Genomic DNA, 454,752 nt, shown 5'->3' with positions numbered 1-454,752 from the left:
ACACCACCCAACGTCCCGAAAATCGGCGGGAAACCGGCGCTGAAGGTCGTCAAATAAATCAGGTTGGGATACAATCCCACCTCGCACCACCTGCCGGCTTAGCTCATCTGGTAGAGCAGTTGATTTGTAATCATCAGGTGGCGGGTTCGAGTCCTGCAGCCGGCACCAATACCAAAAATGGCTTCCGATATGGAAGCCATTTTTTTGGTGTTCGCAAAAATCGGAGCACGCTCTTTGGGGCGCTGGCCGCGCTCTCAGATTCGTCTAGTGCTGAATAGATAGTCCTGATGTGCCGAGACTAACGCGGTACCCGTTTCGCAATCGAGGTGGAACGTTTTTTATCTATGCAGTATTAAAGGGGGATTTTCTGGTTTTTGCGAAAGTGAAAATTCCCTAACGTATTGATCTTGTGTGAGATTTTAGGGACTTTGTAATCATCAGGTGGCAGGTTGGAGTTCTGCCGTCCGCATCAAAGAATTCAAGGGTTACGTGAGTTTTGCGTAGCCCCTTTGCTTTCTGAAAGGACGAAAAGTACAGTTTCGATACACTGCGGCGCTTATTGACTGTAGCATTTGTCAACAACTGTTGTGCTTCTCCGTGCCTACCAAACCAAACCCTGAATCCCCTATAGCGGATGCGGTGCCTCTTGCGCGCATGTTTTCCTATGTAGGGTCTCACCTATTTGAATCTATAGCGCTATTGCTCACCTGCGGCGCTGGCCTTAGTTACGCGGTCGGCCGTTCCTATCTTGACGGGTGGGCTGAAGTGGCTGGGGTGCCAACGCTTCTCTTCCGCGCGGACTTTTACGACACTATTCTGGCCGGTGTCCAGCTCCACCGTGTATGGCGCACGGCTGTTATTGTCATAGTATTGGCGATAGCATATTTTTGGGCTGTCTCAACGATTGTGGATTGGTGGGCTGGACGGACTGCAAGCATCCGGTGCCGTCGGCAATGGGGGGACGGATGGGATCATCTGCGGTTGAGAGCTCGGTTTGCGAAGGCGGCCAGGGAGGCCGCCAAGGGTGTGTCACCCGATCTTCGCAAAGACATCCCCGAAATATCGCGTTGGCAAGTACTTGGCCGTCGAGGCAAATGTAGGAGCGAGTCTGCGAGTCCGACTAAGAGGCGAAGTGGTCGGCTGCGCATAGGAACGCTCTACCTGGTGCTGACGATCTCTTTTGCGACGTCAGTGACCGCTACCTATTTCCTAATACTGACCCTTTTGCTAAAACCTGCAACTTCTGATGGGGCGAGGATTGCCGTTAAGATGTATGTTGCGGTGACAGGCCACATCCCTTACCAATATGAAAACGAGCGCGGTGACATAAGCGGTGACGTGATGCGAGCGTGGGCATGTGAGGGTCGACACATTCTGTCCCAATACCGCGCAGTGACGCTTGCCGAAGATTTTACATATGAAGATGGCGGAAGCGGAGAGTCTGTCGACGATCTGCATCCTGAAAGGCGACATAGGCGGGAAACGTACTATGTGCTAGAGGGAGTCGATAAAACCTTTGCGCTACTGGGGAAGGAAGGATCGGTAATTCGATCCTTTGGCGATAGACCGTTCAGCCTGCGGGAGTCGAGTATCCGACCAATTTCAGAGCTCGCGCAAAACTGCCGGGACAGCAAGTGAATCGCGAGGGCAATGATCCCAAAGGCGCCGGGGACGAGAATGGCTGACTACAGCTAAGACGTTCCGCACAAAGCGCGATGTGGAAAATTGGGCCGACTGACAGAAGGCGAGATGGTGTGGGCGCTATTTCTCACATCATCGGTAGCAGGAACATACTGCCTCATGACACCCTCTCCCAATACGGCAGAAGCGCCTGCGGCCCGCATCTCTCGAACCTCAAGCAATGCGCTGATTGCGGTAAGCGATTTATTGGAGGTCCGCTCATGCGGACCTGATGTCGAACAAACGCGACGACTTCCGCACTGCAATGGATCACACCAGGCCGGTATCAGGACCAGCGAAAAAAAGCGAAAGCGCAAACGACAAAAACTGTGAAACTTTAAGTTCCTTAACCATCTATTGCGCGCATCCAGACCATCATAGCCCCGGGGGCCGTGGGGTCGATGAAATTTGCATCGAAGTCGATGCAAAAGATGGAGAGCGGCAATGAAAGCAATTGGATGGATCTGTGCAGTGGTATTTCCCATGGTGCTGGGAGCATGCGGTGGTGGGGGTGATGGCGCTGTCGGCACATCGTCGACACAGACCGCTTCTGGTGCAGTGGCGGCCGTGCCGCCTGCGACGCAGGCCCAGGTGAAGCCGGACGTCCTCGCGCCGGCGCAGTGGCATATGGCCTGCCGCAATGGTTTCGAGTATCCGGCGACACTGCCGCAGTATCCAGCCTGGCTGCGCACCTACGGCTACCGTGTCACCCTGTCGATCGATCGTCAGTTGAGTGCCGACGAGGCGGAAGCCACGGTCACGTACTCGGCGGTCGATGGCTCGCATTGCGATGCCACGCCGGCTACGGTACTGGGTGAGGTCATTCGCACCTATCGTCTGCGCCGCGTCGGCGAGGCGCAAGTGGCGGGGCGGACCGCCGCGCAGGTCGAGGCCACGTTGCTGAACGAGCGCCGCACGGGTGCCGCCAATCCTGCGCCCGGTGATGTGTGCATGACGACGTTCGAGATGCCGCATCGCGTTCCGGCATGCCAGTTGGCGGATCTGCCAGTGCTGCAGAAGACGATTCTGGCCTTGAGTGACGAAGGCTTGCTGGCCGGTTTCCATGTGCGCGGTATGCGGCCGACCAGTGGCGAGGTTGCTACCTATGAAAGCGCTACAGGTTTCGAGAGTGATTTCGATCCCGTAGCGTTCTATCGCCAGGTGGGCCGGTAAGACAGTGTCCCTGATCGCAGCCGATCAGGGACGGCAGGTTAGCCAGCGCTGCGGTAGGCGCGGATGCGGTCCTTGAGGCCGGGCGCGGCCGCCGAGCGCACGAGCGCTGCCAGGTCGGCGTCGTAGCCGGCCTGGTTGCCGAGCACCTGGTACAGGTGTGCACGCGTGGCCGCATCCAGTTGAGCTGCACGGCCATTGGCCTGTGTGATCAGCTCCGGCCATGCTGCTTCGTCGGCGGTCTGCGTGAGGAAGCCGATGGCCTCGGCCTCCTGTGCATTGAAGCCGCGCGCCTCTTCAAGGATGGCGCGCGCCACCTGCGTTCCCACGAGCGCGCCAAAGCGGCGGGTGCCGAGCACCAGGCCAAATTTCAGGCCGGGCATGCGGAAGAAGGCATCGGGTGTGCTGATGCGCACCTTGCAGCTCGCGAACAGGTCGACGCCGGCGCCGAAGTTCTTCCCGTGCGCCAGTGCCACCGTCAAACACGGCGAGCCATCGATGGCCTGCAGCAGTGTCTCGATGCGCACGAAGCGCTGTAGCAGGTCACCTTCGCTCTGTTCCTCGAATCCGCCGAAATCGAAACCGGCACTGAAGTTGCGTCCGTTGCCACGAAACACCAGCACGCTGGCGCCGTTGGCATGGGCGTCTTCGATGCCTGCCAGCAGCGACTCGACGATGTTCGCGTTGAGCGCATTCATCTTCTCGGGCCGGTTGAGCGTGAACGTCCAGCAATGGCCCTCGCGCGACACCAGAACTTCGCCGTTCTCCTGGCTCATCGGGCTGGCTCCGTGACCTTGGCCTGCAACGCGCCGAGGATCTCGTCGTTATGCTCGCCGAGTGCCGGCGGGCGGCGACGGATCGGCGTGTCCACCAGCGAGAAGCGCACGGGTGAACCGAACGTGCGGGTCTTCACGCCATTGGGCAGTTCGATCGGCTGAACCCACTGCATGTGCTCGACCTGCTCATCGGCCAGGACTTCCGAGTAGCGGTTGATCGGTGCGCACGGCACGCCGGCGGCGCGGAAACGTTCAAGCCACGTGGTGCTGTCCGCCTTGGCGAATTCCGCCTCGAGGATTTCGAGCAGGGCACGTTGGTTGGCGGCGCGCGTCGTCGGGGTGACGAAACGCTCGTCGGCCAGCAGGTCCTCGCGACCCACCGTCTGGCACACGCTCTTCCACAGTGCATTGTTACCGGCAGCCATGCCGAAGTAGCCGTCGCCACTGCGGAACACCTGGTACGGCGCGTTACGCGGGTGCGCGGAACCGAGCTTGACCGGGTCGCGGCCGCTGCCGAAGTATTCCGACGTTTGCAGCGCGGCGATGCCGAGCGTGGCGCCGAGCATCGGCACATCGATGTGCGTTCCCTGGCCATGCTGCGCGACACCGCGCAGCGCGCTCGAGATCGAGTAGGCTGCATACAGGCCGGCGGCAAAATCCGCCAGCGGCACGCCGCACTTCACTGGCGCGCCGCCTTCTTCGCCGGTCACGCTCATGATGCCGCTCATCGCCTGGATGGTCAGGTCGAAGCCGCCTTCCTGCGCGCGCGGGCCGGTCTGGCCATAGGCCGAGATCGAGCAGTAGATCAGCTTGGGATTGAGTTCGCGCAGCGCGCTGTAGCCGAGACCCAGGCGATCCATCACGCCGGGACGATTGTTCTCGATCAGCACATCCGCGCCGGCGGCGAGCTGGCGGGCCAGTTCACGGTCTTCCGGATTTTTCAGGTTGAGCGTGACCGAGCGCTTGTTGCGATTGAGCGAGGCGAAGTTTTCGCTGTAGCCATCGGTGATCGGCGGCCAGGCGCGCAACGTGTCGCCGCCTTCGGGATTTTCGACTTTGATGACATCCGCGCCCATGTCGGCCAGCAGCATGCCGCAGTAGGGGCCCGCGGCGACGTTGCAGATTTCGATGACACGGACACCGTCAAGGGGGAGGGGGGTAGTCACGTTCGATTCCTCTTCAGTCAGGGATGGTAGTTATCGGGAATGCAGTCAGGCCGCGCGCGGAATGCAGCGCGCGCCCATGGCCAGGGAAAGCTGGTTGGCGTTGTGGACCACCAGCGGTGCAAGTTCGGCAATGCGCGTGGCCGGCAGGCGGCCGATCGGGCCGGAGATGCCGAGCGCGGCGATCGGACGGTCGAGTCCATCGAAGACCGCCGAGGCGATACCGCCCACGCCATCGCGCCATTCGCCGGTATTGACGGCGTAGCCGGTGCGCACGGTTTGCGCCAGTTCTGCTTCCAGTGCGGCCAGCGTGCCGGCGGTGCGTGGCGTATGCAGGGTCAGCTGCGCTGCGTAGCGCGCCAGGTAGCCCTCCGGTGCGTGCGCCAGCAGGGCCTTGCCGGTGGCCACGGCATAAGCTGGGGCGCGGCCGCCGACCATGGAGTAGGCGCGTACCGGCTGCGGGCTGTCGATCTTGTCGATGTAGACCACGTCGATACCGTCCAGCACCGACAGGTGCACGGTCTCGCCCGTGGCATCCGCGAGCGCGTGCATGAACGGCGCGGCAAATTGCCGGACGTCGAGGCGCGCGAGCTGGCGCACGCCCAGTCCCATCAGCTTGATGGTGCCGCGATAGCCGTTGTTGACATCCTTCTCGATGTAGCCCGCGTGCATCAGTGTCTGCAGCGTCCGATGCGTATTGCTGCGCGTCAGTCCCACGCGCGCGGCAACTTCGTCCACTGTACGGGCGCGGTTTTCGGCTTCGGTGATTGATTCAAGGACCATCAGGCCCTTGAGCAGCGTCTTGTCCATCTGGCGAGAAAGCGTGGTGTGTCGTTGCTTTGCAGATTAGCAGAGGGTCTTGGTGAAGTAAACATTTTATAGGACCATGATCCTATATATTAGGATATATTCAGAAATTTGCCGCCGACGTCACACTCATTCATTTCGTTGCCATGGCGGGCGTCTATGATGCAAGGCATCCGCAGCACATGCGGTCTGCGGACATCCCGCCGTCGCGCTCGAGGTGTCACCGGTGACGGCGCTTACAACAAGGCATGTCAAGGAGGTGTGCAATGACGTTGGTGAAACGTTCTCTCGCGGAGTGCATCGGGACTTTCTGGCTTGTGCTGGGCGGATGTGGCAGCGCCGTGCTGGCAGCGGCCTTCCCGGAAGTTGGCATCGGCCTGCTGGGCGTGGCGCTGGCCTTTGGCCTCACGGTGCTGACCATGGCATTCGCCATCGGACACATTTCCGGTTGCCATCTGAATCCGGCCGTCTCCATCGGGTTGGCGGCGGGCGGACGTTTCCCGGTGCGCGAACTGCCGGCCTATATCGTGGCGCAGGTGATTGGCGGGATCGTTGCCGCGGCAGTGCTGTACTGCATCGCCAGTGGCAAGGCCGGCTTTGAGTTGTCCTCGGGGCTGGCATCGAACGGCTATGGCGCGCACTCGCCCGGCGGCTATTCGCTGACGGCCGCGTTGATCAGCGAAGTGGTGATGACCGCGATGTTCCTGCTGATCATCATGGGTGCGACCGACAAGCGCGCCCCGCAGGGCCTTGCACCGATTGCCATCGGCCTCGCGCTGACGTTGATCCACCTGATCAGCATCCCGGTGACCAATACCTCCGTCAACCCCGCACGCAGCACGGGCCCGGCCATCCTGGTGGGCGACTGGGCATTGGCACAGCTGTGGCTGTTCTGGGTTGCGCCGATCATCGGCGCAGTGATCGGCGCGCTGGTCTATCGTTGCATTGCCAGCGAAGATTCGCGGGGCTGAAACAGGTGCTTGGGGTCAGCGCATGACATCATCTCGTGACGTCATCGCTCGAGATCAGGGCCTGACCCCAGCGCTTGATCCAGTGTTGAAGAAAGTACCGGAGGCCGGCGATCGAGCCGGACTTCGCTCAACCCCTGCCGGCTTCCACGCGCCATGCCGACAGCATGGCGTCGACAGCACGATCCACATCGGCAAGCTGCGTCTCCCAGCCGATGATCGACATGCGCATCACCCAGCGCCCACGCCATTCCGCGCCGCCGACGAAACACGTGCCGTCGGCAACGATGCGTGCAATGGTCGCCCGGGTCAGCGCGTCGGCCTGCTGCGGATCACGGTCGGCGCCAAACTGCACGATCAACTGGTTCAGCACCACATCGTTCAGGACCGCGATGCCAGGTTCGTCGGCAAGTCGCTGTGCAGCATGGCGCGCCAGCATGCAATGCTGCTCCACCATAGTCGCGATGCCGTCGCGACCGAAGTGCCGCAACATCGCCCACGTGGCGAAGCCGCGTGCGCGGCGCGACAGTTCGGGCACATACTCCGCCGGATTGCGTTCCGCGTCGTCAGCCTGCGGGAGATAACTGGCCGCGAATGTCATGGCGCGACGATGCGCCTCCGGATGCGCGACGATTGCATAGCCGCAGTCGTATGGCGTCTGCAGCCACTTGTGGCCGTCGGTGGCCCACGAGTCGGCCTGCTCATACGCAAGTGTCAGCGGACAGGTCGACGGACAGGCGCGCGCCCATAGCCCGAATGCGCCATCGACGTGCACCCACGCACCGTGACGGTGTGCGGCGTCCACGATCTGGGCAAGCGGATCGAATGCGCCGGTGTTGATCTGTCCGGCCTGGGTCACGACGATGACAGGTCCCGTGCAGTCCGCCAACTGCGCCAGCAGCGCATCGGGTCGCATCGCACCGTGGTCATCGGTGGCCACGCGCCGCAGCCGGCGCTGTCCCCAGCCGAGCATGCGCAGGGCGGCATACACTGAGGTGTGCGCCTCGTCACCGATCAGGACCTGCACCTCCGGCGCGGCGAACAGCCCATCGGCTTCCACATCCCATCCGGCCTGCCGCAAGACGTGCGTACGTGCCGCCGCGAGACAGACGAAATTCGCCATCGTCGCACCGCTAACAAAACCGACCGATGCAGTCGCGGGAAGATGCAGGATATCGAGCAGCCAGCGTGCGGCAATCTCTTCGATGAAGGCAGCGGAGGGGGCAGTGTGGTGATTGCCGCAGTTCTGGCCCCACGCGCTGGTGAGCCAGTCGGCCGCGACGCCCACAGGATGCGAGGCGCCGATGACCCAGCCAAAAAAACGCGGAGCCGGGGAGGCATGAAGTCCCGGCTCCGCGAGCTGAATCAGGGAGTCCAGCGTCTCCTGGGCAGAGAGGCCGGACTCCGGGGTTGGGAGGACATCCGCCGCGGCTGCTGCACGCAGCGCGGCATAGTCCATCCCGGGACGCTGGGGCCGGTCATCGAGACCAGCCCGGAACCGCTCGGCCGCCAGTGCGGCCTGGGTAAAGAGTGCGGATACGTCCGATTTAGCAAGTGTCATGCATATCAGTCCGAGCGCGCATCCGCGCGTCAGAACCGATGGCGCAGACCTGCCGTGAGACCCAGTTTGTTGTTGAAGCCGTTCGTATTCGCGGAGGAATTGAAGCGCGGATTGCCGTTGAGCGTGACCCACTCGCCGGAAAGCTTCGTATAGTCCACTGCGAAATACACGTCCGTCCGCTTGCTGAAATTGTAGTCCAGCATGGCCATGCTGGTGACACGGTTGCCGTTGTTGCCGGCGTGGCGCAGGCGGTCATAGTGCAGCGAGCCGATGAACTTCAGCGCAGCCGTCAGATCGTAGTGCAGCCCGACGAAGAAGTCGTGGTTGCGGTAGTCGGCCTGCTTCAGCTCGTTGTTGATATAACCGGCGAATACCTTGGCAACACCGAAGTTATACGTGCCACCCACGCTCCACACCGTCTGGCGGCTGGTCTGGCCCGGTGCCAGCGCGTTGAAGTACGCCGCGCCCGAGACGTCACGCGTGGTCTGGAACACGCCGCCCAGCATCAGCGGACCATTCGTGTACGACAGGTTCGCGCCCACCGCCGAGTTGCGGCCCATATGACCAGCCACTTCACCGAACGTGTAACCGACCGCGCCTTTCAGGCCGCCGCCAAAATCCTGGCCGTAGCGGATCATGTTGTCATGACGCAGGCCATCGTAGTTGAACGACTGATAACCGACGCTCGGGTTGATGGCCAGGCCGCTGGCTTCATATTGGGGAATGAATTCGCCGGCGATGGTGTACTGGCGACCCATCGTCAGCTGTCCGCCGAAGTTGGTCTTCAGGCCCACGTATGCCTGACGGCCAAACAGGCGGCCGCCCTGCTGCAGCGCGCCGTTATCGGGGCCGAAGCCGGACTCCAGCATGAAGATCGCCTGGTTACCCGATCCCAGGTCTTCCGTGCCGCGCATACCCCAACGGTTGCCCGTGAGGAAGCCTTCGTTCGCCATCTGCAGCCGGTTGTCGCCGGCGGCATTGTCGTTCGTGCTGTAGCGGATGTTGGTATCAATCAGGCCAAACAACGTGACATTGCTTTGCGCATACACCGTAGTGGCGGCTCCGCATGCGGCAAGTGCTAGGGCAGTCTTCATAAAACGCATTGGCAAATCTCCTCTGTCTGTGGTGAAACGTTATGTTTGCTCTGCCTACTGCGAGTGAATGCCCGGAAAAAGGCCGGCTGGATGCCGGCCTTTTTCTCAGACACAGGCCTGGTCAAGCCATTTCGACTGAGAAGCCAGCACGGCTGATGCCGACTTCCCGACCAATTCCTCATACACCGCAGGAGCAGTAGCGCCCTCGGTGCTGATCAGCAAGATCCGGGCCTGATCGTTCAGTCCGGTCTTGATGCGGAGTTCTTCGTTCTTCACCAGATGCATCAGGCCGGCCAGTCCGGCGGCTCCCGACTCACCACTCACTACCGGTGCGTCGCCTGCCTGGCCCGAGGCCAGCACGCGCATTGCTTCCACGGCTTCACCGTCATCGATGGTCAGGAAGTAATCCACCGACGGCTGCAGGAAGCGCCACGCCAGCGGCGAGGTCTCGCCACAAGCCAGGCCGGCCATGACCGAATCCACCGAGCCCGTGGCGTTCGCCGCGCGACCGGCAATCGCGCTCTGGTACAGGCAGTCCGCCTGCTTCGGCTCCACAGCGATATAGGTGGGACGCTTGGCGCCGAAGCGTTCGTTCAGGTAGCTCGCGATGCCCGCTGCCATGCCGCCCACGCCACCCTGCAGGAACACATGGGTGTACGGGCAGGCATCGTTCGCACCGACTTCCAGCTGCTCGAGAATTTCTTCGGGGATCGTGCCGTAACCCTGCATCACATCGCGCGGAATTTCCTCGTAGCCGTCGTACGAGGTATCGGACACCACGCGCCAGTCGTTTTCCTTGGCCAGGCGTGCGGCTTCCTCGACGGAGGCGTCGTAGTTGCCGGCGATGCGGACGATGGTGGCGCCATGCGAGGCAATCGCTTCCTCGCGCTCCATGCTCACGTTCTTGTGCAGCACGATCACGCAACGGCAGCCGATGTCATGCGCGGCAGCAGCCAGCGAACGGCCATGGTTGCCGTCGGTGGCGCTGATCACGGTGAAGTTGCTGAGCGCCTGCGCGTGCTTGCCCTGGAACAGGTCCTTGGCCTGGTAGTTCCGCTCGGGCCAGATGCGCTGGATCAGACGGACCAATGCGATCGACGCGCCCAGCGCCTTGAAGCTGCCCAGCGATGCGCGCTTCGATTCATCCTTGAGATCGATACGTGCGACGCCCAGCTCGCGGGCCAGGCCTTGTAGCGGCACCAGTGGCGTCGGCTCGCGGGTCAGCTCGGACCAGTGCGACAGCCATTCGCGGCTCTCTTTGGCCTTGGCGATACTCATGATATCGCGCAGGTCGTCACTGTAAGGGGCACGTACGGCAAACCGGTTTTCAACTAACATTGCTCTACCTTGTAATCAACGAATCCGCCCAGTGAAAACGCACTGGGCCTGTGTGATCATCTTAGGGGCAGGTCACGAAGAAAATTTCTTGAAGTACTCGCATTGGCGAGAAAATTGCTTCGAAATAAATGCTTTCGTGAGACACTCGACGCATCTTTTCAGCGCCTCCTTCAACGAATCATTTACCGGGCAGCCGGATGGCACTTGACCGACTCGATATCCGCATCCTGAATCTCCTGCAGGCTGATGCCTCGCTGCCACTGCGCACACTCGCCGAGCGGGTGCATGCCTCGGTGGCGACATGCCAGCGGCGCATTGCCCAACTGCGTGCGGATGGCGTCCTGCTCAAGGAGGTGGCGATCGTCGATCGTGTCGCCGTGGGGCGTCCGCTCACGGTATTCGTTGCGGTGGAGCTGGCGCAGCAGAACGATACGCTGCTGCGGCACTTCGAGCGACGCATGCTCAGCGAAGGCAATGTGATGGCGTGCTACGAGGTTTCAGGCGAGTTCGATTTCCTCTTGATCGTCAACGCCGCCTCGATGGATACCTATCACGCATTCACGCGTCGCGTGTTTTCCTCGAATAACAATGTGCGCAATTTCAAGAGCACGTTTGCCATGAGCTGTACCAAGTTCGAGACATCTGTCCCGCTCGAGGAACCGCGTGCGGAAGACGACAGCGCACCCGCTGCCTGACGTTCACGCAGGCGCAGCGCGGGCGTGCAAAAACCGCCCGGCCGGCATCACCGGCAGGCAGTTCGTCGACGCATCACGATGGTGTGCGTGATGCACCCATTCACTGCACGCTGCGCCGTCATGGCGCAGCGGAGATCAATCAGTCCGGCAGGATCAGCGCCACATCCGCAAGCGGGCGGCGCGTAAAGGGTTTGCCGGCGTTGGCCGGATAGCCCAGCGTGATCATGCCTTGCGGCTCCCAATGTTCCGGCAGGTCCAGCGCGGCGCGTACCGTGTCCGGGCAGAACATCGGCGCGCACAGCCAGCAGCCGGCGAGGCCCGCATCCTGTGCCGCGACCAGCAGATTCTGCCCTGCCATCGCCGTGCTCTGCACGGCCATCTGATACTCGTTGCGGCTGCGGACCGGATCGGGATAGCGATCCATGTCTTCCATCGTCAGGCACACGATCATCACCGTCGCGGCCCCCGTGATGCGCGCATAGGAACGAGCCACATCGGCTTCGATGGCCTCATCCGGATCGTTGTCACCCTGGCGGTCGCGGCGCAGGCGCGCGCCCATCGCAGTGGCGAGCGCATGCTTGTGCCGCGCGCTGCTCATCACGGCAAAGCGCCATGGCTGGCGGTTGTGCGCGGAGGGTGCGCAGACAGCCGCCTCCAGCAATTGTTCGATCAGCTCGGGCGCAATCGCACGCGGCGTATAGCGGCGTACCGAGCGCCGTGCCATCCAGGGGCGCGATGCGTCGGGCGTGATGGCCCGTTCGGTATCGCCTGCAAGATGGACGAGGGCGAGCTTAGGCGCCATCGACCGAGCCCCACATATAGTCGGGCGACGACGTGCGGATCGTGGCACGCGTGACGATGTCGTTCTCGCGTGCCGTGAGCAGAGCCTTGCCGGTCGCGGTCACCGCCTTGCCGAGGTAGTTGCCGAGATAGGCACTTGCTTCCGGATTGGCCGGCGTGTCTTGAGAAACATCGAGATCGCGGATCAGGCCATTGTGGATGCCATAGATCCAGCCATGCACCGACAGATCCTGGCCGCGGCGCCATGCCGATTGCACCACGGTACTCTGGCAGGCATTGGCGACCTGTTCGATCACATTCAGCTCGCACAGCAGGTCATGGCGCGCCTGTTCGCTTTCGCAGGCGCCCAGCAGGGCGTGGTATTTGTCCTGGATCACATAGAGCTGCGCCAGCCAGTTGTCGACCAGTCCGTGCCGCTCGCCCATCAGCACGGCCTTCACGCCGCCGCAGCCATAGTGACCGCAGATGATGATGTGCTTGACCTTCAGCACATCCACGGCGAACTGCATCGCCGTCAGGCCGTTCATGTCGGCATGCTTGACCATATTGGCTACGTTGCGGTGCACGAATACTTCGCCGGGCGGCAGGTCGATGATCGAGTTCGCGGGTACGCGGCTGTCGGAGCAGCCGACCCAGAAATATTCAGGCGCCTGTTGCGCGGCCAGGCGTTCAAAGAAGGCCGGGTCGCGCGCCGTCACTTCGGCGGCCCAGTCGCGGTTCTTCTGCAGTAGATGATCGAGTTTGCCCATGATCAGTTTCCCTGAGGATGGTTTATGCCGCGCACGCTGTCGCGGAAGGTGCTTTCTTGTGTTCACGCATGAGAATGCGCACCGGCTCGACCGGCGTGGTCACGGTACGTGCCCGCTGCATCGCCGCGTCATCCGGCGTACCGTAGGCGGTCGTGCGCTGGCGCGGGATGCGGCCCATCTCGCGCAGCATTGCTTCCATGTCCATGGCAGTCATTTCCTGGCCGTGCGAGGCGCCGGCGGAGCGCGAAATGGTTTCGTTCATCAGCGTGCCGCCCATGTCATTGACGCCAGCCTGCAGGCAGGCGCGCACGCCTTCCACGCCAAGCTTGACCCACGACGCCTGGATATTCGGGATCACCGGGTGTAGCGCCAGACGCGCCACGGCATGCATCAGCACCGTCTCGCGGAACGATGGCCCGCGCCGCGCCCGGCCCTTGCGGTAGATGGGCGATTCCATGTGCACGAACGGCAGCGGTACGAACTCCGTAAAGCCGCCGGTCTCCACCTGCAGCGCACGCAGGCGCAGCAGGTGGCGGGCCCAATGTTCGAACCTCTCGACGTGGCCAAACATGATCGTCGAGGTGCTGCGCAGGCCGACTTCATGGGCGGCGCGCATGACCTCGAACCATTGGTCCGTCGTCACCTTGTCGTGGCAGATGATCTCGCGGATCTCGTCGTCGAGAATCTCCGCGGCCGTGCCGGGCAGCGTGCTCAGGCCCGCGTCCTTCAGGCGCATCAGGTAGTCGCGCAGCGGCAGGCCGAGCGTCTTCGCGCCTTGCCAGATCTCCAGCGGCGAGAAAGCATGCACATGCATGCCGGGCGCTTCTTCCTTCACGGCCCGGCAGATTTCCATATAGGTCTCGCCGGTGTACGACGGATGGATGCCGCCCTGCATGCACACTTCGGTGGCGCCGCGATCCCAGGCCTCGCGCACGCGGCGCTGGATTTCCGTGATCGGCAGGTCGTAAGGCTTGCCGCGCAGGTCTTCCGTGCTCTTGCCCTTGGCGAAGGCGCAGAACTGGCAGCGGTACGAGCAGATGTTGGTGTAGTTGATATTGCGGTTGACGACGAAGCTCACCACATCGCCGTTCATTTGCTGGCGCAGTTCGTCGGCTGCCTTGCAGACGGCGGTGAACTCATCGCCGCGCGCACGGAACAGCCGCACGATGTCGGACTCTTCGAGCGTCTCACCAGCCTTGGCGCGTGCCAGGATGTTCGCGACCGTCTGGTCGGCCACCGGCCGGGCCGGCACGCCGATGCGCTGCAGGTCGGCCAGTGGCGGCAGTTCTTGCGCGCCCGGCGACCAGTTGTCGGTGCGCGGAAAGCCATCAGTATCCACACGTTGCAGCAGGGGCGTGCGGAAGGCCGGGTCGATCCAGCGATCGAGATCGCGCGCATAGGCCGGGTAGATGGCCAGGCGTTCGGTCAGCTCCTTGCCTGCCTCGCGCGTGGCCTTGGCCAGCGCTTCGAGGTGAGGCCACGGCGCTTCGGGATTCACGTGGTCCGGGGTGACCGGCGATACGCCGCCCCAGTCGTTGATGCCTGCCTCGACGAGCTGGCGCAGCGCGCCCGGCCGCAGGTTGGGCGGCGCCTGCAGGTTCATCTCGGGCGCAAAGATCATGCGCGCGGCGGCGATGGTCCACAGGTGTTCGTCCAGCGATGGAATCGGCGCGTTCACCATCAGCGTGCCGACCTTCGGACGGAAGTTCTGCACGATGATTTCCTGGATATGGCCGTACTGGTCCTGCAGGTCGCGCAGCGCCAGCAACGCGTCAATGCGCTCGGCACGTGTTTCGCCGATGCCGATCAGGATGCCCGTGGTGAACGGCACGCGGGCTTCACCGGCGAGGCGGATAGTCTCGAGGCGCGCCGCCGGCTTCTTGTCGGGCGAACCATAGTGCGGGCCGCCTTTTTCGCACAGCCGTTCCGACGAGCTTTCCAGCATGATGCCCTGCGAGATCGACACCGCGCGCAGCGCTGCGAGATCGTTCGCATCCAGCAGGCCAGGGTTCACGTGCGGCAGCAGGCCAGTCTCGCGATAGACCACGCGCGCCGCCTCGGCGAGATACGACAGCGTGGTCGGATGTCCCATCTCGGCCAGCGCTTCGCGGGCCACGTGATAGCGGTATTCGGGCTTGTCACCGAGCGTGAAGAGCGCTTCCTTGCAACCAGCGGCAGCGCCGGCGCGGGCGATCTCCAGCACCTTCTCGATCGACAGGAAAGGCGCTTCTCCCTTACGCGGCGGATGCGCGAAGGTGCAGTAGTGGCACACATCCCTGCACAGTTGCGTGAGCGGAATGAACACCTTGCGCGAATACGACACGGCGTGGCCATGCGCGGCATCGCGGCGGGCTGCGGCGGCTGGCAGCAGGACATCGAGCGCGACGTCGATCAGCCCATAGGCCTCGTCGCGGGACAGCCGGCCGAGAGGGTCAAGCGTGAGCGTCGTCATGGTCAATCATCCCTTCTGATAAAGCGCCGCCGGAGCGTCGCAGGTCAAAGCATCGGCTGGCTCGGCCAGTCTGTCGGTCGCATTGTCGACCGCTGCATGCCGGGCACGCAGGCGTCCGGCGATACCGCTCGCGCGCAGCCACGCATGGGTGCGCGTGCTCGGCGGCTGGGCCATGAAGGCCAGCAGGTCGTCCGGGCGGTCGATGTCGAGTTCGAAACGCGGCAGCGTCAGCACGCGCGGCGCGAGGCCGAGCGCGGTGGCCGCATTGTAGTGGTGGCGGAAGCTGTCTTCGCCGTAGCAGATCGGCATGGCGTCCGGCGGCGAGCAGGCCAGTGCATTGGTACCGCCATCGCTGCCCGCCGCGACCAGCGTGACGGCAGGCGAGTGCCGGTGGCCGAGCGCGATCAGTTCGATGTCAGCGGCCTTGATCGATGGCAGGTCTGCCGGCACCACCAGCATGCCGGCGCAGCGCGCGGCGGCAAGTGTATGCGCGGCATGGCGCACGGCCTGCACCAGGCCTGCGTCCGGCTTGTCCGCCAGGACGCCCACGCCCTTGGCGCGCGCCAGGGCAGCAGCTTCGGCATCGTTGGTGACGACCAGCGTGCCGGCCAGCGCCGGATGCCGTGCCAGCACGTCGAGCACGTCTTCGAACATGGCGCGCGCCAGGCCGGCGCGCTCGCCTGCATCGAGCAGCGGCGTGAGGCGCTGCTTGGCGCAGTCGAACGATTTGACGGGCACCACGGCCCACAGCGTGGCGCGGTTCATGCGGCGCTCCGGGCGCGCGCCTGGCCGGCTTCGCGCAAGGTGTTGGCAAAATCCAGCACGGCGTCGGCAAGCTGGCGCTTGTCGGCGTGCGAGCGCATCAGCGTGCGCGTGACATGCGTGGGCAAGGCGAGCGTTGCGGCATCGGCTGCATCAGCCTCATCGATGACCAGCCCGTCCGCCAGCCCTGCATAGTGCGCGGCAATGGTCTGCGAGGTCACTTCCAGCCCGAGTTCCTGCATGATCTTGGCGGTCGGCCCCTTCACGGCCTGTCCGCCGACGATGGGCGACACTACGATGACCGGCGCAGCCGTACGCTGCAGCGCGACGCGGATGCCCGGCACGGCCAGGATCGGATCGATGCTGAGGAAGGGGTTCGACGGACACACGATGACCGCGGACAGTTGCGGATCGGCGAGTGCCTGCATCAGCGCCGGATTCGGCGCGGCATCGTCGGCACCGGCGAAGCTGATGCCGGTCACGACCGGCTGGCAGGCGTGCTTGACGAAGTAATGCTGGAACGGCAGCGCGCCATCCGGGGTCTGCACGATGGTGCGTACGGGATCGTCACTCATCGGTAGTAGTGCCGCGCGGATGCCGGTACGACGTGCCATGTCACCCATGATGCTGGTGAGCGTTTCACCGGCTTGCAGGCGGCGCGTGCGCTCGACATGCAGCGCGAGGTCGCGGTCGCCAAGCGAGAACCAGCTTTCGCCGCCAAGCTCCTTGAGCGCCGCCATGAAATTCCACGTCTCGTCGGCACGTCCCCAGCCGCGGGTCAGGTCGTTCAGGCCGGCCAGGGTGTACAGCACCGTATCGAGGTCGGGCGAGATGCGCAGCCCGAGGTATTCGAAGTCATCGCCGGTATTGACGGCAATGGCGAGACGTTCGCTGTCCGGTCCGGACCCCAGCGCCGTCTCGAGTCCCAGCGCCAGCTTGGCACCGCCGACACCGCCGCACAAGGCCACTACGCGCCCGCCCTGCATCATGCCTTCCCCTCCCGGAGTCATCGGAACATGTCTTGTTGTTTGGGTCGCAGCAGGTCGGCTGCAGGGCGCGCGGGGGCATCCCATTGCAGTCCGCGCAGATGCACGACAGGTTTGCCGGCATCGGTCTGGCCCATGACGAGCGAGGCCGCTGCGGCGATTTCATCGGCCACCGCGATCTCGGTGACGCGCATCGAGCGGCCGAAGAGATCAGGTGCGCCGATCAGGTTGAGTAATGCAGGAATACCAGCGGCGCCAAGCGCCACGCCGGTCACGCCTTGCCGCCAGGGGCGGCCGAAGCTGTCATTGATGACCACCGCGAGGTCGATGCCGAACGCGGCGTCGAGCTGCGCTTTCAGGCGCGCGCAGCTGGCGTCGGGATCTTCCGGCAGGAGCAGCGCGCGCTCGTTGCCGTCGGGGTGGTCGATGTTGGATTGGTCGATGCCCGCGTTGGCCATCACGTAGCCGAGCCGGTGCTCGACGATCAGCACACCGGCGCGCAGTTTCACCACTTCGCGGCTTTCCGCGAGGATGAGTTCGACCATGCGCGCGTCTTTACCGGCCTCTTCGGCCAGCTTGCGCGCCTCGGCCGACGGGGTCACGTCGCGCAGGTCGACGTAGCGCCCCTCGGCCTTGGAGACGACTTTCTGGGCCAGTACGATTACGTCGCGGCTGCGCGGCACGATGTCCGTGCGGCGCAGCCCGTCGATGATCAGGCTGGCCAGATCGTCACCAGGTTCGACCAGCGGAAAGTCCGCCAGTGCTGTCAACGTGACAGGGGCGCTTGCCATGCCGGTCCACCCGTGATTACGCAGAGATACCGGTGATCTGGATGCCTGCGCAATCCACCTTGTAGCGCTTGTTGATGCCGATCAGGATCGACGTCAGCGCTTCCGCGGCGGCGGCGTTGGCGATCGGGCCGGCATCGATGCCGCGCATGCCGATGGCATTGGTCATGTCGATGACCGCCTGGCGTGCATCCTTGTCGTTGCCGGTCACCAGCACATCGCACTCGATCGGACCGCCGCTCTGCAGCTTGGCGGCGCCGACGTTCTGGAAGGCCGAAACGACACGGGCAACATCACCGATCTGCGCTTCCGCGATCTGGCCGGCCGAGCCTTGCGGCGGCAGCTGGACCTGGGCGACCTTCGGGGGCACGAGTGGCACGACGGCGTCGACCACGATCTTGCCGGCGACAACCGGCTTGATCTCGGCGAGCGTCGCATCGTGGTTCGAGAACGGGATCGCCAGCACAACGATATCGGCTGCCGCAGCGGCGCCAGCATTGGTGTCGCCGCGCACGGCCGGGGCGCCGTTGCCGGCCTGGATGGTCTTCGCGAATTCCTGCGCCTTTTCAGCAGCGCGCGAACCGACGATGACCGGGTATCCGGCCGCGGCCCAGCGCATGGCCATACCCGAACCGAGTGCGCCAGTGCCACCAATGATGGCCAGAGTAGGACGGCTTTGCATTACGTGTCTCCTGTGACGGTTGGCTGAGGCTGATCGGTCGGCCGATCAGTTCAGTTTCATTTCGGTCAGCGGCACGATCTTCACGCCCGCGGCTTCCAGGCCGGCGCGCACCGAGGCCGACAGGGCCAGTGCGGTCGGCTCGTCGCCATGCACGCACAGGCTGTCGACGCGGCGCTTGATGCGCTTGCCGTTGCGCGACACGATGACGCCTTCCACCACCATTTCCACGACCTGGCGGGTGGCCACTTCGGGATCCTTGATGACCGAGCCTGGCACCTTGCGCGAGGTCAGGTTGCCGTCGTCTTCGTACTGGCGGTCGCAGAAACCTTCGCGGGCCAGCGGCAGGTCGAGCTTGACTGCTGCCTTTTCCATTTCCGAGCCGGACAGCGCCACGTAGATCAGGTCGCGGTCCACGGCCTTGATGGCGCGGCCGATGGCCATTGCGTATTCTTCGTTCTCTGCGGCCATGTTGTTCAGCGCGCCGTGCGGCTTGACGTGGGTCACTTTCTCGCCGGCGAAGGCAGCCATGGCCTGCATGGCGCCGATCTGGTACGCAATCATACATTCCAGGTCGTAGGGCTTCATGTCGATGCGGCGGCGGCCGAAGCCCCACAGGTCGTTGAAGCCGGGGTGGGCGCCGATGCTGACGCCTTCCGCCTTGGCGCGCTCGACCACGCGGCGCATCACCAGCGGGTCGCCGGCGTGAAAGCCGCAGGCGATGTTGGCCGATTTGATGATCTTCAGGATGCCGTCGTCGTTGCCGATGTCATACGCGCCGAATCCTTCTCCCATGTCTGCATTGAGGTTGACCGAAAGTGTCATTGCAATTCCTTTGTGTGCGATTGCGAAACTGTCTTGATCGTGCTCGCCGACGGGAGCTGGCGAGCCGCAACGCGTATTCCCACGCGTCTGGCGAGGACTCGGGTTGAGGTCTGTCGCCTTATCAATTAGTATATGGTACTAAAGATAGAAAGACAATATCATTAGAGTGCTGTCGGGTATTTCCCGGGGGCATGGCCAGAGTCAAGGAGCGGATGGATGGATGTGCGGTTTCTTTCTGCCGGCGATACCGCGATTGTCGTCGAATTCGGCGACCGGATCGACCGGACCCTGAGTGACAGGGTATTGCAGCTGGGCGCGCGGGTGCGCGCGGTCGAGGTCCCGGGCGTGGTGGAGACGGTGCCCACCTACCGCTCGCTGATGGTGCACTACGACCCGCTCGTGACCGATAGCGCTACCCTGAGCGAACAGATCACGGCGTTGCTCGACGACAACGCAGCCAGCACAGGCGCGGGCCGCCTGTGGCGCGTGCCGGCCTGTTACGAGCCGACGCACGCCCCCGACATCGCCGAGGTGGCCGAGACCAAGGGGCTCACGGTGGACGAGGTGATCCGCCTGCATACCGAGACGCAGTTCCATATCTACATGATCGGCTTCGTGCCCGGTTATCCGTACATGGGCGACCTGCCGGAGCAGCTCGTGCTGCCGCGCCGCGCCGACCCGCGCATCCGCGTGCCGGCCGGCTCGATCGCCATCGCCTCGACCATGACCGCGATCTATCCGCTTGAAAGCCCCGGCGGGTGGCATCTGATCGGCACCACGCCCATTCGTTTGTTCGATGCGGCCCAGCCGCGTCCTGCCCTGTTCAGCCCGGGCGACAAGGTGCGCTTCGAGCCGGTCACGGCAGCGCAGTTCGACGACATCCGCGCCGCCACGCAGGCCGGCACATACCAGGTTCCCAGCGAGGCTCTTGCATCATGACATCCGCACTCAAGGTCATTCAGCCCGGCATCCACACCACCGTGCAGGATCTGGGGCGTAAGGGATTCCAGGATGCCGGCGTGCCGGTCGCAGGTCCGCTCGATCGGCTCAGCCTGCGGCTGGCCAACGCGCTGGTTGGTAATCCGCTCGACACCGCGGCACTTGAACTGGTGCTGCAGGGCCCGGCGCTCGAAGTGCAGGCCGATGCGGTGCGCGTGGCGCTGGCCGGCTGCAATACCGCCATCGAGATCGGCGGCGAACAACCGCGTACCATCCCGGCCGGCCAGAGCGTGCGGCTCGTACGTGGCGATACGCTGCGCGTGACCCAGCTGGGTGATGCAGCCTGTGCCTATCTGGCCGTGGAAGGTGGCTTCGATATCGCGCCGGTGCTCGGCAGTACGGCGACGTACGTACGCGGCGGCATGGGTGGCCTGAACGGTTCGGCGCTCAAGCGTGACGACACGCTGCCACTGCGCCAGGGCAATGCGCCCGAACGGCCCGAGCTGGGCCTGCCCGATCCGCTCGATCTGGCGCTCGACGCGCCGGTGCGTGTGGTACTCGGGCCCCAGGACGATTACTTCACAGAAGCCGGCGTCGCCACGTTCCTGTCGGGTGAGTACACCGTCACGCCGCAATCGGACCGCATGGGCTTCCGCATGGATGGTCCGGCGCTCGAGCACGCCAAGGGCTACAACATCGTGTCGGACGGCATCGTCGGTGGCTCGATCCAGGTGCCGGGCTCCGGCATGCCCATCGTGCTGCTGGCCGATGCGCAGACCACGGGCGGCTACCCGAAGATCGCCACGGTGATCTCGGCCGACCTGCCGGTGCTCGGCCGTCGGCGCCCGGGCCGCAAGGTACGATTCGCAGCCGTGACGGTAAGTGAAGCCGAGCAGGTACGGCGTGATCAGGAAGCGGAGTTGCAGCGCATCATCGCGGCGCTGCGCGAAGTGAGTGCGGAGGCAGCCATCGACGTGGCGGCCCTCTATCGGGAGAACTTGATCAGCGGGGTGGTCAGCCACCGGAGCTAGGGCGTTCGGATGCTGCCGAGCCGGCATGGACCGGGCCTCTCTGGCCGGTGCGGCAGGCGGCAACCGGAGCCGGGCAGTGTCGCGTCGGACGGACGCTGCCTCTCAGTCGGAGGATCGCCATTGTATAATCCTATGGTTAGGATAATAGGTGCAATATATGCAGAAACTACAGAGCTCTGACCGTCGCGGGAAGATCCCAGCCTATATCCAGGTGGCTGCCGCCCTGCGGCGCCGGATTGAAACCGGCGAATGGCAGCCCAGCGAAAAAATCTCCACGCTCGAAGAGCTGGAAGAAGAGTTCCGCGTCGCCCGCGTGACAGTGCGGCAGGCCGTGGATCTGCTGGAGCGCGAAGGCCTCGTCAAGCGCCAGCAAGGGCGCGGCACCTTTGTCAACGATACCGTCAACGACAAGCGCTGGCTCAAGCTCGAAACCGCGTGGGAGTCGGTAGTCGAGTCGATCCGCGACAACGTCCCCAAGTTTATCAAGGTTGCGAACCCGCCGCGCTTTCCGCGCCTGCCCGAGGAAGAGGGCAACCTCGCCGACGAGTATGCTTTCCTGCGCAGCGTGCAGCTGAAGGACGGCGTACCCTACGGCGTGGCCAGCGTACATATCGCCAAGCCGGTGTTCGAGCGCGAGCGCGAGCGCTTTCTCAAGCATCCCGGCCTGTCGGTGTTGGCCGATATGGATGTGCATATCGCCCAGGCGCACCAGACATTGGTGATTGGCACCGCCGACCCGGAAATCGCCGACCTGCTGCAGGTGTCGCTCAGCGCGCCGACGGCGGAAGTACGCTGGGTCGTGCTCGACGATACCGATACCGCGATCTATGTGGCGGACATCACGTACCGCGCCGATTGCATCCGCATGTCAATCGACTTTTTCGAGCAACGGACGCCGAAGACACGCCGCAAGACCGCCTGAATTTCGGGGAAACCCAATTCCCGAGCGCCACGTACAAATATATCTAACATACTATAAATAGTATGTTAGACTAAATGTTCGATGGTAATGTGGTCACCCAGCCCTCTGTCGCCGGTTCATGTGGACCGGCGCGGCGCACATTGCGGTGACGCATTCAGTGACAGGAGGAGCGGGTCAATGTCGGAACAAGGTGTTGGGGCGCGCGTACTTCGTAAGGAAGACGATCGCCTGATGCGCGGGCGGGGCCAGTTTGTTGCGGACATCCGCATGGCCAATATGCAGGACGTGGCCTTTGTGCGCAGTCCGCTCGCGCACGGTCGCATTCTGGGAGTCGAGATTCCCGAAGAAGTCCGCGACAGTGTTTTCACAATCGACGACCTCACAGGCGTCAAGCCCATCCGGGCCGTTTCCGGGCTCCCCGGATTCAAGATTTCCGAACAGCCGGTTCTCGCCCAGGGCAAGGTACGCCATGTCGGCGAAACCGTCGTCATGTGCGTGGCGCCGACGCGTGCCGAGGCCGAGGACATCGCCGCCATGGTGCGCCTCGATCTCGATGAACTGCCGGCGATCCACAATATGCTCGAAGGCCGCCGCGATGTCAGTTCGCGCGTGCACGAAGAGTGGCCGGACAACGTTTTCCTGGAAACCAAGGTCAACGTCAATATCGAAGCGGTGCAGGACGCGCCGATCAAGGTGCAGCGCGTCATCAGCACCTCGCGCCAGTCGATGGCGCCGATGGAAGGCCGCGGTGCCGTGGCGTTCTGGGATTCGCGCCTCGAGCTGCTGACGCTTTACACGGCCTCGCAGATCCCGCACATCGTGCGTACTGGCCTGGCCGAATGCCTTGGCCTCGATGAAGGCCAGGTCCGCGTGGTCGTGCCGGACGTGGGCGGGGGCTTTGGCTACAAGGGCATCCTGCTCACCGAGGAAGTCGCCATCAGCTGGCTGGCGATCAAGCTCGGTCGCCCGGTCCGCTGGATCGAGGACCGCCGCGAACACCTCACGGCCGGCGCCAACTGCCGCGAACACCATTACGTCATCACCGGCTATGCCGACAGCGAAGGCCGCCTGCTGGGCATCGACTGCGAAGCCACGGTGGATTCCGGTGCGTATTCGTCGTATCCGTTCTCGGCCTGCCTGGAAGCTGCGCAGGTCGCGAGTATCCTGCCCGGCCCGTACGATTTCCCCGGGTATCGTTGCGAAACGCATTCCGTCTCCACCAACAAGTGCCCGATCCTGCCGTACCGCGGCGTGGCACGGACCGGCGTGTGCTTTGCGCTGGAACTGGTGCTGGACGACCTGGCCCGCGCCGCCGGCATCGAGCCGTACGAACTGCGTCTGAAGAGCCTGGTCAAGCCGGAGCAGATGCCGTTCGACAACATCACCAACAAGCACTTCGATAGCGGCGACTATCCGGAAGCGTTGCGCCAGGCCGTGGCGGCCATCGACTACGATGCCATCCGCAAGCGCCAGAAGCAGGGCGAGCCCGATGGCCGGCTGATCGGCGTGGGCGTGTCGATCTACTGCGAACAGGCGGCGCATGGTACCTCCGTGTACGCTGGCTGGGGCATTCCGATGGTGCCGGGCTATGAGCAGGCCACCGTGCGCGTCACGCCCGACGGCGGTCTCGAAGTGCGCATTGGCGCGCACTCCCATGGCCAGAGCCTGGAAACCACGCTGGCGCAAGTCGCCAACGAAATCCTCGGCATCGACGTCGCCAAGGTCAAGGTGGTGCATGGCGATACCGCCTACACCCCGTATTCCACCGGCACCTGGGGCTCGCGCTGCATGGTCATGTCGGGCGGCGCCGTGTCGCGCTCCTGCCAGACCATCGCCAAGCGCCTCGCCGCGATCGGCGCCTTCATGCTCAAGGCCAAGCCGGAGGAAGTCGAAGTCCGCGATGGCAAGGTCATCGGCCCCAACGGCAGCCTGACCATCGGCGAAATCGCCTACACCTGGTATCGCCGTCCGCAGGACCTGCCAGCCGAAGTCAACCCGGGCGGCCTCGAAGTGACCGAAGGCTACAAGCCGCAGCGTGACTCCGGTACGTTCGGCTATGGCGCGCATGCCGTGCTGGTGGCCGTCGATCCGGAAACCGGCGATGTCGAGATCCTCGACTACGTGATCGTCGAAGACGGCGGCAAGCTGGTCAACCCCATGGTTGTGGATGGCCAGATCTACGGTGGCACGGCCCAAGGCATCGGCACCGCGCTATACGAGGAAATGCCGTTCGACGCCTCCGGCCAGCCGCTGGCTTCCACCTTTGCGGACTACCTGCTGCCCGGCCCGACCGAAGTGCCGGAGCCGCGCCTGATCCATATGGAAACCGTGTCGCCCTACACCGAGTTCGGCGTCAAGGGCGTGGGCGAAAGCGGCGCGATTCCGCCGCCGGCCGCCATTGCCAACGCCGTGAACGACGCCCTGCGTCCGCTTGGCGCCTCGCTCTACGTGTCGCCGATCACGCCGCGCCGCGTGCTCGAGGCTATCGACGCAGCCCAGACGAACAAGGTTGCGCAGCAGGACGAATCGTTTGTGTCCATGCGCATCACCAGCCGGGAGAAGGTATGAAACCGTCACGCTTCGATTACGACCGCCCGGCGAGTCTCGATGGTGTGATCCGCCACCTGCAGCGCGACGATATCGTCGTCAAGGTCGTGGCGGGCAGCCAGTCGCTCGGGCCGATGCTGAACCTGCGGCTCGTGCAGCCGGACCTGCTGGTGGATATCACCGGCATTCCTGAACTCAAGCGCGTCGAAGTCACCGACGATGCCATCGTCATCGGCGCCTGCGTCACGCATGCCGACATCGAAGACGGCCGTGTACCCGACGTGACCGGCGGTGCGCTGTCGCGCGTGGCGCGTGGCATCGCCTACCGTGCCGTGCGCAACCGCGGCACCATCGGCGGCAGTATCGTGCACGCCGACCCGTCGGCCGACTGGATCAACAGCCTGTGCGCCATCGGTGCCGAAGTGCTGCTGGCCGGACCTTCGGGCAAGCGCAGCATGCCGATCGACGATTTCATGACCGGCGTGTTCGAAACCGCGCTGCAGGAAGGCGAGATGCTCGAGGCCGTGCGTATTCCGCGCCTGTCGGCCGATGCACGCTGGGGCTATCACAAGCTGTGCCGCAAGACCGGCGAATTCGCCCATGCCATCGGCGTGGTGCTGAAGGATCCGGCGCGCTCGGTGTGCCGTGTGGTCATTGGCGCCACGGAATCCAAGCCAATCATCGTGCGCGATGCGCGCTCGCTGTTCCCGGATGGCCGTCATCTCGACGTCGATGCGGCCCGCGCGTTGCTGCAGGATGCCGGGCATACGGACAAACTCGACAATCAGGTCCACGTGGCTGCGCTCAAGCGCGCCGTCGACCGGGCGGAGCAGGCATGAAAACAATCAATATGACTGTCAACGGCAAGGTAATCTCTGGCGCCGCGGTCGAACCGCGTACGCAGCTTGCCGATTTCGTGCGCGATACCCTCAATCTCACCGGTACGCACATCGGTTGCGAGCATGGCGTCTGTGGCGCCTGCACGCTGATGGTCGATGGTGTGCCGGCGCGTTCGTGCATCACGCTCGCCGTGGCTTGCGATGGCGCAAAAATCACCACCATCGAAGGCATGGACGACGATGAAGTGATGATCGCCCTGCGCGCTGCCTTCCAGCGCGAGCACGCGCTGCAGTGCGGCTACTGCACGCCCGGCATGCTGGCCTCGGCCCATGACGTGGTGCTGCGCATGCCCGATGCAACCGAAGCCGATGTGCGCTTTGCCATGAGCGGCAACCTGTGCCGTTGTACCGGCTACGTCGGCATCACCAAGGCTGTGCTGAGCGTGATCGAAGCGCGCCGTGCCGCAGGTGTCACCAAGCCGGTCGAGTTACGCGGCGAGATCGGGCCGGTCGGCTCCGGCCACGCGGAAGCCATGGCAGCCGATGCCATTGCCAAGGCGGCCAGCAGCAGCGCCGCCACCGCCAAGGCTGCACCGGCCAAGACCGCTGCCAGCCGCGCTGCCCCGCCGGTCGACAGCAGCAAGCCGATGACCACCATCGAACAGACCTTTACCGTGGAATTCCCGCGCGAGCAGGTGTGGGAGTTCTTCGGCAAGCTCGATCAGGTCACGCTGTGCCTGCCGGGCGCCTCGCTGCTGGCGCCGCCGACGGAAACGCACGTCGAACCCAAGCTGCGCATTAAGGTCGGCCCGATCGTCGCTGACTTCGAAGGTGCGGCCGATGTCGAGCGCGATCCGGCCAACTACGTCGGCACGATCTACGGCAGCGCTCGCGACACCAAGTCTGCCTCGGCCACGCGTGGCGAGATCCGCTACACACTGGTGGAAACCCAGACCGACGAAGGCGCGGCGGCCACGCGCGTGGACGTGCAGGTCGGCTTTGCACTGACCGGCCCGCTGGCGCAGTTCAGCCGCTCGAGCATTGTGCTGGACATCGCCAAGCGCATGACCGATGCCTTCGCAGCCAACCTGCGCGCGCGCCTGAGCCACACCGGTGGTGCCGATGAAGCCCCGCCGATGCCGGCTGCCGAACTGAATGCCGGCGCCCTGGTGTTCTCGGTGATCCGCGACCGCATCGTCGGGTTCTTCCGCAAGCTGTTCGGCGGCAAGTAACACACCTGCTGCCTGACGGCGAAAAGCCGCCATCCTGCCTCGTCCCGAGGTGCGGTGGCGGTTTTTTCATGGGCGCGGCAGGCTCGGTCGCGGACCTCTGTTGCCGGACCTCAGTCCCGGAACAGATCGCAGAACAGCTCGCGCAGCCACTTGTTGGCCGGATCCTCATGGAAGCGCTCATGCCAGTACTGGCGGATGGCATACACCGGCATCTTCAGCGGCGGCGTGAGCATCTTGATGTTGCCGGCCGGCAGGTAGGATTCCGCCAGCATGGTGGGGATCGTCACCACCAGGTCGGTATTGGCGACGATCAGCGGAATCGCCAGGAAGTGCGTCACATGCAGGGCGATGCGCCGCCGGTAACCTTTCTCCGCCAGTACGCGCTCGACGACATCGTGCCCCGTGCCGGGCGCTGAGACGATGGCGTGCGAGGCCGCCAGGTACTGTTCGAGGCTCAGCGTGTCGCCGATGTGCGGATGATTGGTACGCGCGATGCACACATAGGAGCGGTTGAACAGCCGCTGCTGGTAATAGCCGCTGGTCAGGTCGGGAATGAAGCCGACCGCCAGGTCCATCTCGCCTGATTCGAGCGCGTCACGCATTTCCTTGACCGGCAGCTGCACGGTGCGCACGCTGACATGCGGCGCAACTGTGCTCAGGTGCTGCAGGAGGCCCGGCAAGAAGACGCGCTCGCCGATGTCCGTCATGACGATGCGGAAGGTGCGCGTGGACGTGGCCGCATCGAAATGCTTGTCGCGGTTTAGCGTTTGCCGCAGCAATTGCAGGGCGTCGCGGATCGGCTCGGCGAGCTCCATGGCAAAAGGCGTCGGCTCCATGCCTTGCGAGGTCCGGACGAACAGCGGGTCGGCAAGCACCTTGCGCAATTTGCCCAAGGCGGTGCTCATTGCCGGCTGGGTGATGCCGATGGCATCTGCTGCGGCCGTCACGTTGCGGGTATGCAGCATGGCCTCGAATGCCACCAGCAGTTTCAGGTCCAGCTCGGCAATATCCACTTTTGCGTATACCTTGAGTTGCATTTATGCGATTTACATATGGTATGCCGGCGACTACATTTTTGCCATAGACATTCATCTCGACGGCAGGGCGAAACACTCGCCAGCCGCGAAGAGGCAGTCCCCCAAGGAGCGTGGTGATGCACTATGCGGTGGTCGTTGTCGGCAGCGGATTGGCGGGGTATTCCGTGGCGCGCGAATTCCGGAAGCGCAACAAGACGGAATCGCTGGCCGTGCTCACGGCGGACGATGGGCATTTCTATTCCAAGCCCACGCTCTCCGAGGCCTATCGCCTCGGCGCGCCGGTCGAGGAACTGTCCTCGCGGACCGCCGAGGGCATGGCCGCGCAGATCAAGGGCGAGGTCCTGACCGGCACGCATGTGCAGTCGCTCGACCGCGCCAGCCGCACCCTGCATACCAGCCACGGTCCCATCACCTACGACAAGCTCGTGCTCGCACTCGGTGCGGAGCCCGTGCGCCTGCCGCTGGTGGACGATGCGCTGGCCGACCATGTGGTGTCGGTCAACGACCTCGATGACTATCGGCGCTTCCGCGCCCTGGCCGAAGGCAAGCGCGACATCGCCATCCTGGGCGCCGGCCTGATCGGCTGCGAGTTTGCCAACGACCTGCTGCATGCCGGCTATCGCGTGAAGGTGCTGGACATCGCGCCGCTGCCGCTGAGCCGCCTGCTACCGCCCGCCAACAGCCAGACCCTGTACGACGCCTTGCAGCAGGCCGGCGTCGAATGGCATCTCGGCACGGCGGTGAAGAGCATCGAGCCGCGTGCCAATGGCGTGACGCTGCGCTGTGCAGACGGTGCAGTGCTGGAAGCGGACCTGGTGCTGTCCGCCGTGGGCCTACGCCCGCGTACCACCCTGGCGCGTGCGGCGGGGCTGGAAGTGGCACAGGGCATCGTGGTGGATGCCAGCTTGCGCACCAGCGATCCCGCGATCTACGCGCTGGGCGATTGCGCCGAGATCGCCGGCCTGTGGATGCCGTATATCAACCCCATCGGTCCGGCTGCCAAGGTCATCGCCGCGCAGCTCGCGGGCGAGAGTGCCACGGTCAGCTACGGCGCCATGCCGGTGATCGTCAAGACCTCAGTCTGTCCGACCGTCGTGTGCCCGCCGCCTGCTGCGGAAGGCAGCTGGCAGACATCCACTGACGACGCAGGCGTGCATTCCCTGTTCCATGACAGTGCCGGCAGCTTGCGCGGGTTTGCGCTGAACGGCGCGTGCGTGGCCCGCGCCAGCGAACTGGCGCAGGGCATGCCCAAGGTACTGGAGTAGGCGGGTGTGCGCCGTGGCATCCCCGGCCATCCCCGCGCCGTCGTGGCGCGATGAAGCCTGGGGCCATGTGAAAAGGCTTTTGAATCTGGATCAATACAAGGCGCCGGAGCGCCGGTTGTCTACCAAGGAGATGACGATGAACGACCCCCGCCCGATTACGTTTGTGCGGCAATGGAAGAAAGAGGGCTCCTCGCGGATGCCTTACTGGATCTACACCGATCCGGAAGTGTATCGTCGCGAGCAGGAGCGTCTCTTCAACGGCCCGCACTGGAACTATGTAGCCCTCGAGGCGGAAATCCCCAATCCGGGCGACTTCAAGCGCAGCTATGTCGGCGAGCGCTCGGTCATCGTGGTGCGCGACGAGGACGGTAGCATCAGCGTCGTGGAAAACCGCTGTGCCCACCGTGGCGCGCAGTTCTGCCAGGAGCACAAGGGCAACAAGAAAGAATTTGTCTGCCCGTACCACCAGTGGAACTACGACCTCAAGGGCAATCTGCTGGGCGTGCCGTTCCTGCGCGGCATCAAGGGCAAGGGCGGCATGCCCAAGGATTTCAAGCGCGAGAACCACAGCCTGACCCAGCTCAAGGTGCATGTGCACAACGGCGTCGTGTTCGCCAGCTTCCATCCGGACGTGCCCGACTTTGAAACCTTTCTCGGCCCGACCATGCTCAAGTACTTCGAGCGCGTGTTCGATGGCCGCAAGCTGAAGGTGCTCGGCTACAACCGGCAGCGCGTGCGCGGCAACTGGAAGCTGATTCACGAAAATCTGAAGGACTGCTATCACCCTGGTCTGCTGCATACCTGGTTCGTCAACTTCGGTCTGTGGCGCGCCGACAATGACTCGCTCAACCTGATGGATGATTCGCATGCTCATTCGGCCATGGTCACGGTGCGCAACCAGGGCGGCAAGGGCGAGGCCACGGCCGGCATCAGCAGCTTCCGCGAGCATATGGAACTGAACGACCCGCGCTTCCTCGACGTCGAGACGGAACCGTGGTGGGATGGTCCGACTGCCGTCATCCAGAGCATTTTCCCGAGCGTGATCATGCAGCAGCAGGTCAATTCCCTGGCCGTCCGCCATCTCGTGCCGCGCGGTCCGGGCGCCTTCGATTACATCTGGACGCAGTTCGGCTTTGAGGATGATTCTCCAGAACTGACCCAGCGCCGTCTCCGCCAGGGGAACCTGTTTGGCCACGCCGGTTTCGTCTCGGCGGACGATGCAGAAATCACCGATCTGCTGGAAGCCGGCGCGATGCAAGCGACGGAGAGCGACGAAACGCTGTGTGAACTGGGTGGCCACGAGATCGCCGATACCGATACCCACGTGTCGGAAACGCTGATCCGGGGCATGTACCAGTACTACCGCAAAATCATGGAGATCTGAGGATGGATGCAAATACGCGTTTCGCGGTCCAGGACCTGTACAACGACTATGCCGCGTGCGTTGACAACACCAAGTTTGAGGCGTGGCCTGATTTTTTTACGGACGAGTGCATCTACCGCATCGTCTCGCGAGAAAACTACGATGCTGGCCTGCCATCATCGTCGCTGATGCTGGAGAGCCGGGCCATGCTGCTCGACCGTGTGTACGGCATGAATGAAACCATCTATCACGCGCCGTACCTGCAGCGTCACGTGATCAGCGCGCCGCGCATCCACAGCGTCGAAGGCGGTGTGATCCGCGCCGAAGCAAACTATGTGCTGATGGGGACGAAGCTGGACACGCCCACGGAGGTGTTCAACACCGGACGTTATCTGGACACGATCGTCACCGAGAACGGCAAGCTCAAGTTCAAGGAGCGTATTTGCGTGTTCGATGGCGACCTGGTGCCGAATTCGATTGTCTATCCGATCTGAGGTGATGCATGACTGACGAAACCCTTGGCCCGGGCTGGGAGCGCGCCGCGGCGCTGGATGACGTGCCGGAAGGCGAAGTCGCCGGCGTGCAGGTCGGTGGCCAGCCAGTGGCACTTTACAAGGTGGAAGGCGAGCTGTATGCCACGCACGACATCTGTTCGCACGAGCATGCCCATCTTTCCGAAGGCTATCTCGACGGCTGCGAGATCGAATGTCCGCTGCACCAGGCGCGCTTCGATATCCGCACTGGCCAGGCTATGTGCAAGCCGGCTACCGGCCCGGTGGCTGTGTATCCGGTGCGCATCGTGGGTCAGGACATCTTCATCAACCTGACACCCGCCGCCTGATCGTAACGTTCCTCGTGGGGCCCGCCAGTGCTGTATCGGCTGGCGGGTCTTTTTATGGGCGCAACGTGGCGGCATGCGCGGGCGCTGTGCGCCCCCTGCTTTCGATTTAATATCTATAAGATTGTAAATTTCCGTATAGTCGCCGGCGTAACCACGTGAAGATATTTGATAACTGCTGGGCTGTGGATACCACGATGGACCCCTGAATATGGGTGGCCGCTCAGACACACGCGAAAGCGGTATTCCAGAAGCACGGAAATACGTGGCCTGTAGCAATGCTCGGTGCGGTATCAAGTGTGGCAATTCCGATGGGATACCCTGACTTCGAGTAACTGGTGCTGAGATTCTGTAAGACCATCGATCTATCTCAGGGCTTGGTGTGGATCGAGGTGGTCAACAGTACTCGTTACTGAGATGCAGCGCCATGAAGGGATCAAGCGAGAAATTATTGACGTGAATACCTGTTTGGCTGCCTAGCCATGCTCCTAGCAGGGAACCAGCGATTGGTCGAGCTTAAGCAGTGACCGATACTGGGAGACGGAAGGGGGCGCCAAGCCGGTTGAAAGCATTCATAGCAGCGATAGCAATCGTAAGGTCGACCAGATCTTTATCTCCAAAAATCGAGGATGCTGCTGCATATGCAGCATCTGAGGCATGCGTTTCACTCAGTAGTGTCACTTCTTCAGCCCACGCCAGGGCGGCGCATTCTTGTTCAGAAAATAGCTGACGCACCTCGTGCCAAACCGGAACCAATACAATTTTTTCGATGGGCATGGTCTTCCCGAGATCGCGACTGTGTATATTGATGCAATGGGCGCAGCCGTTGATCTGCGAGATGCGCAGAAATACCAGATGAATCAGTTGCTCGGGCAATTCGGTGTTTCTGGTAACGTAGTGATGAACGCCAAACAACGCTTTTGCACCATCCGGAGAGACTTCTTGCCAGTTTAGTCGGCTCATTTCTTTCATTCCTATTGTTAAGCGGGTATTCAATATTCGCCAGGGGCAAATGACGCTAGGCTCCGCATTCAATGTCACGGATCTCGGACGACGAATGCGAGGACCAAAGTTACTATCCGGGAGTCAGGAATAAAAGGTCCAAGAAACAGTGTAATGACTGATCCAAAAAAGCCCGCCTCGGTTTCGATTCAAGTTGAGCGGACTCATCCTGCGCCAATCGGAGAGCAGATCTATACGAGTCTCCATTCCTCCATCCGCGAGGGAATACTCGCGGCGGGGAGTCGATTACCCTCAGATAGGGCCCTGGCAGCCCAGCTTGGCGTTGCACGCGGTACGATTCGCGTAGCCTGTGATCGCCTGGCCGATGAAGGCCTGATTTTCGGGGCTGGCTCCTCGGGGACTTGGGTGTGTTCCAAACTCCCCCCGATGCCGTCCGAGCATGAGGAAGTTTTGGACCGTCCTCTGGCTGGCTTTACACGACCGTACTCAAGTGCTCCGCTTCCTTTTCAGGTGGGGGTTCCGGCACAGGATGCTTTCCCATTCAAGACATGGGAGCGCATGCGGGCGCGGGCAGTACGTGCGGATGCGCTTTCCTACACTACCTATGCTGATCCTCGTGGCGAACCTGGACTCCGATCGCAAATTGCAAGCCATTTGGCTGTAAGCAGGCAGATTCAATGCCATCCAGATCAAATCATCGTCACAAGCGGTTATCGGTCTGGCTTGATGCTGACGTTAACGGCGCTGCAAGCAAGTGGCCAAAAAGCTTGGATGGAGGAGCCTGGCTACCCATTGGGAAGGCGAGTCTTGGAGCTTGCAGGTTTAACGGTTGAGCCCATTCCGGTTGATGCGGAAGGGCTTCGTGTCGAGGAGGGCATAACGCGAGCTTCTGATGCCCTAGTCGCATTGGTGACTCCCGGCCAGCAAGCCCCATTGGGAGTGACATTGTCTCCTAAACGGAGGCGAGACTTGCTGGGTTGGGCTGAGACACAAAGCGCATGGATCATCGAAGACGACTACCTCGGTGAGTTGCAAATTGATGGTCGCGCAACACCGGCCCTTGCATCAGGTGAAGGTGCTCAACGTGTCATCCATATTGGTACGTTTAGTAAAACGATGAGCCCGTCTCTCGGTCTCGGGTTCGTGGTCGTACCTAAAATGCTCACCGAGCAGTTTGTCGAAATTGCTGCCGTGATGTTACCTGCTCCCAATAGAACTACCCAATTAGCGGTTGCTGAGTTTTTAGCAGATGGTCATTTCTTACGTCATCTGCGCCAGATGAAAGATCTATATTGCGAACGTAGGGCATGTGCGTTGACCCATTTAAGCAAGACATTCCCTGTGATCCTCAGGTCGGGCCTCGGCTTAGTCGCGTGCCTTCCCGAGACCGCCAATGACGCAATGCTGGTCTCCAAGGCAAGAGAGCTAGGATTAGCGCCCTCCGCCCTATCACTTTGGTATACCGATGCTACTCATGCTAAGCGAGGGTTCATTCTTAGCATCACGAATCTTCGAGCTGACAGTATTGGCGCTGCATGTGCAGCGTTGAATGATGTCATTGCTGCCCAAGTAAAGGCTTAGCCGTAGTCTGCTCGGCCGGCCTGCTGGCCGGCTATCCAACCCCATAGCAGCAACAAAAAAGGCTGTGGGAGGCTATTCGTTTCATTAGAGACGAGATCTTGATTTCATGGTTGCCGGTGCGGCAGCGTACCGGCAACCGCGGAGGGTCCTGCAAGGCGCAGCGCGTTGCCGATGACCGAGACCGAGCTCAAGCTCATGGCCAGGGCTGCGATCAGCGGCGACAGCAGCCACCCAGTGAATGGGTACAGCACGCCAGCCGCGACCGGGATGCCGAGTGCGTTATAGAGCAATGCGAACAGCAGGTTTTGCTTCATGTTGCGCACCGTGGATACCGACAGCGCGCGCGCGATGGAGATGCCGCGCAGATCGCCTTTGACAAGTGTCACCTGCGCGCTGTTCATGGCGACATCGGTACCCGTACCCATGGCCACGCCGACATCGGCCCTGGCCAGCGCCGGGGCGTCATTGATGCCATCGCCGGCCATCGCCACGATGTGGCCCTGGGCCTGCAACCGTGCCACCAGATCCAGTTTGTCTGCCGGCTTTACTTCGGCATGCACCTCGTCCAGGCCGAGCCGCGCCCCTACGGCTCGCGCGGTCGTCCAGCCATTGCCCGTGGCCATGATGACCCGCATGCCGGCCCTGTGCAGTGCTGTCAGCGCTTCGGGGGTGCTGGCCTTAATGGGGTCGGAGACGGCCAGCACGCCTGCCAGCCGCCCGTCCACCGCTAGGTGCATGACACTGGCCCCCTGCTGCCGCAGCACCTCCGCGCGCGCGTGCAGGCCTGACACATCCACGCCCTCGCGCTCCATCAACGCCGTGTTGCCCAGTGCCAGCCGCTGGCCTTGCACTTCGCCGGTGACGCCGATCCCCGACGCCGACTCGAACCGACTGACCTGATGGAACGTCAGGCCCTGTTGCCGGGCCGCACGCAGTATGGCATCGGCCAGGGGGTGTTCGCTGCCCTGATCGAGGCTCGCCGCGAGCTGCAGGATGTCCGCCTCGGTATGCCCTGCGGCCGCCACGGCCTGTTCGAATACTGGCCTGCCTTCAGTGAGGGTGCCGGTCTTGTCGATGATCAGCGTGTCGACCTTGCGCATGTTCTCGATGGCCGCCGCGTCCCGGAACAGCACGCCGTGCGTCGCACCGCGGCCCGTGGCGACCATGATCGACATGGGCGTGGCAAGTCCCAGGGCGCACGGGCAGGCGATGATGAGTACCGCCACTGCGTTGATCAGGCCGTAAACCCAGCTGGGCTCGGGACCGAAGCGCCCCCAGGCGAGCAATGTGAGTACGGCGACCGCCACTACCGCCAGCACGAACCGGCCGGCCACCTGGTCGGCCATGCGTTGCATGGGGGCTTTGGAGCGTTGCGCCTGGGCCACCATCTGTACGATCTGCGCCAGCACGGTGCCCGCGCCCACTTGTTCGGCCTGCATGATGAGGGCGCCGCTGGTGTTGAGGGTGGCGCCAATCAGCGGCTCCCCGGGCCGTTTGCTGACCGGCAGGGGTTCTCCCGTGAGCATTGATTCGTCCACGGCACTGGAACCTTCGACGACCTTGCCGTCCACGGGGACTTTCTCGCCAGGACGGACGCGCAACAGGTCGCCGACATGCACATGATTCAGCGGAATGTCTTCCTCGCCGCCTCCCGGCAGGATGCGGCGCGCTGTCTTGGGAGCGAGGCCGAGCAGGGAGCGGATCGCCGCCGACGTGCGTGAGCGTGCCTTGAGCTCGAGCACTTGTCCTAACAGCGTCAGGGAAATGATGACGGCCGCGGCCTCGAAGTACACTCCGACGCGTCCCATCGAGGTGAGCGATGCGGGAAAGATCCCTGGTGCAACCGTGGCCACCACGCTGTACAGGAAAGCAGCGCCGGTGCCGAGGCCGATCAGGGTCCACATATTGGGGCTGCGGTTGGCTACCGATTGCCAGCCGCGTATGAAAAAAGGCATGCCCGCCCAGATTACGATCGGCAGGGAGAGTGCCAATTCCAGCCACGTCCGCACGCCAATCGCCAGGCCAGGAAGCCGGTGCCCGGCCATGGCCAGCAGGGTGACCGCCAGCGTCAGCGGCAAGGTCCACCAGAAACGCCGCTGGAAGTCCTGTAGTTCAGCGCCTTCTTCCTCTTCCAGCGAAGGCATCAGGGGTTCCAGCGTCATGCCGCACTTCGGGCAGGTACCCGGATGGTCCTGGCGGATCTCCGGGTGCATGGGGCAGGTGTACAGGGTGCCAGTCGACCCAGGTGGGGACGCCGCCGCGCCAGCAGGCGATGCGGCTGCGGTGCTGTCAGGAGCATGCGTGTGGCGGGGGTGGCCGTGATCCACGGTTCAGCGTCCGTTTTCTGCGTGATGGCGTTTGTGCCTGGGCCTATGTCCTGCATGCCCATGAAGCAGATGCATCAGCGGGCAGAGCATCAGCAGCAGGTACGGCCACCAGCCCAGAACATGTCCCCAGTGTTCTCGCAGCAGATAGAACACCGCGATCAGCAGCAAGGTCACCCATGCCAGCATGAGCGGCCGCCGCGGCGATACGTGCGGTTCGTCGGGATGTCTGGATGAGTTCATTGCCTGCTTCCTGTCGGAACGGCGCTCCAGCGCCTATCGCGCTTTTACCTCTGTGTTGGTCATCGGGCGGGCGCGGCCGGCATGCTCTCCATCATCATCTGCATCATGGCCTGCATCATTTCCATGCGCTTTTCCATCATGGCATGCCGCTGCATCATCCGTTCCATCATCTGCGGCCCCATGCCCGGGGCACGCCGCGCTGCCCCGCCTGGCGTCGCCGATGGCGAGCTGGCGGGCCCGCCAGCCATCCCGGCGCCCATCATCATCCCATCGCCCCTCATGCCCATGCCGGGCATCGGCATATCCTGCATTTGGCCCATCATCTGCATGCTGTCCTGCATGGTTTTCCGGTGCTCTGTCATCAAGGCTTGCCTTTCCTGCGGCGTTCTGGCGTTGGCGAGCTTGCGGCTCATGTCTTGCATCAGGCGCAGTTGGCGGTCTATGGCGGACATTTGCGCCTCTGGTGTGGCGGGGGCGGGCCGAGTGTTGGCTGTGGCGGCCCCATCAGGATGATGCTGCGCATGTTCGGCAGTCGTCTGCGCGCATGCGGCAAAGGCAGTCGTGATCACGAGCACGCCCATGGCCCAGGGTTTGGATGATTTCACGGTGCAGTCCTTCTCGGCGGAGTCCGTCCACACAGGCCGGCGTGGCGGCGCCACACGTCCCCATGACGTGGGCGAGGCGCCCACGACTGCAATATAGAACGTATAGGCAACCGGGAGATGACTGCTGGATTACAAAGCTGTCAGGAGATTGACATCTTCGGAACGTACAGCGGCGACCCGATCCATGATCGGGCAGCCGGCTACGGCTTTCGCGTCAGTCAGCCCTGGAGAGAATGCGTGGTGGGCGGGTCAGGATGGGGCAGGCATCGCCTTCAACGACGTCTTCATCCTTCTTCTGCGTGACGGTCACGCCGTTGCGCAGGGCAGTCATCTCGGCAATGATCGAGACCGCGATTTCGGGCGGGGTACGGGCCCCAAGATGCAAGCCCACCGGGCCATGCAGCCGGGCGATTTCGTCCGGCGTGAGGTCGAACAGCGCCAGCCGTTCGCGGCGCTTCTGGTTGTTCAGGCGCGAGCCGATGGCGCCGACGTAGAAGGCTGGCGACTTGAGCGCTTCAAGCAGCGCCATGTCATCGAGCTTGGGGTCGTGCGTGAGCGTGACGATGGCGGTGCAACTGTCGGGTTCGAGCCGCAGGATCAGGTCATCGGGCATCTCGCGCGAGGTTTCGACGCCGCTGACGTCCCACGTATCCAGATATTCTTCACGCGGGTCGCAGACGATCACCTGGTAGTCGAGTGCCGTGGCGATGTCGGCCAGGTAGCGCGAAACCTGCGCCGCGCCGATGATGACGAGGCGATAGCGCGGGCCGTGCTGGGTAATCAGATGCGTGCCGTCGAACACGACGCCGGTGCCGGAGTGGCTGGGCGTGAGCGTGGCATGGCCGGTGGCAATGTCTACCGAGCGCGTCACCAGTTCGCGCCGCTCGAGCGTGGCCACCAGCTCAGGCAGGCAGGATTCGTCGCGCACCGGTTCGAGCAGCACCTGCAGCGTGCCGCCGCAGGGCAGGCCGAACTTGTGGGCCTGGTCGCCGCCGACGCCATAGGTGACGAGGTCGGGCGTCCGGTAGTCAAGCTCGCCCTTGCGCATCTGGTCGATGAGGTCGTCCTCGATGCAGCCGCCGGATACCGAGCCCTTGATGTGTCCGTCTCCGCGGATGGCCATCATTGCGCCCACGGGCCGGGGGGCCGAGCCCCAGGTCCTTACCACGGTACCGATCAGGACCTTGTGGCCCGACTGGTGCCAGTGCACGGCGGTCTTCAGTACATCAAGATCAATGCTATCCATCGCGTCCGGTCTGGTGTCGCATCCCTGACGCAGGTTGCCCTGCGCCAGGGTGCTTCCCCATTATCCGCCCAAATAGGCCTTGCGTACATGCGGGTCGTCGATCATGTCCTTGCCGGTACCGGCAAGGGCCATCGTGCCCGATTCGTACAGATAGGCGCGGTCGCACATGTCGAGCGCGGCGTAGGCGTTCTGTTCCACCATCAGCACGGTTGCGCCGTCGGCGCGGACCTTGCGGATCACCTCGAAGGTCTTCTCCACGATGTTCGGGGCCAGGCCGAGCGAGGGCTCGTCGAACAGCACCAGCTTGGGGCGCGACATCAGCGCGCGGCCGATGGCCAGCATCTGCTGCTCGCCGCCGGACAGCGTGCCGGCAGCCTGCTGGCGACGCTCCTTGAGCTTGGGAAAATCATTGAAGATCTTCTCCATGTCGCTGGCAATGCCCGCCGCATCCTTGCGCCGGTAAGCGCCGATCTCGAGGTTCTCCTGGATGGTCATCTGGGGGAACACGCGGCGGCCCTCCGGACAATGGGCGATGCCCATCGACAGGATGCGCTGCGGCGAGGCATGGGTGATGTCCTCGCCTTCGAACAGGATGCGGCCGCTCACCGGCGGCAGCAGGCCGGAAATGGCCTTGAGGGTCGAGGACTTGCCGGCGCCGTTGGCACCGATCACGGTCACCAGTTCGCCCTTGTTGACTTCCAGCGAGACGCTCTTGATCGCCTCGACCTTGCCGTAGCGGCAGACGACGTTTTCAAGCTGCAGCATGTTTCACTCCTTGCCCCAGGTAAGCCTGGATCACCTCGGGGTTTGCCTGGATCTCGGCCGGCGTGCCGTTGGCAATGATCTTGCCGTAGTTCAGCACCACGATACGGTCCGAGACGCCCATCACCAGCGGCATGTCATGCTCCACCAGCAGGATCGAGATGCCGCGCTTGCGGATCTTGGCCAGCAGGGTCATGAAGTCCGCCGTTTCCGACGGGTTCATGCCGGCTGCGGGTTCGTCCAGCAGCAGCATCGACGGGTCGGCGGCGAGCGCCACGGCCACGCCCAGCAGACGCTGTTCACCGTAGGGCAGCGAGCCGCCCAGTTCGTTCGCGCGATGGGCGATGCCGATGAAGTCGAGGATTTCCCAGACCTTCTCGCGCAACTGCGCCTCTTCACGCTTCATGCTCGGCAGGGCCAGCAGCGTGGCCCACGGCGAGGCATTGCCGTGACGGTGCAGGCCGGTCAGCACGTTCTCGAACACCGTATTGGTGGTGAACAGGCTGGTCTTCTGGAAGGTCCGCACCAGTCCGGTGCTGGCGATCTCATGCGGCTTCAGCTTGTGCAGCGGAATACCGCGGAAATGCACCTCGCCCTTGGTGGGACGCAGGAAGCCGGTTACCACGTTGAAGGCGGTGGTCTTGCCGGCGCCGTTCGGGCCGATCAGGCTGAGCAGTTCGCCTTCCTTGACGTCGAAGGTCATGTCCGAGATGGCGACCAGACCCCCGAAATGCACTGCCACATGGTCGATCGACAGAATTGCTTTTTTCTGTGTTGCCTGGGTCATGTCTTAATCCCTGGAAAGAGCTTTGGAGGTCAGCATCGCTTCGCTGGCGGCACCGTTCCAGTTACCTTCGGTCTTGCCATCGGTGTTGTTCTGCGAGGGCGGCTGGGTACGCGTATGGGTCGGCGCCTTGCCGGTCTTGCGGTACCACCAGTCGACCACGGCGGGCACGATGCCGCGCGGCAGGAAGAACACGATCAGGATCATGGCGATGCCGTAGACGATCCACTGTACTTCGGGACCAGCCACGGTCCGCAGACCCACCGGCAAGATGCCGAAGATGATGCCGCCGACGATCGGACCGGCCAGGGTGCCCTTGCCGCCCGTCACCACCATGATGACCATCGTCACCGTGTAGATGAACAGGAAGATGTCCGGATCGATGATGCGGATGTAGTGGGCATACAGTGCGCCCGCCGCACCGGCGAGGGCCGCCGACATCACTGCTGCGAACACCAGGTAGCGCGTCACGTCGATGCCGATCGAAGTCGCCAGCGATTCGTTCTCGCGCAGGGCGATCATGGCGCGGCCCATGCGCGAATGCACGATGCGGCGGATCAGCACGTAGGACAGCAGCGCCAGTGCCAGCACCAGGTAGTAGTTCGGCGTCTTGGCCCAGAACGTGGCTTCACCCAGCAGCGGCAGGTTGTAGCCGGCCGGGGGGATGTTGCTCAGTGCCAGCGGGCCTTGCGTCAGGTCAACCCAGTTGAGGGCCACCAGGCGCACGACTTCCGCAAAGCTGACGGTCACGATCACGAAGTACGCGCCACGGATCTTGAACGACAGCTTGCCGACGATGTAGCCGCACAGGCCGGCGAGCGCCGTGCCGATCAGGATGCCGAGCGCCGGATGCGACGGTTCGACGATGATGCGGTACTCGTCGCTCCAGAACACCGGGATGTTGAAGCCCAGCGAGGTCAGTGCACTGGCATAGGCGCCGATGCCGAAGAACGCGATGTGGCCGAGGCTCAGCTGCCCGGTATAGCCCAGCAGCAGGTTCAGGCTCATGGCGCCCACGATGAAGATGCCGGTCGTGATGACGATATGCAGGTAGTACTGGTCAGTGAGCCATAGAGGCACGGTCAGCAGTACCGCCAGGATAATAATGGTCCAGACGTTTTTCATCCGATTCTCTCCCCGCGCGTGGCGAACAGACCAGTAGGTTTAAACATCAGCACCAGGATGATGAGGATGAACCCCATGGCATCGCGGTAGCCCGACGAGATGTAGCCCGAGCCAAGCTCTTCGGCGAACGCCAGGATGAAGCCGCCGATCGCGGCGCCCTGGATGTTGCCGAGCCCGCCCAGGATCACGATGGCAAAGGCCTTGAGCGCGGCCATGTTGCCCATGGTGGTGGTGACCACGAACACCGGACCGAGCAGCGCACCGGCTGCCGTCGCCAGGCCGGAGCCGAGCGCGAAGGTGGCGGTGTAGATCGCGTTGACGTTGATGCCCATCAGCGAGGCGGTATCGCGGTCCTGGAAGGTGGCGCGCATGGCCTTGCCGAGCGGCGACTTGTGCATCAGCAGGTAGGTTGCCAGGATCAGGCCGCCCGCCGCGAACAGCACGAACACGCGCAGCCACGACACGGCGACCGGGCCGATGATGAGCGGTTCGGTGGGGAAGGGCGTGGGGACGGACTTGGCAACGCCGCCCCAGATCAGCAGGGCAAAGTTCTGCATGGCGATCCAGCACCCGATCATGACGATCATGGTGGAATCGATATCTGCGCCGCGCATGCGACGCAGCAGTATCCGTTCGATCATGGCGCCGAGCAGAATGCCCAGCATGATCGAGAAAGCCAATGAAACGAAGAAATTCAATTCAAGCTGCGCAGCAAAGTAGTACGCCATGAAACCGCCAAAGGCATACAGTTCGCCGTGCGTGAAGTTGACGACCTTCATGATCCCGAGGATCAATGTCAGTCCGATCCCAAGGAGGGCGTAAGTCCCGCCAAGGATCAGCGCATTTGCAATGTGCTGAGTGAGTTGGTCCACTGATGTTCTCGCACGCGCCTGGGGACGAAGCAATCGCGAAAGGCGCTGGATCCGCGATATGAGGTGAAGCAGGACTGCCCCGGCCAGGCAAGGGCAGTCCGTTTTTGCCTAATGCTTTACTCGGTGCGAACGATCTTGCCGTTCTCGATCTTCACGATATGCGTGTCGGGGATGCTCTGGCCACTCTCCTTGCCAGCAGGGCCGGCCTTATTGAACTTGACCTTGCCGGTCAGGCCGCTGACCTCGACTTCCCACAGGGCGGCGCGGATCTTCTCCGGATCCGCTGCGCCTGCCTTGGCGATCGCTGCAGCGATGGTGTGGATACCGTCATAGCCACGTGCGCCTTCCGGCATACCGTTCGGGTTGATGCCGCGCTTCTTCCACTCGCCAACAAAGTACTTGGCTGCAGCGGCGTTGGACGACAGTTCCGGGAACCACGGCGTGAAGAAGGCATCGTGGTAGGTGTTGTTGGCTGCGGAGCCGGCCTGTTCGATCAGCTGGTCAGGCAGCGTGCCGCCGGTGGTGATGATGCGGCGCTTCAGGCCGAGCGATTGCGCCTGCTTGAGCAGCAGCGTCATCTGTTCCGGGCCGGTGGTGATGAACAGCGTGTCGGCATCGCTGCCGCGCAGGGTCGACAGCTGGGCCGTCATGTCCTGGGCTGCGGCGTCCATGTTCAGCGTGCGGCCGACGGAAACGCCATTTTCTTTCAGGACCTTGCCGAACTCCTGGGCGGCGCCCAGGCCCCAGTCGTTGTTCACGACGAGGAAGTCAACTTTCTTGATGCCCATCGGCTGGATGAAGCGCTTGAACTTCATCGCTTCCATGCCGTTGGTCGGGCTGATCCGGAACACGTACGGATTGCCCATGTTGGTGATCTTGTCCGAGCTGGAGGTTTCCACCACCATCGGCACTTTGTATTCCATCAGCTTGGGCATGGCCGCAAGCGTGTAGGTCGAGCTCCACGCACCCATCAGGACCGGCACCTTGTCGCGCACGATCAGCTTTTCGGTCGCGTTGGCCGCTTCCGTCGGGTTGCTCTTGTTGTCCTCGATCACCAGCTCGATCTTGCTGCCGAGAACGCCGCCCTTGGCGTTGATCTCGTCAGCGGCGATCTTGGCGCCGTTGGTCACGAAATTACCGGAGGCAGCCACCACGCCAGTCAGCGGCTGGTTGACCCCGATCTTGATTACCCCGCCCGACTGGGCTCCCGCGCTGAACGCAAAGCAAGCTGCTGCCGCGCCCAGTGTCATCCTAAAAAATGCCTTACTCATGCTGCTTTCTCCTCGTGTGTCATGCCATACCAATGAAACAACAACGGAACTTCGCGAATGAACAACGCAACGACGCTATGTTAGATAGCACTATCAATCTAACAATAGAATGACTATATATCAATACCTTTTGACCCCAGTTATGGTTTGTACTGATATGTGGTGGTAGGTGCCCGATTGCCCGCGCGAATGTGGGGCGGAAGAAGACCCAGAGTAGCACCGAATCACGGATCACGTGAAGCTGGTGCAGATGTGCATTCTATTGCGTGTTGCGAGGTGTTATATGCAAATAGCGTGCCGGAGAGAGATGCTCAGTATGCTGTAAATTTTTCTGGGAATCTATTTACTAATATTCTATAAATGGTATCTTAGGATCAATGGTGCGGCGTGCCCGCCGCTGCCACGCTGGTCTGCGGCACACGCGAGACCAGCGGCGCGAGAAGATCGCCGAGGAAGTGGGCGAAGTGGTGACAGGACGCGCAAGCGCGGGGCAAGTTGCACCGATATGGACGATTGCCCTGCGCCAGCATGGCGCACCGCTGTGGCATCCATGCAGTAAACGACGACACGCAAGCAACGCGCGACAACAGACAGCAAGGCAATCACCATCAGGCCGCTCAGGGCGGCGAAGGAGTGTGGGCAGGTATGAGCAAGACGGCACGTTTGACCCGGGTGGTGCGATTTGGCGATGCCAAGCCAGATCTTCCCCGCAACACTTTGTTCCATGCTGGTCCGCCGTATGCCGGCGAGCCGCCGCAGGCGGTGCGCAACACCGCGCTGCAGGCCGCGGTGATCGGCGGCCTGGCGGCGGATACCGCCACAGCCGCGCGCCTACTGGACGAAGGGGCGCTGCGCCTCGCGCCCGCGCAGGACGTCGACCTGGTCGTGCCGCTGGCACAGGTGGTCACTCCCAGCATGTGGTGCTTCGAAGTCAGCGATGGCACGCATACCACCTATGCGCCGATCAGCGAGGGTCCGCCGCCCGCGTTGCGCTTCGGTTCGGACGATCCGGTTTGCGTGGCGCGCGCCCGCGACTGGTGTGCCACCGTGGCGGAAGCCTTCAATCCGCTGCTGGCCCAGCGTCCGCTGGATCCGCACGCACTGATGCGCGCGGCGCTGGAAGAGGGCGACGACTGCCACGCGCGCACCATGGCGGGGAATGAACGCCTGCTGGCTGCCTTGTCCGGCCTGCCTGAGGCGCTGGTCGCCGATATCCGCACCAATCCGGGCTTCGCCCTGGGCGTGTGGATGGCCTGGAGCGCCTGGAAGGTGCGTGCCGACGGCGGCGCGCTGACGGCCATCGGTGGCAACGGCCTGCAGTTCGGCATCCGCCTGCGCGGCGAGGACCGCTGGCGCACGGTCGATGCACCGCCGCCGGTCGGCGTGTATTTCCAGCCTGACCAGGCACCGCAGTCGCTTGGCGCCATCGGCGACAGCGCCGTGGTGGATGCCTGCGGTTTCGGCGGCCAGGCGCTGCGGCATGCGCCGGCGCTGCTGGAAGAGTGGGCGGCGTTCCTGCCGGCCGACGCGACGACGCGTCCGTCCACGATCCTGAATCCGCAGACCGGCGTGATCGATCCCGACCGTATTGCAGCGAGCGGCACGCCGCCGATCATCAATCTGGCGATCCTGCACCGCAATGGCGCAGGCGCACCCATTGGCCGCGGGCACTACTGTCCGCCCGCGGCACTGTTTAAACGAGGAGAGGAGTCAAAATGAGACTGAACGGGAAGGTTGCCATCGTCACTGGTGGCGCCATGGGCATCGGCTATGCCATCTGTGAATCGCTGGCGGCGCAAGGCGCATCCATCGTGATCGCCGACCTCAAGGGCGCGCAGGCTGCAGCCGACAAGCTGATGCAGGCTGGCCACAAGGCCATCGGCGTCACGGCCGATGTGTCGAGCGAGCAGGATACGGCCGCCATGGCTGCCGCGGCGCTGGAAGCCTTTGGCCAGATCGACGTGCTGGTCAACAACGCCGCGATCTATTCGACGCTGCAGATCAAGCCGTTCGAAGAGCTGACGGTCGCCGACTGGAAGAAGATGTTCGATGTCAACGTCATCGGCCAATTCCTGTGCTGCCGCGCGGTGCTGCCGGCGTTCCGCCAGCAGGGTGGCGGGCGCATCATCAACATCTCCTCGGCGGTGGCATTCAAGGGCAACCCCGGCATGCTGCACTACGTCGCCTCGAAGGGCGCGATTGTCTCGATGACGCGCACGCTGGCCACCGAACTGGGCGAGCACAACATCCTGGTCAACAGTGTCGGCCCGGGCTTTACGCTCAGCGACGGCGTGCACCAGAACCCCGAGCTGGCCAGCAAGGTCTCCGGTTTCTCGGTTCGCAGCCGTGCGCTCAAGCGCGACATGGTGCCGGCCGACGTGGTGGGCGCGGTCTCGTTCTTCGCCGGACCGGACGCAGGCTTCATCACCGGGCAGACGCTTATCGTCGATGGCGGCGCGTACTATCACTAAACGGTGATCGCACCCCGCGGATCGTTTTTTTTGATGTAATACTCAGCCTACTGACCACTTGCCAGAACGTGGCGCTAGCGCTGAGCGGTAACAGGAGATCCCCATGAAATACGTACGAAACGTGTGGTACCCGCTGGGCTGGGCCGAGGACATCGGCCGCGAGCTGTCGCGCCACATGGTGCTGGAAGAGGCCATCGTGGTGTATCGCCGCGAAGACGGCAAGATCGCCGCCCTGCAGGACGCCTGTCCGCACCGCCTGGCGCCGCTGTCGCTGGGCAAGCTGAAGGGTGACACCATCGAGTGCGGCTACCACGGCATGACCTTCGACTGCTCGGGCAAATGCGTGCGCATCCCCGGTCAGGAGATCATTCCGGGCAACGCCGTGGTGCGCGCCTATCCGGTCGAAGAGAAGTACGGCCTCGCGTGGATCTGGATGGGCGATCCCGCGCTCGCCGATCCGGCCAAGCTGTTTCATATCGCGCAGTACGACGATCCGAACTGGCGCGCGGTCAAGGGTGGCACGTTGCGCATCGACTGCAACTACCTGTCACTGTGTGACAACCTGCTCGATCCCGCGCACGTCACCTTCGTCCACCCGAGTACGCTCGGCACGCCGGCCGGCGCCACCGTGCCGGTCAACAACGAGTACGGCGACCGCAGCATCATCGTGTGGCGCTGGATCCGCGATGCGCCCGCCATTCCGCTGTTCTCCAAGTATGGCAAGTTCACCGCCAACGTGGATCGCTGGCACTACTACAACTACACGGCGCCGTGCTTCTATGCCATTGACATGGGCTCGTGCCTGACCGGCACCATTCCCGATATGGACAAGCGCCATGAGGGCGTGCAGATGTTTGCCTGCCACCTGCTCACGCCGGTGGACGAGCGCACCGTGCTGCAGCACTGGTTCCACGTACGCAACTTCCGCACCGATGAACTCGAGATGGAAGCCGAGCTGACCGCCGACATGGACCGCGCCTTCAATGAAGACAAGGTCGTGCTCCAGCGCATCCAGCTTGAAGAGGAGCGCGAAGCCGCGCGTGGCAAGCCTTACAAGCGTATCGTGCTCGGCATCGATGCCGCGCCGCGCCGCATGCGTAAAATGATCGACCAGATGATCGCGGAAGAAGAACAGGCCGGTGGTATCGGTGCCATCCCGGTCAAGCTGGAAACCGCGAGCGCCTGACCGGCGGCCTGGACGCGATTGTCCGGGAGGGCGGAATGCGGCCAGTGCCGCGCTCCGCCCAGCGGGCCCCACGTGGAGAGAGTGAGATGGTGAATGTGACGTATATCGACCCGGCAGGTGAAGCGCTGACGCTTGGTCTGCCGGAAGGGTGGAGCCTGATGCAGGGTGCCGTGGCCAACGGTGTCGACGGCATCGTGGGTGAATGCGGCGGCTCGTGCGTCTGCGCGACATGCCACTGCTATGTGGAAGAAGCGCGGCTGGCCGACCTGTCGCCTGCCTCGGCAGATGAACTGGACCTGCTCGACAGTCTGCCCGAAGGACGCCAGGCCAACAGCCGGCTGGCGTGCCAGATCAAGGCCAGCCCGGCCATCGAAGGGCTGGTGGTCACAGTGGCGCCGGTGCAGGTATGAGCATGGACCCGCATATCATCATCGTCGGCGCCGGGCAGGCCGGCCTGCAGGCCAGTGAAACCCTGCGCGCCGGCGGCTATGAGGGACAGCTCACCGTGCTCGGCGACGAGCCGCATCTGCCGTATCACCGGCCGCCGCTGTCCAAGGCATGGCTGGCGGGCGACATGGCGGTGGAGCAGTTGGCCATGCGCGCGGAAGCCGCGCTGGAACGCAAGAACATTACCATCCGCACGGCCTCGCCCGTGGCGGCGCTGGATACCGCGCGGCGCCTTGTCCAGCTCGCGGATGGCACGCAGCTCAAGTACACCGGCCTGTTGCTGGCGACCGGCGCAACCCCGCGCCAGTTGCCGGGGCAGTCATCCGGGAGCGCCGACGGCTGCAAGGCCATCCGTGTCCTGCGTTCGCGTGACGATGCCAGCGCCGTGTCGGATTGCCTGCGGCGCTGCGCCGAACACGGCCTGCCGGTCGTGGTGATCGGCGGCGGTTTCATCGGGCTCGAAGTCGCGGCCACGGCGCGCAAGCTGGGCCTGCCCGTGACCGTGCTGGAGGCCGCGCCACGCCTGCTCGGGCGCGTGCTCGCGCCGGTGCTGTCCGACTGGTATGCGACCCTGCACCGCGCACGTGGCGCCGACCTGGTGCTGAATGCCCGCATCGCGGAGATCCAACCGGTCAACGATCATATTGCCGAAGTACGTCTGGCCGATGGGCAATCGTACCGCGCCGGACTGGTGCTGGTCGGTATCGGCGTCTGTGCCAACGATGCCCTGGCGCGCGCCGCCGGAATCGCGTGCGACAACGGCATCGTGGTCGACGCCTGCGGCCGGACGTCCGCGCCGGATGTGTATGCCGCCGGCGACTGCACCGCACGCCGGCTCGACGATGGCACATTGCTGCGCCTCGAATCGGTGCAGAACGCCATCGAACAGGGGCGCGCCGCGGCGGCCGGACTGCTGGGCCAAGACAAGCCATTCACCGCCGTGCCGTGGTTCTGGTCCGACCAGTACGACAAGAAGCTGCAGATCGCCGGCCTCTCGCATGGCGCCGACAGCTGGGTGGTGCGCGGCGATATGCATGCCGATACGCCGTTCTCGGTCTATCACTTCCGGCAGGGGCGGCTGGCGGCAGTCGATTCGATCAATTCCGCCAAGGAACACCTGGCTGCGCGCACCGTACTCACCATGCCTGTTCCGCCCACGCCGGAACAGGTCGGCAGCGCCGACTTCGATCTGGCCGCATTTGCCAAGGCCGCGCAGGCGGCTGCTGCCTGACGCACGCCCCTGCAACGGGCGGTACGGGCGCACGGTACGGCGGACCATAAAAAAAACGGCGGGGGTGCGATGCACGCCCGCCGTCAATCAGTTGACGTTGTACCGCTGACTGCCTTACTTCACCAGATCAACCTTGCCGCCGTTGATTTTCACCAGATAGGTGTTCGGCGTGCTCTGGCCGCTTTCCTTGCCTGCCGGGCCAACTTTCTCGAACTTGATGCGGCCGGTGATGCCCTTGAAGTCCACATTCCACAGCGCGGCGCGGATCTTCTCCGGATCGGCGGCGCCAGCCTTGGCCACGGCCTGGGCGATGGTGCGGATGCCGTCGTAGCCACGGAAGCCTTCCGTCAGGCCGGCCTTGTCGTAGTTACGCTTGTTCCATTCGGCGATGAAGGCCTTGGCGGCTGCCGGATCTTCGGCCGCTTCCGGATGCCACGGTGCGAACATCATGTTGTGCATCGTGCCTTCGGCTGCCGAACCGGCGTGGGCGATCAGCTGGTCCGGGCTTTGCGAGCCGCCCATCGTGATGATGCGCTTCTTCACGCCCAGCGACTGGGCCTGCTTGAGCACCAGCGTGAGCTGCTCCACCGCCGTGATCACGAAGATCGTATCGGCATCGCCGCCGCGCAGCTGTGACAGTTGCGAGGTGACATCCTGTGCCGTTGCATCCATCGTCAGGATGCGGCCGACCGAGCCGCCCTTGGATTTCAGCATGCGCTGCAGGGAATCGGCTGAGCCGCGTCCCCAGTCGTTGTTCACGGCCAGGATGTCGGCTTTCTTGATACCCAGTGGCGCGACATGGCGCGCAAAGCTCTGCGCTTCGATGTCGTTGGTCGGACAGATGCGGAAGATGTACGGGTTGCCCGACGTCGTGATCTTGTCTGCGCCCGAGGTCTCGACCACCATCGGCACCTTGTACTCCATGAGCTTGGGCATCACCGACAGCGTGTAAGTGGAGCTCCAGGCACCCAGCATGACCGGCACCTTGTCGCGCACGATCAGTTTCTCGGCCACGGCAGCGGCCTCGGTCGGGTTGCTCTTGTTGTCCTCGATCACCAGCTCGATCTTCGCGCCGTTGATGCCGCCCTTGGCGTTGATCTCGTCGGCCGCGATCCGGGCACCGTTGGTCACGAAGTTGCCGGATGCCGCGACGGCACCCGTCAGCGGTTGATTGACGCCGATCTTGATGACCGACTGTGCACCAGCCGTGGCCGCAAAGGTTGCGACAGCGGCGGCGAGGCTAAGTTTGATCCATGTTGTTTTCACGTCCTGCTCTCCTGCTCTGGAGATAGTCGTGCCACCCTCCGTGGCAATACTATCAAACTATAAATAGAATGACTAATATGCAATGTCGACGAGCAACTGTAGTGGTTTCTACCAAGACCTCCCTCTGTGTAGGACTATTGCTTTTGCCTATTGAAGGTGTTAAGGTACCAACAATAGTACGACGATAAAACGATACATTCTGGAGCATGCTGTGCAACAGACTGTGTATCGAATTGGGCAGATACATGTCCCGTCAGAGCTTACGCACGAACCGTGCCGGCTCATTTACCCGTAACTGAGAGGCGAAATGGATCAACTAGGAATGTCTCCCGAGGTGGTAGACGAAAAAACACTGGCCAGCGCAGTCGATGTCCTGCGCGAGATTGGCGTCGGCTTGCCGACGCTGAGCCAATTGGCCAATCCGGCAACCATCCCGCAGCGTCAGCGCGACGCGCTCAAGGGCGTGAGCCCGGATGAGCCGAATGCCGCCAACCTGTGGCGCGTGCATTGGTACAACGATGCTGCGCGCACTGGCCTGGCCGACACTCCTGGTTATCTCGTCTTGCCTGAAGCCCTCACGGGCGTGAAGGCGCGCATCATCGTGGCGCTGGGCAACCGCTTCCCGATGATTGGCGCGCACAAGGTGCTGGCCGCCTATGGCTGCCTGGTACCGCGTCTCGTCACCGGGCAGTTCAATCCGCGCGCCCACAAGGCCGTGTGGCCGTCGACCGGCAACTACTGCCGTGGCGGCGTGGCCATCTCGCGCATTCTCGGCTGCCGCGGCATCGCCGTGCTGCCGGCGGGCATGAGTCAGGAACGTTTCGACTGGCTCGAACATTGGGTCTCGGATCTGACGGACATCGTGCGCACGCCGGGCACCGAGAGCAACGTCAAGGAAATCTACGACGAGTGCGCCGCGCTGTCGACGGTGCCGGATAACGTCATCCTGAACCAGTTCTCCGAGTTCAGCAATTACATCGTCCATTACCACTGCACCGGCCAGGCAATGGACCATATCTTCCGCGATGTGCAGAGCAAAACGCCGGGCCTGCGCCTGTCGGCTTTCGTCTCGGCCACCGGTTCGGCCGGCACCATCGCCGCTGGCGACTACCTCAAGCAGCAGCACGGCGCGCGCATCGCCGCCGTGGAAGCAACCGAGTGCCCGACCATGCTGAGCAACGGCTACGGTGAGCACAACATCCAGGGCATCGGCGACAAGCATATCCCGCTGATCCACAACGTCATGAATACCGACGTGGCCATTGGCGTATCGGATCGCGGTTCGGACTCGCTCAACCTGCTGTTCAACTCCGCCGCTGGCCGCCGCTATCTGATCGAGCGCCAGAAGCTCGATCCGGCACTGGTCGACGCGCTGGCGAACATCGGCATCTCGGGTTGCGCCAACATCATCGCCGCCATCAAGATGGCCAAGCATTTCGACCTCGACGAGCGTCACGCTGTCCTGACCGTCGCCACCGACGGCTCGGCCATGTATGGCAGCGAACGTGAGCATTTCGAGCAGCGCCACTATCCTGGCAAGTTTGACGAAGTGAACGCGGGCGAAGTGTTCTCCCGCCACCTGCAGGGCGTGCAGGACGATCACCTCATCGAACTGACCTACGCAGAGCGCAAGCGCATTTTCAACCTGGGCTACTACACCTGGGTCGAGCAGCAAGGCATCACCGTGGAACAGTTCGACATGCGCAAGGACCAGGCTTTCTGGGAAGGGCTGCAGGCATCCGTGCCGGCCTGGGATCGCATGATCGAGGCATTCAATGAAAGGACGGGCGCCGTCCAGCAGTAAGCGGCGCGGCGGCCAGCACAGGAACATCAGGAGAAGGCAACATGGAAGGCACACCGTATCTGGAACTGCGGTCCAAGCTTGCGGAGCGCGACCGGAGTCTGCGTGAAAAGGTCATGTCTCTGGAAGAGGCATCGAAGCTCGTCAAGGACGGCGACAAGGTCGGCATTGGCGGCAGTACGCTGTCGCGCACACCGATGGCCATGATCTGGCAGATGATCCGCGACAACAAAAAGCATCTCGAAGTCTCGCGCTGCATCACCTCGAGCGACGGCGACCTGCTGTTCGCCTCGGGTGTGGCCGACAAGATCATCACCAGCTGGTTCAGCCAGGGCATCGTGTGGGGCATCTCGCGCGTGATGCGCCACTACGTGGAAACCGGCAAGGCCCAGTTCGAGGAATGGAGCCACCTCGCCATGGGCATGCGTTTCCGCGCCGGCGCCATGGGTGTGCCGTTCCTGCCGATGCGCGCCATGCTGGGCTCCGACGTGCTGCGCCTGCGACCGGAAGCCAAGACCATCGACTGCCCGTTCACCGGTGAAAAGCTGCTGGCCGTGCCGGCCCTGAACCCGGATGTCGCCATCATCCACGTGCAGCGCTGCGATGCCTACGGCAATGCGCAGATCGACGGCCTGTCGTTCATGGACATCGATCTGGCCCTGGCCGCCAACCGCGTGATCCTGACCACCGAACGCATTATTTCCAACGACCAGATCCGCCGCTCGCCCGACCAGACCAAGATCCCGTTCATCACGGTCGATGCTGTGGTCGAAGTGCCGTTCGGCTCCGCGCCGCACGAGTGCACCAATGTCTATGAGCCGCTGTTCAGCCACATGGACTACTACACCTCGGTGGCCAACGGCGATCCGGTCAAGGGTACGCAGGAATACATCGAGAAGTACATCCGCCAGCCCAAGTCGTGGAACGACTACCTGGGCCTGATTGGCCTGGGCGAGCTGCTGGATGCCGCACGTCGTGGAAGGAGCATTCTGAATGACTAATACCGCCAACTTCACCGCCGCCGAAATCCTCGCGGTCATGAGCTCGCGCCTGCTGAAAGAAGGGCAGGTGGTGTTCGCCGGCGTCGGCGTGCCGCTGCTGGCTGCCACCCTCGCGCAGCGCCTGCGCTGCCCGGGCCTGACCATCCTGTTCGAGGGTGGCGTGCTCGGACCGATGATCGAAGCCGGCAAGCTGCCGCCCTCGACCAACGAACAGCGCTGCACCAAGCGCGCCAACATGGTGATGAGCAGTACCGAAGTGTTGTTGCTGCTGCAGCGCGGCCATGTGGACGTGGGCTTCATGGGCGGAGCGCAGATCGACAAGTTCGGCAACCTGAACTCGTCGTACATCGGCGACCCGGCCAACCCCAAGACACGCCTGCCGGGTACCGGCGGCGGCAATGATATTGCCAGCCTGACGAACATGATCGTGGCGATGAAGCATGAGCGTCGCCGCTTCGTCGAGAAGGTCGACTTCATCACCAGCCCCGGCTGGATCGAGGGCGGCACCTCGCGTGCCGACCGCGGCCTGCCGGCTGGCGGCATGTTCCGCGTGGTGACCGATCTTGGCATCTTCGGTTTCGATGAGGAAACCAGGGCCATGAAGATCGTGGCGCTGCATCCGGGCGTCACCGTGGAGCAGGTGCAGGACAACACCGGCTTCAAGATGCTGCACGACAAGGAAATCGCCGTGACCGGCGCACCGACCGAGCGCGAGCTCGCCGAACTGCGCGCCATCGACCCGGATCGCCTCTACATCGCCTGATGGCGGCGTAAATGGAGATTGCGGAGACCGCTGGCAGCACAGGCTGCCCGCGCCAGCGGTCCCCAAGACTTGATGCACCGACTTGAACGACACGAATTGACTGGAGAATAGACATGGCTGGTTTGCACGGACAGTTCGGCATTGCCGCACGCAACTTCACCCCCTATCCGGAAATGCCGGATGCGCAAAAGCTGATCGAGTACGGCGTGCGCATGGAAGAACTCGGTTTCGATTCCCTGTGGGTCTGGGACCATATCTTCCTCGGCGTTGATCCGCACTTCCCGATTCTCGATTCGCTCACGCTGCTGACCGCCATCGCGGCCCGCACCAAGAAGATCAAGCTGTCGACCGGTATCCTGGTGCTGCCGCTGCGCAACCCGGTGGTGCTGGCGAAGGAACTGTCGACGCTCGACAACATCTCCAACGGCCGTCTGCTGATGGCCATGGCTGCCGGGTGGTACAAGCGCGAATTCGACGCCGTGGGCGTGCCGTTCGAACAGCGCGGCAAGCTGATGGGCGAAAACCTCGACATCCTCAAGCGCCTGTGGACCGAAGACATGGTGCAGGGTGAGTGGACCAACCACAAGATCCCGGCCGGCGTGATGTTCCCGAAGCCTGTCCAGAAGCCGTGTCCGATCCTGATCGGCGGCTATGCCGACCGCGTGCTCAAGCGCGCCGCCCTGGAAGGCGACGGCTGGCTGACCTACTTCTACAAGCCGGAAGCCTTCGTCGAATCGTGGGCCAAGGTCGTCAACTTCGCCAAGGAAGGCGGCAAGGATCCGGCCACGCTGATGAACGGCAACCAGCTGCCGATCATGGTGGGCAAGTCGCGCGCCGCAGTTGAAGAGACCATGATGAAGTGGCTGAACGTCGACTTCGACATCGCCCAGGGCAGCCAGTCCACCATGGACAGCGCGATCATGGGTAACGTCGACGAGTGCGTGGCACAGCTCAAGGAACATATCGACGCCGGCGTGCAGAAGCTGATCTTCGTGCCGTACAAGTACGAAATGGACCAGATCGAGATCATCGCCAAGGAAATCGTGCCGCAGCTGCGTGCCTACGCAGCCAGCAAGAAGCGCTGATCCGAAAGCTGATCCAGCCGTAGCGACGTGTTGCCAACCCGGATGCCCCGTGCATCCGGATGGCAGCATGCGCTCATTTTCCAGGAAGAGATTGATGGCAGCGAATCAGAATCCGTCCGGTATCCAGCGCACGCCGCACGCCGCCGGCGATCCCGCGTGGGCCGAACAGCAGCATGCAAAGGGCCGCCTGACGGCGCATGAGCGCCTGGAACTGCTGCTCGATGCGGGCACGTGCACGCCGCTTGGCATGGGCGTGACACAGGAAACTCGGCAGGAGACGCGCGAGGGTGCGCACAACAGCGAAGGCGTGCTGACCGCCCAGGGCGAGATCAACGGCCGCCCCGTCTGTGTGTTCGTGAAGGACATGGCGGTACGCGATGCCGCGGTCAATGAGGCGCACGCACGCAAGATTTGCCGACTCCAGGAGTTTGCCCTGGAAAGCCGCATGCCGCTCATCGGCCTGTTCGACTCTGCCGGCGCCAGTCTGGAAGCCGGCATGGGTGCCGTGGCCGGCTATGGCGCTATGTATCGCAACAGCGCCGCCGCCTCCGGCGTGATTCCGCAGGTCGGTCTGGTACTCGGTGGTTGCCCCGGTGCCGAAGCCCTGCTTCCGGCACTGTTCGATTTCGTTTTCATGGCCAATGACGACAGCAGTCTGTTCGTCAGTGGCCCCGATGTGGTGCAGGCCATCACGCACCAGACCGTCGATGCGGTCCAGCTTGGCGGCGCCGAGATCCACGCGTCACGCTCGGGCGTCGCCGATGGGCGTACCGACCATGATGTCGCAGCCATTCTTCAGCTGCGCCGTTTCCTCGCCTTCTTGCCCTCCGGCAACCGTGCCGGTGCGCCGGCCTGGCCGTGTCTCGACGACGCCGCGCGCCTTGCGCCGGTGCTCGACACGCTCCTGCCGGATGCCGCGGAAGGCAGCTACGATGTCCGCGAACTGATCACGCAGGTTGCTGATGAGGGCGACTTCTTCGAACTGCAGGCGGCCTACGCCGCTAACATCGTCACCGGTTTCGCGCGCATGCACGGCCGCGTGGTCGGTGTGGTGGCCAACCAGGCCGCCACGCTGGCTGGCGTGATCGACAGCGATGCCGCGCGCAAGGCGGCGCGTTTCGTGCAGTTCTGCGATGCCTTCGGCATCGCCGTGGTGACCTTCGTCGACACCCCGGGTTACCTGCCGGGCGTCGCGCAGGAGCAGGCCGGACTGGCGCGCCATGCCGCCAAGCTGGTGTTCGCCTACGCCCAGGCCACGGTGCCGATGGTCACCGTCATCGTCCGCCGCGCGCTCGGCGCGGCTGGCATTGCCATGGGCTCGCGCGCGCTGGGCGCGGACGTGGTGCTGGCCTGGCCGCAGGCGCGCATCGGCTTGATGGATGCCCGCGCCGCGCTGGCCCTTGACGGGCAGGGCGGCGATGCCGTTGCGGAGCAGGCCTACGCGCAGCGCGTCCTTTCGCCGGAAGCCGTGCAGGCTGGCGGCGATGTGCACGCCGTGATTGCCCCGCGCGAAACGCGCCAGCATGTGCTGGCCGCACTCGACCGGCTGGCCGGCAAGCCGCACAAGCGTGCCTTGCGCAGCCACGGCAATATTCCCCTTTAACTGGTTACCGGTAACGAAGGCGACGATGTTCTCAAAAATTCTGATCGCGAACCGTGGCGAAATCGCGTGCCGGATCATCAAGACGGCGCGCCGCATGGGCATCAAGACGGTGGCCGTGTATTCCGATGCCGACCGCCGCGCCATGCATGTGCAGATGGCCGACGAGGCGGTGCACATCGGCCCCGCGCCGGCGGCCGAGTCGTATCTGGTGATCGACAAGATCGTCGACGCCTGCAAGCGTACGGGTGCACAAGCGGTGCATCCGGGTTATGGCTTCCTGTCGGAGCGCGCGGCATTCGCGGAAGCGCTGGCGGCAGCCGGGATTGCCTTTATCGGGCCGAACCCGCGCGCCATGGAATCCATGGGCGACAAGATCGAGTCGAAGAAATGCGCGGCCGAAGCCAAGGTCTCGACGGTGCCGGGTTACCTCGGCGTGATTCGTGACGCCGATCATGCCGTCGAGATTGCCGACGAGATCGGCTATCCGGTGATGATCAAGGCGTCGGCAGGCGGCGGCGGCAAGGGCATGCGCATCGCCCATTCCGCCGCCGAGGTGGCCGATGGTTTCGCGCGCGCCAAGTCGGAAGCCGCTTCGTCGTTCGGCGATGACCGTGTGTTCGTCGAGAAATTCATCGTCGATCCGCGTCACATCGAGATCCAGGTGCTGGGCGACAAGCACGGCAATATCGTCTACCTGAACGAGCGCGAATGCTCGATCCAGCGGCGTAACCAGAAGGTGCTGGAAGAAGCGCCATCGCCGCTGCTCGACCCCGACACGCGCCGCCGCATGGGCGAGGAAGCCGTGGCGTTGGCCCGGGCCGTCGGCTATGACTCGGCCGGTACGGTCGAGTTCGTGTGCGGTCAGGACAAGTCGTTCTACTTCCTGGAAATGAATACCCGCCTGCAGGTGGAGCATCCGGTCACGGAACTGATCACCGGCATCGACCTCGTCGAGCAGATGATCCGCGTCGCGGCCGGCGAAAAGCTGCAACTGCGTCAGGAAGACATCGGCATCAATGGCTGGTCCGTGGAAAGCCGCGTGTATGCCGAAGACCCGACGCGCAACTTCATGCCCGCCACCGGCCGCCTCACGCTGTACCGCCCGCCTGCAGAAGGCGTGACCGATGGCGTGACGGTGCGCAACGACACCGGCGTGTATGAAGGCGGCGAGATCTCCATCTACTACGATCCGATGATCGCCAAGCTGGTCACGCATGCGCCGACGCGTGAACAGGCCATCGCCGCGCAAGCCTATGCGCTCGACGCGTTCGCCATCGAGGGCATCCGCCACAACATGCCGTTCCTCTCCGCGCTGATGCACCATCCGCGCTGGCGTGAAGGGCGGCTCTCGACCGCATTCATTGCCGAGGAATTCAAAGGCGGCTTCAGCTGGCCAGAGCCGGAAGGCGACCTCGCATGGCGCATGGTCGGCATCGCCGCCACGATGGACGCGCTGGTCGAGGCCCGTAGCCGCGGCGCCCTGGGTCAGCCGGCGACCATGCAGCGCGTGGTGCTGCTGGGCAAGAAGCCGCATCTGGTGACGGTGGAAACGCATGCATCGGGTTGGCAGGTGCGCCGTGCCGATGGCTCGGGCGCGCTCGATATCGCCTCCGACTGGCATCCGGGCCAGCCGGTGTGGTTCGGCACGGTTAACGGTGAAGCGGTGGCTGCCCAGGTGCGTCCGGAAGGCGAGGGCACGCAGCTCGCGCATGCCGGTGCGCGCGCCGTGATGCGCGTGCTGTCGGTGCGCGCCGCTGAACTGTTGGCGCTCATGCCCGAGAAGCAGTCGGGCGCCAGCGGCACGCAGCTGCGCAGCCCCATGCCGGCAGTGGTGGTGTCGGTGAGCGCCGAAGTGGGCCAGACCGTGGCTGCCGGCGACCCGCTTTGCGTCGTCGAAGCCATGAAGATGGAAATCACCCTCAGCGCCGAACGTGCCGGCATGGTGTCGAAGATCCTCGTGACACGCGGTGACGCCCTCGCGCTGGACGACATCATCATGGAATTCTCCTGACCTGAACCCCGCGGCAGGACCCTTGCGAGACCGCGTCCGGATGTACATCCGGACGCCCTGAACCTCATCTCGAAGATTTCACCTCGAAGAAGGCTTCTATGCAGATCGGAATACCCGCTGAAACCCGGGCAGGAGAGACACGCGTCTCCGCCACGCCCGAAACCGTCAAAAAGTACGTGAGCCAGGGACACCAAGTGGTGGTGCAATCGGGCGCCGGCCTATCTGCCAGCGTGCCGGACGCCGCCTATGAAGCCGCCGGCGCACGCATTGGTTCCGCTGCTGACGCCCTCGGCGCCGACATCGTCCTCAAGGTGCGCGCCCCCGAGCCCGCCGAACTGGCGCAGATGAAGCGCGGTGCGGTTCTGATCGGCATGCTCAACCCGTTCGATGCGGCCAACAACAGTGCCATGGCGGCGCAGTCGGTCACAGCGTTTGCGCTGGAAGCGGCGCCGCGGACTTCGCGTGCGCAGAGCATGGACGTACTTTCCTCGCAGGCCAATATCGCCGGCTACAAGGCCGTGATGGTTGGCGCGCATTACTACCAGCGCTTCATGCCGATGCTCATGACTGCTGCCGGTACTGTGAAAGCCGCGCGCGTCCTGATTCTCGGCGCCGGCGTGGCGGGCCTGCAGGCGATTGCCACTGCCAAGCGCCTCGGCGCCGTCATTGAAGCTTCCGACGTGCGGCCTGCCGTCAAGGAGCAGATCGAATCGCTCGGCGCCAAGTTCGTCGACGTGCCGTTCGAGACCGATGAAGAACGCGAGATCGCCCAGGGTGTCGGCGGCTATGCCCGTCCGATGCCCGCCAGCTGGATGCTGCGCCAGGCGCAACTGGTGCACGAGCGTGCCAAGCAGGCCGACATCATCATCACCACCGCGCTGATTCCCGGCCGTGCCGCACCCGTGCTGCTCAAGGAAGAAACCGTGCAGGCCATGAAGCCGGGCTCGGTGGTCGTCGATCTCGCTGCCGCGCAGGGGGGCAACTGTCCGCTGACCGAGGCCGACCAGGTCGTGGTCAAGCATGGTGTGACCTTCGTCGGCTACACCAACCTGCCGGCCATGGTGGCGGCGGACGCCTCGGCCCTGTATGCGCGCAACATCCTGGACTTCATGAAGCTGATCTTCGACAAGGAAGGCAAGCTTGTGATCAACCTCGAGGACGACATCGTCGCCGCCTGCATGATGTGCAAGGACGGCCAGGTGACACGCGCGCAATAACGGGGCCCCGGCCGCACGCGCCCATTACGAGATCAAGAGAGACAAGAGAGACAAGAGACAGCTATGGAACTCATCAGTCCAACCGTGATCAACCTGATCATCTTCGTGCTGGCGATCTACGTCGGCTACCACGTGGTGTGGACCGTCACGCCGGCGCTGCATACGCCGCTGATGGCCGTGACCAACGCTATTTCCGCGATCATCATCGTCGGCGCCATGCTGGCTGCCGGCCTCACCCAGACCGGCCTGGGCCAGGTCATGGGCACGCTCGCCGTTGCACTCGCGGCGGTCAACGTCTTTGGCGGCTTTCTGGTGACCCAGCGCATGCTTGAGATGTTCAAGAAGAAAGACCGCGCGGGAGACGCCAAATGAGCATGAACCTCGTCACCCTGCTGTACCTCATTGCCTCGGTGTGTTTCATCCAAGCGCTCAAGGGCCTGTCGCACCCGCGCACCGCGCGCGCCGGCAATGCCTTTGGCATGGCCGGCATGGCCATCGCCGTGGTTACTACGATTGCGCTGATCATCCGCCTCGCCAGCGACATGCAGGCAGGTCACTCCGCGAGTGGATTCAATCCGGGCCTCGCCCTGATTGCCCTCGGCGTAGTGGTCGGCGGCGGCATCGGCGCCTTCGTCGCCAAGAAGGTCGAGATGACCAAGATGCCCGAGCTGGTCGCCGCCATGCACTCGCTAATCGGCCTGGCCGCGGTGTTCATCGCTATTGCCGCCGTGGCCGAGCCCGATGCCTTCGGCATTACCGCCGCCGGCAGCCGTGACATTCCGCTGGGCAACCGCATCGAACTGTTCATCGGCACCTTCGTCGGCGCCATCACGTTTTCCGGCTCTGTCATCGCCTTCGGCAAGCTTTCGGGCAAGTACAAGTTCCGCCTGTTCCAGGGCGCGCCGGTGCAGTTCAAGGGCCAGCACATGCTCAACCTGGCGCTGGCCATCGCTATGATCGGCTTCGGCATCGCCTACTTCATGACGCAGAGCTGGACGCCGTTCATCATCATGACCGCCATCGCCTTTGTGCTCGGCGTGCTGATCATCATCCCCATCGGCGGCGCCGACATGCCGGTGGTGGTGTCGATGCTGAACTCGTACTCCGGCTGGGCGGCTGCCGGCATCGGCTTCTCGCTCAACAACCCGATGCTGATCATCGCCGGGTCGCTGGTGGGTTCCTCGGGCGCAATCCTCTCGTACATCATGTGCAAGGCGATGAATCGCTCGTTCTTTAACGTGATCCTCGGCGGCTTTGGCGGCGAGGCGGTCAGCAGCAATGCGGGTGGCGGCGAGCAGCGCAGCGTCAAGTCAGGCTCGCCCGATGACGCCGCCTTCCTGCTCGGCAACGCCGAAACCGTGCTGATCGTGCCCGGCTACGGTTTGGCCGTGGCGCGCGCCCAGCACGCCCTGAAGGAACTGACCGAGAAGCTCACGCACAACGGCGTGACCGTCAAGTACGCTATTCACCCGGTGGCGGGCCGCATGCCGGGCCACATGAACGTGCTGCTGGCCGAAGCCGAGGTGCCGTACGACCAGGTCTTCGAGATGGAAGACATCAACGGCGAGTTCGGGCAGTGCGACGTGGTGCTGGTGCTGGGCGCCAACGACGTGGTGAACCCGGCGGCCAAGACCGATCCGCAGTCGCCGATCGCCGGCATGCCGATCCTGGAGGCGTACAAGGCCAAGACCATCATCGTCAACAAGCGTTCGATGGCGGCTGGCTACGCGGGCCTGGACAATGAGCTGTTCTACATGGACAAGACCATGATGGTCTTCGGCGATGCCAAGAAGGTGGTCGAGGACATGGTCAAGGCAGTGGAGTAAACCTGCGCGGTTGCATGACGGTCCGGTACGGCAGATCGTCCACGATATTTGCCGGGCCGGACATGCCCTTGCTACACTGCATCGTAGGGAGTACAGGAGGAAGAGTCATGCAACGTTGTGAGGCGTGTTTGCAACTTGAGGTCGACGGGCGCCGGCGCACGCCCCATGATGGCTTGCGGATGGTCAACAGCCAGCCGGTGGAGCGTGTGCTGGAATCGGGCGTGCGGGCGCGCACGCTGCAGTTTGTGTGCCGCCATTGCGACACGCACTGGACCCTCTGCGACGCTGATCAGTCCCTCTTCGTGCACTGGATTGCCGCGCGCCCCGCTGGATCGCTTCCGCCGGAACTGAGCGCTGCCGTGCCCCTGCCGGCGATCCGGCCCGCGGCCTGAGCGTCGGCTGCGGCGGCAAGACCGGCGGCCCGCTCCAGTTCCGGATCTCCGGCTTCCCGACTTTCCCTTTCTATCCCCCCAGCAACGGCGACCTGCAAGGTCGCCGTTGTCGTTTACGCACGCCCGATCGCTTTTTTTAAAGTTTTACTATCATTCTATGAATAGGATGATAGAATATATTCACAGGTCCCATCCATACCATGGGATCCGGATCGAAACCAGGCAGAACCAAGCAAACAGAATAGACAGAGCAGGCAGGAGGCTATCGTGCGCGTCAGTGACATTCTCAAAGTAAAGGGCAATACGCTGTTTACCGTTTCGCCGGCGACGCTGCTGTCGGATTGCGTGATTACCATGGCCGACAACGATGTCGGTTCGCTGGTCGTGATGGAGCGCGGCGAACTGGTCGGATTGCTCACCTTCCGCGAGATCATCCATATCCTCGCGCAGCGCCAGAAGGAACAGCGCCAGGGCCCGACCCCGCCGGTCGCCGACCTGCGCGTGCGCCACGTGATGAACAGCGAGCCGATCGTCATCAACGACGACATGAACGTGATCGACCTGCGCGGCCTGATGGTGCAGCATCACCAGCGCTACATGCCGGTGGTACGCCAGGGCACGCTGCTGGGCGTGGTGTCGTTCCATGATGTGGCCAAGGCTGTGCACGAAGAACAGGATTTCGAGAACCGCATGCTCAAGTCCTACATCGGCGACTGGCCGGTGGCGGAGGCGGCGCTGGCCTGATGCCGGCTTGCTGCGACGATGCGCAGCGTGGGCGTGGATGCCTTGCCCCCGCCACCGAGGCGCCCCGTCCTTGACGCGACGCCGTCTCTTCCCGCTACACTAGCAACGCAGAGGCGCGGACCACCGCGCATGGGGAAGAGGGGGCCATGACGCTGCAGCAGCTCGAAACGTTCTTCTGGACTGTGACGCTTGGCAGTTTCGCTGCCGCAGCGGAGCGGCTCTACACCACGCAGTCGACCGTGTCGATGCGCGTGCGCGAACTGGAGCGCAGCCTCGGCGTCGATCTGTTCGACCGCTCGCTGCGCAGTGCGCGCCTCACCCCCAAGGGGCGCGAGCTGATGGAGTACGCAAGCCGCATGCTCGACCTTTCCACCGAGCTGCAGCATCGCATCGCCACGCCGGAATCGCTAGCGGGCTCGGTACGCTTCGGCGTAGCCGAAGTCGTTTCCACCAGCTGGCTGCCGCAACTCGTGCGGGCGCTGTCCGCACGCTACCCGCAACTGCGCCTCGAAATCGAGGAAGGCCTGACCAGCGACCTGATGGCCAGCCTGCATCGCGGCGAACTCGAACTGGTGCTGGCGCCCGGCTATACACGCATGCCCGACGTGCGCAGCGTGTCGCTGGGCAAGGTCGAGTTTGCCTGGATGGCCAGCCCAGCCCTCGGCGCCGGCACGCACCTGCATACCCCGGCCGAACTGGCCGCGTGGCCGGTGATCGGCCTGCAACCTGAGTCATTCCACTATTCCGCCATCGAAGACTGGTTCCGGCGCGACCACGTGCGCTGTCATTATCTGGCCCGCTGCAAGAGTTTTGCCGTGGCCGGCTCGATGACCATGGCCGCGATGGGCATCGCCTACCTTCCGTTGCGCTACTACGAGGCCGAGCTTGCCTCAGGGCGGATGCAGATCATTCCGGTGAGCGATCCGCTCGAGCCCGTCGAGTTCGTCGCGGCGTTCCCGCTCGGCCATGCCTACTCGCTGGCCGCCAGCGTCGCTGAGATCGCCCGCGAGGTCAGCGACTTCAGCTGAGCCTGCCAGGCTGCCACGGCTTCCCTCGCGGCTTTACAAGTGCGTTCCATTGCATTTTTGCGGCGCGCGATGGTGCGTTGAGTGCGCTCGCGGCCACCTGGGAGCCTCATCGCGAGCCCAATAATTACATCAATAAAATCGATGTAATTACAGCCAAATTTCTCGTTTGAATTTGATGTAAGCACGGTGCATGATGGATTCACCCCGCAACCGGTGACAAGAACGGCAAGCCATGCCGCACGCGCCGGAAACGGTGGCCGGAATAACCAAGGAGAACGGCCATGTCTGCAACCGTTGCCGGTGCGCCGGTAGCTGCTACCGCCAGCCCCGCATCCCCAGCCAAGCTGCAATTGCAGCTGCGTGCCATCACCTGCCTGGCTGACGATATCTGCAGTTTCGAGTTCGTCGATCCGGAACACAAGTCGCTGCCACAGTTCACGGCAGGTGCGCATATCGACGTGCATCTGCCCGACGGCGCCATTCGCCAGTATTCGCTCTGCAACGATCCGACCGAAACGCATCGCTACGTTGTCGCCGTCCTGCGCGACCCCAATGGACGCGGCGGTTCGGTCGCCATGCACGACGCGCTGCGCGCCGGCATGCTGGTCACGGTGTCCGCGCCGCGCAACCATTTCGAGCTGTCGGATGACGCCACGCGCTACCTGTTCATCGGTGGCGGCATCGGTATTACGCCGCTGATGTCGATGATCGCGGAAGTGCGGGCGCGCGGCCAGGATTTTCATCTGGTGTACTGCACGCGCTCGCCGCAGCGTACGGCCTTCTTGCGCGAACTGCAGCCGCTAATCGCCAGCGGCCATGTGACGCTGCATCACGACCATGGCGATCCGAAGCAGGGCGTCGATCTCGCGGCACTGCTGCGCGATGCCACCCCCGGCACCCATGTCTATTACTGCGGGCCGAACGGCTTTCTCGATGCCATCGACCGCGCGGTCGAGCACTGGCCCAAGGGCACGACGCACTGCGAACGCTTCAGCGCGCCGGTCGGCGAGGCGATCGATACCTCGGCCGATACCGCGTTCGAAGTCGAACTGAAGCGTTCCGGCAAGACGTTCACGGTGCCGCCCGGACAGTCCATCGTGCATGTCATGCAGGCACATGGCATGGACATCGATGTGTCGTGCGAAGAGGGGTACTGCGGCACCTGCATGACGCGCTATCTCGATGGCGAACCGATTCACCGCGATTCCGTGCTCGACGAGGAAGACCGCGAGGAGTTCGTGATGATCTGCTGTAGCCGTGCCAAGAGCAAGAAGCTGGTGCTCGATATCTGAGCAACGGATTGCCGGGCCCGGCCCGGCGCAATTCATAATGAAGGAGACAACCCCATGAGCAAGTTCGAGTACGTCAGGAATACGTGGTATCCGGTCGGCTTCAGCCATGAGTTCAAGGCAGGCGACCTGCAGGGTTTGAAGGTGGCGGACAAGCCGATCGTCATCTGGCGCACTGCGGAAGGCGAGGTCGTGGCGTTCGACGACCGCTGCTGCCACAAGCGTTTCCCGCTGTCGGAAAGCAAGCTGCTCGACGATGGCCGCCTCGAATGTGCCTATCACGGGTTGTGCTATGACAGCAGCGGCAAGTGCGTGGAGATCCCCTCGCAGCCGGACAAGGCGATTCCGCCGCAGGCCCGCCTGCATACCGTGCCCATCAAGGAACAGGACGGCGTGGTGTGGCTGTGGCCCGGCGACGTGGAGCAGGCCTCCACCCTCAATCCGCCGCGTACGCCGGAGCTGACCGATACCAGTTGCGTGACCGCCGTATCGCCAGAGCGCATCGAGGCGCCAGCCAACTATTTGCTGCTGATCGAGAACCTGCTCGACATCAGCCACTTCTACCCGCTGCACGACGGTAACATCGGTGACAAGGCCAACAGCCTGATTCCGGTCGAACTCGACGAAGGCGTGTCCGAAGGCTATGAATACATCAAGACCATCCGTCGCGTCGATGGCTACGAACAGCCGCCATTCCTGCGCGAGTGGTTCCTGTATGACGTGGTGGAGCGCCTGCACACGCACGCCATGATCAGCCCGGGCATGTGCCGCGTGAAGATGCACGTGGCGCCGTCCGGGCAGCTTGGAACCGAGGCCGAGCGCGGCTACACGCTGCTGCACCTGTTCTATCCGGTCGATGCACGCAACCTGGTGTGGCGCTGGACCTGTACTACCAAGAAGGAGCACCGGCCCCTCAGCGATCCGGATACGCCGACCGCGCTCAAGGTGGCGGAGATGTTCCCGTCCGTGGTGGCACAGGACCAGTGGGCGCTCGAGCGCCAGCAGAACATGTTCGACTATCCGGACGATGACTACTCGGAAGTGTTCCTGAAGTCGGACAAGGCGCTGCGTCGCGCCCGCCAGATCCTGATGGGCCTGCAGCGCCAGGAGCGTGCCGCGGCAGAGCAGCGCACGCAGAAGGTGCAGGTGATCCCCGTGTCGGCAGCGCAGCAGTAACGATCCGGCCACCCTCCGCTGGTTCAGGCACCGGTCGCGCGCAAGCGTGACCGGTGTTTTTCATGACGTGGCAGGCATGCAACACAAGCGCGGGGCCACGCAGGTCTGTGACGGTGGGCTCGTGCGGCGCGCGAACAGGCAGGCGGGCACCGCCTCAGCGGCGGCCCGGCGGGTACCGATGTGGCCCAGGCTCAGCGCAGATCGCGCGTCACCGCCTCGCTGGCCTGGATTAGCAGCGCCGCATATTCGCGGATGTGGGCCGGACGCATGCGTTGTGCGGGTCCCGACAGGCCGATTGCGGCTGTCACCTGACCCGTGCCATCGAAGATGGGCGCGGCGACACCCCATACGCCTTCGCGCCACTCGCCACGATTCACTGCGTAGCCGAGCTTGCGCACGCGCTTGAGCTCATTGCGCAGGCTGGCGACATCGTGCAGCGTCCGTGGCGAGAACTGCTCCATCTCTGGGCCGAACTGCTCGAGTACTGCCTCGGGCTGGTAGGCCAGCAGGGCCTTGCCAGTCGCCACGCAGTAGGCCGGGGCGCGTCCGCCGATTTCCGAATAGGCGCGGATCGGCAGCAAGCCGTCCACCTTGTCCACATACACCACTTCCTTGCCATCGAGGATCGACAGATGCACGGTTTCGGAGGTCTGGCGCGACAGCAGCTCGAGCTGGGGCGCCGCGACGCGCTTGAAGTCAATGCGCGCCAGCACTCTGGTGCCGTACTCCCACAGCTTGAGCGTCGGCTGGTACTGCTGCGAGAGCATGTCCTGGCGGGCAAACTGGCGGCTCACGAGTGTCTGCAGGATCCGGTGCACGCTGCTCTTGGACATCTGCAATTGGTTGGCCAGCGCAGTGACGCCACAGGGCCGGTCATTGTCGATCAACGCCTCGAGTACCGTGAGTCCCTTCAGTAGCGTCTTGTCCATGATCCTGTTGCGTGCGTGATGGCGCGCGTCAGCGCGCGCTGCCGATGCGTGAGATGGGAGCGGTGACGCCGCTCATGCCAAGCTCGCTGGTGTAGGCGCTTTCCACCGCCAATGTCCGGACTGCATCCACCAGTGGCTGGAAGCGCCCCGATGTTGCCACGGCGACAAATTCCACGGCGGGCATGCGTGGCCGTGTCTTCAGCATGACCAGCCGGCCGTCAGCGATTTCCTGACTGTAGGCCGCCACGGGCAGGTAGCCGATGCCTTCGTTGGCCATGGTCAATGAAGCGACCACATTGAGGTTGTTGCACCGCGTGACAAAGTTGTATTGCGCCTGATTGCGCGTGAACCATTGCTCGATCAGCGTGTGGTGGTGCGAATCTGCCGACAGGCTCAGAACCGGCAATGTCTGCAGCACTTCTGGCGAGAGAATGCCGCTCGGCACCTTGAAGTGCGGGCCCGCCATCCAGCGGAACTCGACCTTGCCGACGGTATCCGACGTCAGCCCTGGCTCGGCCACTGGACCGGGAATCAGCAGCAGGTCCAGGTCGCCCTCGCGCAGCCGCGAGATCAGCGGGCGTGTCAGTTGCACATCCAGTTCCAGTACCACGTCACGATACGTGTTGCGGATCGCGTGGACCAGCTGCGGCAACCAGGTGAGTGCCACCACCTCCGCGACGCCGAGCCGGATCAGGCCCGAGAGCGACTCAGGATTGCCGATACGGTGGCGCATTTCCGAGGCCAGATCGATGAGGCGCTCGGCGTAGTGGAACAGTTCCTTGCCCTTGGCGGTAAGGCGTGCCTTGTGATGGCTGCGGTCGAACAGCTGGATGTCGAAATCCTGCTCCAGCTCCTGGATCCGGCATGAGACGGTGGATTGCGTGGTGCACAGCCGGTCTGCCGCGGCCGCGAAACTCCCGAGCCGCACGATCCAGACAAGTGTTTCGAGTTGCTTCATGTTCATGGCGCGTTCCCCTGCATGAGCGTCTTCGCCATCACGGTACCCGACCCGCACCGGGCCTGCCAATGGGGATCATCCCGGCTGTCCGGCGCGGTCGGGCCTCGTTCCGTACCTGCTCCGGCACCGCCATTCAGCGTCGCGGCGTGGCGGTGCCGAGCATTATCGTCGCGCAGTATGCTTCGCAGCGACGCCGCTCAATGTTCCTTGCCTGCCGTTGCCAGTTCGCTCGTGCCCTGTGCGGGTGCATCTGTACGCGCCGTCCCGGCGGGCAGGGTGCGCTGGCGGCGGCGCTCGAGGTACGCCAGCAGTTCGCCGACAATGCCACGCCGGAAGGCCAGCACGCACACCACGAACGAAACCCCGAGGATGAACGGCACCCATTCGCCGAGTTCAGCCAGCCCTTCGCTGAGCGATACCACCAGGCCGGAGCCGACCACCGGGCCGGCCAGCGTGCCGAGGCCGCCGAGCAGCGTCATCAGGATCACCTCGCCGGACTTGTGCCAGTGCACGTCGGTGAGCGTCGCGAGCTGGAAGACCAGCGTCTTGGTCGATCCGGCAATGCCGGCCAGTGTGGCCGATAGCACGAAGGCCGCCAGCTTGTACTGGTCAGTCTTGTAGCCCATCGAGATGGCGCGTGTCTCGTTCTCGCGAATGGCACGCAGGACCTGGCCGAAGGGCGAGTGCACGATGCGGTAGAGCATCCAGAAGCACAGCAGGAAGATGGCTAGCACGAAGTAGTACATGGTCATCGAGTTCGACAGGTCGATCAGGCCGAACAGATGGCCGCGCGGAATCGACTGCATGCCATCCTCGCCGCCTGTGAAGGGTGCGCGCAGACAGATGAAGTACACCACCTCGGCCAGCGCGAAGGTGACCATCGCAAAGATGATGCCTTGCTGGCGCACCGCGAGGTAGCCGACGATCAGGCCGAGCAGGGCAGACGACAGGCCGCCGCCGATGATCGCCAGCTCTGGCGTAAGGCCCAGCGATTTCGCCGCGTAGCCGCAGATATAGGCCGCAAAGCCAAAGTAGGCGGCATGACCGAACGACAGCAGGCCGGTGTAGCCGAACAGCAGATTGAACGCACCCGCATAGATGGCGAAGCACAGGATCGTCATCAGGAACGTCGGGTAGTAGTACAACGGCGCCAGCAGCGCGGCCACGGCCAGCAAGGCACAAAGCACGTATTTCATCGGAGTCTCCTCGCAGTGGGCGGCGGTCAGCGGACGCGGCGTCCGAACAGTCCGGTGGGTTTGGTCAGCAGCACGATGGCCATGATCACGAACACCACGACGTGCGCGGCTTCCGGATAGAAGATCTTGGTGACGCCCTCGATCAGGCCGATGCCCAGGCCGGTGACGATGGTGCCGAGGATCGAACCCAGGCCGCCAATTACCACCACGGCAAAGATCACCACGATGATGTTCGAACCCATCAGCGGATTCACCTGGTAGATCGGCGCGGCGAGCACCCCTGCAAAGGCGGCGAGGCCGACTCCGAAGGCGTAGGTCAGGGTAATCAGCAGCGTGACGTTGATGCCGAAGCTGCGCACGATCACCGGGTTTTCCGTGGCGGCCCGCAGGTAGGAACCCAGGCGGGTACGTTCGATGGCGTACCAGGTGCCAAAGCAGACCAGCAGGGACACGCCGATGACCCACGCACGGTAGGTGGGCAGCATCATGAAGCCCAGGTCGATGGCGCCGGTCAGCCAGTCCGGTGTCGGATAGGGTTTGCCGGACACGCCGTAGAATTTGCGGAATACCGACTCCAGCATCAGCGCGATGCCAAAGGTCAGCAGCCAGCCGTAGATATGGTCGATCTTGTAGATGCGCGACAGCAGCATGCGTTCGATGAACACGCCCAGGCAAGCCACGATCAGCGGCGACAGCAGTAGCGAGACGGCATATGGCACGCCGGCATACTGCAGCAGCAGGTAACTCGCAAAGGCGCCGGTCATGTACAGCGCGCCATGTACGAAGTTGATCACGTTCAGCATGCCGAAGATCACGCCGAGCCCGAGGCTCAGCAGAGCATAGAACGAGCCGTTGACCAGTCCGACCATCAACTGTCCGACCAGCATTTGTAGCGACAGTCCATCCAACATCGTGTTGCTCCCTTCAGGTAGACAAGACGAGGCGCCAGGACAGCAGGCGGCGCCTCGTGCCGGATTGCCGCTGGCTTACTTCTTCAGCAGCGGGCAATCGACTTCTTCGAGCGGCTGGAAGGCCTTGCCCTTCGGGATCACGGCGAGCTGCTTGTAGTAGTCCCACGGCCGCTTCGATTCCTGCGGGGTCTTGACCTGGAACAGGTACATGGCGTGATCGTGGACACCGTCCGGACGGATCGAGCCGTTCTTGAAGGCGAAGTCGTTGACCGGCATCTCGCGCATCTTCGCCATCACGGCATCCGAGTCGACCGAGTTAGCGGCCTTGACGGCCTTCAGGTAGTGCGTGACGGCGGAATACGTGCCGGCGTGCACCATCGACGGCATGGTGCCGTGGCGCTTCATGAATTTCTGCGACCAGGCGCGCGTTTCATCGTTCTGGTCCCAGTAGAAAGCCTCGGAGAACACCAGGCCCTGGGCGATCGGCAAGCCCATGCTGTGCACATCGGTGATGAAGGTCAGCAGGGACACCAGCTTCTGTTTCTTGGTGATGCCGAACTCATTGGCCTGCTTGACGCTGTTGGTCGTATCCGAGCCGGAGTTGGCGAGGGCAATGATGTCCGCGCCCGAGGCCTGGGCCTTGAGCAGCTGCGAGGAGAAGTCCTGGCTGGTGAACGGGTGCGTCGCGGTGCCGACTACCGTGCCGCCCAGCTGCTTGATCATCTTCTCGGTGGTTTCCTGCAGGTTATGCCCGAAGGTGTAATCGGCAGTGATGAAGAACCATTTCTTCGCGCCGCTCTCGATCATCGCGCGGACCGGCGCGTTGGCCAGGGCGTAGGAATCGTAGGTCCAGTGCACGCCCCACGGCGAACATTCCTTGTTGGTCAGCGCGTTGGTGGCGGTACTGGTCACCAGGTTGATCTTTTTCTTCTCGCGCGAGATGCCCTGCACGGCGATGGCGACTGCGGAGTTGGTCAGGTCGGTGATCATCGTCACGCCTTCGCGGTCATACCAGCGCCGCGCGATACTGGCGGCCACGTCGGTCTTGTTCTGGTGGTCGGCCGAGACGAGTTCGATCGGCTTGCCCAGCACCTGCCCGCCGAAATCCTCGATGGCCATGCGTGCCGCCATGGTCGACCCCTTGCCGCCGAGGTCGGCATAGGCGCCGCTCATGTCGCCCAGTACGCCAATCTTGACCTGGGCCGCGACCGAGGTGGCAAACAGCGCCGCCGCGACGCCGCCCAGCAGGCTGACACGCAAAGTCCGGATGGTTTTCGCTTTCATTGTCTCTCTCCATTTTTGATATGGTCTGCACGGCCTTGGCCGCCTGATTGCAAGACTGATCCTCTTGGCGGGATCTTGTGGTTGCTACACGCCTAGGTACTCGTTGAGCTTGTCCATGCTGGCCGAGACCTGCTCTTTCTCGATCATGTCGATGATCTTGCCGCTTTCCATCACATAGTGGCGGTCGGCGAGCGTCGCGGCGAAGTGGAAGTTCTGTTCCACCAGCAGGATGGTGAAGCCGCGCGTCTGCAGCTTGCGGATCATTTCGCCGATCTGCTGCACGATGACGGGCGCCAGGCCCTCGGTCGGTTCATCGAGCATCAGCAGCGTCGCGCCGGTGCGCAGGATGCGTGCAATGGCGAGCATCTGCTGTTCACCGCCAGACAGCTTGGTGCCCTGGCTGCGGCGGCGTTCGAGCAGGTTGGGGAAGAGTTCGTAGATCTCGTCGAGCGGCATGCCGCCCGGCTTGACGACTGGCGGCAGCAGCAGGTTCTCTTCCACGTTCAGCGTGGAAAAAATGGCACGTTCCTCCGGGCAGAATGCAACGCCCAGGCGGGCGATCTGATCCGCGCGCAGTTGGATCAGTTCCGTGCCGGTAAAGTTGATCGAACCGGTGCGCTTGGCGATGATGCCCATGATGGACTTCAGCGTCGTGGTCTTGCCCGCACCGTTGCGGCCGAGCAGGGTAACCACTTCGCCCTGGCGGACGTTCAGCGCCACATCGTGCAGCACATGCGATTCACCGTAGTAGGCGTTGAGTCCGCTGACCGACAGCATGTCGGCGACCTTGCGTGTATCAAGCATGTCCTGTCCCCATATAGGCTTCGCGTACTGCCGGATTGTTCGAGACGTCGGCATAGGTGCCTTCGGCCAGGATCGCGCCGCGCTGCAGTACCGTGATGGTGTCGGACAGGTGGGCGACCACGTTGAGGTTGTGCTCCACCACCAGCACCGTGCGGTTGGCGGCTACCTGCTTGATCAGTTCCGCGATCTTGAAAATGTCTTCATGGCCCATGCCGGCGGTTGGCTCGTCGAGCAGCATCATCTCGGGATCGAGCGCCAGGGTGGCGGCGATCTCCAGGGCGCGCTTGCGGCCATAGGGCAGTTCCTCGGCGGTGTGGCCGACGAATGAGGACAGTCCGACAGCATCGATCAGCTCGTGGGCGCGGGCGTTCAGGCCATGCAGGCTCGATTCGCGGCGCCAGAACTCGAATGATGAGCCGACGCGGCGCTGCAGTCCGAGTCGCACGTTCTCGAGGACGCTCAACTTGGGATACACGGCCGAGATCTGGAAGGAGCGCACCAGCCCGCGTCGCGCGATATCCGCCGGGTGGGCGCGCGTGATGTCCTGGCCATTGAACCGGATGGTGCCGCGCGTCGCGCTGAGAAAGCGCGTCAGCAGGCTGAACAGGGTGGTCTTGCCTGCGCCGTTGGGTCCGATCAAGGCATGGATCGAGCCGCGCCGGACGCGCAGGTCGACGTTGTTGACCGCGGTGAAGCCTTCGAATTCCTTCGTCAGCCCTTTCGCTTCCAGGATCACATCGTGACTCATCTGTCTCCCCTGTCTCGCTGCACCTGCCGCCACAAACCTCAACATCCGGGCAGGAACATCATTGCCATCCGCATGGAATGGCAGGTGCAGCGCCTTTGTGGTGATGATGGCTGTTCCGCAAATCGGAAAAGCGTTTTAAGTTCTAACTTTCAAATCGAAAGTTACTCGAAGAGCGAATCTCTTGTTAGCGCATTTAATTCACGCAAGTTGATCGAATATTTCGATCATGCGCGAAGAAGCCTTATCAACAGCGCCTTTGTTGGCATTGTGCATTGCGGGGATGGGGGAAGAATAGGCTGATCGGGATTAACCCTAATCTTGATGAAAATTCCCGGTGGAGTCGCATGTGCGAAAGCGGGCAGATGATGCGCCGGTGGCCCGCCCGCAGGCAATTCGGGCCGGCGTGCGGCCATGCCGGGAGACGGTCGCCGGCAAGCGGGTTTGGGGTCCGGCGGCCGGCGTGGCGGCGCGCTGGGCACCCGGGATGCACACTGCGGTGCAAAGGGGGGCGCAGGGGGGAGAGGGCGTGCGCCGGAACGCGTGCTGCAGCGTGCAGGCACGCCGCTGCTCAGCGGGCGTCGAGTACCGTGTTGCGGGTAAACGATTCGATATTGTCGAGCAGTGCATCCAGCGCCTTGCCGGCGCCATCGACATCGCCATCGGCAATGGCGCGCGCCACGTTGGCGTGCAGCCTGCCCATCTCGGGCATGTCGGCGGCCTGCTTGTAGTGGTAGTACCAGAAGCGGCGCGACAAGCCGTGCATCAGGCGCATGGCCCCTTCTGCGAACTCGTTGTGCGAAGCCGCCAGCGTCAGCTCGTTGAGATCGCGGTCGGCGCGCACGAAACGCACATCGTCGTTCTGCGCCGCGGCTTCCTCGAACTCGTGCACCAGTTCGCGGAAGCGCTCGCGCTGCGCCGGCGTGGCGCGCTTGGCACCGGAACGGCAGATCAGCCGCTCCACTTCGCGGCGCGTCTCGAGCAGGCGGAGCTGGCGTGCCACATCGATCTCGGGAATCAGCAAGCCGCGCTGCGGCAGCACCATGATCAACCGTTCGCGCGCCAGGCGCTGGATCGCCTCGCGGATCGGTGTGCGGCCGATACCGGTCATCTCGCTCAATTGCAGTTCGGAAATCGCGCTGCCGGGCGGCAGGGCGAGCGTGACGATGGCTTCCTCGATGCGTTCGTAGGCCAGGTCGGTCAGCTTCGCCTTGGCCCCGTTGGTCGATACCGCGCTGCGCGCTTCCGTTCCGGAGGATTTGGCGCGATTGGCCGGCACGGCTTTCTTGATCATGAGACAACCCGGATGAATGGACACCCCATTGTATATGAGGCCTCACAGCCGTTTTGCAAATTCCTTGCGGCGCTGCGGGGATGTCCGGCGGTGTGGTTCCGGCATGCTATTATTCTTTTGATATATTAGATGGATCAGAATATGCCGCAGCAGCGGCGGGGCGGAGGAGACACCGATGGATTGCATCCAGGTCGGCGCGGGGCCGGTTCAGATCGTCGCGCTGCATGGCATCCAGGGGACGCGGGCGGCATGGCTGCCGCTGGCCGACATGCTGGCTGATGCGGCGACGTTTACGCTGCCAAACCTGCGCGGGCGCGGGACCGCGGTACGCGCTGCCGGTCCTGGCGGCTACGCGCTGGAAGCCTATGCGGCGGATGCTGCCGAAGCGATCGAGGCCCGGGTACGCGGCCCTTTCATCCTGGCCGGATGGAGCATGGGCGTGTCGGTGGCGCTGGCCTATCTGGCGCGCACCGGTGCGCGCCGGCCCACGGGCCTGTGCCTTGTGTCGGGCACCGCCAATTTGCCGGAGGCCCCCTGGTTTGCCGCGACCGACGCAGAGGCGCTGCTGGCTGAAGTCCGTGCGCGCGAACTGCGCCTGGGTCTCAAGGAGGCGGCGGATCACGCGGCGGTGGTCGCTACCTGGCAAGCCATTCGCGCGCAGCGCCAGGCCGGGCAACTGGCCGCAGTGCGCGAACCCGCGCTGGTGATCCATGGCCGCGACGACGGCGATTCACCCTGGTCGCATGCGTTGGCCCTCTGTGCGGGGTTGCCGCACGCCTCGCTGCTCGGCATCGGCGGCGCCGGCCACAGCGTGCTGACCCACAACACGGAGCAGGTGGCCGCCGTGCTGCGCGGCTTCCTGCCGGTCCTGTCCTCCCCCACGAAGGAAACACGATGAGAATGGATGATCTGGTGCATTTCTGTGCACCGGCGCGGCTGATCATTGCTGGCGGCGCGCGGTCCCAGCTGCCGGCGCTGATGCAGCGCCTGGGTTACCGGCACGGTGTGCTGGTCACCGACACCTTCTTTACCCGGCATACGCCCTGGGTGCGCGAGTACGTCGATGCCGCCGCGCAGCTCGGCATTGCCACGACGGTGTATGACGGTGGCCTGCCAGATCCCACCACCACCCTGTGCGATGCGGCCACCGCCGAGGTGCGGACGCAGTTGCACGGAACAGTGCCGGATCATGTGATTGCACTTGGCGGCGGCAGCAACATTGACCTCGCCAAGGCGCTGTGCCTGACGCTGCCCACGGGTGCGCCGGTCAAGTCTTTCGTCGGCGTATTGCCGGACGGCAGCCGTCCGCTGCCGCTGATTGCCGTGCCAACCACGGCCGGTACCGGTTCTGAAGCCACGCCGGGGGCGATCCTGCTCGATCCCGAAAATGCCACGAAGATCGCCGTGATGGACAATTCATTGCGGCCGCAAGTGGCGCTCGTCGACCCTGAACTGACCTATACCTGCCCCCCACGCGTGACCGCCGACGCCGGCATCGATGCCCTGACGCATGCGCTCGAATCGTTCGTCACGCTCGACTCCAGTGCATTCGACCGCGAGGGCTCGGTGGACCCCGGCTACAGCGGCCGTTCAGCCGTCACCATGCTGTTCGCGCGCGAGGCCATCCGCCTGTGCGCCGCCTATCTGGAACGTGCCTACCGTGATGGCAGTGACCACGAGGCGCGCCATGGCATGGCCTACGCCAGCATCTATGCCGCACTCTCGTATGGCAGCGCGGGGCTCAACGCCGTCCACGGCATTGCCTATGCTGTCGCCGGTATCACCCACAAGTCGCACGGCAGCACCAATGCCGTGATGCTGCCGTATGTGGTCGATGCCCTGCGCGCCACGCGCACCGCCGAACTGGCAGAGGTGGCGCAGCTCTTCGGCATCGACGGACCCCCGGCACAGGCTGCCGCACGCCTGCCGGCGATGCTGCGTGATCTGGTGACGCGCCTGGACATTCCCGCCGATCTCAATGCTTTCGGTATCACCGAAGCCCAGCTCGACGACATGACGTGCGATGCCCTGGCCGTGGCGCGCCTGCGCAAGGCATTTCCGGTGGCGGATGGCGCTGCTGCCTATGCGCGCATCGTGCGGCGCGCCTGGGAAGGCCGGATCGGCGACTGAGCGAGGCTGCGCGCAGCGGTCCCGCGCGCCGGCGGCATGGTGCCGGCTTCTGCCCCCAATGAACGTCGGGATAAGTGCCGGACAATAAAAGCGGCGCCGTGTGCGCATGCCGTCCCGGCGTCGGCATAGCCTTTTGTGCCACCTGCTGTGCTCCCTGAGCGGCGTCTCTTTCTTGGCGTCCTGCCTGGCCTCAAATGCCATTGCCGTGAGCGCTGGGGCCGCTTCCCGCAAGGGCTGGGAGGCGGGTATACCCTCTGTCCAATCTCTTGGGATGCCACTATTATCTTAGAGATATATTAGATGTGTGTCATGGTGCAGGCCGGCATGCAGACCGGTGGCCAGGCATTCAGGAATTCACCCGGAGGAGACATCCATGAGTTCTATCGCAGACGGCAGCAGCGTCCGCTATTCCATAGCAGCACGCCTGGAGCGGCTGCCCATGACCAACTACCAGCGCGCACTCTTCGGCATCATCGCCACGGCATGGTTCTTTGATTCGATGGACCTCGGCGCGATGACTTTCCTGCTGGGATCGATCCGCACCGAGTTCGGCCTGAGCGCCACGCAGGCGGGCCTGCTCGCCAGCTCGAGTTTCCTCGGCATGTTCCTGGGTGCGGCGATTGCCGGCATGCTGGCCGACAAGTTCGGGCGCAAACCGGTGTTCCAGGTGAGCATGGTGTTCTGGGGCGTGGGGAGCCTGATGTGCGGGCTGTCGGACACCGTCACGATGCTCATGATCTACCGTGTCGTGCTGGGCTTCGGCATGGGCATGGAATTTCCCATCGGGCAGTCGATGGTGTCCGAGATCGTGCCGGCCAAGAGCCGCGGCAGGTATATCGCCATTCTCGAAGGCTTCTGGCCGCTAGGCTTCATCGCGGCCGGCATCCTCGTGTACTTCATGATGCCGATCGTCGGCTGGCGCGGCATCTTCATCATGCTCGCGGTGCCGTCGGTGTTTGTCTTCATCGTGCGCCGCCATATGCCGGAGTCGCCGCGCTGGCTGGCCGAGGTGGGCCGGCACGAGGAGGCGGAGTCGATCATGACGCGTTTCGAGCAGCGGGTGCGTCAGGCACTGGGCGGCATCGCCTTGCCGCCGGTCGTGGAAACGTTCAAGGCTGCGCCTGCGGCTGTCCGCAAGGCCGGTTTTGCCGATCTGTTCCGCGAAGGCTATGCGCGCCGCACCATCATGCTGTGGATCCTCTGGTTCTTCGCGCTACTGGGATACTACGGGCTCACCACCTGGCTGGGCGCGCTGCTGCAACAGGCCGGCTATGAAGTCACCAAGTCGGTGTTCTACACCATCCTGATCTCGCTGGCGGGCATCCCGGGCTTCATCTTCTCCGCATGGCTGCTTGAAGCATGGGGCCGCAAGGGCACCTGCGTGCTGATGTTGCTTGGCAGCGCCGTGTCTGCGTATTTCTACGGCAACGCGGCCAGCAACCTGGTGGCGCCAGGCCAGCTGATCGCCGCCGGCCTGTGCATGCAGTTCTTCCTGTTCGGCATGTGGTCGGTGCTGTATGCCTACACGCCGGAGCTGTATGCCACGCGTTCGCGCGCTACCGGTTCCGGCTTTGCCTCATCGATCGGGCGAGTCGGTTCGCTGCTCGGTCCGTACATTGTCGGCGTGATCCTGCCGGTCGCGGGGCAGTCCGGCGTGTTTACGCTGGGTGCACTTTCCTTCGTGGTCGCGGCGATCGCGGTCGCGATACTGGGCGTCGAAACCAAGGGCCGCGCCCTCGAGGAAGTTTCGCAGTAACGCATCGACGGCACGGCAATGCCGTGCGGGCAACCCGGGCCACTGCCCGGTTCTGTGCCTGCCGGCATTGACAATTTTTTTGCAGCAACTAATATATTAGTTACGTATTACACATGTATCAGGCAGGAGACACATTATGATGACCGAGCGCCAGCGGAAATTCCGCGAAGAGTACAAGGCCAATATCAGCCCCCTCTACAACGGACTGGTCCATATCGGCGTGATGTACGCGGTGGGGATCGCTGCCGTCTACTATTGCATCACGCACCTGCAGGCCGCGACCTGGGAGTGGTTCCTGGTACTGCCAGTGTTCCTCGCCGGCAATTTCGTCGAATGGTTTATGCACCGCTACGTGATGCATCGCCGTATCGACGTGTTTGCCTTGCGCGCCATCTACGAGCGGCATACGCGCCAGCACCACCAGTATTTCACCGATAACGAAGCAACCATCGACACCACGCGCGAATTCCGCATCGTGTTCTTCCCGTGGCGCGTGCTCGCCACGCTCGGCGTCGGCGGCCTGGTGTTTGGCGGACTGGCGGCATGGCTGATCAACCCGAACGCCGGTTATATCGTCTTCCTGACGATGGTGGCGCAGTATCTCGTGTACGAGACCTTCCACTACTGCTGCCACGTCCACGAGAACTGGTTCGTGCGCAACATGCCCTTCATCAATACCATTCGCCGCCACCATACGGCGCACCACAATATGGGCATCATGATGAAGTACAACATGAACCTGACTTTCCCCATCGCGGACTGGTTCATGAACACGAGCGACCTGCGGCGCGGCCTGCTGGGCCATCTGTTCAATGGCTACAGCGAGAAGCACATCAAGGAAGAGCTCAAGCCAATCATCCAGAAGTTCCGCTACGACGAGAAACACGTGACGCTGGACGGCCCCGTGCTGAACGCGGATGAGCAGCGCGCTATGCAGATGTAAGCAAGATCGGCCAAGGAAAAAGCCCCGCATATGCGGGGCTTTTTTCATCCGGCCCACGCTCGGTCCGTGGGCCATGCGGCGCAGTGATGGCGTTACTGGTAGACCGTTACCCGACCTTGCGCCGGAGCATCCTCGCGCGCACGGCGGTCGTCGGAGCGGCGCTCCATGCCCAGCGGCTTGAACTGGGCATCGATCTGCTGCAGCGCCTCTTCTGCCAGGCTACGCGACACCTCCTGCATGACGCGCGCCCGATTCGGCGTGAGGCGTGCACCGGCCGACCAGATCTTGCTGTCGCTGCCTTCACCCACGGCGGAGAACGCGGCGTGTACCTGGTAGGTCTTGGTGTTGATCAGGCTGAAATCCACACCCAGCTCGAGGCTGTACAGCAGCATCGTATTGCGTGTGTCCTGCACCGGTTGCTGGTCGGTGCGCCACTCGACGCTCGAGACCGTGCCGAACAGCACGTAGTCCGCACCAGGAAACGCGCCGCGCTTGATGCGGTTGATGATGTCGAAGATCTGCTCGTTGGGCTTGGCGTCCGTGTAGGGACGCGCCTGCACGATGCGGAAGGCCTGCGAGCGGATCAGTTCGCCCTTCAGGTCGGCCGTGAACTTGCGCAGTTCGCCATACTCGATGCGTGTCACGGTGCCCGAGGCCTGCACGAAGCCCGCCTCGCGCCGGTGGCTGGCGCTGGCGCGTTCGCTGCTCGAGAAGTCGGAATCGCGGGCGCTCATCGACGCGCGCGAGGATGATTTTTCGTAGCCGGCGGCGTACGAGAAGTGCTCGCGCACAGTGTCCTTGTAGGTCAGGTCAGCCACGGCAATACGCGGCTGGGCGACAGCGCCCGCGGACAGCAGCAGGGCAGCGCAGGCAAGCAGGGATCGGAGCATGGGGGTCTCGATGGATCGGGGGCGGATCAGGGGACGTCAGCGCAATCAGCGTGCCGAGGTCTTGCGGATTTCCTTCTCGTCAGCCCATTCCAGCAGGCCCGATTCGTTATCCACGAGACTCAGGTTGAACAGATAGAACACGTCCTTGGTCGATGACGAGCGCTTCACGATGGACGAGATGGAGCCTTCGAGGCGATAGCGCGAGCCCTGCATCTGGCCGATACGCGCCTTGCCCTTGTTCTTGTACAGGCCGGTCTGGTTCTGGCGGGTGAGTTCGTCGAGCTGGTTCTGCATCTCGTTCGTGCTTACCGCGAACTTCACCGCGCCGCTCTTGGTCAGCTGCACGCGGATCTTTTCCGTGATGGCGCGCGTATCGATGTATTCGCTCGTCTTGTTCTTGACTTCCGCCAGCGCCACGATCGGCGTCTCGCGCGCGCCCGTAATGGCGCGCGACTGCAGCAGCGAGCGCGTCATCGACTCGGCGATGGTCTGCAGGTCGGTCGAGCCGAACTCGTTGGTCACGGTTTCCACGGCGCGGGCATCACCGTACTGCACGTTGCCGCCCACGTGGGGACCGGCGACGTTCGCGCAGCCGCTCAGGACGACGGCGGAACACAGTGCTGCGGCGGAGAGGCGGGGGAGCGAAAAAGACATCATGGCTATCCTGGAAACAGATCGATCAGTAATTGGGGGTAACGGGCTGGCTGTTCATGTTGAACAGCGGCGTCGAGTTATCGGCAGCATGCAGCTCGATGCGAAAATCGGTGGCGCGCGTAGTGGGCGACAGACCCTGGATCTCCAGCGCCTGACGGCCATTCAGCAGCAGCGGCTTCCAGGCTTCGTCCTCCCATACCGAGAACTGGCCGTCGTCGAGCCATTTGATGCGGTAGGCGAGCGACTGGCGATCCGTGCTGTCGTTCTGCAGGCGCGCCTGCACATACAGGCGGCCGTTCTGCACGGTGCTGCGCAGCGCCGCGACGCGGATGTAGGTCATGTCACCGAGCGTCTCGAGCTTCGAGGCGATCGTCTGGGCGGCTGCACCCGGTGTGGCCGCGCCGAGGGCCAGGGCGGCGGTCAGCATGGCGAACATGCGGCGGGCGGAAGAAAAATGCATGGTGTGTCCTGTATCGAGAAACGGGTGGCTGCGCAGATGGCGGAGTGCGCTACTTCGCCTCACTTTGCCCCGTCGGCCTTGCGGGCAACGGTACGTGCTGCGCGCGTCCGCGGCGCGGCTTTGGTTTTTTCAGCGGCTGCTGGCGCGGCAGGCGCGGCCGCGATCAGCGTGCCATCGTGCCTGGACGTCATGGCCATCAGCGTCGGCCCGATGCTGCGCAGCACGACCACGGCATATGGGCCTTCGACCGTAATGTCGGTCTTGACGATGCCGCTCGGCGTCGCGTAGGCGACCGTGTGCGTACCGCTTTTCACCGTGGTGCGCGCCAGCGAAATGCGCGACGGCAAGGTGCGCCACTGGCGCGTATCGGTATCGGCCGTGGCTGCGCTGGCCACGCCGACCGCGAGCGACATCAGCGTGCCGGCGAGGCCGCCCTGGCGTTCGAGCGCTTCCTGTGCCACGCCGGAGACCACCATGCGTACGGTGCTGCGGGCGATGGCCGCAGGCATTTCATCGCGCAGTGCGCGCCGTGCCATGGCATCGAGGTTGGTTACCATGGCCACCGGCACGGATTTGCCGCCCACGTCCAGCGTCGCCGGCACGAACTTGTCGGTGCTGGGGCGGATCACCGGATAGGCTGCCGTCAGCAGCTTGATGCCTGCGCCAATCGGCACGGGCAGCGTGATCTTCACGGTGTCGCGCGCCGGCATGGTGCCTGACTCGACCATGAACAGCACATCGGTGGTACCGGCTGCGGGACGGCGTTTTGCGCCGATGCGCTCGAGGCCGGCCTTCAGCACTGGCACATCGGGGCGCAGTTCGATCGCCTGGCGATAACCGGCGGCCGCGAGGCTCGGCTCGTTCAGCGCTTCGAACACGAAGCCGGCGAGATAGTGCGAGACAGCGCTCTGGTACGCGTTGCGCAGGCTGGTGACTTCGGGGTCGTCGAAGATCTCGACTGGATAGCCCTTGATCTGCTCCATCTTCACTGTGCCGGCCTGGCTGCCTTTCTCTTCAGCAGCAGCTTTCAGGGCATCGACTTCCTTCTCGCGGAACTGGGCGATCAGCGTCTCGCGCTCGTACATCTTGCGGATCTCGACGCGCGCATCGTTCCAGTTGCCGGCTGTCAGGTGGTTGCCGGCGAGGCGCGTGCTGAGCATGACCTTTTCGTAGTCCTGTCCTTCGTAGCGCCGAAAGCCATCGCTCAGCAGCAGGGCACCGAGTTCGCCAGCGCCCTTGGTCAGGTTGGTACGGGTATCGTCTTCCCACGTTTGCAGCTGGTTGTTTGCCTGCTGCCATGCCTCGGTGGAATCGGCCAGGTTCTTCTCGCTACTGCGCAGCAGTTCGCCGCGTTCCATGTAGTAGAGCAGGTCGCGATCGGCCGGCTTGACGTCAGCATAGGCCTTGTCATGTGCGGCGAGTGCGCCTTCGACGTTGCCGCTGGTCCAGTGTTGGGCCGTATCGGCGACCTTGGTGTGATAGTTCTGGGCACATGCGCTGAGCAGCAGCGCGCCGGCGACCATCGGAATGGTCCGCAGGTTGGACAGTTTCAAGACGACCCCCGGTTTTTATTGTGTCGGCCTTCGCTGTCTGACGCAGGAAGTGCCGTGCGGGACGATAAAGGATCGCCAGATGACTGCCTATCCTCCGTTCGGGGGAAAGCGGCCTCATCCTCAAGTGGGGCCATGCGCTGCGTAAGCAATTCATCTATATGATCTGATTGACGGGAATGGGTCGCATGACCTATGATGGGGCTCCCCCTGACGCGTGTCGCGCTACGCGCGTGCGGCCTGCTTCCCGCCTCGCTTTTTGCCTTGCATCCCCGCCATGCTGGAATCCCTTCTGCTGCAAACTGACCTGTCACTGGTGCAGTTCGCTGGCGTCGCTGCGATCATCATCTGGGCTTACACGATTTTCGGATTGACCGGTTTCGGCTCGTCCATCATGGCCATCCCGCTGCTCACGCAGATCGTGCCGCTGCGCACCGCGGTGCCGATGATCCTGCTGTTCGACATCATCCTCGGCACGATGCTGGGCCTGCGTAACCGCCATAACGTGCATACCGGTGAGTTGAAACGCATCGTGCCGAGCGTCATCGCTGGCATGGTCCTGGGCCTGATGCTGCTAGTCTATGCGCCGGAGCGGCCACTGCTGTTCGTGCTGGGCCTGTTCGTGCTGCTGCATTCGGGCTGGAGCCTGCTCTTCAAGCGAGGCTTCTCTGAGCTCGATCCACGTTTGTCGACGCCCTTCGGCCTTGCTGGCGGCATGCTGACCTCGATGTTCGGCACGGGCGGCCCGGTCTATGCAATCTATCTCGCCGGCCGCTTGCGCGATCCTGCGCAACTGCGCGCCACCACCAGCATCCTGGTGGTCATCACTGCCTTCACGCGCCTGATCCTGTTTGCGCTGGCCGGGCTCTATGTGAATACCGCGATCTTCGTGCTGGCCGCCATGCTGGTGCCGTTTGCCTTCATCGGCTATCTCATCGGCGTGTGGCTGCACAAGCGTATTGCCCCGGCCAAGGTAGTGCGCGTGGTGTGGGCCGTGCTGATCGTGGCGGGTGTGGGTCTGCTGGTGCGCAGCACCGTGGGCTAAGCGGTCAGGGAACATCACCGGCATCCGGTATGCCGGACCGGCGCACGGGTGAAAACACAGGCGAAAAGAAAACGCCGGACAGGGATGCCCTGTCCTGACGACCCACGGGACTACCCTGCGGGCCCCCGCGCTTACTTGCGCGAGACCGACGGTGCCGGAATGCCTTCCATCGTCACGTTCACGCACGCCGGCTTGCCGGAGGCGATGGCGCGCTGCACGGCCGGCAGCATGTCTTCCGGTCGCTGTACCAGCTCCCCGTGGCCGCCGAAAGCCGCGCACACCTGGTCGTAGCGCGTTGGCAGCAGCTCGCAGCCGACCAGGCGGTCCTTGCCAAAGCTGTTGATCTGGATCTGGTATTCGGCGTTCCAACGGGCATCGTTGCCGATCACGGCGACAAACGGCAGGCCGTAGCGCACGGCGGTGTCGAACTCGGCGATATGGAAGCCGGTCGTGCCATCACCCATCATGGCGATGACCGGCGCATCGCGGCGCGCCACACGCGCCGCGAGCGCCATCGGCAGGGCGCTGCCAATGGCGCCAGCCGGGCCGTTGATCACGCGGTGTGGGGCGCTCAGGCAGGCTTGCGCCCACTGGCCGAACTCGCCGCCATCGGACACCAGCACGGCTTCCGGATGGCTGTCTAGGATGGTCTGCAGTGGGCGGCAGACCTGCACTGGATGGAGCGCGCCTTGCGACGATGCGGTGTCCCAGGACGCCGGGCGATAACGGATGGCATCGGCAACCTCGGCCAGCCATGCCTGATGCTGGCCGCCCTTGGCCTGCTCGAGCAATTGCGCAATGGCACTGCCGACATCGGCGCGCTGGGCGATGGCCAGGCGTTCGCCGACAGCGCGGCGGCTGCGGTCGAGTTCCGACTGCTCGGCGTCGATGTGCAAGAAGGTGCAGTCTGCGGCAAAGGCGGGTGCCTTGCCGAACTTGAGCGTGAAATCGAGACGCTTGCCGAGCAGCAGCACGCAGTCGGCCTGCGCCAGCATCTGCGCGAATGCGCCGAGGCTCGGGTCGTTATTGCCGCGCGGGCTTTCCATGCCCACCACGGGAATGCCGAGGCGGGCTTCCAGTTCGGCAATCTGCTTGCGCGCGCGCGCTGTCAGCCAGGCCGGACCGGCCAGCACCAGCGGACGCTTGGCGCGCGCTAGGGCCTCCAGCACCTGCTTTGCCGTCTGTGCATCGCAGGCTGGCAGGCTTGCGGGCACGGCGATCGATGCATTGCCCGGCTGCTTCACATCGAGTTCCAGCGCATCGCTCGGCAGGCTCAAGTGCACCGGACCGGGCCGGCCGCTGGCGGCGATCTGCATGGCGAGCTGGATGTCGGCGGCAATCGCGTCGGGGCTCGCACAGGTCCACGAGGCCTTGGTGACCGGCTCGGCCATGTCGGCCTGGCGCATTTCCTGGAAGGCGCCCGCGCCGCGCTGGTTGTTGGGTGCGTGGCCGGAGAGCAGTACCACGGGTGCCTCCGACATCTGCGCGGTGTACAGCGCCGACACGGCATTGGCATGGCCCGGGCCGCCCGTCACCATGGCAATGCCGACCTGGCCGGTGATGCGCGACCAGGCATCGGCCATGTGCACCGTGGAGCCTTCATGGCGGGTGTGGATCAGATCGATGTCCGCATCGATGCAGGCATCGAAGATCGGCATGATGTGATTCCCCGAGAGGGTGAAGATGCGATCGATACCGGACTGCCGGAGTGCGGCGGTCAGTGCATCTGCGCCACGTTGTTTCTTCGCCATGTCTGCTCCTGTGTGACGGGGGTTGGGAGACGCTATCGTGACGAGACGGGTAGCGTCGCGTAGAGGGTCGAGGAGGGCCTGCGGGCACGCCAGGCCGTGCAGGGGGAGACGCCCCGTACAAAAAAGGATAGCCGGTCGCGCCATACAGGCGCGAACCGGCCGAATCGCCGCTGCCGGATGGAATCATCCGACAACCGCGCACCGATGGTGTTGGCCGCCTGGGGCGGCTCGTGGTTCATGGCGTCTCCTCCATGCATTACATCAGGCGGCATCCTCCAGGATTGTTTGGCCGGGAGCGACACGCGTGAACTGGACTGGCGAGCGTGTGATATCCAGTTCGCCATTGCGTTGACGCACCACGGTAAAGGACGAGCTGGGCAGGTCGCCGGTTGCCGGGAAGTCGTCGCGGAAATGCGCGCCACGCGAATCCTCGCGGGACAGTGCGGCTTCCACGATGACGCGGCTCACGTCGATCAGGCTGCGCAGGTTGAGCCAGTCGTGCCAGGTGACATTGAAGCCGCGATGGCCGTCGGCGACGCCGGTGGCGGCGAGCGCTTCGCTCAGTTCGGCAAGGCGCTTGCGGGCCCGCAGCAGTCCGGCTTCGGTGCGCATGATGCCGGCATCGTCCCACATGCAATCGTAGAGGCCCTCGCGGATCGCGTCGAGCCGGCCGGCGGGCTGGCGGAACGGCGCTTCCATCGCGGCGATGGCGGCGCTGATGGCGGATTCGTCCGGCATGCGCAGCGCGTTATTCTGCTTCACCCAGGCCGCCATGCTGTCGCCGGCAATGCCGCCGAACACGGTCGAGTTGGCCACGCCGTTGCCGCCGAGGCGGTTCGCGCCATGCACGCCGCCGGTATCCTCTCCGGCTGCGAACAGGCCGTGCAGCTCGGTGGTGCAATCCGGCTTGAACTGCACGCCGCCCATCATGTAGTGGGCGGTCGGCACCACTTCCACGAGATCGCCGGCCAGATCGAAACCGCAATCACCGCAGCGCTCGACCATGCCCTTGAACTGCTTGCGCACCTTGTCCGGACCGAGATGGCTCATCTGGATGTACACGCCGCCGTTGGGCGACGTACGGCCCGCGCGCATCTCCGAGTAGATGCCGCGCGAGACGATGTCACGCGTGGCGCGCTCGTTGCGCGGGTCGTAGTTCTGCATGAAGCGCTCTTTGTTGCCATTCAGCAGCCAGCCGCCCGCACCGCGCAAGCCTTCTTCGAGGACCGTGCCGGTCATGCGGGTTTCCTTGCCGGCAAGCAGCCCGGTCGGGTGGAACTGCACCATCTCCATGTCACGCAGCGGCAGGCCGGCGCGCAGGGCCATGGAGAGGCCGTCGCAGCTCTTGTCGCCAGACGGCGTGTGGAACTTGTACATGGTCGGGCCGCCGCCAGTGGCGAGTAGCACCGCCTTGGCCTGGACGAACACAAATTCGCCGCTGCGCATATCGATCATCAGCACGCCGGCCAGCGCGGAGCCGTCCGGAGTCTTGATCAGCTCGACCGCGCGGTGTTCCTCGAGGCGGTTGATGCCGCGGCTCCACACCTGCTCGGCGAGGCGGTTGATGATCTCGATGCCCGTCAGGTCGCCCTTGTGTACGGTGCGGTCGAAGGTCTGGCCAGCGAAGGCTTTCTGGTGGACGGTGCCATCGGGATTGCGGTCGAAGAAGCAGCCGAGCTCGTTCTCGAGTTCATGGATGCGCTCCACAGCGGTCTTGACCAGGGTCCAGGCGAGTTCCTGGTCGGCCAGCCACTTGCTGCCCTCGATGGTGTCCATGAAGTGGCGCTCGACGGAGTCACCCTGGGCGAGCGCCACGTTGTAGCCGCCCTGGACCATGCGCGTGCAGCCGCATTTGCCCAGCAGGCCTTTTACCGCGACAGTGATCTTCAGGTCCGGCGCGCTCTGGTGCGCATGCAGCGCGGCGAACAGGCCAGCGCCGCCGGAGCCGAGGATCAGCACATCGGTCTGCAGTCGTTTGATGCTCATGCCTTGGCCACTCCGAGGCTGGCCAGCACAGCCGCGCGCTGGTCAGCGGTGTTTTGCTTGACGGCCGTGTAGAGGCTGCCGCCGTGGCTGTCCATGGCGACCAGCAGCGGGCCGAAATTGCGGATCTTGAATTTCCACAGCGATTCCGGATTGAGGTCGTCGAGATCCACGTCTTCGATCTGCTCGATCCAGGTCGTTTCCAGTGCCGCCGTGCCGCCGATGATGGCGAGGTACACGCCGCCGAGTTCCTTGAAGGCCTCCTGCGAGCCTTCGCGCATGCCACCCTTGCCGACGATCATGCGCACACCGTATTCCGTCATCAGCGGGCGGGTGAAGCGTTCCATGCGGTCCGACGTGGTGGTGCCGATGCAGATCTGCTGGTAGCCGGCGGGAAACTCGGGGCTTGGCTCGACCTTGCGCACATTCGGGGCGGTGTGGATCACCGCATGGCCGCGCAGGTCGAAGCGGGTCTTGCGGCCGCGGTCGAACATGTGGATCTGCGTGGCGTCGCGGATGCCGAACAGCGTGGTCTGCAGCGTCACGGTGTCATTGATGCGCAGTTGGCGGATCTGCTCTTCCGTCACCGGCGTGGAAAGTTCGTAGTGCGCCATGGTCAGAATCCGTAAGTAAGGCCGTCGGGCGTGAACGTGGCCGAGGCGCGGCGCGCCGAGTGGCACTGCATGTTGACCGCGATCGGGTTCATGGTGATGTGCGTGTGCGCCAGCTCGATATGTACGGCGTAGGCGGTGGCGTCGCCACCCAGGCCTTGCGGGCCAACGCCAAGCTTGTTCACGGCAGCCGACAGTTCGGCTTCCAGCTTGGCGCCTTCCGGATCGCTGCACACCGTGCCGAGTTCGCGCGTGGCGGCGCGCTTGGCGAGTGCCACGCACAGGTCGGAGGTGCCGCCCAGGCCCACGCCGACGATGGTCGGCGGGCAGGTTTTGCCGCCCGCGGCGATCACGCTGTCGATCACGAAAGTCTTGATGGCGTCGATGCCCTCGGCGGGAATCGCCATCTTGAGGAATGAGTTGTTTTCGGAGCCGCTGCCCTTGGGCACCATCTCCAGCGTCATGCGTTCCGGCGTGTCATCGAAATCGATGTGGATCACCGGCACTTCGATACCGCACGACGTGTGGTTGTTCTTGCGAGTGAGGGGGTGGACGACCGAGGAGCGCAGCGGATGCTCGCGCGTGGCGCGCTCGCAGCCGCGGCGGATGGCCTCCTTGATGGCATGGCCATCGGCCTCGACGCCGGCGCCGATCAACAGGTTGTAGATCGGTACGCCGGTATCCTGGCACAGCAGATTGTCGGTCTCTTCCGCGATGCGGATGTTCTTGCTCATGGTGGCCAGGACATTGCGCGCCGTGTCGGATGTTTCCTTGGTGCGCAGCTGCTCGATGCCATCCTTGACATCGGGCGGCAGCAGCTTCAAGGCACGGATGTACAGTTCCTTGGCCGCCTCTTCCACGGCGGCGAGATCAACTTTCATGAGGTTCCTCGGTCTTCTTCGTTACAGCGGGAAATCAGTTGGCCGACAGCTTGCGGTTCTTGACAACCTTTTCCCATTTTTGCGATTCCGCAGCAATCTGAGCCGTCAGCTGTTGCGGGGTGTTGCCCACGGCCTTCATGCCCTGGGCGGCCAGGCGGGCCTGCGTGTCCGGATCAGCCAGCACCTTCACGGTGTCGCGGTAGATCTTGTCGACAATCTCCTTCGGCGTACCAGCCGGTACCACGAAGCCGAACCAGCCGGTCACGTCGTCCATGCCGTTCAGGCCGGCTTCCGCCGCCGTCGGCACGTCCGGCATCATCGGCGAACGCTCCTTGCCGGTCACGGCCAGCGCGCGCAGCTTGCCCGACTTGGCGAAGTTCGACGACGCAGCGATATTGCCGACCATCAGTTGCACCTGGCCAGCCATCAGGTCGTTGTAGCCCAGCGCTTCACCCTTGTACGGAACGTGGGTGATGTTGACGCCAGCGGCGTCGGCGAATGCTTCGCCGGCCATGTGCACCTGGCTGCCAGTACCGGCCGAGCCGAAGTTCAGCTGGCCCGGCTTGGACTTGGCCAGGGCGATCAGTTCCTTCAGGTTCTTCGCCGGCACTTCAGGATTGACCACCACCAGCATCGGGCCGCTGGCCACGTTGGTGATGAAGGAGAAATCCTTGGCGCTGTACGGCAGGCGTTGGTAGATGAACGGGTTGACGGTGAACATGCTGCCCGAGGCCAGCATGATGGTGTAGCCGTCCGCTGGAGCCTTGGCTGTGGCCTGTGCGCCGACCGCGCCGCCGGCGCCAAGACGGTTGTCGATCACCACGCTCTGCTTCCACAGTTCGCCGAGCTTCTGTCCCAGCACGCGTCCGACTACGTCGGTGGTGCCGCCAGCGGCGAACGGGACGATCATCGTCACGGGACGGGTAGGCCAGGTCTGGGCCTGAGCCGTGCCCACGCTCAGGGCGGCAACCGCGCCGAGGCACAGCGAGATCCATTGGCGGCGGGTGGATTTCTTCAACAACGTCATGGCAGTCTCCTTCGGTGAGGGAAGAGCGCGGCGCCTCTACGGGACCGACGCTCGCCTTATTGTGTTTATGAAGCGGTGTTTATGAAACAGTGTTTACGCTGAAGCCTCATGAAAACAGCGACAGCATGAACGCAAGCCCGGTGCAAAGACCTGCCCCGAGACTCAGTGCGACCCAATCCTTGCGGAGGCCGCTCCAGGGTTTGAACTCGATCAGGAGCAAACGCACGCCGCCCACCAGGTGGAGCGACAGCAGAATGACCAGACCCCATTCGCCTGCCTTGAACAACGGGTTGTCGGCAAGCTTCAGGAAGCCGTCGAGCGAGGCCTCCCCCTGAATTGCATGGCCCAGCGCCCAGAAGTGCGCGGGCAGGAACAGCGCGAGCGCCAGTCCCGAAAGGCGATGAACCACGAAGGCCCAGTAAGCCGCATGGTTGCGGGCGCGCAGATCGTTCTTTCTCATGCTGCACCTCCCGGCACGATGACGGCATAGACGGCACGCAGGCCGGCAAAGGCCAGCAGCGCGGCAAACAGCCAGGCAGCGATGACGACGCTGCGCGAGCGCCAGCCAAACCATTCTTCCGCGATGCGCATCAGGCCGATCGGCACGTGGACCGTGCTGGCCAGCACGAACGTCGCGTAAAAGGCGCCGAACAGCCAGTTGCCTTGCGTGCGCGCCAGCACTTCGGCGCCCGAGAGGCCGCCGCGTACTGCCATGACAATGCCGACGAGATGGACGATCACGCACACTGCCAGCACCATGGCGCTGATGCGCTGCCAGTACCACAGCTTGGCCTGGGTGACGACGGACAGGGACTGGCTCATAGCTCCCCCTTGATGGCCGCCTTGGCCACCTTGCGCTTGAGGCCGGCGATGCCGGCGGTCGGGGCGAGCTGCTTCGGACAACGCTCGGTGCACGAACCCTGCGTGTGGCAGCTGTGGCAGCCGGCATCGCCGGCCACGGCCCGCAGGCGCTCGGCGCCGCGCACGTCGCGTACATCGTTGACCAGGGTCCAGGCGCGGTTGAGCGCGGCCGGGCCGAGATAGTCAGGGCGCCACGTGACGACATCGCACGAGGCGTAGCAGACGCCGCAGCCGATGCATTCGATGCCGGCATCTACGGCCTGGCGTTCGGGCGAACCAGGCTCGACCGTGGCGAACTCGTCATGACGGGTCTGGTTGCCCTTGAACTGGCCCTTGGCGGCAGACCACTTGTCGAAGAAGGTCGTCATGTCGGCCGCCAGGTCCTTGATGACCGGCATGTTCGACAGCGGAGCGATTTCGAGCGCGTTGTTCTCCACCACCTTGGAGACGTGCGTGCGGCAGGTCCAGCGCGCCTTGCCGTTGACGGTCATGGCGCACGAGCCGCACATGCCGACCCGGCAGGCAAAGCGGTAGCCCAGGTCGGGTTCGAGGTTGCGCTGGATATAGGTGACGACGTCGAGCACCGTCTGGCTGGCGTGACGGGGCACTTCGTAGGAGACGAATTCGCCGTCCTCATTGCCGCGCCATACACGAACGTTCAGTGTTGTCATGGGTTCGATCGGGGGAGTGTTGTGACCGGTTATCATCTAAATCATATGGATGTTTACGACCGGCTTGAAGAGTATTGTTGCGGATTGCACCAGAAACAAAAAGCTAGTAATTTTCTTATTTAGATAAAGAAAAACTTTTTCAACGGCGAGCCCGCACGGCAGGCGTGCGGATGTGTCTGCTCTGCCCTTTCCCCGCCACCTCGCTTTTCCGGTCCCGCCATGCCTTCGATCCGTACTTTCAAGACCTTTCTCGCCGTGGCCCGCCACGGCACCTTCGCAGCCGCCGGCAAGCACATCGGCCTGACTTCGGCAGCGGTTGGACTGCAGATCCGCGCGCTGGAAGAAGACCTCCACTGCCAGCTGTTCGACCGCACGGCCCGCGCCGCCATCCTCAATCCCGCCGGCCGCGCCCTGGTACCGGAACTGGAAGCACTGGTCCATCGCTACGAGGTGCTGGCCAGCGGACGTGAGGACGCACTCTCCGGAACGGTAATGATGGGCGCGCTGGTGTCAGCATTGATGGGCGCATTTGCAGATGCCCTGTGGGCACTCAAGCAGGAGCATCCGCTGGTCGACGTGCGACTGTTCGCCGGTTTGTCCGCCGACTTTGCCGGCAAGGTCGAGCGTGGCGAAATCGACGCCGCGGTGGTGACGCAATCGCCGCGTCCGCTGGCCAAGAACCTGGTGTGGACCGAACTGTATACAGAGCCGATGGTCCTGATCGTGCCGCGTCATCCGCATTTCGTGCTGCCGGACGATGCCCGCGACATCCTCGGCGTGGCGCCATTCATGCGGTTCGAGCCTGCCACGTGGACCGGCAATCTGGTCCAGGAAGTCATCGACCGCTGTGGCGTCTCGGTGCAGGAGAGCATGCAGCTCAACTCGAACGAAGCCATTATCGAGCTGGTGCGACAGGGTTTCGGCGTGTCGATCGTGCCGCAGCTCGCCAACGTGCGCTGGGAGGCCGACCGGCTGCTGCGCGTGGTGCCGCTGGAAGGTGTGGATGTGCATCGCCGGGTAGGCCTGCTCGAACGTTCGGCACATGCCCGCATGGCGTTCACGGATGTCATCAAGGGTTATTTCCGCCAGAGCGGGGCGATCCGCAGCAAGGTCGCACAAGCCCCGCGCCCTTTCACCTCCGGCTAGCGCTAGCCGCGCGCCAAAGAAAAAAGAGGCTGCCTGGCGAGCGCAGGCAACCTCTTGAAAGGCAAGGGTAAAATGGTTTGGCGATCAGTCCGCCTGGATGTTGCGTTCCTTGATCAGCTTGCCCCAGCGTGCGACTTCGGCGTTGTAGTACTTGGTGAAGTCAGCCGAGTTCTGCGGCGCCGGCGTGAAACCGATGGCGATAATGCGCTCACGCACGCTCTTCACTTCCATCATCTTGCCGATGGCGCTGGCCGTCTTGTCGATGATGGGTTTCGGCGTACCGGCAGGCATCATCAGGCCGGTCCAGTTTTCCACGATCAGGTCGGGGAAGCCGGCTTCGGCCACGGTCGGCACGTTCGGCATCAGCGGGTGGCGTTCACGCGTGGTCACGGCCAGGGCGCGCAGCTTGCCACCCTTCACGAACTGCAGCGATTCCGGGAAGTTCGAGAACACCACGTCGATCTGGCCGCCGATCAGGTCGTTCATCGAGGGCGCGCCGCCCTTGTAGGGCACGTGCGTGAAGTTGGTCTTGGTCAGCGTTTCGAACAGCGCCAGCGTCAGGTGCGGGGGCGTACCGTTGCCGCTCGAACCGGCATTCAGCGGCTTCTTGTGCGCGGCCTCAGCCAATTCCTTGAGCGTCTTGATCGGCGAATTGGCCGGCACCACCACCATCATCGGCGACGAGGCGATGCGCGCCACCGGTACCAGGTCTTTCTGGAAGTTGAACGACAGCTTGGGGAACAGCGTCGGGTTGGCCGAGTGCGCCAGCGTCACGCCGAGCCACGTGTAACCATCCGCCGGGGCGCGTGCGACCTGCTCCGCGCCGATGTTGGCGTTGCCGCCCGGCTTGTTTTCCACGACGACCGGCTGTTTCCATTCCTGGGCCAGGAACTGGCCGACCTGGCGTGCGGAAATATCGGTCAGGCCGCCTGCGGCGAACGGAATGACATAGCGGACGGCCTTGTTGGGGAAATCCGTCGTCTGCGCACTGGCACTGGCCGGAGCGGCCAGCATGGCCACGGCGGCGAGCGAGGGAACGGCAAGGCGGCGGACGAGATTGCGGTACATAGTGTCTCCTGTGGTGGAACAGGCGCCTCTCTGCGGGGCGCCGTGGGTACGACAACAGCTTGCCCGGGTGCGCAGGCGGCCAAAGTGCGTCCCTCAGTGCCGACCCGGCGGCACTGCGGATGGCGCCCGTGCAGCGTCAGGCTGCGCGGGCGACCGGCTTTGACTGGATGAACGGCTGAGTGAACGTCAACGGCGAATAAATGGCCGAACGATCGACTTAACGCTGGGCGAGGGCCTGCAACTCCTTGTCCAGCGCTTCCGGCACGGCGATGCCGTCGGCTTCCGCCTTGGCTTGCGCGTCGAAACGGCGCGTGCCCGGCAGACGCGTGCCCTGGTCGGCCAGCATGGCGGCGATCAGGGCTTCGAGGCGGGCGTGATAGACCGCTTCGCCGGCGAAGGCGGCGGGGTTGAAGACGATGAACAACTGGCCGATACGCGGCTGGTTGCCAGCATCCTCGAAGAACGAATCGGCTTCGGCGCCGAACTGCGCGCCGGCGAGCGAGACGATCAGCAGTTCGACGATCAGCGCCAGCATCGCGCCCTTGACACCGCCGGCCGGCAGCATCGAGCCGCGCAGCGCTTCGTTCGGATCGGTCGTCGGATTGCCTTCGGCATCGAGCGCCCAACCGAGCGGAATCGGCTTGCCCTGCTTGGCGGCGACCATGATCTTGCCGCGTGCCACTTCCGACAGCGAAAGGTCGATCACCAGTGGATTCTGGCCGGTGCGCGGGAATACTGCGGCGATCGGATTGGTGCCAAACAGCGGGGTCTTGCCGCCCCATGCGGGCATGGCAGCCGGTGAGTTGCCCATGGCCATGCCGATCATGCCGGCTTCGGCCACAGGGTCGAGATGCAGGGCAGCCGCACCGAAGTGATGGCTGTTCGTGACCACGCCAATGCCAATGCCATATTCACGTGCGCTGGCGATGGCCGCGTTGACGGCCTGGGCACAGGCAGGGAAGGCAAAGCCGGACTGGGCATCGATCAGAGTCGTGCTCTGGGTCTGGCGAGCGATCACTGGCTGGGCGTTGCCGTTCACGCGCTGGTGGCGCAGATGGGCCACGTACATCGGCACGCGCGAGACGCCGTGCGAGGGCAGGCCAGCGAGATCCGCCTGTACCAGCGCTTTGGCAGTGGCGCTGGCCTGGGCGGCGCTGGCGCCGCCGTTGCGCAGCGCGGCAGCCGCGAGCTGTTCGAGTTCTTCTGCGCGGTACGCGGTCATGCCTGCACTCCGAGAGCGTCGCGGACGGCGTCGGCGATCATCATCGACACCCGGACATTGGCTTCGTGACTGACGCCGCCGATGTGCGGGGTCAGGACCAGGTTGGGGGCGTCTGCCAGCACGCCGCCAGCGCTCAACGGTTCGTTTTCGAACACGTCGAGCGCGGCGCCTGCCAGTGTCCCCTCCTTGAGGGCGGTAGCGAGGGCGGCCTCATCGACGACGCCGCCCCGCGCGGTATTGATCAGAACTGCACCGCGCTTCATGCCGCGGATGCGTTCTGCATTGATCAGGTGCCGTGTGGCCGGAACCAGGGGCACATGCAGGCTCACCGCATCGGCGGTGGCCAGCAGCGCGTCCAGCGCCAGCGGCTTCACATTATTTTCGGCCCAGGCCGGATGATCGGCCGGGAGCATCGGATCGTGCGCAACCACCTGCATGCCCAGCGCCGCGGCAAGCCGCGCCGTGAGCCGGCCGATATCGCCGAATCCGATCAGACCGAGCGTTCGTCCGAAAGCCTCGTGGCCTTCGGACAAACGGGCGCGCGGCCACTTGCCAGCCACCATTTCCGCATGGCTGAGGTAAGCGCCGCGCATCAGCATCAGCGCGGACGTGACCACATACTCGGCCACCGAGCGCGCGTTGGCGCCAGTGGCGGGAATGACGCGAATGCCGCGTGCTTCGCAGGCCTTGACATCGATATTGTCGAGACCGACACCCAGGCGACCGACCACTTTCAACGCCGGAGCGGCGTCAAGCAGTTCGGCGTTGACCTGGGTGCGGTTACGCACGATCAATGCGTCGGCGCTTGCCAAGGACTTCAGCAGGACATCGCGCTGGTCGACCCATGTCGGCTCGTAGCGGAGCTGGACGCACTGGTCCAGCTTCGCCACGGCATCAGGATCCATGAACTCGCTGATGCAGACTTGCTTCATTATGCAGACTCGTGGATACGCGTGAGCACGAATTCGCGGTGACCCAGCGTTTCCGCAGCGGTCCAGCGGCCGTTGATGGTTTGCAGCATGTTTTCGAGCAGCTTGTCGCCGGTCTGGTCCAGCGTCAGTTCGCGCTGCAGCAGGCCCGAGCAGTCGACGTCCATGTGCTCGCTCATCAGGCGCACGGTACGCGGGTTGGCGCACAGCTTGATGACCGGAACGATCGGGTTGCCGATGACGTTGCCCTGGCCCGTCGGGAAGAAGTGCACGACGTAACCGGCGGCGGCGCACAGCGTGACCATTTCGGCAGCGGCCGACGACGAATCCATGAACCACAGGCCCGGGTGGGTCGGCTCTTCAGCCTTGTCCAGCACGCCGTCCACGGTGCACTTCTTGCCGATCTTCTGGATGTTGCCCAGTGCCTTTTCTTCGATGGTGGTCAGGCCGCCGGCGATGTTGCCCTTGGTCGGCTGCGACTCGGACAGGTCGGTGGTCTTCCAGCGGTCGATCATGCCCTGGTAGCGGTCGAACATCTTCATGAAATCTTCGCGCACCTTGTCGTTGGCGCAACGTGCGGCCACGATGTGCTCGCCGCCGGTCAGTTCCGAGGTTTCGCCGAACAGCAGGGTGGTGCCGAGCGGATGCAGCTTGTCGAAAGCGTTACCCACGGTCGGGTTGGCGCCGCAGCCCGAGGTCGTGTCGGATTCGCCGCACTTGGTCGAGATCCACAGGTCGCTGATCGGGCACTCGACGCGGTGCAGGGCCGTGGCGTAGTGCACGAATTCCTTGGCGGCCTTCGAGGCGCGCATGATGGTGTCGTGGTCGCCATGACCTTCGATACCGAAGCCGACGACCGGCTTGCCAGTCTTGGCGATACCGTCGACAACCTTCTTGGTCCAGCCGTCTTCAATACCGATCACCACCACGGCGGCGACGTTCGGATTGCTACCGGCGCCGATCAGGGTGCGGAAGTGCAGGTCCAGGTCCGGACCGAACTGCAGGCGGCCGTAGGGGTGGGGGATGGCCATGGTGCCCTTGATGGCCACGGCAACTGCTTCGGCAGCGGCGTTGGACAGGTCGTCCAGGGGCAGGATGATCACATGGTTACGGACGCCGACGCGGCCGTTGTCACGGCGGTAGCCCCAGAAAGTGGTGTTTTGGTCGATCACGGACATGAATGTTCTCTCAATAGATGTATGGGGAGGGGACGGTCAGGCGCGGATTACCAGCGCTTGGTCTTGATGTTGTGGACGTGTGCGTGATCGCCAGCCTTGATCGGGGCCACCACCTTGCCGATGTCGATGCCGTACTTGAACACCGTCTCGCCAACTTCCATGTCGCGCAGGGCGACCTTGTGGCCGATGGGGATCGGCTGCTTGGCGACGACCTGGATGGTCTTGTCTTCGTCCATGATCCAGGCGTTCAGTTCGGTACCGGCCTGGATTCCCTCAACCACCGCCACGGCGACGGTGTCTTTTGCATCATGCAGCACTACGTGGATCATATGCTCCTCCTGGGGACTTGATTTACGGCCTGGCTGGAGAGCAGCGGCCGGATGTGCAAAGAATAGTAGCGAAATTCCTGCATGTCAACTATGTCATATGTATGAGTTGTATGATTTAATGTCTGCTACATTCAATGCATTCAAAAAACCACACCGAGCCATGAGCAATCTGCGAGATCTTCCGCCAGGCGGCGTCCTCTACAAGGACGTCAAGCGCCGCGTGCTGCAAGCGCTGGCCGATGGCGAATTCAAGCCCGGCGAGGCGATTCCGTCGGAAAAGAAACTGGTGGAGCGCTTCGGTGTGTCCATCGGCACGCTGCGCAAGGCAATCGACGAGCTGGTGGCCGAGAACCTGCTGATCCGCCATCAGGGGCGCGGCACCTTCGTCGCCATGCACCGCCGCGACGACCATTTCTTCCGCTTCTTCAAGGTGGCGCACGAGGATGGCCACCGCGGCTATCCGACCGTGCAGCAGAAATCGTTTCGCCGCATCAAGGCCGACAAGGCGGCCTGTGCGCTGCTGGGACTGGAATCAGGGGAGCGGGTGTTTCATTTCACCAACGTGCTGTCGCTCGACGAGCGGCCGGTGATGATCGACGACATCATGCTGCCGGAAAGACTGTTTCCTGGCCTGACGGAAACCCAGCTGCGCGAGCGCCCGAATACGCTGTACAACTTCTACCAGGACGCGTTCGGCGTCAATGTGATCCAGACGGAAGAGCGGCTGCGCGCCGTGCTGGCCACCGAAACCGAGGCCGGGCTGATCGGTGTCGATGTCGGTGCGCCGTTGATCCGCATCCACCGTGTGGCGTTCTCGTTTCATCGCCTGCCGGTGGAGTGGCGCGTGTCCACGCTGGACACTGCGCACCACGAGTTCATCGTGTCGCAAATGCCCAAGGAAGACAGCTGAGCACGCTGGCCTGCTGCAAACGCGTGCAGCAGGCGCGGCGCCTCATTCTGCGGTGATCCCCGCGCTCTTGATCAGTGCGGCATAGCCGCGGATATCGTTGGCGATGGTCGTGGCGAAGTGTTCCGAGGTATCGCCGATCGGCAACGTGCCCTGCGCCATCAGCTTCTCGATCATGGCTGGCTCCTTCAGCGATTCGGCAATCACTTTCTGCAGCTTCGCGACAATCGCCAGCGGCGTGGCCGTGGGCGCCACGATGCCATACCAGATACTCGACTCGAAACCCGGCAGGCCGCTTTCGGCGACCGTCGGGACGTTCGGAAACTGCGGCAGGCGCTGGGCGGAAGCCACGGCCAGCAGCTTGAGCCGGTTGGTCTGGATATGCGCGAGCGTCACCGGAATCACGGTGAACATCATCGACACCTGGCCCCCGAGCAGATCCGTCACGGCCGGCGCTGCGCCCTTGTACGGCACGCCGAGAATCTCCACCTGCGCAGCGCGCTTGAATTTTTCGCCGCCGAGGTGCGCGGCGCTGCCGTTGCCCGACGACGCGTAGGTCAGCTTGCCCGGCTGCTTGCGGGCCAGCGCAACCAGCTCCTGGACCGTATTGGCTTGCACCGAGGGGTGTGCCACCAGCACATTGGGCGCCAGGCCCAGGTTGGACACGGGTTTGAAATCCTTGGCGAAATCGAATTTCAGTTTCGGGTAGAGCGTGACATTCACGGCATTGTTGCTGCTTGCCAGCAGCAGCGTATAGCCGTCGGGGTCGGCGCTGGCCACGGCCTGGGTGCCGATATTGGTGGCCGCGCCCGGCCGGTTTTCCACCAGCACCGGGGTCGACAGCTTTTCCGACATGCGCTGGCCGACCGTGCGTGCCAGGAAATCGCCCGCGCCGCCAGCGGGCCAGAGCACGATGATCTTGATCGGCCGGTTGGGATACTCGGTCGCCTGGACCGGCAGGGTAGTGAGAAGGGAACTGCCTAACAGGAGTAACAGGGCAACAGCTCGACGTCGAATCATGATGCTTTCCTTGCAGATGTCATGGCAAACGCCTCCCCCCGGACCTGTGGAACAGGTCCGCGCACCGGCTCGGGGAAGGAGGAAAGACCGCGTGCGGTAAACGCTACGGCCGGCGTGCGTCGATCAGAATGGCTTCGGTCTCCCGGTCGGTTGGCGTGCGGGTTGCATGGGTTGCAGCGACCGGCTCGCCGTCGGAGAGGGTCCAGCAGCGCGCTCCCTGTGCGAGTGCATCTGTGGCTCGTGCGCGTGCTGCCGCCAGGGCCGCGCCACATGCGATCACGATATGCAACGCACCCAGTGCCGTGTCGAGGCGGATGGTGCGGGTCCCGTCCGCGGCAATGGTGGTGGTATGGCCGGTGATCTGGGTCCCGGTCGCGGTCAACCGTGCGCAGAGGTGCGGCAGGGCAAGCGCTGGCAAGCGCGGATTGAACGAGCGATCGACCAACGCAAGCCGCAGGAAGTAGCCGCGATCGAAATCGACCAATCCTTCGATGGTGAAGCGCAATTCCGGATAGCGGTGCGCGGCGATGGCGGTTTCCAGCACGAGGCTGCACAGCGCCAGCGCATCGTCTTGCGGCTGGGCGGGATTATCGGTGGCGAGGCGAACCAGCAGTCCGGCGCGCACGCCGCACTCGCGCGAGAAGGCATCGATGCCGGCTGCCATGGCCAGCGGCGACTCGGTAAAGCGGGCGCGAAACAGCACCTCTGTGGAGGCTTTCCAGTCATGCTGCGTCATCAGCGCGGCGATGCGCGGCTGCTCGGCCGGCACCCAGCCGTGGAAGACCAGATGCCCATAATTCAGCCCGTCGACAGCGGCATCCTGGGGGCCGCGCAGCTTACTAAGTACCAGCGCGCAGCCGGGCAGTTGCTGCTGCATGGCCGCCAGCGCCGGTGCCGCAGCGGCGATGCCCGCTTCGGTGGCGACGAACTCGATAGCGGCCACAGCTGGCCCGAGCGTGGCCACGCGTTCGATCTGCCGGGCGTCGAGCGGGCGTGCGGTCACCAGCTGCGCCCGCATGCCGATGCGTGCCAGCTTGGCAAGGCGCGTGACGCGGGCCGGATGATCGAGATCGGACAGCGGAATACGCATGCGCGACAGCCCAAGGCCGAGCATGGCAAACAAAGGATAGTCGTTGCGGACGAACTTGCTGTCGAATGCATCGAGCGCGCCACTTGGCGGCACGAGGATTTCATCCGCCCACGGATAGGCGGGGTCGATGCCCAGGTTGGGCAGCAACGGTCGCTTGGGATGCGGCGGCATGCCGCTGAGCGTATCGGCGAGCGCGACCTGGCGGCGTTCGCCGCGCCGCTCGTCGCCTTGCAGCCGCACGTAGTGCGCGATATGCCCGCTGGCATACACATCGACCACGAAGAAGCCGAGCTTGTCGATATCCTGCCGTCCGCCTTCCTCGCCGGGCGGGCAGACGCGCTGCATCTCGGCGTAGTCCTGGCGCACGAAGGCGGTGGACGGCAGCAGGTACATTTCCGTCTCGCCGTACTGGTCGTACCACAGGTTGTGGACATGGCCGCAGAACACTGCTTCGATGGCATGCGTGCGCATCAGCCCGAGCAGCCAGCCGCGTCCGGGCTCGTCGAGATTGTCGTAGTGGCTCGGCTCGTCGGCGCTATGTACGAATGGCGGATAGTGCACGGCGAGAAACTTGCGGCCGGTGCTGCGGCGCAGGGCGTCCTCGAACCACGCCTGTTGCTCGACCTCTTCCGGCAGCCCGGAATTGATCAGCGAGGTATTGATGATAAAAAAATCGCAGCCGTCGTATGACCACGTCAGCCATTGCTTGCCGAACTCGCGATCGTACGCCGCCATGAAATCCGGTGCGATCTGCGCGACCGGGGCCAGCGGCCACGGCTTGTCGCCGATGTCGTGATTGCCCGGCGTGAGGTACACCGGACAGTCGAAGCCGGCAGCCAGGGCGCGGTAGTTGGCGGCCGCCTGGCCGAATTCGGGGTGCGAGGGAATCGGGTGCACGATATCACCCAGGTGCAGCACGAAGGCCGGCGCATAACGCTGTGCGGCATGGAAGGCATCGGCGGCACGGCCATTGGCCAGGCGGTTGAGGGCAAAGAAGGACGAGGCCTTGTCATCCGTCTGGTTGATGTGCGTATCGGCGATCACGACAAAGCGGAACAGTCGGTCTCCGTGTGGGGTGAGGGCAGGGGTGGGAGCGGCGGTCATGGAGTGGTCCTGTGGGGACATGTGTGGATAGGCGATGGCGGTCAGCGGAAGGCGAGGTTGATGCGGGCGTTGTCGATGGAGCGGCGGAAATGGCCGTGGGCATGCGTGATGTGGTCGCGCATGGTGGCTTCCGCGAGCGCCGGGTCGCGCTTGGCGATGGCGTCGTACAGCAGGGCGTTTTCCTGCGCGATCTCGGCGGCGCGCGTCGGGCTCGCGCGCAGCAGCGTGATGCCGAACAGCGTCACCAGATCGTTGATCTGGTAGAACATCTGCAGCATGAGGCCGTTGTCGGTACTTTCGGCAATGTACTCATGGAAGCGCCGCGACGCGCGCTGGAATTCAGCGATGCGGCCGGCCTCGAGCAGGGCATTGGCGCGCTCGCGCGTGGCCTGCATGGCATCCAGCTGGGTTGGGCTCACGCGCCGCGCCGCCAGTCCTGCATTGGCGACCTCGACCACGATGCGCGATTCAAAGAGATGCTCGGCATCGTGCAGCGTCAGGCTGCGCACGGCGTAACCCCAGCGGTCGAGACGTGTCACCAGGCCGGTGGTCTCCAGCCGCGCCAGCGCCTCACGTACCGGCGTGCGCGAGGCGCCGAGTTGATCGGCGATCTGCTGCGAGACCAGCCGTTCTCCCGGTTGCATCGCGCCCGAGAGAATCATGTTGCGCAGTTCGGTGTAGACGGTGAGTGAGTCCATGGTGTCGGGAACTTCTAAATTGGATCCAATTTGGATTCAGCATAGAGAGCCTGACAACTGAACTCAAGAACTAAGGGCGGGTGGACCTACAGTTTGTGTGTTCTGGACCTATTGCGCTGGGGCCTATCGCGCCCCGGGCTGTCAGTAGCTGGCCGCCTGCACGCTGCGTTCGATCTGCTTGGCGACCGCGATCATGCGTGGGCGCACTTCCTCGAGCAGGAACTCGGGCTTCAACGAGAACTTGGGGCCGCCGCAGTTGAGGGCCATGGGCGGCTGGTCCTGGCCGCGATTGAATGCCACGGCAATAGCGTTGACTTCCGGATGCCAGTCCCCGAACGAGCAGCAGCAGCCGATGTCGTTGTACTGCGCGATGGAGGCTTCGATCTGCTGGCGCAGGTTGGGCCACGTGGCTTCGTTCTCCTCGCGGATCGAGTCCATGAGGAAGGCGCGCTCGCTGTACGAGCAGGCAGCGAGATAGGCGCGTCCGATGGACGTGGTGGCGATCGGCACGCGCCAGCCGGCGTCGACATTGAGCGTGAAGGTCGAGTCGCCGCGCGCGTTTTCGATGTAGACGATATTGAGCCGCTCACGCACGCCGAGCGAGATCGAGGCGCGCGAGAAATCGGCCAGCTCGCGCATCAGCGGCGCCGCGACCAGCCGCGCATCGAACTTGCTGAGCGCCGAAGCGCCCAGCGCAGCTGAGGCGGTACCGAGCCGGTACTTGCCTACATCCTTGATGAGATCGAGATAGCCGAGTCGCGTCAGCGTGTAGGTCAGGCGCGAGACGGTCGATTTCGGCAAGTGGCAGCGCTCGGCGATTTCCTGGTTGCCGAGCAGCTTGCTGGCATCGCGGAAGCACGACAGCACGTCGAGGCCGCGCGCTAGCGCGGTCACGAAATGGCGGTCTTCCGCGGCGTGCGACCTAGTGTTCGATGCGGCGTTCAAAGTAGCATCCGTCGTCGGACGCGCCACACCGGTAGTCTTCCCTCTCATGTCTCTTCCCGTTGGCCTCGACGCATCAGGCGTGCCGGCGGGCGGCAGCCATGCGCTTGAGCTCTGTTTTCAGGATCTTGCCCGTGGCAGCCGCGGGCAGATGTTCCAGAATGACGATTTCGCTGGGGATTTTATAGGGAGACAGCCGCTCGCGCAGCCATGTTTCAAGCGTCTCAGGCGTGAGCGTGGCGTTCTCGCGGGTTTCGAGGAAGGCGACGACCTCTTCGTTGTCCGTGACTTCGCGTCCCACCACGGCGGACTGCAGCACTTCAGGATGGGCGTTGATGGCACTTTCGACTTCGACCGGATAGACGTTGAAGCCGGAGCGAATGATCAACTCCTTGGCGCGTCCCACGATGGTGAGGTTGCCCTCGGCGTCCTGCCGGCCCAGATCGCCGGTACGCAGCCAGCCGTCGGCGGAGAGTGCGAGGGCAGTCTGTTCCGGATCGCGATAGTAGCCTTTCATGACGTTGGGGCCGCGCACCAGCACCTCGCCGACCGCATCCGGGCCGACGTCGTTGCCGTCGCTGTCAACGCGGCGCAGTTCGATACCGGGTATCGGCTGGCCCGACGAGACATCGCGCGAAGGTTTGTCCAGGCGTGTCTGCGCGACGGTAGGCGAGGTCTCCGTCATGCCGTAGCCGAGATGCAGGACCACGCCCGTGGTCTGTTCAAAATCGTCTTTCAGCGACTGCGACAGCGGACCGCCGCCACCCTGGGCGATGCGCAGGTGCGGCGCGTGCAAGGGCGTGCCAGTCTGACGCGACCATTCGAGCAGCTTGGCGTACATGGCCGACACGCCGTGCATCACGGTGATGCCGCGCCGTGCCCATGCGTCGGCCACGCGTGCGGGGTCGAAGCGGCATTCGAGCAGCAGCGCGCCGCCACTGACCAGCATGCCGATCAATACCGACGACAGGCCATAGACATGCGACATCGGCAGGATCGCGTAGGCTTTGTCGGCCGGGGTCTGCATGCGGTTGCGGCGATAGGTATCGCCTACGAAGATCAGGTTGCGGTGCGTGAGCATCACGCCCTTGGGTTTGCCGGTGGTGCCCGAGGTGTAGATGAGCGCGGCCACCTGGTCGGCGCCGGCGGCTTCGACTGGTTCCGGTGTGCAAGTGGTGTTGCGAGGGCCGGTACGTACTGCACCGATGGCTTCGAAATCCACTTGCACGGCGCCGGCGGCATCGGCATGTGCCGCAGCGGCCGGGGACAGGCGGTGCAGGTAGAACACGCGGCGCGCGTCGGAGTGCGCGCGGATGGCTTCGATCTCCGCGGCGGACAAGCGCGCATTGACGACGCACGCCCACGCATCGAGCCGGCTCATGGCGAAGAACAGCACCGCGAGCGCCACGCAATTCTCGGCCACGAAGATAACGCGGTCGCCGGCGCGCACGCCCAGTTCGGTCAGCTTTTGTGCGGCGGCGATGGTGGCGGCATCGAACTGTCCGTAGCTCAGCGCGGTGAGGTCATCCTCGACGGCGAGTGCATCGGGCTGCTTGCTCACCCATTCGGCGATGGTTTCATGCAGCCGTTCAGGCAGGCCTTGGAGAAGATCTTGAGTACTCATCTTGGTCGGATAGGTCGTTGAGGGAGTGGCCATCCTCAGCGCGGCTGCCATCAGGAAGCCGGGCTGGGCAGGATGAGCCACGCCTGTGTGTTGTCTCGTTGCCGGGGCGTCTGGCACCGTGCGAAGTGCTGATGTGTCTGCGCATCCGTGTGCCGTGCCAGCGCCACCTGTTGTCATCGCGGCCGCTCAGAACCAGTCGGCCTGCGCGTCAAGCGCCGTGGCATCGAGCCGGCGCAGCAGTGCATGTTGGGGACCGGCCTTCGGCAGCTCGCAGTTGAAGAACCAGCGTGCGGCAGCCAGCTTGCCAGCGCAGAAGGCCGCGCTGCGCGTGCCGGCCTGCTGCGCCTGGTGCGCGGCAACCGCCTGCTGCAGCCAGATCCAGGCGATCACGCCGTGACCGAACATGTCGAGATACAGGCTGGCATTCGCCAGGCCACGGCGGATGTCTTCCTTCGTGACGGCGCGCAGCTGCGTGGTGGTCTCGGCAATGGTGTCCCACTCGGCTTGCAGGGCGTCGGCGTGGCTGGCCAGTTCGGCATTGCCGCAGGCGCGCGCGCTGTCGGCGGTGGCGGCAATGCGCCTGCGCAGCAGTGCGAGCACCGCGCCGTCTTCGAGCGCGACCTTGCGGCCCAGCAGGTCGATGCCCTGGATGCCGTGCGTGCCTTCGTGCAGCGCGTTGAGGCGGTTGTCGCGGTAGAACTGTTCCACCGGATATTCGCGTGTGTAGCCGTAGCCGCCATGAATCTGGATGGCGAGGTGGTTGGCTTCCAGGCAGAACTGCGCGGGCCACGATTTGACGATGGGGGTCAGCAGGGCCAGCAATTGCTCGGCATCCGCACGTTCCGCCGCATCGGGCGCGGTCCGGGCATCGTCGGCCAGGCGGGCGGCATAGAAGCACAGGCCGAGCGCGCCTTCCACATAGGATTTCTGGATCAGCAGCATGCGGCGCACATCGGCGTGCTCGATGATCGGCACCTGCGGTGCAGTCGGATCCTTGGCTTCGATGGGGCGGCCTTGCGCGCGTGTCCGGGCGTACTCGGCGGCGTGCAGGTAAGCTGTATAGGCGAGCATCGTGCCGCCCATGCCAACGCCAATGCGCGCCTCGTTCATCATGTGGAACATGCAGGTGAGGCCGCGGTTTTCCTCGCCGATCAGCTCGCCGATGCAGTCATCGTTCTCGCCGAAGTTGAGCATGGTCGAGGTGGTGCCGCGATATCCCATCTTGTGGATCAGGCCAGCCAGCGCGACGTCGTTGCGCGCACCCGGCTTGCCGTCGGCATCCACGCGGAACTTCGGCACGAGGAACAGCGAGATGCCGCGCGCGCCGGCCGGGGCGCCGGGCAGGCGGGCCAGCACGAGATGCACGATGTTCTCGCCCAGCTCGTGATCGCCGCCCGAGATGAAGATCTTGTTGCCCTTGATGCGGTAGGTGCCGTCTCCCACCGGCGTGGCGGTGGTGCGGATGTCGGGCACCGACGAGCCGGCGTGCGGCTCGGTCAGGGCCATCGTGCCGAACCAGCGGCCTTCGAACATCGGCGGGAGGAAGCGCTGCTTTTGGCTCTCCGTGCCGAACGCGCGGATCAGGTTGGCATTGGCCGAGGTCAGGAATGAGTACGCTGACGAACCGACATTGGCGGCGCGGAACAACGCGAGACAGGCCTGGTTGATGGTGATCGGCAACTGCATGCCGCCCCATTCCTCGTCGTGCGGCGCGGCCATGAAGCCACCGTCCGCAAAGGCTTTCACCGCCTCGGCGACTTCCGGAATCATATGCACGCGCTCGCCATCAAAGGTCGGTTCGTTCTCGTCCGCCTTGCGGTTGTGCGGCGCGAATTTTTCCTCGGCCAGCGTGTGCGCGGCCTCGATGATGGCGCGGAAGGTGTCGGCGGAGTGTTCAGCGTAGCGGTCACGCGTGACCAGGGTCTCGGCCTGCACGAGGTCGAACAGCAGGAAGTCGAGGTCTTCCCGGTTGATGAGCATCGATGTCATGGATCTGTCTCTGGCTGTTAATTCTGCTATGCAGAATATTGTTCTGCAAATATGCATCGAGAATAGCGCAAGCCGTGCCAGGCAGGCAAGGGGCTTTTGCTGTTGAACTCCATGTCAATCATGTGGCTGATAAACTGTTTACATCCGGTACTCGTGGCAGTACGATATAAAAATGCAGAACTTAATTCTGCATAGCAGAATAACTATCAGGGGACATAAAGTGCTTCAGCCGCCTCGGCACTGCGCGCGATGGCCCTTGTGCATCAGGAGTCGTAGTGAGTCAGTCGCCTTGTCCGCTCTATCGCGTCGAGAACGGTGTCGCCGTCACCACGCTCAGCCAGCCTCCGGTCAATCCACTTTCGCATGCCGTTCGTAGCGCCATTGTCGAAGGCGTGGATCGGGCGCATACCGATGTGGCCGTCCGCGCCATCGTGATCGTCGGCGCCGGCCGCTACTTCAGCGCCGGTGCGGACATGCGCGAGTTCGGCACGTCCGCGGCCACGCAGGAGCCCACGCTCAGCACGGTGCTGCGCATCCTCGACGACACCAGCAAGCCGGTCATCGCCGCCATTGAAGGCGTGGCCATGGGTGGTGGCCTTGAGCTGGCGCTGGCCTGTCACTATCGCGTGGCGCAGGCTGGCACCCAGGTCGCCTTGCCTGAAGTGAAGCGCGGCATCCTGCCGGGGGCGGGCGGCACGCAGCGCCTGCCGCGCCTGCTGGGTGTGGAAGCCGCCCTTGACATGATCGTGACCGGCAAGACGGTTACTGCTGCTGCGTTGGGTGCGCCGCTGTTCGACCGTGTGGTCGACGGCGAAGTCCTGTCTGCCGCACTGGCCCTGGCGCAAGAGGTCGCGGATAGCCGACCGTTGCCCCGCGTGCGCGACCGCCAGGTCAAGCTGGCAGGTGCCGATGCGTTCTTCCAGCATGCGCGCCGCATCGTGCAGGCGCGTTCGCCCAATTTGCCGGCGCCGCTGAAATGCGTGGACGCCGTCGCGGCCGCGCTCGAGCCATTCGATATCGGTCTGCCCAAGGAGCGCGCGATGTTCGTAGAGCTGTCGCGCAGCCCGGAGGCACGCGCCCTGCAGCACGGCTTTTTCGCCGAGCGTGAGGCGCCGAAGATTCCGGCTTTGCCTGCCGGCACGCAAGCGCGCGATGTGCAGGCTGGCGCGGTGATCGGTGCGGGCACCATGGGTGGCGGTATCGCCATGAATTTCGCCAACGCCGGCATCCCGGTGTGGCTGCTCGAGACTTCGCAGGAGGCGCTGGATCGGGGCCTCGGCATCATCCGCCGCAACTATGAGACGAGCGCCAAGAAGGGCCGGCTGACCGAGGCGCAGGTCGACCAGCGCATGGCGCTGATTCGCCCGACGTTGCAGTACGCAGATATCGCGCAGGCCGATGTGGTGATCGAGGCGGTGTTCGAAGACTGGGGTGTCAAGGAAACTGTGTTCCGCACGCTCGACGAAGTCATGAAGCCGGGTGCGATCCTGGCGACGAATACGTCCACGCTCGACGTGAACCGCATCGCGGCATTCACCCGGCGTCCGCAGGATGTGGTCGGCCTGCATTTTTTCAGCCCCGCGAATGTGATGCGCCTGCTGGAAGTGGTGCAGGGTGCGGCCACCGCACCGGATGTCATTGCTACGGCCATGGCGCTGGCCAAGCGCTTCAGCAAGGTGGGCGTGCTGTCTGGTGTGTGCGATGGTTTTATCGGCAACCGCATGCTGGACCGCTACATCCGCCAGGCACATTTTCTGCTCGAAGAAGGCGCATTGCCCGAGCAGGTGGACCGCGCGCTCGAAAAATTCGGCATGGCGATGGGTCCGTGCCGCATGAACGACATGGTCGGCAACGACATCGGCTGGGCCATCCGCAAGCGGCGTTACGTGGAGTATCCCGACCAGGCATTTGCACGCGTGGCCGATCCGCTGTGCGAGGCCGGGCGTCTCGGGCAGAAGGCCGGGAAGGGCTGGTATCGCTACGAGCCGGGCAAGCGCGATCCGATCCCGGATCCGGAAGTGCGCGCACTGATCGAGGCATACAGCGCGCAGCACGGCATCACGCGCCGCCGTATCAGTGACCAGGAGATCGTCGAGCGCACCGTCTTCGCGCTGGTCAACGAAGGCGCGCGGCTGCTGGAAGAAGGGATCGCGCAGCGCGCCTCCGATCTTGACGCGGTATTCCTCACGGGCTATGGCTTTCCGGCCTTCCGTGGCGGTCCGATGCACTACGCCGAAAGCGTGGGCCTGTTCAACGTGCTGCGCGCGATCCGCGGTTACGCAGCGCGCGGCGTAGGTGGTGGAGCCTTCTGGACACCGGCGCCGCTGCTCGAGCGCTGCGTGGCCGAAGGCCGTGGCTTTGCCGATCTGACCTGAACCGCATTTCTCAATTGCCCATGATTGCAGGCACGCCAGCGCGCGTGCCGGAGAGAAGATTTATGACCGAAGCCGTCATCGTTTCTACTGCACGTACGCCGCTCGCCAAGTCCTGGCGCGGCGCTTTCAATATGACCCATGGCGCGACGCTCGGCGCATTCGCGGTGCGCGCTGCAGTCGAGCGCGCGGGCCTGGACCCGGCTGACATCGAGGATGTCGTGATGGGCTGCGCCAAGCCTGAAGGAGCGACCGGCAGCAATATCGCGCGCCAGATTGCCTTGCGGGCCGGCATGCCGGTGTCGGTGGCGGGCATGACGCTCAACCGTTTCTGTTCGTCCGGCCTGCAGGCCATTGCTCAGAGCGCGCAGCGCGTGATAGCGGGCGAGGGCGGCATCTATGTCGCTGGTGGCGTGGAGTCGATCTCGTGCGTGCAGAACGAAGTCAACCGCCATTTCCAGCACGACGACTGGCTCAAGGAACACAAGCCGGAGATCTACTGGAACATGCTGCAGACCGCCGAGATGGTGGCCAAGCGCTACGGCATCTCGCGCGAACTGCAGGACCAGTATGGCGCGCGCAGCCAGCAGCGCGCCGCCGCGGCGCAGGCGGCCGGGCTGTTCGACGACGAGATCGTGCCGGTGACGACCACCATGGCGGTGAGCGACAAGAGCGGCAAGGTCTCGACGCAGGAAATCACGCTCAGCGCCGACGAAGGGATTCGCGCCGGCACCACCTACGAAGGTATCTGCAATATCCGTCCGGCGCTGCCGGGTGGCGTGATCTCGGCCGGTAACGCGAGCCAGTTCTCGGATGGCGCCTCGGCCTGCGTGGTCATGGGCGCCGACGAGGCCAAGCGCCGCAGCATTGCGCCGATGGGCATTTTCCGCGGTTATGCCGTGGCCGGCTGCGAGCCCGATGAAATGGGCATCGGCCCGGTGTTCGCCATCCCGCGCCTGCTGGAGCGGACCGGGCTGCGTGTCGAGGATATCGGCCTGTGGGAACTGAACGAAGCGTTCGCCGTGCAGGTGCTGTATTGCCGCGATCGTCTGGGCATTCCGGACGACCGGCTGAACGTGAACGGCGGTGCCATCGCCGTGGGGCATCCCTACGGCGTGACCGGTTCACGTCTCGTGGGCCATGCCCTGATTGAAGGAAAACGCCGTGGGGTCCGCTATGTGGTCGTCACGATGTGTATTGGCGGCGGCATGGGTGCCGCCGGACTTTTCGAAGTGTGCTAACACTGTAAGCTGTCGTATCAGGAGACAAGAAACATGATTCGCAAACTGCGCGGCGCAGCCGCTCTCCTCTCCATGCTGGTGGCCGGCGGCGCTGCGGCCCAGTCGTTCCCGGACCGTCCCATTCGCCTGATCGTGCCGTATGCGGCCGGCGGCATCACCGACCAGGTGGCGCGCCAGCTGACTGACATCGCCGCCAAGAAGCTGGGCCAGCCGATCGTGGTCGACAACCGTCCGGGTGTGAATGGCACCATGGGTGCGACGCAACTGGTGGGCCAGCCGGCTGACGGCTATCTGCTGTCGATGGCGCCGATCGGTGTGTTCCGTGTGCCGCACATGCAAAAGACGCGTTTCGACCCACGCAAGGACTTCACCTATATCTCGATGATCGCCGGCTACAGCTCTGCCGTGGGGGTGAATGCCGATTCGCCATACAAGACGCTGAAGGATCTGGTCAACGCGGCCAAGGCGCCGGGCGCGAACATTTCGTATGGCACCTCGGGCACCTACAGCAGCCACCACCTCGCCATGGTGATGCTCGGCAAAAACACGGGGGCGCAGTGGACGCACGTGCCGTTCAAGGGCGACTCCGAAGCCATCACTTCGATGCTTGGCCACAATACCCAGGTGACGACGGTGGCGAACAGCATGGTGCCGTTCGTGCAGACCAACAAGATCCGCATCCTGGCAACCTTTGGCGAGAAGCGTTCGGCCGACTACCCGGACGCGCCGACCGCCAAGGAACTCGGCTTTCCGGTGGTGCAGGCCTCGCCGTTCGGCATCATCGCGCCCGTGGGCGTGCCGCAGCCGGTCGTGCAGAAGCTTGACGAAGCATTCAAGTCGGCACTCGACGATCCGAAGTTCAAGGCATTTGCCAGCCAGGTGGGCCTGAACATCAACTACCGCAACTCGGCGGATTACACGGCCTATGCCAAGCGTGCCTTCGAGGAAGAGCGCGAGACCATGGCCGTGGCTGGCGCTGCCGCCAAGGACTGATCCGTCCGGTTTGACCGGTCGTACAAAATGGCCTCGCATAGCGAGGCCATTTTGCTTCATGCGGATCAGGTCTTGCCCTGACGCAGGTCGCGCCAGGTGAGATACAGGCGCAGATCGAACTCGAGTTGGTGATAGCCAGGCAGCATGCTGTCGCATAGCCGGTAGAACGCCTTGTTGTGATCGCTCTCGCGCAGGTGGGCCAGTTCGTGCACGACGATCATGTGGAGGAATTCCGGTGGCGCGTCCTTGAACAGGGCCGCGATGCGGATGTCCTTCTTGGCCTTGAGTTTGCCGCCCTGCACGCGTGAGGTCGTGGTGTGCAGCCCCAGGGCATTGCGCACGACATCGAGGCGCGCTTCATAGCTGACGCGGTGGATCGGTGGCGCGGTGCGCAGGTGGCGCTGCTTCAGCTCCATCACGAAGTCATACAACGCGCGGTCGGTCTGGATGTCGTGGCGTTCCGGATAGCGTGTCTCGAGATGCGTGCCAAGCCGCCCGGAATCGATGAGCTGCCTGACCTGGGCGAGCAGTTCAGGCGGGTAGCCACTGAGATACTTGAGGGAAAGCATGGCCGCCAGTGTGCCACAGTGTGGCTGGCGGGGACCTTGTGCTACGCCGCGGCGGAGATGCGGAAGCGGCGGAAGCAGTTTTTGCCGTCGCGCTTGGCCTGGTAGAGCGCGGCGTCGGCTTCTTCGCACAGCTGGTGGACGGTTTTTTCGCCGCCGCGGCCCGACGCTATGCCAATGCTGGCGCCAATCTCTACCCAATGCTCGCGCAGGTTGAAGCTCAGTTGTGCGCAGGCCAGGACGGCTCTGGCAACGCGATCGGTATATGCGGCTTCGTCGCCCTCGATGAGGATGACGAACTCGTCGCCGCCGAGGCGGCCGAGCGCATCATTGCTGCGCACCGCATGGGTCAGCCGCTGGGCAAAGGTGCGCAGCAGTTCATCGCCGACGGCATGGCCGTAGGTGTCGTTAACTTCCTTGAAGCGGTCCAGGTCGACATACATCAGCGTGATCGCGCCGCCGTCGCCACTGGTCCGCGCCAAGGCCCGCTCGAGACGGAAGTTGAAGCCGCGCCGATTCAGCAGGCCGGTCAGCGCATCGGTCTGTACTTCGCGCTGCAGACGCAATGCGTTGTGCCGCTCGGTGGTGAGATCGCGCACGCGGAAGTGCACGGCGCGCACGTCGCCGGTCTCGGGCGTCAGCACGGGCTGGTAGGTGGTTTCCAGCCAGCGCGCGGTGCGCGGCGGACCGTGGCGCATGGTAAAGGTCGCGGCGCTGCCTTGCAGTGCCTGGGTCAGGAACGGCTCCATCTCGGCAAACGATTCATGTCCCCACAACTCATGGACTGGCCGGCCGATGATGGCGGAAGCCGGCTTGCCGAACAGCGCCTCGTGCGGCTTGTTGACGTGAATGAAACAGCGGTCGGGTCCGATCAACCCAGCCAGGTCGGGAAACAGGTCGGCGGTCAGCGTCGCGCGTTCGGCGACCTGGGTCGCATGATCGCAGGCGTGCGTGACGAGCCGGACGCGACGCCGCAGGTGGATCAGGGAATGGCGGAATGCGTCGGTCAGGGCGGTGATCTCGGTGGCGGGCGGCGGACGCGTACCGGGCTCGGTGAGTGCCGTCAGCCGCTGCAGTTCGCGCAAGGGCTGCATCAGCAGCCGGAACAGCCACCATGCCGTACCCAGCGAGATGGCGAGAATTGCCAGTGCCACGATGCCGAGCGTGGCCTGGGCCGCCCGGAACGGGGCGAACGCCTCGCGCGCCGGCGTGGTGCGTTCGAGCATCCAGCCGGTGTGTGGCAACGGGACGTAGGCCGTGACATCCCCTACCGGAAAGAGGTGATCGAGCCAGGGCGCGGCCGCAGGGGCTGGCGGACTGCAATCGGAGACCGGATCGAGCCGCACGCTGCCATCGGTGCGGGCATTGATCTGCAGAACCTGTCCGCCTGCGTGCAGGCAGCGCTTGGTGCCAGGGTGCGTGGCCGGATGGGTCAGGGCACGCAGCGCAGGCTCATCTGAGAGATCGATCTGCAAGCCGATCAGGCCGGCCTGCTGGGGAGCATCGCGCCAAGGAACGGCAATGGCGATCATGGGGGTACCAGTCGCGTTGCTCTGGACGGGTACCGAGAGATACGCCGTCGCGGAACCACCGAGCCAGGTCATCAGCTCTTGGTCAGGAATCTGCAGGGCGGTCGGGCGCTGTGCGCCATGGACCTGGATTCGGCCATTGGGGGAGACGGCGAAGAGTGCGTTGACGGTCGGGTCGTCAGCAGAGAGCTGGCGTGCCGCAACCGGAAGCACTGCAAGCGAGCTCAATTGACTGCGCAGGCGGGTCAGGGTGTCGAAGTGGACATCGATGGCGGCATCGAGCGGAGCTGCTTCATCGATGGCGGCCTGCTGCTGCTGTGCGAAGGCTTGCGCACGCAGGCTGCCAGCCTCCCCGCCGCGTACGATGGCGACAGCGGCGATCACAATGGCCAGTGGCACCACGCCTGCCACGAGCAGGTGATGTGCGTTGAGAGACACCCCCATCCCTTTTCCCCATTCCCGTGCGACGACTGACTTGAGGTGCCAGTTCTGGCGCAACGTGGTAACGATCAGTGTAGGAATGGAATACGGATCGGTAAAGCGAAAAAATGGGGGGTAAGCGCCGCACATTCCTGGAGGACGCGGTGCGTGCGTCCACCAAATGCAACGGCGCGCCGCCCGATTGCCGGACGGCGCGCCGTGTCAGGGTGTTGCAGTGCTGCGGATAGCGGTGGATCAGATCACGCCCTGGCCCAGCATGGCATTGGCAACCTTAACGAAGCCGGCAATGTTCGCGCCGTCGACGTAGTTGACGAAGCCGTCGTCCTTCTGGCCATGCATGATGCAGTTCAGGTGGATTTCCTTCATGATGGCGTGCAGTTTCTCGTCCACTTCGGCATGCTGCCACGACAGGCGCATGGCGTTCTGCGACATTTCCAGGCCCGAGGTGGCCACGCCACCGGCGTTGCTGGCCTTGCCCGGTGCATACAGGATGCGCGCGGCCAGGAAGCGGTCCACGGCTTCTAGTGTGGACGGCATGTTGGCGCCCTCGGCCACGCACTTCACGCCGTTGGCGAGCAGGGTTTCCGCATCGTTGGCGTCGAGTTCGTTCTGGGTGGCGCACGGCAGGGCGATGTCCGCCGGGATGTGCCAGGGTCGCTTGCCAGCTTCGAACGGCAGCTTGTGGCGCTGTGCGAAATCGGCGAGGCGGCCGCGCTCTTCGTTCTTGAATTCCATCAGTTCGGCGAGCTGCGCTTCGCTCATCCCTTCCGGGTACAGCATGGTGCCGCCCGAGTCGCTCACGCACAGGACCTTGGCGCCGAGTTCGATGGCCTTGTCGGCGGCGTACTGCGCCACGTTGCCCGAACCGGAGATCAGCACGCGCTTGCCTTCAAAGCCATCGCCATGCTTGCGCAGCATTTCCTGCGCGAAGTACACCGTACCGTAGCCGGTGGCTTCCGGACGCATCAGGCTGCCGCCGAAGGTTACGCCCTTGCCGGTGAATACGCTCGATGTGTCGTTCGAAAGCTTCTTCATCATGCCGGCCATGAAGCCGACTTCACGTCCGCCCACGCCGATGTCGCCGGCCGGTACGTCGGTATCGGAGCCGATGTGGCGATAGAGCTCGGTCATGAGGGCCTGGCAGAAGCGCATCACTTCGAGTTCCGACTTGCCCTTGGGGTCGAAGTCCGAACCGCCCTTGGCGCCGCCCATGGGGAGGGTCGTCAGGGCGTTCTTGAAAGTCTGCTCGAAGGCGAGGAATTTGAGGACCGAAAGATTAACGGTCGGGTGGAAGCGCATGCCGCCCTTGAACGGGCCGATGGACGAACTGTGCTGGATGCGCCAGGCACGGTTGACGTGCACCTGGCCTTTGTCGTCCGTCCACGACACGCGGAACTGGATGATCCGCTCCGGCTCGACGAGACGTTCCAGCAGGCCATGCTTGGCATATTCCGGATACTGCTGCAGAAAGGGCCACAGGCTGTGCATCACTTCTTTCACCGCCTGGAGGAACTCCGGCTGGTTAGGGTCACGAGATGCCACCTGGCTGAGAAAGCTGTCGAGGGAAGGTAGAGTCATTAACGTGGGGGCTCGGTTGGGCGAGGGACCGAGCGAGCACGCGCGGTCCCTCAATTCAAAAATCGAGCGCGTAGTATACGGCCGCAGTGGCTATTATGGCTAGCAGGGCTTTGTAATATGCCGCCCGCATTACTCCAGCCTCCTCAGTTCCGTGGCGCACTGGATCTCTGCAATGGTGAACTGTTTGGTGCGCTGCAGCGGCAGCGGCACTTCCACGGTCGTGCCCACCTTGCGGCCGATCAGGGCCAGTGCCATGGGTGTCAGCACCGAGATGCGGCCCAGCGAGGGGTTGCCGTCTTCCGGCGGGACGATGGTGGCGGTGTCGCGCTCGCGCTGGCCGGCCTCGTGATAGACCACCAGGCTGCCGATCCCGACGCGATCCTCGCGGATTTCGCCGTCGGGCAGGATGGTGGCGGTGGACAGGATCTCCACCAGTTGTTCGGCAGCATACGTCTCGGGACCGGCAACGCGCAGCAGGTGTTCCGACAGCTTGCTCAGGAGCAGGGCGTCCTGGTAGGACAGGATTCGTTGGTTCATGGCGAGTTTCCTCCGCTATGGCCGCATCCTTGCGGCACAAGCAAAATGGATTACGCCGGGCGTCCGTGCCTCAGCACGCGCTGCGTAATCAGTGGGTCAGGTATCGGGGAGTGAGGTGCTCGGGAAGGGGCGGCCGTGGGAGATCCCGCGGTGTGGCCGGTAGACCTTCGCCGAGCTTAGGAGAGGCAGGCGAGGTCTTTGCAGCAGGCGCGTTCCGCGTTGCCCGCAATGATCTGCGGCGTACGCGCGAATTGACGCGAAAAGGTCAGCATGCCGGCAAACGCAACGCGAGCGCGACCCGCGTTCCCGAAGGAGCGCAGCGCAGGCGAGGCGTTAAGTGGCAAAGTCACGGCGTGCTGATGGATGCTGTCAAAGTCGATGGCCCAGTATAGCCGCTACAGGAAATCCGTCAACCTCGAGCGGCGCGGGCTTCACCTGGGCCTCATGTGGGCATCACGCGTGGGTCAGCCGCCATAGCGAAGTGATCTCCTGGCGTCGCGCGGCATGCAGCGGATCCGTCGCAGCGGTGGCCTTGGGATGGGTTGGGCGCGTGTCATGGCGCTCGATCACGCGCAGGCCGGCGGCTGCGATGGTCTCGCGCACCATGTCCGGGGCGCGCAGGCCGAGGTGCTCGGCCAGGTCGGACAGGATCAGCCAGCCTTCGCCGCCGGTGTCGAGATGCGCGGGCAATCCCTGCAGGAAGCCGCGCAACATGCGGCTGTCCGGGTCATAGACGGCGTGTTCCAGCGGCGTCGCGGGACGCGCTGGCAGCCAGGGCGGGTTGCAGACGACGAGTGGCGCGCGTCCGGCCGGGAAGAGGTCGGCCTGCAGCAATTCGACCTGACCGGCCAGGCCGAGCCGCGCCATGTTTTCGGCGGCGCAGGCCAGCGCACGGGGATCCTGGTCGGTGGCAACGACACGCGTTATGCCGCGCCGTGCCAAGATGGCCGCGAGTACGCCGGTGCCCGTGCCGATATCGAAGGCGAGATCGGTCTCGGGTAGCGGGGCGGCGGCGACCAGTTCGAGATATTCGCCACGTACCGGCGAGAACACGCCGTAGTGCGGATGGATCGTGGCATTCAGCGCGGCCACGGACACGCCCTTCTTGCGCCACTCGTGCGCGCCGACGATGCCCTGCAGTTCGCGCAGCGACATCACGTAGGGCGTGTCGGCGGGGCCATGCGCTTCTTCGCAGGCCTGCCGCACATCGGGCGCGCGCCGTAGCGGAATGACGTGACCGGCGTCCACGGGAATCAGCAGCATGCCGAGGGTGCGGGCGCGCTGCGCCTGCGTGAGGCGATAGCGGTTGAAGGCGTCGAGTGGCGTGGCAGGTGGGGCCTTGGGTTTGCGGCGCGGCTCGTCGACACGTCGCGCCACGGCTTGCAGCAGCTGGCGTGCGTTGTGAAAATCGCCACGCCACAGCAGGGCTGTACCCTCGCACATGAGACGGTATGCCGTGTCCGCCGGCATGCGGTCGTCCGCGACCACGACGCGGCGCGGCGGAGGCGCGGCTGCCTCGGAATGCCAGCGGGCGCTGTGCGGCGTGTCGTCTTCGGTCCACTGCAGGACGGCAGGTGCGTTCATTGGGCTGTTCTGGAATGCGGAAGGCAGCAGTGTGCCCGAGATTGGGCCCGGGCACACGCCTGCCGTGCCATTACAGGCGATCAAGCGGGATTTTCAGGTAGCGCGTGCCGTTGGCTTCTGGTGGCGGCAGGTCGCCTGCCCGGATATTGATTTGGATCGCGGGCAGGATCAGCGTGGGCATCGCCAGGGTCGCATCGCGCTGCTCACGCATGGCGACGAAATCCGCTTCGCTGATGCCGTCATGCACGTGGATATTGCGCGCGCGCTGGGCGGCGACAGTCGTTTCCCAGGCCGGTTCGCGCCCGGGCGGCGGGTAATCGTGGCACATCATCAGCCGCGTGTCGGGCGGCAGGCCGAGCAGGCGCTGGATGGACTGATAGAGATGGTGTGCGTCGCCTCCGGGAAAATCGCAGCGCGCTGTACCGACATCGGGCATAAATAGCGTGTCGCCGACGAACACGATCTCGCTGTGCTCGCCATCGCCCTCGATGCGGTACGCCATGTCGGCCGGCGTGTGTCCCGGTACATGCCAGGCTTGCGCCCGCAAATTGCCAATCTGGAAAATCTCGTCGGGCGCGAACAGGTAGTCGAACTGCGAGCCGTCGAGGCGAAATTCCGGTTCGAGGTTGAAGATCGGTCGAAAGGTGCGTTGCACCGTGCGGATCTGCTCGCCAATGGCAATGCGCCCGCCGAGTTGCTGGCGCAGATAGGGTGCCGCCGAGAGATGGTCGGCATGCGCGTGGGTTTCCAGCAGCCAGTCGACCGTCAGCCGCTGCGCGCGTACGAACGCGATGACGCGATCTGCCGACGTGGTAGATGTGCGTCCGGCCTTGGGATCGTAGTCGAGCACCGAGTCGATGATCGCGCAGCGCGATCCGGGAGCTTCGTACACGACATAGGTGACGGTGGCGGTCACAGGATCGAAAAAGGCTTCCACATTGGCTGGCACGGCAGGTCTCCTCATGGCCCAATGAAATCATATTATTGATTTATATATTGTTTGTCAATATAATGAAGTCTCTCAGGAGCATATCTGCATGAACGAAACCGTACAGTCCCCGGATGTCAGCCTGTTGCGCCATGCCGCGGGGCAGGCCTGCGGCCTGCTCAAGGCCCTGGCCAATGAAGACCGGTTGGTGATCCTGTGCCAGTTGGCCCAGGGCGAAGCGAATGTCGGCGGGCTCGAGGAATGTCTCGACATCCGCCAGCCAACCCTCTCGCAGCAACTGGCGGTGTTGCGCGACGAAGGCCTGGTGGCCACCCGGCGCGAGGGTAAATATATCTATTACCGGCTGGCGGGCACCGAAGCGATCGAAGTGATGAATACGTTGCACCGTCTCTATTGCGAACCCGGGGAGGCAGCATGACACTGGACTGGCTAAATTTCACGCCCTGGACAGCCCTCGCGGGCGGGCTCCTTATCGGCCTCGCCGCAGCGCTGTTCCTGCTGGTCAATGGCCGGATCGCCGGCATCAGCGGCATTCTCGGGGGCCTGTTGCGCGCGCCGGCGGGGGACCGGCGCTGGCGTGTCGCATTCCTGCTCGGCCTGGTGGCCGCGCCGTTTGCGTGGCGGCTGTTTGCCGCGATGCCGGTAGCCGTGATCGAGGCAGGTCCGCTGCAGCTGATTGTGGCCGGGCTGCTGGTCGGGTACGGCACGCAGCTCGGCTCCGGGTGCACCAGCGGGCACGGCGTGTGCGGCGTGTCGCGAGCTTCGCCGCGTTCCCTGGCGGCGACCCTGCTGTTCATGGCGGCAGGCTTCGTTACCGTATATGTGGTACGCCATGTTCTGGGAGGCGCAGTATGATAACGGTCGGTGCATTTTCCGCTGGGCTGCTGTTCGGGCTGGGGCTGATCCTGTCCGGCATGAGCAATCCGGCCAAGGTCCTGGGATTTCTTGATCTGGCCGGGCGCTGGGATCCCTCTCTGGCGCTGGTCATGGGGGGCGCGGTCGCGGTTGGTTCGATTGCTTTCGCGCTGGCGCGGCGCCGGGGCCGGACGGTGCTGGGCGGGCCGATCCGCCTCCCGGAAGCCACCCAAATCGATCGCCGGCTGGTCATTGGCGCCGTGCTGTTCGGCATGGGTTGGGGCGTGGCGGGATTCTGTCCCGGCCCGGCCATCGTCGGTGCGGCAGCAGGTTATGCCAAGGCCTGGATATTCATGGCCGCCATGCTTGCTGGCATGGCGGTCTACCGTTTCAGTCGTTTTAGTCAGTGATCTCTCTGAATGAAGGATGTTTCATCATGACGCTCACCGTCACGCAACATACGCCGCAGTTCGCAACCGCCGGCCAGATCGACGCCGCGGATGTGGCTGCGATCGCCGCCGCCGGGTTCCGTTCGATTGTCTGCAACCGTCCCGATGGCGAGGGTGGTCCTGACCAGCCGGCCAGCGCTGCAGTGGCGGAAGCCGCGCAGGCCCATGGCCTGTCGTTTGCCTACCTGCCGGTGGTGCCAGGCATGATTACGCCGGCTGACGGCGCGGCCTTCGCCAAGCTGCTGCAGGACATGCCGGCGCCGGTGCTGGCCTATTGCCGCAGCGGCGCGCGTTCGACTTCGCTGTACCAGATCTCCGGCGTCAAGTAACGCTACTTGCCCGGTGGCGCGTCCGTCGCCGCCGGCCCCCTTCCGCTTTTTTCCTGCGGCCAGATTTCGCGCTGAGACGGCGGCTTCCGCCGCGCCCTTCCTGTTTGCCAACCCTCCCCGAGATACCGGACATGCTTGCTGGCATGGTGCACCGGAGACTGACCGCGCATGCCATGCGAGCACATGGATTTTAAGAATTTTCTTGTCTGCGCCCTAAATCGTGGCGGATGCTCGACCGGTTGACGGGAGTTTGCTAAATTCATTGCATCACCCGCTGAGTCTGACTGTCTTGCCGGCGGCGTGCCGGAGTGGGCCGCGCACCGCGACGGCGGTGAACCCAGGCCCGGACCCAAGCGAGGATCCATGCGATGAAGAGCGCCGACACTACGGCCAGCTTTACCCGGCGCACGATCGTCGAGTGGCTGATTTTCGCGCCGATCATCGTCATCCTCACAGCATATGCCGCATCGTTCAGCGGCCTGGGACGCCCTGACCAGGCGCTCTACGATCACAGTATTGCCCGCCTGCATCGCACGCCCTCCCCGGAAATCGTGATCGTGGCGATCGACGATGCCAGCATCCAGGCCCTCGGCCGCTGGCCGTGGCGGCGCGCCCTGCATGCCTCGCTGCTGACGCACATCTGTGCCACCCCGGACATGCAGCCCCGCGCCCTCGGTCTGGCGCTGATCCTCTCCGAACCCGACGAGCGCTATCCGCACGATGACGTGGCCCTGGCCAATGCCATGCGGCGCTGCCCACATGTGGTCCTGCCGGCGACCATCGAATCGATCGGCAGCAATCGCGCGGAGGTACGACGTCCCCTGTCGATCTTCGCGGCGCGGCACGGACACATCAACCTGGAAATCGACTCCGACGGGATTGCGCGCAGCGTCTTCCTGGTCGAGGGCGACCGGCGCAACCCACTTGACCATTTTGCCGTCGAGATGGTGGCAGACGATCCGCGTTTTCCCAGCGCGCTCCCTAATGTCGGGCGACAGCGTGCGCGCCCGGTATCCGCCATGTTCGGGCCCAACTGGACGCGTGACAAGTGGATGTATATCCCGTTCGTCGGTCCACCGGGCAGTTTCGAGACGGTCTCGTACGTGGATGTCCTGCGTGGCAGTGTCCCGGAGAGCATGTTCGCCGGCAAGTATGTACTGATCGGTGCGACGGCGACCGGCCTGAACGACAGCTTTCCGACAGCCGTCTCGGGATCCGGGCAGGGCATGAGCGGGGTGGAGATCATCGCCACCGTCATGCAAAGCCTGATGGACGGCTCGGAGATCGCACCGCTGTCACGCCAGTGGAGCATGCTGTTGTCGGTGGTCGCGGTGCTGGTGACGCTCGGCGCCGTGCTCCTGCTGCCGCCCCGCTGGGCCTTGCTGGCGACCGGTGTGATTCTCGTCAGCGTGCTGCTGCTCTGCCTGGTGCTGCTGGATCGCGCCCATGTCTGGTTTGCGCCGATGGCTGCACTCATCGGGATCGCACTGGTGTATCCGATATGGAGCTGGCGCCGGCAGGAGGCAGCGCTGCGCTATCTGGCGGATGAGTTCAGCCGGCTTGATCAGGAGCCTGTGCTGTTTCATGAGGCGATCAGCACGCATCGCATGAGCGATACGCTCGACCAGCGTGTCATGGACATGCACCGCGTCACATCGCGCGTACGCAATTTGCGGCAGTTCCTGGCGGATGGCATCGATAGCGTGCCGGATGCCACTGTGGTCTGTAACCTGGGGGGGCGCGTGACGCTGGCGAACCGGCAAGCGGTCGCCCTGATCGGCCACCTCGATGTTCCGGGCGTGGGGCGCGACGGGCTGGAGGACGGAGGCGCAGCACTGCGCGACATCGTGGCGGAACTGTTCCCCGACTCCGATGCCGGCCAGCGGTATGTCGAGCAACTGATCGCTGGCGAGACCGCGCCACTGAGCGAGCGTAGCGTCGATGGCATCGAGCTGACCGACCGGAGCGGCCGAGCCATGCTAATGCGCGGCGGGCCATTGCGCACCTCGATGGGCACGACGGCCGGCTATATCGTCATCTGGGTGGACATCAACTCGATTCGCCAGGCCGAGCGCAAGCGCGAGGAAATGATGCGTTTCCTGTCGCATGATATCCGTTCTCCCCAGGCATCGATCCTCGCCTTGCTCGAACTGCAGAAAGACCGCAATACGGCAGTCAGCGAAAACGAACTGGCGCAGCGCGTGAGTAACTATGCGCGCCGCACGCTGGGGTTGGCGGACGAATTCATCCAGCTTGCCAAGGCGGAATCAAGCGTCATCCGGCAGGAGCCGCTCGACCTGGTCGAGATTGTCATGGATGCCTCCGATGAAATGTGGGTCCTGGCCAATGCGCATGGCGTGACCTTGCTGACCGACCTGCAGGTGAGTGAAGCGTCGGTGGTGGGCGACCGTTCCCTGCTGGTGCGTGCGGTCATCAACCTGACCGGCAATGCCATCAAGTTCAGCCCGGCCAAGGGTACGGTGACCTTGCGCCTGCGCGCGGAGGACCACGTCTATGTGATCGAGGTCATCGACCAGGGGCGGGGCATTTCGCCCGAAGACCAGTTGCGCCTGTTTCAGCCGTTCCAGCGCATCCAGGTTCCGGGCCAGGTCCAGCCGGAAGGGATCGGGCTCGGGCTGGTGTTTGTGCGGACAGTGGTGCAGCGGCACAACGGCGATGTCGGCGTCCACAGCGCGCATGGCGCTGGGGCGACATTCTTTATCCGGCTGCCGGCCCAGTTGACGGAGATGGCGGCATAGTCACCGGTACGCCCCAGTCGGCATGCGTGTCCGGGTGGCTCCACACAGCGAGGTGCAATTGCGATAGTGCCAGCGGATCGCTCAGCAGCAGGTTGCGTTGTGCGTTGTCGAGTGCCTGCGGTCCGTTGCGCTGTGCGATCTGTACCAGCCGGGATTTCTGGAAGCGCAGTGCCGCACGCTGGCGAGGCCGTGCGGTGCCGGTGGCACAGGCCAGTGCGTTGATGTGCGGATCGACCACGGCATCGATGAAGCCGGGTAATGCCCGGGTGCGGCGCAAATACCGCTGCATGTCGCGCAACTCGCGCGGTGGGCGGGCCTCTTCCGGGATCAGGAAGAAGCGGGCGCGCCGCAGCCATCTACCCAACGAGACACGGCTAAGAAATACCGAGAGTGGAATCGACACGACCAGCGCACCGACGATAGGCAGCAGCCACAGCAGATAAGACGGATTGAGCCACCACACGAGCGCGCCCCAGCCGAGACCGAGCAGCGTGTACAGGCCATGCCGGCGGATCGCTTCGCCCCAGGTGGTCTCGGCATCCTCGCGCGGTGGCGATTTCCAGCTGATGCCCCAGCCGCTGAGAGCGGCGGTGACGAAGGTACTGTGGAACAGCATGCGCGTCGGCGCGAGCAATGCGGAGATAACCACCTCGATCAGCATGCTTCCGACCAGACGCAGATTGCCCCCGAACTGGCGCGCGCCGTGCGCCATGATGACGGCGACACTGAGGATCTTCGGCAGGAACAGTAGCGTGGCCGTGACGGTGAACAGGGCGAGCGCTTTTTCCGGATGCCACTCCGGCCAGTTCGGAAACAGCTGGTACGGCTGGCTGAAGTATTCCGGGGCGACGAGCGTGTGTTCCGCCAGCAGCAGCGTGGAGATGAGCAGGAACAGGAACCACAGCGGCGCCGACAGATAGGCCATCACACCGGTCAGGAAGACGAAACGGTGCACGGCGTGAAAGCCCTGCTTGAGCCACAGGCGGAAGTTCATCAGGTTGCCCTGGCACCAGCGGCGATCACGCTTCAGTTCGTCCAGCAGGTTGGGCGGCAGCTCCTCGTAGCTGCCGTGCAGGTCATAAGCGATCCAGACAGACCAGCCCGCGCGTCGCATCATGGCGGCCTCGACGAAATCGTGCGACAGGATCTCGCCGGCTAGCGGACCCTTGCCGGGCAGCGGCGCGAGCGCGCAATGCTTGATGAACGGCGCGACGCGGATGATGGCGTTATGCCCCCAGTAATGCGATTCGCCAAGCTGCCAGAAGTGCAGGCCGGCGGTGTACAGCGGACCGTAGACGCGCGTGGCGAACTGCTGCACGCGGGCGTACAGGGTTTCACGGCCGAATGCGTACGGCGCGGTCTGGATGATGCCGGCGTTGGGCGCGCCTTCCATCATGCGTACCATGGTGGTCAGGCATTCGCCGCTCATCACGCTGTCGGCATCGAGCACGACCATGTAGCGATACTGCGTGCCCCAGCGTCGGCAGAAGTCGGCGACGTTGCCAGTCTTGCGCTTGACGCGGATCTTGCGCCAGCGGTAGAAAATGCGCCCGAAGGCCTCGAGCTCCTGGCAGAGCGTGCGCCACGCCGCCATCTCCGCGGTGCGGATGTCGGGGTTGCCGCTGTCGCTGAGGATGAAGAAGTCGAAACGGTCGAGCTCGCCGGTACGCGCCACGGAGGCGTAGGTCGCACGCAGGCCCGCGATGACCCGCGCCACGTCTTCATTGGCGATCGGCATGATAATGGCGGTCCGCGCTTCGGGTGGAATCGGCGTCTCGCGGTTCGCCATGCGCGATACCAGGAAGCGGTCCCCGCGCAGCAGTAGGGTCCAGAAGCCCATCAGTGCGGTCCAGAAGCCGGCCGATACCCAGGCAAAGAGAATCGCGAAGAAAGCCATCACGCCCATTTCCAGCGGCTTGGTGCCGCTGTAGGGCAAGACGACCGACATGCCATATGTCGCGTAGGCAGTCTGCAGGATGACGAGCAGCAACAGGATGTAGCGGCGTGTCTTGCCGGCCAGGTTCCAGCGCCAGCGCGGCGCCGGGGCGTCGGAAGCGCGCTCCTCCACAGGGTGACCACGCAGGCGTTGCCACAAGCGCTGTGCGCCTGCCACCACGATATGCGGTGGCCACGCCTCCGGCACCATTGAGGTTCGATGGGCAGGGGGCATGGTGTCGAGGCGGGTGCGACCTTCGGCATCGTGTGTGATGCCTGTCAGAGAGTGTGTGTCGGCGGTACCGTACCGGCCGCCAGTCAAGCGTGCTTCCACCGAGGCGTAGGCGGGCGGGGTGCCGTCGGCAAGGTCGCTGCCACCGGCCAGTTGCTCGTGCAGCGCCGACATCGCTGCGGACGCGCTCGCTTGGGGCTCGCGCGGGAGCGTGCGCTCGATGGCTTCCCGCTGTGCGGGGGCGAGGGCCAGTCGGTCGAGGTAGGCGTCGACACGCGCGGCGGGCTGCGCCGCCGTGTCACGCGGTGCGGTTAGCTTGGGGGAAGGATGTAGCTCCACGTTTCTGAGATCGCAATGTTGCCGTTACGGAGGTAGCCACGCAGTTCGACCGGCTTGTCCGCGTCGACACGGCGGATGCGGATGTTCATGCGCCCGCCGCCGGTGGCCTCGTTGCGTTGATAGTAGGTGTTCAGGATCTGCACATTCTGTTCACCGGATACCACCGGTTCGATGCGTGCCTTGTCGCCGAGCGATTTGAAGACCGTGCCTTCGAAATCCACCACGAACAGTTCGCTGTCATCGGGCTTGCCGTGGCCCCAGCCATGTCCGCGGCGCGTTTGCGTGACCCACGCCTGGTTGGGGCGGGGCTCGTTGTCCTTCTGCCACAGCATGCGGTACTCGAGGTCGTACGGCTGCTTTGGCGCGGGTGGCGTGTCGGGAATCCATTGCGCAACGATGTTGTCGTTGGTCTCGTCCGGCGTGGGAATCTGCACCAGCTCGACCCGGCCTGCGCCCCACTTGCCCTTCGGCTGGATCCACACGCCAGGACGTGTCTCGTAGCGCAGTGCCAGGTCCTCGTAGCTGGCAAAGCGGCGGTCGCGCTGCAGCAGGCCGAAGCCCTGTGGGTTGCTTAGAGCAAATGATGTGACGAGCAGGCGCTTCGGATTGACCAGCGGCCTCCAGATCCATTCGCCCGTCCCGGAGTGGATAGACAGACCGTCCGAGTCATGGGCTTCCGGGCGGAAGTCAGGCACCGCGGGCGGCTGGTTTTCGCCGAAATAGAACATGCTCGTGAGCGGGGCGATGCCAAGCTTGCTCACATTGCTGCGCAGGAACAGGCGCGTTTTCACATCGACGATGGTGTCGTCGCCCGGCCGGATCGTGAAGCGATAGGCGCCCGTGGCGCGACGTGAATCGAGCAGGGCGTACACCACGATCTCGCGCGCTCCCGCGGCCGGCCGCACGAGCCAGTACTCGACGAAGTGCGGGAATTCCTCGCCAGAACTCAACGCAGTGTCGATTGCGAGGCCGCGCGCCGATTGACCGTAGTGCTGGTTCTTGCCGAGTGCGCGGAAATAGGTGGCGCCCAGGAAGGAGATGATTTCGTCTTTGTACTTCGGCGTGTTGATCGGGAAATGGATGCGGAAGCCGGCAAAGCCGAGATTGCGCAACTTGGCTGGATCAACTTTGTTGGCGCCGTAAGTAAAGTCGGCTGGGTTGAAGCGGATTTCGCGCACGCCTTGTGCGTTGACCTCATTGATCTTCACCGGGCGGTCGAAGAAATAGCCCTGATGGAAAAACGCGATCTCGAACGGCAGCGTGTTATTGCGCCACAGGAATTTCTCCGGCCGGTAGCGGATGTCACGATAGGCATCGAAGCTGAGGTTTTCGAGTTCGCGAGGAAGATTCTTGGCAGGAGCTTCATAGTTGCGTTGCGCGAGGGCCTTGGCCTTGGCTGCGACGTCGTTGAAATCGAAAGCCTGTGCGGCAGGAATGCTGCACAAGGCCAGTACCATGCCAACGATGCACGCGAGCGACGGGGATGTCCGCCCCACGCGGGTTGCGGAAAACATACGGAAGAAGAACAACGGCCGATGAGTCACGATAGAGTCGCAATCGAGGTCATGGGGATCCTCCATGCGGCGTCACGCGTCACGATGACCGGCGCGGGAGCGCAGCAGGGAGAATGGCGGGAGCAGAGCCGCGAGATGCTTTGCGCTGCAAGGCATCTTGATTGTAGAACGCCATGGCCGGCCTACCGGCGGGGCACAATCAGGGCAATAGGCATCTTCATTATCGTGAAGCGATGGTGTCGCGTGAATCACTTTTTCGTTTTGTTACTTTTAGAGCGCTGTCCGCGTCACGCTTGGAAGCACGCGGGCTCCGGGCTATAGTGGAAGGACGAGCAGACAACGACAATACGCACACGAGCGCGCCGCAGCATATGCATCGATAAGGCGGCATGTTCCGTGGCGAACTCAGCAAGGAGACGTCATGCAGCTCAATATGCCGAACGGCCCGCACCACCTGGGTCGCGCGCACGAAACCGATCCGCACGCCTCGATGGTGCATAGCGAAGGCAGTGGTGACGATACGGTCGAAACATGCAAAATGACGGCCGCGTCCGCTGTGATTGCCGTCGTGTTGGTGCTTGGCGCTATCCTCGCGGTGGGTTATGTGATGCCGCTAGTGTTTTCGTAAGCAGGCACGGCAGTTCGATTCCGGAGTGGCGGAACACTTGTCGGCAGACAGACTCCAATTGCGTTGATACCGCTTTTTCCGGATGCTCATGAAATCATCTTTTCTTTCCCGCAGCCTCCTGGCTGCCGCCCTCGCGCTTTCTGCCACCGCTGCATCCGCGGTCACCATTTCCGACACATTGGGTACGCTCGCGCTCGGCGCTCCGTTTCCTCGCCTGCCATTGTGCGCGGATGTGCGCACCCCGGACGGCGAGCGCTACACTGCCCTGTGCGCCGACACTGCGCGCTCCGACCGCTCGCTGATGATGATCGGCTTCCCCGAGAAGCTGCGTCCGGACATCATGGACGGGAACCGCGCAGTAGCTGTCGTCGACGGCGCGAGCCTGGTGGGTCTGGTGGTGCCGACGCAGGGCGCCAAGTCGGATGCCAAGGTGCTGGCCGCACTGACCAAGGCGTTTGGCAAACCGATGCGCGTCGAGCAGGAGCAGGTTGCCGGAGCGGGCGGCCGCATGGTGTCGGCAACGCATGCCGGCTGGATCCGCGCACCCATGACCGTGGAGATGTACGCGATTCCCGACCAGCCGGATACCGGTACGGTCGAGCTGCTCACGGACGCGGCGCGTCCGCTGATGGCTGCTCCGTCTGCTGCCTCGGCTGCGGGCGCCGCGCCGCGCGGGGCGGCCAGTGCACCAGCCGCCAAGCCGCGCCAGGGCTGGTGATCCGCGCGCAGTGTTGCGACTGGTTACACGGATTACACCGGCTTGACCCAGTCATGACGCGCGACGCGCTATAACGACCTTACGCACATGGGCAACACGACTTGGCATGGCTTCGTGATTGCACTTTGTCTACAGATCTCGTAAGGATTCGCCATGAAAGCACTGTTGATTGCCGCTGCCGCGGCTGTACTGGGGGGCTGCGCCGTCTACCCTGCTGATCCGTACTATGGCTACGGTGAGCCGGCAGTCGTGGCGCCTGCGCCGGTCTATGTTGCGCCATCCGTGTATGTGGGGCCGCGTTACTACCATCGTGGCTATCGCGGCGGTTATCGCGGCGGTTATCGTCACTGGCGCTGATCCGGGTGGCAGGCGCCGGCCATCATGAGGCGCCTGTCAGGTCTTGCTAATCCTGGGTCGGTGCTGGCACGTTGCGCGCCGGCGCAGCGCCGGCTTCGCCGTGGGGATCGCCCCGCAGGCCAGGCCAACTGGGCGCCAGGGTCTGGGTCAGGCCCAGCGTATCGATGACCCGGCCGACCGTATGATCGACGAGGTCGGCAATGCTCGTTGGCTTCTGATAGAAACCGGGAACCGGAGGGAAGACGATCGCCCCCATTTCCGTCACCGCCGTCATATTACGCAGGTGCGCGAGATTGAGCGGCGTTTCGCGGACCATCATGATCAGCCGGCGGCGCTCCTTCAGGCAGACGTCGGCCGCGCGCGTGATAAGGTTGTCCGATAAACCGTGTGCCACGGCGGCCAAGGTCCGCATCGAACACGGCGCGATCACCATGCCATGCGTGGCGAAAGACCCGCTGGCAATCGTCGCGCCAATGTCGCGCGGGTTGTGCACGACATCGGCCAGCGCTTCCACGTCGGCGCGATCCCGGTCCAGCTCGTGCTGCAGGTTCATCACGCCGGCTGGCGAGATCAGCAGATGCGTCTCGACCGCAGCATAGTCGCGCAACACCTCCAGCAGCCGTACGCCATAGATGGCGCCGGTGGCGCCCGTGATGGCGATGACGATGCGCTGCGCGGACACGCTCAACCTTTCAGCAGCGTTTGCAGTTCACCGCTCTGGTACATCTCCATCATGATGTCGGAGCCGCCGATGAATTCGCCGTTGACATACAGCTGGGGAATGGTGGGCCAGTTGGAGAAGGTCTTGATACCCTGGCGGATGCCTTCGTCTTCCAGTACGTTGACGGTGGTGGGCTGCTCGACACCGCAGGCCTTCAGGATCTGAATGGCACGGCCGGAAAAGCCGCACATCGGAAACTGTGCCGTACCTTTCATGAAAAGCACGACCGGGCTGCCGTTGACGATTTGTTGAATATGCTGTTGGACGTCGCTCATGAAACTCTCGCAAAAATTCGGGGGATTGAATCAATAGGATTCTAGCGGAATTGGCAGGTTCCTGATCCGGCTGGCAGGCGCGCACCCCGAGCATCACGATGTCGGCCACGCGAAAGCCCGGGTGCGCGGGCTCAGGCCGGTCCGGCGGAAGCGGTATTTCCCGGCCAGTATCCGCCGGTGCAGCGTTCCTGTCCGGCCAGATCCCGCCGCGTTGTCACCTCGGCAAATGCGGCAGCCTGAAACAGGCCGCGCACGGCCTCTCCCTGATCGTACCCATGTTCGACCAAAAGCCATCCGCCTGATGCGAGACGCGCCGGCGCGCCGCTGACAATAGTACGCAATGCGCTCAGCCCGCAAGCGTGATCGGTAAGCGCACCAACGGGTTCGAAGCGCAGGTCGCCCTCGCGCAGGTGGCTGTCGTCTGCCGCGATGTAGGGCGGGTTGCTGACAATGAGCTGGTAGCGTGCTTTTGGTTCGATGGCTGCGTACCAGTCGGAAGTTGCGAAAGTCGTGTTGTCTGCGCTCAGGTCAGCGGCGTTCTGCCGTGCCAGGGCAAGCGCCGCCACCGATATGTCGGTGGCCAGCACATGCGCATCCGGCCGTTCCAGGGCGATGGTCACGGCAATGATGCCGCTGCCGGTCCCCAGTTCCAGCACGGCTGGCGTCTCTTCATCGCGCAATACGTCCAGCGACCATTCGACCAGGGTTTCCGTATCCGGTCGTGGAATCAGCACTGCCGGGCTGACTGCGAACATCCGGCCGAAAAACTCGCGTTCGCCCAGCAAATACGCCATCGGTTCGCCCTGCTGGCGACGCGCCACGCGTTGCAGGAAGGCGGTGCGGACGACCTCGGAGGGCGTGGTCTGATCCTGCGTAATCAGTGCAGTACGGCTCAGTCCGCTGCAAAATGTCAGCAACATGCGCGCTTCCAGCGCCGGCAGCCCGGCTTTCACGGCGTACTGCAGCAGCGTGCTAATGGTGCATGGCGCGTCGGGCGGAGGTGGAAGGGCAGGCATGAGCGGATGGCGGTGAACGGTTCAGCCTGAACCATACAGACCAGGTTGCCAGCTTGGCAAGCCTGTAAACGAAACACCCCGCCGGGTTGCGGCGGGGTGGAGCAGACCGGTGAGCGGTCTGGCGAAATGCTTACTTCTTGACCGCGTCTTTGGCGGCGTCCGCGCCAGCTGCGACGGCATCCTTGGCGCTCTGCATGGCGCTGTCGGCTGCGGCCTTGGCGTCCGACGCTGCTTCGGAGGTTGCTGCCACGGCATCGCTAGCCGCAGCCTTGGCTGCGTCCGCTGCCGACTTGGCGGCATCGGCTGCGTTGTCCGCCGCAGCCTTGGCCGAATCAGCGGCCTGCTGCATTGCTGCATCGGCGCTCGCGGGCGCTTCTTCTTTCTTGCCGCATGCCACCAGTACACCTGCCATCATCAACAACGCCAGCACTTTTTTCATGATTTCATCCTCATCGGGTTTTAATATGAGTCGAGCTGATCCGCTTGAGTGGCCTGGACCAGACAAACGGATTATAGGCTTTAGCTAACGTCTGTTATCGAATTCGTTGCAAAACCTTACAAACGATGATCCTTTTTGTCGGGAAAAGGCTGCACTTAGGCGGCTATTCGCGATCTGCGCCGAACGTCAGCCATTTTCCTGCTCGCCGAGCGCGGCCAGCAGGTCCGCTTGGTGTTCGGCCGCCAGGGCGCTGAACAGTTCGTCCAGATCGCCGTCCATGATGGCGTCTATCTTGTACAGGGTCAGGTTGATGCGATGGTCGGTAACGCGGCCCTGCGGAAAATTGTAGGTCCGGATGCGGTCACTACGATCGCCGCTGCCGATCAGGTTGCGGCGGGCGTCCGCTTCCTTGCTCTGCGCCTCGCGGGTTTGCCGGTCCTTGATGCGAGCCGCCAGTACCTTCATGGCCTTGTCCTTGTTGCGGTGCTGGCTGCGATCGTCTTGGCATTCCACCACGATGCCGGTCGGCAGGTGGGTGATGCGGACAGCGGAATCAGTCTTGTTGATGTGCTGGCCACCCGCGCCTGAGGCCCGGAAGGTGTCGATCCGCAGGTCAGCGGCCTTGATTTCGACATCCGCAAGCTCGTCGGCTTCGGGCAGCACGGCGACCGTGCAGGCGGAAGTGTGGATGCGCCCCTGGGTTTCGGTAACAGGCACGCGCTGCACGCGGTGCCCGCCGGATTCGAACTTCAGCCGCGAAAAGGCCCCCTGGCCAGCGATCCGTACGATGATCTCGCGGTAGCCGCCCAGTTCCGAGGGCGATTCGCTCATGACTTCGACCTGCCAGCGCTGCCGTTCCGCGTAGCGCGTGTACATGCGCAGCAGATCGCCGGCAAACAGCGCGCTCTCATCGCCACCAGTCCCGGCGCGGATCTCCAGGTACAGGTTGCGCTCGTCGTTGGGGTCGCGCGGCAACAGCAGCCGTTGCAGTTCCTGTTCCAGCGCCGCCTGCCGGTTTTCCGCGGCATCGATTTCCTCCTCCGCAAACGCCTTCATGTCCGGATCGGCGAGCAGGCCCTGGGCCGCTTCGATATCGCTCTGTGTCTGTTGGTACAGGCGGTACTGGTCCACCACGGGCTCCAGTTCCGCACGTTCCTGCGTCAGCTTGCGGTACTGGTTCATGTCGGCGGTCGACTGTTCGCTGGCGAGCAGCGCATCGAGTTCGGTCAGGCGCTCGGCCAATTGGTCGAGCTTGGCAAGCATGCTGGGTTTCATGGGCGCGGCAGTGAAAAAACGGAGCAGGAAGGGGGAGCGCCGCCGTTGCGCGGCGCCCGCGATGGCCACCCGGATGGTCCGTCCGGGCAGGTCGGGATGCGGGACGCTAGCGTTCGGAGTGTGAACTGTGCCGGAACAGCTCAGGGGCGAGGCGCATCAGCGCCTCGCGGTCCTCGCCGCTGAGATGGTTGAGCGCGTGTACCGGACCATGCAGGAATTTCTTGGTCAGCGCGACCGACAGCGCCTCCAGCACAGCCTCCGGGGCATCGCCGCGCAGCAGCATACGCTGTGCCTTGTCGAGCTCCGCCTGCCTTAGCAGGTCGGCCGAGCTGTGCAGATCGCGGATCACTGGCACCACGCTGCGCGTCTGTAGCCAGTGCATGAAATTTTGCACGCGCGTCTCGATAATGGCCTCGGCCTGCGCCACGGCAGCCTGGCGCAGGGCGTTGCCTTCCTGCACCACGGCGGCAAGATCATCCACCGTATACAGGAACACGTCGTCGAGCCGGGCGATTTCCGGCTCGATATCGCGCGGCACGGCCAGATCCACCATGAACATCGGCTGGTGCCGGCGGCGTTTCAGGGCGCTCTCGATCGCACCCAACCCGATGATGGGCAGGGAGCTGGCGGTGCAGGAAATGACGATATCGAATTCATGCAGGCGCGCCGCCATGTCGGTCAGGCGGATGGCGCGGCTTGTCAGCCCCTGGGCGGAGAGCTGTTCCGCCAGGCGCTCGCCCCGCTCCACCGTGCGGTTGGCGACGACGATTTCCAGCGGTTTCTGCGCGGCAAAATGCGTGGCGCACAACTCGATCATCTCGCCCGCGCCGATAAACAGCACACGTTGCGTGGCAATGCTTTCGAAGATGCGCTGCGCCAGCCGGACGGCGGCGGCGGCCATCGACACCGAGTGCGCGCCGATCTCGGTCTGCCCGCGCACTTCCTTGGCGACGGCAAACGTCCGCTGGAACAGCTGGTTCAGGTAGGTGCCCAGCGCACCCGCTTCGTCGGCGGTGCGCACGGCATCCTTCAACTGGCCGAGAATCTGCGTTTCGCCCAACACCATGGAATCGAGGCCGCTAGCGACACGAAAGGCGTGCCGGACCGCTTCGGATTGCGGCAGCGCGTACATGTGCGGCGCCAGATCGCCCGCCGGGACACGGTGGTAGTGCGCCAGCCAGTGGATCGCCTGCTCGTAGGTCGACGGGCCGTCTTGCCCAGCGCTGGTTGCACAATAGATCTCGGTCCGGTTGCAGGTCGAGAGAATGGCGGCTTCGGCATTACCGGGCTTCACCAGTTTTTCGCGCAGCATGCCGAGTGCCGGCTTGATTTGCTCGAGCGGAAACGCCACCTTCTCGCGAAGCGCGAGCGGTGCGGTGGTGTGGTTGATTCCGATCGTCAGCAGCTGCATATGTGAGGGTAATAAAGGCCGGCGTCTTGGCGCGGCGGCCTCCCTCATTATATCGCTTTGTCGCCAATCTCCGCGAACCGCCTGGTGTGGGGCGGGCGCTGGCCGTGGCGCGTCGGTGGCGGGTCGAGTCTGGCTGCCGTGGGGTCAGGACGCCATGGCGACGGGTGTCGGCTCGGTTGTGGCGCAGGGCGCACTGTCGACCAGTTCGAGCCGGTAGCCGTAGCTGTACACCGGGAACAGCCGGAAGCCGTTGTCCGGCCTCAGTTCCAGCTTGGTCCGGATGCGCGAGATATGCGTGTCCATGGTGCGCGACGGAATGTCATGGTCGCGGCCCCAGATGATTTCGTGCAGGTAGGAGCGCGACAGCGGCCGCGAGATATTGCGGAACAGGATCAGCGCGAGCTCGAATTCTTTCTGGGTCAGGCTGACGGTCTCGCCGCGGAATGTCACGCTGTTGCGGCGGGCGTCGAAGGTGTAGCCGGCCAGTACTTCCGGCACCAGAGCGGCCGGCTTGGTGGCTGGATAGGCGCGCCGCGCCAGCGCCTCGACGCGCGCGATCAGTTCCGCCTGCCGCAATGGCTTGACCATGTAATCGTCCGCCCCGTAGCCGAGCGCCTCGACGATATCGCTTTCCGTGGCCCGGCTGGTCATGAAGACCACCGGCAGGGTGGGCGAGACATTCTGCCGGACCCAGCGCAGGACGCTGAGCCCGTCGACATCGGGCAGCCCCCAGTCCAGGAACAGCAGGTCATAGGTTTCGCGCCGGATGCGCTGCATCAGCTCGCGGCCGCGTGAAAAGCAGAAGCAGCTGTGCCCCTGGCGGACCAGGAGCTGGCTGACAAACTGCGCCTGTGAAAACTCATCTTCCAGAATTGCGATGCGCATACGTCGATCCTAGCGAATGAAGTTGAGGTCCGTCGCATTATATCGGCGTGATTAATCGCGGCAAGGAAAATAGATAATCAAAATGAAAAATCGTTGAAAATACGTTTAATACATTTTATTGAGGTTTTTTGATTTACATATTCAGGTTTTGATAAGTATGAAATCTCATTGCTGAGTATGGTAATCCGGCACTTCCCGCTGGATCGCATGCATCGGAGATAATCCAGGAAGTCAGGCGGTCACAACAGGGTAAGAAAGCACTTGGCGTCGTGCGTTAATTTGATATCCTTCGCATGGCTTCGCAGAAAGAAAATATCCTGCAGAGCCAGGCGAATGTAAAACTCAAGATGAGGCCGATGTGCCGAGGGGAAACGATGGGGTGGCTCGGAACCGTATTGGTCGGGATGGTGGTCGGCTTGGCCGGACGCGCGACGCATCCTGCCCGGCCAGGCATCGGTTGGGGGATCTCGGCTTTACTCGGGGGCATTGCGGCGTTGCTTGCCAAGTATGGCGGCCAGGCGGCGGGGTTGTACGTCGAGGGAGATATGGCCGGCTGGATCGCAGCCATTGTCGCCCCGACGTTGATCGTGCTGGTCTATGGCATGTTCGCGGGGCGTCGGCGGTAGCACTGCCAGGGTAAACGGCTGCCGGGAGCGGGGCCTGTTCGCCTTACGTTGGGCATCGGGGCGCGCTCCCGTACCGCGCCTTTTGAAACGTCAAGGGCCGCATATTCCATGCGACCCGCGCGAGGCAAGCGACGGTCAGGCTGCATCCAGGGAGGCGAACGGCACGGCTGCGGTGCCGCCGTTTCCCCTTTCGCTGTACGAGTGAAGCTGAATCAGACGTTGATCACACGTTTAAACGTTGATCGGTTGGCAAAGTGCCGTGAATGCTAGGTTTCGCGGGGAAATCGCGCCACGGCCTTTGCGGGAATCGCTGGAAGTACCCCCAGTTGTACCCCCATAGGGGTATCGGGATGATAGATCAGTCTGGATGCGGGTGCCAGCGCTGCGCCTGCTGGATAAAACGGTTATGGCGCAGACCGCATTGTTGGCTGACGCTTGGAACGGTACGCGATGAGATGCAGGGGAACGGGCCACTGTGGCCCAGACCTTGGAGAACTCTCATGGCAGACCATCACACCCGCCACAACCCGCTGGGGCAAAACGCCCTGTTCGCCACGCCGGCCTCGCTCATGCTCGATGCCCGCCTCACGCCGCTGGAGCGCAATGGCTGGCAGGTTCTGCGCATGCTGCGCTCTGCCGAGGGCATCAGCCCACTGGCGAATCTGGGGCAGTTGCGCCGCTATCTCACCTCCACCCCGCTGGGGCAGCGGGCCGGGTACGAGACGGCCCGGCGCGTTCTAGTCGTGCTTCGGCTGACGGGGTGGATCAGTCTGGCGGGCCAGCAGCGCGATCCTCTGACCGGCCATGTGCTCAGCGAGCTGTATCAGGTTCAAGAAAGCGCCCTGCACTTCCAGCAGGCCTGCGCGCTCGATGCCAGTCTGCCCGCGCTTCTGCAAGCCTCCATCGGCCACGAAAACAACCAGGTAGATCGGGTGGCCGTCCACATTCAGGCAACGCTCGCGCAGGCACCTGAAGCCGCCTGCATGGTGGCCCACGACCAGCGTCACGATGACGATGATTTGCCCCCTACGCCGCCGTCGCAGGCGAACGAGGCAGCCGACCCACTGCCATTGTCTGGTGATTCCGCTGGCAGCACGCTTGTTCCGCAACAGACCGGACACGCTCGCCACATGACGGCTGAGCAGGGCAGTACGTATAAGACGTATATGTATAAAAAAGAACGTACGTACCGCGCGCGCGAAGGCAACGGCGATTCAGCATCGCAGTGGGTGAGCTTGCCGCCTTGCCTGAGTAATGCCCAGGCAGATCCGCAAAAGGACGTGCAGGCCGCCTTGCGGCGGCTGCCGCCGCAGCATCGCCAGGAAGTACTCGATGAGTTGTAGGCACGCAGCCAGAGCGGCACCGTACGCAATGTCGTGGCCTACTTCTTCGCCTTGGTGAAGCGCGTACTTGCCGGCGAGTTCCGTCTGTGGGCAGGACGTAAAGAGATGTCTGCCACCCCACGGACTGCCGAGAATCGGCCTGCAGCTCCGCCGCGTACCGAAGACCGCTCAGAACCGACTGCGCAACCGGCATCGCGTGAAACCGCCCTGGCGCACATCGCCAACATCCGCAAGATCATGAACGCCTCGACGAACGCTGGAGACATCGCAGCACAGACAATGCAGGCCAGGGGATGGCAGCCGCATCCTGCGTAGCAAATGCTGCCGCGAAACGGGGCGTCACTGCACGCCGCAGTGACGACCCCGCCCACGCCAGCAAGAATGCGGGCGAATGCCGAATCCTATTGCGTGCGGCAGACATGATGATGGCCGCCCTACACTGACCGGGCCGTTGCCAAGACCGATGGGCTTCGTACATCGGCCCCCCCCAACAGCGCAGGTTCCTGCAAGCGCTGGCCCGACAGGGCGGAGCCACCCCAGGTATGCCCAGGCTCCGACCGCATACCGGCCCTACCCAAGGGCGGAGCCTTCTTCGTCTGTTTAATCTCATCCCTACTGCGCCACCTGGCGCACTGTCCTTTGCGGCAATTGCCTGTGCGCAACGTACAGGGTTCCCGCTGCATTTCTCATCCCACTCACTTCATAGGAGGACTCGCCCACGTTCGCATCACTTTCGTCATGTAGTACCTCCGTCCGGGCTTCCAGCAGGGAGCAAGACGGACGCCTCATTCGAGGCTCTGGTGTCTCCTGAACACCATGCCCTTGCCCTCACGGGATCTCGCCTCAGCGAGTTGGCACCAACACTAACCATTGAATTTCAGGACAACGCAGCGCGACGCTTTGCTTGGAGGCCAGCAAATGGACGACTTGACATACACCCTGCGGCAGCTATGCCAGCGCAATCGTGACGGCAGCCACAACACACAGGCCGACCGGATGCGTTCTCTCGCGCTGGCTGCGCGGCAACTGCGCGAGGCCGGTTTCCGGCAGATGAAGGCATCGTCGCTCAAGGGCAAGCATGTCCAGGCGCTGCTGGAACGCTGGCAAGGCGAAGGTTTATCGTCGGGCACCATCAAGAATCGGCTCTCTCACCTGCGCTGGTGGGCCGAAAAGATCGGCAAGGCCGGCATTCTGCCGGCGGACAACACGCAACTCGGGGTGGCCGAGCGCCGCTATGTGACCAACATCAGCAAGGCCCAGGAACTAGGCACAGGTCTTGAACAGATCACCGGTGTCCACGTGCGCATGAGCCTTCAGCTACAGGCTGCCTTCGGATTGCGTCGGGAGGGCGGCACGTTGTTCACGGCTTCTTCATAGGTGTAGGCAAACGTGGGAATGCCATCTTCGCAATGAAAAAGCTGGAAGGTGTTGTGGTCAATGATGTCGGTCGGCGTGGCCGTCAGGCCCAGCGTGATGGCTTTGAAGTAGTCCAGCACTTCGCCAAAGGTGTTGTAGATGGAGCGATGGCTTTCATCGACGACGATGAAATCGAAGAAGTGCGGCGACAGGTGCCCACTCGCTCTGTAACGCCCAGCCAAACCGTCTCTATGCTGTGACGCTGCCCTCCGCAGCACCTAGGTAGTCCGCCCAGTCCTGCAACAGCGTCCTTCTCTGATCCAGCAGCAACGCCTTGTTGTACGTCGCCCGCACCTTGTTGCTTTCCACGTGAGCAAGCTGCCGCTCAATTGCATCAGGCCGGTATCCGTTCTCATTGGCCCAGGTCGAAAAGGTCGTCCGCCAGCAATGCGGCGTCGTACCCCGGCCCAGGTTCATGTCGCGCATGGCGTAGGTGAGCCGATTGGGCGTGGTGAAGCCTTTTCCGCTCCTGTGCGGGAACAGATAGCATCCGCCACTCGTGATGTGCTGCAAGTCTTTCAGCACCGCTATGGCCTGCGTGGACAACGGGCTGACATGATCACGCCGCGCTTTCATCTTCGCCGCAGGTCGACGCCACAGCGCATCCTCAAAGTCGAACTCGTCCCACTCGGCATCCGCCGCTTCCCCTGGACGGCAGGCGGTCAGAGCAATCAACCTCAGGCACAGCGAAGTTTCCGGATAGCCCCGGTAACCGCGCAACTCCTGATAGAACTTCTGGATTTGCTCTCGCGTCATCGCCGCCTTGCTCTCGCTGAACGGCACGCGCAGCAGCCCACGCAGGCTGGGAATTGGATTGGCCTCGACCAGCCCCCGCACCACCGCGAATTCAAAGATGGCCGACAGGTCGCCCTTGACGTGGATGGCTGCCCACGCACCATGGGCCTTGCATTCCTCCAGCAGCGGGCGAATCTGCTTCACGCCAATGTCGCTCATCGGCATCCCGTCGAACTTCGGCGACAGGTACTTCCTGATGCGGGATTCTTTCGTGCGGTAGGAACTGAGCGCAAAGACTGGCTTGATCTCGGCCAGGTACGCCTGCGCCACCTTGGCGAACGAGCTTTCACGAGCGCGCTTGCGTTCCTCCAGCGCTTCGAGGTTGCGCTGCTTGACCTGCCGCCGCTCATGGGCAGGATGGATACCTTGCTTGACCAAGGCACGCGCTTTCTCTCGGGCCGCACGCGCCTCTGCGAGGCTTACCTGGGGAAAGCCGCCAATGGCAAAGAGGTTCTCCTTGCCTTGCAGGCGGTACTTCCACCGCCAGAGCTTGCCGCCGGTGGGCTTGACCAGCAGGAACAAGCCCCGCCATCTGATAATTTCCAATCTCGATCAGTCGATTTGGCCGACCTGACCTTGAGGTTGGTGAGTAGATTTTCGGGCATCGTTGGACTCCACTGCGGGGAGATGTACCCCCACGGTTGAACACGAGTACCCCCAACGCTACCCCCGAATTTTTCAGACCTCGATGAACAATAGGAACGCTCAGTAGACCGTATTGTTTACGCAACCCATTGATTTCAAATGGGCCAACCCATCCACCAAGCGCTACCGAGCGCCACCGAGATCCAGCAAAAATCGTCAGACGTTGAACAGGAAGTTCAGCACATCGCCATCCTTGACGATGTATTCCTTGCCTTCCGCCCGCATCTTGCCGGCTTCCTTCGCGCCTTGCTCGCCCTTGTAGGCGATGAAGTCATCAAAGCCGATGGTCTGTGCGCGGATGAAGCCACGCTCGAAGTCGGTGTGGATCACGCCGGCAGCCTGCGGCGCGGTGGCGCCGATCGGTACCGTCCAGGCGCGCACTTCCTTCACGCCGGCGGTGAAGTAGGTCTGCAGGCCAAGCAGGCGGAAACCGGCGCGGATCACGCGGTTCAGGCCCGGTTCGTCCATGCCCATGTCGGAGAGGAATTCCAGCTTGTCGGCGTCGTCCATGTCGGCGATTTCCGCCTCGATGGCTGCACAGACGGCCACGACCGGTGCGTTTTCCTTGTCAGCGTACGCACGCACGGCGTCCAGGTGCGGGTTGTTCTCGAAGCCGTCTTCCTTCACGTTGGCCACATACATGGCCGGTTTGGCAGTGATCAGGCACAGGGGCTTGAGCAGGGCCAGTTCATCCTCGCTGAGGTCCATGCCGCGTACCGGCTTCGCCTGGTTGAGCTGCTCCACGCAACGCTCGAGGACCGCGACCATGCGCGCCGCTTCCTTGTCGTTGCCAGACTTGGCGGCCTTGGCGTTGCGCTGCAGGGTTTTCTCCACCGTGCCGAGATCGGCCAGCGCGAGTTCGGTGTTGATCACTTCGATGTCCGACAGCGGGTCGATCTTGCCGGCGACGTGGATCACGTTCTCGTCGGCGAAGCAGCGCACCACGTGCGTGATGGCATCGGTTTCGCGGATGTTGGCGAGGAACTGGTTGCCCAGGCCTTCACCCTTCGAAGCGCCCGCGACCAGGCCCGCGATGTCGACGAACTCGACCACGGCCGGGACGATGCGCTCAGGCTTGACGATGCCCGCCAGGGCGTCGAGGCGCGGATCCGGCACTTCCACCACGCCGACGTTGGGTTCGATGGTGCAGAACGGATAGTTCTCGGCAGCAATGCCTGCCTTGGTCAGCGCATTGAAGAGGGTGGACTTGCCCACGTTGGGCAAGCCGACGATGCCACATTTCAGGCTCATGATCGGGACCGCAGAAAGACGAAACCGCTATTCTAGCGGACCGGACCCCGCCATGCCGCGCTGCCGCACCTTGAAGGCTATAATCGCCGCATGAATTCCCGCCCCCATACTTCCACCGGCGGCCCTGTTCAGGCCTCGGCTTTAGCCACTGCGCGTTTCCAGATCATCGTGGTCGGCGGCGGTATTGTCGGCAAGGCATGCGCGCTGCAGCTCGGCCAGCTCGGGCTGCGGGTGGCGCTGCTCGCACCGCCGGTGTTGCCGCGAAGCGGCGGGGCGCAACCGTGGCTGGCTCGGGGCGAAGCGTGGGATGCGCGCGTCTATGCGTTGTCTGCCAGCGCCCAGGCATTGCTCGAACAGTTGCGCGTGTGGCCGTCGCTCGATACCACGCGTTACCAGCCGGTGAGCGACATGCGTGTGTTTGGCGATGCCAGTGCCCAGCGCGGCGTTACCGACCACGGTGGCGACCTGCATTTCTCCGCCTATGGCGCGGCGGTACCGCAACTGGCCTGGATCGTCGAGTCCGGGCATATCGAGCAGACGCTCGACACCGCCCTGCGCTTCCAGTCGCATGTCACGACCTTCCCGCATCTTGGCCAGGCCTTGTCGCTGGGCCCGGAGCGGGCCATGCTGACGCTTGATGATGGCCGCATGCTGGAAGCGGAATGCGTGATCGGCGCGGACGGCGCCGGTTCGTGGGTCCGCAGCGCATGCGGGATCGGCGTGTCGGCGCGCCCTTACCGTCAGCTTGGCGTGGTTGCCAATTTTCGCGCCGAGCGCGCACATCAGAACACTGCCTGGCAGTGGTTCCTTGGTGCGGGCAAGGATGAGGCCTCGGCATCCGGCGAGATCCTGGCCTTGCTGCCGTTGCCGGACAACCATCTTTCCATGGTGTGGTCCGCCGGCGAGGCGCACGCCACGCAATTGCTGGCACTTGATGACGCCCAGCTGGCGCAGGCTGTGGAGCAGGCGGCGGCAGGCGCGGTGCGGGCCCGCTTCGGCGCGCTGCAGTGCGTCACGCGACCCAAGGGATTTCCGCTTACGCTGCAGCAGGCGGAGGTGACTGTAGCGCACCGGATGGTGCTGATCGGCGATGCCGCGCACGTGGTGCATCCGCTCGCGGGGCAGGGCGTCAACCTCGGCTTGCGCGATGTTGCGGAACTTGGCCGGGTATTTGCCGCCAAAGAAGCGTTCCGCGATCATGGCGATCTGCGGTTGTTGCGTCGCTATGCACGTGCGCGGAGCGAGGATGTGCTCGCCTTGACCGCCACCACCGATGGCCTGCAACGCCTGTTCGCCGCGCCCGGCCCGCTGGCCTACGGCATGCGCAATGCCGGCATGCGCCTGGTGAGCGCGGTCGCGCCGCTCAAACGTTTGCTCGTCGATCGGGCGCTGGGCTGATTGATGGGACTCGTCTCGATCTTAAAAGGAATGTTCATGTTTCAACGCAGTTTGCGTCGTGGCTTGATGGTGGCCGCCATGGCCAGCGCCTGTGTTCTCGGTCTGGGTGTTGCCTCGCATGCCAGTGCGGCCGATCCGACACCAGCGAAGCTGGCCGAATCGCTGCGCAAGGCGTTTGGCCAGGAGGTCGAGGTCAAGGCCGTCACCAAGACGCCGGTACCCGGACTGTACGAAGTCAATGTCGGCGCGCAGATCATCTACAGCGACGCGACTGGGCGCTATCTGTTCAATGGCGAACTGCTTGACGTGCAGGCCGGCACCAACCTGACCGAGGAACGCCTCTCGGACCTCAATCGCATCAAGTGGTCCGACCTGCCGCTGAAGCAGGCGGTGAAATGGGTCAAGGGCGACGGCAGCCGGCATATCGCCGTGTTCTCGGATCCCAACTGCGGCTACTGCAAGCGTTTGGAACAGACCTTCCAGGAGATGGATAACATCACGGTCCATACTTTCCTGTTCCCGATTCTCTCGCCGGATTCCACGCTCAAGTCGCGGCAGGTCTGGTGTGCCTCGGATCGCGTCAAAGTCTGGCGCGACTGGATGATCTCGCGTGTATCGCCCACCGGCGCCTCCAGCTGCAGCACGCCGCTGGACCGGAACCTGGCCCTCGGCAAGAAACTCGGCGTGAGCGGCACACCTGCCATCTTCTTCACTGATGGCACGCGCGTGCCCGGCGCTGCGGATGCAGCCACGCTCGAACGCAAGTTTGCATCGATCAAGAAGTAAGCGCAGAAGCGGGTAGTGAGGTTAGTTGCGAGGTCGGCGACCCATCGCCTCTCCCGGTCCGGCAATAGCGGAACAGCCAGGCGGGAGCGCTACAATACGCGCATGACGCCTATCCGTTACACCATCGAACCGAGCCATCCCGAAGCGCATTTGTTTACGGTGGCGCTCACCGTGGCCGAACCGGATCCGGCCGGCCAGCGCTTCGCCTTGCCGGCGTGGATTCCCGGCAGTTACATGATCCGGGAATTCGCACGGCATATCGTCTCGATCCGTGCCGCGGCGGATGGCAAGGCAGTACGGCTGCGCAAGCTCGACAAGCACACCTGGCAGGCGGCGCGCTGCAGCGGACCGCTCACGCTGACCTATGAGGTCTACGCCTGGGATCTGTCGGTGCGGGCGGCGCATCTCGATGCGACGCATGGGTTCTTCAACGGTACCTCGGTGTTCCTCTGCGTCGAAGGGCAAGAACATGCGCCGTGCCGCATCGATATCCGCCGACCGTACGGCACACGCTATCGCAGCTGGCGCGTCGCCACCGCATTGCGTGAAGCGACGGGGCGCGGCGGTGCCAAGCGTTATGGCTTCGGCGTGTACGAGGCGCGTGACTATGACGAGCTGATCGACCATCCGGTGGAAATGGGTGAGTTCGCCCTGGCCTCATTCGAAGCCGGGGGCGCGCAGCATGACGTGGTGTTCACGGGGGTGGTGCCTAATCTCGACCTCGAACGGATCTGCCGCGACCTGCGGCAGGTCTGCCAGACGCAGATGCGCCTGTTCGATCCGCGTCACGGCAAGGCGCCTTTCCTCGACATGTCGCAGCGCTATGTCTTCATGACCATGGTAACTACCGACGGTTACGGTGGCCTCGAGCATCGCGCCAGCACGGCGCTGATCTGTGCGCGCGGCGATCTGCCCGTGATCGGCAAGCCGGAAACGACGGACGGTTATCGTACCTTCCTCGGCTTGTGCAGCCACGAGTATTTCCACACCTGGAACGTCAAGCGCATCAAGCCCGCGGCATTCGTGCCGTATGCGCTCGCCGCCGAAACCTACACGCCATTGCTGTGGCTGTTCGAGGGCTTCACCAGCTACTACGACGACCTGACGCTGGTGCGCAGCGGCCTGATTACGCAAGAGCAGTATCTCGGGTTGCTGGCCAAGACCTGGAACGGTGTGTTGCGCGGCAGTGGCCGTCGCCGCCAGAGCGTCGCCGAGAGCTCCTTCGATGCGTGGACCAAGTACTACCGGCAGGATGAAAACGCACCGAATGCGATCGTCAGCTACTACGCCAAAGGTGCGCTGGTCGCTCTTGTGCTTGACCTGACGATCCGCAGCAAGACCGCCGGCAAGCGTTCGCTCGACGATGTCATGCGCGCCTTGTGGACGCGCTATGGGCAGGATTTCTATGCGCCGCAAGCGCAGCAGCGTGGCGTCACGCTGGACGACGTGCTGGCGCTGTTCGACGAGATCAGCGGCCTGTCGCTCGGACGGCTGATCCGCAGCCTGACGGAAGGGACCGGTGAGCTGTCACTCATGCCACTGCTCAAGACATTCGGTGTGAAGAGCGCGGATGCGCCAGCGGCGTTTGCGCCGCTGGGGGCCAAGGTCAGCGCCGAAGGACCGCTGCTGCGCGTACGCCAGGTTCTCGACGGCAGTCCGGCACAGCGTGCCGGGCTGGCAGCCGACGATATCCTGGTGGCGCTCGATGGCCTGCGCATTGCGGGTGATCAACTTGATCGCATGCTGGCCCGCTACCGGCCCGGGGATCTCGTCGAGATTCATTACTTCCGGCGCGACGTGCTTGGCGTGGCGGAGGTGCTGTTGCTGCCGGACCACAACACGGCCTACCGGCTCGCGCTCGCGCCTGGCCGGCATGCGCTGCGCCAGCACTGGCTCGGCGCCTGACCGCTCATCATGCAATACGCGCACGACGTCCGGTCGTTCGTCTTCAGCCACTATGCGTACCGTGGGGTGCGTACCGCCGCCGGCGTGATCGGCCTGGCCATGCTGGCCATGAACTTCACCGACATGCGTACCGCCATGGTGGTATCCATCGGTGCGCTGTGTACCGCACAGATGGACTTGCCCAGCCCCTTGCGGCACAAGTTCAACGAGATGCTGGCCAGCACCTTGCTTTGTACTGCCGTAACGCTGGTGGTGTCGCTCGCCTCCGGCATTCCGTGGTTGCTACCGATCCTGCTGGTGGCCATCAGCTTTTTCTCCGGCATGCTCACGGTCTACGGCAACAAGACCATGCCGCTGCAGTTCTCCATGCTGTTCATCATGGCGCTGACGCTGATGGGCGACTTTGCGTTTCGCAATGCCCTCACGCACGCGCTGCTGTTCGCTGCGGGCGGCTTCCTGTACATGGCCTATGCGCTGGCCGTCAGCTGGTTGCTGCGCCGGCGCACCAAAGAGCAGATCCTGGCGGAGTGCCTGTTCGAGCAGGCCCAGTACCTGGAGATCAAGGCCGGCTTCTATGACATGTCGGTCGATTTCGATGCGCAGTTCAACCAGCTGGTGCGGCAGCAGATCGTATTGGCGGAGCGCCAGCAGATGGCGCGTGACCTTGTGCTGCGCGACGTGCGCACGGCCGAGGACCGGCGCCTGCTGCAGATCCACCTGCGCATGCTGGATGTCTACGAGTACATCCTCTCGACCAACACCGATTACCAGACGCTGCGCAAGGAATTCGCCGGCACCGACATCCTGGATTTCCTCGGCCGTATGGTCCATCGGCTGCAGGAAGACATGGAAGATGTTGCCTACGCAGTGACGCGCAATCGCGCGTCTTACGCAACTACCGACTACGCGGCGGATATCCGCGCCATCGAAACAGAGTTGAGCGAGCTGGGTCACAGTCCGCACGGTATCTCGCAAACGGCGATGACGGCGCTGTCCGATACTTTCGAGATGATTCGCGGTGCGGTCGTGCTGATCGGCCAGCTGCATGCCGCGACGCGCGCCGAGGCGGATGCCGGCGCTGGCATGTCGATTGGCGAGATGACGGCCTTCGTGACGCGCCAGAAGTACGAATGGCGCTCCATCGTGCAGAACCTCACCTGGCGCTCGCCGGTCTTCCGTTTCGCCGTGCGCATTGCGCTGGCCGTCGCGGCCGGACTGGTGGTGATCGACCGGCTGCCCTATGCCGCGCATGGCTACTGGATTCTGGTCACCATCGTGGTGATTCTCAAGCCGACCTTCAGCATGACCAAGCAGCGCTGGGTCGACCGCGTGATCGGCACGGTGGTGGGGTGTATCGTTGCCGTCCTTATCCTGCGCTTCATCCACGATCCGCGCGTCCTGTTGGTGCTGCTGTTCATCTCGATGGCAGCCGGCGTGGCGTTCGTCACGATCAAGTACCGCTACACGGTGATGGCCACCTGCATCCAGATCCTGCTGCAGTTCAACCTGCTGATGCCGGACAGCAAGGCGCTGGTCAGCGAGCGCATCATTGATACGCTGGCGGGCGCATTGATTGCCAGCATCTTCAGTTTCGTGCTGCCCAACTGGGAGTATCGCAACCTGCCGCGGCTGGTCGAAAACGTGCTCGACACTAACCGGCGCTATATCCGTGCCACGCGCGACCTGCTGCTGGGCGTGTCGCCCAGCGACTTTCTATATCGCATCCACCGCAAGCAGTTCATGGATAGCCTGTCTGCGCTGATCTCGGCGTTCGGCCGCATGCTCGACGAGCCGAAGGGCCGGCAGCGCGCGGTGGACAACCTGAACCGCTTCATCGTGCAGAACTATCTGGTGGCGGCCCACGTGGCGGCCGTGCGCATTCTGCTGCTGCAGCGGATCCATCAGCTCGATCCGGTGACGGCGCGCCAAGGGGTGGAAACGGCTACCAATGCTGCCTACGACAGCTTGTGCCTGGCCAGCGAACGGCTGCGTGAAGGCAATGTGCCCGAGCAGACGGGCGTTGGCGTACAGATAGAGCAGGCGGAGCAGCGCATCGACACGCGCGAGCATGTGGCGGACTCCGCCGACCGGGCTGCCGTCCTGGGTTTGCCGGAAGCGGTGGCGGATGAGGCGGCACACCCCGATGCGGCGCATCTGCTCGATCGTCGCCTGCGGGCGCTGCGCGCCGATGCGGCCAAGATCGCACTGCGTACCGGCGGCATCGGCCGGGCCATGCGCAAGCGCGACGACTAAGCGCGACCTCTGAGCGCCACGAGCGAGAGCAACGATCGAGGTCGGTCGCGCCTCAGGATTTCACCTCAGCCCGTCGCGAGCCAGTCGATGACAGATTCGCCATGTCGGGCGAGCCACGCGTTGGCCTGCGCAAAATGTCCGCAACCGAGAAAGCCGCGATGCGCCGACAACGGCGATGGATGCGGCGCCTGCAGGATGAGATGCGTACCCGTCAACAGCGGTGCCTTGGCTTGCGCATGGCTACCCCAGAGCAGGAAGACCAGGTGTTCACGGCGCTGTGCCAGGGCATGCAGCAGATGGTCGGTGACCGCTTCCCATCCTTTCTTGGCGTGGCTGGCCGCGTGGCCCTGTTCCACGGTCAGCACCGTGTTCAGCAGCAGCACGCCTTGTCGCGCCCAGCCCTCGAGATTGCCGCTGTGCGGTGGGGGCTGGCCGGTCTCGGCGCTGATTTCCTTGTAGATGTTGCGCAGGCTTGGCGGAATGCGCACGCCGCGCGGTACCGAGAAGGCCAGGCCATGCGCTTGCGGCACGGCTGTGCCATCGACCTGTTCGACGCCATGGTAGGGGTCCTGGCCGAGAATCACCACGCGCACGCTCTCCAGCGGTGTGAGATGCAGGGCATGGAATACGTCGTGCGGGAAAACCGGCTTGCCGGTTGCACGGGCATCGTCGACGAACTGCGCGAGGCGCTGCCAGTTCGCAGTTCCCCAGACTGGCTCGAGCAGCGCATGCCAGTCGCGCGGCAGACGTGCCGCCTGTGCGGCGAGCGGTTCATCAAGTACGGCCGACGGTGCAGGAGCATCGAACAGCGAACCTTGTGTCATGAGCGCTGGTATTCCAGATAGAGTTGATAGCCGCGCTCGGCCTTGCTGGCGTCGCTGGGCACAAAAGGGCCGACGACATCGAGCCGGGCCGCCAGGGCACGCAGGCCTGCTACGGCAGTTGCCGTCGGATCTGCATCAGGATTGTCACTTGCACTCAGCCATTCAAGCTCCAGCTCACGGATGGGCAGCGATGCATGCTCTGCGCGCTCCATCAGCGTAACAGCGCCCTCGTCGAAGGCAATCTCGACCGTGCCGCCTTGCACGGGGACGCGCCAGGTGTGACGGAGGAAATCGGTGCGAAAGATAGGTAGCGGTGTGGTTACGAGTGGCTGAAGAACCGCCTGCGCTGCCGGCGGGAAGCGATCTGGTTCAAGGGCTGCGGCGGCAATGCCGCACTCCCATTCGTTGCGCATGACCAGACCGTCGACGCTGCGCCCGGCAGTTTTCAGGGTTTGGACCCAGTGGGCGCTGCCGTCACGACTGACTTCGCGCAGCCGGAGCGCCGTGCGCTGCCGGTGCAGTGCAAGGTCGGGCGTGTCGAGATAGATGTTGCGCAGCGTCTGCTGCACGGCCGGACCGGCTTCATGTTCGAGCCATGCCAGCAGTGGCGCGACCTGCTCGGTGGCCACCGCAAGCTTCAGCTCGATTTCGGCGCTCATGCGCGGAACAGTCGTGCGAGTTCGGCGCCCGGATCGTCGGCGCGCATGAAGGCTTCGCCAACCAGGAAGGCATTGACGCCCGCGCCGCGCATCTTCGCCACGTCGGCCGGCGTATGGATGCCGGACTCGGTGACCACGACGCGATCCTGCGGAATCGCGCCGAGGAAACCCAGGGTGGTGTCCAGCGACGTTTCGAAGGTGCGCAGGTTGCGGTTGTTGACGCCAAGCAGCGGCGTCTTCAGGCGCAGGGCCGCATCGAGTTCCTGGCCGTCGTGGATTTCCACGAGCACATCCATGCCAAGTTCCAACGCACAGGCTTCCATCTCGGCCATCAGGCCATGGTCCAGTGCGGCCACGATCAGCAGGATCGCGTCGGCACCCCAGCAGCGTGCTTCATAAACCTGGTACAGGTCCACCAGGAAATCCTTACGCAGCGCCGGCAGCACGCAGGCGGCGCGGGCCGCCTGCAGATAATCGGGATGGCCCTGAAAGAACGGCTGGTCGGTCAGCACCGAAAGGCAGGCTGCGCCATGCTCGGCGTAGCTGGCGGCAATCTCGGCGGGGCGGAAGTCGGCGCGCAGCAGTCCTTTCGACGGGGAGGCTTTCTTGATCTCGGCGATCACGGCTGCATCGCCGCGCGCGATGCGGTCACGCATGGCATTGGCGAAACCGCGCGGACCCAGCACCGCATCGCTGCGGCTGGCTTCGGCATCGTTACGGAGGCTGGCCAGGCTGCGCTGCTTTTGCGCGGCAGCCACTTCGTCGCGCTTGACGCTCAGGATTTTTTCGAGAATGTCGGACATGGCAATCAGCCCTGGAGACGTTGGGTGGCCTGGACGAACTGCTCCAGCTTGGCACGTGCCGCGCCGCTGGCGATCGCCTCGCGTGCGCGGGCGATGCCGTTCTCGATCGAGCTGGCGATGCCGGCGGTGTACAGGGCGGTACCCGCATTCAGGCAGACAATCTCGCGCGGCGTGCCCGGCACGTTGTCGAGCGCCTGGAAGACCATGGCCTTCGATTCCTCGACACCGCTGACGCGCAGGCTGCGATTGGAAATCATCTGCAGGCCGAAATCTTCCGGATGAATCTCGTATTCGCGGATCTTGCCGTCGCGCAATTCGCCGACCATGGTGGCCGCGCCCATCGACACCTCGTCCATGCCATCCTTGCCGTACACCACCGTGGCGCGCGTGGCGCCCAGGCGTTGCAGTACGCGCACCTGGATGCCGACGAGGTCCGGATGGAACACGCCCATCAGGATGTTTGGTGCGCCGGCCGGGTTGGTCAGCGGGCCGAGAATGTTGAAGATGGTACGCACGCCCATCTCGCGGCGGACCGGAGCAACATTCTTCATGGCCGGGTGATGATTGGGCGCGAACATGAAGCCGACGCCGGTTTCCGTGATACAGGTCGCGACCTGCTCTGGCGTAAGGGTCAGGCTTGCGCCGAGCGCCTCGATCAGGTCGGCACTGCCCGACTTCGAACTGACGCTGCGGCCGCCATGCTTGGCGACCTTGCCGCCTGCCGCGGCCACGACGAAGATCGAGGCCGTGGAGATATTGAAGGTATGCGAGCCGTCCCCGCCCGTGCCGACCACGTCGATGAAATTCGAGTTGTCGGCGACTTCCACCTTGGTCGCGAACTCACGCATGACTTGCGCGGCGGCGGTGATCTCGCCGATGGTTTCCTTCTTCACGCGCAGGCCGGTGATGATGGCGGCGGTCATGGTGGGCGACAGCTCGCCCTGCATGATCATGCGCATCAGGTGCAGCATTTCGTCGTGAAAGATCTCGCGGTGTTCGATACAGCGCGTCAGCGCTTCCTGTGGCGTGATCATCAGCGGGCTCCCAGCAAAAAGTTCTTCAACAGCGCATGGCCGTGTTCGGACAGGATCGATTCGGGGTGGAACTGCACGCCCTCGATCGCCAGCGTCTTGTGGCGCACGCCCATGATCTCGCCGTCTTCGGTCCAGGCGGTGATCTCGAGGCAGTCGGGTAGCGACTCGCGCTCGATGGCCAGCGAGTGGTAGCGCGTCACGCTGAAGCGCTTGGGCAGATCCTTGAACACCCCAACACCAGTAGTCTCGATGTCGCTGACCTTGCCGTGCATCACCTGCTTGGCGCGGATCACCTTGCCGCCAAAGGCTTCACCGATGGCCTGGTGGCCGAGACACACGCCGAGCATCGGGATCTTGCCGGCGAAAGTCTTGAGCGTATCTACCGAGACCCCGGCTTCGCGCGGCGTGCAGGGGCCGGGCGAGATGCAGATGCGGGCCGGCGCGAGGGCGGCGATTTCGTCGAGCGTGATTTCGTCGTTGCGGAACACGCGCACATTCTCACCGAGCTCGCCGAAGTACTGCACGAGGTTGTAGGTGAAGGAATCATAGTTGTCGATCATCAAAAGCATGGCTGTGTTCCTCAGAGATCCGCGTCCAGGCCGTCCTGTACCTGTTCCGCCGCGCGGATCACCGCGCGGGCCTTGGCTTCGGTTTCCTTCCATTCCGACTCAGGATTGGAGTCGGCCACGATGCCGGCCGCGGCCTGCACATACAGGTTGCCGTCCTTGATCACGCCGGTACGGATGGCGATGGCCATGTCCATCTCGCCGCCGAACGACAGATAACCGACTGCGCCGCCGTAGATGCCGCGCTTGACCGGTTCGAGTTCGTCAATGATTTCCATGGCGCGCACCTTGGGCGCGCCGGACAGCGTGCCGGCCGGAAAGGTGGCGCGCAGCACGTCAAGATTGGTCATGCCGGGACGCAGTTCGCCTTCGACCGAGCTGACGATGTGCTGCACATGCGAGTATTTTTCGATCACCATCTGGTCGGTCACCTTGACGCTGCCGGTTTCGACGATGCGGCCGATATCGTTGCGCGCCAGGTCGATCAGCATGACGTGCTCGGCGATCTCCTTGGGATCGTTGAGCAGCTCGGTGGCCAGCTCGGCATCGCGTTCGGGCGTGTTGCCGCGCGGGCGCGTGCCGGCCAGGGGGCGGATGGTGACGATGCGCTTCGACTCACCATTGGCCTTGCGCTCTTCCTGGCGCACCAGGATTTCCGGCGAGGAACCGACGATCTGGAAGTCGCCGAAGTTGTAGAAATACATATAGGGCGACGGATTGACCGAGCGCAGCGAGCGGTACAGCGACAGCGGCGCATCGCGGAACGGCTTGGTCAGGCGCTGGCCGATCTGTACCTGCATCATGTCGCCGGCCATGATGTATTCCTTGGCCTTGTGGACGGCGGCGAGGTAGTCGGCCTTGTCGAACTCGCGGAACACATCGGTCTGCATCGAAGCGCTCGTGACCGGCGCATCCACGGGCTGGTGCAGCTTGGCGCGCAGCTCGCGCAGGCGCTGGCGCGCGCGCGAATAGGCTTCCGGCTGGCTCGGGTCGGCGTAGACGATCAGATAGAGCTTGCCGGAGAGGTTGTCGATGACGGCCAGCTCCTCGCACAGCAGCAACTGGATGTCGGGCAGGCCGAGGTCGTCCTTCTTCTGCGTATGTGCCAGCTTCTTCTCGATATAGCGCACCGCGTCGTAGCTGAAATAGCCTGCCAGGCCGCCGCAAAAGCGCGGCAGGCCGGGGCGCAGCGCCACCTTGAAGCGCTGTTCGAATGTAGCGATGAAGTCGAGCGGGTTGCCCGTATTGGTCTCCACCACGGCGCCGTCGGTCACTACTTCGGTGCGCTGGCCGCTGGCGCGCAGCAGGGTACGCGCATGCAGGCCGATGAAGGAATAGCGGCCGAAGCGTTCGCCGCCGACCACCGATTCCAGCAGGAACGTGTTGACGCCCCGGTTTGTCGACTGGGCCAGCTTGAGGTACAGCGACAGTGGCGTTTCCAGGTCGGCCAGCGCTTCCGCAATTAGCGGAATACGGTTGTAGCCCTGGTCTGCCAGGGATTTGAATTCGATCTCGGTCATAGCGATCCTTGTTGGCACGGTCCGCGGTCTGGGAATGCGGATCGCACGGTGCAACCTGCGCGCTCGTTCGGCGCCCGGCTGCTTGCATGGCATGGCGGGTCAGGTGCCTGGACAGTCAGGCGTCCACCCGGACTCGCTTCGACATGCCCCCGGATTGTAGCCGGAAGGCGCGCGAAGTCAGGGCGTGGAGGTGTTTGACGGGTATCTGGCGGCAGTCCGTTCAGTGGGCTGCCATCCGGAAATGCACCGGGAAGGGCTGGAGTCGGAACCGTGCAAACGCATTCACGCCGGGGCGAAGGCGTGCCAGTGCCGCCAGGGCCAAGCCCCCCGGTCACTGCCAGAAAAGATGCGTTTGCGGTTGAGAAACATGGGCGTCGTTGAAGCGAATGATGTGCGTGGCCAATGCGTCAGGCCACGCTGCCGACCTGCTGGACCGGTGCCGCGCCAATCCATTGCGCGGCTTCGAGCAGCGAGGAAACTATACCATCCGAATCGACGGACTGTATAGCTTGCCCGTGGTTGTAGCCATACGGCACTGTCAGCACACGCATGCCGGCGGCGCGGGCGGCCTTGGCATCGTTCTCGGAATCGCCGATGGCCACGAAACGCTCCGGGGCGATATTGAACACGGTGGCAACCTGCAGCATCGGGTACGGATCGGGCTTGCGGTAGGGGAACGTGTCGCCGCAGTACACCAGCTCGAAGAAATGGGCGAGCCCCGTTTTCTCCAGCAGGGGGACGGTGAAGTCGTGTGGCTTGTTGGTCACGCACGCCAGGCGCAGGCCAGCCGCCTTGAGGGCTTCCAGACCTTCGCGGACCTCCGGGTACATCGTCACGTGCTGACCGTTCACGGCAATATAGTGGCGGTTGTACAGCGCCAGTGCCTCGGCGAACAGGCTGTTGGCGGCGGCAGGCGGAACGCTCACATCCAGCACGCGCCGCATGAGGTTTTCCGACCCCTTGCCGACAAAGCTGATGATCTGTTCGCGTGATAGTGGTGCGCAGTCCAGGTCGTGCCGCTGCGCCAGTTCGGCCAGCATGGTGTTGACCGCGACATGGAAGTCGCCAGCGGTATCGAGCATGGTGCCGTCGAGGTCGATGATGCAGGCCTCGACGCCGGGCAGGCGGGGCGCGCTCATACGGCCGCCAGCGCCTGGCGCAGCGCTCCGATGATGCCCTTGTAGCCGCCATCGGCATCGGGTTTGCCGAACACGGCGGAGCCGGCGACGAAGGTGTCCGCGCCTGCGGCGGCGATCTCGGCAATATTGTCGACCTTTACGCCGCCATCGACTTCCAGCAGGATCTCCCGGCCGGTACGGGCGGTGTAGGCATCGATGCGGGCCCGGGCGTCGCGCAGCTTGTTGAGTGTTTCCGGAATGAACGATTGGCCGCCGAAGCCTGGGTTGACCGACATCAGCAGGATCACGTCGATGCGGTCCATGACATGATCGAGATAATGCAGCGGCGTGGCCGGATTGAAGACCAGTCCGGCCTGGCAGCCGTGGTCGCGGATCAGCGCCAGCGAGCGGTCGATGTGGTCGGAGGCTTCCGGATGGAAGGTAATGATATTGGCACCGGCCTTGGCGAAGTCGGGGATGATGCGATCTACCGGGCGAACCATTAGGTGCACGTCGATGGGCGCGGTGACGTGCGGGCGGATCGCTTCGCACACCAGGGGTCCGATCGTCAGGTTGGGCACATAGTGGTTATCCATCACATCGAAGTGGATCCAGTCTGCGCCCGCTTCGGTCACGCGGCGAACTTCCTCGCCCAGGCGGGCAAAGTCGGCGGACAGGATCGAGGGGGCGATGCGGTAGGTAGGGGTTGTCATCTCGTCAGGCAGGGGAATGGCGCGGCGCCGTAAAAGTGCGATTTTACCCCGGCTGGCCGTGCGGATGGGCGGGGCGTGGTGCGCGCGGAACATCCCTCCCGCGTCCGGACCGTGTCGCGTTTCCGCGTGGCCGCCCGGCGGGCGCGGCTTGCCGCTGCCCGCGACATCCCGCACAATGCATCTTCACTTCAGATGCGGCATGTGCCGCGGGGCCGCCCTATGAGCCAGTACGCTTTCTCCGTCACCGTCCGGACGCAGCACCTGCCTGACCAGTCGGCGCCGGAACGAAACAGCTATGCGTTTGCCTATACCATTCATATCCGCAACACCGGCACCGTGCCGGCGCAACTGATCTCGCGGCACTGGATCATTACCGACAGCGACAACAAGGTGCAGGAGGTCTCCGGCCTTGGCGTGGTCGGGCACCAGCCGCTGCTGCGACCGGGCGAGGAATTCGAGTACACCAGCTGGGCGTCGATCCCCACGCCGACTGGCACGATGCGCGGCGAATACTTCTGCGTGGCCGAAGACGGCCATCGCTTCGAAGTCGAGATCCCGGAGTTTGCGCTGGTCCTGCCGCGCATGCTGCACTGAATCAGCCGTCCTGCCTGGGCGGTTCAGCGGGTGGCTTCGGCGGGCGGGGGTGCTTCTTGGCGCCACTCATCGTCCAGACCACGATGAAGATGAGCAGGGCGAGGGCGGCCGCGGCTTCCAGCGCCAGCAGGAGCATTGGATATCGTTCGAGAAATTCAGTCATGTTTGTACGCACCTCGGTTGCGGCAATATTGTAGGCGACTGGCGCGCATGCGCTGCGCGAGTCGGATGTAGGAGAGTAGACGCTTGAAGTACGTTTCGATTCCCTCGTTTTTTGCAATCGCGTCAGCACGCTTGGCGCGCATGCTGCGCTTTGGCGGGCTGGCGGCCCTCACCGTGCTCGCCGGATGCGTGACCACGCCGCCCGTCTCACCCCCGGTAGCCCCGCCACCGCAGGCGGGAACGCTGCAACCGGCGGCATGGGCTGAAATCGATGGCTGGAACAGCGACGATGTGCGCGCCGCCTGGCCCGCGCTGCAATCCGGCTGCCAAGTCCTGAAGCGCCGTGCCGAATGGGCCCGGCCCTGCAGCGAGGCGCTGATGTTTGATGCCGGCGACCCGGCTGCCGTGAAGCGCTTCTTCGAAACCAACTTCGTTCCGTATCGTGTCGTCAACAGTGACGGCACCGACACCGGCCTGGTCACGGGTTACTACGAACCCGTGCTGCGCGGCTCGCGTACACGCCGCGGCCAGTATCAGATTCCATTGCATACGCTGCCACCGCAGTTGCGCGGCCGGGCCATGCCAGCGCGGGCTGAACTGCTGCGCAGTCCCGCGTTGCGCGGCGCCGAGCTGGTCTACGTGGACGATGCGGTCGAGGCCGCTTTCCTACAGATCCAGGGCTCCGGCCGCATCCAGCTGGCCGAAGGTGGCGTCATGCGCGTGGGCTATGCCGGCACCAACGACCAGCCATTCCGTTCGTTCGGTCGCTGGCTGCTCGATCGCGGCGAGATCACGCCCGCGCAGGCCACCATGCAGGGCATCAAGGCATGGGCGCGCGCCAATCCGGGGCGCGTCGACGAGATGCTCAACGTGAATTCTCGCTACGTCTTCTTCCGCGAATTGCCGCCGAGCAACGATGGTCCCATCGGCGCGCTTGGCGTGCCCTTGACGGCCGAACGCTCGATTGCCGTTGATCCAAAGGCCATCCCGCTGGGCGCGCCGGTATTCCTCTCGACCACCCGCCCGCTCTCGAACGAGCCGATCCAGCGCTTGATGTTCGCGCAGGACACCGGCACGGCGATTCGCGGCGCGGTACGGGCTGACTTCTTCTGGGGGGCTGGCGATGCGGCCGGGGAGCAGGCCGGGCGCATGAAGCAGCGCGGCCAGATGTGGGTGCTCAAGCCACGCACCTGACCTTTCAACCACGAACGGACTGCGAGGACTCGCCATGTCGTACGAGAACATCTTGGTGGAAACGGTCGAGCGCGTCGCCGTGATCACGCTCCATCGTCCCAAGGCGCTCAATGCCTTGAATGACGCGCTGATGGACGAACTTGGCGACGCCCTGTTGCGTTTCGACGCCGACGAAGCGATCGGTTGCATCGTCATCACCGGCAGCGACAAGGCCTTCGCTGCTGGCGCCGATATCGGCATGATGGCGGGCTACTCCTATATGGACGTTTACAAGGGCGACTATGTCACGCGCAACTGGGAAACCCTGCGTCGCGTGCGCAAGCCCGTGATCGCGGCTGTCGCCGGCTACGCCTTGGGTGGCGGCTGCGAACTCGCCATGATGTGCGACATCATCCTGGCGGCGGACAATGCGCGCTTCGGCCAGCCCGAGGTCAAGCTCGGCACCATGCCGGGTGCGGGCGGCACGCAGCGGCTCCCGCGCGCAGTTGCCAAGGCCAAGGCGATGGAGCTCTGTCTCACCGGGCGCATGATGGACGCCGATGAAGCCGAGCGTGCCGGCCTGGTATCGCGGATCGTGCCGCTCGCCGGGTTGCGCGATGAAGCCTTGCGGACCGCTGCCACGGTGGCTGGCTACTCCCTGCCGATCGTCATGATGATCAAGGAATCCGTCAACGCTGCCTACGAAAGTACGCTGGCCGAAGGCGTGCACCTCGAGCGCAGGCTGTTCCATGCCACCTTTGCAACGGACGACCAGAAAGAGGGCATGCAGGCGTTCGTCGAGAAGCGGCCACCGGATTTTCGACACCGCTAGGCATGCTCGTTTGCGCAGTGCTGCAAGTCGAATATTGCTAAGTGATTGATTTGATAGGGAACTCAAAAATCTTTCGCAAATAGGCTTGCCAAGCCATCGAAAGTTGCCTAAGATTCGGCCCTCGCTACCAGACAGCGACGCGGCACAAGCGGCGACGGGGTTTGGGTGGTGACGGTGAGTGGGGTGGATGAGAAATCTGCCGAAGCTTGCTGGGTGGTGCTCTCCGGGGAATTTGGATGAGTGCTGCGAGTTGACTGCGCTGGGGTCTGGATAAAAAAGATTTCAGAAAGTAGTTGACGAAGAGGTAAAAGCTCTTCATAATCTCGTTTCTCTGCTGCAACGAACGCAGCGCAGAACGAAGCAGTAAGAGGTGAGCAGTACAAAGTCAGTTGGACAAAGTTCAGTGACTGAAGATCTTTAACAAACAAACAGCCGATAAGTGTGGGCGCTTGGTTGCGGATGCGGAGGTTTCGGCCTCTAGCTAAAGTAATATGAAGTGCTCACACAGAAGTATGAGGTAGATGGAAACATCTATCGTCAGATTCTGATGAGAGCGACCGCTCGAGTAAGAGCGAAAACTTGGATTTAAACTATAGAGTTTGATCCTGGCTCAGATTGAACGCTGGCGGCATGCCTTACACATGCAAGTCGAACGGCAGCACGGGTGCTTGCACCTGGTGGCGAGTGGCGAACGGGTGAGTAATATATCGGAACGTGCCCTGTAGTGGGGGATAACTAGTCGAAAGATTAGCTAATACCGCATACGACCTGAGGGTGAAAGTGGGGGACCGCAAGGCCTCACGCTATAGGAGCGGCCGATATCTGATTAGCTAGTTGGTGGGGTAAAGGCCTACCAAGGCGACGATCAGTAGCTGGTCTGAGAGGACGATCAGCCACACTGGGACTGAGACACGGCCCAGACTCCTACGGGAGGCAGCAGTGGGGAATTTTGGACAATGGGCGAAAGCCTGATCCAGCAATGCCGCGTGTGTGAAGAAGGCCTTCGGGTTGTAAAGCACTTTTGTCCGGAAAGAAATCCCTTGGGATAATACCTCGGGGGGATGACGGTACCGGAAGAATAAGGACCGGCTAACTACGTGCCAGCAGCCGCGGTAATACGTAGGGTCCGAGCGTTAATCGGAATTACTGGGCGTAAAGCGTGCGCAGGCGGTTTTGTAAGACAGATGTGAAATCCCCGGGCTTAACCTGGGAATTGCATTTGTGACTGCAAGGCTAGAGTGTGTCAGAGGGGGGTAGAATTCCACGTGTAGCAGTGAAATGCGTAGAGATGTGGAGGAATACCGATGGCGAAGGCAGCCCCCTGGGATAACACTGACGCTCATGCACGAAAGCGTGGGGAGCAAACAGGATTAGATACCCTGGTAGTCCACGCCCTAAACGATGTCAACTAGTTGTTGGGGATTCATTTCCTTAGTAACGAAGCTAACGCATGAAGTTGACCGCCTGGGGAGTACGGTCGCAAGATTAAAACTCAAAGGAATTGACGGGGACCCGCACAAGCGGTGGATGATGTGGATTAATTCGATGCAACGCGAAAAACCTTACCTACCCTTGACATGCCACTAACGAAGCAGAGATGCATTAGGTGCCCGAAAGGGAAAGTGGACACAGGTGCTGCATGGCTGTCGTCAGCTCGTGTCGTGAGATGTTGGGTTAAGTCCCGCAACGAGCGCAACCCTTGTCTTTAGTTGCTACGCAAGAGCACTCTAGAGAGACTGCCGGTGACAAACCGGAGGAAGGTGGGGATGACGTCAAGTCCTCATGGCCCTTATGGGTAGGGCTTCACACGTCATACAATGGTGCATACAGAGGGTTGCCAAGCCGCGAGGTGGAGCTAATCCCAGAAAATGCATCGTAGTCCGGATCGTAGTCTGCAACTCGACTACGTGAAGCTGGAATCGCTAGTAATCGCGGATCAGCATGCCGCGGTGAATACGTTCCCGGGTCTTGTACACACCGCCCGTCACACCATGGGAGTGGGCTTTACCAGAAGTAGTTAGCCTAACCGCAAGGAGGGCGATTACCACGGTAGGGTTCATGACTGGGGTGAAGTCGTAACAAGGTAGCCGTATCGGAAGGTGCGGCTGGATCACCTCCTTTCAAAGCGTGCATTCAAAAGCAGGCGTCCACACTTATCGGTTTGTTTGATGTTACAGCCAAGGGTCTGTAGCTCAGGTGGTTAGAGCACCGTCTTGATAAGGCGGGGGTCGTAGGTTCAAGTCCTACCAGACCCACCATTCAAGGCGTGTTGCAGGATGGGTTCGCAAGGATCCGAGCTTCACAGATGGGGGATTAGCTCAGCTGGGAGAGCACCTGCTTTGCAAGCAGGGGGTCGTCGGTTCGATCCCGTCATCCTCCACCACACCTTTGGAATTGGAATGCTAAACGCAAGCACATGCGAGTGTGCTTGCGTTTGGCATAGCCAAGACGAGCGCTTGAAAAAGCAAACTCGGCTGTTCTTTAACAATTAGGGATGTAGTAAAGATATCGCGGTGCGTTGATGAGGCGCACATACAAACGCGATATCGGGTTGTGATTGTATCAAAAGTATTTAAGTGATCGAAAGATGACTTGGAATACGGCACAACGCTAAAACTCAACCTGTAATGAGCAAAGTCTTTCGAGACATACTCGTTATAGGGTCAAGCGAACAAGTGCATGTGGTGGATGCCTTGGCGATTACAGGCGAAGAAGGACGTGGTAGCCTGCGAAAAGCTTCGGGGAGCTGGCAAACAAGCTTTGATCCGGAGATGTCCGAATGGGGAAACCCGGCCCGAATGGGTCATCCGTAACTGAATCCATAGGTTACGGAAGCGAACGCGGTGAACTGAAACATCTAAGTAGCCGCAGGAAAAGAAATCAACCGAGATTCCCAAAGTAGCGGCGAGCGAAATGGGAACAGCCTTGTACTCTTTAGCAGAACAGTTAGCAAAACGGGATGGAAAGTCCGGCCATAGCAGGTGATAGCCCTGTATGCGAAAACTGATTTGTGGAACTAGGTGTACGACAAGTAGGGCGGGACACGTGAAATCCTGTCTGAAGATGGGGGGACCATCCTCCAAGGCTAAATACTCGTAATCGACCGATAGTGAACCAGTACCGTGAGGGAAAGGCGAAAAGAACCCCGGGAGGGGAGTGAAATAGATCCTGAAACCGCATGCATACAAACAGTCGGAGCCTCTTCGGGGGTGACGGCGTACCTTTTGTATAATGGGTCAGCGACTTACATTCAGTGGCAAGCTTAACCGACTAGGGAAGGCGTAGCGAAAGCGAGTCCGAATAGGGCGTTCAGTCGCTGGGTGTAGACCCGAAACCAGACGATCTATCCATGGCCAGGTTGAAGGTGCGGTAACACGTACTGGAGGACCGAACCCACTAATGTTGAAAAATTAGGGGATGAGCTGTGGATAGGGGTGAAAGGCTAAACAAGTCTGGAAATAGCTGGTTCTCTCCGAAAACTATTTAGGTAGTGCCTCGTGTCTAACCTTCGGGGGTAGAGCACTGTCATGGTTGTGGGGTCCATTGCGGATTACTTCGCCATAGCAAACTCCGAATACCGAAGAGTTCAATCACGGGAGACAGACATCGGGTGCTAACGTCCGGTGTCAAGAGGGAAACAACCCAGACCGCCAGCTAAGGTCCCTAAGTATTGCTAAGTGGGAAACGAAGTGGGAAGGCTAAAACAGTCAGGAGGTTGGCTTAGAAGCAGCCACCCTTTAAAGAAAGCGTAATAGCTCACTGATCGAGTCGTCCTGCGCGGAAGATGTAACGGGGCTAAGCAATACACCGAAGCTGCGGATGCGTGCTTGCACGCATGGTAGGAGAGCGTTCTGTAAGCCTGTGAAGGTGTCTTGTAAAGGATGCTGGAGGTATCAGAAGTGCGAATGCTGACATGAGTAGCGATAAAGGGGGTGAAAAGCCCCCTCGCCGTAAGCCCAAGGTTTCCTACGCAACGTTCATCGGCGTAGGGTTAGTCGGCCCCTAAGGCGAGGCAGAGATGCGTAGCTGATGGGAAGCAGGTTAATATTCCTGCACCATTGTTAAATGCGATGGGGGGACGGATCGCGGAAGGTTGTCCGGGTGTTGGATGTCCCGGTTTCTGACTCAGAGAAGGCGCTTAGGCAAATCCGGGCGCGTAATTCAAGGGGTTGGGACGAGTGGCCTTGTGCCGCGAAGCAATCGGAAGTGGTTCCAAGAAAAGCCTCTAAGCTTCAGTTTAACAAGACCGTACCGCAAACCGACACAGGTGGGCGAGATGAGTATTCTAAGGCGCTTGAGAGAACTCGGGAGAAGGAACTCGGCAAATTGGTACCGTAACTTCGGGATAAGGTACGCCCTTGTAGCTTGACTGGCCTGCGCCAGGAGGGTGAAGGGGTTGCAAAAAATTGGTGGCTGCGACTGTTTAATAAAAACACAGCACTCTGCAAACACGAAAGTGGACGTATAGGGTGTGACGCCTGCCCGGTGCCGGAAGATTAAATGATGGGGTGCAAGCTCTTGATTGAAGTCCCGGTAAACGGCGGCCGTAACTATAACGGTCCTAAGGTAGCGAAATTCCTTGTCGGGTAAGTTCCGACCTGCACGAATGGCGTAACGATGGCCACACTGTCTCCTCCCGAGACTCAGCGAAGTTGAAGTGTTTGTGATGATGCAATCTCCCCGCGGCTAGACGGAAAGACCCCATGAACCTTTACTGCAGCTTTACATTGGACTTTGAACCGATCTGTGTAGGATAGGTGGGAGGCTTTGAAGCGTGGACGCCAGTCTGCGTGGAGCCATCCTTGAAATACCACCCTGGTTTGTTTGAGGTTCTAACCTTGGCCCGTGAATCCGGGTCGGGGACAGTGTATGGTGGGCAGTTTGACTGGGGCGGTCTCCTCCCAAACTGTAACGGAGGAGTTCGAAGGTACGCTTGGTACGGTCGGACATCGTGCCTAAAGTGCAATGGCAAAAGCGTGCTTAACTGCGAGACCGACAAGTCGAGCAGGTGCGAAAGCAGGACATAGTGATCCGGTGGTTCTGTATGGAAGGGCCATCGCTCAACGGATAAAAGGTACTCTGGGGATAACAGGCTGATACCGCCCAAGAGTTCATATCGACGGCGGTGTTTGGCACCTCGATGTCGGCTCATCTCATCCTGGGGCTGTAGCCGGTCCCAAGGGTATGGCTGTTCGCCATTTAAAGAGGTACGTGAGCTGGGTTTAAAACGTCGTGAGACAGTTTGGTCCCTATCTGCCGTGGGCGTTGGATATTTGACGGGGGCTGCTCCTAGTACGAGAGGACCGGAGTGGACGTACCGCTGGTGTACCTGTTGTCTCGCCAGAGGCATCGCAGGGTAGCTATGTACGGAAGAGATAACCGCTGAAAGCATCTAAGCGGGAAACTTGCCTGAAGATGAGATATCCCTGGGAACTTGATTCCCCTGTAGGGTCGTTCGAGACCAGGACGTTGATAGGCTGGGTGTGGAAGCGCAGTAATGCGTTAAGCTAACCAGTACTAATTGCCCGTGAGGCTTGATCCTATAACAAGTATGTTTCGCAGGTTGAAACCAGCTTGTGCCTGATTCAGTTACAACCCATTCCACGTGCAGCAACGCTGCACGACTACATCCCCGATTGGTTTCGTTGACCTCTGCAGCGAAACAACAAGTCATGCCTGGTGATCATAGCGAGTTGGTACCACCCCTTCCCATCCCGAACAGGACCGTGAAACGACTCCACGCCGATGATAGTGCGGATTCCCGTGTGAAAGTAGGTAATCGCCAGGCTCTCCTTTAAAACCCCCGCAAGCTCACGCTTGTGGGGGTTTTGCTTTTACAGCGACAGAATCACCATAGCGCCCGCCCGCGCAATATCGGCTTCCAGGCTCCATTCCACCTAACCCTTCATTCGTCCCCCTTCTGCAGCGATTCACTCCGGCCAGTGCTCACATCCTTGATCCGGTTGCATTGCCCTCTCGCCTGCCTTCCCGGAACATTCCAGCAGCATCCACATGAATGCTGGTTCAGTCATCAGCTGGATTGCTTGCGTTTATGTCCAGGCACTCTCCCCGTGTCTGGCGCTCGGGCGGCAAGGAGAGGCCGTGTTCCGGAGCCTTTTGAATATTGAATAGGCGGCGTTGATGGATACCTTGGAGACTTTCCGGGCACATGAACGTGGGTGGCCACGAATGCCGACTCAGGTGTTTCCAAACCGGGAACACTTTGCTAACGTGGTCGTCTTACCAGACTCATCCATGCTGTGGACATCGGGATGCGTATTTCGTCTTGTCAGTTGATTTTCCTGGGCTGTGCGGCGGCTGCGCTGCTTGGGGCGTGTGCGCCCCTGGAGCGCGCGGCACCTCGTGCGCAGCATGAGCCGGTAGCACAGGCCAATCAACTCGCTACCCACGTGCCGCCATTCTCGGGGCAATCCACCGGAATATTGCCGCAAGGCTGGAAGCCCTGGATTCTGAATCGCCAGAAGGTTGCGACGGAGTATCAGTTGGCGCAGGAAGGCACGCGGATCGCCTTGCGTGCGGATGCGGCGAGCTCGGCATCCGGGCTGTATGTGCCTTTGGTTCCGGGCAAACGCCGGCATTTGCGTTGGGAGTGGAAAACGGACAACTGGATCGAGGCGGCCGAAAACAGTTCGCGCCAGCGGGAAGACTCGCCGCTGCGCATCTTCGTGGCATTCGGCGGGGACATTGCGACGTTGCCGCTCAAGGATCAATTGATGTTCGAGATGGCGCGCGTGACGACCGGCAGGGAAATGCCCTACGCGACCCTGATGTACATTTGGGGAGCACGGCGGCCGGTGGGGTCTGTGGTGGCCAATCCGCACACGGACCGGGTCCGCATGATTGTCGTCGACAGTGGCAAGGGTGAGATCGGTAGGTGGCGCGCCCACGAGCGCGACCTGCAGGCGGATTATCGCAAGGCGTTCGGCACCGATCCTGGTCCCGTCCTGGCCCTGGGCGTCATGACGGATACCGACAATACGAAATCGCACGTGCGCGCATGGTATGGCGATATCGTGCTCGACTGACGGCGCACGATCCAGGTGAGATGGCCAAGGCCATCGAGGCCGGCATCATCAGGGCTGTGCCAGCCACTTCTCCGCAAGCCGCACCCAGTACGACGCGCCGAGCGTCAGGATCTCGTCGTTGAAGTCATAGCTCGGGTTATGCAGGACGCAAGGGCCGAGGCCGTGCCCCGCATCGCGGTGCTCGCCTTCGCCGTTGCCGATGAAGACATAGCAGCCTGGCTTTTCCAGCAGCATGAAGGCAAAGTCCTCGGCCCCCATCGACGGCTCGACATCGCTCAGCGTATTGTCTTCGCCAACGAGCTCGTGCATGACCCCGGCGGCAAACTCGGCTTCGGCAGCGGAGTTGATGGTGGGCGGATAGTTCCGCTGGAATTCGAACGTAATAGTGCAGTCGAACGCCGCCGCGACCGAACGGGCGATCTGTTCCATGCGCGTCTCGAACAGATCCAGTACATCGAGCGTGAACGTCCGCACGGTGCCACCGAACCATACGCTGTCCGGCACGATATTGGTGGCATCGCCGCCATGGAACTGCGTGATGGACAGCACGGCATTGTCGATCGGCCGCTTGTTGCGTGTGACGATGCTTTGCAGGGCCGAGATGATCTGCGTCGCCGTAAACAGCGGATCATTGCCGTAGTGCGGCAGGCCGGCATGGCAGCCCTTGCCATGCACGGTGATGCAGAACTCATTGCTCGAGGCCATGATCGGGCCCTTGCGGACGCCGAAAGCGCCAACTCGCAGTCCGGGCCAGTTGTGCATGCCGAATACCGCATCGCAGGGAAACTGCTTGAACAGGCCGTCGGCGATCATCTCGCGGGCTCCGCCACCGCCTTCTTCCGCGGGCTGGAAAATAACATGGACGGTGCCGTCGAAGTTCCGTGTCTGCGCCAGATGGTGGGCGGCGGACAAGAGCATGGCGGTGTGTCCGTCATGCCCGCACGCGTGCATCTTGCCGTCATGCACGGAGCGGTGTGCGAAGGTGTTCTGTTCCTGCAGCGGCAGTGCGTCCATGTCGGCACGCAGGCCGATGGCACGCTTGCTGGAGCCTGCGGTGATGGTGCCCACCACCCCGGTCCTGCCGAGCCCGCGCGTGACGGGAATGCCCCATTGCTCCAGTTTGGCGGCCACGAGATCCGCCGTACGATGCTCTTCGTAGCGGAGTTCCGGGTGCGCATGGATGTCACGCCGGATCGCTTCGAACTCCGAGCGGGTGCGTTCGATATCGGTGATGCGGGTCATGATCGGGGTCGTGATGGCCTGAAAGACCAGGAAGCCTAAAGCCACATGATACGGTGAACGCGACCAGTTGCAACCTTCCGCGGCCGCGTGGGTGCCGTGCAAGGCGCAACCGGTAGCTGCGCTGCAGTCCTCGGCACGGCGATGACCGCCAATATGGCGGACGCATTACAATCATGCCATTCACGGAACCTCACCCCTTGCCATGGGCGCCTATATCGTCCGCCGAATCGGCCAAAGCCTCCTGATCCTGCTCGTGATGTCGCTGCTGGTGTTCGCCGGCGTCTATGCCATTGGCAATCCGGTCGATATCCTGATCGGGCCGCAGGCGGACCAGCAGGACATCCAGCGCACCATTGCTGCGCTGGGACTCGACCAGCCGCTGTGGCGGCAATACCTTCTGTTCCTCGGACGTGCGCTGCAGGGCGATCTTGGTACATCGTTTGTTCATGGTACCTCGGCGATCGGCCTGATCCTGGCGCGCATGCCGGCAACGCTTGAGCTCGCAGGTTTCGCCATCGTGCTGGCCGTGGTGCTTGGCATTCCGCTCGGCTTGTGGGCAGGGCTCCGGCCGGATGGCTGGGCCGACCGGATCATCATGGGCATGTCGGTCATCGGGTTTTCAATGCCGACCTTTTGGGTGGGCCTGATGCTCATTATGCTGTGTTCGGTCCAGCTCGGCTGGCTGCCGTCGAGCGGGCGGGGCGAAGTCGTGACGTGGCTGGGCCTGCCATTCAGCTTCTGGACCATCGATGGCTTCCGCCATCTGCTGTTGCCGGGCCTGACGCTCGCTCTGCTGAACATCGCCATGATCGTACGCCTCACGCGTAGCGGCGCGCGCGAGGCGATGCAGCAGGAGTACGTGCGCTACGCCCGCGCCAAGGGCCTGAGCGAAGGCCGCATCATCGGGGTGCATGTGCTCAAGAACATCCTGATCCCCGTCGTCACCGTCACGGCGCTGCAGTTCGGTTCGATCATTGCATTCGCCATCGTCACGGAAACGATCTTTGCCTGGCCGGGGATGGGTAAGCTCATCATCGATTCGATCCAGATGCTCGACCGCCCTGTGATCGTGGCGTACCTGCTGGTCACGGTGACTTTGTTCGTGCTGCTGAATCTGGTGGTCGACCTGCTGTATGGTGTGCTTGATCCGCGTGTCGGGCGGGGAGCACGGTCATGAGCCTAGCCTCGGGGGCGACGCCTGCTGCGTCTGTATCGTCCCGGCGCGCATTCTGGCGCCGCTGGGCGGAGAGCCGCACCGCGCTGCTGGCTGGTCTGCTGCTGCTCGGTCTCGTACTGGCGGCCATCATCGGCCCCTGGTTCACGACGCAACATCCCTACGACCTGGGTGGACTCGATCTGATGGACGGCCGCCTGGCGCCAGGCAGTACCGGGGCAAGCGGCCAGCTATTCCTGCTCGGGACGGACGAGCAGGGCCGCGACATGTTCGCGGCCATCCTCTACGGCCTGCGCGTGAGCTTGCTGATCGGCCTGGGCAGCACGCTGCTCGCGCTCGCGCTTGGCGGACTGCTGGGCCTTGTGGCTGGCTATGCCGGTGGTTGGATCGATACGCTGATTATGCGGCTGGCCGATATGCAGCTGTCGTTTCCGCCCATCCTGCTGGCCTTGATACTGCTGGTCCTCATCGGCGGCGGTGCGGGCAACGTCATGCTGGCGCTGGTGGCGGTGCAGTGGGCCTATTACGCGCGCACCATGCGCAGCGCGGCGCTGGTCGAGCGTGGCAAGGAGTATATGGAAGCCGCACAGGTGCTCGGCCTACCGGCCTGGCGCATCATGTTCGTGCACCTGTTGCCGAACTGCCTGCCGCCACTGATCGTCGTGGCCGCGCTGCAGACCGCGTCGGCCATCGGCCTGGAGGCGACATTGTCATTCCTCGGCCTGGGTGTGCCGGTGACCCAGCCTTCGCTCGGCTTGTTGATTTCTAACGGCTTCCAGTACCTGTTTTCCGGGCAGTACTGGATCAGCGTGTTCCCCGGCATCGCGCTACTGCTAGCGATGACGTCGATCAACCTCGTGGCCGATCGCCTGCGCGACATACTCAACCCGCGGCTGGAGGTGCGTTGATGCTGAGCGTCTCGCGCCTCACCACACGCTACCAGCCGCGCGGCGTCGCGGATGACGAGGCCGTGACCCTCGTGAACGAGGTGTCGTTTACCATCGCACGCGGCGAGATCCTGGGCATGGTCGGCGAATCCGGTTCAGGCAAGTCGATGACGGCCAACTCCATCATGGGCCTGCTTGATCCGCCGGCACGCGTGACGGCCGGCGAAATCATGCTGACCGACCGCACAGGCAAGCAATGGGACCTGCGCCACGCCGATGCGGCAACGCTGCGCAGCCTGCGCGGCAATCGGATTGCAATGGTGTTCCAGGATCCGTCCACGGCGCTGAACCCGGTATTGCGCATCGACACGCAGATGATCGAGGCGATCCGTGCTCATGCTTCGGTCAGCCGTGCCGCTGCGCGCGAGCGCGCCTGCGCCATGCTCGCGCGCATGGGCATCGCCTCGCCGGAAGCCAGGCTGCGCGCCTATCCGCATCAATTGTCGGGCGGCATGCGCCAACGCGTGGCGATTGCCATTGCCCTGCTGAACGCACCGGATGTGATCATTGCCGACGAGCCGACCACGGCACTCGATGTGTCCATCCAGGGCCAGATCCTGGCGGAGATCCAGGCACTGTGCCGCGAATCCGGTACCGCCCTGTTGTGGATCACGCATGACCTGTCGGTGGTCGCCGGGCTCGCGGACCGGGTCTGCGTCATGTACGCCGGACGCATCATCGAAAGCGGCCCGGTTGGCGAAGTGCTGACAGCACCGCAACATCCCTACACGGCAGGCCTGATTGCGTCGTCGCCCGCCAACCCGGCCGGTGGTCCGTTGCAGCCGATTCCCGGCGCCGCGCCATCGTTGGCGGCGTTGCCGCCGGGCTGCGCGTTCCAGCCGCGCTGTGCCTATGCCACTGCGCAGTGCGAGGTCCCGCCGCCGGAAACGCGTGGTCCGGATGCACGCATGTGGCGCTGCATTCATCCGTTGCAGGCAGGGGGTGTGGATGGCTGACGCTCCACTGCTGCGGCTGGAACATGTTTCCCGCGAGTTCGGTGCGCCCGCCAGCCCCTGGGCACGTATCACAGGGCAATTGCGTGGCCGTGCCGCGTCCCAGGTCGTGCACGCCGTCAGCGATGTCACGCTGCAGATTGACGCTGGCGAAGTGGTGGGGCTGGTCGGCGAGTCGGGTTGCGGCAAGTCCACGCTCGGGCGGCTCGCCGCTGGCCTGCTGGCGCCGAGCGGTGGCCGTGTGCTGTGGCAGGGCGAGGATCTTGCTGCCATGTCGGACGAGGCTCAGCGCGCGGCACGGCGTGCGCTGCAATTGATTTTTCAGGATCCGTTTGCAGCGCTCAATCCGCGTATGCGCGTGCAGCAGATCATCGGCGAGGCACCCGTGGTGCACGGCCGGATCGCCCGCGGCGAACAGCGGGCCTACGTCGCGTCCTGGCTGGCGCGTGTGGGGCTGGGCGCCGACGCACTGGCGCGCTACCCCCATCAGTTCTCCGGCGGGCAACGGGCGCGCATCGGCATTGCGCGCGCCCTGGCCATGGAGCCGCAGCTGCTGATCTGCGACGAGTCGGTCGCAGCCCTCGACGTCTCGGTCCAGGCGCAGGTGCTGACACAGCTGATGCAGCTGCAGCGCGAACTCGGGCTAGCCTGCCTGTTCATCAGCCACGATCTCGCCGTGATCCGCCACGTCAGCGACCGGGTGGCCGTGATGTATCTGGGGCGCATTGTCGAGCAGGCGCCAGCGGCCCAGTTGTTCGCGGCACCGAATCATCCCTATACGCAAGGCTTGCTGGCGGCCGCACCGACCTTGCAGCCAGGACGCCGCACCTTCGTCGCCATCCAGGGCGAACTGCCGTCGCCGCTGGCACCGCCGGCCGGATGTGCGTTCCATCCGCGTTGCCCGCATGCCATGCCGCGTTGCCGGCAGCAACGTCCCGTCTTGCGGGCGATTGCACCGGACCACTGGAGTGCCTGCCACCTGAATGACGCATAATGGCAGGATGATTTTCCCCGCCGAATGGGTGCGCCATGGCTGAAACCGTGATCCGGGCTGCCTGCCCGCATGATTGTCCCGATACCTGTGCCATGCTGGTCACCGTTGCCGACGGCCGCGCGATCCGCGTGGCAGGTGATCCGGACCATCCGATGACGCAGGGTGCGTTGTGCACCAAGGTGGCCCGCTATCCCGAACGGGTTTACCACCCCGATCGCCTGCTGACTCCGCGCAAGCGCGTGGGCCCGAAGGGGGCCGGGCAGTTCGTCGACATCAGCTGGGACGAGGCGCTCGATCTTGCCGCGACACGGCTGAAAGCCATCGCCGCACGCGCTCCCGAAGCCATCCTGCCCTACAGCTATGCCGGCACCATGGGGCTGGTGCAGGGCGAAAGCATGGCCGCACGCTTCTTCCACAAGCTCGGCGCCTCGCTGCTGGACCGCACCATTTGCTCGGCCGCCGGCGTGGCCGGCCTCAAGTACACCTACGGCGGCAGCCTCGGCATGGACATGGAGTTCGTGGACGACGCCCGGCTGATCATCATCTGGGGCGGCAATCCGATCGCCTCGAACCTGCATGTCTGGATGCGCATGCAGGAAGCCAAGCGGCGTGGTGCGACGCTGGTGGCCATCGATCCCTACCGTTCGCTCACCGCGGAAAAATGCCATCGGCACATCGCGCCGATGCCCGGCACCGATGCTGCGCTGGCGCTTGGCGTGATGCACATACTGATACGCGATGGCCTGCTCGACCATGCCTATATCGCCGAACATACACTCGGCTTTGAAGCGTTGCGCGAGCGCGCTGCGGCGTATTCCCCGGCGCACGCGGCGACACTGTGCGGCATTGCTGCGGAAGACATCGAATGGCTGGCGGCACAGATCGGCGAGACTGCCGTGCGGCGCGGCGAACCGGTGGCGATCCGCGTCAACTATGGATTGCAGCGCGCACACGGCGGCGGGAACGCGGTGCGTGCGATTGCCTGCCTGCCGTCGCTGGTCGGTGCCTGGCGGCATGCAGCAGGCGGCTTGCAGTTGTCCATGTCCGGCTTCTTTCCTATCGACATGCGCACGCTGCAACGCATGGATCTGCTGCCGACATGGCCGGCCTTGCCGCGCACCATCAATATGGTGACGATTGGCGACGCCTTGCTGCATCCCGGTGACGCCAAGTTCGGACCGAAGATCGAGGCGGTCGTGGTGTACAACAGCAACCCGGTAGCGGTGGCGCCCGAGTCCGGTCGAGTCGCGGCGGGTTTCGCGCGCGAGGACCTGTTTACCATCGTGCTTGAGCATTTCCAGACCGATACCGCCGACTACGCCGATCTGCTGCTGCCTGCCACCACGCAGCTTGAGCACGTCGACATCCACAAGACCTACGGCCACGCGTACATGCTGGCCAACAATCCGGCCATCGCCCCGCTCGGGCAGGCCAAGCCCAATACCGAGATCTTTCGTCAGCTGGCCAGGCGCATGGGATTCGACGACGCGTGCTTTCGCGATAGAGATGAAGATATCGCAGCACAGGCCCTGCGTGCCGACGATCCCCGCTGTGCCGGCATCGACTGGCAATCGCTCAAACTGGCCGGCTGGCAGAAACTGAAGCTGGCGCGGGCGCCATTCGCCAACGGTGGTTTTGCGACACCGTCGGGCAAATGCGAGTTCTACTCGCAACAGCTGGCCGAGCGTGGCCACGATCCGCTGCCCACCTTCGTGCCGCCGTACGAGTCGGCGTACAGCACGCCGGAACTTGCCAGGCGGTTTCCACTGGCGATGATCTCACCACCTGCCCGTAACTTCCTCAACAGTACTTTTGTGAACGTCGAGAGCCTGCGTGCCACCGAGGGCGAGCCGCATCTCGACATCCATCCCGATGACGCCGCTGCGCGGAGCATCCGCGATGGCATGATGGTGCGCATCTTCAACGACCGCGGCACCTTGCAGGCGCGGGCGCGCGTCACCACGCGTGCGCGGCCGGGCCTGGTGGTCGGCCTGTCGATCTGGTGGAAGAAGCTGGCGGCGGATGGCAAGAATGCCAATGAGCTGACCAGCCAGCGCCTGACCGATCTCGGCGATGGCCCGGTGTTCTATGATTGCCTTGTGGATGTGGTGCCGCACGATGCGGATGCATGCGCTCCATGATGCCATCCAGGCCGGTGCCAGACGCAGCCCATGCGGGTGGCAACGCCATGCCGGCCGGATAGCCTGCCTGGCAGTCACAGCACTGAGCCTGAGTGGTTGCGAGGCGATCCAGTACTACGCCCAGGCAGTCGGCGGACATCTCAATCTCATGGCGGCGCGCCAACCGCTGGATACGGCCCGGCATGCGGCCGAGGTGCGTGGTGATCAACGGCTATCGCGCCAACTGGCACTGGCCAGCCGTATCCGCGTGTTTGCCACGCAGCGCCTCGGCTTGCCGGACAATGGCAGTTATCGCCAGTATGCCGATCTCCATCGCCCATTCGCAGTATGGAACGTGTTTGCGGCCCCCGCCTTGTCGCTGAAATTGAAAGAGTGGTGCTTTCCGGTGGCCGGCTGCGTGACCTACCGGGGTTACTACGACCGCGATGCCGCGCTGGCCTATGCCGCCACGCTGCGCGCCGAAGGCTGGGATATCCAGGTCGCGGGTATCCCGGCCTATTCGACCCTGGGATTCTTTGACGATCCACTGCTGAATACGTTTATCTATTTGCCGGAAGGCGAGCTGGCACGATTGATCTTTCATGAGCTGGCACACCAGGTCGTCTACGTGCAGAACGACACGGCATTCAACGAATCATTCACCTCCGCGGTCGAGCAGGCCGGTGTCGAACTCTGGCTGAGGGAGCAGGCGTCGCCTGAAGCACAGGCGGTGTATGAGCGCTACGCGATGCGGCGCGTGCAGTTTCGTCACCTGCTGCTCGATACGCGCGCGGCCCTGGAAGCGCTCTATCGAGATGACACCCTCAGCGTAGCCAATAAGCAGCAGCGCAAACACGATCTGCTCGCAGCCCTGCAACGCGACTACCAGACCTTGCGGACCGAGTGGGGCGGGTACACGGGGTATGACCGCTGGTTCGATCAGCCGCTTTCGAATGCCCATCTCGCCGCAGTCGCCAGTTACGAAGCCTGGGTCCCCGCTTTTCGCGCCATGCTGGCACGGGAGGGGAATGACTTCTCCGCCTTCTTCGCGGAAGTGCGCCGGCTTGCGCGGCTGGAGCCGGTCGCACGCGCGGCTGCACTGCGTGGCTTGTCGGCGTCGCGCTGAGCCTGCCATGACGCCCTGAGCAGGCATGCGACGGTGCGCGCTGGCAAATCCGAGCACCACGTCTAATCCATTGTGCCCGAACGGCAGGCCCGTTACATTGTCGAAAACCACAGATGACGTGAACCATCGCGAGGAGACGAACAGCATGGACAAGATTTGGCTCAAGCATTATCCCGCCGGCGTGCCTGCGGAAATCGATGCCAGCCAGTACGCGTCGGTGCCCCATCTGCTGGAAGACTCCTTCAGCAAGTATGCGGCGCGCCCTGCCTTCGAGTGCATGGGCAAGACCCTGACCTATGCCGAACTCGATACGCAGTCCCGGCAATTCGCCGCGTGGCTGCAGGCGCGCGGCCTCGCGCCGGGCGCGCGCGTGGCACTGATGATGCCGAATGTCCTGCAGTACCCGATTGCCCTGGCGGCCGTGCTGCGCGCCGGCTATGTGGTGGTGAACGTCAATCCGCTCTATACGCCGCGCGAGCTGGAGCATCAGTTGAAGGACAGCGGTGCCGAAGCCATCGTCATCCTCGAGAACTTTGCGCATACGCTGGAACAGGTCGTGGCGCGGACAGCGGTGCGCCATGTCGTCGTCGCAAGCATGGGAGAGCTGCTGGGTTGGCCCAAGGGCAGCATCGTCAATCTGGTGGTGCGTCACGTGAAGAAGCTCGTGCCGGCGTGGCAACTGCCCGGCTCGGTGTCGTTCCGCAGTGCGCTGGATGCCGGCAAGACGCTCGCCATGACGCCGGTGCACAGCCAGCCGGGCGACCTCGCGTTCCTGCAATATACCGGCGGCACGACGGGGGTTGCCAAGGGCGCCATGCTCACGCACCGCAACGTTATCGCCAACCTGCTGCAGACCGAGGCCTGGCTGCAGCCGGGCATCCATGACAAGAGCAAGGTGCTGACCATCGTCTGCGCCTTGCCGCTGTATCACATCTTCGCGCTGACGGTTTGTGCGCTGATGGGGATGCGCATGGGCGCACGCAACCTGATGATCCCAAATCCGCGCGATATCCCGGGGACGCTCAAGGAACTGTCCAAGACCGAGTTCCATATCCTGCCGGCGGTCAATACGCTGTTCAACGCGCTGGTCAACCATGCGGATTTCGCCAAGGTGAACTGGTCTTCGTTGATGATCGCGGTGGGTGGTGGCATGGCAGTGCAGAAGGCCGTTGCCGATAAATGGTATGCCAGGACCGGCGTGCCGATTCTCGAAGGGTATGGCCTGTCCGAGACATCACCTGTGGCCTCGAGCAATCCACCGACGGCCACCGAGTTCTCCGGCACGATTGGCATGCCGCTGCCCGGCACCGACTTTGCGATCCGCGACGATGACGGCCGGGACGTACCGTTGGGGCAGCCTGGCGAGATCTGCGTGCGCGGTCCCCAAGTGATGGCGGGCTACTGGAACATGCCGGCCGAGACGGCCAAGGTCATGACGCCAGATGGTTTTTTCAAGACGGGCGATATCGGCATCATGGACGAGCGGGGCTATACGCGCATAGTCGACCGCAAGAAGGACATGATCCTGGTCTCCGGTTTCAATGTCTACCCGAACGAGGTCGAAGGGGTTGCGGCGGAGTGCCCGGGTGTGCTGGAGGTGGCGGCGGTCGGCGTGCCAGACGAGCATTCGGGCGAGATCGTGAAGCTGTACGTGGTGAAGAAGGACCCGGCCCTGACCGAGGCCGATGTGCTGGCCTTCTGCAAGGAGCGGCTGACGGGTTACAAGCGGCCGCGCCATGTCGAATTCCGCAATGAATTGCCGAAGACCAATGTCGGCAAGATCCTGCGCCGCGAACTGCGGGACAGCTCGCCACCCACCACGGCTGCCTGACGGGCGACAGGCCGGGCTGCGGCTGTTGCCGCCGACCGGCTTATCCAGATGACCGGCGGGCTACCATGATCCTCTGCATGATGACCCGCCGGTGATTCCCCCACATTTCCAGATCACTGGTGTTCCCCGCCGCGATGGCACGAGGCACACGGCGCTTCATGTGAGGCTGCCGCTGGGTGTCATGGACACTCGCGCGACGGCGACAGGCGCGGATAGTCAGGGCGGTTGGCAGAGATCACGCGCACGCAGCTGCCGGTTTCCAGCCCGGGCAGGGCCGGGCTGTTGATCGTGACTTCGGGGCCGTCCAGCGTCCGCACCTTGAACGCATAGATATCGATCTGGCGCGTTGGCGGCGGACCACCGAAGATGCGGCCGAGGTCGAAACCCAGGCCCACACCTACGCCGCCACCGCTGCTGCCGCCGAACCCGCCTAGCGCACCGAGTCCGACACCGACGCCACCGCCGCGCGGCTGGGTTTCTTCGTTGACCTGCGTCAGGAAGGTTTTGCTGACGATGCGGCCCAGCCGGACCGTGCTGTCCGAGGGGACGATCTCGGGTGCGGCCGGTCCGCTGGCGCAGCCGGCCAGCATTGCGATGGCAAGGGCAGCGGCTGCCGCCATGGCTGTCCAGCTGGCGCGCATGGGCTGAACGATGTGCCGAAAAGCGTGGATCCTGGATGGGCGAGTATTCACGGCAGCCTCCTGAAAGCGCGGGCGTGCCGGGCGTGGCACGCGGTCATGCCGCCCAGCTTAACGCGGCGCAGCCGCGGCTAGTGTGAGAGAGTGTAAAGTCGCTTCGTCATGCCATTCGATCATGCCGCTTGATCAAGCCGCTCAATCCACTTTTGCACCAGACGCCTTCACGACCTTGGCCCATTTGATGTGCTCGCTGCGGATATACGCCGCGAACTGCTCGGGCGTATTGCCGACCGGCTCCGCGCCTTGCGCCTGCAAGCGCTCCTTGACGGCCGGACTGGACAGCGCCTTGGCGACCTCCTGCTGCAGGCGATGCACGATCTCGGCAGGCGTGTTGGCCGGCGCCAGTAGGCCAAACCAGGAGCTGGCCTCGTAGGTGGGCAGGTCGGCTGCCTGGGCGATGGTCGGCACGCCCGGCAGGGCTGCGGAGGGCCTCGCGCTGGTCACTGCCAGTGCCTTGAGCCGGCCCGCCTTGATCTGCGCCATGGAGGAAGGCAGGTTGTCAAACATCAGGTCGGTCGTACCGCCCATCAGGTCGGCCAGGGCCGGGCCACTGCCGCGATACGGCAGATGCACCATGAAGGTCCGCGTCTGGGATTTGAACAGTTCCCCGGCGAGATGGATCGAGGTACCGTTGCCGCTCGATGCCATGTTGATCTTGCCAGGATTGGCGCGTGCATAGGCGATCAGATCCTTGACGGTCCGGATCTGGTGCTTCTCGGCAAAGGCCGGATTCAAGACCAGCACATTGGGCACGGCTGCTACCAGGGTGACGGGGGCGAAGTCCTTGAACGGATCGTAGGGGAGCTTCCCGCCATTCTGCGAGTACAGCGCTTGATTGATGCCATGTGTACCGACCGTCCCCATCAGCAGCGTATACCCATCGGGAGCCGACTTGGCGACGGCTTCGGCGCCGATGTTCCCGCCTGCACCAGGACGGTTGTCGATCAGCACATTCCAGCCTGGCAGCTTGCTGAGTTCCGCGCCGACGGCGCGCGCGAGGATGTCCGTCGTGCCACCCGGGGCAAACGGAACAACAATGCGGATTGGTTTTGCTGGATAGGTCTCCGCGCGGGCGGAAGACGTGGGCCACACGGCTAGCGCGGTAAGAGCGACACACGACAGCAGGGCTGCCTGGAAAGCACGACGGGAATAGCGCATCGCCATCTCCTTGCAAGGACGTGTTTGCCGATTGTTGCCGAGTGCAAGACGCGTCGCCAGCGGAGAAACCCTGAGTCGGCGCAGCGCCTGCGGTTGTGCGGGTCCCCGCGTCAACGGCGGTCCGGGGAATGGGTTCCGTAGAAATGAAAAAAGCACCCGAAGGTGCTTTTTTCATCGAGCCAGTCAGGCCGCCATCAGAAAATGTGACGGATGCCGATGCCCACGTTGGTGCGGTTCTTGTCCAGGCTGGTCTTGCCTGCGTTATTCAGGTCGCCCAGCGCCAGGTCCTTGACGTTGGTGTAGTCAACCGTGCCGTAGACTTGGGTGCGCTTGGACAGCGAGTACTCAGCCAGGGCGACCAGGGTGTAACGCTTGCCCTTTTGGTCAGCCAGGCCCGGGACTTCATCCTTCGGACGCGAGTAGTAGCCAGCGCCGGTCAGGGCCAGGGCCGGGGTCACGTTGTAGGTCAGGCCAGCGTACCAGACGTTGGTCTTGAACGTGCCGCCGATGCTTTCCTTCATGCGGTGGTCCTGGTAACCCGCTGCAGCCTTGAGGGCGCCCACAGTGTAGGTTGCGCCCACGGCCCAGTTGGTCAGCTTGTCGCTGTCGGTACCGCCGAGGGTCACGGCCGAACCGGCGTTACCGCCGCCACGGCTTTGCTGATAGGCGCCGCCGAAGCCGAACGGGCCAGCCTTGTAGGTCACCATCGTGCCCATGTAGCGGCCAGCCGTGGCGTTACCGGCTTGCTCGCCGAAGCCGTAGCCGGCGATCACGTTCAGGCCGCCAAACGAACCGGCGTACTTGATCTGGTTGTTCACGCGGATCGGGTACATGCCGACGTAGTAGGCATTTTCTTCGTAGTTGCCGACGGTCAACGGATCGAAGTCCAGCAGGAAGTCGTGGATGGCGCTGTGCTGGCGACCGAGGGTCACGGCGCCGAAGTTGCCTTCCAGGCCGACATAGGCCATACGGTTGAAGAAGCTGCTCGAGGAGTTGTTCGAGCCGTTATCCAGGCTGAAGCCGTTTTCCAGGCGGAACACGCCTTTCAGGCCGCCGCCCAGGTCTTCCGAACCCTTGATGCCCCAGCGGCTTTGCGAGATGGCACCGTCCGTCATGCGGATCACGCTGCTGTTGGAGTCGTTGGTGTTGCTGGAATAGCGGATGCTGACGTCAGCAATACCGTACAGCGTGACGCTCGATTGTGCGAAGGCGGAGGTCGCGAGCAGGGAGCCACATGCCAGAGCAAACAGGGTTTTCTTCATGAAAGATTCTCCTGGAGACGATTCTTGATGTTGTAGATCAATGTGATAGCTGTATGACAGCACCCATTTGGTGAGCGAAATGTAGCAAAAAAGCGGACACGGGAGAAACAGAATCGGAGGGGTGCCAAAGATTGTTGCTATTTGCCAACGAAAACATCCTGGGATTAGCTGCAATGCACCATTTCATGCGGCTTGCGCGGCAGTTCCATGTGCGGGTGCGCGACGCAATCCTGTCCGGTTTCCAGCGGCTGTCCGGCATGATTTGCATGCGGTCTCGCAGGCGCTGGTCCGCCGTCTGGCGGGGGCGGAATGGCGGTTCGCGCTAAAATGACTGGTCTTCACGACCTGCTTGGAAAGCGAGATGTTCCTGGACCGAATGATTGCGGAATTTGATCATGCCTTGCGTGCCATGACCGGCGTGACGCGGGCGGCCCGTCCCAGTCCGGCGGCTGGCCTGGCAGGTGAGCCTGAGGCCCTGAGTCCGACGGAGCGCCGGCACGTCGCAGGGCTGATGCGCGTCAATCATGTGGGTGAGGTCTGCGCACAGGCGCTTTACCAGGCGCAGAAGCTCACTGCGCGCGCCCCCGAGATCCGGGCCGCGATGGCCCAGGCGGCGAGGGAAGAGGAGGACCACCTGGGATGGTGTGCCGAACGTCTCCACGAAGTCGGCGCCCGCCCCAGCCTGCTCAACCCGCTCTGGTATGCCGGCGCGTTCTCCATCGGCTGGCTGGCCGGCCGGATCGGCGATCGGGTCAGCCTCGGGTTCGTGGCGGAAACCGAGCGTCAGGTGGAGCGCCACCTGGATGGCCATCTCGATCGGCTGCCTGCCCAGGATGGAAAATCGCGCGTCATTCTGGAGCAGATGCGCGCCGATGAGATCCGGCACGGCCAGCATGCGATCGAGGCAGGCGGTGCGACCTTGCCGGCCCCGGTGCGTGGGGCCATGACGCTGGCCTCGCGCGTCATGACCTCGACCGCCTATCATCTTTGACGGAGCAGTGAGCGAACTCAGCTACGGCGGGCGTTTGCCGCTGCCTTCGGGTCATTGTTTCAGGCCCTTGTTTATCCGCAGGGTGAGCGCATAGATAAGGTGCTTTCTCCGCAATCTTTTCTATGTGCTTAATTTTATTGAATATTCCCCTCGACGGTGCATGCAAAAAGTGCGCTAAGTCTTTGTTCTGATTCAAAAAATTCTGTAACTCTCCCTTGCAGAGCCTTGACCGGGTATGTTGCTTCCTCTACAGTGGGAAATAGTGTGAAGAAGTGGTTTTTTGTGTGCAAAAACCGCACTTCCCAGCCGGATTCGCCGGCTGTTGTGGCGCGCTGTTTATCCATATCAATCGGTGTAGGCGGACGAAAGGGACGAAACCATCGTGTTTCAGGGGGCTTCGGCGTTGTCGCTGGATGCCAAGGGGCGGATGTCCATTCCGACCCGGCATCGCGAGGCGCTCCAGGTGCAGGCAGAGAACCGGGTGACGATTACCAAGCACCCGGATGGCTGCCTGTTGCTGTTTCCCCGACCTGAATGGGAGATGTTCCGCAGCCGTATCGCGGCACTGCCCATGGATGCGCACTGGTGGCGCCGGATCTTCCTGGGCAACGCCGCCGATATCGAGATGGATGGCAACGGGCGCGTGCTGATTGCGCCGGAGTTGCGCAGTGCCGCGTTGCTGGACAAGGAAGTGATGCTGCTCGGCATGGGCAGTCATTTTGAAATCTGGGATGCCGCGACCTATGCCGCCAAGGAGCAGGCTGCAATGGCGCAGGGCATGCCGGATGCGCTCAAGAATTTCTCTTTCTGACGGTGGGGCATGAGACCAGCAGGTGAACCCGCCGGCCTGTCGCACCGGACAGTGCTGCTGGACGAAGCGGTCGACGCACTGGTGTGGCGACGGGATGGGAGATACGTCGATGGCACCTTCGGGCGCGGCGGGCATAGCCGGCTGATTCTCAGCCAACTGGGTCCAGCCGGCCGACTGGTCGCCTTCGACAAGGATCCGGCAGCAATCGCAGAAGCGGGCACCGTACAGGATGCCCGCTTCGCTATTGAGCATACGAGTTTTGCTGACATGGGCGAACGCATGGCGGCGCGCGGCGAAGTGCCGGTGGCGGGTGTGTTGCTCGATCTGGGGATCAGTTCGCCGCAGATCGATGAAGCGGCGAGAGGGTTTTCTTTTCGCTTTGATGGGCCGCTCGACATGCGGATGGACACGACGCGCGGCGAGACGGCGGCGGAGTGGCTGGCGACCGCGGACGAGCGCGAGATCGCAAGGGTGGTGAGGGATTATGGGGAAGAACGGTTTGCTGTACAGATTGCAAAGGCGATTGTTGCTCGCAGGCGCGAACCCGCACCTTCCGGTCCAGTCGCTACCACTGCCGACCTTGCCGCACTCGTGGCGCAAGCCGTCAAAACACGCGAGAAGGGCCAGGACCCTGCGACCCGCACCTTTCAGGCTATACGGATTCACATCAATCAAGAGCTTGCGGACCTCGAAAGAGGGCTGACGGCCGCTTACGAGTTGCTGGAACAGGGAGGCCGTCTGGTCGTGATCAGTTTTCACTCGCTCGAGGACCGCATCGTCAAGCGGTTCATGCAGGCGCATGCGCGGCCGCAGCTCGCGGATTCGTCCGCCGACCTGCGCCGCATGCCGCTGCGCGCGAGCGAACTCCCCCAGCCGACCCTGCGCCTGCTCGGCCGCGTCAAGCCGGGCCAGCAGGAAGTCGATGCCAATCCTCGTGCCCGCTCCGCGATCATGCGCGTGGCGGTGAAGCTGTGAGGAGCGTACGGACATGAACCGCCTGAGCCTCTTCCTGCTGATCGCCCTGGTGCTGTGTGCGCTGGCGCTGGTCAATGCCCAGCATGAGGCGCGCTCGCTGTTCGTCAAGCTCGAGCGTGCGCAGAATGAAGAGCGCCAGCTGAATATCGACTGGTCGCGCCTGCAGTACGAACAGAGCGCCTTCGGCAAGAGCGCCCGGATCGCCGAGGCGGCGCGCAGCCAGTTGCGCATGGTGCCGATCGCGCCGGGCCGCACCCAGTACCTGACCGGATTCGCGATGCCGCCTGCTGCGTCCGTGCCGGCATCGGCGCCGGAGGCTGGGCAATGAGCATGGCTCGACCCAACAGCCGCCCGCGCAAGGGCCAGTTCTCCGCCAGCCCGGTGCTCGGTTTGCGGCTGCCAATGTGGCGCTCCAAGCTCGTGGTGTTCCTGATGTTCGCCGCCTTCGCGACGCTGACGGCGCGCGCTTTCTGGATTCAGGGGCCTGGCAATCAGTTTTACGAGGCACAGGGCAAGAAGCGCTTTCAGCGGACGCTCGAGATGCCGGCCACGCGCGGCAAGATTCTCGACCGCAATGGCCTGGTGCTGGCGACCAGCCTGCCGGTCAAGGCCATCTGGGCTGTGCCGGAAGATGTACCGTCTAACGTGCCGGCCGCCAAGCTGCGACAACTTGCCCAGCTGCTCGGCAGCAACGAAAAGGAAGTGCGCCGCAAACTCTCCGAGGACAAGGGGTTTGTCTACCTTAAGCGCCAGGTGCTGCCGGATGTGGCCGAGAAGATCGCCGAACTCAAGATCGACGGCGTCTACCAGTCGCGCGAGTACAAGCGCTTCTATCCCGAAGGCGAAGCCATGGCGCATATCGTCGGCTTCACCAATGTCGAGGACAAGGGCCAGGAAGGCATGGAGCTGGCGCGCGAGTCGGAGCTGGCTGGCCGCCCGGGCCAGCGGCAGGTGATCAAGGACCGCCTCGGCCGTATCGTCGAGGACATCGGCGTGCTGCAGGCCCCGCGTGAAGGCAAGGACCTGCAGTTGTCGATCGACAGCAAGATCCAGTATCTCGCCTTCAACGAACTGAAGGCGGCAGTCGAAAAGCACAAGGCCAAGGCTGGCGGTGCCGTGGTGCTCGACGCCAAGACCGGCGAGGTGCTGGCACTGGCCAACTGGCCGACCTACAACCCCAACGATCGCAGCCGCCTGTCCGGCGAGCAGCTGCGCAATCGCGTGCTGACCGACACCTTCGAGCCGGGCTCGACGATGAAGCCGATCACCATCGCGCTGGCGCTCGAAAAAGGCAAGGTCCGCCCCGAGAGCATCATTCAGACAGCGCCCGGTCGGCTAACGATGGGCTCGCACACCATCAACGACACGCACGACTATGGCGCACTGACGGTGGCGGGTGTCATCCAGAAGTCGAGTAACGTCGGCACGACCAAGATCGCTTTGAATCTTGACGCCCGAGACATGTGGGAGATGTACCAGAGCATCGGCCTCGGCCAGGCGCCGAAGATTGGCTTTCCGGGCGCTGTGGCGGGACGCGTGCGGCCCTACAAGAGCTGGAAGCCGATCGAGCAGGCCACCATGTCGTATGGCTACGGCCTGTCGGCCTCGCTGTTCCAGATTGCCCGCGCCTATACCATTTTCGCGCGCGACGGTGAGCTGATTCCCGTCTCCATGACCAAGGTCGATGGCGAGGTGAGCGGCACGCAGGTGATTTCACCCAAGACGGCCCGCGCGGTGCGCGGCATGCTCGAGATGGCAGCCGCGCCGGGCGGCACGGCACCGCAGGCGCAGACTGTCGGCTACCGCGTGGGCGGCAAGACCGGCACGGCGCGCAAGCAGGAAGGCAAAGGCTATGCGGCGCGCAAGTATCGTGCGTTCTTCGCCGGCATGGCGCCCATGAGCAATCCGCGCGTCATTGTCGCGGTGATGCTTGATGAGCCGATGGCGGGATCATTCTACGGTGGCGTGGTCGCCGGCCCGGTGTTCTCGTCGATCATCGGCAACACGCTGCGCACGCTCAATGTCCCGCCCGATTCCGCGGTGACGCAACTGGTGGTCGCGGACGCCGTCGAGGAGAGCATCGAATGACGCGCCTCCTGCCAATCGAACATCTGTCGCCCGCCAATGCCCATGCCGCAGGTATCGTGGCATGGCTGCGCACGCATGTCGCCGCGACAGCGGAGCTCTCCAGCGATACGCGCACGGTGCAGGCCGGCGATGTGTTCCTGGGCTACCGGGTGGGTAATGCCCATCATCATTCCGACGGTCGGCCGCATATCGCCGCAGCCGTGGCCGCAGGTGCGGCTGCCATCGTCGCCGAGGCCGATGCCTATGCGGGTCCGGTCGATTGCACCGTGCCGCTGCTGCTCGTACCCGGGCTCCACGGTCTGGCGGGCGAGTGCGCCGCACTTTGGTATGGCAATGCCGGCCAGTCCCTGCACATCGTCGGTATTACCGGCACGAACGGCAAGACGTCTTGCAGCCATTGGCTCGCACAGGCGCTCAGCCAACCCGGCAAGCCGTGCGCGATGATCGGCACCCTCGGTTCGGGCCTGCCTGGCGCCGTGCAGGCGACTGGTTTCACCACACCGGATGCCGTGCAGCTGCAGCGGACGCTGGCGGGGTTTGCCCGCAAGGGCGCCAAGGCTGTCGCCATGGAGGTGTCCTCGCATGGCCTCGAGCAGCAACGCGTTGCCGGCACGCCATTCCATACCGCAGTGTTTACCAACCTGACACAGGACCATCTTGACTATCACGGCACCATGGCCGCCTATGGTGAGGTCAAGCGCCAGCTGTTTACCTGGCCGGGGCTGGCCTGTGCGGTGATCAACCGCGACGATGCCTTCGGGCAGTCCCTGCTGGCCGGTTTGCCGGCCACGGTCACCGCCTGGGAGTACGGCATCGGCGGCGATGCCGCGCCGATGCATGGTGCCGCCCATTGGCTCAGCGCCAGCGATGTGCGTGCGGGCGACACCGGCACTGAATGCCTGTTGCGCAGCGACCTGGGCGAAAGCCGCGTGCAATTGCCGGTGATCGGGCAGTTCAACCTGAGCAATGCATTGGCCGTGCTCGGCGCCTTGCTGGCGGCCGGCATGAAGTGGTCGGCGGCGATCAACAAGCTGCGTGTCCTGTCGGCCGTGCCGGGTCGCATGGAACAATTTGGCGGTCATGGTGCGCCGCTGGCAGTGGTCGACTACGCGCACACCCCTGACGCGCTCGACAAGGCATTGCAGACCCTGCGCCCGCTGGCCGACGCCCGACAGGGCCGCCTGTGGTGCGTATTCGGTTGTGGCGGCGATCGCGATGCGGGCAAACGCCCCTTGATGGGCCAGGTGGCCGCAGCGAGGGCCGACGAGATCGTGCTGACCAGCGACAATCCGCGCTCCGAGCCGCCGCTCGCGATCCTTGCGCAGATCGCGCAAGGCTTGCCGCCGGGCCGCGCAGTGCAGCGCATCGAAGATCGTGCTACCGCGATCCTCTATGCGCTCAAGCACGCTGCCGACAGCGATGTGGTGCTGGTCGCCGGCAAGGGACACGAAGCCACGCAGGAAATCCAGGGTCGCAAGCTGGCGTTCTCCGATCAGGAGCACGTGCGCCTGGCACTTGCGGCGCGCGGAGGTGCGCGATGACGGTGGGCACGATGAAGACAGGCATGATGACTCTCGCGCAGGCTGCGATTTGCCTCGACGGCGCAAGCGTGCATGGCCGTGGCGACGTGGTGTTCCAGCGCGTGGTGACGGACAGCCGCAAGGTGCAGCCTGGCGATCTGTTCGTCGCGCTGCGGGGCGAGCGCTTCGATGCGCATGCCTTCCTTGGCGATGTGGTCCAGGCCGGCGCTGCCGCGGTGCTTGTTTCTGCCGTGCCCGACAATCTTGCCGTGCCCGCGCTGGTGGTACCGGATACCCGTCTGGCGCTGGGCCAACTGGCCGCCGGCTGGCGCAAGCGCTTCATGCTGCCCGTGGTGGCGGTGACCGGCAGTAACGGCAAGACCACGGTCAAGGAAATGATCGCCGCGATCTTTGCCGAGGCAGCGGGCGAGGCCGGGCGGCTGGCGACGCAAGGCAACCTGAACAACGACATCGGCCTGCCACTCACGTTGTTCCGGCTGCACCCCGGACATCAGCTGGCCGTGCTCGAGCTGGGCATGAATCATCCGGGCGAAACCGCGTATCTGGCGCAGATCGCCCAGCCGACCATTGCACTGATCAACAACGCCCAGCGCGAACATCAGGAATTCATGGTCAGCGTGGAAGCCGTGGCGCAGGAACATAGCGATGTGCTGCGCGCCTTGCCGGCCGACGGCGTGGCGGTGTTCCCGGCCGACCCTGAAGGCGGAGCGACCTATGCCGCCCTGTGGCGCGAGGCCGCCGGTACGCGCCGCATTCTGGATTTTGGCCTCGCACCCGGCGCCGCCGTGCACGGCAGCGTCACGCTGCAGGCCGGCTTGCAGCGCGTGCGGGTCGCCGCACCCGGCGGCGTGTCGTTCGAGTTCCATCTTGCACTGCTGGGCCTGCACAACGTGCGCAATGCGCTCGCGGCGGTAGCCTGCGCGCTCGCCGCAGACGTTGCGCCGGATGCCATCATCCGCGCCCTCGAAGGATTTGCGCCGGTGGCCGGACGCCTGCAGGTACGCCATGCACGCAGCGGCGCCACGGTCATCGATGACACCTACAACGCCAATCCGGACTCCATGCGTGCGGCTATCGACGTGCTGGCGGCCTTTCCCGCACCGCGTGTGCTGGTGATGGGCGATATGGGCGAGGTCGGCAGCGCGGGCGTGGATTTCCATCGCGAGATCGGTACATACGCCGCGCAGCAAGGGATCGAGCAGCTGTACACCACGGGCGAACTGGCGGCCCACGCCGCCGCGGCATTCGGTAAGACGGCGGTGCATTGCGCGGACGCCGAGGCATTAATCACCCAGCTGGCGACACCGGCGCGCAGCGCCACGCTGCTGGTGAAGGGTTCGCGCTTCATGCGCATGGAACGCGTAGTGGCGGCGCTGGCCGCTGATGCCGCGCATACGGAACATCACGGATAACCCCGGCAACGGGACGAAGGAAGAAATACAGCATGTTGTTAGCCCTGGCCCAATGGTTACAAGACGATGTCAGTTTTCTGCGCGTCTTTAACTACCTGACCTTCCGCGCAGTGATGGCCAACCTCACTGCGCTGGTGATCGGGCTGTCGTGTGGTCCGTGGGTGATCCGCAAGCTGACCGAGCTTAAGGTCGGGCAGGCGGTGCGGACCGATGGACCGCAGAGCCATCTGGTCAAGTCCGGTACGCCGACCATGGGCGGCGTCCTGGTCATCCTGTCGATTGCCATCTCGACGCTGTTGTGGGCTGACCTCGGCAACCGCTTCGTGTGGATCGTGCTGCTTGTCACGGTCGGTTACGGCGCCATCGGCTGGGTCGACGATTACCGCAAGGTCGTCTATCGCGACCCCAAGGGCATGTCGAGCCGCGAAAAATTCCTGTGGCAGACGGCCATTGGCCTGTTCGCCGCGATCTATCTCGCCTTTTCCGTGTCAGAGACCAGCAACGCGCGTGTATTCGAACTGTTCGTGGCCTGGGTGCAGAGCGGTTTCACGCTGACCCTGCCGCACCAGGCCAACCTGCTGGTGCCGTTCTTCAAGGAGATCAGCTATCCGCTCGGCGTGGCCGGTTTCATCGTGCTCACCTATCTCGTCATCGTCGGGTCGAGCAATGCCGTGAATCTTACTGACGGTCTCGACGGGCTGGTGATCATGCCGGTCGTGCTGGTCGGCAGCGCCCTCGGCGTGTTCGCCTACGTGATGGGTAGCGCCGTGTATAGCAAGTACCTGCTGTTCCCGCACATTCCGGGCGCGGGCGAGCTGCTCATCTTCTGTTCCGCGCTGGCTGGTGCGGGCTTGGCGTTCCTGTGGTTCAACGCACATCCTGCCCAGGTCTTCATGGGTGACGTCGGCGCGCTCGCGCTCGGTGGCGCGCTCGGCACCATCGCCGTGATCGTGCGCCAGGAAATCGTGCTGTTCGTGATGGGTGGCATCTTCGTGGTGGAGACGGTGTCCGTGATGCTGCAGGTCACCTGGTTCAAGTTCACCAAACGACGCTATGGCGAGGGACGACGATTGTTCCGCATGGCGCCGCTGCACCATCATTTCGAGCTCAGTGGCTGGAAGGAAACCCAGGTCACCGTGCGCTTCTGGATCATCACGCTGATGCTCGTGCTGATCGGTCTGTCGACATTGAAACTGCGGTAATCCGCACACGGCTATCACGTAATCACAAGGCAACTACAAGGAAACGATTCAGGTGTTCGGCGAGCTTCAACAACCTTCCGTATTGGTACTCGGTCTGGGCGAATCCGGGCTGGCCATGGCACGCTGGTGCGCGCGCTATGGCTGCCGCGTGCGCGTGGCCGATACGCGGAGCGCGCCGCCGAACCTGTCGCAACTGGAAGCGGCCGCACCGCAGGCCGAATTTGCTGGCGGTCCGTTGACGCCGGCCTTGCTGGACGGCATGACGCTTGTCGCGGTCAGCCCGGGCCTGTCGCCGCTTGAGCCGGACACGGCTGCGCTGCTGGCGACGGCCGGCGAAGCCAATGTGCCCGTGTGGGGCGAGATCGAACTGTTTGCCCAGGCGCTGCGCCATCTTGAAACCGAGAGCGGTTACGCGCCACGCGTGCTGGCCATCACCGGCACCAATGGGAAGACCACCACGACCAGCCTCACCGGCAGCCTGGTGCGTCGCGCCGGCCGTACCGTGGCGGTGGCGGGTAACATCAGCCCGTCGGCGCTCGACAAGCTGTCGGACTGCATCGCCGAGGCGACGCTGCCGGATGTTTGGGTATTGGAGCTGTCGAGCTTCCAGCTCGAGACCACGCATTCGCTCAATCCGCATGCGGCTACCGTGCTCAACATCACCCAGGATCACCTCGACTGGCATGGCTCGATGGAGTCTTATGCGGCTGCCAAGCAGAAGATCTTCGGCCCGCAGAGCGTGCGGGTCCTGAACCGCGATGACCTCATGGTCATGCGCATGGCGCAGGACGCCGCGCAGATGGTGACGTTCGGTACGGATCAGCCGGAGGTCGTCGGAGATTTCGGATTGCTGCGGGACAATGGCATGCCGTGGCTCGCTGTCGCCGAGGCCGCCGAGGAAGAAGAAGCTCGTCCGCGTCGCCGCAAGAGCGAGAGCGCGGACGCCGCGCCGGTGGCGGTGTGCCTGAAGCGCCTGATGCCGGCTGACGCCCTGCAGATCCGCGGCCTGCACAATGCCGCCAACGCGCTTGCGGCACTGGCGCTGTGCCGCGCCATCGACCTGCCGCTCAACCACCTGCTGCACGGCCTGCGCGCCTATCGTGGCGAGCCGCATCGTGTCGAACTGATCGCCACCATCGGTGAGGTGGAGTATGTCGACGACAGCAAGGGCACCAATGTCGGCGCGACGGTTGCCGCGCTCAACGGCCTGGCGAAACCCACCGTGCTGATCGCCGGCGGCGAAGGCAAGGGGCAGGATTTCTCGCCGCTGGCCTTGCCGGTGTCGCAGTATGGCCGCGCCGTCATCCTGATCGGCCGCGATGCGCCCGCGATACGGACGGCGCTGTCGTCCACCGGCATCCGCATCGAGGATGCGGCCACGCTCGAAGCCGCCGTCGAGCTCGCGGCGTCGATTGCGCAAGCAGGAGACGTGGTGCTGTTGTCGCCGGCGTGCGCCAGCCTCGACATGTTCCGCAACTATGCGCATCGTGCCGAGGTTTTCCGCAGCGCCGTCGAAGACGTCGCGCTGGCGCGAGGAGGAATGCTATGAGCGATATGGAAATGAAGCGCAGCGGCTTCATCGGCGCCACCATTGGCAATGCCTGGGGCGGATTGCGCGACGTGGTGTCCGGCGTCAAGCCGACGCGCTCGAAGATGATGGAGTACGACCAGCCGCTGATGTGGGTCGTCATCATGCTGCTGTCGCTGGGCCTGGTGATGGTCTACTCGGCATCCATCGCGCTGCCGGATTCGCCGAAGTATGCCAACTTCAGGGAAACGCATTTTCTTGCACGTCATCTGATCAGCCTGTGTATCGGCTTGACCGGGGCGCTTATTGCCTTCCAGATTCCCGTCAAGGTGTGGGACCGTTATGCGCCCAAGCTGTTCGTGGTGGCGCTGGTGCTGCTGATCCTGGTGCTTGTGCCGTTCATCGGCAAGGGCGTGAATGGTGCGCGCCGCTGGATTCCACTTGGCATCCTGAATTTTCAGCCATCCGAACTGATGAAGCTGGCCGTGGTGCTGTACGCCGCCAACTACACGGTACGCAAGCAGGAATGGATGCAGAGTGTGGGCAAGGGGTTCCTGCCGATGGGGATCGCGGTGGCGGTAGTGGGCATGCTGCTGCTGCTCGAACCCGACATGGGTGCATTCCTGGTAATCGCCGCGATCGCCATGGGCATCCTGTTTCTCGGCGGCGTCAGCGGCAAGCTGTTCAGCGCACTGGTCGCGATTGCGGTCGGCACCTTCACGCTCCTGATCGTGGCCTCGCCGTGGCGGCGCGACCGGATCTTCGCGTACCTCGATCCGTGGAGCGAAGACCACGCGCTCGGCAAGGCCTATCAGCTCACGCATTCGCTGATCGCCCTGGGGCGCGGCGAATGGACCGGCGTCGGCCTTGGCGGCAGCATCGAGAAACTGCACTACCTGCCCGAGGCGCATACCGACTTCATCCTCGCCGTAATCGGCGAAGAGTTCGGTTTTGTCGGGGTGACCATGGTCATCGTGTTGTTCTACTGGCTCGTGCGCCGGGCATTCGACATCGGCCGCACAGCATTGCAGCTCGACCGGACCTTCGCCGGACTGGTGGCCAAGGGCATCGGCATCTGGATCGGCTGGCAGGCGTTCATCAACATGGGCGTGAACCTGGGTGTCCTGCCGACCAAGGGGTTGACGCTGCCGCTCGTGAGTTACGGCGGCTCCGGCATCCTGATGAACTGCGTTGCGCTGGCGGTGTTGCTGCGGGTCGACTATGAGAATCGCGTACTCATGCGTGGAGGGAAGGTATGAGCGCAGCGCGCACCCTGCTCGTCATGGCCGGCGGCACCGGGGGGCATGTGTTCCCCGGACTGGCCGTGGCCGAGGCGTTGCGCGCGCGCGGCTGGAATGTCGTGTGGCTGGGCAATCCCAGCGGCATGGAGGCCGAACTCGTGCCGAAGCATGGCATCCGCATGGAAGCGGTGCGTTTCGGCGGACTGCGCGGCAAGGGCTGGATGACCAAGCTGCTGTTGCCGCTCAATCTGCTGCGTGCCTTCTGGCAGAGCCTGCGTATCGTGCGCCGCGTGCGGCCAAGCGCGGTGCTCGGTATGGGCGGCTACATCACCTTCCCGGGCGGCATGATGGCCGTTCTGCTGGGGCGGCCGCTGGTGCTGCATGAGCAGAACTCGATCGCCGGGCTAGCCAACAAGGTGCTGGCCAAGGTGGCGGACCGCGTGCTGTGCGCGTTCCCCAATGCGCTGCCGAACAGCGAGTGGACCGGCAACCCGATCCGCGCCGCGCTGGGTACGCTGCCGTCGCCGGCACAGCGCTATGCCGCTCGCTCGGGCCCGCTGCGGGTGCTAGTGGTGGGTGGCAGCCTTGGCGCAACGGCGCTGAACGACAACGTGCCGAAGGCCTTGGCGTTGTTGCCGCCAGCCATGCGGCCGGTGGTGGTGCATCAGGCTGGCGCGCGGCAGATCGACGCCTTGCGCGCCAACTATGCCGCAGTGGCGGTCACGGCGGAGACCGTGCCGTTCATTGACGATATGGCAACGGCCTATGGCGAAGCCGACCTGGTGATCTGCCGGGCCGGTGCCATGACCGTGTCCGAAGTGGCGGCTGCCGGCGTGGCGGCATTGTTCGTGCCATTCCCGTTTGCGGTGGACGATCACCAGACAACCAATGCGCAGTTCCTGGCAAATGCTGGCGCAGCGATGCTGATCCAGCAGCGCGACCTGACCCCGGAGGGGCTGGCGGAGACATTGAGTGCGCTCACGCGTGAACAGCTGGCTGTGTACGCCGACAAGGCGCGCACGCTGGCGCGGACCGATGCGACCGAACGGGTCGCGCAGGTCTGTGAACAGGTTGCAAAGGATTAAACGAACGCGATGAAACACATCGTCAAGAACATTCACTTCGTGGGCATCGGTGGCGCCGGCATGAGCGGCATTGCCGAGGTGCTGGTGAACCTCGGCTACAAGGTCTCGGGCTCCGATCTCGGCAATACCGCCGTGACGCGCCGCCTGGCTAGCCTCGGGGCACGCGTGACGCACGGCCATGCTGCCGAAAACATCGACGGCGCGAATGCGGTGGTGATCTCGACCGCGGTGCGTGGCGACAACCCCGAAGTGCTGGCGGCACGCGCCAAGCGCATTCCCGTGGTGCCGCGCGCCGTGATGCTGGCCGAACTGATGCGCCTGAAGCAGGGCATCGCCATTGCTGGTACGCACGGCAAGACCACCACCACGAGCCTGGTGGCTTCGGTGCTGGCGGAAGGTGGACTGGATCCGACCTTTGTCATTGGCGGCCGGCTCAATTCGGCCGGCGCCAACGCGCGCCTCGGTACGGGCGATTTCATCGTGGCCGAAGCCGATGAGTCCGATGCCTCGTTCCTGAACCTGCAGCCGGTGATAGAGGTCATCACCAACATCGATGCGGACCACATGGACACCTATGGCCATGATTTCGCACGGCTCAAGCAGGCCTTCATCGAATTCACGCAGCGCCTGCCGTTCTACGGCATTGCCGTGGTGTGCGTGGATGACTCCAATGTCCGCGAAATCCTGCCGCTAGTGTCCAAGCCGATGATCCGCTATGGCCTGTCGCCGGAAGCGCAGGTCCGGGCCGTTGATGTGCGTGCCGAAGGCGGCACCATGCGCTTTACTGTGCGGCGTCAGCTGAATGGCACGCCGGAGCCGGAACTGGAAGTGGTGCTGAACCTGCCGGGCGAACATAACGTGCGCAATGCGCTGGCGGCGATTGCCATCGCCACCGAACTGGAAGTGCCGGATGCCGCGATCGTCAAGGCGCTGGCCGAATTCAATGGCGTGGGGCGGCGGTTCCAGCGTTACGGCGAAGTCCCGCTCAAGGGCGGAGGCACGTTTACGCTGGTCGATGACTACGGCCACCATCCTGTGGAAATGGCCGCCACCGTCGCCGCGGCGCGCGGCGCCTTTCCAGGGCGTCGTCTGGTGCTGGCCTTCCAGCCGCATCGCTATACGCGCACGCGCGATTGTTTCGAGGATTTCGTCAAGGTGCTGGGCACGGCGGACGCCGTGCTGCTCTCCGACGTGTATGCGGCGGGCGAGAGTGCCATCGTCGCTGCCGACGGGCGTGCACTGACGCGCGCACTGCGCGTCGCCGGCAAGCTGGAACCGCTGTTCGTGGAAAACATGGAAGACATGCCGCAGTCGATTGTGGACACTGCCCAGCCGGGCGACGTCGTGATTACTATGGGCGCTGGCTCGATTGGCGCCGTTGCCGCGCAGGTCGTGGCGCTTGCCGAGGCTGCGGCCTCGGGCGCGCATCCGGATGGAGGGCAGGCATGAATCCGGCTGATTTCGGCAAGGTTGGTGTCCTGTTCGGCGGCCGCTCCGCGGAGCGCGAAGTATCGCTGATGTCGGGCAATGGCGTGCTGGCTGCCCTGAGGTCGCGCGGCGTCGACGCACATGCCTTCGATCCGGCGACCCAGTCGCTGGGCGATCTCGCGACAGCGGGCTTCAAGCGCGTCTTCATCGCGTTGCATGGCCGCTATGGCGAGGACGGGACGATCCAGGGCGCGCTCGAGATGCTCGGTATTCCCTACACCGGCAGCGGTGTGCTCGCTTCTGCATTGGCCATGGACAAGCAGGCGACCAAGCGACTGTGGATGTCGCATGGCCTGCCGACGCCCAAGTTCCGCATGTTGCGTGCGGACAGTGACTGGAATGATGTGGTCGCGGAGTTGGGTTTGCCGCTGATCGTCAAGCCGGCGCGTGAAGGATCATCCATCGGGCTCACCAAGGTGACCGATGCGACCATGTTGCCGGCTGCCTATGCGCGCGCTGCCAAGCTCGACCGCGACGTGATTGCGGAAACTTTCATCGAGGGCGATGAGCTGACGTGCCCGGTCGTGGGCACCGGCGCGGAGGCACGTGCCCTGCCGGTGGTGCGGATCGTTGCGCCGGAGGCGAACTACGACTACCAGAACAAGTACTTCAAGGACGACGTGCGTTACCTCTGCCCGTCGGGTCTCGTACCCGAGGTCGAAGCCGAGGTGCAGCGCCTGGTAGTCGAATCGTACCGCGTGCTGGGGTGCCGGGGCTGGGGGCGCGCCGACGTCATGCTCAGCCACGCCAATGGCAAGCCGTACCTGCTGGAGATGAACACCTCGCCTGGCATGACGAGCCATTCGCTGGTGCCGATGGCGGCGCGAGCGGCTGGCATCAGCTACGAAGATTTCGCGCTGCAGGTGCTGGCGGATGCGCAGCTCGACCTGCGACCGACGCAAGACTGGAAACCGGACTGAGGCCAAGGACACCATGTGGCATAACGCGCGCCTGCTCAACATGATCGCCACCGCCCTCTATGCGGTGCTGGCGCTCGTGGTGGTGGCTGCCGGCCTGATGTGGCTGGTGCAGCGGCCGGTGTTTGCGATTTCGCACATCCGCATCGTCCCGGCCGAGGGCAGCACGCTGCGCCATACCAACGGTCCGTCGATCCGGGCCAATGCGGTGCCGAAGCTGCAGGGCAATTTTTTCACGCTCAAGCTCGATGGCGCGCGCAATGCCTTCGAATCCGTGCCCTGGGTGCGGCGTGCCAGCGTGCGGCGCGAATGGCCGAACGGCCTGCTGGTGGAGCTGGAAGAGCACGTGGTGCTGGGCACCTGGGGCAGCGGCGAGACGGCGCGGCTGGTCAACGTGCATGGCGAGGTTTTCGTCGCCAATCTGGCCGAAGCCGAAGACGATGCCCGGCTGCTGGCGCTCGCTGGACCCGACGGTTCCGAGCGCGACGTGGTCGAGCGCCTCGAGCAATTGCGCACATGGTTCAAGCCGATGGGGGTGGAACCGCTGGGCGTGACGCTGACGGACCGCTATGCATGGCGGACAAGGTTGTCGAACAACACCCAGATCGAACTGGGGCGGGAGCAGAACGAGCAGGACCGGGCCGAGCTGGAAGCACGCGTGTCGCGCTTCGTGCAGGCCTGGCCGCAGGTGGTGGCGCAATGGGGCAAGCAGATCGAGTACGCAGACCTGCGCTATTCGAACGGCTTCGCTATCCGCGCTGCCAATGTACGGTTTTTGACGGATGCCCAGGCAGCGGCAGCAGCCAAGGCAAAAGCACAAGCGCAAGCCAATAACCAAGTAACGCGACGCGAAGAGAAAACGCGATGAGCAAAGAGTACAAAGACTTGCTGGTCGGTCTGGACATCGGCACCTCCAAGGTGGTGGCCGTGGTAGCGGAGCTGCGTCCTGACGGCAGCTACGAAGTCATCGGCATGGGCCAGTCCGAGTCCAAGGGGTTGAAAAAAGGGGTGGTCGTCAATATCGAGGCGACCGTGCAGTCGATCCAGAAAGCGCTCGAGGAAGCCGAGCTGATGGCTGACTGCAAGATCGGCGAGGTCTTCACCGGCATTGCCGGCAGCCACATCCGCAGCTTCAATTCGAGCGGTATGGTGGCGATCAAGGACAAGGAAGTCACGCAGGCCGACGTAGCCCGTGTCATCGAGACCGCCAAGGCCGTCAACATTCCGACCGACCAGCAGATCCTGCACATCCTGACGCAGGAATTCATCATCGACGGCCAGGAAGACGTGCGCGAGCCGATCGGCATGAGCGGCATCCGCCTCGAGGTGAAGGTGCATATCGTGACCGGCGCGGTAAGCGCGGCGCAGAACATTGTCAAGTGCGTGCGCCGTTGCGGCCTCGAAGTGCATGACCTGATCCTGCAGCCGCTGGCCTCGAGCCTGGCGGTGCTGACCGAAGACGAAAAAGAACTCGGCGTGGTGCTGGTCGATATCGGCAGCGGCACGACCGACATTGCCATCTTCAGCGAAGGCGCGATCCGCCACACGGCGGTGATTCCCATCGCTGGCGACCAGATCACCAACGATGTGGCCATGGCGCTGCGCACTCCGACGCCGGATGCGGAAGACATCAAGATGCAGTACGGCATCGCCAAGCAGGTGATCGCCGATCCGGACGACATGATCGATGTGCCAGGCGTGGGCGAGCGCGGCACGCGCACGCTGTCACGCCAGGCGCTGGCGGCGGTGATCGAGCCGCGCGTGGAAGAGCTGTTCTCGCTGGTGCACCAGGTGGTGCGCGAGTCCGGCTACGAAGAGTTGCTGTCGTCGGGCGTGGTGCTAACGGGCGGTACGGCAATGATGCCGGGCATGGTCGAGCTTGGCGAAGACATCTTCCTCAAGCCGGTGCGCATCGGCGTGCCGGAGTATCGCGGCAATCTGCACGAGGTCGTGAAGAGCCCGCGCTATGCCACTGTCATGGGCCTGCTGCAGGAAGGGCGCGTGCAGCGCATGCGTGGCCGCAAGGTGGCCGTGCAGAGCGGCTCGTTCAAGCAGGTATGGCAGCGCATGCGGGATTGGTTTCTCGGCAATTTTTAACGCGTGCCGGAACTTCGGTGCGCACAGGGTTTCTAGTGTTGTTGTGACGTTCAGGAACCAAGGGTTGCAGCAGGGAGGCTGCAGCGTTTGGCCACTGATTTTTCTCAGGAGGCAGTGATGGAATTCGACATGATTGAAAGCGATGGACAAGACGGCACGATCATCAAGGTCGTGGGCGTCGGTGGTGCAGGCGGTAACGCCGTGCAGCACATGATCAGCCGTGGCGTGCAGGGCGTGGAGTTCATTTGCATGAACACCGATGCCCAGGCACTCAAACGGTCGACTGCGTCCAAGGTGCTGCAGCTCGGCAATACAGGCCTGGGTGCAGGTGCCAAGCCGGAAATCGGCCGCCAGTGCGCGGAATCGGCACGTGACCAGATTGCCGATTCGCTGCGCGGTGCGCACATGGTGTTCATTACCGCTGGCATGGGCGGCGGTACCGGCACGGGCGCCGCGCCGATCGTCGCGCAGGTCGCCAAGGAGATGGGCATTCTCACGGTGGGTGTCGTGTCGAAGCCGTTCCAGTTCGAAGGCGCGCGTCGTGGCAAGGTGGCTGAGTCGGGCGCCAACGATCTGGAATCGAACGTCGATTCGCTGATCGTGGTGCTCAACGAAAAGCTGTTCGAAGTGATGGGCGACGACGCTGAGATGGACCAGTGCTTCCAGTGCGCCGATGACGTACTGCACAACGCCGTGGCCGGTATCGCCGAGATCATCAATGTCGATGGTCTGGTGAACGTCGACTTCGAAGACGTGAAGACCGTGATGGGCGAGCAGGGCAAGGCGATGATGGGCACGGCCACCGTGTCCGGCGTCGATCGCGCCCGCCTGGCGGCCGAGCAGGCCGTGGCCAGCCCGCTGCTGGAAGGCGTGGATCTCTCCGGTGCGCGCGGCGTGCTGGTGAACATCACCGCCAGCCGTTCGCTCAAGCTGTCGGAAACGCGTGAAGTGATGAACACCATCCGCAGCTATGCCGCGGAAGATGCCACCGTCATCTTCGGAACCGTCTATGATGATTCGATGGGTGATGCCCTGCGCGTGACCGTGGTGGCGACCGGCCTGGGCCGCGCCAACAAGAAGCAGCAGCCGCAACCGATGACGCTGCTCAAGACCGGTACCGACAACGTGCCGGTCGCGGCCATGGGCCCGGGCAACATCAGCAATGGCGTGTCGCCTGACTACAGCGGTCTCGATACGCCGGCCGTGTGGCGCAGCTCGCGGGAAACCGCGTCGGCGCATGTGGCTGCGCTGCAGGAAAAGGGTGTGGACACCTACGACATTCCGGCTTTCCTGCGCAAGCAGGCTGACTGAACGTCGCGCGTGGCGGTGGCGCACCGGAGCAGGCAACTCCCTTATTGCCTGTGACGGTGTGGCGCCAGCCGGTGCGTGACCGGGCATCCTACCCATGGCGGGCAGGCCGACTTCTGGCCGCCTCCCCGGACACGGTCCCTGCTCAGGCAGGGTGGGGTGTCGTGCCGGCCAACGCTTTGTGCGTTGGCCGGCTTTGTCGTATGTGATGCGCGTACGTAGCGAATGATGCAAAGGAGATGACATGGCGATCAAGGTAGGCGAGCGTGTGCCTGATGCCACGCTGTACGAGTTCTTCGAGGAAGCGTCCGGTGGCTGTGCACTCGGGCCGAATGCGTTTTCTGTCGCGGAGCTGACCGCCGGCCGGCGTATCGTCGTCTTCGGTTTGCCGGGCGCCTTCACGCCGACATGCTCGGCAAAGCACGTGCCTGGTTATGTCGAGCACATCCAGGCATTTCGCGACAAAGGGATCGACGAAGTCTGGTGTGTGTCGGTCAACGATGCTTTCGTGATGGGCGCATGGGCGCGCGACCAGGGTTCGGCAGGCGCAGTGCGCATGTTCGGCGATGGCGCGGCGGAATTCACCCGCAAGCTCGGGCTCGACCAGGATCTCAGTGCGCGCGGCATGGGCGTGCGGTCTCAGCGTTATGCGATGCTGCTCGATGATGGTGTTGTCAAATTGTTACACGTCGAAGCGCCGGGCAAGTTCGAGGTCAGCGATGCCGAGTCGATGCTGAAGGCCCTTCCCGCCTGACGTGAATCCGCCAACGGCGCGGCCTGCGCCGTTGGGCTGGCTTACAACCGGACACAAAACGGACATGCTCGGGGCCACTGTCGCGCCCGCAGAAAGTGCCGTCCAGTGCTATTATTAGGGTTATTACGTAGGGTTTTTCATAAATATTGGCTATCGAAGGGGCCGACATGCTCAAGCAGCGCACCATCAAATCTCGTGTCAAGACCGTGGGCATTGGCTTGCACTCGGGACGCAAGGTGACGCTCACGCTGCGTCCGGCCCCGGCCAGTACCGGCATCGTCTTCACTCGCGTCGATCTGGCGCCGCCGGTCGAGATCCCGGCCGCTGCGTCGGCCATCGGCGACACGCGCCTTGCTTCTGTGCTGCAGAAGCAAGGCGCGCGCGTTTCCACCGTCGAGCATCTGATGTCGGCCTGCGCGGGCCTGGGCATCGACAACCTGTATGTCGACGTGGATGCCGAGGAGATCCCGATCATGGACGGCAGCGCCGCGTCCTTCGTGTTCCTGCTGCAGTCCGCTGGCGTGCAGGAGCAGGATGCCGCCAAGCGTTTCATCCGCGTCACGCGCCCGATCGAAGTGCGCGAGGGCGACAAGGTCGCCCGCCTGGAGCCGTATTTCGGTTTCAAGCTGGCCTTCACCATCGATTTCCACCATCCGGCCGTCGACAAGACGGGCCAATCGTACGAAATCGACTTTGCCGACACGAGCTACGTCCGCGAGATTGCCCGCGCGCGCACCTTCGGCTTTGCCCATGAGGTGGAGTCGCTGCGTGAGATGGGCCTGGCGCGCGGCGGTAGTCTCGACAATGCCATCGTCCTGGACGAGCACCGCATGTTGAACAACGAGGAACTGCGTTATGGCGACGAGTTCGTGCGCCACAAGATCCTCGACGCCATCGGCGACCTGTATGTGATCGGCCATCCGCTGATTGCCTCCTATACCGCGCACAAGTCGGGCCACGCCATGAACAACGCACTGCTGCGCGCGCTGCTGGCTGACCAGAGTGCCTATGAGTTCGTCACCTTTGACCGCCCGGAGGAGGCGCCCAAGGCCTTCCTGCCGCAACTGCAGCCGGCGTTTGCCTGAGTTTTCCTGATCCTCGGCCGGGCGCAATGCGACCCGCAGGCAGACGAAACCCCTGGTGTTCCGCACCGGGGGTTTTGCTTTGGGCGGTCACTCAGGTGGCCGATCAGGGTAGCCAATCAGGGTGATGAGAGCGGTGCGAATTGGCGGATGATGCCGAGGCCGACTGGGCGGATGCTGAATCCGCGCAGGAACGCTACGGCTGCCGATGGTGCGCCAGCATCTGCTGCAGGGCGGCCTTGAGGGGCGAATCTTCCAGGGTGTCGGCCAGCGCGCTCAGGCTGGCAAGTCCGCCAGGCGTCATCTGCGCGGTCTTGGTACGCGGTCGGTTGTCGACGTGCCATGGATCGCGCGAGGCATCCGCCGGCTGCACCCGGACCCGGATCGAGGTGATGCGCGAGCCCTGGCGTTCCAGCGCCTGCAGCACGCTCGGTACGATCTGGCGCACGCGCGCCGCCGCGGCACTATGTGTCACATGCAGCACCAGTGTTTGCTCGTTCGAGTGGGTATGTTCCTGCCGCAGGCCAGCGGCGGAGACGCTGGCCCGTACGCCGGGCGGCAGCAGCGCATGGACCTGGGCCTGCAGGCCGGCCAGCACCGTGGCTGTCTGCATCAGCCGCTCCAGCGGCTCGGCCCGGCCGAGCCAGTCCGTCAGGGAGGGGGCGACCGGGGCGGACCGGCCGGAACGAGTGAAGGCGCGCATAGGTGTCCATTATGCCGGGATTGCCCGGACCGGATGGGGAACGAAGGTACCAAGGTCCCTGTCCGAAGGCCTGTCGAACGCTTCGCCGCTGGCGCGGGCAGCGGCCGGCCCGCGTGCTAAAATCGCAATTTTGCGGCATTCACCCATGCTGCGCCTGCCGGCCCGCGCCGACGGGTGCACCACAGAAAGCAATCGATGATCTCCGGCCTACTCAAATCCGTTTTTGGCAGCCGCAATGACCGGCTGGTTAAACAATATCGTAAGACGGTCGCGCATATCAATGCGCTGGAACCGAAATATGAGGCCCTGTCGGACGACGAGCTGCGCGCGCAGACGCAGGCATTCCGCGAGCGGATCGCCGCGGGCGAAAGCCTGGACAAGGTGCTGCCGGAAGCCTTTGCGGTGTGCCGCGAGGCCAGCAAGCGCGTCATGAAGATGCGCCACTTCGACGTACAGATGATTGGCGGCATGGTGCTGCACCACGGCAAGATCGCCGAAATGCGCACTGGTGAAGGCAAGACGCTGACCGCGACGCTGGCGGTTTACCTGAATGCACTGGCCGGCGAAGGCGTGCACGTGGTGACGGTCAACGATTACCTCGCGCAGCGCGATGCCGAGTGGATGGGGCGCCTGTACAACTTCCTCGGGCTGACCGTGGGCATCAACCTGTCGTCGATGTCGCATGACCAGAAGCAAGCCGCCTACGCCTCGGACATTACCTACGGCACCAACAACGAATTCGGCTTCGACTACCTGCGCGACAACATGGTCTACGATCCGGGCCAGCGCGTACAGCGTCCGCTGCACTACGCCATCGTCGACGAGGTGGACTCCATCCTGATCGACGAGGCGCGCACGCCGCTGATCATTTCCGGCCAGGCCGAGAACCAGACTGACCTGTACCGGCGCATGAACGGCATTCCGGCTTTCCTTGAGCGCCAGATCGGCGAGGAAAAGGCCGATGGTACCGGCGTGGAAAAGCCGGGCGACTACTACGTCGATGAAAAGTCGCACCAGGTCTACATGACCGAGCGCGGCCACGAGCGCGCGGAGACGCTGCTCGTCGAGCAAGGGTTGCTGGCCGAGGGTGAGTCGCTGTACGCGCCGCAGAACATTTCGCTGATGCACCACCTGTACGCCGCGCTGCGCGCCCACAGCCTGTTTCATCGCGACCAGCACTACGTGGTGCAGAATGGCGAGATCGTCATCGTCGACGAATTCACGGGCCGCCTGATGTCGGGCCGCCGCTGGTCCGACGGCCTGCACCAGGCCGTGGAAGCCAAGGAAGGCGTGCAGATCCAGCAGGAAAACCAGACGCTGGCAACCATCACCTTCCAGAACTACTTCCGCATGTACGGCAAGCTGGCCGGGATGACCGGCACGGCCGATACCGAAGCATACGAGTTCCAGGAAATCTACGGCCTCGAGACCGTGGTGATCCCGACCAACCGCGCTAACCAGCGCAAGGACCTGCAGGACCAGATCTACAAGACCGGCAAGGAGCGCTACGACGCCGTCATCAAGGATATCCGCGACTGCTACGAGCGCGGCCAGCCTGTACTCGTGGGCACGACCTCGATCGAGAACTCGGAGTACCTGTCGGCGCTGCTGAACAAGGCCGGCCTGCCCCATCAGGTGCTGAATGCCAAGCAGCACGAGCGCGAGGCCGAGATCATCGCGCAGGCCGGCCGGCCCAAGATGATCACCATCGCCACCAACATGGCTGGTCGTGGTACCGACATCGTGCTGGGCGGCAATGTGGAGAAGCAGTCGGGCTTTGTCGAGGCCGACGCTACGCTGTCCGACGCCGAGAAGCAGCAACGCATCAAGACGCTGCAAGACGAATGGCAGTCGCTGCACGAGCAGGTCAAGGCGGCTGGCGGCCTGCATATCATCGGTACCGAACGCCACGAGTCGCGCCGTATCGACAACCAGTTGCGTGGCCGTGCCGGCCGCCAGGGTGATCCGGGTTCGTCGCGTTTCTACCTGTCGCTGGACGACCAGCTGCTGCGCATCTTTGCTGGAGACCGCGTGCGTGCCATCATGGATCGCCTGAAGATGCCCGAGGGCGAGCCGATCGAGGCCGGTATCGTCACGCGCTCGATCGAATCCGCGCAGCGCAAGGTCGAGGGCCGCAACTTCGACATTCGCAAGCAACTGCTGCAGTACGACGACGTCGCCAACGACCAGCGTAAGGAAATCTACAAGCTCCGTAACGAGATCCTTGAATCGCAGGACATTGGCGAGATCATTGCCAACCTGCGTACCAGCGTGTTCGTCGACCTGTTCCGCCAGTATGTGCCCGCGGAAACCATGGAAGAGCAATGGGACCTGCAAGGCCTCGAACGTACCCTGCGTGAAGAATGGGGCATGGAGCTGCCGCTGGTCGAGACCGTCGACAAGGCCGATGCCATCGAGGATGAAGACCTCTTGCAGATGATCAAGGCCGAGGCCGAGCGCATCTACGCCGCCAAGGTTGACCTGGTGGGCCGCGAGGCGTTTGCCGGTTTTGAGCGCTCGGTGATGCTGCAAAGCCTCGATACGCACTGGCGCGAACATCTGGCCGCGCTCGATCACCTGCGCCAGGGCATCCACCTGCGAGGCTATGCGCAGAAGGATCCCAAGCAGGAGTACAAGCGCGAGTCGTTCGAGCTGTTCAGTGCGCTGCTCGACACCATCAAGAGCGAAGTGGCCCGCACCGTGTTTACCGTGCGCATCCAGTCACAGGAAGAACTGGAACAGGCCTCCGAGCAGATCGAGGAGGAGCTGGCGCATCTCGAGAACGTGCGTTACCAGCACGACGAGTTTGGCGGCGAAGGTGGCGATGCCGCCGAAGCCAGTGCGCAGCGCACGCGGGCGCTAGCAGGCCTGACGGGCAACAGCGCAGCGGAACTGGTGAACACACCGGCCGGCATGCCAAAGGTTGGTCGTAATGATCCGTGCCCGTGCGGGTCGGGCAAGAAGTACAAGCAGTGCCACGGCAAACTGGCCTGACGTGGAGTGATGCCGCGCCGGCTGGACTGGCCGCGGCAAGATGATGGTACTCATGCCCGCGTCCATGCGGGCATGATCGTTTGGAGAACGACAATGGCAGTGAATCTTCCCTTGCCGCAGGCAGCCGACCTCAAGCCGGTGCGTGGCGTGCAGCTTGGTTGGGCCGAGGCCGGTATCCGCAAGGCGGATCGCAAGGACGTGCTGGTGCTGACGGTGCCGGAAGGTACGGCCGTGGCAGGCGTGTTCACCCGCAACCGCTTCTGTGCCGCGCCGGTGCAGGTCTGCCGCGAGCATCTGGCGGCAGGAAAAGGTATTCGTGCCATCGTCGTCAATACAGGCAATGCCAATGCCGGTACCGGCGAGCCGGGCCTCGCCGCGTCGCGCGCTACCTGCGATGCGTTGGCCGGGCAGCTGGGTGTCGCGCCGCAGCAGATCCTGCCATTCTCCACGGGCGTGATCCTCGAGCCGCTGCCCGTCGACCGTCTGGTCGCCGGTCTGCCACAGGCGCTGGGGCGTCTCGCGGAAGACCACTGGCTGCAGGCGGCGGAAGCGATCATGACCACCGATACGCAGCCGAAGGCCGCGTCGCGGACCATCACGCTCGGCGGCAAGACCGTCACGCTCACCGGCATCAGCAAAGGCGCCGGCATGATCCGTCCGAACATGGCCACCATGCTGGGCTTCATCGCCACCGATGCCGCCGTGGCGCAGCCCGTGTTGCAGCAACTGGTGAAATATGCGGCGGATCATTCCTTCAACAGCATCACCATTGATGGCGATACCTCCACCAATGACTCGTTCGTGCTACTGGCCACGGGCCAGTCGGGCGCGGCGCTGATCGACAGTGAATCGCACGCTGATTACGCAGTATTGCGCGACGCCGTGACGGACCTCGCCCAGGAACTGGCGCAGATGATCGTGCGCGACGGGGAGGGTGCCACCAAGCTGATGACGATCCGCGTCGAGCAGGGCCAGTCCGTGGCCGAATGCCGCCAGGTGGCCTATGCGGTGGCGCACTCGCCGCTGGTAAAGACGGCCTTCTACGCCTCCGACCCCAACCTCGGCCGGATTCTCGCTGCCGTGGGCTATGCTGGTGTCGACGATCTCGACGTCGACCGCGTCAACCTGTGGCTCGACGACGTCTGGGTTGCCAAGGATGGCGGGCGCAATCCCGATTACCGCGAAGAGGATGGCCAGCGCGTCATGCAGCAGGCCGAGATCACCGTGCGCATCGCGCTCGGGCGCGGCCAGGCGCAGGCCACGGTATGGACCTGTGATTTCTCGCACGAATACGTGTCCATCAACGCCGACTACCGTTCCTGATTCATCATGGCTGACCTGACGCAACGCCTAGACAACCTGCTGGCTCGGCTGGAGCAATGGATGCCGCCGGTCCTGAGCGAGACCGACTGGAAAGAGGCGGTCGCCTTCCGCTGGCGTCGCCGGCAGAGCCTGCTGGGTACGTTTGGCTACCTGCAGCCGCTGCGCCGCCTGCCGTCGATCACGCTGGGCGATCTGCACAATATCGAACGGCAGAAGCAGGCCATTATCTCCAATACCCTGCAGTTCCTGCGCGGCCTGCCGGCCAACAACGTGCTGCTGACCGGTGCGCGCGGTACCGGCAAGTCGTCACTGATCAAGGCCTGTCTGCACGCGTATGCGGCCGACGGCCTGCGGCTGGTGGAAGTGGACAAGGACGACCTGGCTGACCTGGGCGACATCGTCGAACAACTGGCGACGCGCCCCGAGCGTTTCATCGTATTTTGCGATGACCTGTCGTTCGAGGACGGCGAGTCCGGCTACAAGGCCCTCAAGGTGGCGCTCGACGGCTCAGTGGCCTCGCAGTCCGACAATGTGCTGATCTACGCCACGTCGAATCGCCGGCACCTGATGCCGGAGTACATGAAGGACAACGAAAGCTATCGGCACACCGACGATGGCGAGATCCATCCCGGCGAAGTGGTCGAGGAAAAGATTTCGCTGTCGGAGCGTTTCGGCCTGTGGCTGTCGTTCTATCCCCCGCGCCAGGATGAGTACCTGACCATCGTCAGCCACTGGTTGCGCCATTTTGGCTGCACCGAGGCCGAGATCGAGGCGGCGCGCGGCGATGCCCTGGTGTGGGCGCTCGAACGCGGTTCGCGTTCGGGCCGCGTGGCCTGGCAGTTCGCCAAGGACTGGGGCGGCCGCCATGGCCGGCAGTTCATCGCGGAGCAGCCATGAGTACGGCCGCGACCGACAAGACGGGCGGCCGGGCGGTCACGGAAGTCGCGGTCGGCGTGGTGGTGCGCGCGGATGGCAGCTTCCTGCTCGGGCAGCGGCCAGTTGGCAAGCCGTATGAGGGCTACTGGGAGTTTCCGGGCGGCAAGCTGGAGGCGGGCGAGTCGGTCGAAGCAGCGCTGGCGCGCGAGCTCAAGGAAGAGCTCGATATCGACATGCGGGCCTGCGAACCGTGGCGCACGCTCGAGCATGACTACCCGCATGCCTATGTGCGCCTGTACTTCTGCAAGGTGACCGCGTGGGACGGCGAGCCGCGCGGCATGGAAGGACAGGCCGTGACCTGGCAGACCTTGCCGGTCAACGTGGCGCCGTTGCTGCCGGCGGCTCAGCCGGTATTGGACTGGATGCAGGACGAACGCGCGGCCTGAGCGGCACGCGTGTTGCCGCCAATTCGTCAGCTCCTCAGTTCAGCGGCCTCTGGTTGCCTTTGTCGGCTGCGCCGAGTTCATCGTCTTCCGCGACGGGAATCGTGTAGCGCTCGCTGGCCCAGGCCCCCAGGTCGATCTGCTGGCAACGTTCGGAACAGAACGGCCGGAAGCGGTTGGCGGGCAGCCATTCCACGGCGGCGCCGCAAGTGGGACATTTGACGGTGGCTGGCATCAGAAATTACAGAGTTTGAGCTGGAAGGGAATGTCGAGCTCCATCGAGCGCGGCCGCAGATCGCCATCCTGCTGGGTAAAGCGTACCCACAGCATATACTTGTTCGCGCTGATCTCGGGAATGCATTGCAGGTAGGCATCGTCGAGCTGGACCTGCATCAGGTGGTAGGTCCGGCCTGATAGCATCTGCTGGAAATTGCCGCCCGTGGCGATCACTTTGCCGGCCTGCCCGGATTCGCGCAACAGCCGCAGCACCATCACGGTGCCGTCGCGCAGCGCCAGCAATGGCTGGATCCACTTGATGATGTCCTGGCGCCGCGCCTCGGCGGGACGCTGCTGCCACGCATGGTAAGCCGGCAGGTCGAACTCGCAGGTGCCGCCGGGAATGATGGCGCGGCTGCGGATGCTGGTCAGCCACTCGTTGTCGCTGATGAGTTGCCCGACCTTGGACGGATTTTGTGCCAGCCGCTGGATGCCCGCATCGAGTTCGCCGATGATGCTGTCCAGCGTCGCATGGTCGATCTGCGGATTGCTGCGCAGGTTGGCGAGCGTCTGGCGCTGGCGTTCCAGCTCACGGTTGAGGTCGGCTTTGAGGTCGGCCCGGCCCGCCACATCCACGATCTCGAACAGCGTGGTGAGAGCGACGTGATGCTGTAGCGGATGATCCTGCGCCAGAAAGAACTCCAGGCGCTCAAACAGATCCTCGAGACGCAGCAGTGTGCGGATACGTTCGTTGAACGGGTATTCGTACAGGATCACGTCAAGGTCCGGTTGGGTTTCTTCGGCATTCTATGCGAGTGCCTGGCTTATCACAATGCTGCTTGCGGATGCGGTCAGCTCGCAAGTGCCGCATACAAGGCATGCAACCGTGCCACTTGCGGCGGCAGCGCCTCGGGTGCGCCGCCGTTGTCGATGACATCATCCGCCACGGCCAGGCGAGCCTCGCGCGTGGCCTGGCGGGCGATGATGGCTTCTACCTGTGCACGTGTAAAGCCGTTACGCTGCATCACGCGCGCGATCTGCGTTTCCACCGGGCAGTCCACCACCAGGACGCGGTCGAGGGTCTGGCGCCAGCGTCCTCCCTCCACCAGCAGCGGAATCACGAAGAGGATGTAAGGATGGACCGCAGCGGCTTCGATGCGTTCCGCCTGTGTGACGCAGGTGGCGCGGATCAGCGGATGGGTAATGCCTTCGAGCGTCTGGCGGGCCGCATCGTTGCCGAAGACCAGGGCACGCATCCGCGTGCGGTCCATGGCCCCTTCGGGCGTCAGGCAATCCGCGCCGAAGGCGGCCACCAGCGGAGCGATGGCGGCGCCACCGGGGGCGGTGATCTCGTGCGCGATCACGTCAGTATCGATGATGGCGGCGCCGTGCGTGGCGAACAGGTCCGCGACGCGGGTCTTGCCCGAGCCGATGCCGCCTGTTAGACCGATCTTGGGCAGGTTCATGGCAGTGGCGCCAGTAACGGTACCAGCAGCGGCAACAGGCCGCCGAACAGCAGCACCAGGATGCCCGCGCCGGCGATGAAGGGCCCGAACGGGAACGGCGCATCGCGCTCCTGCCGGCCGCTCACGATGCGCCAGACGCCGAACACGAGACCGACCACGGATGACAGCAGAATCAGTGCCGGCAGGGCCTGCCACCCAAACCAGGCGCCGAGGGCAGCCATCAGCTTGAAGTCGCCGTACCCCATGCCTTCCTTGCCGCGCACCAGCTTGAAGACCCAATAGACGCTCCACAGGGAGAGATAGCCCGCCATTGCGCCGATGACCGCATCGGCCAGCGGAACGAAGATGCCGTTCAGGTTGAGCAGCAGGCCCAGCCAGAGCAGCGGCAGGGTCAATTGATCGGGCAGCAGTTGCGTGTCAGCGTCGATCAGCGTCAGGGCGAGCAGGGTCCAGACCAGCACGATGCCACCGAGCGCCTGCCACGACGGGCCGAAATGCCATGCCACGAGGCCGGTCAGCACAGCGCTGGCGAGCTCGAGCAACGGGTAGCGTGCCGAGATCGGCGTGCCGCAGCCGCGGCAGCGGCCCCGCAGCCACAGGTAGCTCAGCACGGGCACGTTCTCGAGCGCGGAAATCGGGTGTCCGCACGCTGGACAGGCCGAGCGCGGGGCGACGAGATCATAGCGCTCCGGATAGGGCAGCGGCTCGTGGCGCAACTCGGCCAGATAGTTGGCTTCCTCGCGCTCCATCATCAATGGCAGGCGATGCACGACGACATTGAGAAAACTGCCCACCAGCAGGCCGACAAGCGCTGCGAGGGCGATCCACAGGGTGGGGTCGAGCTGCACGAACGGCTCCAGCGTCAGGCGCGGGAATGCTGCGCCGGGCATCACTGCGGCGTGAGGCACAAGGGATACGGACATGGCGGGAAGAGGCGGGTGATCAGATGACCTGTCCAAGCTTGAAGATCGGCAGGTACATGGCAATCACCATGCCGCCGATGAGCACGCCTAGTACGACGATGATGACGGGTTCGATCAGGCTCGAAATCGCCGCGACCGCATCATCGACCTCACGCTCGTAGAACTCAGCCACCTTGGTCAGCATATTGTCGAGCGAACCGGACTCCTCGCCGATCTGCGCCATCTGCAGCACCATGTTGTCGAACACATGCGTGGCCTGCATGGCGTTGGTCAGGCTCGTACCGATACTGACCGCCTGGCGGATTTCGAGTGTCGCATCATGGTAGACCCAGCTACCGGCCGCGCCGGCGACAGAATCCATCGACTCGACCAGGGGGCTGCCGGCGGCGAACATCGTCGCCAGCGTGCGTGTCCAGCGCGCAATGGTCGCCTTGCGCAGCAGGGGGCCGAAGATCGGCAGCCGCAGCAGGAATCGGTCGGTCAGTCGCTGGACTTTCTCCGACGAGCGCAGGGCCCGTACATACAGGATGATGGCGATGATCGGTACACCAAGGATCAGGTACCAGTAGTCCGTAAAGAAATCGGACATGGCGATGACCAGCAGCGTGGGCGTCGGCAGGTTCGCGCCGAAGCTCGAGAACACATCCTTGAAGGCCGGGATCACGAACAGCATCAGCACCACGAGTACGGCAAAGGCGACCGCCAGCACCGCGATCGGATAGATCATCGCCGAGCGGATCTTGCTCTTCAGGGCGATGGTCTTTTCCTTGTACAGCGACAGGTTCTCGAGCAGCGATTCGAGGATACCGCCCTGTTCACCGGCATCGATCAGGTTGCAGTACAGCGAATCGAAGTAGCGCGGGTGGCGACGGAACGCCTGTGCCATGCTGCTGCCGGACTCGATGTCGAAGCGGATGTCGTTGAGTAGCCGCGTGAAGTTCGGATTGCCATGGCCGCGGCCGATGATGTCGATCGCCTGCAGCAGCGGAATGCCGGCCTTGAGCATGGTAGCCAGCTGGCGCGTGAAGAAAGTAATGTCCTTCTCGGTGATCTTGCGGCCGCGCGCGGCACGGCGGCGCTTCAGCTTGGTGACCGAAATGCCCTGCTTGCGCAGCGTGGCATGCACATCGTTCTGTGTCTCGGCCCGCATCTCGCCCGTGAATATCTTGCCCTTGCGATCCTTGCCCTCCCATTCGAACACGTACTGGGTGGGTGTCTTGGTGCGTTTGCGCTCGGTGGCAGATGCAGTCGAGCGGGCGGCTGAGGCAGGGGCGCGGGTAGCCATGGATGCGTTCGACTCCGTCAGAGATTGGTCGTGGCCAGTACTTCTTCAAGCGAGGTTTCACCGCGCTTGACCTTCAGCAGGCCCGATTCACGCAGCGAACGTACACCGTCCTTGCGGGCCTGCTCGGCGATCTGCAGCGCAGTGCCGTGCGACAGGATGATGTCCTGGATCGCTTCAGTGACCGGCATGACCTGGTAGATCCCGATTCGTCCCTTGTATCCGCTGCCGTTGCAGTGCTCGCAGCCGACGGGATGATAAGGCTGCCAGCTGCCGTCCAGGTCGGCCTGGGTGAAGCCGGCCTCGAGCAGCGGCTGCTCGGGAATCGCCCCGGGCCGCTTGCACTGCGGGCACAGGCGGCGTGCAAGCCGCTGCGCGGTGATCATCAGCACGCTCGAGGCGATATTGAAGGGCGCCACGCCCATGTTCATCATGCGCGTCAGCGTGGTCGGGGCGTCGTTGGTATGCAGTGTCGAGAACACCAGGTGGCCGGTCTGCGCCGCCTTGATCGAGATATCGGCGGTTTCCAGGTCACGGATCTCGCCGACCATGATGATGTCCGGATCCTGGCGCAGGAAAGCGCGTAGCGCCGAGGCGAAAGTCAGGCCGGCCTTGTCGTTGATATTGACCTGGTTGACGCCGGGCAGCTGGATTTCCGCTGGATCCTCGGCGGTCGAGATATTGATGTCGCCTTCGTTCAGCAGCTTGAGGAAGGTGTACAGCGACAGTGTCTTGCCGCTGCCGGTCGGTCCGGTCACGAGCACCATGCCGTAGGGGCGCTTGATGACGTCGAGCAGCAGCGCCTTCTGGTCGGGTTCGTAGCCAAGCTGGTCGATATCGAGCTTATCGGGCGAGGAATCCAGGATCCGGATGACGATTTTTTCGCCGAACAGCGTGGGTAAGGTGGAGACGCGGAAGTCGATCGCCTTCTCGACTTTCTCCTTGTCGTTCTTGTCCTTGGGCACGGCGATCAGCAGCTTCATGCGGCCGTCCTGCGGGACGCGCTTTTCGGAGATGTCGAGGCGCGACAGCACCTTGATGCGCGTGGCGATCTTGTCGCGGATATCGAGCGGCGGCTGGGCGACCTCCTGCAGGACGCCATCGATGCGGAAGCGCACGCGGTAGAAGAATTCGAACGGCTCGAAGTGCAGGTCGGATGCGCCGCGGATCAACGCCTCTGTCAGCAGCTTCTGCAGGAAGCGCACCACCGGTGCATCGTCGATATCGGCAGCGGTCTTGTTGCGCTGGGCGGCGGCCGAGGCCACCGGATCGTATTCGATGCGGATCTTCTCGGCCATGTGCGGCTGGACCGCGCGCATTTCCGGGCTGTCGTCCACGGCCGTCGACACGTGGCGCATCAGCTTGTCGTGCTCTACGACCACGAGGTCGACCGACAGGTTGAACTTCTGCCGGATCTGTTCGACCGGCGCCGTGTTGGCCGGGTCCGAGGTCGCCAGGATCAGGCGGTTGTCGCGCCGCCCCAGCGGCAGCAGCCGCAGCGCGTGGAACTGGCGGTTGCCAGCCAGGACGGGCGGCACGTTCTGCAGGTTGTACTGGTTCAGGTCGAGCAGCGGCAACTGGTACTTGTCCGCGGCGAAGACCGCCACGTCATGTGCCGACATGGCGCCACTGCTGATGATTTCATCGATCAACTGGGCATGATGTTCGCGTGCGGACTGCTCCAGCTGCGCCAGCAGGCCTGGTGCGATTCGCCGGCTTTGCACGAGTGCGAGACCAAGAGTCATGAGCGATAGTCGGAAGTGGAAATTCGCGTGGACGCATGCGGCGGCTGGCCTGGCGGCACGCGGCCTCCTGCAGTGTGCCGCCCGCTCCCGTATTTGTAAAGCCGCGTCCGCAGGCCGCAAACCGGTCTGTGGCGCGGATGGGAAAGTCTACGTGGCCCGGTGGAAGCCGGTTGCGATCGTGACACGGGTCGTGAGCACGGAGGCCCAGTCTCGGGAGGAGGGGAGGGGCATTCGCGCGGGCAGCCGGGAGCGCGCCGGAATGCAAAAGGCCGGATCAGCATGAACTGATCCGGCCTCGAATTCTGGTCGGGGTGAGAGGATTCGAACCTCCGGCCTCTACGTCCCGAACGTAGCGCTCTACCAGGCTAAGCTACACCCCGCGTGTTTTTCTTTTTTCAATGCATCCGGCGCGAGACCGGTTCGAATGCGCTGCCAAGCTTGCAGGCAGTGCACAGCGTTGTCAGGATTTACGCTGCACCGAGAAAGCACATAAGTCTATCAGCGTTTGCCTGAATTGGGAAGGGGGGAATTGCGCTGCCGCGTCGGCGGCGGCGGCGGCTTCCCGTTCGGCGGCGGCGCGCGTGAAGTCCAGGGCGCCCGATTGCTCGATGGCTGCATAGATGGCATCGAAGTGCTCGGTGCCGCCTTCCATGATGGCGGTGCGGACCATGTCCTTTTGCGCGTCGGTGCCATGCTCGAGCAGGTGGATCAGGGGCAGCGTGGGTTTGCCCTCGCGCAGGTCGTCGCCGGCGTTCTTGCCCATTTCGGCTGCGCTGGCGGTGTAGTCGAGCAGGTCGTCCACGAGCTGGAAGGCCGTGCCGATGCGGCGGCCATACTCGGCTGCGGCTTCTTCCGTGGCCGCATCCGCGCCCGCGAGGATGGCGCCGACCTGGGCGGCGGCCTCGAACAGCTTGGCCGTCTTGTAGCGGATCACCTGCAGGTAGCGCTCCTGGGTCACGTCCGGGTCGTGCATGTTCAGCAGCTGCAGGACCTCGCCTTCGGCAATGACGTTGGTGGCGTCCGACAGGATCTGCATCACGCGCATATTGTCGGCGCTGACCATCATCTGGAAGGCGCGGGAGTACAGGAAGTCCCCCACCAGCACGCTTGCGGCATTGCCGAACACGGCATTCGCTGTGTCGCGCCCGCGCCGCAGGTCCGATTCGTCGACCACGTCATCGTGCAGCAGCGTGGCGGTGTGGATGAATTCCACCACGCCAGCCAGCGCATGATGAGCCGTGCCGCGGTAACCGAGGGCGTTGGCGATCAGCAGCAGGATCACGGGGCGCAGACGCTTGCCGCCTGCGGCAATGATGTAGTCGGCGATCTGGCTGATCAGCACCACTTCCGAGTTCAGGTGCTGGCGGATGACGGCGTCGACCGCGCGCATATCGGCGGCGATCGGCTCGAGCAGGGACGTGGTGGAGGTTTGAGGCAAAATGGTCACCGTGACGCGAAACCGGATGATTATATATGCGGAAGCGGTCGCGGTGGCTGGCGCGGCAACTGCCGCAAGGCGCTTGAGCACGCCGTGGTTGACTCTATAATAAAGGCATGCTGCCCAAGACCTCATCCTCCAAATCGTCCGACAGAGTCATGCGCCGCCGCGCCCTGTGGGTTGCGTTCGCCGCGCTGACCGGCTTCCTGCTGGCCTACGAACTCTGAGGGGCGTTGCGGTCACATTTCGGTGGCCGATCTGTTTCTTTGCGTTTTTCGCTAAGTCTTTGTATAATCGCGAGTTCTTCCGGATTTTTCCGGCAGAAGCGATTCCGGCAGGGCGCATGCCTTGCCATCAGTCTCATTTCATGAGGGTTTCAACAATGTACGCGGTCATAAAAACCGGCGGCAAGCAATACAAGGTTGCTGCTGGCGAAAAACTCAAAGTAGAACAGATACCGGCGGACGTTGGCGCAGAAATCACGCTTGACCAGGTGCTCGCAATGGGCGCCGGCGACCAGATCAAGTTTGGTACGCCGCTGGTAAGCGGGGCTTCCGTCAAGGCTACCGTTATCTCCCATGGTCGTCACGACAAGGTGAAGATTTTCAAGATGCGCCGTCGCAAGCACTATCAAAAGCACCAAGGCCATCGTCAGAATTACACCGAGTTGCGTATCGACGCGATCGTTGGCTGAACATCGTCAACCCCTTAACCGATAACGTAACCGGACAGGAGTAAAGTCATGGCACAGAAAAAAGGCGGCGGTTCCACACGGAACGGACGTGATTCCGAGTCGAAACGCCTGGGTGTGAAGGTGTATGGTGGCCAGGCCATCAACGCCGGCGGCATCATCGTGCGTCAGCGCGGTACCCGTGTTCACGCTGGCGAGAACGTCGGCATGGGCAAGGACCACACGCTGTTTGCACTGGTCGATGGCCACGTGCAGTTCACCGTGAAGGGCGCTGCGAAGAAGCAGATGGTGCTGGTCGTTCCGGCAGCCTGACCTGCCTGCGCAGCAACTGCCTGCAGCAAGGCCCCGCTTGATGTTGAGCGGGGCCTTTTCGTTTGTGGCGCAGTTTTTTCGACAGTCAGTCGGGTGCGGCCATGCCTGCCGCCCTGTATTGACTGTCTGGCATTGGCCGTCCGGCCAGGCCCGAAGGGTGGCCGGCCGCCTCCCAGCTCGAGCGGAAGTGACTTATGAAATTTATCGACGAAGCCAGAATCGAAGTGATCGCCGGGAACGGCGGGAACGGCAGCGCGTCGTTCCGCCGCGAGAAATTCGTGCCCTTTGGCGGGCCGGACGGGGGAGATGGCGGCCGTGGCGGCAGTGTGTTCGCGGTGGCGGATCGCAATATCAATACCCTCATCGATTTCCGCTACGCCAAGAAGCATGTGGCGCGCAATGGCGAGAATGGCCGTGGTTCCGACTGCTACGGCGCGGCCGGCGAAGACATCACGCTGCGCATGCCGGTGGGTACGACCGTGGTCGATGCCGAGACGGGCGAACGTATCGCCGACCTGACCGAGCACGGGCAGAAGATCTGCCTGGCAGAAGGCGGCATGGGCGGCTGGGGCAATATCCATTTCAAGTCGAGTACCAACCGCGCGCCGCGCCAGCAGGTCGACGGCAAGCCCGGCGAGCGCCGGATGCTGCACCTGGAGTTGAAGGTGCTGGCCGACGTGGGGCTGCTGGGCATGCCCAATGCCGGCAAATCGACGTTCATCAGCGCGGTTTCCAACGCGCGTCCCAAGGTGGCGGACTATCCGTTCACCACGCTGCATCCTAACCTCGGTGTCGTGCGGGTCGATCATGAACAGTCGTTCGTGATCGCTGACATTCCGGGCCTGATCGAGGGCGCGGCCGAAGGCGCGGGCCTCGGCCATCAGTTCCTGCGCCATCTGCAGCGGACCGGGTTGCTGCTGCATATCGTCGACCTCGCACCGTTCGATGAGTCGGTCGATCCCGTGGCGGAAGCCAAGGCCATCGTCAACGAACTCAAGAAGTACGATGCGGAGTTGTACGACAAGCCGCGCTGGCTGGTGCTGAACAAGCTGGACATGGTGCCCGAGGAAGAACGCGAGGCGCGTGTCGCGGATTTCGTCAAGCGCTTCAAGTGGAAAGGTCCGGTGTTCCGGATCGCCGCGCTGACCGGCGAGGGCTGCAAGGAGCTCTGCTACGCCATCAAGGATCACCTCGCCGCCATCAAGGCGGACGAGGAAGCGGCGCTGGCCGAGCCGGATATCCGGCTGGATGCGCGGCTGCAGAACATCGACCAAGCACAGAACGATCAACACGAAGCCGAGTAACCATCATGCGTTCCGTCATTGCTGACGCCAAGCGGATTGTCGTCAAGGTAGGTTCGAGTCTGGTGACGAATGACGGGCGCGGGCTCGATCATGCGGCCATTGCGCAGTGGGCCGGGCAGATCGCGGCCCTGCGCGCGGCTGGCAAGGAAGTGGTGCTGGTCAGTTCCGGCGCGATTGCCGAAGGCATGCAGCGCCTCGGCTGGCGCAAGCGGCCCACAGCCCTGCATGAATTGCAGGCGGCGGCGGCGGTGGGGCAGATGGGGCTGGCCCAGGTTTACGAATCGCAATTTGCCAGCCATGACATCCGCACCGCTCAGGTCCTGCTGACGCATGCTGACCTGGCCGATCGCGAGCGCTATCTCAATGCCCGGTCGACGCTGCTGGCGCTGCTGGAATTCGGCGTCGTGCCGATCATCAACGAGAACGACACGGTCGTTACCGATGAAATCAAGGTCGGAGACAATGACACGCTCGGCGCCTTGGTGACCAATCTCATCGAGGGCGACGCGCTTGTCATCCTGACTGACCAGGCGGGCCTCTACACTGCCGATCCGCGCAAGCATGCCGACGCGGAGTTCGTGCATGAGGCGGTGGCGGGCACGCCCGAACTCGAATCGATGGCCGGTGGCGCAGGTTCGAGCATCGGCAAGGGCGGCATGCTCACCAAGATTCTTGCCGCCAAGCGTGCGGCCAAGTCGGGGGCCGACACCATCATTGCTTCGGGGCGCGAACCCAAGGTGCTGGAGCGCCTTGCTGCCGGCGAGCTCATCGGTACCCAGCTGCGCGCGCCGACCGGCCGTCTGACCGCACGCAAGCAGTGGATGGCCGACCACCTGCAATTGCGCGGGCGCGTCGTCATCGATGCGGGTGCGGTGGAGAAGCTGGTCGGGGAAGGGAAGTCGCTGCTGCCGATCGGCGTGATCGAAGTGCAGGGCGAGTTCGCGCGCGGCGATGTGGTAGCGTGCGTGGACCTTGAGGGCCGCGAGATTGCGCGCGGCATTACTAATTACGCGAGTTCCGAAGCGCGGCGCATCGTGCGCAAACCGTCGAGCCAGATCGCCACGATCCTCGGCTACGTCAACGCGGTGGAACTGGTGCACCGCGACAACCTGGTCGTCGTCTAAGCCAGGCTGGCGCGACACGTGCGCCGGTTCCTGGGCGATCAATACGTGAGTGGCTTGCGGAATCCCTCGTTGCGCATGCGCTGTACCAGCGACTGGGCCGAGCCGGCAACGGTGCGGCCGTCGCAGAAGTAGTCGTTCGCCAGGGCGCGGCCGTAGCTGTTTGCTGCCAGGCTGTTCATGACCTGCCAGCCATCCTCATCCTTCGACATATTGCGCGTCCACGTGTTGTCGCTGATGCGCAGCGTGGCGTAGAGCTTGCGCTCGCGCGTCTGGCAGCGGATACCCTCGAAGCTGACATTGCGTGCGCCGCTGGGGCTGGTGATGATCACCGTGTAGCGCACCACGTCGTCGCTGCCGACCGCAACCGATTTCGGATCGACGGCAAACTTCAGGGTCGACTGGCCCACATAGAACGGAATGGCATCCTTGTCGACCGGCGGCGCCGGCAGCGGCACCGAGGTCTCATGGAACGGCTTGGGCGCGAAGAAATCGACAATGCCTTCTTCTTCCTCGGCAGGTTTCTTGCTGGCGCAGGCGGCCAGCAGGCCGGCGAGCGCCAGGACCGAAAGAGTGCGTGCGGCGTTTCTCATGACTTGCGGAATGATTCCTCTGAATGGACGGGCAGGGCGCACGGGTCGGCGGTGCGTGCGCTTTCCTGCTTGCCTGGATGATCGCGCCGCCGCTGAGCGCCATGGCGCCCGCCGCGGTTCAGGTAGCGCGCGAGTTCTGTCAGGGCGAGCTGGTAGACCTCGCGCTTGAACTCGATCACCGCCTCAAGCGGAACCCAATAGTGGTTCCAGCGCCACGCATCGAACTCCGGGTGCTCAGTGGCCCGTAAACGGATATCGCAATCGCGGCCTACCATGCGCAGCAGAAACCAGATCTGCTTCTGCCCACGATAGTGTCCACGGATGTCGCGACGGATGAATTTGTCCGGCACCTCATAGCGCAGCCAGTCGCGCGTGCGACCGACGATCTTGATATGCTCGGGAAGCAGGCCGGTTTCTTCGAACAGTTCGCGATACATCGCTTGCTCGGGCGTTTCCCCATACTTGATCCCGCCCTGCGGGAACTGCCATGAGTGTTCGCCGATCCGCTTGCCCCAGAATACCTCGTTTCTTGCGTTGATGAGGATGATGCCGACGTTTGGGCGAAAGCCTTCACGATCGAGCATAACTGCTCCTCGAATCCTTTAGAATGACACCGATTATAAAGGAACACCGGCATGAACGAATCGGCTCCAACCCGTAGCCTTCGACGTGCCGGCCCGCCCGACGGCTTCCGTTGCTCCGTGGCGCCTCGCGGCCTGTGGCCCGGGCCTCGCGACCATTTACCAGACCATCACGTCACATGAAAGCTTCGCAATTCTTCATTTCCACCCTCAAGGAAGCCCCCGCCGACGCCGAGATCGTTTCGCACAAGCTGATGATGCGCGCCGGCATGATCAAGAAACTCGGTGCCGGCATCTATTCGTACATGCCGATGGGCCTGCGCGTGATCCGCAAGGTGGAAGCAATCGTGCGCGAGGAAATGAACCGCGCCGGCGCGGTCGAGCTGTCGATGCCGCTGGTGCAGCCGGCCGAGCTGTGGCAGGAAACCGGGCGCTGGGACAAGATGGGCGACGAAATGCTGCGCCTCAAGGACCGGCACGAACGTGACTTCGCGCTGCAGCCCACCTCCGAGGAAGTGGTGACCGACATCGCGCGGACCGAGATCCGCAGCTACAAGCAGTTGCCGGTCAATTTCTACCAGATCCAGATCAAGTTCCGCGACGAGCGCCGGCCGCGCTTCGGCATCATGCGCGGCCGCGAGTTCACCATGAAGGACGGCTACTCGTTCGACAAGGATATGGACGGCCTGCGAGCCTCGTACCAGAACATGTTCGACGCCTATGTCCGCGTGTTCACGCGCTTTGGTCTGAATTTCCGCGCCGTTGCGGCGGACAACGGCGCCATTGGCGGCAGTGGCTCGCACGAGTTCCATGTGATCGCCGAGACCGGTGAGGACGCCATCGTCTACTGCCCGACCTCCGACTACGCTGCCAACATGGAAGCCGCCGAGGCACTGGCGCCGGCGGGGGAGCGTGCCGCGCCGGCCCAGCCGTTGGTCAACACGCCCACGCCGGGCTGCGCCAAATGCGAGGCTGTAGCGGAACTGCTGGGCATTCCCCTGACACATACCGTCAAGTCGATCGTGCTGGCCAAGGAGCGCGAAGGCGCTGCGGCCGAGATCTGGCTGCTGATGCTGCGTGGCGACCATGAACTGAACGAGATCAAGGCCAGCAAAATCGTGGGCGAGTACCGCTTTGCCACCGAGGCTGAGATCGTGGCGACCTTCGGCACACGGCCCGGCTACCTGGGCCCCATCGGCGCAAAGGGGCCGGTGCGCGTGGTGGCCGACCGCACGGTGGCGCAGATGAGCGATTTCGTGTGTGGCGCGAACCAGGAAGATCACCATTACACCGGGGTCAACTGGGGTCGCGACCTGCCCGAGCCGGAAGTGGCCGACCTGCGTAATGTTGTCAAGGGCGATGCCTCGCCGGATGGCAAGGGCGTGGTGGATATCTGCCGCGGCATCGAGGTGGGCCATGTGTTCATGCTCGGCGCCCGGTATTCCGAGGCGATGGGTGCGACCTACCTCGACGAAAACGGCAAGACCGCGCCGATGCAGATGGGCTGCTATGGCATCGGCATCACCCGCATCCTCGGTGCGGCGATCGAGCAGAACTACGATGCGCGCGGCATCATCTGGCCGACGGCCATCGCGCCGTTCGAGGTGGTGATCTGCCCGGTGGGCTATGACCGCTCCGAGGCCGTGCGTGCGGAAGCCGACAAGCTGTACGCCGCCCTGCGCGATGCCGGCGTCGATGTGATCATGGACGACCGTGGCGAACGCCCGGGCGCCATGTTCGCCGACTGGGAACTGATTGGCGTGCCGCACCGGGTAGTGGTTGGCGACCGTGGCCTGAAGGAGGGCAAGGTGGAGTACCAGGGGCGCCGCGACACGGAAGCAACACGGGTGCCGCTGGCCGAGGTCCTGGCCACGGTACGCGAGAAAATGGCTGCCTGATCTACCGGAAGGATATGAACCGAGTTTTCCTCGTTTTGCTGATGTGTGCTGCAGCCCGGCGTCAAGCCGGGCTGGTCGGCGCCGCCTGCCTGCCTCCACGCTTGACCACATGGGCTGCATCGGCCGCGCTGGCGGTGTTGGTGGTCCTGGCCTATCCGGGGCAGGCGCAGGCTGGCGCGCAGCAAGAGGAATTCCTGGCAAATGCGGTGCGTGGCGCGTTGTCGGCGGCGATTGCCGATGACCGGCCGCGCCGCGTCAGCTTTGCCGCGCCCGCAGACCATGCCAGCTACCAAAAGTGGCTGGCGGCCATGTCGAAGCGGCTCGAGAACCGCATCCCCGAGGCGCATGCCCGGCTCGAACTGCTCGAGACCGTGTATTACGAATCGAAGCGTGCCGGGCTTGAGCCGTCGCTGGTGCTCGGACTGATCCAGGTGGAAAGCAATTTCCGCAAGTACGCGATCAGCAGCGCTGGTGCGCGTGGCCTGATGCAGGTCATGCCGTTCTGGACGCGCAGCATCGGCGATGGCGACGAGCGCAAGCTGTTCCATCTGCAAAGTAATCTGCGCTATGGCTGCACGATCTTGCGGCACTACATCGATCGCGAGAACGGCGACCTGTTTCTCGCCCTGGGCCGCTACAACGGCAGCCGGGGCCGGGCCGAATATCCAAATCTCGTGCATGCGGCGTGGCAGCGCTGGCACTATGCCGACAGCCTGCCGCTGCTTGCATCGGCGGGCGCGGCGACTGGTGCGGAGGGTGCCCAGGCGATGCCCATTCCCTCCGCACTTCCGAACCCTGGCGGTTCAGGTTCCATCAAGCCAGCCGGCACGACCACGCTGGCCAATCCGTTTTCCGCTGCGCGCGTGAGCGATCGGCCCTGAGCTGTTGTCCCTGAGCCGTCACCGGAGGTGAGGGCAGCCAAACGTTGGTAGCAAAAAACTGCAATGGGTAGCAGCGGAGCGTCGGGCGGCGATCGCGGTCGCAATGCATGCCACCGATTGCGACCTGTCGCGAACTGTCCGGGGGCGCTGACCAAGGCCCGGCATGGCGTATGGGGGGCCTCGCGCAGTAAGCTTATGCTGATCCCGCTCTTACTTCAGTGCACGAATGGCCGGCAGGTTGCGCCAATAGCCATGCACGTCCATGCCGCAGCCGAAGACGTAGCGGTCCGGCACGGCAAAGCCGCAGAAATCCGGATGCATCGGTTTTTCCTTGGTGAGCGTTTTCTCGCACAGCACGGCGGCGTAGAAATCGGTCGCGCCCATGTCGAGGATCCGGTTGCGGATCGCCGCCATGGTTTCGCCTTCATCGAGAATGTCGTCGAGGACCAGCACGGTGCGGTTCTTGACCGACTCGGCCGGCGCCACGCGCCATTGCATCTCACCACCCACCGTGCGGTTGTTGTAGCGGGACAGGTGGATGTAGTCGAATTCCAGCGGAAAATCGAGGCGTGGCAGCAGCATGCCTGTGAACACGCATGCCCCGCCCATCACCGACAGGACGAGCGGAAACCGGTCGCGCATCTTGCTGGCGATCTCGCCTGCCATGGTGTCGAGCGCACCTTGCACGGCGGCGGCGCTGACAATTTCCTCGGACTGCGCCCACAGGGTGCGGGCTTCTTCGATGTTCATCATGGGCGGCGTTCCTGGTGCGGGGGCGAGCAGTGCAATAAGGGCAATATACGGTGACGGCGTGAATCAGTCGCTGGTCGGGGTGGTAGCGATGCTTCCGCGCTTAGCGCATGCCGGGGAAGATCCCCTTCATGCCGCCTTTCATCCCGCCCATGGCGCGCATCATCTTCTGCATGCCGCCGCCCTTGAGTTTCTTCATCATGCCCTGCATCTGGTCGAACTGGTTGAGCAGGCGGTTGACTTCCTGTACCGGCACGCCAGCACCCGCGGCAATGCGCCGCTTGCGGCTGGCCTTGATGAGTTCCGGCTTGGCACGCTCGGCCGGCGTCATGCTGTTGATGATGCCTTCCATGCGCGTGACCTGCTTGTCGGCCTGGTTCATGTCCGCGCCTGCGGCGGCTTGCGAGAACTGTGCCGGCAGCTTGTCCACCAGGCTGCCCATGCCGCCCATCTTCTTCATCTGGCCAATCTGGACCTTGAAGTCCTCGAGGTCGAAGCCCCCGGTCTTCTTGATCTTCGAGGCCAGCTTCTTGGCCTCGTCCATGTCGACGCCGCGCTGCGCTTCCTCGACCAGCGCGAGGATGTCGCCCATGCCGAGGATCCGCTGGGCCATCCGTTCGGGATAGAACGGCTCGAGCCCGTCGAGCTTCTCGCCGACGCCGACGAACTTGATCGGCCGGCCGGTGACATGCCGCACCGACAGTGCCGCACCGCCGCGCGCATCGCCATCGAGCTTGGTGAGGATCACGCCGGTCAGCGGCAGGGCCTCGTTGAAGGCCTTGGCGGTGTTGACGGCATCCTGGCCGAGCATGGCATCCACGACGAACAGCGTCTCGATGGGTTTAAGCGTGGCGTGCAGGGCGGAGATTTCCTGCATCATCGCCTCGTCGATGCCGAGGCGGCCCGCGGTGTCGACGATCAGGACATCGTGATAGTGCTTGCGCGCCCAGTCGACCGCCGCGTGCGCGATGTCCACCGGCTTCTGTCCGGCTTCGGATGGAAAGAAATCGGCGCCGACCTGGCCTGCCACGGTCTTCAGCTGCGCGATGGCCGCGGGGCGGTACACGTCGCACGAAACGGTCAGGACTTTCTTTTTCTTGTTGGCGATCAACCACTTGGCCAGCTTGCCGGCGGTGGTGGTCTTGCCGGCACCCTGCAGGCCGGCCAGCAGGATGATCGCCGGCGGCTGCGAATTCAGGTTCAGTTCGGAATACTTGCTGGCGTCGGCGCCGCCGCTGACGGCTTCTTCGCCGCCGATCACGGCGGTCAGCTCGCGCTGCACCACGCCCACCAGGGCCTGGCCGGGGCTGAGGCTGCCGATCACATCCTCGCCCAGGGCCTTTTCCTTCACCTTGGCGATGAAGTCGCGTACCACGGGCAAGGCGACGTCGGCTTCCAGCAATGCGAGGCGCACTTCGCGCAGCATTTCGGCGGTATTGGCTTCGGTGAGGCGCGCTTCGCCGCGCATGGTCTTGACGACCCGCGCCAGACGTTGTGTCAGATTGTCCAGCATGGCATAAATCCGGAGGTGCCTGCGCCACATCAATGAGGCGCTAGGTTAAACTGTGTGGATGGTAATTGTACTGTATGCGCTGACCGCGTTTCTCTACGCCAGCCTGACCTGGCACGCCTGGGCGACCCGCAATCCACAAGGGCGGCTGGCGGCTGCCGGCCCCGCGCTGGCCGAGACCGCACCGGCAGCCCGGCCGGCTGCATGGTGGCGCGGCGCGTGGCTGCTGGTACTGCTCACGCACGGCCTGCTGCTGCATGAAACCATCTTTCGCGACAACGGCATGATCTTTGGCTTTGCCTATGCCCTGTCTGCGATGCTGTGGCTCGGCATCGGCATCTACTGGATCGAGAGCTTTTTCTTCGCACTCGCCGGGCTCGGACTGATCGTCACGCCGGTTGCGCTGGTCGCCAGCCTGCTGCCGCTGCTGTTCCCCGGCAGCCAGATACTCGGCTATGCCGCGAGCGGCCTGTTCAAGTTCCACTTCATCATTGCGAACGTGGCCTACGGGTTGTTTACGCTGGCCGCGTTCCATGCCGTACTGATGCTGCTGGCCGAACGGCGTTTGCATACGTTCAGCCGCCCTGGCGCGGGCGTCGCGGCCCCGGTGCGCGAACCCCTCTGGCTGGGCCGCTGGCTCGACCTGCTGCCGCCGCTGCTGACCCTGGAAAAGCTGCTGTTCCGCCTGATCGGCGCGGGCTTCGTGCTGCTGACCCTGACGATCGTTTCCGGGGTGCTGTTCTCGGAAACCATTTTCAGCCGCGCCGCGCGTTTCGACCACAAGACGGTCTTCGCGCTGATCTCATGGGTCATGTTCGGCGGCATCCTGCTGGCGCGTCGCCTCTATGGCTGGCGCGGCCGCGTGGCGCTGCGCTGGGTGATTGCCGCTTTCTGCATGCTGTTGCTGGCCTATGTCGGCAGCCGCTTCGTGCTGGAAGTCGTGGTGCATCGCCTGTGAGCCTGATGGTACAGCGCAACCCGGCGTGTACGCGCAAGAAGGGCGCCCCATGAGCCGCGTGCTGCTTCTGGTGGCGGTGCTGCTGGTCGTGCTGTGGGCCTTGCAGCGCGGCGCGCGTGGCCGGCGAGGCCGGCAGCAGGACGGGCGTTCACAGGCACGCCGCGACTCCCCGCGGGCCGACGCGTCTGGCGAACCATCGCGTGCGATCGTTCCCTGCGCCCATTGTGGCGTGCACCTGCCCGCCACCGAGGCGATCGAAGTCGACGGGCGGATGTACTGTTCCAAAGCCCATGTGAGCCTGGCCCGCCATGGCGACCGCTAGATCGGCCAATACAGCGCCCAATGCAGCGGCCATGGCCAACCGCGCCAATCCGGTCCGTCCGTGGGGTGGACTCCTGGCCCTGTGGCGCAAGCCCGAGCCGCCCGAATTCCAGTGGGGCCTGCTCAGCTACTTCAACGTCGCACGCCTGATCGTCGCGGTCATCCTGCTGCTATACGCCGCCTTGCCCGGTCAACTGGGCACGGACCTGGGTACGCCGTTGCGCAGCGGCCTCACGCTGTGGTTGCTGCTGTCTTATCTGGCGATGGCGCTGCTGATTCTCGGCAGCAACCTCGTCTGGCGGCGCCATTTTCATTTTCGCGTCCATTTCTATCTCGCGCTTGATCTGATCATGCTGGCGGGCCTCTTGCTGTCGCTTGGCAACAGCGGCAGCGGCATCGCCATGGTATTGCTCATGCCGGCGATGGCGGCCGGGGCGTTGTGCGGGTTGATCCCGGCCCTGTTCGCGGCGGCGCTGGCATCTCTGATCGTGCTGGCCGAACCGGTGGGGCGTAGCCTGCTGCTGCTGCATGCCGACGCCGGCCTGTTGACCGCCGGGCTGTATGGCATTGCCTACATGACGGCTGCGTCCCTGATGTATGTCCTCGGCCATCGCCAGTTGCTGCAGGAACAACTGGTGCAGGCGCGCGAACACGAGTTGCGGCTGCAGCAACTGATCAGCCGCCTGATGGTGCATGACATGCGCGACGGCGTGATGCTGATGCGGACCAACGGGCGGGTAGTGGCCGCGAATCCGGCAGCGCTCGCGCTGCTGGGTATCCCCACCTTGCTGCCGGTGCGCGAAACGGCGATCGCCGACGGTGGTCTTAGCCTGTGCGACCTGCATGACCTGCCACGCCTGCGCCCTGTCCTGGAAGCGATGCGCCAGTGGCTGCAGCACAAGGACGATGGTGCGCGCATTCTCGATCTGCTGCCGGTGGTGACGCGCGAGATCGGTGGCACCCAGCGCACTTTGCTGCCGACACGCCTGCGCCTGCGCTTTGTCGAGCCCGGACTGGCCAATCTGCGCAGCGTCTATGAAAGCCAGTTCACCCGTCCGGCAGGAAGCCTTGCCTATCCCACCATGGGCGTGCACGAGACACAGGTGCCCCGCGATTCCGGCGTGTCGGCGGAAGGCTGGTCAGCCGAGGATGAAGAACTGCTGCGTGAGGAACTGCGCCATACGGTACTGATCCACATCGAAAGCTGGCAGCGCGTGGCCGAACAGGCGCAGCAGGAGAAGCTGGCCTCGATGGGGCGCCTGGTGGCGGGCGTGGCGCACCAGATCCGCAATCCGCTGGCCGCCATCAGCCACGCCAGCGAACTGCTGAGCGAATCCACTCCGGCGCCATCCTTGCCGGGCATGAGTGCCGCGCCGGTCGAGCCACAGCTGAATGCGCGCCTGCTGCGCATCATTCACGACAATGTGCGCCGCCTCGATCAGGTGGTGTCCGACATCCTGATGTTGTCGCGGCGTCCAGGCCAGTCGCAGGGTGCACGTATCTCGGTCGACCTGCGGCGGGTGCTGCCGGACATGATCGAGCGCTGGCGGCATGCCGCGGCCGGCTACGAAGGCGCCCAGGGCGCGGTGAATGCCAATTTGCTGCGCCTGGCGATGGACATGTCCGCCCCTGTGCGGTTTGATCCCGAGCAGTTGCAGCAGGTGGTCTCCAACCTGCTCGACAATGCCCTGCGCTACAGCAGCGGGCACCCCGGGGCAATCCGCATCGTGGCGCAGATGCTCGATGCAGCCAATGCCGAACTGATCCTGTGGAACGACGGGCCGGAGGTGCCGGAGGCCGAGCAGGTCCACCTGTTCGAACCGTTCTATACCAGCGACGCGCGCGGCACCGGCCTCGGCCTGTTCATGGTGCGGGAACTGTGCAGCGCCAATGACGCCCAGGTACGCTATGGGTCGATCTCGCTCGACACGCTGCTGGGACGTACCGGCACATGGCTGGGTGCGGATATCGAAGCGCTGCCCACGCGTGCGTTCGTGCTGACGCTGGCGGTTGACCACTCCGGTGCGACCGGAAACTAGAGGGACCAGGAGACCGCCATGTCGCACGCCATGTCCGAGAGCGCCCGCCTGCCGATCCTCGTGGTCGACGATGAGGCCGACCTGCGCGAACTGCTGGACATCACCATCCGCCGCATGGGGCACGACGTCGTCACGGCGCCGAGCTTGGCCGCGGCGCGCGCCGCGCTGGCGCGCACGCCGTTCAGCCTGGTGCTGACCGACATGCGCCTGGGCGATGGCCTGGGCATCGAACTGGTGCGCGAACTGGCTGCCGCCCCGCAGCGCATTCCGGTGGCGGTCGTCACTGCCTATGGCAGCGCCGACAACGCCGTGGAGGCGCTCAAGGCCGGGGCCTTCGACTACATCGCCAAGCCGGTAGCGCTGGAACAGCTGCGCACGCTGGTGATGAATGCGCTGGACCGCAACGGGCGCGCGCCCGTGCCGCAGGAGTGCGGCTTGGTGACCGATCTCCTGCCAGGCCGTTCGGCGGCCATCGGCGCGGTCCATCACGCCCTGCCACTGCTGGCGCGCAGCATGGCGCCCGTGGTGATCGGCGGCGAATCCGGCAGCGGCAAGGAGCGTGCCGCGCGCGCCGTGCACGCGTTGAGCGCGCGCGCCGCCAAGCCCTTCGTCGCCGTCAATTGCGGGGCGATTCCCGAAACCCTGATGGAAGCCGAGTTCTTCGGCGTGACCAAGGGGGCGTTTACCGGCGCGGATACCGACCGGGGTGGCTTCTTCCAGTCTGCGCATGGCGGCACGCTGTTGCTCGATGAAGTGGCCGACCTGCCGTTGCCCATGCAGGTCAAGCTGCTGCGCGTACTGCAGGAGCGCCGGGTGCGCCGCATCGGCGCGAGTCGCGAGGAAGCGGTGGACGTGCGCATCATGTGCGCCAGCCATCAGGATCTCGCTGGACTGGTGGCCGCCGGACGGTTCCGCAAGGATCTGTTCTACCGTCTCAACGTGCTGCAACTGCGCATGCCGACGCTGCGCGAGCGCCGCGAGGATCTGCCGCAGCTGACCACGGCGATTCTCGCGCAGCTGGCAGCGCGTTACGGCGATGCCCAGCCCCGCCGGCTGTCTCCGGCAGCGCTGGCGGCACTGGCGGACTATGCTTTTCCTGGCAACGTGCGCGAACTCGAGAACCTGCTTGAACGGGCCTACACCTATGCACAGCACGAGGTGATTGAAGTGGGCGACCTGGGGACGCTGGAAGCGCCACAGGAAAGCCAGCCGCCGGCGCCGGTGGCGCCTGAGGTACCGGCCCCAGCATCGCTGCCGGCCGGAGCGGCCGCAGCTTTTGCAGCGTCTTCATCCCCAGATGCCGTTACCTTGTCCGGGCCTGCGGCCGCGATGCCTGCGGCTGGGGATTCCTCGGCCCCAGCGGTGACCTTGCCTGTCGACCTGCCGCAACTGCTGGAAACCACCGAACGCCAGATCATCCTGCAGGCCCTGCGCCAGACCGGCTTCAACCGGACTGCGGCGGCGCCGCTGCTGGGTCTCAGTTTTCGCCAGTTGCGTTATCGCATGACGCAGCTTGGCATCCGTGACGACAAGGAGGCGGGCGATGGTGGGTGACGACATGGCGCTCGACGCGCGCGGCTGGATGCGTGGTGTGCGTCACGTGCCGTCGCCCAACTGCGATGCCCGGCCACCAGGCATCGCGGTCGATCTGGTGGTGCTGCACAATATCAGCCTGCCGCCGGGCGAGTTCGGCACCGGCGATATTGCTGCGTTCTTCACCAATCGGCTGGATCCGCAGCGTCATCCGTTCTTCGAAACCATTCATCAGGTGCAGGTCTCTGCGCATTTCCTGGTCGAGCGCAGCGGCGCCATTGTCCAGTTCGTTTCCTGCGCCGAGCGTGCCTGGCATGCGGGCGCCTCCGATTTTTTCGGGCGCACGCGCTGCAACGACTTCTCCATCGGCATCGAGATCGAAGGTTGCGACGACCGGCCGTTCGAGCCCGCGCAGTACCACGCCGTGTGCAGTGTTCTGGCTGAACTGGCCGGGGGCTATCCGATCCGCGCCGTGGCGGGCCATTCGGACATCGCACCGGGCCGCAAGACCGATCCCGGTCCGTACTTCGACTGGCCGAGGCTGATGCGCATGTCCGCCTGGCCGGCGGAACGGTTCCCCTACCAACGGTGGGGAAAGTAAAATATTTTTTGCGGAAAATGCCGTCGCGCGAGAGGCGCCCACCCCTTGCGCCATCAATGCTCAACGGTTTTTTGCATTGCGTCGAGCGCCTTGAACGGCACCAAAAACACGCTTGTCAAGACTGGTCATCTGGCGAGAAGTCACTATACTTAGTGTCAACAGATCGAAACAACTACTAGATATAGTGGTTTCGTCGCACAGCAGCGCAACACCCATCATCCAATCGCCGCCCGTGTTCATGGGCGGCTTTTCCGTCACAAGAACACTGGTCACCAGGAGTCCATATGCAAACGACGCAGACACCCGTTTCGTCGGGTAATCCCGCCCCCGTTGCCACCGCATCGGGTCAAGCAGGTCAGGCCGCCCTGTCGGGGGACGCACGGGCCTATCAGGATTACAAGATCATCCGCCGCAACGGGGCCGTCGTGGCCTTTGAACCGACCAAGATTGCCGTGGCCATGACCAAGGCCTTCCTGGCCGTGAACGGTGGCCAGGGCGCTGCCTCGGCGCGCGTGCGCGAGCTGGTCGAGCAGCAGACCCAGGTGGTGGTGCGCGCGCTGCTGCGCAGCCGCCCGCATGGCGGCACCTTCCATATCGAAGATGTGCAGGACCAGGTTGAACTGGCCCTGATGCGCTCGGGCGCGCACGATGTGGCCCGCGCCTACGTGCTGTACCGTGAAAAGCGTGCGCAGGAGCGTGCGCTGGCTGGCGAAACCCAGCAGCAGCCGAACTTCTCCGGCCTCAACGTCACCGACAACGGCGTCACGCGTCCGCTCGACATGGCCGCGCTGCGCAATGTCATCGTGACAGCCTGCGAAGGCCTGGGCGATGCCGTTGATCCCGAGCCGATCCTGGCCGAGACCATCAAGAACCTGTACGACGGCGTGCCGATGTCGCAGGTTTATGATTCCGCCATCCTCGCTGCGCGTACCCTGATCGAGCAGGACCCGGCCTACAGCCAGGTCACCGCACGTATTCTGCTGCACACCATCCGCAAGGAAATCCTCGGCGAGGAAGTGACCCAGGGCGAAATGGTGACGCGCTACGCCGAGTACTTCCCCAAGTACATCAAGCGCGGCATCGACGCCGAACTGCTGGATGAGAAGCTGGCCCAGTTCGACCTCCAAAAGCTCGGTGCGGCGCTCGACGCCTCGCGCGATTTCCAGTTCAACTACCTCGGCCTGCAGACGCTGTACGACCGCTACTTCCTGCATCACAACGATGTACGCATCGAAATGCCACAGGCTTTCTTCATGCGCGTCGCCATGGGCCTGGCGCTCAACGAGATCGACCGCGAAGCGCGCGCCATCGAGTTTTACCAGCTGCTGTCGTCGTTCGATTTCATGTCGTCCACGCCGACCCTGTTCAACTCCGGCACGCGCCGCTCGCAGCTGTCGTCGTGCTACCTGACTACCGTGTCGGATGATCTCGACGGCATCTACGAAGCGCTCAAGGAAAACGCGCTGCTGTCGAAGTTCGCCGGCGGCCTCGGCAATGACTGGACCAATGTGCGCGCGCTCGGCTCGCACATCAAGGGGACCAACGGCAAGTCGCAGGGCGTGGTGCCATTCCTCAAGGTGGTCAATGACACCGCCGTGGCGGTGAACCAGGGCGGCAAGCGCAAGGGCGCGGTATGCGCCTACCTCGAGACGTGGCACCTCGACATCGAGGAATTCCTCGAGCTGCGCAAGAACACCGGCGACGACCGCCGCCGCACGCACGACATGAACACGGCCAACTGGATTCCCGACCTGTTCATGAAGCGCGTCATGGAAGGCGGTGACTGGACGTTGTTCTCGCCGTCCACCTGCCCGGACCTGCACGACAAGTTCGGCAAGGCCTTCGAGGAAGCCTATGTCGCCTATGAAGACAAGGTCGCACGCGGCGAACTGAAGCTGTTCAAGAAGATCCCGGCAGTGCAGCTGTGGCGCAAGATGCTCGGCATGCTGTTCGAGACCGGCCACCCGTGGATCACCTTCAAGGATCCGTGCAACATCCGCTCGCCGCAGCAGCACGTGGGCGTGGTGCATAGCTCCAACCTGTGCACCGAGATCACGCTGAACACCAACGATAGCGAGATCGCCGTCTGCAATCTCGGTTCGGTGAACCTGCTGGCCCACATGAAGGCCGACGCCAGCGGCGCCATGGTGCTCGACCATGACAAGCTGAAGAAGACCATCCGCACCGCCATGCGCATGCTCGACAACGTGATCGACATCAACTACTACGCGGTGAAGAAGGCGCGCGATTCCAACCTGCGCCACCGTCCGGTCGGCATGGGCATCATGGGCTTCCAGGACTGCCTGCACGCCATGCGCGTGCCGTACGCCAGCGACGCTGCCGTGCAGTTCGCCGATACCTCGATGGAAGCTGTCTGCTATTACGCCTACTGGGCTTCGACCGAGCTGGCCGAAGAGCGCGGCCGCTACAGCAGCTACCGTGGTTCGCTGTGGGATCGCGGCATCCTGCCGCAGGACTCGCTCAAGCTGCTGGCCGAAGAGCGCGGCGGCTACGTCGAGGTCGATCATTCGAGCACCATGGACTGGGACAGCCTGCGTGGCCGCATCAAGTCGTACGGCATGCGCAACTCGAACTGCATCGCCATCGCGCCGACCGCGACGATTTCCAACATCATCGGCGTCTCGGCCTGTATCGAGCCGACGTACCAGAACCTGTACGTCAAGTCGAACCTGTCCGGCGAGTTCACGGTGGTCAACGATTTCCTCGTGCGTGACCTGAAAGCCAACGGCCTGTGGGACGAGGTGATGGTCGCCGACCTCAAGTACTTCGACGGTTCGCTGGCCCGTATCGACCGCATTCCGCAGGACCTGCGCGCGCTGTATGCCACGGCCTTCGAGGTCGAGCCGCAGTGGCTGGTGGAAGCCGCCTCGCGCCGCCAGAAGTGGATCGACCAGGCGCAGTCGCTGAACATCTACATGGCCGGTGCGTCGGGCAAGAAGCTGGACGATACCTACAAGCTGGCCTGGCTGCGTGGCCTGAAGACCACGTACTACCTGCGCACCATCGGGGCGACGCATGCCGAGAAGTCGACGGTGTCGCGCAGTTCGCTGAATGCGGTGGCGGTGAATGGTGGTAGCGACGGTGTTTCTGCGGTGGCTGCGGCAGCGCCGGCGATGCCGGAGGCGGAGGGTGCGGTTTGCACGATGCGGCCGGGCGATCCTGGGTTTGAGGAATGTGAGGCTTGCCAGTAATTGGGGGCTTGCAGGCCGGGGGTTGCCCGGCGGCAAGTCACTTTCTTTGTCTTGCCAAAGAAAGTAACCAAAGAAAGGCGTCCGGCCTGCGCCACCCTTGAGGCTTGGCCTCAAGGGAGACCTCGCCGGCAGCCGCATCGGGCGGGGTGCGAAGAACTCGCCCTCGCTGCGCTCGGGGCTCAAACAGCTTCGCTCCTTTTCCGCCCGATGCGGCTGCCGGCGAGGTGGCGCAGAGCGGCTTGAAACACCGACCGTTTGCCTGGGTTGACGGTCGAAACAACGAATACTGATCCCTGTCCAACAGGGGTGACATTGGAGAATCTGACTATGCTGAGCTGGGACGACGACGTTCAAAGCGCACCGCAGAGCACCCCGCAATCCGCCCCGCAGGCACAGCCTGCGCTGCAGCCGGCTGTGCAGGCTTACCGCACGCCGGACGAGCTCGGTGCCTTGCCGCCTTCGGCCACGCCGGTAGCCGCGCCGGTGGCGCCGGGCGAGGGCATTCTGGGGACGCATGCCAACGCGATCGGCGCGCAGAGCACGCGCCGCGTGAATGCGGCGGACAAGCGCGTCATCAACGCCAAGACCGACGTCAACCAGCTGGTGCCGTTCAAGTACAAGTGGGCCTGGGAAAAGTATCTGGCCGGCTGCGCGAATCACTGGATGCCGCAGGAAATCAACATGTCGCGCGACATCGCGCTGTGGAAGGATCCGAACGGCCTGACCGAGGACGAGCGCCGCATCATCAAGCGCAATCTCGGCTTCTTCGTGACGGCGGATTCGCTGGCGGCCAACAATATCGTGCTGGGCACCTATCGCCACATCACCGCGCCGGAGTGCCGCCAGTTCCTGCTGCGCCAGGCGTTCGAGGAAGCGATCCACACGCATGCCTACCAGTACATCGTCGAATCGCTGGGCCTGGAAGAGGGCGAGATCTTCAATGCGTATCACGAAGTGCAGTCGATCCGCGACAAGGATGAGTTCCTGATCCCGTTCATCGACGTGCTGACCGATCCGTCGTTCAAGACCGGCACGCCGGAGACCGACCAGCAGCTGCTGAAGTCGCTGATCGTGTTCGCCTGCATCATGGAAGGCCTGTTCTTCTACGTCGGCTTCACGCAGATCCTGGCGCTGGGCCGCCAGAACAAGATGACGGGCGCGGCCGAGCAGTACCAGTACATCCTGCGCGACGAGTCCATGCACTGCAACTTCGGTATCGACCTGATCAACACCATCAAGTCGGAAAACCCGCACCTGTGGACGCCGGAATTCAAGGACGAGATCCGCGAGCTGTTCAAGAAGGCCGTGGACCTCGAATACCGCTACGCCGAGGACACCATGCCGCGCGGCGTGCTGGGCTTGAATGCGCCGATGTTCAAGAGCTACCTGCGCTTCATCTGCAATCGCCGTTGCCAGCAGATCGGTCTTGATCCGCTGTTCCCGAACGAGGAAAACCCCTTCCCGTGGATGAGCGAGATGATCGACCTGAAGAAGGAGCGTAACTTCTTCGAGACGCGTGTCATCGAGTACCAGACGGGTGGCGCACTGAGCTGGGAGTAAAGCGGCACTCCCGGCATGGCGTTGTATTGGCAGCGCCTGACGCCCCGGCAATAGCCGGGGCTTTTTCATGTGCGCCGTATCGCTGCCGGCGGTTCAGCCGTTTGCGCGCAAGCCGTTTTCTTCCGCCTGGCGCACGGCGAATTCGCGGAATATCTGGGCCGGTCCGCGCGGTACCAGCAGGCGATTCCACACGGCGACCACCGGCTCCACCCGGCAAGGCAGTGGGACCGGCAGGATGCAGGCCGTGCCAGCGGCGGCCAGTTGGTTGGCGATGCGTCGCGGATAGACCGCGAGATAGCCGGCGTGCTGCAGCAGGTTCACGGTCATGGCAACGTCGCTGGTGTGGATGCCACGACTGGGTACGGGTTGCCCGAGGCTGCGAAAAGCTGTCTGCAGATGATGCAGCATGCGTGAGCCGTCGGCGGGAATGCACCAGCGTTGTTCCAGCAGGTCAGAGGCGGCCAGCCGCTTGCGGCGGCGCAGCGGGTGTGCCGGGCTGGCGACCACGACCACATCCTGGCCGGCCACGATGGGGGTGGCATCGAGTTCGCGGCGCTCCAGGCGCGGGTCTTCATAGGCGAACAGCAGATCGAGATCGCCCTCCGACAATCGATGGATAAGGTCGCCGATCCCGCCTTCGACGACATGGATGGTCACGCCGGGATACTGTTCCTGAAATGCCGCGACGGCCTGGGCGAGAAATGGCTGGACTGAATTGGTGCGAAACGCGAGCGTGAGCTGGCCCTGTGTGCCGGTGCGGACTGCCTGCAGCGATTCGGCCAGGCGTTCAATCTGCGCAATTACCACGCCGGCGCCTGCGATCAGTTCGCTCCCTGCAGGGGTCGGGCGCATGCCGCGTGCATTGCGTTCGAACAGCGGGGTCCCCGCGATGTCTTCGATTTCCGCCAGCGCTTTGGACACGGCCGCCGGGCTCACGTGGAACTGCGTGGCCACGGCAGCCGCGCTGCCGCGTTGCGACAGGGCCAGCAACAACCGCAGATGGCGCAGTTTCAGGCGGGTCAGCAAGGCATGGGCGGGAGTCGGATCGGGATGCATGGGGTGCAGTGCAGAAAATCTCAGATATTAACCATTTACTTAATGATAGAAGAAATTTATTCACTTTTGGTTTATTTGGCGCGCTTCTATACTGGCCCGCACATCAATCGAATCCGGTCCATCCGGCTGGATACCGCGTGTTCTTTCGCGGGCGCCGGGGTGGGACGGGCTTTAGTCAGGAGACAAGTTGTGAGCAAAATCCATACTCTGATGCGGTCGCTGGTGGTTGGCGTGGCATTGTGTTCGGCGGCTGCGGCACATGCCGCGTGGCCGGACCGGCCGATCCGCCTGGTGGTGCCGTTTCCCGCAGGCGGTTCCTACGACATCGTCGGCCGCGCGCTGGCACAGAAGCTGGAAAAGCGTCTCGGTCAACCGATCGTGGTCGAGAACATTTCTGGCGGAGCGACGGTACCTGGCGTGATGTCGGTGCTCAAGGACAATGCCGATGGCTACACGCTGCTGCTGACGAGCGATGGCTCGCTGAATATCAATCCCCATACGGTGAAGGGCCTGCGCTACAACCCCGATACCGAGTTGACGCCGGTCACCATCGTCAACACGGTGCCGCACTGGATCGTGGCACGTGCGGATCGCAAGGAAACCTCGCTGACGGAACTCAAGGCCTATATCCAGAAGAACCCAGGCAAGGTGTCGATCAGCATCAATACCGTGGGTGGCGCCGCGCACCTCGGCCTGGCCAACTGGAAACAGCAGAACAAGCTTGATTTTGCGATCGTGCCGTATCGCGGCTCCCCGCCGGCCATGGCCGACCTGATCGGCGGTCAAACTGATGCGCACGTTGACGTAATCGGCTCCTCGGTGGCCTATGTGACGAGCGGCAAGGTCAAGCCGCTGGCGACGCTGCAAGTTGAGCCGGTGAAGCAGTTCCCCAAGCTGGAAACCCAGAAGGCCAACGACAAGAACGCGCTCATGGTGCGTGCCAATCTGGCTCTGATGGTTAAGACCGGCACCCCTCAGGCCATTGTCGACCGTCTCTATCAGGAGGTGAAGGTGAGCGTCGGTGAAGCCGATTTCGCGGCACGTCTGGAGTCGCTAGCCTACGAGCCGTTGCTGACGCCGCCGGCGGAGGCCCGCAAGTTCCTCCATGCGGAAACCGCGCGTTACGGGGCCATCGCCAAGTTTGTAAACCTCGAAGCCAACTGAGCCGTCGCAGCAAGGATCGATCATGCGTTTCGTCATTGCCCTGATGCGGCATGAAACCAATACGTTTTCGCCGCTGCCCACGCCACTGTCGTCATTCTGTCGCGGCACCGGTGGCAACGATGGTCCGGTATATGGCGAGGCCGCCATCCGCGCCACCGAAAACACCAACAGCGCTGCCGCAGCCTTTATGGATCTGGTGCGGGAGCAGGGCGATGAGTTTGTCATGCCGCTCCTGGCCAACTCGGTGCCCAGCGGTGTCGTGACGCGCGATGCCTTCGAGCATATGGCGTTCACCATTGTCAGTGCCGTGCGCGACGGCTGCGATGCGGTGCTGCTCGATCTGCATGGTGCCATGGTCGCCGATGGCTATCCCGATGCCGAAGGCGAACTGCTGCGCCGTATTCGCGCCGTGGCGCCAGCGGTTCCCATTGCGGTGGCGCTCGATTTTCATGCGAACTTCAGCGCCACGCTGATCGAGAATGCCACCGCCATCGCCGGGTACTGCACCTATCCGCACATCGATGTGTACGAGACCGGCGCCCGCGCCGCACGTACGCTCATGGCGGCACTGCGCGGCGAGGTCGCGCCGGTGCTGCTGTGGCGCCGGCTGCCGATGCTGACCCACATGCTGCGCCAGACGCCACGTGAGCAACCGATGAAAGACATCATGGACCGCGCCATGGCCGCCGAGGCCAAGGGCGAGGTGCTGAATGCCTCCGTGTTCGGTGGTTTCCCGCTAGCTGACATTCCTCATGTGGGACTATCCGTGGTGATCGTCGCGGATGCCCGGCATCGTGCCGCGGGCGAAGCATTGCTGGACGAGCTGTGCGGCATGGCCTGGGATCGCCGCGCGGACTTCATCTTTCCGCTCGAACCCATGGAGACCTCGATTGCGCACGCAAAGACGCTCGACGCCGGCCCCATCGTGCTGGTCGATCATGGCGATAACTGCGGTGCGGGCGGTCCGACGGATGAAATGAGCGTGTTGGCCGAAGTGCTGCGGCAGGGGCTGGAAGACGTCGTGGCCGGGCCATTCTGGGATCCGCAAGCGGTGGCGCAGCTGGTCGAGGCAGGCGAGGGTGCCGACGTGACGGTCGCCGTCGGCGGCAAGACCGACATGCCCGCGCTTGGCCTCAAGGGCCAGCCGCTGACCCTGACGGGCCGGGTGTGGCGCATCACCGATGGCAACTACCGTGTGACCGGTCCGATGTTCACCGGCATGCAACTGAGCCTCGGGCGCACGGCGGTACTCGATATCGGCGGCGGCGTGCGCGTGTTCGTGTGCGAAAAGCCGCAGGAGCCATTCGATGCCGGTCTGTTTACGCACGCTGGCATCGATCTGGACCGGACACGTTACATCCTGATCAAGTCGCGCCAGCATTTTCGCGCCGGATTCGAACCGATTGCCCGCCATATCGTGCTGGTGGCGGGGCCGGGTGTGTGCAGTTCGGACTATGCGGATTTCCCGTTCAAGCATCTGAGCCGCCCGATCTATCCTCTTGAGCCGGATATGACGCTGGACTGATTTTAGATACCTGCACGCATTGCAAGCCGGACACGGAAACGTGTCCGGCTTTTTTTTTTTGTCACCGATAGGGCGAAAACAATCTTTCCATTTGGTAATGTGTGCGTAATCAACTTTTTGCATAGGATTGTTAAGATATTTTGGGATATTTTAAATATAAAATTTAAATGGTTGGTTATTGAGAGTTAACTGTTGATTTATATGGTTTTTTTGTGGGTTGCGGCGAATCGGTGACAGCTCCGGGATACGCTTCACAATAGTTTTGAGTCCATTTTCAATCTCCTTCGTCCGTGCGCATTTTTATGGAAAGCGAACTGAAAGGGAGGCGGCTTAAATTTGCCCAGCTTGAATATTTTTCTGGCGCAATGAACCGCAAAAGGAGAGTGGAGTTGGAAATAAGAAACCATAAGGACTTTGCGTCCGGGTTGTTCTACGCTGTGGTCGGCGTAGGCTTCTCGTACGTGTCCACAAGCTACACCATGGGGACAGCGGCCAAGATGGGGCCGGGTTACTTTCCCTTCTGGCTCGGCATCATCCTGACCTTGCTGGGATTGATGGTGATCGCCGGTTCCGTGTCACCCAAGGCTGAGCCGGACAAGCTCGATCGCTGGGACGTCAAGACGCTGCTGTGGATCCTCGGCTCGGTGGTGATGTTCGGCCTGCTGCTGTATCCGCTCGGTCTGCTGATTTCCCTGCCGATTCTCGTGATCGTCTCCAGCATGGCCAGCCACGAGTTCGACTTCAAGTGGGCGGCTGTCAATGCACTGGTGCTCACCGCTCTCAGCTACGGCGCCTTCGTCTACGGCCTGAACCTGCAGTTCCCGCTCTGGCCCGCCTTCATGGCCCACTAAGGATCCAATCATGGAATTGATGAATAACCTGATGTTGGGGTTCGGTGCGGCGTTTACGTATACCAACCTCCTGTACGCCTTCATGGGCTGTCTGCTCGGCACCCTGATCGGCGTGCTGCCGGGCCTGGGTCCGGTGGCGACCATTGCCATGCTGCTGCCGGCCACCTATGCGCTGCCGCCGGAATCGGCACTGATCATGCTGGCCGGCATTTACTACGGCGCCCAGTACGGCGGTTCGACCACGGCTATTCTGGTGAACCTGCCGGGTGAATCGTCGTCGGTGGTAACAGTGATCGACGGCTACCAGATGGCACGGCGCGGCCGCGCTGGCGTGGCGCTGGCCACCGCCGGTATCGGTTCGTTCTTCGCCGGCTGCGTGGCCACGCTGATCCTGGCCGCCTTTGCTGCCCCGCTGGCGGAAGTGGCCTTCAAGTTTGGCCCAGCCGAGTACTTCTCGCTGATGGTGCTGGGCCTGATCGGCGCCGTGGTGCTGGCCTCCGGTTCGCTGGTCAAGGCAATCGGCATGATCGTGTTCGGTCTGCTGCTGGGCATGGTCGGTACCGATGTGAACTCGGGCGCGGCGCGCTTCTCGTTCGACGTGGCTGAGCTGACCGACGGCCTGGACTTCGTGGCACTGGCCATGGGTGTGTTCGGCTTTGCGGAAATCGTGGCCAACCTCGAGCAGAAGGAAAAGCGCGAGACCTTCACCAATGCGGTGACCAGCCTCATGCCGAAGAAGGAAGACTTCAAGCGCATGACGCCCGCCATCCTGCGTGGTACGGCGCTGGGTTCGGCCCTCGGTATCCTGCCGGGCGGCGGCGCGGCGCTGGCTTCGTTTGCAGCCTACGCACTGGAAAAGAAGACGTCCAAGTACGTTCATGAGTTCGGCAAGGGCGCCATTGAAGGCGTGGCCGGTCCGGAAGCGGCTAACAATGCTGCGGCCCAGACCTCGTTCATCCCGCTGTTGACGCTCGGTATTCCGCCGAACGCCGTGATGGCGCTGATGGTCGGTGCGATGACCATCCACAATATCCAGCCGGGTCCGCAGGTCATGACCAGCAACCCGACGCTGTTCTGGGGCCTGATCGCCTCGATGTGGATCGGTAACCTGATGCTCATCATCCTGAACCTGCCGCTGATTGGCATCTGGGTGAAGCTGCTGACCGTGCCGTATCGTCTGCTGTATCCCGCCATCCTGGTGTTCTGTGCGATCGGCGTGTACTCGGTGAACAACTCGACCTTCAGCGTCTTCATGGCTGCCGGTTTCGGCCTGCTCGGCTACCTGTTCTACAAGCTGCGCATGGAACCTGCTCCGTTGCTGCTGGGCTTCGTGCTCGGACCGATGATGGAAGAAAACTTCCGGCGCGCCCTGCTGCTGTCGCGCGGTGAGTTCTCGGTGTTCGTCACCCGTCCGCTTTCGCTGGGCCTGCTGATCGCCGCGGCCGTCCTGGTTGCGGTGGTGACCCTGCCATCGATCAAGAAGAAGCGCGAAGAGGCCTTCCAGGAAGAGTAAGACGTCGTTTTGTATTGCAATGCAACAGGCCGCCTTCGTGCGGCCTGTTTGCCAACCGGGCCATGCCCGGCAGGAGTAAGAGACATGATCGTACCCGCCTGCCCCGAGACGCTCGTCGCCAGCGTGCCGCTTCCCCGCCGTAACGATCAGGTCTGTGTGGTGTTCGGCGCGGCGCCGGAATATTTGCAGCATCCGCTGCATGCCGCCGACAACGCCGTCTTTGCCTCAGCCATGCAACCCGCGCTGTTCCGCGATCAGTCAGTCGACGTGATCCTGTGCCTCGACGCCGGGGATCAGCCCCTTGTCGACGGTGAGGAACTGCAGCGCATCCTTAAACCCGAGGGGACACTCGCCGTTCTCAGTTGCGGCGTGGACGAACGCCATGCAGTGGCCGGACCGCTCAACAGGCTGGCCAAGGCTGGCGACCTGCCATTGTTTCCGCCGCACCCGGCCGGCGTGGATGCCTTGTTCGAGCGCTCGGCTTTCGAACATGCCGGCACCGGACGCCTGCCATTCCTGTATACCATGCGGACCGAGACGTTCTGGATGGCGGTGCGGTCGCATTTCGCGCGTTCGATTGCCGATAGCGCCTTGCGCAAGCGGGTCCTGCAACGCGCCATGCGGATCGTCCGCGGTCCGCTGCGGGTGGGCAGCGAGGGCGGCTTCAAGGCCTCGCTGACCCTGCCGTGCTTCCTCGACTACTATCTGTTCCGGCCACGGCCCGTGCACATGCTCGGGTGAACGGCAACGGCCGACGGGAAGAGGGCGCTTTCAGGCGTCCTTTTTTGCAGGCAGGTCCAGGGTTGCGATCAATCCGGGCGCAGCATCTGCCAGGTGCAGTTCCCCGCCATGCAGATGGGCAATGGCGATGACGCTGGCCAGCCCCAGGCCGTAACCCGGCGCCTGCCGGTCGAGACGGTAGAAGCGCGTGCCCACGCGCTCCCGCTCATGTGCGGGAATACCCGGTCCGTTGTCCTGCACCGCGATCGTGAGGCGGCCGTCCACCTGCCGTGTCGCGACATGCACGCGGGCGTGGCGGCCGGCATACTTGAGCGCGTTGTCGACGAGGTTGGCGGTGGCGCTCGCCAGCAGGTCGCGATCGCCATCGAGGACGGCATCCGGGTCGAGCGTGTGGGTCAGGGTGGCATCCTGTTCCTCGGCAACGGCGCCGTACAGGTCCAGCACATCCAGCACCAGTGTATTGATATCCACTTTCGAGAAGGCCTGGCGGCGTGCGCCTGATTCGACCTCGGCAATCTGCAGCAGCTTGTCGAATACGATGCTCAGGTCCTCGATTTCCCTGATGACGAAGCGGATGGCATCGTCACGCTGGGCCGGATCATGTTCGGCGGTGCGCAGTCGCACCAGCATCCGGGAAAGCGGGGTGCGCAGGTTGTGCGCGATGGTGTTCGAGACATGGCGCACGCCATCCATCAGGCGCTCGATCTGGTCGAGCATCATGTTGATGTCGCGCGTCAGCCGTGCGAATTCGTCATCCTGCGGGGATGCCGGTATGCGCTGGCTCAGGTCGCCAGCTTCGATACGCGCAGCCGTGCGCCGGATGGCCGCGACCCGGGCTTCCAGCAACTGGCGGAACATGAGCGTGCCGCCAATCGTCAGCAGTAGCGCAATCGCTCCGGCGGACAGGCTCGCTTCGGCGATCAGCGTCTCCAGCGCACGCTGGTCGCGCATGTCGTGGCCGACGGCGAGCGTGCTGCCGTCCGACAGGCGGCGTACCACCACCCGGCTGAGCGAACGGCCATTGTGGTGGTACACCGGGATTTCAGTGATGCGCTCCTGGGGCAGATCGAGCAGGACGGGATCGGTGACGTTGCCCGCCACCGGGCGCTGCCGGTCATCCCACAGCGCGTAGATCTCACTGTCGGAACTGACACCGTCCTCCAGCATCCTCGAAATATCGTGCGACAGCGCCGCCTGCCCATACTGCTCGAAATGCTGCTGGAGACGGTAGGCGTTGTATTCCAGCTGCTGGTCGATGCGCCGCTGCATCACACCCACCGTCTGCGTATACAGGATGGTGAGGACGATCACCAGAACCAGTAGCAGGAGCGCACTGTAGTGCAGTGCCAGACGGAAGACGATGGAATTCCAGATGGCCGCGACCTGCCGCTTGAGCGAGGCGATCATGCGCCGGCATCTCCATCCGGCGTCTCATCGGTGCCGGAGTCACCGGGCGGGCGCGTCGACATGATGTAGCCGACGCCACGGACCGTATGGATGAGGGCTGGGGTGAACCCTTGGTCGATCTTGTTACGCAGGCGGCTGATCTGGACGTCGATCACATTGGTCTGCGGATCGAACCGGTAGTCCCAGACGGATTCCAGCAGCATGGTTCGCGTGACGACCTGCTGCTGGTGCATGAGCAACGTCACCAGCAAACGGAATTCGCGCGGCTGTAGCGCAATTGGCTGGCCGGCACGCTCGACGCTGCGAGTCACCAGATTGGCCTTCAGGTCCGCCAGTTGCAGCGTTTGTACCGGCTCCGGATTGCCGGCGCGGCGCAGCAGCGCTTCCACGCGCGCGGCCAGCTCGGCGAAGGAGAACGGCTTGGCGAGATAGTCGTCGCAACCCGCCTTCAGGCCGCGCACACGTTCGTCGGTCGCCGACAGCGCGCTCAGCATCAGCACCGGTGTCTGCTTGCCGAGACTGCGCAGCGTCGTCAGCAGTGACAGGCCATCGACGTCGTTTGGCAGCATGCGGTCGAGGATGATGATGTCCCACGACTCGCCCGCCAGGCGTTGCAGTCCATCCAGCCCGTCGCGGCTGATGGCGGTGAAGTAGCCCAGCTCGCGAAAACCGTTAGCAATGTAGCGGGCGTTCTCCGCATCGTCTTCAATGATCAGGCAGCGGCGCATGGCGCAAGGAATCCTTTGTGAAGCTTCCATTATAAGAATATTGCTTACACGCGGGCGGTTCGATGGAGGACATGCGCCGCGCGATTTCCGGTGGACGTCCGTGGATGTATCCACGTGTCTGTGCATGACCCCGGGACGGATCTCGAATCGAAACGTGCGCCGCGATTTTTGATGATGGACACATGCTGTTTCGGAGAGCCACGACGCTGTCGCTGTGAAAATTTGCAACACAACCGTCGTGTCTACACAACGGTTTTGCGATCGTGAATTTCGCGCCGTCGGCGGTATGCATCGATTCAAGAAGAATGAGTGTGTTGCGGTCGCTCAAGCGTTCCCGCGATGCACACGCACATCCCGTTGACGTGACCGTTCGGCTGCGTCGAAACGGCTGCCCGGAAAAGTGCGGGCGCGGCCGTTGGAGGCAAGACGATGACCTCGCGTAAGGCGGCGTGTATTGCAAGGCATGGATGAGCTTCGGCGTGAGACCCGCATCAAATGGCGCTTTGCCAAACGCGTCAAAAAAAACCATGGCGGCGGAAAGCGTTCGCGACGATATCGCGACACGTATCGCGGTGCGTGCTCGGATACCGTTACACCCACTTTTCGGAGGGTGTCGCGCACGAAAAAAAATGCAACGCGACGACGCTCGCGATGCCGGTTTCGAACGTCGAACGACGGCGGTTTCTTTGCGTGCGTGATGACGATCGACACCTGGTGAACATGCTTCGTCGATACGTTTCGAATGCGTGAGCACAGATGTCGCGCAATCTGTCACCAAAACAACCCTGCGTTTTTGCACAAATGTCTTAACATGGATAAACAAAAGAATTATGATTCGCCTTGACAACGATCCGGCTTCGATGCATGGACATCGAAGCGCAAGAAAAAACGGATTGCTCACCGATATCGATGACCGACAGCCGGTAAGCTGAGGAGCCGAACCACCTTGACGCACCATGAGCCTTGCAGGCTTTTCAATTTGCGCATGTACTCCTGTCGCACGAGACAGGAACGGGCGGTCTTCCCTCAAAAATTTCTGGCGCAAGCCTTCTTCACATCCATGGGCGTGACTGCCGGCCACATGCCGGGCGCCATGAGATCCGTGAACCGAATCCACGCTGCAGGCCGCGCTCGCTGCCGTCTGCAGGCAAGAACGTTGCTGCGTTCCGTTCCCGGCGTTGCCGCCGGCATGCGGACGCTTTCCACCGAATTCATTAGCGTGCGTCGGTCTTCCGTCCGCGCGCCGATGAATCGCTCGCTCGGCTGTGTAGGGTTTCACGGGCCGGTCGGGTTGCTTGACTCACGTAGTTCGATTCTCAATCTCAGTGAAGGAGTTTTCCATGGCAACGACTGCTAAGAAAACCGCAGCCAAGAAAGCCGCTCCGGCGAAGAAAGCTGCTGCTAAGAAGGCCCCGGCCAAGAAAGTAGCCGCGAAGAAGGTTGTGGCGAAGAAAGCCCCGGCCAAGAAAGTTGCAGCGAAGAAGGTAGGGGCCAAGAAGGCCCCGGCCAAGAAAGTCGCAGCGAAGAAGGTAGCGGCCAAGAAGGCCCCGGCCAAGAAAGTCGCAGCGAAGAAGGTAGCGGCCAAGAAGGCCCCGGCCAAGAAAGTCGCAGCGAAGAAGGTAGCGGCCAAGAAGGCCCCGGCCAAGAAAGTCGCAGCGAAGAAGGTAGCGGCCAAGAAGGCCCCGGCCAAGAAAGCTGCAGCGAAGAAAGTAGCGGCCAAGAAGCCCGCTGCCAAGAAAGCTGCCGCCAAGAAGCCGGCTGCCAAAAAGGCTGCGGCGAAAAAGCCTGCTGCCAAGAAAGCCGCCGCCAAAAAGCCTGCCCCTGCCAAGCCTGCTGCTGGCGCAGTGAACGCAGCACCCGCGAAGACCGTGCTGAACCCGGCTGCTGCATGGCCGTTCCCGACCGGCAGCCGCCCGTAATTGGGCGCGCCATCCGGCCGAGCATCATGATCCCGCGGGATCTGCACGGCATGCTTGTCATGCCAGAGTGATCCGATACACGGTATTGGATCCGCAAGACGATGGTCTTGCACCCACCCGCCACAGGCATTGCCTTGGCGGGTTTTTTCTTGCCCGCAGATGAGGCAGGCGGGCTTTCGCAGCGAGTGGGTGCGGGCAATGATTTCGGGGCCGGGATGTCCCCATGCTTGCCGTTGCACAGTCTGCCGCGCTCTTTGGCAGAGGCTGGCCCTCGGCACCTCTGTCGTCCGGCAATGAAAAAGGCTGCCCGCAGGCAGCCTTGGTACGACCGAAGCGACTTCGACGGTCAGCGCGTGACGCGTGTCACGCCCCCCGAGGAAAGCAGCCGCACGCGTTCGCCGGGGCGGAAGATCTCGTCGGCTTCCTGCGTGATGGCCCGCAGCTCGCCATTGTCGAGCCGTACCGTGATCTCCAGGGCGCGCTGCTTGCTGACGTGGCCTTCCACGGCCTGTCCGGCAAGTCCGCCCGCTACCGCGCCGATGATCCCCGCCACCAGCGAGCCCGTGCCGCTGCCGATATTGCGTCCGGCCGCGATGCCGCCAAGCGCGCCACCCGCCAGCACCCCGACGCCCGATTGTCCGCCATCGAGCGTGACTTCGCGCACCGTCTCGACAGTTGCCATGCGCACCACCTGTTCACGTTGGGCCTGGCCGCGGGAGTACACGCTGCCGGAGCTGCTGCCGGTGGCGCAGCCTGCAAGGACAGCGGTGCCAAGCATGATGCTGGCAATCAGGGAACGGGAAATCTGGCGCATGATGCGGCTCCTTACTCGTAGCGATATCCGAACGCGGCGGTGAACTGTTCGTGGATGGCCTCGCGGCCGATGGCATGGTTTTGCGGGCCCTGCTTGGCGATTTTAAGCGATCCCATCAGGCTGGCCAGGCGGCCGGTGGTTTCCCAATCGAACCCGCGCTCGATGCCATACAGTAGGCCGCCGCGGAAGGCGTCGCCGCAGCCGGTCGGGTCGACCACCGCTGCCGGCTTGACCGACGGAATGCGGTAGCACTGGCCGCCAGCGTAGATTTCCGCACCGTGTTCACCCAGCGTGACGATCAGTGCTTCCACCTGGCTGGCGATCTGTTCGAGCGACAGGCCAGTGCGTTCGGTCAGCATGCGACCCTCATAGTCGTTGACTGCCACATAGTTGGCGAGTTCAACGAACTGGCGGAGGTCGGCGCCGTCGAACATCGGCATGCCCTGGCCCGGATCGAAGATGAACGGCACGCCAAGGTCGGCAAACTGGCGCGCATGTTCGAGCATGCCGTCGCGGCCATCTGGCGCGACGATGCCGAGCGAGAAACCGCTGGCCTGTTCGGCGCGGTTCAGTGACGAATAGGTCATTGCGCCGGGATGGAAGGCCGTGATCTGGTTGTTGTCGAGATCCGTGGTGATCATCGCCTGCGCGGTGAAATGCTCGGGCAGCACGCGTACGTGTTCGGTGGTGATGCCCAGTTGTTGCAGGTGGGCCAGATAGGGATCGGCGTCCGCGCCCACGGTGGCGAGGATGATCGGCTCGCCGCCGAGCATCTTCAGCGTGTAGGCAATGTTCCCGGCGCATCCGCCGAATTCGCGCCGCATTTGCGGCACGAGAAAGGACACATTCAGGATGTGGATCTGCTCGGGCAGGATATGGTCACGAAAGCGGCCTTCGTACGTCATGATGGTGTCGTAGGCGATCGAGCCGCAGATCAGGCTGGCCATATGGTCTCCGGAAAAGGGGAAAAATTCTGCGGACGGCGGATGCCGTCCGTGGGGGAAGCGGTTTTATTTGAGCGCGGCGAGTGCGGCGTCGTAGTCGGGTTCCTGCTTGATTTCAGGGACCAGTTGCGCGTGCTTGACGACATTGTTCTCGTCCAGCACCAACACGGCGCGCGCCGTCACACCGGCCAGCGGACCGCTGACGATGTCCACGCCATACGGGCGCTTGAAGTCGCCGCGCATGGTCGACAGGGTCACCACATGATCGAGGCCTTCCGTCGAACAGAAGCGGCTCATGGCAAACGGCAGGTCGGACGAGATGGTCAGCAGCACGGTGTTGGCGAGCGCGCCTGCCGCCTCATTGAACTTGCGTGCCGATGCCTGGCACACCGGGGTATCGAGGCTCGGTACGATGTTCAGGATCTTGCGCTTGCCAGCGAAGTCAGCGAGCGTGACGTCCTTGAGATCCTTGGACACCAGGGTGAAAGCGGGCGCGGTGCTGCCCACGGCCGGAAACTGGCCGGCGACGTCGATCGGGTTGCCGCCAAGAGTGACTTGTGCCATTGCGAATCCTCACTGTATCGGTAGGTTGGAATGCCTGACGCCATGGTCAGGGATAAAACATGAGTACGCGGTAGTTGACCGCAGCTTGCCGAGACTGGAATCGTACCCTAAGCGCCAGTTCGCTGTCCGGCGCCAGGCCCGCCTGCAGCAACGCACGTTCGGATGGCGGCAGATATTCTGCGGGTAACAGCACGCGCCGCGCGATGATGCGGTCGTCCAGGTCGGTCAGCACCAGTTCGAGCGCTGGCAGTGCGACATGCGCCTGGCTGCGGCTGCGTAGGTTCAGGCTGAGCAGGTAGTGATCGTGCGTGTCATCCGGTTTCTGCAGCTGTGTCCCGTCGATTGCCAGGCGGTCCAGATGCCGCACCGGCGGGACGGTGCACTGCACCGTCGCACAGGCGCGGAGCAGCAGCGGACGCAAGGCGGGATACGCTGCGGCCAGTGGGCCGCGCCACCAGTAGACCGCCTGCGCGAGAGCGGCCAGGGCGAGCACGACGAACAGGCCGCGCCAGAGCCAGCGCGTGGGCGCTTGCGCAGCGCGCGCACGGTCTTCGGCGTCGCGCACGAAATCAGGGAGCGGTTGCGACGGTGTCGCTGCAGACAGGGCGCAGGGCTCGGTGTGGAATACCCAGCGATGCGCACCAAGCGGTGCTGGCCGATAACGCATGGGGCGACGTGTCCTGTCGCTCGCCGAGTCGATTGTCTGATCTGTGGCGGGAGTCGCCTCGGGAGATGCTGTGTCGAAGTCATCCGGGGCTGCGATGTCAGCCTCTGCTACGGACTCGGACTCGGACTCGGACTCGGACTCGGACTCGGACTCGGACTCGGACTCGGACTCGGACGCCGCCCCTGTTTCCTTCGCGATCAGCAGGCGGGCGATAGCGGGCACCGCGGATGCATCGTCAGGTGCATCGGCCAGGGGCTCTAGGTCATGACTGACTGCGCTGCCGTCCGCCGACCCGGTCGCAGGTGTCGTCGATGTCCCTGCATGGTCAGCGGCTGAGGTGCCGGCATGCATGGTTGTGGCGTCACCATTGCTCCGGCGCTCGGGTTGCGCCAAGGCATCATCCGGACCCCTGGGTCGATCGATGTAGGAGCCGGCAGCGATTGCTGTTGTGTCCGTTGCTGCCGGATCATCGGCATTCGGCCGGGCCGGCGTATCGGCTGAAGCATCGGATGCCGCGGTCGGCAGTGTGAGCAGGTGGTCGCGTCCGTCGAAGACTGTATCGCACTTGCCGCAGCGGACCAGCCCGCCACGCAGCTTGAGCTGGTCGGCAGCGACGCGAAAGGTCGTGTGGCAGACAGGGCAGCGCGCAGCGAGACGGGGCGGTTGTGCCATGGACGGAACAGGGAAGATGGACCGCTTATTCTAAGCCAGCCGTCCGGGGCTGCGGTGGGTGTTGTGCCGTATTGCGCCGAAAGGGTATTTCAGGCGCGCGTACCATGCAGGCACACCCAGCCCTCATGGCTGCGCCAGACCGTCATCGCCAGCCAGGGCGCATAGGCTGCCGCGACTTCCTCCCATTGGCGCTCGAGCACGCCGGACAGGACGAGACGTCCACCCGGGCGCACGCGGCCGCTCAGCATCGCGGCCATGACCTTGAGCGGGTTCGAGAGAATGTTGGCGATGACCAGGTCGAACGTGCGGTCCGGCCAGCGACGGTGCGCATCATCCGGCAGGCAGAAATCCGCCGTGACGCGATTGCGTTCGCAGTTGTACTGCGAGGCCTCCACGGCATGCGGATCGATGTCGATACCGAGCGTGTCGCCAGCGCCGAGCTTGCGCGCCACGATGGCGAGGATGCCGGAGCCGCAGCCGTAGTCGAGCACCGTTTCGCCCGGCTGCAGATGCTGCTCGAGCCACTCCATGCACAGGCGCGTGGTCGGGTGGCTGCCGGTACCGAAGGCCAGGCCGGGATCGAGTTCGAGAATCACAGCGTCGGGATCCGGGGCATCGTGCCAGGACGGTACCACCCAGATGCGCTCGCCGATGGGAATCGGGTCGAATTGCGACTGTGTCAGGCGAACCCAGTCCTGATCCTCGAGCGTACGCACGAGGCAGTCCGGTACGGCCGGCCAGCCAAGCGCATCCACGGCGGCCTGCAGCATGGCGTGCGGATCGGTATCGTCGGCGACGAGAGCAACCACACGCGAGCGGTTCCAGGCAAGGCGGTCGGGTTCGTGCCCGGGTTCGCCGAATAGCGGCTGCTCGTCCGGTGTGTCGGCATCGGCATCTTCCACCGAGACAGACAGCGCACCCAGCTCGAAGAGCGCGTCAGACAGGGCCTCGGCCTGATCCTCCGCGACTTCGACGACGCATTCCCGATAGCTCATCGTGCTCAGGCCTTGCCGCCCTTGGCAACTTGCTTCTGGGCCAGGCGGTGCTCCAGATAATGGATGTTGGTCCCGCCTTCGACGAAGTTGGCGTCGAGCATCAGTTCACGGTGCAGCGGAATATTGGTCTGGATGCCTTCCACGACCATTTCCGACAGCGCGATGCGCATGCGGGCAATGGCCTGTTCACGGGTCGCGCCGTAACTGATGATCTTGCCGATCATCGAGTCGTAGGTCGGAGGCACGAAGTAGCCGCTATAGGCGTGCGAATCGACACGAATGCCGGGACCACCCGGCGGATGCCAGCTGGTGATGCGGCCCGGCGACGGCGTGAACTTGAACGGATCTTCTGCGTTGATGCGGCACTCGATGGCGTGGCCCTTGAGCTGCACGTCTTTCTGGCGGAAGCGCAGCTTCTCGCCGAACGCAACGCGGATCTGTTCCTGCACGATGTCGATGCCAGTGATCATCTCGGTCACCGGATGTTCAACCTGCACGCGCGTATTCATCTCGATGAAGTAGAACTCGTTGTTCTCGTAGAGGAACTCGAACGTGCCGGCGCCACGGTAGCCGATCTTCTTGCATGCTTCCGCGCAGCGGTCGCCGATGCGGTCCAGCAGGCGGCGCGGAATGTGCGGCGCGGGCGCTTCCTCGATCACCTTCTGGTGCCGGCGCTGCATCGAGCAGTCACGCTCGCCGAGCCAGATGGCATTCTTGTAAGTGTCGGCGAGGACCTGGATTTCCACGTGGCGCGGATTCTCCAGGAACTTCTCCATGTAGACCTCGGGGTTGCCAAAGGCGAGCCCGGCTTCTTCACGCGTCATATTGACGGCGTTCAGCAGTGCGGCTTCGGTATGCACCACGCGCATGCCGCGTCCGCCACCGCCGCCGGCGGCCTTGATGATCACGGGATAGCCAATGCGCCGTGCGGTCGCCAGGATTTCCTTCGGATCTTCCGGCAGCGCGCCTTCCGAGCCCGGTACGCATGGCACCCCGGAGCGGATCATGGCCTGTTTGGCCGACACCTTGTCACCCATCATGCGGATGCACTCGGCGGTCGGGCCGATAAAGGTGAAGCCGGACTGCTCCACGCGCTCGGCGAAGTCAGCGTTCTCGGACAGGAAGCCATAGCCCGGGTGGATGGCCTGGGCATCCGTGACTTCGGCCGCCGAGATGATGGCCGGCATGTTCAGGTAGCTTTGCGGCGAAGGAGCCGGGCCGATGCACACGGCTTCGTCCGCCAGCTTGACGTACTTGGCGTCGCGGTCTGCTTCGGAGAACACCACCACGGTCTTGATGCCCAGTTCGCGGCACGCGCGCTGGATGCGAAGGGCGATTTCGCCGCGATTCGCAATCAGAATCTTGTCAAACATGAAATATCTCGCTGCGGAGAGGGGCAGGGTGGCCGGCGGCCCATGCGCCGGCGCGGGGCAGAGGCCGTGGGCCTTTAGCCAATGACGATCAGCGGCTGGCCGTATTCGACAGCATCGCCGTTTTCCGCCAGGATTTCCTTGACCACGCCGGACTTGTCGGCTTCGATTTCGTTGAGCAGCTTCATCGCTTCGATGATGCAGATGGTCTGGCCTTCCTTTACGGTATCGCCAACGCTCACGAACGGGGCCGCGCCCGGCGACGGCGCACGATAGAACGTGCCCACCATGGGCGAATTCACGGTGTGACCCGACGGCGCAGCCGGCGTGACTTCCACTGCCGGCGCGGCAGCCGGTGCGGCAGCCGCGGGAGCGGCCATCGTGACCGGGGCGGCGACCGGTGCAGTCACCGGCGCGGCGATGATCTGCGGCGGCGCCTTGACGATGCGGACCTTGCCTTCGCCCTCGGTGACCTCGAGTTCGGAAATTCCCGATTCCGCGACGAGATCGATCAGCGTCTTGAGCTTACGCAAATCCATGGCACTACCTCCTGAATGATGGGTTGCCCGCCGGCCATCCGGCCGCGGACATGCAAATTGGGTACGGGATCAACCGGATGCCGTACTGAGTCCGTATTCGAGCGCCAGCTGATAGCCGCGTGCGCCCAGCCCGCAAATCACTCCGACTGCCAGTGCAGAAAGATAAGACTTGTGGCGGAAAGGTTCCCGCGCGTGCACATTGGACAAGTGCACCTCGATGAACGGAATGTCCACCGCTGCCAGCGCGTCGCGGATGGCCACACTGGTGTGGGTGTACGCCGCGGGATTGATGATGATGAAGTTCACGCCTTCCTGGCGCGCCGCCTGGATGCGGTCCACCAGCGCCCCTTCGTGGTTCGACTGGAAGGTCTGGCACTGCGCGCCGGCTGCCGTGGCTTGCGCCACCAGGGTGCGATCGATTTCCGCAAGCGTGGTCGACCCATATGTTTCCGGCTCGCGTGTCCCGAGCAGATTCAGGTTGGGTCCGTGCAGCACCAGGATGTTGCAGGAAATCTTGGAAGTCACGTGGTCGTTCAGATCAACGAAATTGCGCGAAATTTACCGCAGTTTAGACGGACTTGTCTAGCGCGGCGTTTGCCTGTTCGCGTGAATCCTCTCCCGGATGGGCCGGGTGTGACGATTGCGGCGCTCACTTGGCATTCATATTCCCAGGGCGGTTTTCAGTTCCGCCTGGGTCACCTGCCCGGTCTTGCGGTACGAAATGTTGCCTTCTGGCGTCACAATGACGGTAAAAGGCAGCGCCCCGACGGTATTTCCAAAAGCACGGGCCAGTTCCGTCCCACTGAAACCGGCCACAGCCAGGGGATACGAAACAGGCACTTTGGCGGAGAAATCGCGGATGTTTGTGGCGGAATCGATGCCGATTCCTACGAAATGAATGTTTCTGCTGCGTACTTCGTCAGCCAGCGCCGTCAGCTCCGGCATTTCTTCGACGCACGGGGCACACCATGGTGCCCAGAAATTGATGACCACGGTTTGCTGGCGGAACGCCCCCATGTCGACGGGTTTGCCTGCCGCGTCCGGCAAGGCCGTGCGGAAGAACTGCTCGACCACGCCGTCGGCGGCCGGGGCGGGGCTGTATCGCGACGAAGCGGCATAGATGCCGGCTGCGCCAGCGATGAGGGCAGCAAGAACAATCACCCAGAAACCGGGTGTGCGTAAAAACGGGCGTTGCACCGCCATGGGGACCTCAAACAGATGAATCAGTGGAAACAGGTGGCTCTGGCGCCTCAGGGCCTTCGTCCAGCAGCGCGAGCACATCGTCGCGCGTGGCGCGGTTCGGTCGGCCGCTGGCATCCAGGCGGCGGAGGCGGCGGATATCGTCCGCGTCGTACAGCGCAATATGGATTCCCACCGGGCTGCCAAGTTCCGCGCGAATCTCCTCGGCAAGGGTACGCGTCTCGCGCATTTGCGGCCACTGGCCGCGCCACAGGAAGCTGAGCGTCTCGACTTCGCCGCGGCCGCTCAGGTGCGGGGTTTCGACGGTATCGAAATCGATGCCGGCATTCAACAGGTACACCGCGACGTCCTTTGGGCTGTCGCAGAAGGCCTGCAGGTGGATATCGGAGTGCTGGCTGGCGGTGCCATTGAGCACCGCACCCGCCAGATAGGGCCGGAATGGCGCTAGCTCTTCCATGGCAAGCGCCGCGAGGCGGCGCAGCAGGCGCAGGATGCGGGGTTGCCGCTCACCCTGGAACAGTGCCTGGTATTCGCGCACGCTGGCTTCGATGGTTTCGTTGTCCGGCATCCATTCGCCTGCCACGCGGGTGTCGCCGAGAATCTGGCGGGCGGCCTTGCGCTTGGCCGTGGCGTAGTCGGCCCCGTCCTCGGCGATCATGCGGGCGGCGCTGAGGGCGATTTCGTCCCGCAGGCGTAGCGGGTCGGTCGGTTGATGTCTGGACATGCCGTCCATGATACCGGAGTCGCCGTGCCGGCTCTGGCGGCCAAGTGATGTCCTCATGGCGGAGAACGAGGTCCTGCATGCGGATGGTCCGCCATGGGGGCGGGTCGGCGCCACGGCGGAGGCCGCGTACAGGTCGGGTACAATCGGCGCTCTACCTGTTCTCTGTTGCGCCGGTCAGCCATGCACATTCATATTCTCGGTATCTGCGGTACCTTCATGGGCGGTATCGCGGTGATTGCCCGCCAGGCGGGCCACCGCGTGACAGGGTGCGACGCGAATGTCTATCCGCCGATGAGCACGCAACTGGAGGAGCAGGGAATCGAGCTGATCGAAGGCTACGACCCGGCCCAGATCGACCTCAAGCCTGATCTCTATGTGATCGGCAACGTGGTGACGCGCGGCAATCCGCTCATGGAGGCGATCCTCGACCGCAACCTGCCGTATGTCTCCGGTCCGCAGTGGCTCGGTGAGAATGTGCTGCGCCACAAGTGGGTGCTGGCCGTCGCCGGTACGCACGGCAAGACCACCACGACCTCGATGCTGGCGTGGATTCTCGAGCATGCTGGCTACAACCCCGGGTTTCTCGTGGGTGGCGTGCCCAACAATTTCGGCATTTCTGCCCGCCTGACTGACAGCGATTTCTTCGTGATCGAGGCCGACGAGTACGACACCGCCTTCTTCGACAAGCGCAGCAAGTTCGTCCACTACCGCCCGCGCACGGCCATCCTGAACAATCTCGAGTTCGATCACGCCGATATCTTCCCGGATCTCGCGGCCATCGAAACCCAGTTCCACCACCTAATCCGCACCGTGCCAGGGCAGGGCCGCCTGATCGTCAACGGCCTCGATACCAATCTCGCGCGCGTGCTCGAGCGCGGCTGCTGGAGCAGTATCGAGCAGTTCGGCGCGGGCGACTGGATGGCTGCCAACGTGGGCGCGGACGACAGTTTCGATGTCCTGCTCGATGACCAGCCACAAGGCCGCGTGCGTTGGCAGGTGCAGGGCGTGCACAACCAGCTCAATGCCCTGGCCGCGATCGCTGCCGCGCGCCATGTGGGCGTGCCACCAGCCGTTGCGATCGAGGCGATGGCCGGCTTCCGGAACGTCAAGCGGCGTATGGAAGTGCGTGGTACGGTCAAGGGCATCACCGTCTATGACGATTTCGCGCATCATCCCACCGCGATCCACACCACCCTCGACGGCTTGCGCAAGCGTGTCGGCGCGGCCCGTATCCTGGCGGTGCTCGAGCCGCGTTCCAACACCATGAAGCTCGGCGTCATGAAAAGCCAGCTGCCTGGCAGCCTGGAACTGGCCGATCGCGTGTATGGCTTCGGCGCGCCCGGCGGCTGGGATCTCGGTGCCGCGCTGGCGCCGCTTGGCGACCGGGCCGAGGCATTCACCGATCTCGACGCGCTGGTCGCCGCGGTCATCCGCGAGGCGCGTCCTGGCGACCAGATTCTCGTCATGAGCAACGGCGGATTCGGCGGGATCCACCAGAAACTGCTCGACGCGCTGGCGGCACGGTGAGCGTGCGCGCTGTGATCGAGTGCGATTGAGTCATGCTTCTTTATCTCCACGGTTTTCGTTCCTCTCCCCAGTCCACCAAGGCGCGCATCGTGGCCGAGCGCATGCAGGCACTCGGGCGTGCCGATGACTATGTCTGCCCCGAGCTGAACGTTGCGCCGCAGGCGGCGATCGCCCAGGCCGAAGCGGCCATTGCAGCAGCCCGTGCACGCGGTGACGAGACGCTCGCCATCGTCGGTTCCTCGCTTGGCGGTTTCTATGCCACCTGGCTTGCGGAGCGGTATGGCTGCCGCGCGGCGGTACTCAATCCGGCTACGCAGCCGTACCGTGACCTCGCCAGGTATCTTGGCGAGCAGCCGTTGTGGCACGGCGGCGGCACCGTCCGCGTGGAGCCGGCGCACATGGATGAGCTGCGTGCGCTGGCCGTGCCGCGCATCACGCATCCGGAACGCTATTACCTGCTGGCCGCTACCGGGGACGAAGTGCTCGACTACCGTGAGATGCTCGCGCACTACGCGGGTGCGCAGGTACGCCTGCTGCAAGGCAGCGATCATGGCATCAGCGAGTTTGCCGACTATGTCGATGAAGTCCTGACGTTTTGCGGGATAGGGCAGTGACAGCATTCGAAAGCCGGACCTTTCGCCAGAGCCGCTGGCGTTTCGATTTTCCGCATGACCCTGAGATTTCCCTGGATATCCGGCGCTGGATCACGGGAGCTGGTTCGCTCACGCAACGCCTGATCAGCGCCAGCGGCACATTCCGCGTGCAGCTCCTGTCACAGCAGCCGATGCCGCCGCTGGCCGATGAGTGGCGGCGGCTTGGCATGCGCTGGCAGCGACCTGTCGTCACGCGTGAAGTCATTCTGCTATGCGATGACGAACCGGTGGTGTTCGCCCACACCGTCGCGCGGCCCGAGCGCATGCGGCAGGACTGGCCATTCCTGCGTGGCCTCGGTCATCGCTCGCTCGGCAGCGCGCTTTTCATCGATCCGCAGGTGGCGCGCACGCCGTTCGAGTTTGCCCGCCTTGCGCCGCATCATCCCCTCATGCAACGCGCCTTCCAGGCCCTGCCGGCGTTGCCGCGGGAGCGGCCGCTGCTGGCGCGCCGCTCGGTGTTCCGGCGCGCCCAGGGCGCCATGCTGGTCACGGAAATATTCCTGCCCTCGCTGGCGCGTTTGCGTCCTCCGCACCAGGTTCAGTTCGGCTGACGTTGCCGAATTGCGTCACGGGCCGCATCGCCATGCCGCGCGGCGCTGTGACGCGGCAGGGTACGGTATGATGCGGGTCTGATCGATGCAGGCAGACCGCCCGGTTTTCCGCCTGTTCCCATGACCCGGCGTCCGCCTGCCAGCGACGCTCCGTACCGTATTTCCCGTACGACAGCCGGTTGATGTCCGGTCCGCAGGCGCCTCAGCAAAAGTGATCCCATGCAGTTGTTGTTTGAAGAAGGCGGAGAGATCCGGGCCGCGACGGTCCTTGGCCAGCAGGGCGAAACCTGGCAGGCCGAAATGCCTGGCGGCAAGCGCACCAAGATCAAGGCGCGCGATGTGCTGCTGCAGTTCGAGCAGCCTGGCGCCGCACAACTGTTGAATGACGCGACCGGCCTGGCTGCCGAGGTCGACCTCGACTTTCTCTGGGAGTGCGCGCCGGAGGAGGAGTTCGGCTTTGCCGAGCTGGCCAGCGAATACTTTGGCGCCGGTGCCGGCGTCGTCCAGCAGGCGGCACTCATGATCGCACTACAGGGCGCACCGGTGTACTTTCGCCGCAAGGGGCGCGGCCGCTTTACGCGTGCGCCGGAAGAGCAGATGCGCGCCGGCCTTGCGGCCATCGAGCGCAAGAAGCAGCAGGCCATGGTGCAGGCTGGCTACGAAGAATCCCTCAAGGCCATGCAGCTGCCGGAGGCGTTCCGCGGCAAGGAGCTGCAGTTGCTGTTCCGCCCCGACAAGAACAGCCTCGAATACAAGGCGCTGGATGCCGCATGTACGGCGCTGGCGATGTCGCCCACGCGGCTGATGGTCGCGGTTGGCGGTATTGCCAATGCACGTGCCTTGCATGAAGCACGCTTCCTCTCCGAATGTTTTCCTCGCGGCACCGGTTTTCCCGATCTGGCCGTGCCTGCGCCCCCAGCCGGACTGCCGGTCGCCGACACGCCGGCATTCTCCATCGACGATGTCACCACTACCGAGATCGACGATGCCTTCTCCGTGCAGCCGCTGGCTGACGGCACGGTCCGCATCGGCATTCACATCGCTGCGCCTGGCCTGGCGATCACACGCGGCGATGCCCTCGATGCGGTAGCGCGCCAGCGGCTCTCTACCGTGTACTTCCCCGGTGACAAGATCACCATGCTGCCCGATGCCGTGGTGGACCGCTACACGCTGCAGGAAGGTCGTCTGTGCCCGGCGCTATCGCTGTATGTGGTGATCGACCGCGCCACGCAACAAGTGCTGTCAGCCGAAACCCGTGCCGAGCAGGTGCAGATGGCTGCCAACCTGCGCCACAACCTGCTTGACGATGATGTCACCGAGGCCGCACTCGCGGCGGGCACCGGTACGTTCCCGTTCCGCGACGAACTGGCGATTCTCTGGCCTTTCGCCTGCGCACTCTACGATGGCCGCCAGCAGGCACGCATCGCCAGCGGACTCAAGCCGGAAACACAGAGCCGCGCAGACTACAGTTTCTATCTCGATACCCAGGAAGACGGCACGCAACGCGTGCGCATCGAACAGCGCAAGCGCGGTTCCCCGCTCGACAAGATCGTCGCCGAGCTGATGATCCTGGCCAACAGCACGTGGGGCCGCATGCTCGCCGATGCCGGCGTGCCCGGCATCTATCGCGCGCAGAAGGCATGGGGCATCAACCGCACGCGCATGCAGACCTATCCTGCGCCGCATGAGGGATTGGGCGTGGCGCAATACGCCTGGAGCACCTCCCCGCTGCGCCGCTATGTCGACCTGGTCAACCAGTGGCAGATCCTTGCCGTGGCCGAACACGGCATCACCGCCAAGCTGGTCGCGCCGTTCAAGCCCAAGGATGCCGACCTCCTGGCCGCCGTTGCCGACTTCGAAGGGACGTACGCCGCCTATGCAGAACACCAGTCCACCATGGAGAAGTACTGGTGCCTGCGCTGGATCCAGCAGGAAAACCGCACGCGCATGAGTGCGACAGTGCTCAAGGAAGGCATGGTGCGCTTCGACGAGATCCCACTGCTCACGCGCGTGCCGGAGCTGGCGCAGGCCGGGCGCGGCACGCAGGTCATGCTGGAGATCATGGGCAGCGACGAGATCGGCCTGGACCTGAGTGTGCGCGTGCTGGAAGTGTGTGCCGGCGGGGATGCCGCGGCGCTCGACAATGCGGCGCTCGACGAGCTCGAGCAGGAAATGGCTGAAGGCGATCCGCTCGCGGCGGAGGACATCGAGACACCGGCAGAGACCCCCGAATCCCGTTCCGGCACGGCCGATGTGGCGACGGACGCCTTCCCGGAAGATGTGCCGGAAGCTGCATCGAAAGCCGCGCCCACGGCATCCGGTGGCGCAGACGACACCGCGCCGCCTGCGGCGTAGAGGTTGCCCATGCCTGCCGTACAATCGATCTCTCCCGTTTCTCGCCCTTCTCCGTGAACGCTCGCCTGTGAACGCCGCTGCCTCCTCGTCCGCTCTGCCTTTGCGCCGCTGGTGGTCAACCCGCAGCACGCTGGCCAAGGCGCTGACGCTGTCGCTGGCCGTACATGTCGCCCTGCTGGCCGTGCGCTTTGCCGCGCCCGAGGCATTTGACATCCGGCGTGCGGACCAGGCGCTTGAAGTGGTGCTGGTGAATGCCCGGTCGGTCATGGCCCCCCGCAAGCCGACCGCGCTCGCGCAGGCCAACCTGAACGGCGGCGGCGACTTCGATACGCAGCGTGCCACCACGCCACTGCCGGCAATGGCGCAGGACCAGGCCGGCGATACTGTCCGCCAGGTACAGCGGCAGATCGAACAGCTCGAGCAGGAGCAGCAACGCCTGCTGACGCAGCGCATGCCGACTGCCGCAACAGTTTATGCAGAACGCCCCCAGCCGCAGCCACGGCCATCCGACATCCCGGAGCGTGGCAGCGACGAGCGCACCACGCTTGATGAGATCGCCCGCCTCGAAGCCGAGATCGCCCGCAGCCTCGAGCACTACGGCAAGCGGCCGAAGCGCCATCAGTTGACGGCAGCCAGCACGCAGGAAGTTGTCTATGCCCAGTATTACGATGCGCTGCGCCGCAAGGTCGAGGTGCGCGGTACGCAGCAGTTTCCGCAGCGCGATGGCCATCCGCTGTACGGTGAGTTGATCGTCGTCATCAACGTCAACAGTGCCGGACAACTGGGCTATCGCCGCGATGGCTATCTCGCGGAAGGCATCGAAGTCGTCAAGAGCTCCGGCGATGCGGCGCTTGACCGCCAGGCCGTTGCCATCGTGCGCGCCGCCGCACCATTCGGCCGGTTCACCAGCGAGATGGCGGCACGCTACGATATCCTCGAGATCGTCTCGACCTTTCGCTTCTCCCGCAGCGGTCTCGAAACCCGTCTGCAACCCAGGTAGACCGAGGTCCCTATGTCACAGCCCGTTCCTGATCGCTACGCCGTCGTTGGTAATCCGATTGCCCACAGCAAATCGCCCCTGATCCATGCCGCATTTGCTGCGCAGACCGGGCAAGCCTTGCGGTACGACCGGCTGCTCGCGCCGCTCGACGGCTTCGTCGCGACCGTGACAGCATTTTTCGAGCATGGCGGCAAAGGCATCAACGTGACCGTCCCCTTCAAGCTCGAAGCCCATGCGCTGGCGGACGTGCTGACACCGCGCGCCCGGCTGGCCGGCGCTGTCAACACCATGTGGCGCGACGCCGCGGGTTGGCATGGGGACAATACCGACGGTATCGGTCTGGTGCGCGACATCGAACATAACCTGGGCGTGCCGCTCAAGGACCGCCGCATTCTCCTGCTCGGCGCCGGCGGTGCGGCGCGCGGTGCCTTGCTACCGCTGATCGAAGCGCAACCCGCTGCGCTCGGCATTGTGAATCGCACCGGCTCCAAGGCAGAAGCCCTGGCGCAGGGGTACCGCGACATGGCCGGCACACCGGCGTGCGCGGTCTGGGGCGGCGGCTACGACGAGCTGGCGGCCGAGGGGGCGCCGTTCGATGCGCCCTTTGATGTCATCGTCAACGCCACGGCCGGCAGTCTCCAGTCCGAAGTGCCGCCGCTGGCGTCGGACTGCATCGCCCCTGGCGCGCTGGCCTACGACATGATGTACGATGCCGAGCCCACCGTCTTCATGCGCTTCGCGGCCACACATGGCGCGCGCACGGCGGATGGCCTGGGCATGCTGGTCGAACAGGCTGCCGAAGCGTTTGCCATCTGGCGGGGCGTGCGGCCAGATACCGCGCCAGTGCTGGCCGACCTGCGACGTGGCCTGCAATAAGCAGACGTGCCGGGCATCATTGATGTGCCCGGCAGCGTGATACGCTCTCGCCATCCATCGACTACCGCATCCGTCTTCCGCCACGCATGAAAAAGAACGCCCGCAGCGGCGGGCCGGGCCGCTGGCTCACCTACCTGCTGACCTGCCTGTTCGCCGGAGTGGTGGCGACGCAGGTGTTTTACTTCGTGCAGATCGCCACGTGGCAATGGATCAATCCGGGCAGCACCGCCTTCATGCGCGCCGAACGCGACCGCCTGTGCGGCCTCAACTTCTGGAGTTGCGGCGTTGATCGCCGCTGGGTGCCGTACAACGCGATTTCCCGCAATCTCAAGCGCGCCATCATCGCTAGCGAGGATGCCGGCTTCGTCAACCATCCTGGTTTTGAGCTGGATGCCATGCTTGATGCCCTGGAGAAGAACCGCCAGCGCGGGCGCATCGTCTCCGGAGGCTCCACCATCACGCAGCAACTCGCCAAGAACCTGTTCCTCTCAAGCGAAAAAAATTACCTGCGCAAGGGACAGGAATTGCTGATCACCTGGATGCTCGAGTTCTGGCTCGACAAGCAGCGCATCTTCGAGATCTACCTGAATTCCGTCGAATGGGGCGAGGGCATTTTCGGTGCCGAAGCCGCAGCCCGACACTACTTCAAGGTCCCCGCCAGCAAGCTGGGCGTCGGCCAGGCCGCCCGACTCGCTGCGGCATTGCCCGCCCCCAAGTGTTTCGACCAGAAGCGTTACTGTGCCAATGTACGCATCAACTTCCGCTGGAAGGCAGGGGTGATCGCGCGGCGGATGGGGGCGGCGGCGTTGCCGGATGAATAGGCTTGTAGCGTACTCGAAGCCACATTTCGCGCGGATGTGTCAGCTCAGCGGTTGATGTCCGCCTGGATTCCTGAGCGATAGTCAAGGCATTTTGCGCGCGCTGGACATCATCTCTTGCAGCTCTGTCCATACTTGCCTGCAGTCTTCCATTCGAAGTTTTCTCCAGCGTTGGCTGATCGCCTGCACCACCTCCTGGGGTCTTGAGTTCTTGTAGTGCTCCCTGTTGGCATCAAACTCGCGCACCATATGGACAGTGAGCAAACAGCTGTTGCTGATGGATACTGGATTTGGTGAGGGAGCCTCTGTCTCGCCACTCGTGTGAATAGTAATCGGGCTCTCGCCTTGCGGTAGCGCACCTTCATCCACACTAGGCGTCGATGGCTGGGCATGCAGGTTGAGTTCGGCATCAGGCATGCTCGAGATGCGTTGAGCAGGAATATCCAGAGGAGCAGGGTAGATCTCGACGCGATCGATAGGAATCTGAAACGTCGTGCTCAACGCGATGTGCAGTTTGATGTCATGCACGTCAGCCACATTTGTCTTTCCAAAGAGATAAAACGCGAATGACCTTGTGTCGGTGGGTGTCGCTGGTTCCGGAGATTGTCTTCTGACGAGGTTTGTCAAAAGGCGTGTCCACCGCGGAGCGCGCGGAGGGTCTCTCTGGACGACGATGCCGGCATACCATTCCTTGCCGTGTGCGGTGAACAGGGTGAAAGTGAGAGCTTGCCCGGAGTGTGGGCCAGCGCTCCTTAACTGTCTTTGGATGGCGGCTCGTTCTTCATCTGATATATCAAGTGCGTAGGATTGTGCCCCTGGGGTGTTAAGCAGGTGCAACGGCATTTGAATATGCTTGTCCGAAAAATCGCGGAAGACCTTTTTCATGTCGTCGAGTTCGGCTGTGTCCCACTCGGCAAGGGGATCCAGTAGATGAGTCAAGATTGGGGGCGCAGCAGGCGGATCAATCACTGCAGCCAGAACTTTCGTTTCGGGCTTGAACAATGGCGCGGAATCGACTTCGAAACGGCGTGGCAGCGGTTCGTTGTTATCTTGCACGGGGGTGGGCTCAGGCAGAAGCCTCGCAACGTTGTTACCTGCTCCTCCATCTAGAGACGGAGGTGTCGTCGAGGCCACGGTCTCGGCTGAACCGCCCGGAAGTGAAATCGACGGGCGATCGGAACCGCCGGATATGTCCGATGGCGATGCCGCATGCCGATCCACCTCGTCGTCCCGAGTGGGCTTTTGCGTGACCGAGGGAGGCGAAGCATCCGCAAGGGTTTGCCGGCCTGATGCGCCGGCCTGGGTGGGCGCATCGGTAGCGATGTGGTGCGGAACTGTCAGTACGGGGCCTAGTACCGTAGCACCACCGCTGGATGGGGGCGTTGCGCCCTCGACGGTGCGCGGGGGTGTGGGGCCAGTTGCGGGTTCGGCTGCAGGCGTCTTCCCCATGTTGGCCGTCGATCGTGTGCGCCGTGTTGGTTGTGTCGGCGGTTTGACTGCGGGTACCGCCGCACAATCAATACCAAGCTGCTGCAGCCGTACGCGCAGTTCTGGTTGGGCATGGAGGTACTGGGCCAGCGAATCATATGTCCGTTCCCGCCCGCGATCGTCGCAACAGGCATACCGCGTAAAGGCCCAGTCTCCAGGGTTGCTTGTGAAGCGTTGCACATCCTTCGCAGTAGCGCTCAGGAGAAACCTGTTCAGCGTATCTGCATTCTTCCAGGGCAGCGCACGCACGGGGGAAGGCAATGGCATGGCGCGTTTGCATGAGTGAGTGGCCTGGCTCGAGGGTATGGTGCTAGGGGAGGCTGTACATGTCCTCCTGTTCCGTACAGGCCGTGCCGGTAGAGCCTGGTAGCTGAGGCCGAGCTGCTCCATGCGCGCTTTGAGCGCCGGTTTGCCATCCAGATACTCGCGTAGCGACAGGGCGAGACGATAACGCCCGTGTTGATCCAGATAGCCATACTTGGCGTTGGCCCACTCGGCTGTGTTGGCAAGGAAATGCGCAATTCGCTTGGGCCCGGCCTCGAGCAGGAGCAGATTGATTTCGCGGGCGTTGTGCTCCGGGAGTGCCTCGGGAGAGTACTCTGGTATGTCAAGGCGCACCCGGGCCTTTACTGGCGTGCTGCCGCTTTGTGTCCTGCCGAGTGGCTCCGCCATGCCTCGCCTCCATATCGTTAGGGGCGAGGCAGGTCCTGCACTGCTCAGGCCGACTCGCCTGGAATGACCTTACACGGTAAGGCGAGTCGTATCTTCAAGAAATTTCTGAAATATGGCGTCGAAAACGCAAAAAAGTGTCACTCCAAGGCGAGTGAGGCATCAGCGCAGCCAACCCTTCTTGCGGAAATACGCTAGCGGCAGCAGTGCGGACACGACCATCAGGCCAATCGCCCAAGGATATCCTGCGGCCCAGTCGAACTCTGGCATGTACTTGAAGTTCATGCCGTAGATGCTGGCGATCAGTGTCGGCGGCATCAGGCCGACCGACACGACCGAGAACAGCTTGATGATCTTGTTCTGGTTAATGTTGATGAAGCCGACGGTGGCGTCCATCAGGAAGTTGATCTTGTCGAAGAGGAAGGCCGTGTGGTTTTCCAGCGAGTCGATGTCGCGCATGATCTGGCGGGCTTCGTCCTGCTGTTCGGCGGTCAGCATCTGGCTGCGCATCAGGAAGGAAATGGCGCGGCGTGTGTCCATGACGTTGCGGCGGATGCGGCCGTTCAAGTCTTCCTCGCGGGCGATGGTTTCCAGCACGTCGGCGGCAGCTTCGTCGGTGACGTTCTCCGCGAGCACGCGCTTGCTGGCTTCTTCGAGCCGTTCGTAGATTTCCTCGATGGAGTCGGCCGAGTATTCCGCGTCGGTGGCGTACAGGTCCATCAACACGTCCTTGGCGTTGCGCACCGAACCGGCGCGCATGCGGGCGCGCAGCCGCACGAGGCGGAACACCGGCAGGTCTTCGTCGTGGATGGAGAACAGCACGTCCTTGGCGAGCACGAAGGCGACGCGCACGTTGCGCGAGGCATCGTCCTCGGCCAGCAGGAAGTCGGTGCGGATATGGATGTTCTCGTCCTCGCCCTCGAAGTAACGGGCGGACGCTTCGAGATCGCCAAGGTCTTCGAGTTCCGGCAGGGCGACGCCGTAGGCTTCCTTGATCCAGGCAAGTTCTTCGTCGTCCGGGTCGACCACGTCGATCCAGATGGGCTTGTGCAGCAACAGCTCGTTGCGATCGTCGACCTGCTCTTGGGCGAGCCGGCCTTTTTGCAAGACGAACAGGTTGATCATCCCTGGCTCCTTTCGATGTCGCGAGGGAGAGACGCTGGCGGGGTCGTTCGTCGATGGCGCGCGCGAACGCGCATCAGCAAGCGTGATCGTTCTGGCATCGCGGGTTGGGCGCGAGGGTCAGATACGATGACGTTTGCCGTGATCGATTGGCAACCAGGGAAGGAACGAAAGACGAACCTTGCCCGCAGTATGGTCTGCGGGCAAGGCGGCACATTGCCGCTACGCAGCCCGCAGTGACATGGAATTCATGGCGCGTCGCCCCGCAGGGCGCGAACTGCCTGAATCCCCGATGCTACTGCCCACGTAGTTTCTCCGAAGATTGAGATGGCCGCGAGTGTAGCCCAAACGGCCAGGGTTGTTAAGTGAAACTTGGGTGACGCCAGGCCCTCAGCGGGCGAGCCGTGGCGCAAACAAGACGCTGGCCAGAGCGAGCAGAATCAGGACCACGGCGGCGTAGTCCTGCCAGTGTGGCGCCTCACCCAGCAGCACCATGCCAGAGAACACGCCGACCACCGGGATCATCATGATCGACAGGCTCGACATCACGGGCGGGAGGGTGCGCGCGAGCCGGAACCAGATGATGTGGCAGAAGGCAAACACGATCACCGCGTTGTAGGCGATGGCGGCCCAGTCGCCAGCGTTGGGCCAGTGCCAAGCGGCCGTAAATGGTGTGGCAAGCAGGATGAAGCCCAGCGTGACGAGCAGCATCCAGAAGGTCAGCACGGTCAGCGGCATGTCGAAATGGGCGCGCTTCATCATCTGCGTGCCGAGCCCCCACGCGGCGGCGGAGATCAACATCAGCACCAGGCCGAGCGGTTTGCCGGTTAGGGCGCCGAGTTCGCCGGAGAGCAGCAGGAGCGTGCCGGCCAGCGCGCAGGCGATGCCGGCCCACAGGCCTGGACCCAGGCGCTCGCGAAAGAGCAGCAGGCCCCATAGGGCGGCCCAGATCGGCATCGTGTAGGCCAGAATGGCAGAGCGTCCGGAGGACAGCATGGCGATGGCGAAGATGGACAGCAAGTGCCACACCACCATATTGCTCAGGGCCAGCTTGACGATGACCGGCCACTGCTCGCGCGTCACCCGCAGCGATTCGCCGCGCAGCCGCAGCACGACTAGCATGGTGAGAATGCCGCCGGCTACGCTGAGCCCCCGAAATTCGAGCGGGGGCAGGCTGCGCACGCCGTATTTCATGATGGGCCAGTTGATGCCCCAGCACAGCGTCAGCAGAACGAGCAGGATGAGGTCACGGCGTGAGAGGTGGGGCATTGGCTGGAGCGGGAGCGGAAATAGTGGGCGAGGAGTGGGCAGGGGATGGGGGAATGCAACAAACAGGGTGAAAGATATCACGGGGCAGGTAAAATCGAAGCGTGTGCCGCAAGCATGGTGCGCTCCGCCGGAGCCCGTCTTGTGGACCTTTCCGGGTTTCTGCATATGACCTTCATCGCTCAATTGTCTGCCGCGTGGCAGCGTAACCAGTCCCTGCTGTGCGTCGGGCTCGACCCCGACCCGACCAAACTGCCGGTTTCGCTGACCGGTACAGGCGGTGCGATCTTCTCGTTCTGCCGTGAAATCGTCGACGCGACGGCCGATCTCGTCTGTGCCTTCAAGCCGCAGATCGCCTATTTCGCCGCGCAGCGGGCGGAGGACCAGCTGGAGCAGCTGATCCACTATATCCACGATGCCCATCCGGGCATTCCGGTCATTCTCGACGCCAAGCGCGGCGACATCGGTGCCACCGCGGAACAGTATGCGCGCGAGGCCTTCGAGCGCTACCAGGCGGATGCTGTTACGGTCAATCCGTACATGGGCTTCGACTCCATCGAACCGTACCTGGCCTACGATACGCGCGGCGTGATTGTGCTGTGCCGCACCTCGAACGCCGGCGGCAGCGACCTGCAGGCGCTGGACGTGCACGGCGCACCGCTGTACCAGACCGTCGCACGGTTGGCGCGCGAGCGCTGGAATACCACGGGTCAACTGGCCCTGGTGGTGGGCGCGACCTTCCCCGAGGAATTGGCCAAGGTACGCGAGATCGTCGGCGACATGCCGCTGCTGGTACCGGGCATCGGTGCGCAGGGCGGCGATATCGCCGCCACCGTACGCGCTGGCCGCACGGCCGACGGCACGGGCATGGCGATCAACTCGTCGCGCGCCATCCTGTATGCCAGCCGCGACAAGGATTTTGCCAAGGCAGCACGGCAGGCGGCTCTCGAGACGCGCGATGCCATCAATCAGTACCGCGCCTGAAATGGAACTGCATCAGCACGACCTGTCCCGATGGCGCCATTCGCACCGCTTTGCCGTGGCCCGGCCGCAGGCCGAGCGGCGTACGCTGTATGCGGTGCTGCTGACGGCGGTGATGATGGTCGTGGAAATCGTCGCGGGCTGGTGGTACGGCTCGATGGCGCTGCTGGCCGATGGCTGGCATATGAGTTCGCATGTGCTGGCGCTCGGCGTCACGCTCGGCGCCTACGTCGTGGCCCGGCGGCTTGGCGACGATCCGCGCTTTGCGCTGGGTACGTGGAAAATCGAGATCCTGTCGACCTTTGCGAGCGCCATGATGCTGGGTGGAGTAGCGCTGATGATGGTGACCGAGTCGGTGGCGCGGCTCTGGAATCCGGTCGTCATCCACTATGACGAGGCGTTGATCGTCACGGTCGTGGGGCTGGCGGTGAACCTGATCTGCGCCTTCTGGCTGATGGGCGCGCATGACCACGACCATGGGCATGGTCACGGGCATGGCGCACATGGCCACAGCCACGATCACGATCACGATCACGATCACGATCACGATCACGATCACGATCACGCGGCCGACGCGCATCGTCCGGCCTTGGCGGCCCAGGCCGGCAAGGCCGCTGCGCATGAACATCATGACCTGAATCTGCGCGCGGCGTACCTGCACGTGCTTGCAGATGCCGCGACGTCCATAGCCGCCATCGTCGCTTTGCTGGCGGGCAAATTCTTTGCGTGGCAGTGGATGGACCCGGTCGTCGGGGTGGTGGGCGCCATCGTCATCACCAAATGGGCGCTCGGATTGCTGCGCGAATCGGGCGTCATCCTGCTCGACCGCAATATGGACCAACCGGTGGTTGCAAGCGTACGTGCGGCACTCGAAGCTGAGCCTGGGGTGCATGTGACCGACCTGCACGCGTGGCGCGTGTCGGGAGACAAGTACGCGTGCGTCGTCAGCCTGGTCGCGCAGGAGCCGCAACCGCCGTCACACTACAAGGTACGCCTCGCCCACCTGAAGCAGGTGGCGCATCTCAATATCGAGGTCAACCATTGCTGTGCGCCGCCCCCCCCTGCCGCGGCGTGACGCGCTTCAACCCTCGCTGCGGACCAGCTCCAGCAATTCCTGCAAGGCGAATTCCGCGGCCTGGGTGCGTACCTGATTCCGGTCGCCCTTGAGCTTTAGCGTGGTAGTGCGTGTTTCGATGCGGTTGGTCCAGCCAAAGCAGACCATGCCCACCGGCTTGTCCGGCGTGCCGCCGCCTGGTCCGGCAACACCCGTGATCGACAGCGCGACATGCGCGCGGCTGTTCAGCAGGGCGCCTTCCGCCATGGCGCGGGCCACTTCCTCGCTGACCGCGCCGTGCTTGCGGATCAGGTTCTCCGGCACGCCCAGCATCTGCGTCTTGGCGTCGTTGGAGTAGGTTACGAAGCCGCGCTCAAACCAGGTCGACGAACCTGAAATATCCGTGAGGGCCGAGGCCACCATGCCGCCGGTACACGACTCCGCGGTGGCCAGCATCAGCGCGCGTTCGCGCAGGACATTGCTGACCAGCACGGAAAGATGCCCCAGCCGTTGGGTTGCTGCCATGGTCAGTCTCTCAGAAGGAACGCCACAGGGCGAACAGCAACAGGGTGTAGAACGCCGCGATGATGTCATCGAGCATCACGCCGAACCCGCCGATCAGGCCGGGTACCTTCATGACGCGATCGTAGTAGCCGATGGGCGCGGGCTTGACGATGTCGAACAGGCGGAACAGCAGGAAGGCGCAGAGCTGCCCCCAGAAGGACGTCGGGGTGACCAGGACCAGGACCAGCCAGAACGCCACGATCTCGTCCCACACCATCGCGCCGTGGTCCGCCACGCCCATGTCGCGCGCCGTCCTGGCGCAGGCCCAGACGCCAATCAGGAAGGCGGTCGGCAGAATGTAGAGCCATGCCACCGGGTCGATCCACAGCGACAGCGCCAGGAAGGACAGCCACGCATAGAGCGTACCGACCGTGCCCGGCATGACGGGCGAAAGTCCTGCGCCGAAGCCGTAGGCAATGATGTGGGCCGGATGGGCCACCATGAAGCGGCCGGTGGGGCGGGTGACCCGGACTGTCTGCCCGGCGTCGAGAACGAATGGTTGGCCGGGGGACTGCGGGGCGTGGGAAGAAGACGTCATGCTTGGCTCGGGGGTCCGGGTGGCTCGAAAGTGCGGCTACGGATTGAGTCGAAAAATCGGGTCGAAATTGGATAGGAAGCGCAGTAAACCGATACGGTATCACCGCTCACTGGCAAAGTGGTCGAAAGCGTGGCCCGTAAAGGCGACGGGGGCGCCTGCATGATCCTGCAGACGGATGCCGGTGCCGCGTTCGAGGTAGCCAATCCGCGTGAGTGGTAGCCCGAGCGGACCGGACAGCGCGGCGATCGCCGCCCGGGCGGTGCGGGGGGCGGTAAAGCACAGCTCGTAGTCATCGCCGCCAGTCAGCAGGCATTGCAGCTGGCGCTCGGGAGGCTGTTCTGCCATGACCGTTGAGCGTGGCAGGGCATCCACATCGAGGGTGGCGCCCAATCCGGAGGCGGCAAGGATATGGCCGAGATCGCCAAGCAGGCCATCCGAGACGTCGAGTGCGGCGTGGGCGAGGCCGCGCAAGGCCATGCCAAGGGCCACGCGCGGCGTGGGCGTTTCCATGCGGGCGCGCATGGCGGCAAAGGCCTCGGGCGCGAGCGACCATTCCTTCCAGAACACGCCCAGCGCCAGCCGGGCGTCACCGAGCGTGCCGGAGACCCACAGATCGTCACCGGCTTGTGCGGCATCGCGACGCAGTGCCTGGGCTGCCGGGACATCGCCCATGACCGTGATGCTCAGCGTCAACGGCCCCTTGGTGGTATCTCCGCCGATCAGTTCGCAGCCATGTGCGTCGGCCAGCGCCAGCATGCCCTGGGCGAGCGGCGCGAGCCATTCCGCACGGGCTTCCGGCAGGGCCAGCGCCAGTGTGAAGGCACGCGGTTCAGCGCCCATGGCGGCGAGGTCCGACAGGTTGACCGCCAGCGCCTTGTGGCCAAGATGCGCCGGGGCCACATCCGCAAAGAAATGCCGGCCCGACACCAGCATGTCGGTGGAAATCGCCAGCACCTGCCCCACGCGCGGTGACAGCAGCGCGCAATCGTCACCGACGCCGAGCACCGCATCGCGGGCCGGCCGGGTGAAGTAGCGGCGGATCAGCCCAAACTCGGAAAGCGGGGCATCGGTCTGGGCGGCGTGATGGAACTCGGTCATGTGTGAGGGCTGGATGTGCAGGCGCCTGTGTGGGGCATCATCAACGGACATGCATGGCTGGCAGGGGGCGAAGCCTGCAACGATTGTACCGAAGCCATGTGCGCTTGCACCATCGAACATGATTGTGAAGTTGTGTTTCGCCACATACAATGTCCGGTTCTATTCGCGGCAGCTGGGCGCGTGGACGCGTGCACGGCTACAATCGTGGATCCACTGATCGAGAAACTGTACCAATGACATCTCCGGATACCAGCGAGCAAGCTCGCCAGCAGGAAGAGCTTAAACAGCAACAGCGCGCCGCGCTGCGCAAAGCGGCCCTCGAATATCACGAGTTTCCGGTACCCGGCAAGATTGCCGTGATGCCGACCAAGCAAATGACCAACCAGCGCGACCTGGCGCTGGCGTATTCCCCCGGTGTGGCAGCGGCATGTGAAGAGATCGTTGCCGATCCGGCCAATGCCTTCCGCTATACCGCGCGCGGCAACCTCGTCGGCGTGGTGACCAACGGCACCGCGGTGCTTGGCCTGGGCGACATCGGCGCGGCTGCGTCGAAGCCGGTGATGGAAGGCAAGGGTGTGCTGTTCAAGAAATTCGCCGGCATTGATGTATTCGATATCGAGCTGAACGAACGCGATCCGGACAAGCTGGTCGAGATCATCGCCGCGCTCGAGCCAACCTTTGGCGGCATCAACCTCGAAGATATCAAGGCGCCGGACTGCTTCATCGTCGAGCGCAAGCTGCGCGAGCGCATGAAGATCCCCGTCTTCCACGATGACCAGCACGGTACTGCCATCGTCGTGGCCGCCGCTGTGACCAACGGCCTCAAGGTGGTTGGCAAGGACATCAAGAAGGTCAAGCTGGTGGCGTCGGGCGCGGGCGCCGCGGCGCTGGCCTGCCTCGACCTGCTCGTCGACCTCGGTCTGCCGCGCGAAAATATCTGGGTGACCGACCTCGCCGGCGTCGTGTACGAAGGCCGCGTTGAACTGATGGATCCGGACAAGGCGCACTTCGCGCAGAAGACCGAACTGCGTACGCTGGGCGAAGTGATCGACGGCGCGGACATTTTCCTGGGCCTGTCGGCCGGCGGGGTGCTCAAGCAGGACATGGTCAAGCGCATGGCCGACAAGCCGATGGTGCTGGCGCTCGCCAACCCCACCCCGGAAATCCTGCCGGAGCTGGTGAAGGAAGTGCGCCCGGACGCGATCATCGCCACCGGCCGGACCGACTATCCGAACCAGGTCAACAACGTCCTGTGCTTCCCCTTCATTTTCCGCGGTGCACTCGACGTCGGCGCGACCACGATCACGCGCCAGATGGAAATCGCCGCGGTGCATGCCGTGGCCGAACTGGCGCGGCAGGAGCAGAGCGATATCGTTGCCACGGCCTACGGTATCCAGGATGTGTCGTTCGGTCCCGAGTACCTGATTCCCAAGCCCTTCGATCCGCGCCTGATCGTCAAGATCGCGCCGGCGGTGGCGCAGGCTGCCATGGATTCGGGCGTTGCCGCCCGGCCGATCGCCGACATGGAGGCGTACACGCTGCAGCTGCAGCAGTTCGTCTACCACTCGGGCACGATGATGAAGCCGATCTTCGCGGCTGCCCGCAAGGTGCCGATGGAGACCAAGCGCATCGTCTTCGCCGAAGGTGAAGAGGAGCGTGTGCTGCGTGCGGTGCAGGTGGTCGTCGACGAACGCCTGGCCAATCCGATTCTGATCGGCCGTCCGGCGGTCGTGGCCAAGCGCATCGAGCGCTACGGGCTGCGCCTGCGCATGGGCGTCGACTTTCAGCTGGTCAACCCGGAAAATGATCCGCGTTTCCGTGACTATTCCGACACCTATCACCAGATGATGGCCCGCAAGGGTGTTACGCCGCACTATGCGCGCGTCGAAATGCGCCGCCGCACCACGCTGATCGGGGCTATGCTGATGCACAAGGGCGAGGCCGACGGCATGATCTGCGGTACGGTCAGCACCACGGCAGCCCACCTGCGCTACATCGACCAGGTGATCGGCCGCGCCGAGGGCGCCAAGGTCTATGCCGCGATGAACGGCCTGGTCCTGCCGGGCCGGCAGCTGTTCCTCGTGGATACGCACGTCAACGTCGATCCGACCGCCGAGGAACTCGCCGAGATCACTATCATGGCCGCAGCGGAAATGCAGCGCCTGGGCATCGAACCGAAGGCGGCACTGATCTCGCACTCGAACTTCGGGACTTCGGAAGCGCCGTCCGCGATCAAACTGCGCGAAACGCTGGCGATCCTGCGCGAGCGCGCGCCTGACCTGGAGGTGGACGGCGAAATGCACGGCGACTGCGCACTCGATGAAAAGCTGCGCAATTCCATCGTGCCGGATTCCACCCTGAAGGGGGAGGCCAACCTGATGGTGCTGCCGAATATCGATGCTGCCAACGCCTCCTACAACCTGCTCAAGACCGCCGCTGGCAACAATGTGGCGATCGGTCCGATTCTGCTTGGGGTGCGACGCCCCGTCCACATCCTGACACCGTCGGCCACGGTGCGACGGATCGTCAACATGACGGCGCTGGTCGTGGTGGATGCTGCAGCGCAGCGTTAAATTCCCGCCAGTGATGCAAAAAAACCGGGCCAGTCCCGGTTTTTTTGTGAATGCACACCATAGTTTGTGTGTGCTTACATTTTGAAATAATTATATTTTTCAGTGAGTTATAGTGCTGGTTGCAACGCCGGTTGATTCTTCCCCCGGTTCAGCGTAGGCTTACGCCTTTGTTGAATGCTGCGCCTGCGCAGCACAGCGCGCATCGAGGACGCTTCCGGACCAGCCGGCAGACCCGTCCCTGGGATGCGCACGGAGTCCCGGACGGGCTTCGGGACCGCGTCATTCCAGAGATCATCGTGAATTCCCTCCCTTCTCCCGCCATAACCCGACCTGCGGCGCGCAGCGTGCGCGGCATGCTGGCGACAATGGTCTTGACCGCGGCCAGTCTGTGTGGTGTGCTATCGACAGACAGCGCACATGCGCGCGAGGCACCGCTGCAGGGTCGCGAGGGCGTGGGAACCATCCAGGTCCAGCAGTTGCCCAAGGAAGCACAGCGCACGCTGGAGGATGTCAAGGCAGGCGGGCCGTTTGCCTACAGCAAGGACGGCTCACGCTTCGGCAACTATGAACGGCAATTGCCGCGACGTTCGCGCGAATATTATCGCGAGTACACGGTACGGACGCCGGGCGTGCGCCATCGCGGTGCGCGGCGGATCGTATGCGGAGGCGACCAGCGCGCGGCCAGCGAGTGCTATTACACGGAAGATCACTACAACAGCTTTAAACGGATAACGCAATGATGACCACCATTTTCGGAATGGGCGCTGCCCTCGATGCCCGCGACGAGCGTGCTGCCGGAGATGTCTGGCACAGGGCAGAGAATCTGTACGACCGGGCGCTCGTGGCGCGCCCGCCAGCCATGCGGATCTCTGTGTCGTCGACAGGGCAAGAGGAACCCATGCATTTATTCAAGACCGTTCGGCCCAATATCGTCCAGTCGATCCGCGCGTTCCGCGTGCCGGATCTGGCGCAGGCGGCGGCCGATCTGGGCCAGCACTTCCTGTATGCGAACTGCGCGCATGCGACCACCAAGGGCGAAGTGCTGGAGGCGATCGCCTCGGCATTCCTGTTCCCGAAGCATTTCGGCAAGAACTTCGATGCGCTCAACGATTGCCTGACGGACCTGATCTACAAGGCCGGTCCGCAGCCGGGTTTCGTCATCGTGCTTGAGGGCCTGCCGTGCGCCGCCAAGTTCGACAAGGAAGCCCGCGAGACGCTGCTGGACGTATTCCGCGACGCGGCGGAATTCTGGGGCGAGAAGAAAGTGCAGTTCCGGGTGTTCTACTCGTTCGTCTGACGGGCGGGTGCCGGGCGTCCGGCGCGGGGCCGTGCTGCTCGCTCCCGCCTGCCGGTGACTCGCAGCCGTGCTTGTCCGCAGCATACTGAAAAGCCCGCGCATACCGCGGGCTTTTTCATGCCTAGAATTCGCCGAGTGTGGCGTGCAGTGCTGCCAGCGCTGCGAGTCCTGCAGTTTCGGTACGCAGCACGCGCGGGCCCAGCGTTAGCGGGATGGCGCCCAGCGCAATCGCCCTTTCTTCCTCATCGGGGGAGAGTCCGCCCTCCGGGCCGATCAGCAGGCGGACGCCATGTGCCCGGATCTCCGTCTGCCGGGCGTCGACCCACGTGCTCAGGCGCGTTTCGCCACGCGGGCTCAGCAACAGCGTGGGCGCCGTGGTCGGGGTGATTGACTGGCTGGCGATCCATTCCCGCCAACTCAGGATGGGATGTATCTCCGGCACGCGATTGCGGCCGCATTGCTCGCATGCCGCCCGGGCCAGCGCTAGCCAGTGGGCTTCCCGGCGCGCGGCGCGGTCGCCCTGCAGGCGCACCACCGAGCGTTCGGTCTGCACCGGTTGGCAGGCGGCAATGCCCAGCTCCACGGCCTTTTCCAGTAGCCAGTCCATTTTGTCGCCCCCGGCGATGCCCTGGATCAGGGTGATCCGGTACGGCGGCTCGGCCTCGCGTGCCAGATGCGCGCCAAGCGTCACGCTGGCGCTGCGTTTGCCGACTTCATGCAGCACGGCGGGCGTCTCGCCGCCGTTACCGTCGAACAGGGTGACGGTATCGCCGGGGCGCAGGCGCAGCACCTGGATGTGTTGGGCCACGGTCGCGGGTACAGCGAATACGGTACCGGCCGGTAGGGTGAGGGGTGCATCGATGAAAAAGCGGGGCATCATGCGCGAAAAGCATAGCATGATGCTGGCTGGCGGCCCGCCGATGGGGCGCGAAAGCCACGGCACGACCGTGCCATTCTGGTAAAATTTTGGTTTTCCCGCCGTCAGGTTGTCAGATGTCCCTCCCTGCCTCTCATCTTTTTGCTTCCCAGCCCGCACAACTGATGGCGAACGCCATCCGCGTCCTCGCCATGGACGCCGTGCAACAAGCCAACTCCGGTCATCCGGGCATGCCGATGGGCATGGCAGACATTGCGGTGGCGCTCTGGAGCCGGCATCTCAAGCACAATCCTGCCAATCCGCACTGGGCCGATCGCGACCGCTTCGTGCTGTCGAACGGTCATGGTTCGATGCTGCTGTACGCGCTGCTGCATCTGACCGGCTATCCGCTGCCGATGGAGGAGCTGAAGAATTTCCGCCAGTTGCACAGCAAGACGGCCGGCCACCCGGAGTACGGCATCACGCCGGGCGTAGAGACGACTACAGGTCCACTGGGCCAGGGCATCACTAACGCGGTCGGCATGGCGCTCGCAGAACGCCTGCTGGCGCAAGAGTTCAACCGTCCCGATCTCGAGATCGTCAATCACCACACCTATGTGTTCCTCGGCGACGGCTGCCTGATGGAAGGCATCAGCCACGAGGCATGTTCGCTGGCTGGTACGCTCAAGCTGAACAAGCTGGTCGCGCTGTGGGACGACAACGGTATTTCTATCGACGGCGATGTTGAACACTGGTTTGCCGATGACACGCCGAAGCGCTTCGAAGCGTATGGCTGGAACGTCATCCGCGGGGTCGATGGCCATGATGCCAACGCTGTCGATGCAGCCATCGCTGCCGCCAAGTCCTCGGACCGGCCGACGCTGATCTGCTGCAAGACCGTGATCGGTCACGGCTCGCCCAACAAGGCTGGCGGCCACGATGTGCACGGCGCGCCGCTCGGCGGCGCCGAAATCACCGCCACGCGCGAAGCGCTTGGCTGGGCGCATGGTCCGTTCGAGATCCCGGCCGACGTGTACGCTGCCTGGGATGCCCGCCCGCAAGGCGCGGCCGTGGAAAGCGCATGGGATGCCCTGTTCAAGTCCTATAGCCAGCGTTATCCGGCTGAAGCCGCCGAGTTCACGCGCCGCATGAAGGGCGAACTGCCCGGCGGCTTCGATGCCGCCGTTGATGCCTTCCTCGCCAAATGTGAAGAGAAGGCCGAGACCATCGCCTCGCGCAAGGCCAGCCAGAACACCATCGAAGCCTTCGGTCCGGTGTTGCCGGAATTCCTTGGCGGCTCGGCCGACCTGACCGGCTCGAACCTGACCAACTGGAGCGGCAGCAAGGCCGTGCGCGCCGATGCGTGGGGTAACCATATCAACTACGGTGTGCGCGAATTCGGCATGAGCGCCATCATGAACGGTATTGCGCTGCACGGTGGCTATATTCCCTACGGCGGTACGTTCCTGACGTTCTCCGATTACAGCCGCAATGCGCTGCGCATGGCGGCACTGATGAAGATCCGCTCGCTGTTCGTGTTCACGCACGACTCGATCGGCCTCGGTGAAGACGGTCCAACCCACCAGTCGGTGGAACAGGTGTCAAGCTTGCGCCTGATTCCGAACATGGATGTGTGGCGTCCGGCCGATACCACCGAAACCGCCGTGGCCTGGGCGCAGGCCGTGCGCCGTACCGACGGTCCGTCGTGCCTGATCTTCAGTCGCCAGAACCTGCCGTTCACGGCGCGCGATGCCGCCACGCGGGCGCAGATCGCACGCGGCGGCTATGTCCTGCGCGATGCGGCCAAGCCGCAGGCCGTGGTGCTGGCGACTGGTTCGGAAGTCGGCCTGGCGCTGGGCGCCGCCGACAAGCTGGCGCAAGAAGGCGTACGTGTGCGCGTGGTCTCGCTGCCGTCTACCACCGTGTTCGACAAGCAGGATGCGGCCTACAAGGCTTCTGTCCTGCCGGCGGGCGTGCCGCGCGTGGCCATCGAGGCAGGCGTGACCGACTTCTGGTGGAAGTATCAGGTGCAGGCCGTGCTGGGCATTGATACGTTCGGCGAATCGGCTCCGGCGGGCGTGCTGTTCAAGCACTTCGGCCTGACGATCGATAATCTGGCGGACACCGTCAAGAGCGTGCTGTAAGAAGATTTAGGATGCGCGCCGGCAAACCGGCGCATGGTTTTTGTCTTTGCTTTCGGGAGTATCACCATGACCATCAAGGTAGCCATCAACGGCTATGGCCGTATCGGCCGGAACATTCTGCGCGCGCACTATGAAGGCGGCAAGAAACACGACATCGAGATCGTTGCGATCAACGACCTGGGTGATGTCAAGGCCAACGCCCACCTGACGCAGTACGACACCGCCCACGGCAAGTTCCCGGGCACGGTCGCGGTCGAGGGTGATTTCATGGTGGTGAATGGCGACAAGATCCGCGTGCTGGCCAACCGCAACCCGGCCGAACTGCCGTGGGGCGAGCTGGGTGTCGACGTCGTGCTCGAGTGCACCGGCTTCTTCACCAGCAAGGAAAAGGCCTCGGCCCACCTCAAGGGCGGCGCCAAGAAAGTCATCATCTCCGCCCCGGGCGGCAAGGATGTCGACGCCACCATCGTGTACGGCGTCAACCATGACGTCCTCAAGGCCAGCGACACCGTCATCTCCAACGCCTCGTGCACCACCAACTGCCTGGCCCCGCTGGTCAAGCCGCTGCATGACAAGCTTGGCGTCGTAAGCGGCCTGATGACCACCATCCACGCCTACACCAACGACCAGGTGCTGACCGACGTCATGCACGAAGACCTGCGCCGCGCGCGCTCGGCCACGCAGTCGATGATCCCGACCAAGACCGGTGCGGCTGCTGCGGTTGGCCTGGTGCTGCCGGAACTGAACGGCAAGCTGGATGGTTTTGCGATCCGCGTGCCGACGATCAACGTGTCGATCGTCGATCTGACGTTCGTGGCCAAGCGCGACACCACGGTGGATGAAGTCAACAGCATCCTGAAGGACGCGTCGGAAGGTTCGCTCAAGGGCATCCTGGGTTACAACACGGCGCCGCTGGTGTCGGTGGACTTCAACCACAATCCGGCCTCGTCGACGTTCGATGCGACGCTGACGAAGGTGCAGGGCAACCTGGTGAAGGTCTCGAGCTGGTACGACAACGAGTGGGGTTTCTCCAACCGCATGCTCGATACCACCGTGGCCCTGATGGCTGCCAAGTAATTCACGTACGACAGGAGGAATGCTGCCGCGATCTGCGGCCATCCTCCCACATCGCCGGCGGTCTCCCTTGCGGAACAGGCGCCGGCGATGCGCAGCTCCGGCAGGTGCGCAGAGACGCGCGACAAGTAATTTCCACATCACTCATAGGGTTGTTCGTATACCCTACTGAAGCGGGGTATTTCCCCCAAACTCTTCGAATTGTTGTCTGAAAGCCGCGTCAGACTGCAAAAAAGACGCCTGCAAAGGGTCAAATCATTTCCCAAGATCGTGAACAAGAGTAACCTTTTCGAGTAAACGCTCGGGCACCCGCAAATCCGCTTCTGTCCCGACTGATTTACTCGTACACTCGTTTTGAATGATCCGGATGTCGCAGGGCCGCCGATCATGTTGGATTGGCGTCGTTTCGAAACGACTGGGAATACGCGTACATGATGACCAACAATGTGGACACCAAGCTCCTTGGTATTTTCATGGAGCTGCTCAGCAAGCAGAACGCCACCTATGTGGCGGAGAAGCTGCACATCACCGGGCCGGCGGTGTCGCATTCGCTCAACCGTTTGCGCGAGATCTTCGGCGATCCGCTATTCATTCGCGTCCCGCATGGCCTGACGCCGACGCCGCGCGCGCTCGAGCTGGGCCCCAAGATCCGCGATATCCTGATGCTCTGGGCGTCGATCAATGACGGCGACACCGGCAATTTCGATCCGGCCGAGGCCTCCGGCAGCCTGAGCTTTGGTTTTTCTCCGCTACTCGGCGACGCCATCTTCAACACCTTCGTGCTACGCCTGAAGCAGCTTGCGCCGAACCTGCATATCCGGCTGGCCGAATCGGTCTGCTGGGATACCGACATGGCCGCCATGCGTGCCAATGAGTTGGATCTCGTCTTTTCCCCGTTCCCGACCCGCCAGCAGGAAATCGTCGAGGAACCGGTAACCTCGTTCAACATGTGGGTGTGCGCACGTAACGGCCACCCCGAGATCCGCACCGGCTGCACGCTCGAGCAGTACATGCACTACGAGCACATTTTCCTGGCGCAGGGCAGCACTTCCGGTTCGGGACGGCAATCGGCCGGCATGTCGCTGATTCCGCTCGACTATGCGCTGCAGCAGCGTGGCCTCAAGCGCAACGCCACCATGACGGTCCATTCATGGCGTGCACAGGCCGAGATCGCGGCGCAGACGGACATGATCTTCACGGTCAATTCGCTGACCAAGGATCTGGTCTGCCAGGCCTACGACCTGAATGCGTTCCCCTTGCCGCCGGAGCTGGAAACGGTTCTGGGTCTCAATATGTACTGGCACCGCAGCCGCAGCGGCAATCCGCTGGTGCTGTGGGCGCGCAACGTGTTCCGCGAAGTGGTGGGTGAATATCTGGGTGTTCAGCTGGCCATTCGCCAAGTGGTGGAGGGCACGGCCGATACACCCGTCACACCCGTCGCCGAGACGGTTGAGGCCGAAGGCGCGGCGCTTGACGCGCAGTCATCCGAGCGCTGATGGCCTATTGCCAGTATCTGCTGGGGCAAGCGCTTCACTGATCATCCTGGCGGATCGGCCAAGGGCTTGCGCGATGCCTCGTGCATGACGGACAGGTCCACATATGACGAAAAAGGCCGCCCGAGGGCGGCCTTTTTACATTCCATGCGCGCTACCCGTGCAGTTATACGGTCCGGCGTGGCGGCGTCGCCGGCCGGCTGGGGCAGTCCTGTTTGGTGCAGTTGCCATACAGGGACAGTGCATGTTCCTGCAGCGAGAAACCACGGGCCTTTGCCACAGCTTGCTGGCGCTGCTCGATTTCCGCGTCGTAGAATTCTTCCACCTTGCCGCAATCGAGGCATACCAGGTGATCGTGGTGCTTGCCTTCGTTCAGTTCAAAGATTGCTTTGCCCGATTCGAAGTTGTTGCGCGACAGCAGGCCTGCCTGCTCGAACTGCGTGAGGACACGGTAGACCGTTGCCAGGCCAATGTCCATGTTGTCGGCCAGCAGGATACGATAAACGTCTTCTGCACTCAGATGACGTTCTTCGCTGGTTTGAAAAATTTCAAGAATCTTCAGCCGAGGCATGGTTGCCTTGAGACCGATGTTCTTGAGATCTGCCGGACTCGGCATGCGCAGAGACTCCCTAGAGTACAATGATCGAATACTGCAATCATAAGCGTTTTGCAGGCAAAAGTCGCCTGTTGGCATCCTGGCCGGAAGGCCGGGCAGACTGCCTGCCGCCAGTCTCAACCTTGAACAGGGCCCAATCGTTCATGACCGCTTCATCGAGAAAGCATCAACCGACTGTTGCCGCCACGGCGCGGCTGATCCTCGCCGGCGGGGCGTGTGCCCTGCTGCTGGGCGCATGCTCCACCTACAACAGCACCTCGCGCAGCATCGCCTCTTCCATCACGCCGTACCGCATCGATATCGTGCAGGGTAATTTCGTCTCGCGCGAAGCGGTATCGCAACTACGCGAAGGCATGACGCGCGAGCAAGTCCGCTTCCTGCTGGGCACGCCGCTACTGAACGATGTCTTCCACGCTAACCAGTGGGACTATGTCTTCGCATTCCGCCGCGGCTCCTCCGAAGTGGTGCAGCAGCGTCGCTATACGGTGCAGTTCGATGGCGACCGGTTGGTGAAATTCGGTGGCGACGAGTTGCCGTCCGAGTATGAGTTGATTGCCGAGATCGATGGCATCAAGCGTGATCCGGACAAGGTCAAGGCGCGTCCGGCGACGCCGGCTGCGGATGCCGCTGCAGCGCCTGCTGTCGTCGCGACGCCTGTCGCCGAGTCTGCGTCCGCGCCGGCCGTACCGCTGGCTGACGGTGCGTCCGCCCCGTCGGCAGCGCCCGCCAACTGATTTCCACCTCTCTTGCCTTGCCGTACATGAAAATTGCTATTGCAGGAGCATCCGGACGCATGGGCCGGATGCTCGTCGAATCCGTGCTTTCCACATCCGATGCCACGCTCGCCGGCGCACTCGATATCCCGGGCAGCCCCGCGCTGGGCCAGGATGCGGCAGGCTTCCTGGGCCGGCCGAGCGGCGTGCTGGTGACCGATGACGTGCGTGCTGCCCTGTCGGGCGCCGACGTGTTGATCGACTTCACGCGCCCCGAAGGCACGCTCGCCCACCTCGCCGTGGCATGTGAACTCGGCGTGCGCATGGTGATCGGCACCACGGGTTTCGACGACAGCCAGAAAGCCGCGCTCCGGCAGGCAGCGGAGACGATTCCCGTCGTGTTCGCCCCGAACATGAGCGTGGGCGTCAACGCCACGTTCAAGCTGCTCGAAGTGGCGGCCAAGATCCTCAATTCCGGTTACGACATCGAAGTGATCGAGGCGCACCATCGCCACAAGGTCGATGCGCCATCGGGCACCGCGCTGCGCATGGGCGAGGTCATCGCCGACGCACTCGGCAAGGATCTCAAGGATTGCGCCGTCTATGCGCGCGAGGGCCATACCGGCGAACGCCAGGAAGGCACGATCGGTTTCGCCACCATCCGCGGCGGCGATATCGTGGGCGACCACACGGTGATGTTCGCCGGCATCGGCGAGCGCATCGAGATCACGCACAAGTCGTCGAGCCGCGTCTCCTATGCGCAGGGTTCGGTACGTGCGGCGCGCTTCCTGATGGACAAGCCGGCTGGCCTGTATGACATGCAGGACGTGCTTGGCCTGAAGTGATTCGGCCTGCGCTGCTGCAAGGCGGCGCATCGTTGTCCCGCTGCGGGCAGCCCTCGCGGTGCGGCGCGTTCAGTAGCGAATGCCGCTCCGCGCCATGCTTGGCACCATGTATCGAAGGAGTACGTTGCATGGGAGCGGTGCAGGCGATGTCCTGACCTGACCCGGGCGGCCACCGCATCAGGTTTGCCGCGCCTGGCCGCATCGCCCCGGCCGCCTGCAACGGTATAATCTCCCTTTTCCCCAAATTCGCGCCGCGCCCTGTACGTTCCGGTACGCGCGGCCCTTCCGGACGTCCATCGCCGTCGCCATGCAAGAGAAATATTTTCCCACCGAAGTCGAAGCCGCTGCCCGCTCGCACTGGCAGTCCCAGGATGCCTACCGTGCTGTTGAACACCGCGTCGGCAAGGACGGCAAGGAACAGTCGAAGTTCTACGCCTGCTCGATGCTGCCGTATCCCTCGGGCAAGCTGCACATGGGCCATGTGCGCAACTACACCATCAACGATGTGATGGTGCGCTACCTGCGCATGAACGGCCACAACGTGCTGATGCCGATGGGCTGGGACGCCTTCGGCATGCCGGCGGAAAACGCCGCACTCAACAATGGCGTGGCGCCGGCTGCCTGGACCTACGACAACATCGCCTACATGAAGAAGCAGATGCAGTCGATGGGCCTGGCCATCGACTGGTCGCGTGAAGTGGCGACGTGCAGTCCGGACTACTACAAGTGGAACCAGTGGCTGTTCCTCAAGATGCTGGAGAAGGGCATCGCCTACCGCAAGACCGGTACCGTCAATTGGGATCCGGTCGACCAGACCGTGCTTGCCAACGAACAGGTCATCGACGGACGCGGCTGGCGTTCGGGCGCGGTCGTGGAAAAGCGCGACATCCCGATGTACTACCTGCGCATCACCGATTATGCGGAAGAACTGCTCAATGATCTCGATCCACTCGGTTGGCCCGAGCGCGTCAAGATCATGCAGCAGAACTGGATCGGCAAGAGCACCGGCGTGCGCTTTGCCTTCCCGCATGCCATCGTAGGCGACGACGGTAAGCTGATCGGCGACGGCAAACTGTATGTCTTCACCACGCGCGCCGACACCATCATGGGCGTAACCTTCTGCGCCGTGGCCGCCGAGCATCCGCTGGCGACGCATGCCGCGACGACCAATCCGGAACTGGCTGCTTTCATCGACGAATGCAAGCGCGGCAGCGTGGCCGAGGCCGACATGGCCACCATGGAAAAGAAAGGCATGCCGACCGGCTTGCGCGTGGTGCATCCGCTTACCGGTGAACCGGTCGATGTGTGGGTCGGCAACTATGTGCTGATGAGCTATGGGGATGGCGCGGTCATGGGCGTGCCGGCGCACGACGAACGCGACTTTGCCTTCGCGCTCAAGTACCGCTTGCCCATCAAGCAGGTCATTGCAGTCGACGGCAAGGATTTTTCCGCCGATGCCTGGCAGGAATGGTACGGCGACAAGGAGAAAGGCGTCTGCGTTCACTCGGGCAAGTATGACGGCCTGGGCTATGCTGCCGCGGTCGATGCCGTCGCCGCCGATCTCGCCGCCAAGGGCATGGGTGAGAAGAAGACCACCTGGCGCCTGCGCGACTGGGGTATCTCGCGCCAGCGCTACTGGGGCACGCCGATCCCGCTGATCCACTGCGACAGCTGTGGCGTGGTGCCGGTGCCCGAGCAGGATCTGCCCGTGGTGCTGCCCGAAGACCTGGTGCCGGATGGTACTGGCAATCCGCTCGCCAAGGATCCGCGCTTCCTGAATTGCAGCTGCCCGTCGTGCGGCAAGCCGGCGCGGCGCGAGACCGACACGATGGATACCTTCATCGACTCGTGCTGGTACTACATGCGCTATACCTGCCCGGATGCCGCCACCATGGTCGATGCGCGCAACGACTACTGGATGCCGATGGACCAGTACATCGGCGGCATCGAGCACGCAATCCTGCACCTGCTGTACGCGCGTTTCTGGACCAAGGTGATGCGTGACCTCGGCCTGGTCAAGTTCGACGAGCCGTTCACCAACCTGCTCACGCAGGGCATGGTGCTCAACGAAACGTACTACCGCGAAGACGCAAGCGGCAAGAAGCAATGGTTCAACCCGGCCGACGTCGAGGTCTCGACCGACGAGCGAGGCCGGCCGGTGGGTGCGGTGCTGCGCAGCGATGGGCAGCCGGTGGAGATCGGCGGCATCGAGAAGATGTCCAAGTCGAAGAACAACGGCATCGACCCGCAGGCCCTGATCGACCAGTATGGCGCCGACACCGCGCGCCTGTTCACCATGTTCGCCGCACCGCCCGAGCAGCAGCTCGAGTGGAGCGACTCTGGCGTCGAGGGCGCGTCACGCTTCCTGCGCCGCGTCTGGCACTTTGGCGTGACGCATGCCGACGGCATCCGCACGGGCAGCAATGCTGCAGCGGATGCAGACCAGGACAAGGCGCTGCGTCGCGAGATCCATGTCGTGCTCAAGCAGGCCAACTTCGACTACCAGCGCCTGCAATACAACACCGTGGTCTCCGCCACCATGAAGATGCTGAACGCGCTCGAGACGGCCAAGGCCGCCTCGGACGCCGCCCGCCGCGAATGCTTCGGCATCCTGCTGCGCGCCCTGTATCCCGTGGTGCCGCACATCACCCATGTGCTGTGGCAGGAACTGGGTTACACCGCCGCCTTTGGCGATCTGCTTGACGCACCGTGGCCGGAAGTCGATGAAGGTGCGCTGGTGCAAAGCGAGATCGAGCTTGTGCTGCAGATCAACGGCAAGGTGCGCGGCGCCGTCGTGGTGCCGGCCGATGCCGATCGCGCCGCCATCGAACAGGCGGCTGCAGCCAGCGAGACCGTGGCGAAATTTGCCGAAGGCAAGGCACCGAAGAAAATCATCGTGGTGCCCGGCCGGCTGGTAAACGTGGTGCTGTAAGCGTCTGCCTGCCGGCATGGCGACCGGCCCGGCATGTCCGGGCCCGTGTCTGGGTCCATGATCGGCCCGCGTTGTAGTATTGAGTTTGGTGCATCACCCGCCCTAACCATCAGGAAGCGATCCATGAACCGTCGTCTCGCTTTGTCCACGCTGCTTGCCATGCCGTTGCTGGCGTCGCTTCCGGCCTGCGGTTTTCGGCTGCGCGGCACGGCCAGCTTCCCATTTCGCCGTCTGTACATCGGCCTGCCTGCCAATTCGGCCATGGGCGCGGAGTTGCGCCGTGCGGTGCGCGGCGGCTCGACCACCGAAGTCGTCGATGACCAGAAGTCGGCCGACGCGATCCTCGAAGTGCTCAAGGACGCGCGCGAGAAGACCATCGTGGCCGTCACGCCAGCCGGTGTCGTGCGCGAATACAAGCTCACACAGCGCTTTGAGTTCCGCCTGCGCGACCAGCAGGGCAATGAGCTGATCGCTCCGTCCGAGATCGTGCTGACGCGCGACCTGACCTACAACGAAGTCAACGCGCTGGCCAAGGACTACGAAGAAGCCCAGTTGTACCGCGACATGCAGAAAGATATCGTGCAGCAGCTGATCCGCCGCATGTCCGCCGCCAAGGTGGTGTGAGCCGCGTATGCAGCTACGGCCCGAGGCGCTCGACGGACACCTGCGGCAGGCGCAAGGCAAGGGTCTCGCGCCGCTCTACGTGGTGCATGGCGACGAGCACCTGCTGGTACTCGAGGCTGTCGACAAGATCCGCCGCACCGCGCGCGAGCTTGGCTTCAGCGAGCGCGAGGTGCTGACCAACGAGCGTGGCTTCCAATGGTCGAGTCTGCTTGAGTCGCAACAATCCATGTCCCTGTTCGGCGACCGCAAGATCGTCGAACTGCGCATTCCCACCGGCAAGCCTGGCAAGGAAGGCGGCGAAGCGTTGCGCCAGATGGCCGCGCAGCCGTCCGACGATGTCGTGATGCTGATCACGCTGCCGCGCGTCGATTTTGCCACCAGCAAGGCCGTCTGGTTCCAAGCGCTCGAACAGGCCGGCGTGTCGGTCAAGGTCGACAGCGTGGACCGTACGCGCCTGCCGGGCTGGATCGGCGAGCGCCTGGCCCTGCAACAGCAGCGCGTCGAACCCGGAGAAGCCGGGCGGCGCGCGCTGCAGTTCATCGCCGACAAGGTCGAGGGCAACCTGCTCGCCGCCCACCAGGAAATCCAGAAGCTGGGCCTGCTGTATCCGGAGGGTGTCCTGACCTTCGACCAGGTGCACGATGCCGTGATGAACGTGGCGCGCTACGACGTCTTCAAGCTCAACGAAGCCATGCTGGCCGGCGACGTGCCGCGCCTCGTGCGCATGCTCGAAGGGCTGCGTGGCGAGGGGGAGGCTACGGTCTTGGTGCTGTGGGCGCTGACCGAGGAAATTCGCGTATTATGTAAAGTCCGAACCGGACTCGACGCCGGCCGTCCGGTGGGTACGCTGCTCAAGGAGCTGCGTGTCTGGGGCCCGCGCGAACGGCTGTTGCCCGACGCGGTACAACGCCTGCCGATGCGCACCCTGGAGACGGCCCTGTCGATGGCGGCCGAGCTGGACCGCCAGACCAAGGGCTTGCGCGTCAAGACACTTCCGGCCGAGGTCTGGGATGGCCTGCAGCAGTTGGCGTTGCTGGTGGCGCGCCCCGCAGCGAAGCCAGCAGCGAGTCCAACACGCTGACAGGCTCGCCACCCCGTCCCATCATTGTCATCCGGGTACGCCACGCTGTACGGGCCCCAAAAAATCACGACCGAATCACTGCCGAACACTCATTGCTGTCACACCGATCATGAAAGAGCTGGATATCAAGCAGTACATGCAGGGCGTAGGCCGTCAGGCGCGCGCAGCGTCGCGCGCCATGGCGCGGGCCTCGACCGCTGATAAGAACCGCGCACTGCTCACCATCGCCGCCGCCATCCGGCGCGATGCCGCCGCACTCAAGGCGGTGAATGCCGAGGACGTCGCACGGGCGCGCGAGCGTGGTCTCGATGCTGCCTTCATCGATCGCCTGACGCTGTCCGACAAGGCCCTCGAAACCATGGCGGCCGGCCTTGAGCAGATTGCGGCACTGCCCGATCCGATCGGTGAGATCAGCAACATGAAGTTCCGCCCGACCGGCATCCAGGTCGGACAAATGCGCGTGCCGCTCGGCGTCATCGGCATCATCTACGAGGCGCGTCCCAATGTGACGGTGGACGCAGCGGGCCTGTGCATCAAGTCCGGCAATGCCACCATCCTGCGCGGCGGTTCCGAAGCCATCGGCACCAACACCGCGTTGGCCGCACTTGTGCGCGAAGGCCTGCAGGCCGCCGGCCTGCCGGATGAGGCCGTACAGGTGGTCTCGACCACCGACCGCGCCGCCGTGGGCGAGCTGATCACCATGACTGAGCATGTCGACGTGATCGTGCCGCGTGGCGGCAAGAGCCTGATCCAGCGCCTGATCGACGAAGGGCGCGTGCCGATGATCAAGCATCTCGATGGCATCTGCCATATCTATATCGACGAGGACGCCGACCTGCAGAAGGCCGTGGTCGTGGCCGACAACGCCAAGACGCAGCGCTATGCGCCGTGCAACACCATGGAAACGTTGCTGGTGTCCGAACGCGTGGCTGCCGAGGTGCTGCCGCCGCTGGGCAAGATCTACCAAGAGAAGGGCGTCGAGCTGCGCGTGTGCCCCGCCACGCGGCGTGTGCTGGAGGCCGCCGGCCTGAACGGCCTGGTCGATGCCACCGAGGACGACTGGCATACCGAATACCTCGCGCCGATCCTGTCGATCCGCATCGTTGCGAACGTGGACGAGGCCATCGCGCACATCAACACCTATGGCTCGGCGCATACCGATTCGATCATCACCGAGAACTACTCGACCGGCATGCGCTTCCTGCGCGAAGTCGATTCGGCCAGCGTCATGATCAACGCGTCCACCCGTTTTGCCGATGGCTTCGAGTACGGCCTCGGTGCGGAGATCGGCATCTCCAACGACAAGCTGCACGCACGCGGCCCGGTGGGGCTCGAAGGGTTGACCTCGCTCAAGTACGTGGTGTTCGGCCACGGCGAGATCCGCACCTGATAACCCTGGCGCATGCCGGGCATGTCGCCGCCGGTATGCGCTTTCACGGAACATACGATGCTCTGGGTCAAATCGCTGCACATCATTTTCGTCGTCGCGTGGTTCGCGGGCCTGTTCTACCTGCCGCGCATCTTCGTCAATCTCGCCATGGAGACCGAGGCCACGAGCCGCCAGCGCCTGCTGCTGATGGCGCGCAAGCTGTTCCGCTTCATGACGCTGCTGGCTGTTCCGGCCATCGTCTTCGGCCTCTGGCTATTCCTTGGCTACGGCATCGGCAAGGGGTCTGGGCAGGGCTGGATGCATGCCAAGCTGGCGCTCGTGCTGGTGCTGATCGGCTACCACCACGGCTGCGGCGTACTGCTGCGCAAATTCGAACGTGGCGTCAATACACGCTCGCATGTGTTCTACCGGTGGTTCAACGAACTGCCCGTGCTGGTGCTCGCGGCAGTTGTCATCCTGGTGGTCGTGAAACCTTTTTGATGGGCAGGCCCCTGCGGCCTGAGCAGCATGAGTCAAATCATCGAATACTATTTCTCGCCGCAATCGCCGTATGCCTATCTCGGGCATGACCGGCTGGTCGCCATTGCCGCGCGCCATGGCGCGCAGATCCGTCTCAAGCCGTGCGACATGGGCAAGGTCATGGCGGCTTCGGGCGGTGTGCCGGTGGGGCAGCGTCCGCCGCAGCGCCAGGCCTACCGCCTGACCGAAATGGCGCGCTGGCGTGATTTCCTACAGATGCCGCTGAACCTGCATCCGGCCTATTTCCCGGTGTCCGGCGACGCTGCCAGCCGCGTCATCCTGGCCGCGCAGCTGGCGCATGGCACGGCCCGCGCGCTCGAACTGACCGGCAACATCATGCGCGGCGTGTGGGCTGGCGAGCTGAATATCGCCGATCCGGCGACACTGCAGCAAATCGCCGAGCGCATGGGGCTGGACGGCGCGGCATTGATCAAGGCGGCCGATGCCAGCGCCGTGCAGGACGCCTATGCCGACTGCACCCAGCAGGCGATTGCTGCCAACGTGTTCGGCGCGCCGTGGTACGTTGTCAACGGCGAGCCCTTCTGGGGGCAGGATCGCCTCGATTTCGTCGACCGGGCGCTGGAAGCCTCCTCCCGGTCCTGATATTCCCCTGCCATGACATGGCCGGGCAGCGTCAGAACGCGATTCATCTGCCCTGCCGCGCGGGTTTGACGTACAGTGGCGCGAAGGCCGTGGCCGAGGCGTGCCGCATGGCCCAACCCGTGCCGCAGCGCCTCGGGTGCGCGGTCCGCGCGTGAACGAACAACTCCTGGAACACATATGTCCCACTCATTTTTCGTGCCGTGCCCGCGTGGGCTGGAAGAGGCGCTGGCCGCCGAGTTGCGCGAAATCGCCGCACGGCCCGAGGTGGTGCGCCATGCGCCGTTCGCCGTGCATGCCGGTCAGACGGGCGGGGTCGCCTTTTCCGGCGTGCCGGCTGCAGCCTATGCAGTGAACCTCCATGCGCGCATCGCCAACCGCGTGTTGCTGCGCCTCGCCGCGCAAGGTTATCGCAACGAAAACGATATCTACGGCCTGGCGCTGGCACAGCGCTGGGAAGACCACATCACGCCGGACCAGACCATCCGCGTCGATGTCACCGCGCACCAGTCGCCGCTGCGCAGCCTCAACTTCACCGCGCTGCGCATCAAGGACGGTATCTGCGACCGCATGCGCGACAAGCGCGGTGCACGCCCCAGCGTCGATACGGCCTCGCCCGATGCGCGCATCTTCGCGCACCTCACGGCCACCGACTGCACGTTGTATCTCGACACCTCCGGCGATCCGCTGTTCAAGCGTGGCTGGCGCCAGGAGAAGGGCGAGGCGCCGCTCAAGGAAACGCTTGCCGCCGGTATCCTGCGCCTCTCGGGCTGGCAGCCGGAGCAGCCGTTCTACGATCCGATGTGCGGCAGCGGTACGTTTCTGATCGAAGCCGCACAGATCGCACTCAACCATGCGCCGGGCGCGGCACGCAGCTTTGCCTTCGAATGGCTCGGCGGCTTCCAGCCGGCCCCGTGGCAGGCATTGCGCGAGGCCGAGGCAGCTGGCCGGCGCAAGCCGCAGCAACTGTTGATCGCCGGCAGCGATATTTCCACAGACATGCTCGCCATCACGCATGACAATTGGGCCCGAGCCGGGTTGCCGGGCGCAGCGCCGCTCAAGCAGGTCGATGCGCGGTTCGTGAAGCCGCCGTTCGAGACGCCGGGGGTGGTGCTGATGAACCCGCCGTATGGCACGCGCATTGCCGTGCGCGGCGCGCGCCGCGCACGGCCCGATGAGCAATCGGATGAACGCGCCGATGTCGTGCCGATGAATCCGCGTGAAGAAGAGGCTGCCAACCAGTTCGCCAGCGCCTTCGCCACCACGCTCAAGCAGCATTTCGCCGGCTGGACGGCCTACATCTTCACTGGCGACCTGTCGATGCCGCGCCGCATGCGCCTCAAGGAATCGCGCCGCACGCCACTGTTCAACGGCCCGATCGAATGCCGGCTGTTCCGCTTCGAGATGGTGCGTGGCGGGATGCGCAATGGCGCTGCAGAAGCCCCGCCGGCGCGCTGAGCAGGGGTGAGTGCGGCCCGTGGTGCTCCGTGACGCCCAGCGCCATGCATGGCGATGGGGTTGCAGGCGGGGTCACGGCCGATTCGTTGCTTCTACGGCCCGTCGGCCAAGCGCGGGATCGTCGATGAACAGGCCATCGATGCCCGCCTCGAGCATGCCGCGCAACTCGGCCAGCAGGCCATCGGGATGGCGCGTGGCATCGCTGCCCGGACCGCGCAGGGCGGCAGGCAGGAAAGCATTTTCAGGACGGAAGGTATAGGGATGGACCAGGAGGCCGGCGGCATGTGCGTCGCCGATCAGCGCCGGATGTGCCAGCAGGGCATGCTTGTCCGGTCCGATAGCGTCCGCGTAGTCCGCGATGGTGCGCAAGCCGTCCGCCGTCATCAGGTCCGCATAGCGGCGTGAGTCATGCTGCGAGGTCCAGTCGAACGACTGTGCGGCGTCCATGCCCATCAGCTGCACCAGGCGTATCACCGGGTGGTGTGCGCCGATCTGGTGGCGGAGCGCGCGCAGGTTGGCTGTCTCGAACGACTGGATGAATACGGGGCCGCAAGCCTCGGCATCTGACCAGTGCGCAGCGAGCGCCTCCAGCAGGGTTTCTTCCTCCGGCAGGCCGATGCCGCGGAAATAGCTTGGGTGCTTGGTCTCGGGATACAGGCCGATGGCGCGCCCGGTCTGCGTGGACATCTCGCGCGCCAGCGCCATCACTTCATCGAAGGTCGGAATCTCGAATTGATCGTTCCACGCCGTATTGTGCGGACGCAGCGCCGGAATGCGCTCGCGCGCGCGCAGCGTTTTCAGTTCGGCCAGCGTGAAGTCTTCGGTAAACCAGCCCGTCAGCGACTGTCCATCCACCACGCGGGTCGTCCGGCGATCGGCAAAGGCGGGCAGGTCCGCCACATTGGTCGTGCCCGAGATCTCGTTCTCGTGCCGCGCTACCAGCACGCCATCGCGCGTGCAGACGAGATCAGGTTCGATGACGTCCGCACCATCCTCGATGGCCTTGCGGTAGGCGGCTAGCGTATGTTCGGGCCGCCAGGCGCTGGCGCCGCGATGGGCGATGACGAGAGCGCGTTCAGCGAGCGGTTCGCTCTGCGGCAGCACGCCCGCCATGGCTGCTTATCCGACCAGGCGGCCACGCCGCACGCGTAGCCCCTTGCGCGCCAGCTGCGGGGCGAGTTCGCCGAGCGCGGTCAGGCTGTCTCCGCCATGCGCGTGGCAGATCGCCATGCCGAGCGCGTCGGCCGCGTCGGGCCCCGGCTTGCCGGGCAGCGACAGCAGGCGCATGACCATTTCCTGCACCTGCTCCTTGTTGGCGCGGCCATAGCCGACCACGGCCTTCTTCAGCTGCAGCGCGGTGTACTCGAAGACCTGCAGGTCGCTCAGCACCAGCGCGCAGATCGCCGCACCGCGCGCCTGCCCGAGCAGCAGGGTGGACTGCGGGTTGACGTTGACAAAGACCTTCTCGATCGCTGCGCAGTCAGGCTGGTACAGCCGTGCCACTTCAGTGATGCCCTCGTACAGCGTCTTGAGGCGGGATGGCAGCGACGTTTCGCCGTCCGAGCGGATCGTACCCGAAGCTACGTACACCATGCGGTTGCCGTGCTTTTCCAGCACGCCGAAACCGGTGGTGCGCAGGCCCGGGTCGATGCCGAGAATCCGCATGGCGCGAGGCTGCGTCCCGATCAGTGGCGGAAGTGGCGGGTGCCGGTGAGCACCATCGCGATATTGCGTTCGTCTGCAGCGGCAATCACTTCATCGTCGCGCACCGAGCCGCCCGGCTGGATCACGCAGGTCGCGCCCGCATCGACTACCACGTCGAGGCCGTCGCGGAACGGGAAGAAGGCATCCGACGCCACGGCCGAACCGGCCAGCGTGAGGCCGGCGTTCTGTGCCTTGATGCTGGCGATGCGCGCCGAATCGACGCGGCTCATCTGGCCGGCGCCGACGCCAAGCGTCATGCCGCCGCCGCAGAACACGATGGCGTTCGACTTGACGAATTTGGCGACGCGCCAGGCGAACATCAGGTCGGTCATTTCGGCCGGGGTCGGCTGGCGCTTGGTGACGACACGCAGTTCACCCTGCTGCACGTTCTTGGCATCCGGGCTCTGCACCAGCAGGCCGCCGCCGACGCGCTTGAAATCGTAGGCATTCACACCATTGCCGAGCGGGATTTCCAGTAGCCGCACATTCTGCTTGGCGGCGAAGACGGCGCGTGCGCCATCCGAGAATGCCGGGGCGATCAGCACCTCTACGAACTGCTTGGCGACAGCCTGTGCAGCCGCTTCGTCGAGCGCCACGTTAAAGGCGATGATGCCGCCGAAGGCCGAGGTCGAATCGGTCTTGAAAGCCTTCTCGTACGCTTCGAGCGCATTCGCGCCAAGCGCCACGCCGCACGGATTGGCGTGCTTGATGATCACGCAGGCTGCGCCTTGCGACGGATCGAAGGTCTTCACGCATTCCCACGCCGCATCGGCGTCGGCGATGTTGTTGTACGACAGTTCCTTGCCTTGCAGCTGCGTGTAGCTGGCGAGGCCACCCGGCAGCGTGGTCAGGTCACGGTAGAAGGCGGCCGACTGGTGCGGGTTTTCGCCGTAGCGCATTTCCTGCACCTTGGCGAAGGCCAGGTTCAGCGTCTCGGGATAGTCGCTGCGCGTCTGGTGCAGCTTGTCCGGACCGAGGCTGGTGAGATAGTTCGTGATCGCGCCATCGTACTGCGCGGTATGCGCGAACACCTTGGTGGCAAGGCGGAAGTTGGTGTCGTAACCAACCGTGTTCTGGTTGGCGCGCATTTCTGCGAGCACCGTTGCGTAGTCGGCCGGATCGACGATCACCGTCACGTCGCGGTGGTTCTTGGCTGCCGAGCGCAGCATGGTCGGGCCGCCGATGTCGATGTTCTCGATGGCGTCGGCCAGCTCGCACTCATCCTTGGCGACGGTCTGCTGGAACGGGTACAGGTTGACCACCAGCAGGTCGATGGTCGGAATGCCGTGCTGGTCGAGCGCTGCCATGTGCTCCGGCAGGTCGCGGCGCGCCAGGATGCCGCCGTGCACTTTGGGGTGCAGTGTCTTCACGCGGCCGTCGAGCATTTCCGGGAAGCCGGTGTAGTCGGCCACTTCGGTTACCGGCACGCCGTTGTCGGCGAGCAGCTTGGCGGTACCGCCGGTGGACAGGATGGTGACGCCAAGGGCGTGCAGATCGCGGGCGAAATCGAGGATGCCGGTCTTGTCCGACACGGAGAGCAGGGCTTGCTTGATCATGATGGGCAGGGGTCGTTAGATTAATCCGTGCTGCTGCAACTTCTTGCGCAGCGTATTGCGGTTGATGCCGAGGTACTCGGCAGCCAGTGACTGGTTGTACGCGGCGCGCTCCATGACGCTCATCAGCAGCGGTTTTTCTACTGCGGTGAGAACCATGTCGTACATCCCCGACGGCGATTCGCCGTCGAGGTCGCGGAAATAGGCTTTCAGGTTTTCCTGGATGCAGGATTCGATACTGTTGCGACTCATGCTGCGAGCAGCTCCCCGGTGTTGTCGGTGTTGTTATCGTTGCCGTCGGCCCCGGCCGGCTCGTCGATGTAGATGAGCCGGTCGGACAACTCGCGCTGCGCATCGAAGAAGCGGTTCACGGCTTCGAGTTGTGCTTCCGAGGTTTCCAGCGTGTTCATGGTATGGCGGAACAGGTTGGCGCCGGCCAGTCCCTTGGTGTACCAGGCAATGTGCTTGCGTGCCGTCCGTACGCCGGTGAACTCGCCGTAGAACGCGTAATGGTCCAGCAGGTGGTGATTCATGATGGCACGGATCTCTTCCACCTCGGGCGACGGCAACAGTTCGCCGGTTGCGAGGAAGTGCTCGATCTCGCGGAACAGCCACGGCCGGCCTTGCGCGGCCCGGCCGATCATGATGGCGTCCGCGCCGGTATGCGCGAGCACCTCGCGGGCCTTGTGCGGCGTGGTGATGTCGCCGTTGGCCACCACCGGAATGCGACACTGCGCCTTGACCGCGGCGATGGTGTCGTATTCGGCGGCGCCCTTGTACAGGTCGGCGCGCGTGCGGCCGTGCACGGTCAGCATGGCGATGCCGGCGTCTTCGGCGAGGCGTGCCACCGACAGCGCATTCTTGTTTTCGCGGTTCCAGCCGGTGCGGATCTTCAGCGTCACCGGCACTGGTGTGCGGCTTTCGTGCGCGACCGCATTCACGACTGCCTCAACGATGCGCGCCACCAGCGGTTCGTTCTGCAGCAGTGCCGAGCCGGCGGCCACATTGCACACCTTCTTGGCCGGGCAGCCCATGTTGATGTCGATGATCTGCGCGCCGCGGTCCACGTTGTAGCGCGCCGCCTCGGCCATCATCGCCGGCTCGGCGCCAGCGATCTGCACCGCGATCGGCTCGACCTCGCCCTCATGGTTGGCGCGCCGCATGGTTTTTTCGCTCTTCCACAACTGTGCGTTGGACGCCACCATCTCCGACACGGCATAGCCCGCGCCCAGGCGCTTGCAGAGCTGCCGGAACGGGCGGTCCGTCACACCCGCCATGGGGGCGACGAACAGGTTGTTGCGAAGAAGATGTGGTCCGATCTGCACGCGGTCTGTCGCTGGAAGCAGCACAAAAAAGAATGCCCCGCCGCGCGCTGCGCGGGCGGGGGATCGAATGTTATGGGTGAGGCGCTATTCTACCGCCAAAATCGACGGATGCCTAAATATTAGGCAAAAATTTGCGCGCGAAAGGGACACCCATGGAGGATTTCGATGATGCAGTGCATCGTGGGCGCTGCATTATCGCGTGCTTTCCCTAAAGGAACGCCGCGCAGGCGATGCGTTGAGGCGTCAGGCATCCCGCCAGCAACGTGCCGCATGATCTCCTGTCCGGATGCCTTCACCGCGCTAGCGTTGCCCGATCATCATGTGCCGCGCCACCGAGCGCTTGAGTGGTGGCAGCAGGTCGAACAGCGCCAGCGCTGCCCCGCGCGCGTGGCCAGCGAGGCCGGACGGAATGGCAAACAGGCGCGGCAGCAGATCGGTTGCGCCAATGGTCAGGCGCCGATCGACGGCCCGCTGCCGGGCAAAGTGCCGCAGTGCCGCCGGGTCGAGACTGTCGCGCAGGCTGCTGGCTAGCACGAAGGCATCGCGCAGGCCGAGGTTCAGGCCCTGGCCGGCCACGGGATGCAGGGTCTGTGCCGCATTGCCGATAGCGGCGATGCGGCCCTGGACAAGTTCGTTTGCGGCGTTCAGGCCGAGGGGAAAATGATGACGGCGCGTGGTCGTGAGAAAGTGTCCCATGCGCTGGCCGAACGCCTCGCCAAGCGCCGCAAGGAACTCGGCATCCGTCATGGCCATGCGTTCGGCAGCGTGCGCGGCGGTGCAACACCAGACCAGTGCGAAACCGTCATCCTGCGGCAGCAGCGCGAGCGGACCTTCGGTGGTGAAACGCTCCCAAGCCCAGCCCGGCCTCGGCGCTTCGCATGTCACATGGGACACGATGGCGGTCTGCTGGTAGTCGTGCTGCCGGCTCTTGCCCGCCTGCTCGTGATACAGGCCGCCTTCAGCCTGGATCGCAAGCGTGGCGGTGGCGACTGTTCCTGTGGCGGTACCTTCAGCCGTGCGGATGACGACATGATCGTCAGCCTGCTCCAGCGCCGTGATCGCCGTGCGCGGGATCAGGGTCAGGCGAGGATCACCAGCGTAGGCATCGAGCGCCTGGTGCAGACGGTGGCTGACCGCGCCGTAGCGCGCCACATGGCCGAGCGCCGGCACGCCGTAGTCGGCGGCATGCAGCGTGGTCTGGCCGAAGAAGCCGCGCTGCGAGACATGGATGTGTTCGATGCCCGTGGCATGCAGCGGCCAAGCGCCCACGCTCTGCAACAGGGTGGCGCTGCCATGCGACAGGGCGATGGTGCGCGGATCGGCATGCGCCAGTTCCGGGTCGCGCGCGTCGTACAGCGCAATGCGCCACTGCGTGGTACGCAGCAGCCACAGCGCCGCCGTGAGCCCGACCGGCCCGGCGCCGACGATGGCGATGTCGAAGGTGTCAGTTGCCACGGGCTTGCGCGGCAGAGGACTTGCCGCGTTCCCAGCACACGGTATCGGGACCCGGCGTGGCCAGGGTGCGCTCGCATGCTTCGGTGTCGAAGCCGGGAAGCGCCCGGACCCGTTCGAGCAGCGCCGCGAAGTTCTCGGCGTGCGAAGGCACCACGCAACCCTGGCGGCTCTTCCTGGTACCGACGAGGATCAGCCAGCTCTCGTCAGCCCAGCTCCCTTCGTTCATATGGCGGACGACCACGGTTTCGAGCTTGTCCCACTCCACTTCCTCGCGTTTGCCGTTGGGCAGGTGGACGACCACGCGGTCGTCGTGCAACGAGGCAATGAAGGGTGCGTTTGGATCGACCGCGGCATCGGCACTGCCGGCGGTGCCGGATGGGGTCTGGCTGTCGCGCCGGCCGGCGCCGAACAGCCGCTGAAGAAAACTCAACATAGGGTCTCCTGCTGGATCTGGATTGAGACACGCCGCTGGCGGCGCATCGTAGCGGGTCGATTTGCCCGGTCAGTGAGGCGCGTGGTCCCCCGGGGATGGGCATCCCAACCGGAATCACTCGGATTTGGCCGGATCAGGCTGAGTCCTACCCCGCACCATCCTCCGAAGCCGCGATCGCGCCGCCATCGTCCTTTTCAGGGCCGCGCGTCGCGCATCAGCGCTTCGATGGCATCGGCCTCCACCGGCACATCGCGCGTGATGAGTTCGCAGCCGCTGGCGGTGACGATCGCGTCGTCCTCGATACGGATGCCGATATGCCAGAATGGTTCCGGCACGCCCTCGGCCGGCCGCACGTAGATGCCGGGTTCCACGGTCAGTGCCATGCCGGGCTGCAGCGCGCGCCACGGCCGCTCGCCGCCGTTGGCGGCTGCGGCGCGATACTCGCCGACGTCGTGCACGTCCATGCCGAGCCAGTGTCCGGTGCGGTGCATATAGAACTGCCGGTAATCGCCATTGGCGATCACGTCATCCAGCGTGCCGACCGCATCGCGGTTCAGCAGGCCGGTATCGAGCATGCCTTGCGCCAGCACCCGGACCGCCGCATCGTGCGGTTCATTGTACGGGACGCCGGGGCGCGTGCGGTCGATGGCGGCCTGCTGCGCGGCCAGCACAATGTCGTACAGGGCGCGCTGCGGTCCGCTGAAGCGCCCGCTCACGGGGAAGGTGCGCGTGATGTCCGAGGCGTAGCCGTCGAGCTCGCAACCCGCGTCGATCAGGCACAGGTCGCCGTCCTGCAGCATGGTGTTGCCCGCACGGTAGTGCAGTACGCAGCTATTGGCGCCGGCGGCGACGATGGAATTGTAGGCGACGCTCTGCGCACCGGCATGGCGGAAGGCATACAGCAGCTCGGCTTCGAGATGGTATTCGCGCAGTCCGGGGCGTGCCGTCTGCATGGCACGCACGTGGCCGTGGGCGGCGATGCGCGCGGCACGGCGCATGATGTCCTGTTCATGCGCATCCTTGAACAGCCGCATCTCGTCGAGCAGCGCATGCACGTCGAGCAGCTGGGCCGGCACGCCAATGCCGGCACGGCCCTGGGCGCGCACGGCGCGCATCCAGCGGCGGATCTGCCGGTCGATATTGCCGGAGTCGGCCAGCGGTGCGGCCACCAGGGCATGGTTGGCGAGCATGTCGGGCAGGATCGAATCAAGGTTCTCGATGGCGTGCGTCTCGTCCATGCCGAACGCATCCTTGGCGGCGGCCGGGCCGAAGCGGAAGCCATCCCAGATCTCGCGCTCTTCATGCTTGGGCCGGCAGAACAGTACGCTGCGCTGGCTGCCGTCGGCACCGGCGATCAGCGCCAGCACGGCCTCCGGCTCGGTGAAGCCGGTCAGGTAGTAGAAGTAGCTGTCGAAGCGATAGGGATAGTCGCTGTCGCGGTTGCGCATGACCTCGGGCGCGGTCGGCACGATGGCCACGCCGCCGCCGTGGGCGCGCAACTGCTGCATCAGGCGCTGGCGGCGTTCCTGGTAGACCGGGGGCAGGGCGATATCGATGGCAGTCATGGTCGGGCTCTGTGGGGATGCCGGACGCAACGCACCGCGCGTGCATCCGGGGGAAATCGGTTGAGACATTCTAACGTGCCTGAAGGAGCGGGCGGCCCGGTGGATCGTCAGCGGTCCGTCGCGGTCGCTCAGCGGCCAGGCATAGTCACCGCGCGCAGGCGGCGATCGAGCGCATCGAGCTGTGCGGGCGTGCCGACGTTTTCCCAAAGCCCGTCGTAACGCTCGCCCGTGGCGCGTCCGGCAGCGATGCATTCGCGGTACAGCGGCGACATGGCCATGCGCGTGCCGGGTGCGATGCCGGCGAACATGCGCAGGTCGTATAGCCCGATGTTGCCAAAGGTCAGGCGTTCGCCGGAGCCATCATGCGCCAGTACACCGTGCGGATCGAGCACGAAATCGCCGGCTGGATGAAAGTCCGGGTTCGGGACCATCACGAGGTGCATGCCCGGCTGCGCCGCCTTGGCGAGGCGCGCCGCGGGGGCGGCCAGTTGTGCGTAGTCATACTGGCTGAGAATGTCGCCGCTGACGGCGAGAAAGATATTGCCCGCACCCTGCAGCAGCGGCGCAGCCTGCGCGATGCCGCCAGCGGTTTCCAGGGCCTCCGTTTCGGGCGAATACTGCAGGCGCACACCCCAGCGCGTGCCGTCGCCAAGCGTGTCTTCGATCTGCGCACCAAGCCATGCATGGTTGATGACGATGTCGCGGATGCCGGCTGTGGCCAGCGCTTCGATCTGCCGGACAATCAGCGGTTTGCCAGCGACCGGCAGCAGCGGTTTGGGGCAGCTGTCGGTCAGCGGCCGCATGCGTTCGCCGCGTCCGGCGGCAAAGATCATGGCTTTCATCACAACATTTCCAGAAGAATCAGGACACCCATGCCGATGGCGATGGTCAGGCCCACACTGCGCGACCATGCTGCCACGACCACGGCGACGATGGCGGCGAGCAGACGATGGTTGTCGAAGCCGAGGGCCAGGGCGCCATTGCGCAGCAGCAGGTCGGGCGTGATCAGCGCGGTGAGAATGGCGGCGGGCACGAACTGCAGGGCGTGGCGAAACCATGCGGGCAGGCGCAGCTTGCCTTCCAGCGCGATGAACGACAGGCGGGTCAGGTAGGTCGCAGCGCCGGCCATGGCGAACACGCCGAGCAGCGTCAACGTATCGCTCATGCTCATGGCCGGACTCATGCCTGCGGCTCCGCCGGCACGGCCGAGGGGCGCCGCAACAGGCTGCCGGCGGCGATGCCGAGGCAGGCGGCCAGCATCAGGCCGAGCTTGTACGGCATTGTGGCAAAGACCACCGCGGCCGTGCCGCTGACCAGTGCGGCAGCCAGATGAGCGCGCGTATGCAGGGCTGGCACGATGATGGCGATGAAGGTCAGGGGCAGAAAGAAGTCGAGCGGCCAATTCATCGGTACCTGTTTGCCGATGATCACGCCGAGAATCGTCGACACTTGCCATCCGCACCACAGCGTCAGTCCCGCCCCGAGAAAGAACCAATGACGGGCCGGGCTGCGGTCTTCGAGGCGGCGCGCCATCGCGGCGAACGCCTCATCGGTGAGCAGGTAGGCCAGCAGCAGCTTCCAGCGGCGTGGCAGGTGTGCCAGCGCGGGGGCGATGGCGGCGGAATACAGCGCATGGCGCAGATTGACCATAGCCACCGTCGCGGCCATCAGCAGGGCCGGCGTGCCGGCTGCCCACAGTTGCGTCAGGATCATCTGCGATGCGCCGCCGAAGACGATCACGCTCATCAGCGCGGCCAGCCAGCCGGGCATGCCGGCGTTGACGGCCAGCACGCCAAAGATCAGGCCGAACGGCAGCACGCCCAGCATCATGGGCGTCAGGGCGCGAACACCGGCCCACCAGGCGGTCCATGCGGAATGCCGCTGGTCAGGCGCGTCCATGTTCAGAAGGTATAACCGACGGCCTGTGCCCGGCCTTCCAGGGCATCGAGCAGGCGTGCCAGGGCGCGCAGCTCGCTGTAGCGCTCCGCGACGGCGCGCGTGTACCGCATCACCAGCGGCATATCATCGAGGTAGCCGTGCTTGCCATCGCGGTGCGACAGGCGCGCGAAGATGCCGAGCACCTTCAGGTGGCGCTGCAGGCCCATCCATTCGAAGTCACGGTAGAAATCGCCGAAATCCGCGGTGAGCGGCAGGCCAGCCTTGCGCGCCTTTTCCCAGTAGCGCACCACCCAGTCGATCTGGCGTTCTTCATCCCAGCTGATATAGGCGTCACGCCACAGCGAGACGGCATCGTAGGTTACCGGGCCGATCACCGCATCCTGAAAATCGAGCACGCCGGGGTTGCCGGCCTCGGTGCGCATCAGGTTGCGCGAATGGTAGTCGCGGTGCACGTATACCTGCGGCTGCGCCAGGTTGTTGCGGATCAGCGCCTCGTTGATGCCGGCGAGCGTGGTCTGCTGGGTATCATCGAGCGTCACGCCGAGATGCTTGCCCACGTACCACTCAGGAAACAGATCGAGCTCACGCTGCAGCAGCGCGCGGTCGTAAGGCGGCAGGGTGCCTGCCTGCGTGGCCAGCTGGATGCGCACCAGCGCGTCGGTGGCGTCGGCGTAGAGTGCATCGGCGCTGTCCGCATCGAGCACCGACAGGTAGGTGGTATTGCCGAGGTCGGCCAGTAGCAGGAAGCCCTGCGCCAGATCCTCGGCCAGCACCGTTGGCACGGTGGCGCCAGCCGCGCCGAACAGCCGGGCGACATGGATAAACGGCCGGCAATCTTCATGGCTCGGCGGCGCGTCCATGACGATCAGCGTGGGGTGGTCCGGATGCGTGCTGGTCACGCGGAAGTAGCGCCGGAAACTGGCATCGCTGGATGCTGGCGCAAGTGAAGAGAGATCCACCGGCCATTGCGGACCGAGGGACTGCAGCCAGGAACGCAGCTGGGCCAGGCGCGGATCGTGTAACTGTTCTTGCATGCGGTGGGACTCGGGTTTGATGCCCGTATAATACCCGACCAATACCCTGGCTCAGCAGCCGGTCCGGCGCCCGTCTGCGGTAGCGTCCGGCAAGAAGCGGCGGGCGGGGCGGCGAGGGCGGTGGCGCAGTAAAGCTGCCGTCCGCGGCGCGCTTTGGCATGTGGCCCGGCAGGCATTCGGGACCAGGCACAGCAAACTTGCGGCACCAGGATTAACCAGACTTGATCGATGACAGTACTCAACCGTACCCGGAAACGACTGCCGCGCCATTCTGCCCGATTGTTCGGCACGTTCGGCACGTTCGGCAAGTCCGGCCACGTTCCGCTTGCGTTGCGGCTGCGCCCCCTCCTGTTGGCGATGGCTGGGCTGTCCATGCCGCTATTCGCTCAGACCGCGTCCACGCTGGCGCCTTTCCCGACGGAGCAGGACCAGCCCCGCAAGACGACGCCAGCCTTGCCCGCAGTCGACGCCGGTGGCCTCGTGCCGCGCCTGGCCGAGCCAAAAAGCTCGCGTAACGACGACAGCCAGCCAACCTTCGTTTCCGCGGACAAGATGACCGGCATCGGCGAGCAGGAAATCCAGCTCGAAGGCCATGGCGAAGTGCGGCGCGGCGGATCCGTCGTCAAGGGCGACCGGCTGATCTACAACCAGGACCGCGATGAAGCGACGGCGCATGGCAATGTTCGACTCTCGCGCGACGGTGCGCTCTTCGTCGGGCCGCAGGCGCGATATCGCGTCGATGCCAGCGAAGGCACGATGCAGACGCCGAACTACTATTTCCAGCAGACCGGTGGGTCCGGCCGGGCCGACCGCATCGATTTCCTCGATGCCGACCACGCCAGCGTCCAGAACGCCACCTACACCACCTGCACGCCCGACAATGCCGACTGGTATTTCCGTGCCAGCCGGCTCGATTTCGATACCGGCCGGCAGGTCGGTACGGGCTACAACGGTTCGCTGCATTTCTTCGGGGTACCGATCCTCGCGGCACCGGTATTCAGCTTCCCGCTGTCAGACGAGCGTCGCAGCGGCGTGCTCGCGCCAGTCTTCGGCTTCGGCTCGCGCAATGGCATCGACCTGACCGTTCCGTATTATTTCAACCTCGCACCGAATCGCGACCTGACGCTCTATCCGCGCCTGATGTCACGGCGCGGGGCACAGCTGGGTGCCGAATTCCGCTATCTCGGCAATGACTATTCCGGCCAGTGGCGCGGCGAGTTCCTGCCCAACGACCGTCAGCTGGACCGCGACCGCTGGTCGTACTCGATCCAGCACCAGCACAACCTGCTGCCGGGCATGCAGGCCTATGTGAACCTGAACCGCGTGTCCGATGCGCGCTATCCGGACGACATGGGACGCACGCTCAGCATCGCCTCGCAGCGGCAGTACACGCAGGAAGGCGGCGTCCGCTACAACATCGGCGATGACTGGGCCGTTCTGGCTCGCGTCCAGAAATTCCAGGTCCTGCCGCCCAGCCAGCCGTCGTATGAGCGCGAACCGCAGCTCAATGTCCGCTATACCAAGTATGACCTCGGCGGTTTCGACATCTCGGTGGAAAGTGATTACACGCGCTTCACCAAGCCGCTCGACCTGAACCTGCAGCGCAGCCCGGAAGGCGAGCGCATGTTCATCCAGCCGTCGATCAGCTATCCGATCGTGCGCGCTGGCTGGTTCGTCACGCCCAAGGCCACTTTCAATGCCGCGAGCTACCGGCTCGACCACATGCCGGTTGGCGCGCCACGCGACATCACGCGGACCGTGCCAACCTTCAGCATTGACTCGGGCATGACCTTCGAGCGCGACGCACCGGTCGTGTCGCGGCTGTTCGGGCGGAATTTCATCCAAACCCTCGAGCCGCGCCTGTTCTACGTCTACACGCCGTTCCGCGAGCAATCCCAGATTCCGCTGTTCGATACGGCCGAGTCGGACTTCGGCATGGGGCAGATCTTCAGCGAGAACCCCTTCACCGGTTACGACCGCATCGCCGACAACAACAAGGTGACGGTTGGCGTGACCACCCGGCTGATCGAGGCCGAGACCGGCATCGAGCGGTTCCGCGGCACCATCGCCCAGCGCGTCGATCTGAACGGTCAGCGGGTGTCGATTGCCGGGACCGCCGTCCCATCTGACCAGAAGTATTCCGACTTGCTGCTCGGCGCCACGGTCCAGTTGTTCCGCAACTACTATTTCGATACCGGCATCCAGTACAACCGCGAGATCGAGCGGGTGATCCGTTCCAATATCGCGCTGGCATGGAAACCGGGCCCGCGCCAGGTGCTGAACGTCGGTTACCGCTATCGCCGTGGCACGACCGTCCTCGACAACAACGCGCTCGAGCAGTTCGAGCTGTCGGGGCAATGGCCGATCACGCAGCGCCTGTATGGCATCGGCCGCGTCAACTACGACATGAACCAGCGCACCATGACCGACACGCTGGCCGGATTCGAGTACGATGCGGATTGCTGGGTCGGCCGCTTGGCCTACCAGCGCTATCGCAACACGGCCGGCAGCTCGACCTCGCAGATCTTCGCGCAGATCGAATTCAAGGGCTTCTCCAAGATCGGCAATAATCCGATCGACGTGATCAAGCTGAACGTGCCCGGCTATCAGCCGGTGCCCGCCAGGCAGGTCACGCCTTCCATCCTGGACCAATACGAGTAAGAGACGGTTTCGCGATGATGCTGGCACATTTACATGATCCTGCTGTCCCGCCCGTATGCTCGATGGCCCGGTGTGCAGCCAGAACCGCTATGCTCCGTCTTTGAACCGACTTCAAGTAACCGCTACGCAACGGATGTCTATGAAATCACAATCGACCGCGCTCTCGACCCTGATCAGTCTGCTGTGTGCCTGTGGCCTGGTGACCGGCGCCGTTGCCGCCGAGCGCAAGCCAGCCGCGCGTTCCGGGACCAAGGCGCCGGCTGCGGCGCCATCCGGTGCGGCGGCCGCCCCGGGCAGCCTATTTGGTGGCGCCAGCGCGCCGCGGCCCGGCTTCCTCAGCCAGGTGCCACCGCCGGCCGCACCCGGCAGCGAACGCTCGCAACTGGTCGATGAAGTGGCTGCGGTGGTCAATACCAGCGTGGTCACCCGCAAGGAAATGTTCGACCGCGCCGCGCTCATCGAACAGCAGATGCGTTCCAGCGGCCGACCCGTGCCGGCGCGTCCCGACCTGCTCGGCAATGCGCTCGAGAGCCTGATCCTGGAGCGGGTGCAGCAGCAGGCCGCACAGGAAGGTGGCATCCGCGTGAACGACCAGGAACTCGACCGCACCATTGCGCAGATCGCCCAGCAGAATTCGGTAAGTGTCGACGAGATGCGCCGCCAGATCGAAGCCTCGGGCATGCCATTTGACAAGTACCGCGAGGAGCTGCGCCGCGAGATCCAGGTCAGCCGCTTCCGCGACCGTGAGATCGAAGGGCAAGTGCAGGTCTACGACGGTGAGATCGATAATTTCCTGGCGGAACGCCGCGGCTCGCAGGCAACCGGTCCCGAGGAATACAACGTGGCGCATCTGCTCGTGCGCTTGCCCGAGAACGCCTCGGAGTCGCAGAAGGCTGAAGCCCGCGCCAAGGCCGAGGGCCTGCTGCGGCAGGCCAAGGCTGGTACCGACTTTGCCCAACTGGCTGCGCAGTCCGATGCGCCCGAGGCGGCACAGGGCGGGGCGCTCGGCTTCCGGCAGATCGGCCGACTGCCGGCGGTCTTTGCTAACGCGGTGCTCGATCTGACGCCGGGCCAGGTAAGCGACAAGATTCTCGAAACCTCGGCTGGCTTCCATATCATCAAGCTGGTTGCCAAGCGGGCCGGCTCGGGCGATCTGGCCGGCATCAAGGTGCCACAGACGCATGCCCGCCACATCCTCATCCGCACTGGTCCCAACATGCCGGAAGCCGAGGCACGCCGCCAGTTGAGCACGATGCGCGACCGCATCACCATCGGCGGCGGGGATTTTGCCGCTGCTGCCCGCCAGTTCTCGCAGGATGGCTCCGCCCAGGCCGGCGGCGATCTCGGCTGGGTCTCGCCGGGCGAGCTGGTGCCCGCCTTCGAGCAGGCCATGGACAAGCTGCGTCCGGGTGAGGTCTCCGAACCGGTGGTCACGCAGTTCGGCGTGCACCTGATCCAGGTGCTGGAACGCCGCGAAGGCGAACTGTCGCCCGAGAAGCAGCGCGACTTTGCCCGCGCCACGATCCGCAGCAACAAGCTGCGCACCGCGCAGGAAGACTGGCTGCGGCAGCTGCGCGGCAACGCCTACGTGGAATACCGGGTCAACCGGCAGCAGTAATCATGGCTGGCACCGCCGCGCCGCTGCGCCTGGCTATTACCACTGGCGAACCCGCCGGGATCGGGCCCGACATCACCCTGCAGGCGCTGCTGGCGGAAATGGAGGCGCCAGGGTCCGCTCACCACGCCTGTACGTATACCGTCATTGGCGACCGCACCTTGTTGGCGGAACGCGCCGCCCTGCTCGGCATCGCGCCCGCATGGCAACGTGCGCTCGACAGCGGACGTGTCGCCATCGCCCATGTCCCGCTGGGCGTCCCTTGCATTCCGGGCCAGCTCGATACGCAGAATGGCGCCTATGTGCTGGCAGTGCTCGACGAAGCCATCGACGGCTGCCAGCATGGCCGCTACCAAGGCATGGTCACCGCACCGCTGCAGAAGAGCGTGATCGCCGATACCGGCATCGCTTTCACCGGCCACACCGAATACCTCGCCGAGCGCACCGGCACGCCGCACGTGGTGATGATGCTGGCCGGCCCGCAGCCCGCCCATGCCAACGCCATGCTGCGCGTGGCGCTGGCCACCACGCACCTGCCGCTGCGCGCGGTGGCCGATGCCATCACCACGCCGCTGCTGGTGGATGCGCTGCATATCATCGCGCACGATCTGCGCCGCCGTTTCGGGCTTCCGAAGCCTCGCATCCTGATGACCGGCCTTAACCCGCATGCGGGCGAGCAGGGACACCTGGGCCGCGAGGAAATTGACGTCATCATCCCGGCACTGCAGCAGGCGGTCGCCGACGGCCTCGACGTGCGCGGTCCGTATCCGGCCGATACGCTGTTCCAGCCACGCTATCTGCAGGATGCCGACTGCATGCTGGCGATGTACCACGACCAGGGCCTCGCACCGCTCAAGTACGGTACCTTTGGTCATGGCATCAACGTGACGCTCGGCTTGCCACTGATTCGCACCTCGGTCGATCACGGCACGGCGCTTGACCTCGCCGGCACAGGGCGCGCCGAATACGGCAGCATGCGCGCCGCCTTGCAGGCGGCCGTCGACATGGCGCGCTGCGAACTGAGCGCACGTGACGCTACGGCGTAAGTGAAGGGGCCAGTGGTGCAGGGGGCTCCCCGGGCGGTTCCACGGACGGTGCGCCAGCTGCCGGGAGTATCATGCGGTAGGCGGGAACCAGGCGTTGCTCCGGCCTGCGTCGCCATTCCATTTTTTTATCCGGTGCTAGCCTGCCACATGGGCTAACACGGTTTTGCGGTTTTTCTGCAGCTTTATCTTTCATGCGCGCATCGACACACCAGGGGCACATCGCCCGCAAGCGCTTCGGCCAGAATTTTCTGGTGGACGAAGGCATCATCACGTCCATCGTCAATCTCATCGATCCGCAGCGCGACGATGTGCTTGTCGAGATCGGTCCCGGCCTCGGCGCCCTCACGGTGCCGCTGCTCGAGCGCATTCCCGCGATGCATGTGGTCGAACTCGACCGCGACCTGGTGGCGCGACTGCAGTCACGCCATGGCGAGCGCCTGCAGATTCATGCCGGCGATGCTCTCGATTTCGATTTCGGTACGCTCAAGCAAGCAGGGCGACCACTGCGCATCGTCGGCAACCTGCCCTACAACATCTCCAGTCCGTTGTTATTCCATCTCACGGCATTTGCGGACGTGGTGCATGATCAGCATTTCATGCTGCAGAAGGAAGTCGTCGAACGCATGGTGGCTGAACCTGGCTCCAAGGCCTTCGGCCGGTTGTCGGTGATGCTGCAGGTACGCTATTACATGGAGATGGTGCTCGACGTGCCGCCGGGCTCGTTTAATCCACCGCCCAAGGTAGATTCAGCCGTGGTGCGCATGATTCCCTGGCCTACCACGCCGACCGCCGCCGGCCGTGGCTCGCCGTACCCGGCGTGCGACATGGCAGTGCTCGGCGAGATCGTGCATGCGGCATTCTCGCAGCGGCGCAAGGTGTTGCGCAACACGCTCTCCGCGTATCGCGAGCGCCTCGACTTCGACGCACTCGGCTTTGACCTCGGCCGCCGCGCGGAGGAAGTGCCGGTGGCGGAATATGTTGCCCTGGCAGGGGCACTCGATGGTACAGCCTGAGCTGATACGCGAACGGGTGCCTGGGTTCTCTCAGTGTGGATTGTGTGGCACCTCTGCCGCAGTGAGCGGCGCGTATCGCATCATGCCGAATGGTCGCGTACCTCGGAAACGAAATCCCTGACACCATCGAGCAGTGTTGCGGGCTGCTGCCGCACATAGGTCACGCTGACACCGGGACCCTCGTTATAGGCAGCGTGCCTGTCGTGACCGTCGGGGATATGCCCATGCCGGGCGCCGATGCTTTTCAGATATGCGCGCAGCAAAGGGGCGCGCTCCTTGGCGGGCTGGCTCCATGCAGCGTGCGTGGCCGGCATCTGATTTTGTAATTGGGGTTTGTCGGCGAGGGCGCAGCGAATAGCCAGGTAGTCGATGAACAGCTTCTGGTGCGCCATGAATTTCGGATCGTACATCCGGCATTCATCCTTGTACGCGCTACGGATGCTGAGGAGATTGTCTTGGCGGATCGGACCCATGGCGTCCAGAAAGGCCTCGATAAATCTAACCCCGCGTGCATGGAAGAATGGCGGCTGGCCCGGTATCTGCTGGAGCGTGCCGCTGATCCTGTAGAGCGTGACACCGAATGGCATGCCGATGGCCGTCGCTGCCAGATCCTGCAGCAGCATCGTCCGTCCGTAGAGTGGCAGGTGCGCCGAACATTCCCTGCGCGAGCGCATGGAATGCTTCCAGAGCAGCCTGACCAGTTTCCGCTTCACCTCTGGCGTGCGGCCCGAAAAGATGCGGTCGAGCGCCCCGGGGTGCCCTTGGCTCGCAATAAAGGCGCACAGGTCGGCCGTCATGGTGCCTTGCGCTGCGCTCGGCCGGTCCGTTTCCCCGCTCAGGTATGGGGCAATGCTGTCCATCCATGCATCGACGAAGTGGAGCACTCTTTCTTCCGAGAAGGCTGGGGTACGTTCGGGCCGGAAAAAATTCAGCGCGTGAGCGTAATGCTTCAGATAGGATAGGTCTACCGGCTTGCGGGGATCACGTGCGTCAACGATCTGTTCGCGGGTGATCCCCGGTATCTTCTTTTTCAGGAAGGACCTGCGCTCGGTGTAGCCAAAGAAACGGAAGTCGGGAAGCTGGTGGTGCTGCCGCAGCAGCGTGTTGCTGATGATATTCGCGCAGTCGGTGGGGACGGCAAGGGCACTTCCTTTGATCTCAAGGGCCCGTTGGTAGCGTTCGCGCAAAGAGAGCGCATTGGTCGCGCGGCTCGCTTGTGAAAAACGGTTGACCGCTTCCGAGGGGAGAAAGCCGAGAATGTGTGCGCCGATATTCGGGTACCCTCGGAACAATGCGACGAGGTCTCGCGGCGCTGCCTGATCCTGGTTGGTATCGCGTGGCGATGCGGTATGGAGCGCAAACGCGTGACCGGCGCCGGCGCTGATGTGTGTGAGATCGCGGTTCCCCATGGCGAATGTGAAATCCTGACGTTGAAACGTTCAGTGGGGGAGCGCTGTTATTGTCCGGGCATGATACGCCTTCTGTTACGCCCAAATGTAAAGTAGTGAAACGGGCGGCGTCCCACCCGTGCAGGAGGGGTGATGCGAGTTCAGCGGCGCCGGTTCACCAGCATGATCCCGGCCAGAATCAGCAGCGCACCGGCAATGAACTGCATGCTCACGGTCTCGTGTAGCAGCATGACCCCGAAGGTTACGCTGAACAGCGGTGTCAGGAAGGAAAAGACCGACAGGCGCGAGGCGAGGTAGCGCCGCAACATCCAGAACCACACCAGATAGCTGGCAAAGGCGATGATCACGCCCTGGTACAGCAAGCTCGCGGCACTGAGCGGAGTCAGCGTCATGGCGCCTGCCTGTCCGGTGACAATGGCCATCGCCATCAGCAGCACACCCGACACCGCGAGCTGGTACAGCAGCGTCTTGCTGGGCGGCGCGTTCGACAGCCGCGTGGCGCGCACGACCAGGGTGGTGGCAGCCCACAACGCGCCGGCCAGCAGACCCAGCAGGTCGCCCCGGAGGGTGGACGCCGCGCCGGCGACAGGGGCGTGCGTGAAGCTGTCGCCAAACGCCACCAGCATGCCGCCGAAGGCTAGCGCCACGCCGGCCCATTGTCCTGACCGCAGGCGCTCGCCGGCGACGAACCAGTGCAGGCCAAGCGCCGTGAAGACCGGGGCGACATAGAGAAAGATGCCCATGCGCGAGGCCGTGGTGTAGCTAAGTCCGACGAAGATACAGAGAAACTCCAGGCCGAACAGCACACCGGCCAGCAGCCCTGGGCGCCACGTCCCGTCGCGCGCCAGCAGCGGTGCGCGACGTACCAGCATGAACAGCAGGACCAGTACGCTGGCCAGGCACGAGCGCAGCGCCGCCTGCATGACCGGTCCGACCTGCGGGGCTGCCACCTTGATGGCGACTTGCTGCAGGCCCCACGCGGCGCACATCAGCACCATCACGCTGATGGCAAAGCCGTCGAGGGGTTTGCGGGTGGCATCAGACACGCTGGTCAGTCGAGCGGGATTTGGCTTCGATCAGCTCGACCTTGTAGCCATCCGGATCTTCCACGAAGGCGATCACCGTGGTGCCGCCTTTCACCGGCCCGGCTTCGCGGGTGACCTTGCCGCCGGCCTGACGGATGCGCGCGCAGGCGGCGGCGGCATCGTCCACCTCGATGGCGATATGGCCGTAGGCCGAGCCAAGGTCGTAGCTGTCCACGCCATGGTTGTAGGTCAGTTCGAGCACCGTGTGACTGGTCTCGGGGCCGTAGCCGATGAAGGCGAGCGAATACTTGTACTCGGGGTTCTCGCTGGTGCGCAGCAGTGTCATGCCCATGATCTTGGTATAGAAATCGATCGAGCGCTGCAGGTCGCCGACGCGCAGCATGGTATGGAGCAATCGCATGGGAATTCCTTCGGGAAGTGCGGGAGGGGAGAACCGGAATGATAGCGCGTCGGGGCGGATGTTGCTGAGGCGGCGGGCGGTGGCTGCTGACCTCGCCAACGCCGGAAAAAATCGTCAGAAGGTGGGCAGCAGGGTGGGCGGATGATTCTTCAGGCGCTCGCGGGCATCGCGGAATTCCGGGAAGATCGACTCCACTGTTTCCCAGAACTGCGGACCATGGTTCATCTCGCGCAGATGCGCCAGTTCGTGCGCCACCACGTAGTCGATCAGCGCCAGTGGAAAATGCATGAGCCGCCAGTTGAGGCGGATCACGCCGTCCGACGTGCAACTGCCCCAGCGCGTGGCGGCCGAGGAGAGCGCAAACGACTGGTGGCGGATGCCGAGCCGTTCACCGTAGAAATCGAGGCGTTCCGCGAACAGCCGCTTGGCCTGGTGCTGCAGCCAGCCCTGCACGCGGTCGCGGATCTGTTGCGTCGTGGCCTGGGCGGGCAACGCCAGTTGCAACATATTGCTGTCCGCATCGAACAGCAGGATGCCGGCAGGCGAATCGAGCCGCAGGGTGATGTGCCTGCCGAGAAACGGCATGGTCGCGCCGTCGCACCACTGCATCACCGGCAGGACCCGCGTGGCCTCGCGCTGCTGCCATTCCGCCAGCTTGCTGAAGATCCACTTCTGCTTTTCCGCAATCGCGGATTCGATGTCGTGCATGCGCACCCAGCGTGGCGCCGTGACCGACAGGCCGCGATCATCGATGGTAAAGCCGATAGTGCGGCGGGACGAACGCTTGAGGATATAGGGCAGCGGCCGCTCGCCGAGCAGTAGCGTACGTTGCTGCGTGCCGGGCGGCGCCGGGGCGGTCGGTGGTGGCGTGGGCGCGACCTCGGGGCCGAGCAGCGGCAGTTCGAGCTGCGCTTCCGCGCTGCTGGCGTCCGGACGGGCACGGCGCAGGCGCGGTAGCTTCATGTCAGCGGCCCGTCTCTTGGCTGGCGGCCTGTGCGTCACGGTAGCGCGGCGCATCGATCACGCGCATTTCGTCTTCGATCCAGTTGCGCACGGCGGTGTTGACCTGATCGGGCGTCTGGCCGGTGACATCCATCGGCTCGCCGATCGACACAGTGATTTCGCCGGGGTACTTGAGGAAGGAGTTGCGCGGCCACACATGCCCGGAATTATGGGCGATGGGGATGACCCATGCACCGGTTTCCACGGCGAGCCGTGCGCCGCCTGACTTGTAGCGCGGATTCGGCGCGCCGGGACGGGTGCGCGTGCCTTCGGGAAAGATGATGATCCACGAGCCGTCAGCGAGACGCTCGCGGCCCTGCCGTACGACCGACTGGAAGGCATTGGTACCGTCGCGCCGGTTGATGTGGATCATCTTCAGCAGGCCGAGCGTCCAGCCGAAAAAAGGGACGAAGATCAGCTCGCGCTTGAACACGTAGCACAGCGGCCGCGGCATGGTCGCCACGAAGAAGATGGTTTCCCAGGCCGACTGGTGCTTCGACAGCAGGATCACCGGCAGGTCACGCGCCTGGTCCAGCCGCTCGCGGTGTTTGAAGGTATAGCGGATGCCGCACAGCACCTTGGCCATGTAGACCGTCATGCGCGTCCATCCGACCACCATGGTGAAACGCTTGTGCGCGCCCAGCAGCGGAAAGCTCAGCATGCAGGCAATGGCATAGGGCGGGGTGGCGACGATCAGGTACAGCAGGAACAGCGTGGAACGCAAGACAATCATGATCGCCCGTCGGGTGTGGAAGGTGGTGTCACGGCGGCCCGCTCGGCCAGGAAGGTTTCGACGAAGGCATGCAGGTCGTCATGCACGCGCGTGTCCGGCGGCAGTCCGCCTTTCTCGAGCGTGCGCAATCCCTTGCCGGTCTTGACGAGATGCGGCGCGCACCCGACCTCGACGCCGGCCTGCAGGTCGCGCAGTGAATCGCCCACGACTGGCACGCCGCGCAGGTCCACGTCGAAACGCTCGGCGATCTGGTGCAGCATGCCCGCCTTGGGCTTGCGGCATCCGCAGTTCTCGGCGGCGGTATGCGGACAGAAGAACACGGCGTCAACGCGTCCGCCGAGTGCCAGCAGCGCCTTGTGCATCTTCTGGTGCATGGCATTGAGCGCGCTCATCTCGAACAGGCCGCGGCCGATGCCTGACTGGTTGCTGGCAACTACCACGCGATAGCCCGCATGGTTGAGCATGGCGATGGCTTCGAGGCTGCCAGGAATCGGGATCCATTCGTCTGGCGACTTCACGAAGTAGTCGCTGTCGAGGTTGATGACCCCGTCGCGGTCCAGCACCACCAGCTTGGGAATATGGTGCGGCATGGTGTCAGCCCGCCAGCTTCGACAGGTCGGCCACGCGGTTCATCAGCGCGTGCAGCGACGATAGCAGGGCGATACGGTTGGCGCGTAGCGCCGGGTCCTCGGCCATGACCATCACGTCGTTGAAGAAACTGTCGACCGCGTCGCGCAGCTGTGCCAGTTCGAGCAGTGCAGCCTTGAAATCGCCACGTGCGAGCGCGGCTTCCACGGTCGGGCGGACCTGCTCCACCGCGTCGTGGAGCGTGCGCTCGGCCGCTTCCTGCAACAGTGCAGGCTGGATCGCGCCGACGGCGGTTTCGTTCTTGCGCAGGATGTTGGTGATGCGCTTGTTGGCAGCGGCCAGCGCCTCGGCTTCCGGCAGGGTAGCGAAGGCCTGCACCGCGTCGAGACGTTGCACGACATCGTCGAGCGTCTCGAGCTGCAGGCTGACTACGGCTTCGACCTGTTGCGTGCTGTAGCCCTTGTCCTTCAGGTAGCCACGCAGGCGGTCATCGATGAAATCGCGCACTTCGGCGGACGACGATTTGTAGGCCGCAATGCCGTTGAACGTCGCTTCGGCATGCGCCAGCAACTGCGGCACCGACAGCGGCAGCGGCTTTTCCACCAGCATGCGGATCACGCCGAGCGCATGGCGACGCAGCGCGAACGGGTCCTTGTCGCCGGTCGGCTGCAGGCCGATGCCCCAGATGCCGACGAGCGTTTCCAGCTTGTCCGCCAGTGCGACCACGGTACCCGTCACGGTGGACGGCAGGGCGTCGCCGGCAAAACGTGGTTGGTAGTGTTCCGAGCAGGCCAGCGCCACGTCCTCGGGCTCACCATCATGGCGCGCGTAGTACGTGCCCATGGTGCCCTGCAGTTCGGGGAACTCGCCGACCATGTCGGTCAGCAGGTCGGCCTTGGCCAGTTCGGCGCCGCGTGCTGCCAGCGCGGCATCCGCGCCGAGCAGGGCGGCGATGCCGGTTGCCAGTTGCTGCAGACGCGCCACGCGCTGGCCCTGGCTGCCGAGCTTGTTGTGGTACACCACCTTGTCGAGCAGTGGCACGCGCGCGGCCAGCGGTTTTTTCTTGTCCTGTTCGAAAAAGAATTGCGCGTCGGCCAGGCGCGGACGTACCACGCGCTCGTTGCCTTCGATGATGGCCTCGGGCGTCGCCGTCTCAATGTTGGAAACGATCAGGAAGCGGTTGCGCAGCTGGCCTGCGGCATCGGTCAGCGCAAAGTATTTCTGGTTGGTCTGCATGGTGAGGATCAGGCATTCCTGCGGCACGCGGAGGAAGGCTTCCTCGAAGTGGCAGGCATACACCACTGGATACTCGACCAGCGAGTTCACTTCATCGAGCAGGCTGTCGGGCATCACCACGGTGTCTGCGCCGGCCTGGGCCAGCAAGGCCGCGCGGATGGTGTCGCGGCGCTCGGCGTAGCTGGCGATGACCTTGCCTTCGGCACGCAGCACGTCCGCGTAGGCATTCGCCTGCGGAATGATGATGTCGCCTGACGACAGGAAGCGGTGGCCGCGCGTCACGTTTCCGGCTTGCAGGCCGAGCGCCGTGACCGGCACGACGCTCGCGCCATGCAGCGCAATGAGGCGATGCGCCGGACGCACGAAATTGACGCTCGCGCCGTCGGGGCGCTGGTAGGTCATGACCTTCGGAATCGGCAGCTTGCCGAGCGTGTCGTCAAGCGCCGCCTGCAGGCCATCGGCCAGCGCGGTGCCACGCGCGGTGTAGCGATAGAACAGCGCCTCCGCCTTGCCATCCTGCGCGCGTTCGAGCGTCTGCGGATCGATGGCGGCAACGCCGGTATTCGCGGCGAGCGCTGCCAGCTTCTTATGCAGCGGTGCGGTGGGCTGCCCATCGGCATCAAGCGCCACGCTCACCGGCAGCACCTTCTCGCGCATCGCCTTGTCGGGCGCCACGGCGCGTACGCCGTCGATCAGCACGGCCAGCCGGCGTGGCGTGGCGAACGGCGTGTGGCGTGCGCCCGGCTCGAGCAGATCGCGCGACTGCAGTCCCGCGACCAGTCCCTGTGCGAAAGCGTCGCCCAGTTTTGCCAGCGCTTTCGGCGGCAGTTCTTCAGTAAGCAGTTCGATCAGGAGCGAGTCAGACATAGGGGACGACAGTCAAATGTTGGGCGATGAGGGGCCGATATTGGGCAATCCGATGGCATGACGGGTCAGCCAAGCCGGCACGGCAGGCGCGGCAGCGGTTCGATGCCGGACAGGAACCACGCGCCCTGCTGCTGGCGGAAACTCAAGCGCGTGCCGGTACAGCCGGCGCTGGGCGGATCCTGTGGATTGCGTGCGGCGGGAAAGCGTGCGGCCAGCGTATGGCGGCGGGCATCGTACTGCACTTCGTCGATATGCCCGCCAAGCCAGAACTCCAGCTTCTGCGGCATCTGGCTGCGCGCGCGGTAGTTGCGCACGATGCGCCGTTCCTTGCCGCCGCGCGTCTGGTACTCGACCCACGTCAGCGGGTAGGAGACCACCGTGGTGTAACTGCGCAGCGGCACGCGCCGCCAGCCGAGATCCTGCTTGCCGGCGAGATCGCAGGTCAGCGTGCGCAGCAGGCTGGTCCACTGGTCCAGCGCCTGGGGCTGCGGCTGCAGCTTGGTGGCCAGCACATGCTCGAGGCGCGTGGTGTCGGTGCACAGGCTGCCCAGCTCGGCAGGCACGGCGTAGGTGTTCTTGGTTGCCGGCGCGACTGCTGCGGCTGGCAGCGTCGTGCAGGCTGCCAGTGCCGCCACTGCCGTCCGGATGACGAGGCGGAAGGCGCGTGTCATGCGGCCGCCTCGGCGCGGCGGGCAGCCGGGGTGTGGCACATCGGAAAGCCGAGCCGCTCGCGCGATTCGTAGAAGGCCTGCGCCACCATGCGCGAAAGGTTACGGATGCGGCCGATATAGGCGGCCCGTTCTGTGACCGAGATGGCGCCACGGGCATCGAGCAGGTTGAAGGTATGCGCGGCCTTCAGGACCTGTTCGTAGGCCGGCAGCGCCAGTTTCGCGACAGCGGCGGCGTCTTCCGGCGCGGCGTCGCCGCCCATCAGGCGACGCGCTTCCGACTCGTGCTCGGCAAAGTGGCGGAACAGGATGTCGGTGTTGCTCTGTTCGAAGTTGTAGGTCGACTGCTCGACTTCGTTCTGGTGGTACACGTCGCCATACGTCAGGCGGCGCTTGACCGGACCGTCGGGGCCCGGCTCTTCCCACTCCGACCAGACCAGGTCATACACATTCTCGACCTTCTGCAGGTACATGGCGAGCCGTTCGATGCCGTAGGTGATTTCGCCGGTCACGGGTTTGCAGTCGATGCCGCCGACCTGCTGGAAGTAGGTGAACTGCGTCACTTCCATGCCGTTCAGCCAGACTTCCCATCCCAGGCCCCAGGCGCCGAGCGTGGGGTTTTCCCAGTCGTCCTCGACGAAGCGCACGTCGTTCTGCTTGAGGTCGAAGCCGAGCGCCTCGAGCGAGCCGAGATACAGCTCCAGGATGTTTTCCGGCGCGGGCTTCATCACCACCTGGTACTGGTAGTAGTGCTGCATGCGGTTCGGGTTCTCGCCGTAGCGGCCGTCCTTGGGCCGGCGCGAAGGCTGCACGTAGGCCGCGCGCCACGGTTCCGGGCCGATGGCGCGCAGGAAGGTGTGCACATGGGACGTGCCGGCGCCGACTTCCAGGTCGATCGGTTGCAGCAGGGCGCAGCCTTGCCGGTCCCAGTACGACTGGAGGGTAAGAATCATCTGTTGAAAAGTCAGCATACGCGATCGGCCAGGTAAGACAGTTGGAGCAGCAGGGCGGCCCGCCGCGCGGCGGCGCGACGGAGCATGTTTTCAGCAGCTGCCACGCAGGGCGGGCAGCCTGAGCGGCCGGGATGCGGCCTAACCCGTGATTTTAACGGTTTTTGGCGCCGTCTCGGGAATTCCGCAGGGCGTGCCCCAGGGCTCCGAGCAGAACCAGCAGCGCCGCGCCGAGCACCACGCTGTTGCCGGTGCGCACATAGGGCGTGAGGCCCTGCATGCCCTGCACCTGCACCGTGAGCGCATCGCGCGTGAGATGCGGCAGCCGGGCCGCAATCGTGCCGTCGGCGGTGACCAGCGCGGTGGCACCGGTATTGGTGGCGCGCAGCATCGGCCGGCCGCTCTCGAGCGCGCGCATCTGCGAGATCTGCAGGTGCTGGTCGAGGGCGATGGTGTCGCCGAACCACGCCAGATTGGTGACGTTCACCAGCACATTCGCCGGTTGCGGCTGATGGCGCAGCGACAGGGCGATTTCCTCGCCGAACAGATCTTCGTAGCAGACGTTCGGTGCGACGCGTACCCCACGCACGTCCAGCGCTGGTTGCGCCGGCCCGCCACGACGGAAATCGCCGAGCGGCATGTGCATCATGTCCACGAACCAGCGGAAGCCGAAAGGGATGAACTCGCCGAAGGGCACCAGGTGGTGCTTGTCGTAGCGGTAGACACCGGCGACACCCGGCGATACGCCGAATACGCTATTGGTGAAATCCACCGGTGAGTCCGCCCCCGCCATGCCGAGCAGCAGCGTGCTGCCGGAGGTGTCCGCGAACGTACGCAGTTCATGCGCCAATGGCTCGGGCATCTGCTGCACGAGAATCGGAAAGGCGGTTTCCGGCGTGACGATCAGGTCGGCCGGCGCCGCAGTAATCATGTCGCGGTAGAGATCGAGCGATGCTTCGACGCCCACCGGTTCGAACTTGATGTTCTGCGGCACGTTGCCTTGCAGCAGGCGTACGGCAATCGGCTTGCCGGCCGGTTCGGTCCACGGGATCTGGCGCAGGCCCCAGCCGGCGCCGAGCACCACGGCGACCAGCAGCGCGCGGCGCAGGACCGAGCCGGTACGGTACCAGGTGGCGCGTGCAATCACGGCCGCCATCAGCGCCGCGAGACCGGCAATCCCGTACATGCCGACCAGTGGGGCATAGCCGCCGAGCGGGCCGGTGGTATGCGGATAACCGCTCGCCAGCCACGGAAAACCGGTGAATACCACGCCGCGCAGCCACTCGCTCAGCAGCCACAGCGCGGCAAACAGCAGCGGCGTCCAGCGCGCGTCCGGCGCATGGCGCGTCAGGCGGTACCAGGCCGCGCTGGCCAGCATGGGGTAGAGCGACAGGTAGAGCGAGAACAGCACCACCGCCAGCGCCGCCATCCAGGCCGGCATGCCGCCGTAGGTGTGCATGCTGATGTACAGCCACCAGATGCCGGAGAGAAACCACCCGAGGCCGAACATGGCGCCGGTGAGCGCGGCCATGCGGGTCGAGCGGCTGGCGCGCAGCAGGACCACCAGGCCGGTCAGCGCGAGGAGTTGCATCCACCACCAGCCGGTGGGGGCGAACGATTGCGTCTGCATCACCCCGAACACCGCAGCAAGCGGCAGGGCGCGCCGTGGATGCGTCAAGCCAAGCGCGGGCAGCGGTGCAGTCAGCGGCGTGGCGGTCATGCCACCGCGCTGTCGTGGAGGACTGGCGGGAGTTTGCGCGCGACCAGGACATGCACCTGGCGGGCGTCGGCGCGCACCACTTCGAACTGCACGCCTTCGATCTCGACTTTTTCGCCGCGCGTCGGCACGCGGCCCAGGGTGCTGGAAACCAGTCCCCCGACGGTATCCACCTCTTCGTCGGAGAACTGCGTGCCCAGCGTCTCGTTGAACTGTTCGATCTCGGTCAGGCCGCGTACGCGGAAGCTGCCATCCTGTGACGGGATGATGTTGTCGCCGGTGTCGTCGAAGTCGTATTCGTCCTCGATATCGCCCACGATCTGCTCAAGCACGTCCTCGATGGTCACGAGGCCCGCCACGCCACCGTATTCGTCGACTACGATGGCAATGTGGTTGCGGTTCACGCGGAACTCGCGCAGCAGGATGTTGAGGCGTTTCGACTCGGGAATAAACACCGCCGGACGCAGTAGCTGGCGCAGGTTGAAATCGGTATCGGTGAAGTAGCGCAGCAGGTCCTTGGCGAGCAGCACGCCGATGATGTTGTCACGGCTGTCTTCGTAGACGGGAAAGCGCGAGTGCGCCGTGAGCTGCACAAAGGGAATGAACGTTTCCGGCGTATCGGTCACGTTGATCGCGTCCATCTGGGCGCGTGGCACCATGATGTCGCGGGCGCACAGATCGGAAACCTCGAACACGCCTTCGATCATGGAAAGCGATTCGGCGTCGATCAGGTGGCGGGCATGGGCGTCCTGGAGGATCTCGAGCAGTTCGTCCCGCGATTCGGGCTCCGGCGAGATCAGGTCGGTCAGGCGTTCCAGCAGGGTGCGGGGTTTATCAGCTAGTTTCGCGGAAAACTTCGGACTGGGATATGAGTCGTTCATGGCGCGCGTGCGCGTCGCGTCGTTGTTACACACACCACCAAGGATACACCAATTTCCTGACGCTTCCGGGACGCGGCAGAGCCTTGCCTGGTGGGGATTGTGACGTTGTGGAGGGCGGACCGGAGGGCGCCCGCGGACGGGCGGACCCTCCTGGTCGGCAATCAGGCCGTAAACTGCCCGGCCGCGTTCAGCAGGTTCTGCGCCTGGGCGCGCAGGCTGCCCAGGTCGCTGCCGATGCCGATGAATTGCGCGCCGGCTTGGGCATAAACACCAGCAGCCTCGAGGTTGGGGGCCAGTACGCCGGCCATCTTGCCGTGTGTCCTGACCTGCTCGATGCCGCGGACGATCTGGGCCCGTACCTCCGGATGATCGGCCTGCCCCAGCATGCCCATATCGGCCGAGAGGTCGGCCGGGCCGAAGAACAGCATGTCGACTTCCGGCAGCGCCGCGATACCGGGGATGGCGGCAAAGGCTTCCAGCGTCTCGATCTGGATGCCGATGGCGATCTCGTCACCGGCTTCCTGCAGGTAGTTCGGACGTGCGCCATGCCAGGCGGCACGGCCCGCCACCGACACGCCGCGCACACCGGCCGGCGGGTAGCGCGTGGCACGCACGATCTCGCGCGCTTCTTCCACGCTCTGCACGTACGGGAACAGGAAGTTCTTCACCCCGGCGTCGAGCATGCGCTTGATCAGCACCCGGTCGTTGCACGGCGGGCGCACCACGGGCGCGACGCTGCTGGAGTCCAGCACGCGCATCTGGTCGATGATGTCGCCCAGCTCGTTGGGCGAATGTTCCATGTCGAGCAGGAACCAGTCGTAGGGAATCGTCGATAGGGCTTCCACCGCCGTCGCCGAGCCGAGCGAGCACCACAGCCCGATCAGGCGCTGGTTGGCGCGCATGCGCGCGCGCAGGTCACTGATTTTGCAGACCATGGTTGCCTCAGTCGATCTTGACATTGGCCGAGGTGGCGATCTTGCTCCACTGCTCGTCGCTCTTCGCCACGAAGGAGGTGAAGGCAGCCACCGAGCCGGTGGCGACTTCGTCACCCTGTTCGACCAGGCGCTTCTTCAGTTCCGGATCCTGCATGGCCTTCACATAAGCGGCGTTCAGCTTTTCGACGATGGCTGCCGGCGTGCCGGCCGGCGCGAAGATACCGATCCAGCCGGTCAGGTCGAATTGCGGGTAGCCCGACTCGCGCATGGTCGGCAGGTTGGGGAAGGCGCTCGAGCGCTTTGCGGCAGTGGTCGCCAGACCGCGCAGCTTGCCGGCCTCGATGTGGCTGCGCACGTTCGGGATATTGGTGATCGAGAACAGCGTTTCGCCGGCCAGCAGGGAGGTCGCGACCTGCGCGCCACCGCCGAACGGAATGTGCACGGCGTCGGTCTTGGTCTGCGTCTTGAAGTATTCGCCGGCCAGGTGGACGATCGTGCCGTTACCCGAGGACGCGTAGTTGTACTTGCCCGGCGAGGCCTTCAGCTGGGCCACGAAGTCCTGCACCGTCTTGCCCTGAAACTTGTCCGAGGCCGCCAGGATCAGCGGCGACGAGGTCAGCTGCACCACCGGCGCCAGCGCCTTGGCCGGGCTGTAGCCGAGGTTCTTGTACACGGCCGGCGCAATCGAGATCGGGCCGGTGCCGGAGAACAGCAGCGTGTAGCCATCCGCCTTGGCATTGGCGACCAGCTTGCCGCCGAGCGTGCCGCCCGCGCCGGGTTTGTTTTCCACCACGACCGATTGCTTCAGTTCTTCACCGACCTGCTTGGCCGTCATGCGGGCCACCACGTCGAAGGCACCGCCCGCGCCGAACGGCACGATCAGAGTAATGGGGCGGGACGGATAAGCCGGATCAGCCGCCACGTTGAAGGTGGCGGCGCTGAGCAGGGTGGCGGCGAGCAGTTTGTATTGTTGTTTCACGTCTGGATCTCCACGAACGACAGAACTTCTTGGTACGGAAGGGGGGATTATATTTAAAAACGGGATTAAATGTTCCGTTTTCTTTTATTTATGCTGTTTCAATGATGAAAAACAGAAAAAATAATATTTGAAAGGCAGAAAAATGATACGAAATGGCTTGAGAGATGGCGGAGAGCGCCTTGGTCATCGGTTTCCGTCCAGAGGGTCATACCGTGTTCACGCAAGGCAATGCCTGGCGTACCGTTTTGATGATGGTGGCGGGTGGGAGTAACTGGCCCGGACGCCTTTCACCGGGGCGCGGTGTGGGTATCGACCGGATATGGGCGAGGGCGGAGTGTGACGTAGGGGTTCTGGACGCGCGATGGAGCTGAGCCCATCGCTGTCACGCGCCGCTTTTGGGATGGTTCGGTGGAGCGCGTGAAAACCGGCAAGGAGATGGACGGCGGCAGCTTTTGCATGGGCCGCCGCCATGGGTTCAGGCATTGGCGTGCCAGTCCCCCGACTTGCCACCATGTTTCTCCAGCAACCGCACGTCGCTGATCACCATGCCGCGATCGACAGCCTTGCACATATCGTAGATTGTCAGCAGGCCGACCTGCACGGCCGTCAGCGCTTCCATTTCCACACCGGTCTGGCCGCGCGTCTCGGCTTGCACGGTGCAGGTCACGGTGGCGTTGCCTTCGTCGAGCGCAAACTCGGCGGTCACGCGCGTGAGCGCCAGCGGATGGCACAGGGGAATCAGTTCCGAAGTGCGCTTGGCGCCCTGGATGGCAGCGATGCGGGCGATGCCGAGTACGTCGCCTTTCTTGGCGGTGCCGTCGCGCACCAGGGCAAAGGTGGACGGCAACATGCGGATCGTGCCGCTGGCCACGGCCACGCGATGCGTGACATCCTTGGCGCCGACATCCACCATATGGGCTTGTCCGGCGTGGTCAAAATGGGTCAATCCGGTCATGTGCTTGAGTCGCTTCGAGTCGGGTTCCACGGGCTGCTGCAAGCCGTCAGATATGCGGTTACACCTGCAGCCGGGAACGGTTGGCAGAGAACGCTATCATAGCAACATGCGCGTCTTCCGATCTCCTTTTCCTGCCCTGTCCATGCCGCGCCGGCCACTGGCGGCGGCACTGCTGATGGTTCTGTGCACCACCTCGCACGCCCAGGGTGCGCCCTTGCCGATGAGCGAGGACGCTGCCCGTGCGGCCGACCGTGTGCAGGGCAACCTGGAACGCAGCGTGCGCGCTGGCCAGGTTTCCGAGTTCGGGTTGCGCAACAGTACCGTCATCGAGCCCGGCAACCAGTTGCCGGATCTGGGCGATCCGTCGACTGCCTCGTTGTCGCCCGACATGGAACGCCGCCTTGGCGACCGCATCATGCGGCAGATCCGGCGCGATCCTGCCTATATGTCGGATCCGCTGCTGACGGATTACCTCAACGAAATCGGCTACCGGTTGATCGAAGCCGCGCGCAAGCAGCACGTGGCTGGCTCGGGCGGCGGCGGTTCGTTTGCCTCGGGCTTCGAGATTTTCGGTGTGCGTGACCGTTCCATCAATGCCTTCGCCTTGCCGGGCGGCTATATCGGCGTGCATTCCGGATTGCTGACGGCCGCCGATACGGAATCGGAACTGGCTGCCGTGCTTGGCCATGAAATCGGCCACGTCACACAGCGCCATATCGCGCGCGGCATTGGCAAGTCGGAACAGTCGATGTGGATCGCCCTGGGCAGCCTGCTGCTCGCCGGGCTGGCTGCTTCGGCCAGTCCCGATGCGGCGCAGGCGCTGGCCCTGGGCGGGCAGGCGGCGGCCGTGCAGAATCAGTTGTCATTCTCGCGTGATGCCGAGCGCGAGGCCGACCGCGTCGGCTTCCAGATCATGCTCGCGGCCGGTTTCGATCCGCAGGGCACGGCCGATTTCTTCCGGCGTATGCAGCGCGCCACCAGCATCAGCGAATCGTCGGTGCCGTCGTATGTGCGCACGCACCCGGTAACGACCGAGCGGATCGCCGACATGGAGAACCGTATCCGTGGCCTGAACTACCGCCGCCAGCCGACGCCATCGGAGTTCATGTTCGCCAAGGCGCGCGCGCGGGTGCTGCAGGAGACCGCGCCGAATGGGCAGGCCAGCGTGCGCGACAGCATGCGTACGGCGCTGCAGGGTGCGCGTCCCGAACAGGTGGCCGGCCTGTGGTACGGCATCGCCGTCGCCGAACAGCAGCTGGGCCGCTACGATGCCGCCGAGGCGGCGCTCCAGGAAGCGCGGCGCGCCTATGGCAACCTGCCGGCGCAGACCTCGGGCAGCCTCAGCCTCGATCTGCTCGCCATCGAGCTGATGCGTGCACGCGGTCGCATGGACGAGGCGCTGACGCAGTCGGCTGCGGTGGTCAAGGTGTATCCGCTGTCGCGGGCTGCGGCGGTGACGTATGGCGAGACGCTGCTGGGCGCGCAGCGGCTGGACCGGGCGGTGACGTTCCTGCGCGGCAAGACGCGTGACGACCGCAGCCAGGCCATCTGGTGGAACCTGCTGGCGCGCGCGTATGCCGCGCAAGGCAAGCGGGTGCAGCAGCATCAGGCGCTGGCCGAGCGCTATGCGCTCGAAGGTTCGCTGAACGAGGCGGTGCAGCAGTTGCGCATCGCCCGGCAGGCGGGCGATGGCGATTTCTATCTGCTCTCGGAAGTGGATGCGCGGCTCACGCAACTGGAACGCCAGTTCCGCGAGGAGCAGCGCGACAACAAGGCGCTACCCAACTGATGGTCTGCTGCGGGTGGCGAGTGACAGTCACGCGCATCCAGCGGATACGGCTGGACGATGCACCGCGGTGGTGCTCACGCTGGCGGCCCTGACAGCCATGGTATAGCGCCCTCACTGGCGGCCGAATTCCTCACCCATCTCGCGCCCCCGCGCTGCGGCGGCCTGCATGGCGCGCACGAACGCATCGCCCATGCCGGCATCGGCCATGGCGGTAAGCGCGGCGTAGGTCGTGCCGCCCTTCGACGTAACGCGCTCGCGCAGCGTGCTCACGGCTTCCGGCGATTCACCGGCCAGCGTGGCCGCACCCACGAAGGTTTCCACTGCCAGTGCACGGCCCTGTTCGGCGCTCAGTCCGAGTTCCGTGGCGGCGCGCTGCATGGCTTCGATGAAATAGAACACATAGGCCGGACCGCTGCCGGAGATGGCCGTCACCGCATCGATCTGCGCATCGTCAGCCACCCACAGGCTCTTGCCGACGGCATTGGCCACGGCGCTGGCCATGTCGCGGTCTGCAGCCGGCAACCCGGCCGGCCCGGCCAGGCCCGTCATGCCCATGCCGGCGAGGGCCGGCGTGTTTGGCATAGCGCGTACCACGCGGCTGTGGCCGTTGAGCCAGCGCGACAGGTCGGTCAGGCGAATGCCGGCGGCGACGCTGATCACCAGGCTGTCACCGAGATGCGGCGCGAGCGCTGCACAGGCCTCGCGGAACTGCTGCGGCTTGACTGCCAGTACTAGCACATCAGCTGCGCGCAGTCCGGCGTGCGGTGCATCGGCGGTAGCGATGCCGAAGTCGGCGGACAGCCGCTGGCGCGCGTCCGCGAACGGGTCGACGGCCTGGATAGCGCTTGCCGGCACGCCGCGCTTGCGCAGGCCACCGATGAGCGCGGTGGCCATGTTGCCGCCGCCGATGAAAGCAAAGGTCGATTGTGTCAGCATGATGATGTCATTCCGTGCGTGATCAGTGAGCGGCGCGTGGGCGCGCGCCGAAGATGGCTGTGCCGATGCGGACGATGGTCGCGCCCTCGGCAATGGCGGATTCGAGATCGGCCGACATGCCCATCGAGAGAGTGTCGACTGCGAGACCCCCCGTTCGCAGGGTATCCAGGGCGTGGCGTAGCGCCGCAAAGGCGCGGCGTTGCTCAGCGGGATCGTCGGATGGTGCCGGTACTGCCATCAGGCCGCGCAAGCGCAGGTTCGGCAGTGGCGCAATTGCCTGTGCCAGGGGCAGGACCTCGGCCGGCTCGACACCGCCCTTGGTAGCTTCCCCACTGATATTGACCTGGATACAGACTTGCAGCGGCTGCAGCCCGGTGGGGCGCTGCTCGGAGAGCCGTTGCGCCAGCTTCAGGCGGTCGATGGAATGTACCCAGTCGAAGTGCTCGGCGACCTGCCGGGTCTTGTTGCTTTGTAGCGGACCAATGAAATGCCATTCGAGCTGCGGACGCAGATCGGCCAACGCAGCCATCTTGCCCAGCGCTTCCTGCACATAGTTCTCACCGAAGCAGGACTGGCCGGCCGCCACCGCCTCCCGGACCGATTCCGCAGAAAAGGTCTTGGAGACCGCCATCAGCGTGACCGGATCGGCCCGGCTGCACGCTTGTTGCGCCGTGGCAATGCGTTGGCGCACGGCTTGCAAGTTGGCGAGAATGTCGGACATAATCCAGCGATATAAAGAGATAATCGAACCCGGGGGCATTATAGATGGACATCGCGCAACTGCTTGCCTTCGCTGTCAAGAGCAAGGCCTCCGACCTCCATCTGTCGGCCGGCCTGCCACCGATGATCCGGATTCACGGCGATATGCGCCGCATCAATGTCCCGCCGTTCGAGCACAAGGATGTGCACGCCATGGTGTACGACATCATGAGCGACAGCCAGCGCAAGGTCTACGAAGAGCACCTCGAGGTCGACTTCTCGTTCGAGATCACCGGCCTCGCGCGTTTCCGGGTCAATGCCTTCAACCAGTCGCGTGGCGCGTCCGCGGTGTTCCGGACGATTCCCTCCGAAGTGCTGACGCTCGAGACCCTCAAGGCGCCGGCGATCTTCTCGGAACTGAGCATGAAGCCGCGCGGCCTTGTGCTGGTGACGGGCCCGACCGGTTCGGGCAAGTCGACCACGCTGGCGGCCATGGTCAACCACCGCAACGAAAACGACATGGGTCACATCCTGACGGTGGAAGACCCGATCGAATTCGTGCACAGTTCCAAGAAGAGCCTGATCAACCAGCGCGAACTCGGGCCGCATACGCACTCGTTTGCCAATGCCCTGCGCTCGGCGCTGCGCGAGGACCCGGACGTGATCCTGGTCGGCGAGCTGCGCGACCTGGAGACCATCCGCCTGGCGCTGACGGCGGCGGAAACCGGCCACCTCGTCTTTGCCACGCTGCACACCAGCTCGGCAGCCAAGACCATCGACCGGGTGGTCGACGTGTTTCCGCCAGCCGAGAAGGAGATGGTGCGTACCATGCTGTCGGAGTCGCTGGAAGCAGTGATTTCGCAGACGCTGCTCAAGACGCGCGACGGTAACGGCCGGGTCGCGGCGCATGAGATCATGATCGCCACGCCGGCCATCCGCAACCTGATCCGCGAGAACAAGATCGCGCAGATGTATTCCATGATGCAGACGAGCTCCGCCATGGGCATGCAGACGCTCGACCAGTGCCTGGTCGATCTGGTGAAACGCAGCGTCGTCGGCTTCGACAGCGCGCGTGCCGTCGCAAAGAATCCTGATGTCTTCATGAACCGCTGACCACAACGGTTCGCAGCCGGGTCCGCCCGGCCGTTTTACGGGTGGACCCCATCATGCTCGATCAGCAATCTGCCGAAAAGTACATCCATGACCTGCTGCAGATGATGGCAGCCAATCGCGGGTCGGATCTGTTCATCACCGCCGATTTTCCGCCGGCCATCAAGGTCGATGGCAAGATCGCGCCGGTGTCGCCGCAACCGCTGACGGCTGCCCAGGTCACGATCCTGGTGCGCTCGATCATGAACGAGCGCCAGGCCGCCGAATTCGATGCCACGCACGAGTGCAACTTCGCCCTGCAGTCGCGCGAGACCGGGCGTTTCCGTGTCTCGGCCTTCATGCAGCAAGGCCGGCCCGGCATGGTGGCGCGGACCATCAATACGCGCATTCCGTCGGTGGCCGATCTTGCCTTGCCGCCGCAGTTGCACGATATCGTCATGGCCAAGCGCGGCCTGGTGATCGTCACCGGGGCCACCGGCTCGGGCAAATCGACCACGCTGGCAGCCATGCTGTCGCACCGCAATGCGCACTCGCATGGCCACATCATTACCATCGAGGATCCGATCGAGTACGTACATGCACACCAGAACTGCATCGTCACGCAGCGCGAGGTCGGCATCGACACGGAGTCGTGGCACATTGCCCTGAAGAACACGCTGCGCCAGGCGCCCGATGTCATCCTGATCGGCGAAATCCGGGACCGCGACACCATGGAATACGCAATGCAGTATGCCGAGACCGGGCACCTGTGCCTCGCCACGCTGCACGCCAACAACGCCAACCAGGCCATCGACCGTATCGTCAACTTCTTCCCGGAAGACAAGCGCCAGCAGGTGCTGATCGACCTCTCGCTGAACCTCAAGGCAATGGTGTCGCAGCGGTTGCTGCCGCGCCTTGGGCAAAAGGGCCGCGTGCCTGCCGTGGAAATCATGCTGGGCACGCCGCTGGTCGCCGACCTGATCTTCAACGGCAAGATCCACGAGCTCAAGGAAGTCATCAAGAAATCGCGCGAACAGGGCATGATCTCGTTCGATCAGGCGCTGTATGACCTCTACGAAAGCGATCTCATTTCCTACGAAGATGCGCTGCGCAATGCCGATTCGCTCAATGACCTGCGGCTGAACATCAAGCTCAACAGCCGCAAGGACGGCAAGCGCGACCTGACGGCCGGGACCGAGCATATCAATGTGATGTGACACGCTTCATGATTCTGCTCTCATGACCTCGATCTACGATTTTGATGTCCGTACCCTGGCTGGTGAAACTGTTTCGCTTGGTCAGTTTCGCGGCAAGGTGCTGCTCATCGTCAATACCGCCAGCGAATGTGGTTTCACACCACAGTATCGTGGCCTGCAGGCGCTCTACGACACTTACCGGGAGCGGGGGCTGGAGGTGCTGGGTTTTCCGTGCAACCAGTTCGGCAAGCAGGAGCCGGGCGGTTCGGCCAATATTGCCGCCTTCTGCGAAATGAACTACGGCGTGACGTTTCCGATGTTCGAGAAGATCGAGGTCAACGGCGCCGGCGCGCATCCGCTATATCGCTGGCTGACGCATGAGATTCCGGGCGTGCTCGGTCTCGAGGCCATCAAGTGGAACTTCACCAAGTTTCTGGTCGGCCGTGAAGGCACGGTGGCCAAGCGTTATGCGCCAACCACCAAGCCGGAGCAGCTGGCCGGCGACATCGAACTGCTGCTCGCGACCCGTCCCGCCTGACGCCATACCCGAACCGAAGACGGCCGCGCCGTGCGGGCACGGCCGTGCCTGTCTTCAGCGCGGTATCCACTGCGCCAGCAGCGGCACCAGGATCGCCGTCAAGACGCCGTTCAGTCCCATGCCGAGCGCCGCGAACGCGCCGGCCTCCTCGCTGACCTGAAATGCGCGTGCCGTGCCGATGCCGTGGGCGGCCAGCCCGGCGGAGAAGCCACGCACACTGTAGTCGCGCATGCGCAGCAGGTTGAGCAGCGGTGTCGCGCAGACGGCGCCGATCACTCCGGTGCACATCACGAATACCGCAGTGAGGGAGGGCAGCCCGCCGATTTTTTCGGCCACGCCCATGGCGATTGGAATGGTGACGGACTTGGGCGCGAGCGAACGCAGCGTCTCGCCGGATGCGCCCAGCAGCCAGGCCACCAGCACCACCGACACGATGGCGACGAGCGAGCCTGCCAGCAGGCCGCCGAGTAGCGGCAACAGGTTGCGGCGCAATTTGGGCAACTGCTGGTACAACGGCACGGCCAGCGCAACCGTCGCCGGACCGAGCAGAAAATGGACGAACTGCGCTCCATCGAAGTACGCATGGTAGGGCGTGTCGGTCACCAGCAGCAGGGTCACCAGGATCGCCACGGAGACCATCACCGGGTTGGCCAGCGGATTGGCGCGCAGCCGTTCGAACAAGGCAACGGCGGCGATGTATGCAAGCAGCGTGGCCGTCAGCCACAGCAGCGGGCTGGCGGCGAGATAGACCCAGACATCGGTGAGACGCGGCGCGATCATGATGGATTCTCCTCCGTCGTGCGGGGGGAGCGCCAGCGCATCAGGGCGCGCGTCACCCAGGCTGTGGTGGCGATGGCGAGAATGGTACTGACCAGCAGCGCAACGCCGATGGCGAACCATTCGCCGCCGATGCGCTGGGCATGCACCATGACACCGACACCGGCCGGCACGAACAGCAGCGAGAAGTGCTTGAGGATGGTGCTGGTGGTGCCCTGGATGACGCGCAGCAGACGGTCATCCACCGCCAGCCAGGTAAACAGCAGGATCATGCCGATCACCGGGCCGGGTACGGGCAGCTTGAGGGTGTAGCTGATGATCTCGCCGATCAGCTGAAACACCAGCAGGATGGCAAAGGCTTGCGGCATGGGGCAACTCCGGAAAACGCGCTGCAGCCATTATCGGGCGCGCCCGCCGCGGCCGACAAGCATCAGTTGCGGCGCTGTCTGTCATATCAGACGCACAGCGATGCCACCACAGTAGTGCGTCAGCGTATCCGCAGCAGGTCGTCCACCAGTTCGATCCAGTGCGCCACCGGTGTTGCGGTACCGCTCTGCAGATGTGTCAGGCAACCGATATTGGCCGAGACGATCATCTCCGGGCCGGTCGCCTGCAGGTTGGCGAGTTTTTCGTCGCGCAGCTGCTTCGATAGTGTCGGCTGCAGGATCGAATAGGTCCCCGCTGAGCCGCAGCACAGATGACTGTCGGCACACAGGCGGACATCGACGCCGAGCCCGGCGAGCAGCGTCTCGACCGCCCCGCGGATCTGCTGGCCATGCTGGAGCGTGCACGGCGGATGCCAGGCCACGCGCGGAGCATCCTGCGCGGGCCGCACGAGTGCCGCCAGTTCGGCCTGGTAGGCCGGCAGCAGTTCGCTCAGGTCCTTGGTCAGCGCGGACACGCGTCGGGCCTTGTCCGCATACATGGGATCGTGGCGCAGCAGGTGGCCATAGTCCTTGACCATCACGCCACAGCCGGAGGCGGTCATGACGATGGCTTCGGCGCCTGCCTCGATGGCCGGCCACCACGCATCGATATTGGCGCGCATATTGTCGAGTGCGCCAGCGTGGTCGTTCATGTGATGGCGGATCGCGCCGCAGCAGCCGGCCTCGGGCGCGGCGACGAGCGAGATGCCAAGACGGTCGAAGACACGCGCCGTGGCGGCATTGATATTGGGCGACATGGAAGGTTGCACGCAGCCTTCCAGCACCAGCATGCGGCGTGCGTGGCGCGGGGCAGGTCGCTGGCCAGGCGCGCGCGTCACCGGCACCTTGTCACGCAGCACGCCGGGCAGTAGCGGACGCAGCGCGCGCCCGATCTTCAAGGCCGGACCGAACAGCGCCGGCCGCGAGACGCCTTCGCGCAACGCCCAGCGCACCGCACGTTCACCGAGCGGACGCTGCACGCCCTTGGCCTCGAGTTGGTCTTCCACCACCTTGCGGCCGATGTCCACGAGGCGGCCGTAGGTGACGCCCGAGGGGCAGGTCGATTCGCAGTTACGGCAGGTCAGGCAGCGGTCCAGGTGCAGGCGCGTGCTTTCCGTGACTTCCGCGCCTTCCATCATTTGCTTCATCAGGTAGATGCGTCCGCGCGGCCCATCCAGTTCGTCGCCGAGCAGCTGGTAGGTCGGGCAGGTGGCCGTGCAAAAGCCGCAGTGCACGCACTTCTGCACAATGGCGGCGGCTTCCTCGCCTTCGGGCGTGTTGCGGATGAACTCGGCAAAATTGGTTTGCATGGGCGTCAGAACTCCGGATACATGCGGCCGCGATTGAAGATGCGGGCGGGGTCGAAGGCATCCTTGAGGCGGGTGTGGATGGCCGCGATAGGTGCGCTGAGTGGCGTGAATACGCCATCCGCCTTGTTGCCGTTGCGGAACAGCGTGGCGTGCCCGCCGGCCGCCTGCGCGGCAGCGCGTACCGTGACGGCGGGTGCATCGGTCAGCCACCAGCGTTGGCCGCCGCCCCATTCGATCAGTTGCGTGCCCGGCAGAGAGAGGACCGGCGCAGTCGACGGCACGGCGATACGCCACAGGGCCTGGCCTTGCAGCGCAGGCGCAAACCACGGGTGGGACTGTTCACGCAAGCTGCTCCACAAGACGTGCGCTTCGGTTTCATCGATGGGCGTGCCGCCAAGCCTGCCGATGGCCGCGCTCACCGCCGCGGCAGCGCCGGCCAGGCGTACATGCAGCACGTTGTCCGTCCACGCGGTCGCCGTGATCGGCAGCGGCTGGCCGCCCCAGCGATTGACTTGGAGCAACGCCTGCGCCTCATCGAGTTCGAAGCGCAGGGTCTGATGCGCCACTGGCAGTGGCAGCACCTTCATCGACACTTCCAGCACCAGGCCAAGCGTGCCGAGCGAGCCTGCCAGCAGGCGCGAGACATCGTAGCCGGCAACGTTCTTCATCACCTGACCGCCGAAGTGCATGATGTCGCCGCGTCCATCCATCACCACGGCGCCGAGCACGAAGTCCCGCAGCGCGCCCACGGCCTGCCGGCGCGGGCCGGACAGGCCTGCCGCCACGGTACCGCCGAACGTGGCGGCGGGGCCGAAGGCAGGCGGCTCGAAAGGCAGCATCTGGCGCTGCTCGGCCAGCGCGGTGGCCACATCGGCAAGCGGCGTGCCGCAACGCGCCGTGATCACCAGTTCAGCGGGATCATAGGCGACGATGCCGGCATGGGCGCGCGTGTCGAGAATTTCGCCGACCGGATCCTGGCCGTAGAAATCCTTGGTGCCGCTGCCGCGCAGGCGCAGGGGCGTGCCGCTGGCGGTCGCGGCCCGGATGCGGTCGCGAAAGGTGTCGAGAATGGCGGTCATTGGAGCGGGCGGGTAAGAATGGCTGGCATGGCTAGCGGACCTCCGGGGAGGAGGGCGGAAGGGACGGAAGTTCAGCGCCGCAGCGCCGGCAGTAGAGGGCGTCGGTCTCGTGGCCTTCGGTCAGGCAAGCCGCGCAGCGGCGCGCCGTGACGTGCCGGCGCAGCATGGTCGCAGCCAGTTCCGCACCGAGGATGCCGGTGGGAAAGGCGATGATGCCGTAGCCCAGCATGATGGTGACCGAGGTGATGAACTGGCCGACCGCAGTGCGCGGCACGAGGTCCCCGAAGCCCGTGGTGCTGAGTGTGACCACAGCCCAGTAGATACTCACCGGGATATTGCGGAAGCCATGTTCCGGGCCTTCCACCACATACATGATGGTGCCGAGGATGACCACGATAATGCCGACCGCGGCGAGAAACACGAGGATCTTGCGATGCGCGGCGGCAAGCGCGCGCATCAGGACCTGGGCTTCGTCGAAGTACAGCGGGATCTTCATGATGCGGAAGATGCGCAGCAGCCGCAGCAGGCGCACGTCGATCAGCGCATACAGCTCCGGGAAGAAGAACGCGAGATAGGTCGGCAGCACGGCCAGCAGGTCGACGACGCCATACAGGCTCAATGCATAGCGCAAGGGGCGCTGCACCACCATCAGCCGCACCACGTATTCCACCGTGAACAGCAGCGTGAAGCACCACTCCAGGATGCGCAGCGGCAGGCCGATGACGGCACGCACCTCCGCCACGCTGTCGAGTATCACCACGGCGACACTCGCTGCGATGGCGGCCAGCAGCCACAGGTCGAAATTCCGGCCGGCCGGCGTGTCGGCCTCGAAGATGATCGTATACCAGTGCTGCCGCCAGCCTTCGCGTTCGGACATGCCAAACGTCGCGCGCGGTGTCATGGCTTTCGGTTGTTTCATGCTCATGCTCAGAAGCGCGGCAGGTCCGGGTGCGGCAGCAGGCCGTTGCGCACATGTAGCTTGCCGTACTCGGCGCAACGGGCCAGCGTGGGAATGGCCTTGTCCGGGTTGAGCAGCTTGGCGGGGTCGAAGGCGGCCTTCACGCGGAAAAACATTTCCAGTTCCTGCGGCGAAAACTGGACGCAGGCGGAGTTGAGTTTCTCCACGCCCACGCCATGTTCGCCGGTGACCGTGCCGCCGAGTTCGACGCAGGTCTCAAGGATGTCCGCACCGAACAATTCCGCGCGGTGCCATTCATCCTGATCCGCGCCGTTGAACAGGATGAGCGGATGCATATTGCCGTCGCCGGCATGGAACACGTTGATGCAGCGCAGGCGATACTTGGCTTCCATCTCCTGAATGCGGCGCAGCAGCGTGCCGATATGCTTGCGCGGGATCGTGCCATCCATGCAGTAGTAGTCGGCGGAAATACGGCCGGCAGCAGGGAAGGCGTTTTTGCGTCCGCTCCAGAAACGCAGCCGTTCGGCCTCGCTCTGCGACACCTGGATCCGCGTGGCGCCACAGCCGCGCAGGACCTCGCTCATGCGCTCGATTTCCTCGGCCACTTCCTCGGGCGTGCCGTCCGACTCGCACAGCAGAATGGCTTCCGCCTCCAGGTCGTAACCGGCCTTGACGAATTCCTCGACGGCTGCGGTCGCGGGCTTGTCCATCATCTCCAGCCCGGCGGGAATGATGCCGGCGGCGATCACGGCGGCCACTGCATTGCCGCCCGCTTCCACATCGTTGAAGCTCGCCATGATGACCTGTGCCAGTTGCGGCTTGGGGACGAGCCGCACGGTGATTTCGGTGACCACGGCCAACATACCTTCCGAGCCGATCAGTGTGGCCAGCAGGTCGAGACCCGGGGCATCCGGCGCTTCGGAGCCGAATTCCACGACCTCGCCCTGCATCGTCACCGCGCGTACGCGCAGCACGTTGTGCACGGTCAGTCCGTACTTGAGGCAATGCACGCCGCCCGAGTTCTCGCTGACATTGCCGCCGATGGTGCAGGCGATCTGCGAAGACGGATCGGGGGCGTAGTACAGTCCGTGCGGCGCGGCGGCCTCGGAGATGGCGAGGTTGCGCACGCCCGGCTGTACGATGGCCGTGCGCGACAGCGGATCGACCTTGATGATCTTCTTGAACCGCGCCAGCGACAGCACCAGTCCGTTGCCGATCGGCATGGCGCCGCCCGACAGGCTGGTGCCGGCGCCGCGCGGTACGACTGGCACGCCGAGGGCATGGCAGGCGGCGAGAATCTGGCAGACCTGCGCTTCGTTCTCGGGCAGCACCACGGCTAGCGGCACTTGCCGGTAGGCGGCCAGGCCGTCGCATTCGTAGGGGATGGTGTCTTCCTGCTTCCACAGCAGGCAATGGTCGGGCACGATGCCGGCGAGGGCCGAGAGCAGTGCGGCCTGGGCCGCATCGCGGGTCGGGGCGGAAGTCGGTTCGAGCGGGGCGTTCATGCGGTGTCTCCCTGTCATGGCCGGCGGCGCTGCACAACAGGCGGCCGCGGCACGGGCTGGGATGACTATAACGCACGCTACCGGCCGGCGCATCGCCGTACAGGCGATCTCAGGCATGAAATCGGCGGGGGGCGGGGACGAAAATTTCTCATCCCCGGATAGTTCACCAGTCGAGCCCCAGCAGCCAGTCGACGAAATACTGCGCTTCAGGCTTGAGCGGCATCTGGCGGCGCTCGACGATGTAATAGGCGTGCGGCGACATGGATTCCACATCGAGCAGCCGCACCATCTGGCCGAGCCGCAGCCATTGCTGGGCCATGCGCTGGCGCACCAGCGCCACGCCCTGATTGGAGGTGACGGCCTCAAGCATCAGGCCCACATCGTTGAATTGCGGACCGACTTGCGGCTCTTCCCAGTCGAGGCCAGCCCGCTCGAACCACGGCTTCCATGGTTCGAGCGGGCTGCGCAGCAGCACCAGGTTGTGCAGGTCCGACGGCTGCGTGATGCGGCGGCCATTGACCGCCTCGTAGTAGTCGCGCCCGCAGGCCGGGAACACCGGCTCGTTGAGCAGCAGCGTGGTCTTGAACTCCGGGTAGTGGCCGGTGCCGAAGCGGATCTCGACATCACTTTCCTCCGCCTTCACGTCGAGGAACGGAATCGCCAGATGCAGTTCGATGTCGATATGCGGATACAGCGCGACGAACTCCGGCAGGCGCGGTACGAGATGCTGCCGGCCGAAGGTCGGCGGAATGGCCACGCGCAGCCGTACGCGCGTGTTGCTGAACTCGGGGCGTGCCAGACCGTTCAGCGCCTTGAGCGCGGCCTGCACGCTGCGCAGGTTGCGCGCACCGCTGGCCGTGAGCCGTAGCGACGAGCTGGCGCGCACGAACAGTTCCTCGCCCCACAGCTCTTCCAGGTTCTTGATGCGGTGCGAGACCGCGCTCGGCGTGACCGACAGCTCCTCGGCAGCGCGCGCAAAGCTGGCATGACGCGCCGCCGCTTCGAAGGCGACGAGCAGATGCAGCGGCGGAATACGGTTGAACAGGGACGAGGACATGCGACGTGGGTCAATCGGTCGAATTGGCGCGACGCGCGCGTCGCACTGTGCGCCATTGTACGCCCGTCGCGCCGGCATTCCCGAAGGCCGGTAACCCGTGCCCTGCGACCATGTGGACCCTTGCCGCTGCGCTCAAGCTTCACGGGTTGGGCAGGTCGGCGCGGAAGGCGGGCATCGCAGCCGTTGCCGCTGTAGCGAGCCTCGCAGCGTTCCGGCGATAATGCGGCCTTGTCATTTTGTATTTCACAGGACGCACGCATGGGAAACCGCCTCAGCAAGATCGCCACGCGTACCGGCGACGATGGCACAACAGGACTTGGCGACGGCACGCGTACTGGCAAGGACAGCCTGCGCATCCACGCCCTGGGCGAGGTCGACGAACTGAACTCGCACATCGGCGTGCTGTTGACGGAAACGCTGCCAGACGGCATCCGCACCGCTCTGCTGGAGATCCAGCACGACCTGTTCGATCTCGGCGGGGAGTTGTGCATTCCCGGCTATACGCTGCTCAAGACCGAGCGCGTGGCGCAGCTCGATGCGTGGCTCGCCGAACACAACGCCACTCTGCCGCGCCTGAAGGAATTCATTCTCCCTGGGGGTAGCCGCGCCGCGGCGCAGGCGCACGTGTGCCGCACGGTATGCCGCCGCGCCGAGCGCGCGGTGGTGGCGCTGGAGCGCACCGAAACCGTGAACGACAGCGCGCGTCAGTATCTGAACCGGCTGTCGGACCTGATGTTCGTGCTGGCGCGTGTATTGAATCGTGCGGATGGCGGCACGGACGTACTGTGGCAGCGCGAGCGGACCTAGAGAGGGCGCAACCGTCGCGTCGGATAGCCTTGCACGCCGCTGATCGCTGCCTGTGCCGGAAAGAAAAAATGGCGTGTCCATCGACACGCCATTTTTTCATCTGCCGGTGCGGGCTCTGTTGCTGGCCCAAGTGCCGCTTTCGTGCCGCGTGATGACTGTCGCAGTGCCGCAGGCGTGCAGATCAGTTGCCGCCATTCCCGGCCAGACGCCGCTGGCGTACGCCGGCGGCAAGCGACTCCAGCGCCTTCAGGGTGTCGTCCCAGTTGATGCAGGCATCGGTCACGCTCTGGCCATAAGTGAGGTTCTCGACCGGCGTCCCCTGCACGTGGTCCTGGCGGCCGGCCACGAGGTGCGATTCGATCATCACGCCGATGATGCGCTGATCGCCGGCGCCAAGCTGGCGAGCGATGTCGTCGCACACTGGCAGCTGGTTCTCGTGCTTCTTGCTGCTGTTGGCATGGGAGGCATCAATCATCAGACGCGCCGCGAGGCCCGACTTGGCAATCGCATCGCAGGCTTCCTGCACGCTTGCCGCATCGTAGTTCGGTGCTTTGCCGCCGCGCAGGATGACGTGGCAGTCCTCGTTGCCGCTGGTCGAGACGATGGCCGAGTGGCCGCCCTTGGTGACCGACAGGAAATGGTGCGGCTGGCTCGCGGCCTTGATGGCGTCGACGGCAATCTTCACGTTGCCGTCGGTACCGTTCTTGAAGCCCACCGGGCACGACAGCCCGGAGGCCAGTTCACGGTGCACCTGGCTCTCCGTGGTGCGCGCGCCGATGGCGCCCCAGCTGACGAGGTCCGCCACGTACTGCGGGCTGATCATGTCGAGGAATTCCGTGCCGGCCGGCAGGCCCAGCTCGTTGATATTGAGGAGCAGTTCCCGGGCGATGCGTAGACCGTCGTTGATCTTGAAGCTGCCGTCCATGTACGGGTCGTTGATCAGGCCTTTCCAACCCACCGTGGTACGCGGCTTTTCGAAGTACACGCGCATGACGATTTCCAGTTCGCCGGCGAAGCGGTCGCGCTGCTCGCGCAGCAGGCGCGCATATTCCATGGCTGCCTTGGTGTCATGGATCGAGCATGGTCCGACGATGACGATCAGGCGGTCGTCCATGCCGTGCAGGATACGGTGCATGGCTTGACGGGCGTCGTAGATCACATCCGAGGCATTTTCGGAGCACTTGAACTCGCGGATCAGATGCGCGGGCGGTTGTAGCTCTTTCAGTTCACGAATGCGTAAGTCGTCGGTGTTCTTCGGCATGATGGGCTCCGGGGGATGTCTCTGGGTGGTGTGTTCAGTGCAAATCAGATTGGGCGAGGTCAAAAAAAAACCGCCAGCGCGTTGGCTGGCGGTTTTTTCGAATTCGTCGCGTACTACCGATCCTCTCTTTCCGCCAGCGGTGTGAGATAGCCAAAAAAGTAAAAGTAAAACTTGGCGGACATGGTTGTGTCGGGTTGCGGTTTTCAGTACGAAGCTGCTTTATAGCACTCTTTGTCGGGGTTTGGCAAGGCCGGGCTCGCCGGGCGGCGCAGTCTTGCACTGTAAAATGACCGTCACATTCCGTCAGATGGTCTGCCTTGGTATGACAAGCATCCCCCATTCGCCGACACCCGGGCCGGCCCTTCCCGATAGCTTTTTCGACCGCGATGCGAGCCAGCTCGCCCGCGAATTGCTGGGCAAGGTCATCCGGCGCCGTCTCGACGGCCTGTGGCTGTCAGCGCGTATCATCGAGACCGAAGCCTATTACCTGGACGAGAAGGGCAGTCACGCATCGCTAGGCTATACGCACAAGCGCCGCGCGCTGTTCATGGATGGCGGCACGGTGTACATGTACTACGCACGTGGTGGCGATTCGCTCAATTTCAGCGCGGGCGGACCGGGTAATGCAGTGCTGATCAAGTCCGCGCATCCGTGGGTCGATGCGGTATCCGGGCCCGAGGCGCTGGCCCGCATGCTGGCGCTCAATCCCGATGCCGCGGGCAGGCCACGACCCGTGGCACGGCTGTGCGCGGGGCAGACGCTGCTATGCCGCGCGCTCGGACTGAAGGTGCCCGAGTGGGATGCGCGCCGCTTCGACCCGGCGGAACTCTTCGTGGAAGATGTCGGCGAGTCGCCCAAGCGGCTGCTGTGCACGGCGCGCCTGGGTATTCCGGACGGACGCGACGAGCATCTGCGCTATCGTTATGTGGACCCGGCCTATTCTGCGTACTGCACGCGCAACCCGCTACGGCGCGGGCAGCAGGTTGGGCGTGATTATGACTGGGTAGACCGCGACGGGATGGTATTGGACTGAGGGCGTCCTGCGTGCATGACGCCCCTTCACACTGTTCAGGCCGTTCCACCTACCGTCAGGTTTTCCATGCGCAGCGTCGGTTGCCCGACGCCTACCGGCACGCTCTGGCCATCCTTGCCGCACACGCCGATGCCCGGGTCGAGACGCATGTCGTTGCCGATCATGGTGACGTGCTTGAGCGATTCGGGACCGCTGCCGACCAGTGTGGCGCCACGCACCGGCGCGGTGATCTTGCCGTCCTCGATCAGGTAGGCCTCGCTGGCCGAGAACACGAACTTGCCATTGGTGATGTCGACCTGGCCGCCACCGAAGTTGGCGGCATACAGGCCTTTCTTCACGCTGGCGATGATTTCCTGCGGATCCTTGTCGCCGTTCAGCATATAGGTATTGGTCATGCGCGGCATCGGCAGGGCGGCGTAGCTTTCGCGGCGCGCGTTGCCAGTCACCGGCATCTTCATCAGCCGGGCATTCATGGTGTCCTGGATGTAGCCGCGCAGGATACCGTCCTCGATCAGCGTGGTGCATTGCGTCGGGTTGCCTTCGTCGTCGAGGTTCAGTGAACCGCGGCGATTGGCGAGCGTGCCGTCGTCCACCACGGTCACGCCCTTGGCGGCCACGCGCTCGCCGAGCATGCCGGCAAAGGCCGAGGAACCCTTGCGGTTGAAGTCGCCTTCCAGGCCGTGGCCCACCGCCTCGTGCAGCAGGATGCCCGGCCAGCCCGCACCGAGCACCACGGTCATGGCACCAGCGGGGGCAGGAATCGATTCCAGGTTGACGAGCGCCGAAGCCACGGCTTCGTCCACATACTGCTGCAGTCGCTCGTCAGTGAAATAGCTGTAGGCATAACGGCCGCCGCCGCCTGACGAGCCGGTTTCGCGCCGGCCGTTCTGCTCGGCGATCACCGTCACTGATACGCGTACCAGCGGCCGCACATCCGCCGCGAGCACGCCATCGCTGCGCGCCACCAGTACGACATCGTATTCGCCGGCGAGGCCGGCCATCACCTGCACCACGCGCGGGTCCTTAGCACGCGCCATCTTTTCCACGCGTTCAAGCAGCGCTACCTTATCGCTGGCGCCCAGCGAGTCAAGCGGATCGTTCGGCAGATACAGGTCGCGGCCTGGCTGGGCTGCCAGCGTGCCGGCTACCTTGACCCGGCCCGAGCCGCTCTTGCCGATGGTGCGCGTGGCCGCGGCGGCCTGCTGCAGCGCCGGCAGGCTGAGGTCGTCGGAGTAGGCGAAGGCGGTGCGGTCGCCGGACACGGCGCGCACGCCCACGCCCTGGTCGATGCTGAAGCTGCCCGACTTGACGATGCCTTCCTCGAGGCTCCACGCTTCATTGCGCGTGCTCTGGAAGTACAGATCGGCGTAATCGACCTTGTGCGTGAAGATATCCGCCAGCACGCGTTGCAACTGGCTCTCGTCGAGTCCGTAAGGAGTCAGCAGCAGGTCTCTGGCGGTCGCGAGGTTACGGATGCCGAGGTCGCTCGGGGTCATGATGTTCCTTGTATTCAATGAATCAGGCTCGGGCCGTCTCTACAGTACGCGATGGCGCAGCGCCGGCAGATTCTGGCGCACTTCGGCGAGGCGGGCGGCATCGATGTCGCCGACGACCACGCCTTCGCCTTCCGGCAATACCGCAACGATATCACCCCATGGGTCGACAAGCATCGAGTGGCCCCAGGTGCGGCGTCCATTCTCATGCTTGCCGCCCTGGGCGGCCGCCAGCACATAGCACTGGTTCTCGATGGCGCGGGCGCGCAGCAGGATCTCCCAGTGCGCCTTGCCGGTGGTATAGGTGAAGGCGGCCGGCATGAGAATCAAGGCCAGGTCGCCGTCGGCCGCCATGCGCCGGTACAGTTCGGGAAAACGCAGGTCGTAGCACACCGACATGCCGACCTTGCCGAACGGTGCGTCGAACGTGGTCGGCGTGGCGCCGGCGAGGATGGTGCGCGATTCGTCGTAGAACTCCTCGCCGCGCGCGAAGCTAAACAGGTGGATCTTGTCGTAGCGTGCCACGCGTTTGCCTTGCGGATCGAAGGCCAGCGAGCTGTTGTGCACGCGCTGGTCGTCTGGGCACCACATCGGCAGCGTGCCGCCCACCAGCCAGATGCCGTGGCCGTGCGCTGCGTCGGCCAGTGCACGCTGGATGGGACCATCGTCGTCGGCCTCGCGGATGGCGACCTTGTCGGCATCCTGGCGGCCCATCATGCAGAAATACTCGGGCAGCAGTACCAGCTGCGCGCCTTGGCGGGCGGCATCGGCGATCAGTTCGGTCGCGCGTGCGAGATTGTCCTGCAGGTCGAGGCGGGTCACCGTCTGGATGGCGGCGACACGGAATGTTTGGGGCGTCGACATGACGGAGCTCCAGTTCAGAGTGCAGACCAGTCGCGGCGCTTGCGCCGCTGGCCGCACGTGCCGCAAACGGCTCAGTTGCTGGCGGGGCTGTGCTGGCTGGTGTCCGCAGTATTGCTTGAACCGCTATTGTCGCCCACTTTGCGGATGTCCGGGGCACTCCAGCTGCCCGAGATCCGATACTGCTGGCGGAAAGCGCTTGAAACCTGGTCGGCAAACAGCAACTGGGCGGCCAGCGTACCGAGGCCAATGGCCGGGTTGATGAAGGTGGTGGCAAGCGACGCCGTGGTAGCGTTGATCTTGGGCAGCACGGTGACTTCCAGTTGCTGCGTCTCAGCCGGGATATTGGTCGAGCCCTTCATTTCCATGGTGAACTGCGGGCTGCGCATGCGGAAGTCATTGGTCGTGGCGATGCCGTTGCGCACCTCGGCGCTGGCGGTGGTCGCGTCGAAGACGGTGCCGCTCGAGGCGACGCCGCGGAAATCGAGCGTCACCAGCCGTGCCAGCCCCTGCAGGCTGAGAATGCCGAGCAGGCGCGCTGCACCTGGCTCGACATTGAGCAGCACGCCATCTTTCACATCGAGCATCAGGCGTCCGGTCAGCGACGGGTAGTCGATGGCCATCGGTGAACCTTGCCAGGCCAGTCGGCCTTCGAGCGTGCCATCGCCACCGCGCAGCATACGCTGCAGGCCGAGCCGGTCGAGCATTGCGCCGGCATCGCGCATGGTCAGTGTGAACGACAGGATGGTGCGCCGTTCGGGATCCGGTTCGCTGCGCAGGCGGCGCGGAATGCGCCAGCTGCCGCGCGCCTCGAAGGTGGCGGCTGCTTGTTGGAGCGCGAGGCGGTCGAGCGTCCAGACCGGATGCCCATCCTGTTTTTCACTGCGGGCGACGATAGTGAGCTTGCCCAGCGCCTTGCCGCCGATGTCGAGCGTGTTGCTGACCAGGTCGAGCGAGGGCAGACTTTCCGCGCGCCGTGCAAAGGCTTCGTCCACCACGTTCGCTTCCGGCACTTGCGGGATCAGCAGGCGCTTCAATCGCAATGTCAGCTTGCCATCTGGGGTTTGTGGCGTGGCGTCGTTCCAGATCGCAGTGCCCTCGATCTGGCGCGAGTGGATCTGCATGCGCCAGTCGCGGTCGCGTGTCGCCTGGACCGCAACGTCATCGATGCGGCGGTCGAACATGCGCACCGCCGTGGCGCGCAACTGGATGCGCGTGGGCATGTAGTCATTGTCGGCGGAGTCATCCGGCGTCTCGGCAAGCGTCGCGCTGAAATCACGCCAGGCATCGAGGTCGAGTTCGGGCAGGTTGATGTCAGCGTATACGCCGCTGGCAGGCGCTGGTACTGGTTGGTTGACGCCAATGCCGCCGCGCACGACCTTGAGGTTGCCAGCTGCGCGCTGCAGTTCGTAGCGGGCCTGGATGGCCTGGCCGAGCTGCACGCTGAGCGTGTCCGGACTGCTGGCGCCAGCGTTGCCAGGTTTCAGCTCGACCCGCAGCGGCATCGCCTGGGCGGCGTTCTTGCCGACCGGTGCCGGCAGGGCGATCGCCAGGCCTTCGAGTGTACTGTCCACGCTGACCGCCACGCGCCCGCCCTGGAAGCTGACCGCAGCTGTATAGGGCGCGCTGCCGCTCAGCCGTGCGCCGAGCGGCCCTAGCGGATCGCCGCGCAGCGCCTGCAGGCCACGGGCCGAGATCTGGCCCTTGCCCTCGAAACGGGTCGAACCGTCGCGCTGTGTGCCGCCCGTCGGCAGCAGTTCACCGCCAGCGAACATGGTGCGCATGCCCTCCAGCGTCAGGCCGCGTTCCGTGATCAGGATGGCTCCGTTGGTGCGCATGAAGGCCGGCAGGTCGGGCAGCAAGGAGAGATCGCTGTTGACCAGGCGCAGCTTGCCATTTGCCTTGGTCTGGGCGACATGATGCAGCGGCATGTCGAGCGAGAGCGCGAGATCGCCCGTGCCGGTGGCGCGCGACTGCGCGGTGAGCTGTCCAGACCATGCGCCGAGCCGGCTGCGGTTCACGTATTGGATGAATCCCTGCATCGTGCCGCTGGCCTGACCGGTGATGCGCAATGCGGAGTCGGCGGCATCCATATCGTCGATCTGTCCCTGGACATTGGCGACCGACACACCAGAGACACCAACAATGTTGGCGCGCTCGACCACGAAATGCATGCCGCGCCGTTCGAACACGACCTGACCGGAGCCGCCCTCGAATGACGGCCAGGCGGGCTGCCCGTTCTCGAGTTCCGCAGGGGCAGGCTGGTAGGTGAGGCCTTCGACGGGCACCTTGACGTGGAATTCGCCCTGCTTGCTGTCATGGAACGGGAAGTCGGCCAAGTCACCGCGCGCAACGAACGTGACGTTGCGGGCCTCGCCGCCAAGCAGCGCGCCCGTGAGGTAGTGGCGCACATGGGCAGAGATCGCCGAAGGCAGGTAGCGCGGCACCTGCTGCACATGGGCGTGGTCGAGACGTCCCTTGATATCGAGCGTACCGGCCGGACTCTTGCCGCTGCTGCGCCATGCGCCGCTGACCGAGCCGGCAGCGTCCGCGTTGGCAAAGCTCATGCGCTCGCTGCGCACTTCCAGCTTGTCGCCATGCCATTGCCACTGCAGGCGTCCCTGCAATGTGTCAAGGGCCAGTTGGGGTTCGTCGAAGACGCCGGGGAGCGTCAGCGTCAGTTGCTGGCTGTCGAAGGTTGCCACGCCACCGCGTTCGGTGGCTTCGAAATGCCCGGTGAGGCCGGCTGCGCCGGGTGTGCGTAGCGTTTCGGCCTGGCGCGGATCGTTGCCTGGCAGTTGCGGTAGCGCATCGAAACGGACGTTGCGCAAGGCCCCGCGGGCCGAGTAACGCAGCCCCGTACGCGTGCCTTCGGTGGCGTGGCCGGCCTCGCGTCGCCATGACAGATCGAGGTTCTCCACGCGGCCCCCCATTTGCAGGCGGCGCATGGTATCGAGTGCGGCCGGCGCCACGGGCAGGCGAATGGCCAGGTTGCGGACAGCGTCGAGATCGATCTCGGCTGCCTTCAGGGACAATTGCCGGAAGCGCTGGTCCGGCCCGAGAGCCCAGCCGAAGGTGACATTGCGCAGGCCATTGCGGGGCGGCAGCAGTTCGGCCTGCTCTTCGCGCGTTGCCGCGTCCGTGCGGCGTGCCGGTACGCCTTCCTCGTGCGCGGCGCGCCAGAGCAGGTGGTCGAGTACGACCGAATGCTCGCCCTTGCTGTTGCCGTGGTGAACCAGGAAGGCCTGGCCGCTCTGTAGATGGATCGGATCGGTATCGGCGCGCCATTGCATAGCGAGGTCCTGCACGCGCATGCGCAGCTGACTGCGGATGATCGTGCCGTCGTTGAACTCGGCACTGCCGCTACTGGTGAGGCTGCCGCTGCGCATGGTGGCGGGCCGCAGGCTGGGCGGCAGGTAACGCGTGAGGGCTGCCATGCGCAGGCCCTGGACATCCCAACTGCTCTGGCCATGCCAGGTACGCCAGTCGCCGGCGCTGCCCAGCAGCGCGCTGCGGAAATCGGCCGAGATGCTGATGGGTGCCGGCGACAGCGGTTGCGCATGCGCGCGCAGCTGGACCTTGTGGTACAGCGTACGGCGCGAGGTTTCGAGCGTGATGTCGCCGATCTCGAGGGTTGGCTGGTTGGCGTATTCATCGAGCCAGCGGACCTTGGCACCCTGCACGGTCAGCTTTCCCTGCTGCAGCAGCCAGCCGAGCGCCGGGTTGTTGTCCGAGGCCGGGCCAGGGCTGACAGGTACGCCCGCCACATGCAGCTGGTCCTGCTTGTCGCGGCGTACGAGCACATCGGCCTGGTCGATGCGCAGCGTGTGGAACAGAAGTGTGAAATGCGATATGGATCGCCATGACACCGCGCCTTCCAGCATGCCGGCAGCAAGTACGTCACGCCGCCCGGCATCGATGCCGCGCAGTGCGCGCACGCGGAAGGCTGGCCGCCAGCCATCCCAGAAGGTTTCCAGTTGGCCGATGGTCAGCTGGATCTGCAGGCGCTGGGAGAGTTCGCGCTCCAGCCAGGCGTGCGAGACATTGGCCTGCGGCCAGATTACGAAGCGCAATGCCGCGACGCCAGCCACGGCCAGCAGCGCCAGCACGAGCGTCACCCGCACGGCAATGCGCGCTATCCGCCGCAGCAGGCTGCGGGGCGGTGCGGGCGTCGGCGGAGTGGCGGGAGCGGGCGGTGCCGCGCGGCTGGACATGGGCAGATTATCCGTCAATACTGTAGTGCCTGACTAAGGGCGCGATCAAAATGAGGCGAAGCGGTTCCGGCCAGCGGTACGGATTCCGGCGGCGCAACCCATTCGGCAGGGCCGCACGGCATCGGCATCATCTTGTGCGTGGCCCGCATTGATCCTGTTGACCGAAGTGCGGGGCAAACGATGTGCTTTCCCGGCGCATGCGCACCGGGATGGATGAACAGACCGCCAGCCGGCATTGCCGGTTCCTCCGATTTCCGCTCATGTCAGAACCCTTGTTTTCCCGACTCCCCGCGCGCCCGGTGCCATCCGGTGACGCTGGCGGCGCATTGCTGGCACCGCGTTTCTCGCGTTATCTGCACCGCATTGTATCGGCTCGGCCGGCCTGCGCGGCATCCCTGGCCGAAGCGGCGCAATCTGGCCAGCCGCTCGATGCGGCGTGGCTGGAAGCACGGCTCATCCCTCTGCGGGAACGCGCCGAAACTGCCGTGGGGCCGGGCGATGCCGCGTTGGGCAAGGCGCTGCGCTGGTTGCGGCAGGACACCATGGCGCTGATCATGGAGCGTGACCTACGCGGCCTGATGACCCTCGCCGAGGTGACCGAAGCCATGACACTGCTAGCCGAGTGCGCGGTGCGGACGGCGCTGGCGCAACTCACGGCGGACATGGCGGCGCAGGTGGGTTACCCGGTCGGCGAGCAGAGCGGCGAACGCCAGGAACTGATCGTCGTCGGCATGGGCAAGCTGGGCGGGCGCGAACTGAATGTCTCGTCGGATATTGATCTGATCTTTCTCTATGACGAGGAGGGCGAGACCGCCGGCGGCAAGCGCAGCCTGTCCAACCATGAGTATTTCATCCGTCTTGGGCGGCGCCTGATCCAGATGCTTGCGGATGTCACCGAAGACGGTTTCGTGTTTCGCGTGGACATGCGCCTGCGGCCCAATGGTGACGCAGGTCCGCTGGCCTGCAGCCTGGCGATGCTGGAAGAGTACTTCATGGTGCAGGGGCGCGAGTGGGAGCGCTATGCCTGGATCAAGGGGCGTGTGGTGTCCGCCGTGGAAAGCCCGCACAGCCGCAACGCGGTGGGTCTGCTCGAGCAGCTGACCACGCCATTTGTGTTCCGTCGCTACCTCGACTACGGGGTGATCTCGGCAATCCGCTCGCTGCATGCGCAGATCCGTGCCGAGGCCGGCAAGCGCGAGGCCGGGCTGGCCGGGCATGCGCTCAACCAGCGGGCTTTCGATATCAAGCTGGGGCGCGGCGGTATCCGCGAGATCGAATTCACCGCCCAGGTGTTCCAGCTGATCCGCGGCGGCCAGGACCCGTCGCTGCGCGTGCGGCCCACGTTGCAGGTGCTAGCGCTTGCCGAAGCGCGTGGTCTGCTCGCGCCCGAGGCGGTCGTGGAACTGTCCACGGCGTACCGTTTCCTGCGCCAGCTGGAGCATCGCCTGCAGTATCTCGACGACGCCCAGACGCATCACCTGCCGACCTCCGCCGCTGACCAGCAGGCCATCGCCGCGATGATGGGCATGGACAGCTATGACGATCTGCTGGCCGCATTGCAGCCGCATCTTGACTGCGTCGAGCAGCAGTTCGAAGCCACCTTTGCCGCGCGCCAGGAAGGCGGGCAGTGCGGCAGCATCTGGCAGCAATGCCTCCAGGGCGAGGCCAGCGCCGAAACCTGCCGCGCCGCCCTGCAGAACCTCGGCTACGACGACGCCGAAGCGCTGCTGGCGCGCCTGCGTGCCACCAGCGAGGCGTCGCGCTACCGCGCCATGCCGGATAGCAGCCGGCTGCGGTTCGACCAGCTGGTCGAGCGTGCGCTCGAACTTTCCGCCAAGCAGGATCATCCCGATCGCACCATGGGGCGCTTCCTTGATTTTCTCGAAGCAATCAGCCGGCGTGCTTCCTATCTGTCCCTGTTGTCGGAGTATCCGCAGGCCATGGCGCGCGTCGCCGATACCCTGCATGCCTCCCGTTGGGCGGCGGATTACCTGACACGGCATCCACAACTGCTCGACGAGCTGCTCGATACCGATGCGCTGATGGCACTGCCCGACTGGGCGGCCTTCCGCCAGCGGCTGACCAGCCAGCTGGCGATGTCCGACGGGCAGGTCGAGACGCAGATGGATATCCTGCGCCGCGAGCATCATGCCGAAACCTTCCGTATCCTGTTGCAGGACCTGCAGGGCGTGCTCACCGTCGAACAGATCGGCGACCGGCTCTCCGACCTCGCCGATGCCATGCTCGATGTGGTGCTCGAGACGGTCTGGCAGCAGCTGCCGAAACGCCATCGCGATACACCACGCTTTGCCGTGGTGGCCTATGGACGGCTGGGCGGCAAGGAGCTGGGCTATGCCTCCGACCTCGACATCATCTTCCTGTACGACGACGAAGACGAGCGCGCGCCCGACGTGTATGCCACCTTCGCGCGCCGCGTCATCACCTGGATGACCAGCCACACGGCGGCTGGCATCCTCTTCGACATTGATACGCGCCTGCGTCCCAACGGTGCGGCCGGCCTGCTGGTCACCAGCTTTCCGTCATTCCGCCGCTATCAGCTGCGCGAAGGTGATAACGCTGCCTGGGTGTGGGAACACCAGGCGCTGACGCGGGCGCGCTATTGTGCCGGCGACCGCGAGATCGGCGCGCGTTTCGAGGAGGTGCGCAACGAGGTGCTGGCACAGCCGCGCGACGCCGCCACGCTGCGCGAGGAAATCGTCGCCATGCGCGCCAAGGTAGCGGAAGGCCATGCGCATGCGAGCGACATGTTCGACCTCAAGCATGACACCGGCGGCATGGTCGACATCGAGTTCACTGTGCAGTATCTGGTCCTGCTGCACAGCCGTACGCATCCCGTCCTGCGGCGCAATGCCGGCAATATCGCGCTGCTGCACATGTCCGGTGCGCTTGGCCTGATCGATGCCACGCTGGCGCGTCGCGTGGCCGATGCGTACCGGCAGTTCCGGGCACGCCAGCACCAGTTGCGGCTTGACGATGGCCAGTCCCCCGCACGCGTGCCGCTCGAGGAATTCGCCGAGGCCGCGGGTCATGTGCGTGCGCTCTGGCACGCGGTATTCGAAGGATGACGCGATTCGCTTGCGCGCTGGCGCTGGCCGGTGGCGTGGCCGCGCTGGCTGCAGTCTTCACGCTGCCAGCCTTCGCCGAATGGGGGACCTACCGGCGCGAGCTGGTGCTGGGTGGTGAAGTCTGGCGGCTCGCCACGGCCATGTGGGTGCATCTCACCTGGGCGCACTGGGCGGCCAACAGCATGGCGGCTGCGGGACTGATTTTGCTGGGAACGGCTGCGGCATTATCGCTGCGCCAACTGATGCTGACCTTGCTGGTGTGCGGGCTGGCCGTCACGGTAGCGTTGCTGCGCGTGCCGGAAGTTGGGTGGTATGCCGGCCTGTCGGGCGCGTTGCACGGCCTGGCGCTATGGCTTGGCATCACGCTGGCGACGCGGCCAGGTCCGGCCGTATCCGCTGAAAAGGGTGGACCGTCTTCCGAAGCGGTTGGCGCAAGCATCACGTCACAGCGCTTGCGCCTCCTCGGGGTGGTGCTGTGCGCGGGCGTGCTGGTCAAGCTGTGGTTCGAGCAGTCGTGGCTCTCGCCCGTGGCACACGACCCCGCCTGGGGATTCGGCGTGGTACGTGTGGCGCACGGCCTCGGTACGGTCAGCGGCGCGCTGTGGTGGTGCTTCGGGCAATGGCGCATGCGCCGGCGCCAAGCAGCAACAGCAGCGCGCTGAGCCACAGCGGTACGGACCCGCCGCCACCACCGCCGCCGCCACCGGTATTGCCACTGCCGCCCGATCCACCACCCGAGCCGGCCGGATTCTGTGCGTAGGCGAGGGCTGCATTCGCGTCGAGCAGGCCCGCACCGCATTTGCCAGCGCCGGCTGCCGAGCTGCAGTAGGTATTGGCGGGATGCGGGCGTGCGCTCTGGCGCAAGCCGTCGATGATCTGCGCGGGCGTCAGGCTGGGCCGCAGCGCTAGCATCATCGAAACCACGCCAGAGGTCAGCGGTGCGGCGAAGCTGGTGCCGAGCGAATTCACCACGGTATAGCTGCCGGGAGTATCCCCGTTGTTGCTGAGGGTGCGGATGAAGGAAGGCGTCGCGCACGATGCCGTGCCGTTGGTGTAGGTCGTCTGCAGCGTCGGGCAACCGCCGCCCGGCGCACTGATGGTGACCTCGGGGCCGACGCTGGCGTAGTGTGCGTTGTCGCCGTTGTCGACATGCGCGGTCACGCTGACCACGCGCGCGCAGTTGCCCGGCGCTTCCGGCGCCCCGGCCGTGTTGCCGGCAGCTGCGACCACCACGGTGCCCACCGCGGCCACATCGTCGATGGCCTGCTGCTCGAACGACGAACAGCTGCCGCCGCCCAGGCTGATATTGAGCACGCGTGCCGGCGTCGGATTGTTTGGCACGTTGGTGACCGCGAGGCCGGCAGACCAGCGCATGGCATCGAGGACGTCGGACAGGCGCGCGCCGCACTTGCCCGATACGCGCACCGGCAGCAGGCGCGCGTTCCAGTCTGCGCCGGCGATACCGCTGCCGTTGTTGGTGATGGCGCCGACCACGCTGGCCACGCGCGTGCCGTGCCAGCTGTTGCCATTGGCGCCGATCCCTGGCGAGCCGCTCCCGCATTCCGCGGCGGTGGCGCTGTCGCCGGCATCTGTCGGGTCACTGTCGCGGCCATCGCCATCGTTGGCGCGCGCGGTTTCGGCAATGAAGTCATAGCCGGGCAGCAGTCGGCCCTGCAGGTCCGGGTGCGGCAGGACGCCGGTGTCGATCACTGCTACCACGATCGCCGTGGAACCGATCGAACGATCCCATGCAGCCGGCAGATTGGCGCCGCCGAGGTTCGCCCCGGCCGGTGCATGCAGATTGGTCTGCGCATTGAATTCCGGGTCGCTGGGCAGCCGCATCGGCTGCAGCCAGCGGTCGGGCTCGGCCGCCGCGACGCGTGGATCGCGGGCCAGTGCCTCGGCCACGCGCGGCGCTTCGGCAGGGTTCATGCCCTTGATCGAGACCAACGCGTTCTGGCCGGACAGCGGGCGCTTGAGCGCCAGCGGCAAGCCGGTGGCGGAAGCGACGGTCAGCAGCTTGTCACTGGTGCCGGCAGTGTTGCTCCCCGTCGCGCTGGCGCCCGCCTCGTCGCGCCACTTGACCATGATGTCGCCCGTGTAGCGCACGGGTTCGGCCAAGGGACGCTTGGCCTGCGCGAGTGCCGGCAGGGGCAGCAGCAGGGCGGCCGCTGCGCTGGTGATGATGATGCCTGCGCACAGGCGCGCAGTGGGGGAGAGCGACCGACGGTTCTGATTGGCTTTCATCGTGGTTCCGCGCAAGGAGAGTGGCTGAAGGTTATTTGGCCGCCGGGGTCCGGGGCGTGCCGGGGGATGGCTGCAGCGGTTGCACCAGGCGGTCCGGCTCGGCGGCCTGGATTTCCGGCAGGGCGCGCACGATGGTCAGCGCACGTTCGGCCGTCAGGTCTGCGGTGGCGGCGCTCATGGCAATACGCCAGTTGCCGCCGGAGACGGCATCGAGCACGCGCAGCTGCAGCGCCGGCTCATCGCGGTGGATGGTGCGGTTCAGGCGCGCGACCAGGGCGTTGGCGCCAGCCTTGTCGGTCACCGGCATGGCAAAACGGACCAGCAGCTCGCCGAGCGGCCGGCCAGTGGGCGGGCCGGGATCAGGCATCACCATCTTGGCGAGTTCAGGGTCAAGCGGCTGTGCCGACTGGGTCTGCGAGCAGCCGGCAAGCAACGTGGCGGCCAGCAGCGGGCCGGCGATCCAGCGGGTGTTGGCGATGATCATGATGTTGTCCTCGAAATAGGGCTGGGCGGCATGGCGTGGGCAGGGAGGGCCGCGGCATGGTTCAGCCGGTGCGTCGGCGCGTGCCGCGCGTATTGTTTGCCCGCTGTGTGTCCCCCGCTGCCGTGCCAGGCGGGGTAGAGGGCCCTGCCAGCATTTCGTGGGCATGCTGGCGCGTGGCTTCGGTCACGGTCAGCCCGCCCAGCATGCGCGCCACTTCACCGACACGGCCGTCGCGGTCCAGTACGGCGATATGCGAGCGGGTGGCGCCGTGAGCAGTTTCCTTGCTGACCAGAAAATGGTGATTGGCTCGTGCCGCGACTTGCGGCAGATGAGTGACGCACAGGACCTGCCGCGCCCCGCCAAGTTCATGCAAACGCTGGCCAACGACCTCGGCGACCGCGCCGCCGATGCCGGTGTCGACTTCGTCGAAGATCAGCGTGGGTGTCGGCGAGGCTTCGCTGGTGATCACGGAAATGGCCAAGCTGATGCGCGCCAGCTCACCGCCGGACGCCACCTTGGCCAGCGGCCGGGGTGTGACGCCGGCATGGCCGGCCACCAGGAATTCGATCTGCTCGAGGCCGTAGGCCTGACCCTCCTCGAGTGTCTGCAAGGCAATCTCAAAGCGGCCGCCCGCCATGCTCAGGCCCTGCATCGCATCGGTCACGGCGGTGGCCAGGGCCTGCGCGGCGTGCTGCCGTTTCTGGCTGAGTTGCCGGGCGATCTTCAGATAGACGTTTTTTGCTTCGTGTTCACGTGCGGCCAGCGCCTCCACGTCCTGGGCGGCATCGAGTTCGCTCAGCCGGGCCTGGCGCTCGGCCAGCTCTGCCGGCAATTCCTCGGGATCAACGCGATACTTGCGTGCGGCGGCATGCAGCGCCTGCATGCGTGCATCGACTTCGCCGAGTCGCGCCGGATCGAGATCGAGCCGGTCGACGTAGCGGGCCAGCGAATGGGCGGCTTCGTCGACCTGCACCTGGGCCGGTTCGAGTGCGGCGAGGATGTCCTGCAGCGCGGGATCGACGTCGGCCAGTTGCTGCACGCGGTGGACGATGGCGGCGAGCCGTGAGCGCAGCGCATCGTCGGCTTCCGAGAGGGCTTCGAGGGCAGCGCTCGCGCCGTCGATCAGGCTCGCGGCGTGGGACAGGCGATGGTGCTCCTGCTGGATCTCCGTCCACTCGCCGGCTTGCGGCGCGAGTTTCTCCAGCTCGCCGACCTGCCACTCGACGCGTTCGCGCTCGAGCTGCAACTCGCGTGACTGCTGCTCGGCCTGCTGGCGCAGGCGTACCACGGTGCGCCAGTCGCGATAGGCCTGGGCGACATCGGCGGCCAGGGGGTCAAGGCCGGCATGGGTGTCGAGCAGGCGACGCTGCATCTCGGGTTTGAGCAGCAGCTGGTGTGCGTGCTGGCCGTGGATGTCCACCAGTTGTTCGCCGAGTTCGCGCAGTTGCGCCAGCGTGGCGCTGACGCCGTTGACGAAGGCCTTGCTGCGGCCGTTGCTGTCGATGACACGGCGCAGCAGCAGGGTACCGGAGTCGTCGGCGTCCAGGGCTGCATTGAGCGCTGCGTCTGCCAGCCAGGCATCAACAGCAGGTGTGGTCGAGAACGTGGCGCTGATGTCGGCGCGGGCCGCGCCTTCGCGCACCACGCCGGCATCGCCGCGCGCACCCAGTGCCAGGGCCAGGGCATCGATCAGGATCGACTTGCCGGCGCCGGTCTCGCCGGTGAACACGGTAAAGCCGGCCGCGAAATCGAGGTCCAGTGCCTGCACGATGACGAAGTCGCGGATGGAAAGGCTGCGCAGCATCGGTGTCGGGGTCGTGAAGCGGTTGGTTGGGCGCGTTCGGGTTACAACATCAAGTCAGAAGGTCGGATCGGTACTCAACACTTCAGGTCAGCATTGCGGGATACCCGGCTCAGAGGCGATTGTCCTCGGCCGACGGGAATTCGTGCCAGTGCAGCTTCTGCCGCAGCGTGGCGTAATAGTTATAGCCGACCGGGTGCAGCAGGGTGACGGACTGCACCGCACGGCGCACCACGATCTGGTCGCCCGGCAGCAGCGAGGTCAGCGACTGCATGTCGAAGTTGACGCTGGCGTCGCGTCCGCTCGACACCTCGATCAGCACTTCCGCTTCATGCGGCAGCACGATCGGGCGATTCGACAGCGAGTGCGGGGCGATCGGCACCAGCACCAGTCCAGACAGGGTCGGGTGCAGGATCGGTCCGCCCGCCGACAGCGCGTAGGCCGTCGAGCCGGTCGGCGTTGCCACGATCAGGCCGTCCGAACGCTGGTTGTACATGAAGTTGCCGTCCACCGAGACCGCCAGTTCCACCATGCCGGAAATGCCGGAACGGTTGACCACCACGTCGTTGAAGGCCAGGGCCGAGAATATCGTCTCGCCGTCGCGTTGCACATGGGCTTGCAGCAGGGTGCGCTGCTCGGTGTCGTAGTGGCCGGCGAGCATCTCCGGTACGACCTTGTGCATGTCCGACAGGGGAATGTCTGTCATGAAACCGAGCCGGCCGTGGTTCACCCCGATGAGGGGCACGTCGTGCCCGGCCAGTTGCCGGCCGATACCCAGCAGGGTGCCGTCGCCGCCGAGCACCACCGCGACGTCGGCCTGCTGGCCGATTTCCTGCGGGGTGAGGGTCGGGTAGGCCTGCAGGCCGATGTTCAGGGCGGTTTCGCGCTCGAACACCACCTCGTGCCCGGCGCTGGCAATGCACGCAGCCAGCTCCTGCAGCGGGGCGGCGATGCCCGCGGCGTAATACTTGCCGACAAGCGCGACGGTATGAAAGGAAAGCCGGTTGGATGCCATGCCCGGCATTAGACCACACGCCCATGAAGATTGTCAGCACGGTGGGCCTTCGCAGGAACTCGCTACACGCACCAGCCGCACGAACCCGGGAATTTTGCGTAAAATCAAGAATCATGGATCAGCGCGCTCACACTCTTCTCAAAACCCTGATCGAACGGTATATCGCCGAGGGGCAGCCGGTGGGGTCACGCACCCTCTCGAAGTACTCGGGGCTGGACCTGTCGCCGGCCACGATCCGCAACGTGATGGCGGACCTGGAAGAAATGGGTTTCATCGTCAGCCCGCATACCTCGGCCGGCCGCGTGCCGACCCCGCGCGGCTATCGCCTGTTCGTGGACACCATGCTGTCGGTACGTCCGCTCGATGACGTGGACCTCGCGCGCATGATCAGCGGCGAGATCCAGGGACAGCGCCAGGCCCACCAGCTGGAACCGCATCGCACCGCCGCGTCGGCCGCGCAAGTGCTGTCCAACCTGTCGCAGTTCGCCGGCATCGTTATGACGCCGCGCCGCTCACAGGCGTTCAAGCAGATCGAATTCATCCGCCTGTCGGACGACCGTATCCTTCTGATCGTCGTGACGCCCGAGGGTGATGTGCAGAACCGCATCCTGCAGACCGATATTCATTACTCGCCGTCCCAGCTGGTGGAAGCGGCGAATTTCCTGAACGGTCATTACGCCGGCATGCGCTTCGACGAGGTGCGCGACCATCTGCGCGGCGAACTCAACGCCTTGCGCGCCGACATGAGCACGCTCATGCAGGCGGCGGTGGAAGCGGGCAGCCGGGCGGTCTCCGACAGCGATGACGACGTGGTGATTTCCGGTGAGCGCAACCTGCTGGGCGTGGAAGACCTGTCTTCCAGCATGGACAAGCTGCGCCGCCTGTTCGACGTGTTCGAGCGCAAGACCGGCCTGCTGCAGTTGCTCGATGTCTCCAGCAAGGCCGAAGGCGTGCAGATCTTCATTGGCGGCGAAAGCGAACTGGTGCCGCACGAGGACATGGCCATCATCACGGCACCGTACGAGGTCGATGGCCAGATCGTCGGTACGCTTGGTGTCATCGGTCCCACGCGCATGGCCTACGAGCGTGTCATTCCGATTGTCGACATCACCGCGCGGCTGCTCAGCAGCGCCCTCAGCCATCCCTAGAGCGCACTGCGCCGCATCCGGCGCAGGTGCCTGTGGTTACCGTGCATCCTTTGTGGTCCTGTATCGCGCCCGGAACGGCTGTGCTCATGTCGAGTGTGGTTCTTCCGGCGTTTTTTCGGCCGTGCGTCCTCACGATCACGGGCTAGAATAATGGTTTGACTGAACTAGGAATCCGGACGCGCATGCCGTTTCTTCCCGAACCGCCATTCCAGCACGGCCAGATCAGCAAGACTGCGGTCCTGCTGATCAATCTGGGTACGCCCGACGCGCCCACGCCACAGGCGGTCCGTCGCTATCTCAAGCAATTCCTGTCGGATCCACGGGTGGTGGAGATTCCGCGCGCGCTCTGGTCGGTGATTCTCAATGTGATCATCCTGCCGTTCCGCTCGCGAGCCTCGGCAGAGAAGTATGAGAGCGTCTGGCTGCGCGAGGCCAACATGACCGGCTCGCCGCTGCTGGTGCATACCGAGCGCCAGGCGCATGCGCTGCAACAGCACCTGACGGCTGCAGGACACGAAGTGACAGTGGCCTGTGCCATGCGCTATGGCAATCCGTCGATTCCTTCCGTGATCCACGCGCTGCGCCGCCAGGGCGCGGAGCGTATTCTGGTGCTGCCGCTGTACCCGCAGTACTCGGGCACCACCACGGCCACGGCCTTCGATGCGGTAACGGAAGTATTCAGCGCCATGCGCAATCAGCCGGAGCTGCGGGCCGTCAAGCATTTCCACGATCATCCGGGCTACATCGAAGCGTTGCGCGACCGCGTCCTCGAGTACTGGAAACGGCACGGCCGCCCTGACTTTGGCGCTGGCGGCAAGCTGTTGCTGTCGTTCCATGGCGTACCGCGCCGCACGCTGGAACTCGGCGATCCCTACCACTGCGAATGCCTGAAGACCGGCCGCCTGCTGGGAGAGGCGCTTGGCCTGGAGCCGGGGCAATACCTGATCACGTTCCAGTCGCGTTTCGGCAAGGCCGAGTGGCTGCAGCCCTATACCGCGCCGACCCTCGTCGAGCTGGGGCGCGTTGGTACGGGGCGCGTCGACGTGTTCTGCCCGGGCTTCGTGGCCGATTGCCTGGAAACGCTCGAAGAGATCGCTATGGAAGGCCGCGAGGAATTCCGCCATGCCGGCGGGGGCGACTTCCATTTCATTCCGTGCCTGAACGATGCGCCGTCCTGGATCGCCGCCTTGGCCGACCTGACCCTGACGCACCTACAGGGCTGGCCGTTGTCCGAGCCGCATCCGCATGCCCTGGAGGCCCAGCGCAGCCGTGCCCAGGCGCGGGGTGCGGCGGCCTGACCATGCAGATCGGCACCAACCCCGAGAACCGCTTGCGCGTTGACAAGTGGCTGTGGTGTGCGCGCTTTTTCAAGACACGTTCGCTCGCCACCGAGGCGGTCGACAAAGGGCATGTCCAGTTGAACGGCCAGGCCTGCAAGCCCGCCAAGGAAGTGCATCCCGGCGATCGCCTGGTGATCGTGGCACATCAGCAGCGTTGGGAGATTGAGGTGCTCGGGATTCCAGCGGCCCGGGGTTCGGCGCCGGTGGCGCAGACGCTGTATCAGGAAAGCGAGGCGAGCCGCGCAGCCCGCGCCGTCGAAGCGGAGCGGCGCAAGCTGTACCGCGAGCCGGCCGAGCAGTTGCAGGGCCGACCGACCAAACGCGACCGGCGGCGGATGACACAGTTGCGCGATTGAGCCGTGTCGGGCATTACCATGTGATGCTGAGCAGGTGACGGGCGGCGATCCGGCCGATGCCGTATTCCGAGTGCTGCGGCGTAACAGTGTCCGACATCACGACCACCAGCGTGGCGGCAACCACGATGGCCAGGAGGGCGAGGGATAGCAAGGGCAGTTTCATGGCTCGTTTTTCTGTTGAACTGTCCTGCCCATGTTAAAAAGTGGACGAATCCCGCACAACGCAGGACGGGTAAGCGTTGTAAGGGGATGTTTCGAACATCACTTTTGCCTACCCTTGCGGGTTTTCTGCGGACACTCTGTCGGCGCCGTGCCGATCATATGCCCGAGCCCTTGAAATTCCCGGTGCCGTAGCCATCTAGGGTGGCAACGTCATCATTTTTTACCTGTGAATGCCCATGGAAGACCAGAAACCCACCGCTTCTCCCGACGATCAACAGAACGCCGCCGCGGCGGGCGATGCCCAGCAGACCGTGCCGCAGGACGACGGCAATCACGTCGGTTCCGCGCAGGCCGCCGATCTGGCTACGCAGCTAGAAGCTGCCCAGATCAAGGCGCAGGAGCACTACGAAATGTTCCTGCGCGCCAAGGCCGAAAGCGAGAACATCCGCCGCCGGGCCCAGGAGGATGTAGCCAAGGCCCACAAGTTCGCCATCGAGAGTTTTGCGGAATACCTGCTGCCAGTCATGGACAGCCTCCACGCGGCGCTGGCCGATACCTCTGGCGATCTGGCCAAGCTGCATGAAGGCGTGGAGCTGACGCAGCGCCAGCTGGTGGCGGCGCTGGAGAAAGGGCGCATCGTCGAGCTGAATCCGGTCGGTGAGAAGTTCGATCCGCACCTCCACCAGGCCATTTCGATGGTGCCCTCCGAGCAGGAGCCCAACACCGTCGTAGCCGTATTGCAGCGTGGTTACACCATCGCCGAGCGTGTCCTGCGTCCGGCACTCGTGACCGTCTCGGCACCACGCTGATCTGCAGACCCGGCCGCGGGTCCGCAACGGACCTGGCAGGATGGATCATGCCCATGGCCGGCACGCCTTGCGTGCCGGCCATGGGCATCTCGTGCATGCCGCTCGGCGCGGCATGCCGTCAGCGCGAAATGCTGTAGCCGATGCGCACCTGCGAGGCGCGCTTGCGGTTGTAGTCCAGCAGGCTTTCCCCGTATCCCGTGAAGTAGCTGAGGACCAGGTATCCCGCCGTGCCCGGCAGCAACTGGGCCAGCGGATACGACACCTGGGTGTCCGCGCTGTAATGCGAGCCTTTCATCCCCTTGCGCAGCGTGGCCGCGAGTTCCCATGAGTCGGGCTTGCCCCACGCCAGGCGCAGGTCGGCGTAGCCACGGTAATCGGCGATATCGCGGTTGTCGGACTTGCTCAGGTAGTAGTACAGCTTGGGCGTCACGGTCGCGTGCCAGCTGTTCAGGTCACCCAGATAGAACGTGGGCTTGATGAACACCGTATTGATACTGCGCGACTCGCTACCGGAGCGGCCGTTTGACTCGTGCTCAAGGCCACCGGCGAATGCCAGACGGCTCAGCAGGCCGCCTTTCACGCCCGTGTCGGGCAGGTAGTAAAACACGCTGGGCCGGTAGTTGGTGTCATAGAACGGCTTCGATTCCGACGACAGGTCCCAGAGCGAGAACTGCGTGTAGCCGAAATACAGATTGTCGATCGGCCCTTTGGATGTCGGCGTGGCAGCTTGGAAGATCCGGTACTTGAAGCTGAGCTGGAACTTGGCGTTGGTGCCGCCACGCTGGCCGAAGGCCAGGTACATCGGGTCAAAGAATGACAGCCGGCCTTCGTCCTGCAGGTCGCTGGCCACAGGGACATTGGGCGGTGCCACGGCAACCGGCGTGACCGGCACATGGGCCAGATTGTCCGCGGTGTCGTGGCCTGTGCCCTGGTTCGCTTCGTGACTGATTTCATGGCCCGGGACGATGACTGGATCGACGGAGGTATTGCGCGCGGCCGAAGCCGTATCCGGCGGGGTTTCCGAAGCCCGGTTGGCCGCGCGCACGTTGGCGGCCGCAGCTGGATCGACATTCAGCGTCACCAGTACCGGCGCGGCATTGAGCGTCGTTGGTTCGATCCTCACCACGCCGCGCAGCGTCGGCGGCAGGAGCCCGGTGTAGGCGATCTGCCGGTACTCCCCACGCCGCAGCCGGATCACCGAAGGGCCTGCCGTCTGACGGCGCATGATCACCTGCACAGGCGCCTGCAGGGCGGCCGACGCAGTAATTTCGAGGGTTTCCGGGATGTCGTAGGCGCGTACCCCGGCATCTGCGGTCACCAGCAGGTTCAGGACAAGCGGCTGCGTGCCGTCGACCATGCGTGGCGGCGCCAGCAACGCGACGGCAGCGTGGGCCGGCGTGAGGGCCGCAAGCGCAAGGGAGGCTGCAGCCAGCGGGGCAAGGACGTGGCGCACTAGGCGGACCTGCCGCACTGGCGAAACGTGACGGGCATTAGACATGAAGAACGCTGTCTTAAGTGGTTTATGTACCACTTATTTAACAGATTGATAAAGATGGCTAGAGCCTAGCACGGACTTTTCCCCGTCCGGGGTGCCGCCTTCCTCCAGGAAAGCGAAGATTTTGCGGGTGAGCCTGCAAAAAAGGCCCTTTTTTCGCGAGAAAGCCCTTGAAAAGCGGTTTGCCCGGCCACATTTCCAGTCCAGACCAATTTTTTGCAACATTTCCGAACAAAGATTCAGGAGCACATCACATGGGCAAGATCATCGGTATCGACCTGGGTACCACGAACAGCTGCGTTGCGGTCATGGAAGGCAAAACGCCCAAAGTGATCGAAAACGCCGAGGGTGCCCGCACCACCCCCTCCATCATCGCCTACATGGAAGACGGCGAGATCCTGGTGGGCGCGCCGGCCAAGCGCCAGGCCGTCACCAACCCGCACAACACCCTGTTCGCCGTGAAGCGCCTTATCGGCCGCAAGTTCGACGAGAAGGAAGTACAGAAAGACATCGGCCTGATGCCCTACAAGATCGTCAAGGCCGACAATGGCGATGCCTGGGTGCAGGTGCGCGACCAGAAGCTCGCGGCCCAGCAGGTGTCCGCCGAAACGCTGCGCAAGATGAAGAAGACGGCCGAGGACTACCTCGGCGAGCCGGTCACGGAAGCCGTGATCACGGTGCCGGCCTACTTCAACGATGCCCAGCGCCAGGCCACCAAGGACGCCGGCCGCATCGCCGGCCTCGAAGTCAAGCGCATCATCAACGAGCCGACCGCGGCTGCGCTGGCCTTTGGCATGGACAAGAACGAAAAGGGTGACCGCAAGATCGCCGTGTATGACCTCGGCGGCGGTACCTTCGACGTGTCGATCATCGAAATCGCCGACGTGGATGGCGAAAAGCAGTTCGAAGTGCTGTCGACCAACGGCGACACCTTCCTCGGTGGCGAGGATTTCGACCAGCGCGTGATCGATTACATCATCGGCGAATTCAAGAAGGACCAGGGTGTCGACCTGTCCAAGGACGTGCTCGCCCTGCAGCGCCTCAAGGAAGCTGCCGAAAAGGCCAAGATCGAGCTGTCGTCGTCTGCTGCGACCGACATCAACCTGCCGTACATCACGGCCGATGCCTCGGGTCCGAAGCACTTGAACCTGAAGATGACGCGCGCCAAGCTGGAATCGCTGGTCGACGAACTGATCGAACGTACCATCGAACCGTGCCGCACGGCCATCAAGGACGCCGGCGTCAAGGTCAGCGACATCGACGACGTGATCCTGGTCGGCGGTATGACGCGCATGCCCAAGGTGCAGGAGAAGGTCAAGGAATTCTTTGGCCGGGAACCGCGCAAGGACGTGAACCCGGATGAAGCTGTTGCCGTGGGCGCCGCGATTCAGGGCTCGGTGCTCTCGGGCGACCGGACCGACGTGCTGCTGCTTGACGTGACGCCGCTGTCGCTGGGCATTGAAACACTCGGCGGCGTGATGACCAAGATGATCGCCAAGAACACCACGATCCCGACCAAGCACTCGCAGGTCTTCTCGACCGCCGAGGACAACCAGCCGGCCGTGACCATCAAGGTGTACCAGGGCGAGCGCGAAATGGCTTCGGCCAACAAGAGTCTGGGTGAGTTCAACCTGGAAGGTATCGCGCCGGCCGCACGCGGCACGCCGCAGATCGAGGTGACCTTCGACATCGACGCCAACGGCATCCTGCACGTCGGTGCCAAGGACAAGGCCACCGGCAAGGAAAACAAGATCACCATCAAGGCAAACTCGGGTCTGTCGGAAGAAGAGATCCAGCGCATGGTGAAGGATGCCGAGGCGAATGCCGAGGAGGACCGCAAGCTGCGTGAGCTGGCCGATGCCCGCAACCAGGCTGACGCGCTGGTCCACTCGACACGCAAGGCGCTGACCGAGCATGGCGACAAGCTCGAGGCCGGCGAGAAGGAGAAGATCGAAGCCGCTGCCAAGGAACTGGAAGACGCCGTCCGCGGTGGTGACAAGGCCGACATCGAAGCCAAGATCGAAGCCCTCAGCACGGCAGCGCAGACGCTGGGCGAAAAAGTCTACGCCGACATGCAGGCGCAAGCCGGCGCGGCAGGTGCCGCAGGTGGTGCCGCGGGTGGCGCAAGCGCCGGTCAGGGCCAGCCGCAGGACGACAATGTCGTCGATGCGGAATTCAAGGACGTGACCGACAAGAAGTAAATCGGTCCGCGGCGATGGCTATCACTCTTGGCCATCCCGCGCCATGCCGGGCGATGAGGCGCAATGTAGACGCATTGCAATTCACCGCTCGGCTTTTTGTTAGAGACGCTATCAAAATGATTCTGGCGTCGTTGCGTGGCCTTGCCGTACTCCGTGTACTGTCTGCGGCCACGCGCCTGGCCAGGACCGCTTCGCTTCATTCTGATAGCGTCCCTTGGTTTTTTAATGAGCGACATGGATAGATGAGCCACCATGGCAAAACGTGATTTCTACGAAGTGCTCGGGGTGGGCAAGAACGCCAGCGACGACGAGATCAAGAAGGCGTATCGCAAGCTCGCGATGAAGTACCACCCGGACCGCAACCCGGACAGCAAGGAAGCCGAGGACAAATTCAAGGAGGCCAAGGAGGCCTACGAGATCCTGTCCGAGCCTGAAAAGCGCGCGGCCTATGATCAGTATGGCCATGCCGGTGTCGACCCGAATATGGCCGGCGGCTTTGGCGGCGGGCAGGGCTTCGGCGGTTTCGCGGATGCTTTTGGCGACATCTTTGGCGACATTTTTGGCCAGGGCGGCGCCGGCGGCGGCCGCCGGGGCGGCCCGCAAGTCTACCGCGGCGCCGATCTGCGCTACAGCATGGAGATCAGCCTCGAGCAGGCTGCCAACGGCTACGACACGCAGATCCGCGTGCCGCACTGGGACGAATGCGATCATTGCCACGGCAATGGCGCGGAGCCCGGTTCCTCGGTGGAAACCTGCCCGACCTGTAATGGCGTGGGCCAGGTGCGTGTCGCCCAGGGTTTCTTCACGATGCAGCAGACCTGCCCGAAGTGCCACGGCACCGGCAAGTTCATTCCCAAGCCGTGTACCAAGTGCCATGGCCAGGGCAAGCTGAAGTCGCAGAAGACGCTCGAAGTGAAGGTGCCGGCAGGCATCGACGAAGGCATGCGCATTCGCTCGACCGGCAACGGCGAGCCGGGCATCAACGGCGGGCCGCCGGGCGACCTGTACGTTGAAGTCCACATCAAGCCGCATCCAGTGTTCGAACGCGATGGCGACGACCTGCATTGCCAGATGCCGATCTCGTTTGCCACGGCGGCGCTGGGCGGCGAGATCGAAGTCCCCACGCTCGGCGGCAAGGCCAGCTTCTCGGTGCCCGAAGGCACGCAGGGCGGCAAAACCTTTCGCCTGCGCGGCAAGGGTATCAAGGGTGTGCGATCGGGTTATCCGGGGGACCTCTACGTGCACGTCGTCGTTGAGACGCCGGTCAAGCTGACCGAAGAACAGAAGAACCTGTTGCGCCAGTTCGATACCTCGGTGCACGCCGGCGGCTCGCGTCACTCGCCGCAGGAACAGTCGTGGCTGGACAAGGTGAAGAAGTTCTTCAGTTGATGCATGCCCATGGCCGGCGCAATAGTGTTGCGCTGGCCTCTCTGCTATGCCGTCATATGGCGGGACGCTCTGCAGTGCCTGTTCTGTTCCTCTCGTCGCATATCGGGCCGAGCGTTGAGATCTGCCCGTTTGCGTTTGCCTGCCGCAACGCCCGCGTTACTCCGTAAGGCCCCGGCCTGAGCATTTTTTTTCGAACGTGTCCATGTGCCGGGTCCATGCGTGATCGGTTGCGTAGTGCGCCTGATGCGCGATACTCCGCCGCCGGGGCACTCGCACGTCGATGGATTCAGATAGGTGCGCGGCGTTCTCGCCACGCGTCTCCATATTTTCAGGGCTGGTCGATCTCGTCCCGCTTGCGTTTGCCGGATGCCGCCATCTGAGGGGCTGGTGGCGTAGAGGGACGCAAGAGCTCTTCCAGCGTATCGATGCGCGCTTTCCAGGGCAGGTAGTTCGTCAGGCACCGGGCCTGAAGCGGCGCCGGCATGCGGGCGAAGTCGCTAAGCCAGCTGCTCATGACGGCCTGTTGGCGCACGACATGATCGTGTGCAGATTCTCCTTGGATGTTGCGTATCTCCAGGTCGGCCCCCCATGCCTTGAAGAGCCGTACCGCCTCGATTCGTCGATCCAGCGTACGGAAATCGAGATCGGCGTACTCGCACAAGGTTGCATTCAACTGTTCGCTGTAGAGCCGTAGATAACGGTGCAACGATGTTTCGTCATGCTCTCCGCGTCGATGGATCAACTGTTGGAAGCGTTCGGCGCGCTCCGGGGTGTCGCATGCATCGTGCAGTGCTTGGATGAAATCGAGATGTGCGAGGCGTCTCGGACCGGTCTGGGGGGTGAGCCATGCGTCCAGCAAGCTTCTACCGCTGCTGTTGATAATGCCGATATCTGCCCCTTGCGCTACGAGTAGTGTGATGATTCCCGGATCGCACGCGCTGAATAGAGGGGATTCACGGTGCCGGTCGAGTGCATCGACTGCGGCATCTGCTTCAAGCAATAGCCGGGCGGCTTCTGGATGAGTGGCTAGATGCAGGGGCGTCTCGCCGTCGGCGTTCGTGGCGTTGACTGCCGCGCCTGCGTTGATCAGCGCACGCACGACGGCCGGGTGTCGCTGAACATGCAGGGGACGATTGCCCTTGGCATCTTCGGCATTCACATCCGCGCGAGGATCCGCTGCAATGAGAGCGTCCACGGCATCAGCATTGTTCACACAATGCAATGGCGTGCGCTGAAGGTTGTTGCGCGCGTTGACTTCTGCTTTTGCGTTGATCAGCATTCGCACGATTGCCGGATCGGTCTGCAGATGCAAAGGCCGGTTCTGGTCATCATCCATGGCATTCACATTGGCTTCTGCTCCGATCAGCATCCGCACGATCTCCGGGGAGCGTTGGGTGTGCAGTGGCCGCCGGCCTTGCTGATCGCATGCGTTCATATCCACCTTGGCTTCGATGAGTGCCAAGGCGATCGCAGGGCTTCTCGTGATATGCATCAGCGTTGTCTGCGCGGCATCGCAGGCATGCGGGGATGCACCATGTTTTATCAAGCAATTGAAGGCATCCGGCTGATCCGCGTCCACCGCACAGAACAGCGCGGTCCGTTCATCGCGTTCTTCGTAGTCGATGGAGACGCGGGCAGCCTGCAACTTGCCATGCAGATAGTCGAGCATGCCGACATCCCCCTGCCTTGCAGCGATATGCAGCAAGCCAGTTTCCTGTTCAGAGTCATCGCGGATCCGTTGGGTCATTGCCAGAAGCGGATGTTCAGCTAGTGAGAAATCGCTGAGATACGTGCAGGCCAGTGCGCCAGCTTGTGAGCGTTTATGTTCCAGCAGTAGCTGCACACTTCTCCAGGCGCCTGACTGCGCCGCGTTGAGCATGAGCTTGTCGTACCAGAAGGAATCGGTGCTGGGAACGTTCAGGGTAAAACGCTGGGCGAGGTCATCGAGCTTGCCTAGATGGTGATCCCCCTCTGCGAGGTAGCAAAAGAAGGCATGCGTGAACTGGAGGATCGCGTTTGCCAGCTCGATGCACCGGGAGAGTGCACTGTCTTGCGCCCGCGCCGCAAACGTTCGTGGAGAGGGAGGTGTGTCGTAGACCGCATTCAGGAAGCACTGTACCGCGTGCTTGACCTGGCGACGTATCTCTTTGCTCCGCGCCTCGACGACCCTGCGTGCGAGCAGGCCGTTGATGAGTTGCGCCGACAAGACTTCGCGTTGGCCAGTGTGTGCGGGATAGGCTGCCGGCAGATAAGCACGAGCCAGTCGTAGATGAAACTCCGAAAACAGGCTTTCCAGTGTCACCCTGCCATGTTCCAGTGCTTCCAAGGCCAGAAGCGTATAACTGGGAACGGTGCCCCGGAACGTCTGGTTGATACTGCCCAGCGCCGCTGTCGTCCGTGCTTTCTCCAGATGCCATGCACTGGTTGGCATTGCGCTGGCGCTTGGCAGGGCCCGCATGGCACGGCGGCCGATCTTGCGGGTCAGGAGCGGATTATCGAAAACGGCTGCCGCCGGGTCGCGGGGCGGCGATGTCGTTTCCGTTGTGGTTTCTGGTGTCGTTTGAGTGGAGGCGTCGCGGAATGTTTTTAAGGCAACCGGTCCGGGCATGATCGTTGGCGGGCATGTTGGAGATGCCCGCACGTTAACGCCGATCCGAACACGGCGCCAGAAAACGAGTGCCAAATCAGGCGGCGTTTATCTTATTTTACAGTTGTGATGGGGCCGGGCGATGGGGGTCGGCTCGACTGTCTGACCATGCGCAGCGCTTGACGCTGGGCCGAGCCGCCCGCCAGGCGGACGTCGGTCCCGCCCGGCGTCGCAGGGGACATGGTTGGGGCGCCGCTCAAACCACCTGCGTCTGCGCCTCATCCCCCACGCGTGCCCGGATCTCGCCGATCTGCCAGACGGTTTCGCCGGCGGCCTGCAGCTGCTGCATCGCTGCGGCGGCGTTGTCCTTCGACACGACCACCACCATGCCGATGCCGCAGTTGAACACGCGGTGCATCTCGGCGTCGGCTACGCCGCCGTTTTGCTGGAGCCAGGTGAACAGCGGCGGCATGGTCCAGGCATCCTTGTGCAGGATGGCGGTGACATTGTCCTGCAACACGCGCGGCACGTTTTCCACGAGACCGCCGCCGGTGATGTGGGCCATGCCTTTGACCATGCCGGTCTCGATCAGTGCGAGTAGCGGCTTGACGTAGATGCGCGTGGGTGCCATCAGGGCATCCTGCAGGCGCTGGCCGTGGAAGTCGGCATTCAGGTCGGGCTGGCTCACTTCGATGATCTTGCGCACCAGCGAGTAGCCGTTGGAGTGCGCGCCGCTCGAGGCCAGGCCGAGCACCACGTCGCCAGCCGCGATGGTGGTGCCGTCGATGATCTTGCTCTTTTCCACCGCGCCGACGGCGAAGCCGGCCAGGTCGTATTCGCCTTCCGGATACATGCTCGGCATTTCGGCGGTTTCGCCGCCGATCAGCGCGCAGCCGGCCAGTTCACAACCGTGGGCAATACCTTTCACGACGGTAGCAGCGGTCTGCACATCGAGCTTGCCGCAGGCAAAGTAGTCGAGGAAGAACAGCGGCTCGGCGCCTTGCACGAGGATGTCGTTGACGCTCATGGCGACCAGGTCCTGGCCGACCGTGTCGTGGCGGTTCAGTTCGAAGGCGAGGCGCAGCTTGGTGCCGACGCCGTCGGTGCCGGACACCAGCACCGGTTCCTTGTACTTCTTGGAAATCTCGAACAGGGCGCCGAATCCGCCGATGCCGCCGAGCACGCCTTCGCGCATGGTACGTTTGGCAAAGGGCTTGATCGCATCGACCAGCGCATCGCCGGCTTCGATATCGACGCCGGCATCACGGTAAGAGAGGCCGGTCGTGCCTTGCGGGGTATGGGAAGCGCTCATGAAAACCTACGGATTGGTGAGTGAATGCGAGGAACCGCCAGCTGGGCGCGGTTCCGCCGCCAATGTGCAGTGGGCGACGGGAAATGCGGCCAGACCCGGCATGTCCAGTAGAATCGGGATTTTAACGGATTTGGGACCATTCCTCCCCAATTTGGCCGCCAGGATGCGGAATCCCGTGGGGATGCGGGCGTCGCCTGAACGCCGGATGGCTTTCCGATGGCTCCCCAGCCGCCTCTGAACCTTACTGCAAGCACTTCATGAATGCTCCTGTCCTGACGCCGGAAGTCAAGCGCATCGCCCTGTGGCTAGCGCTCACGGTCGGCCTGCTATGGCTGTTCAGTGCCTTGTCGTCGATTCTCACGCCATTCCTGCTGGCGTTCATCCTGGCCTATATCCTCAATCCCGGCGTGGAGTGGCTCTACCGCAAGCGGGTACCGCGCGCGCTCGGTGTGACACTGATGCTCTTGCTGTTGATGCTGGTCATGGTGCTGATGGTGCTGCTGCTGGTTATCGTGGTGCAGCGCGAGGTGCCGTTGCTGCGTGAGCAGCTGCCCGGGCTCGTGGACAAGGTCAATGCCGTGGTCGCGCCGTTGCTGAACGAGCTGGGTATCCGCGTGACGTTCGATTTCGCGGGGCTGCGCAGCTTCCTGACCGAGCATCTGGCGTCCAGCCCGGACGAAATCCTCGGCACACTGTTCGGCTACCTGAAAACTTCCGGCTCGGCGGCGCTCAGCGCCATCGGCATCTTGTTCATCGTGCCGATCCTGATGTTCTACCTGCTGATGGACTGGAACATGCTGGTGCGCCGGCTCGAAGGCTTCGTACCGCGCCGCTGGGTGGACACCACGCAGTCGCTGATGCGCGAGACCGACGAACTGCTGTCGCAGTACCTGCGCGGGCAATTGCTGGTGATGATCATCCTGGCGGTGTTCTATTCGGCCGGGCTAGCGATCGCCGGCTTTGACATTGCCATTCCGGTGGGCGTGTTTACCGGGCTTGCCGTCTTCATTCCCTACATTGGGTTTGCACTGGGCCTCATCATGGCGCTGGTGGCAGCCGTCCTGCAGTTCGGCGACTGGTACGGGCTGGCCGCGGTCGCCGTGGTCTATGGCCTGGGCCAGTTCGTGGAGAGTTTCTACCTCACGCCGCGGCTGGTGGGCGAGCGTATCGGCCTGCACCCGCTGGTGGTGATTTTCGCCTTGCTGGCGTTTGGGCAGTTCTTCGGCTTTTTCGGTATCCTGCTGGCCCTGCCCACCTGCGCCATCCTGCTGGTGGCGGCGCGTCGGGTGAAGCAGGCTTATCTGGCGAGCGATCTCTACCGGAAATGACCAGGCCCTCTGCTGTGCGCGCAAAGCAACTTCCTCTCGATCTCGGCGGCCCGCCGCCGCCCACGTTCGACAATTTCTACGCCGATGCCAACCGCGAGGCGGTCGTTCGGCTGCGTGGCCTGCCGGAGGCGGTGCACAACGAGCAGGCGGGCGACCGTCTGATCTACCTGTGGGGCGAGCCTGGCAGCGGCAGGTCGCACCTGCTGCATGCAGTCTGCGATGCCGCGGCAAGGCATGGCCTGGGCTGTCTGGCGCTGACGCCGCATCACGCACTGCAGGCGTTCGCCTTCGATCCGGCCCTTACCTTGTATACGGTGGATGACGTGGACAGCATGAACCCGGCCCAGCAGATTGCTGTCTTTAATCTGATCAATGAGGTCCGTGCCCATACGCGCAGCGCCATTATCAGCGCCGGCGCCGCCGCGCCGCTGGCCACGGGGGTGCGCGAGGACCTGCGTACTCGGCTGGGCTGGGGGCTGGTGTACCAGTTGCATCCGCTGTCCGACACCGACAAGATGGCCGCGCTGACCCAGGCGGCCCGCGAGCGCGGCCTGCAGCTGTCGCCGGAGGTCCCGCAGTGGCTCGTGACCCACTATTACCGCGACATGCCGAGCCTCATGGCGCTGCTCGATGCGCTCGACACCTATTCGCTGGAGCGCAAGCGTGCCGTGACGCTGCCGCTGGTGCGTGAAATGCTGGCGGAGATGCAGGGCTAACGGGCTGCCGCTGTCCGACCTCCTTTGCTCCTATCAGGTAGAATCGCGCTCCATGAATCTGGCTTTATTTGACCTCGACCACACCCTGATCCCGACCGACAGCGACCATGAATGGGGGCGCTTCCTGGTCGGCCTTGGCATTGTCGATGCCGAGGAGTATCAGCGCGAGAACGATCGCTTCTATGCCGACTACAAGGCCGGCACACTCGACAACGACAAGTTCCTCCGCTTCGCCCTGGCGCCGCTGGCGCAGCGGCCGCGCGAGGAGCTGGCACGCTGGCACGCGGAGTTCATGCGCACGGTGATCGTGCCGGTGATCACACCACAGGCGCGTACTCTGGTGCAGTCGCATCTCGACGCCGGCGATCTGTGCGGCGTGGTCACCGCCACCAATAGCTTTGTCACCCGACCCATCGTGCAGGCCTTCGGCATTCCACACCTGATCGCCACCGAGCCGGCGACCGTCGATGGCCATCCGGACAGCATGTTCAACGGCGCGGTGTCGGGTATTCCCAGCTTCCGCGAGGGCAAGATCGCGCGGACCGAGGCGTGGCTCGCCTCGCTCGGCCACGACTGGTCGTCGTTCGGCAGCACGACCTTCTATAGCGACTCGTTCAACGACATCCCGCTGCTTGAAAAAGTCAGCGTGCCAGTTGCCACCAATCCGGACGAGCGCCTGCGTTACCACGCTGAAGAGCGCGGGTGGCGCATCATGGATCTGTTCTGACACCATGATCAAGAAACTCATCAACCGTTTGCTGGGCAAACCAGCGGCCCGCGCGGGCGCGCCCCGCAAGCGCAAGGTCAATATCGTGCCGGTGTCCGAACATGGCATCGATCCCACGCTGCTGTCGAAGAATGCCGTAAAGGTGACGTCGACCCTGCAGGAAGCAGGCTACGAGGCTTTCATCGTCGGCGGCGCCGTGCGCGACCTGTTGCTTGGCATCAAGCCCAAGGACTTCGACGTGGCCACCAATGCCACGCCGGACCAGGTGCAGGCGCTGTTCCGCCGCTCGCGCATCATTGGCCGCCGCTTCCAGATCGTGCACGTTACTTTCTACGGCGGACGCGAGCAGGAGATCATTGAGGTCTCCACCTTCCGTGCGATGGTAGATGCCGCGGATAGCGAGCAGGTCGCCAGCGACCGCCGCCTCAAGCGCAATGAACTCGATACGCGCACCCATGCCACCGACGCGAGCGGCCGCGTGCTGCGCGACAACGTCTGGGGCTCGCAGGCCGAGGACGCGGCGCGGCGCGATTTCACCATCAACGCGATGTACTACGACCCGGCCGCGCAGACCGTGCACGATTACCACGGCGGCATGAAGGACATCCGAGCCCGCGTGCTGCGCATGATCGGTGATCCGACGTTGCGCTACCGTGAGGATCCGGTACGCATGCTGCGCGTGGTGCGTTTTGCGGCCAAGACCGGCTTTGCCATCGACGAGGCCACACGTGCCCCGATCAATGAGCTGGCGACGCTGATCCACAACGTGCCGACCGCGCGCGTGTTCGACGAGATGCTCAAGCTGCTGCTGTCGGGTCACGCCTGGGCCTCGCTGCAGGAACTGCGCAAGGCCGGCCTGCATCGTGGCCTGCTGCCGCTGCTCGACGTGGCGCTGGAACAGCCGATGGGCCAGCGCTTCGTGCAACTGGCGCTCGACAACACAGATGCGCGCGTGCGCGCCGGCAAGCCAGTGTCGCCGGGTTTCCTGTTCGCGGCCCTGCTCTGGCATCATGTGCTGGAACGCTGGACGGCACTGCGCGACGGCGGCGAATCGCCGGTGATGGCACTCAATCTCGCCATGGATGATGTGCTGCATCGCCAGACCGGCCTGGCCATCCAGCGCCGCTTCGTGGCAGACATGAAAGAAATCTGGGGCATGCAGCCGCGCTTCGAGCGGCGCGTCGGCAAGATGCCGTTCCGCCTGCTGGAGTCGCCGCGTTTCCGCGCCGGCTACGACTTCCTCGCGCTGCGCTGCGCTTCGGGTGAATTGCCGGAGGAAGTGGCGAGCTGGTGGGAATCCTTCCAGCACGCCGGCGAGGCCGAACGCGACCAGTTGCTGGCCGATGTGCGCCAGCACGCGCCAGCTGCGGGCAGCACGCCCGCGCCCAAGCGTCGGCGCCGTCGGCGCGGTGGCGCGAAATCGGATACAGTATCTTCCCGGAGCGACGCACCGGAGGGCAAGGAATGACGTTGGCGTATATCGGCCTGGGCGCCAACCTGGGCGACGCGCGGCAGACGCTGAAAGATGCGGTGGTCTGCATTGCGCAGCATGCGGGTGTCATGATCGTGGCGCGCTCGTCGCTATATCGCACGGCGCCTGTCGATGCGCAGGGCGATGATTATTTCAATGCCGTCGTGGCAGTCGAGACGACGTTCTCGGCGCAGCAGCTGCTGCGTGTCTGCCAGCACATCGAACAGCAGTTCGGCCGCGAGCGGCCGTTCCGCAACGCACCGCGCACGCTCGATCTCGATCTGCTGCTGTATGGTGATCTCCAGCACAACGACGAAACGCTGACCGTGCCGCATCCGCGCATGACCCAGCGAGCCTTCGTACTCGTGCCGCTGGCCGAACTGTGTCCGGATCTCGAGATCCCCGGCCAGGGGCGCGTGGCCGATCATCTGCCGGCTGTCGCCGGACAACGGATCGAGAAGGTCTCCACCTGCAAGTGTCCGCCATGTCCCTCGCAATCCCCACCTACGCGCTGACCGGAGGTCTGCTGGTCCTGTCGAACATCTTCATGACAGTGGCCTGGTACGGACATCTCAAGAATCTTTCCAGCAAGCCCTGGTACGTGGCGGCGCTCGTCAGCTGGGGCATCGCCTTGCTCGAATACCTGTTCCAGGTGCCGGCCAACCGCATCGGCTATGCGGGCGGGCTGTCGCTGTCGCAACTGAAGATCATGCAGGAAGTGATCACGCTGAGCGTGTTCGTGCCGTTTGCTGTGTTATACATGCATGAACCGCTCAAGCTGGACTACCTGTGGGCTGGCCTTTGCCTGGTCGGCGCGGTCTACTTTATTTTCAGAAGCTGAACCGATGGCACTCGATCACCTGCGCCGTATTGTTGTCGAAGGCCCCATTGCCGTGGGCAAGACCTCGCTGGCGCAGCGCCTGGCACCGCATCTGCATGCCCGGCTGATGCTCGAGCAGCCCGAGGCCAATCCCTTCCTTGAACGCTTCTACCGTGACCCGGGGCGCTATGCCTTGCCGGTCCAGCTGGCTTTTCTCGCCCAGCGCCGTCTGCAGATGCAGCAATGGCAGGCTGGCGTGCAGGGCGGCGAGCGGCTCGTCGGTGATTTTCTGTTCCAGAAAGACCGCCTGTTCGCGAACCTGACGTTGCCCGAGGACGAGGCCGCGCTGTACCACGCCATGGCCGATGCCGCGCCGGTTGCACCGCAGCGCGTCGACCTGGTGATCGGCCTGCAGGCCAAACCGGCTGATCTGCTGGCGCGCCTCGCCAAACGCGGCCATGCTTACGAGGCCAGTGTCGATATCGCCTATCTCGAACGGGTGTGCGACGCCTATGGCGAACTCTTCCACCGGTACGACGAAGCGCCTTTGCTGCTCGTCGAATCGACCCATTTCAATCCCGTCGAGCGCGATGCCGATTTCCAGTTACTGCTGGCGCGTATCGAAGCCATGCGCGGCCGCCGGGAATTTCTCAATCTCGCGGCATCGTAAGTTCAGCTCTGCCGCTTACCCGCCGGCTATTCCGACCAACTATTCCGGCCAATGAGTTCCGATCATGAGTTACCTGCAAGAACCTACCCGTAAAGCCGTGACCATTCCCGCGCTGCAGGCGATGCGCGACGCAGGCGAGAAGATCGCCATGCTGACCTGCTACGACGCCAGCTTTGCCGCGCTGCTCGACCGCTGCGGCGTCGACGTGCTGCTGATCGGCGATTCGCTCGGCAACGTGCTCCAGGGCCAGACCACCACGCTGCCGGTGACGCTCGATCACATGGTTTATCACACCGAGTGCGTGGCGCGTGGCAACCACAGTGCGATGGTCATGGCCGACATGTCGTTCGGCACGCTGGCCTCTCCGGAGCATGCGTTCAACTGCGCCGTGCGGCTGATGCAGGCTGGCGCGCAGATGGTCAAGGTGGAAGGCGGCGCGTGGGTAGCCGACACGGTGCGCTACCTCGTCGAGCGTTCGGTGCCGGTGTGCGCCCACGTCGGCCTGACGCCGCAGTCCGTGCATGCCTTTGGCGGCTTCAAGGTGCAGGGCAAGTCGAACGCCGCAGCGGAGCAGCTCAAGGCCGATGCCCTGGCCTTGCAGGATGCCGGCGCGCAGATGTTGCTGATGGAAGCCGTGCCTGCCGCGCTGGCGACAGAGATCACGAACATGCTCCACGTCCCGACCATCGGCATTGGCGCGAGCGCGGCCTGTACGGGGCAGGTGCTGGTGCTGCACGACATGCTCGGCATCTTCCCGGGTCGCAAGGCCAAGTTCGTGAAGGATTTCATGGACGGCCAGAGCTCCATCGAAGGCGCTGTCCGCGCGTATGTGCAGGCTGTCAAGGATGGCAGCTTCCCGGCGGCGGAACATACGTTCTCCGCCTGATGCGTCATGGACATCTCCAGCGCCATCGCTGAAGCGTTCCGCCTGCTCTTGGCCGGAGATCCCGATCTCTGGCTCATCGTGTGGGTGTCGCTTAAGGTCGGCGTGCTGGGCTTGCTGCTCGCCACGTTGCCGGCGGTGCCGCTAGCCTATCTGATCGCCTCGCACGACTTTCCCGGCCGCCGCGTGGTGGTGGTGATTGCGCAGGCCTTCCTGTCGTTTCCCACGGTGCTGGTGGGCCTGATCCTTTATCTGCTGCTGTCACGCCAGGGTCCGCTCGGCCCGCTTGGGCTGCTGTTCACGCAGGGCGGCATGATTCTCGGACAGGCAGCTATCGGGTTTCCGGTGGTTCTTGCATTTTCGCTGGCTGCACTGCAGGCCGCCGACGTGCGGTTGCGCGAAACGGCGCTCGTGCTTGGCGCGGGACGATTGGGCACGATGTGGACCGTTCTGCGCGAACTGCGCTTTGGATTGTTTGCGGCCGTGGTCGCCGGGTTTGGGCGCGTGATCGCCGAGGTTGGTTCGGCCCTGATGATCGGCGGTAACATCGAAGGCATCACGCGTACCATCACTACCGCCATCGCCCTCGAAACCAGCAAAGGCGAGTTCGCGCAAGGCATTGCACTCGGCATCGTGCTGGTGGCACTGGCGCTCATCATCAACGTCATCTTGGCCTGGCTACAGGGCGCGGGAGGATTTCGGCGATGAGTGGCGGACCGAAGCAGCCCTTGCAGCTTCCTTTGCAGCCCCCGTTTATCCATGTACACACCGTGATGCTGGCCGTACATGGCCTGCGCAAGGCGTTCGGCGAGCGCGTGCTCTTCGATGTTCCCGAACTGCATATCGGTCGCGGCCAGGCCGTGGTCCTGACCGGTATCAACGGTGCCGGCAAGAGCACGCTGATGCGCATGCTCGCCGGGCTAGAGCCGGCTCCCGGCGCACAGGTGACGCTCGATGGTACGGCCATGCCGCTGACGCCATATCTGGCGGCGCTGCGTGCCCGTATCGCCTATGTGCACCAGCATCCCTACCTGTTCCGCACATCGGTGCGCGCCAACATCGCGTACGGGCTGAAGGCAAGCGGCCTCAAGGCGCATGATGTGGCGGCCCGTGTCGATGCGGCGCTGGCCTGGGCCGGCATCGAAGGCATCTGTGAGACGCCGCCGCATCGCCTGTCCGGCGGTGAGATCCAGCGCGTGGCGCTGGCACGTGCGTGGGCGCTGGATCCTGATCTGTTATTGCTCGATGAACCGACGTCGAATCTTGATGGTGCGGCGCGCGAGCAGGTCATTGCACTGGTGGGCGATCTCGTCACCAAAGGCAAATCCCTGCTAATGATCTGCCATGACCGCGACCTGATCGCCCTGCCGGGGATTACGCGCTGGAAGCTGTCGGAGGGCCGGCTGACGGTACGCGCGCCGCAGGCGAAGGCGGAGGCGGAACCAGCCGGGCGGGCATGACGCCGCGCAGCGCGTTGCACAGCACGATGGCTTCGGCGGCCAGCAGGTCTTCCAGAAACAGCACGCGTTCCGCCGTCGGCGCATCGAGATAGCGCGCGGCATCGTCGAGGATGGCGGCGCGCATCACGCCGGGCAGCAGGCCGCAGTCCAGTGGCGGCGTCCACCAGTGGCCATTGCGTTTCAGGAAGACGCTCGTCCGCCCGCCTTCGGTCAGTTCACCCCGTTCGTTGAAACACAGCGCATCGAAAGCGCCATGCGCCTCGGCGTCACGCCAGATGGCATCGTAGGCCTGGCGGTGGCTGGTCTTGTGCCGGAGGAACAGATCGGCTGCCGTGGTGCGCAGCCCGGCGACATGGACGTCCACCGGCGTGGCGATCGGCTGCAGCGGCCCATGTGTCAGCGAGAACGTGCCATCGCCTTGCAGTGCCATGCGCATGCGATGCGCGCCGTCGGGCAGGGTCGTGCAGCTGCGCATGACCGCAGCCTGTGCGGCATCGCGGTCGAATGGTATGCCGAATGCCGCCGCCGATGCGCCCAGCCGGGCGAGGTGGCGGGGCAGCAGAGGGCAGCCGGCCCGCGTGGCCTGCATGGTCTCGAACAATTCGAAAGGCGCTTCGAGATCGGTCAGAAAGCGCGCCTTGAGCAGGCACTCTGCATATTCGTCGGCGGGTACGCTGTCGATGACGATGCCTGCGCCGACACCCATCTCGCCACGGCGTGTGCCATCCTCTTGCGGCGCACCGAGTACCAGCGTGCGGATCGCTACCGACAGGCAGCAGCCATCCGGCGCCAGCCAGCCGATCGCACCTGTGTACAGGCCGCGCCGCGTGCCTTCGGTCTCGCGGATGATTTCCATGGTGCGGCGCTTGGGCGCACCGGTGATCGAACCGCAGGGAAACAGCGCGCGCAGCGTATCGGCCAGCGTCGTGCCGGGCCGCATGCGCGCCCGGATGGTCGATGTCATCTGCAGCACGCGCCCAAATGGCGTGACCTCGAACAGGGCCGGCACGGTCACGCTGCCGGGCACGGCGACACGGCCCAGGTCGTTGCGCAGCAGGTCGACGATCATCACGTTCTCGGCGCGGCTCTTGGTGTCCGCCGCGAGCCGCAGACTCGCCTCGCGATCCGCCTGCGCATCGGCGCCGCGCGGCGCCGTGCCTTTCATCGGCTGGGCTTCGAGCTGGCCATCCGCATCTTGCCGGAAGAACAGCTCCGGTGAGCACGACAGCACGGCCGTACCATCCGCACACACGATGCACGCGCCATACGGGACCGGCTGGCGCGCCCGCAGGCGCCGGTAGAGGGCGATAGGCGAGCCGTAGCTGTCGAAAGTCAGGCGGAAGGTGGCGTTGACCTGATAGTTGTCACCGGCCCGCAGATACGCCTGGATGCGCGCGAGCCGCGCGATGTAGGCATCCGCATCGACGGTCGCATGGACGTTGCGGATCCCGGCGGGTGTGCGGTCCTGTTCAGCCTGTTCGAGCCAGGCATCCACCCCGGCCGCCGGCAACACGGTGAGCGTGCGGTACAGGGCCACGCGCAGCACGCCATCGCCAAAAGGCTGGCCAGGGATGGCTTCTGCCATGGGGACACCGACAATCTCCGCACCGAATTCGTAAGGTGCCAGCAGCACCGCGTGCAGCCCTTCCTGCCATGCGGTATGCAATTGGGCTTCCAGCTGGTCGAGCGCTGCCGCATGGGTACAGGTCAGGTCACGCACCCAGCCGGTGTACAGGCGGGCGCCGGCATGGGCATCGTCGAGCAGGGCAAAAGGGGCAATCGCGGACATGGTGAGATGGTAGCCGAGTGTGGTGCGGAATGGCAGGGACGGAGGGCGGATCTCAGGCTGGAGATCGACTGGAGTTGCCGGGCGCGTGGGGTCTGTGCGCCGGCCAGCCGCGTAGACGGATCGTGCTGTCAGGATGGATCGGCAGGGATCGCGTCAGCGCGGCTTGTGTCAACTTCCCCAGGCCTGATCCACCAGCGCAGCAACTTGCGCAACATAGTCCGCCGCGAGGCAGTCGATGGTCCGCCGTTCGGGCGTGCTACGCAGCCAGGTGAGCTGGCGCTTGCACAACTGGCGCGTGGCGGCGATACCGCGCTCGCGCATGGTGGCCGCATCGCAAGCGCCGTCGAGGAATTCCCACGCTTGCCGGTAGCCGACGCAACGCATCGATGGCAGGCCAAGGTGCAGATCGCCGCGTGCGCGCAGGGCCAGGACTTCGTCGAGCAGGCCTGCTGCCAGCATGGCGTCGAAGCGTGCGGCGATGCGTTCGTGCAGCACACTGCGATCCGACGGCTCGAGCGCGATGACGAGCATGTCGTCCGGCGCCTGGCCTGGAAACGTGCTGCTGTCGGCGGCTGGCGGGCGCTTCAGCAGCGTGGACATGGGCACGCCGGTCAGGCGGAAGATTTCGAGCGCACGCTGGATACGCTGTGCATCGTTGGCTGGCAGGCGCGCGGCCGTGACCGGATCGACGGCCGCAAGTTCGGCATGCAGCGCCGGCCAGCCGCGCGCCGCGGCATCGGCATCGAGTTGGGCGCGCACCGCTGCATCGGCGTGGGGCAGGTCATTCAGACCTTGCGTCAGCGCCTTGTAGTAGAGCATCGTGCCGCCGGCGATCAGCGGCATGCGGCCCCGGCGGCGGATTGCCGTGATCAGGTCGTGGGCGTCGCGCACGAATTGTGCAGCCGAATAGCTGTCGGCCGGATCGATGATGTCGATCAGGTGGTGCGGTACGCGTGCCTGTTCCTCTGCGCTGGGCTTGGCGGTGCCGATGTCCATGCCGCGATACACCAGCGCCGAGTCGAGGCTGATGATTTCCAGCGGAAAGCGCTCCGCCAGCGCCAGCGTGGCGGCGGTCTTGCCGGAAGCTGTGGGCCCGAGCAGGCAGACCACGGGCGGAGTGGTGGCGGGTGGGCATGACATGATCACTGCCCCCGCAGGAAAAGGCGGTCGAGATCGGCGAGCGGCAGTTGCACCCACGTGGGGCGGCCATGATTGCACTGATCGGCGCGTTCGGTGGCTTCCATCTGGCGCAGCAGGGCGTTCATTTCCTCAAGCGTCAGCTTGCGGTTGGCGCGTACGGCGCTATGGCAGGCCAGTGTCGCCAGCAGTTCATTGCGGCGTTCGGCCAGCACGCGTGAGCCGCCGTAGGCATGCAGGTCGCGCAGCACGTCGCGCGCCAGCGCTTCCACGTCGGCGTCTTGCAGCAGCGCCGGCACGGCGCGCACGGCGAGTACGGTGGGCGAGACTGCGGCAATGTCGAAGCCGAGCAACGTCAGCGTTTCGCGGTGTTCTTCCGCCGTGCCGGTTTCCACCGGGCTGGCGGGGAACGTGAGCGGAATCAGCAGCGGCTGGACGGTGAGGTCCCGCGCATCGAGCGCGTGCTTGATCTGCTCGTAGAGAATCCGTTCGTGGGCCGCGTGCATGTCGACGAGCACCAGACCGCGCGCGTTCTGCGCCAGCACATAGATGCCATGCAGCTGCGCCAGGGCGAAGCCGAGCGGGTGCGCTTCACCAGTCATGGCAGCGTTCTGCGGGAGGGTGGCCTCGAAGGCTGCCGGCGGCGTGTCCGCCATCGGTGACATGCCCGGTTGCGTCGGCAGGGATGACGACGGCATGGCCACCGGCGCATCGAGCCACGCCGGCCGACTCGTCGCCGGCAGCGGATCGCCGCGCATCATCGCCAGGTATTCCTGGCGGGGCTGGGCGATGCCGAGGCTGGTTTGGCGCGCGGCATCGCTGCGGATCCAGGTGAGCGCATCCGAGGGCGGCAGCACCGGCGCGGGCGTGGTCCGCAGGCTGTCGCCCTGTTCACCTGCCTGCTTGGCGAGCACGCGCTGCACGGCGTGGTACACCAGTTGGTGGATGGCGCGCGATTCGCGGAAGCGCACTTCGATCTTGGAGGGATGGACGTTCACATCCACCGCTTCGGGCGGCAGGTCGAGGCACAGGACATAGGCCGGGAAGCGATCACCGTGCAAGACATCCTGGTAGGCGCTGCGCACGGCATGCGTGAGCAGCTTGTCGCGCACGAAGCGGCCGTTCACGAAGAAATACTGCTGGTCTGGCCGCCCGCGCGAGGCAGTGGGCAGGCCGACGAATCCATAGAGGTGGACGGTATCGGCGCTTTCGTCGAGTGGCAGGCGCGCCTGCGCGAAGTCGTTGCCGAGTACCTGGGCCGTGCGAACCGCGGCATCGCTGGCGTTCCAGTGCTCGAGCGGCTTGCCATTGTGGTGCACCGAGATGGCAATGTCGGGCCGTGCCAGCGCCACGCGACGGATCATGTCGAGGCAGTGGCCAAGCTCGGTCTGTTCGGTCTTGAGAAATTTGCGGCGCGCCGGTGTATTGAAGTACAGATGCTGCACGTCCACCGTGGTACCGGCACCGCCTGCAGCCGGCTGCATGGCGCCGTTGTCGGCGTCGATCTGCGTGGCATGCGCGGCGTCTGCGGTGCGGCTGGTGAGCGTCAGGCGCGAGACCGAGGCGATCGAGGCCAGCGCCTCGCCGCGAAAACCGAGCGTCAGCACCGACTCCAGCTCGCCGAGCGTGGCGATCTTGCTGGTGGCATGGCGCATCAGCGCGAACGGTAGTTCGTCGGCCGGGATGCCGCCGCCGTTGTCGGCGATCAGGATGCGCCGCACGCCGCCTTCTTCGAGGCGTACCTGCAGTTGCGTTGCGCCGGAATCGACGGCGTTCTCGAGCAGTTCCTTCACCACCGAGGCGGGACGTTCCACCACCTCGCCGGCGGCGATCTGGCTGACGAGCTGGTCCGGCAACGGCCGGATGGCGCGGCGGGAGGAAAGGGCGGAACGGGTTTCGGCGGACATCGCCGAATTATACGGTGGTTGGCGTCTGGCAGCGGCCCGGGGAGGGCACGGCGGTTCGCTGCGGCCCGCAGCGGCTTGTGGTGATCTGCCGTGGTCAGAGCGCGGCACGATCAGGAGGCCGGATGGCCGGGCGCGGTATCATGCCTGCCTTTGGAACACGGCGTGCGCGCCGGCCAGGACGGGAACACCATGGAACACTTGACAGAACTGCTGGGCATGCTGCTGCACCTCGACAAATCGCTGGGCGTGGTGATCGCGCAATACGGCAACTGGGTGTATGTAATTCTCGCGGCCATCGTGTTCTGCGAAACGGGATTGGTGGTACTGCCGTTCCTGCCCGGCGATTCGCTGCTGTTCATCGCCGGCGCCTTCTCGGCGGGCGGCGCGATCCATCCTGTCTTGCTGGTGGCCCTACTGGTCGCGGCGGCGGTGATCGGCAACACGGTCAACTATACGATTGGTCGCTGGACGGGCTTCAAGATCTACGAGCATCCATCGCGCTGGATCGACCGGCAGGCACTGCGCCGCACGCACGATTTCTACGAGCGCCACGGCGGCAAGATGCTGGTCGCGGCGCGCTTCATCCCGGTGGTGCGGACGTTCGCGCCCTTTGTGGCGGGCGTGTCGCAGATGGACATGCGGCGTTTCCAGCTCTTCAATATCGCCGGCGCACTGCTGTGGGTTGTTGGACTGGTGAGCCTGGGATACTTCTTCGGTAATCTGCCGTTCGTGCGTGAACACCTGAGCACGATCGCTCTGGTGGGCGTGTGCGCGGCCGTGGGTCCGCTGCTGCTGGCAGGCCTCTGGAAGCTCGTGCGGCGCGCGTGAGCGCGTATGTCATGCCGGCGCGCTGCCGGCAGTGAAGGCTGGCAGGGAGGACGCCGTAGCGGGCAGGGGTCTGGCAACAGGCCGGCAACCCGCCGGTTTCAGCTGGTGTTGCGGCTCATCATGCGCAGCGTCGGCAGGCGCTCGCGCAGTTGTTCGGCATCGCTCGCGTCCGGACGGGCTTCGAGATAGGCTTCGAGGTCTTCGACCGCAGGCCGGAAGCATTCCAGATTGGCATACGCCAGCCCACGGTCGCGGATCTCCTCGATGGAGTTCGGCAGCAGGATGACAAGCCGCTCCTGTACGCCGAGCATACGTTGCCAGCGCGCTTCCTGCAGGTAAATGGCTTTCAGATTGCGCAGCATGCGCGCGATGATGTCGCGGTGCGAGGCCACCTGCAGGAACAGGCCCAGCGGGATGCCGTCACCGTTGTCTTCCAGGCTGCTGCGGCCCTCGTTCTCGAGAAACGGTTCGAGCATCTCCTGCAGTTCTTCCTTCGACAGCGTATGGCCGCTGAGCGGGTCGATGATCACCTCGCCCGCCGGAATCGACATGCGCAGCAGGAAGTGATTGGGAAACGCCACGCCTTTCAGCGGCAGGCCGACCTGCTGGCCGATTTCCATGTACAGCACGGCCAGTGAGATCGGGATGCCCCGGCGCGAGCGCAGCACGGCGTTCAGGTAGGAATTGTCCGGATCGTAGTAATCGTTCGGATTCTGGCCGAACCCCAGGTCGCGGTAGAAGAACTGGTTGAGCAGGCGCAGCCGGTCGATGGCCGGCGTGCCGCCGGGAATCTGCTTGCGCAGCCGCTCGGCGAGCATGTCGATGCTGGCCAGCTCCGCCTGCAGGTCGAGGTCGGGGTACGCATCCAGCGCAATCGCCAGCGCGGTTTCCGTGAGCGGAATGCTGTCGTCATCCGCGACGAGGCTGGTGAAATAATCGAGAACCTTGGTACTGGGCATGCGAAAGGCGGCGTCCAAATGATTCTGGCATCGTCGAGCGGCGTGCCGTACACCGTGTACGGCCTGCGCTTGCCGGGTCAGAACCGCTGCGCTTCATGCTGCGGCTACGCTGCCATCACTCAGATGGCCTTGCGCCGGAACATGGAGAACGGGAATTTCATTACCCACAGTGTACCGAAGTACACGACGGCTGACAGTGCCAGGCAACCGGCCAGCATCGCGATGCGCAGCAGCGGCTGCCCGCGCAGCGCCAGCCAGTCGATGTGTTCGGCCAGCCACAGGAGCACCCCGGCGAGGATCAGGATCGCGCCCAGCACCTGCATGGTGAATAGCCCCCAGCCCCTGGCGGGATGGTAGATGCCTTTCATGCGCAGGCCGATGAACAGCAGCAGGGCGTTGACGCATGCGCCGAAGCTGACTGACAGCGCCAGTCCGGCATGCTGGAACTGCGGCACGAACAGCAGGTTCGACAACTGCGTGACCACCAGCACCACCAGCGCGATCTTGACCGGCGTGCGGATATCCTGGCGCGCATAAAAGCCGGGCGCGAGGATCTTGATCAGGATCAGGCCGAGCAGACCGACGCCGTAGAACACGAGCGCCTGGCGCGTCATCTCCACATCGAGTGCGCTGAATTTGCCGTAATGGAACAGCGTGGCGGTCAGCGGCGTGCCGAACACGAACAGACCGACGGCCGCTGGCGCGGCCAGCAGGCAGGTCAGGCGCAGGCCCCAGTCGAGCAGGCCTGAGTATTCCGCCACATTGTTTTCCGCATTGGCCTTGGACAGGCTGGGCAGCAGTACCGTGCCGAGGGCCACGCCGAGCAGCGCAGTCGGGAACTCCATCAGGCGGTCGGCGTAGGTCAGCCACGAGACGCTGCCGGCCTCGAGCCGCGAGGCGATATTGGTATTGATGATCAGGCTGATCTGCGCCACCGAGACGGCCAGGGTGGCGGGCAGCATCTGCCGCAGGATGCGGCGCACGCCCGGATTGCGCCACGCTGTGAGGAAATGGAACGACAGGCGCGGCAGCATGCCGAGCTTGAGCAGCGCCGGCACCTGCAGGGCCAGTTGCAGGACCCCGCCGACCAGCACGGCAAAGGCCTGCGCATAAATCGGCGTATCGAGGTGCGGCGCGACGAACAACGTGGCGACGATAAAGCTGAGGTTCAGCAGTACCGGCGTGAAGGCCGGCACGGCAAATTTGCGCCACGTGTTGAGAATGCCAGAGGCCAGCGCCACCAGTGAAATGAGGCCGATGTACGGGAACATGACGCGCGTCATGAACACGGCCGACAGATAGGCATCATTTTCCTGCCCGCGGAAGCCGGTGGCGACCAGGGTGACGATGAGCGGCGCGGCGATCACGCCGAGCAGCGAGACGGCCACCAGTACCCAGGCCATCACTACCGTTACGGCGTCGATCAGCTCGCGCGCCGCCGGTTCGCCGTGGCGGTTACGGTACTCGCCCAGGATCGGCACGAAGGCCTGAGAGAACGCGCCTTCGGCGAACAGCCGGCGCAGCAGGTTCGGAATGCGGAAGGCGACATTGAAGGCGTCGGTGAATTCCGAGGCGCCGAACGCCCGGGCGATCAGCGTTTCGCGGATCAGGCCGGTGATGCGCGAGAGCATCGTCAGGCTGCTGATCGTGGCGACGGCTTTGAGTAGATTCACAGTAGCGGGAGGCCTGTCGGCGGATGGGCGAGGCCAACATGCGGCGTGGGCGCCACAGGGTTGGGCGGGTCAGTGTTGGGCGTATTATACGGATTCCACTTGCTTTGCCGCCGCGCCCGTCAACGGGTTTGCGTTCAGTGCGAAAAACGTCGTATAATTGCCGATTCTAGGAATTCTTGCGCTCCGGCTTTGTTGATCAAACGTGATCAGGCGGTGAGCGACAGTCACCGAATTTAGCGAATTAGGAACAAAAATGGCCAATACCGCACAAGCCCGCAAGCGCGCCCGCCAGGCAGTTCAGCAGAACCTGCACAACTCCAGCCTGCGCTCGCGTCTGCGTACCGCTGTGAAGAGCGTGCGCAAGGCAATCGATGCCGGCGACAAGGCGGCTGCCGCTGCTGTGTTCAAGGATGCACAAGGCACCATCGACAGCATCGCCGACAAGAAAATCATCCACAAGAACAAGGCTGCCCGTCACAAGGCTCGCCTGAGCGCCGCCATCAAGAGCATGGCCGCCGCCGCTTAAGCGGTCAGGCAGGCGCAGCGGATCTCCGCTGTTCGGCTCCCGCACTGCCGGGAGTATGAAAAACCCGCCATTGGCGGGTTTTTGTCGTCTCTCTCACCGGCGTTGCCCCGGCAAGGCTGCCAGCGGCAATGGTCTGCTGCGCAGGCGGCGGGTTGTCCGGTGTTTTCGGCCGTGCCGGGCGGCTCAGTCAGGCATCGAGCACGCTTCCACCAGCTGCAGATCGTTGTCGCGCGCAAAGTTGAGCACGAAGTCGAGCGCTTTCGGCTCGATGTCGCGCAGGCGTACATCTACCACCACGCATTTCACCCCCCCAGACATCACCGGGCGCACATACGGCGAAAACGTAAAACGCGGGTCTCCGGTATCTTCCGGCGGCCGGAACTGCGACATGACGCCGCACAGGCGTTCGGCCCAGTCGCTAGGGCGAAACGGTTTGCCGGCCTTGGTAACGCCTTGGATGAAATACTCGCGCGGTGAGGGTGTCATATCGGCTCTGATGTGCGGGTTCGCTCATCCACCGGCCCGCTGCGCGGTGACGCAACGGACGCGGGTGGCCGGCGATGGAGGCTGGCGCAGGGCGCCGGCCCGCCTGCCCGGCGTTGCGCAGGGGTACACGCAGCCACCGGAAAGTCGGCAAGTATTATATCTTATATAAGACTTGATGCTGCTCCCCGAGGGGGTAGCCGGAGAGGTACGACGGTCGGTGAAGCTGGGGTTGGAGCGGTCTTCCAAGCGTGATACCTCCGTGTGACAGGGCGATGTGTATCAGGTGTCCGGGCATGGGGCCTGATCGTACGCCTGGGTGCCCGGATGGCATGGAGCCCCGTCAGCATCCCGCACTGGGAATGCCGATTGCAAGCGCTGTCTGCGCGTGACCGCGCGACGCGGTATGGCCAGCAACCCCGCGGGTGATGCAAGCCTTACCTGTGATTTGGCTTGTCGCTGTCGGGTGTGCGTATGCCATCTTCCCGGGGCGGCATCGGTGCGCGGAATGACGCGCGTGCTTGCCGGCGCACCCCAAGCCTCGCCATTCTTGCGGAAATCCCTTATGATTCAAGACTTAATCAATCCAAGGCGGCTCAGCCCAGGCTTCGGTCCATGGGCCACACGGCCGCCTGTTTCGTTTTATGTCGCAAGCACCCATCAAGCACTATCTGAAGTTTGACGATCTGACGCGCGACGAAGTGGTCTATGTGCTCGAGCGCGCGGGCATTCTCAAAGCCAAGTTCAAGAACTACGAGAAATGGCACCCGCTGCATGACCGCACGCTGGCCATGATCTTCGAGAAGAGCTCCACGCGTACGCGACTGTCGTTCGAAGCAGGCGTGCACCAGCTGGGCGGCCACGCCGTGTTTCTGAACACGCGCGATTCGCAGCTCGGTCGCGGTGAGCCGATCGAGGACTCGGCGGAAGTGATTTCGCGCATGGTGGACATCATCATGATCCGCACCTTCGGCCAGGACATCATCGAGCGCTTCGCCAAACATTCGCGCGTGCCGGTGATCAACGGATTGACCAACGAATACCATCCGTGCCAGGTGCTGGCCGACATCTTCACCTACATCGAGCATCGCGGCCCCATCGCCGGCAAGATCGTGGCGTGGATCGGCGATGCCAACAACATGTCGTACACCTGGATCCAGGCGGCCGAGAGCCTCGGCTTCACCTTCCATTTTTCCGCACCGGTCGGGTACCAGCTTGATCCGGCCATGGTCTCGCCGTCGGCGCAGCCGTATGTGAAAGTGTTCGAAGATCCAATGCAGGCTGCTGCCGGCGCGCATCTGGTGACCACCGACGTGTGGACGAGCATGGGCTTCGAGGCCGAGAACGAAGCCCGCCTGCGGGCCTTCAAGAACTGGATGGTGACCACCGACATGATGGCGCTGGCCGATCCGCAGGCCCTGTTCATGCATTGCCTGCCCGCGCATCGCGGCGAGGAAGTCCAGGCCGAAGTGATCGACGGCCCGCAAAGCGTGGTGTGGGACGAGGCGGAGAACCGCCTGCATGTGCAGAAGGCATTGATGGAATACCTGCTCTGCGGCCGTTTCTGAGCTGCACCGGGTCCCTGCACTGTCCGGGCCTGCCTGATCGGCCTGCAATCGTGGCAAAATACGGGTTTCCCCGGGATTTGCGGGCTTGAGGTTCAGGTCCCGCAAATCCAGAATCTACGCGCAATCGAGTTCACCATGAGCGATATCAAGAAAGTCGTGCTCGCCTATTCCGGCGGCCTGGACACTTCAGTGATCCTGAAGTGGCTGCAAGATACCTACCACTGCGAAGTCGTTACCTTCACCGCGGATATCGGCCAGGGTGAAGAGCTCGAGCCCGCACGCCAGAAAGCGCTCAAGTTTGGCATCAAGCCGGAAAACATCTTCATCGATGACTTGCGCGAAGAGTTCGTGCGTGACTTCGTCTTTCCGATGTTCCGCGCCAATACCGTCTACGAAGGCGAATACCTTCTCGGCACGTCGATCGCCCGTCCGCTGATCGCCAAGCGCCAGATCGAAATCCTGCGCAGCACCAATGCCGATGCAGTGTCGCACGGCGCGACCGGCAAGGGTAACGATCAGGTGCGTTTCGAACTCGGTTACTACGGTCTCGAGCCGGGCGTGAAGGTCATCGCCCCGTGGCGCGAGTGGGACCTGCTGTCGCGCGAGAAGCTGCTGGCCTACGCCGAGAAGGCCGGCATCGAAATCGACATGAAGCACAAGAAGGGCGGCGCGCCGTACTCGATGGACGCCAACCTGCTGCACATCTCCTACGAAGGCCGCCACCTCGAGGACCCGAAAGCGGAAGCCGAAGAAGACATGTGGCGCTGGACGGTATCGCCGGAAGCGGCGCCGGATGCCGCCGAATACCTCGACATCGAATACGAGAAGGGCGACATCGTAGCCTTGAACGGCAAGCGCATGTCGCCTGCCGAAGTGCTGACCGAGCTGAACCGCCTGGGCGGCAAGCATGGCATCGGCCGCCTCGACCTGGTTGAAAACCGCTATGTCGGCATGAAGAGCCGCGGCTGCTACGAAACCCCGGGCGGCACCATCATGCTCAAGGGTCACCGCGCCATCGAATCGATCACGCTCGACCGTGAAGTCGCCCACCTCAAGGACGACCTCATGCCACGCTACGCCAGCCTGATCTATAACGGCTACTGGTGGAGCCCGGAGCGCCGCGCGCTGCAGGTCCTGATCGACCACACCCAGGCCAACGTCAACGGCTGGGTGCGCGTGAAGCTGTACAAGGGCAACGTCATCGTCGTAGCGCGCGATTCGAAGGACACGCTGTTCGACCAGACCATCGCGACGTTCGACGACGATGGCGGTGCGTACAACCAGGCGGATGCGGGCGGGTTCATCAAGCTGAATGCGCTCCGCATGCGGATTCAAGAAAATGCTAGACGCAAACGCGGCTAGCATTTCGGTGCAGGCTAACTTTGCGCAGCAAAGTTAAGTGCCGCAGGCACGGCCGGAGCCACAATGCGTGTCGCAAGCGTGGCTGAGGTTCTGCAGCATAACCATTGACACAAGGCTCCCACGCGGAGCCTTGTTTTTATCCTTGGAAATACACCATGAGCCAATTCAACGAAGTTTCCGTCGTCAAGAAAGCCAACGTCTATTTCGATGGCAAGTGCGTAAGCCATACCGTGATCTTCGCCGACGGCACGCGCAAGACGCTGGGCGTGATTTTCCCGTCGTCGCTGACCTTCAATGTCGGCGCGCCGGAAGTCATGGAAATCACCGGCGGCAGCTGCCGTGTGCGTCTTGCCGGCGCATCGGAGTGGACGACCTATGCGGCAGGCCAGTCGTTCTCGGTGCCGGGTGACAGCAGCTTCGACATCGAAGTGACCGAGATGGTGGACTACGTCTGCCACTACGGCTGATCGCCCGGTCGGCTCGCGCCGGCGCGCGGCGAGGCGTAGCGGGGTCGCAGCCCGGATGGCCCGGGATGGTCGGATAGCCGCGCGGTGAGCCCCTGCCTGCACACCCTGTAGTGCATGTTGCCCGCCGTGCCGATTGGCCAGAGTGATGGGCCACGCTGATCGGCGCGCCATTCTGATTCCACGCATTGCCTGCAATCGGATGAACGCATGACGAAAACCCCTTCGCCGTCCAGCAAACCAATCAACCTCGCGCTGCAGGGCGGCGGTGCACATGGTGCGTTTACCTGGGGCGTGCTTGATGCCTTGCTCGAGGATGGGCGTTGCCATTTCGAAGGCATCAGCGGCACCAGCGCCGGCTCGATGAATGCCGTGGTGATGCTGGGCGGTTTGCTCGAGGGCGGAACAGAGATGGCGCGTGAGCGCCTGGCGCAATTCTGGTTCGGCGTCTCGCAGGCCGGCTCCCCCATGAGCACGGTCGGCCAGGGGCCGCTCGGCATGCTGCCCGGCAGTGCATTTGGCGCTGTCTGGCCGGTGCAGGACTGGATGCGCGTCTGGGGCACATGGTGGCAGGCTGCGACGCAGGGTTCTTCCTATCACCCGCTGCGGGATCTGCTCGAGCAGCACGTCGATTTCGAGCGCCTGCGGGCCTGCCGCGATGTCCATGTATTCATCGCCGCCACGGACGTCAACAACGGCAATGTGCGCGTGTTCCGCACGGGCGAGCTGTCATCCAGCGTGGTCCTGGCGTCAGCGTGCCTGCCCTACCTGTTTCCTGCAGTGGAGGTCGGTGGCCGCCATTTCTGGGATGGTGGCTACATGGGCAATCCGGTGCTGTATCCGTTTTTCTACGAGACGGCGACGTGCGACATCCTGATCGTGCACGTCAATCCTATCGAGCGGAAAGACGTGCCGGACCAGCCGCAGGAAGTGATGGAGCGTCTCAACGAGATCACCTTCAACGCGTCGTTGCTGCGTGAAATGCGGGCCATTGCCTTTGTGCAGAAATTGCTCGAGGAAGACTGGCTCAAGCCGGAGTATCGCGACCGGCTCAAGTACATCCTGCTGCATTCGATCCGGGCCGACGAGGCGCTGGGGGACCTGTCTTCCTCGTCGAAGCTGATGACGGACTGGAACTTCATCCAGATGCTCAAGGAGCGCGGGCGCAAGGCCGGCAAGGCATGGCTGAAGCGGCACCATGCCGATATCGGGGTGCGCGGGACGGTCGATATCCGGCGCGAGTTCCTGCGCGACGATCCCAATATGTGAGGGCGCGCAACGATCCGTCGTTACAGCACCACGGGCTCCGGTTCGATCGCTACGCCAAAGCGTGCCTGCACCGCTGCCTGGATCTCGGCGGCCAGTGCCATCAGCTCAGCCCCGGTCCCGCCGCCATGGTTGACCAGTACGAGCGCCTGGCGCTCGTATACGCCGACCTGGCCTATGCGCCGCCCCTTGAAGCCGCACTGATCAATGAGCCAGCCCGCGGCGAGCTTGACGCTGCCGTCCGCTTGCGCATAATGGACCAGTGTCGGAAAGCGCACGAGCAACGCCGCAGCGGTTTCAGCCGGGACGACGGGATTCTTGAAAAAGCTGCCGGCGTTGCCGACCTGGCGCGGATCGGGCAGCTTGCGGGTGCGCACGGCCACCACGGCATTGAAGATCTCGCGGGCAGTCGGCGCCTCGATGCCATGGCTGGCCAGTTCGGCGGTCAGGTCTGCATAGGCGGTGTGCGGTTGCCACGCGCGCGGCAGGCGGAAGGTCACGGCGGTGATGATGTAACGCTCGCGGCCGGCCCGCTTGAACAGGCTGTCGCGATAACCGAAGGCGCAGTCGGCCGCGTCCAGCGTGACGAAGGTCCGGGTGGCGAGGTCCAGCGCGCGCAGCGTGTGGAAGCGGTCCTTCAGTTCGACGCCATAAGCGCCGATGTTCTGGATGGGCGCGGCGCCGACGGTGCCGGGGATCAGGGCGAGGTTTTCGAGGCCGGGCATGCCATGCGCCAGCGTGTATTCGACGAAGCCGTGCCACGATTCGCCTGCGCCTGCCATGACGAGCCATGCATCCGGCGTTTCGGTGACGGTAATGCCGCGCATGGCCATCAGCAGGACGGTGCCGGGCAGGTCGCGGGTCAGCACGATATTGCTGCCGCCCCCGAACACGTGCACCGGCCCGGTAGCGACCCGCGGGTCATCCAGCGCTGCCAGCAGCGCGGCTTCGGATTGGATATGCGCTGCATAGCGCGCCGTGGCCGCGAAGCCGAAGGTGTTGTACCCGGCCAGGGCAACTTGCCCTTGCAAGTCGGGTAGGGAGGATTCGGCGGAAGGCGTGGTCATGGTTGGATAAGTCAGTACTGACTGAATTATACGGATGTTGGGCGCCGCGACCCGATGAGCGGGATGTATGCGAATGCGCATGCAGACGCGGTGGAGTGCATGATTTTGATGAAGGAGAACAGGAATGCCGTCGTTTGACGTGGTGTGTGAAGCCAATATGGTCGAACTGAAGAATGCCGTCGAGCAGGCCAACAAGGAAATCTCGACACGCTTCGATTTCAAGGGTTCGGATGCGCGGATCGAACAGAAGGATGTCGAACTGACCGCCTACGCGGATGATGATTTCAAAATGGGTCAACTGCGCGACGTGCTTGTCGGCAAGCTGGCCAAGCGGGGTGTCGATGTCCGCTTCCTGGAAGACGGCAAGCTCGAGAAAATCGGCGGTGACAAGCTCAAGCAAACCATCAAGATCAAGAAGGGCGTGTCGGGTGATCTCGCCAAGAAGATCGTGCGCCAGATCAAGGATAGCAAGATGAAGGTGCAGGCCAGTATCCAGGGCGATGCCGTGCGCGTCACTGGCGCCAAGCGCGACGACCTGCAGGCGGTGATGGCCATGCTACGCAAGGACGTGTCCGACGCGCCGCTGGATTTCAACAATTTCCGCGATTGAGCGGGCCTCAGTGCGCGTCTGCGAGCTCAGGTATCAGGCTCGAGCGGTAAGTGATGCGCCGCTTGGACTGGTAGCATGACAACGGGCGCCTTGGGCGCCCGTTGTCATTGTTCATCCCGCAGATGGTGCAGGCTATTTCTTCTTGTCGCCGATGCGGCTCTCGGTACCGGCCAGCAGCTTGGTGATATTGCTGCGGTGGCGCAGCACCAGCAGGGCAGCCATCACGGAGATTGCCAGCGCGATGGGTGTGGTGCCGAACAGCAGCACGTAGAAGAACGGTGCGAACACGGCCGAGACCAGCGCCGCGAGCGAGGAGTAGCGCAGGAACAAGGCGATGATCAGCCAGGTTGCCAGCGTCGCCAGTCCCAGCCACGGATGTACGGCGAACAGGATGCCGGCAGCCGTGGCCACACCCTTGCCTCCCGCAAAGCGGTGGAAGATCGGGAACAGGTGGCCAAGGAACACGGCCACGATGACAATGGCGACGCCGGTCTGGTCGAGGCCGTAATCCGGCCCGAAGAGGCTGGCCAGCCACACGGCGAGCCAGCCCTTGAACGCGTCGCCCAGCAGTGTCAGCACCGCGGCTTTGCGATTGCCGGTGCGCAGTACGTTGGTCGCGCCGGGGTTGCCCGAGCCGTACGAGTGCGGGTCCGGTAGCCCCATGGCCTTGCTGACCACGACAGCGAAGGAAATGGAGCCGATCAGGTAGGCCGCGAGCGCAAAGAAAGCAGTTGTCGTTTGCATGGGATGAAGCGGTAAGACGATGCGCGATTGTAGCGCAGCGCGGCATTCGTATCGCGCGGCGGGGAATCAGGGCTAATCATCGAGTGCACAGTGCACCGGCGTCGCATTCAGTAGTTGCGTGAGCAAGGCCGGTGCGATGCCGACCAGGTAGCCGCGCTTGCCGCCATTCAGATAGATCCGCTCGAGCGCCAGCACGGACGCTTCCACATAGACGGGCATCGCCTTGCGCAAGCCGAAGGGTGAGGTTCCGCCAACCAGAAAGCCGCTGTGCCGTTGAGCGACCTCCGGCTTGCAAGGCTGAATCGACTTGCGGCGGGTCTGGCGCGCCAGGTTCTTGGTGGACACCGAGCAATCGCCATGCATCAGCACGATGAGCGGCTTGGCCTGCTCATCCTCCATCACCAGCGTCTTCACCACATGATGTTCCTCGACGCCGAGCTGCCGTGCGGACTCGCCCGTGCCGCCATGCTCGACGTAGGTGTAGGGATGTTCGCTGAAGGCGGCGCCGTGCTTGCGCAGGAACTGCGTCGCTGGGGTTTCGGAGATGTGTTTCTGCTTGCTGCTCATGGGACAACGATGAAAGAGAAGAGGCGCGGGTTTAGCCGCGTGGGTGATGCTGTTGGTGGAGGTCGCGCAGCCGTTCGCGCGCCACGTGCGTATAGATCTGCGTGGTCGAGATGTCGGCATGGCCGAGCAGCATCTGCACCACGCGCAGGTCCGCGCCATGGTTCAGCAGGTGCGTGGCGAAGGCGTGCCGCAGCGTGTGCGGTGACAGGTGAGCCTGGATATCCGCGTGGCGCGCATAGCGCTTGACTGCATGCCAGAAGGTTTGCCGCGTCATGCCGCCGCCGCGGGCAGTGACGAACAGCGCGTCGCAGCTGCGCGCGCCGAGCAGGGCCGGGCGGCTTTCCTTGAGATAGCGCGCCAGCCATTCGCCAGCCTCGCCGCCGAACGGCACCAACCGTTCCTTGCCGCCCTTGCCATTGGCGATGCGCACCACGCCTTCGTTCAGGCCGATTTCCATGGTCTTGAGCGCCACCAGTTCGGAGACGCGCAGGCCGCTCGCGTACATCAGTTCGAGCATGGCGCGGTCGCGCAGGCCGAGCGGTGTGTCGATGGCAGGGGCCGCAAGCAGCGCTTCCACCTGCTGCTCAGACAGCGTTTTCGGGATGCGCGCCGTCTGGCGTGCGGTGGGCAGCAACTGGCATGGATCGCCGGCGACGAGGCGCTCGCGGATCGCCCAGCGGTAGAAACGCTTGAACACGGTCAGCCGCCGGTTGGCGGACGAGGCGCGGGTCTGCGCGTGGCGCGCGGCGAAGTACTGGTTGAGTTCGGTTGGCGTGACCGAGCAGAGTGCGGTGCTCGTGTGTTCGGCGAGCCAGGCGTCGAGCGCGCGCAGGTCACGGCGGTAGGCGTCGAGCGTGTTGCGCGACAGTCCGTCCTCCAGCCACAGGGCGTCACAGAAAGTATCGATCACGGTGCTGCCACTCATGTCAGCATCACGCCTTCATGGCGCAGCAGCCAGCGCTTCACGTCGAGGAAGAAGCCGTCCGCATCGTGATTGGCGAAGCCGCCGATGCCCGCAGCAGACACGACCCGATGGCACGGAATCACGATGGGATACCAGTTCGCGCCACAGGCCTGCCCCACCGCGCGCGGCGCGCTGCCGATGTTGCGGGCGATGGCGCCGTAGGTGGTCACGGCGCCCCGCGGCACCGCGCTGATGCGGTTCCATACCTGTTGCTGGAATGCCGTGCCGGCCGGGGCGAGCGGCAGCGTAAAGACCGCATCCGGGTTGGCGTAGTAGGCATCGAGCTGGCGCGCCACCTTGCGCGTCAGTGCGCAGCTGGGCGCCTGGTCCGGCATGCTGTCCGGCAGGTACACGAGCTCGCGCACCATGCCTTCGGCGATCCGCACACCCACCTTGCCGAATGGGGCAGGCAGCACAGCATCGAAATGACGGTTCATGATGAAAAAGAGGCATCCGAAGATGCCTCCAATCTAGCACAGCCGGTCTCCGGCCGCGCGTGGCGGATCTGTGTGCTTACTGCTCGAGCTTGATGTTCTGCACCTTCACGAGGCGCTGCATCTTCTCGTACTCTTTCTTGATTTCCGCAGCGTGTTCTGCCGGACTGTTGCCGGACGGTTCTGCCCCTGCCTGGCGCAGGCGGTCGGCCAGGCCCTTGTCATGCAGCGCCTTGACGGCAGCCTCGTTCAGCACCTTGATGATTTCGTCAGGTGTACCGGCCGGTGCCACCAGGCCATACCAGGCCGGGTCGTTCGGTTCTTTCAGGCCAAGTTCGGCGAAGGTCGGCACATCGGGCAGCGAATCGATGCGCTTGTTCCAGGCGACCACGATCGGGCGCAGTTTGCCGGCCTTGATGTGCGGCATGGAGGCTGGCAGGTTGTCGGCCATGATCGGTACCTGTCCGGCAAGCACGTCATTCAGCGCCGGGCCCGCGCCACGATACGGGATGTGGACCATGAAGGTCTTGGTGGCGACCTTGAACTGCTCGCCCAGCATATGGCCGAAGCCGCAGGTGCCGGACGTGGCGTACGAATATTTGCCCGGATTGGCCTTGAGCAGCGCGAGGAATTCCTTGTAGTTCTTGGCCGGGAAATTGGGGTTGACGGTAATCACGTTGGCCACGTTGGCCATGTTGGTGATCGGCTTGAAGTCCTTGACCGGGTTGTACGGCAGCTTGGGGTTGCAGGCGGGGTTGACCGCATGGGTCGAGACCGTGGAGACCCCGATGGTGTAGCCATCGGGTGGGGCCTTGGCGACGACATCCGCACCGATCGAGCCGCCGCCACCGCCACGGTTTTCGACCACCACGGCCTGACCGAGTACCTTGCTCATCTGGTCGGCGACGCCACGGCCCACGATATCGGTCGCGCCACCCGGCGGGAACGGGATGATCAGTTTGATGGGACGGGTCGGATAGCTTTGCGCCTGCGCCGCTGTCGCGGCGGCCGCCAATGCGATGGCCAGTGCCAGTTTTTTCATTGTCATGAGCGGGTTTCTCCGTCAAAGGTTAAACAGTCTGCCGCGCGCGGCAGATGTCGAGAGGGCGTGCTGGCGGGGCAGGAGAATCAGTTGCCCAGCAGGCCACGCTTGAGGTCCCGGTCCACCGGCTGGTCGCCGATGAAGATCCGCAGGACCGCCTGGTAGAAATCTTCGCCTGGGATCGGTTTGCCCTTGGCCGCGCCATTGATCGTAATCAGCGTGCCGGACTCCGGGGCAAAATCGAAATTGATTGTATCGCCCTTCTGCGCCTTGCCGAGCGTGCGCAGCGTTTCGCTGAGCTGATCGAGGCGACTGTTCAGCTTGCTGATCTGTGCTTCGGAATGGTTCTTGTGGATGCCCTCGTTGAGCGCCTTGATGAAGGTGTCGGCCTCAACCTCGCGCAAGGGGCGGATCTGCAGGCGCTTTGCCCCGCCCATACCCAGTACCACGGCGGCATTGCGCGCTTTTTCCGGCAGATACAATCCGGCAGCGTAGGCCTTGATCAGGAACACCGTGCGCATGCCCACGCCATTCAGCTGCAGATCTTTTGACGCCAGTTGTACCGTCTCGTCAAAGCGTTGTCCTTCGACCTCGGCCGCCATCCCTGGGGCGGCCAATGCCATCCCCCCCAGAAGGATGGTCAGCGCCGCCAACCGGCGGAGCAGCGCGGGCACACGGGACAACGGATCGGGATGCGGCATCGGGCGTTCCTGGAAACTTTGGTCCATGGTTGCGGAATTCTGGGAAAATACCAATCAGTATTCGCCCCTAGCGTATGTATCCGCGCTTTGCGGACTATCGCATTTCTTCCTTTTCCTTCGCGCGCATGCAATCCGCCCTCCTGCTCGTCCCGGATCTCAGCCTGATTCTGATCGGCTGGCTGCTGGTCCGGTACACTTCCTTCGACCGGCAGTTCTGGTCCGGTGTTGAAAAACTTGCCTACTACGTCCTGTTCCCTGCGATGCTGTTCTATGCGACCAGTCGCGCAGCATTCGACTTCTCCAGTACCCCGGCCATGCTCGGCCTGGCGGTGCTGACCACAGGGATTGGCGTGATCCTGGGGTATGCGGGGCGATGGATGTTTCGTCCCGATCCGCTGGACTTCGCGTCGGGGCTGCAGACCGCGTTTCGTTTCAATGGCTACATCGCGCTCGCCGTCGCGGCCCGCGTGGGCGGTGAGCAGGGCGTTGCGCTGATGGCGCTGATCCAGGGTTGCGTCGTGCCGCTCGTCAATGTCATTGCCGTGTGGCAGCTGTCCCGTACCTCGAGCGTGAGCGTGTGGCGCGAACTCCTGCGCAACCCGCTGATCCTGGCGACGGTACTGGGCACGGCCGCCAACCTGCTCGGCCTGCAAATGCCGGAGGTGCTTGCCATGGTGCTCGGCCGTCTTGGCTCCGCTTCCACGGCCCTCGGGTTGATGGCGGTGGGCGCCGGGCTGCAGCTGACGGGCGCGAGCGTGCCGTACGGCATCGTTGCCTGGTGGACCGCTGTCAAGCTGCTTGCCATGCCTGCCTTTGCCTACTTCGCGGCGCGCTACTTTCCGCTGACGCAGTTGCAATTGCAGATCGCGGTCCTGTTTGCGTCGCTGCCGACCGCGACCAACGCCTATATCCTGGCGGTGCGGCTTGGTGGCAACGGTGTGCTGGTGGCAACGGTGGTCTCGATCATGACGTTGTGTGCAGTCATCACGATGCCGCTCTGGCTGGCGCTGATTATGTGACGGGCGACTGATCCAGCGCCCATTGCACATGTTCGCGCACCAGCGGAGAGGGATGCGTCAAGCGCGCCTGCAGCGCAGCGCGCATGGCCGCTGCATGCGCCGAGTCTGTCTCGCTCCGCAATGCATTGCCCAATGCAACGGCAAGATTGCGCAACCAGCGTTCGTGACCAATACGCCGGATCGGGCTGCCTTCGAGGTGACGCGAGAACGCGTCCGCATCCCAGGCAAAAAGTTCGAGCAGCGTGCTGCTGTCGAGTGCATGCCGCACATCGAAATCGGGCAGCGTCGCGCAACGGGCAAACTTGTTCCAGGGGCACACCGTCTGGCAGTCGTCACAACCGTAGATGCGGTTGCCCAGCGGGGCGCGCAGTGCTTCGGGAATACTGCCGGGATGTTCGATGGTCAGGTAGGAGATGCAGCGCCGCGCATCGAGGACGTATGGTGCGACGATGGCCTGTGTCGGGCAGACATCCAGGCAGCGCGTACACGTCCCGCAATGCGGCTCGGACGGCGGGTCTGCGGGCAGTGGCAGGTCGATGAGGATTTCGCCAAGGAAGAACATCGAGCCAGCATCGCGGTCCAGCAGCAGCGTATGCTTGCCGCGCCAGCCCAGGCCGCCGCGCGTGGCAAGCGCCACTTCCATGACCGGCGCCGAGTCTGTGAACACGCGGTAGCCGAAGGGACCGATAGCGTCGGCGATGCGATCCGCCAGTTGCTGCAGGCGACTGCGCAGCACCTTGTGATAGTCGCGTCCGCGCGCATACAGCGAGACGACGGCTTCGCCCGGTTGCATCAGGCGTTGCTGTTCACGGTCGCGCCAGTCGGGCGGCGTGTCGATGGGTAGATAGGGCATGCGCGCGACGATGGCGCGTACCGTGCCGGGTACCAGTTCGGCGGGCCGGGCGCGCTTCAGGCCATGGTTCGCCATATAATCCATGCTGCCATGAAATCCTTTTTCCAGCCACGCCAGCAGGCCCGCTTCCGCATCGCCGAGGTCGATGTCGGCGATCTGCACACGGTCGAAGCCCAGCGCCTGACCCCAGTCGCGGATTTGCGCGACCAGGACGATCGGGTCGTAGCGGGGCGGTTCGGTGGCGTGAGGCATGCCGGAATTGTACGCAATGACTGAGCCCTGTTCCGTTGTCCGTCAATGGTCGCTAGCCGATATGGCTGCTACCGATGCCTGGGGCGCCCGGCTGGCCGCGGCGCTGCGTGCACTATCGCCGCGGCCGGTGCAGATCCAGTTGTCCGGCGACCTGGGCGCGGGCAAGACCACCCTGAGCCGAGCCATCTTGCGCGCGCTCGGCCATGCCGGGCGCGTACGCAGCCCGACCTATACGCTGTGCGAACCCTATGCGTTGCAGCGCGATGACGGCACGCCGCTCACGGTGTACCACTTCGACCTGTATCGTTTCGCCGAGGCAGAGGAGTGGATCGATGCCGGATTCGGCGACCTGCTGGCCGAGCCGGCCGTGTGCCTGATCGAGTGGCCCGAGAAGGCTGCGGGCCTGTTGGGGGAACCAGACCTGCATCTCTGGCTCCAAGTGCAGGACCAGGGCGGCGGAGCCGAGGATGGCACGGAAATGCGCGCATTGCGCGCATGCGCCTATACTTCAACCGGGACTGAACTGTTGCACGCATGCTGATCAAGCGCTCGAACCTGACCTATCCTGATGCGCCCGACCTGATGCGACGCCGCTTGCTGGCGCGCGGCATGAAGGTCGGCGCTGGCGCCGTGGTGCTCACGCTCACCGGCCCGCAACTGGCATTCGGCGCCTCCATCGTCGCGGTGCGCATGTGGCCCGCCGAGGAATACACCCGCGTCACCATTGAATCCGACACACCGCTCAAGGCCACACATACGCTCGTGACGGGGCCGGATCGGCTGGTCATCGATGTCGATGGCCTGGAGCTCAATCCCACGCTGCGCGAACTGGTCGCCAAGGTCACGCCCAACGATCCGTATATCCGCACCGTGCGCGTCGGCCAGAATAGTCCGCGCGTGGTGCGGCTGGTGTTCGACCTCAAGGAAGGCGTCGCGCCGCAGGTCTTTACGCTCCTGCCGATCGCCGGCTACCAGCATCGCCTGGTGTTTGACCTGTATCCCGTCAATCCGCCCGATCCTTTGTGGAAGCTGGTGCAGGCCACGGAAGAAAAGCAGCGTCGCCTGACCTCGAGTCTGACCGAGCCGGCCGACGGAGAAGACCTGATCGCCGAACTGGCGCGCAAGCATGCCGGCGAGCCGCTGCCCGGCCACAAGGGTACGCCGCCGCTGGCTGCGGTGACGCCACCGGCCGTGGTGCCGATGCCGCGCACCGTCCCTGAGCCCAAGCCGTCCACGCCGCCAGTGGCGCGCAACACACCCGCGCCGGCTCCGCTCAAGGTGCGCCGGCTGCTGACCGTGGCGCTCGATCCGGGCCATGGTGGCGAAGATCCAGGCGCCATCGGGCGCGGCGGATCGTACGAGAAAAACATCGTGCTGGCGATTGCCAAGCGCCTGCGCCAGAAGATCGATGCCCAGCCGGACATGCGCTCCATGCTGACGCGCGACGGCGACTACTTCGTGCCGCTCAATGTGCGTGTGCAGAAGGCCCGGCGCGTGCAGGCCGACCTGTTCGTATCGATCCACGCCGACGCCTTCATGTCGCCGGAGGCGCGTGGCGCCTCGGTATTCGCCCTGTCCGAGCGCGGCGCATCGAGTGCCGCGGCGCGCTGGATGGCGAACCGCGAGAACGCGTCCGACCAGATCGGTGGCGCCAATGTGGGCTCCAAGGATGTGCAGGTCGCCAAGGTGCTGCTCGATCTCTCCACCACCGCGCAGATCAACGACAGCCTCAAGGTCGGCCGCGCCGTGCTCGACCAGATCGGCGGCATGCACCGGCTGCACAAGCGCGATGTCGAGCAGGCCGGCTTTGCCGTGCTAAAGGCGCCGGACATTCCGTCGATCCTGATCGAGACGGCCTTCATCAGCAATCCCGAGGAAGAGGCCAAGCTCAACGACAGCGCCCACCAGGAGGCGCTGGCCGATGCCATCCTGCGCGGCATCCGCGCCTACTTCGCCAAGAACCCGCCGCTGGCGCGCAGCCCGTCCGTCTAACCGAGATTGACCAGCTAAGCGTTTAACGCGACGACGGGACGCTTGCGCTGCCCATGTCGTTACCCGCCGCGATCCCCTCGCGGCGCGGGTCGGCCGCGCCGAACCAGCGAACCTCGTCTCCCTGCGTGGTACGTGCGATGCCATGCACGCCAGAGACCAGCTGCGCGATGCGCAGCGTATGGCCGCGCATGCGCAGGGCTTCCTGCAGATCGGCCGGAAAGCGGTCGGCCTCGAGTTCGGTCGGGCCGTTGCGCGAACCGAAATTGGGCAGTGCAATCGCGCTTTGCAGGTCGAGGCCCCAGTCCAGCGTCCCGACCAGCGTCTTTACCACATACGGAATGATGGCCGAGCCGCCGGGCGAGCCGAGCGCGAGGACGAGCCGGTTGCTGTCGCGCTCGAACACCAGCGTCGGCGCCATCGACGAACGTGGTCGCTTGCCGCCCTCCACGCGGTTGGCGACAGGTCTGCCATTCTGCGTCGCGCTGAAGGCGAAGTCCGTCAACTGGTTGTTGAGCAGAAAGCCGCGCACCATCAGGCGGGCGCCGAACTGGTTCTCGATCGAGGTGGTCATCGACACGCTGTTGCCGTACTGGTCCACGACGACCAGATGGGTGGTCGAGGGCAATTCGAGACTGTCGTCAGGCAGCCCGGCAGGCACTGGCGGCGTACCATCCGGCATGCCCGCCATGGCCTGGCCCATGCTGCGTTCCGTGATGGCTGTGGCACGCTGCTTCAGGTAGTCCGGCGCGATCAGGCTCGACCAGGTTCCGCCCGGTGGTGCGGTGCGTGCCGGGTCGCCGACATAGCGTGCCCGGTCAGCGTAGGCCAGCCGCTCGGCTTCGGAAATGAGATGGACTGCCATCGGGTCCGGCACCAGACGGCCGACTTCGCGCTGCGGCGGATAGCGGTCGATCTGCCATTCGGGCGGCAGGGCTTCCAGCATGCCGAGGATTTGCGCGACCGCCAGTCCGCCGGACGATGGCGGCGGCATGCCGCATACGCGCCACTGCCGGTACGGCGCGCAGATCGGCATGCGGCGGACGGCCTGGTAGCGCGCCATGTCCTCGGTGCTCAGCATGCCAGGATTACGTGGATGATTGCGGACCTTGCGCACGATATCGCGCGCAATGTTGCCGGTATAGAAGACATCGGCACCGCCTGCGGCGATGGCCCGTAGCGTATGCGCCAGCGCCGGATTGCGCAGCACCGTGCCGGCTGCGCGCGGCGTGCCGTCGGGGCTAAAAAAATAGGCGCGTGCCTCCGGGTCGTCGGCCAGGTAGCGTTCCTGCCGCAGCAGCGTCGCGAGCCGCTGCCCCACAGGAAAACCCTGCTCAGCCAGGCGGATGGCCGGCTGGAAAAGCGTTTTCCAGGGCAGTCGCCCATGTTCGCGGTGCGCTTGCTCGAGCATGCGCAACAGGCCGGGCACGCCGACGGACCGGCCGCCGACCACGGCGGCAAAGAAGCGCATCGGTTGCCCGCTGGTTTCCTGGAACAGGGCCGGCGTTGCGGCCGCAGGCGCGGTCTCGCGGCCGTCGTAGGCCTGGACCGATGCGCCATGGGCATGCAGCAGGAAGCCGCCACCACCGAGCCCCGAGGATTGCGGTTCGACCAGCGCGAGGACCAGTTGCGCGGCAATCGCTGCGTCAATCGCGCTGCCGCCATCCTGCAGGATCTGCTGGCCGGCGGCCGCTGCCAGCGGATGCGCCGCAACGATCATGTCGCGGGTATGGTACCAACCTGGCTTGTCGGTCCAGCCAGAGAATCCTTCGGGGTCGACAGCAGGCTGGGCCGATACGCTGGCGCTTATCGCGCAGCAGGCGGCCAGCAGCACGGATCGCAATTGCCTGATCAAGGCCGGCACGTGGAACAGGGATGCAGTGTGCGAGGGGGCGGGCGTGGCGCGCATGGCGTGGATTACTTCGGCGGCATGCGAATCGCGCCATCGAGGCGGATGGTTTCGCCATTCAGCATGGCATTCGCGAGAATCGATTGCACCAGCTGCGCATACTCCGCCGGCTTGCCGGCACGGGGCGGGAACGGGACGGCTGCGCCGAGTGCGGCCTGCACTTCTTCGGGCATGCCGAGCAGCATCGGCGTCTCGAAGATGCCCGGGGCGATGGTCACGCAGCGGATGCCATCCCGCGCCAGATCGCGGGCGATGGCCAGCGTCATGGCGACGATGCCGCCCTTGGAGGCCGCGTAGGCTGCCTGGCCGATCTGCCCGTCGAAGGCGGCGACGGACGCCGTGTTGACGATCACGCCACGCTCACCTTGCGCATTCGGTGTATTGGCGGCCATGGCTGCGGCCGCGAGCCGGATCATATTGAACGTGCCGGTCAGATTCACGGCGATCACGCGTTCGAACAGATCCAGTGTATGCGGTCCCTGCTTGCCGACCGTGCGCATGGCCGGGGCGATGCCCGCGCAGTTGATCAGGCCGCCCAGCGTGCCGGCGGAAATCGCGGCATCGACGGCGCGCTGCGCGTCGTCGGCGGAGGTGACATCACAGGTGACGAAGCGCCCGCCCAACTCCCGGGCCAGATGCCTGCCCGCGTCCTGCCGGAGATCTGCAATCACGGGAAGCCCGCCTTGCGCGGCGATCATGCGGGCCGTGGCTTCACCGAGGCCCGATGCGCCGCCGGTGATGATGAACACATGGTTGCCGATTTCCATGCCAGTCCTCGCAAGACATTCGTGGATCCTGTGATTGTAGCGGCATGGCGGGCGCGCCGGTATGTTGCGAAGCTACAGCGGCAATATGCTCCTGGCAGTGCGTGGAGCTGACAGGGAAAGCAGGTACAACGTGGGCACAAACAGCGGGCACAAACAGCGGGCACAAAAAAAGCGGCCTGGATAGCCGCTTTTTCAGGGATGCCGGTTAGAGCCGGCATCGCAGGTAGCTTACTTGAGCGCCTCGAACACGCGTCCGGTGATTTCCTCGACCGAACCCATGCCGCTGATCTTGCGATACTGCGGGGCCTGCACGCTACCGGCCGGGCTGCCTTCCTTGGCCCAGTTGGAGTAGTAGTCCACCAGCGGGCGGGTTTGCTGCGCATACACGTCGAGACGCTTGCGCACAGTCTCTTCCTTGTCGTCGTCGCGCTGGATCAGGGCTTCGCCGGTCGCGTCGTCCAGGCCGGCCTGCTTGGGCGGGTTGTACTTGACGTGATAGGTGCGGCCCGAGGCCACGTGCACGCGACGGCCGCTCATGCGTTCGATGATGGCGTCGAACGGCACGTCGATCTCCAGCACGTAGTCGATGGCCACGCCGGCATCCTTCATGGCCTGCGCCTGCGGGATGGTGCGCGGGAAGCCGTCGAACAGGTAGCCTTTCTGGCAGTCGGGCTGCTGCAGGCGATCCTTGACCAGGCCGATGATGATGTCGTCGGACACCAGACCGCCCGCGTCCATGACTTTCTTGGCTTCCACGCCGAGCGGGGTGCCGGCCTTGACCGCGGCACGCAGCATGTCGCCGGTGGAAATCTGCGGGATGCCGAATTTTTCGCAAATGAATTGGGCTTGCGTGCCTTTGCCGGCGCCGGGTGCGCCCAACAGGATCAAACGCATGATGAACAGTCCTCAGGGTTTTTTGAATTCGGGTGTTGCCTACGGGGAGCGGTCAGAGGGTAGCGCACGAACTTGACGTGATCCTTACCGGCGCATGCGTCTGTGGATCGGCACAGTGACGCAATGCCTGCTTTCCCGTTGAAACACGTGCTGAACGATGCGGGTGTCGCAGGGCGCCATGGGCTCGCTCGGAGTCGTTTGCGACGACATCCGGTCAGGCTGCCCGGCAGCATGCATTCCGCGCGCGCTTCCAGGAGCGCCCGGTGGGGGCGCTGTCATTTGCCGACATTATGCCACGACCGGCTCGTTTTTCCGCCGAATCTCGCGGTACGGCGCCCTGCCGCAAACCGTCACGGCGCCGCGCCACGGGCGCTGCGTTCCGGTTTCAGCGTGCCGACAGTTCCGCCCAGTGGGCCCGCACATAGGCGAGATCGTCCGGCGTATCGATGCCCGGCGCGGGCGGGGCATCCGAGATCATCACGGCGATGCGCTCCCCATGCCACATGGCGCGCAGCTGTTCGAGCGACTCGGCGGCTTCCGTGGGTGCCACGGCAAGCGTCGGATAACGCCGCAGGAAACCGCAGCGATAGGCGTAGATGCCGATGTGCCGGTACACAGGGGTAGGCGGCAGCGGGCGCGCCGCCGGGCTGGCGTCGGCTGCCCAGCCGTCGCGGTACCACGGAATGGGCGCGCGGGAAAAATAGTGGGCGCGGCCGGCCTGGTCGAGCACAACCTTGACCACGTTCGGATTGAAGATGTCTTCTGGAGACGTGATTGCATGGGCGGCGGTCGAGATGGCACATTCGCTGCGCTGCGCGAGTTGCTGGGCGACGGCGTCGATGAGCGCGGGTGCGATGAGCGGCTCGTCGCCCTGCACATTCACGACCAGTTCGTCGTCGGGCAGGGCCAGGCGCTCGACCACTTCAGCCAGGCGGTCGGTACCGGACGGATGGTCGGCACGCGTCATCACGACTTCGATGGCATTGGCGCGGCAGGCGGTGACGACATCGTCGTCATCGGTGGCGACCACCACGCGCGTGGCGGAGGCGCGGTGTGCGCGCTCAGCCACGCGCACGACCATTGGCTTGCCGGCGATGTCGGCGAGTGGCTTGCCCGGCAGGCGGGTCGAGGCCATGCGCGCCGGGATGATGACGGAGAACGGAACATGCGCCATGGCAGTTGGCATTACGCGGCGGGCGGGGCCGGATCGACGGGATCGACCGGGGTCACCACGCGGCCTGGCACCGTCTGGCGGGCCTCGTCGGCCAGCATGACGGGAATGCCATCACGGATCGGGTAGGCGAGCTTGTCGGCATGACAGATCAGTTCCTGGGCGTTACGGTCATATTCGAGCTTGCTCTTGCAGAGCGGGCAGACGAGGATTTCGAGCAGCCGGTTATCCATGGTGGGTTCCTTGAGCGGGGTCGCGGGCAGCGCCATGGGCTGCCACGCGGTCGCGCACCAGATCGATCAGGCCGGCATCGATGACCGGCGTCGTCGGGACGACCCAGATGCGCGGATCAGTCAGATGCTCGCATTTTACGGCATCCTTTTCGGTGATCAGGATGACGTCGGCCTGTTCGGCCGCCGGCGTGACAAAAGGGTCGGCCGAAAAATCGTAATGATCCGGGAGGGCGAGCGTGTCCGGCTGCAGGCCGGCGCTGCGTATGGTGGCGAAGAAGCGTTCCGGATGGCCAATGCCCGCCGCAGCGAAGACGCGCTGCCCGGCAAAGGCAGGCAGCGGTTTGCGCAGCAGCGGATCGCTGAGCTGCCAGGCGTCGTCGGGCAGCAGACGCATACCGAATGTACCGGGCCGGTCAGGTGTAGCGATGAAGTGTGGGTCATTCATCAGCGTGGCATCGCGCGGGCGGTCCAGCGGTTCGCGCAGCGGTCCGGCCGGCAGTGGCAAGCCGTTGCCGCCGAGGCGGCTATCGAACACCACGATTTCCACATCGCGCTGCAACCGGTAATGCTGCAGGCCGTCATCGCACACCAGCACATTGCAACTGGCGTGGCAGGCCAGCAGGGTCTGTGCGCAGACCACGCGGTCCGGAAATACCCACACCGGCACACCCGTGGCGCGGGCGATCAGCAACGGTTCGTCGCCGACCTCGCCGGCTGGCGTGGCGGGCTTGACCTGGCGCGGGCGTTCGAGTGTCACGCCGTAGCCGCGTGAAATCACCCCCGGCCGCAGTCCGGCGGCCAGCAGGCCCTGCACGAGCGCGATCACGGCCGGTGTCTTGCCTGCTCCGCCGACCGTCACGTTGCCGACGATCACCACGGGCACCGGGACACGTATCGACCTCAGCCAGCCACGCCGGTATGCCACGCGGCGCACGCTGGCGATCAGGCGAAACAGCAGGCCGAGCGGCAGCAGGGACCAGGCCAGGACGCCGCGTCGCTGCCATTGCCGCGTAATGAAGGTGCTGATGCGCGTACCCAGCGTGGTGCGGAAGGCCGGGCGCGATGTCGGCTGGGCGTTGGGCATGATCAGCGGGCTGTTTGCGTTTGCGCGGCAAAGGTCAGCCGGTCGAGCCCCGCTTCACGCGCGGCCTGCATGGCAGTGACTACCATCTGGTGGGCGGCCTGCGCATCCGCACTGATGATCAGTACGGGCTCGCCGCTAGCCGCCTGCCGGGCGGCACCGAGGGCGGACGCCAGGGTCGCGACGGAAGGGTTGTCGATGCGCTTGCGGTCGATGGAGTAATCGCCGCCTGCACTGATGCCCATGACAATCTCGCGCGGACGTTCCTGTGCGCGCTCCGTGTCGGCAGTCGGCAGCTGGATCTGCAGTTCGGTGTATTTCGAATAAGTGGTGGTGACCATCAGGAAGATCAGGATCACCAGCAGCACGTCGATCAGCGGAATCAGGTTGATTTCCGGTTCTTCGCGCCGGGCATGTGGACGGAATCGCATGCGGTCCGTCCGTTCAGCCGTGCCGGACCGGCAGGATCGCGTCGAGATACATGGTGGCGCGATGCTCCAGCTCTGCCACGTAGTCGTCCACTGTACGGCGGAAGTGACGCCACGCGATCAGGGCGGGAATCGCCACGATCAGGCCGAAGGCGGTGTTGTACAAGGCGATCGAGATACCGTGCGCCAGTTGTTGCGGATTGGTACTGCCGCCTGCCGACTGGCTGCCGAAGATCTCGATCATGCCGATGACCGTGCCAAGCAGGCCCAGCAATGGTGCGACTGCGGCGATGGTGCCGAGGGCATTGAGATACCGTTCGAGCTGATGCGCCACGCGACGGCCGGCTTCTTCCACCGCTTCCTTCGCGGCGTCGCGCGTGGTGTGTGGATGTAGAACCACATGGCGCAGGCCGGCAGCCAGCACGCGGCCAAGCGGGGAATTCTGTTCCAGCGTATTCACGACTTCCGGCGTTGCGCGGCGCTGATGCGCGACCTGCAAGGCTTCTTCATACAGGCGGGCGGGCAGGATCTTCTTGCGTTGCAGCGAGACAAAGCGCTCGACGATCAGCGCCAGGGCAATGACGGAGGCCAGGAGCAGCGGCCAGATGGGCCAGCCGGCGGCTTGGATGATGGCGAACACGGGAACCTCGGTCGGATGGTGAGCGGACGCGTCGGATTACGCTCGCGGAACGCCATCCGGCACGGGCACGCATGACACGGTTGACACGCGCCTGCGGTGCACAAAACAGGGTGCACTCTACCGCGCGGTGTGCATCGGGGCAAGACAGCAGCGGTCCCGGCTTTCCACAAGTGTGGCGGACAGCACTGTGGATGGCATGTGGACAAGTCCCGGACAAGTGACCTAACCCGATGATTTTAAAAGATGCGCAGAGGTGCGCCTATTTTTTGGGCAGGTGTGTGGCAGGCATGACGGTGCAGGCAGGCGCGCGGGCGGGTCTTCGCCTCTGGCCCCGGCATGTGGCTCCATGCCGGGGTGGCGGTCCTCCTACTCTTCCTGGAAGGCGACTTCGCGGGTCTGCCGCACGGCGGGCAGCGCGACGATGGCCACCAGCAATGCCGCGCCGATCAGCAGCGACACCGAGATGGGCCGTGTCACGAAGACCGAGAAATCACCGCGCGACAGCAGCATCGCACGCCGGAAGTTCTCCTCCATCATCGGCCCGAGCACGAAGCCGAGCAGCAGTGGTGCGGGTTCCAGCGCCAGCTTGACGAAGACATAGCCGATGAGGCCGAAGGCGGCTGCCTGGAAGACATCGAAGGTATTGTTGTTGACCGAGTACACGCCAATCGAACAGAACACCAGGATCGCCGGATACAGATAGCGGTACGGCACCTTGAGCAGCTTGACCCACAGGCCGATCATCGGCAGGTTCAGCACGATGAGCATCAGGTTGCCGATCCACATCGAGGCGATCAGGCCCCAGAACAGCGCCGGGTCGCTCGTCATCACCTGCGGGCCGGGCTGGATGTTGTGGATCGTCATGGCACCCACCATCAGCGCCATCACCACATTCGACGGAATGCCGAGCGTCAGCAGCGGAATGAACGAGGTCTGCGAGCCGGCATTGTTGGCGGCCTCCGGACCTGCCACCCCTTCGATGGCGCCCTTGCCGAATTCCTCCGGATACTTCGACAGCTTCTTCTCCACCGTATAGGCCGCAAACGACGAGAGCGTCGCGCCGCCGCCGGGCAGGATGCCGAGCAGGGTGCCGATGGTCGTGCCGCGGACCACCGCCGGCCACATGCGCCGGAAATCGCGTGCTGCCGGAAAGAGGTTGGTGATGCGGTTGGTAAACGTCTCGCGCTTCTCGCGCTGCTCGAGGTTGATGATGATTTCGGCAAAACCGAACAGGCCCATGGCCAGCGCCACGAAATTCAGGCCGTCCGTCAGTTCCGGAATATCGAAGGAGAAGCGTGCCGCGCCCGAGTTGACATCGGTACCAACCAGGCCAAAGATCAGTCCGAGGATGATCATGCCGACGGCCTTGATCAGCGAACCGGATGCCAGCACGACCGCGCCGATCAGGCCCAGCACCATCAGCGAAAAATATTCGGCGGGACCGAATTTGAACGCCAGTTCCGACATCGGTGTCGCAAACGCAGCCAGCACCAGCGTGGCCACGCAGCCGGCTGCGAAGGAGCTGATTCCGGCGGTGGCCAATGCGACACCGGCACGTCCCTTGCGCGCCATCTGGTATCCGTCGATGGCGGTGACGACAGACGACGATTCCCCGGGCAGGTTCACCAGAATTGCCGTTGTCGATCCGCCGTACTGCGCGCCGTAGTAAATGCCGGCCAGCATGATGAGCGCAGCCACCGGGGGCAAGGCGTACGTGGCCGGCAGCAGCATGGCGATGGTTGCCGACGGACCGAGCCCGGGCAGCACACCGATGAGTGTGCCGAGCAGGCATCCGACAAAGGCATAGGTGACGTTCTGCAAGCTGAGTGCGGTCGAGAAACCGAGCATGAGGTGGTCAATCAGTTCCATGTCTCACCTCACTCGATAAACGACGGCCAGACTGGCAGTTGGAGGTTGAGGCCATAGATGAACGCCCCGAGCGAGATGGACAGCAGCAGCAACGCGTTCAGCACCGCGCCTTTCCAGCCGAACTCATGGCTGGCCATGCTGGCGAGAATCACCATCAGCACCAGCGAGAGCGCCAGACCGAGAGGCCGCAGTAGCAGGCCGAACAGCACTACCGAACCGAGCACCCAGACCGTGGTGCGCATATCGAGATGCGGAATGGTGTCGCGCTCCGCACTGATCCGTAGCGATTGAAGCAGCACGATCACGCCGATCACGGCAAGGATGATCCCCAGCCAGAAGGGAAAATACCCGGGCCCCATGCGGGCTGCAGTGCCCATCGTGTAGCCGGTTGAGACATACGACACGCTTGCGCCGACGACCATGTAAAGCAGGCCGGCAGCGAAGCCTTTCTGGCTGCGAATTTTTAACGAACGACGCATCACACCTCCATCTTGAGTTGACGTATGGGCACAGCGGATCAGGGTTCTTGGCGGCAAGATGTGCCGCCAGGGCGTGCATAGGCCGCCATGTGGACACCATGCGCATCGCGCACGGCATTCGCCTCGAGAGCAACGCTCTGAGGAAATCAGGTCTTCAGAAGATTTAAGTCATGGTATGACATAAATTACATCACAGCATGAGGTATTACCCTAGGCGCCGGGTAATCCCGATCTGGCGGTGCGCTGCACGAAGAGCGTCGCGGACCCAGGTGAGGTAAGCGCGTGCCGCCGGGCATGTGATAGATTCGTTACGCGCTACATCCGGATCGACCAGCCCTGTTTTGATGCCATGCCACGTAAAACCGCACCCGTCATGCCGAAGGAAACGCTCGAGCTCCTCTCCGAGTTCCGTTACCGATTGCGGCACTTCCTGCGTTTTAGCGAAGAAGCAGCCAAGGAGGCTGGCATTACCGTCTTGCAGTACCAGGTCCTCGTCCATCTCGGAGGATTTCCAGGGCGGGACTGGGCCACGATCAGTGAACTGGCGGAGCGCCTGCAGTCCCAGCCGCACGGGGTCGTTGCGCTGATCACGCGTTGTGAAGATCTCGGGCTGGTGCGGCGCGTGCACAGCGTGACCGACCGCCGGCAGGTCGAGGTGCACATGACAGCCCGCGGCCGGAAGTGTCTTGACATGCTGGCGGCCCGCCATTGGGAAATGCTTCCCGCGTTGGCGCAGGCGCTTCATGCGCTGGGCGATGATCTGGGCGGCAAGCGTTAATTCGCACGCCGCGGCGGCTGACTGCGCGTCGGGGCACGTGCTTGGAAAGGAATCCGCCTGGATGTCCACAGCGTTACCGGACAGAACTGTGGATGTTCTGTGGAAAACTGCCGGACAACAGCGATAAGCCTTTGATTTTAAATATTTTGTGAGGCGATGCTCACTTTTTGTGCAGGCAGGGTGTGCGAGGTATTCTCTCGTGGTGGTCAGTCTGGCAAGTCTCCTGCGGGTCGCGTCAGAGGGGCGGAAAGTGATGTTCCGGCAATATGCGAACCGTGCTTCGACCGACTCCCCCTAAAAGTGTGGATAACTCTGTGAATATCGTTGTGCAGATGCGCCAATCCATCGCGACATGCCCGTGAGAGCATGCGCTAGAGGGACCTGGATTCATGAAAATTTCCTTAATAAACAGGGCATTGATGCGTATATGCGCGGCTTCCCGCGAGGGGGTATTGGCGGGGAATGTTGGCCTACACACAACTTTTGGCTGTGGACATGTCTGAGCCGTTCGAGACCAACGGATCTTCTTTCAGCGGCGATGCTGGCGGCAGTCTTGCGCGCGAAGTAATTTCTGTGGGCGAACTTAACCGTGCCATTGGTGGGGTCTTGCAGCGCAGCTTCCCGCTGGCCTGGATCCGCGGCGAAATCTCCAACTTCACGCGTGCGGCCAGCGGGCACTGGTATTTTTCGCTCAAGGACAAGCAGGCGCAGATCCGCTGCGTGATGTTCCGGGGACGCAACCAGCACGTGGATTTCACGCCGCGCGAGGGCGAGGCCGTGGAGGTACGCGCCCTGGTGTCGCTCTATGAACCGCGTGGTGAACTGCAGTTGAGCGTGGAAGCGGTGCGCCGGGCCGGGCTGGGCAATCTGTATGAAGCTTTTTTGCGCCTCAAGGCCAAGCTGGAGGCGGAAGGACTGTTCGACGCCAGCCGCAAACGGCCACTCCCGCAGCCGCCGCGCGCCATCGGCGTGATTACTTCGCTGCAGGCGGCTGCCTTGCGCGATGTGCTGACGACGCTGGCGCGCCGTGCGCCGCATATTCCGGTGGTGGTTTATCCGGTACCCGTGCAGGGCGTGGGCGCGGCCGACCGCATCGCCGCCATGCTCGACACCGCCGGGCGGCGTGGCGAAGTGGACGTTCTGCTACTGTGCCGTGGCGGCGGGAGCATCGAGGACTTGTGGAGTTTCAACGAAGAAGCAGTCGCCGCGGCCATCTGCCGCTCGCCCATCCCCGTGGTATGCGGTGTCGGTCACGAGACGGATATCACCATCGCCGATTTTGTCGCCGACGTGCGTGCGCCCACGCCCACGGCCGCAGCCGAACTGGTCAGCCCGGATCGCGCCCAGAAGCTGCGAGAACTGGCCGGCGGCTGGACTGCGCTGGCCGCCGCCATGCGCCGTGGACTGGAACGGCGCCAGCAGGCGACCGACTGGCTGGCGCGCCGCGTGCGCAGCCCGCAGGCCGAACTGCGTGCCCGGCGCGTGCGCGTGGACGAGTGCGCACGACGCCTGGCCGATGCCATGCAGCGTCGGCTAGCCAGCCAGCAGCACCGGCATGGTCTCCAGGCCATGCGGTTGCGGGCTGTCCGCCCAGATCCGGCACGCTTGCGCAGCCGGTTGGAACAGATCGGCTGGCGCTTGCGCCAGCGTATGCAGGCCGAAACCCGGCAGGCCACCGCCGTCGTCCAGCAGGCTCAAGCCGCGCTCGAACTGCTCAATCCGCAACGGACCCTCGAGCGCGGATATGCCGTGCTGCTCGATCCGCGCGGCCGCGCCATACGCCATCCCGAAGCACTGCGTCCGCGCATGCGGCTCGAGGTGCGGCTGGCCGAAGGCGCTGCCGATGTCGAGCTCGCGCAGGTACAGCCTAAGCTGCTGGATCAGTAGGGGAATGGGGCTGCGCGTTTGCGTGCACCCCGCAAGTCCCCTACAATCAAAGCCCCACGCTACTTACCCACAGGGAACACAAGAATGGAACATACTCTCCCGGCACTGCCGTACGCGCTCGATGCACTCGCCCCCACGATCTCGAAGGAAACCCTCGAGTTCCACTATGGCAAGCATCACCAGACCTATGTCACCAACCTGAACAACCTGATCAAGGGCACCGAGTTCGAGAACCTGTCGCTCGAAGACATCGTCAAGAAATCGTCGGGCGGCGTGTTCAACAATGCCGCGCAAGTGTGGAACCACACCTTCTACTGGAATGGCCTGTCGCCCAAGGGCGGCGGTGAGCCGACCGGCGCGCTGGCCGACGCCATCAACGCCAAGTGGGGTTCGTTCGCCAAGTTCCAGGAAGAATTCACCAAGGTCGCCGTCGGCACCTTCGGTTCCGGCTGGGCCTGGCTCGTGAAGAAGGCCGACGGCTCGCTCGACCTCGTCTCCACCTCCAACGCCGCCACGCCGCTGACTACCGACGCCAAGCCGCTGCTGACCTGCGACGTGTGGGAACACGCCTACTACATCGACTACCGCAACGCCCGTCCGAAGTACGTCGAAGGCTTCTGGAAGCTGGTCAACTGGGAATTCGTGGGCAAGAATTTCGCCGGCTGAGTTCGCTGTAGTGTGAGGGGAGGCGAGCTTCTTGGGCTACTTGCCTCACCTTGCATGGTGCCTCGGACCTTGGCGTTGTCCAGGTCCGAGTCTGGCTGCCGATGGTTGCCATGTCCCTGGCGCCTGCATTTCCCCTTTTCCAATCGTCATCATCCGCACCATGGCGGATGCCCAGTTTCTTCCCTGGTCTTGGCCGCATTGTCCGCGGCATCCGCGCATGCGCCGTGCACGGCGAGTCGGTTGAATTGATGCCGCATGCCGTCATCTGCCCGACATATTTCTACCTCTCCTGCCTCAAGTTTCCCGATCGGCGTCCGTTAAGAGTGGCAGCACTGCTTACTACTACTTTAACAAGCCGCACCGCGCTGTCGGCAGCAGGAGATATCACTTGAGTAACCTCACGATCAGGGCGCGACTCATCGCTCTCATGCTGCTCAGCAGCGTTTTGTTGATCATCGTAGCTGGCGCTGGCCTCATCGGTATGAACGCCGGCAACGATGCCCTGCAGGAAATGCAGTCCAATCAGCTGGCCTCAATGACCGAACTGGCAGGGGCCGATATCAACCTGCAGCGCGGCCGTCTCACGCTCGACCGGGGCGTGATGACGGTCGGCGAGTCGGGTGACATGAACAGTGTGCTCGACCGCGCCCGCATGTTCTTCAAGGACGCGGACAAGAACTGGCAGAACTACATGAAGCTGCCCCAGGCGGCGACGGAGAAGGCGCTGGCTGAAGATGTCACGCGCCTGCGTGCGGTGTTTCTGGAGCAGGGCGCCAACGCTCTGATGACGGCACTGGCGGCCGGCGATCGCGAACAGTCGCTGCGTCTGGCGGTCGAGACCATGCCGGTCCTGTATCGCCCGGTGAATGCGGCATTGGAGAAGCTCAATAAGCACCAGATGGACCTGGCGGTGGCGGCATTCCAGGCGTCGCAGTCGCGCTATGAGCAGCTGCGCCTGCTCAACCTTGGACTGCTGGCGTTTGGCCTGGTGGTCAGTGTCATCAGCTCCATTTTTCTGCTGCGGGCCATTGGCCGTCCGCTCGATGCTGCGATTGGTCATTTCGACCGGATCGCGGCGGGTGACCTGACGACCAACATCGTCGTCGAAGCCGGGCCGCGCACGGAGATGGGTCGCCTGCTCGGTGCGCTGTCACGTACCCAGCAGAGTCTTGCGGGGATTGTCGAACAGGTGCGCGATGGAACGGCATCGATCGGTGTGGCGACACAACAGATCGTCGCGGGCAATACCGACCTGTCACAGCGCACCGAAGAACAGGCGTCGTCGCTCGAGGAAACGGCATCGAGCATGGAAGAGCTGACAAGCATCGTGCGTCAGAACGCCGACAATGCACGCCAGGCCAGCACGCTGGCTGCCAGTGCGTCGGGCATTGCCAGCAAGGGCGGTGACGTGGTGCAGCAAGTCGTGGGTACCATGGCTGAGATCAATGACAGTAGTCGCAAGATCGTGGACATCATCGGCGTAATCGAAGGTATTGCCTTCCAGACCAACATCCTGGCGCTGAATGCTGCCGTGGAGGCGGCACGCGCTGGCGAGCAAGGCCGAGGCTTCGCGGTGGTGGCGGGCGAGGTGCGCAGCCTGGCGCAGCGCAGCGCGGAAGCAGCCAAGGAAATCAAGGCCTTGATTACCGATTCCGTGGACCGCGTCGAGAATGGTAGCGAGCTGGTCGATCAGGCGGGCCGTACGATGGGCGAGATCGTCGAGGCGGTGAAGCGCGTGGCCGACATCATGGGCGAGATCAGCGCGGCGTCCGAAGAACAGAGTTCGGGCATCGAGCAGGTTAATCAGGCCGTGTCGCAGATGGACGAGGTGACGCAGCAGAACGCGGCGCTGGTCGAAGAGGCCGCGGCGGCCGCGGAATCGCTTGAAGAACAGGCGCAGCGTCTGACAGAGGTGGTGTCGGTGTTCCGTGTCAGGAGCACGTTAACTGGCGCACGTGCCTCGGGAGCGGGGAAACATGCCGCGCATCGCGGCCCGCAAGTGCCGGGTCAGGTGACCGAGGCCGCGGCGTCAGTTCCGCTATTGCCCGCATCCGCCGGCACTGTGGCTGCTGCCTGATTCAGCGTTCGGTGCAGGGAGGCTGCAGGCCGCTCAACGCGGCTGAGGCAGGCCGCCGATGGTCGCGCCCGCAGTAATACCGCGCTCGCGGAACCAGCCCTGCGGCATCTCTAGCGCATAGCGGACGGCTGCGCGCGGGCAGTGGTTCTGTTCCGAGCGCGGTTGCATGTCGGCCAGGTTGACGATGGTACCGTTATCGGCGAGGAAGGCAATTGTCAGCGGCAGCGGCGTGTTCTTCATCCAGAAACAGTGGCCGGCTTTTTCCTCGAAGACGAACAGCATGCCGCTGTTCGGACGTAGCGATTCGCGATGCATCAGGCCTTGTTGGCGCGTGTCCGGCGTATCGGCCAGTTCAGCGTGGATGAGGTGCATGCCGGCGTTGAGCTGCACGACCCGCGTGGGTGGGGCGGCATGCGCCGGTGCCGGCAGGATAGCATTCGCTGCGCAGGCGGCCAGCGCCGCAAAGGTTACCGAGAGGCCGGTAGCGCGAAGTATCTGGCGGAAAGAGAAAACGTGTGGCATGCGGGACTCGCTAAAGGGTGAACAGCCCGGACGGACGACCATGCACCGCATTATGCCGCATGCCCGGACATGCCCGGCCGACGGCAGGCCGGCGCGGGATGTCCTTGGGCGGCGCATGACTGCGCCAGCCCTGCGATGAAGTCAGGTAGCCAGTAAAGGCAGCCTGTTACGACGCCGCTTTTTGCACCTTCTTGTGTGCCTTCTTTGCGTGCTTCTTATGGGGTGCAGCAGCCTTCTTCGTGGCGTGTGTTTCCGACGTCATGGGCTTGGCGGCGGGCGTGGCCGGGGTGGCTGCTGCAGCGGGAGCCGCCGGAGCGGCCTTCATGGCCGGTGCGGGGGTGGCGGGCGTCGCCGGGGTGGCCGGCGTTGCCTGCGCATAGGCGCCTGCCGAGAAAAGGCCAGCAATCAACACAGTCAGCAACTTGTTCATGTCAGATCCTTTGAGGTAAGAGACGCTCACACATGGAGCATCTGCCACCAAGAACGGATAGCGCGCCAGCCCGTTGACAGATTTCTTCCAGAATACGGGTGGTTAGCGATATTTGCGTGTACGCGGCTGTGTGCTACCCACGAGCGCCGGGTCCAGTTCGCACCATGCACCGGGCGCAAGACGCAGCGCCAGCAGGTCGACCGGCCCGATCTGTGTGCGGATCAGGCGCAGGGTCGGGTGCCCAACGGCCGCCGTCATGCGCCGGACCTGCCGGTTCTTGCCTTCGCGGATGACCAGTTCCAGCCATTGGGTGGGGATGGCGGCGCGGTGGCGGATGGGCGGCGTCCGTGGCCAGAGCCACGCCGGTTCGTCTATCGCGCGTACATGTGCAGGCTGCGTCACGAAATCCCCAAGATCCACACCGCGCCGCAGGATCGCCAGCGCTTCCGGCCCCGGTAGATGCTCGACCTGCGCCAGGTAGGTCTTGGGCAGCTTGTGGCGCGGTTCGCTGATGCGCGCCTGCAGTGCCCCATCGTCCGTCAGCAGGACCAGGCCTTCGCTGTCGGCATCGAGGCGGCCGGCCGGGTAAACGGCCGGTACCGGCACATAGTCGGCCAGCGTAGGACGGGACGGATGTGCCGAAAACTGGCACATCACGCCAAACGGTTTGTTGAGCGCGATCAAACGCATGTGAGGGGATCACTGGCAGGATAACAACGGTTGGAATGCACCAGGCTTTCGGGGCTGGCGGGGACGCGGAACGCGCCTGGCGTATGCGAGGCCTGCAGTATCGCCGCCAGCCCCTGGAAAACGCAAATTCGCCAACGATGCGGAATGCAAGAGAGATGGCGAATCATGAAATTTTGCTGCATAATGTGAAATTACTCTTGTGTCTTATATAAGAGTGAGGCGAAAGCGGCCTGCGGATGTTTTAGGAACCCGGCCGCCTCGCTACAATGCATACCTGTCATGCCAATCGCCCGGTCACGAACCGCGGCGATCGTTTAACCCCCGTTCCGCACTGGAGACGTCATGTATCAGCACATCAAGGTACCGGCCGGCGAAAAGATCACGGTCAATCCGGATTTCTCGCTCAATGTTCCCGACAATCCCATCATCCCCTACATCGAGGGTGACGGTACCGGGTTCGACATCACGCCGGTCATGATCAAGGTCGTCGACGCCGCAGTGCAAAAAGCCTACGCTGGCAAGCGCAAGATCAGCTGGATGGAAATCTACGCCGGCGAAAAGTCCACCAAGGTCTACGGTCCGGACGTGTGGCTGCCGGAAGAAACCCTGCAAGTGCTGAAGGACTACGTCGTCTCGATCAAGGGCCCGCTCACGACCCCGGTCGGCGGTGGCATCCGCTCGCTGAACGTGGCCCTGCGCCAGGAACTCGACCTGTACGTCTGCCTGCGCCCCGTGCGTTACTTCAAGGGCGTGCCTTCGCCGGTGCGTGAGCCGGAGAAGACCGACATGGTCATCTTCCGCGAAAACTCGGAAGACATCTACGCCGGCATCGAATGGGAAGCCGAGTCGGAGCAGGCCAAGAAACTGATCAACTTCCTGCAGACCGAAATGGGCGTCAAGAAGATCCGTTTCCCGGGCACCTCGGGCATCGGCGTCAAGCCGGTTTCGAAGGAAGGCACCACCCGTCTCGTGCGCAAGGCCATCCAGTACGCCATCGACAACGACAAGCCGTCGGTGACGCTGGTGCACAAGGGCAACATCATGAAGTTCACCGAAGGTGGTTTCCGTGACTGGGGCTACGAACTGGCCCAGAAGGAGTTCGGCGCCGAGCTGATCGACGGCGGCCCGTGGTGCAAATTCAAGAACCCGAAGACCGGCAAGGACATCATCGTCAAGGACGCCATCGCTGACGCGTTCCTGCAGCAGATCCTGCTGCGTCCGGCCGAATACTCGGTGATCGCCACGCTGAACCTGAACGGCGACTACGTCTCCGACGCCCTGGCCGCACAGGTCGGCGGTATCGGCATCGCCCCGGGCGCCAACCTGTCCGACTCCGTGGCCATGTTCGAAGCCACGCACGGCACGGCACCGAAGTACGCCGGCAAGGACTACGTCAACCCGGGTTCGGAAATCCTCTCGGCCGAAATGATGCTCCGCCACATGGGCTGGACCGAAGCCGCCGACGTCATCATCGCGTCGATGGAAAAGTCGATCCTGTCGAAGAAGGTCACGTATGACTTCGCCCGCCTGCTGGAAGGCGCGACGCAAGTGTCGTGCTCGGGCTTCGGTCAGGTGATGATCGAAAACATGTAAGCTGTTCCAGCATGTTCCGGAGAAATCCGGCGAACCCCGGTGTACACTAAGTGTAGCCGGGGTTTTTTGTTTATTGTGTTCCTAAGCGGGTGAGGGGAATCCGGCGCTAAGTGAGGGGAGATTGACGGGGAATCTTGAAGCTATTCCCCTCATTCCACTCAGTTTTGAGGGGAGTCCTATGCGCCACATCAATTACACGCTTACACCGACCCGGCTGAACAATGCCAAGCCCAAGGAAAAGGCTTACAAGCTGACGGACGGGGGCGGGCTATTTGTGATGGTGATGCCGGGCGGAGCAAAGACCTGGATCTACCAATACACGCTGGATGGCAAGCGGCGGGAAGTCACGATTGGGCGCTACCCCGAGATTGGCGTAGCAGACGCACGCGACCGCCACACCGAGTATCGGGCGATGGTGGAGCGGGGCGAGAACCCGGCTGCGCACAAGCGTATCGACAGGGCTGAGCGCAAGGTGAGGGGAGCACTGAGGGGAAACGAAGGCCAGTTCAAAGAATTTACCCTCAAATGGATAGAGGAACGGCTGGCGGACAAGACTGAGAGCTACCGCAAGCAAATTCGCTCACGGTTGGAGCGGTTCGTGTGGCCCAGTATTGGGCATATGGCGCTGGAGGATGTGAAACCGGCCCATGTGCTGGCGATCATCGAAGCCAGGCGCAGCACGCCAAATACCGCAGAGGGCGTGCGGATCATCATCCAGCAAGCCTATAACTACGCCATTCAAAAGCTGTTGGTGGAGACAAACCCGGCAGCGCCATTATCAGCAGCAGCGGAGCTATCGAGGCTACTGAGCATCCACCGAATAAATGCTAATTGCTTATCCGTAGCGTTCAAGGTAGCTTTTCCATATTCAGGCTCGCTCGCACCCCGTGACGCGGGTCTTTTTTTTTGCGGCTGGTATAGTTGCGGTCCACCGGAACGGGAGCAGTCGACCGATAGTGAGGGGAATCGTGAGGGCAATTCGATTCCTCTAACGACGCTGTGTAGAATTGGCGCGGGTTTCCAGCCAATTTACATAGAATGATCGAATATGTAATACTGCTGCGTCACGTTTCGTGACAAGCTGTGAACCCCGGTAGATCACAGATCTCCGGGGTTTTTTCTTTTCAGGTCGTTTCACGTAGAATCGTGTCATCCCTCACTTAGTAAGAGGGGGTGTTGGGAAATGCGGTTATGGGGTGAGGATGTATTGCCTCAACGTATCCCGGCCGAGGTTATGGCTCCGCGAAAATCATCCTCTTCCAGAATCAGGCCATGACTCAAGATGCCCCTCTTGATCGTCTCTACAAATTCCACTCCATCGCGTGCGGGTGCGCTACTCGACAGTCAGGCGAAGTATGTGAAGCTGGGTGTAGACGACAGCACCTTCTGAACCTAATTGCGAGGCGAGAAATATATTTCTCTAGTCCGGCGAACTTCAACGACCCATTCGACTGCGAAGTCCCATATGCTGCGTTTGAAAATCAAAAGCAAGTGCGCGAGTCATTGAAGAGAATCGGTAAGGCTCAGAGGATCTCGTATAAACGTAGGAAGGCGCTTGATGCAAATGTAGGTCGACTGAATATTGCAAATTTTAGTCGATTGATCTCAGAGAACATGAACCGAGAGTTCAAGAACACAGGGGTTTTTTGTACTTCAAAAGACAACACCCATCCTCTGATGTGGTCGCATTATGCTGACAATCATCGCGGTGTGTGTATTGGCTTCAGCGCGCTGATGCCACCTCTCGCTTTAGCCCAGCCCGTGATTTATTCACCGACGCGACCAGTTCTCAAGTTTGGGAACAATCCAGATGAAATTTCGAAAGCACTCTGTCATAAAGCGGATTTCTGGCAGTATGAGCGAGAATATCGTGTCATTTCTCTCCCTAACGCATCAGGTGATCTCTCAGAGTTTTCGAGAGATCCGAAGTTTGATTTTGAGACCGTTCGTTTTATTCATGAATGCCGTGGTCCTGGGCTTTTTCGGATTCCAAAGGAGGTGATCCAGTCATTATGCTTTGGATGCAAGACGGCCCCGTCCGAAATTGAAGAGGTCTCGAGCATTGCGAAGCTCCATCTTCCTCACATAGAGCTGTGGCGGGCAAAGATGGTGCATGATCGCTACGAGCTACATATTGAGCGCATTGATTAGCTTCAGGAACAAGATGCATGTCAATCATGCTTACTGCTCGCCAGAGAAGATAGCCAGTCGGCTGTTGGTGAGCGGAATCCTGAAGGTAATTCGATTCCTCTAACGACGCTGTGTAGAATTGCCGGAAGTTTCCAGCAAATTTACACAGCATGATCGATACTGCTGCGTCACGTTCCGTGACAAGCTGTGAACCCTGGTAGATCACAGATCTCCGGGGTTTTTTCTTTGATGTGATTTGTCGCTGCATGCCCATGTCGCTGTCCGTTCTTCCCTCATGACCATTACCGCTGCTCTTCTCACCACCGTCATCGCCATCAGCGATGGCGATACGCTTACCGCCCTGACCGCCAATCATCAGCAGCTCAAGGTGCGCATCGCCGCCATCGATGCGCCGGAGCGTCGGCAGCCGTACGGGGCGCGGTCGCGGCAGGCGCTGGCGACGTTGTGTTTCCGGCAGGAGGCGGAGATCCTGGTGTTGTCCCGGGATCGGTATGGCCGCAGCGTGGGCGTGGTGCGCTGCCAGGGTAAGGATGCCGGCAGCAGCCAGCTGGAGGCGGGCATGGCGTGGGTGTATCCGCAATATGCGCGGGACTTCCCGGGGTATCCGGCGCTGCAGGCGGAGGCGCAGGCGAGCCGGCGTGGTCTATGGTCCGCGCCCGATCCGGTTGCGCCATGGGAGTGGCGGCGCGCCCCGCGGGACTGATGCCTGATCCTGACGGGCCAAGCGCGCAGGCTGTGCAGGCGTGCGTTTTATAATACGGTCCTCGCGCGCAGGTGGGCGCGCGGCGCTGGTGGCCGGCATGGTGGCCAGTGCCTTGTTTTTTGGTGATGCATCTCGTGGCATCACTGTCTGGAGAACGATCTTGATCAAGACCCTGTTGACTCTTTTGACGGCGTTGTGTGCCGTTGCGGCCGGCCCGGTGCAGGCCCAGGCGGCGTGGCCGGAAAAGCCGATCCGCCTGATCGTGCCGTTTCCGCCAGGCGGCGGCACGGATATTCTGTCGCGCCTGATCGGTAACGAACTGTCGCAGGCGACCAAGTGGACCCTCGTGCCGGATAACCGTCCGGGTGCGGGCGGCACGATCGGCATCGCCGAGGCGGTGCGTGCCGCGCCGACCGGCTACGACCTGGTGATGGGGCAGAAGGACAACCTCGTGGTTGGTCCGTGGTTGTACAAGTCGGTGAGCTACGATCCCACGCGCGATCTGGTGGCGATTGCGCATGTTGCCTACACGCCAGTGGTGATCGTGACGCGCACGGACTCGCGCTTCAAGACGATGAAGGAAGTGATCGCCGCCGCGCGCAAGGCGCCGGATACGATTACGTATGGTTCGCCCGGCAATGGCACCACGATCCACCTGGCGGCGGAGATCCTCAGCAAGGCGGCGGGCATCAAGTTGCGCCACGTGCCGTACAAGGGATCGAATGCGGCGATGATGGACGCGCTGTCGGGCAACGTCGATCTGCTGGTGGCGTCGGTGCCGTCGGCGCTGGCGCAGATCAAGGCGGGCAAGATGCGCGCGCTGGCGGTGACCTCGGCCAAGCGCAGCACGTCGCTACCCGATGTACCGGCGGTGGCCGAGCTGGGTTACAAGCAGGTGGATGTCAGCACGTGGTACGGCCTGTTTGCCCCGGCCAAGACGCCGCAGGCCATCGTCACGCGCATCAATGGCGAGGTGAACAAGCTGCTGGCCAGTCCGGCGGTCGCCAAAGCGATCCAGGAGCAGGGTGCGGAGCCCAAGGCGATGAAGCCTGAGCAGTTCGCGGCGCTGGTCAAGACCGAATACCACCAGTGGAAGTCGATCGTCGAGCAATCGGGTGCCACGGTGGAGTGAATCGATCCGTACGGTCACACCGGCACGTCGGCGTGACCACGCAGAATAACCCCGGCCGATGCATGGCACCGCCGGGGTTTTTTCATGTCGAGCCAGTCAGTGGAAATCGCGGCTCATGACGGTGATTCTGCCGAGCAGCGGCGACAGGTCGACCAGATACTGCGCCACGAGATGGCGTACATTGTCGTGGCTCTGCCATTTGCCATAGATGCCAACCAGGCCCGCGCCCAGTACTTCCTGACGCTGACGTTCGAGCACTTTCGGCCAGATCACTACATTCACCGAACCGGTCTCGTCCTCGAGCGTCATGAAGATGACGCCCTTGGCGGTCTGCGGGCGCTGGCGCATCGTCACCATGCCGCAGGCCCGGGCCAGCTGCCCATCGCGATAGCCGGCCAGCGTCGCGGCTGTGGCGAAGCGTCGCTGTGTGAGCAAGGGGCGCAGCAGGGCAAGCGGATGACGGCGCAGTGTGAGATGCATCGTGTGGTAATCGTCGATGATCTCATCGGCTTCCGTCGGGGTGGCGAGTTGCGGTGTTTCTTCGCGCAGGTCGGTGACGTGCAGCAGATCGGTATCGGGCATGGCACCGGACGCTTCCCACAGTGCGCTGCGGCGATGGCCGGCCAGCGGTTCCAGCGCATTGCCGGCAGCCAGCACACGCAGGTCGTGGCTGTCGAGCCTGGCGCGGCGCGCGAGATCGCGTGCGTTGTCAAAGGCGCGGACGGCACGTGCAGCGACGATGCGTTCAGCACTGTCCTGCCGCATGCCTTGCAGGCGCGAGAAGCCGAGGCGGACCGCGGGGCGCGAGGTGCCGGCCAGCGGTTCGAGCGTGCTGTCCCAGTCACTGTGGCGGATATCGACACCATGCACGATCACGTCGTGGTGCCTTGCATCCTGGATCAGTTGCGACGGACTATAGAACCCCATCGGCTGGCTGTTGAGCAGGGCGCAGAGAAAGGCCTCCGGCTCATGGCGCTTGATCCAGGCGCTGCTGTAGACCAGCAGGGCAAAGCTGGCAGCGTGGCTCTCCGGGAAACCGTAGTCGCCGAAGCCCTGGATCTGGCGGTAGAGGTTCTCGGCGAATTCTTGCGGATATCCGTTGTTGAGCATGCCCGAGATCAGCCGCTCGCGATGCGGATCCATGCCGCCCTTGCGTTTCCACGCAGCCATGGCGCGGCGCAGCTCGTCGGCTTCGCCCGCCGAGTAGCCGGCCGCCACCATGGCGATCTGCATGGCCTGTTCCTGGAAGATCGGGATGCCCTTGGTGCGCGTCAGGATTTCGGCGATTTCCGGACGCGGGTAAGAGATCGGCTCGAGTCCTTGTCGCCGCAGCAGATACGGATGCACCATGCCGCCCTGGATGGGCCCGGGGCGGACGATGGCCACTTCGATGACCAGATCGTAGAAGCGTTCGGGCCTCAGGCGCGGCAGCATCGTCATCTGCGCGCGCGATTCGATCTGGAACACGCCGATGGTGTCGGCCTTGCTGATCATGGTGTAGGTGGCGGGATCTTCCTTCGGAATATCCTGCATGCCGAACGGCTGGCCACGCCAGACCGAGATGAGATGTAGCGCACGCCGCAAAGCTGTGAGCATGCCCAGCGCGAGCACATCGACCTTGAGCAGGCCGAGTGCTTCGAGATCGTCCTTGTCCCACTGGATCACGCTGCGGTCCGGCATGGCCGCATTCTCGATGGGCACGAGTCGGGAGAGCTGGTCGCGTGCGATGACAAAGCCGCCGGAGTGCTGCGACAGGTGGCGCGGAAACCGTACCAGTTGCGCCGCCATTTGGGCCCAGCGCTGGATCAGTGGGCTGTCGATGTCAAGGCCGCTTTCTGCAAAGCGTTGCAACAGGTCGGTACGGCTGTCGAACCAGTGATGGCTGCGCGCTACGCGGTCGATGATCGAGGCATCCACGCCGAGCGCCTTGCCGGTTTCACGCAAGGCCCCGCGTGGACGGAAAGTGGAGATGGCGGCGGCAAGCGCCGCGCGGTGGCGGCCGTATCTTGTGTAGATGTACTGAATCACCTCTTCACGACGCTGGTGTTCGAAATCGACGTCGATATCCGGTGGTTCGCCACGCTCCTTGGAGAGGAAGCGGCCGAACAGCAGGTTCTCGCGTGACGGATCGACTTCGGTGACACCGAGGCAGTAGCACACGGCGGAGTTGGCGGCCGAGCCGCGGCCCTGGCAGAGAATGTTTTCCTGACGGGCAAACCGCACCAGTTCGTACACCGTCAGGAAGTACGCCTCATATTGCATCTCTTCGATCAGTGCCAGTTCTGCGTCGAGCTGCTTGCGGACCTTCTCAGGGATGCCATCGGGAAAGCGCCGGGCTGCGCCGGCATAGGTTTCCTGGCGCAGGTACTGTGCGGCGGTCATGCCGGCTGGTACATCTTCCTCCGGGTAGCGATAGTGCATGCGGATCTCGTCCATCGAGAACGTGCACAGGTTGGCAATATGCGTCGACTCAGCCATCAGCCGCGCGCTGTAGAGATTGGCCAGCCGCAGGCGCGTGCGCAGATGCTGCTCGGCATTGGCGGCGAGCGCATAGCCGCACTCGGCCACGGGCTTGCCGATGCGCATGGCCGTCATAACATCGAGCAAGGGTTTGCGCGAGCGCGCATGCATCAGCACATCGCCCGTGGCGACCACGCGCAGCCGATGTGCCTGGGCTGCAGCTTCCACCTGGGCGCGATGCAGATCATCGGTAGCGTTTAGCAGTAGTGTCAGTCCGATCCAGGCACGGCCGGGAAAGGTGGCGGACATCCATGCGGCATGGGCCTGCAGCACGTCTTCCGGCGAGGCATGTTCGGGCTGGTAGATCACCAGGCAATCGGGCAGGCCGCGCAGGTGGGCATGGGATGCGGCAGGGCTGTCGAGGTCGCGTGCCGTCAGGTGATACTCGCCTTTCGGCGCACGGCCGCGCGCCAAGGTAATCAGTTCACAGAGATGACCATAGCCTGCGAAATTGCGGGCCAGCACGACGAAGGCGGCGCCGGCTGCGGCGCCATCGCCGCTCAAGCGGAAGCGCGCACCGACCAGCAGCTTGAGCCCGTGTTCCTTGGCGGCGGCGTGGGCACGCACGATGCCGGAAAGCGAGCATTCGTCGGCAATCGCCAGTGCGCTGTAGCCAAGGCGGCTGGCGCGTGCGACCAGCTCGTCGGCATGCGATGCGCCATGCAGAAAAGAAAAGTTCGAACGGCAGACCAGCTCGGCATACGGCGGCAGGGCGGGTGCCGGCGTGGATGTGTTCGATGGAATCGGTGGAGGCAGGACATCCATGGCATTCATCCGAACAGGCCATGCAGATACCAGCGTGCCGGCGCATGGTCCTGGCTGCTGCGGCGTTCACGGTAGATCCAGTAGCACGCGTGGCCGTCATCCATGGCGACGTAGTAGTCGCGCATCACGGTATCGCCATCCCACCAGCCGCTTTCGATGCGCTCGGGCGGCGACACCAGACGCAGGGGCGTGCCGTAGTGCGGCGCATGGCCGTGGACGGCCAGGGGGATTGGCGCATCGAGCAGCCATGCCGGGCGCGGCAAGGCAGGCGCTGTCGTTGAAGGTGCGGCTGGACGTGCGGAACATGGCGCAGGCAGGGTCGCCGGCTCCCAATGATTGGCGCGCTCGGGACGGTGATCCGCTTGCGGCCGGGCGCGCAGCACATGCTCAGGACCGAGGCGGGCGGCCAGCAGTTCGAGCAGCCGCGCATGATCCTGCGCGGTGCCGCCGGGCTCGGGGAACAGCGTCTCGCTGAGCGGCGCGCGGGCTTGGACTTGCGTGACCGAGAGGCCGACGGCAAGGATGGGCGCTGTCAGCACGAGTTTGGCCAGCCGCTCGCGCAGCAGCCGTGTCAGGTGGGCATGCTGCCATGTCGGCTCGGCCAGCGCGATCTCGAGCGCGGTCGGCGCAATGGCCTGCCGGCCGCGTTCGTGCTCGAGGTGCAGGGTGTAATGCGTGACGGCGTACTGGTGCACCTGCAACCACCCGAGCATCTGGGCCAGCAGGCCGTCGGCTGCATGCTGGGCATGTTCGGCGTGGGTCATGCGATCGGGCAATTCGGCGCGGGCATGGAATGTCGGCGGGGCTTCCAGCCAGTCGAGCAGGGCCGGCGTATCGCCATAGGCACGATCGAGTGCGTCCAGCATGGCAGGCCCGCAGCGTCGCCGCAGCCCCGCGCGCGGCAGGTGGCGCAGCGCGCCGAGCGTGCGACAGCCGAGTCCAGCCAGCCATGCCTGTTCCGGCCCGGCTTCGGGCAAGACCCCGATCGGCAGGGTATCCAGCCTGGCGTGGAGTCGCGCCAGTCGCATGGTCCGGCGCGTGCCACGTCCGCCGCGTGCCAGCAGCCAGGCGCCATGCGCGGTCGGGGCGCAGCTCAGTACGGTGCTGCAGCCGAGTTGTTGCGCGGTCTGGCGGACGAGGCGGCACAACACGCGAATGCCACCGAACAGGCGCAGGCTGCCCGAAACCTCCAGCAGCACGGCCTCGTCCAGCGCCGTGGCGACGCATGGCGTGAATTGCAGCAGCGCCATCGCCACGCGTTCGCGCAGTGCTTCCTCCTGCTCGGGCGCACGCGTGTAGAGCAGCGTCCGGGGTGCGACCGCGAGCACGCCGCCGCGACGCATGTGCGGCTGTACGCCCGCCTGGTGTGCAGATGCGGAAGCCACGCAGACCTGTCCGCCATCCAGCACGGCCACAGGTAGCTCAGGACACCAGCGCGGCCGGAAGACTTCCAGCGGCAAGCGGGGCAGGCGCAGGCAGATCCACAGGGGTGACATGGCGGTGACGCAGGATGGGCAGCGGCTGCAGGGCCAGCGACAGCGGCGTGTCGCGTGGCGGCCCGCGCCGCTTGAGAAAATGGATGGCAAGCCCCTGCGCCGTGCTGTCGAGCTGCAGGCGCAGCGGGGCAGGGGAGGCGGTGCGCGCGGCATCGACGGGGCGCATCAGGCAGAACAGGGTCTCGCCCGACTGGGCGGCCAGATGCAGCCGGCGCAACTGGTCGCTGCGCATGCGGGTGTGCCAGAAGAGCAGCGCGCCGCAGGTGCCGGCACGCAGGATCTGTTCGGCGGACCAGCAGGCGTGAGCAGGATGCTGCGGGCGCAGCCACAGCAGCCGTTCCGGGGGCAGTCCCCAGCCGGCCAGGGCCGTGGCATGCGGCAGATGTGGCGGCGCCAGGAAGACGACCGGCCGGCTGGCCGCTGCGAGCAGGGCGGGACGCAACAGGCGCAGTTCGCCGAGCCCGGGGCGGGCCGCCAGCAGCTCGATCAATTGCCCGATGGGCCAGCCCTGGCCGGGCAGCTCCGCCGACAGCGCCGGGTAGCCCGTGTCGAGCGTGCGCACGCTGCCCCGCGCCAGTTGCGAGGCGCGCCACAGCGCCGGGTGCAGCGCTTCGGGGGCGGTCGAAAGGGAAGTCACAAGGGGCAGTTTGGGGACATTAATACTGTATGAATATACAGTATTTCAGGCAGGATCGCCTGTGCCGGCAATATTTTCTTGACGCCTTCGTGGTGGGTGGTCGCGAGGTTTTTCTAGCGTTATATCTTCTTGTATATTACGATGTGCGCATTGCAAGAAGGAGTCTGCATGTCGATCGTACCCCGCAAGCTGCTGGTGTCCCTGGGCTTCATGGTCCTGAGCTGTTCCGTCGCTGCCGCCGAGCTCACCGTGTCGGCTGCCGCCAGCCTGACCAACGCGTTCAAGGACATTGCCCGGCAGTATGAAGCGAAGCATCCACAAACCAAGGTGCTGCTGAACTTTGGTGCGTCGGGTGCGCTGCTGCAGCAGATGGCCAAGGGTGCGCCGGTCGACGTGTTTGCCTCGGCCGACCAGGAAACCATGGATCGGGCCGTAAAGGAAAAACTGGTTGCGGCTGCGGACCGCCGCGATTTCGTGCGCAACGCGCTGGTGCTGATCGTGCCGACGGACAGCAAGCATGCGATGACCAGACTCGAGGACCTGAACCGGCCCGAGGTGCAGAAAGTGGCCATTGGCGTGCCGGCGAGCGTGCCGGTGGGCCGCTATGCCCAGCAGGCGCTGGAAGCCGCCAATCTGTGGACAGCCATGCAGCCCAAGACTGTGAATACGCAGAACGTGCGCCAGTCGCTCGATTACGTGGCGCGTGGCGAAGTGGATGCGGGTTTCGTCTACAACACCGACGCCGCCCTGATGAAGGACAAGGTCAAAGTTGCCTTTACCGTGCCGCTCAAGGCCGTGATCAGCTACCCGATCGCCAAGACAGCCGGTAGCGCCAACGCGCAGGAAGCGGCCCGCTTCATCGACTACGTGATGTCGGCCGATGGCCAGGCCGTGCTGGCCCGCTACGGCTTCCTGAAACCCTGAACCTGCGCGTGCCCTGACGTATGGATGCAACCTGGACGGCGCTGCTGCTCTCGCTGAAAGTGGCCGGCAGCGCCACCGCGATTTCCCTGGTAACCGGCGTGGCACTGGGCTTTCTGCTCGCGCGCGTGCGTTTCCCGGGCCGGGAGTTGCTCGATACCGTCATGACGCTGCCGATGGTGTTGCCGCCCACGGTCCTTGGCTACTATCTGCTGGTCCTGCTGGGTAGCCGCAGCACCTTTGGCATGTGGCTGAACGAAACCTTTGGCATCCGCCTCATCTTCACGTGGCAGGGTGCGGCGATTGCCGCGGCGGTGGTCACGTTTCCGCTGGTGCTCAAGTCGGCGCGCGCGGCGTTCGAAACCGTCGACGCGCAACTGGAGCAGGCGGCCCGCGTGCTCGGCACGGGCGAGCTGGCGATCTTCTGCCGCGTGACCTTGCCGCTTGCCTGGCGCGGCATCATGGCCGGCGTGCTGCTGGCCTTTGCGCGTGCGCTCGGCGAATTCGGCGCGACGCTGATGGTGGCCGGCAGCATTCCGGGCAAGACGCAGACGCTGTCGGTGGCCGTCTATGAAGCCGTGCAGGCCGGGCAGGACGAACTGGCCAATATGCTGGTGCTGGTCACCTCGGCCGTGTGCATCGTGCTGCTGCTCGGCGCGGGCCGTCTGGCGCCGGGGCGGATCGCGCATCAAACCGCGCATTCCTCGTAGGGCGACGCATGCATCTCGATATCGATATCCGCAAGACCCTGCGCTCCGGCAAGCGGACATTCCATCTGGACGTGCGTTTCCGTTCCACTAGCCAGCGCATCGTGCTGCTGGGGGCCTCCGGATCGGGCAAGAGCTTGACGCTCAAGGCGATTGCCGGACTGATGCGCCCCGATGCCGGGCACGTCAGGCTGAATGACACGACATTGTTCGACGCTGCGGCGGGGATCGACCTCAAGCCGCAATTGCGCAACGTGGCTTATGTGTTCCAGGACTACGCCCTGTTTCCGCACCTGAGCGTACGCCAGAACATTGCCTTCGGCCTCAAGCGCGGACTGTTCAATCCGCGTGCCAGTGACCACCGCGATGCGGTGGACTATTGGCTCGCGGCTTTTCAACTCGAGCCGACAGCCCATCAATTGCCAGATGAGCTTTCCGGCGGGCAGCGCCAGCGCGTGGCCCTGGCACGCGCGCTGATTGCCCGCCCCGCCGCGTTGTTGTTGGATGAGCCTTTTGCTGCGCTTGATCCGGAGCTTCGTACCGTGATGCGCGGCGAACTCGACGACCTGCAGCGCCGCCTGCAGGTACCGATGGTGCTCATTACGCATGATCCGGCGGATGCCGAGATTTTTGGCGAGAAAGTGCTGCGCATGCGCGATGGCCGTATTGCCGGTGATGCGACAGGTAGCATCGATCCGGCAGCGATCATTTCGTGTGACTCGCGTTATGCTCTGCCGATGATGACAAGGCACGAGGTCACTGACAGATGACAGCGCAAGACAAACTGGTCGAGCTGCACGGCTCCGTGTGGATGACCGTGGGTGGCGAAAATTTCGGGGGCAGGGGGCGCATCGGCCTGCTCGCGCTGGTGGCGGAAACTGGCTCTATCACGGGTGCGGCCAAGGCCATGAAGATGAGCTACAAGGCCGCCTGGGATGCCATCGACGCCATGAACTCGCTCGCCGGTGAGGCGCTGGTCGAGCGGGTGACTGGCGGTAAGGGCGGCGGTGGCACGGTCCTCACCGCGCGCGGCAAGCAGCTGGTGGAAAACTTTAGGCTGATCGAACAGGAGCACCGTCGCTTCGTGACACAGCTCAGCGGCCAGGCAGCCGGTATTACGGAGGACTACCTGCTTCTCAGGAGAATGAGCATGAAAACCAGTGCGCGCAACCAGTTCTTCGGCAAGGTTGTCACGGTCAAGAGCGGCGCGGTGAATGACGAGATCGAACTCGAGGTGCTGGGCGGCCATCGCCTCATTGCCATCGTCACGTGCGGCAGCACGCAGTCGCTCGGGCTGAAGCCGGGCGTGGAAGCCTTCGCGCTGATCAAGTCGTCGTCCATCATTGTCGTCACCGACGAAGCAGGCGCGCGCTTCTCCGCCCGCAACAAGCTGGCCGGCAAGGTCACCCGCGTGCAGCCGGGCGCCGTGAATACCGAGGTGGTGATCGAGCTGCCGGGCGGCGCGGCAGTCGCTGCCATCATCACCAACGACAGCTGCACCGCGCTCGGCCTCGCCGAGGGCAAGCCGGCTTCGGCCATGTTCAAGGCCTCGAGCGTCATTCTCGGCGTACCTGCCTGAACATCGTGCTGCACGGACGGGCGGGCCTTCGCCGTCCCTGCTTTATCGATACGGGATCGCGCGCCGCCTCATCGTGTCCTGTACTGCTGTCTCCAGAGGCCTCCCGCCCATGTCCTGCTTCTTCCGCTATCCGGAGCGTCGCCGCGCCTCACACAACCTGCGCAATGTGAGCAGGCACGGCTGCCATGGCGCCCTGCAGGACCGTTCCTGTCTTTTTGACTGTCGTTTACCCTAGGAACGGCCCCGGAATTGTTCGTGTGCATCTAATATATTATGAGTATATAAAAAGTAGATGACTACATGTGAGGAGGCAGGGCAATGCAACAGGAACGGAGAAGAGTACTGAGTTGTCTCGGCGCTGGCGCCGCCTGGCTGGCCATTCCGGGGGCGCGGGCCGATGTGTGGCCCGCCAAGCCCGTGAAGCTGATCCTGGGGTACGCGACCGGCGGGGCCACGGATGCCACTGCGCGCATCGTCGGCCGCCGCCTCGAAGCCGCGCTGAAGCAACCGGTCGTCTATGAGTACAAGCCCGGCGCCGGCGCCTCCATCGGCGCAGACTCGGTAGCACGCTCGACCAACGACGGCTACACCATCGGCCTGACCGATACTGGTCCGATGACGATCATGCCGCACCTGCGCACCCTCAATTACGATCCGCTCAAGGACTTCACGCCGCTCTCCTACGTCTGCTCGACGGGGCTGGCGCTGGTGGTCAATCCGAATGTTCCCGCCAAGACGCTCGACGAACTGATCGCATTGCTCAAGAAGGCCAAGCCGGGCGAGTACAACTACGCCAGCTCGGGTGTCGGCTCGGTGCATCATCTGGCCGGCGAAATGTTCAAGCGCAAGGCGGGCGTCACGATGGGCCACGTTCCCTATCGCGGTGCGGGGCCGGCGCTGACCGACCTGATGGGTGGACAGATCCCGATCATGATGGCGACCATCGGCCCGGCACTGCCCCTGATTGCGTCAGGCAAGATGCGTGTGCTCGGCGTGACCTCCGAAAAACGTTCGGCGGCGTTGCCCAATGTACCGACGCTGGCGGAGCAGGGCTTGACGGGTTACGAGGCTTCGCTGCGTTTCACGCTTGTCGCGCCGGCCGGTATTCCCGCGGCGGCAGCTAGCCGCATGCAGGCCGAGCTGCAGAAGATCATGCGCGATCCACAGGTCATTGAAGAACTGGCGAAGCTCGGCAATGACGAGATTGGCCCGCGCACTCCCAAGGAAGTCGCGGACATCACGCGCGACGACCTGAAGAAGTGGGGTACAGTCATCCGCGAATCCAACATCACACTGGAATCATGACGCATAGGGCATGACTTTGACGATCCCATCCATGTCCCGCCAGTGGAACACCCTGGCGGATGACCGCCGGCAACGCCTGGCGCGCGTGGGCGCGCTGGCCTCCGGCAAGCATGTCACGGCCGGCGAGGTCGTGCCGTTGCTGGAAGCGCTGCTGCAACCAGGCGACCGTGTCTGCATCGAGGGCAATAACCAGAAGCATGCCGACTTCCTGTCGGCCTGCCTGGCCCAGGTGGATCCGGCGCGTGTACATGACCTGCATATCGTGCAGTCCAACCTCGCGCTGGCCTCGCACCTTGATGTGTTCGAGCGCGGCATCGCCCGCAAGCTCGACTTCTGCTATTCGGGCGAGCAAGGTGTGCGCATGGCGCGCCTCATCAAGGACGGCCGGATCGAAGTCGGGGCGATCCACACCTACCTCGAACTCTACAGCCGCTACTTTGTCGACCTGACGCCGCGCGTCGCCTTCGTGGCGGCGCAGAGCGCCGATGCCGAGGGTAACCTGTACACCGGACCGAACACGGAAGATACGCCAGCCGTGGTCGAGGGCACCGCGTTCAAGAGCGGTATCGTGATTGCCCAGGTGAACGAAATCGTGGAGCGCGTACCGCGCGTCGACGTACCGGCCGACTGGGTGTCGTTCGTAGTGAAGGCGCCGAAACCACATTACATCGAACCCATCTTCACGCGCGATCCGGCACAGATCAGCGAGATCCAGATCCTGATGGCCATGATGGTCATCAAGGGCATCTATGCGCCCTACGAGGTGCGACGCCTTAACCATGGCATCGGCTTCGACACGGCGGCCATCGAACTGATCCTGCCGACCTATGCCGAGTCGCTTGGACTGCGCGGCAAGATCTGCGAATACATGAGCGTCAATCCATGCCCGACGCTGATTCCCGCCATCGAGTCGGGTTTCGTCAAGAGCATTCACTGCGCTGGTTCCGAGCTTGGCATGGAACGCTATGTCGAGCAGCGCTCCGATGTGTTCTTCAATGGTCCGGATGGCTCGATGCGCTCGAACCGCGCGTTCTGCCAGCTGGCGGGGCACTATGCCGACCTGTTCATCGGCTCGACGCTGCAGATCGACCTTGAAGGCAACTCGTCCACCGCCACGCTCAACCGCATCGCCGGCTTCGGAGGCGCGCCGAATTTCGGCAGCGAATCGCGCGGCCGCCGGCATTCGAGCCATGCTTGGCTGAAGGCTGGCGCGGAGAGTGCGGGCGGCATCTCGCGCATGCCGCGCGGGCGCAAACTGGTCGTGCAGATGGTCGAGACGTTCCGCGAAAAGATGCAGCCCACGTTCGTGGAGCAACTGGACGCATTGCAGTTGCAGCAGGATTTCAATCTCGATCTGCCGCCGGTGATGATCTACGGCGATGACCTGACGCACCTCGTGACCGAGGAAGGCGTCGCCCACCTGCATCGCTGTGCGACCCTGCGAGAGCGCGAGCAGGCGATTCGCGGCGTGGCCGGCTATACCCCGGCCGGTCTCGCGCGCGACCGCAGAGCGGTGGAGAACTTGCGCGACCAAGGCATCATCCAGCGGCCCGAGGATCTTGGCATCGACGCCCGGCTGGCCACGCGCGACCTGCTGGCGGCTAAGTCCATCAAGGATCTGGTGCGCTGGTCTGGCGGACTGTACGACCCGCCCAAACGCTTTCGTCACTGGTAACGACCATGGAACATCTGGAATACGAATTCGGGCCATTTGCACCTGCCCGGACCATCGCACCGACAGTGGTCGGGGTGGTGGGGTCCGGCAACATGGAGGCCCTGATCGAGCCGCGTCCGCTTGGCGGCATGGTGCGCTTTATCGTGGATACGTCGATCAGCGGCTTTGGCGCGACCTGGCAGGCAGTGTTGCGCGATTTTGCCGAGCAGCGTCGGGTCGGCGACCTGCTCGTGACGATCAACGATGCAGGTGCCACGCCGTCCGTGGTATCGCTGCGGCTGGCGCAGGCCGCCGAAGACCTGGGAATCTGACATGCAGGCAAGTACAACCATGCCTGGCATTGGTGCGGGCAGTTACTACGAGGCGACGGCACGCCAGCGTGTCGCCGGTCTTTTCGATGCAGGCTCGGTGCAGGAGATTCTGCCGCCGCAGGCACGCGTCACCAGCCCGCATCTCGGCACGCTGGGTTTGCCGGTCGCGTTCGATGACGGCGTGATGATCGGCAGCGCGCAACTGAATGGCCGCACGGTACTGTTCGCGGCGCAGGAGCCGGCATTCATGGGCGGCTCCGTCGGCGAGGTCCATGGCGCCAAGCTGACTGGCCTGCTTAAGCGCGCCGCGCAGCGCAAGCCGGACGCCGTGGTGCTGCTGTGGGATACGGGCGGCGTGCGGCTCCATGAAGCCAATGCAGGACTGATCGCCATCTCCGAAATCCAGCGCGCAGTGTTTGAAGCCCGCGCCGCTGGCGTGCCGGTGATCGTGGTGTGCGCCGGTGGCAATGGTTGCTATGGTGGCCTGGGTATCGTCGCACGATGTTGCGACCATATCGTGATAACGGAAGAAGGACGGCATTCGGTGTCAGGGCCGGAGGTCATCGAATCGCAGAAGGGCGTGGAAGAATTCGATGCCATGGATCGGGCGCTGGTGTGGCGCACCATGGGTGGCAAGCATCGCTACCTGCTCGGCGAGGCCGGTAGTTTCGCCGCGGACACGATGGGTGAACTGCGCCAGGCCGTCGCGGCGCTGCTCGACCAGCCGGTGGCCCTGACGCTCGAGGCGGTGCAGCGCGAGCATCAGGCGCTGGCGCGTCGTCTGCAACGTTTCGGCGCGGCACAGGACGCCATCGAGATCTGGTCTGCCCTTGGCGTAGAACAACCGGCCGACGTGCCGATGCTGGATACTGCGGCATTTGTCGCAATGGCCGATGCGATCCGGGAGCGTGCCGATGCATGATGTTCTGAGTCTCTGCAATATGCTGTTTCCGGCGGGCCATACCGTCCACGTAGACGGTGACCTCGTGCATGGCACGGGCGATACGGCGCTCGGCCCGGTTGCTGTGGTCGGCACATGCAACCGCGCCGGTATAGGCGTTGACCTCGCTTTTGCGCTGGCCGGCCACGTGCTGGACATTGTCGAGCACCATCCGGAGCGGCCGATCCTGATGCTGGTCGATACCCAGGGCCAGCAACTGGCGCGGCGCGATGAATTGCTGGGCAACGCCGGCTACCTGGCGCATCTCGCGAAGTGTTTCGAGGTCGCGCGCATGCGCGGGCACCGGCTGCTGTGCCTGGTCTATGGCGAGGCGGTCAGCGGCGGTTTTCTGTCGCTCGGCATGATTGCCGATCGGACTTATGCTGCCGCCGATGCGCAGATCCGCGTAATGGCCTTGCCGGCCATGTCGCGCATCACGCAGATTCCTATCCAAGACTTGCAGGACTTGTGCCGTACCTCGGCCATCTTCGGTCCTGGGGTTGGCAACTATGTGCGACTGGGGGCGGTCGAGGCGGCCTGGGAAGGCGACCTCGCCATGCAGCTGCAGCAGGCGCTCGCGGTACCGCCCGCAGGCGATCTGCGCGCCACGCTTGGTGCACAGCGCGGCGGGCGGACACATGCCGCGCAGGTTATTGCGGACGTGCTGGCCGCGCCGTGATGCTGCCCACGGACTCCGGTACCCGACGACATAGCCGCATCTGGCTCGAGACTACGCTCGAGGTACCGGAGATCGGCAACTGTCCGGATGCCCGGGCAGTGCAGGCGGTGCTGGACTGGGTAAATGCCGGACGCCCTCTCGTCGGACGCAGCCGCATGGCCGGTGATGCCTTGACCGGCATGCCACTCGGGCTGGCGCTGCCTCCCGTCGCCGGCACGCGTCCACGGATCGCATGTTGCGTCCCCATGACAGCCGTGCAGCGCGTGGCGCCGCCGTTGTCCCTGGGCGAGGTGCTTCCGGTATTGCCCATGTCCATGCAGCCGGTCGCCCGTGAACTGGTCCACTATGCTACCGGCATGGGGATGCCGCTGGGCGTGTATGGTTCGGCGTTCTGGCAACACACGGCTGGCGATGGTTATCTGCACGCGGATTCCGACCTCGATTTACTGGCGGCGCCGTGCGATGGTATCCAGGCATGCCAGTGGCTCGCGCAACTAGTCCGCTGCGAGACCGTGGCGCCATTCCGGCTCGATGGTGAAATCCGCTTGCCGGATGGCGCCACCGTTAATTGGCGTGAACTGGCCGGGGAGGCGTCCAGGCTGCTCGTGCGCACGGACGCGGGGCCGGTCTTGCGGTCGCGTGCCGAAGTGTGGGCCACGTGGGATACGGCGGCGCAAGCGGAGCTACGGCCATGACGTCTTCGGCCGTGACCTCTGAAGTGTTGCCACGGTCGCCGAGTCCGGCCTCCGTACCGGGGGCGGCGCCTCCAGCCTATGCACGAACAATCCGCAACGCTGCCGTGCGGGCGCTGCAGGAGGAAGTCATTACCTATCCCAAGCCCGGGTTGGTCAGCCTCGTCGATACTGGCAGCCATGCCGATATGGATGCGACGACTTTCGCGCGCAGTACGCTGGCTTTGCGGCACTACTTCAGCCGCATCGCCGTGGCCGGAGCGGAACGCGCACCGTTCGGCGTGCTCCGGCGTTTGGGTATCGAGGCCGAGATTGACATGTTACGGGCCACACATGGCATTAATACGCACCGCGGCGCCATCTTCAATCTCGGGCTGCTGGCAGCCGCGGCGGGTTTTCGCGCACAGCATGGGGCCGGCACTGGTACCGACACCGTTGCGCTGGGTGCAATCGTGCAGGCGTGCTGGGGCGATGATCTGGCTCGTCACCGGCGCGACGCCGCTAGCCATGGCAGCCGGGCCAGTGCGATGCATGGTGTCGGTGGTGCCAAGGCGGAGGCGCTTGGCGGCTTTCCGTCACTCTATGAGGTCGCCTTGCCCGCATACCGCTCGGTGCTGGCCGCGGGCCTATCCGCCAATCAGGCGCGCGTGCAGGCATTCTTCGCCCTGCTAGCCCGGCTCGACGATACCAATCTTCTGCACCGCGGGGGCGGGGCGGGTCTGGCATTTGCCCAGACCGAAGCACGCGCGTTCCTCGCCGCTGGAGGCGTTCATGTGCCAGCATGGCGAACACGCGCCGTCGCGCTGCATCGGGCCTTCTGCGCCCGCCGCCTGAGTCCCGGCGGCAGCGCCGATCTGCTGGCGGCCTGCCTGCTGGTTCATCGCATCGAGGGTTGAACAGTTATGCCGGATTTCGCCGTCATCTGTCCGGGGCAGGGGAGCCAGTTTCCGGACATGTTCGAACTGGCAGTTGCCGATGTACGGGCGCGGGAGGTGCTGGAGCGGTTCAGTGATGCCCTGTCGCTCGACCTGGTCGCACATGCGCGGCGCGGTGACGACCTGTTCGGCAATGCCTATGCACAGCCTGCACTGGTTGCCCTGGCGAGTGCCACCTGGGCCGCGCTTGCACCCGACGTACCCGAACCCGTGGCATTTGCCGGCTACAGCGTCGGTGAAGTGTCCGCCTGGAGCTGTGCCGGCGCGTGGAGTCCGGAGCAGGCCGCACAGGTTGTCCAGTCGCGCGCAGCCTGCATGGATCGGTACGCTCCGCCGGACTGCGGCATGCTGGCTGTGCGGGGTGTATTGCTGGAACAGATGCAGGCAGGCCGGGGCGTCTTTGTCGCCATCGTGAATGATGCCGATCACGCCGTCCTGGCAGGGCCACGTCCCGCGTTGCTGCAGGCCGAGCAGGCACTCAAGGCGGCGGGTGCGTGGACACGCCTGCTGGATGTTCATGTGCCATCACATACGCCATTGCTCCAGCCAGCCGCGGAAGCCTTTCGGCTCGACTTGGCGAGGGTGCCGCTGCAGCGTCTGTCGATCCCGGTGCTGCGCGGTCTGGATGGCGCCCGATGCTGGGATCAGGCGGCTTGCCTCGAGGCCCTGCCGCGCGCCGTGGCTGAACCGATTCGCTGGGTGGACTGCATGCACGGCCTCGTGGAATCAGGGGCGCGTGTGGTGCTGGAACTGGGGCCGGGGCGCTCACTGACCAAACTCTGCGGCGACAGCGGTTTGTCGCTCAGGGCTCGCTCCGTCAACGATTTCCGCTCATTCGGCGCGGCGACCGACTGGCTGCGCCGGCAGCTGGACGACTGAGCCGGCAGCCAGACACGGCGTGTTGGCTGTCCGCAGGCGAAAAAAAACCCGGCATGGTGCCGGGTTTTCTGGCGGGTCGCCATCGTCAGGCCGCATTGCTGAGGGCGCGAATGCCCGTCGCCTGCTTGCCTTTTGGTCCTTGAATGACGTCGAATTCGACGGCCTGGCCTTCCTTCAGGGTCTTGAACCCTTCCATGACGATTGCCGAAAAGTGCGCGAAGATTTCCTCGCCGCCATCCGCCGGGCTGATGAAGCCAAATCCCTTGGCGTCGTTGAACCATTTGACCACACCGCGTGCCATACCAAAACTCCTACAGAGAAGCGAAACACGAGCGAACCGGACATGTGAACCAGACCGCTTGCCATGCGACTCACACAGTGAGGTGCACGGGGCGGCCTGATGCGGGCACCTGCCGGGGACCGGTCCGCTCACCTGAACATCTTTCCGCTGGAGCGCCCGCAAGCCTCCGGGTGAAAAATGTGGACATGATTTTCGGCGATCCAAAAACAGAGTCAATCGGCCAAATCGGCGATTTGTGGCGCTTTTACGCCAGATTTTGGGGGTGTTTTTCGAGATTTAACAAATTTCTGAAGTTCGTGGCGGCCACCGCGAGAGGATGCATCGGGTGCCGCCATGGAGTACTCTGTGAACATGACGGGGCGACATCGCAAAAATTTGTGAGGGTCCGGCGCGGAAGGGCTTGAAGATCCGCGCTTTTCCCCAAATTGCAGAACACCGGTTAGGGGGTAGAATAAAGCCATGGCAACCCGAATGGCGAATCTACCGAGACACGACGCGGACACCGTACTGGAGCGCAAGACGCAGGCCGTCAAGCCGCCCTCCATGTACAAGGTGCTGCTGTTGAATGACGACTTCACTCCCATGGAGTTTGTCGTCCTGATATTGCAGGAGTACTTCGGCAAGGATCGCGAAGCCGCGACCCAGATCATGCTGACGGTGCATCGCGAGGGCAAGGGAGTATGCGGTATCTTCACCAGGGATATCGCGGCGACGAAAGTTGAATTGGTGTCAACCCACGCGCGGCAGGCGGGTCACCCGCTGCAGTGCGTGATGGAGGAAGCATGATTGCGCAAGAGTTGGAAGTCAGCCTGCACATGGCCTTTGTGGAGGCACGTCAGGCGCGGCACGAGTTCATTACCGTCGAGCACCTGCTGCAGGCGCTGCTGGATAATCCCACCGCTGCCGAAGTGCTGCGCGCCTGTGCGGCCAATATCGAAGACTTGCGCACCAGCCTGAAGAATTTCATTGTCGACAACACCCCAGTGGTGTCCGGGACGGATGAGGTCGATACGCAACCCACGCTGGGCTTCCAGCGTGTGATCCAGCGCGCCATCATGCATGTGCAGTCGACCTCCAACGGCAAGAAGGAAGTGACCGGCGCGAATGTGCTGGTGGCGATCTTTGGCGAGAAGGATTCGCATGCGGTGTACTACCTGCAGCAGCAGGGTGTGACGCGCCTGGACGTGGTCAACTTCATCAGCCACGGTATCCGCAAGGACCAGGCCGAGGCCGCCAAACAGGGCGAAGGCAGCGCCGAGGCGGAAGCCGGGGACGGCAAGGAAAGCCCGCTCGAGCAATACACCCAGAACCTGAATGCTCTGGCCAAGGCTGGCAAGATCGACCCGCTGATCGGCCGCGAGCAGGAAGTGGAGCGCGTGGTACAGATCCTGTGCCGCCGCCGCAAGAACAATCCCTTGCTGGTCGGCGAGGCCGGCGTGGGCAAGACGGCTATCGCGGAAGGCCTGGCATGGCGCATCACCAAGGGTGAAGTCCCGGAAATCCTGGAAAAGGCGAGTGTGTACTCACTCGACATGGGCGCGCTGCTGGCCGGTACCAAGTACCGTGGCGATTTCGAGCAACGTCTGAAAGGCGTGCTGAAGTCCCTCAAGGACAATCCCAACGCCATCCTGTTCATCGACGAAATCCACACGCTGATCGGCGCAGGCGCCGCATCGGGCGGCACGCTCGACGCCAGCAACCTGCTCAAGCCCGCGCTGTCGAGCGGTCAGCTGAAATGCATCGGCGCGACGACGTTCACTGAATATCGCGGTATTTTCGAGAAAGATGCTGCGTTATCGCGTCGATTCCAGAAAGTTGATGTGGTCGAACCCTCGGTCGAGCAGACCGTGCAGATCCTGCGCGGGCTGAAGTCGCGCTTCGAGGAGCACCATGGCGTCAAGTACGCGGCTGCGGCGCTCACGGCCGCTGCCGAACTGTCGGCGCGCTTCATTACCGACCGCCACCTGCCAGATAAGGCCATCGACGTGATCGACGAGGCAGGCGCCGCACAGCGCATCCTGCCCAAGTCCAAGCAGAAGAAGACCATCGGCAAGGACGAGATCGAAGACATCGTCTCGCGGATCGCGCGCATCCCGCCGCAAAGCGTGAGCCAGGATGACCGCAGCAAGCTGCAGACGCTGGACCGCGACCTGAAATCCGTGGTGTTCGGCCAGGACCCGGCCATCGAGGCGCTGGCCGCCGCGATCAAGATGTCGCGCGCGGGGCTCGGCAAGACCGACAAGCCGATCGGCTCGTTCCTGTTCTCGGGCCCGACCGGCGTTGGCAAGACCGAGGTGGCCAAGCAACTGGCGTTCATCCTCGGCATTGAGTTGCTGCGTTTCGACATGTCCGAGTACATGGAGCGTCACGCCGTGAGCCGCCTGATCGGCGCGCCGCCCGGATACGTCGGCTTCGACCAGGGCGGACTGCTGACTGAGGCTGTGACGAAGAAGCCGCATTGCGTGCTGCTGCTCGACGAGATCGAGAAGGCGCACCCGGATATCTTCAACATCCTGCTGCAGGTCATGGACCATGGCTCGCTGACGGACAACAACGGCCGCAAGGCGGATTTCCGCAACGTCATCATCATCATGACGACCAATGCGGGTGCCGAGACCATGAACAAGGCAGTGATCGGCTTTACGGCGGCGCGCGAGGCTGGCGACGAGATGGCTGACATCAAGCGCATGTTCACGCCGGAGTTCCGCAACCGCCTCGATGCCATGATCAGCTTCCGTGCGCTCGACGAGGAAATCATCCTGCGCGTGGTCGACAAGTTCCTGATGCAGCTCGAGGAGCAGTTGCACGAGAAGAAAGTCGATGCGACCTTCTCCGAGGCACTGCGCAAGTACCTGGCGAAGAAGGGCTTCGATCCGCTGATGGGCGCTCGCCCGATGCAGCGCCTGATCCAGGACCTGATCCGCAAGGCGCTGGCCGACGAACTGCTGTTCGGACGCCTGGTAAAAGGCGGCAAGGTGCACGTCGATCTCGACGAGCACGAGGCGATCCAGCTGGCCTTCGAGGAGCCCGCCTCCGCGCCGCCTACTCAGGAAGCGGCCGAGGCCTGACCGGCTTGGCAAGGAAGCGCTCCCTGAGGCGCTTCCGTTGGACGGACGACCTTCGGGTCGTCTTTTTTTTGCCGCGTGATACCTTCAATTCCTGCTGGTGTCGTGCCAGGGCTCCGGGCGGGCATGCGTTCTGCATGTGCGCCTTGTCAGCCGGTCTTGATATCGTCTCCGGCCCTACCGGCTATCGAGCCACAGATGGTCCGCAAAGGGCCCCGGCGACCATCCGCCTGCGGTCGGCGGTTCAGTGGCGTCCCGTACTGCCGAACCCGCCGTCGCCACGATCGCTGGCGTCGAAGTCATCCACCACGTTGAACGTGGCCTGCACCACGGGCACGATGACGAGTTGCGCGAGCCGCTCCATCGGGTTCAGAACGAAGGCGCTCTGCCCCCGGTTCCAGGTGCTGATCATCAGCTGGCCCTGATAATCCGAGTCGATCAGTCCCACCAGGTTGCCGAGCACGATGCCGTGCTTGTGGCCCATGCCCGAGCGCGGCAGGATCATGGCGGCATAGCCGGGGTCGGCCAGGTGAATGGCGAGGCCGGTCGGCACCAGCACCGTGGCACCCGGTTCGATGGTTAGTGGCGCGTCGAGGCAGGCACGCAGGTCGAGGCCGGCGCTGCCAGGCGTGGCATAGGCGGGCAATTGGGTGCGCATGCGTTCATCGAGGATCTTGATATCGAGTTTCATGGCTGGAAGCAGTGATGGAAGAATGAATCGGTGCGCTGGATTGCTGGCATGGATGTCGTTGTCATACGCAGTCGGTGCGGAGACCTCATCCGTTGAGTGCAGAGCGTCTCTGAGGGTGGCATACCCGGCCGGGCATCGCATATCCGGATACCTGATATCCCGGATACGTGCGCACGCCGGCGATCACTCTTCAGCGCCATGGGTCCGGCAAGCGGCTCTCAGCCGGGCAGGCGCGCGGCAATGGCGGCCACGAGCTGGCGGGCTAGCGCGAGCTTGTCGGCGCGTGGCAGGCGGGTCATGCCCTGCGCATCGAACAGGATGATCTCGTTGTCGTCCTGGCCGAATGTCGACGGCCCAAGGTTACCCGCCAGCAGGGGAATGTTCTTGCGCTGCCGTTTGGCTTCGCCGAAGCTCTCGAGCTGCTCGCTCTCGGCGGCAAAGCCCACGCAGTAGGGCCGGTTGGGCAGGCGTGCCACGGTCGCGAGGATGTCAGGATTCTGCACGAACGACAGGCGGGGCACATCGCTGTCGCCTGTTTTCTTGAGCTTCTGATCTGCAACGCCATCCACGCGCCAGTCGGCGACCGCGGCCACGGCAATGAATACGTCGCTGCCCGGCACGCTGGACTGCACGGCGTCGAGCATCTGCTGTGCCGTACCGACATCGGTGCGCAGCACGCCACGCGGTGTCGGCAGCGCGACCGGGCCGGCAACCAGATGAACGTCGGCGCCGGCTTCACGGGCGGCGCGCGCGATGGCGAAACCCATCTTGCCGCTGGAGCGGTTGGTGATGCCGCGCACCGGGTCGATGGGCTCGAAGGTCGGCCCGGCGGTGATGACGATGCGCTTGCCGCGCAGCACCTTGGGCTGGAAGAACGCGATGACGTCCTCGAGCAGGTCTGCCGGTTCGAGCATGCGCCCGTCGCCGGTTTCGCCGCAAGCCTGCGCGCCGCTGTCGGGGCCCAGCAGGGTCACGCCATCGGCGCGCAACTGTGCGGCATTGCGCTGCGTGGCGGGTGCCTGCCACATCTGGCGGTTCATGGCCGGCGCCACCAGCAGCGGACAGTCGCGGGCGATGCACAGCGTGGACAGCAGGTCGTCGCACAGCCCGTGCGCCAGCTTGGCGAGGAAATCGGTGGAGGCAGGCGCGACGAGAATCGCATCGGCTTCGCGCGACAGGTCGATATGCGCCATGTTGTTGGGCATGCGCGCATCCCACTGGCTCATGTACACCGGACGGCCCGACAGGGCCTGCATGGTCACGGGTGTGATGAACTGCGTGGCGGCATCGGTCATGACGACCTGCACCGTTGCTCCTGCCTTGGTCAGCAGGCGTACCAGTTCGGCGGATTTGTAGCAGGCGATGCCGCCCGTCAGGCCCAGTACGAGATGTTTGCCTTGCAGGTCCATGGCGTTCGAAGCCCTGAAAAGCGGCGCGGAGCGCGCCGGTTAGTTGCTAGTGTAAACCACGCCCTGAGGGGTGCAGGGTGAGTCCCGGCAGGCACCGTCGCCGATGCCTGCCGGTACGCGCTACACCTCAGGACTGGCGTCGCACGCGGCGGATCTCATCGACGATCAGCAGTGCTGCGCCCAGGAAGATGGCGGAATCAGCCAGGTTGAACGCTGGCCAGTGATAGCGGCCCGCGTAGAAATCGAGGAAGTCGATGACATGGCCGTAGGCGACGCGGTCGATCACATTGCCGAGCGCGCCGCCCATGATTAGCGCCAGCGCCAGGCAGAACATCCGTTGTCCGGCATGACGCTTCATCAGCCACACGATGAACACGGTCGCCACGATGCCGATGGCCGTGAACAGCCAGCGCTGCCAGCCACCGGCCTGCGCCAGGAACGAAAAGGCGGCGCCGCGGTTGTAGACCAGCACCAGGTTGAAAAAGTCCGTTACCGGACGCGCCTCGCCATAGGCGAAGGTGCGCAGTACGGCGATCTTGCTCAACTGGTCGAGCAGGATGACCAGGGCGGATAGCCCCAGCCACAGCGCGAGGCCGCCCGTGCCCCTGGATGCGGAACGTTTGGCCATCAGGCAGCGCTCCTCGGTTCACCGCTGCCGAACAGGTTGCTAGTGCAACGGCCGCACAGCGTCGGGTGGGCTGCATCGTGGCCGACATCGGCGCGATAGTGCCAGCAGCGCTCGCATTTCTCGTGCGTCGAGGGCGTGACCGTGACCAGCAGGTCGCCGCCTTCCGGCGCACGCGCCACCGTGGCAGCGGAGGTGATCAGCACGAAGCGCAGGTCGTCGCCGAGGCTGGCGAGCGCGTCGTAAGTCGGGCCGCCGGCCAGGATCGATACTTCAGCCTGCAGCGACGAGCCGATCCCGCCGGCCGTGCGCACGTCTTCCAGCTGGCGCGTGACTTCGCCGCGCGCGTCGCGGATCAGCTGCCACTTCACCTGCAGGTCGTCGGCGTTGTCGATGCCGGGCAGGGTGTAGTAGGTGCTGGTGAAGATCGTGTCCGTGTGCTCGGTACCGTGCGCCAGCACCTGCCAGGCTTCCTCGGCGGTAAAGCTGAGGAACGGCGCCATCCAGTGCAGCATGGCCTGCGTGATGTGGAACAGTGCATTCTGCGCGGCGCGGCGGGCGGGCGAATCCGCGGCTGTGGTGTACAAGCGGTCCTTCAGCACATCCAAGTAGAAGCCGCCGAGATCTTCCGAGCAGAAGGTCTGCAGCTTGGCGACCACCGGGTGGAACTCGTACACGTCGTAGTGCGACAGCACTTCCTTCTGCAGCGAGGCTGTCATTGCCACGGCGTAGCGGTCCATCTCCAGCCATTGCTCCGGCGGCAGCGCATGCTTGCTGTGGTCATAGTCGGCCAGGTTGGCAAGCAGGAAGCGCAGCGTGTTGCGGATGCGGCGGTAGCCTTCGACCACACGCTTGAGAATCTCGTCGGAGATCGACAGCTCGCCAGAATAGTCCGTGCTGGCGACCCACAGGCGAATGATTTCCGCGCCCATCTTGTTGGCCACGTCCTGCGGCGACACCGTGTTGCCGACCGACTTGGACATCTTGCGGCCTTCGCCGTCGACCGTGAAGCCGTGCGTGAGCAGCGCCTTGTACGGCGGCTTGCCGTACAGCATGGAGGCCGTCAGCAGCGAGGAGTGGAACCAGCCGCGATGCTGGTCCGACCCTTCGAGATAGAGATCGGCGGTGCGGCCTGCGGGCGTATCGGCGGACGGATCGAACAGCGCGTCGCGGTGCGAGCCGCGAATCACGTGCCAGTGCGTGGTGCCGGAGTCGAACCACACATCGAGCGTGTCGCGGTTCTTTTCGTATTGTGCGGCCTCGTCGCCGAGCAGGTCCTTCGGATCGAGCGTCTGCCAGGCTTCGATGCCGTGCTGTTCAACGCGCTTGGCGACGGCTTCCAGCAGTTCCGGCGTGCGCGGATGCAGCGCACCGGTTTCGCGGTGTACGAAGAAAGCCATCGGTACCCCCCACTGCCGCTGGCGCGACAGTGTCCAGTCGGGGCGGTGAGCGATCATGTTGTGCAGGCGCTGCTTGCCCCACGCCGGATAGAACTCGGTTTCCTCGATGCCCGCCAGCGCGGTTTCGCGCAGCGTCGGCTTGCCGTCGTTGGGCTTGACGTCCATGCCAGCGAACCATTGCGAGGTCGCGCGGTAGATGATCGGTGTCTTGTGGCGCCAGCAGTGCATGTAGCTGTGGGCGTATTTCTCGGCATGCATCAGCGTGCCGGCGGCGCGCAGCGTCTCGACGATCTTCGGATTGGCATCCCAGATCGACAGGCCGCCAAACAGTGGCAGCGACGCCGCGTACACGCCATCGCCCATCACCGGGCTGATGATGTCGGCATCGCTCAGGCCATGCGCCTTGCACGACTGGAAGTCTTCGATACCGTAGGCGGGCGCGGAGTGCACGATGCCGGTGCCGCTTTCGGTGGTCACATAGTCACCGAGGTAGATCGGCGAGGTACGCGCATAGCCGGCGTCCACGTCCGCCAGCGGATGATGGAAGCGCAGACCGGCCAGTGCGGCGCCATCGGCGACGGCGATGACCGTGCCTTCGAGACCGTAAGTCTTGAGGCAGTCGGCCACGCGCTCTTCCGCCAGGATCAGCAGGCGGGCATCAGTCTCGACCAGCGCGTAACGGATCTCCGGGTGGACGTTCAACGCCTGGTTCGATGGAATGGTCCACGGCGTGGTGGTCCAGATCACGATGCTGCCCGGCTTGGCCGGCAGGGCGGGCAAACCGAAGGCGGCTCCGACCTTTTCAGGCTCGGCGAACGGAAAGGCCACGTCGATCGACAGGTCGGTCTTGTCGCGGTATTCCACTTCCGCCTCGGCCAGTGCGGAGCCACAGTCGAAACACCAGTTCACCGGCTTGAGGCCACGGAACACATAGCCTTTCTCGAGAATCTTGCCGAGCGCGCGAATCTCATCCGCTTCGTTGCGGAAGTTCATCGTCAGGTAAGGATCGTCCCAGTCGCCCAGTACGCCGAGGCGCTTGAAGTCCTCGCGCTGGCGGTCGATCTGCTCCTTGGCATAGGCACGGGCTTTGGCCTGGACTTCCTGCACGGGCAGTCCCTTGCCGAACTGCTTCTCGATCTGGATCTCGATCGGCATGCCATGGCAGTCCCAGCCCGGTACGTACACCGCGTCGAGGCCGGAGAGGCCGCGCGCCTTGACGATCATGTCCTTGAGAATCTTGTTGACTGCATGGCCGATGTGGATATCGCCATTGGCATACGGCGGGCCATCGTGCAGCACGAACTTCTTCGCGCCTGCGCGGGCCTGGCGGATCTTCTGGTACAGCTGCTTCTCTTGCCACTGCTTGACCCATTGCGGCTCGCGCTTGGGCAGGTCGCCGCGCATCGGGAAGGGTGTATCGAGAAGGTTGACTGGGTACTTGCTCGGTTGCTTGCTGTTTTTTGTCTGGGACATGTGGATTCTCGTAAAGTCGATCAGGGCGGCGCGGTGCATGGCCGGCCGCGCTTCAGGCGGATCGACTAGGGAATTCGATCGGTGGCCGAAGTGGCAAAGACCCGTGAGCCGGTCTCCGGCAGGGCGCCATTCTGCAGGTTCAGGAAGAAGTTACGGGCGTCGGCGCAGTCCTGGGCGATAGCGACCTGCAGTTCGTCGAGCGAGTCATAGCGCATTTCATCGCGCAGTTTCTTCATGAACTCGACGCGGATCAGGCGGCCGTAGATTTCGGCATCGAAATCGAACAGATGCACTTCCAGCAGCACGCGTCCGGCGTCCTCGACGGTCGGGCGCACGCCGATGCTGGCGACGCCGGGGAGCGGATGGTCACCCAGGCCATGTACCTGTACGACAAAAATGCCGGACACCGCCGGGCGCTTGTGCGAGATGCGGAGATTCAGCGTGGGAAAGCCGAGCTGCCGGCCGAGCTTCTTGCCGTGCACCACATGGCCGCTGATGGCGTAGCCATGTCCCAGCAGGCGTCGGGCGTGCTGCAGGTTGCCGTCGGCCAGCGCCTCGCGCACGGCGGAGCTGGAGATGCGCACACCGCCCTCGGAGATCACGCCCATCTGTTCGACTTCGAAGCCATACTGGCCGGCGGCTGCCCGCAATGTCGCGAAATCGCCAGCGCGGCGCGCCCCGTAGCAGAAGTCGTCGCCTACCAGCACCCATTTGGCGTGCAGCCCTTCCACGAGGACATGCCGGACAAACTCATCGGGCGTTTGGGCGGCGAAATGGGCGTTGAAATGCTCGACCACCACCCGGTCCACGCCATTGCTTCGCAGCGCCTCGAGCTTGTCGCGCAGCAGCGTGATGCGTGTGGGCGCGCGCTCCGGCATGAAGAATTCACGCGGATGCGGTTCGAAGGTCATTACGCACAGGGGGAGGCCGCGTGCGTCGGCGGCCGCGCGGGCGAGCGCCAGCAGCGACTGGTGGCCACGGTGGACACCATCGAAATTGCCGATGGTCAGGGCACAGGGTGCCTTGCTTTCGGCATTGGGCAGGCCGCGGAAAACTTTCACCGGATGGGGGCGCTGGGCCGATTGGGGAAAACGAGCATTATAAAACGGATTGCGGCATTCCCTGCGCTTCCGGCTGATGCCGATGGGGCGGCTCGACGTGCGGATCAAAGACCAGACCAAAGTATGGGCCAAAGCACATGCGGAGCCGGTGGGAATGGTTGGCGGGACTTGCAAAAACCGGCATGATGGATTTTTTCGTTCGGCGCATGCCCTCCGCTTGCCGTTTTTGCTGCACTTCACCCACGCGTGTACCGATCATGGGCCTTCTGACCGACCTGTCTGCCGCACTGTCGCCGCGCCCGCTTGATCGACGTACGCGCGGGAAGCTGCTGGCCGCCAGCCAGCGCATGATCCCGCTTGCCGCACTGGCCGGGGTTGCCGTGCCAGTCCTGATCACGCTCGGGTTTCAGCAGAGCGTCGCACTTGATGCCTTGTGGATCTGGACAGTGGAAATGCTGGTCTTGTCAGCGCTGACCTTCCTGGTACACATGCGTTACCGCAAGGAGCGGCGCCATATGCCGCCTGCCGAGCATACGGCCCGGTGGTGGCCGCGCATGCGCTTGCTGGCTGCCGCCATTGGCCTGGGGTGGGCGAGTGCCGGCCTGCTCCATGCTCATGCCGTCTCGTCCGAATTCACTGTCGTACTGTTCGTGCTGATGCTCGCCGTGCTGGCGGTAGCGTCCTCCACATATGCGGCTGTGCCGGGCAGTCTGGTGTTGTGCGCCGCGCCTGTGCTGCTGGCGGCGTTCCTGGTGGCCCGGCTGACGTTTCCCGAGCAGATCGCGTATGTCACGGTGCTGGTGTTCTTCTACGCGGGGCTACTGGCCTATCACGCTCTCAGCATCCACCGCACGCTGTGCCGGGAAATCGCCCTGGAGCGCGGCAGCCGGCGACTGGCCCGACGCTTCTATGAGGAGCGTCAGCGCGCTCTGGAAGCCAGCGAGGAGAAATCCCGCTTCCTGGCGGCTGCCAGCCATGACTTGCGCCAGCCAGTGCACGCGCTGGTCATGCTGGTGGAGGCGCTGCGTGCCCGCAACCGTTCCGACGACCTGCATCCGCTGGTCGAGCAGGTCGCCGCCGGTACGCAGACCATCGACCTTCTGTTCAGTTCGCTGCTCGACCTGTCCAAACTCGAAGGGCGCAAGCAATTACCCCAGTTGGTACCGTGCGATATCACGGCGCTGATCGACGAGGTCGTGAACCAGTTCGCGGCGGATGCGCGGGTCAACGGCCTGACACTGCGCGGTAACCGTCCAGCCCAACTGGTTGCGCTGGCGGAGCCGGTGATGTTACGGCGCGCGCTGTACAACCTCGTGCAGAACGCCCTGCGGTATACGCCCGACGGTGGCGTGATCGTACGGGGCCGGCTGCGTGCCGATGAGGTGCGCATCGAAGTGTGGGATACCGGTGTGGGCATTGCATCGACGCATACGGCAGAAATATTCTCGCCATACTTCCAGGTGGAGAATGCCCATCGCGATCTTTCACAGGGCCTGGGCCTGGGGCTTGCGATCTTCCGAGAATGCGTGCGGCTGATGCAGGGCCAGTATGGCGTGCGGTCGGTGCCTGGCCGGGGCTCGGTGTTCTGGTTCAGCCTGAAGCTGGCGCCCGCGGCGCTGAGCGAGGCTGCCCGCCAGCACGGCAAGGCGCCCGACACCCCGGTATTCGCGGGCACCATCCTGGTGGTCGACGATGACCGCCAGGTGCGCGATGCCTGGTTGGCGCTGCTCAAGGCATGGGGCGTTACCGTGCAGTGCGTGGACGATGGGACGGGTGCCGACGCTGCGCTCGCCGGGGGCCTGCGGCCCCATGTGATCCTGTGCGATTTGCGTTTGCCGGGACAGGAGAATGGCCTGCAATTGATGGAGCGGCTGCATGCCGCATATCCGGCCGCCCATGTGGCATTGTTGAGCGGGGATCCGAAATCGCGCGCTTTCCTGGAGGCAGAAGAAGCGGGTTATGTGGTGTTGACCAAGCCGATCGACATGGATGGCTTGCGTGTGTTGCTGCGCCGCTGGTTGCCCTCGCCCGAAGGGCAGGCGACAGTACGCTGAAGGGCGGCAGCGCAGTTCCGGCTGCGACCCGGTGAATCAAGCCAGGACGCGGAAACGCTCCAGGCGCGACATGATCTGCAGCCGGGTCCGCACGCCAAGGCGTTGCAGGATGGCCGAGACGTGTTCTTTCACGGTGTTTTCCGTCAGGCCGAGGCGGCGGGCGATGGATTTGTTCGGCAGGCCCTCGAGGATCAGCATCAGCACGGAGCCCTGGCGCGGTGTGAGCCCGAGCTCCGCCGGGGTGACAGGAATGCCGTCGTGCGGCGAGCGGGTTTGTTCCAGCGTGTCAGCAGTGGGAAACGACACTTCGCCCTGGCGCACTTCACGGATGGCCCGCGCAAATGCGGCGCCATCGAGATGCTTGCCGACGAAGCCTGCTGCACCCAGCGCCCTGGCTTTGGCCACGATGTCCGGCGTGGCCTCGGCTGACATGAACATGAAGCGCGCGTCGGGCAGCAGGGCGCGTAGCGAGGGCAGGGCATCGAAGCCGGTGCCGTCGCGCAGCCAGATGTCCAGCAGGACGATTTCAGGCTTGATGCCGCGGTTGATGATCGAGAGCGCCTCGTGCGTGCCTGCTGCCGCGTGCACGCTGACATCCGGCAGCATCTCCGCCAGGAAGGCCGTCGTGCCCGACAACGCCATGGGGTGATCGTCGACCACCAGCAGGGTGGAAGGTGTGGACTGCATGATTGGCTGATTTCCCGCTTCGTTATTGCCATGTCCGTATTGTTGTCATGGCGGGCAGCTTTCCATCTGCCCCCTAGCATGGCCTTTGTTACGAACTGTAACAGAGGGGGCCGAGCACTTCAATGCACCACGGTCGGATCGCAATAAAACATCGGTCCCGAGGGAGAGCGGCTTGGTAGAATGCGCCGATGAAAAACATTGTGATACTTATTTCCGGCGTAGGCTCCAATATGGAAGCCATCGCCCGGGCTTGTGAAACCGAGCGCTGGCCGGCGCGCATCGCGGCGGTGATCTCGAACCGCGCCGAGGCCGGTGGCCTTGCGACGGCCGCCGCCCGTGGCATTCCCGTGGCCGTGCTGAGCCACCGCGACCATGCCACACGTGAGGCTTTCGATGCCGCGCTGGCCGACCTGATCGACGGTTATGCGCCGGACCTCGTCGTGCTGGCGGGCTTCATGCGCATCCTGACTCCCGGCTTTGTCGAACGCTACGTGGGGCGCATGATCAATATTCATCCTTCGCTGCTGCCGGGCTTTCCGGGACTGCACACGCATGCGCGCGCACTCGAGGCCGGTGTCAAGGTGCATGGCGCCTCGGTGCATTTCGTCACGCCAGAGCTGGATCATGGCCCGATCGTGATCCAGGGCGTGCTCGACGTGTTGCCGTCCGACACCGAAGAGTCGCTGGCCGGCCGCGTGCTGGCGCTTGAACATCGTATCTATCCGCGTGCCGTCCGCTGGGCCATCGAGGATCGTCTGCAGGTGGTGGCCGGCGTGGTGCAGGTGACACCGCCGGAGCCGCAGTTGCTTGTCATGGCCGGGGAGGGCGCAGCATGAGTCAGCATCGAAAGAAATCGCCGGTCAGCCGTCGTCCGGGCAGCGACCGTGGCCGCCAGGTGCGGCAGGCGGCAGGCCCCGCGACCTTGCTGCAGCATGTCGAACGCCTGATCGGTAAGGTCATGCGCTTCGTTTCGCCGGCGGATGCCGTGGTCAGCCACTATTTCCGCGAAAACCCGAAACTCGGGCATCGCGAGCGCGGCATCATTGCCGAAGCAGTGTTCGCGGTGCTGCGCCGCCGCGCCGAGTTCGCGCAGTACGCCACCGGCGGGAGCGGCAGTACCGAGCATCGTCTCGCGCTGCTCGGCCTGTGGGTCACGCGCGGTCCGGAGGGGATCAAGGCTTATCTGGCCGGTGATGAGGCCGCATGGCTCGAGCGCATCGGCATGATCGAACGGGCCAGCCTGCCGGCACGGGTGCGTAGCAATCTGCCCGACTGGCTGTTTGAAGCGCTGATCGGCCAGTACGGCGAGGCGTTCACGGAAGCGCTGGCGCGCGCCAGCATCGACAGTGCGCCGCTTGATCTGCGCGTCAATACGCTCAAGAGCGACCGTGACGCCGTCATGGCCGCGCTGGCGGAAGCTGGCTTCGGCGCGGAGGCCACGCCGCTGGCGCCGCTCGGGATCCGCATGCAGGGCAAGCCAGCGCTACAGGCCCTGCCGCTGTTCAAGGATGGCTTCGTCGAGGTACAAGATGAGGGCAGCCAGTTGCTGTGCCATCTGCTGGCTCCGCGCCGTGGCGAGATGGTGGTCGACTTCTGCGCGGGCGCGGGCGGCAAGACGCTTGGCATTGGCGCCCTGATGCGTTCGACGGGCCGGCTCTATGCCTTCGATGTTTCCGAGAAGCGTCTGGCCAACCTCAAGCCGCGCCTCGCACGTAGCGGGCTGTCGAACGTCCATCCCGTACTGATTGACAGCGAGCAGGATGCCAAGATCAAGCGCCTGGCCGGCAAGATCGACCGCGTGCTGGTGGACGCGCCCTGCAGCGGCCTTGGCACGCTGCGCCGAAATCCGGATCTGAAATGGCGCCAGACGCCACAGAGTATTACTGAGCTCAATGCCAAGCAGGCCGCCATCCTGGCGTCCGCAGCGCGCCTGGTGAAGCCGGGCGGACGGCTGGTGTACGCCACCTGCAGTGTGCTGGCGCGCGAGAACCAGCAGATCGTGCAGGATTTCCTGGCGCAGCATCCGCAGTTCGTTCTGAAGCCGGCCGGCGCGGTGCTGGCCGAGCAGAAGATCGCGCTGGAGATGGGCGACTGGCTCGAGCTGTACCCCAATGTGCATGGCACCGACGGGTTCTTTGCCGCGGTGCTGGAACGCGTGCCGCAGACGGCTGGCGAGGCTGTGGGGCCGGCAACCGAGGTGGTGGAGGCGGGGGCAGGTGCCGTCGATGAAGCAGCCGAGAGCCGGTAACCGGCTCAAGGTGCCTGTCTGACGAGGGAATACCAGGGGATGGATGCAACTGACGCGACAAACCTGATTTTCGGGCAGATGGTTCGTGACCTCCTGACCGATTTCAAGGGGCCGGGCTTCATCTGGCAACTCGTTGTACTGGCGGCCTGCCTGCTGGTCGCCTGGGGGTTGTCGCGCCCGGTGGCGGGGCGCCTGCGCACCGCGTTCGAGTCGCGCGGGTTTGCCCTGCGCTTCGCCATGGCCAGCCTGCAGAAGTCGATCTTCCCCTTGCTGGGCGGGTTGCTGGTGCTGGCGGCGCGGTTCGGGCTCGAATGGGTCATGCCCGTCAGCGTGCTGCGCCTGGCCCTGGTGCCGTTGTTCGGCATCGCCTTCCTGTACGGCGTGTTCTATGTGCTGCGGCGGGTCCTGTCGGCCAACGGCAAGCTCTCGCACATGCTCGGCTTCCTTGAAAAGGTGGTGACGACGCTGGTGTGGGTCGGCATGATCCTCTATGTCTTCGGCGTGCTGAATGAAGTCGTGGCGTGGATGCAGGCGGTCCAGTTTTCGATCGGCGCCAGCAAGGTCAACCTCGCCAGCATGCTGGCCGGATTCGTGTGGATCCTGGTCACGGTGCTCGTTGCGATGTGGTTCGGCTCCTTCCTCGAAGAACGCCTGACCGGCGCGCGCTCGCTCGACAATAACCTCAAGGTGGTGCTGATCCGCCTCAGCAAGGCGTTGCTGCTGCTGGTGTCGGTACTGCTCAGCCTGTCACTCGTGGGCATCGACCTGACTGTGCTGTCGGTGTTTGGCGGGGCGCTCGGTGTCGGCCTCGGGCTGGGCTTGCAGAAGATCGCCAGCAACTACGTGTCGGGCTTCATCCTGCTGCTTGACCGTTCGCTGCGTCTTGGCGACATGATCACCGTGGACAAGTTCACCGGCTCGGTGGCGCAGATCCGCACACGCTATACCGTGGTGCGCCATGGCGACGGCGAGACGCTGGTGCCCAACGAGCTGCTGGTGTCCCAGGTGGTGCAGAACCATTCCTTCAGCAATACCAACGTGCGGGTCGCGGTGCGGGTCCAGGCCGCCTACAGTGCGGATCCGGAGCGCGTGCTGGAGGTGCTGCTGAGTTGCGTAAAGGACGTGCCGCGTGTGCTGGCGGAACCCGCACCTGCGGCATTCCTGGTGAGTTTCGCGGACAGCGGCATCGAATATGAGCTGGGCTGCTCGATTGGCGATCCGCAGAACGGCAAGCTCGGCGTGCAATCGGCGCTCAACCGGGCAATCTGGCGCCGGTTCCGGGACGAAGGCATAGATATTCCCTATCCGCAGCGCGAATTGCGCATGCTGGAACCTGTTGCTCAAAATGTGCAGCCTGGGCCGCCTTCGGGCGTGTTACCGAGGCAGGCGCCAGACCCTGTAGAATAACGGGTTGCAAGGATGCAACGGCCGGAACCACTCTTGGGAACGATCGGCCTTGATTCCCGTCAAAATCGGGACAAAAACGGATGGTATCGGCCTGCGGGTCGGGTACAATCCGCCCAGCCGGGATCATGCGGCTGGCCCGCCTTGCGGGGCTGGTTGTCTCTTACAGGGGAACGCTTGATTGCAGCGTTTCCGGCAGGCGCGGTTCACGCGCCGCCTGTTACCCCGCTGATCGCGCCATACCGGTTGACCGGGCCTGGCGCCAGAACGAGCGCGCAATGAAGCGCAGCGGAAAATCGTGGCAATCATTGATTGGGCCATTCTTTTGGGCCCGCTGATGCCGGTTCCGCGGGGTGACATCCCGGAACCACCTTTGATCTGATTGAACGGAGAACGTATTGTTCGACGCTATGCTGAACTGGATGGCCAACGGTCTGCTTGACTGGAGCTGGTGGCAGATTCTGATTTACACCCTGGTGATGACCCATATCACCATCCTCGGGGTCACGATTTACCTGCATCGCTGCCAGGCACACCGTGCGCTGGACCTGCATCCCATTCCCGCGCACTTCTTCCGCGCCTGGCTGTGGCTGACCACGGGCATGGTCACCAAGGAGTGGGCCTCGATTCACCGCAAGCACCACGCCAAGTGCGAGACCGAGGACGATCCGCACAGCCCGCAGACCCGCGGCATCCGCAAGGTGCTGCTGGAAGGCGCCGAGCTGTACCGCGAGGAAGCCAAGAATGCCGAGACGCTCGCGAAGTTCGGTCACGGTACGCCGGATGACTGGGTCGAGCGGAACGTCTACAGCCGCTTCGGCTGGCAAGGCGTCGGCCTCATGCTGATCGTCGACGTGGCGCTGTTCGGCGTCATCGGCCTGACGGTCTGGGCCGTGCAGATGCTGTGGATCCCCATCCATGCCGCCGGCGTCATCAATGGCATTGGTCACTACTGGGGCTATCGCAACTACGATTGCGAGGACGCGTCGACCAATGTCCTGCCGTGGGGCATCATCATCGGCGGCGAGGAACTGCATAACAACCACCACACCTACGCCACGTCGGCCAAGTTCTCGATCAAGTGGTACGAGTTCGACATCGGCTGGGGTTATATCCGCGGCCTCGAGATGCTCGGCCTCGCCAAGGTCAAGAAGCTGCCGCCCAAGGCCAAGCTGCTGGCTGACAAGCGTGCAGTGGATCACAACACACTGGAAGCGATCATCGCCAACCGCTACGACGTGATGGCCCGGTATACCAAGGCTCTGAAGACCGTCTATCGCGACGAGCTGTCCAAGCTGAAGGAAGCCAAGGTCGTGGAATACCGCGCCCTCAAGCCAGCGCGCAAATGGTTCCACCGCGACGAGGCCAAGCTGGCGCCGCCGCAGCGCGAGCAGTTGAGCCAGATCGTGTCGCACAGCAAGGCGCTGGAAACGTTTATCGAAATGCGCCGCGAGCTGGCCGCCATCTGGGGCCGCTCCAACCTGACGCGAGAGCAGTTGCTGCAGAAGCTGCAGGCCTGGTGCCATCGCGCCGAGGCCAGCGGCATCCACGCGCTGCAGGAATTCTCGTTCCGCCTGCGCCGGTACGCCTGACGTTCCCAGCGGGATGCGGCTGCCGATCTAAAAGCCCCGCAGCAGCGGGGCTTTTCTTTTGGCACAATGTCCCCATCTTGCATTGCACCAGAATGCAGGCGCGGTACGGAGACTGACATGACCCCACAATCCATCAAAACTGTAACTTTCGACAAGCCCGACCAGGGCGGTGCAGCCTGCGTAGCGCATGCCTGGGCCAAGGTGCCGCCGGCACTGACCCGTGATGAGCGCGAGGCGCTCAAGGCCCGTATCCGCACGCTGCTGAAGGAGCGCAATGCGGTGCTCGTAGCCCACTATTACGTGGATGCCGACCTGCAGGACCTGGCCGAGGAAACCGGCGGCTGTGTCTCCGATTCCCTCGAGATGGCGCGCTTCGGCCGCGACCATCCGGCGCAGACCTTGGTGGTTGCGGGGGTGCGCTTCATGGGCGAGACCGCCAAGATCCTGAGCCCGGAAAAGACCATCCTGATGCCCGACCTCGATGCGACCTGTTCGCTCGACCTCGGTTGCCCGGCCGATGAGTTCGCGGCTTTCTGTGACGCCCACCCGGACCGTACCGTGGTGGTCTACGCCAACACGAGTGCCGCCGTGAAGGCGCGCGCGGACTGGATGGTGACATCGAGCATCGGCTTGCAGATCGTGCAGCACCTGCATGAGCGCGGCGAAAAAATCCTGTGGGCGCCTGACCGTCATCTGGGCAGTTATATCCAGAAGCAGACCGGTGCCGACATGCTGTTGTGGCAGGGCTCGTGCCTGGTGCATGATGAATTCAAGAGTGTCGAACTCGATATCCTGCGTGCCGAGCATCCCGGCGCCAAGGTGCTGGTCCATCCGGAATCGCCGGAAGCCGTGGTGGCGCAAGCAGACGTGGTTGGCTCGACCTCGCAACTGATCGCTGCTGCCCAGACTCTCGATGCCAGGGAGTTTATCGTCGCGACCGACAACGGCATCCTGCACAAGATGCGCATGGCGGCGCCGGGCAAGACATTCATTGATGCTCCGACCGCCGGGAATGGTGCCACCTGCAAGAGCTGCGCACATTGCCCGTGGATGGCGATGAATGCGCTCACCAATCTGGCCGAGGTGCTGGAAACCGGCAGAAACGAGATCCATGTCGATCCGGAGATCGGCCGTCAGGCCCACACCTGTATCGACCGCATGCTGACCTTCGCGGCGGCGCAAAAGGCCAATATGCGTCCGGTCAGTGACCTCGCCAAGGCGCAGGAGAATTTCCAGGGAATCGGTCCGGCATGAGCACAGCAGACACCATCTTTGCATCCTATGGTCCGGCCCTGCAGGCCGCTTTGGCCGGCAACGTCGCCGCGGCAATTGCCGAGGACGTAGGTACCGGCGATGTCACAGGCTTGCTGGTCCCTGCGGACAGCATCGTGCAGGCACGCGTACTGGTGCGCGAAGCTGCTGTGCTGTGCGGCCGGCCCTGGTTCGATGCGTGCATGCGCGCGGTCGATCAGGCCCTTGAAGTACGCTGGTTGCAAGAAGAGGGTGCCGCCCTCCAGCCGGATACCGTGGTCTGCGAAATCAGCGGGCCTGCGCGTTCATTGCTCACGGCCGAACGGCCTTCGCTGAATTTCCTGCAGCTGCTGTCCGGCGTGGCGACGGCGACTCATCGCTATGCCCAGGTCATTGCCGGTACGCGGGCGCGCGTGCTCGATACGCGCAAGACCCTGCCAGGCCTGCGGCTGGCGCAGAAGTATGCGGTACGGATCGGCGGCGGTGACAATCAGCGTCTGGCGCTGTATGACGGCATCCTGATCAAGGAAAACCATATTGCCGCGGCTGGTGGCGTCACGGCAGCCGTGCGCGCGGCCTATGCGCTGGGGCGCGACGTGCCGGTCCAGGTCGAGGTCGAGACGCTGGAGCAGCTCGACGAGGCCCTGGCCGCCGGTGCGACCTCGGTGCTGATCGACAATTTCACGCGCGAGCAGATGGTCGAAGCTGTACGGCGCAACGCTGGCCGGGCCCTGCTGGAAGTCTCGGGCGGGGTGAATATCGACACCATTCGTGGCTTTGCCGAAACCGGTGTCGACCGGATCTCGGTCGGCAGCCTGACGAAAGACATCAAGGCCACCGACTATTCGCTGCGCGTTGTCGGTTAATGCGCCAGTTGACTCGCCGGTGCATTCATCGGCCAACGCTGTGGCCAATTCGCAGGCTACCGTGCCCGCCAGTGGCTAGTGCTTGATCGTCGACCGCCCGGCCTTGCGATGACTGGGCTGCCGCACGGTCGGCAGCGCCTTGGGCAAGGTATCGGCATAGTCGCGGCTGAAGTGCAACCCGCGGCTTTCGTGGCGTGACAGCGCGCTGTCGACGATCAGCGACGCGACTTCCACCAGATTGCGCAACTCCAGCAGATCGCGGCTGACCCGGAAGTTGGCGTAGTACTCGGCAATCTCTTCGCGTAGCAGATGGATGCGGTGCTGTGCCCGTTCCAGGCGCTTGTTGGTGCGTACGATGCCGACGTAGTTCCACATCATGCGGCGCAACTCGTCCCAGTTGTGCGAGACCACCACCTCTTCATCAGGATCGCTGACACGGCTTTCATCCCACGCCGGCAACGTGATGTCGGGGCACGCCTCGGGCGGATGCGCAAGGATATCGTGGGCTGCGGCGCGGCCGATCACCATGCATTCCAGCAATGAGTTGCTGGCGAGGCGGTTGGCGCCATGCAGCCCGGTATAGGCGGTTTCGCCCACCGCGTAGAGGTGGCCGATGTCGGTGCGACCCAGTGTGTCGGTAATGATGCCGCCGCAGGTGTAGTGCGCTGCCGGTACCACCGGGATAGGCTGGCGCGTGATGTCGATGCCCAGTTCCAGGCAGCGGGCGTAGATCGTGGGGAAGTGTTCCTTCAGGAACTCCGGCGGCTGGTGGGTGATATCCAGCAACACACAGTCGAGGCCGCGCTTCTTGATCTCGAAGTCGATGGCGCGGGCGACGATGTCGCGCGGCGCCAGCTCCGCGCGTGGATCATGCGCCGGCATGAAGCGCGTGCCGTCCGGCAGCTTCAGCAGGCCACCTTCGCCGCGTACTGCTTCCGAAATCAGGAACGACTTGGCAAACGGGTGATAGAGACAGGTCGGGTGGAACTGGATGAATTCCATGTTGGCCACGCGGCAACCTGCCCGCCACGCCATTGCCGTACCGTCGCCGGTCGCGGTG

Annotated in this window: 410 protein-coding genes, 4 tRNA genes, 3 rRNA genes and 1 pseudogene (2 of these 418 running past the window's edge); 210 read left to right on the top strand and 208 right to left on the bottom strand. The window is 64.0% G+C overall.

The window, feature by feature from the left end; translation table 11 throughout:
• The 3 genes from ACQ3C8_RS13290 to ACQ3C8_RS13280 form a co-directional block, all read left to right on the top strand.
• Window positions 1–57: the final stretch of a ClpXP protease specificity-enhancing factor gene (locus ACQ3C8_RS13290; protein WP_428851829.1), read on the top strand. It extends 423 nt beyond the left edge of the window; 57 of the gene's 480 nt are visible here — the last part of the coding sequence; its start codon lies off the left edge, out of view; the stop codon is at window positions 55–57.
• A gap of 35 nt (window positions 58–92) precedes the next feature.
• Window positions 93–168: transfer RNA gene (locus ACQ3C8_RS13285), tRNA-Thr, on the top strand.
• 1,956 nt (window positions 169–2,124) lie between these two features.
• A complete protein-coding gene (locus tag ACQ3C8_RS13280; RefSeq protein WP_428851828.1) occupies window positions 2,125–2,853 on the top strand; it encodes a hypothetical protein in 729 nt (242 codons plus the stop codon).
• 38 nt (window positions 2,854–2,891) lie between these two features.
• On the opposite strand, the gene ACQ3C8_RS13275 is transcribed toward ACQ3C8_RS13280, so the two are convergent.
• From ACQ3C8_RS13275 to ACQ3C8_RS13265, 3 genes are read right to left on the bottom strand one after another with little or no spacing between them, the layout of a single operon-like run.
• Entirely contained in the window at window positions 2,892–3,626 is a 735-nt protein-coding gene (locus tag ACQ3C8_RS13275) for an enoyl-CoA hydratase/isomerase family protein (RefSeq protein ID WP_428851827.1), read from the bottom strand.
• Window positions 3,623–4,792 (bottom strand): CaiB/BaiF CoA transferase family protein, encoded by a 1,170-nt coding sequence (locus ACQ3C8_RS13270; protein WP_009524005.1) that lies wholly within the window; start codon window positions 4,790–4,792, stop codon window positions 3,623–3,625. Before ACQ3C8_RS13270 ends, ACQ3C8_RS13275 begins: the two co-directional genes overlap by 4 nt.
• 45 nt (window positions 4,793–4,837) lie before the next feature.
• The gene (locus ACQ3C8_RS13265; protein WP_009524006.1) at window positions 4,838–5,599 is read right to left on the bottom strand and encodes an IclR family transcriptional regulator; all 762 of its coding nucleotides are present in this window, start codon (window positions 5,597–5,599) and stop codon (window positions 4,838–4,840) included.
• Window positions 5,600–5,862: 263 nt separating this feature from the next.
• Here ACQ3C8_RS13265 and aqpZ point away from each other — a divergent pair, with 263 nt between their 5' ends.
• A complete protein-coding gene (gene aqpZ, locus ACQ3C8_RS13260; protein WP_009524007.1) occupies window positions 5,863–6,567 on the top strand; it encodes an aquaporin Z in 705 nt (234 codons plus the stop codon).
• 127 nt (window positions 6,568–6,694) lie between these two features.
• On the opposite strand, the gene ACQ3C8_RS13255 is transcribed toward aqpZ, so the two are convergent.
• The 3 genes from ACQ3C8_RS13255 to ACQ3C8_RS13245 all read right to left on the bottom strand — a co-directional run bounded on the left by ACQ3C8_RS13255 (window position 6,695) and on the right by ACQ3C8_RS13245 (window position 10,557).
• Complete coding sequence (locus ACQ3C8_RS13255; protein ID WP_009524008.1) at window positions 6,695–8,125, bottom strand: pyridoxal phosphate-dependent decarboxylase family protein; 1,431 nt, start codon at window positions 8,123–8,125, stop codon at window positions 6,695–6,697.
• Between the two features lie 29 nt (window positions 8,126–8,154).
• A complete protein-coding gene (locus tag ACQ3C8_RS13250) occupies window positions 8,155–9,228 on the bottom strand; it encodes a porin (protein WP_009524009.1) in 1,074 nt (357 codons plus the stop codon).
• A gap of 96 nt (window positions 9,229–9,324) precedes the next feature.
• Window positions 9,325–10,557, bottom strand: coding sequence for a diaminopropionate ammonia-lyase (locus ACQ3C8_RS13245; protein ID WP_009524010.1), 1,233 nt, complete (start codon window positions 10,555–10,557; stop codon window positions 9,325–9,327).
• Between the two features lie 197 nt (window positions 10,558–10,754).
• Between ACQ3C8_RS13245 and ACQ3C8_RS13240 the strand changes: the two genes are divergently transcribed.
• The gene (locus ACQ3C8_RS13240) at window positions 10,755–11,252 is read left to right on the top strand and encodes an Lrp/AsnC family transcriptional regulator (protein WP_428851826.1); all 498 of its coding nucleotides are present in this window, start codon (window positions 10,755–10,757) and stop codon (window positions 11,250–11,252) included.
• A 139-nt stretch (window positions 11,253–11,391) separates the two neighbouring features.
• Here ACQ3C8_RS13240 and ACQ3C8_RS13235 read toward each other — a convergent pair whose 3' ends face one another.
• The 8 genes from ACQ3C8_RS13235 to ACQ3C8_RS13200 are packed head-to-tail and all read right to left on the bottom strand — an operon-like array spanning window position 11,392 to window position 19,294.
• Window positions 11,392–12,054, bottom strand: coding sequence for a nitroreductase family protein (locus ACQ3C8_RS13235; RefSeq protein WP_009524012.1), 663 nt, complete (start codon window positions 12,052–12,054; stop codon window positions 11,392–11,394).
• Window positions 12,044–12,802: a carbonate dehydratase gene (can, locus tag ACQ3C8_RS13230; RefSeq protein WP_009524013.1), complete on the bottom strand. Its 759-nt coding sequence runs from the start codon at window positions 12,800–12,802 to the stop codon at window positions 12,044–12,046. The genes ACQ3C8_RS13235 and can overlap by 11 nt, the downstream gene beginning before the upstream one ends.
• Before the next feature lie 22 nt (window positions 12,803–12,824).
• Window positions 12,825–15,254 (bottom strand): 5-amino-6-(D-ribitylamino)uracil--L-tyrosine 4-hydroxyphenyl transferase CofH, encoded by a 2,430-nt coding sequence (gene cofH / locus ACQ3C8_RS13225; protein WP_009524014.1) that lies wholly within the window; start codon window positions 15,252–15,254, stop codon window positions 12,825–12,827.
• Between the two features lie 6 nt (window positions 15,255–15,260).
• Window positions 15,261–16,019 (bottom strand): 2-phospho-L-lactate guanylyltransferase, encoded by a 759-nt coding sequence (cofC, locus tag ACQ3C8_RS13220; protein WP_009524015.1) that lies wholly within the window; start codon window positions 16,017–16,019, stop codon window positions 15,261–15,263.
• Entirely contained in the window at window positions 16,016–17,026 is a 1,011-nt protein-coding gene (gene cofD / locus ACQ3C8_RS13215) for a 2-phospho-L-lactate transferase (protein ID WP_428851825.1), read from the bottom strand. The genes cofC and cofD overlap by 4 nt, the downstream gene beginning before the upstream one ends.
• Window positions 17,023–17,793, bottom strand: coding sequence for a coenzyme F420-0:L-glutamate ligase (gene cofE, locus ACQ3C8_RS13210; protein ID WP_009524017.1), 771 nt, complete (start codon window positions 17,791–17,793; stop codon window positions 17,023–17,025). The genes cofD and cofE overlap by 4 nt, the downstream gene beginning before the upstream one ends.
• Window positions 17,794–17,809: 16 nt before the next feature.
• Window positions 17,810–18,472 (bottom strand): NADPH-dependent F420 reductase, encoded by a 663-nt coding sequence (gene npdG / locus ACQ3C8_RS13205; RefSeq protein WP_009524018.1) that lies wholly within the window; start codon window positions 18,470–18,472, stop codon window positions 17,810–17,812.
• Between the two features lie 45 nt (window positions 18,473–18,517).
• Window positions 18,518–19,294, bottom strand: a complete 777-nt coding sequence (locus tag ACQ3C8_RS13200) for a LamB/YcsF family protein (RefSeq protein WP_009524019.1) — start codon at window positions 19,292–19,294, stop codon at window positions 18,518–18,520.
• 216 nt (window positions 19,295–19,510) lie between these two features.
• Between ACQ3C8_RS13200 and pxpB the strand changes: the two genes are divergently transcribed.
• From pxpB to ACQ3C8_RS13170, 6 genes are all read left to right on the top strand, one after another.
• Window positions 19,511–20,233 carry a 5-oxoprolinase subunit PxpB gene (gene pxpB, locus ACQ3C8_RS13195; RefSeq protein WP_009524020.1) on the top strand — a complete coding sequence of 241 codons (723 nt, stop codon included), beginning with the start codon at window positions 19,511–19,513 and terminating at the stop codon, window positions 20,231–20,233.
• A complete protein-coding gene (locus tag ACQ3C8_RS13190) occupies window positions 20,230–21,264 on the top strand; it encodes a biotin-dependent carboxyltransferase family protein (protein ID WP_009524021.1) in 1,035 nt (344 codons plus the stop codon). The genes pxpB and ACQ3C8_RS13190 overlap by 4 nt, the downstream gene beginning before the upstream one ends.
• A gap of 157 nt (window positions 21,265–21,421) precedes the next feature.
• A complete protein-coding gene (locus ACQ3C8_RS13185) occupies window positions 21,422–22,186 on the top strand; it encodes a GntR family transcriptional regulator (RefSeq protein WP_009524022.1) in 765 nt (254 codons plus the stop codon).
• Window positions 22,187–22,363: 177 nt separating this feature from the next.
• Window positions 22,364–24,754: a xanthine dehydrogenase family protein molybdopterin-binding subunit gene (locus ACQ3C8_RS13180; RefSeq protein ID WP_009524023.1), complete on the top strand. Its 2,391-nt coding sequence runs from the start codon at window positions 22,364–22,366 to the stop codon at window positions 24,752–24,754.
• Entirely contained in the window at window positions 24,751–25,572 is an 822-nt protein-coding gene (locus ACQ3C8_RS13175; RefSeq protein WP_009524024.1) for an FAD binding domain-containing protein, read from the top strand. Before ACQ3C8_RS13180 ends, ACQ3C8_RS13175 begins: the two co-directional genes overlap by 4 nt.
• A complete protein-coding gene (locus tag ACQ3C8_RS13170) occupies window positions 25,569–26,804 on the top strand; it encodes a xanthine dehydrogenase family Fe-S subunit (RefSeq protein ID WP_428851824.1) in 1,236 nt (411 codons plus the stop codon). Before ACQ3C8_RS13175 ends, ACQ3C8_RS13170 begins: the two co-directional genes overlap by 4 nt.
• A 110-nt stretch (window positions 26,805–26,914) precedes the next feature.
• On the opposite strand, the gene ACQ3C8_RS13165 is transcribed toward ACQ3C8_RS13170, so the two are convergent.
• Window positions 26,915–27,841 (bottom strand): LysR family transcriptional regulator, encoded by a 927-nt coding sequence (locus ACQ3C8_RS13165; RefSeq protein WP_428851823.1) that lies wholly within the window; start codon window positions 27,839–27,841, stop codon window positions 26,915–26,917.
• 116 nt (window positions 27,842–27,957) lie between these two features.
• Here ACQ3C8_RS13165 and ACQ3C8_RS13160 point away from each other — a divergent pair, with 116 nt between their 5' ends.
• From ACQ3C8_RS13160 to ACQ3C8_RS13145, 4 genes are all read left to right on the top strand, one after another.
• Window positions 27,958–29,106, top strand: a complete 1,149-nt coding sequence (locus ACQ3C8_RS13160) for an NAD(P)/FAD-dependent oxidoreductase (RefSeq protein ID WP_428851822.1) — start codon at window positions 27,958–27,960, stop codon at window positions 29,104–29,106.
• A gap of 136 nt (window positions 29,107–29,242) precedes the next feature.
• Window positions 29,243–30,490 carry an aromatic ring-hydroxylating oxygenase subunit alpha gene (locus ACQ3C8_RS13155; protein WP_009524028.1) on the top strand — a complete coding sequence of 416 codons (1,248 nt, stop codon included), beginning with the start codon at window positions 29,243–29,245 and terminating at the stop codon, window positions 30,488–30,490.
• Between the two features lie 2 nt (window positions 30,491–30,492).
• Window positions 30,493–30,963 carry an aromatic-ring-hydroxylating dioxygenase subunit beta gene (locus ACQ3C8_RS13150; protein WP_428851821.1) on the top strand — a complete coding sequence of 157 codons (471 nt, stop codon included), beginning with the start codon at window positions 30,493–30,495 and terminating at the stop codon, window positions 30,961–30,963.
• 8 nt (window positions 30,964–30,971) lie between these two features.
• Complete coding sequence (locus tag ACQ3C8_RS13145; RefSeq protein WP_009524030.1) at window positions 30,972–31,310, top strand: bifunctional 3-phenylpropionate/cinnamic acid dioxygenase ferredoxin subunit; 339 nt, start codon at window positions 30,972–30,974, stop codon at window positions 31,308–31,310.
• Window positions 31,311–31,823: 513 nt separating this feature from the next.
• Here the strand turns inward: ACQ3C8_RS13145 and ACQ3C8_RS13140 are convergent.
• A complete protein-coding gene (locus ACQ3C8_RS13140; protein WP_428853083.1) occupies window positions 31,824–32,270 on the bottom strand; it encodes a carboxymuconolactone decarboxylase family protein in 447 nt (148 codons plus the stop codon).
• 153 nt (window positions 32,271–32,423) lie between these two features.
• Here ACQ3C8_RS13140 and ACQ3C8_RS13135 point away from each other — a divergent pair, with 153 nt between their 5' ends.
• Complete coding sequence (locus tag ACQ3C8_RS13135; RefSeq protein WP_428851820.1) at window positions 32,424–33,851, top strand: PLP-dependent aminotransferase family protein; 1,428 nt, start codon at window positions 32,424–32,426, stop codon at window positions 33,849–33,851.
• A 104-nt stretch (window positions 33,852–33,955) separates the two neighbouring features.
• Here the strand turns inward: ACQ3C8_RS13135 and ACQ3C8_RS13130 are convergent, their stop codons facing one another.
• From ACQ3C8_RS13130 to ACQ3C8_RS13090, 9 genes are all read right to left on the bottom strand, one after another.
• Complete coding sequence (locus ACQ3C8_RS13130) at window positions 33,956–36,178, bottom strand: copper-transporting P-type ATPase (RefSeq protein ID WP_428851819.1); 2,223 nt, start codon at window positions 36,176–36,178, stop codon at window positions 33,956–33,958.
• A gap of 3 nt (window positions 36,179–36,181) precedes the next feature.
• On the bottom strand, window positions 36,182–36,418 hold the full coding sequence (locus ACQ3C8_RS13125) for a DUF2933 domain-containing protein (RefSeq protein WP_428851818.1): 237 nt from the start codon (window positions 36,416–36,418) through the stop codon (window positions 36,182–36,184).
• 59 nt (window positions 36,419–36,477) lie between these two features.
• Window positions 36,478–36,999 carry a hypothetical protein gene (locus ACQ3C8_RS13120; RefSeq protein WP_428851817.1) on the bottom strand — a complete coding sequence of 174 codons (522 nt, stop codon included), beginning with the start codon at window positions 36,997–36,999 and terminating at the stop codon, window positions 36,478–36,480.
• Between the two features lie 238 nt (window positions 37,000–37,237).
• Entirely contained in the window at window positions 37,238–38,269 is a 1,032-nt protein-coding gene (locus tag ACQ3C8_RS13115; protein WP_428851816.1) for an XdhC family protein, read from the bottom strand.
• 60 nt (window positions 38,270–38,329) lie between these two features.
• Window positions 38,330–39,034, bottom strand: a complete 705-nt coding sequence (locus ACQ3C8_RS13110; protein ID WP_009524037.1) for an ABC transporter ATP-binding protein — start codon at window positions 39,032–39,034, stop codon at window positions 38,330–38,332.
• Window positions 39,021–39,818, bottom strand: a complete 798-nt coding sequence (locus ACQ3C8_RS13105) for an ABC transporter ATP-binding protein (protein ID WP_009524038.1) — start codon at window positions 39,816–39,818, stop codon at window positions 39,021–39,023. Before ACQ3C8_RS13105 ends, ACQ3C8_RS13110 begins: the two co-directional genes overlap by 14 nt.
• Window positions 39,819–39,821: 3 nt before the next feature.
• Window positions 39,822–40,940, bottom strand: coding sequence for a branched-chain amino acid ABC transporter permease (locus ACQ3C8_RS13100; RefSeq protein ID WP_009524039.1), 1,119 nt, complete (start codon window positions 40,938–40,940; stop codon window positions 39,822–39,824).
• On the bottom strand, window positions 40,937–41,812 hold the full coding sequence (locus tag ACQ3C8_RS13095) for a branched-chain amino acid ABC transporter permease (RefSeq protein ID WP_009524040.1): 876 nt from the start codon (window positions 41,810–41,812) through the stop codon (window positions 40,937–40,939). The genes ACQ3C8_RS13100 and ACQ3C8_RS13095 overlap by 4 nt, the downstream gene beginning before the upstream one ends.
• Before the next feature lie 116 nt (window positions 41,813–41,928).
• Window positions 41,929–43,062, bottom strand: coding sequence for an ABC transporter substrate-binding protein (locus ACQ3C8_RS13090; RefSeq protein ID WP_428851815.1), 1,134 nt, complete (start codon window positions 43,060–43,062; stop codon window positions 41,929–41,931).
• A gap of 666 nt (window positions 43,063–43,728) precedes the next feature.
• Between ACQ3C8_RS13090 and ACQ3C8_RS13085 the strand changes: the two genes are divergently transcribed.
• The 5 genes from ACQ3C8_RS13085 to ACQ3C8_RS13065 all read left to right on the top strand — a co-directional run bounded on the left by ACQ3C8_RS13085 (window position 43,729) and on the right by ACQ3C8_RS13065 (window position 48,418).
• Entirely contained in the window at window positions 43,729–44,802 is a 1,074-nt protein-coding gene (locus tag ACQ3C8_RS13085; protein ID WP_428851814.1) for a DUF1116 domain-containing protein, read from the top strand.
• Window positions 44,799–45,554, top strand: coding sequence for an SDR family NAD(P)-dependent oxidoreductase (locus ACQ3C8_RS13080; RefSeq protein WP_009524043.1), 756 nt, complete (start codon window positions 44,799–44,801; stop codon window positions 45,552–45,554). The genes ACQ3C8_RS13085 and ACQ3C8_RS13080 overlap by 4 nt, the downstream gene beginning before the upstream one ends.
• A gap of 103 nt (window positions 45,555–45,657) precedes the next feature.
• On the top strand, window positions 45,658–46,740 hold the full coding sequence (locus ACQ3C8_RS13075; RefSeq protein ID WP_428851813.1) for a Rieske 2Fe-2S domain-containing protein: 1,083 nt from the start codon (window positions 45,658–45,660) through the stop codon (window positions 46,738–46,740).
• A gap of 86 nt (window positions 46,741–46,826) precedes the next feature.
• Complete coding sequence (locus tag ACQ3C8_RS13070; protein WP_009524045.1) at window positions 46,827–47,150, top strand: 2Fe-2S iron-sulfur cluster-binding protein; 324 nt, start codon at window positions 46,827–46,829, stop codon at window positions 47,148–47,150.
• A gap of 2 nt (window positions 47,151–47,152) precedes the next feature.
• The gene (locus ACQ3C8_RS13065; RefSeq protein WP_428851812.1) at window positions 47,153–48,418 is read left to right on the top strand and encodes an NAD(P)/FAD-dependent oxidoreductase; all 1,266 of its coding nucleotides are present in this window, start codon (window positions 47,153–47,155) and stop codon (window positions 48,416–48,418) included.
• A gap of 114 nt (window positions 48,419–48,532) precedes the next feature.
• Here ACQ3C8_RS13065 and ACQ3C8_RS13060 read toward each other — a convergent pair whose 3' ends face one another.
• Entirely contained in the window at window positions 48,533–49,684 is a 1,152-nt protein-coding gene (locus ACQ3C8_RS13060; RefSeq protein WP_009524047.1) for an ABC transporter substrate-binding protein, read from the bottom strand.
• Between the two features lie 307 nt (window positions 49,685–49,991).
• Here ACQ3C8_RS13060 and ACQ3C8_RS13055 point away from each other — a divergent pair, with 307 nt between their 5' ends.
• From ACQ3C8_RS13055 to ACQ3C8_RS12990, 14 genes are all read left to right on the top strand, one after another.
• On the top strand, window positions 49,992–51,488 hold the full coding sequence (locus ACQ3C8_RS13055; RefSeq protein ID WP_428851811.1) for a pyridoxal-phosphate dependent enzyme: 1,497 nt from the start codon (window positions 49,992–49,994) through the stop codon (window positions 51,486–51,488).
• Between the two features lie 41 nt (window positions 51,489–51,529).
• Entirely contained in the window at window positions 51,530–52,486 is a 957-nt protein-coding gene (locus ACQ3C8_RS13050) for a CoA transferase subunit A (RefSeq protein ID WP_009524049.1), read from the top strand.
• A complete protein-coding gene (locus ACQ3C8_RS13045) occupies window positions 52,479–53,249 on the top strand; it encodes a 3-oxoadipate--succinyl-CoA transferase subunit B (protein ID WP_009524050.1) in 771 nt (256 codons plus the stop codon). The genes ACQ3C8_RS13050 and ACQ3C8_RS13045 overlap by 8 nt, the downstream gene beginning before the upstream one ends.
• A 113-nt stretch (window positions 53,250–53,362) precedes the next feature.
• Complete coding sequence (locus ACQ3C8_RS13040) at window positions 53,363–54,334, top strand: LLM class flavin-dependent oxidoreductase (protein ID WP_009524051.1); 972 nt, start codon at window positions 53,363–53,365, stop codon at window positions 54,332–54,334.
• A 94-nt stretch (window positions 54,335–54,428) separates the two neighbouring features.
• Window positions 54,429–55,937, top strand: coding sequence for an acyl-CoA carboxylase subunit beta (locus tag ACQ3C8_RS13035; RefSeq protein ID WP_428851810.1), 1,509 nt, complete (start codon window positions 54,429–54,431; stop codon window positions 55,935–55,937).
• A gap of 25 nt (window positions 55,938–55,962) precedes the next feature.
• On the top strand, window positions 55,963–57,948 hold the full coding sequence (locus ACQ3C8_RS13030; RefSeq protein ID WP_428851809.1) for an acetyl-CoA carboxylase biotin carboxylase subunit: 1,986 nt from the start codon (window positions 55,963–55,965) through the stop codon (window positions 57,946–57,948).
• Between the two features lie 98 nt (window positions 57,949–58,046).
• Window positions 58,047–59,165, top strand: coding sequence for a Re/Si-specific NAD(P)(+) transhydrogenase subunit alpha (locus tag ACQ3C8_RS13025; RefSeq protein ID WP_428851808.1), 1,119 nt, complete (start codon window positions 58,047–58,049; stop codon window positions 59,163–59,165).
• Between the two features lie 63 nt (window positions 59,166–59,228).
• Window positions 59,229–59,537, top strand: a complete 309-nt coding sequence (locus tag ACQ3C8_RS13020) for an NAD(P) transhydrogenase subunit alpha (protein WP_009524055.1) — start codon at window positions 59,229–59,231, stop codon at window positions 59,535–59,537.
• Entirely contained in the window at window positions 59,534–60,991 is a 1,458-nt protein-coding gene (locus ACQ3C8_RS13015; RefSeq protein ID WP_428851807.1) for an NAD(P)(+) transhydrogenase (Re/Si-specific) subunit beta, read from the top strand. Before ACQ3C8_RS13020 ends, ACQ3C8_RS13015 begins: the two co-directional genes overlap by 4 nt.
• 107 nt (window positions 60,992–61,098) lie before the next feature.
• On the top strand, window positions 61,099–61,383 hold the full coding sequence (locus ACQ3C8_RS13010; protein WP_428851806.1) for a hypothetical protein: 285 nt from the start codon (window positions 61,099–61,101) through the stop codon (window positions 61,381–61,383).
• Window positions 61,384–61,650: 267 nt separating this feature from the next.
• Window positions 61,651–62,127 carry a CBS domain-containing protein gene (locus tag ACQ3C8_RS13005; RefSeq protein WP_009524058.1) on the top strand — a complete coding sequence of 159 codons (477 nt, stop codon included), beginning with the start codon at window positions 61,651–61,653 and terminating at the stop codon, window positions 62,125–62,127.
• Window positions 62,128–62,273: 146 nt separating this feature from the next.
• Window positions 62,274–63,155: a LysR family transcriptional regulator gene (locus ACQ3C8_RS13000; protein WP_009524059.1), complete on the top strand. Its 882-nt coding sequence runs from the start codon at window positions 62,274–62,276 to the stop codon at window positions 63,153–63,155.
• Between the two features lie 281 nt (window positions 63,156–63,436).
• Window positions 63,437–64,447, top strand: coding sequence for a PDR/VanB family oxidoreductase (locus ACQ3C8_RS12995; RefSeq protein ID WP_428851805.1), 1,011 nt, complete (start codon window positions 63,437–63,439; stop codon window positions 64,445–64,447).
• A 54-nt stretch (window positions 64,448–64,501) separates the two neighbouring features.
• Window positions 64,502–65,620 (top strand): Rieske 2Fe-2S domain-containing protein, encoded by a 1,119-nt coding sequence (locus tag ACQ3C8_RS12990; protein ID WP_009524061.1) that lies wholly within the window; start codon window positions 64,502–64,504, stop codon window positions 65,618–65,620.
• A 191-nt stretch (window positions 65,621–65,811) separates the two neighbouring features.
• Here ACQ3C8_RS12990 and ACQ3C8_RS12985 read toward each other — a convergent pair whose 3' ends face one another.
• The 7 genes from ACQ3C8_RS12985 to ACQ3C8_RS12955 form a co-directional block, all read right to left on the bottom strand.
• Window positions 65,812–66,549 (bottom strand): IclR family transcriptional regulator, encoded by a 738-nt coding sequence (locus ACQ3C8_RS12985; protein ID WP_009524062.1) that lies wholly within the window; start codon window positions 66,547–66,549, stop codon window positions 65,812–65,814.
• Between the two features lie 28 nt (window positions 66,550–66,577).
• A complete protein-coding gene (locus ACQ3C8_RS12980; RefSeq protein ID WP_009524063.1) occupies window positions 66,578–67,513 on the bottom strand; it encodes a LysR family transcriptional regulator in 936 nt (311 codons plus the stop codon).
• A gap of 191 nt (window positions 67,514–67,704) precedes the next feature.
• The gene (locus ACQ3C8_RS12975) at window positions 67,705–68,703 is read right to left on the bottom strand and encodes a branched-chain amino acid ABC transporter permease (RefSeq protein ID WP_428851804.1); all 999 of its coding nucleotides are present in this window, start codon (window positions 68,701–68,703) and stop codon (window positions 67,705–67,707) included.
• A 26-nt stretch (window positions 68,704–68,729) separates the two neighbouring features.
• A complete protein-coding gene (locus ACQ3C8_RS12970) occupies window positions 68,730–69,614 on the bottom strand; it encodes a branched-chain amino acid ABC transporter permease (RefSeq protein ID WP_428851803.1) in 885 nt (294 codons plus the stop codon).
• A 75-nt stretch (window positions 69,615–69,689) separates the two neighbouring features.
• Window positions 69,690–70,898: an ABC transporter substrate-binding protein gene (locus ACQ3C8_RS12965; RefSeq protein ID WP_428851802.1), complete on the bottom strand. Its 1,209-nt coding sequence runs from the start codon at window positions 70,896–70,898 to the stop codon at window positions 69,690–69,692.
• A gap of 84 nt (window positions 70,899–70,982) precedes the next feature.
• On the bottom strand, window positions 70,983–71,702 hold the full coding sequence (locus ACQ3C8_RS12960) for an ABC transporter ATP-binding protein (RefSeq protein WP_428851801.1): 720 nt from the start codon (window positions 71,700–71,702) through the stop codon (window positions 70,983–70,985).
• Window positions 71,695–72,450: an ABC transporter ATP-binding protein gene (locus ACQ3C8_RS12955; RefSeq protein ID WP_009524068.1), complete on the bottom strand. Its 756-nt coding sequence runs from the start codon at window positions 72,448–72,450 to the stop codon at window positions 71,695–71,697. The genes ACQ3C8_RS12960 and ACQ3C8_RS12955 overlap by 8 nt, the downstream gene beginning before the upstream one ends.
• Here ACQ3C8_RS12955 and ACQ3C8_RS12950 point away from each other — a divergent pair.
• The gene (locus tag ACQ3C8_RS12950) at window positions 72,442–72,750 is read left to right on the top strand and encodes a hypothetical protein (protein WP_428851800.1); all 309 of its coding nucleotides are present in this window, start codon (window positions 72,442–72,444) and stop codon (window positions 72,748–72,750) included. The genes ACQ3C8_RS12955 and ACQ3C8_RS12950 overlap by 9 nt on opposite strands.
• A gap of 268 nt (window positions 72,751–73,018) precedes the next feature.
• Here ACQ3C8_RS12950 and ACQ3C8_RS12945 read toward each other — a convergent pair whose 3' ends face one another.
• Window positions 73,019–73,741 (bottom strand): GntR family transcriptional regulator, encoded by a 723-nt coding sequence (locus tag ACQ3C8_RS12945; RefSeq protein ID WP_428851799.1) that lies wholly within the window; start codon window positions 73,739–73,741, stop codon window positions 73,019–73,021.
• Between the two features lie 175 nt (window positions 73,742–73,916).
• Between ACQ3C8_RS12945 and ACQ3C8_RS12940 the strand changes: the two genes are divergently transcribed.
• The 4 genes from ACQ3C8_RS12940 (at window position 73,917) to ACQ3C8_RS12925 (ending at window position 78,570) form a co-directional block, all read left to right on the top strand.
• Complete coding sequence (locus ACQ3C8_RS12940; RefSeq protein WP_428851798.1) at window positions 73,917–74,639, top strand: alpha/beta fold hydrolase; 723 nt, start codon at window positions 73,917–73,919, stop codon at window positions 74,637–74,639.
• Window positions 74,636–75,871, top strand: a complete 1,236-nt coding sequence (locus tag ACQ3C8_RS12935) for an iron-containing alcohol dehydrogenase (protein WP_428851797.1) — start codon at window positions 74,636–74,638, stop codon at window positions 75,869–75,871. Before ACQ3C8_RS12940 ends, ACQ3C8_RS12935 begins: the two co-directional genes overlap by 4 nt.
• Window positions 75,872–76,244: 373 nt before the next feature.
• Window positions 76,245–77,627 (top strand): MFS transporter, encoded by a 1,383-nt coding sequence (locus ACQ3C8_RS12930; protein WP_428851796.1) that lies wholly within the window; start codon window positions 76,245–76,247, stop codon window positions 77,625–77,627.
• Between the two features lie 136 nt (window positions 77,628–77,763).
• Window positions 77,764–78,570: a fatty acid hydroxylase gene (locus tag ACQ3C8_RS12925; RefSeq protein ID WP_009524073.1), complete on the top strand. Its 807-nt coding sequence runs from the start codon at window positions 77,764–77,766 to the stop codon at window positions 78,568–78,570.
• A 92-nt stretch (window positions 78,571–78,662) separates the two neighbouring features.
• Here the strand turns inward: ACQ3C8_RS12925 and ACQ3C8_RS12920 are convergent, their stop codons facing one another.
• The 4 genes from ACQ3C8_RS12920 to ACQ3C8_RS12905 are packed head-to-tail and all read right to left on the bottom strand — an operon-like array spanning window position 78,663 to window position 82,127.
• Window positions 78,663–79,460, bottom strand: a complete 798-nt coding sequence (locus ACQ3C8_RS12920; protein ID WP_428851795.1) for a hypothetical protein — start codon at window positions 79,458–79,460, stop codon at window positions 78,663–78,665.
• A gap of 45 nt (window positions 79,461–79,505) precedes the next feature.
• A complete protein-coding gene (gene lpoB, locus ACQ3C8_RS12915; protein WP_009524075.1) occupies window positions 79,506–80,117 on the bottom strand; it encodes a penicillin-binding protein activator LpoB in 612 nt (203 codons plus the stop codon).
• A gap of 22 nt (window positions 80,118–80,139) precedes the next feature.
• Window positions 80,140–80,574 (bottom strand): DUF1425 domain-containing protein, encoded by a 435-nt coding sequence (locus ACQ3C8_RS12910; RefSeq protein WP_009524076.1) that lies wholly within the window; start codon window positions 80,572–80,574, stop codon window positions 80,140–80,142.
• Between the two features lie 59 nt (window positions 80,575–80,633).
• The gene (locus ACQ3C8_RS12905; RefSeq protein ID WP_428851794.1) at window positions 80,634–82,127 is read right to left on the bottom strand and encodes a COG3014 family protein; all 1,494 of its coding nucleotides are present in this window, start codon (window positions 82,125–82,127) and stop codon (window positions 80,634–80,636) included.
• Window positions 82,128–82,401: 274 nt separating this feature from the next.
• Between ACQ3C8_RS12905 and ACQ3C8_RS12900 the strand changes: the two genes are divergently transcribed.
• On the top strand, window positions 82,402–83,169 hold the full coding sequence (locus ACQ3C8_RS12900; protein WP_009524078.1) for a sulfite exporter TauE/SafE family protein: 768 nt from the start codon (window positions 82,402–82,404) through the stop codon (window positions 83,167–83,169).
• A gap of 131 nt (window positions 83,170–83,300) precedes the next feature.
• Here the strand turns inward: ACQ3C8_RS12900 and ACQ3C8_RS12895 are convergent, their stop codons facing one another.
• The 8 genes from ACQ3C8_RS12895 to ACQ3C8_RS12860 form a co-directional block, all read right to left on the bottom strand.
• Window positions 83,301–84,920 (bottom strand): thiamine pyrophosphate-binding protein, encoded by a 1,620-nt coding sequence (locus ACQ3C8_RS12895; protein ID WP_428851793.1) that lies wholly within the window; start codon window positions 84,918–84,920, stop codon window positions 83,301–83,303.
• Between the two features lie 261 nt (window positions 84,921–85,181).
• A complete protein-coding gene (locus ACQ3C8_RS12890; protein ID WP_009524081.1) occupies window positions 85,182–86,906 on the bottom strand; it encodes an L-aspartate oxidase in 1,725 nt (574 codons plus the stop codon).
• Entirely contained in the window at window positions 86,903–87,517 is a 615-nt protein-coding gene (locus tag ACQ3C8_RS12885) for a fumarate hydratase C-terminal domain-containing protein (RefSeq protein WP_009524082.1), read from the bottom strand. The genes ACQ3C8_RS12890 and ACQ3C8_RS12885 overlap by 4 nt, the downstream gene beginning before the upstream one ends.
• 2 nt (window positions 87,518–87,519) lie before the next feature.
• Window positions 87,520–88,395 (bottom strand): fumarate hydratase, encoded by an 876-nt coding sequence (locus ACQ3C8_RS12880; RefSeq protein WP_009524083.1) that lies wholly within the window; start codon window positions 88,393–88,395, stop codon window positions 87,520–87,522.
• Window positions 88,396–88,429: 34 nt separating this feature from the next.
• Window positions 88,430–89,422 carry a Bug family tripartite tricarboxylate transporter substrate binding protein gene (locus ACQ3C8_RS12875; protein ID WP_009524084.1) on the bottom strand — a complete coding sequence of 331 codons (993 nt, stop codon included), beginning with the start codon at window positions 89,420–89,422 and terminating at the stop codon, window positions 88,430–88,432.
• Between the two features lie 106 nt (window positions 89,423–89,528).
• The gene (sdhC, locus tag ACQ3C8_RS12870) at window positions 89,529–89,882 is read right to left on the bottom strand and encodes a succinate dehydrogenase, cytochrome b556 subunit (protein WP_428851792.1); all 354 of its coding nucleotides are present in this window, start codon (window positions 89,880–89,882) and stop codon (window positions 89,529–89,531) included.
• The gene (locus ACQ3C8_RS12865; protein ID WP_428851791.1) at window positions 89,879–90,244 is read right to left on the bottom strand and encodes a succinate dehydrogenase; all 366 of its coding nucleotides are present in this window, start codon (window positions 90,242–90,244) and stop codon (window positions 89,879–89,881) included. Before ACQ3C8_RS12865 ends, sdhC begins: the two co-directional genes overlap by 4 nt.
• Complete coding sequence (locus tag ACQ3C8_RS12860) at window positions 90,241–90,954, bottom strand: succinate dehydrogenase/fumarate reductase iron-sulfur subunit (protein ID WP_037030970.1); 714 nt, start codon at window positions 90,952–90,954, stop codon at window positions 90,241–90,243. The genes ACQ3C8_RS12865 and ACQ3C8_RS12860 overlap by 4 nt, the downstream gene beginning before the upstream one ends.
• 219 nt (window positions 90,955–91,173) lie before the next feature.
• Here ACQ3C8_RS12860 and ACQ3C8_RS12855 point away from each other — a divergent pair, with 219 nt between their 5' ends.
• Window positions 91,174–92,100, top strand: coding sequence for a LysR family transcriptional regulator (locus ACQ3C8_RS12855; RefSeq protein ID WP_428851790.1), 927 nt, complete (start codon window positions 91,174–91,176; stop codon window positions 92,098–92,100).
• Between the two features lie 84 nt (window positions 92,101–92,184).
• On the opposite strand, the gene ACQ3C8_RS12850 is transcribed toward ACQ3C8_RS12855, so the two are convergent.
• From ACQ3C8_RS12850 to ACQ3C8_RS12830, 5 genes are all read right to left on the bottom strand, one after another.
• Window positions 92,185–93,168, bottom strand: coding sequence for a Bug family tripartite tricarboxylate transporter substrate binding protein (locus ACQ3C8_RS12850; RefSeq protein ID WP_428851789.1), 984 nt, complete (start codon window positions 93,166–93,168; stop codon window positions 92,185–92,187).
• Between the two features lie 217 nt (window positions 93,169–93,385).
• Window positions 93,386–94,390 (bottom strand): Ldh family oxidoreductase, encoded by a 1,005-nt coding sequence (locus ACQ3C8_RS12845; RefSeq protein ID WP_428851788.1) that lies wholly within the window; start codon window positions 94,388–94,390, stop codon window positions 93,386–93,388.
• Window positions 94,387–95,322, bottom strand: a complete 936-nt coding sequence (locus ACQ3C8_RS12840) for a hydroxyacid dehydrogenase (protein ID WP_428851787.1) — start codon at window positions 95,320–95,322, stop codon at window positions 94,387–94,389. The genes ACQ3C8_RS12845 and ACQ3C8_RS12840 overlap by 4 nt, the downstream gene beginning before the upstream one ends.
• Window positions 95,322–96,497: a UxaA family hydrolase gene (locus ACQ3C8_RS12835; protein ID WP_428851786.1), complete on the bottom strand. Its 1,176-nt coding sequence runs from the start codon at window positions 96,495–96,497 to the stop codon at window positions 95,322–95,324. Before ACQ3C8_RS12835 ends, ACQ3C8_RS12840 begins: the two co-directional genes overlap by 1 nt.
• Window positions 96,498–96,544: 47 nt before the next feature.
• Window positions 96,545–96,826, bottom strand: a complete 282-nt coding sequence (locus ACQ3C8_RS12830) for a UxaA family hydrolase (protein WP_009524093.1) — start codon at window positions 96,824–96,826, stop codon at window positions 96,545–96,547.
• Window positions 96,827–96,986: 160 nt separating this feature from the next.
• Here ACQ3C8_RS12830 and ACQ3C8_RS12825 point away from each other — a divergent pair, with 160 nt between their 5' ends.
• Window positions 96,987–97,736, top strand: coding sequence for a GntR family transcriptional regulator (locus ACQ3C8_RS12825; protein ID WP_138750404.1), 750 nt, complete (start codon window positions 96,987–96,989; stop codon window positions 97,734–97,736).
• Between the two features lie 42 nt (window positions 97,737–97,778).
• On the opposite strand, the gene ACQ3C8_RS12820 is transcribed toward ACQ3C8_RS12825, so the two are convergent.
• The 6 genes from ACQ3C8_RS12820 to ACQ3C8_RS12795 all read right to left on the bottom strand — a co-directional run bounded on the left by ACQ3C8_RS12820 (window position 97,779) and on the right by ACQ3C8_RS12795 (window position 106,200).
• Window positions 97,779–98,753 carry a tripartite tricarboxylate transporter substrate binding protein gene (locus ACQ3C8_RS12820; RefSeq protein WP_428851785.1) on the bottom strand — a complete coding sequence of 325 codons (975 nt, stop codon included), beginning with the start codon at window positions 98,751–98,753 and terminating at the stop codon, window positions 97,779–97,781.
• A gap of 103 nt (window positions 98,754–98,856) precedes the next feature.
• Window positions 98,857–100,947: a metallophosphoesterase gene (locus ACQ3C8_RS12815; protein ID WP_428851784.1), complete on the bottom strand. Its 2,091-nt coding sequence runs from the start codon at window positions 100,945–100,947 to the stop codon at window positions 98,857–98,859.
• A gap of 41 nt (window positions 100,948–100,988) precedes the next feature.
• A complete protein-coding gene (locus ACQ3C8_RS12810; protein ID WP_009523686.1) occupies window positions 100,989–101,645 on the bottom strand; it encodes a GntR family transcriptional regulator in 657 nt (218 codons plus the stop codon).
• Between the two features lie 141 nt (window positions 101,646–101,786).
• Window positions 101,787–102,638 (bottom strand): IclR family transcriptional regulator, encoded by an 852-nt coding sequence (locus tag ACQ3C8_RS12805; protein ID WP_428851783.1) that lies wholly within the window; start codon window positions 102,636–102,638, stop codon window positions 101,787–101,789.
• 25 nt (window positions 102,639–102,663) lie between these two features.
• Window positions 102,664–104,211: a class I adenylate-forming enzyme family protein gene (locus ACQ3C8_RS12800; RefSeq protein WP_428851782.1), complete on the bottom strand. Its 1,548-nt coding sequence runs from the start codon at window positions 104,209–104,211 to the stop codon at window positions 102,664–102,666.
• Between the two features lie 186 nt (window positions 104,212–104,397).
• Window positions 104,398–106,200 (bottom strand): acyl-CoA dehydrogenase, encoded by a 1,803-nt coding sequence (locus tag ACQ3C8_RS12795; protein ID WP_428851781.1) that lies wholly within the window; start codon window positions 106,198–106,200, stop codon window positions 104,398–104,400.
• A gap of 275 nt (window positions 106,201–106,475) precedes the next feature.
• Between ACQ3C8_RS12795 and ACQ3C8_RS12790 the strand changes: the two genes are divergently transcribed.
• The 3 genes from ACQ3C8_RS12790 to ACQ3C8_RS12780 all read left to right on the top strand — a co-directional run bounded on the left by ACQ3C8_RS12790 (window position 106,476) and on the right by ACQ3C8_RS12780 (window position 110,806).
• On the top strand, window positions 106,476–108,575 hold the full coding sequence (locus ACQ3C8_RS12790; protein ID WP_428851780.1) for a 3-hydroxyacyl-CoA dehydrogenase NAD-binding domain-containing protein: 2,100 nt from the start codon (window positions 106,476–106,478) through the stop codon (window positions 108,573–108,575).
• A gap of 62 nt (window positions 108,576–108,637) precedes the next feature.
• Complete coding sequence (locus ACQ3C8_RS12785; protein ID WP_428851779.1) at window positions 108,638–109,813, top strand: acetyl-CoA C-acyltransferase; 1,176 nt, start codon at window positions 108,638–108,640, stop codon at window positions 109,811–109,813.
• Between the two features lie 33 nt (window positions 109,814–109,846).
• Entirely contained in the window at window positions 109,847–110,806 is a 960-nt protein-coding gene (locus tag ACQ3C8_RS12780) for a Bug family tripartite tricarboxylate transporter substrate binding protein (protein WP_428851778.1), read from the top strand.
• 65 nt (window positions 110,807–110,871) lie between these two features.
• Here ACQ3C8_RS12780 and ACQ3C8_RS12775 read toward each other — a convergent pair whose 3' ends face one another.
• The 6 genes from ACQ3C8_RS12775 to ACQ3C8_RS12750 all read right to left on the bottom strand — a co-directional run bounded on the left by ACQ3C8_RS12775 (window position 110,872) and on the right by ACQ3C8_RS12750 (window position 118,005).
• A complete protein-coding gene (locus ACQ3C8_RS12775; RefSeq protein ID WP_428851777.1) occupies window positions 110,872–111,375 on the bottom strand; it encodes a M48 family metallopeptidase in 504 nt (167 codons plus the stop codon).
• 41 nt (window positions 111,376–111,416) lie between these two features.
• Complete coding sequence (locus ACQ3C8_RS12770; RefSeq protein WP_428851776.1) at window positions 111,417–113,345, bottom strand: diguanylate cyclase domain-containing protein; 1,929 nt, start codon at window positions 113,343–113,345, stop codon at window positions 111,417–111,419.
• A gap of 231 nt (window positions 113,346–113,576) precedes the next feature.
• Window positions 113,577–114,920 (bottom strand): NADP-specific glutamate dehydrogenase, encoded by a 1,344-nt coding sequence (gene gdhA, locus ACQ3C8_RS12765; protein ID WP_009523677.1) that lies wholly within the window; start codon window positions 114,918–114,920, stop codon window positions 113,577–113,579.
• A 129-nt stretch (window positions 114,921–115,049) separates the two neighbouring features.
• A complete protein-coding gene (locus tag ACQ3C8_RS12760; protein ID WP_009523676.1) occupies window positions 115,050–115,457 on the bottom strand; it encodes a GreA/GreB family elongation factor in 408 nt (135 codons plus the stop codon).
• Window positions 115,458–115,910: 453 nt separating this feature from the next.
• The gene (locus tag ACQ3C8_RS12755; protein WP_428851775.1) at window positions 115,911–117,041 is read right to left on the bottom strand and encodes a methyltransferase; all 1,131 of its coding nucleotides are present in this window, start codon (window positions 117,039–117,041) and stop codon (window positions 115,911–115,913) included.
• A 70-nt stretch (window positions 117,042–117,111) separates the two neighbouring features.
• Window positions 117,112–118,005, bottom strand: coding sequence for an MBL fold metallo-hydrolase (locus tag ACQ3C8_RS12750; RefSeq protein WP_428851774.1), 894 nt, complete (start codon window positions 118,003–118,005; stop codon window positions 117,112–117,114).
• 73 nt (window positions 118,006–118,078) lie between these two features.
• Between ACQ3C8_RS12750 and ACQ3C8_RS12745 the strand changes: the two genes are divergently transcribed.
• From ACQ3C8_RS12745 to ACQ3C8_RS12725, 5 genes are all read left to right on the top strand, one after another.
• Window positions 118,079–118,408: an ArsR/SmtB family transcription factor gene (locus ACQ3C8_RS12745; protein ID WP_009523673.1), complete on the top strand. Its 330-nt coding sequence runs from the start codon at window positions 118,079–118,081 to the stop codon at window positions 118,406–118,408.
• The gene (locus ACQ3C8_RS12740; protein ID WP_428851773.1) at window positions 118,405–118,845 is read left to right on the top strand and encodes a YeeE/YedE family protein; all 441 of its coding nucleotides are present in this window, start codon (window positions 118,405–118,407) and stop codon (window positions 118,843–118,845) included. Before ACQ3C8_RS12745 ends, ACQ3C8_RS12740 begins: the two co-directional genes overlap by 4 nt.
• The gene (locus tag ACQ3C8_RS12735) at window positions 118,842–119,255 is read left to right on the top strand and encodes a DUF6691 family protein (protein WP_428851772.1); all 414 of its coding nucleotides are present in this window, start codon (window positions 118,842–118,844) and stop codon (window positions 119,253–119,255) included. Before ACQ3C8_RS12740 ends, ACQ3C8_RS12735 begins: the two co-directional genes overlap by 4 nt.
• Before the next feature lie 26 nt (window positions 119,256–119,281).
• Window positions 119,282–119,623, top strand: coding sequence for a TIGR01244 family sulfur transferase (locus ACQ3C8_RS12730; protein ID WP_009523670.1), 342 nt, complete (start codon window positions 119,282–119,284; stop codon window positions 119,621–119,623).
• Window positions 119,624–119,991: 368 nt separating this feature from the next.
• On the top strand, window positions 119,992–122,382 hold the full coding sequence (locus tag ACQ3C8_RS12725) for a CHASE2 domain-containing protein (RefSeq protein ID WP_428851771.1): 2,391 nt from the start codon (window positions 119,992–119,994) through the stop codon (window positions 122,380–122,382).
• On the opposite strand, the gene mdoH is transcribed toward ACQ3C8_RS12725, so the two are convergent.
• Together mdoH and ACQ3C8_RS12715 are read right to left on the bottom strand one after the other, a co-directional pair.
• Entirely contained in the window at window positions 122,342–124,888 is a 2,547-nt protein-coding gene (gene mdoH / locus ACQ3C8_RS12720; RefSeq protein WP_428851770.1) for a glucans biosynthesis glucosyltransferase MdoH, read from the bottom strand. The genes ACQ3C8_RS12725 and mdoH overlap by 41 nt on opposite strands.
• A complete protein-coding gene (locus ACQ3C8_RS12715; protein WP_428853082.1) occupies window positions 124,861–126,402 on the bottom strand; it encodes a glucan biosynthesis protein G in 1,542 nt (513 codons plus the stop codon). The genes mdoH and ACQ3C8_RS12715 overlap by 28 nt, the downstream gene beginning before the upstream one ends.
• A gap of 421 nt (window positions 126,403–126,823) precedes the next feature.
• On the opposite strand from ACQ3C8_RS12715, the gene ACQ3C8_RS12710 reads away from it, so the two are divergent.
• The 3 genes from ACQ3C8_RS12710 (at window position 126,824) to ACQ3C8_RS12700 (ending at window position 128,105) form a co-directional block, all read left to right on the top strand.
• Window positions 126,824–127,030 (top strand): hypothetical protein, encoded by a 207-nt coding sequence (locus tag ACQ3C8_RS12710; RefSeq protein ID WP_009523666.1) that lies wholly within the window; start codon window positions 126,824–126,826, stop codon window positions 127,028–127,030.
• Between the two features lie 88 nt (window positions 127,031–127,118).
• On the top strand, window positions 127,119–127,748 hold the full coding sequence (locus tag ACQ3C8_RS12705; RefSeq protein ID WP_428851769.1) for a hypothetical protein: 630 nt from the start codon (window positions 127,119–127,121) through the stop codon (window positions 127,746–127,748).
• Window positions 127,749–127,901: 153 nt separating this feature from the next.
• Window positions 127,902–128,105: a hypothetical protein gene (locus ACQ3C8_RS12700; protein WP_009523664.1), complete on the top strand. Its 204-nt coding sequence runs from the start codon at window positions 127,902–127,904 to the stop codon at window positions 128,103–128,105.
• Window positions 128,106–128,151: 46 nt separating this feature from the next.
• Here the strand turns inward: ACQ3C8_RS12700 and ACQ3C8_RS12695 are convergent, their stop codons facing one another.
• The 7 genes from ACQ3C8_RS12695 to ACQ3C8_RS12665 all read right to left on the bottom strand — a co-directional run bounded on the left by ACQ3C8_RS12695 (window position 128,152) and on the right by ACQ3C8_RS12665 (window position 134,127).
• Window positions 128,152–128,787, bottom strand: coding sequence for a UbiX family flavin prenyltransferase (locus ACQ3C8_RS12695; protein WP_428851768.1), 636 nt, complete (start codon window positions 128,785–128,787; stop codon window positions 128,152–128,154).
• 2 nt (window positions 128,788–128,789) lie between these two features.
• The gene (grxD, locus tag ACQ3C8_RS12690; RefSeq protein WP_009523662.1) at window positions 128,790–129,101 is read right to left on the bottom strand and encodes a Grx4 family monothiol glutaredoxin; all 312 of its coding nucleotides are present in this window, start codon (window positions 129,099–129,101) and stop codon (window positions 128,790–128,792) included.
• Between the two features lie 131 nt (window positions 129,102–129,232).
• Complete coding sequence (gene prmC / locus ACQ3C8_RS12685; protein WP_428851767.1) at window positions 129,233–130,117, bottom strand: peptide chain release factor N(5)-glutamine methyltransferase; 885 nt, start codon at window positions 130,115–130,117, stop codon at window positions 129,233–129,235.
• A gap of 130 nt (window positions 130,118–130,247) precedes the next feature.
• The gene (locus tag ACQ3C8_RS12680) at window positions 130,248–130,556 is read right to left on the bottom strand and encodes a hypothetical protein (RefSeq protein WP_009523660.1); all 309 of its coding nucleotides are present in this window, start codon (window positions 130,554–130,556) and stop codon (window positions 130,248–130,250) included.
• Window positions 130,557–130,742: 186 nt separating this feature from the next.
• Entirely contained in the window at window positions 130,743–131,831 is a 1,089-nt protein-coding gene (prfA, locus tag ACQ3C8_RS12675; RefSeq protein ID WP_428851766.1) for a peptide chain release factor 1, read from the bottom strand.
• 106 nt (window positions 131,832–131,937) lie between these two features.
• Window positions 131,938–133,242, bottom strand: coding sequence for a glutamyl-tRNA reductase (hemA, locus tag ACQ3C8_RS12670; protein WP_428851765.1), 1,305 nt, complete (start codon window positions 133,240–133,242; stop codon window positions 131,938–131,940).
• A gap of 144 nt (window positions 133,243–133,386) precedes the next feature.
• A complete protein-coding gene (locus ACQ3C8_RS12665) occupies window positions 133,387–134,127 on the bottom strand; it encodes a response regulator transcription factor (protein WP_009523657.1) in 741 nt (246 codons plus the stop codon).
• A 293-nt stretch (window positions 134,128–134,420) separates the two neighbouring features.
• Here ACQ3C8_RS12665 and ACQ3C8_RS12660 point away from each other — a divergent pair, with 293 nt between their 5' ends.
• The 3 genes and pseudogenes from ACQ3C8_RS12660 to ACQ3C8_RS12650 form a co-directional block, all read left to right on the top strand.
• On the top strand, window positions 134,421–134,753 hold the full coding sequence (locus tag ACQ3C8_RS12660) for a GlsB/YeaQ/YmgE family stress response membrane protein (RefSeq protein ID WP_428851764.1): 333 nt from the start codon (window positions 134,421–134,423) through the stop codon (window positions 134,751–134,753).
• 500 nt (window positions 134,754–135,253) lie between these two features.
• Window positions 135,254–136,096 carry an STY4528 family pathogenicity island replication protein gene (locus tag ACQ3C8_RS12655; RefSeq protein ID WP_428851763.1) on the top strand — a complete coding sequence of 281 codons (843 nt, stop codon included), beginning with the start codon at window positions 135,254–135,256 and terminating at the stop codon, window positions 136,094–136,096.
• Between the two features lie 918 nt (window positions 136,097–137,014).
• Window positions 137,015–137,458, top strand: a pseudogene (locus ACQ3C8_RS12650) (phage integrase N-terminal domain-containing protein); the annotation flags it as partial.
• Here the strand turns inward: ACQ3C8_RS12650 and ACQ3C8_RS12645 are convergent.
• From ACQ3C8_RS12645 to ychF, 3 genes are all read right to left on the bottom strand, one after another.
• Entirely contained in the window at window positions 137,410–137,730 is a 321-nt protein-coding gene (locus ACQ3C8_RS12645; RefSeq protein WP_428851762.1) for a DEAD/DEAH box helicase family protein, read from the bottom strand. The pseudogene ACQ3C8_RS12650 and the gene ACQ3C8_RS12645 sit on opposite strands and share 49 nt — an antisense overlap.
• A complete protein-coding gene (locus ACQ3C8_RS12640; RefSeq protein ID WP_428851761.1) occupies window positions 137,702–138,829 on the bottom strand; it encodes a tyrosine-type recombinase/integrase in 1,128 nt (375 codons plus the stop codon). Before ACQ3C8_RS12640 ends, ACQ3C8_RS12645 begins: the two co-directional genes overlap by 29 nt.
• Before the next feature lie 279 nt (window positions 138,830–139,108).
• Window positions 139,109–140,203, bottom strand: coding sequence for a redox-regulated ATPase YchF (gene ychF, locus ACQ3C8_RS12635; protein ID WP_428851760.1), 1,095 nt, complete (start codon window positions 140,201–140,203; stop codon window positions 139,109–139,111).
• A 90-nt stretch (window positions 140,204–140,293) separates the two neighbouring features.
• On the opposite strand from ychF, the gene ACQ3C8_RS12630 reads away from it, so the two are divergent.
• The 4 genes from ACQ3C8_RS12630 (at window position 140,294) to ACQ3C8_RS12615 (ending at window position 146,545) form a co-directional block, all read left to right on the top strand.
• Window positions 140,294–141,601 (top strand): UbiH/UbiF family hydroxylase, encoded by a 1,308-nt coding sequence (locus ACQ3C8_RS12630; RefSeq protein WP_428851759.1) that lies wholly within the window; start codon window positions 140,294–140,296, stop codon window positions 141,599–141,601.
• Between the two features lie 30 nt (window positions 141,602–141,631).
• The gene (locus ACQ3C8_RS12625; protein WP_037030718.1) at window positions 141,632–142,387 is read left to right on the top strand and encodes a DsbC family protein; all 756 of its coding nucleotides are present in this window, start codon (window positions 141,632–141,634) and stop codon (window positions 142,385–142,387) included.
• Window positions 142,388–142,489: 102 nt separating this feature from the next.
• A complete protein-coding gene (locus ACQ3C8_RS12620; protein ID WP_428851758.1) occupies window positions 142,490–144,292 on the top strand; it encodes a M61 family metallopeptidase in 1,803 nt (600 codons plus the stop codon).
• Window positions 144,293–144,301: 9 nt separating this feature from the next.
• Window positions 144,302–146,545, top strand: coding sequence for an FUSC family protein (locus tag ACQ3C8_RS12615; RefSeq protein ID WP_428851757.1), 2,244 nt, complete (start codon window positions 144,302–144,304; stop codon window positions 146,543–146,545).
• 65 nt (window positions 146,546–146,610) lie between these two features.
• Here ACQ3C8_RS12615 and ACQ3C8_RS12610 read toward each other — a convergent pair whose 3' ends face one another.
• The 8 genes from ACQ3C8_RS12610 to rpe all read right to left on the bottom strand — a co-directional run bounded on the left by ACQ3C8_RS12610 (window position 146,611) and on the right by rpe (window position 153,782).
• Window positions 146,611–147,369, bottom strand: a complete 759-nt coding sequence (locus tag ACQ3C8_RS12610; RefSeq protein ID WP_428851756.1) for a uracil-DNA glycosylase — start codon at window positions 147,367–147,369, stop codon at window positions 146,611–146,613.
• Window positions 147,366–148,028, bottom strand: a complete 663-nt coding sequence (locus ACQ3C8_RS12605; RefSeq protein ID WP_428851755.1) for a CYTH domain-containing protein — start codon at window positions 148,026–148,028, stop codon at window positions 147,366–147,368. Before ACQ3C8_RS12605 ends, ACQ3C8_RS12610 begins: the two co-directional genes overlap by 4 nt.
• Window positions 148,025–148,831, bottom strand: coding sequence for an indole-3-glycerol phosphate synthase TrpC (gene trpC, locus ACQ3C8_RS12600; protein WP_428851754.1), 807 nt, complete (start codon window positions 148,829–148,831; stop codon window positions 148,025–148,027). The genes ACQ3C8_RS12605 and trpC overlap by 4 nt, the downstream gene beginning before the upstream one ends.
• A 5-nt stretch (window positions 148,832–148,836) precedes the next feature.
• Window positions 148,837–149,868: an anthranilate phosphoribosyltransferase gene (gene trpD, locus ACQ3C8_RS12595; protein WP_037030734.1), complete on the bottom strand. Its 1,032-nt coding sequence runs from the start codon at window positions 149,866–149,868 to the stop codon at window positions 148,837–148,839.
• Window positions 149,865–150,434: an aminodeoxychorismate/anthranilate synthase component II gene (locus ACQ3C8_RS12590; RefSeq protein WP_428851753.1), complete on the bottom strand. Its 570-nt coding sequence runs from the start codon at window positions 150,432–150,434 to the stop codon at window positions 149,865–149,867. The genes trpD and ACQ3C8_RS12590 overlap by 4 nt, the downstream gene beginning before the upstream one ends.
• 11 nt (window positions 150,435–150,445) lie before the next feature.
• The gene (gene trpE, locus ACQ3C8_RS12585) at window positions 150,446–151,951 is read right to left on the bottom strand and encodes an anthranilate synthase component I (RefSeq protein WP_428851752.1); all 1,506 of its coding nucleotides are present in this window, start codon (window positions 151,949–151,951) and stop codon (window positions 150,446–150,448) included.
• A gap of 407 nt (window positions 151,952–152,358) precedes the next feature.
• Window positions 152,359–153,090, bottom strand: a complete 732-nt coding sequence (locus tag ACQ3C8_RS12580) for a phosphoglycolate phosphatase (protein ID WP_009523619.1) — start codon at window positions 153,088–153,090, stop codon at window positions 152,359–152,361.
• Window positions 153,087–153,782 (bottom strand): ribulose-phosphate 3-epimerase, encoded by a 696-nt coding sequence (rpe, locus tag ACQ3C8_RS12575; RefSeq protein ID WP_428851751.1) that lies wholly within the window; start codon window positions 153,780–153,782, stop codon window positions 153,087–153,089. The genes ACQ3C8_RS12580 and rpe overlap by 4 nt, the downstream gene beginning before the upstream one ends.
• Before the next feature lie 219 nt (window positions 153,783–154,001).
• Here rpe and apaG point away from each other — a divergent pair, with 219 nt between their 5' ends.
• Window positions 154,002–154,376 (top strand): Co2+/Mg2+ efflux protein ApaG, encoded by a 375-nt coding sequence (gene apaG, locus ACQ3C8_RS12570; RefSeq protein WP_009523617.1) that lies wholly within the window; start codon window positions 154,002–154,004, stop codon window positions 154,374–154,376.
• Between the two features lies 1 nt (window position 154,377).
• Here the strand turns inward: apaG and ACQ3C8_RS12565 are convergent, their stop codons facing one another.
• Window positions 154,378–154,539 (bottom strand): hypothetical protein, encoded by a 162-nt coding sequence (locus ACQ3C8_RS12565; protein WP_009523616.1) that lies wholly within the window; start codon window positions 154,537–154,539, stop codon window positions 154,378–154,380.
• 140 nt (window positions 154,540–154,679) lie between these two features.
• Between ACQ3C8_RS12565 and mltA the strand changes: the two genes are divergently transcribed.
• From mltA to ACQ3C8_RS12525, 8 genes are all read left to right on the top strand, one after another.
• Window positions 154,680–155,732, top strand: coding sequence for a murein transglycosylase A (mltA, locus tag ACQ3C8_RS12560; RefSeq protein ID WP_428853081.1), 1,053 nt, complete (start codon window positions 154,680–154,682; stop codon window positions 155,730–155,732).
• A 34-nt stretch (window positions 155,733–155,766) separates the two neighbouring features.
• Window positions 155,767–156,543, top strand: a complete 777-nt coding sequence (locus ACQ3C8_RS12555; protein WP_428851750.1) for an enoyl-CoA hydratase — start codon at window positions 155,767–155,769, stop codon at window positions 156,541–156,543.
• A gap of 587 nt (window positions 156,544–157,130) precedes the next feature.
• Window positions 157,131–158,664, top strand: a 16S ribosomal RNA gene (locus ACQ3C8_RS12550).
• Between the two features lie 60 nt (window positions 158,665–158,724).
• A tRNA-Ile gene (locus ACQ3C8_RS12545) sits at window positions 158,725–158,801 on the top strand.
• Between the two features lie 49 nt (window positions 158,802–158,850).
• Window positions 158,851–158,926: transfer RNA gene (locus ACQ3C8_RS12540), tRNA-Ala, on the top strand.
• 278 nt (window positions 158,927–159,204) lie between these two features.
• A 23S ribosomal RNA gene (locus tag ACQ3C8_RS12535) occupies window positions 159,205–162,085 on the top strand.
• A 133-nt stretch (window positions 162,086–162,218) separates the two neighbouring features.
• A 5S ribosomal RNA gene (gene rrf, locus ACQ3C8_RS12530) occupies window positions 162,219–162,331 on the top strand.
• Together the 16S, 23S and 5S rRNA genes with 2 tRNA genes alongside form the textbook arrangement of a ribosomal RNA operon.
• A 484-nt stretch (window positions 162,332–162,815) precedes the next feature.
• Window positions 162,816–163,589, top strand: a complete 774-nt coding sequence (locus ACQ3C8_RS12525) for a DUF3047 domain-containing protein (RefSeq protein WP_428851749.1) — start codon at window positions 162,816–162,818, stop codon at window positions 163,587–163,589.
• A 48-nt stretch (window positions 163,590–163,637) separates the two neighbouring features.
• On the opposite strand, the gene ACQ3C8_RS12520 is transcribed toward ACQ3C8_RS12525, so the two are convergent.
• Complete coding sequence (locus ACQ3C8_RS12520; protein WP_428853080.1) at window positions 163,638–164,831, bottom strand: M20 aminoacylase family protein; 1,194 nt, start codon at window positions 164,829–164,831, stop codon at window positions 163,638–163,640.
• A 202-nt stretch (window positions 164,832–165,033) separates the two neighbouring features.
• Here ACQ3C8_RS12520 and ACQ3C8_RS12515 point away from each other — a divergent pair, with 202 nt between their 5' ends.
• The 7 genes from ACQ3C8_RS12515 to ACQ3C8_RS12485 all read left to right on the top strand — a co-directional run bounded on the left by ACQ3C8_RS12515 (window position 165,034) and on the right by ACQ3C8_RS12485 (window position 173,976).
• A complete protein-coding gene (locus tag ACQ3C8_RS12515; RefSeq protein WP_009523770.1) occupies window positions 165,034–166,008 on the top strand; it encodes an ABC transporter permease in 975 nt (324 codons plus the stop codon).
• Window positions 166,005–166,913: an ABC transporter permease gene (locus tag ACQ3C8_RS12510; RefSeq protein ID WP_009523771.1), complete on the top strand. Its 909-nt coding sequence runs from the start codon at window positions 166,005–166,007 to the stop codon at window positions 166,911–166,913. The genes ACQ3C8_RS12515 and ACQ3C8_RS12510 overlap by 4 nt, the downstream gene beginning before the upstream one ends.
• The gene (locus tag ACQ3C8_RS12505; protein WP_009523772.1) at window positions 166,913–167,908 is read left to right on the top strand and encodes an ABC transporter ATP-binding protein; all 996 of its coding nucleotides are present in this window, start codon (window positions 166,913–166,915) and stop codon (window positions 167,906–167,908) included. Before ACQ3C8_RS12510 ends, ACQ3C8_RS12505 begins: the two co-directional genes overlap by 1 nt.
• Complete coding sequence (locus ACQ3C8_RS12500) at window positions 167,901–168,899, top strand: oligopeptide/dipeptide ABC transporter ATP-binding protein (protein WP_009523773.1); 999 nt, start codon at window positions 167,901–167,903, stop codon at window positions 168,897–168,899. Before ACQ3C8_RS12505 ends, ACQ3C8_RS12500 begins: the two co-directional genes overlap by 8 nt.
• A 35-nt stretch (window positions 168,900–168,934) precedes the next feature.
• Complete coding sequence (locus ACQ3C8_RS12495; RefSeq protein WP_428851748.1) at window positions 168,935–171,040, top strand: molybdopterin-containing oxidoreductase family protein; 2,106 nt, start codon at window positions 168,935–168,937, stop codon at window positions 171,038–171,040.
• Window positions 170,988–172,145, top strand: coding sequence for an aminopeptidase (locus tag ACQ3C8_RS12490; protein ID WP_428851747.1), 1,158 nt, complete (start codon window positions 170,988–170,990; stop codon window positions 172,143–172,145). The genes ACQ3C8_RS12495 and ACQ3C8_RS12490 overlap by 53 nt, the downstream gene beginning before the upstream one ends.
• 145 nt (window positions 172,146–172,290) lie before the next feature.
• Window positions 172,291–173,976: a long-chain fatty acid--CoA ligase gene (locus ACQ3C8_RS12485; RefSeq protein ID WP_428851746.1), complete on the top strand. Its 1,686-nt coding sequence runs from the start codon at window positions 172,291–172,293 to the stop codon at window positions 173,974–173,976.
• Window positions 173,977–174,155: 179 nt separating this feature from the next.
• Here the strand turns inward: ACQ3C8_RS12485 and ACQ3C8_RS12480 are convergent, their stop codons facing one another.
• From ACQ3C8_RS12480 to ACQ3C8_RS12470, 3 genes are all read right to left on the bottom strand, one after another.
• Window positions 174,156–174,596 (bottom strand): hypothetical protein, encoded by a 441-nt coding sequence (locus tag ACQ3C8_RS12480; RefSeq protein WP_428851745.1) that lies wholly within the window; start codon window positions 174,594–174,596, stop codon window positions 174,156–174,158.
• A 213-nt stretch (window positions 174,597–174,809) separates the two neighbouring features.
• Complete coding sequence (locus tag ACQ3C8_RS12475; RefSeq protein WP_428851744.1) at window positions 174,810–175,832, bottom strand: Bug family tripartite tricarboxylate transporter substrate binding protein; 1,023 nt, start codon at window positions 175,830–175,832, stop codon at window positions 174,810–174,812.
• Window positions 175,833–176,026: 194 nt separating this feature from the next.
• Window positions 176,027–177,094 carry a porin gene (locus ACQ3C8_RS12470; RefSeq protein WP_009523779.1) on the bottom strand — a complete coding sequence of 356 codons (1,068 nt, stop codon included), beginning with the start codon at window positions 177,092–177,094 and terminating at the stop codon, window positions 176,027–176,029.
• 361 nt (window positions 177,095–177,455) lie between these two features.
• On the opposite strand from ACQ3C8_RS12470, the gene coq7 reads away from it, so the two are divergent.
• From coq7 to lpxC, 18 genes are all read left to right on the top strand, one after another.
• A complete protein-coding gene (coq7, locus tag ACQ3C8_RS12465; RefSeq protein WP_428851743.1) occupies window positions 177,456–178,085 on the top strand; it encodes a 2-polyprenyl-3-methyl-6-methoxy-1,4-benzoquinone monooxygenase in 630 nt (209 codons plus the stop codon).
• Between the two features lie 382 nt (window positions 178,086–178,467).
• A complete protein-coding gene (mraZ, locus tag ACQ3C8_RS12460) occupies window positions 178,468–178,896 on the top strand; it encodes a division/cell wall cluster transcriptional repressor MraZ (RefSeq protein WP_009523781.1) in 429 nt (142 codons plus the stop codon).
• Window positions 178,897–178,905: 9 nt separating this feature from the next.
• The gene (rsmH, locus tag ACQ3C8_RS12455) at window positions 178,906–179,871 is read left to right on the top strand and encodes a 16S rRNA (cytosine(1402)-N(4))-methyltransferase RsmH (protein WP_009523782.1); all 966 of its coding nucleotides are present in this window, start codon (window positions 178,906–178,908) and stop codon (window positions 179,869–179,871) included.
• Window positions 179,872–179,884: 13 nt separating this feature from the next.
• The gene (gene ftsL / locus ACQ3C8_RS12450) at window positions 179,885–180,199 is read left to right on the top strand and encodes a cell division protein FtsL (RefSeq protein WP_009523783.1); all 315 of its coding nucleotides are present in this window, start codon (window positions 179,885–179,887) and stop codon (window positions 180,197–180,199) included.
• On the top strand, window positions 180,196–181,959 hold the full coding sequence (locus tag ACQ3C8_RS12445) for a peptidoglycan D,D-transpeptidase FtsI family protein (RefSeq protein ID WP_009523784.1): 1,764 nt from the start codon (window positions 180,196–180,198) through the stop codon (window positions 181,957–181,959). The genes ftsL and ACQ3C8_RS12445 overlap by 4 nt, the downstream gene beginning before the upstream one ends.
• The gene (locus ACQ3C8_RS12440; protein ID WP_428851742.1) at window positions 181,956–183,500 is read left to right on the top strand and encodes a UDP-N-acetylmuramoyl-L-alanyl-D-glutamate--2,6-diaminopimelate ligase; all 1,545 of its coding nucleotides are present in this window, start codon (window positions 181,956–181,958) and stop codon (window positions 183,498–183,500) included. Before ACQ3C8_RS12445 ends, ACQ3C8_RS12440 begins: the two co-directional genes overlap by 4 nt.
• 23 nt (window positions 183,501–183,523) lie before the next feature.
• A complete protein-coding gene (locus tag ACQ3C8_RS12435) occupies window positions 183,524–184,912 on the top strand; it encodes a UDP-N-acetylmuramoyl-tripeptide--D-alanyl-D-alanine ligase (RefSeq protein WP_428851741.1) in 1,389 nt (462 codons plus the stop codon).
• A 32-nt stretch (window positions 184,913–184,944) separates the two neighbouring features.
• Complete coding sequence (gene mraY / locus ACQ3C8_RS12430) at window positions 184,945–186,114, top strand: phospho-N-acetylmuramoyl-pentapeptide-transferase (protein ID WP_428851740.1); 1,170 nt, start codon at window positions 184,945–184,947, stop codon at window positions 186,112–186,114.
• 52 nt (window positions 186,115–186,166) lie between these two features.
• Complete coding sequence (gene murD / locus ACQ3C8_RS12425; protein WP_428851739.1) at window positions 186,167–187,663, top strand: UDP-N-acetylmuramoyl-L-alanine--D-glutamate ligase; 1,497 nt, start codon at window positions 186,167–186,169, stop codon at window positions 187,661–187,663.
• Window positions 187,660–188,901 carry a putative lipid II flippase FtsW gene (gene ftsW / locus ACQ3C8_RS12420; protein WP_009523789.1) on the top strand — a complete coding sequence of 414 codons (1,242 nt, stop codon included), beginning with the start codon at window positions 187,660–187,662 and terminating at the stop codon, window positions 188,899–188,901. The genes murD and ftsW overlap by 4 nt, the downstream gene beginning before the upstream one ends.
• Entirely contained in the window at window positions 188,898–189,968 is a 1,071-nt protein-coding gene (gene murG, locus ACQ3C8_RS12415; RefSeq protein ID WP_428851738.1) for an undecaprenyldiphospho-muramoylpentapeptide beta-N-acetylglucosaminyltransferase, read from the top strand. The genes ftsW and murG overlap by 4 nt, the downstream gene beginning before the upstream one ends.
• A 9-nt stretch (window positions 189,969–189,977) precedes the next feature.
• Window positions 189,978–191,417, top strand: a complete 1,440-nt coding sequence (murC, locus tag ACQ3C8_RS12410; RefSeq protein ID WP_428851737.1) for a UDP-N-acetylmuramate--L-alanine ligase — start codon at window positions 189,978–189,980, stop codon at window positions 191,415–191,417.
• Window positions 191,414–192,376 carry a D-alanine--D-alanine ligase gene (locus ACQ3C8_RS12405; protein WP_428851736.1) on the top strand — a complete coding sequence of 321 codons (963 nt, stop codon included), beginning with the start codon at window positions 191,414–191,416 and terminating at the stop codon, window positions 192,374–192,376. Before murC ends, ACQ3C8_RS12405 begins: the two co-directional genes overlap by 4 nt.
• 13 nt (window positions 192,377–192,389) lie before the next feature.
• Window positions 192,390–193,241 (top strand): cell division protein FtsQ/DivIB, encoded by an 852-nt coding sequence (locus ACQ3C8_RS12400; protein WP_428851735.1) that lies wholly within the window; start codon window positions 192,390–192,392, stop codon window positions 193,239–193,241.
• Complete coding sequence (ftsA, locus tag ACQ3C8_RS12395; protein ID WP_009523794.1) at window positions 193,238–194,470, top strand: cell division protein FtsA; 1,233 nt, start codon at window positions 193,238–193,240, stop codon at window positions 194,468–194,470. The genes ACQ3C8_RS12400 and ftsA overlap by 4 nt, the downstream gene beginning before the upstream one ends.
• Window positions 194,471–194,587: 117 nt before the next feature.
• Complete coding sequence (ftsZ, locus tag ACQ3C8_RS12390) at window positions 194,588–195,781, top strand: cell division protein FtsZ (RefSeq protein ID WP_009523795.1); 1,194 nt, start codon at window positions 194,588–194,590, stop codon at window positions 195,779–195,781.
• 241 nt (window positions 195,782–196,022) lie between these two features.
• Window positions 196,023–196,532, top strand: coding sequence for a peroxiredoxin (locus ACQ3C8_RS12385; protein ID WP_428851734.1), 510 nt, complete (start codon window positions 196,023–196,025; stop codon window positions 196,530–196,532).
• Between the two features lie 167 nt (window positions 196,533–196,699).
• A complete protein-coding gene (gene lpxC / locus ACQ3C8_RS12380; protein WP_428851733.1) occupies window positions 196,700–197,617 on the top strand; it encodes a UDP-3-O-acyl-N-acetylglucosamine deacetylase in 918 nt (305 codons plus the stop codon).
• Window positions 197,618–197,810: 193 nt separating this feature from the next.
• On the opposite strand, the gene ACQ3C8_RS12375 is transcribed toward lpxC, so the two are convergent.
• Window positions 197,811–198,317 (bottom strand): DciA family protein, encoded by a 507-nt coding sequence (locus tag ACQ3C8_RS12375; protein ID WP_428851732.1) that lies wholly within the window; start codon window positions 198,315–198,317, stop codon window positions 197,811–197,813.
• A gap of 195 nt (window positions 198,318–198,512) precedes the next feature.
• Between ACQ3C8_RS12375 and secA the strand changes: the two genes are divergently transcribed.
• The 4 genes from secA (at window position 198,513) to ACQ3C8_RS12355 (ending at window position 203,956) form a co-directional block, all read left to right on the top strand.
• Window positions 198,513–201,311 carry a preprotein translocase subunit SecA gene (secA, locus tag ACQ3C8_RS12370; protein ID WP_009523799.1) on the top strand — a complete coding sequence of 933 codons (2,799 nt, stop codon included), beginning with the start codon at window positions 198,513–198,515 and terminating at the stop codon, window positions 201,309–201,311.
• Window positions 201,312–201,404: 93 nt separating this feature from the next.
• Window positions 201,405–202,634 (top strand): bifunctional glutamate N-acetyltransferase/amino-acid acetyltransferase ArgJ, encoded by a 1,230-nt coding sequence (argJ, locus tag ACQ3C8_RS12365; protein WP_009523800.1) that lies wholly within the window; start codon window positions 201,405–201,407, stop codon window positions 202,632–202,634.
• 6 nt (window positions 202,635–202,640) lie between these two features.
• Window positions 202,641–203,531 carry an ATP-binding protein gene (locus ACQ3C8_RS12360; RefSeq protein WP_009523801.1) on the top strand — a complete coding sequence of 297 codons (891 nt, stop codon included), beginning with the start codon at window positions 202,641–202,643 and terminating at the stop codon, window positions 203,529–203,531.
• Entirely contained in the window at window positions 203,528–203,956 is a 429-nt protein-coding gene (locus ACQ3C8_RS12355) for an NUDIX domain-containing protein (protein ID WP_428851731.1), read from the top strand. Before ACQ3C8_RS12360 ends, ACQ3C8_RS12355 begins: the two co-directional genes overlap by 4 nt.
• A gap of 34 nt (window positions 203,957–203,990) precedes the next feature.
• On the opposite strand, the gene yacG is transcribed toward ACQ3C8_RS12355, so the two are convergent.
• The 8 genes from yacG to ispB all read right to left on the bottom strand — a co-directional run bounded on the left by yacG (window position 203,991) and on the right by ispB (window position 211,023).
• Window positions 203,991–204,188 carry a DNA gyrase inhibitor YacG gene (gene yacG / locus ACQ3C8_RS12350; protein ID WP_428851730.1) on the bottom strand — a complete coding sequence of 66 codons (198 nt, stop codon included), beginning with the start codon at window positions 204,186–204,188 and terminating at the stop codon, window positions 203,991–203,993.
• On the bottom strand, window positions 204,188–204,946 hold the full coding sequence (zapD, locus tag ACQ3C8_RS12345; protein WP_009523804.1) for a cell division protein ZapD: 759 nt from the start codon (window positions 204,944–204,946) through the stop codon (window positions 204,188–204,190). Before zapD ends, yacG begins: the two co-directional genes overlap by 1 nt.
• 74 nt (window positions 204,947–205,020) lie before the next feature.
• Window positions 205,021–205,629, bottom strand: a complete 609-nt coding sequence (gene coaE, locus ACQ3C8_RS12340; protein WP_428853079.1) for a dephospho-CoA kinase — start codon at window positions 205,627–205,629, stop codon at window positions 205,021–205,023.
• Window positions 205,630–205,631: 2 nt separating this feature from the next.
• The gene (locus ACQ3C8_RS12335) at window positions 205,632–206,558 is read right to left on the bottom strand and encodes a prepilin peptidase (RefSeq protein WP_428851729.1); all 927 of its coding nucleotides are present in this window, start codon (window positions 206,556–206,558) and stop codon (window positions 205,632–205,634) included.
• A 19-nt stretch (window positions 206,559–206,577) separates the two neighbouring features.
• A complete protein-coding gene (locus ACQ3C8_RS12330) occupies window positions 206,578–207,843 on the bottom strand; it encodes a type II secretion system F family protein (RefSeq protein WP_009523807.1) in 1,266 nt (421 codons plus the stop codon).
• A gap of 17 nt (window positions 207,844–207,860) precedes the next feature.
• Window positions 207,861–209,585 carry a type IV-A pilus assembly ATPase PilB gene (pilB, locus tag ACQ3C8_RS12325; protein WP_428851728.1) on the bottom strand — a complete coding sequence of 575 codons (1,725 nt, stop codon included), beginning with the start codon at window positions 209,583–209,585 and terminating at the stop codon, window positions 207,861–207,863.
• Window positions 209,586–209,888: 303 nt separating this feature from the next.
• Window positions 209,889–209,965 (bottom strand) — tRNA-Pro (locus tag ACQ3C8_RS12320).
• Window positions 209,966–210,045: 80 nt separating this feature from the next.
• Window positions 210,046–211,023, bottom strand: coding sequence for an octaprenyl diphosphate synthase (ispB, locus tag ACQ3C8_RS12315; protein ID WP_428853078.1), 978 nt, complete (start codon window positions 211,021–211,023; stop codon window positions 210,046–210,048).
• Window positions 211,024–211,405: 382 nt separating this feature from the next.
• On the opposite strand from ispB, the gene rplU reads away from it, so the two are divergent.
• From rplU to proB, 4 genes are all read left to right on the top strand, one after another.
• Entirely contained in the window at window positions 211,406–211,717 is a 312-nt protein-coding gene (rplU, locus tag ACQ3C8_RS12310; RefSeq protein ID WP_428853077.1) for a 50S ribosomal protein L21, read from the top strand.
• A gap of 48 nt (window positions 211,718–211,765) precedes the next feature.
• Entirely contained in the window at window positions 211,766–212,026 is a 261-nt protein-coding gene (rpmA, locus tag ACQ3C8_RS12305; protein WP_009523812.1) for a 50S ribosomal protein L27, read from the top strand.
• Between the two features lie 194 nt (window positions 212,027–212,220).
• Window positions 212,221–213,330 (top strand): Obg family GTPase CgtA, encoded by a 1,110-nt coding sequence (gene cgtA, locus ACQ3C8_RS12300; RefSeq protein WP_009523813.1) that lies wholly within the window; start codon window positions 212,221–212,223, stop codon window positions 213,328–213,330.
• A 5-nt stretch (window positions 213,331–213,335) separates the two neighbouring features.
• Window positions 213,336–214,454, top strand: coding sequence for a glutamate 5-kinase (gene proB / locus ACQ3C8_RS12295; protein ID WP_428851727.1), 1,119 nt, complete (start codon window positions 213,336–213,338; stop codon window positions 214,452–214,454).
• 38 nt (window positions 214,455–214,492) lie between these two features.
• Here the strand turns inward: proB and ACQ3C8_RS12290 are convergent, their stop codons facing one another.
• Window positions 214,493–215,044 (bottom strand): CNP1-like family protein, encoded by a 552-nt coding sequence (locus ACQ3C8_RS12290; protein WP_428851726.1) that lies wholly within the window; start codon window positions 215,042–215,044, stop codon window positions 214,493–214,495.
• Window positions 215,041–215,628: an RNA pyrophosphohydrolase gene (locus tag ACQ3C8_RS12285; protein WP_009523816.1), complete on the bottom strand. Its 588-nt coding sequence runs from the start codon at window positions 215,626–215,628 to the stop codon at window positions 215,041–215,043. Before ACQ3C8_RS12285 ends, ACQ3C8_RS12290 begins: the two co-directional genes overlap by 4 nt.
• 176 nt (window positions 215,629–215,804) lie before the next feature.
• Between ACQ3C8_RS12285 and ACQ3C8_RS12280 the strand changes: the two genes are divergently transcribed.
• Window positions 215,805–217,523 carry a proline--tRNA ligase gene (locus tag ACQ3C8_RS12280; RefSeq protein WP_428851725.1) on the top strand — a complete coding sequence of 573 codons (1,719 nt, stop codon included), beginning with the start codon at window positions 215,805–215,807 and terminating at the stop codon, window positions 217,521–217,523.
• Between the two features lie 14 nt (window positions 217,524–217,537).
• Window positions 217,538–218,404, top strand: coding sequence for a lytic transglycosylase domain-containing protein (locus ACQ3C8_RS12275; protein WP_428851724.1), 867 nt, complete (start codon window positions 217,538–217,540; stop codon window positions 218,402–218,404).
• A gap of 210 nt (window positions 218,405–218,614) precedes the next feature.
• Here the strand turns inward: ACQ3C8_RS12275 and ACQ3C8_RS12270 are convergent, their stop codons facing one another.
• Window positions 218,615–219,157, bottom strand: a complete 543-nt coding sequence (locus ACQ3C8_RS12270; RefSeq protein WP_009523819.1) for a hypoxanthine-guanine phosphoribosyltransferase — start codon at window positions 219,155–219,157, stop codon at window positions 218,615–218,617.
• A 100-nt stretch (window positions 219,158–219,257) separates the two neighbouring features.
• Window positions 219,258–220,667, bottom strand: a complete 1,410-nt coding sequence (gene ffh / locus ACQ3C8_RS12265) for a signal recognition particle protein (RefSeq protein WP_428851723.1) — start codon at window positions 220,665–220,667, stop codon at window positions 219,258–219,260.
• Window positions 220,668–220,725: 58 nt separating this feature from the next.
• Between ffh and ACQ3C8_RS12260 the strand changes: the two genes are divergently transcribed.
• The 7 genes from ACQ3C8_RS12260 (at window position 220,726) to ACQ3C8_RS12230 (ending at window position 230,888) form a co-directional block, all read left to right on the top strand.
• Window positions 220,726–221,622 (top strand): cytochrome C assembly family protein, encoded by an 897-nt coding sequence (locus ACQ3C8_RS12260; RefSeq protein WP_428853076.1) that lies wholly within the window; start codon window positions 220,726–220,728, stop codon window positions 221,620–221,622.
• 49 nt (window positions 221,623–221,671) lie between these two features.
• Window positions 221,672–221,944, top strand: a complete 273-nt coding sequence (locus ACQ3C8_RS12255) for a PP0621 family protein (RefSeq protein ID WP_428851722.1) — start codon at window positions 221,672–221,674, stop codon at window positions 221,942–221,944.
• Window positions 221,931–223,982, top strand: coding sequence for a sensor histidine kinase (locus ACQ3C8_RS12250; protein WP_428851721.1), 2,052 nt, complete (start codon window positions 221,931–221,933; stop codon window positions 223,980–223,982). Before ACQ3C8_RS12255 ends, ACQ3C8_RS12250 begins: the two co-directional genes overlap by 14 nt.
• Before the next feature lie 18 nt (window positions 223,983–224,000).
• Entirely contained in the window at window positions 224,001–225,536 is a 1,536-nt protein-coding gene (locus ACQ3C8_RS12245) for a sigma-54-dependent transcriptional regulator (RefSeq protein WP_428851720.1), read from the top strand.
• A 4-nt stretch (window positions 225,537–225,540) separates the two neighbouring features.
• A complete protein-coding gene (gene ampD / locus ACQ3C8_RS12240; RefSeq protein WP_428851719.1) occupies window positions 225,541–226,116 on the top strand; it encodes a 1,6-anhydro-N-acetylmuramyl-L-alanine amidase AmpD in 576 nt (191 codons plus the stop codon).
• Window positions 226,117–226,400: 284 nt separating this feature from the next.
• On the top strand, window positions 226,401–229,328 hold the full coding sequence (locus ACQ3C8_RS12235; protein WP_009523826.1) for a ribonucleoside-diphosphate reductase subunit alpha: 2,928 nt from the start codon (window positions 226,401–226,403) through the stop codon (window positions 229,326–229,328).
• Between the two features lie 327 nt (window positions 229,329–229,655).
• Complete coding sequence (locus ACQ3C8_RS12230) at window positions 229,656–230,888, top strand: ribonucleotide-diphosphate reductase subunit beta (RefSeq protein ID WP_009523827.1); 1,233 nt, start codon at window positions 229,656–229,658, stop codon at window positions 230,886–230,888.
• Between the two features lie 93 nt (window positions 230,889–230,981).
• Here the strand turns inward: ACQ3C8_RS12230 and ACQ3C8_RS12225 are convergent, their stop codons facing one another.
• Window positions 230,982–231,944 (bottom strand): LysR family transcriptional regulator, encoded by a 963-nt coding sequence (locus tag ACQ3C8_RS12225; protein WP_428851718.1) that lies wholly within the window; start codon window positions 231,942–231,944, stop codon window positions 230,982–230,984.
• Between the two features lie 210 nt (window positions 231,945–232,154).
• On the opposite strand from ACQ3C8_RS12225, the gene ACQ3C8_RS12220 reads away from it, so the two are divergent.
• From ACQ3C8_RS12220 to ACQ3C8_RS12200, 5 genes are all read left to right on the top strand, one after another.
• Window positions 232,155–233,108 (top strand): Bug family tripartite tricarboxylate transporter substrate binding protein, encoded by a 954-nt coding sequence (locus tag ACQ3C8_RS12220; RefSeq protein WP_428853075.1) that lies wholly within the window; start codon window positions 232,155–232,157, stop codon window positions 233,106–233,108.
• A gap of 22 nt (window positions 233,109–233,130) precedes the next feature.
• Entirely contained in the window at window positions 233,131–234,633 is a 1,503-nt protein-coding gene (locus ACQ3C8_RS12215) for a M81 family metallopeptidase (protein ID WP_428851717.1), read from the top strand.
• A 389-nt stretch (window positions 234,634–235,022) separates the two neighbouring features.
• Entirely contained in the window at window positions 235,023–235,484 is a 462-nt protein-coding gene (locus tag ACQ3C8_RS12210; protein ID WP_009523831.1) for a tripartite tricarboxylate transporter TctB family protein, read from the top strand.
• 10 nt (window positions 235,485–235,494) lie between these two features.
• Window positions 235,495–236,997: a tripartite tricarboxylate transporter permease gene (locus ACQ3C8_RS12205; protein ID WP_009523832.1), complete on the top strand. Its 1,503-nt coding sequence runs from the start codon at window positions 235,495–235,497 to the stop codon at window positions 236,995–236,997.
• An 84-nt stretch (window positions 236,998–237,081) separates the two neighbouring features.
• Window positions 237,082–237,738, top strand: a complete 657-nt coding sequence (locus tag ACQ3C8_RS12200) for a hypothetical protein (RefSeq protein WP_428851716.1) — start codon at window positions 237,082–237,084, stop codon at window positions 237,736–237,738.
• A gap of 30 nt (window positions 237,739–237,768) precedes the next feature.
• Here ACQ3C8_RS12200 and ACQ3C8_RS12195 read toward each other — a convergent pair whose 3' ends face one another.
• Window positions 237,769–239,145 (bottom strand): ATP-binding protein, encoded by a 1,377-nt coding sequence (locus ACQ3C8_RS12195; RefSeq protein ID WP_428851715.1) that lies wholly within the window; start codon window positions 239,143–239,145, stop codon window positions 237,769–237,771.
• Window positions 239,142–239,873: a response regulator transcription factor gene (locus ACQ3C8_RS12190; RefSeq protein WP_009523835.1), complete on the bottom strand. Its 732-nt coding sequence runs from the start codon at window positions 239,871–239,873 to the stop codon at window positions 239,142–239,144. Before ACQ3C8_RS12190 ends, ACQ3C8_RS12195 begins: the two co-directional genes overlap by 4 nt.
• A 1,340-nt stretch (window positions 239,874–241,213) precedes the next feature.
• Between ACQ3C8_RS12190 and ACQ3C8_RS12185 the strand changes: the two genes are divergently transcribed.
• Window positions 241,214–241,792, top strand: a complete 579-nt coding sequence (locus ACQ3C8_RS12185; protein WP_428851714.1) for a histone H1-like DNA-binding protein — start codon at window positions 241,214–241,216, stop codon at window positions 241,790–241,792.
• Window positions 241,793–242,138: 346 nt separating this feature from the next.
• Here ACQ3C8_RS12185 and ACQ3C8_RS12180 read toward each other — a convergent pair whose 3' ends face one another.
• The 10 genes from ACQ3C8_RS12180 to ACQ3C8_RS12135 all read right to left on the bottom strand — a co-directional run bounded on the left by ACQ3C8_RS12180 (window position 242,139) and on the right by ACQ3C8_RS12135 (window position 250,281).
• On the bottom strand, window positions 242,139–242,606 hold the full coding sequence (locus ACQ3C8_RS12180; protein WP_009523867.1) for a membrane protein: 468 nt from the start codon (window positions 242,604–242,606) through the stop codon (window positions 242,139–242,141).
• A gap of 11 nt (window positions 242,607–242,617) precedes the next feature.
• The gene (locus ACQ3C8_RS12175; RefSeq protein WP_009523866.1) at window positions 242,618–243,553 is read right to left on the bottom strand and encodes a carbohydrate kinase family protein; all 936 of its coding nucleotides are present in this window, start codon (window positions 243,551–243,553) and stop codon (window positions 242,618–242,620) included.
• A gap of 63 nt (window positions 243,554–243,616) precedes the next feature.
• Window positions 243,617–244,114, bottom strand: coding sequence for a thiol peroxidase (gene tpx, locus ACQ3C8_RS12170; RefSeq protein WP_009523865.1), 498 nt, complete (start codon window positions 244,112–244,114; stop codon window positions 243,617–243,619).
• Between the two features lie 46 nt (window positions 244,115–244,160).
• Window positions 244,161–245,453: a DUF3426 domain-containing protein gene (locus tag ACQ3C8_RS12165; RefSeq protein WP_428851713.1), complete on the bottom strand. Its 1,293-nt coding sequence runs from the start codon at window positions 245,451–245,453 to the stop codon at window positions 244,161–244,163.
• 89 nt (window positions 245,454–245,542) lie between these two features.
• On the bottom strand, window positions 245,543–246,448 hold the full coding sequence (gene prmA, locus ACQ3C8_RS12160) for a 50S ribosomal protein L11 methyltransferase (RefSeq protein ID WP_009523863.1): 906 nt from the start codon (window positions 246,446–246,448) through the stop codon (window positions 245,543–245,545).
• Window positions 246,449–246,453: 5 nt separating this feature from the next.
• Complete coding sequence (accC, locus tag ACQ3C8_RS12155) at window positions 246,454–247,821, bottom strand: acetyl-CoA carboxylase biotin carboxylase subunit (protein ID WP_009523862.1); 1,368 nt, start codon at window positions 247,819–247,821, stop codon at window positions 246,454–246,456.
• Window positions 247,822–247,895: 74 nt separating this feature from the next.
• Window positions 247,896–248,357 carry an acetyl-CoA carboxylase biotin carboxyl carrier protein gene (gene accB, locus ACQ3C8_RS12150; RefSeq protein WP_009523861.1) on the bottom strand — a complete coding sequence of 154 codons (462 nt, stop codon included), beginning with the start codon at window positions 248,355–248,357 and terminating at the stop codon, window positions 247,896–247,898.
• A gap of 69 nt (window positions 248,358–248,426) precedes the next feature.
• The gene (aroQ, locus tag ACQ3C8_RS12145) at window positions 248,427–248,882 is read right to left on the bottom strand and encodes a type II 3-dehydroquinate dehydratase (RefSeq protein ID WP_009523860.1); all 456 of its coding nucleotides are present in this window, start codon (window positions 248,880–248,882) and stop codon (window positions 248,427–248,429) included.
• Window positions 248,883–249,017: 135 nt separating this feature from the next.
• Complete coding sequence (locus ACQ3C8_RS12140; RefSeq protein ID WP_428851712.1) at window positions 249,018–249,560, bottom strand: TlpA family protein disulfide reductase; 543 nt, start codon at window positions 249,558–249,560, stop codon at window positions 249,018–249,020.
• A gap of 7 nt (window positions 249,561–249,567) precedes the next feature.
• Window positions 249,568–250,281 carry a hypothetical protein gene (locus tag ACQ3C8_RS12135; protein ID WP_050981135.1) on the bottom strand — a complete coding sequence of 238 codons (714 nt, stop codon included), beginning with the start codon at window positions 250,279–250,281 and terminating at the stop codon, window positions 249,568–249,570.
• 180 nt (window positions 250,282–250,461) lie between these two features.
• Here ACQ3C8_RS12135 and mpl point away from each other — a divergent pair, with 180 nt between their 5' ends.
• The 7 genes from mpl (at window position 250,462) to mtgA (ending at window position 258,064) form a co-directional block, all read left to right on the top strand.
• Window positions 250,462–251,808, top strand: a complete 1,347-nt coding sequence (gene mpl / locus ACQ3C8_RS12130; RefSeq protein ID WP_428851711.1) for a UDP-N-acetylmuramate:L-alanyl-gamma-D-glutamyl-meso-diaminopimelate ligase — start codon at window positions 250,462–250,464, stop codon at window positions 251,806–251,808.
• Between the two features lie 32 nt (window positions 251,809–251,840).
• Window positions 251,841–252,422, top strand: coding sequence for a YqiA/YcfP family alpha/beta fold hydrolase (locus ACQ3C8_RS12125; RefSeq protein ID WP_428851710.1), 582 nt, complete (start codon window positions 251,841–251,843; stop codon window positions 252,420–252,422).
• Complete coding sequence (locus ACQ3C8_RS12120) at window positions 252,419–253,012, top strand: chorismate--pyruvate lyase family protein (RefSeq protein WP_009523855.1); 594 nt, start codon at window positions 252,419–252,421, stop codon at window positions 253,010–253,012. Before ACQ3C8_RS12125 ends, ACQ3C8_RS12120 begins: the two co-directional genes overlap by 4 nt.
• Before the next feature lie 219 nt (window positions 253,013–253,231).
• A complete protein-coding gene (locus ACQ3C8_RS12115; RefSeq protein WP_428851709.1) occupies window positions 253,232–255,367 on the top strand; it encodes a ribonuclease catalytic domain-containing protein in 2,136 nt (711 codons plus the stop codon).
• Between the two features lie 67 nt (window positions 255,368–255,434).
• A complete protein-coding gene (locus ACQ3C8_RS12110) occupies window positions 255,435–256,367 on the top strand; it encodes an energy transducer TonB family protein (protein WP_428851708.1) in 933 nt (310 codons plus the stop codon).
• 12 nt (window positions 256,368–256,379) lie between these two features.
• Window positions 256,380–257,243 (top strand): shikimate dehydrogenase, encoded by an 864-nt coding sequence (gene aroE, locus ACQ3C8_RS12105; protein ID WP_428851707.1) that lies wholly within the window; start codon window positions 256,380–256,382, stop codon window positions 257,241–257,243.
• A gap of 86 nt (window positions 257,244–257,329) precedes the next feature.
• On the top strand, window positions 257,330–258,064 hold the full coding sequence (gene mtgA, locus ACQ3C8_RS12100; RefSeq protein WP_009523851.1) for a monofunctional biosynthetic peptidoglycan transglycosylase: 735 nt from the start codon (window positions 257,330–257,332) through the stop codon (window positions 258,062–258,064).
• Between the two features lie 81 nt (window positions 258,065–258,145).
• On the opposite strand, the gene ACQ3C8_RS12095 is transcribed toward mtgA, so the two are convergent.
• From ACQ3C8_RS12095 to ACQ3C8_RS12085, 3 genes are all read right to left on the bottom strand, one after another.
• Window positions 258,146–260,221 carry a hypothetical protein gene (locus ACQ3C8_RS12095; protein ID WP_428851706.1) on the bottom strand — a complete coding sequence of 692 codons (2,076 nt, stop codon included), beginning with the start codon at window positions 260,219–260,221 and terminating at the stop codon, window positions 258,146–258,148.
• Between the two features lie 159 nt (window positions 260,222–260,380).
• Window positions 260,381–261,343 (bottom strand): magnesium/cobalt transporter CorA, encoded by a 963-nt coding sequence (gene corA, locus ACQ3C8_RS12090; RefSeq protein WP_009523849.1) that lies wholly within the window; start codon window positions 261,341–261,343, stop codon window positions 260,381–260,383.
• A 387-nt stretch (window positions 261,344–261,730) separates the two neighbouring features.
• The gene (locus ACQ3C8_RS12085; protein WP_009523848.1) at window positions 261,731–262,609 is read right to left on the bottom strand and encodes a DMT family transporter; all 879 of its coding nucleotides are present in this window, start codon (window positions 262,607–262,609) and stop codon (window positions 261,731–261,733) included.
• 165 nt (window positions 262,610–262,774) lie between these two features.
• On the opposite strand from ACQ3C8_RS12085, the gene pyrF reads away from it, so the two are divergent.
• Complete coding sequence (pyrF, locus tag ACQ3C8_RS12080) at window positions 262,775–263,590, top strand: orotidine-5'-phosphate decarboxylase (protein ID WP_037030860.1); 816 nt, start codon at window positions 262,775–262,777, stop codon at window positions 263,588–263,590.
• Window positions 263,565–264,662, top strand: coding sequence for a CDF family Co(II)/Ni(II) efflux transporter DmeF (dmeF, locus tag ACQ3C8_RS12075; RefSeq protein WP_428851705.1), 1,098 nt, complete (start codon window positions 263,565–263,567; stop codon window positions 264,660–264,662). The genes pyrF and dmeF overlap by 26 nt, the downstream gene beginning before the upstream one ends.
• 6 nt (window positions 264,663–264,668) lie before the next feature.
• Here the strand turns inward: dmeF and ACQ3C8_RS12070 are convergent, their stop codons facing one another.
• The 3 genes from ACQ3C8_RS12070 to thiL all read right to left on the bottom strand — a co-directional run bounded on the left by ACQ3C8_RS12070 (window position 264,669) and on the right by thiL (window position 266,841).
• Window positions 264,669–265,166, bottom strand: a complete 498-nt coding sequence (locus ACQ3C8_RS12070; protein WP_009523845.1) for a CinA family protein — start codon at window positions 265,164–265,166, stop codon at window positions 264,669–264,671.
• Window positions 265,167–265,176: 10 nt separating this feature from the next.
• On the bottom strand, window positions 265,177–265,743 hold the full coding sequence (locus ACQ3C8_RS12065) for a phosphatidylglycerophosphatase A family protein (protein WP_009523844.1): 567 nt from the start codon (window positions 265,741–265,743) through the stop codon (window positions 265,177–265,179).
• 99 nt (window positions 265,744–265,842) lie between these two features.
• Window positions 265,843–266,841: a thiamine-phosphate kinase gene (thiL, locus tag ACQ3C8_RS12060; protein ID WP_428851704.1), complete on the bottom strand. Its 999-nt coding sequence runs from the start codon at window positions 266,839–266,841 to the stop codon at window positions 265,843–265,845.
• Between the two features lie 233 nt (window positions 266,842–267,074).
• Here thiL and ACQ3C8_RS12055 point away from each other — a divergent pair, with 233 nt between their 5' ends.
• From ACQ3C8_RS12055 to ACQ3C8_RS12045, 3 genes are all read left to right on the top strand, one after another.
• Window positions 267,075–269,414: an NADP-dependent malic enzyme gene (locus ACQ3C8_RS12055; RefSeq protein WP_009523842.1), complete on the top strand. Its 2,340-nt coding sequence runs from the start codon at window positions 267,075–267,077 to the stop codon at window positions 269,412–269,414.
• A 365-nt stretch (window positions 269,415–269,779) separates the two neighbouring features.
• On the top strand, window positions 269,780–270,154 hold the full coding sequence (locus tag ACQ3C8_RS12050) for a ribonuclease domain-containing protein (RefSeq protein ID WP_428849610.1): 375 nt from the start codon (window positions 269,780–269,782) through the stop codon (window positions 270,152–270,154).
• Complete coding sequence (locus ACQ3C8_RS12045) at window positions 270,151–270,711, top strand: barstar family protein (protein WP_009523840.1); 561 nt, start codon at window positions 270,151–270,153, stop codon at window positions 270,709–270,711. Before ACQ3C8_RS12050 ends, ACQ3C8_RS12045 begins: the two co-directional genes overlap by 4 nt.
• A gap of 121 nt (window positions 270,712–270,832) precedes the next feature.
• On the opposite strand, the gene ACQ3C8_RS12040 is transcribed toward ACQ3C8_RS12045, so the two are convergent.
• Window positions 270,833–271,591 (bottom strand): 16S rRNA (uracil(1498)-N(3))-methyltransferase, encoded by a 759-nt coding sequence (locus tag ACQ3C8_RS12040; protein ID WP_428851703.1) that lies wholly within the window; start codon window positions 271,589–271,591, stop codon window positions 270,833–270,835.
• A gap of 113 nt (window positions 271,592–271,704) precedes the next feature.
• Here ACQ3C8_RS12040 and tkt point away from each other — a divergent pair, with 113 nt between their 5' ends.
• The 3 genes from tkt (at window position 271,705) to ACQ3C8_RS12025 (ending at window position 276,281) form a co-directional block, all read left to right on the top strand.
• Entirely contained in the window at window positions 271,705–273,711 is a 2,007-nt protein-coding gene (tkt, locus tag ACQ3C8_RS12035) for a transketolase (RefSeq protein ID WP_428851702.1), read from the top strand.
• A 66-nt stretch (window positions 273,712–273,777) separates the two neighbouring features.
• Window positions 273,778–274,788 carry a type I glyceraldehyde-3-phosphate dehydrogenase gene (gap, locus tag ACQ3C8_RS12030; RefSeq protein ID WP_428851701.1) on the top strand — a complete coding sequence of 337 codons (1,011 nt, stop codon included), beginning with the start codon at window positions 273,778–273,780 and terminating at the stop codon, window positions 274,786–274,788.
• A gap of 428 nt (window positions 274,789–275,216) precedes the next feature.
• Entirely contained in the window at window positions 275,217–276,281 is a 1,065-nt protein-coding gene (locus ACQ3C8_RS12025; RefSeq protein WP_428851700.1) for a LysR family transcriptional regulator, read from the top strand.
• Between the two features lie 163 nt (window positions 276,282–276,444).
• On the opposite strand, the gene fur is transcribed toward ACQ3C8_RS12025, so the two are convergent.
• Window positions 276,445–276,894: a ferric iron uptake transcriptional regulator gene (fur, locus tag ACQ3C8_RS12020; RefSeq protein ID WP_009523468.1), complete on the bottom strand. Its 450-nt coding sequence runs from the start codon at window positions 276,892–276,894 to the stop codon at window positions 276,445–276,447.
• A gap of 143 nt (window positions 276,895–277,037) precedes the next feature.
• On the opposite strand from fur, the gene ACQ3C8_RS12015 reads away from it, so the two are divergent.
• From ACQ3C8_RS12015 to ACQ3C8_RS11975, 9 genes are all read left to right on the top strand, one after another.
• A complete protein-coding gene (locus ACQ3C8_RS12015) occupies window positions 277,038–277,628 on the top strand; it encodes an outer membrane protein assembly factor BamE (RefSeq protein WP_428851699.1) in 591 nt (196 codons plus the stop codon).
• Between the two features lie 26 nt (window positions 277,629–277,654).
• On the top strand, window positions 277,655–278,452 hold the full coding sequence (gene dapB / locus ACQ3C8_RS12010; RefSeq protein ID WP_428851698.1) for a 4-hydroxy-tetrahydrodipicolinate reductase: 798 nt from the start codon (window positions 277,655–277,657) through the stop codon (window positions 278,450–278,452).
• Window positions 278,453–278,759: 307 nt separating this feature from the next.
• On the top strand, window positions 278,760–281,384 hold the full coding sequence (gene leuS / locus ACQ3C8_RS12005; RefSeq protein ID WP_428851697.1) for a leucine--tRNA ligase: 2,625 nt from the start codon (window positions 278,760–278,762) through the stop codon (window positions 281,382–281,384).
• A 123-nt stretch (window positions 281,385–281,507) separates the two neighbouring features.
• Window positions 281,508–282,008, top strand: a complete 501-nt coding sequence (lptE, locus tag ACQ3C8_RS12000; RefSeq protein ID WP_009523464.1) for an LPS assembly lipoprotein LptE — start codon at window positions 281,508–281,510, stop codon at window positions 282,006–282,008.
• 7 nt (window positions 282,009–282,015) lie between these two features.
• On the top strand, window positions 282,016–283,089 hold the full coding sequence (gene holA, locus ACQ3C8_RS11995) for a DNA polymerase III subunit delta (RefSeq protein WP_428851696.1): 1,074 nt from the start codon (window positions 282,016–282,018) through the stop codon (window positions 283,087–283,089).
• A gap of 109 nt (window positions 283,090–283,198) precedes the next feature.
• Entirely contained in the window at window positions 283,199–284,479 is a 1,281-nt protein-coding gene (locus ACQ3C8_RS11990; protein ID WP_428851695.1) for a glutamate-5-semialdehyde dehydrogenase, read from the top strand.
• 57 nt (window positions 284,480–284,536) lie between these two features.
• A complete protein-coding gene (locus ACQ3C8_RS11985) occupies window positions 284,537–284,959 on the top strand; it encodes a CopD family protein (protein ID WP_428851694.1) in 423 nt (140 codons plus the stop codon).
• Between the two features lie 27 nt (window positions 284,960–284,986).
• Window positions 284,987–285,601, top strand: coding sequence for a 2-hydroxychromene-2-carboxylate isomerase (locus ACQ3C8_RS11980; protein ID WP_009523460.1), 615 nt, complete (start codon window positions 284,987–284,989; stop codon window positions 285,599–285,601).
• 177 nt (window positions 285,602–285,778) lie between these two features.
• The gene (locus ACQ3C8_RS11975; protein ID WP_428851693.1) at window positions 285,779–287,056 is read left to right on the top strand and encodes a THUMP domain-containing class I SAM-dependent RNA methyltransferase; all 1,278 of its coding nucleotides are present in this window, start codon (window positions 285,779–285,781) and stop codon (window positions 287,054–287,056) included.
• A gap of 72 nt (window positions 287,057–287,128) precedes the next feature.
• Here ACQ3C8_RS11975 and ACQ3C8_RS11970 read toward each other — a convergent pair whose 3' ends face one another.
• The 12 genes from ACQ3C8_RS11970 to ACQ3C8_RS11915 all read right to left on the bottom strand — a co-directional run bounded on the left by ACQ3C8_RS11970 (window position 287,129) and on the right by ACQ3C8_RS11915 (window position 298,024).
• Window positions 287,129–288,169 carry a glycerophosphodiester phosphodiesterase gene (locus ACQ3C8_RS11970; protein WP_428851692.1) on the bottom strand — a complete coding sequence of 347 codons (1,041 nt, stop codon included), beginning with the start codon at window positions 288,167–288,169 and terminating at the stop codon, window positions 287,129–287,131.
• Window positions 288,170–288,175: 6 nt separating this feature from the next.
• Window positions 288,176–288,721: a crossover junction endodeoxyribonuclease RuvC gene (ruvC, locus tag ACQ3C8_RS11965; protein WP_009523457.1), complete on the bottom strand. Its 546-nt coding sequence runs from the start codon at window positions 288,719–288,721 to the stop codon at window positions 288,176–288,178.
• Between the two features lie 20 nt (window positions 288,722–288,741).
• On the bottom strand, window positions 288,742–290,316 hold the full coding sequence (gene purH, locus ACQ3C8_RS11960) for a bifunctional phosphoribosylaminoimidazolecarboxamide formyltransferase/IMP cyclohydrolase (protein WP_428851691.1): 1,575 nt from the start codon (window positions 290,314–290,316) through the stop codon (window positions 288,742–288,744).
• A gap of 15 nt (window positions 290,317–290,331) precedes the next feature.
• Window positions 290,332–290,565: a Fis family transcriptional regulator gene (locus ACQ3C8_RS11955; RefSeq protein ID WP_009523455.1), complete on the bottom strand. Its 234-nt coding sequence runs from the start codon at window positions 290,563–290,565 to the stop codon at window positions 290,332–290,334.
• Window positions 290,562–291,638, bottom strand: coding sequence for a tRNA dihydrouridine synthase DusB (gene dusB, locus ACQ3C8_RS11950; RefSeq protein ID WP_037030480.1), 1,077 nt, complete (start codon window positions 291,636–291,638; stop codon window positions 290,562–290,564). The genes ACQ3C8_RS11955 and dusB overlap by 4 nt, the downstream gene beginning before the upstream one ends.
• A gap of 300 nt (window positions 291,639–291,938) precedes the next feature.
• Window positions 291,939–293,093, bottom strand: a complete 1,155-nt coding sequence (locus ACQ3C8_RS11945) for a UbiH/UbiF/VisC/COQ6 family ubiquinone biosynthesis hydroxylase (protein ID WP_428851690.1) — start codon at window positions 293,091–293,093, stop codon at window positions 291,939–291,941.
• Window positions 293,083–293,526: a hypothetical protein gene (locus ACQ3C8_RS11940; protein WP_428851689.1), complete on the bottom strand. Its 444-nt coding sequence runs from the start codon at window positions 293,524–293,526 to the stop codon at window positions 293,083–293,085. The genes ACQ3C8_RS11945 and ACQ3C8_RS11940 overlap by 11 nt, the downstream gene beginning before the upstream one ends.
• Window positions 293,527–293,720: 194 nt before the next feature.
• A complete protein-coding gene (locus ACQ3C8_RS11935; protein ID WP_428851688.1) occupies window positions 293,721–295,091 on the bottom strand; it encodes an aminopeptidase P N-terminal domain-containing protein in 1,371 nt (456 codons plus the stop codon).
• A 128-nt stretch (window positions 295,092–295,219) separates the two neighbouring features.
• Window positions 295,220–295,933, bottom strand: coding sequence for an N-acetylmuramate alpha-1-phosphate uridylyltransferase MurU (gene murU, locus ACQ3C8_RS11930; RefSeq protein WP_009523450.1), 714 nt, complete (start codon window positions 295,931–295,933; stop codon window positions 295,220–295,222).
• The gene (locus ACQ3C8_RS11925) at window positions 295,933–296,262 is read right to left on the bottom strand and encodes an AzlD domain-containing protein (RefSeq protein WP_037030478.1); all 330 of its coding nucleotides are present in this window, start codon (window positions 296,260–296,262) and stop codon (window positions 295,933–295,935) included. Before ACQ3C8_RS11925 ends, murU begins: the two co-directional genes overlap by 1 nt.
• Before the next feature lie 8 nt (window positions 296,263–296,270).
• Complete coding sequence (locus ACQ3C8_RS11920) at window positions 296,271–296,990, bottom strand: AzlC family ABC transporter permease (RefSeq protein WP_050981103.1); 720 nt, start codon at window positions 296,988–296,990, stop codon at window positions 296,271–296,273.
• A 2-nt stretch (window positions 296,991–296,992) separates the two neighbouring features.
• Complete coding sequence (locus ACQ3C8_RS11915) at window positions 296,993–298,024, bottom strand: aminoglycoside phosphotransferase family protein (protein WP_428851687.1); 1,032 nt, start codon at window positions 298,022–298,024, stop codon at window positions 296,993–296,995.
• 228 nt (window positions 298,025–298,252) lie between these two features.
• Between ACQ3C8_RS11915 and ACQ3C8_RS11910 the strand changes: the two genes are divergently transcribed.
• The 4 genes from ACQ3C8_RS11910 to rsmA all read left to right on the top strand — a co-directional run bounded on the left by ACQ3C8_RS11910 (window position 298,253) and on the right by rsmA (window position 304,359).
• Window positions 298,253–300,685 (top strand): LPS-assembly protein LptD, encoded by a 2,433-nt coding sequence (locus ACQ3C8_RS11910; RefSeq protein ID WP_428851686.1) that lies wholly within the window; start codon window positions 298,253–298,255, stop codon window positions 300,683–300,685.
• A 139-nt stretch (window positions 300,686–300,824) separates the two neighbouring features.
• Complete coding sequence (locus ACQ3C8_RS11905; RefSeq protein WP_428851685.1) at window positions 300,825–302,303, top strand: peptidylprolyl isomerase; 1,479 nt, start codon at window positions 300,825–300,827, stop codon at window positions 302,301–302,303.
• 2 nt (window positions 302,304–302,305) lie between these two features.
• On the top strand, window positions 302,306–303,346 hold the full coding sequence (gene pdxA / locus ACQ3C8_RS11900; RefSeq protein ID WP_428851684.1) for a 4-hydroxythreonine-4-phosphate dehydrogenase PdxA: 1,041 nt from the start codon (window positions 302,306–302,308) through the stop codon (window positions 303,344–303,346).
• Between the two features lie 191 nt (window positions 303,347–303,537).
• Window positions 303,538–304,359 carry a 16S rRNA (adenine(1518)-N(6)/adenine(1519)-N(6))-dimethyltransferase RsmA gene (gene rsmA / locus ACQ3C8_RS11895; protein ID WP_009523443.1) on the top strand — a complete coding sequence of 274 codons (822 nt, stop codon included), beginning with the start codon at window positions 303,538–303,540 and terminating at the stop codon, window positions 304,357–304,359.
• Between the two features lie 80 nt (window positions 304,360–304,439).
• Here the strand turns inward: rsmA and ACQ3C8_RS11890 are convergent, their stop codons facing one another.
• From ACQ3C8_RS11890 to moaC, 14 genes are all read right to left on the bottom strand, one after another.
• On the bottom strand, window positions 304,440–305,768 hold the full coding sequence (locus ACQ3C8_RS11890; protein ID WP_428851683.1) for a hypothetical protein: 1,329 nt from the start codon (window positions 305,766–305,768) through the stop codon (window positions 304,440–304,442).
• Window positions 305,769–305,908: 140 nt separating this feature from the next.
• A complete protein-coding gene (locus tag ACQ3C8_RS11885; protein ID WP_428853074.1) occupies window positions 305,909–306,823 on the bottom strand; it encodes a DMT family transporter in 915 nt (304 codons plus the stop codon).
• Window positions 306,807–307,214, bottom strand: a complete 408-nt coding sequence (gloA, locus tag ACQ3C8_RS11880) for a lactoylglutathione lyase (RefSeq protein WP_009523440.1) — start codon at window positions 307,212–307,214, stop codon at window positions 306,807–306,809. Before gloA ends, ACQ3C8_RS11885 begins: the two co-directional genes overlap by 17 nt.
• A gap of 114 nt (window positions 307,215–307,328) precedes the next feature.
• Window positions 307,329–308,162: a M48 family metallopeptidase gene (locus tag ACQ3C8_RS11875; protein ID WP_428853073.1), complete on the bottom strand. Its 834-nt coding sequence runs from the start codon at window positions 308,160–308,162 to the stop codon at window positions 307,329–307,331.
• A gap of 16 nt (window positions 308,163–308,178) precedes the next feature.
• Complete coding sequence (locus ACQ3C8_RS11870; RefSeq protein ID WP_009523438.1) at window positions 308,179–308,949, bottom strand: lysophospholipid acyltransferase family protein; 771 nt, start codon at window positions 308,947–308,949, stop codon at window positions 308,179–308,181.
• Window positions 308,946–309,539 (bottom strand): D-glycero-beta-D-manno-heptose 1,7-bisphosphate 7-phosphatase, encoded by a 594-nt coding sequence (gmhB, locus tag ACQ3C8_RS11865; RefSeq protein WP_428851682.1) that lies wholly within the window; start codon window positions 309,537–309,539, stop codon window positions 308,946–308,948. Before gmhB ends, ACQ3C8_RS11870 begins: the two co-directional genes overlap by 4 nt.
• A gap of 4 nt (window positions 309,540–309,543) precedes the next feature.
• A complete protein-coding gene (gene glyS, locus ACQ3C8_RS11860; RefSeq protein ID WP_428851681.1) occupies window positions 309,544–311,640 on the bottom strand; it encodes a glycine--tRNA ligase subunit beta in 2,097 nt (698 codons plus the stop codon).
• A 65-nt stretch (window positions 311,641–311,705) separates the two neighbouring features.
• Window positions 311,706–312,311, bottom strand: coding sequence for a hypothetical protein (locus ACQ3C8_RS11855; RefSeq protein WP_428851680.1), 606 nt, complete (start codon window positions 312,309–312,311; stop codon window positions 311,706–311,708).
• On the bottom strand, window positions 312,308–313,279 hold the full coding sequence (gene glyQ / locus ACQ3C8_RS11850) for a glycine--tRNA ligase subunit alpha (protein ID WP_428851679.1): 972 nt from the start codon (window positions 313,277–313,279) through the stop codon (window positions 312,308–312,310). Before glyQ ends, ACQ3C8_RS11855 begins: the two co-directional genes overlap by 4 nt.
• Window positions 313,280–313,412: 133 nt before the next feature.
• The gene (gene lnt / locus ACQ3C8_RS11845) at window positions 313,413–314,978 is read right to left on the bottom strand and encodes an apolipoprotein N-acyltransferase (protein ID WP_428851678.1); all 1,566 of its coding nucleotides are present in this window, start codon (window positions 314,976–314,978) and stop codon (window positions 313,413–313,415) included.
• The gene (locus ACQ3C8_RS11840) at window positions 314,975–315,856 is read right to left on the bottom strand and encodes an HlyC/CorC family transporter (protein WP_009523432.1); all 882 of its coding nucleotides are present in this window, start codon (window positions 315,854–315,856) and stop codon (window positions 314,975–314,977) included. Before ACQ3C8_RS11840 ends, lnt begins: the two co-directional genes overlap by 4 nt.
• 161 nt (window positions 315,857–316,017) lie before the next feature.
• Window positions 316,018–316,791 carry an HpcH/HpaI aldolase family protein gene (locus ACQ3C8_RS11835; protein WP_428851677.1) on the bottom strand — a complete coding sequence of 258 codons (774 nt, stop codon included), beginning with the start codon at window positions 316,789–316,791 and terminating at the stop codon, window positions 316,018–316,020.
• Between the two features lie 7 nt (window positions 316,792–316,798).
• Complete coding sequence (locus ACQ3C8_RS11830; RefSeq protein ID WP_428851676.1) at window positions 316,799–317,770, bottom strand: Bug family tripartite tricarboxylate transporter substrate binding protein; 972 nt, start codon at window positions 317,768–317,770, stop codon at window positions 316,799–316,801.
• A gap of 475 nt (window positions 317,771–318,245) precedes the next feature.
• Entirely contained in the window at window positions 318,246–318,725 is a 480-nt protein-coding gene (moaC, locus tag ACQ3C8_RS11825) for a cyclic pyranopterin monophosphate synthase MoaC (protein WP_428853072.1), read from the bottom strand.
• A gap of 106 nt (window positions 318,726–318,831) precedes the next feature.
• On the opposite strand from moaC, the gene ACQ3C8_RS11820 reads away from it, so the two are divergent.
• Window positions 318,832–320,514, top strand: coding sequence for a beta-barrel assembly-enhancing protease (locus ACQ3C8_RS11820; RefSeq protein ID WP_428851675.1), 1,683 nt, complete (start codon window positions 318,832–318,834; stop codon window positions 320,512–320,514).
• A gap of 111 nt (window positions 320,515–320,625) precedes the next feature.
• On the opposite strand, the gene proC is transcribed toward ACQ3C8_RS11820, so the two are convergent.
• On the bottom strand, window positions 320,626–321,450 hold the full coding sequence (proC, locus tag ACQ3C8_RS11815; RefSeq protein ID WP_428851674.1) for a pyrroline-5-carboxylate reductase: 825 nt from the start codon (window positions 321,448–321,450) through the stop codon (window positions 320,626–320,628).
• 22 nt (window positions 321,451–321,472) lie between these two features.
• Window positions 321,473–322,171, bottom strand: coding sequence for a YggS family pyridoxal phosphate-dependent enzyme (locus tag ACQ3C8_RS11810; RefSeq protein ID WP_428851673.1), 699 nt, complete (start codon window positions 322,169–322,171; stop codon window positions 321,473–321,475).
• A 44-nt stretch (window positions 322,172–322,215) separates the two neighbouring features.
• On the opposite strand from ACQ3C8_RS11810, the gene ACQ3C8_RS11805 reads away from it, so the two are divergent.
• Genes ACQ3C8_RS11805 through ACQ3C8_RS11795 form a run of 3 tightly spaced genes read left to right on the top strand, consistent with a single transcriptional unit; the run spans window position 322,216 to window position 324,972 of the window.
• Window positions 322,216–323,262: a type IV pilus twitching motility protein PilT gene (locus tag ACQ3C8_RS11805; protein WP_009523425.1), complete on the top strand. Its 1,047-nt coding sequence runs from the start codon at window positions 322,216–322,218 to the stop codon at window positions 323,260–323,262.
• A 53-nt stretch (window positions 323,263–323,315) separates the two neighbouring features.
• Entirely contained in the window at window positions 323,316–324,455 is a 1,140-nt protein-coding gene (locus tag ACQ3C8_RS11800) for a PilT/PilU family type 4a pilus ATPase (RefSeq protein ID WP_009523424.1), read from the top strand.
• Window positions 324,456–324,477: 22 nt separating this feature from the next.
• Complete coding sequence (locus ACQ3C8_RS11795; protein WP_009523423.1) at window positions 324,478–324,972, top strand: glutathione peroxidase; 495 nt, start codon at window positions 324,478–324,480, stop codon at window positions 324,970–324,972.
• A gap of 54 nt (window positions 324,973–325,026) precedes the next feature.
• Here the strand turns inward: ACQ3C8_RS11795 and ACQ3C8_RS11790 are convergent, their stop codons facing one another.
• The 7 genes from ACQ3C8_RS11790 to ACQ3C8_RS11760 form a co-directional block, all read right to left on the bottom strand.
• Window positions 325,027–325,752: an LrgB family protein gene (locus ACQ3C8_RS11790; protein ID WP_009523422.1), complete on the bottom strand. Its 726-nt coding sequence runs from the start codon at window positions 325,750–325,752 to the stop codon at window positions 325,027–325,029.
• Window positions 325,749–326,117 (bottom strand): CidA/LrgA family protein, encoded by a 369-nt coding sequence (locus ACQ3C8_RS11785; protein WP_009523421.1) that lies wholly within the window; start codon window positions 326,115–326,117, stop codon window positions 325,749–325,751. Before ACQ3C8_RS11785 ends, ACQ3C8_RS11790 begins: the two co-directional genes overlap by 4 nt.
• Window positions 326,118–326,236: 119 nt before the next feature.
• Window positions 326,237–327,484, bottom strand: a complete 1,248-nt coding sequence (glcF, locus tag ACQ3C8_RS11780) for a glycolate oxidase subunit GlcF (protein WP_428851672.1) — start codon at window positions 327,482–327,484, stop codon at window positions 326,237–326,239.
• Window positions 327,485–327,489: 5 nt separating this feature from the next.
• Entirely contained in the window at window positions 327,490–328,563 is a 1,074-nt protein-coding gene (gene glcE, locus ACQ3C8_RS11775; RefSeq protein ID WP_428851671.1) for a glycolate oxidase subunit GlcE, read from the bottom strand.
• A 31-nt stretch (window positions 328,564–328,594) separates the two neighbouring features.
• Window positions 328,595–329,482: an ion transporter gene (locus ACQ3C8_RS11770; protein ID WP_428851670.1), complete on the bottom strand. Its 888-nt coding sequence runs from the start codon at window positions 329,480–329,482 to the stop codon at window positions 328,595–328,597.
• Window positions 329,483–329,490: 8 nt separating this feature from the next.
• On the bottom strand, window positions 329,491–330,987 hold the full coding sequence (locus ACQ3C8_RS11765; RefSeq protein ID WP_428851669.1) for an FAD-linked oxidase C-terminal domain-containing protein: 1,497 nt from the start codon (window positions 330,985–330,987) through the stop codon (window positions 329,491–329,493).
• A gap of 163 nt (window positions 330,988–331,150) precedes the next feature.
• Window positions 331,151–332,044: a LysR substrate-binding domain-containing protein gene (locus tag ACQ3C8_RS11760; protein ID WP_009523416.1), complete on the bottom strand. Its 894-nt coding sequence runs from the start codon at window positions 332,042–332,044 to the stop codon at window positions 331,151–331,153.
• Window positions 332,045–332,302: 258 nt separating this feature from the next.
• Here ACQ3C8_RS11760 and ACQ3C8_RS11755 point away from each other — a divergent pair, with 258 nt between their 5' ends.
• A complete protein-coding gene (locus ACQ3C8_RS11755; protein ID WP_428851668.1) occupies window positions 332,303–332,851 on the top strand; it encodes a cob(I)yrinic acid a,c-diamide adenosyltransferase in 549 nt (182 codons plus the stop codon).
• Between the two features lie 181 nt (window positions 332,852–333,032).
• Here ACQ3C8_RS11755 and aroG read toward each other — a convergent pair whose 3' ends face one another.
• Window positions 333,033–334,115, bottom strand: coding sequence for a 3-deoxy-7-phosphoheptulonate synthase AroG (gene aroG / locus ACQ3C8_RS11750; protein ID WP_037030575.1), 1,083 nt, complete (start codon window positions 334,113–334,115; stop codon window positions 333,033–333,035).
• A 319-nt stretch (window positions 334,116–334,434) separates the two neighbouring features.
• Here aroG and ACQ3C8_RS11745 point away from each other — a divergent pair, with 319 nt between their 5' ends.
• Window positions 334,435–335,145, top strand: coding sequence for a DNA-3-methyladenine glycosylase (locus ACQ3C8_RS11745; protein WP_428851667.1), 711 nt, complete (start codon window positions 334,435–334,437; stop codon window positions 335,143–335,145).
• 35 nt (window positions 335,146–335,180) lie between these two features.
• Here the strand turns inward: ACQ3C8_RS11745 and tldD are convergent, their stop codons facing one another.
• The 3 genes from tldD to ACQ3C8_RS11730 form a co-directional block, all read right to left on the bottom strand.
• Window positions 335,181–336,641 carry a metalloprotease TldD gene (gene tldD, locus ACQ3C8_RS11740; protein WP_428851666.1) on the bottom strand — a complete coding sequence of 487 codons (1,461 nt, stop codon included), beginning with the start codon at window positions 336,639–336,641 and terminating at the stop codon, window positions 335,181–335,183.
• 39 nt (window positions 336,642–336,680) lie between these two features.
• Window positions 336,681–337,502 carry a carbon-nitrogen hydrolase family protein gene (locus ACQ3C8_RS11735; RefSeq protein ID WP_428851665.1) on the bottom strand — a complete coding sequence of 274 codons (822 nt, stop codon included), beginning with the start codon at window positions 337,500–337,502 and terminating at the stop codon, window positions 336,681–336,683.
• Between the two features lie 71 nt (window positions 337,503–337,573).
• Window positions 337,574–341,713: a YhdP family protein gene (locus tag ACQ3C8_RS11730; protein ID WP_428851664.1), complete on the bottom strand. Its 4,140-nt coding sequence runs from the start codon at window positions 341,711–341,713 to the stop codon at window positions 337,574–337,576.
• A gap of 260 nt (window positions 341,714–341,973) precedes the next feature.
• On the opposite strand from ACQ3C8_RS11730, the gene glnE reads away from it, so the two are divergent.
• Together glnE and rrtA are read left to right on the top strand one after the other, a co-directional pair.
• Window positions 341,974–344,799 (top strand): bifunctional [glutamate--ammonia ligase]-adenylyl-L-tyrosine phosphorylase/[glutamate--ammonia-ligase] adenylyltransferase, encoded by a 2,826-nt coding sequence (gene glnE / locus ACQ3C8_RS11725; RefSeq protein ID WP_428851663.1) that lies wholly within the window; start codon window positions 341,974–341,976, stop codon window positions 344,797–344,799.
• Window positions 344,796–345,461, top strand: coding sequence for a rhombosortase (rrtA, locus tag ACQ3C8_RS11720; protein ID WP_428851662.1), 666 nt, complete (start codon window positions 344,796–344,798; stop codon window positions 345,459–345,461). Before glnE ends, rrtA begins: the two co-directional genes overlap by 4 nt.
• Here the strand turns inward: rrtA and ACQ3C8_RS11715 are convergent.
• From ACQ3C8_RS11715 to ACQ3C8_RS11700, 4 genes are all read right to left on the bottom strand, one after another.
• Window positions 345,388–347,046: a S8 family peptidase gene (locus tag ACQ3C8_RS11715; protein WP_428851661.1), complete on the bottom strand. Its 1,659-nt coding sequence runs from the start codon at window positions 347,044–347,046 to the stop codon at window positions 345,388–345,390. The two genes, rrtA and ACQ3C8_RS11715, sit on opposite strands and share 74 nt — an antisense overlap.
• A gap of 31 nt (window positions 347,047–347,077) precedes the next feature.
• Window positions 347,078–347,530: a hypothetical protein gene (locus ACQ3C8_RS11710; RefSeq protein ID WP_428851660.1), complete on the bottom strand. Its 453-nt coding sequence runs from the start codon at window positions 347,528–347,530 to the stop codon at window positions 347,078–347,080.
• Between the two features lie 61 nt (window positions 347,531–347,591).
• Window positions 347,592–349,334 carry a DNA repair protein RecN gene (recN, locus tag ACQ3C8_RS11705; protein WP_428851659.1) on the bottom strand — a complete coding sequence of 581 codons (1,743 nt, stop codon included), beginning with the start codon at window positions 349,332–349,334 and terminating at the stop codon, window positions 347,592–347,594.
• A 109-nt stretch (window positions 349,335–349,443) separates the two neighbouring features.
• On the bottom strand, window positions 349,444–350,355 hold the full coding sequence (locus tag ACQ3C8_RS11700; protein ID WP_009523404.1) for an NAD kinase: 912 nt from the start codon (window positions 350,353–350,355) through the stop codon (window positions 349,444–349,446).
• A 104-nt stretch (window positions 350,356–350,459) separates the two neighbouring features.
• Here ACQ3C8_RS11700 and hrcA point away from each other — a divergent pair, with 104 nt between their 5' ends.
• The 3 genes from hrcA to ACQ3C8_RS11685 all read left to right on the top strand — a co-directional run bounded on the left by hrcA (window position 350,460) and on the right by ACQ3C8_RS11685 (window position 353,190).
• Window positions 350,460–351,494, top strand: a complete 1,035-nt coding sequence (gene hrcA / locus ACQ3C8_RS11695; protein WP_009523403.1) for a heat-inducible transcriptional repressor HrcA — start codon at window positions 350,460–350,462, stop codon at window positions 351,492–351,494.
• A 182-nt stretch (window positions 351,495–351,676) separates the two neighbouring features.
• Entirely contained in the window at window positions 351,677–352,792 is a 1,116-nt protein-coding gene (gene hemH / locus ACQ3C8_RS11690) for a ferrochelatase (RefSeq protein ID WP_428851658.1), read from the top strand.
• A 2-nt stretch (window positions 352,793–352,794) separates the two neighbouring features.
• Complete coding sequence (locus ACQ3C8_RS11685) at window positions 352,795–353,190, top strand: RNA-binding S4 domain-containing protein (protein WP_009523401.1); 396 nt, start codon at window positions 352,795–352,797, stop codon at window positions 353,188–353,190.
• Window positions 353,191–353,203: 13 nt separating this feature from the next.
• On the opposite strand, the gene ACQ3C8_RS11680 is transcribed toward ACQ3C8_RS11685, so the two are convergent.
• Window positions 353,204–353,353 carry a hypothetical protein gene (locus tag ACQ3C8_RS11680; RefSeq protein WP_009523400.1) on the bottom strand — a complete coding sequence of 50 codons (150 nt, stop codon included), beginning with the start codon at window positions 353,351–353,353 and terminating at the stop codon, window positions 353,204–353,206.
• 235 nt (window positions 353,354–353,588) lie between these two features.
• On the opposite strand from ACQ3C8_RS11680, the gene grpE reads away from it, so the two are divergent.
• On the top strand, window positions 353,589–354,161 hold the full coding sequence (gene grpE, locus ACQ3C8_RS11675) for a nucleotide exchange factor GrpE (RefSeq protein WP_009523399.1): 573 nt from the start codon (window positions 353,589–353,591) through the stop codon (window positions 354,159–354,161).
• Between the two features lie 118 nt (window positions 354,162–354,279).
• Here the strand turns inward: grpE and ACQ3C8_RS11670 are convergent, their stop codons facing one another.
• Window positions 354,280–355,659, bottom strand: a complete 1,380-nt coding sequence (locus ACQ3C8_RS11670) for a phospholipase A (protein ID WP_428851657.1) — start codon at window positions 355,657–355,659, stop codon at window positions 354,280–354,282.
• A gap of 191 nt (window positions 355,660–355,850) precedes the next feature.
• On the opposite strand from ACQ3C8_RS11670, the gene dnaK reads away from it, so the two are divergent.
• Together dnaK and dnaJ are read left to right on the top strand one after the other, a co-directional pair.
• Window positions 355,851–357,857, top strand: coding sequence for a molecular chaperone DnaK (dnaK, locus tag ACQ3C8_RS11665; RefSeq protein WP_428849679.1), 2,007 nt, complete (start codon window positions 355,851–355,853; stop codon window positions 357,855–357,857).
• A gap of 252 nt (window positions 357,858–358,109) precedes the next feature.
• Complete coding sequence (gene dnaJ / locus ACQ3C8_RS11660; protein ID WP_009523395.1) at window positions 358,110–359,246, top strand: molecular chaperone DnaJ; 1,137 nt, start codon at window positions 358,110–358,112, stop codon at window positions 359,244–359,246.
• 328 nt (window positions 359,247–359,574) lie between these two features.
• On the opposite strand, the gene ACQ3C8_RS11655 is transcribed toward dnaJ, so the two are convergent.
• Together ACQ3C8_RS11655 and purM are read right to left on the bottom strand one after the other, a co-directional pair.
• Window positions 359,575–361,854, bottom strand: a complete 2,280-nt coding sequence (locus tag ACQ3C8_RS11655; RefSeq protein WP_428851656.1) for an ankyrin repeat domain-containing protein — start codon at window positions 361,852–361,854, stop codon at window positions 359,575–359,577.
• A 235-nt stretch (window positions 361,855–362,089) separates the two neighbouring features.
• Window positions 362,090–363,145 carry a phosphoribosylformylglycinamidine cyclo-ligase gene (gene purM / locus ACQ3C8_RS11650; protein ID WP_009523393.1) on the bottom strand — a complete coding sequence of 352 codons (1,056 nt, stop codon included), beginning with the start codon at window positions 363,143–363,145 and terminating at the stop codon, window positions 362,090–362,092.
• Window positions 363,146–363,402: 257 nt separating this feature from the next.
• Here purM and ACQ3C8_RS11645 point away from each other — a divergent pair, with 257 nt between their 5' ends.
• The 10 genes from ACQ3C8_RS11645 (at window position 363,403) to ACQ3C8_RS11600 (ending at window position 371,220) form a co-directional block, all read left to right on the top strand.
• Window positions 363,403–364,473: an AI-2E family transporter gene (locus tag ACQ3C8_RS11645; RefSeq protein ID WP_009523392.1), complete on the top strand. Its 1,071-nt coding sequence runs from the start codon at window positions 363,403–363,405 to the stop codon at window positions 364,471–364,473.
• Window positions 364,470–365,189 carry a DnaA regulatory inactivator Hda gene (gene hda / locus ACQ3C8_RS11640; RefSeq protein ID WP_009523391.1) on the top strand — a complete coding sequence of 240 codons (720 nt, stop codon included), beginning with the start codon at window positions 364,470–364,472 and terminating at the stop codon, window positions 365,187–365,189. The genes ACQ3C8_RS11645 and hda overlap by 4 nt, the downstream gene beginning before the upstream one ends.
• 52 nt (window positions 365,190–365,241) lie before the next feature.
• Window positions 365,242–365,916, top strand: coding sequence for an HAD family hydrolase (locus tag ACQ3C8_RS11635; RefSeq protein WP_009523390.1), 675 nt, complete (start codon window positions 365,242–365,244; stop codon window positions 365,914–365,916).
• Window positions 365,917–365,920: 4 nt separating this feature from the next.
• The gene (gene pcnB, locus ACQ3C8_RS11630) at window positions 365,921–367,384 is read left to right on the top strand and encodes a polynucleotide adenylyltransferase PcnB (protein WP_009523389.1); all 1,464 of its coding nucleotides are present in this window, start codon (window positions 365,921–365,923) and stop codon (window positions 367,382–367,384) included.
• A complete protein-coding gene (folK, locus tag ACQ3C8_RS11625) occupies window positions 367,381–367,902 on the top strand; it encodes a 2-amino-4-hydroxy-6-hydroxymethyldihydropteridine diphosphokinase (RefSeq protein WP_009523388.1) in 522 nt (173 codons plus the stop codon). The genes pcnB and folK overlap by 4 nt, the downstream gene beginning before the upstream one ends.
• On the top strand, window positions 367,872–368,228 hold the full coding sequence (locus tag ACQ3C8_RS11620; RefSeq protein ID WP_009523387.1) for a DMT family protein: 357 nt from the start codon (window positions 367,872–367,874) through the stop codon (window positions 368,226–368,228). The genes folK and ACQ3C8_RS11620 overlap by 31 nt, the downstream gene beginning before the upstream one ends.
• Window positions 368,229–368,232: 4 nt before the next feature.
• Window positions 368,233–368,877 (top strand): deoxynucleoside kinase, encoded by a 645-nt coding sequence (locus ACQ3C8_RS11615; protein ID WP_009523386.1) that lies wholly within the window; start codon window positions 368,233–368,235, stop codon window positions 368,875–368,877.
• A gap of 64 nt (window positions 368,878–368,941) precedes the next feature.
• A complete protein-coding gene (gene panB, locus ACQ3C8_RS11610) occupies window positions 368,942–369,763 on the top strand; it encodes a 3-methyl-2-oxobutanoate hydroxymethyltransferase (protein ID WP_009523385.1) in 822 nt (273 codons plus the stop codon).
• A 6-nt stretch (window positions 369,764–369,769) separates the two neighbouring features.
• On the top strand, window positions 369,770–370,468 hold the full coding sequence (locus ACQ3C8_RS11605) for an ABC transporter permease (RefSeq protein ID WP_009523384.1): 699 nt from the start codon (window positions 369,770–369,772) through the stop codon (window positions 370,466–370,468).
• Window positions 370,469–370,533: 65 nt separating this feature from the next.
• A complete protein-coding gene (locus ACQ3C8_RS11600) occupies window positions 370,534–371,220 on the top strand; it encodes an energy-coupling factor ABC transporter ATP-binding protein (RefSeq protein ID WP_428853071.1) in 687 nt (228 codons plus the stop codon).
• Here ACQ3C8_RS11600 and pabB read toward each other — a convergent pair.
• The 3 genes from pabB to mutL form a co-directional block, all read right to left on the bottom strand.
• Window positions 371,135–373,009 (bottom strand): aminodeoxychorismate synthase component I, encoded by a 1,875-nt coding sequence (gene pabB / locus ACQ3C8_RS11595; protein WP_009523382.1) that lies wholly within the window; start codon window positions 373,007–373,009, stop codon window positions 371,135–371,137. The two genes, ACQ3C8_RS11600 and pabB, sit on opposite strands and share 86 nt — an antisense overlap.
• A gap of 168 nt (window positions 373,010–373,177) precedes the next feature.
• Window positions 373,178–374,149 carry a tRNA (adenosine(37)-N6)-dimethylallyltransferase MiaA gene (gene miaA / locus ACQ3C8_RS11590; RefSeq protein ID WP_009523381.1) on the bottom strand — a complete coding sequence of 324 codons (972 nt, stop codon included), beginning with the start codon at window positions 374,147–374,149 and terminating at the stop codon, window positions 373,178–373,180.
• Window positions 374,150–374,151: 2 nt separating this feature from the next.
• Entirely contained in the window at window positions 374,152–376,053 is a 1,902-nt protein-coding gene (mutL, locus tag ACQ3C8_RS11585) for a DNA mismatch repair endonuclease MutL (protein WP_009523380.1), read from the bottom strand.
• A gap of 189 nt (window positions 376,054–376,242) precedes the next feature.
• On the opposite strand from mutL, the gene ACQ3C8_RS11580 reads away from it, so the two are divergent.
• Window positions 376,243–376,881 carry a VTT domain-containing protein gene (locus ACQ3C8_RS11580; protein ID WP_009523379.1) on the top strand — a complete coding sequence of 213 codons (639 nt, stop codon included), beginning with the start codon at window positions 376,243–376,245 and terminating at the stop codon, window positions 376,879–376,881.
• 98 nt (window positions 376,882–376,979) lie between these two features.
• On the opposite strand, the gene ACQ3C8_RS11575 is transcribed toward ACQ3C8_RS11580, so the two are convergent.
• A complete protein-coding gene (locus ACQ3C8_RS11575) occupies window positions 376,980–377,840 on the bottom strand; it encodes a SirB1 family protein (protein WP_009523378.1) in 861 nt (286 codons plus the stop codon).
• Window positions 377,841–377,959: 119 nt separating this feature from the next.
• Complete coding sequence (murJ, locus tag ACQ3C8_RS11570) at window positions 377,960–379,513, bottom strand: murein biosynthesis integral membrane protein MurJ (RefSeq protein WP_009523377.1); 1,554 nt, start codon at window positions 379,511–379,513, stop codon at window positions 377,960–377,962.
• A 253-nt stretch (window positions 379,514–379,766) separates the two neighbouring features.
• Here murJ and rpsT point away from each other — a divergent pair, with 253 nt between their 5' ends.
• A complete protein-coding gene (gene rpsT / locus ACQ3C8_RS11565) occupies window positions 379,767–380,039 on the top strand; it encodes a 30S ribosomal protein S20 (protein WP_009523376.1) in 273 nt (90 codons plus the stop codon).
• A 183-nt stretch (window positions 380,040–380,222) separates the two neighbouring features.
• Here the strand turns inward: rpsT and ACQ3C8_RS11560 are convergent, their stop codons facing one another.
• Window positions 380,223–380,525: a DUF3579 domain-containing protein gene (locus ACQ3C8_RS11560; protein WP_009523375.1), complete on the bottom strand. Its 303-nt coding sequence runs from the start codon at window positions 380,523–380,525 to the stop codon at window positions 380,223–380,225.
• A 641-nt stretch (window positions 380,526–381,166) separates the two neighbouring features.
• Between ACQ3C8_RS11560 and argF the strand changes: the two genes are divergently transcribed.
• From argF to ACQ3C8_RS11540, 4 genes are all read left to right on the top strand, one after another.
• Window positions 381,167–382,090: an ornithine carbamoyltransferase gene (gene argF, locus ACQ3C8_RS11555; protein WP_009523374.1), complete on the top strand. Its 924-nt coding sequence runs from the start codon at window positions 381,167–381,169 to the stop codon at window positions 382,088–382,090.
• Window positions 382,091–382,225: 135 nt separating this feature from the next.
• Entirely contained in the window at window positions 382,226–383,452 is a 1,227-nt protein-coding gene (locus ACQ3C8_RS11550) for an argininosuccinate synthase (protein ID WP_009523373.1), read from the top strand.
• A 155-nt stretch (window positions 383,453–383,607) separates the two neighbouring features.
• Window positions 383,608–383,919, top strand: coding sequence for a pyrimidine/purine nucleoside phosphorylase (locus ACQ3C8_RS11545; protein WP_009523372.1), 312 nt, complete (start codon window positions 383,608–383,610; stop codon window positions 383,917–383,919).
• A gap of 207 nt (window positions 383,920–384,126) precedes the next feature.
• Complete coding sequence (locus ACQ3C8_RS11540) at window positions 384,127–385,185, top strand: patatin-like phospholipase family protein (RefSeq protein WP_009523371.1); 1,059 nt, start codon at window positions 384,127–384,129, stop codon at window positions 385,183–385,185.
• A gap of 20 nt (window positions 385,186–385,205) precedes the next feature.
• Here ACQ3C8_RS11540 and murB read toward each other — a convergent pair whose 3' ends face one another.
• The gene (gene murB / locus ACQ3C8_RS11535) at window positions 385,206–386,249 is read right to left on the bottom strand and encodes a UDP-N-acetylmuramate dehydrogenase (RefSeq protein ID WP_138750705.1); all 1,044 of its coding nucleotides are present in this window, start codon (window positions 386,247–386,249) and stop codon (window positions 385,206–385,208) included.
• A gap of 124 nt (window positions 386,250–386,373) precedes the next feature.
• Here murB and ACQ3C8_RS11530 point away from each other — a divergent pair, with 124 nt between their 5' ends.
• Complete coding sequence (locus ACQ3C8_RS11530; protein WP_009523369.1) at window positions 386,374–386,859, top strand: YajQ family cyclic di-GMP-binding protein; 486 nt, start codon at window positions 386,374–386,376, stop codon at window positions 386,857–386,859.
• A gap of 132 nt (window positions 386,860–386,991) precedes the next feature.
• Here the strand turns inward: ACQ3C8_RS11530 and plsY are convergent, their stop codons facing one another.
• The 6 genes from plsY to ACQ3C8_RS11500 all read right to left on the bottom strand — a co-directional run bounded on the left by plsY (window position 386,992) and on the right by ACQ3C8_RS11500 (window position 391,311).
• Window positions 386,992–387,603 (bottom strand): glycerol-3-phosphate 1-O-acyltransferase PlsY, encoded by a 612-nt coding sequence (gene plsY / locus ACQ3C8_RS11525; protein WP_009523368.1) that lies wholly within the window; start codon window positions 387,601–387,603, stop codon window positions 386,992–386,994.
• Between the two features lie 72 nt (window positions 387,604–387,675).
• Window positions 387,676–388,170 carry an aminoacyl-tRNA deacylase gene (locus tag ACQ3C8_RS11520; RefSeq protein WP_428851655.1) on the bottom strand — a complete coding sequence of 165 codons (495 nt, stop codon included), beginning with the start codon at window positions 388,168–388,170 and terminating at the stop codon, window positions 387,676–387,678.
• A gap of 31 nt (window positions 388,171–388,201) precedes the next feature.
• Complete coding sequence (xerD, locus tag ACQ3C8_RS11515; RefSeq protein WP_009523366.1) at window positions 388,202–389,095, bottom strand: site-specific tyrosine recombinase XerD; 894 nt, start codon at window positions 389,093–389,095, stop codon at window positions 388,202–388,204.
• Window positions 389,092–389,571 carry a methylated-DNA--[protein]-cysteine S-methyltransferase gene (locus ACQ3C8_RS11510; RefSeq protein WP_009523365.1) on the bottom strand — a complete coding sequence of 160 codons (480 nt, stop codon included), beginning with the start codon at window positions 389,569–389,571 and terminating at the stop codon, window positions 389,092–389,094. Before ACQ3C8_RS11510 ends, xerD begins: the two co-directional genes overlap by 4 nt.
• Window positions 389,572–389,647: 76 nt before the next feature.
• Window positions 389,648–390,616 (bottom strand): tripartite tricarboxylate transporter substrate binding protein BugE, encoded by a 969-nt coding sequence (locus tag ACQ3C8_RS11505; RefSeq protein ID WP_009523364.1) that lies wholly within the window; start codon window positions 390,614–390,616, stop codon window positions 389,648–389,650.
• 80 nt (window positions 390,617–390,696) lie between these two features.
• Window positions 390,697–391,311: a chalcone isomerase family protein gene (locus tag ACQ3C8_RS11500; RefSeq protein ID WP_428853070.1), complete on the bottom strand. Its 615-nt coding sequence runs from the start codon at window positions 391,309–391,311 to the stop codon at window positions 390,697–390,699.
• A gap of 125 nt (window positions 391,312–391,436) precedes the next feature.
• Between ACQ3C8_RS11500 and ACQ3C8_RS11495 the strand changes: the two genes are divergently transcribed.
• On the top strand, window positions 391,437–392,330 hold the full coding sequence (locus tag ACQ3C8_RS11495; RefSeq protein ID WP_428851654.1) for an AEC family transporter: 894 nt from the start codon (window positions 391,437–391,439) through the stop codon (window positions 392,328–392,330).
• On the opposite strand, the gene queG is transcribed toward ACQ3C8_RS11495, so the two are convergent.
• Entirely contained in the window at window positions 392,323–393,435 is a 1,113-nt protein-coding gene (gene queG, locus ACQ3C8_RS11490) for a tRNA epoxyqueuosine(34) reductase QueG (RefSeq protein WP_428851653.1), read from the bottom strand. The genes ACQ3C8_RS11495 and queG overlap by 8 nt on opposite strands.
• A 16-nt stretch (window positions 393,436–393,451) precedes the next feature.
• On the opposite strand from queG, the gene tsaE reads away from it, so the two are divergent.
• On the top strand, window positions 393,452–393,976 hold the full coding sequence (tsaE, locus tag ACQ3C8_RS11485) for a tRNA (adenosine(37)-N6)-threonylcarbamoyltransferase complex ATPase subunit type 1 TsaE (RefSeq protein WP_428851652.1): 525 nt from the start codon (window positions 393,452–393,454) through the stop codon (window positions 393,974–393,976).
• The gene (locus ACQ3C8_RS11480) at window positions 393,970–395,427 is read left to right on the top strand and encodes an N-acetylmuramoyl-L-alanine amidase (RefSeq protein WP_428851651.1); all 1,458 of its coding nucleotides are present in this window, start codon (window positions 393,970–393,972) and stop codon (window positions 395,425–395,427) included. The genes tsaE and ACQ3C8_RS11480 overlap by 7 nt, the downstream gene beginning before the upstream one ends.
• A gap of 22 nt (window positions 395,428–395,449) precedes the next feature.
• On the opposite strand, the gene ggt is transcribed toward ACQ3C8_RS11480, so the two are convergent.
• From ggt to ACQ3C8_RS11430, 10 genes are all read right to left on the bottom strand, one after another.
• Complete coding sequence (gene ggt, locus ACQ3C8_RS11475) at window positions 395,450–397,333, bottom strand: gamma-glutamyltransferase (protein ID WP_428851650.1); 1,884 nt, start codon at window positions 397,331–397,333, stop codon at window positions 395,450–395,452.
• A gap of 8 nt (window positions 397,334–397,341) precedes the next feature.
• Entirely contained in the window at window positions 397,342–398,100 is a 759-nt protein-coding gene (locus ACQ3C8_RS11470) for a 3-hydroxyacyl-CoA dehydrogenase (protein ID WP_428851649.1), read from the bottom strand.
• 228 nt (window positions 398,101–398,328) lie between these two features.
• Complete coding sequence (gene adk, locus ACQ3C8_RS11465; RefSeq protein WP_009523356.1) at window positions 398,329–398,994, bottom strand: adenylate kinase; 666 nt, start codon at window positions 398,992–398,994, stop codon at window positions 398,329–398,331.
• A 385-nt stretch (window positions 398,995–399,379) separates the two neighbouring features.
• Complete coding sequence (kdsB, locus tag ACQ3C8_RS11460) at window positions 399,380–400,168, bottom strand: 3-deoxy-manno-octulosonate cytidylyltransferase (protein WP_428851648.1); 789 nt, start codon at window positions 400,166–400,168, stop codon at window positions 399,380–399,382.
• An 11-nt stretch (window positions 400,169–400,179) separates the two neighbouring features.
• On the bottom strand, window positions 400,180–400,398 hold the full coding sequence (locus tag ACQ3C8_RS11455; RefSeq protein WP_037030463.1) for a Trm112 family protein: 219 nt from the start codon (window positions 400,396–400,398) through the stop codon (window positions 400,180–400,182).
• Entirely contained in the window at window positions 400,391–401,482 is a 1,092-nt protein-coding gene (gene lpxK / locus ACQ3C8_RS11450) for a tetraacyldisaccharide 4'-kinase (protein ID WP_428851647.1), read from the bottom strand. The genes ACQ3C8_RS11455 and lpxK overlap by 8 nt, the downstream gene beginning before the upstream one ends.
• A gap of 2 nt (window positions 401,483–401,484) precedes the next feature.
• Entirely contained in the window at window positions 401,485–401,910 is a 426-nt protein-coding gene (locus ACQ3C8_RS11445; RefSeq protein ID WP_009523352.1) for an ExbD/TolR family protein, read from the bottom strand.
• 13 nt (window positions 401,911–401,923) lie between these two features.
• A complete protein-coding gene (locus ACQ3C8_RS11440; protein WP_009523351.1) occupies window positions 401,924–402,547 on the bottom strand; it encodes a MotA/TolQ/ExbB proton channel family protein in 624 nt (207 codons plus the stop codon).
• A 366-nt stretch (window positions 402,548–402,913) separates the two neighbouring features.
• Window positions 402,914–404,416, bottom strand: a complete 1,503-nt coding sequence (locus tag ACQ3C8_RS11435) for a tripartite tricarboxylate transporter permease (RefSeq protein ID WP_428851646.1) — start codon at window positions 404,414–404,416, stop codon at window positions 402,914–402,916.
• An 8-nt stretch (window positions 404,417–404,424) separates the two neighbouring features.
• The gene (locus tag ACQ3C8_RS11430) at window positions 404,425–404,895 is read right to left on the bottom strand and encodes a tripartite tricarboxylate transporter TctB family protein (protein ID WP_428851645.1); all 471 of its coding nucleotides are present in this window, start codon (window positions 404,893–404,895) and stop codon (window positions 404,425–404,427) included.
• Between the two features lie 373 nt (window positions 404,896–405,268).
• Here ACQ3C8_RS11430 and ACQ3C8_RS11425 point away from each other — a divergent pair, with 373 nt between their 5' ends.
• The 4 genes from ACQ3C8_RS11425 to ACQ3C8_RS11410 all read left to right on the top strand — a co-directional run bounded on the left by ACQ3C8_RS11425 (window position 405,269) and on the right by ACQ3C8_RS11410 (window position 410,303).
• The gene (locus ACQ3C8_RS11425) at window positions 405,269–405,673 is read left to right on the top strand and encodes a MarR family transcriptional regulator (protein ID WP_009523348.1); all 405 of its coding nucleotides are present in this window, start codon (window positions 405,269–405,271) and stop codon (window positions 405,671–405,673) included.
• Window positions 405,674–406,168: 495 nt separating this feature from the next.
• Complete coding sequence (xseA, locus tag ACQ3C8_RS11420; protein WP_428851644.1) at window positions 406,169–407,560, top strand: exodeoxyribonuclease VII large subunit; 1,392 nt, start codon at window positions 406,169–406,171, stop codon at window positions 407,558–407,560.
• An 84-nt stretch (window positions 407,561–407,644) separates the two neighbouring features.
• Complete coding sequence (gene sodB, locus ACQ3C8_RS11415) at window positions 407,645–408,226, top strand: superoxide dismutase [Fe] (RefSeq protein ID WP_009523346.1); 582 nt, start codon at window positions 407,645–407,647, stop codon at window positions 408,224–408,226.
• Window positions 408,227–408,614: 388 nt separating this feature from the next.
• Window positions 408,615–410,303 (top strand): methyl-accepting chemotaxis protein, encoded by a 1,689-nt coding sequence (locus ACQ3C8_RS11410; RefSeq protein WP_428851643.1) that lies wholly within the window; start codon window positions 408,615–408,617, stop codon window positions 410,301–410,303.
• A gap of 33 nt (window positions 410,304–410,336) precedes the next feature.
• On the opposite strand, the gene ACQ3C8_RS11405 is transcribed toward ACQ3C8_RS11410, so the two are convergent.
• The 3 genes from ACQ3C8_RS11405 to ACQ3C8_RS11395 all read right to left on the bottom strand — a co-directional run bounded on the left by ACQ3C8_RS11405 (window position 410,337) and on the right by ACQ3C8_RS11395 (window position 411,945).
• Window positions 410,337–410,825, bottom strand: a complete 489-nt coding sequence (locus ACQ3C8_RS11405) for a DUF192 domain-containing protein (protein WP_428851642.1) — start codon at window positions 410,823–410,825, stop codon at window positions 410,337–410,339.
• A 166-nt stretch (window positions 410,826–410,991) separates the two neighbouring features.
• Window positions 410,992–411,255 carry a hypothetical protein gene (locus tag ACQ3C8_RS11400; protein ID WP_428851641.1) on the bottom strand — a complete coding sequence of 88 codons (264 nt, stop codon included), beginning with the start codon at window positions 411,253–411,255 and terminating at the stop codon, window positions 410,992–410,994.
• Window positions 411,256–411,357: 102 nt separating this feature from the next.
• Entirely contained in the window at window positions 411,358–411,945 is a 588-nt protein-coding gene (locus ACQ3C8_RS11395; RefSeq protein ID WP_428851640.1) for a pseudouridine synthase, read from the bottom strand.
• 342 nt (window positions 411,946–412,287) lie between these two features.
• Between ACQ3C8_RS11395 and icd the strand changes: the two genes are divergently transcribed.
• The 5 genes from icd (at window position 412,288) to ACQ3C8_RS11370 (ending at window position 417,524) form a co-directional block, all read left to right on the top strand.
• Window positions 412,288–413,538 carry an NADP-dependent isocitrate dehydrogenase gene (gene icd / locus ACQ3C8_RS11390; RefSeq protein ID WP_428851639.1) on the top strand — a complete coding sequence of 417 codons (1,251 nt, stop codon included), beginning with the start codon at window positions 412,288–412,290 and terminating at the stop codon, window positions 413,536–413,538.
• 178 nt (window positions 413,539–413,716) lie between these two features.
• Window positions 413,717–414,580: a tyrosine-type recombinase/integrase gene (locus ACQ3C8_RS11385; protein ID WP_428851638.1), complete on the top strand. Its 864-nt coding sequence runs from the start codon at window positions 413,717–413,719 to the stop codon at window positions 414,578–414,580.
• A gap of 572 nt (window positions 414,581–415,152) precedes the next feature.
• Window positions 415,153–415,689, top strand: coding sequence for a DUF2971 domain-containing protein (locus ACQ3C8_RS11380; protein WP_428851637.1), 537 nt, complete (start codon window positions 415,153–415,155; stop codon window positions 415,687–415,689).
• A 274-nt stretch (window positions 415,690–415,963) separates the two neighbouring features.
• Complete coding sequence (locus tag ACQ3C8_RS11375) at window positions 415,964–416,392, top strand: thermonuclease family protein (RefSeq protein WP_428851636.1); 429 nt, start codon at window positions 415,964–415,966, stop codon at window positions 416,390–416,392.
• 160 nt (window positions 416,393–416,552) lie between these two features.
• Window positions 416,553–417,524: a Bug family tripartite tricarboxylate transporter substrate binding protein gene (locus ACQ3C8_RS11370; protein WP_428851635.1), complete on the top strand. Its 972-nt coding sequence runs from the start codon at window positions 416,553–416,555 to the stop codon at window positions 417,522–417,524.
• Window positions 417,525–417,620: 96 nt separating this feature from the next.
• Here the strand turns inward: ACQ3C8_RS11370 and ACQ3C8_RS11365 are convergent, their stop codons facing one another.
• From ACQ3C8_RS11365 to imuA, 3 genes are read right to left on the bottom strand one after another with little or no spacing between them, the layout of a single operon-like run.
• Window positions 417,621–420,809: an error-prone DNA polymerase gene (locus ACQ3C8_RS11365; protein ID WP_428851634.1), complete on the bottom strand. Its 3,189-nt coding sequence runs from the start codon at window positions 420,807–420,809 to the stop codon at window positions 417,621–417,623.
• Between the two features lie 5 nt (window positions 420,810–420,814).
• Window positions 420,815–422,305 carry a DNA polymerase Y family protein gene (locus ACQ3C8_RS11360; protein WP_428851633.1) on the bottom strand — a complete coding sequence of 497 codons (1,491 nt, stop codon included), beginning with the start codon at window positions 422,303–422,305 and terminating at the stop codon, window positions 420,815–420,817.
• Window positions 422,232–422,942 (bottom strand): translesion DNA synthesis-associated protein ImuA, encoded by a 711-nt coding sequence (gene imuA / locus ACQ3C8_RS11355; protein WP_428851632.1) that lies wholly within the window; start codon window positions 422,940–422,942, stop codon window positions 422,232–422,234. Before imuA ends, ACQ3C8_RS11360 begins: the two co-directional genes overlap by 74 nt.
• A 168-nt stretch (window positions 422,943–423,110) precedes the next feature.
• Between imuA and modA the strand changes: the two genes are divergently transcribed.
• The 12 genes from modA to ACQ3C8_RS11295 all read left to right on the top strand — a co-directional run bounded on the left by modA (window position 423,111) and on the right by ACQ3C8_RS11295 (window position 433,565).
• Complete coding sequence (gene modA, locus ACQ3C8_RS11350) at window positions 423,111–423,866, top strand: molybdate ABC transporter substrate-binding protein (protein WP_428851631.1); 756 nt, start codon at window positions 423,111–423,113, stop codon at window positions 423,864–423,866.
• Between the two features lie 20 nt (window positions 423,867–423,886).
• The gene (gene modB, locus ACQ3C8_RS11345; protein WP_428851630.1) at window positions 423,887–424,573 is read left to right on the top strand and encodes a molybdate ABC transporter permease subunit; all 687 of its coding nucleotides are present in this window, start codon (window positions 423,887–423,889) and stop codon (window positions 424,571–424,573) included.
• Window positions 424,574–424,581: 8 nt separating this feature from the next.
• Window positions 424,582–425,340: an ATP-binding cassette domain-containing protein gene (locus ACQ3C8_RS11340; protein WP_428851629.1), complete on the top strand. Its 759-nt coding sequence runs from the start codon at window positions 424,582–424,584 to the stop codon at window positions 425,338–425,340.
• A complete protein-coding gene (locus ACQ3C8_RS11335) occupies window positions 425,337–426,149 on the top strand; it encodes a TOBE domain-containing protein (RefSeq protein WP_428851628.1) in 813 nt (270 codons plus the stop codon). The genes ACQ3C8_RS11340 and ACQ3C8_RS11335 overlap by 4 nt, the downstream gene beginning before the upstream one ends.
• Window positions 426,150–426,467: 318 nt before the next feature.
• Window positions 426,468–427,454, top strand: a complete 987-nt coding sequence (locus tag ACQ3C8_RS11330; RefSeq protein ID WP_009523326.1) for a Bug family tripartite tricarboxylate transporter substrate binding protein — start codon at window positions 426,468–426,470, stop codon at window positions 427,452–427,454.
• 10 nt (window positions 427,455–427,464) lie between these two features.
• Entirely contained in the window at window positions 427,465–429,129 is a 1,665-nt protein-coding gene (gene mdcA, locus ACQ3C8_RS11325; RefSeq protein ID WP_428851627.1) for a malonate decarboxylase subunit alpha, read from the top strand.
• A 5-nt stretch (window positions 429,130–429,134) separates the two neighbouring features.
• Window positions 429,135–429,440 (top strand): malonate decarboxylase acyl carrier protein, encoded by a 306-nt coding sequence (gene mdcC / locus ACQ3C8_RS11320; RefSeq protein ID WP_428851626.1) that lies wholly within the window; start codon window positions 429,135–429,137, stop codon window positions 429,438–429,440.
• Between the two features lies 1 nt (window position 429,441).
• Window positions 429,442–430,362, top strand: coding sequence for a biotin-independent malonate decarboxylase subunit beta (locus tag ACQ3C8_RS11315; protein ID WP_428851625.1), 921 nt, complete (start codon window positions 429,442–429,444; stop codon window positions 430,360–430,362).
• The gene (locus ACQ3C8_RS11310; protein ID WP_428851624.1) at window positions 430,355–431,059 is read left to right on the top strand and encodes a biotin-independent malonate decarboxylase subunit gamma; all 705 of its coding nucleotides are present in this window, start codon (window positions 430,355–430,357) and stop codon (window positions 431,057–431,059) included. Before ACQ3C8_RS11315 ends, ACQ3C8_RS11310 begins: the two co-directional genes overlap by 8 nt.
• On the top strand, window positions 431,059–431,754 hold the full coding sequence (mdcG, locus tag ACQ3C8_RS11305; protein ID WP_428853069.1) for a malonate decarboxylase holo-[acyl-carrier-protein] synthase: 696 nt from the start codon (window positions 431,059–431,061) through the stop codon (window positions 431,752–431,754). Before ACQ3C8_RS11310 ends, mdcG begins: the two co-directional genes overlap by 1 nt.
• Window positions 431,751–432,647: a triphosphoribosyl-dephospho-CoA synthase MdcB gene (gene mdcB / locus ACQ3C8_RS11300; RefSeq protein ID WP_428851623.1), complete on the top strand. Its 897-nt coding sequence runs from the start codon at window positions 431,751–431,753 to the stop codon at window positions 432,645–432,647. Before mdcG ends, mdcB begins: the two co-directional genes overlap by 4 nt.
• A gap of 6 nt (window positions 432,648–432,653) precedes the next feature.
• Window positions 432,654–433,565 (top strand): ACP S-malonyltransferase, encoded by a 912-nt coding sequence (locus ACQ3C8_RS11295; RefSeq protein ID WP_428851622.1) that lies wholly within the window; start codon window positions 432,654–432,656, stop codon window positions 433,563–433,565.
• An 85-nt stretch (window positions 433,566–433,650) separates the two neighbouring features.
• Here the strand turns inward: ACQ3C8_RS11295 and ACQ3C8_RS11290 are convergent, their stop codons facing one another.
• The gene (locus ACQ3C8_RS11290; protein WP_009523318.1) at window positions 433,651–433,866 is read right to left on the bottom strand and encodes a cold-shock protein; all 216 of its coding nucleotides are present in this window, start codon (window positions 433,864–433,866) and stop codon (window positions 433,651–433,653) included.
• Between the two features lie 459 nt (window positions 433,867–434,325).
• On the opposite strand from ACQ3C8_RS11290, the gene clpS reads away from it, so the two are divergent.
• Both clpS and clpA read left to right on the top strand, forming a co-directional pair.
• Window positions 434,326–434,652 (top strand): ATP-dependent Clp protease adapter ClpS, encoded by a 327-nt coding sequence (gene clpS / locus ACQ3C8_RS11285; RefSeq protein ID WP_009523317.1) that lies wholly within the window; start codon window positions 434,326–434,328, stop codon window positions 434,650–434,652.
• Window positions 434,649–436,934, top strand: coding sequence for an ATP-dependent Clp protease ATP-binding subunit ClpA (gene clpA, locus ACQ3C8_RS11280; protein WP_428851621.1), 2,286 nt, complete (start codon window positions 434,649–434,651; stop codon window positions 436,932–436,934). Before clpS ends, clpA begins: the two co-directional genes overlap by 4 nt.
• A 241-nt stretch (window positions 436,935–437,175) precedes the next feature.
• Here the strand turns inward: clpA and dut are convergent, their stop codons facing one another.
• The 6 genes from dut to ACQ3C8_RS11250 all read right to left on the bottom strand — a co-directional run bounded on the left by dut (window position 437,176) and on the right by ACQ3C8_RS11250 (window position 443,849).
• Complete coding sequence (gene dut / locus ACQ3C8_RS11275) at window positions 437,176–437,622, bottom strand: dUTP diphosphatase (protein WP_009523315.1); 447 nt, start codon at window positions 437,620–437,622, stop codon at window positions 437,176–437,178.
• Window positions 437,623–437,840: 218 nt separating this feature from the next.
• On the bottom strand, window positions 437,841–439,031 hold the full coding sequence (gene coaBC / locus ACQ3C8_RS11270; RefSeq protein ID WP_428851620.1) for a bifunctional phosphopantothenoylcysteine decarboxylase/phosphopantothenate--cysteine ligase CoaBC: 1,191 nt from the start codon (window positions 439,029–439,031) through the stop codon (window positions 437,841–437,843).
• 127 nt (window positions 439,032–439,158) lie between these two features.
• Window positions 439,159–439,659: a signal peptidase II gene (gene lspA / locus ACQ3C8_RS11265; RefSeq protein WP_428851619.1), complete on the bottom strand. Its 501-nt coding sequence runs from the start codon at window positions 439,657–439,659 to the stop codon at window positions 439,159–439,161.
• Window positions 439,659–442,529: an isoleucine--tRNA ligase gene (gene ileS, locus ACQ3C8_RS11260; protein ID WP_428851618.1), complete on the bottom strand. Its 2,871-nt coding sequence runs from the start codon at window positions 442,527–442,529 to the stop codon at window positions 439,659–439,661. The genes lspA and ileS overlap by 1 nt, the downstream gene beginning before the upstream one ends.
• A gap of 65 nt (window positions 442,530–442,594) precedes the next feature.
• Window positions 442,595–443,590 carry a bifunctional riboflavin kinase/FAD synthetase gene (locus ACQ3C8_RS11255; RefSeq protein ID WP_037030451.1) on the bottom strand — a complete coding sequence of 332 codons (996 nt, stop codon included), beginning with the start codon at window positions 443,588–443,590 and terminating at the stop codon, window positions 442,595–442,597.
• A 37-nt stretch (window positions 443,591–443,627) separates the two neighbouring features.
• Window positions 443,628–443,849, bottom strand: a complete 222-nt coding sequence (locus ACQ3C8_RS11250; RefSeq protein WP_428851617.1) for a hypothetical protein — start codon at window positions 443,847–443,849, stop codon at window positions 443,628–443,630.
• On the opposite strand from ACQ3C8_RS11250, the gene ACQ3C8_RS11245 reads away from it, so the two are divergent.
• Window positions 443,848–445,644: an ATP-binding response regulator gene (locus tag ACQ3C8_RS11245; protein ID WP_428851616.1), complete on the top strand. Its 1,797-nt coding sequence runs from the start codon at window positions 443,848–443,850 to the stop codon at window positions 445,642–445,644. The two genes, ACQ3C8_RS11250 and ACQ3C8_RS11245, sit on opposite strands and share 2 nt — an antisense overlap.
• A gap of 36 nt (window positions 445,645–445,680) precedes the next feature.
• On the opposite strand, the gene ACQ3C8_RS11240 is transcribed toward ACQ3C8_RS11245, so the two are convergent.
• Complete coding sequence (locus tag ACQ3C8_RS11240; protein ID WP_428851615.1) at window positions 445,681–446,331, bottom strand: response regulator; 651 nt, start codon at window positions 446,329–446,331, stop codon at window positions 445,681–445,683.
• Window positions 446,332–446,519: 188 nt separating this feature from the next.
• Between ACQ3C8_RS11240 and purN the strand changes: the two genes are divergently transcribed.
• The 6 genes from purN to nadC all read left to right on the top strand — a co-directional run bounded on the left by purN (window position 446,520) and on the right by nadC (window position 453,692).
• The gene (gene purN, locus ACQ3C8_RS11235; protein WP_428851614.1) at window positions 446,520–447,167 is read left to right on the top strand and encodes a phosphoribosylglycinamide formyltransferase; all 648 of its coding nucleotides are present in this window, start codon (window positions 446,520–446,522) and stop codon (window positions 447,165–447,167) included.
• Window positions 447,164–448,579: an RsmB/NOP family class I SAM-dependent RNA methyltransferase gene (locus tag ACQ3C8_RS11230; RefSeq protein WP_428851613.1), complete on the top strand. Its 1,416-nt coding sequence runs from the start codon at window positions 447,164–447,166 to the stop codon at window positions 448,577–448,579. The genes purN and ACQ3C8_RS11230 overlap by 4 nt, the downstream gene beginning before the upstream one ends.
• A gap of 78 nt (window positions 448,580–448,657) precedes the next feature.
• A complete protein-coding gene (locus tag ACQ3C8_RS11225) occupies window positions 448,658–449,986 on the top strand; it encodes a mechanosensitive ion channel family protein (protein ID WP_428851612.1) in 1,329 nt (442 codons plus the stop codon).
• 395 nt (window positions 449,987–450,381) lie between these two features.
• Window positions 450,382–451,575 carry a DesA family fatty acid desaturase gene (locus tag ACQ3C8_RS11220; RefSeq protein WP_037030449.1) on the top strand — a complete coding sequence of 398 codons (1,194 nt, stop codon included), beginning with the start codon at window positions 450,382–450,384 and terminating at the stop codon, window positions 451,573–451,575.
• 117 nt (window positions 451,576–451,692) lie between these two features.
• Window positions 451,693–452,829, top strand: a complete 1,137-nt coding sequence (nadA, locus tag ACQ3C8_RS11215; RefSeq protein ID WP_009523304.1) for a quinolinate synthase NadA — start codon at window positions 451,693–451,695, stop codon at window positions 452,827–452,829.
• Window positions 452,826–453,692: a carboxylating nicotinate-nucleotide diphosphorylase gene (gene nadC, locus ACQ3C8_RS11210; protein WP_009523303.1), complete on the top strand. Its 867-nt coding sequence runs from the start codon at window positions 452,826–452,828 to the stop codon at window positions 453,690–453,692. The genes nadA and nadC overlap by 4 nt, the downstream gene beginning before the upstream one ends.
• Before the next feature lie 75 nt (window positions 453,693–453,767).
• Here the strand turns inward: nadC and nadB are convergent, their stop codons facing one another.
• On the bottom strand, window positions 453,768–454,752 hold the 3' portion of the coding sequence (gene nadB / locus ACQ3C8_RS11205) for an L-aspartate oxidase (protein WP_428853068.1). Its footprint extends 626 nt past the window's final position; 985 of the gene's 1,611 nt are visible here — the last part of the coding sequence; the start codon falls outside the window, past its right edge; it ends in the stop codon at window positions 453,768–453,770.

The organism is Imbroritus primus (assembly GCF_964332355.1).
GTDB classification, from domain to species: domain Bacteria; phylum Pseudomonadota; class Gammaproteobacteria; order Burkholderiales; family Burkholderiaceae; genus Imbroritus; species Imbroritus primus.
This window is presented reverse-complemented; position numbering and strand designations above follow the sequence as displayed.

Bases quoted from the DNA above. Each gene is read 5' to 3' on its own strand.
- ACQ3C8_RS11580 (WP_009523379.1), top strand. From the start codon at position 376,243: ATGGAACACTTGACAGAACTGCTGGGCATGCTGCTGCACCTCGACAAA.
- ACQ3C8_RS11670 (WP_428851657.1), bottom strand. From the start codon at position 355,659: ATGTCTAATGCCCGTCACGTTTCGCCAGTGCGGCAGGTCCGCCTAGTG.
- thiL (WP_428851704.1), bottom strand. From the start codon at position 266,841: ATGACCGAGTTCCATCACGCCGCCCAGACCGATGCCCCGCTTTCCGAG.
- ftsW (WP_009523789.1), top strand. From the start codon at position 187,660: ATGAGCGATATGGAAATGAAGCGCAGCGGCTTCATCGGCGCCACCATT.
- murC (WP_428851737.1), top strand. From the start codon at position 189,978: ATGAAACACATCGTCAAGAACATTCACTTCGTGGGCATCGGTGGCGCC.
- ACQ3C8_RS11925 (WP_037030478.1), bottom strand. From the start codon at position 296,262: ATGAGCATGAGCGATACGTTGACGCTGCTCGGCGTGTTCGCCATGGCC.
- purH (WP_428851691.1), bottom strand. From the start codon at position 290,316: ATGATCAAGCAAGCCCTGCTCTCCGTGTCGGACAAGACCGGCATCCTC.
- ACQ3C8_RS11435 (WP_428851646.1), bottom strand. From the start codon at position 404,416: ATGGAACTGATTGACCACCTCATGCTCGGTTTCTCGACCGCACTCAGC.
- accC (WP_009523862.1), bottom strand. From the start codon at position 247,821: ATGTTTGACAAGATTCTGATTGCGAATCGCGGCGAAATCGCCCTTCGC.
- ACQ3C8_RS12730 (WP_009523670.1), top strand. From the start codon at position 119,282: ATGACGCTCACCGTCACGCAACATACGCCGCAGTTCGCAACCGCCGGC.
- lnt (WP_428851678.1), bottom strand. From the start codon at position 314,978: ATGACCGCCACGCCGCTGACTGCACCGCTGCCCGCGCTTGGCTTGACG.
- cgtA (WP_009523813.1), top strand. From the start codon at position 212,221: ATGAAATTTATCGACGAAGCCAGAATCGAAGTGATCGCCGGGAACGGC.
- ACQ3C8_RS11545 (WP_009523372.1), top strand. From the start codon at position 383,608: ATGAGCCAATTCAACGAAGTTTCCGTCGTCAAGAAAGCCAACGTCTAT.
- ACQ3C8_RS13255 (WP_009524008.1), bottom strand. From the start codon at position 8,125: ATGACACTTGCTAAATCGGACGTATCCGCACTCTTTACCCAGGCCGCA.
- lspA (WP_428851619.1), bottom strand. From the start codon at position 439,659: ATGGCCAAACGTTCCGCATCCAGGGGCACGGGCGGCCTCGCGCTGTGG.
- clpS (WP_009523317.1), top strand. From the start codon at position 434,326: ATGGCAACCCGAATGGCGAATCTACCGAGACACGACGCGGACACCGTA.
- ACQ3C8_RS12755 (WP_428851775.1), bottom strand. From the start codon at position 117,041: ATGAACGCACCTGCCGTCCTGCAGTGGACCGAAGACGACACGCCGCAC.
- ACQ3C8_RS11800 (WP_009523424.1), top strand. From the start codon at position 323,316: ATGCTCGATCAGCAATCTGCCGAAAAGTACATCCATGACCTGCTGCAG.
- ACQ3C8_RS13250 (WP_009524009.1), bottom strand. From the start codon at position 9,228: ATGCGTTTTATGAAGACTGCCCTAGCACTTGCCGCATGCGGAGCCGCC.
- grpE (WP_009523399.1), top strand. From the start codon at position 353,589: ATGGAAGACCAGAAACCCACCGCTTCTCCCGACGATCAACAGAACGCC.
- ACQ3C8_RS13170 (WP_428851824.1), top strand. From the start codon at position 25,569: ATGAAAACAATCAATATGACTGTCAACGGCAAGGTAATCTCTGGCGCC.
- lptE (WP_009523464.1), top strand. From the start codon at position 281,508: ATGAACCGTCGTCTCGCTTTGTCCACGCTGCTTGCCATGCCGTTGCTG.
- recN (WP_428851659.1), bottom strand. From the start codon at position 349,334: ATGCTGCGCAGCCTTTCCATCCGCGACTTCGTCATCGTGCAGGCACTG.
- ACQ3C8_RS12140 (WP_428851712.1), bottom strand. From the start codon at position 249,560: ATGGCGGTGCAACGCCCGTTTTTACGCACACCCGGTTTCTGGGTGATT.
- ACQ3C8_RS11855 (WP_428851680.1), bottom strand. From the start codon at position 312,311: ATGACACGCGCCTTCCGCCTCGTCATCCGGACGGCAGTGGCGGCACTG.
- ACQ3C8_RS11230 (WP_428851613.1), top strand. From the start codon at position 447,164: ATGAGTCAGCATCGAAAGAAATCGCCGGTCAGCCGTCGTCCGGGCAGC.
- ACQ3C8_RS11685 (WP_009523401.1), top strand. From the start codon at position 352,795: ATGCAGATCGGCACCAACCCCGAGAACCGCTTGCGCGTTGACAAGTGG.
- mdcC (WP_428851626.1), top strand. From the start codon at position 429,135: ATGGAACATCTGGAATACGAATTCGGGCCATTTGCACCTGCCCGGACC.
- sdhC (WP_428851792.1), bottom strand. From the start codon at position 89,882: ATGAGAAAGAACGATCTGCGCGCCCGCAACCATGCGGCTTACTGGGCC.
- ACQ3C8_RS12700 (WP_009523664.1), top strand. From the start codon at position 127,902: ATGAAAGCACTGTTGATTGCCGCTGCCGCGGCTGTACTGGGGGGCTGC.
- ychF (WP_428851760.1), bottom strand. From the start codon at position 140,203: ATGAGCCTGAAATGTGGCATCGTCGGCTTGCCCAACGTGGGCAAGTCC.
- pilB (WP_428851728.1), bottom strand. From the start codon at position 209,585: ATGACTCTTGGTCTCGCACTCGTGCAAAGCCGGCGAATCGCACCAGGC.
- ACQ3C8_RS12835 (WP_428851786.1), bottom strand. From the start codon at position 96,497: ATGTCCGTGATCGACCAAAACACCACTTTCTGGGGCTACCGCCGTGAC.
- ACQ3C8_RS12185 (WP_428851714.1), top strand. From the start codon at position 241,214: ATGGCAACGACTGCTAAGAAAACCGCAGCCAAGAAAGCCGCTCCGGCG.
- ACQ3C8_RS11330 (WP_009523326.1), top strand. From the start codon at position 426,468: ATGCAACAGGAACGGAGAAGAGTACTGAGTTGTCTCGGCGCTGGCGCC.
- xseA (WP_428851644.1), top strand. From the start codon at position 406,169: ATGTCTGAGCCGTTCGAGACCAACGGATCTTCTTTCAGCGGCGATGCT.
- ACQ3C8_RS11395 (WP_428851640.1), bottom strand. From the start codon at position 411,945: ATGCGTTTGATCGCGCTCAACAAACCGTTTGGCGTGATGTGCCAGTTT.
- gloA (WP_009523440.1), bottom strand. From the start codon at position 307,214: ATGCGATTGCTCCATACCATGCTGCGCGTCGGCGACCTGCAGCGCTCG.
- folK (WP_009523388.1), top strand. From the start codon at position 367,381: ATGACGTTGGCGTATATCGGCCTGGGCGCCAACCTGGGCGACGCGCGG.
- ACQ3C8_RS13020 (WP_009524055.1), top strand. From the start codon at position 59,229: ATGGAACTCATCAGTCCAACCGTGATCAACCTGATCATCTTCGTGCTG.
- ACQ3C8_RS13050 (WP_009524049.1), top strand. From the start codon at position 51,530: ATGGAAGGCACACCGTATCTGGAACTGCGGTCCAAGCTTGCGGAGCGC.
- ACQ3C8_RS12810 (WP_009523686.1), bottom strand. From the start codon at position 101,645: ATGGACTCACTCACCGTCTACACCGAACTGCGCAACATGATTCTCTCG.
- aqpZ (WP_009524007.1), top strand. From the start codon at position 5,863: ATGACGTTGGTGAAACGTTCTCTCGCGGAGTGCATCGGGACTTTCTGG.
- ACQ3C8_RS12085 (WP_009523848.1), bottom strand. From the start codon at position 262,609: ATGCCCCACCTCTCACGCCGTGACCTCATCCTGCTCGTTCTGCTGACG.
- ACQ3C8_RS12050 (WP_428849610.1), top strand. From the start codon at position 269,780: ATGGTCTTGACCGCGGCCAGTCTGTGTGGTGTGCTATCGACAGACAGC.
- pxpB (WP_009524020.1), top strand. From the start codon at position 19,511: ATGGATGTGCGGTTTCTTTCTGCCGGCGATACCGCGATTGTCGTCGAA.
- mdcA (WP_428851627.1), top strand. From the start codon at position 427,465: ATGACTTTGACGATCCCATCCATGTCCCGCCAGTGGAACACCCTGGCG.
- ACQ3C8_RS11785 (WP_009523421.1), bottom strand. From the start codon at position 326,117: ATGCCGCAAGCCTTTGCCATCCTGCTGGTGTTTCAGCTGATCGGCGAG.
- ACQ3C8_RS11655 (WP_428851656.1), bottom strand. From the start codon at position 361,854: ATGCCCGGACCGGTTGCCTTAAAAACATTCCGCGACGCCTCCACTCAA.
- ACQ3C8_RS12175 (WP_009523866.1), bottom strand. From the start codon at position 243,553: ATGGCCAGCCTGATCTGCGGCTCGATCGCCTACGACACCATCATGACG.
- prmC (WP_428851767.1), bottom strand. From the start codon at position 130,117: ATGCCTGCCCTTCCACCTCCGCCCGACGCGCCATGCACCATTAGCACG.
- ACQ3C8_RS11445 (WP_009523352.1), bottom strand. From the start codon at position 401,910: ATGCGATTCCGTCCACATGCCCGGCGCGAAGAACCGGAAATCAACCTG.
- ACQ3C8_RS11620 (WP_009523387.1), top strand. From the start codon at position 367,872: ATGTCCCTCGCAATCCCCACCTACGCGCTGACCGGAGGTCTGCTGGTC.
- ACQ3C8_RS12780 (WP_428851778.1), top strand. From the start codon at position 109,847: ATGATTCGCAAACTGCGCGGCGCAGCCGCTCTCCTCTCCATGCTGGTG.
- ACQ3C8_RS13140 (WP_428853083.1), bottom strand. From the start codon at position 32,270: ATGAGCCGACTAAACTGGCAAGAAGTCTCTCCGGATGGTGCAAAAGCG.
- ACQ3C8_RS12970 (WP_428851803.1), bottom strand. From the start codon at position 69,614: ATGTTGGATGGACTGTCGCTACAAATGCTGGTCGGACAGTTGATGGTC.
- rpsT (WP_009523376.1), top strand. From the start codon at position 379,767: ATGGCCAATACCGCACAAGCCCGCAAGCGCGCCCGCCAGGCAGTTCAG.
- ACQ3C8_RS12070 (WP_009523845.1), bottom strand. From the start codon at position 265,166: ATGGCAGCAACCCAACGGCTGGGGCATCTTTCCGTGCTGGTCAGCAAT.
- ACQ3C8_RS11985 (WP_428851694.1), top strand. From the start codon at position 284,537: ATGCTCTGGGTCAAATCGCTGCACATCATTTTCGTCGTCGCGTGGTTC.
- ACQ3C8_RS11735 (WP_428851665.1), bottom strand. From the start codon at position 337,502: ATGTCGACGCCCCAAACATTCCGTGTCGCCGCCATCCAGACGGTGACC.
- cofH (WP_009524014.1), bottom strand. From the start codon at position 15,254: ATGACGACGCTCACGCTTGACCCTCTCGGCCGGCTGTCCCGCGACGAG.
- ACQ3C8_RS12745 (WP_009523673.1), top strand. From the start codon at position 118,079: ATGAACGAAACCGTACAGTCCCCGGATGTCAGCCTGTTGCGCCATGCC.
- mdcG (WP_428853069.1), top strand. From the start codon at position 431,059: ATGCTGCCCACGGACTCCGGTACCCGACGACATAGCCGCATCTGGCTC.
- ACQ3C8_RS12115 (WP_428851709.1), top strand. From the start codon at position 253,232: ATGCAGTTGTTGTTTGAAGAAGGCGGAGAGATCCGGGCCGCGACGGTC.
- ACQ3C8_RS12705 (WP_428851769.1), top strand. From the start codon at position 127,119: ATGAAATCATCTTTTCTTTCCCGCAGCCTCCTGGCTGCCGCCCTCGCG.
- ACQ3C8_RS11615 (WP_009523386.1), top strand. From the start codon at position 368,233: ATGGCACTCGATCACCTGCGCCGTATTGTTGTCGAAGGCCCCATTGCC.
- ACQ3C8_RS11910 (WP_428851686.1), top strand. From the start codon at position 298,253: ATGACAGTACTCAACCGTACCCGGAAACGACTGCCGCGCCATTCTGCC.
- ACQ3C8_RS12615 (WP_428851757.1), top strand. From the start codon at position 144,302: ATGCAATACGCGCACGACGTCCGGTCGTTCGTCTTCAGCCACTATGCG.
- ggt (WP_428851650.1), bottom strand. From the start codon at position 397,333: ATGCGCGCCACGCCCGCCCCCTCGCACACTGCATCCCTGTTCCACGTG.
- ACQ3C8_RS12275 (WP_428851724.1), top strand. From the start codon at position 217,538: ATGAACCGAGTTTTCCTCGTTTTGCTGATGTGTGCTGCAGCCCGGCGT.
- ACQ3C8_RS12180 (WP_009523867.1), bottom strand. From the start codon at position 242,606: ATGCGCCAGATTTCCCGTTCCCTGATTGCCAGCATCATGCTTGGCACC.
- pyrF (WP_037030860.1), top strand. From the start codon at position 262,775: ATGACCTTCATCGCTCAATTGTCTGCCGCGTGGCAGCGTAACCAGTCC.
- ACQ3C8_RS13065 (WP_428851812.1), top strand. From the start codon at position 47,153: ATGGACCCGCATATCATCATCGTCGGCGCCGGGCAGGCCGGCCTGCAG.
- ACQ3C8_RS12805 (WP_428851783.1), bottom strand. From the start codon at position 102,638: ATGAGAGGGAAGACTACCGGTGTGGCGCGTCCGACGACGGATGCTACT.
- tkt (WP_428851702.1), top strand. From the start codon at position 271,705: ATGTCCCTCCCTGCCTCTCATCTTTTTGCTTCCCAGCCCGCACAACTG.
- ACQ3C8_RS12440 (WP_428851742.1), top strand. From the start codon at position 181,956: ATGACGCGCCTCCTGCCAATCGAACATCTGTCGCCCGCCAATGCCCAT.
- gap (WP_428851701.1), top strand. From the start codon at position 273,778: ATGACCATCAAGGTAGCCATCAACGGCTATGGCCGTATCGGCCGGAAC.
- ruvC (WP_009523457.1), bottom strand. From the start codon at position 288,721: ATGCGGATTCTCGGCATCGACCCGGGCCTGCGCACCACCGGTTTCGGC.
- ACQ3C8_RS12270 (WP_009523819.1), bottom strand. From the start codon at position 219,157: ATGATGAACATCGAAGAAGCCCGCACCCTGTGGGCGCAGTCCGAGGAA.
- ACQ3C8_RS12990 (WP_009524061.1), top strand. From the start codon at position 64,502: ATGAGCAAGTTCGAGTACGTCAGGAATACGTGGTATCCGGTCGGCTTC.
- rrtA (WP_428851662.1), top strand. From the start codon at position 344,796: ATGACGCGATTCGCTTGCGCGCTGGCGCTGGCCGGTGGCGTGGCCGCG.
- adk (WP_009523356.1), bottom strand. From the start codon at position 398,994: ATGCGTTTGATCCTGTTGGGCGCACCCGGCGCCGGCAAAGGCACGCAA.
- ACQ3C8_RS12910 (WP_009524076.1), bottom strand. From the start codon at position 80,574: ATGCATTTTTCTTCCGCCCGCCGCATGTTCGCCATGCTGACCGCCGCC.
- ACQ3C8_RS12775 (WP_428851777.1), bottom strand. From the start codon at position 111,375: ATGCTTTCCCTCAAGTATCTCAGTGGCTACCCGCCTGAACTGCTCGCC.
- ACQ3C8_RS13090 (WP_428851815.1), bottom strand. From the start codon at position 43,062: ATGACACTGGGCGCGGCAGCAGCTTGCTTTGCGTTCAGCGCGGGAGCC.
- ACQ3C8_RS12470 (WP_009523779.1), bottom strand. From the start codon at position 177,094: ATGAAGAAAACCCTGTTTGCTCTGGCATGTGGCTCCCTGCTCGCGACC.
- ACQ3C8_RS11970 (WP_428851692.1), bottom strand. From the start codon at position 288,169: ATGGCGGGCGTGCTGCCGCAGAGCGAACCGCTCGCTGAACGCGCTCTC.
- ACQ3C8_RS12855 (WP_428851790.1), top strand. From the start codon at position 91,174: ATGCCTTCGATCCGTACTTTCAAGACCTTTCTCGCCGTGGCCCGCCAC.
- ACQ3C8_RS11790 (WP_009523422.1), bottom strand. From the start codon at position 325,752: ATGATCGCGCCGCGTCTCACCGATGTCTGGGTCTATCTCGCCGCCAGC.
- ACQ3C8_RS12285 (WP_009523816.1), bottom strand. From the start codon at position 215,628: ATGCTCGATCGTGAAGGCTTTCGCCCAAACGTCGGCATCATCCTCATC.
- rsmH (WP_009523782.1), top strand. From the start codon at position 178,906: ATGAGACCAGCAGGTGAACCCGCCGGCCTGTCGCACCGGACAGTGCTG.
- ACQ3C8_RS12520 (WP_428853080.1), bottom strand. From the start codon at position 164,831: ATGACCCGCATCACCGATATCGAACGCACCCGCTCGGAGTTCGAAGCG.
- can (WP_009524013.1), bottom strand. From the start codon at position 12,802: ATGGGCAAACTCGATCATCTACTGCAGAAGAACCGCGACTGGGCCGCC.
- ACQ3C8_RS13240 (WP_428851826.1), top strand. From the start codon at position 10,755: ATGGCACTTGACCGACTCGATATCCGCATCCTGAATCTCCTGCAGGCT.
- hda (WP_009523391.1), top strand. From the start codon at position 364,470: ATGACCAGGCCCTCTGCTGTGCGCGCAAAGCAACTTCCTCTCGATCTC.
- dnaJ (WP_009523395.1), top strand. From the start codon at position 358,110: ATGGCAAAACGTGATTTCTACGAAGTGCTCGGGGTGGGCAAGAACGCC.
- ACQ3C8_RS12925 (WP_009524073.1), top strand. From the start codon at position 77,764: ATGATGACCGAGCGCCAGCGGAAATTCCGCGAAGAGTACAAGGCCAAT.
- ACQ3C8_RS11905 (WP_428851685.1), top strand. From the start codon at position 300,825: ATGAAATCACAATCGACCGCGCTCTCGACCCTGATCAGTCTGCTGTGT.
- ACQ3C8_RS13015 (WP_428851807.1), top strand. From the start codon at position 59,534: ATGAGCATGAACCTCGTCACCCTGCTGTACCTCATTGCCTCGGTGTGT.
- tsaE (WP_428851652.1), top strand. From the start codon at position 393,452: ATGACTGAGCCCTGTTCCGTTGTCCGTCAATGGTCGCTAGCCGATATG.
- ACQ3C8_RS11335 (WP_428851628.1), top strand. From the start codon at position 425,337: ATGACAGCGCAAGACAAACTGGTCGAGCTGCACGGCTCCGTGTGGATG.
- proB (WP_428851727.1), top strand. From the start codon at position 213,336: ATGCGTTCCGTCATTGCTGACGCCAAGCGGATTGTCGTCAAGGTAGGT.
- ACQ3C8_RS13180 (WP_009524023.1), top strand. From the start codon at position 22,364: ATGTCGGAACAAGGTGTTGGGGCGCGCGTACTTCGTAAGGAAGACGAT.
- ACQ3C8_RS11310 (WP_428851624.1), top strand. From the start codon at position 430,355: ATGCATGATGTTCTGAGTCTCTGCAATATGCTGTTTCCGGCGGGCCAT.
- ACQ3C8_RS12385 (WP_428851734.1), top strand. From the start codon at position 196,023: ATGGCGATCAAGGTAGGCGAGCGTGTGCCTGATGCCACGCTGTACGAG.
- ACQ3C8_RS12245 (WP_428851720.1), top strand. From the start codon at position 224,001: ATGTCGCACGCCATGTCCGAGAGCGCCCGCCTGCCGATCCTCGTGGTC.
- ACQ3C8_RS11480 (WP_428851651.1), top strand. From the start codon at position 393,970: ATGCTGATCAAGCGCTCGAACCTGACCTATCCTGATGCGCCCGACCTG.
- ACQ3C8_RS12735 (WP_428851772.1), top strand. From the start codon at position 118,842: ATGATAACGGTCGGTGCATTTTCCGCTGGGCTGCTGTTCGGGCTGGGG.
- nadC (WP_009523303.1), top strand. From the start codon at position 452,826: ATGAGCACAGCAGACACCATCTTTGCATCCTATGGTCCGGCCCTGCAG.
- ACQ3C8_RS12165 (WP_428851713.1), bottom strand. From the start codon at position 245,453: ATGGCACAACCGCCCCGTCTCGCTGCGCGCTGCCCTGTCTGCCACACG.
- ACQ3C8_RS11455 (WP_037030463.1), bottom strand. From the start codon at position 400,398: ATGGATAACCGGCTGCTCGAAATCCTCGTCTGCCCGCTCTGCAAGAGC.
- rplU (WP_428853077.1), top strand. From the start codon at position 211,406: ATGTACGCGGTCATAAAAACCGGCGGCAAGCAATACAAGGTTGCTGCT.
- ACQ3C8_RS11715 (WP_428851661.1), bottom strand. From the start codon at position 347,046: ATGAAAGCCAATCAGAACCGTCGGTCGCTCTCCCCCACTGCGCGCCTG.
- modA (WP_428851631.1), top strand. From the start codon at position 423,111: ATGTCGATCGTACCCCGCAAGCTGCTGGTGTCCCTGGGCTTCATGGTC.
- ACQ3C8_RS11250 (WP_428851617.1), bottom strand. From the start codon at position 443,849: ATGATCGGTACACGCGTGGGTGAAGTGCAGCAAAAACGGCAAGCGGAG.
- ACQ3C8_RS11290 (WP_009523318.1), bottom strand. From the start codon at position 433,866: ATGGCACGCGGTGTGGTCAAATGGTTCAACGACGCCAAGGGATTTGGC.
- ACQ3C8_RS12880 (WP_009524083.1), bottom strand. From the start codon at position 88,395: ATGAAAGTTGATCTCGCCGCCGTGGAAGAGGCGGCCAAGGAACTGTAC.
- nadA (WP_009523304.1), top strand. From the start codon at position 451,693: ATGACCCCACAATCCATCAAAACTGTAACTTTCGACAAGCCCGACCAG.
- ACQ3C8_RS11560 (WP_009523375.1), bottom strand. From the start codon at position 380,525: ATGACACCCTCACCGCGCGAGTATTTCATCCAAGGCGTTACCAAGGCC.
- ACQ3C8_RS13165 (WP_428851823.1), bottom strand. From the start codon at position 27,841: ATGCAACTCAAGGTATACGCAAAAGTGGATATTGCCGAGCTGGACCTG.
- tpx (WP_009523865.1), bottom strand. From the start codon at position 244,114: ATGGCACAAGTCACTCTTGGCGGCAACCCGATCGACGTCGCCGGCCAG.
- ACQ3C8_RS12475 (WP_428851744.1), bottom strand. From the start codon at position 175,832: ATGCGCTATTCCCGTCGTGCTTTCCAGGCAGCCCTGCTGTCGTGTGTC.
- ACQ3C8_RS12015 (WP_428851699.1), top strand. From the start codon at position 277,038: ATGACCGCTTCATCGAGAAAGCATCAACCGACTGTTGCCGCCACGGCG.
- glyS (WP_428851681.1), bottom strand. From the start codon at position 311,640: ATGTCTGACTCGCTCCTGATCGAACTGCTTACTGAAGAACTGCCGCCG.
- ACQ3C8_RS13200 (WP_009524019.1), bottom strand. From the start codon at position 19,294: ATGACACTTTCGGTCAACCTCAATGCAGACATGGGAGAAGGATTCGGC.
- ACQ3C8_RS12055 (WP_009523842.1), top strand. From the start codon at position 267,075: ATGACATCTCCGGATACCAGCGAGCAAGCTCGCCAGCAGGAAGAGCTT.
- ACQ3C8_RS11915 (WP_428851687.1), bottom strand. From the start codon at position 298,024: ATGCAAGAACAGTTACACGATCCGCGCCTGGCCCAGCTGCGTTCCTGG.
- ACQ3C8_RS11520 (WP_428851655.1), bottom strand. From the start codon at position 388,170: ATGAGCAGCAAGCAGAAACACATCTCCGAAACCCCAGCGACGCAGTTC.
- corA (WP_009523849.1), bottom strand. From the start codon at position 261,343: ATGATCAACCTGTTCGTCTTGCAAAAAGGCCGGCTCGCCCAAGAGCAG.
- grxD (WP_009523662.1), bottom strand. From the start codon at position 129,101: ATGAGCGACGTCCAACAGCATATTCAACAAATCGTCAACGGCAGCCCG.
- ftsA (WP_009523794.1), top strand. From the start codon at position 193,238: ATGAGCAAAGAGTACAAAGACTTGCTGGTCGGTCTGGACATCGGCACC.
- ftsL (WP_009523783.1), top strand. From the start codon at position 179,885: ATGAACCGCCTGAGCCTCTTCCTGCTGATCGCCCTGGTGCTGTGTGCG.
- ACQ3C8_RS13235 (WP_009524012.1), bottom strand. From the start codon at position 12,054: ATGGCGCCTAAGCTCGCCCTCGTCCATCTTGCAGGCGATACCGAACGG.
- purM (WP_009523393.1), bottom strand. From the start codon at position 363,145: ATGAGCGCTTCCCATACCCCGCAAGGCACGACCGGCCTCTCTTACCGT.
- ACQ3C8_RS12280 (WP_428851725.1), top strand. From the start codon at position 215,805: ATGAAAGCTTCGCAATTCTTCATTTCCACCCTCAAGGAAGCCCCCGCC.
- tldD (WP_428851666.1), bottom strand. From the start codon at position 336,641: ATGACCCCGAGCGACCTCGGCATCCGTAACCTCGCGACCGCCAGAGAC.
- ACQ3C8_RS11765 (WP_428851669.1), bottom strand. From the start codon at position 330,987: ATGAACGCCCCGCTCGAACCGACTTCCGCCCCGACCCGCGATGCGGCC.
- ACQ3C8_RS11980 (WP_009523460.1), top strand. From the start codon at position 284,987: ATGAGTCAAATCATCGAATACTATTTCTCGCCGCAATCGCCGTATGCC.
- ACQ3C8_RS11425 (WP_009523348.1), top strand. From the start codon at position 405,269: ATGCCGAAGGAAACGCTCGAGCTCCTCTCCGAGTTCCGTTACCGATTG.
- ACQ3C8_RS12825 (WP_138750404.1), top strand. From the start codon at position 96,987: ATGAGCAATCTGCGAGATCTTCCGCCAGGCGGCGTCCTCTACAAGGAC.
- ACQ3C8_RS13190 (WP_009524021.1), top strand. From the start codon at position 20,230: ATGACATCCGCACTCAAGGTCATTCAGCCCGGCATCCACACCACCGTG.
- ACQ3C8_RS11795 (WP_009523423.1), top strand. From the start codon at position 324,478: ATGACCTCGATCTACGATTTTGATGTCCGTACCCTGGCTGGTGAAACT.
- ACQ3C8_RS13280 (WP_428851828.1), top strand. From the start codon at position 2,125: ATGAAAGCAATTGGATGGATCTGTGCAGTGGTATTTCCCATGGTGCTG.
- ACQ3C8_RS12040 (WP_428851703.1), bottom strand. From the start codon at position 271,591: ATGATGCCCCGCTTTTTCATCGATGCACCCCTCACCCTACCGGCCGGT.
- glyQ (WP_428851679.1), bottom strand. From the start codon at position 313,279: ATGCTGACTTTTCAACAGATGATTCTTACCCTCCAGTCGTACTGGGAC.
- ACQ3C8_RS12445 (WP_009523784.1), top strand. From the start codon at position 180,196: ATGAGCATGGCTCGACCCAACAGCCGCCCGCGCAAGGGCCAGTTCTCC.
- ACQ3C8_RS12215 (WP_428851717.1), top strand. From the start codon at position 233,131: ATGCGTTTCGTCATTGCCCTGATGCGGCATGAAACCAATACGTTTTCG.
- ACQ3C8_RS12045 (WP_009523840.1), top strand. From the start codon at position 270,151: ATGATGACCACCATTTTCGGAATGGGCGCTGCCCTCGATGCCCGCGAC.
- ACQ3C8_RS12505 (WP_009523772.1), top strand. From the start codon at position 166,913: ATGCTGAGCGTCTCGCGCCTCACCACACGCTACCAGCCGCGCGGCGTC.
- ACQ3C8_RS12205 (WP_009523832.1), top strand. From the start codon at position 235,495: ATGGAATTGATGAATAACCTGATGTTGGGGTTCGGTGCGGCGTTTACG.
- ACQ3C8_RS12860 (WP_037030970.1), bottom strand. From the start codon at position 90,954: ATGACAACACTGAACGTTCGTGTATGGCGCGGCAATGAGGACGGCGAA.
- ACQ3C8_RS12095 (WP_428851706.1), bottom strand. From the start codon at position 260,221: ATGGCGGAGCCACTCGGCAGGACACAAAGCGGCAGCACGCCAGTAAAG.
- accB (WP_009523861.1), bottom strand. From the start codon at position 248,357: ATGGATTTGCGTAAGCTCAAGACGCTGATCGATCTCGTCGCGGAATCG.
- ACQ3C8_RS12375 (WP_428851732.1), bottom strand. From the start codon at position 198,317: ATGCGCGCCTTCACTCGTTCCGGCCGGTCCGCCCCGGTCGCCCCCTCC.
- ACQ3C8_RS13035 (WP_428851810.1), top strand. From the start codon at position 54,429: ATGGCAGCGAATCAGAATCCGTCCGGTATCCAGCGCACGCCGCACGCC.
- apaG (WP_009523617.1), top strand. From the start codon at position 154,002: ATGAGCCAGTACGCTTTCTCCGTCACCGTCCGGACGCAGCACCTGCCT.
- ACQ3C8_RS12660 (WP_428851764.1), top strand. From the start codon at position 134,421: ATGGCTTCGCAGAAAGAAAATATCCTGCAGAGCCAGGCGAATGTAAAA.
- ACQ3C8_RS12510 (WP_009523771.1), top strand. From the start codon at position 166,005: ATGAGCCTAGCCTCGGGGGCGACGCCTGCTGCGTCTGTATCGTCCCGG.
- ACQ3C8_RS12820 (WP_428851785.1), bottom strand. From the start codon at position 98,753: ATGATTCGACGTCGAGCTGTTGCCCTGTTACTCCTGTTAGGCAGTTCC.
- icd (WP_428851639.1), top strand. From the start codon at position 412,288: ATGTATCAGCACATCAAGGTACCGGCCGGCGAAAAGATCACGGTCAAT.
- ACQ3C8_RS12630 (WP_428851759.1), top strand. From the start codon at position 140,294: ATGAATTCCCGCCCCCATACTTCCACCGGCGGCCCTGTTCAGGCCTCG.
- ACQ3C8_RS12515 (WP_009523770.1), top strand. From the start codon at position 165,034: ATGGGCGCCTATATCGTCCGCCGAATCGGCCAAAGCCTCCTGATCCTG.
- ACQ3C8_RS13245 (WP_009524010.1), bottom strand. From the start codon at position 10,557: ATGTTAGTTGAAAACCGGTTTGCCGTACGTGCCCCTTACAGTGACGAC.
- ACQ3C8_RS11870 (WP_009523438.1), bottom strand. From the start codon at position 308,949: ATGATTGTCTTGCGTTCCACGCTGTTCCTGCTGTACCTGATCGTCGCC.
- miaA (WP_009523381.1), bottom strand. From the start codon at position 374,149: ATGTCATGCCCACCCGCCACCACTCCGCCCGTGGTCTGCCTGCTCGGG.
- glcF (WP_428851672.1), bottom strand. From the start codon at position 327,484: ATGCAAACCAATTTTGCCGAGTTCATCCGCAACACGCCCGAAGGCGAG.
- ACQ3C8_RS13175 (WP_009524024.1), top strand. From the start codon at position 24,751: ATGAAACCGTCACGCTTCGATTACGACCGCCCGGCGAGTCTCGATGGT.
- ACQ3C8_RS12620 (WP_428851758.1), top strand. From the start codon at position 142,490: ATGACGCCTATCCGTTACACCATCGAACCGAGCCATCCCGAAGCGCAT.
- ACQ3C8_RS12960 (WP_428851801.1), bottom strand. From the start codon at position 71,702: ATGCTTGATACACGCAAGGTCGCCGACATGCTGTCGGTCAGCGGACTC.
- xerD (WP_009523366.1), bottom strand. From the start codon at position 389,095: ATGAGTGGCAGCACCGTGATCGATACTTTCTGTGACGCCCTGTGGCTG.
- glnE (WP_428851663.1), top strand. From the start codon at position 341,974: ATGTCAGAACCCTTGTTTTCCCGACTCCCCGCGCGCCCGGTGCCATCC.
- ACQ3C8_RS12995 (WP_428851805.1), top strand. From the start codon at position 63,437: ATGTCTGCAACCGTTGCCGGTGCGCCGGTAGCTGCTACCGCCAGCCCC.
- ACQ3C8_RS11245 (WP_428851616.1), top strand. From the start codon at position 443,848: ATGGGCCTTCTGACCGACCTGTCTGCCGCACTGTCGCCGCGCCCGCTT.
- ACQ3C8_RS13075 (WP_428851813.1), top strand. From the start codon at position 45,658: ATGAAATACGTACGAAACGTGTGGTACCCGCTGGGCTGGGCCGAGGAC.
- ACQ3C8_RS11605 (WP_009523384.1), top strand. From the start codon at position 369,770: ATGGACATCTCCAGCGCCATCGCTGAAGCGTTCCGCCTGCTCTTGGCC.
- proC (WP_428851674.1), bottom strand. From the start codon at position 321,450: ATGCTGACACAATCGACCTTTGCTTTCATCGGCGGCGGCAACATGGCC.
- ACQ3C8_RS11820 (WP_428851675.1), top strand. From the start codon at position 318,832: ATGCGCGTCTTCCGATCTCCTTTTCCTGCCCTGTCCATGCCGCGCCGG.
- ACQ3C8_RS13085 (WP_428851814.1), top strand. From the start codon at position 43,729: ATGAGCAAGACGGCACGTTTGACCCGGGTGGTGCGATTTGGCGATGCC.
- ACQ3C8_RS12065 (WP_009523844.1), bottom strand. From the start codon at position 265,743: ATGACGTCTTCTTCCCACGCCCCGCAGTCCCCCGGCCAACCATTCGTT.
- ACQ3C8_RS12565 (WP_009523616.1), bottom strand. From the start codon at position 154,539: ATGACTGAATTTCTCGAACGATATCCAATGCTCCTGCTGGCGCTGGAA.
- queG (WP_428851653.1), bottom strand. From the start codon at position 393,435: ATGCCTCACGCCACCGAACCGCCCCGCTACGACCCGATCGTCCTGGTC.
- ACQ3C8_RS11840 (WP_009523432.1), bottom strand. From the start codon at position 315,856: ATGAACGACTCATATCCCAGTCCGAAGTTTTCCGCGAAACTAGCTGAT.
- gdhA (WP_009523677.1), bottom strand. From the start codon at position 114,920: ATGACTCTACCTTCCCTCGACAGCTTTCTCAGCCAGGTGGCATCTCGT.
- ACQ3C8_RS13185 (WP_009524022.1), top strand. From the start codon at position 21,422: ATGCAGAAACTACAGAGCTCTGACCGTCGCGGGAAGATCCCAGCCTAT.
- ACQ3C8_RS11990 (WP_428851695.1), top strand. From the start codon at position 283,199: ATGAAAGAGCTGGATATCAAGCAGTACATGCAGGGCGTAGGCCGTCAG.
- rpe (WP_428851751.1), bottom strand. From the start codon at position 153,782: ATGACAACCCCTACCTACCGCATCGCCCCCTCGATCCTGTCCGCCGAC.
- ACQ3C8_RS12965 (WP_428851802.1), bottom strand. From the start codon at position 70,898: ATGAAAGCGAAAACCATCCGGACTTTGCGTGTCAGCCTGCTGGGCGGC.
- ACQ3C8_RS12710 (WP_009523666.1), top strand. From the start codon at position 126,824: ATGCAGCTCAATATGCCGAACGGCCCGCACCACCTGGGTCGCGCGCAC.
- cofC (WP_009524015.1), bottom strand. From the start codon at position 16,019: ATGAACCGCGCCACGCTGTGGGCCGTGGTGCCCGTCAAATCGTTCGAC.
- ACQ3C8_RS11975 (WP_428851693.1), top strand. From the start codon at position 285,779: ATGTCCCACTCATTTTTCGTGCCGTGCCCGCGTGGGCTGGAAGAGGCG.
- ACQ3C8_RS12190 (WP_009523835.1), bottom strand. From the start codon at position 239,873: ATGCGCCGCTGCCTGATCATTGAAGACGATGCGGAGAACGCCCGCTAC.
- ACQ3C8_RS11495 (WP_428851654.1), top strand. From the start codon at position 391,437: ATGCAATCCGCCCTCCTGCTCGTCCCGGATCTCAGCCTGATTCTGATC.
- trpC (WP_428851754.1), bottom strand. From the start codon at position 148,831: ATGTCCGACATTCTCGAAAAAATCCTGAGCGTCAAGCGCGACGAAGTG.
- ACQ3C8_RS11510 (WP_009523365.1), bottom strand. From the start codon at position 389,571: ATGAACCGTCATTTCGATGCTGTGCTGCCTGCCCCATTCGGCAAGGTG.
- pdxA (WP_428851684.1), top strand. From the start codon at position 302,306: ATGGCTGGCACCGCCGCGCCGCTGCGCCTGGCTATTACCACTGGCGAA.
- ACQ3C8_RS12930 (WP_428851796.1), top strand. From the start codon at position 76,245: ATGAGTTCTATCGCAGACGGCAGCAGCGTCCGCTATTCCATAGCAGCA.
- ACQ3C8_RS12740 (WP_428851773.1), top strand. From the start codon at position 118,405: ATGACACTGGACTGGCTAAATTTCACGCCCTGGACAGCCCTCGCGGGC.
- ACQ3C8_RS13045 (WP_009524050.1), top strand. From the start codon at position 52,479: ATGACTAATACCGCCAACTTCACCGCCGCCGAAATCCTCGCGGTCATG.
- ACQ3C8_RS11600 (WP_428853071.1), top strand. From the start codon at position 370,534: ATGCTGGCCGTACATGGCCTGCGCAAGGCGTTCGGCGAGCGCGTGCTC.
- ACQ3C8_RS12955 (WP_009524068.1), bottom strand. From the start codon at position 72,450: ATGAGTCACGATGTGATCCTGGAAGCGAAAGGGCTGACGAAGGAATTC.
- ACQ3C8_RS12235 (WP_009523826.1), top strand. From the start codon at position 226,401: ATGCAAACGACGCAGACACCCGTTTCGTCGGGTAATCCCGCCCCCGTT.
- ACQ3C8_RS12895 (WP_428851793.1), bottom strand. From the start codon at position 84,920: ATGGCGAAGAAACAACGTGGCGCAGATGCACTGACCGCCGCACTCCGG.
- ACQ3C8_RS12500 (WP_009523773.1), top strand. From the start codon at position 167,901: ATGGCTGACGCTCCACTGCTGCGGCTGGAACATGTTTCCCGCGAGTTC.
- ACQ3C8_RS12815 (WP_428851784.1), bottom strand. From the start codon at position 100,947: ATGACCGCCGCTCCCACCCCTGCCCTCACCCCACACGGAGACCGACTG.
- ACQ3C8_RS12920 (WP_428851795.1), bottom strand. From the start codon at position 79,460: ATGCTCCGATCCCTGCTTGCCTGCGCTGCCCTGCTGCTGTCCGCGGGC.
- kdsB (WP_428851648.1), bottom strand. From the start codon at position 400,168: ATGGCGCATGTTCCGTTCTCCGTCATCATCCCGGCGCGCATGGCCTCG.
- murU (WP_009523450.1), bottom strand. From the start codon at position 295,933: ATGAAAGCCATGATCTTTGCCGCCGGACGCGGCGAACGCATGCGGCCG.
- ACQ3C8_RS12400 (WP_428851735.1), top strand. From the start codon at position 192,390: ATGTGGCATAACGCGCGCCTGCTCAACATGATCGCCACCGCCCTCTAT.
- ACQ3C8_RS11340 (WP_428851629.1), top strand. From the start codon at position 424,582: ATGCATCTCGATATCGATATCCGCAAGACCCTGCGCTCCGGCAAGCGG.
- ACQ3C8_RS13275 (WP_428851827.1), bottom strand. From the start codon at position 3,626: ATGAGCCAGGAGAACGGCGAAGTTCTGGTGTCGCGCGAGGGCCATTGC.
- ACQ3C8_RS12935 (WP_428851797.1), top strand. From the start codon at position 74,636: ATGAGAATGGATGATCTGGTGCATTTCTGTGCACCGGCGCGGCTGATC.
- mltA (WP_428853081.1), top strand. From the start codon at position 154,680: ATGCTGCGCTTTGGCGGGCTGGCGGCCCTCACCGTGCTCGCCGGATGC.
- ACQ3C8_RS12555 (WP_428851750.1), top strand. From the start codon at position 155,767: ATGTCGTACGAGAACATCTTGGTGGAAACGGTCGAGCGCGTCGCCGTG.
- trpE (WP_428851752.1), bottom strand. From the start codon at position 151,951: ATGACCGAGATCGAATTCAAATCCCTGGCAGACCAGGGCTACAACCGT.
- hemA (WP_428851765.1), bottom strand. From the start codon at position 133,242: ATGCAGCTGCTGACGATCGGAATCAACCACACCACCGCACCGCTCGCG.
- ACQ3C8_RS11680 (WP_009523400.1), bottom strand. From the start codon at position 353,353: ATGAAACTGCCCTTGCTATCCCTCGCCCTCCTGGCCATCGTGGTTGCC.
- hemH (WP_428851658.1), top strand. From the start codon at position 351,677: ATGCCGTTTCTTCCCGAACCGCCATTCCAGCACGGCCAGATCAGCAAG.
- cofE (WP_009524017.1), bottom strand. From the start codon at position 17,793: ATGGCAAGCGCCCCTGTCACGTTGACAGCACTGGCGGACTTTCCGCTG.
- ACQ3C8_RS12800 (WP_428851782.1), bottom strand. From the start codon at position 104,211: ATGAGTACTCAAGATCTTCTCCAAGGCCTGCCTGAACGGCTGCATGAA.
- ACQ3C8_RS12195 (WP_428851715.1), bottom strand. From the start codon at position 239,145: ATGATCGCCTCGCTCAAGCGGCAGGTCGCGGCCATCTGGAATTCCATC.
- mpl (WP_428851711.1), top strand. From the start codon at position 250,462: ATGCACATTCATATTCTCGGTATCTGCGGTACCTTCATGGGCGGTATC.
- ACQ3C8_RS13070 (WP_009524045.1), top strand. From the start codon at position 46,827: ATGGTGAATGTGACGTATATCGACCCGGCAGGTGAAGCGCTGACGCTT.
- ACQ3C8_RS13135 (WP_428851820.1), top strand. From the start codon at position 32,424: ATGACTGATCCAAAAAAGCCCGCCTCGGTTTCGATTCAAGTTGAGCGG.
- ACQ3C8_RS11550 (WP_009523373.1), top strand. From the start codon at position 382,226: ATGAGCGATATCAAGAAAGTCGTGCTCGCCTATTCCGGCGGCCTGGAC.
- ACQ3C8_RS13055 (WP_428851811.1), top strand. From the start codon at position 49,992: ATGGATCAACTAGGAATGTCTCCCGAGGTGGTAGACGAAAAAACACTG.
- ACQ3C8_RS12590 (WP_428851753.1), bottom strand. From the start codon at position 150,434: ATGCTTTTGATGATCGACAACTATGATTCCTTCACCTACAACCTCGTG.
- argJ (WP_009523800.1), top strand. From the start codon at position 201,405: ATGGCAGTGAATCTTCCCTTGCCGCAGGCAGCCGACCTCAAGCCGGTG.
- purN (WP_428851614.1), top strand. From the start codon at position 446,520: ATGAAAAACATTGTGATACTTATTTCCGGCGTAGGCTCCAATATGGAA.
- ACQ3C8_RS13120 (WP_428851817.1), bottom strand. From the start codon at position 36,999: ATGGGCGTGCTCGTGATCACGACTGCCTTTGCCGCATGCGCGCAGACG.
- ACQ3C8_RS12330 (WP_009523807.1), bottom strand. From the start codon at position 207,843: ATGGCTACCCGCGCCCCTGCCTCAGCCGCCCGCTCGACTGCATCTGCC.
- ACQ3C8_RS11400 (WP_428851641.1), bottom strand. From the start codon at position 411,255: ATGAACAAGTTGCTGACTGTGTTGATTGCTGGCCTTTTCTCGGCAGGC.
- ACQ3C8_RS13000 (WP_009524059.1), top strand. From the start codon at position 62,274: ATGACGCTGCAGCAGCTCGAAACGTTCTTCTGGACTGTGACGCTTGGC.
- dapB (WP_428851698.1), top strand. From the start codon at position 277,655: ATGAAAATTGCTATTGCAGGAGCATCCGGACGCATGGGCCGGATGCTC.
- ACQ3C8_RS12655 (WP_428851763.1), top strand. From the start codon at position 135,254: ATGGCAGACCATCACACCCGCCACAACCCGCTGGGGCAAAACGCCCTG.
- ACQ3C8_RS11530 (WP_009523369.1), top strand. From the start codon at position 386,374: ATGCCGTCGTTTGACGTGGTGTGTGAAGCCAATATGGTCGAACTGAAG.
- ACQ3C8_RS13030 (WP_428851809.1), top strand. From the start codon at position 55,963: ATGTTCTCAAAAATTCTGATCGCGAACCGTGGCGAAATCGCGTGCCGG.
- ACQ3C8_RS12610 (WP_428851756.1), bottom strand. From the start codon at position 147,369: ATGACACAAGGTTCGCTGTTCGATGCTCCTGCACCGTCGGCCGTACTT.
- ACQ3C8_RS13150 (WP_428851821.1), top strand. From the start codon at position 30,493: ATGGATGCAAATACGCGTTTCGCGGTCCAGGACCTGTACAACGACTAT.
- ACQ3C8_RS13040 (WP_009524051.1), top strand. From the start codon at position 53,363: ATGGCTGGTTTGCACGGACAGTTCGGCATTGCCGCACGCAACTTCACC.
- mtgA (WP_009523851.1), top strand. From the start codon at position 257,330: ATGAAAAAGAACGCCCGCAGCGGCGGGCCGGGCCGCTGGCTCACCTAC.
- ACQ3C8_RS13110 (WP_009524037.1), bottom strand. From the start codon at position 39,034: ATGCTGCAGCTTGAAAACGTCGTCTGCCGCTACGGCAAGGTCGAGGCG.
- leuS (WP_428851697.1), top strand. From the start codon at position 278,760: ATGCAAGAGAAATATTTTCCCACCGAAGTCGAAGCCGCTGCCCGCTCG.
- ACQ3C8_RS12875 (WP_009524084.1), bottom strand. From the start codon at position 89,422: ATGACGTTGTTGAAGAAATCCACCCGCCGCCAATGGATCTCGCTGTGC.
- ACQ3C8_RS11805 (WP_009523425.1), top strand. From the start codon at position 322,216: ATGGACATCGCGCAACTGCTTGCCTTCGCTGTCAAGAGCAAGGCCTCC.
- argF (WP_009523374.1), top strand. From the start codon at position 381,167: ATGTCGCAAGCACCCATCAAGCACTATCTGAAGTTTGACGATCTGACG.
- ACQ3C8_RS11295 (WP_428851622.1), top strand. From the start codon at position 432,654: ATGCCGGATTTCGCCGTCATCTGTCCGGGGCAGGGGAGCCAGTTTCCG.
- yacG (WP_428851730.1), bottom strand. From the start codon at position 204,188: ATGCCAGCCACCGTCAAATGTCCCACTTGCGGCGCCGCCGTGGAATGG.
- ACQ3C8_RS11935 (WP_428851688.1), bottom strand. From the start codon at position 295,091: ATGACTGCCATCGATATCGCCCTGCCCCCGGTCTACCAGGAACGCCGC.
- ileS (WP_428851618.1), bottom strand. From the start codon at position 442,529: ATGTCCCAGACAAAAAACAGCAAGCAACCGAGCAAGTACCCAGTCAAC.
- clpA (WP_428851621.1), top strand. From the start codon at position 434,649: ATGATTGCGCAAGAGTTGGAAGTCAGCCTGCACATGGCCTTTGTGGAG.
- ACQ3C8_RS12750 (WP_428851774.1), bottom strand. From the start codon at position 118,005: ATGAGGAGACCTGCCGTGCCAGCCAATGTGGAAGCCTTTTTCGATCCT.
- ACQ3C8_RS12760 (WP_009523676.1), bottom strand. From the start codon at position 115,457: ATGAACCAACGAATCCTGTCCTACCAGGACGCCCTGCTCCTGAGCAAG.
- ACQ3C8_RS11755 (WP_428851668.1), top strand. From the start codon at position 332,303: ATGGGAAACCGCCTCAGCAAGATCGCCACGCGTACCGGCGACGATGGC.
- gmhB (WP_428851682.1), bottom strand. From the start codon at position 309,539: ATGCCGCACCATATTCCCAAGCTGGTGGTGCTGGACCGCGACGGGGTC.
- ACQ3C8_RS11710 (WP_428851660.1), bottom strand. From the start codon at position 347,530: ATGATCATCGCCAACACCCGCTGGATCGCCGGCCCGCTGCTGGCCGCC.
- ACQ3C8_RS11430 (WP_428851645.1), bottom strand. From the start codon at position 404,895: ATGCGTCGTTCGTTAAAAATTCGCAGCCAGAAAGGCTTCGCTGCCGGC.
- ACQ3C8_RS12985 (WP_009524062.1), bottom strand. From the start codon at position 66,549: ATGGACAAGACGCTACTGAAGGGACTCACGGTACTCGAGGCGTTGATC.
- ACQ3C8_RS12355 (WP_428851731.1), top strand. From the start codon at position 203,528: ATGAGTACGGCCGCGACCGACAAGACGGGCGGCCGGGCGGTCACGGAA.
- modB (WP_428851630.1), top strand. From the start codon at position 423,887: ATGGATGCAACCTGGACGGCGCTGCTGCTCTCGCTGAAAGTGGCCGGC.
- ACQ3C8_RS12865 (WP_428851791.1), bottom strand. From the start codon at position 90,244: ATGAGCCAGTCCCTGTCCGTCGTCACCCAGGCCAAGCTGTGGTACTGG.
- ACQ3C8_RS12715 (WP_428853082.1), bottom strand. From the start codon at position 126,402: ATGTTTTCCGCAACCCGCGTGGGGCGGACATCCCCGTCGCTCGCGTGC.
- ACQ3C8_RS12490 (WP_428851747.1), top strand. From the start codon at position 170,988: ATGATTGCCTTGTGGATGTGGTGCCGCACGATGCGGATGCATGCGCTC.
- ACQ3C8_RS11745 (WP_428851667.1), top strand. From the start codon at position 334,435: ATGACAAGCATCCCCCATTCGCCGACACCCGGGCCGGCCCTTCCCGAT.
- ACQ3C8_RS11645 (WP_009523392.1), top strand. From the start codon at position 363,403: ATGAATGCTCCTGTCCTGACGCCGGAAGTCAAGCGCATCGCCCTGTGG.
- ACQ3C8_RS11380 (WP_428851637.1), top strand. From the start codon at position 415,153: ATGAACCGAGAGTTCAAGAACACAGGGGTTTTTTGTACTTCAAAAGAC.
- ACQ3C8_RS11365 (WP_428851634.1), bottom strand. From the start codon at position 420,809: ATGGATGTCCTGCCTCCACCGATTCCATCGAACACATCCACGCCGGCA.
- rsmA (WP_009523443.1), top strand. From the start codon at position 303,538: ATGCGCGCATCGACACACCAGGGGCACATCGCCCGCAAGCGCTTCGGC.
- ACQ3C8_RS12940 (WP_428851798.1), top strand. From the start codon at position 73,917: ATGGATTGCATCCAGGTCGGCGCGGGGCCGGTTCAGATCGTCGCGCTG.
- ACQ3C8_RS13125 (WP_428851818.1), bottom strand. From the start codon at position 36,418: ATGAACTCATCCAGACATCCCGACGAACCGCACGTATCGCCGCGGCGG.
- ACQ3C8_RS11575 (WP_009523378.1), bottom strand. From the start codon at position 377,840: ATGCCCAGTACCAAGGTTCTCGATTATTTCACCAGCCTCGTCGCGGAT.
- ACQ3C8_RS12360 (WP_009523801.1), top strand. From the start codon at position 202,641: ATGGCTGACCTGACGCAACGCCTAGACAACCTGCTGGCTCGGCTGGAG.
- ACQ3C8_RS12225 (WP_428851718.1), bottom strand. From the start codon at position 231,944: ATGCATCCCGATCCGACTCCCGCCCATGCCTTGCTGACCCGCCTGAAA.
- ACQ3C8_RS12255 (WP_428851722.1), top strand. From the start codon at position 221,672: ATGAGCCGCGTGCTGCTTCTGGTGGCGGTGCTGCTGGTCGTGCTGTGG.
- ACQ3C8_RS12795 (WP_428851781.1), bottom strand. From the start codon at position 106,200: ATGACATCGATGCTCATCAACCGGGAAGACCTCGACTTCCTGCTGTTC.
- ACQ3C8_RS13115 (WP_428851816.1), bottom strand. From the start codon at position 38,269: ATGGATAGCATTGATCTTGATGTACTGAAGACCGCCGTGCACTGGCAC.
- ACQ3C8_RS12435 (WP_428851741.1), top strand. From the start codon at position 183,524: ATGATGACTCTCGCGCAGGCTGCGATTTGCCTCGACGGCGCAAGCGTG.
- ACQ3C8_RS13100 (WP_009524039.1), bottom strand. From the start codon at position 40,940: ATGAAAAACGTCTGGACCATTATTATCCTGGCGGTACTGCTGACCGTG.
- prfA (WP_428851766.1), bottom strand. From the start codon at position 131,831: ATGAAACCCAGCATGCTTGCCAAGCTCGACCAATTGGCCGAGCGCCTG.
- ACQ3C8_RS13080 (WP_009524043.1), top strand. From the start codon at position 44,799: ATGAGACTGAACGGGAAGGTTGCCATCGTCACTGGTGGCGCCATGGGC.
- ACQ3C8_RS12975 (WP_428851804.1), bottom strand. From the start codon at position 68,703: ATGAAATACGTGCTTTGTGCCTTGCTGGCCGTGGCCGCGCTGCTGGCG.
- ACQ3C8_RS12485 (WP_428851746.1), top strand. From the start codon at position 172,291: ATGGACAAGATTTGGCTCAAGCATTATCCCGCCGGCGTGCCTGCGGAA.
- ACQ3C8_RS12945 (WP_428851799.1), bottom strand. From the start codon at position 73,741: ATGATCAAGAAAGCCGTGCCGGCCAATCGCGCCAAATCCTCCGGAACG.
- ACQ3C8_RS11375 (WP_428851636.1), top strand. From the start codon at position 415,964: ATGACCATTACCGCTGCTCTTCTCACCACCGTCATCGCCATCAGCGAT.
- mdcB (WP_428851623.1), top strand. From the start codon at position 431,751: ATGACGTCTTCGGCCGTGACCTCTGAAGTGTTGCCACGGTCGCCGAGT.
- coq7 (WP_428851743.1), top strand. From the start codon at position 177,456: ATGTTCCTGGACCGAATGATTGCGGAATTTGATCATGCCTTGCGTGCC.
- ACQ3C8_RS12220 (WP_428853075.1), top strand. From the start codon at position 232,155: ATGCGGTCGCTGGTGGTTGGCGTGGCATTGTGTTCGGCGGCTGCGGCA.
- ACQ3C8_RS12260 (WP_428853076.1), top strand. From the start codon at position 220,726: ATGGTAATTGTACTGTATGCGCTGACCGCGTTTCTCTACGCCAGCCTG.
- ACQ3C8_RS13145 (WP_009524030.1), top strand. From the start codon at position 30,972: ATGACTGACGAAACCCTTGGCCCGGGCTGGGAGCGCGCCGCGGCGCTG.
- ACQ3C8_RS12665 (WP_009523657.1), bottom strand. From the start codon at position 134,127: ATGCGCATCGCAATTCTGGAAGATGAGTTTTCACAGGCGCAGTTTGTC.
- ftsZ (WP_009523795.1), top strand. From the start codon at position 194,588: ATGGAATTCGACATGATTGAAAGCGATGGACAAGACGGCACGATCATC.
- ACQ3C8_RS12405 (WP_428851736.1), top strand. From the start codon at position 191,414: ATGAATCCGGCTGATTTCGGCAAGGTTGGTGTCCTGTTCGGCGGCCGC.
- ACQ3C8_RS13105 (WP_009524038.1), bottom strand. From the start codon at position 39,818: ATGACCCAGGCAACACAGAAAAAAGCAATTCTGTCGATCGACCATGTG.
- lpxC (WP_428851733.1), top strand. From the start codon at position 196,700: ATGCTCAAGCAGCGCACCATCAAATCTCGTGTCAAGACCGTGGGCATT.
- ACQ3C8_RS12885 (WP_009524082.1), bottom strand. From the start codon at position 87,517: ATGGCGCACTACGAACTTTCCACGCCGGTGACGGAAGAGCAGATCCGC.
- fur (WP_009523468.1), bottom strand. From the start codon at position 276,894: ATGCCGAGTCCGGCAGATCTCAAGAACATCGGTCTCAAGGCAACCATG.
- ACQ3C8_RS11240 (WP_428851615.1), bottom strand. From the start codon at position 446,331: ATGCAGTCCACACCTTCCACCCTGCTGGTGGTCGACGATCACCCCATG.
- ACQ3C8_RS11770 (WP_428851670.1), bottom strand. From the start codon at position 329,482: ATGAAACAACCGAAAGCCATGACACCGCGCGCGACGTTTGGCATGTCC.
- hrcA (WP_009523403.1), top strand. From the start codon at position 350,460: ATGGATCAGCGCGCTCACACTCTTCTCAAAACCCTGATCGAACGGTAT.
- ACQ3C8_RS12900 (WP_009524078.1), top strand. From the start codon at position 82,402: ATGCTGGAATCCCTTCTGCTGCAAACTGACCTGTCACTGGTGCAGTTC.
- ACQ3C8_RS12830 (WP_009524093.1), bottom strand. From the start codon at position 96,826: ATGATCCACGTAGTGCTGCATGATGCAAAAGACACCGTCGCCGTGGCG.
- ACQ3C8_RS12770 (WP_428851776.1), bottom strand. From the start codon at position 113,345: ATGGGGGTGTCTCTCAACGCACATCACCTGCTCGTGGCAGGCGTGGTG.
- ACQ3C8_RS12850 (WP_428851789.1), bottom strand. From the start codon at position 93,168: ATGTACCGCAATCTCGTCCGCCGCCTTGCCGTTCCCTCGCTCGCCGCC.
- ACQ3C8_RS11505 (WP_009523364.1), bottom strand. From the start codon at position 390,616: ATGACAATGAAAAAACTGGCACTGGCCATCGCATTGGCGGCCGCCGCG.
- ACQ3C8_RS12230 (WP_009523827.1), top strand. From the start codon at position 229,656: ATGCTGAGCTGGGACGACGACGTTCAAAGCGCACCGCAGAGCACCCCG.
- ACQ3C8_RS11360 (WP_428851633.1), bottom strand. From the start codon at position 422,305: ATGTCACCCCTGTGGATCTGCCTGCGCCTGCCCCGCTTGCCGCTGGAA.
- ACQ3C8_RS12725 (WP_428851771.1), top strand. From the start codon at position 119,992: ATGAAGAGCGCCGACACTACGGCCAGCTTTACCCGGCGCACGATCGTC.
- ACQ3C8_RS11940 (WP_428851689.1), bottom strand. From the start codon at position 293,526: ATGTTGAGTTTTCTTCAGCGGCTGTTCGGCGCCGGCCGGCGCGACAGC.
- pabB (WP_009523382.1), bottom strand. From the start codon at position 373,009: ATGTCCGCGATTGCCCCTTTTGCCCTGCTCGACGATGCCCATGCCGGC.
- ACQ3C8_RS11470 (WP_428851649.1), bottom strand. From the start codon at position 398,100: ATGGAAATCGGCAACCATGTGTTCATCATCACCGGCGGCGCATCGGGC.
- ACQ3C8_RS12135 (WP_050981135.1), bottom strand. From the start codon at position 250,281: ATGTCCAGACATCAACCGACCGACCCGCTACGCCTGCGGGACGAAATC.
- ACQ3C8_RS13160 (WP_428851822.1), top strand. From the start codon at position 27,958: ATGCACTATGCGGTGGTCGTTGTCGGCAGCGGATTGGCGGGGTATTCC.
- ACQ3C8_RS12785 (WP_428851779.1), top strand. From the start codon at position 108,638: ATGACCGAAGCCGTCATCGTTTCTACTGCACGTACGCCGCTCGCCAAG.
- ACQ3C8_RS11810 (WP_428851673.1), bottom strand. From the start codon at position 322,171: ATGTCCGACATTCTCGCCAACTTGCAAGCCGTGCGCCAACGCATTGCC.
- ACQ3C8_RS12605 (WP_428851755.1), bottom strand. From the start codon at position 148,028: ATGAGCGCCGAAATCGAGCTGAAGCTTGCGGTGGCCACCGAGCAGGTC.
- ACQ3C8_RS11955 (WP_009523455.1), bottom strand. From the start codon at position 290,565: ATGAGTCGCAACAGTATCGAATCCTGCATCCAGGAAAACCTGAAAGCC.
- holA (WP_428851696.1), top strand. From the start codon at position 282,016: ATGCAGCTACGGCCCGAGGCGCTCGACGGACACCTGCGGCAGGCGCAA.
- ACQ3C8_RS12025 (WP_428851700.1), top strand. From the start codon at position 275,217: ATGATGACCAACAATGTGGACACCAAGCTCCTTGGTATTTTCATGGAG.
- ACQ3C8_RS13265 (WP_009524006.1), bottom strand. From the start codon at position 5,599: ATGGACAAGACGCTGCTCAAGGGCCTGATGGTCCTTGAATCAATCACC.
- dut (WP_009523315.1), bottom strand. From the start codon at position 437,622: ATGAAACTCGATATCAAGATCCTCGATGAACGCATGCGCACCCAATTG.
- ACQ3C8_RS11500 (WP_428853070.1), bottom strand. From the start codon at position 391,311: ATGCCGCATCCCGATCCGTTGTCCCGTGTGCCCGCGCTGCTCCGCCGG.
- cofD (WP_428851825.1), bottom strand. From the start codon at position 17,026: ATGACTCCGGGAGGGGAAGGCATGATGCAGGGCGGGCGCGTAGTGGCC.
- panB (WP_009523385.1), top strand. From the start codon at position 368,942: ATGAGTTACCTGCAAGAACCTACCCGTAAAGCCGTGACCATTCCCGCG.
- ACQ3C8_RS11730 (WP_428851664.1), bottom strand. From the start codon at position 341,713: ATGTCCAGCCGCGCGGCACCGCCCGCTCCCGCCACTCCGCCGACGCCC.
- ACQ3C8_RS13025 (WP_428851808.1), top strand. From the start codon at position 58,047: ATGCAGATCGGAATACCCGCTGAAACCCGGGCAGGAGAGACACGCGTC.
- prmA (WP_009523863.1), bottom strand. From the start codon at position 246,448: ATGAGCTATCGGGAATGCGTCGTCGAAGTCGCGGAGGATCAGGCCGAG.
- ACQ3C8_RS11540 (WP_009523371.1), top strand. From the start codon at position 384,127: ATGACGAAAACCCCTTCGCCGTCCAGCAAACCAATCAACCTCGCGCTG.
- ffh (WP_428851723.1), bottom strand. From the start codon at position 220,667: ATGCTGGACAATCTGACACAACGTCTGGCGCGGGTCGTCAAGACCATG.
- ACQ3C8_RS12290 (WP_428851726.1), bottom strand. From the start codon at position 215,044: ATGAGAAACGCCGCACGCACTCTTTCGGTCCTGGCGCTCGCCGGCCTG.
- ACQ3C8_RS12580 (WP_009523619.1), bottom strand. From the start codon at position 153,090: ATGAGCGCGCCCCGCCTGCCCGGCGTCGAGGCCTGCATCATCGACCTC.
- lpxK (WP_428851647.1), bottom strand. From the start codon at position 401,482: ATGCCCAACGCCCAGCCGACATCGCGCCCGGCCTTCCGCACCACGCTG.
- secA (WP_009523799.1), top strand. From the start codon at position 198,513: ATGATCTCCGGCCTACTCAAATCCGTTTTTGGCAGCCGCAATGACCGG.
- ACQ3C8_RS12840 (WP_428851787.1), bottom strand. From the start codon at position 95,322: ATGAAGCAAGTCTGCATCAGCGAGTTCATGGATCCTGATGCCGTGGCG.
- coaBC (WP_428851620.1), bottom strand. From the start codon at position 439,031: ATGGACCTGCAAGGCAAACATCTCGTACTGGGCCTGACGGGCGGCATC.
- glcE (WP_428851671.1), bottom strand. From the start codon at position 328,563: ATGACCGCCATTCTCGACACCTTTCGCGACCGCATCCGGGCCGCGACC.
- ACQ3C8_RS11315 (WP_428851625.1), top strand. From the start codon at position 429,442: ATGCAGGCAAGTACAACCATGCCTGGCATTGGTGCGGGCAGTTACTAC.
- ACQ3C8_RS11760 (WP_009523416.1), bottom strand. From the start codon at position 332,044: ATGTCCTCGTCCCTGTTCAACCGTATTCCGCCGCTGCATCTGCTCGTC.
- sodB (WP_009523346.1), top strand. From the start codon at position 407,645: ATGGAACATACTCTCCCGGCACTGCCGTACGCGCTCGATGCACTCGCC.
- ACQ3C8_RS12495 (WP_428851748.1), top strand. From the start codon at position 168,935: ATGGCTGAAACCGTGATCCGGGCTGCCTGCCCGCATGATTGTCCCGAT.
- ACQ3C8_RS12480 (WP_428851745.1), bottom strand. From the start codon at position 174,596: ATGGCGGCAGCCGCTGCCCTTGCCATCGCAATGCTGGCCGGCTGCGCC.
- ACQ3C8_RS11635 (WP_009523390.1), top strand. From the start codon at position 365,242: ATGAATCTGGCTTTATTTGACCTCGACCACACCCTGATCCCGACCGAC.
- lpoB (WP_009524075.1), bottom strand. From the start codon at position 80,117: ATGATGTCTTTTTCGCTCCCCCGCCTCTCCGCCGCAGCACTGTGTTCC.
- ACQ3C8_RS12680 (WP_009523660.1), bottom strand. From the start codon at position 130,556: ATGAAAAAAGTGCTGGCGTTGTTGATGATGGCAGGTGTACTGGTGGCA.
- ACQ3C8_RS11405 (WP_428851642.1), bottom strand. From the start codon at position 410,825: ATGCCACACGTTTTCTCTTTCCGCCAGATACTTCGCGCTACCGGCCTC.
- ACQ3C8_RS12125 (WP_428851710.1), top strand. From the start codon at position 251,841: ATGCTTCTTTATCTCCACGGTTTTCGTTCCTCTCCCCAGTCCACCAAG.
- ACQ3C8_RS13010 (WP_428851806.1), top strand. From the start codon at position 61,099: ATGCAACGTTGTGAGGCGTGTTTGCAACTTGAGGTCGACGGGCGCCGG.
- murG (WP_428851738.1), top strand. From the start codon at position 188,898: ATGAGCGCAGCGCGCACCCTGCTCGTCATGGCCGGCGGCACCGGGGGG.
- ACQ3C8_RS11890 (WP_428851683.1), bottom strand. From the start codon at position 305,768: ATGGGGAACCGCGATCTCACACACATCAGCGCCGGCGCCGGTCACGCG.
- ACQ3C8_RS12525 (WP_428851749.1), top strand. From the start codon at position 162,816: ATGCGTATTTCGTCTTGTCAGTTGATTTTCCTGGGCTGTGCGGCGGCT.
- ACQ3C8_RS11700 (WP_009523404.1), bottom strand. From the start codon at position 350,355: ATGCCGGGCATGGCATCCAACCGGCTTTCCTTTCATACCGTCGCGCTT.
- ACQ3C8_RS12625 (WP_037030718.1), top strand. From the start codon at position 141,632: ATGTTCATGTTTCAACGCAGTTTGCGTCGTGGCTTGATGGTGGCCGCC.
- ACQ3C8_RS12250 (WP_428851721.1), top strand. From the start codon at position 221,931: ATGGCGACCGCTAGATCGGCCAATACAGCGCCCAATGCAGCGGCCATG.
- murB (WP_138750705.1), bottom strand. From the start codon at position 386,249: ATGACCACGCCTTCCGCCGAATCCTCCCTACCCGACTTGCAAGGGCAA.
- dmeF (WP_428851705.1), top strand. From the start codon at position 263,565: ATGCCATCAATCAGTACCGCGCCTGAAATGGAACTGCATCAGCACGAC.
- ACQ3C8_RS12335 (WP_428851729.1), bottom strand. From the start codon at position 206,558: ATGTCCGTATCCCTTGTGCCTCACGCCGCAGTGATGCCCGGCGCAGCA.
- ACQ3C8_RS11835 (WP_428851677.1), bottom strand. From the start codon at position 316,791: ATGGTCTGCAAAATCAGTGACCTGCGCGCGCGCATGCGCGCCAACCAG.
- ACQ3C8_RS12890 (WP_009524081.1), bottom strand. From the start codon at position 86,906: ATGAGCATCAAACGACTGCAGACCGATGTGCTGATCCTCGGCTCCGGC.
- ACQ3C8_RS13155 (WP_009524028.1), top strand. From the start codon at position 29,243: ATGAACGACCCCCGCCCGATTACGTTTGTGCGGCAATGGAAGAAAGAG.
- npdG (WP_009524018.1), bottom strand. From the start codon at position 18,472: ATGCAAAGCCGTCCTACTCTGGCCATCATTGGTGGCACTGGCGCACTC.
- ACQ3C8_RS11225 (WP_428851612.1), top strand. From the start codon at position 448,658: ATGGTTCGTGACCTCCTGACCGATTTCAAGGGGCCGGGCTTCATCTGG.
- plsY (WP_009523368.1), bottom strand. From the start codon at position 387,603: ATGCAAACGACAACTGCTTTCTTTGCGCTCGCGGCCTACCTGATCGGC.
- ACQ3C8_RS12845 (WP_428851788.1), bottom strand. From the start codon at position 94,390: ATGACCGCGTACCGCGCAGAAGAACTCGAACAGCTCGCGGCTGCCGCG.
- moaC (WP_428853072.1), bottom strand. From the start codon at position 318,725: ATGACCGGATTGACCCATTTTGACCACGCCGGACAAGCCCATATGGTG.
- aroE (WP_428851707.1), top strand. From the start codon at position 256,380: ATGTCACAGCCCGTTCCTGATCGCTACGCCGTCGTTGGTAATCCGATT.
- ampD (WP_428851719.1), top strand. From the start codon at position 225,541: ATGGCGCTCGACGCGCGCGGCTGGATGCGTGGTGTGCGTCACGTGCCG.
- ACQ3C8_RS11920 (WP_050981103.1), bottom strand. From the start codon at position 296,990: ATGGACGCGCCTGACCAGCGGCATTCCGCATGGACCGCCTGGTGGGCC.
- mutL (WP_009523380.1), bottom strand. From the start codon at position 376,053: ATGTCCGCCGAAACCCGTTCCGCCCTTTCCTCCCGCCGCGCCATCCGG.
- rpmA (WP_009523812.1), top strand. From the start codon at position 211,766: ATGGCACAGAAAAAAGGCGGCGGTTCCACACGGAACGGACGTGATTCC.
- mraY (WP_428851740.1), top strand. From the start codon at position 184,945: ATGTTGTTAGCCCTGGCCCAATGGTTACAAGACGATGTCAGTTTTCTG.
- pcnB (WP_009523389.1), top strand. From the start codon at position 365,921: ATGATCAAGAAACTCATCAACCGTTTGCTGGGCAAACCAGCGGCCCGC.
- ACQ3C8_RS12200 (WP_428851716.1), top strand. From the start codon at position 237,082: ATGATCGTACCCGCCTGCCCCGAGACGCTCGTCGCCAGCGTGCCGCTT.
- ACQ3C8_RS11385 (WP_428851638.1), top strand. From the start codon at position 413,717: ATGCGCCACATCAATTACACGCTTACACCGACCCGGCTGAACAATGCC.
- ACQ3C8_RS12980 (WP_009524063.1), bottom strand. From the start codon at position 67,513: ATGAACATGAAGCAACTCGAAACACTTGTCTGGATCGTGCGGCTCGGG.